The organism is Chryseobacterium sp. 2P, assembly GCF_059579425.1.
Map to the genome: position 1 here is coordinate 3,517,498 of NZ_CM184194.1, position 461,373 is coordinate 3,978,870.

371 protein-coding genes, 36 tRNA genes, 6 rRNA genes and 2 pseudogenes (2 of these 415 cut by a window edge) are annotated in these 461,373 nt (G+C 35.9%); 170 read left to right on the forward strand and 245 right to left on the reverse strand.

Annotated elements, in window-relative coordinates; translation table 11 throughout:
- Positions 1-404: the end of a sulfate/molybdate ABC transporter ATP-binding protein gene (locus tag AC52CF_RS15975; protein WP_375181356.1), read on the forward strand. 532 nt of this gene lie to the left of the window's left edge; 404 of the gene's 936 nt are visible here — the last part of the coding sequence; its start codon lies off the left edge, out of view; its stop codon occupies positions 402-404.
- A gap of 355 nt (positions 405-759) precedes the next feature.
- Here the strand turns inward: AC52CF_RS15975 and AC52CF_RS15980 are convergent, their stop codons facing one another.
- On the reverse strand, positions 760-1,122 hold the full coding sequence (locus AC52CF_RS15980) for a hypothetical protein (RefSeq protein ID WP_375181176.1): 363 nt from the start codon (positions 1,120-1,122) through the stop codon (positions 760-762).
- 33 nt (positions 1,123-1,155) lie between these two features.
- Positions 1,156-1,500: a zinc ribbon domain-containing protein YjdM gene (locus tag AC52CF_RS15985; protein ID WP_076395707.1), complete on the reverse strand. Its 345-nt coding sequence runs from the start codon at positions 1,498-1,500 to the stop codon at positions 1,156-1,158.
- A gap of 56 nt (positions 1,501-1,556) precedes the next feature.
- On the opposite strand from AC52CF_RS15985, the gene AC52CF_RS15990 reads away from it, so the two are divergent.
- The 18 genes from AC52CF_RS15990 (at position 1,557) to AC52CF_RS16075 (ending at position 20,216) form a co-directional block, all read left to right on the forward strand.
- Positions 1,557-1,943, forward strand: a complete 387-nt coding sequence (locus AC52CF_RS15990; protein ID WP_375181177.1) for a hypothetical protein — start codon at positions 1,557-1,559, stop codon at positions 1,941-1,943.
- 14 nt (positions 1,944-1,957) lie between these two features.
- Positions 1,958-3,163, forward strand: a complete 1,206-nt coding sequence (locus AC52CF_RS15995; RefSeq protein ID WP_336691359.1) for an RsmB/NOP family class I SAM-dependent RNA methyltransferase — start codon at positions 1,958-1,960, stop codon at positions 3,161-3,163.
- A 518-nt stretch (positions 3,164-3,681) separates the two neighbouring features.
- On the forward strand, positions 3,682-5,346 hold the full coding sequence (locus tag AC52CF_RS16000) for a GLPGLI family protein (RefSeq protein ID WP_496517379.1): 1,665 nt from the start codon (positions 3,682-3,684) through the stop codon (positions 5,344-5,346).
- A 321-nt stretch (positions 5,347-5,667) separates the two neighbouring features.
- Positions 5,668-7,341 (forward strand): asparagine synthase B, encoded by a 1,674-nt coding sequence (asnB, locus tag AC52CF_RS16005; protein WP_336733557.1) that lies wholly within the window; start codon positions 5,668-5,670, stop codon positions 7,339-7,341.
- 272 nt (positions 7,342-7,613) lie between these two features.
- The gene (locus AC52CF_RS16010; protein ID WP_214588727.1) at positions 7,614-8,426 is read left to right on the forward strand and encodes a hypothetical protein; all 813 of its coding nucleotides are present in this window, start codon (positions 7,614-7,616) and stop codon (positions 8,424-8,426) included.
- Between the two features lie 334 nt (positions 8,427-8,760).
- Positions 8,761-10,167 (forward strand): DHA2 family efflux MFS transporter permease subunit, encoded by a 1,407-nt coding sequence (locus AC52CF_RS16015; protein WP_375181180.1) that lies wholly within the window; start codon positions 8,761-8,763, stop codon positions 10,165-10,167.
- 133 nt (positions 10,168-10,300) lie between these two features.
- Complete coding sequence (locus AC52CF_RS16020) at positions 10,301-11,410, forward strand: DUF4236 domain-containing protein (protein ID WP_214588725.1); 1,110 nt, start codon at positions 10,301-10,303, stop codon at positions 11,408-11,410.
- 243 nt (positions 11,411-11,653) lie between these two features.
- Positions 11,654-12,529 (forward strand): pirin family protein, encoded by an 876-nt coding sequence (locus AC52CF_RS16025; protein WP_496517380.1) that lies wholly within the window; start codon positions 11,654-11,656, stop codon positions 12,527-12,529.
- A gap of 113 nt (positions 12,530-12,642) precedes the next feature.
- Positions 12,643-13,227, forward strand: a complete 585-nt coding sequence (locus tag AC52CF_RS16030) for a hypothetical protein (protein WP_496517381.1) — start codon at positions 12,643-12,645, stop codon at positions 13,225-13,227.
- Between the two features lie 75 nt (positions 13,228-13,302).
- On the forward strand, positions 13,303-14,205 hold the full coding sequence (locus AC52CF_RS16035) for a pirin family protein (protein WP_076395687.1): 903 nt from the start codon (positions 13,303-13,305) through the stop codon (positions 14,203-14,205).
- Positions 14,206-14,224: 19 nt separating this feature from the next.
- Positions 14,225-14,758 carry an NADPH-dependent FMN reductase gene (locus tag AC52CF_RS16040; RefSeq protein WP_496517382.1) on the forward strand — a complete coding sequence of 178 codons (534 nt, stop codon included), beginning with the start codon at positions 14,225-14,227 and terminating at the stop codon, positions 14,756-14,758.
- Positions 14,758-15,336, forward strand: a complete 579-nt coding sequence (locus AC52CF_RS16045; protein WP_336732338.1) for a TMEM175 family protein — start codon at positions 14,758-14,760, stop codon at positions 15,334-15,336. The genes AC52CF_RS16040 and AC52CF_RS16045 overlap by 1 nt, the downstream gene beginning before the upstream one ends.
- Before the next feature lies 1 nt (position 15,337).
- Positions 15,338-15,556: a (4Fe-4S)-binding protein gene (locus AC52CF_RS16050; protein ID WP_375181184.1), complete on the forward strand. Its 219-nt coding sequence runs from the start codon at positions 15,338-15,340 to the stop codon at positions 15,554-15,556.
- Positions 15,556-15,954, forward strand: coding sequence for an OsmC family protein (locus AC52CF_RS16055; RefSeq protein WP_375181185.1), 399 nt, complete (start codon positions 15,556-15,558; stop codon positions 15,952-15,954). The genes AC52CF_RS16050 and AC52CF_RS16055 overlap by 1 nt, the downstream gene beginning before the upstream one ends.
- A 1-nt stretch (position 15,955) precedes the next feature.
- Positions 15,956-16,255, forward strand: a complete 300-nt coding sequence (locus AC52CF_RS16060; protein WP_175608849.1) for a GNAT family N-acetyltransferase — start codon at positions 15,956-15,958, stop codon at positions 16,253-16,255.
- Positions 16,256-16,408: 153 nt separating this feature from the next.
- A complete protein-coding gene (locus tag AC52CF_RS16065; RefSeq protein WP_496517383.1) occupies positions 16,409-17,968 on the forward strand; it encodes a sodium:solute symporter in 1,560 nt (519 codons plus the stop codon).
- 394 nt (positions 17,969-18,362) lie between these two features.
- Positions 18,363-19,214, forward strand: a complete 852-nt coding sequence (locus tag AC52CF_RS16070) for a transketolase (RefSeq protein ID WP_076392612.1) — start codon at positions 18,363-18,365, stop codon at positions 19,212-19,214.
- 54 nt (positions 19,215-19,268) lie between these two features.
- Positions 19,269-20,216 carry a transketolase family protein gene (locus AC52CF_RS16075; RefSeq protein WP_214588718.1) on the forward strand — a complete coding sequence of 316 codons (948 nt, stop codon included), beginning with the start codon at positions 19,269-19,271 and terminating at the stop codon, positions 20,214-20,216.
- A gap of 251 nt (positions 20,217-20,467) precedes the next feature.
- On the opposite strand, the gene AC52CF_RS16080 is transcribed toward AC52CF_RS16075, so the two are convergent.
- From AC52CF_RS16080 to AC52CF_RS16105, 6 genes are all read right to left on the reverse strand, one after another.
- A complete protein-coding gene (locus AC52CF_RS16080; RefSeq protein WP_250902065.1) occupies positions 20,468-21,430 on the reverse strand; it encodes an IS256 family transposase, variant Zn-binding type in 963 nt (320 codons plus the stop codon).
- A 182-nt stretch (positions 21,431-21,612) separates the two neighbouring features.
- Positions 21,613-22,026 (reverse strand): DUF1348 family protein, encoded by a 414-nt coding sequence (locus tag AC52CF_RS16085; RefSeq protein ID WP_496517384.1) that lies wholly within the window; start codon positions 22,024-22,026, stop codon positions 21,613-21,615.
- A gap of 2 nt (positions 22,027-22,028) precedes the next feature.
- Complete coding sequence (locus AC52CF_RS16090) at positions 22,029-22,556, reverse strand: TetR/AcrR family transcriptional regulator (RefSeq protein ID WP_214588716.1); 528 nt, start codon at positions 22,554-22,556, stop codon at positions 22,029-22,031.
- A 160-nt stretch (positions 22,557-22,716) separates the two neighbouring features.
- A complete protein-coding gene (locus tag AC52CF_RS16095) occupies positions 22,717-23,094 on the reverse strand; it encodes a hypothetical protein (RefSeq protein ID WP_496517385.1) in 378 nt (125 codons plus the stop codon).
- A 67-nt stretch (positions 23,095-23,161) separates the two neighbouring features.
- Entirely contained in the window at positions 23,162-23,632 is a 471-nt protein-coding gene (locus AC52CF_RS16100) for an Lrp/AsnC family transcriptional regulator (RefSeq protein ID WP_029298841.1), read from the reverse strand.
- Between the two features lie 134 nt (positions 23,633-23,766).
- Positions 23,767-28,563 carry a translocation/assembly module TamB domain-containing protein gene (locus AC52CF_RS16105; protein ID WP_214588715.1) on the reverse strand — a complete coding sequence of 1,599 codons (4,797 nt, stop codon included), beginning with the start codon at positions 28,561-28,563 and terminating at the stop codon, positions 23,767-23,769.
- Between the two features lie 4 nt (positions 28,564-28,567).
- On the opposite strand from AC52CF_RS16105, the gene tsaD reads away from it, so the two are divergent.
- From tsaD to AC52CF_RS16120, 3 genes are read left to right on the forward strand one after another with little or no spacing between them, the layout of a single operon-like run.
- Entirely contained in the window at positions 28,568-29,584 is a 1,017-nt protein-coding gene (gene tsaD / locus AC52CF_RS16110; RefSeq protein ID WP_336732328.1) for a tRNA (adenosine(37)-N6)-threonylcarbamoyltransferase complex transferase subunit TsaD, read from the forward strand.
- Entirely contained in the window at positions 29,581-29,985 is a 405-nt protein-coding gene (locus AC52CF_RS16115) for a hypothetical protein (protein WP_087707555.1), read from the forward strand. The genes tsaD and AC52CF_RS16115 overlap by 4 nt, the downstream gene beginning before the upstream one ends.
- 42 nt (positions 29,986-30,027) lie before the next feature.
- Positions 30,028-30,723, forward strand: a complete 696-nt coding sequence (locus tag AC52CF_RS16120; protein ID WP_214588713.1) for an RsmE family RNA methyltransferase — start codon at positions 30,028-30,030, stop codon at positions 30,721-30,723.
- Here AC52CF_RS16120 and AC52CF_RS16125 read toward each other — a convergent pair.
- Together AC52CF_RS16125 and AC52CF_RS16130 are read right to left on the reverse strand one after the other, a co-directional pair.
- Positions 30,720-30,878 carry a hypothetical protein gene (locus AC52CF_RS16125; RefSeq protein WP_214588712.1) on the reverse strand — a complete coding sequence of 53 codons (159 nt, stop codon included), beginning with the start codon at positions 30,876-30,878 and terminating at the stop codon, positions 30,720-30,722. The genes AC52CF_RS16120 and AC52CF_RS16125 overlap by 4 nt on opposite strands.
- Before the next feature lie 441 nt (positions 30,879-31,319).
- Positions 31,320-31,991, reverse strand: a complete 672-nt coding sequence (locus AC52CF_RS16130; protein WP_214588711.1) for a TrmH family RNA methyltransferase — start codon at positions 31,989-31,991, stop codon at positions 31,320-31,322.
- Positions 31,992-32,070: 79 nt separating this feature from the next.
- On the opposite strand from AC52CF_RS16130, the gene AC52CF_RS16135 reads away from it, so the two are divergent.
- The 3 genes from AC52CF_RS16135 (at position 32,071) to AC52CF_RS16145 (ending at position 34,512) form a co-directional block, all read left to right on the forward strand.
- Positions 32,071-33,087: an asparaginase gene (locus AC52CF_RS16135; RefSeq protein ID WP_214588710.1), complete on the forward strand. Its 1,017-nt coding sequence runs from the start codon at positions 32,071-32,073 to the stop codon at positions 33,085-33,087.
- 58 nt (positions 33,088-33,145) lie between these two features.
- A tRNA-Ser gene (locus tag AC52CF_RS16140) sits at positions 33,146-33,232 on the forward strand.
- A 245-nt stretch (positions 33,233-33,477) separates the two neighbouring features.
- Complete coding sequence (locus tag AC52CF_RS16145) at positions 33,478-34,512, forward strand: RNA ligase family protein (protein ID WP_214588709.1); 1,035 nt, start codon at positions 33,478-33,480, stop codon at positions 34,510-34,512.
- A 417-nt stretch (positions 34,513-34,929) separates the two neighbouring features.
- Here AC52CF_RS16145 and AC52CF_RS16150 read toward each other — a convergent pair whose 3' ends face one another.
- The 7 genes from AC52CF_RS16150 to AC52CF_RS16180 all read right to left on the reverse strand — a co-directional run bounded on the left by AC52CF_RS16150 (position 34,930) and on the right by AC52CF_RS16180 (position 45,667).
- Positions 34,930-35,475 (reverse strand): hypothetical protein, encoded by a 546-nt coding sequence (locus AC52CF_RS16150; RefSeq protein ID WP_496517386.1) that lies wholly within the window; start codon positions 35,473-35,475, stop codon positions 34,930-34,932.
- Between the two features lie 158 nt (positions 35,476-35,633).
- Positions 35,634-36,860: a hypothetical protein gene (locus AC52CF_RS16155; RefSeq protein ID WP_214588707.1), complete on the reverse strand. Its 1,227-nt coding sequence runs from the start codon at positions 36,858-36,860 to the stop codon at positions 35,634-35,636.
- A gap of 199 nt (positions 36,861-37,059) precedes the next feature.
- Positions 37,060-38,778, reverse strand: a complete 1,719-nt coding sequence (locus AC52CF_RS16160; RefSeq protein ID WP_214588706.1) for a helix-turn-helix domain-containing protein — start codon at positions 38,776-38,778, stop codon at positions 37,060-37,062.
- 612 nt (positions 38,779-39,390) lie between these two features.
- Positions 39,391-40,836 carry a TolC family protein gene (locus tag AC52CF_RS16165; protein ID WP_214588705.1) on the reverse strand — a complete coding sequence of 482 codons (1,446 nt, stop codon included), beginning with the start codon at positions 40,834-40,836 and terminating at the stop codon, positions 39,391-39,393.
- Positions 40,823-44,017 carry an efflux RND transporter permease subunit gene (locus tag AC52CF_RS16170; RefSeq protein WP_214588704.1) on the reverse strand — a complete coding sequence of 1,065 codons (3,195 nt, stop codon included), beginning with the start codon at positions 44,015-44,017 and terminating at the stop codon, positions 40,823-40,825. Before AC52CF_RS16170 ends, AC52CF_RS16165 begins: the two co-directional genes overlap by 14 nt.
- 24 nt (positions 44,018-44,041) lie before the next feature.
- The gene (locus AC52CF_RS16175; RefSeq protein ID WP_214588703.1) at positions 44,042-45,127 is read right to left on the reverse strand and encodes an efflux RND transporter periplasmic adaptor subunit; all 1,086 of its coding nucleotides are present in this window, start codon (positions 45,125-45,127) and stop codon (positions 44,042-44,044) included.
- 147 nt (positions 45,128-45,274) lie between these two features.
- Positions 45,275-45,667 (reverse strand): hypothetical protein, encoded by a 393-nt coding sequence (locus tag AC52CF_RS16180; protein ID WP_214588702.1) that lies wholly within the window; start codon positions 45,665-45,667, stop codon positions 45,275-45,277.
- 800 nt (positions 45,668-46,467) lie between these two features.
- On the opposite strand from AC52CF_RS16180, the gene AC52CF_RS16185 reads away from it, so the two are divergent.
- Positions 46,468-46,875, forward strand: a complete 408-nt coding sequence (locus AC52CF_RS16185) for a hypothetical protein (protein ID WP_214588701.1) — start codon at positions 46,468-46,470, stop codon at positions 46,873-46,875.
- 18 nt (positions 46,876-46,893) lie between these two features.
- A complete protein-coding gene (locus AC52CF_RS16190; protein ID WP_214588700.1) occupies positions 46,894-47,337 on the forward strand; it encodes an META domain-containing protein in 444 nt (147 codons plus the stop codon).
- A 61-nt stretch (positions 47,338-47,398) separates the two neighbouring features.
- Here AC52CF_RS16190 and AC52CF_RS16195 read toward each other — a convergent pair whose 3' ends face one another.
- The 9 genes from AC52CF_RS16195 to AC52CF_RS16235 all read right to left on the reverse strand — a co-directional run bounded on the left by AC52CF_RS16195 (position 47,399) and on the right by AC52CF_RS16235 (position 58,057).
- Entirely contained in the window at positions 47,399-47,656 is a 258-nt protein-coding gene (locus tag AC52CF_RS16195) for a SemiSWEET transporter (RefSeq protein WP_214588699.1), read from the reverse strand.
- A gap of 167 nt (positions 47,657-47,823) precedes the next feature.
- Positions 47,824-48,861 (reverse strand): NAD(P)/FAD-dependent oxidoreductase, encoded by a 1,038-nt coding sequence (locus AC52CF_RS16200; RefSeq protein WP_214588698.1) that lies wholly within the window; start codon positions 48,859-48,861, stop codon positions 47,824-47,826.
- Positions 48,862-48,916: 55 nt separating this feature from the next.
- A complete protein-coding gene (gene porN, locus AC52CF_RS16205) occupies positions 48,917-49,855 on the reverse strand; it encodes a type IX secretion system ring subunit PorN/GldN (RefSeq protein ID WP_214588697.1) in 939 nt (312 codons plus the stop codon).
- Positions 49,856-49,878: 23 nt separating this feature from the next.
- Positions 49,879-51,468, reverse strand: coding sequence for a type IX secretion system motor protein PorM/GldM (porM, locus tag AC52CF_RS16210; RefSeq protein WP_214588696.1), 1,590 nt, complete (start codon positions 51,466-51,468; stop codon positions 49,879-49,881).
- 53 nt (positions 51,469-51,521) lie between these two features.
- Positions 51,522-52,211: a type IX secretion system motor protein PorL/GldL gene (porL, locus tag AC52CF_RS16215; protein WP_214588695.1), complete on the reverse strand. Its 690-nt coding sequence runs from the start codon at positions 52,209-52,211 to the stop codon at positions 51,522-51,524.
- 56 nt (positions 52,212-52,267) lie between these two features.
- Entirely contained in the window at positions 52,268-53,686 is a 1,419-nt protein-coding gene (gene porK / locus AC52CF_RS16220; protein WP_496517387.1) for a T9SS ring complex lipoprotein PorK/GldK, read from the reverse strand.
- 108 nt (positions 53,687-53,794) lie between these two features.
- Positions 53,795-55,648 (reverse strand): glutamine--fructose-6-phosphate transaminase (isomerizing), encoded by a 1,854-nt coding sequence (gene glmS / locus AC52CF_RS16225; RefSeq protein ID WP_214588694.1) that lies wholly within the window; start codon positions 55,646-55,648, stop codon positions 53,795-53,797.
- 22 nt (positions 55,649-55,670) lie between these two features.
- Positions 55,671-57,272, reverse strand: coding sequence for a DUF4270 domain-containing protein (locus tag AC52CF_RS16230; RefSeq protein ID WP_214588693.1), 1,602 nt, complete (start codon positions 57,270-57,272; stop codon positions 55,671-55,673).
- Positions 57,273-57,286: 14 nt separating this feature from the next.
- A complete protein-coding gene (locus tag AC52CF_RS16235; RefSeq protein ID WP_214588692.1) occupies positions 57,287-58,057 on the reverse strand; it encodes a glycogen/starch synthase in 771 nt (256 codons plus the stop codon).
- 180 nt (positions 58,058-58,237) lie between these two features.
- Here AC52CF_RS16235 and panC point away from each other — a divergent pair, with 180 nt between their 5' ends.
- A complete protein-coding gene (gene panC / locus AC52CF_RS16240) occupies positions 58,238-59,086 on the forward strand; it encodes a pantoate--beta-alanine ligase (RefSeq protein WP_214588691.1) in 849 nt (282 codons plus the stop codon).
- Between the two features lie 187 nt (positions 59,087-59,273).
- On the opposite strand, the gene AC52CF_RS16245 is transcribed toward panC, so the two are convergent.
- The 4 genes from AC52CF_RS16245 to AC52CF_RS16260 all read right to left on the reverse strand — a co-directional run bounded on the left by AC52CF_RS16245 (position 59,274) and on the right by AC52CF_RS16260 (position 59,855).
- Positions 59,274-59,346: transfer RNA gene (locus AC52CF_RS16245), tRNA-Lys, on the reverse strand.
- A gap of 177 nt (positions 59,347-59,523) precedes the next feature.
- Positions 59,524-59,596 (reverse strand) — tRNA-Lys (locus AC52CF_RS16250).
- Positions 59,597-59,663: 67 nt separating this feature from the next.
- Positions 59,664-59,746, reverse strand: a tRNA-Leu gene (locus AC52CF_RS16255).
- Positions 59,747-59,782: 36 nt separating this feature from the next.
- A tRNA-Lys gene (locus tag AC52CF_RS16260) sits at positions 59,783-59,855 on the reverse strand.
- Positions 59,856-59,969: 114 nt separating this feature from the next.
- On the opposite strand from AC52CF_RS16260, the gene AC52CF_RS16265 reads away from it, so the two are divergent.
- Positions 59,970-60,485, forward strand: a complete 516-nt coding sequence (locus AC52CF_RS16265; protein WP_214588690.1) for a shikimate kinase — start codon at positions 59,970-59,972, stop codon at positions 60,483-60,485.
- A gap of 9 nt (positions 60,486-60,494) precedes the next feature.
- On the opposite strand, the gene AC52CF_RS16270 is transcribed toward AC52CF_RS16265, so the two are convergent.
- Positions 60,495-60,932, reverse strand: a complete 438-nt coding sequence (locus AC52CF_RS16270; protein ID WP_214588689.1) for an RNA-binding S4 domain-containing protein — start codon at positions 60,930-60,932, stop codon at positions 60,495-60,497.
- Positions 60,933-60,989: 57 nt separating this feature from the next.
- On the opposite strand from AC52CF_RS16270, the gene AC52CF_RS16275 reads away from it, so the two are divergent.
- Positions 60,990-61,748 carry a hypothetical protein gene (locus AC52CF_RS16275; RefSeq protein ID WP_214588688.1) on the forward strand — a complete coding sequence of 253 codons (759 nt, stop codon included), beginning with the start codon at positions 60,990-60,992 and terminating at the stop codon, positions 61,746-61,748.
- A gap of 47 nt (positions 61,749-61,795) precedes the next feature.
- Here the strand turns inward: AC52CF_RS16275 and AC52CF_RS16280 are convergent, their stop codons facing one another.
- From AC52CF_RS16280 to AC52CF_RS16305, 6 genes are all read right to left on the reverse strand, one after another.
- Entirely contained in the window at positions 61,796-63,313 is a 1,518-nt protein-coding gene (locus tag AC52CF_RS16280; protein ID WP_214588687.1) for an FMN-binding glutamate synthase family protein, read from the reverse strand.
- Between the two features lie 194 nt (positions 63,314-63,507).
- Positions 63,508-64,854, reverse strand: coding sequence for a tRNA (N(6)-L-threonylcarbamoyladenosine(37)-C(2))-methylthiotransferase MtaB (gene mtaB / locus AC52CF_RS16285; RefSeq protein WP_214588686.1), 1,347 nt, complete (start codon positions 64,852-64,854; stop codon positions 63,508-63,510).
- Positions 64,855-64,920: 66 nt separating this feature from the next.
- Positions 64,921-65,559, reverse strand: coding sequence for a hypothetical protein (locus tag AC52CF_RS16290; protein WP_290266482.1), 639 nt, complete (start codon positions 65,557-65,559; stop codon positions 64,921-64,923).
- The gene (locus AC52CF_RS16295; protein ID WP_214588684.1) at positions 65,559-66,080 is read right to left on the reverse strand and encodes a DUF1572 family protein; all 522 of its coding nucleotides are present in this window, start codon (positions 66,078-66,080) and stop codon (positions 65,559-65,561) included. The genes AC52CF_RS16290 and AC52CF_RS16295 overlap by 1 nt, the downstream gene beginning before the upstream one ends.
- 84 nt (positions 66,081-66,164) lie before the next feature.
- Positions 66,165-68,261, reverse strand: coding sequence for an FIDD domain-containing protein (locus AC52CF_RS16300; RefSeq protein WP_214588683.1), 2,097 nt, complete (start codon positions 68,259-68,261; stop codon positions 66,165-66,167).
- 131 nt (positions 68,262-68,392) lie between these two features.
- On the reverse strand, positions 68,393-69,190 hold the full coding sequence (locus AC52CF_RS16305; protein ID WP_214588682.1) for a hypothetical protein: 798 nt from the start codon (positions 69,188-69,190) through the stop codon (positions 68,393-68,395).
- Between the two features lie 201 nt (positions 69,191-69,391).
- On the opposite strand from AC52CF_RS16305, the gene glgP reads away from it, so the two are divergent.
- The gene (gene glgP / locus AC52CF_RS16310; RefSeq protein ID WP_214588681.1) at positions 69,392-71,050 is read left to right on the forward strand and encodes an alpha-glucan family phosphorylase; all 1,659 of its coding nucleotides are present in this window, start codon (positions 69,392-69,394) and stop codon (positions 71,048-71,050) included.
- A gap of 191 nt (positions 71,051-71,241) precedes the next feature.
- On the opposite strand, the gene AC52CF_RS16315 is transcribed toward glgP, so the two are convergent.
- Together AC52CF_RS16315 and AC52CF_RS16320 are read right to left on the reverse strand one after the other, a co-directional pair.
- Complete coding sequence (locus AC52CF_RS16315; protein WP_375181321.1) at positions 71,242-71,427, reverse strand: DUF6496 domain-containing protein; 186 nt, start codon at positions 71,425-71,427, stop codon at positions 71,242-71,244.
- 11 nt (positions 71,428-71,438) lie between these two features.
- Positions 71,439-71,912, reverse strand: coding sequence for a hypothetical protein (locus AC52CF_RS16320; protein WP_496517388.1), 474 nt, complete (start codon positions 71,910-71,912; stop codon positions 71,439-71,441).
- A gap of 120 nt (positions 71,913-72,032) precedes the next feature.
- On the opposite strand from AC52CF_RS16320, the gene AC52CF_RS16325 reads away from it, so the two are divergent.
- Complete coding sequence (locus AC52CF_RS16325) at positions 72,033-74,162, forward strand: S9 family peptidase (protein WP_375181323.1); 2,130 nt, start codon at positions 72,033-72,035, stop codon at positions 74,160-74,162.
- Positions 74,163-74,214: 52 nt separating this feature from the next.
- Here AC52CF_RS16325 and AC52CF_RS16330 read toward each other — a convergent pair whose 3' ends face one another.
- Both AC52CF_RS16330 and AC52CF_RS16335 read right to left on the reverse strand, forming a co-directional pair.
- On the reverse strand, positions 74,215-74,517 hold the full coding sequence (locus tag AC52CF_RS16330; protein WP_375181324.1) for a type II toxin-antitoxin system RelE/ParE family toxin: 303 nt from the start codon (positions 74,515-74,517) through the stop codon (positions 74,215-74,217).
- Entirely contained in the window at positions 74,507-74,752 is a 246-nt protein-coding gene (locus AC52CF_RS16335) for a DUF2281 domain-containing protein (protein ID WP_214588676.1), read from the reverse strand. The genes AC52CF_RS16330 and AC52CF_RS16335 overlap by 11 nt, the downstream gene beginning before the upstream one ends.
- Positions 74,753-74,840: 88 nt before the next feature.
- On the opposite strand from AC52CF_RS16335, the gene AC52CF_RS16340 reads away from it, so the two are divergent.
- From AC52CF_RS16340 to recG, 7 genes are all read left to right on the forward strand, one after another.
- The gene (locus AC52CF_RS16340) at positions 74,841-76,496 is read left to right on the forward strand and encodes a peptide MFS transporter (RefSeq protein ID WP_214588675.1); all 1,656 of its coding nucleotides are present in this window, start codon (positions 74,841-74,843) and stop codon (positions 76,494-76,496) included.
- Between the two features lie 133 nt (positions 76,497-76,629).
- On the forward strand, positions 76,630-78,384 hold the full coding sequence (locus AC52CF_RS16345; protein ID WP_214588674.1) for a peptide MFS transporter: 1,755 nt from the start codon (positions 76,630-76,632) through the stop codon (positions 78,382-78,384).
- Between the two features lie 185 nt (positions 78,385-78,569).
- A complete protein-coding gene (locus tag AC52CF_RS16350) occupies positions 78,570-79,151 on the forward strand; it encodes a Crp/Fnr family transcriptional regulator (protein WP_214588673.1) in 582 nt (193 codons plus the stop codon).
- Between the two features lie 137 nt (positions 79,152-79,288).
- A complete protein-coding gene (locus tag AC52CF_RS16355; RefSeq protein WP_214588672.1) occupies positions 79,289-79,789 on the forward strand; it encodes a MoaF-related domain-containing protein in 501 nt (166 codons plus the stop codon).
- Positions 79,790-79,945: 156 nt separating this feature from the next.
- Complete coding sequence (locus AC52CF_RS16360) at positions 79,946-81,457, forward strand: peptide MFS transporter (protein ID WP_214588671.1); 1,512 nt, start codon at positions 79,946-79,948, stop codon at positions 81,455-81,457.
- A gap of 39 nt (positions 81,458-81,496) precedes the next feature.
- Positions 81,497-82,030, forward strand: a complete 534-nt coding sequence (locus tag AC52CF_RS16365; protein ID WP_214588670.1) for a thioredoxin family protein — start codon at positions 81,497-81,499, stop codon at positions 82,028-82,030.
- 69 nt (positions 82,031-82,099) lie between these two features.
- On the forward strand, positions 82,100-84,184 hold the full coding sequence (gene recG / locus AC52CF_RS16370) for an ATP-dependent DNA helicase RecG (RefSeq protein WP_214588669.1): 2,085 nt from the start codon (positions 82,100-82,102) through the stop codon (positions 84,182-84,184).
- Positions 84,185-84,756: 572 nt separating this feature from the next.
- Here the strand turns inward: recG and AC52CF_RS16375 are convergent.
- From AC52CF_RS16375 to dapA, 4 genes are all read right to left on the reverse strand, one after another.
- Positions 84,757-85,203: a response regulator gene (locus AC52CF_RS16375; RefSeq protein ID WP_375181325.1), complete on the reverse strand. Its 447-nt coding sequence runs from the start codon at positions 85,201-85,203 to the stop codon at positions 84,757-84,759.
- The gene (locus AC52CF_RS16380; protein ID WP_214588667.1) at positions 85,200-85,778 is read right to left on the reverse strand and encodes a helix-turn-helix domain-containing protein; all 579 of its coding nucleotides are present in this window, start codon (positions 85,776-85,778) and stop codon (positions 85,200-85,202) included. The genes AC52CF_RS16375 and AC52CF_RS16380 overlap by 4 nt, the downstream gene beginning before the upstream one ends.
- Before the next feature lie 296 nt (positions 85,779-86,074).
- Positions 86,075-86,572, reverse strand: a complete 498-nt coding sequence (locus AC52CF_RS16385; protein ID WP_214588666.1) for a GNAT family N-acetyltransferase — start codon at positions 86,570-86,572, stop codon at positions 86,075-86,077.
- 124 nt (positions 86,573-86,696) lie between these two features.
- Positions 86,697-87,569, reverse strand: a complete 873-nt coding sequence (gene dapA, locus AC52CF_RS16390; protein WP_214588665.1) for a 4-hydroxy-tetrahydrodipicolinate synthase — start codon at positions 87,567-87,569, stop codon at positions 86,697-86,699.
- A 182-nt stretch (positions 87,570-87,751) separates the two neighbouring features.
- Between dapA and AC52CF_RS16395 the strand changes: the two genes are divergently transcribed.
- The 4 genes from AC52CF_RS16395 to recO are packed head-to-tail and all read left to right on the forward strand — an operon-like array spanning position 87,752 to position 92,443.
- Positions 87,752-88,519 (forward strand): 5'-nucleotidase C-terminal domain-containing protein, encoded by a 768-nt coding sequence (locus AC52CF_RS16395; RefSeq protein ID WP_214588664.1) that lies wholly within the window; start codon positions 87,752-87,754, stop codon positions 88,517-88,519.
- A complete protein-coding gene (locus AC52CF_RS16400) occupies positions 88,519-89,469 on the forward strand; it encodes a bifunctional metallophosphatase/5'-nucleotidase (protein WP_496517389.1) in 951 nt (316 codons plus the stop codon). The genes AC52CF_RS16395 and AC52CF_RS16400 overlap by 1 nt, the downstream gene beginning before the upstream one ends.
- Before the next feature lie 2 nt (positions 89,470-89,471).
- Positions 89,472-91,757: a type IX secretion system anionic LPS delivery protein PorZ gene (gene porZ / locus AC52CF_RS16405; protein WP_496517390.1), complete on the forward strand. Its 2,286-nt coding sequence runs from the start codon at positions 89,472-89,474 to the stop codon at positions 91,755-91,757.
- Positions 91,757-92,443 (forward strand): DNA repair protein RecO, encoded by a 687-nt coding sequence (gene recO / locus AC52CF_RS16410; RefSeq protein ID WP_496517391.1) that lies wholly within the window; start codon positions 91,757-91,759, stop codon positions 92,441-92,443. The genes porZ and recO overlap by 1 nt, the downstream gene beginning before the upstream one ends.
- Positions 92,444-92,483: 40 nt before the next feature.
- On the opposite strand, the pseudogene AC52CF_RS16415 reads toward recO, so the two are convergent.
- The 7 genes and pseudogenes from AC52CF_RS16415 to AC52CF_RS16445 all read right to left on the reverse strand — a co-directional run bounded on the left by AC52CF_RS16415 (position 92,484) and on the right by AC52CF_RS16445 (position 100,780).
- Positions 92,484-95,140 (reverse strand): annotated as a pseudogene (locus AC52CF_RS16415) (MGH1-like glycoside hydrolase domain-containing protein).
- A 294-nt stretch (positions 95,141-95,434) separates the two neighbouring features.
- A complete protein-coding gene (locus AC52CF_RS16420; RefSeq protein WP_214588659.1) occupies positions 95,435-96,244 on the reverse strand; it encodes a glucose 1-dehydrogenase in 810 nt (269 codons plus the stop codon).
- A gap of 145 nt (positions 96,245-96,389) precedes the next feature.
- Positions 96,390-96,863 (reverse strand): GNAT family N-acetyltransferase, encoded by a 474-nt coding sequence (locus AC52CF_RS16425; RefSeq protein WP_214588658.1) that lies wholly within the window; start codon positions 96,861-96,863, stop codon positions 96,390-96,392.
- A 3-nt stretch (positions 96,864-96,866) separates the two neighbouring features.
- Positions 96,867-97,481 (reverse strand): DUF1684 domain-containing protein, encoded by a 615-nt coding sequence (locus AC52CF_RS16430; protein ID WP_214588657.1) that lies wholly within the window; start codon positions 97,479-97,481, stop codon positions 96,867-96,869.
- A 65-nt stretch (positions 97,482-97,546) separates the two neighbouring features.
- Complete coding sequence (locus AC52CF_RS16435; protein WP_214588656.1) at positions 97,547-97,948, reverse strand: hypothetical protein; 402 nt, start codon at positions 97,946-97,948, stop codon at positions 97,547-97,549.
- An 80-nt stretch (positions 97,949-98,028) separates the two neighbouring features.
- Positions 98,029-99,534, reverse strand: a complete 1,506-nt coding sequence (gene mqo / locus AC52CF_RS16440) for a malate dehydrogenase (quinone) (RefSeq protein WP_214588655.1) — start codon at positions 99,532-99,534, stop codon at positions 98,029-98,031.
- A gap of 208 nt (positions 99,535-99,742) precedes the next feature.
- Complete coding sequence (locus AC52CF_RS16445) at positions 99,743-100,780, reverse strand: NAD(P)H-dependent glycerol-3-phosphate dehydrogenase (protein WP_214588654.1); 1,038 nt, start codon at positions 100,778-100,780, stop codon at positions 99,743-99,745.
- A 228-nt stretch (positions 100,781-101,008) separates the two neighbouring features.
- Here AC52CF_RS16445 and AC52CF_RS16450 point away from each other — a divergent pair, with 228 nt between their 5' ends.
- Positions 101,009-102,022 (forward strand): M23 family metallopeptidase, encoded by a 1,014-nt coding sequence (locus tag AC52CF_RS16450; protein WP_214588653.1) that lies wholly within the window; start codon positions 101,009-101,011, stop codon positions 102,020-102,022.
- Positions 102,023-102,096: 74 nt separating this feature from the next.
- On the opposite strand, the gene AC52CF_RS16455 is transcribed toward AC52CF_RS16450, so the two are convergent.
- The 4 genes from AC52CF_RS16455 to bamJ form a co-directional block, all read right to left on the reverse strand.
- Positions 102,097-102,747: an NAD(P)-dependent oxidoreductase gene (locus AC52CF_RS16455; RefSeq protein WP_496517392.1), complete on the reverse strand. Its 651-nt coding sequence runs from the start codon at positions 102,745-102,747 to the stop codon at positions 102,097-102,099.
- 60 nt (positions 102,748-102,807) lie between these two features.
- The gene (locus AC52CF_RS16460) at positions 102,808-103,218 is read right to left on the reverse strand and encodes an Rrf2 family transcriptional regulator (RefSeq protein WP_214588651.1); all 411 of its coding nucleotides are present in this window, start codon (positions 103,216-103,218) and stop codon (positions 102,808-102,810) included.
- A 64-nt stretch (positions 103,219-103,282) separates the two neighbouring features.
- Positions 103,283-104,233, reverse strand: coding sequence for a hypothetical protein (locus AC52CF_RS16465; RefSeq protein WP_496517393.1), 951 nt, complete (start codon positions 104,231-104,233; stop codon positions 103,283-103,285).
- Positions 104,234-104,617: 384 nt separating this feature from the next.
- Positions 104,618-105,055: a BamJ family beta-barrel-assembly machinery protein gene (gene bamJ / locus AC52CF_RS16470; RefSeq protein ID WP_496517394.1), complete on the reverse strand. Its 438-nt coding sequence runs from the start codon at positions 105,053-105,055 to the stop codon at positions 104,618-104,620.
- 226 nt (positions 105,056-105,281) lie between these two features.
- On the opposite strand from bamJ, the gene AC52CF_RS16475 reads away from it, so the two are divergent.
- Positions 105,282-106,283 (forward strand): catalase family protein, encoded by a 1,002-nt coding sequence (locus AC52CF_RS16475; protein WP_496517395.1) that lies wholly within the window; start codon positions 105,282-105,284, stop codon positions 106,281-106,283.
- A gap of 232 nt (positions 106,284-106,515) precedes the next feature.
- Here AC52CF_RS16475 and AC52CF_RS16480 read toward each other — a convergent pair whose 3' ends face one another.
- A complete protein-coding gene (locus tag AC52CF_RS16480) occupies positions 106,516-106,890 on the reverse strand; it encodes a helix-turn-helix domain-containing protein (RefSeq protein WP_496517396.1) in 375 nt (124 codons plus the stop codon).
- Positions 106,872-107,285, reverse strand: coding sequence for a transposase (locus tag AC52CF_RS16485; protein ID WP_214588646.1), 414 nt, complete (start codon positions 107,283-107,285; stop codon positions 106,872-106,874). The genes AC52CF_RS16480 and AC52CF_RS16485 overlap by 19 nt, the downstream gene beginning before the upstream one ends.
- Positions 107,286-108,048: 763 nt before the next feature.
- Between AC52CF_RS16485 and AC52CF_RS16490 the strand changes: the two genes are divergently transcribed.
- Positions 108,049-109,587 (forward strand): SulP family inorganic anion transporter, encoded by a 1,539-nt coding sequence (locus AC52CF_RS16490; RefSeq protein ID WP_214588645.1) that lies wholly within the window; start codon positions 108,049-108,051, stop codon positions 109,585-109,587.
- Between the two features lie 290 nt (positions 109,588-109,877).
- Here the strand turns inward: AC52CF_RS16490 and fusA are convergent, their stop codons facing one another.
- Positions 109,878-111,944: an elongation factor G gene (gene fusA, locus AC52CF_RS16495; protein ID WP_290261847.1), complete on the reverse strand. Its 2,067-nt coding sequence runs from the start codon at positions 111,942-111,944 to the stop codon at positions 109,878-109,880.
- An 883-nt stretch (positions 111,945-112,827) separates the two neighbouring features.
- Between fusA and AC52CF_RS16500 the strand changes: the two genes are divergently transcribed.
- The 7 genes from AC52CF_RS16500 to AC52CF_RS16530 all read left to right on the forward strand — a co-directional run bounded on the left by AC52CF_RS16500 (position 112,828) and on the right by AC52CF_RS16530 (position 119,051).
- Positions 112,828-113,502 (forward strand): HAD family hydrolase, encoded by a 675-nt coding sequence (locus AC52CF_RS16500; RefSeq protein ID WP_496517397.1) that lies wholly within the window; start codon positions 112,828-112,830, stop codon positions 113,500-113,502.
- Between the two features lie 3 nt (positions 113,503-113,505).
- Complete coding sequence (locus AC52CF_RS16505; RefSeq protein ID WP_214588643.1) at positions 113,506-114,330, forward strand: phosphoribosyltransferase family protein; 825 nt, start codon at positions 113,506-113,508, stop codon at positions 114,328-114,330.
- Positions 114,320-114,874 (forward strand): TerD family protein, encoded by a 555-nt coding sequence (locus AC52CF_RS16510; protein WP_214588642.1) that lies wholly within the window; start codon positions 114,320-114,322, stop codon positions 114,872-114,874. Before AC52CF_RS16505 ends, AC52CF_RS16510 begins: the two co-directional genes overlap by 11 nt.
- A 6-nt stretch (positions 114,875-114,880) precedes the next feature.
- Entirely contained in the window at positions 114,881-116,053 is a 1,173-nt protein-coding gene (locus AC52CF_RS16515; RefSeq protein WP_214588641.1) for a toxic anion resistance protein, read from the forward strand.
- Positions 116,054-116,069: 16 nt separating this feature from the next.
- Positions 116,070-117,017: a hypothetical protein gene (locus AC52CF_RS16520; RefSeq protein WP_214588640.1), complete on the forward strand. Its 948-nt coding sequence runs from the start codon at positions 116,070-116,072 to the stop codon at positions 117,015-117,017.
- A gap of 187 nt (positions 117,018-117,204) precedes the next feature.
- Positions 117,205-117,816, forward strand: coding sequence for a TerD family protein (locus AC52CF_RS16525; RefSeq protein ID WP_214588639.1), 612 nt, complete (start codon positions 117,205-117,207; stop codon positions 117,814-117,816).
- Positions 117,817-118,004: 188 nt separating this feature from the next.
- The gene (locus AC52CF_RS16530; protein ID WP_214588638.1) at positions 118,005-119,051 is read left to right on the forward strand and encodes a TerC/Alx family metal homeostasis membrane protein; all 1,047 of its coding nucleotides are present in this window, start codon (positions 118,005-118,007) and stop codon (positions 119,049-119,051) included.
- 1,786 nt (positions 119,052-120,837) lie between these two features.
- On the opposite strand, the gene AC52CF_RS16535 is transcribed toward AC52CF_RS16530, so the two are convergent.
- The 4 genes from AC52CF_RS16535 to AC52CF_RS16550 all read right to left on the reverse strand — a co-directional run bounded on the left by AC52CF_RS16535 (position 120,838) and on the right by AC52CF_RS16550 (position 124,139).
- Positions 120,838-121,065: a phosphate ABC transporter substrate-binding protein gene (locus tag AC52CF_RS16535; RefSeq protein WP_290261862.1), complete on the reverse strand. Its 228-nt coding sequence runs from the start codon at positions 121,063-121,065 to the stop codon at positions 120,838-120,840.
- A gap of 126 nt (positions 121,066-121,191) precedes the next feature.
- Positions 121,192-121,719, reverse strand: a complete 528-nt coding sequence (locus AC52CF_RS16540; RefSeq protein ID WP_496517398.1) for a DUF6584 family protein — start codon at positions 121,717-121,719, stop codon at positions 121,192-121,194.
- A 119-nt stretch (positions 121,720-121,838) separates the two neighbouring features.
- Positions 121,839-122,450 (reverse strand): hypothetical protein, encoded by a 612-nt coding sequence (locus AC52CF_RS16545; protein ID WP_496517399.1) that lies wholly within the window; start codon positions 122,448-122,450, stop codon positions 121,839-121,841.
- Between the two features lie 171 nt (positions 122,451-122,621).
- Positions 122,622-124,139, reverse strand: a complete 1,518-nt coding sequence (locus tag AC52CF_RS16550) for a TROVE domain-containing protein (protein WP_496517400.1) — start codon at positions 124,137-124,139, stop codon at positions 122,622-122,624.
- A 304-nt stretch (positions 124,140-124,443) separates the two neighbouring features.
- Here AC52CF_RS16550 and AC52CF_RS16555 point away from each other — a divergent pair, with 304 nt between their 5' ends.
- On the forward strand, positions 124,444-124,890 hold the full coding sequence (locus AC52CF_RS16555; protein WP_496517401.1) for a VOC family protein: 447 nt from the start codon (positions 124,444-124,446) through the stop codon (positions 124,888-124,890).
- A gap of 188 nt (positions 124,891-125,078) precedes the next feature.
- On the opposite strand, the gene AC52CF_RS16560 is transcribed toward AC52CF_RS16555, so the two are convergent.
- The 40 genes from AC52CF_RS16560 to AC52CF_RS16755 form a co-directional block, all read right to left on the reverse strand.
- Positions 125,079-126,590, reverse strand: a complete 1,512-nt coding sequence (locus AC52CF_RS16560; protein ID WP_496517402.1) for a slipin family protein — start codon at positions 126,588-126,590, stop codon at positions 125,079-125,081.
- A 1,016-nt stretch (positions 126,591-127,606) separates the two neighbouring features.
- The gene (locus tag AC52CF_RS16565; protein WP_496517403.1) at positions 127,607-128,155 is read right to left on the reverse strand and encodes a 3'-5' exonuclease; all 549 of its coding nucleotides are present in this window, start codon (positions 128,153-128,155) and stop codon (positions 127,607-127,609) included.
- Positions 128,156-128,263: 108 nt separating this feature from the next.
- On the reverse strand, positions 128,264-128,935 hold the full coding sequence (locus AC52CF_RS16570) for a 3'-5' exonuclease (protein ID WP_496517404.1): 672 nt from the start codon (positions 128,933-128,935) through the stop codon (positions 128,264-128,266).
- Positions 128,905-129,468 (reverse strand): phosphoesterase, encoded by a 564-nt coding sequence (locus AC52CF_RS16575; protein ID WP_336711044.1) that lies wholly within the window; start codon positions 129,466-129,468, stop codon positions 128,905-128,907. Before AC52CF_RS16575 ends, AC52CF_RS16570 begins: the two co-directional genes overlap by 31 nt.
- Positions 129,469-129,661: 193 nt before the next feature.
- A complete protein-coding gene (locus tag AC52CF_RS16580) occupies positions 129,662-130,531 on the reverse strand; it encodes a nucleoside hydrolase (RefSeq protein ID WP_496517405.1) in 870 nt (289 codons plus the stop codon).
- 276 nt (positions 130,532-130,807) lie between these two features.
- The gene (locus AC52CF_RS16585) at positions 130,808-131,752 is read right to left on the reverse strand and encodes an MBL fold metallo-hydrolase (protein WP_496517406.1); all 945 of its coding nucleotides are present in this window, start codon (positions 131,750-131,752) and stop codon (positions 130,808-130,810) included.
- 385 nt (positions 131,753-132,137) lie between these two features.
- Positions 132,138-132,728 (reverse strand): RNA ligase 1 family protein, encoded by a 591-nt coding sequence (locus AC52CF_RS16590; RefSeq protein ID WP_214588626.1) that lies wholly within the window; start codon positions 132,726-132,728, stop codon positions 132,138-132,140.
- A gap of 51 nt (positions 132,729-132,779) precedes the next feature.
- Entirely contained in the window at positions 132,780-133,796 is a 1,017-nt protein-coding gene (locus AC52CF_RS16595; RefSeq protein WP_214588625.1) for an RNA ligase, Rnl2 family, read from the reverse strand.
- Positions 133,797-133,888: 92 nt separating this feature from the next.
- The gene (locus tag AC52CF_RS16600; RefSeq protein WP_214588624.1) at positions 133,889-134,446 is read right to left on the reverse strand and encodes a DinB family protein; all 558 of its coding nucleotides are present in this window, start codon (positions 134,444-134,446) and stop codon (positions 133,889-133,891) included.
- Entirely contained in the window at positions 134,446-134,817 is a 372-nt protein-coding gene (locus AC52CF_RS16605; RefSeq protein ID WP_214588623.1) for a cyclic-phosphate processing receiver domain-containing protein, read from the reverse strand. Before AC52CF_RS16605 ends, AC52CF_RS16600 begins: the two co-directional genes overlap by 1 nt.
- A gap of 10 nt (positions 134,818-134,827) precedes the next feature.
- Positions 134,828-135,604, reverse strand: coding sequence for an ATP-grasp domain-containing protein (locus AC52CF_RS16610; protein WP_214588622.1), 777 nt, complete (start codon positions 135,602-135,604; stop codon positions 134,828-134,830).
- Between the two features lie 24 nt (positions 135,605-135,628).
- Positions 135,629-136,441: an ATP-grasp domain-containing protein gene (locus AC52CF_RS16615; protein WP_214588621.1), complete on the reverse strand. Its 813-nt coding sequence runs from the start codon at positions 136,439-136,441 to the stop codon at positions 135,629-135,631.
- 124 nt (positions 136,442-136,565) lie between these two features.
- Positions 136,566-137,051: a ribonuclease H-like YkuK family protein gene (locus AC52CF_RS16620; protein WP_087708922.1), complete on the reverse strand. Its 486-nt coding sequence runs from the start codon at positions 137,049-137,051 to the stop codon at positions 136,566-136,568.
- Between the two features lie 201 nt (positions 137,052-137,252).
- A tRNA-Trp gene (locus tag AC52CF_RS16625) sits at positions 137,253-137,323 on the reverse strand.
- A gap of 8 nt (positions 137,324-137,331) precedes the next feature.
- Positions 137,332-137,404, reverse strand: a tRNA-Gln gene (locus tag AC52CF_RS16630).
- Positions 137,405-137,492: 88 nt separating this feature from the next.
- Positions 137,493-137,565 (reverse strand) — tRNA-Phe (locus AC52CF_RS16635).
- A gap of 90 nt (positions 137,566-137,655) precedes the next feature.
- Positions 137,656-137,729: transfer RNA gene (locus AC52CF_RS16640), tRNA-Leu, on the reverse strand.
- Positions 137,730-138,018: 289 nt separating this feature from the next.
- A tRNA-Glu gene (locus tag AC52CF_RS16645) sits at positions 138,019-138,091 on the reverse strand.
- A 97-nt stretch (positions 138,092-138,188) separates the two neighbouring features.
- Positions 138,189-138,261: transfer RNA gene (locus AC52CF_RS16650), tRNA-Glu, on the reverse strand.
- A 166-nt stretch (positions 138,262-138,427) separates the two neighbouring features.
- Positions 138,428-138,514: transfer RNA gene (locus tag AC52CF_RS16655), tRNA-Tyr, on the reverse strand.
- Between the two features lie 180 nt (positions 138,515-138,694).
- Positions 138,695-138,776 (reverse strand) — tRNA-Cys (locus AC52CF_RS16660).
- Between the two features lie 388 nt (positions 138,777-139,164).
- A tRNA-Met gene (locus tag AC52CF_RS16665) sits at positions 139,165-139,238 on the reverse strand.
- A 99-nt stretch (positions 139,239-139,337) separates the two neighbouring features.
- Positions 139,338-139,404 (reverse strand) — tRNA-OTHER (locus AC52CF_RS16670).
- Between the two features lie 97 nt (positions 139,405-139,501).
- Positions 139,502-139,573, reverse strand: a tRNA-Glu gene (locus tag AC52CF_RS16675).
- A 6-nt stretch (positions 139,574-139,579) separates the two neighbouring features.
- A tRNA-Pro gene (locus tag AC52CF_RS16680) sits at positions 139,580-139,651 on the reverse strand.
- A gap of 147 nt (positions 139,652-139,798) precedes the next feature.
- Positions 139,799-139,872, reverse strand: a tRNA-Arg gene (locus AC52CF_RS16685).
- 99 nt (positions 139,873-139,971) lie between these two features.
- A tRNA-Ile gene (locus AC52CF_RS16690) sits at positions 139,972-140,045 on the reverse strand.
- 100 nt (positions 140,046-140,145) lie between these two features.
- A tRNA-Lys gene (locus AC52CF_RS16695) sits at positions 140,146-140,219 on the reverse strand.
- A gap of 95 nt (positions 140,220-140,314) precedes the next feature.
- Positions 140,315-140,388, reverse strand: a tRNA-Arg gene (locus AC52CF_RS16700).
- Between the two features lie 98 nt (positions 140,389-140,486).
- Positions 140,487-140,559 (reverse strand) — tRNA-His (locus AC52CF_RS16705).
- A gap of 856 nt (positions 140,560-141,415) precedes the next feature.
- Positions 141,416-142,435: a tetratricopeptide repeat protein gene (locus AC52CF_RS16710; RefSeq protein WP_214588619.1), complete on the reverse strand. Its 1,020-nt coding sequence runs from the start codon at positions 142,433-142,435 to the stop codon at positions 141,416-141,418.
- Complete coding sequence (locus tag AC52CF_RS16715; protein ID WP_496517407.1) at positions 142,428-144,125, reverse strand: APC family permease; 1,698 nt, start codon at positions 144,123-144,125, stop codon at positions 142,428-142,430. The genes AC52CF_RS16710 and AC52CF_RS16715 overlap by 8 nt, the downstream gene beginning before the upstream one ends.
- Complete coding sequence (locus tag AC52CF_RS16720) at positions 144,115-146,511, reverse strand: hypothetical protein (RefSeq protein ID WP_214588617.1); 2,397 nt, start codon at positions 146,509-146,511, stop codon at positions 144,115-144,117. The genes AC52CF_RS16715 and AC52CF_RS16720 overlap by 11 nt, the downstream gene beginning before the upstream one ends.
- On the reverse strand, positions 146,502-147,245 hold the full coding sequence (locus AC52CF_RS16725) for a hypothetical protein (protein ID WP_214588616.1): 744 nt from the start codon (positions 147,243-147,245) through the stop codon (positions 146,502-146,504). The genes AC52CF_RS16720 and AC52CF_RS16725 overlap by 10 nt, the downstream gene beginning before the upstream one ends.
- Positions 147,218-148,351, reverse strand: coding sequence for an AAA family ATPase (locus AC52CF_RS16730; protein ID WP_214588615.1), 1,134 nt, complete (start codon positions 148,349-148,351; stop codon positions 147,218-147,220). The genes AC52CF_RS16725 and AC52CF_RS16730 overlap by 28 nt, the downstream gene beginning before the upstream one ends.
- Positions 148,352-150,409: 2,058 nt before the next feature.
- Positions 150,410-151,108: a hypothetical protein gene (locus AC52CF_RS16735; protein ID WP_214588614.1), complete on the reverse strand. Its 699-nt coding sequence runs from the start codon at positions 151,106-151,108 to the stop codon at positions 150,410-150,412.
- Between the two features lie 2 nt (positions 151,109-151,110).
- Complete coding sequence (locus AC52CF_RS16740) at positions 151,111-151,710, reverse strand: DUF4919 domain-containing protein (protein ID WP_214588613.1); 600 nt, start codon at positions 151,708-151,710, stop codon at positions 151,111-151,113.
- A gap of 415 nt (positions 151,711-152,125) precedes the next feature.
- Positions 152,126-152,839 carry a hypothetical protein gene (locus tag AC52CF_RS16745; RefSeq protein ID WP_214588612.1) on the reverse strand — a complete coding sequence of 238 codons (714 nt, stop codon included), beginning with the start codon at positions 152,837-152,839 and terminating at the stop codon, positions 152,126-152,128.
- Between the two features lie 2 nt (positions 152,840-152,841).
- Positions 152,842-153,426, reverse strand: coding sequence for a DUF4919 domain-containing protein (locus AC52CF_RS16750; RefSeq protein WP_214588611.1), 585 nt, complete (start codon positions 153,424-153,426; stop codon positions 152,842-152,844).
- Positions 153,427-153,507: 81 nt separating this feature from the next.
- Positions 153,508-154,149, reverse strand: a complete 642-nt coding sequence (locus tag AC52CF_RS16755) for a conflict system bpX4 domain-containing protein (protein ID WP_496517408.1) — start codon at positions 154,147-154,149, stop codon at positions 153,508-153,510.
- Positions 154,150-154,285: 136 nt separating this feature from the next.
- Between AC52CF_RS16755 and deoD the strand changes: the two genes are divergently transcribed.
- A complete protein-coding gene (gene deoD, locus AC52CF_RS16760) occupies positions 154,286-154,996 on the forward strand; it encodes a purine-nucleoside phosphorylase (RefSeq protein ID WP_087708910.1) in 711 nt (236 codons plus the stop codon).
- 56 nt (positions 154,997-155,052) lie between these two features.
- On the opposite strand, the gene AC52CF_RS16765 is transcribed toward deoD, so the two are convergent.
- The 14 genes from AC52CF_RS16765 to AC52CF_RS16830 all read right to left on the reverse strand — a co-directional run bounded on the left by AC52CF_RS16765 (position 155,053) and on the right by AC52CF_RS16830 (position 161,409).
- On the reverse strand, positions 155,053-155,838 hold the full coding sequence (locus AC52CF_RS16765) for a TatD family hydrolase (RefSeq protein ID WP_375181571.1): 786 nt from the start codon (positions 155,836-155,838) through the stop codon (positions 155,053-155,055).
- 318 nt (positions 155,839-156,156) lie between these two features.
- Positions 156,157-156,225: transfer RNA gene (locus AC52CF_RS16770), tRNA-Arg, on the reverse strand.
- 11 nt (positions 156,226-156,236) lie between these two features.
- Positions 156,237-157,064, reverse strand: a complete 828-nt coding sequence (locus AC52CF_RS16775) for an SIR2 family NAD-dependent protein deacylase (protein WP_496517409.1) — start codon at positions 157,062-157,064, stop codon at positions 156,237-156,239.
- Between the two features lie 18 nt (positions 157,065-157,082).
- Positions 157,083-157,152: transfer RNA gene (locus AC52CF_RS16780), tRNA-Val, on the reverse strand.
- Positions 157,153-157,237: 85 nt separating this feature from the next.
- Positions 157,238-157,309 (reverse strand) — tRNA-Gly (locus AC52CF_RS16785).
- 8 nt (positions 157,310-157,317) lie between these two features.
- A tRNA-Arg gene (locus AC52CF_RS16790) sits at positions 157,318-157,390 on the reverse strand.
- Between the two features lie 7 nt (positions 157,391-157,397).
- Positions 157,398-157,469 (reverse strand) — tRNA-Asp (locus AC52CF_RS16795).
- A gap of 1 nt (position 157,470) precedes the next feature.
- Positions 157,471-157,544: transfer RNA gene (locus AC52CF_RS16800), tRNA-Gly, on the reverse strand.
- Positions 157,545-157,550: 6 nt separating this feature from the next.
- Positions 157,551-157,619: transfer RNA gene (locus tag AC52CF_RS16805), tRNA-Ser, on the reverse strand.
- Between the two features lie 9 nt (positions 157,620-157,628).
- Positions 157,629-157,699 (reverse strand) — tRNA-Asp (locus AC52CF_RS16810).
- Positions 157,700-157,784: 85 nt separating this feature from the next.
- Positions 157,785-157,856, reverse strand: a tRNA-Val gene (locus AC52CF_RS16815).
- Positions 157,857-157,861: 5 nt separating this feature from the next.
- Positions 157,862-159,226, reverse strand: coding sequence for an SDR family NAD(P)-dependent oxidoreductase (locus AC52CF_RS16820; protein WP_496517410.1), 1,365 nt, complete (start codon positions 159,224-159,226; stop codon positions 157,862-157,864).
- Between the two features lie 443 nt (positions 159,227-159,669).
- Positions 159,670-160,335 (reverse strand): tRNase toxin domain-containing protein, encoded by a 666-nt coding sequence (locus AC52CF_RS16825; RefSeq protein ID WP_496517411.1) that lies wholly within the window; start codon positions 160,333-160,335, stop codon positions 159,670-159,672.
- 360 nt (positions 160,336-160,695) lie between these two features.
- The gene (locus AC52CF_RS16830; protein WP_496517412.1) at positions 160,696-161,409 is read right to left on the reverse strand and encodes a DUF434 domain-containing protein; all 714 of its coding nucleotides are present in this window, start codon (positions 161,407-161,409) and stop codon (positions 160,696-160,698) included.
- Positions 161,410-161,696: 287 nt separating this feature from the next.
- On the opposite strand from AC52CF_RS16830, the gene AC52CF_RS16835 reads away from it, so the two are divergent.
- Positions 161,697-162,725 carry a LacI family DNA-binding transcriptional regulator gene (locus AC52CF_RS16835; RefSeq protein ID WP_496517413.1) on the forward strand — a complete coding sequence of 343 codons (1,029 nt, stop codon included), beginning with the start codon at positions 161,697-161,699 and terminating at the stop codon, positions 162,723-162,725.
- A 51-nt stretch (positions 162,726-162,776) separates the two neighbouring features.
- Here the strand turns inward: AC52CF_RS16835 and AC52CF_RS16840 are convergent, their stop codons facing one another.
- Positions 162,777-163,145: a winged helix-turn-helix transcriptional regulator gene (locus tag AC52CF_RS16840; RefSeq protein ID WP_214588602.1), complete on the reverse strand. Its 369-nt coding sequence runs from the start codon at positions 163,143-163,145 to the stop codon at positions 162,777-162,779.
- Positions 163,146-163,273: 128 nt separating this feature from the next.
- Between AC52CF_RS16840 and AC52CF_RS16845 the strand changes: the two genes are divergently transcribed.
- The 7 genes from AC52CF_RS16845 to AC52CF_RS16875 all read left to right on the forward strand — a co-directional run bounded on the left by AC52CF_RS16845 (position 163,274) and on the right by AC52CF_RS16875 (position 170,981).
- Positions 163,274-164,065, forward strand: a complete 792-nt coding sequence (locus tag AC52CF_RS16845) for an SDR family oxidoreductase (protein ID WP_496517414.1) — start codon at positions 163,274-163,276, stop codon at positions 164,063-164,065.
- Between the two features lie 20 nt (positions 164,066-164,085).
- On the forward strand, positions 164,086-164,403 hold the full coding sequence (locus tag AC52CF_RS16850) for a nuclear transport factor 2 family protein (RefSeq protein WP_496517415.1): 318 nt from the start codon (positions 164,086-164,088) through the stop codon (positions 164,401-164,403).
- 1,053 nt (positions 164,404-165,456) lie between these two features.
- Positions 165,457-167,532 (forward strand): leucine-rich repeat domain-containing protein, encoded by a 2,076-nt coding sequence (locus tag AC52CF_RS16855; RefSeq protein ID WP_290261928.1) that lies wholly within the window; start codon positions 165,457-165,459, stop codon positions 167,530-167,532.
- 63 nt (positions 167,533-167,595) lie between these two features.
- Positions 167,596-168,783, forward strand: coding sequence for a hypothetical protein (locus AC52CF_RS16860; protein WP_496517416.1), 1,188 nt, complete (start codon positions 167,596-167,598; stop codon positions 168,781-168,783).
- A 65-nt stretch (positions 168,784-168,848) separates the two neighbouring features.
- Positions 168,849-169,670 (forward strand): leucine-rich repeat domain-containing protein, encoded by an 822-nt coding sequence (locus AC52CF_RS16865; protein WP_496517417.1) that lies wholly within the window; start codon positions 168,849-168,851, stop codon positions 169,668-169,670.
- 345 nt (positions 169,671-170,015) lie between these two features.
- Positions 170,016-170,417 carry a hypothetical protein gene (locus AC52CF_RS16870; RefSeq protein ID WP_290261936.1) on the forward strand — a complete coding sequence of 134 codons (402 nt, stop codon included), beginning with the start codon at positions 170,016-170,018 and terminating at the stop codon, positions 170,415-170,417.
- 57 nt (positions 170,418-170,474) lie between these two features.
- The gene (locus AC52CF_RS16875; RefSeq protein WP_290261939.1) at positions 170,475-170,981 is read left to right on the forward strand and encodes a hypothetical protein; all 507 of its coding nucleotides are present in this window, start codon (positions 170,475-170,477) and stop codon (positions 170,979-170,981) included.
- 81 nt (positions 170,982-171,062) lie between these two features.
- Here AC52CF_RS16875 and AC52CF_RS16880 read toward each other — a convergent pair whose 3' ends face one another.
- The 10 genes from AC52CF_RS16880 to kduI form a co-directional block, all read right to left on the reverse strand.
- The gene (locus AC52CF_RS16880) at positions 171,063-171,296 is read right to left on the reverse strand and encodes a hypothetical protein (protein ID WP_496517418.1); all 234 of its coding nucleotides are present in this window, start codon (positions 171,294-171,296) and stop codon (positions 171,063-171,065) included.
- Positions 171,297-171,475: 179 nt separating this feature from the next.
- Complete coding sequence (locus AC52CF_RS16885) at positions 171,476-171,949, reverse strand: WapI family immunity protein (protein WP_496517419.1); 474 nt, start codon at positions 171,947-171,949, stop codon at positions 171,476-171,478.
- Positions 171,950-172,067: 118 nt separating this feature from the next.
- Positions 172,068-173,684: a UxaA family hydrolase gene (locus AC52CF_RS16890; RefSeq protein WP_496517420.1), complete on the reverse strand. Its 1,617-nt coding sequence runs from the start codon at positions 173,682-173,684 to the stop codon at positions 172,068-172,070.
- Between the two features lie 6 nt (positions 173,685-173,690).
- Positions 173,691-175,154 carry a tagaturonate reductase gene (locus AC52CF_RS16895; protein ID WP_290261949.1) on the reverse strand — a complete coding sequence of 488 codons (1,464 nt, stop codon included), beginning with the start codon at positions 175,152-175,154 and terminating at the stop codon, positions 173,691-173,693.
- Between the two features lie 662 nt (positions 175,155-175,816).
- On the reverse strand, positions 175,817-177,352 hold the full coding sequence (locus tag AC52CF_RS16900) for an MFS transporter (RefSeq protein WP_290261951.1): 1,536 nt from the start codon (positions 177,350-177,352) through the stop codon (positions 175,817-175,819).
- Between the two features lie 178 nt (positions 177,353-177,530).
- Positions 177,531-178,190: a bifunctional 4-hydroxy-2-oxoglutarate aldolase/2-dehydro-3-deoxy-phosphogluconate aldolase gene (locus AC52CF_RS16905; RefSeq protein WP_290261954.1), complete on the reverse strand. Its 660-nt coding sequence runs from the start codon at positions 178,188-178,190 to the stop codon at positions 177,531-177,533.
- Between the two features lie 220 nt (positions 178,191-178,410).
- Entirely contained in the window at positions 178,411-179,418 is a 1,008-nt protein-coding gene (locus tag AC52CF_RS16910; RefSeq protein ID WP_290261957.1) for a sugar kinase, read from the reverse strand.
- Positions 179,419-180,033: 615 nt separating this feature from the next.
- The gene (uxaC, locus tag AC52CF_RS16915) at positions 180,034-181,431 is read right to left on the reverse strand and encodes a glucuronate isomerase (RefSeq protein WP_375180837.1); all 1,398 of its coding nucleotides are present in this window, start codon (positions 181,429-181,431) and stop codon (positions 180,034-180,036) included.
- Positions 181,432-181,447: 16 nt separating this feature from the next.
- Complete coding sequence (locus AC52CF_RS16920) at positions 181,448-182,230, reverse strand: gluconate 5-dehydrogenase (RefSeq protein ID WP_290261961.1); 783 nt, start codon at positions 182,228-182,230, stop codon at positions 181,448-181,450.
- Between the two features lie 10 nt (positions 182,231-182,240).
- Complete coding sequence (gene kduI / locus AC52CF_RS16925; protein ID WP_290261964.1) at positions 182,241-183,077, reverse strand: 5-dehydro-4-deoxy-D-glucuronate isomerase; 837 nt, start codon at positions 183,075-183,077, stop codon at positions 182,241-182,243.
- A gap of 851 nt (positions 183,078-183,928) precedes the next feature.
- On the opposite strand from kduI, the gene AC52CF_RS16930 reads away from it, so the two are divergent.
- The 14 genes from AC52CF_RS16930 (at position 183,929) to AC52CF_RS16995 (ending at position 203,706) form a co-directional block, all read left to right on the forward strand.
- Positions 183,929-186,943 carry a SusC/RagA family TonB-linked outer membrane protein gene (locus tag AC52CF_RS16930; RefSeq protein ID WP_235132741.1) on the forward strand — a complete coding sequence of 1,005 codons (3,015 nt, stop codon included), beginning with the start codon at positions 183,929-183,931 and terminating at the stop codon, positions 186,941-186,943.
- 10 nt (positions 186,944-186,953) lie between these two features.
- Complete coding sequence (locus AC52CF_RS16935) at positions 186,954-188,786, forward strand: RagB/SusD family nutrient uptake outer membrane protein (protein WP_375181609.1); 1,833 nt, start codon at positions 186,954-186,956, stop codon at positions 188,784-188,786.
- Between the two features lie 79 nt (positions 188,787-188,865).
- On the forward strand, positions 188,866-189,888 hold the full coding sequence (locus AC52CF_RS16940; RefSeq protein ID WP_496517421.1) for a pectinesterase family protein: 1,023 nt from the start codon (positions 188,866-188,868) through the stop codon (positions 189,886-189,888).
- A 28-nt stretch (positions 189,889-189,916) separates the two neighbouring features.
- Complete coding sequence (locus tag AC52CF_RS16945) at positions 189,917-191,326, forward strand: pectate lyase family protein (RefSeq protein WP_496517422.1); 1,410 nt, start codon at positions 189,917-189,919, stop codon at positions 191,324-191,326.
- A 53-nt stretch (positions 191,327-191,379) separates the two neighbouring features.
- Complete coding sequence (locus tag AC52CF_RS16950) at positions 191,380-192,375, forward strand: DUF4861 family protein (protein ID WP_496517423.1); 996 nt, start codon at positions 191,380-191,382, stop codon at positions 192,373-192,375.
- An 11-nt stretch (positions 192,376-192,386) separates the two neighbouring features.
- Positions 192,387-193,646 (forward strand): glycoside hydrolase family 88/105 protein, encoded by a 1,260-nt coding sequence (locus AC52CF_RS16955; RefSeq protein WP_496517424.1) that lies wholly within the window; start codon positions 192,387-192,389, stop codon positions 193,644-193,646.
- Positions 193,647-193,941: 295 nt separating this feature from the next.
- Positions 193,942-195,585: a glycoside hydrolase family 43 protein gene (locus tag AC52CF_RS16960; protein ID WP_496517425.1), complete on the forward strand. Its 1,644-nt coding sequence runs from the start codon at positions 193,942-193,944 to the stop codon at positions 195,583-195,585.
- A gap of 166 nt (positions 195,586-195,751) precedes the next feature.
- Positions 195,752-196,585: a rhamnogalacturonan acetylesterase gene (locus tag AC52CF_RS16965; RefSeq protein WP_336732233.1), complete on the forward strand. Its 834-nt coding sequence runs from the start codon at positions 195,752-195,754 to the stop codon at positions 196,583-196,585.
- Positions 196,586-196,589: 4 nt separating this feature from the next.
- The gene (locus AC52CF_RS16970; protein ID WP_496517426.1) at positions 196,590-198,257 is read left to right on the forward strand and encodes a glycoside hydrolase family 28 protein; all 1,668 of its coding nucleotides are present in this window, start codon (positions 196,590-196,592) and stop codon (positions 198,255-198,257) included.
- Positions 198,258-198,403: 146 nt separating this feature from the next.
- On the forward strand, positions 198,404-199,312 hold the full coding sequence (locus tag AC52CF_RS16975) for an alpha/beta hydrolase (RefSeq protein ID WP_496517427.1): 909 nt from the start codon (positions 198,404-198,406) through the stop codon (positions 199,310-199,312).
- 181 nt (positions 199,313-199,493) lie between these two features.
- Entirely contained in the window at positions 199,494-200,465 is a 972-nt protein-coding gene (locus AC52CF_RS16980) for a pectinesterase family protein (protein ID WP_496517428.1), read from the forward strand.
- 266 nt (positions 200,466-200,731) lie between these two features.
- Positions 200,732-201,469, forward strand: a complete 738-nt coding sequence (locus AC52CF_RS16985) for a rhamnogalacturonan acetylesterase (protein WP_496517429.1) — start codon at positions 200,732-200,734, stop codon at positions 201,467-201,469.
- A 174-nt stretch (positions 201,470-201,643) separates the two neighbouring features.
- The gene (locus AC52CF_RS16990; RefSeq protein WP_496517430.1) at positions 201,644-201,997 is read left to right on the forward strand and encodes a cupin domain-containing protein; all 354 of its coding nucleotides are present in this window, start codon (positions 201,644-201,646) and stop codon (positions 201,995-201,997) included.
- A 590-nt stretch (positions 201,998-202,587) separates the two neighbouring features.
- Positions 202,588-203,706 carry a pectate lyase family protein gene (locus AC52CF_RS16995; RefSeq protein WP_496517431.1) on the forward strand — a complete coding sequence of 373 codons (1,119 nt, stop codon included), beginning with the start codon at positions 202,588-202,590 and terminating at the stop codon, positions 203,704-203,706.
- Positions 203,707-203,831: 125 nt separating this feature from the next.
- Here the strand turns inward: AC52CF_RS16995 and pelA are convergent, their stop codons facing one another.
- From pelA to AC52CF_RS17105, 22 genes are all read right to left on the reverse strand, one after another.
- On the reverse strand, positions 203,832-204,857 hold the full coding sequence (gene pelA, locus AC52CF_RS17000) for a pectate lyase (protein WP_496517432.1): 1,026 nt from the start codon (positions 204,855-204,857) through the stop codon (positions 203,832-203,834).
- An 11-nt stretch (positions 204,858-204,868) separates the two neighbouring features.
- Positions 204,869-206,053 (reverse strand): BT3233 family polysaccharide utilization protein, encoded by a 1,185-nt coding sequence (locus tag AC52CF_RS17005; RefSeq protein WP_496517433.1) that lies wholly within the window; start codon positions 206,051-206,053, stop codon positions 204,869-204,871.
- A 935-nt stretch (positions 206,054-206,988) separates the two neighbouring features.
- On the reverse strand, positions 206,989-209,685 hold the full coding sequence (locus tag AC52CF_RS17010; protein ID WP_496517434.1) for a helix-turn-helix and ligand-binding sensor domain-containing protein: 2,697 nt from the start codon (positions 209,683-209,685) through the stop codon (positions 206,989-206,991).
- A gap of 81 nt (positions 209,686-209,766) precedes the next feature.
- Positions 209,767-211,341 carry a T9SS type A sorting domain-containing protein gene (locus AC52CF_RS17015; protein ID WP_496517435.1) on the reverse strand — a complete coding sequence of 525 codons (1,575 nt, stop codon included), beginning with the start codon at positions 211,339-211,341 and terminating at the stop codon, positions 209,767-209,769.
- 86 nt (positions 211,342-211,427) lie between these two features.
- Positions 211,428-213,128 carry a family 16 glycosylhydrolase gene (locus tag AC52CF_RS17020; protein ID WP_496517436.1) on the reverse strand — a complete coding sequence of 567 codons (1,701 nt, stop codon included), beginning with the start codon at positions 213,126-213,128 and terminating at the stop codon, positions 211,428-211,430.
- A 262-nt stretch (positions 213,129-213,390) separates the two neighbouring features.
- Complete coding sequence (locus AC52CF_RS17025; protein WP_496517437.1) at positions 213,391-214,287, reverse strand: glycoside hydrolase family 17 protein; 897 nt, start codon at positions 214,285-214,287, stop codon at positions 213,391-213,393.
- A 73-nt stretch (positions 214,288-214,360) separates the two neighbouring features.
- Positions 214,361-216,724 (reverse strand): MFS transporter, encoded by a 2,364-nt coding sequence (locus AC52CF_RS17030; RefSeq protein ID WP_496517438.1) that lies wholly within the window; start codon positions 216,722-216,724, stop codon positions 214,361-214,363.
- A gap of 21 nt (positions 216,725-216,745) precedes the next feature.
- Positions 216,746-218,230: a glycoside hydrolase family 30 protein gene (locus AC52CF_RS17035; RefSeq protein ID WP_496517439.1), complete on the reverse strand. Its 1,485-nt coding sequence runs from the start codon at positions 218,228-218,230 to the stop codon at positions 216,746-216,748.
- 136 nt (positions 218,231-218,366) lie between these two features.
- On the reverse strand, positions 218,367-219,578 hold the full coding sequence (locus tag AC52CF_RS17040) for a glycosyl hydrolase family 17 protein (RefSeq protein ID WP_496517440.1): 1,212 nt from the start codon (positions 219,576-219,578) through the stop codon (positions 218,367-218,369).
- 325 nt (positions 219,579-219,903) lie between these two features.
- Positions 219,904-223,326 carry a 1,3-beta-D-glucan phosphorylase, GH149 family gene (locus AC52CF_RS17045; protein ID WP_496517441.1) on the reverse strand — a complete coding sequence of 1,141 codons (3,423 nt, stop codon included), beginning with the start codon at positions 223,324-223,326 and terminating at the stop codon, positions 219,904-219,906.
- 148 nt (positions 223,327-223,474) lie between these two features.
- Entirely contained in the window at positions 223,475-224,302 is an 828-nt protein-coding gene (locus AC52CF_RS17050; RefSeq protein ID WP_496517442.1) for a glycoside hydrolase family 16 protein, read from the reverse strand.
- 18 nt (positions 224,303-224,320) lie between these two features.
- Entirely contained in the window at positions 224,321-226,204 is a 1,884-nt protein-coding gene (locus AC52CF_RS17055) for a glycosyl hydrolase family 16 (protein ID WP_336731851.1), read from the reverse strand.
- 11 nt (positions 226,205-226,215) lie between these two features.
- A complete protein-coding gene (locus tag AC52CF_RS17060) occupies positions 226,216-229,344 on the reverse strand; it encodes a glycoside hydrolase family 2 TIM barrel-domain containing protein (RefSeq protein WP_496517443.1) in 3,129 nt (1,042 codons plus the stop codon).
- Between the two features lie 563 nt (positions 229,345-229,907).
- Positions 229,908-234,530: an FG-GAP-like repeat-containing protein gene (locus tag AC52CF_RS17065; RefSeq protein WP_496517444.1), complete on the reverse strand. Its 4,623-nt coding sequence runs from the start codon at positions 234,528-234,530 to the stop codon at positions 229,908-229,910.
- Positions 234,531-235,520: 990 nt separating this feature from the next.
- The gene (locus AC52CF_RS17070) at positions 235,521-239,066 is read right to left on the reverse strand and encodes a PAS domain S-box protein (RefSeq protein WP_496517445.1); all 3,546 of its coding nucleotides are present in this window, start codon (positions 239,064-239,066) and stop codon (positions 235,521-235,523) included.
- Positions 239,067-239,071: 5 nt separating this feature from the next.
- On the reverse strand, positions 239,072-240,214 hold the full coding sequence (locus AC52CF_RS17075; protein WP_496517446.1) for an FIST signal transduction protein: 1,143 nt from the start codon (positions 240,212-240,214) through the stop codon (positions 239,072-239,074).
- Between the two features lie 595 nt (positions 240,215-240,809).
- A complete protein-coding gene (locus AC52CF_RS17080; protein WP_496517447.1) occupies positions 240,810-241,997 on the reverse strand; it encodes a HupE/UreJ family protein in 1,188 nt (395 codons plus the stop codon).
- Entirely contained in the window at positions 241,957-243,324 is a 1,368-nt protein-coding gene (locus AC52CF_RS17085) for a DUF3500 domain-containing protein (protein ID WP_496517448.1), read from the reverse strand. Before AC52CF_RS17085 ends, AC52CF_RS17080 begins: the two co-directional genes overlap by 41 nt.
- A gap of 26 nt (positions 243,325-243,350) precedes the next feature.
- Positions 243,351-245,552: a TonB-dependent receptor gene (locus AC52CF_RS17090; RefSeq protein WP_496517449.1), complete on the reverse strand. Its 2,202-nt coding sequence runs from the start codon at positions 245,550-245,552 to the stop codon at positions 243,351-243,353.
- A gap of 76 nt (positions 245,553-245,628) precedes the next feature.
- Positions 245,629-246,768, reverse strand: coding sequence for a DUF3500 domain-containing protein (locus AC52CF_RS17095; protein ID WP_496517450.1), 1,140 nt, complete (start codon positions 246,766-246,768; stop codon positions 245,629-245,631).
- Positions 246,769-247,139: 371 nt separating this feature from the next.
- Entirely contained in the window at positions 247,140-247,817 is a 678-nt protein-coding gene (locus AC52CF_RS17100) for a LytR/AlgR family response regulator transcription factor (protein ID WP_496517451.1), read from the reverse strand.
- A complete protein-coding gene (locus AC52CF_RS17105) occupies positions 247,814-248,845 on the reverse strand; it encodes a sensor histidine kinase (RefSeq protein WP_496517452.1) in 1,032 nt (343 codons plus the stop codon). The genes AC52CF_RS17100 and AC52CF_RS17105 overlap by 4 nt, the downstream gene beginning before the upstream one ends.
- Before the next feature lie 74 nt (positions 248,846-248,919).
- Here AC52CF_RS17105 and AC52CF_RS17110 point away from each other — a divergent pair, with 74 nt between their 5' ends.
- Complete coding sequence (locus AC52CF_RS17110) at positions 248,920-249,261, forward strand: hypothetical protein (protein WP_496517453.1); 342 nt, start codon at positions 248,920-248,922, stop codon at positions 249,259-249,261.
- Positions 249,262-249,315: 54 nt separating this feature from the next.
- On the opposite strand, the gene AC52CF_RS17115 is transcribed toward AC52CF_RS17110, so the two are convergent.
- The 7 genes from AC52CF_RS17115 to hsdR all read right to left on the reverse strand — a co-directional run bounded on the left by AC52CF_RS17115 (position 249,316) and on the right by hsdR (position 259,048).
- The gene (locus tag AC52CF_RS17115) at positions 249,316-249,957 is read right to left on the reverse strand and encodes a DUF6266 family protein (RefSeq protein WP_496517454.1); all 642 of its coding nucleotides are present in this window, start codon (positions 249,955-249,957) and stop codon (positions 249,316-249,318) included.
- Between the two features lie 373 nt (positions 249,958-250,330).
- Positions 250,331-251,131 (reverse strand): DUF6011 domain-containing protein, encoded by an 801-nt coding sequence (locus tag AC52CF_RS17120; protein ID WP_496517455.1) that lies wholly within the window; start codon positions 251,129-251,131, stop codon positions 250,331-250,333.
- Between the two features lie 117 nt (positions 251,132-251,248).
- Positions 251,249-252,529, reverse strand: a complete 1,281-nt coding sequence (locus tag AC52CF_RS17125; protein ID WP_496517456.1) for a protein NO VEIN domain-containing protein — start codon at positions 252,527-252,529, stop codon at positions 251,249-251,251.
- Positions 252,530-252,565: 36 nt separating this feature from the next.
- Positions 252,566-253,228 (reverse strand): endonuclease NucS domain-containing protein, encoded by a 663-nt coding sequence (locus AC52CF_RS17130; RefSeq protein WP_496517457.1) that lies wholly within the window; start codon positions 253,226-253,228, stop codon positions 252,566-252,568.
- 7 nt (positions 253,229-253,235) lie between these two features.
- Complete coding sequence (locus AC52CF_RS17135; protein WP_496517458.1) at positions 253,236-255,161, reverse strand: restriction endonuclease subunit S; 1,926 nt, start codon at positions 255,159-255,161, stop codon at positions 253,236-253,238.
- Positions 255,161-256,606, reverse strand: a complete 1,446-nt coding sequence (locus AC52CF_RS17140; protein ID WP_496517459.1) for a class I SAM-dependent DNA methyltransferase — start codon at positions 256,604-256,606, stop codon at positions 255,161-255,163. The genes AC52CF_RS17135 and AC52CF_RS17140 overlap by 1 nt, the downstream gene beginning before the upstream one ends.
- A gap of 66 nt (positions 256,607-256,672) precedes the next feature.
- Complete coding sequence (gene hsdR, locus AC52CF_RS17145; RefSeq protein ID WP_496517460.1) at positions 256,673-259,048, reverse strand: EcoAI/FtnUII family type I restriction enzme subunit R; 2,376 nt, start codon at positions 259,046-259,048, stop codon at positions 256,673-256,675.
- A gap of 598 nt (positions 259,049-259,646) precedes the next feature.
- On the opposite strand from hsdR, the gene AC52CF_RS17150 reads away from it, so the two are divergent.
- The gene (locus tag AC52CF_RS17150) at positions 259,647-260,699 is read left to right on the forward strand and encodes an alpha/beta hydrolase (RefSeq protein ID WP_496517461.1); all 1,053 of its coding nucleotides are present in this window, start codon (positions 259,647-259,649) and stop codon (positions 260,697-260,699) included.
- Between the two features lie 1,009 nt (positions 260,700-261,708).
- Here the strand turns inward: AC52CF_RS17150 and AC52CF_RS17155 are convergent.
- The 5 genes from AC52CF_RS17155 to AC52CF_RS17175 form a co-directional block, all read right to left on the reverse strand.
- The gene (locus AC52CF_RS17155) at positions 261,709-262,992 is read right to left on the reverse strand and encodes a ComEC/Rec2 family competence protein (protein WP_496517462.1); all 1,284 of its coding nucleotides are present in this window, start codon (positions 262,990-262,992) and stop codon (positions 261,709-261,711) included.
- A gap of 8 nt (positions 262,993-263,000) precedes the next feature.
- The gene (locus tag AC52CF_RS17160) at positions 263,001-264,329 is read right to left on the reverse strand and encodes a patatin-like phospholipase family protein (RefSeq protein WP_496517463.1); all 1,329 of its coding nucleotides are present in this window, start codon (positions 264,327-264,329) and stop codon (positions 263,001-263,003) included.
- A gap of 18 nt (positions 264,330-264,347) precedes the next feature.
- Entirely contained in the window at positions 264,348-265,811 is a 1,464-nt protein-coding gene (locus tag AC52CF_RS17165) for an MBL fold metallo-hydrolase (protein ID WP_496517464.1), read from the reverse strand.
- Positions 265,804-267,873, reverse strand: a complete 2,070-nt coding sequence (locus AC52CF_RS17170) for a hypothetical protein (RefSeq protein ID WP_496517465.1) — start codon at positions 267,871-267,873, stop codon at positions 265,804-265,806. The genes AC52CF_RS17165 and AC52CF_RS17170 overlap by 8 nt, the downstream gene beginning before the upstream one ends.
- 854 nt (positions 267,874-268,727) lie before the next feature.
- Complete coding sequence (locus AC52CF_RS17175; RefSeq protein WP_496517466.1) at positions 268,728-269,606, reverse strand: tetratricopeptide repeat protein; 879 nt, start codon at positions 269,604-269,606, stop codon at positions 268,728-268,730.
- A gap of 29 nt (positions 269,607-269,635) precedes the next feature.
- On the opposite strand from AC52CF_RS17175, the gene AC52CF_RS17180 reads away from it, so the two are divergent.
- A complete protein-coding gene (locus AC52CF_RS17180) occupies positions 269,636-269,977 on the forward strand; it encodes a hypothetical protein (protein WP_496517467.1) in 342 nt (113 codons plus the stop codon).
- A gap of 471 nt (positions 269,978-270,448) precedes the next feature.
- Here AC52CF_RS17180 and AC52CF_RS17185 read toward each other — a convergent pair whose 3' ends face one another.
- From AC52CF_RS17185 to AC52CF_RS17220, 8 genes are all read right to left on the reverse strand, one after another.
- Positions 270,449-270,889, reverse strand: a complete 441-nt coding sequence (locus AC52CF_RS17185; RefSeq protein ID WP_496517468.1) for a hypothetical protein — start codon at positions 270,887-270,889, stop codon at positions 270,449-270,451.
- A gap of 428 nt (positions 270,890-271,317) precedes the next feature.
- Entirely contained in the window at positions 271,318-271,629 is a 312-nt protein-coding gene (locus AC52CF_RS17190) for a helix-turn-helix domain-containing protein (RefSeq protein ID WP_496517469.1), read from the reverse strand.
- Between the two features lie 53 nt (positions 271,630-271,682).
- Positions 271,683-272,126, reverse strand: coding sequence for a transposase (locus AC52CF_RS17195; RefSeq protein WP_496517470.1), 444 nt, complete (start codon positions 272,124-272,126; stop codon positions 271,683-271,685).
- Entirely contained in the window at positions 272,110-272,340 is a 231-nt protein-coding gene (locus AC52CF_RS17200) for a hypothetical protein (RefSeq protein WP_496517471.1), read from the reverse strand. Before AC52CF_RS17200 ends, AC52CF_RS17195 begins: the two co-directional genes overlap by 17 nt.
- Positions 272,341-272,463: 123 nt before the next feature.
- Positions 272,464-274,293 (reverse strand): fibrobacter succinogenes major paralogous domain-containing protein, encoded by a 1,830-nt coding sequence (locus tag AC52CF_RS17205; protein WP_496517472.1) that lies wholly within the window; start codon positions 274,291-274,293, stop codon positions 272,464-272,466.
- A 175-nt stretch (positions 274,294-274,468) separates the two neighbouring features.
- Complete coding sequence (locus AC52CF_RS17210) at positions 274,469-281,620, reverse strand: beta strand repeat-containing protein (protein WP_496517473.1); 7,152 nt, start codon at positions 281,618-281,620, stop codon at positions 274,469-274,471.
- 20 nt (positions 281,621-281,640) lie between these two features.
- Positions 281,641-282,360 carry a phage tail-like protein gene (locus AC52CF_RS17215; RefSeq protein ID WP_496517474.1) on the reverse strand — a complete coding sequence of 240 codons (720 nt, stop codon included), beginning with the start codon at positions 282,358-282,360 and terminating at the stop codon, positions 281,641-281,643.
- A gap of 685 nt (positions 282,361-283,045) precedes the next feature.
- On the reverse strand, positions 283,046-284,503 hold the full coding sequence (locus AC52CF_RS17220) for a helix-turn-helix transcriptional regulator (protein ID WP_496517475.1): 1,458 nt from the start codon (positions 284,501-284,503) through the stop codon (positions 283,046-283,048).
- A 685-nt stretch (positions 284,504-285,188) separates the two neighbouring features.
- On the opposite strand from AC52CF_RS17220, the gene AC52CF_RS17225 reads away from it, so the two are divergent.
- The 8 genes from AC52CF_RS17225 to AC52CF_RS17260 all read left to right on the forward strand — a co-directional run bounded on the left by AC52CF_RS17225 (position 285,189) and on the right by AC52CF_RS17260 (position 291,134).
- Positions 285,189-285,668 carry a DUF2231 domain-containing protein gene (locus AC52CF_RS17225; RefSeq protein ID WP_496517476.1) on the forward strand — a complete coding sequence of 160 codons (480 nt, stop codon included), beginning with the start codon at positions 285,189-285,191 and terminating at the stop codon, positions 285,666-285,668.
- A gap of 12 nt (positions 285,669-285,680) precedes the next feature.
- The gene (locus AC52CF_RS17230) at positions 285,681-286,358 is read left to right on the forward strand and encodes a response regulator transcription factor (RefSeq protein ID WP_496517477.1); all 678 of its coding nucleotides are present in this window, start codon (positions 285,681-285,683) and stop codon (positions 286,356-286,358) included.
- Positions 286,355-287,731: a sensor histidine kinase gene (locus AC52CF_RS17235; protein WP_496517478.1), complete on the forward strand. Its 1,377-nt coding sequence runs from the start codon at positions 286,355-286,357 to the stop codon at positions 287,729-287,731. The genes AC52CF_RS17230 and AC52CF_RS17235 overlap by 4 nt, the downstream gene beginning before the upstream one ends.
- 94 nt (positions 287,732-287,825) lie before the next feature.
- Positions 287,826-288,089: a hypothetical protein gene (locus tag AC52CF_RS17240; protein WP_496517479.1), complete on the forward strand. Its 264-nt coding sequence runs from the start codon at positions 287,826-287,828 to the stop codon at positions 288,087-288,089.
- 23 nt (positions 288,090-288,112) lie between these two features.
- Positions 288,113-288,877 carry a rubrerythrin family protein gene (locus AC52CF_RS17245; protein WP_496517480.1) on the forward strand — a complete coding sequence of 255 codons (765 nt, stop codon included), beginning with the start codon at positions 288,113-288,115 and terminating at the stop codon, positions 288,875-288,877.
- Between the two features lie 12 nt (positions 288,878-288,889).
- Complete coding sequence (locus tag AC52CF_RS17250) at positions 288,890-289,402, forward strand: DUF2231 domain-containing protein (RefSeq protein WP_496517481.1); 513 nt, start codon at positions 288,890-288,892, stop codon at positions 289,400-289,402.
- Positions 289,403-289,495: 93 nt separating this feature from the next.
- Entirely contained in the window at positions 289,496-290,197 is a 702-nt protein-coding gene (locus AC52CF_RS17255) for a VIT1/CCC1 transporter family protein (RefSeq protein ID WP_496517482.1), read from the forward strand.
- Positions 290,198-290,234: 37 nt separating this feature from the next.
- Positions 290,235-291,134: a bestrophin family protein gene (locus tag AC52CF_RS17260; RefSeq protein WP_496517483.1), complete on the forward strand. Its 900-nt coding sequence runs from the start codon at positions 290,235-290,237 to the stop codon at positions 291,132-291,134.
- A 660-nt stretch (positions 291,135-291,794) separates the two neighbouring features.
- Here AC52CF_RS17260 and AC52CF_RS17265 read toward each other — a convergent pair.
- The 12 genes and pseudogenes from AC52CF_RS17265 to AC52CF_RS17320 form a co-directional block, all read right to left on the reverse strand.
- Entirely contained in the window at positions 291,795-292,157 is a 363-nt protein-coding gene (locus tag AC52CF_RS17265) for a helix-turn-helix domain-containing protein (protein WP_375181388.1), read from the reverse strand.
- Positions 292,133-292,567 carry a helix-turn-helix domain-containing protein gene (locus AC52CF_RS17270; RefSeq protein WP_235132808.1) on the reverse strand — a complete coding sequence of 145 codons (435 nt, stop codon included), beginning with the start codon at positions 292,565-292,567 and terminating at the stop codon, positions 292,133-292,135. Before AC52CF_RS17270 ends, AC52CF_RS17265 begins: the two co-directional genes overlap by 25 nt.
- Positions 292,568-292,637: 70 nt before the next feature.
- Positions 292,638-296,738: a lectin-like domain-containing protein gene (locus AC52CF_RS17275; RefSeq protein WP_496517484.1), complete on the reverse strand. Its 4,101-nt coding sequence runs from the start codon at positions 296,736-296,738 to the stop codon at positions 292,638-292,640.
- Positions 296,739-297,224: 486 nt separating this feature from the next.
- The gene (locus tag AC52CF_RS17280; RefSeq protein WP_496517485.1) at positions 297,225-297,812 is read right to left on the reverse strand and encodes a Crp/Fnr family transcriptional regulator; all 588 of its coding nucleotides are present in this window, start codon (positions 297,810-297,812) and stop codon (positions 297,225-297,227) included.
- A 252-nt stretch (positions 297,813-298,064) separates the two neighbouring features.
- On the reverse strand, positions 298,065-298,655 hold the full coding sequence (locus AC52CF_RS17285) for a phage tail-like protein (RefSeq protein ID WP_235132811.1): 591 nt from the start codon (positions 298,653-298,655) through the stop codon (positions 298,065-298,067).
- Positions 298,656-298,756: 101 nt separating this feature from the next.
- The gene (locus tag AC52CF_RS17290; protein WP_496517486.1) at positions 298,757-303,781 is read right to left on the reverse strand and encodes a beta strand repeat-containing protein; all 5,025 of its coding nucleotides are present in this window, start codon (positions 303,779-303,781) and stop codon (positions 298,757-298,759) included.
- 136 nt (positions 303,782-303,917) lie between these two features.
- Entirely contained in the window at positions 303,918-304,604 is a 687-nt protein-coding gene (locus AC52CF_RS17295; protein ID WP_496517487.1) for a hypothetical protein, read from the reverse strand.
- 164 nt (positions 304,605-304,768) lie between these two features.
- Positions 304,769-306,238: a helix-turn-helix transcriptional regulator gene (locus tag AC52CF_RS17300; RefSeq protein WP_496517488.1), complete on the reverse strand. Its 1,470-nt coding sequence runs from the start codon at positions 306,236-306,238 to the stop codon at positions 304,769-304,771.
- A gap of 296 nt (positions 306,239-306,534) precedes the next feature.
- Entirely contained in the window at positions 306,535-307,938 is a 1,404-nt protein-coding gene (locus AC52CF_RS17305) for a tetratricopeptide repeat protein (protein ID WP_496517489.1), read from the reverse strand.
- Between the two features lie 217 nt (positions 307,939-308,155).
- Positions 308,156-308,833 (reverse strand): annotated as a pseudogene (locus AC52CF_RS17310) (DUF6266 family protein).
- Between the two features lie 736 nt (positions 308,834-309,569).
- Complete coding sequence (locus AC52CF_RS17315) at positions 309,570-309,863, reverse strand: IS630 transposase-related protein (protein ID WP_496517490.1); 294 nt, start codon at positions 309,861-309,863, stop codon at positions 309,570-309,572.
- Between the two features lie 196 nt (positions 309,864-310,059).
- Complete coding sequence (locus AC52CF_RS17320) at positions 310,060-312,456, reverse strand: phage tail-like protein (protein WP_496517491.1); 2,397 nt, start codon at positions 312,454-312,456, stop codon at positions 310,060-310,062.
- 589 nt (positions 312,457-313,045) lie between these two features.
- On the opposite strand from AC52CF_RS17320, the gene AC52CF_RS17325 reads away from it, so the two are divergent.
- On the forward strand, positions 313,046-313,219 hold the full coding sequence (locus tag AC52CF_RS17325) for a hypothetical protein (RefSeq protein WP_250902097.1): 174 nt from the start codon (positions 313,046-313,048) through the stop codon (positions 313,217-313,219).
- A 399-nt stretch (positions 313,220-313,618) separates the two neighbouring features.
- Here AC52CF_RS17325 and AC52CF_RS17330 read toward each other — a convergent pair whose 3' ends face one another.
- The 8 genes from AC52CF_RS17330 to AC52CF_RS17365 form a co-directional block, all read right to left on the reverse strand.
- Positions 313,619-313,921, reverse strand: coding sequence for a hypothetical protein (locus AC52CF_RS17330; RefSeq protein WP_214588597.1), 303 nt, complete (start codon positions 313,919-313,921; stop codon positions 313,619-313,621).
- Positions 313,922-313,985: 64 nt separating this feature from the next.
- Entirely contained in the window at positions 313,986-314,165 is a 180-nt protein-coding gene (locus tag AC52CF_RS17335; protein ID WP_496517492.1) for a hypothetical protein, read from the reverse strand.
- Positions 314,166-314,372: 207 nt separating this feature from the next.
- On the reverse strand, positions 314,373-314,594 hold the full coding sequence (locus AC52CF_RS17340) for a hypothetical protein (protein ID WP_250902095.1): 222 nt from the start codon (positions 314,592-314,594) through the stop codon (positions 314,373-314,375).
- A gap of 19 nt (positions 314,595-314,613) precedes the next feature.
- Entirely contained in the window at positions 314,614-314,763 is a 150-nt protein-coding gene (locus tag AC52CF_RS17345; RefSeq protein WP_250902094.1) for a hypothetical protein, read from the reverse strand.
- Positions 314,764-314,871: 108 nt separating this feature from the next.
- A complete protein-coding gene (locus AC52CF_RS17350) occupies positions 314,872-315,198 on the reverse strand; it encodes a helix-turn-helix domain-containing protein (protein WP_214588596.1) in 327 nt (108 codons plus the stop codon).
- A complete protein-coding gene (locus AC52CF_RS17355) occupies positions 315,179-315,394 on the reverse strand; it encodes a hypothetical protein (RefSeq protein WP_214588595.1) in 216 nt (71 codons plus the stop codon). Before AC52CF_RS17355 ends, AC52CF_RS17350 begins: the two co-directional genes overlap by 20 nt.
- Before the next feature lie 29 nt (positions 315,395-315,423).
- On the reverse strand, positions 315,424-315,879 hold the full coding sequence (locus AC52CF_RS17360) for a transposase (protein ID WP_250902093.1): 456 nt from the start codon (positions 315,877-315,879) through the stop codon (positions 315,424-315,426).
- 295 nt (positions 315,880-316,174) lie between these two features.
- A complete protein-coding gene (locus tag AC52CF_RS17365; RefSeq protein ID WP_214588594.1) occupies positions 316,175-317,692 on the reverse strand; it encodes a phage tail-like protein in 1,518 nt (505 codons plus the stop codon).
- Positions 317,693-318,170: 478 nt separating this feature from the next.
- Between AC52CF_RS17365 and AC52CF_RS17370 the strand changes: the two genes are divergently transcribed.
- Positions 318,171-319,142, forward strand: coding sequence for a helix-turn-helix domain-containing protein (locus tag AC52CF_RS17370; protein ID WP_214588593.1), 972 nt, complete (start codon positions 318,171-318,173; stop codon positions 319,140-319,142).
- A 3-nt stretch (positions 319,143-319,145) separates the two neighbouring features.
- Complete coding sequence (locus tag AC52CF_RS17375) at positions 319,146-319,277, forward strand: hypothetical protein (protein WP_262899423.1); 132 nt, start codon at positions 319,146-319,148, stop codon at positions 319,275-319,277.
- A 104-nt stretch (positions 319,278-319,381) separates the two neighbouring features.
- Here the strand turns inward: AC52CF_RS17375 and AC52CF_RS17380 are convergent.
- Both AC52CF_RS17380 and mce read right to left on the reverse strand, forming a co-directional pair.
- A tRNA-Ile gene (locus AC52CF_RS17380) sits at positions 319,382-319,455 on the reverse strand.
- 62 nt (positions 319,456-319,517) lie between these two features.
- Entirely contained in the window at positions 319,518-319,916 is a 399-nt protein-coding gene (gene mce / locus AC52CF_RS17385) for a methylmalonyl-CoA epimerase (protein WP_087705849.1), read from the reverse strand.
- Between the two features lie 90 nt (positions 319,917-320,006).
- Between mce and rbfA the strand changes: the two genes are divergently transcribed.
- The 9 genes from rbfA to AC52CF_RS17430 all read left to right on the forward strand — a co-directional run bounded on the left by rbfA (position 320,007) and on the right by AC52CF_RS17430 (position 328,416).
- Positions 320,007-320,366: a 30S ribosome-binding factor RbfA gene (gene rbfA, locus AC52CF_RS17390; RefSeq protein WP_214588576.1), complete on the forward strand. Its 360-nt coding sequence runs from the start codon at positions 320,007-320,009 to the stop codon at positions 320,364-320,366.
- A gap of 3 nt (positions 320,367-320,369) precedes the next feature.
- Complete coding sequence (locus tag AC52CF_RS17395) at positions 320,370-321,575, forward strand: ABC transporter permease (protein ID WP_496517493.1); 1,206 nt, start codon at positions 320,370-320,372, stop codon at positions 321,573-321,575.
- 47 nt (positions 321,576-321,622) lie between these two features.
- On the forward strand, positions 321,623-323,416 hold the full coding sequence (locus AC52CF_RS17400) for an endonuclease (RefSeq protein ID WP_496517494.1): 1,794 nt from the start codon (positions 321,623-321,625) through the stop codon (positions 323,414-323,416).
- 60 nt (positions 323,417-323,476) lie between these two features.
- On the forward strand, positions 323,477-324,214 hold the full coding sequence (locus tag AC52CF_RS17405) for a shikimate dehydrogenase family protein (RefSeq protein WP_235132818.1): 738 nt from the start codon (positions 323,477-323,479) through the stop codon (positions 324,212-324,214).
- Positions 324,215-324,291: 77 nt separating this feature from the next.
- Positions 324,292-326,097, forward strand: a complete 1,806-nt coding sequence (locus AC52CF_RS17410) for a DUF349 domain-containing protein (RefSeq protein ID WP_496517495.1) — start codon at positions 324,292-324,294, stop codon at positions 326,095-326,097.
- Between the two features lie 61 nt (positions 326,098-326,158).
- The gene (ribD, locus tag AC52CF_RS17415) at positions 326,159-327,190 is read left to right on the forward strand and encodes a bifunctional diaminohydroxyphosphoribosylaminopyrimidine deaminase/5-amino-6-(5-phosphoribosylamino)uracil reductase RibD (RefSeq protein WP_496517496.1); all 1,032 of its coding nucleotides are present in this window, start codon (positions 326,159-326,161) and stop codon (positions 327,188-327,190) included.
- A 103-nt stretch (positions 327,191-327,293) separates the two neighbouring features.
- A complete protein-coding gene (locus AC52CF_RS17420; RefSeq protein WP_496517497.1) occupies positions 327,294-327,482 on the forward strand; it encodes a bacteriocin-like protein in 189 nt (62 codons plus the stop codon).
- Positions 327,483-327,526: 44 nt separating this feature from the next.
- Positions 327,527-327,691: a bacteriocin-like protein gene (locus tag AC52CF_RS17425; protein WP_496517498.1), complete on the forward strand. Its 165-nt coding sequence runs from the start codon at positions 327,527-327,529 to the stop codon at positions 327,689-327,691.
- A 122-nt stretch (positions 327,692-327,813) separates the two neighbouring features.
- The gene (locus AC52CF_RS17430; protein WP_336731301.1) at positions 327,814-328,416 is read left to right on the forward strand and encodes an IMPACT family protein; all 603 of its coding nucleotides are present in this window, start codon (positions 327,814-327,816) and stop codon (positions 328,414-328,416) included.
- Here the strand turns inward: AC52CF_RS17430 and AC52CF_RS17435 are convergent.
- Positions 328,413-329,102, reverse strand: coding sequence for a zinc metallopeptidase (locus AC52CF_RS17435; RefSeq protein ID WP_336689952.1), 690 nt, complete (start codon positions 329,100-329,102; stop codon positions 328,413-328,415). The genes AC52CF_RS17430 and AC52CF_RS17435 overlap by 4 nt on opposite strands.
- 106 nt (positions 329,103-329,208) lie before the next feature.
- On the opposite strand from AC52CF_RS17435, the gene AC52CF_RS17440 reads away from it, so the two are divergent.
- The 18 genes from AC52CF_RS17440 to AC52CF_RS17525 all read left to right on the forward strand — a co-directional run bounded on the left by AC52CF_RS17440 (position 329,209) and on the right by AC52CF_RS17525 (position 347,389).
- Positions 329,209-330,336 (forward strand): GNAT family N-acetyltransferase, encoded by a 1,128-nt coding sequence (locus AC52CF_RS17440; RefSeq protein ID WP_496517499.1) that lies wholly within the window; start codon positions 329,209-329,211, stop codon positions 330,334-330,336.
- Positions 330,337-330,378: 42 nt separating this feature from the next.
- On the forward strand, positions 330,379-330,555 hold the full coding sequence (locus AC52CF_RS17445; RefSeq protein ID WP_185206951.1) for a hypothetical protein: 177 nt from the start codon (positions 330,379-330,381) through the stop codon (positions 330,553-330,555).
- 121 nt (positions 330,556-330,676) lie between these two features.
- Positions 330,677-331,048: an NADH-quinone oxidoreductase subunit A gene (locus tag AC52CF_RS17450; RefSeq protein WP_027380112.1), complete on the forward strand. Its 372-nt coding sequence runs from the start codon at positions 330,677-330,679 to the stop codon at positions 331,046-331,048.
- A gap of 104 nt (positions 331,049-331,152) precedes the next feature.
- Positions 331,153-331,713 (forward strand): NADH-quinone oxidoreductase subunit B, encoded by a 561-nt coding sequence (locus tag AC52CF_RS17455; RefSeq protein ID WP_047397471.1) that lies wholly within the window; start codon positions 331,153-331,155, stop codon positions 331,711-331,713.
- Between the two features lie 4 nt (positions 331,714-331,717).
- Positions 331,718-332,212: an NADH-quinone oxidoreductase subunit C gene (locus AC52CF_RS17460; RefSeq protein WP_076393017.1), complete on the forward strand. Its 495-nt coding sequence runs from the start codon at positions 331,718-331,720 to the stop codon at positions 332,210-332,212.
- A 64-nt stretch (positions 332,213-332,276) separates the two neighbouring features.
- Complete coding sequence (gene nuoD / locus AC52CF_RS17465; RefSeq protein WP_076393019.1) at positions 332,277-333,500, forward strand: NADH dehydrogenase (quinone) subunit D; 1,224 nt, start codon at positions 332,277-332,279, stop codon at positions 333,498-333,500.
- 138 nt (positions 333,501-333,638) lie between these two features.
- Positions 333,639-334,148 (forward strand): NADH-quinone oxidoreductase subunit NuoE family protein, encoded by a 510-nt coding sequence (locus AC52CF_RS17470; protein ID WP_496517500.1) that lies wholly within the window; start codon positions 333,639-333,641, stop codon positions 334,146-334,148.
- A 102-nt stretch (positions 334,149-334,250) separates the two neighbouring features.
- A complete protein-coding gene (gene nuoF, locus AC52CF_RS17475; protein WP_076393023.1) occupies positions 334,251-335,609 on the forward strand; it encodes an NADH-quinone oxidoreductase subunit NuoF in 1,359 nt (452 codons plus the stop codon).
- A gap of 1 nt (position 335,610) precedes the next feature.
- A complete protein-coding gene (locus tag AC52CF_RS17480; RefSeq protein ID WP_116098510.1) occupies positions 335,611-336,495 on the forward strand; it encodes a hypothetical protein in 885 nt (294 codons plus the stop codon).
- Between the two features lie 42 nt (positions 336,496-336,537).
- Positions 336,538-337,536, forward strand: a complete 999-nt coding sequence (locus AC52CF_RS17485) for an NADH-quinone oxidoreductase subunit G (protein WP_076393025.1) — start codon at positions 336,538-336,540, stop codon at positions 337,534-337,536.
- A 79-nt stretch (positions 337,537-337,615) separates the two neighbouring features.
- The gene (gene nuoH / locus AC52CF_RS17490) at positions 337,616-338,680 is read left to right on the forward strand and encodes an NADH-quinone oxidoreductase subunit NuoH (protein ID WP_087705823.1); all 1,065 of its coding nucleotides are present in this window, start codon (positions 337,616-337,618) and stop codon (positions 338,678-338,680) included.
- Between the two features lie 128 nt (positions 338,681-338,808).
- Positions 338,809-339,366, forward strand: coding sequence for a NuoI/complex I 23 kDa subunit family protein (locus tag AC52CF_RS17495; RefSeq protein ID WP_116098492.1), 558 nt, complete (start codon positions 338,809-338,811; stop codon positions 339,364-339,366).
- On the forward strand, positions 339,366-339,863 hold the full coding sequence (locus AC52CF_RS17500; RefSeq protein WP_076393029.1) for an NADH-quinone oxidoreductase subunit J family protein: 498 nt from the start codon (positions 339,366-339,368) through the stop codon (positions 339,861-339,863). Before AC52CF_RS17495 ends, AC52CF_RS17500 begins: the two co-directional genes overlap by 1 nt.
- A 4-nt stretch (positions 339,864-339,867) precedes the next feature.
- The gene (nuoK, locus tag AC52CF_RS17505; RefSeq protein ID WP_034703571.1) at positions 339,868-340,197 is read left to right on the forward strand and encodes an NADH-quinone oxidoreductase subunit NuoK; all 330 of its coding nucleotides are present in this window, start codon (positions 339,868-339,870) and stop codon (positions 340,195-340,197) included.
- Between the two features lie 2 nt (positions 340,198-340,199).
- Positions 340,200-342,113 (forward strand): NADH-quinone oxidoreductase subunit L, encoded by a 1,914-nt coding sequence (nuoL, locus tag AC52CF_RS17510; RefSeq protein WP_496517501.1) that lies wholly within the window; start codon positions 340,200-340,202, stop codon positions 342,111-342,113.
- Positions 342,113-343,606 carry a complex I subunit 4 family protein gene (locus AC52CF_RS17515; RefSeq protein ID WP_214588565.1) on the forward strand — a complete coding sequence of 498 codons (1,494 nt, stop codon included), beginning with the start codon at positions 342,113-342,115 and terminating at the stop codon, positions 343,604-343,606. Before nuoL ends, AC52CF_RS17515 begins: the two co-directional genes overlap by 1 nt.
- A 16-nt stretch (positions 343,607-343,622) precedes the next feature.
- Positions 343,623-345,008: an NADH-quinone oxidoreductase subunit N gene (locus AC52CF_RS17520; protein WP_214588564.1), complete on the forward strand. Its 1,386-nt coding sequence runs from the start codon at positions 343,623-343,625 to the stop codon at positions 345,006-345,008.
- 77 nt (positions 345,009-345,085) lie between these two features.
- Positions 345,086-347,389: a GAF domain-containing protein gene (locus tag AC52CF_RS17525; protein WP_214588563.1), complete on the forward strand. Its 2,304-nt coding sequence runs from the start codon at positions 345,086-345,088 to the stop codon at positions 347,387-347,389.
- A 45-nt stretch (positions 347,390-347,434) separates the two neighbouring features.
- On the opposite strand, the gene AC52CF_RS17530 is transcribed toward AC52CF_RS17525, so the two are convergent.
- Positions 347,435-348,607, reverse strand: coding sequence for a Pycsar system effector family protein (locus tag AC52CF_RS17530; protein WP_214591184.1), 1,173 nt, complete (start codon positions 348,605-348,607; stop codon positions 347,435-347,437).
- 26 nt (positions 348,608-348,633) lie between these two features.
- Here AC52CF_RS17530 and AC52CF_RS17535 point away from each other — a divergent pair, with 26 nt between their 5' ends.
- Positions 348,634-352,350: a metallophosphoesterase gene (locus AC52CF_RS17535; RefSeq protein WP_496517502.1), complete on the forward strand. Its 3,717-nt coding sequence runs from the start codon at positions 348,634-348,636 to the stop codon at positions 352,348-352,350.
- A gap of 48 nt (positions 352,351-352,398) precedes the next feature.
- Here AC52CF_RS17535 and AC52CF_RS17540 read toward each other — a convergent pair whose 3' ends face one another.
- From AC52CF_RS17540 to AC52CF_RS17555, 4 genes are all read right to left on the reverse strand, one after another.
- Entirely contained in the window at positions 352,399-353,265 is an 867-nt protein-coding gene (locus AC52CF_RS17540) for an NHL repeat-containing protein (protein WP_214588561.1), read from the reverse strand.
- A gap of 2 nt (positions 353,266-353,267) precedes the next feature.
- On the reverse strand, positions 353,268-354,347 hold the full coding sequence (locus tag AC52CF_RS17545) for an FUSC family protein (protein WP_496517503.1): 1,080 nt from the start codon (positions 354,345-354,347) through the stop codon (positions 353,268-353,270).
- Positions 354,348-355,115, reverse strand: a complete 768-nt coding sequence (gene mazG / locus AC52CF_RS17550) for a nucleoside triphosphate pyrophosphohydrolase (protein WP_214588559.1) — start codon at positions 355,113-355,115, stop codon at positions 354,348-354,350.
- A gap of 480 nt (positions 355,116-355,595) precedes the next feature.
- The gene (locus tag AC52CF_RS17555) at positions 355,596-356,129 is read right to left on the reverse strand and encodes a hypothetical protein (protein WP_496517504.1); all 534 of its coding nucleotides are present in this window, start codon (positions 356,127-356,129) and stop codon (positions 355,596-355,598) included.
- Between the two features lie 936 nt (positions 356,130-357,065).
- Between AC52CF_RS17555 and AC52CF_RS17560 the strand changes: the two genes are divergently transcribed.
- Both AC52CF_RS17560 and AC52CF_RS17565 read left to right on the forward strand, forming a co-directional pair.
- On the forward strand, positions 357,066-357,413 hold the full coding sequence (locus AC52CF_RS17560) for a helix-turn-helix domain-containing protein (RefSeq protein WP_496517505.1): 348 nt from the start codon (positions 357,066-357,068) through the stop codon (positions 357,411-357,413).
- 141 nt (positions 357,414-357,554) lie between these two features.
- Entirely contained in the window at positions 357,555-358,490 is a 936-nt protein-coding gene (locus AC52CF_RS17565) for a hypothetical protein (protein ID WP_496517506.1), read from the forward strand.
- A 287-nt stretch (positions 358,491-358,777) separates the two neighbouring features.
- On the opposite strand, the gene AC52CF_RS17570 is transcribed toward AC52CF_RS17565, so the two are convergent.
- The 4 genes from AC52CF_RS17570 to ruvX form a co-directional block, all read right to left on the reverse strand.
- Complete coding sequence (locus AC52CF_RS17570; protein WP_496517507.1) at positions 358,778-359,362, reverse strand: SHOCT domain-containing protein; 585 nt, start codon at positions 359,360-359,362, stop codon at positions 358,778-358,780.
- 251 nt (positions 359,363-359,613) lie between these two features.
- Positions 359,614-360,174, reverse strand: coding sequence for a DUF5606 family protein (locus AC52CF_RS17575; RefSeq protein ID WP_076393145.1), 561 nt, complete (start codon positions 360,172-360,174; stop codon positions 359,614-359,616).
- Between the two features lie 77 nt (positions 360,175-360,251).
- The gene (def, locus tag AC52CF_RS17580; RefSeq protein WP_271246320.1) at positions 360,252-360,824 is read right to left on the reverse strand and encodes a peptide deformylase; all 573 of its coding nucleotides are present in this window, start codon (positions 360,822-360,824) and stop codon (positions 360,252-360,254) included.
- Positions 360,821-361,237 carry a Holliday junction resolvase RuvX gene (gene ruvX, locus AC52CF_RS17585; protein WP_496517508.1) on the reverse strand — a complete coding sequence of 139 codons (417 nt, stop codon included), beginning with the start codon at positions 361,235-361,237 and terminating at the stop codon, positions 360,821-360,823. Before ruvX ends, def begins: the two co-directional genes overlap by 4 nt.
- A 114-nt stretch (positions 361,238-361,351) precedes the next feature.
- Between ruvX and AC52CF_RS17590 the strand changes: the two genes are divergently transcribed.
- Complete coding sequence (locus AC52CF_RS17590; RefSeq protein ID WP_214588554.1) at positions 361,352-361,828, forward strand: SixA phosphatase family protein; 477 nt, start codon at positions 361,352-361,354, stop codon at positions 361,826-361,828.
- A 391-nt stretch (positions 361,829-362,219) separates the two neighbouring features.
- Here the strand turns inward: AC52CF_RS17590 and AC52CF_RS17595 are convergent, their stop codons facing one another.
- Entirely contained in the window at positions 362,220-363,764 is a 1,545-nt protein-coding gene (locus AC52CF_RS17595; RefSeq protein WP_496517509.1) for a serine hydrolase, read from the reverse strand.
- A gap of 532 nt (positions 363,765-364,296) precedes the next feature.
- Between AC52CF_RS17595 and AC52CF_RS17600 the strand changes: the two genes are divergently transcribed.
- The 4 genes from AC52CF_RS17600 (at position 364,297) to AC52CF_RS17615 (ending at position 366,775) form a co-directional block, all read left to right on the forward strand.
- Entirely contained in the window at positions 364,297-364,794 is a 498-nt protein-coding gene (locus AC52CF_RS17600; RefSeq protein ID WP_496517510.1) for a metallophosphoesterase family protein, read from the forward strand.
- A 93-nt stretch (positions 364,795-364,887) separates the two neighbouring features.
- The gene (locus tag AC52CF_RS17605; protein WP_496517511.1) at positions 364,888-365,382 is read left to right on the forward strand and encodes a Smr/MutS family protein; all 495 of its coding nucleotides are present in this window, start codon (positions 364,888-364,890) and stop codon (positions 365,380-365,382) included.
- Between the two features lie 18 nt (positions 365,383-365,400).
- Positions 365,401-366,117, forward strand: coding sequence for a DUF3822 family protein (locus AC52CF_RS17610; RefSeq protein WP_375182078.1), 717 nt, complete (start codon positions 365,401-365,403; stop codon positions 366,115-366,117).
- 73 nt (positions 366,118-366,190) lie between these two features.
- Positions 366,191-366,775 carry an RsmD family RNA methyltransferase gene (locus AC52CF_RS17615; RefSeq protein WP_496517512.1) on the forward strand — a complete coding sequence of 195 codons (585 nt, stop codon included), beginning with the start codon at positions 366,191-366,193 and terminating at the stop codon, positions 366,773-366,775.
- 18 nt (positions 366,776-366,793) lie between these two features.
- On the opposite strand, the gene AC52CF_RS17620 is transcribed toward AC52CF_RS17615, so the two are convergent.
- Complete coding sequence (locus tag AC52CF_RS17620; protein ID WP_116098508.1) at positions 366,794-367,141, reverse strand: winged helix-turn-helix transcriptional regulator; 348 nt, start codon at positions 367,139-367,141, stop codon at positions 366,794-366,796.
- An 88-nt stretch (positions 367,142-367,229) separates the two neighbouring features.
- Here AC52CF_RS17620 and AC52CF_RS17625 point away from each other — a divergent pair, with 88 nt between their 5' ends.
- Positions 367,230-367,829 (forward strand): nitroreductase family protein, encoded by a 600-nt coding sequence (locus AC52CF_RS17625; RefSeq protein ID WP_496517513.1) that lies wholly within the window; start codon positions 367,230-367,232, stop codon positions 367,827-367,829.
- Positions 367,830-368,038: 209 nt separating this feature from the next.
- Here the strand turns inward: AC52CF_RS17625 and murI are convergent, their stop codons facing one another.
- From murI to AC52CF_RS17650, 5 genes are all read right to left on the reverse strand, one after another.
- Positions 368,039-368,869, reverse strand: a complete 831-nt coding sequence (gene murI, locus AC52CF_RS17630; RefSeq protein WP_214588547.1) for a glutamate racemase — start codon at positions 368,867-368,869, stop codon at positions 368,039-368,041.
- A 109-nt stretch (positions 368,870-368,978) separates the two neighbouring features.
- Positions 368,979-370,103 carry a radical SAM family heme chaperone HemW gene (hemW, locus tag AC52CF_RS17635; RefSeq protein WP_214588546.1) on the reverse strand — a complete coding sequence of 375 codons (1,125 nt, stop codon included), beginning with the start codon at positions 370,101-370,103 and terminating at the stop codon, positions 368,979-368,981.
- A gap of 51 nt (positions 370,104-370,154) precedes the next feature.
- Complete coding sequence (locus AC52CF_RS17640) at positions 370,155-371,105, reverse strand: PorP/SprF family type IX secretion system membrane protein (RefSeq protein WP_214588545.1); 951 nt, start codon at positions 371,103-371,105, stop codon at positions 370,155-370,157.
- Positions 371,106-371,156: 51 nt separating this feature from the next.
- The gene (locus AC52CF_RS17645) at positions 371,157-372,230 is read right to left on the reverse strand and encodes an RluA family pseudouridine synthase (protein ID WP_214588544.1); all 1,074 of its coding nucleotides are present in this window, start codon (positions 372,228-372,230) and stop codon (positions 371,157-371,159) included.
- Between the two features lie 73 nt (positions 372,231-372,303).
- The gene (locus AC52CF_RS17650) at positions 372,304-373,413 is read right to left on the reverse strand and encodes a PASTA domain-containing protein (protein ID WP_214588543.1); all 1,110 of its coding nucleotides are present in this window, start codon (positions 373,411-373,413) and stop codon (positions 372,304-372,306) included.
- A gap of 155 nt (positions 373,414-373,568) precedes the next feature.
- Here AC52CF_RS17650 and AC52CF_RS17655 point away from each other — a divergent pair, with 155 nt between their 5' ends.
- From AC52CF_RS17655 to AC52CF_RS17670, 4 genes are all read left to right on the forward strand, one after another.
- Positions 373,569-374,555, forward strand: coding sequence for a D-alanine--D-alanine ligase (locus AC52CF_RS17655; RefSeq protein WP_375181470.1), 987 nt, complete (start codon positions 373,569-373,571; stop codon positions 374,553-374,555).
- A gap of 91 nt (positions 374,556-374,646) precedes the next feature.
- On the forward strand, positions 374,647-375,111 hold the full coding sequence (gene coaD, locus AC52CF_RS17660) for a pantetheine-phosphate adenylyltransferase (RefSeq protein ID WP_076393087.1): 465 nt from the start codon (positions 374,647-374,649) through the stop codon (positions 375,109-375,111).
- A gap of 43 nt (positions 375,112-375,154) precedes the next feature.
- Positions 375,155-375,517 (forward strand): four helix bundle protein, encoded by a 363-nt coding sequence (locus AC52CF_RS17665; protein ID WP_214588541.1) that lies wholly within the window; start codon positions 375,155-375,157, stop codon positions 375,515-375,517.
- 39 nt (positions 375,518-375,556) lie between these two features.
- Entirely contained in the window at positions 375,557-376,189 is a 633-nt protein-coding gene (locus tag AC52CF_RS17670) for a trimeric intracellular cation channel family protein (protein ID WP_076393091.1), read from the forward strand.
- 125 nt (positions 376,190-376,314) lie between these two features.
- On the opposite strand, the gene AC52CF_RS17675 is transcribed toward AC52CF_RS17670, so the two are convergent.
- Positions 376,315-376,884, reverse strand: coding sequence for a DUF2892 domain-containing protein (locus AC52CF_RS17675; protein WP_235132856.1), 570 nt, complete (start codon positions 376,882-376,884; stop codon positions 376,315-376,317).
- A 101-nt stretch (positions 376,885-376,985) separates the two neighbouring features.
- Entirely contained in the window at positions 376,986-377,471 is a 486-nt protein-coding gene (locus tag AC52CF_RS17680; protein ID WP_235132857.1) for a dihydrofolate reductase, read from the reverse strand.
- A gap of 76 nt (positions 377,472-377,547) precedes the next feature.
- Here AC52CF_RS17680 and AC52CF_RS17685 point away from each other — a divergent pair, with 76 nt between their 5' ends.
- From AC52CF_RS17685 to AC52CF_RS17705, 5 genes are all read left to right on the forward strand, one after another.
- A complete protein-coding gene (locus AC52CF_RS17685) occupies positions 377,548-378,156 on the forward strand; it encodes a LemA family protein (protein ID WP_496517514.1) in 609 nt (202 codons plus the stop codon).
- The gene (locus AC52CF_RS17690) at positions 378,156-378,587 is read left to right on the forward strand and encodes a TPM domain-containing protein (protein ID WP_087705773.1); all 432 of its coding nucleotides are present in this window, start codon (positions 378,156-378,158) and stop codon (positions 378,585-378,587) included. The genes AC52CF_RS17685 and AC52CF_RS17690 overlap by 1 nt, the downstream gene beginning before the upstream one ends.
- Positions 378,568-379,386 carry a TPM domain-containing protein gene (locus AC52CF_RS17695; RefSeq protein WP_496517515.1) on the forward strand — a complete coding sequence of 273 codons (819 nt, stop codon included), beginning with the start codon at positions 378,568-378,570 and terminating at the stop codon, positions 379,384-379,386. The genes AC52CF_RS17690 and AC52CF_RS17695 overlap by 20 nt, the downstream gene beginning before the upstream one ends.
- 249 nt (positions 379,387-379,635) lie before the next feature.
- Positions 379,636-380,157 carry an NAD(P)H-dependent oxidoreductase gene (locus AC52CF_RS17700; protein WP_076393105.1) on the forward strand — a complete coding sequence of 174 codons (522 nt, stop codon included), beginning with the start codon at positions 379,636-379,638 and terminating at the stop codon, positions 380,155-380,157.
- A gap of 6 nt (positions 380,158-380,163) precedes the next feature.
- Complete coding sequence (locus tag AC52CF_RS17705) at positions 380,164-382,041, forward strand: monovalent cation:proton antiporter-2 (CPA2) family protein (RefSeq protein ID WP_496517516.1); 1,878 nt, start codon at positions 380,164-380,166, stop codon at positions 382,039-382,041.
- 122 nt (positions 382,042-382,163) lie between these two features.
- On the opposite strand, the gene AC52CF_RS17710 is transcribed toward AC52CF_RS17705, so the two are convergent.
- Positions 382,164-382,982 (reverse strand): head GIN domain-containing protein, encoded by an 819-nt coding sequence (locus AC52CF_RS17710; protein ID WP_375181466.1) that lies wholly within the window; start codon positions 382,980-382,982, stop codon positions 382,164-382,166.
- Between the two features lie 59 nt (positions 382,983-383,041).
- On the opposite strand from AC52CF_RS17710, the gene AC52CF_RS17715 reads away from it, so the two are divergent.
- Complete coding sequence (locus tag AC52CF_RS17715) at positions 383,042-385,183, forward strand: M3 family metallopeptidase (RefSeq protein ID WP_496517517.1); 2,142 nt, start codon at positions 383,042-383,044, stop codon at positions 385,181-385,183.
- Between the two features lie 188 nt (positions 385,184-385,371).
- Entirely contained in the window at positions 385,372-385,749 is a 378-nt protein-coding gene (locus AC52CF_RS17720) for a YchJ family protein (RefSeq protein WP_375181464.1), read from the forward strand.
- Positions 385,750-386,354: 605 nt separating this feature from the next.
- On the opposite strand, the gene AC52CF_RS17725 is transcribed toward AC52CF_RS17720, so the two are convergent.
- Positions 386,355-386,855, reverse strand: coding sequence for an FKBP-type peptidyl-prolyl cis-trans isomerase (locus AC52CF_RS17725; RefSeq protein ID WP_087711621.1), 501 nt, complete (start codon positions 386,853-386,855; stop codon positions 386,355-386,357).
- Between the two features lie 80 nt (positions 386,856-386,935).
- Positions 386,936-387,187, reverse strand: a complete 252-nt coding sequence (locus AC52CF_RS17730; RefSeq protein ID WP_375181463.1) for a VF530 family protein — start codon at positions 387,185-387,187, stop codon at positions 386,936-386,938.
- Positions 387,188-387,308: 121 nt separating this feature from the next.
- On the opposite strand from AC52CF_RS17730, the gene AC52CF_RS17735 reads away from it, so the two are divergent.
- The 6 genes from AC52CF_RS17735 (at position 387,309) to AC52CF_RS17760 (ending at position 392,490) form a co-directional block, all read left to right on the forward strand.
- The gene (locus tag AC52CF_RS17735) at positions 387,309-388,403 is read left to right on the forward strand and encodes a sensor histidine kinase (RefSeq protein WP_214588529.1); all 1,095 of its coding nucleotides are present in this window, start codon (positions 387,309-387,311) and stop codon (positions 388,401-388,403) included.
- Between the two features lie 8 nt (positions 388,404-388,411).
- Positions 388,412-389,086, forward strand: a complete 675-nt coding sequence (locus tag AC52CF_RS17740) for a LytR/AlgR family response regulator transcription factor (RefSeq protein WP_214588528.1) — start codon at positions 388,412-388,414, stop codon at positions 389,084-389,086.
- A 228-nt stretch (positions 389,087-389,314) separates the two neighbouring features.
- On the forward strand, positions 389,315-390,067 hold the full coding sequence (locus AC52CF_RS17745; protein ID WP_250902092.1) for a dioxygenase family protein: 753 nt from the start codon (positions 389,315-389,317) through the stop codon (positions 390,065-390,067).
- A gap of 131 nt (positions 390,068-390,198) precedes the next feature.
- The gene (locus AC52CF_RS17750; protein WP_214588527.1) at positions 390,199-390,840 is read left to right on the forward strand and encodes a pirin family protein; all 642 of its coding nucleotides are present in this window, start codon (positions 390,199-390,201) and stop codon (positions 390,838-390,840) included.
- A gap of 21 nt (positions 390,841-390,861) precedes the next feature.
- On the forward strand, positions 390,862-391,896 hold the full coding sequence (locus AC52CF_RS17755; RefSeq protein ID WP_214588526.1) for a T9SS type A sorting domain-containing protein: 1,035 nt from the start codon (positions 390,862-390,864) through the stop codon (positions 391,894-391,896).
- A 93-nt stretch (positions 391,897-391,989) separates the two neighbouring features.
- Entirely contained in the window at positions 391,990-392,490 is a 501-nt protein-coding gene (locus tag AC52CF_RS17760) for a hypothetical protein (protein ID WP_214588525.1), read from the forward strand.
- 100 nt (positions 392,491-392,590) lie between these two features.
- Here the strand turns inward: AC52CF_RS17760 and AC52CF_RS17765 are convergent, their stop codons facing one another.
- Together AC52CF_RS17765 and AC52CF_RS17770 are read right to left on the reverse strand one after the other, a co-directional pair.
- On the reverse strand, positions 392,591-393,616 hold the full coding sequence (locus AC52CF_RS17765) for an LLM class flavin-dependent oxidoreductase (RefSeq protein WP_496517518.1): 1,026 nt from the start codon (positions 393,614-393,616) through the stop codon (positions 392,591-392,593).
- A 125-nt stretch (positions 393,617-393,741) separates the two neighbouring features.
- Positions 393,742-395,883, reverse strand: coding sequence for a S9 family peptidase (locus tag AC52CF_RS17770; protein WP_496517519.1), 2,142 nt, complete (start codon positions 395,881-395,883; stop codon positions 393,742-393,744).
- 1,134 nt (positions 395,884-397,017) lie between these two features.
- Here AC52CF_RS17770 and AC52CF_RS17775 point away from each other — a divergent pair.
- Together AC52CF_RS17775 and ygiD are read left to right on the forward strand one after the other, a co-directional pair.
- The gene (locus AC52CF_RS17775; RefSeq protein ID WP_496517520.1) at positions 397,018-397,530 is read left to right on the forward strand and encodes a YceI family protein; all 513 of its coding nucleotides are present in this window, start codon (positions 397,018-397,020) and stop codon (positions 397,528-397,530) included.
- A gap of 77 nt (positions 397,531-397,607) precedes the next feature.
- Complete coding sequence (gene ygiD / locus AC52CF_RS17780; RefSeq protein WP_496517521.1) at positions 397,608-398,435, forward strand: 4,5-DOPA-extradiol-dioxygenase; 828 nt, start codon at positions 397,608-397,610, stop codon at positions 398,433-398,435.
- 57 nt (positions 398,436-398,492) lie between these two features.
- Here ygiD and AC52CF_RS17785 read toward each other — a convergent pair whose 3' ends face one another.
- The 5 genes from AC52CF_RS17785 to hutH form a co-directional block, all read right to left on the reverse strand.
- Positions 398,493-398,759: a hypothetical protein gene (locus tag AC52CF_RS17785; RefSeq protein WP_214588520.1), complete on the reverse strand. Its 267-nt coding sequence runs from the start codon at positions 398,757-398,759 to the stop codon at positions 398,493-398,495.
- 256 nt (positions 398,760-399,015) lie between these two features.
- The gene (locus tag AC52CF_RS17790) at positions 399,016-400,512 is read right to left on the reverse strand and encodes a S8 family peptidase (protein ID WP_214588519.1); all 1,497 of its coding nucleotides are present in this window, start codon (positions 400,510-400,512) and stop codon (positions 399,016-399,018) included.
- 104 nt (positions 400,513-400,616) lie between these two features.
- Positions 400,617-401,063 (reverse strand): GNAT family N-acetyltransferase, encoded by a 447-nt coding sequence (locus tag AC52CF_RS17795; protein ID WP_496517522.1) that lies wholly within the window; start codon positions 401,061-401,063, stop codon positions 400,617-400,619.
- Between the two features lie 171 nt (positions 401,064-401,234).
- Entirely contained in the window at positions 401,235-401,696 is a 462-nt protein-coding gene (locus tag AC52CF_RS17800) for a DUF2059 domain-containing protein (RefSeq protein ID WP_214588517.1), read from the reverse strand.
- A 14-nt stretch (positions 401,697-401,710) separates the two neighbouring features.
- On the reverse strand, positions 401,711-403,198 hold the full coding sequence (gene hutH / locus AC52CF_RS17805; RefSeq protein ID WP_214588516.1) for a histidine ammonia-lyase: 1,488 nt from the start codon (positions 403,196-403,198) through the stop codon (positions 401,711-401,713).
- Positions 403,199-403,331: 133 nt separating this feature from the next.
- Between hutH and AC52CF_RS17810 the strand changes: the two genes are divergently transcribed.
- A complete protein-coding gene (locus tag AC52CF_RS17810; protein ID WP_496517523.1) occupies positions 403,332-404,093 on the forward strand; it encodes a hypothetical protein in 762 nt (253 codons plus the stop codon).
- Between the two features lie 128 nt (positions 404,094-404,221).
- On the forward strand, positions 404,222-406,012 hold the full coding sequence (gene uvrC / locus AC52CF_RS17815) for an excinuclease ABC subunit UvrC (RefSeq protein WP_214588514.1): 1,791 nt from the start codon (positions 404,222-404,224) through the stop codon (positions 406,010-406,012).
- A 189-nt stretch (positions 406,013-406,201) separates the two neighbouring features.
- Here uvrC and AC52CF_RS17820 read toward each other — a convergent pair whose 3' ends face one another.
- The 3 genes from AC52CF_RS17820 to AC52CF_RS17830 are packed head-to-tail and all read right to left on the reverse strand — an operon-like array spanning position 406,202 to position 408,940.
- Positions 406,202-406,954 (reverse strand): hypothetical protein, encoded by a 753-nt coding sequence (locus tag AC52CF_RS17820; RefSeq protein ID WP_214588513.1) that lies wholly within the window; start codon positions 406,952-406,954, stop codon positions 406,202-406,204.
- 12 nt (positions 406,955-406,966) lie between these two features.
- On the reverse strand, positions 406,967-408,049 hold the full coding sequence (locus tag AC52CF_RS17825; RefSeq protein ID WP_076396673.1) for a putative type IX sorting system protein PorV2: 1,083 nt from the start codon (positions 408,047-408,049) through the stop codon (positions 406,967-406,969).
- Positions 408,050-408,061: 12 nt separating this feature from the next.
- Positions 408,062-408,940 carry a DMT family transporter gene (locus tag AC52CF_RS17830; protein ID WP_214588512.1) on the reverse strand — a complete coding sequence of 293 codons (879 nt, stop codon included), beginning with the start codon at positions 408,938-408,940 and terminating at the stop codon, positions 408,062-408,064.
- A gap of 415 nt (positions 408,941-409,355) precedes the next feature.
- Here AC52CF_RS17830 and AC52CF_RS17835 point away from each other — a divergent pair, with 415 nt between their 5' ends.
- From AC52CF_RS17835 to AC52CF_RS17850, 4 genes are all read left to right on the forward strand, one after another.
- Entirely contained in the window at positions 409,356-410,984 is a 1,629-nt protein-coding gene (locus tag AC52CF_RS17835; protein ID WP_214588511.1) for an acyl-CoA carboxylase subunit beta, read from the forward strand.
- Between the two features lie 632 nt (positions 410,985-411,616).
- Positions 411,617-412,168, forward strand: coding sequence for a helix-turn-helix transcriptional regulator (locus tag AC52CF_RS17840; RefSeq protein WP_290262426.1), 552 nt, complete (start codon positions 411,617-411,619; stop codon positions 412,166-412,168).
- Positions 412,169-413,129: 961 nt separating this feature from the next.
- Positions 413,130-415,664: a phage tail-like protein gene (locus AC52CF_RS17845; RefSeq protein WP_496517524.1), complete on the forward strand. Its 2,535-nt coding sequence runs from the start codon at positions 413,130-413,132 to the stop codon at positions 415,662-415,664.
- 112 nt (positions 415,665-415,776) lie between these two features.
- Positions 415,777-416,295 (forward strand): phage tail-like protein, encoded by a 519-nt coding sequence (locus AC52CF_RS17850; RefSeq protein WP_214588508.1) that lies wholly within the window; start codon positions 415,777-415,779, stop codon positions 416,293-416,295.
- Positions 416,296-416,444: 149 nt separating this feature from the next.
- Here AC52CF_RS17850 and AC52CF_RS17855 read toward each other — a convergent pair whose 3' ends face one another.
- Positions 416,445-417,884, reverse strand: a complete 1,440-nt coding sequence (locus AC52CF_RS17855; protein ID WP_214588506.1) for an AAA family ATPase — start codon at positions 417,882-417,884, stop codon at positions 416,445-416,447.
- 43 nt (positions 417,885-417,927) lie between these two features.
- Positions 417,928-419,049 carry a vWA domain-containing protein gene (locus AC52CF_RS17860; RefSeq protein ID WP_214588505.1) on the reverse strand — a complete coding sequence of 374 codons (1,122 nt, stop codon included), beginning with the start codon at positions 419,047-419,049 and terminating at the stop codon, positions 417,928-417,930.
- A 409-nt stretch (positions 419,050-419,458) separates the two neighbouring features.
- Between AC52CF_RS17860 and AC52CF_RS17865 the strand changes: the two genes are divergently transcribed.
- On the forward strand, positions 419,459-420,421 hold the full coding sequence (locus tag AC52CF_RS17865; RefSeq protein ID WP_250902065.1) for an IS256 family transposase, variant Zn-binding type: 963 nt from the start codon (positions 419,459-419,461) through the stop codon (positions 420,419-420,421).
- A gap of 402 nt (positions 420,422-420,823) precedes the next feature.
- Here AC52CF_RS17865 and rrf (AC52CF_RS17870) read toward each other — a convergent pair.
- The 11 genes from rrf (AC52CF_RS17870) to AC52CF_RS17920 all read right to left on the reverse strand — a co-directional run bounded on the left by rrf (AC52CF_RS17870) (position 420,824) and on the right by AC52CF_RS17920 (position 434,313).
- Positions 420,824-420,931: ribosomal RNA gene (rrf, locus tag AC52CF_RS17870) — 5S ribosomal RNA — on the reverse strand.
- Positions 420,932-421,095: 164 nt separating this feature from the next.
- Positions 421,096-423,851 (reverse strand): 23S ribosomal RNA (locus AC52CF_RS17875).
- Between the two features lie 154 nt (positions 423,852-424,005).
- Positions 424,006-424,082, reverse strand: a tRNA-Ala gene (locus tag AC52CF_RS17880).
- An 83-nt stretch (positions 424,083-424,165) separates the two neighbouring features.
- Positions 424,166-424,239 (reverse strand) — tRNA-Ile (locus AC52CF_RS17885).
- Between the two features lie 195 nt (positions 424,240-424,434).
- Positions 424,435-425,951: ribosomal RNA gene (locus tag AC52CF_RS17890) — 16S ribosomal RNA — on the reverse strand.
- The 16S, 23S and 5S rRNA genes sit together here with 2 tRNA genes alongside, the layout of an rRNA operon.
- 1,830 nt (positions 425,952-427,781) lie before the next feature.
- Positions 427,782-429,034, reverse strand: a protein-coding gene (locus tag AC52CF_RS17895) for an IS3 family transposase (RefSeq protein ID WP_214588504.1) whose coding sequence is annotated in 2 segments (ribosomal slippage) — positions 427,782-428,707 and positions 428,707-429,034 — 1,254 coding nt in all. Because the reading frame shifts where the segments join, the coding sequence is not laid out codon by codon here.
- Between the two features lie 151 nt (positions 429,035-429,185).
- A 5S ribosomal RNA gene (gene rrf, locus AC52CF_RS17900) occupies positions 429,186-429,293 on the reverse strand.
- 164 nt (positions 429,294-429,457) lie between these two features.
- A 23S ribosomal RNA gene (locus AC52CF_RS17905) occupies positions 429,458-432,213 on the reverse strand.
- A gap of 154 nt (positions 432,214-432,367) precedes the next feature.
- Positions 432,368-432,444, reverse strand: a tRNA-Ala gene (locus tag AC52CF_RS17910).
- A gap of 83 nt (positions 432,445-432,527) precedes the next feature.
- Positions 432,528-432,601 (reverse strand) — tRNA-Ile (locus AC52CF_RS17915).
- Positions 432,602-432,796: 195 nt separating this feature from the next.
- A 16S ribosomal RNA gene (locus AC52CF_RS17920) occupies positions 432,797-434,313 on the reverse strand.
- Positions 434,314-434,957: 644 nt separating this feature from the next.
- Here AC52CF_RS17920 and AC52CF_RS17925 point away from each other — a divergent pair.
- Positions 434,958-435,113, forward strand: coding sequence for a hypothetical protein (locus AC52CF_RS17925; RefSeq protein WP_214588503.1), 156 nt, complete (start codon positions 434,958-434,960; stop codon positions 435,111-435,113).
- 316 nt (positions 435,114-435,429) lie between these two features.
- On the opposite strand, the gene AC52CF_RS17930 is transcribed toward AC52CF_RS17925, so the two are convergent.
- The 7 genes from AC52CF_RS17930 to AC52CF_RS17960 all read right to left on the reverse strand — a co-directional run bounded on the left by AC52CF_RS17930 (position 435,430) and on the right by AC52CF_RS17960 (position 447,770).
- Positions 435,430-435,789, reverse strand: coding sequence for a VanZ family protein (locus tag AC52CF_RS17930; protein WP_250902091.1), 360 nt, complete (start codon positions 435,787-435,789; stop codon positions 435,430-435,432).
- Positions 435,782-436,159 carry a glycine cleavage system protein GcvH gene (gcvH, locus tag AC52CF_RS17935; RefSeq protein ID WP_214588502.1) on the reverse strand — a complete coding sequence of 126 codons (378 nt, stop codon included), beginning with the start codon at positions 436,157-436,159 and terminating at the stop codon, positions 435,782-435,784. Before gcvH ends, AC52CF_RS17930 begins: the two co-directional genes overlap by 8 nt.
- Before the next feature lie 111 nt (positions 436,160-436,270).
- Positions 436,271-443,362: a T9SS outer membrane translocon Sov/SprA gene (sov, locus tag AC52CF_RS17940; protein ID WP_496517525.1), complete on the reverse strand. Its 7,092-nt coding sequence runs from the start codon at positions 443,360-443,362 to the stop codon at positions 436,271-436,273.
- Between the two features lie 6 nt (positions 443,363-443,368).
- Positions 443,369-443,953: a Holliday junction branch migration protein RuvA gene (gene ruvA / locus AC52CF_RS17945; RefSeq protein ID WP_214588500.1), complete on the reverse strand. Its 585-nt coding sequence runs from the start codon at positions 443,951-443,953 to the stop codon at positions 443,369-443,371.
- 173 nt (positions 443,954-444,126) lie between these two features.
- Positions 444,127-446,421 carry an NADP-dependent malic enzyme gene (locus AC52CF_RS17950; protein ID WP_235132889.1) on the reverse strand — a complete coding sequence of 765 codons (2,295 nt, stop codon included), beginning with the start codon at positions 446,419-446,421 and terminating at the stop codon, positions 444,127-444,129.
- Between the two features lie 23 nt (positions 446,422-446,444).
- On the reverse strand, positions 446,445-447,296 hold the full coding sequence (locus AC52CF_RS17955) for an ATPase (RefSeq protein ID WP_214588498.1): 852 nt from the start codon (positions 447,294-447,296) through the stop codon (positions 446,445-446,447).
- A gap of 207 nt (positions 447,297-447,503) precedes the next feature.
- On the reverse strand, positions 447,504-447,770 hold the full coding sequence (locus tag AC52CF_RS17960; RefSeq protein WP_076395243.1) for a hypothetical protein: 267 nt from the start codon (positions 447,768-447,770) through the stop codon (positions 447,504-447,506).
- Positions 447,771-448,003: 233 nt separating this feature from the next.
- Here AC52CF_RS17960 and AC52CF_RS17965 point away from each other — a divergent pair, with 233 nt between their 5' ends.
- From AC52CF_RS17965 to AC52CF_RS17980, 4 genes are all read left to right on the forward strand, one after another.
- The gene (locus tag AC52CF_RS17965) at positions 448,004-448,462 is read left to right on the forward strand and encodes a GtrA family protein (protein ID WP_087710613.1); all 459 of its coding nucleotides are present in this window, start codon (positions 448,004-448,006) and stop codon (positions 448,460-448,462) included.
- A 3-nt stretch (positions 448,463-448,465) separates the two neighbouring features.
- Positions 448,466-449,194: a lysophospholipid acyltransferase family protein gene (locus tag AC52CF_RS17970; protein ID WP_250902089.1), complete on the forward strand. Its 729-nt coding sequence runs from the start codon at positions 448,466-448,468 to the stop codon at positions 449,192-449,194.
- Between the two features lie 41 nt (positions 449,195-449,235).
- On the forward strand, positions 449,236-450,681 hold the full coding sequence (locus tag AC52CF_RS17975) for a sugar MFS transporter (protein WP_214588497.1): 1,446 nt from the start codon (positions 449,236-449,238) through the stop codon (positions 450,679-450,681).
- A 91-nt stretch (positions 450,682-450,772) separates the two neighbouring features.
- On the forward strand, positions 450,773-451,732 hold the full coding sequence (locus AC52CF_RS17980) for a DUF3810 domain-containing protein (RefSeq protein WP_496517526.1): 960 nt from the start codon (positions 450,773-450,775) through the stop codon (positions 451,730-451,732).
- Positions 451,733-452,171: 439 nt separating this feature from the next.
- Here the strand turns inward: AC52CF_RS17980 and AC52CF_RS17985 are convergent, their stop codons facing one another.
- Entirely contained in the window at positions 452,172-452,540 is a 369-nt protein-coding gene (locus AC52CF_RS17985; protein ID WP_496517527.1) for a helix-turn-helix transcriptional regulator, read from the reverse strand.
- A 255-nt stretch (positions 452,541-452,795) separates the two neighbouring features.
- On the opposite strand from AC52CF_RS17985, the gene AC52CF_RS17990 reads away from it, so the two are divergent.
- From AC52CF_RS17990 to AC52CF_RS18045, 12 genes are all read left to right on the forward strand, one after another.
- Entirely contained in the window at positions 452,796-453,041 is a 246-nt protein-coding gene (locus AC52CF_RS17990) for a hypothetical protein (RefSeq protein WP_214588494.1), read from the forward strand.
- Positions 453,042-453,091: 50 nt separating this feature from the next.
- A complete protein-coding gene (locus AC52CF_RS17995; protein WP_496517528.1) occupies positions 453,092-454,030 on the forward strand; it encodes a hypothetical protein in 939 nt (312 codons plus the stop codon).
- Positions 454,030-454,914, forward strand: coding sequence for an ATP-grasp domain-containing protein (locus AC52CF_RS18000; RefSeq protein WP_496517529.1), 885 nt, complete (start codon positions 454,030-454,032; stop codon positions 454,912-454,914). The genes AC52CF_RS17995 and AC52CF_RS18000 overlap by 1 nt, the downstream gene beginning before the upstream one ends.
- A gap of 2 nt (positions 454,915-454,916) precedes the next feature.
- Positions 454,917-455,120: a hypothetical protein gene (locus tag AC52CF_RS18005; RefSeq protein ID WP_496517530.1), complete on the forward strand. Its 204-nt coding sequence runs from the start codon at positions 454,917-454,919 to the stop codon at positions 455,118-455,120.
- A gap of 1 nt (position 455,121) precedes the next feature.
- Positions 455,122-456,219, forward strand: a complete 1,098-nt coding sequence (gwsS, locus tag AC52CF_RS18010) for a grasp-with-spasm system SPASM domain peptide maturase (protein WP_496517531.1) — start codon at positions 455,122-455,124, stop codon at positions 456,217-456,219.
- A gap of 120 nt (positions 456,220-456,339) precedes the next feature.
- Complete coding sequence (locus tag AC52CF_RS18015; RefSeq protein WP_496517532.1) at positions 456,340-457,377, forward strand: TlpA family protein disulfide reductase; 1,038 nt, start codon at positions 456,340-456,342, stop codon at positions 457,375-457,377.
- 23 nt (positions 457,378-457,400) lie between these two features.
- Positions 457,401-457,766: a TlpA family protein disulfide reductase gene (locus AC52CF_RS18020; protein WP_496517533.1), complete on the forward strand. Its 366-nt coding sequence runs from the start codon at positions 457,401-457,403 to the stop codon at positions 457,764-457,766.
- Positions 457,756-458,850, forward strand: a complete 1,095-nt coding sequence (locus AC52CF_RS18025; RefSeq protein WP_496517534.1) for a thioredoxin-like domain-containing protein — start codon at positions 457,756-457,758, stop codon at positions 458,848-458,850. Before AC52CF_RS18020 ends, AC52CF_RS18025 begins: the two co-directional genes overlap by 11 nt.
- Before the next feature lie 116 nt (positions 458,851-458,966).
- A complete protein-coding gene (locus AC52CF_RS18030; RefSeq protein WP_250902087.1) occupies positions 458,967-460,487 on the forward strand; it encodes a thioredoxin domain-containing protein in 1,521 nt (506 codons plus the stop codon).
- A gap of 104 nt (positions 460,488-460,591) precedes the next feature.
- On the forward strand, positions 460,592-460,753 hold the full coding sequence (locus tag AC52CF_RS18035) for a bacteriocin-like protein (protein WP_214588489.1): 162 nt from the start codon (positions 460,592-460,594) through the stop codon (positions 460,751-460,753).
- 25 nt (positions 460,754-460,778) lie between these two features.
- Complete coding sequence (locus AC52CF_RS18040) at positions 460,779-460,976, forward strand: bacteriocin-like protein (protein WP_214588488.1); 198 nt, start codon at positions 460,779-460,781, stop codon at positions 460,974-460,976.
- Positions 460,977-461,057: 81 nt separating this feature from the next.
- On the forward strand, positions 461,058-461,373 hold the 5' end (the start) of the coding sequence (locus tag AC52CF_RS18045; RefSeq protein WP_214588487.1) for a peptidase domain-containing ABC transporter. It continues 1,877 nt past the right edge of the window; 316 of the gene's 2,193 nt are visible here — the first part of the coding sequence; its start codon is at positions 461,058-461,060; its stop codon lies beyond the right edge, outside the window.

The window sequence follows — 461,373 nt, forward strand, 5'->3', positions numbered from 1 at the left end:
TTTTCCGGTATGTAAAACAGAATGACATTTCTCTGGTGATTTCAACACACGAACTTCAGGATATTATTCCGTGGCTCGATGAAATTATCGTATTGCAAAATGGAAAAATTGTACAGAAAGGAAATCCGGAAGAAGCTTTTAAAAATCCTTATAATTCTTACGTTGCCAAACTTTTCGGGGAAGTGAATATTTTCAGTGAAAGTGAGATGCAGGATTTTCAGATTTCAAAATTCTCCTATTATCCCAGAGAAATAAAAATTTCTGAAAACGGTTTTGAAGCCGAAGTTCTGGAAAGCCGTTTCGCAGGAAATCATTACTGGAATAAAGTAAGGATAAAAAATAAAGAAATTGTTCTTTATTCTGATGAAAAACTTAACGGAACTATCACTGTTTCATTCGGTTAAATTCTGACGAAGCTGAATATCATAGCCCAGATTGAGCGGCGTGTCTGAGCTCTTTTCGTTGGTTTCGGCGGCTGCTCCGCAGCCGCCGAAACCAACGAAAAAGCGAGTAGCGAAAGCTGGAAATAGCTCCTAAAAAAAATGTAACAATCACACTTTACACCACTTACTGTGAACTTGTGGATAAAAAAAATACAAACATAAGAATTGGTTTTAAAACTTTTTCTTACATTTGTATGTCAACAGCATAAGGAAATTTTTGGTTAATTCTCTTTCTGCCTCCTGAGACGAAATCCGTTTATTCTAGGCAAACAATGCAGTCTCTTGAAAGATTACCCTGTCCAATTCTTTCCTTTTTTTATTGCTTTATTTTCCTCTTCTGATAGAAAAATCCTCCAATTTGAAGTATAAAGAATATAGATAACGAAACAGCATTTAATACTTGTTCATAATCTTCTGAGTAGACACAATAAAAAACCGAAAAAATAAAAAGCATAGAAAAAGTAACCCCAAAAGCATTTTCGGAATTACCTTTATATAGAAAAAACAAAACATTTTCTGTAACCAGACTATATATTAGTAAGATAACATACAGTAAAAATATAAAAACCAATGCCAGAACACCACCTTGACCTTCTATTTTAAAAAACATAAGGAAAGCAATGCACGATAAAATAAATCCTATGACACTTGCAGCAATATTCCTTAAAATGTTCTGCATTACAAAAATTTAAATGCTGAAATTTGTTAAAAATTAAGCCTTTTTCACAAATTCAGACTTCAGTGCCATAGAACCGAAACCATCGATTTTACAGTCGATATTATGATCGCTGTCAGGTCTCAGACGGATATTTTTAACTTTTGTTCCTGCTTTTACAGGTTTTGGAGCACCTTTTACGGGAAGATCTTTAATAACCACCACAGAATCTCCATCCTGAAGCTCGTTTCCGTTAGAATCTAAGATTTTCCCTGAATTTGATGCATCTGCGCTTTCTTCTTCGGGATTCCATTCGTAGAAACATTGGGAACAAACCATCATATTGTCGCTCGGATAAGTAAACTCGGAGCTGCATTTTGGACAAAGTACAGTATCACTCATATTTTTAATTTTTTGCAAAGTTAATTTTTTAATATATTCAGTTAAAATTTAATAACATGAGATATATCCGTAGATTTTTGATTTTTATTTCTTTAGTCCTGTTTTTCAGGTTATTTGCTCAGATATTTAATGAGATCGACTTAATTCCTAATTACACAATAACATTCGTTGATGAAGAAATTTCCCAAGTCGACCGTTTTCAGAATCTGAATGAATCTAAAGAATATTCAAAATCCCAGATCTACAAATATCAGAAAATCAACAAAGAAAGATCAGATACAGCCAACTCGCAGCTTATGATGATCGTTGTTTTGGTTATTATTCAGTTGTTTTTCTATTTTCTAACCACAGAGAAAGCCCAAAGCAAAATTTTGAATGCACAGACTAAAATTTTGAAACAGAAATTCTCAGCAGAAATTCGTACTTTTGCAGATTCAAAATAGCAGAACCCAATTTTATGGAATTGATACACAGAAACCTGGCAATCGGAATTCACGATGCTTTGCAGGAAACATTTTTCGAAAAAAATAAATACGCCGATAAAGTAATCGAAAGACTTTTGAAAGCGAATAAAAAATGGGGAAGCCAGGACAGAGCAGTGGTTTCTGAGATTTTCTATAACATCATCCGTTGGAAAAAACGTCTTGAATATTACATGGGTGAAGGCGTAAAACCCAACAATATTTATAAATTAATTATTGCTTATCTTCTTTGGAGCAAAACCAATTATAAGAAATTTGAAGAATTCGACGGTATAAAAATCGCCGACATTCTCACCAAACTGAAAAAAGGAACCGTTCCTACAAAAGCAATCGAGCATTCTATTCCGGAATGGCTTGCCGAAACTTTAGAAAAAGAACTGGGTGAAAAGTGGGAAAAAGAAATGTATGCTTTAAACGAGCAGGCTCCGACGGTTTTAAGAGCAAATTCTCTGAGAACAACAACCAAAGAGCTTATCTCTGATCTTTCCGATGAAAACATCGTTTCTTATCCTATCAAAAATTATCCGGATGCAGTACAATTGGAGGAAAAAAAGAATGTTTTCCTGACGACTGCTTTTAAAGAAGGTCTATTTGAAGTTCAGGATGCTTCTTCCCAAAAAATCGGGTATTTCCTTGATGTAAAGGAAGGGCAGAGAGTTGTTGATGCTTGTGCAGGTGCAGGAGGAAAAACCCTTCACTTAGCCGCTTTAATGCACAATAAAGGACAGATCATCGCATTGGATATTTTCGACTGGAAACTTGCCGAACTGAAAAGACGTGCAAAAAGAGCCGGAGCACACAACATTGAAACCCGCATGATTTCTGATAATAAAGTAATCAAAAGGCTTCATGAAAAAGCAGACCGATTATTGATTGATGCTCCATGTTCTGGTTTGGGCGTTTTAAAAAGAAATCCGGACAGCAAATGGAAAATCGATCAGGCTTTTATCGACCGAATTAAAATTGAACAGCAGCAGATTCTTCAGGATTATTCTAAAATGCTTAAAAAAGGAGGAAAAATGGTTTATGCAACGTGTTCTATTCTACCTTCTGAAAATAATTTACAGGTTGATGAATTCATCAGAAACAATCCTAACTTTAAAATGATTAAAGACGAAAAAGTAATGCCTAGCGAAGGCTATGACGGATTCTATATGGCTTTAATTGAAAGGGTTTCTTAAAAAATATTCTTTATATAATGAACAAAACTACTCTTTTCAGGGTAGTTTTTTGTTATACTCTTTATTACAAAAGACAATTGTAAAGCGATTTTTAAGGTTCTCAAAAGAATAAAAATCAAAAATGTTTAAAAACTTTTGTGGCCTTTTTCATCTCTGTTAAGTAACTTAAACAACTTCAGTTCGGGATAAGAAATGAATTTAAATAATTGGTTTATAGCATCATATTAATTTATCACAGAGAAAAACAAGAGATTTTTTCACTTATTGAAAGTTTGTAAGCTAAACAAAGGCACTTCGTTTATTTAAAAAAGACAAAAGTGGTATTACTTTGATAAGTTTTACGCCTTTGTATATCTTAAAAGCTGAATTTTTGATAATTGAATCTCTTTGTTTAACGTTGCGTTTAAGAAGACTTATCACGAACTAAGGTTAAATAATAATTCTGCTAATTTTTTGTAGCTTTTGTGGTTAAAATATGAATTTTTAAAGAATTATCTTTGCTAAAACCATTTCAAATTATGCATCTAAGAATTTTAGTAAGTTTCTTTACTTTTTTATGCTGTTTATCTTTCGCACAGACGTACGAAGTACAGTACCTCAATTCATCCAACGGAAAAGTTTTAACGGAACAGTCTCCCACTTTAGTTTGGGCAAATGAAAAGGAAAATTTCATCCTGAATAACAAAATCAGAGAACAAAAAGCAGATTTACCTTTCGAAATTACGAAAATTGAAAAACCTTCGAATACAGTAATTTCTTATGCGTTTTTAAAATCTGACGAAATTATTTCAACTTCAGATAAAGAGTCTGTGGCAAAACAGACTTTTGAATTTACCAATGAAACCAAGAAAATTTTAGGCTACACCTGCAAAAAAGCAGTTACCAAAATCAATTCCAATACCATTGAAGTCTGGTATACGAATGATCTGAAAATTCAGGGAGGACCTTCTGTAATCGGGCAAAATCTGGGATTTGTTCTGGAAATTGAAAGAAATAAAAACTCACTGATTACCGCTCAATCTATTAAAAAAGTTAAGAAAACTGACATTGATGCTATTCTGAAAGGATCGATTAATTCAACCGATCCGTTAGGTTACAGAGATCTTTTGTGGAAAAGCAGATTCACTACCCTGAAAGTTTTTGATCATGAAACCATTAATTTTTCAGATGAATCTAAATCTGACGAAAACATAAAAAGATTCGCCAACGGAACCATTATTATGAAAAAAATTAAGTTTCCGAAAATTTCTGATGGCGAAAATATTTTCGTTGAATTAAAACAGCAATCCAACGGCGATGCTTACGATAGAACCGGAACCGTATTTTTTGTACCGCAGGACAAATCTCAGTCGTTTTTCGACGGACTGGAAAAAGGTGTAAAAACACTTCCGGTATATGAGAACGGAAACGGAAAACAGTATTACGGAATTACAGCAACGGAAAATTATAATCCCGCGGTAGAAATGATGAGATTTTTCACGGCTTTCGGAATCAATAAATTCAATCATATTCAGTTAAAAGATAAAAACTGGCAAACCATCAGTCCGTATCGTGAAGATATTACAGATCTAAAACCTTCTCTTTCTGAAAAAGAATTATGGATCGGAACATTCATCGGAAATTACGATAAAGGCGGTCATAAAGTCAGCCTGGAAATCACCATTCACAAAAGCGATCAGACTGTTTATAAAAGCAATACGGTCATTCCTTTATTTAACACCTTAAACATTATGGAAATGGCGGGACAGGATTATTCTACCATGTTTAATAATGATAAAGGACTGTTTCTAGAGTTTACTTTAAAAAAGGATCTGAAAAATGCCCAGTTGAAATATACAACTACCGGTCATGGAGGCTGGGAAAACGGCGATGAATTTGTACCCAAAGCCAACTCGATCTTTTTAGACGGAAAAATGACCTTCTCTTTTACACCTTGGAGAACCGACTGCGGATCTTATCGTCTTTATAATCCGGCTTCAGGAAATTTTCCGGACGGACTTTCTTCATCCGATCTCAGCAGATCTAACTGGTGTCCCGGAACAGTTACTAATCCCAATTTTATACAGCTTGGAGATTTAAAAGCCGGAAAACATACCATTCAGGTGAAAATTCCGCAGGGTGCCACCGAAGGAACAAGCTTCAGTTCATGGAATGTTTCGGGAGTTCTGTTAGGGTCTCAATAAAACAAAACCTTCTCGCAAACTGAATTGCAAGAAGGTAAAAACACAAATGATGAAAAAAAATTATTTCGAGCCACAAAGTAAGGGCTAAAATTTGTAGAATAAATTATCATACATTAAGAAATATCTCATAATAATTTCGTATGTAATGAATAAATCGGGTATGTGAGTTAAAAAAATCAACTAAAATCTTATTTTACATTTAAAATAATTAAATTTTTACTTCATTTTAAACTAATTAATTAAAAATATTAACTTATTTAAAATTTTTGTTGTTATTTTTAAACCACTATTCTACTTTTGTTTCAAATTAAATAACAAAAAATGTGTGGAATTGTATGTTTGTTTGATGCCAAACAAAAAACTGAAATGTTAAGACCTCAGGTTCTTGAAATGTCTAAAAAAATTCGTCACCGTGGTCCGGACTGGAGCGGAGTTTTCCAGAATGATAAAGTGGTTTTCTCTCATGAAAGACTTGCCATCGTGGATCCTACTTCGGGAAAACAGCCTTTATTTACAAAAGACGGAAAAATAGTTCTTGCCGTGAATGGTGAAATCTACAATCACAGAGAACTGAAAGAAGAATTTCCTGATTATGAATTTCAGACACAGTCAGACTGTGAGGTTATTTTAGCCTTATATCAAAAATACGGAAAAGATTTTGTTGAAAAATTAAACGGAATTTTTGCCTTCTCGTTATATGATACAGAAAATGATGTGTATCTGATTGCCCGCGATCACATGGGAATCTGTCCTCTATATCACGGTTGGGATAAAAACGGAAACTATTACGTTGCCTCAGAACTAAAAGCATTGGAAGGAGTTTGCAAAACCATTGAGACTTTTTTACCGGGACATTTGGTGTACAGTAAAGACGGAAGCGAACTTCAGCAGTGGTACAAAAGAGACTGGGAAAGTTTTGACGCTGTAAAAGATAACGAAACGGATATTGAGAAATTAAGAAAAGGACTGGAAGATGCGGTTCACAGACAATTGATGAGCGACGTTCCTTACGGAGTTTTGCTTTCAGGCGGATTAGATTCTTCCGTAATTTCTGCGATTACGGCAAAATTTGCAAGACAGAGAGTGGAAAGCGGAGATACTCAGGAAGCGTGGTATCCGAGATTGCACAGTTTTGCAGTAGGTTTGGTAGGATCGCCGGATCTGGCAGCAGCTCAGAAAGCAGCAGAACACATCGGTTCGGTTCACCATGAAGTTAATTTTACCGTTCAGGAAGGTCTGGATGCGGTTCGTGATGTTATTTATCATCTGGAAACATATGACGTAACAACAGTGAGAGCTTCTACGCCGATGTATCTTTTGGCAAGAGTGATTAAATCGATGGGAATTAAAATGGTGCTTTCCGGAGAAGGTTCTGATGAATTGTTCGGTGGTTATTTATACTTCCATAAAGCTCCGAATGCGAAAGAATTCCATGATGAAACGGTAAGAAAATTAGGAAAACTTCACCTGTACGATTGTTTAAGAGCCAACAAAGCGTTGATGAGTTGGGGAATTGAAGGACGTGTTCCTTTCCTTGATAAAGAATTTATGGATATCGCCATGACTGTGAATCCAAAAGATAAAATGGTAAATGCTGCTGAAGGAAAAATTGAAAAGTGGGTTCTGAGAAAAGCTTTCGAAGATATTCTTCCGGAATCTATTGTATGGAGACAGAAAGAGCAGTTTTCAGATGGAGTCGGTTATTCATGGATCGATACTTTAAAAGCCGTTGCTGAAAAAGAAGTAACAGACGAAATGATGGCAAATGCGAAATTCAGATTCCCTTTGAATACGCCTCAAAACAAAGAAGAATACCGTTACAGAACAATCTTTGAAGAGCATTTCCCAAGTGAAACTGCGGCTGCAACAGTTCCTTCGGTTCCTTCCGTTGCATGTTCTACGCCGATTGCACTGGAATGGGATGAAGCATTCAAAAACATGAACGATCCGAGCGGAAGAGCAGTAAAAGTGCATGAAACTTCTTACGGAGAATAGATTTAGAAGTATGAGAGTATGAGTGTTTTTTGAGTTTGTGAGATGTTTTTTTCATTCTTCATTTTTTGTTTAACAAATAGAAGATGAGCATTCTGAAACGAAATACTAAACTCTAAAAATCTAAACTTTACATAAAAATTTATCAATCCTGTAGCAATACAGGATTTTCTTTTGCATTTACCTTAATAATATTGTCAGAATTTAACCGTTAATCAAATATATTATCTAATAAATAATTATATTTGGAAAACGAAAATATCAATTATAAAAAAATGAGAAGAAACATTACTATCTTATTTGCTTTATTATCCATGACTTTTGCTTTCGGACAGGGAAAATATGGTAAATATCTTAGCTCCAAAAAACTGGCAATGGTGTATAAAAGTGTGAAAGATGGCGATAAAGACGACTTCTACCAACAATATTACTGGCTGGTAAAAGCGGAACAACTGAAAACGTATCCTCACCTTAAAGATATAAAACCAAAAGTTTTATATGAATTTGTAAAAAAAGTAAATCCTCAGAATCCGACTAAAAAACTGGATGCAAGAGGTAAAGAACTGAGACAGACCGCAGAATTATCGTTAAACCAGTATTTCAAAAACAAAAATCTGGATAACAATTCTGTTTTAATGTACAATCTGGAAACGTATGTAGACCCGTCAAAAGGACAGTATTATACAAAAGTTGATGCAGAAAAGATCAAAGAACTGGTTCCTAAAGAGCTTTATGCCTTCAACTCCAACAACAGAAATACAGGAGAAGATAAAACGTATTATCTTTGGATCAATAAAGAAAAAGAAGATTTCAATATTGTAGATATCATTCCTGAAGAGAAAGAAAATAAAGCGTTTTATGCGAGAGTGAAACAGTATCTTCCAAGCTATAAATTCTCAAAATATGTTCCTTCCGTGAAAAAAGGGACAAAAACGGACAGAACAGATGCAGATTTCTACTACATCATGCCGTTTGAGCAAAACACAGATAACATCGAATACAAAACAAAAGATTTCAAAACTTTCGAATTAAGCCAGTACAGAAAAGCCGGCGAAGAATGGAAAGGGGTTGAAAAACCAAGAAAATAAATTAAAAAGTCCTGTGAAATTTCGCAGGACTTTTTTACTGGAATATTTTTTAATACAAATGGCACAAATTTTTGCACGAATATTCACAATTGCTCGGAGGATTGTAAGAAAATAGAATCTTATAAATATCGTTATTGATAACATCAAAAAAATTAAATAGTTCAGGAGTATCAGGAAAATATTGCAGCAAATAGATTTCTCGTTCGTGGAAATGACAGCTTAATCCATCGATTAACATCTTCTCTTTATTAAAAGGAATAAAAATTGCTTTGAAAATTACATTCTCATTTTTTTTTGAACTAAACAAATCTGGAAGCTTTTCCAGTAAAAATGCATGTCAGAAACACTTTCGCCGCCCAAAAATTCAGTTAAAAAAATTCTGCCGCTGATTCTTGCAACGGCAATCTTCATGCAGATGCTGGATTCCACTATTTTGAATACATCTTTGCCTTCCATCGCAAAAGACCTTCAGGAATCTCCGCTGAATATGCAAAACGCCATCATCAGTTATGTACTTACATTAGCTGTTTTTATGCCGGCAAGCGGATTTCTGGCAGACCGTTTCGGAACCAAAAAAGTATTTATATTTTCCCTGATTCTTTTCAGTCTCGGATCTCTGTTCTGTGCCATGTCTCAAAATCTTACACAGCTCGTTATTTCCCGTGTCATTCAGGGTATTGGAGGAAGTTTGATGACGCCTGTCGGAAAATTAGCTTTAATTAAAACTTTCGATAAAAGCGAATTATTAAAAGCCATGAACTTTGCCATTATTCCTGCATTAATTGGTCCCGTTCTCGGTCCTTTGGTGGGAGGTTATATGGTAGATTATCTTTCGTGGCACTGGATTTTTTTAATTAATATCCCGATCGGAATTCTGGGAATTGTTTTAGGCATAAAGTTCATGCCCAACTACACATCCAAAGACGTTGATTTTGATCTGAAAGGATTTTTGATCTTTGCAGCAGCCTCTCTCCTGCTTTCCATTGCTTTGGAACTTTTCGGAGATATGCAGAATACAACACCGGTTTTAGTTATTTTCATTCTAGGATTTCTTTGTCTTTATTACTATTACAGACACGCCAAACGTGATGAAAGCCCTATTTTTCCTTTAAATTTATTTCAGGTAAGAACTTTCAGAGTGGGAATTGTCGGAAATCTTGCCACCAGATTAGGAATCAGCTCTGTTCCGTTGCTTTTACCGTTAATGATTCAGATTGCGTACAAACAATCGGCAGTAACTTCCGGATGGATCATCGCTCCGATGGCTTTAACCGCAATGTTCGGAAAATCGTATGTGATAAAAATTTTAGACCGTTTTGGTTACCGGCAAACTTTAATGACGAATACTTTTATTATCGGAACGCTGATCTGTCTTCTGGCAATTCCCGATATCAACACCTCATTGTATTGGTTTATTCCTATTATTTCCATTTTGGGATTCTTTAATTCCATTCAGTTTACTTCGATGAATACGATTTCTATTGCGGATCTTCGAAATTTTCAGACCAGCAGCGGAAATTCACTTATATCCGTCAATCAGCAGCTTGCCATCGGATTCGGAATTGCTTTCGGATTAATTGTACTTAAAATTTTCGAAAATACAGATCTTATTCACGGAGAAACTCATAATGCTTTCCGCTATACTTTTCTTACTGTGGGAATTTTAACGATTATTTCCGGATTTATTTTCCGCAGGCTTCATATTTCGGATGGGAAGAATATGAAATCGAAGGAGGATTGATCATAATAATTCGCCTTAATTATTTTTCTTAAAAGAATCCAAAAGCTTCAGACTATTACGGTTTTCCGTAAAAAATTAACACGTTGTCTTATTATTTTTGTTACATCAATAACCAGAAACTAAAATAATAAACATGGCTTGGAGCTACAGAAAAAGAGTTAAAATAATACCGGGAGTTCATTTAAATTTTAGCAAAAAAGGAATATCTACTTCCATTGGAACAAAAGGACTGAGCGTTAATTTCAGTAACACTGGTACAACAGTCAATACAACTATACTTGGTATCTCAAACCGCCAAAAATTTAGCAATTCTAATCCAACACCTGAATCTTCTTTAAATTATCCTGATTATTATACTCAAAATAATCTTTATGACAATATTTTCAGTGCAGATATTCATGAAATAACAAGTCAGAATATGCAGGGAATAAAGGAAGCAATCTTATTAGCACATCATCAGAAAAAAGAGCTTGCTGCCGACTTAATAAAAATCAAAAAAGCATTATCTATTACTAAAACTAAAAAAATATTGAGTTATTTATTTTTATATGGATTTATCAATAAAAATATTAAAAAGAATGCAAACCGTGATATAAAAATACAGTTGGACGCAATTAATCAGACAGAAAATATGATTGAAAAATGCTGCGTTAACCTAGATATTAATTTTGATCCTGAAATACAAAGAAAATTTGAAACCGTTTATGAAGCCTTCAAACATCTTATGGCATCTCATAAAATATGGGATATCACCAGTGCTCATTTTCAGGACAGAGTCGTTGCACGTTCTTCAGCTAGCACAGTAGTTAACCGACGTGAAATACGTTTTGCTTTAAAATCTCTTCCCTATATCCAATCCAAATATCAGGCAATGTACTTAAAGAATGCTAATGGTGCAGATATTTATATTTATCCTGCGTTTATTATAATGTATACCAACGAAACTAATTTTGCGATCATCGGAATTGATGAATTAAATTTACATCATACATATACTCACTTCAGAGAAACATCTATAGTTCCTCGAGATTCAAAAATTATAGATCATACTTGGGCAAAAGTTAATAAAAATGGAACAAGAGATAAAAGATTCAGTAATAATTATAAAATCCCAGTTGTAAAATACGGCAATATCAACTTTACTACTAAAACAGGGATGCATGAAGAATATGAATTTAGTAATTATGAATCTGCTGAAGAGTTTAGCCGAGCTTTCAGTAATTTTCAAAGAGAATTTATTTAAATCCTGTCCTACTTTTTTCTAAAGATCTATTTTAAACCAGCCCGTCAAAAATTTCTCCGAAATTTTCGCCACCCCTCCAAAGGAGGGGAATTTTTACATCCCAAATAAAAATCAGAAAACACCCGTTCAGCGCAATCATCAATCATCAATCATCAATCATCAATCATCAATCCCCCTTATTAACACAGATCAATGTACAGGATTTTTGTTTAAAATACCTTTGCTTCATAATACAACCATATTATGGCAACTAAAAAAATAGAAAAAATAGTATCTCCGAAACCTGCGCATTTTGTGGGCGACGGTTTTAGGGTTCATAATTTTATTCCGGGCGTTCAGGGAATGGATATGAAAAGAATGGATCCGTTCATTATGCTCGATTACAATTCAAAATTTCACTTTAACGGAACAGATCAGCCTCGCGGAGTAGGCGTTCATCCGCACCGAGGTTTTGAGACCGTAACCATAGCGTATAAAGGAAAAGTGCAGCATCATGACAGCGCAGGAGGTGGCGGAATTATCGGTGAAGGCGATGTACAGTGGATGACTGCCGCAAAAGGTATTCTTCACAAAGAATATCACGAAAAAGAATGGGCAAAAGAAGGCGGAATTTTTCAGATGGTGCAACTTTGGGTAAACCTTCCGTCGGTTTATAAAATGAGCTGTCCGAAATATCAATCAATTAAAAATTCGGATATGACGAAAGTGGATCTTGGAGAAAACGGACATATTGAAGTGATTGCCGGAGAATTTCAAAATCAGAAAGGTTCCGCTTTTACCTTCAGTCCGGTTCACATGATGAATGCAAAACTGAAAAATGGTGGAAAAGCAACATTCAGCTTTCCCGAAAATTTCAATACTGCTGCATTGGTGATAGAAGGAAGTATTGTCATTAATAATGAAGAAAAAGCACCACTTAATCATCTCGTTCTGTTTCAAAATGAAGGAGAAAATTTTACTATAGAAGCAGCAGAAGACTCAATCGTTTTAATCATCAGCGGAATGCCTTTAAACGAGCCAATCTTTCCTCATGGACCTTTTGTAATGAATTCCAGAGAAGAAATTATGCAGGCTTTTGAAGATTTCAATTTAGGCAGATTCGGTTACCTTGCAGATTAATTTTAATTAAAAATCATCATCAAGCTGTTCTTTTTATTAATTTTATATATTTAGACGATGGTTCGGAAAATACCCGGATAATTTACTAATTATTTCAAGCCATTAAATAAAACATGGAAACTAATACGATTAAAGAACTGAGAAACAGAATAAACATTCCTTTACATTCAGCCCAAAAACTATTGAAAAGAAACAATAATAATGTGGAATTAAGCATACAGGAATTTCATCGCAACAAAATTAATACGATATGCAGATTAACTGAATGTGATGATAAAACTGCAAAAAAATATTACCATATCTGTAAGCATGATGAAGAGAAAGCCATGAAAAAAATTCAGGAAAAAATCTTATATCTTACAGCAACACCAGATCAGCAAATTCATAAAATAGGATTTATATTATGGGCTGAAAACAGCAGTCTGGAAAAATATTACATCCCAACAGACAGGGGAATCTTCATTCAATCTAAAGATTTTGATTATGTAATTGACATTTTTAAAGCTGCCAATTCTGAAACGTTTGACATCACAGGTCATAACCGATATAAAAATGAAACGATGAGAAAAATTGTAAATCAGATCGCAAGATTACCTGTAGAAACAGCGGATGAAGAATTATTTTTACGAAATCTGATTAAATGGTTCAATTCCAAACTGAGATTCGCAGAAGAAATCGTAGTGTATGGGAATCTATAAACATTCAACTTGCAAAATCCTCATTTAAGAATTCAGAATTAAATTAAAAATTAATACAAATAAATCACACACATCATGTCAAACATCGGACTTATTATAGAAGAAAAATCTGCGGATATCGGAAACTTTCTGGTGGGAAGATTATTGCCTTTCCGCGAAAAAAGAGCAGTCGGACCTTTCGTTTTTATCGATCATATGGGACCATCCGACTTAAAAGATTATCAGAATCTTGATGTTCCGCCGCATCCGCACATCGGGCTTTCAACATTAACGTATCTTCTGGAAGGATCTATTTTTCACAGAGACAGCATCGGAAGTGCTCTGGAAATAAAACCGGGAGCTGTAAACTGGATGACTGCCGGAAAAGGTGTAGTACACTCTGAAAGAACTCCGGAATATCTGAGACATTCTGACAAAAGACTTCACGGATTCCAGATCTGGGTGGGACTTCCGAAACATCTGGAACAGTCTGAACCTACATTCCACCACATTGAAGCAGATGAAATTCCGGTTTGGGAGGAAGACGGAATTCAGTATAAATTAATTGCAGGTGAAGCTTTTGGAAAAAAATCGCCGGTTCCGGTTCACAGTAAGCTGTTTTTTATTGAAATTAAAACCAAAGAAGCAAAAAAGATCAGCATTGGGAAAGATCTTTACGGAGAAGCTGCCATGTACGTTCTGGACGGAACTGTTTCTACTGACGGAAATTCTTACGGATCTAAACAACTGATGATAGCCAAAAACACCCAACTCTGCGAATTTGACATGAGCGAAAACGGAACGGTTTATCTTTTCGGCGGCGAACCATTTGAAGAAGAGCGGTTTATATTCTGGAATTTTGTAAATTCCGAAAAAGAACTGATCGATCAGGCAAAAGTAAACTGGCACGATCAAAACCACGATGCTTTTCCTTTGGTTCCGGGAGATGAAAACGAATATGTCCCGCTTCCGAAAGCTATTTTAAACAGAAAACCATAACAATTTAAAATCATACTTGATGAAAATATTAGCATTTGCAGGAAGTACGTCTTCCACTTCCATCAACAGGGAACTTGTAAAATTCGTTCTAAAAGATTTTCAGGATGAAGAAATCAATCTGATTGATCTGAATGATTTTGATATGCCTGTTTTTTCCGTAGACCGCGAAAAGAAAGGTTTTCCGGAAGAAGCACACCATTTTTTGAAAGCGATAGAAGAATGTGATGTGATTATTTGTTCGCTTGCGGAACACAACAGATCGTACAGTGCGGCTTTTAAAAACGTTTTCGACTGGGCTTCAAGAATCAACGTGAAGGTTTTTCAGGACAAGCCGATGTTTCTGATGTCCACTTCTCCGGGAGGTTACGGCGGCGGAAATGTGATGAACACGGCAAAGATATTTTTCCCGAATTTCGGAGCGGATATCAAAGAAACTTTTTCACTTCCTAAATTTTATGAAAATTTTGATCTGGAAAGCGGAGTTATCAATCCTGAAATGCTGAAAGACCTAAACAGTAAAGTGGAGAATTTCAAAAATACAATCCTTAAATAATGACCAAAGGAAGATTAGAGGCTTTCAGTGACGGGGTTCTTGCGATCATCATCACGATTATGGTACTGGAACTGAAAGTTCCGGAAGGAAACGACTGGCATAGCCTGAAACCGCTTATCCCGAAATTTCTGGCATATATTTTCAGCTTTCTGTATGTAGGAATTTACTGGAACAATCATCATCATCTTTTTCAGGCAGTGAAAAAAGTAAACGGAAAAATTCTTTGGGCAAATCTTCATCTGCTGTTCTGGCTTTCTTTAATGCCTTTTGCAACAGAATGGATCGGGGAAACTCATTTTGCCAAAAATCCGGTGGCTACTTACGGATTCGGATTAGTACTCTGTGCGATTGCCTATACGATTCTGGAAAATGCCATTATAAAAGCTGAAGGTGAAAATTCCAGACTGAAACAGGCCATTGCTTCCCGTTTTAAGGAAAATGCATCCATTGTTTTGTATGTCTCAGGGATTATTGTATCATTTATTTACCCTTATATTGCTGTAGGGTTGTATTATACAGTGGCTTTCCTTTGGCTGATTCCGGACAGACGAATAGAAAAAACTTTAAATGAGAACTGATATGGAAACACACGAATATGTAAACGGAGAAATTACCGTCATCTGGCAGCCTAAAAAATGTATCCATGCTGCAGTCTGTGTAAAAACACTTCCAAAAGTGTATAACCCGAAAGAAAGACCGTGGCTGAAACCTGAAAATGCAACCGCTGAAGAACTTAAAAATCAAATCGACCAGTGTCCTTCCGGCGCACTGAGTTATCAATTCAATACAGAAAAATAATGGCAATCACAGTAAAAGCAAGTTTAGGAACAGAAAAATACTACACCGAAGTTGTTGCGGGAGAAAATACTCTTATTACGGATGAACCGGTAGACAAAGGCGGCGGAAATAAAGGGTTCAATCCTTTTGAAATTCTTGCCACTTCCCTTGCAAGCTGCACAGCGGCAACCTTGAGAATGTACATCGACCGAAAAGAATGGAACGTCGAAAAAATAAATGTTGAAGTGGAACTGGAAAATTTTCCTTTAACGAAAAGAGCCGTTTTCAAAAGAGACATCAGCTTTGAAGGCACAAATCTTGATGATGAACAACTGAAAAGACTTCACGCTATTGCAGATGCGTGCCCGATTCATAAAATTCTTACAAACGATATAGAAATATTAACCAAATTTTCATAATATGATTGAAGTAAAACAAACCAACGACCCGAAACACGGAAATTTTGAAGCATTCATAGACGGAAACCATGCAGGTTTGATGACGTACACCTGGGCTGGAGAAGAAAGATTCATCATCGATCACACCGAAGTTGAAGAAGCATATAACGGAAAAGGCGTTGGGAAAGAAATGCTTCTTGCGGCAGTAGATTTTGCAAGAAAGAACGGAAAAACAATTATTCCGCTTTGTCCTTTTGCCAAGGCTACGTTCCAGAAACATGAAGAACTTCAGGATGTTCTGGTAAATAAGACACAGGCTTAGTTTTTAGCTATGGTTGAGATTAAGTTTGAGCTTCTGAATTATCAGCCTGAATCTCAGATTTACATATAAAACCTTCCGGAAATATATCCTGAAGGTTTTTTCTTTTTGGGCAGAACAGAAAAAAACTATATTTGCTAAAATTTAAATTAAAGCATGAATTCCGGAACTGTTCTTTTGCTGTTTGTTTTTGTCTATTTCATCGGACTTTTGGTTATTTCTTATTTTACAAGCCGAAATTCTGATAATCAGTCGTTTTTTATCGGGAATAAAAAAAGTAAATGGTGGCTTGTTGCTTTCGGAATGATCGGAACCAGCTTAAGCGGGGTAACATTTATTTCCGTTCCCGGAACAGTTGGTAAAATGACGGGAACTGAATATATCTACGGTGGATTCGAATATTATATGATGGTGATCGGCTTTTTCATCGGATATTTTATTGTTGCTGCAATTCTTCTTCCGCTGTACTACAAAATGAATCTCACCTCGATTTACACCTATTTAGGCAAAAGATTCAACATTGAAGCGCATAAGATCGGCTCAATCTTTTTCATTATTTCAAGGGCAATTGGTGCAACGGCAAGGTTATATTTAGTGGTCAACGTTCTTCAGATTTTCCTTCTGGAAGGTTTGGGCGTTCCTTTCTGGGTTACGGCTTTGGTTCTGCTGTTAATGGTGCTTTTATATACATTTGAAGGCGGTGTAAAAACAATTGTGATTACCGATACTTTACAGACGTCATTTATGATTATCAGTCTCGTTGCCTGTATTGTTTATATTTTATCGCATTTAAATTTATCATTAGGCGAAGCGTATACGATTTTAGAACAGAAAAATTATACCCACTTCATCAATTTTGATCCGAATTCCAAAACATTTTTCCTGAAAACGATTTTAGGGGGAATTTTCATTACGATTGCAATGACAGGATTAGATCAGGAAATGATGCAGAAAAATATCTCTGTGGATAATCTTAAAAATTCAAAGAAAAATATGCTCACTTTCGCAGGAACGCTGCTTTTTGTGAATCTGGCATTCCTTTTTTTAGGAGGTCTTCTTTATCTTTTTGCTTTGCAGAACGGCGCAGAATATGGAAAAATAGACGGAGAAACGGTAACCAATATTTTCGGTTTCAAAGATTCTGCGGGTAACATTAAAAATATCATGGGAGACGATCTGTTTCCTGCTTTATCGCTTCAGGGGCATTTCCCGATGATTATTTCCGTTATCTTCATTATCGGATTAATTTCGGCATTATTTCCTTCTGCGGATGGCGCTTTAACCGCTGTTACGAGTTCGTATTGCGTAGATCTTTTGAATCTTAATGAAGACAAAAACAAAACGGAAAAAGAGAAAAAACAGCTTCGTATGAAGGTTCATTTAACGTTTACGATCGTTTTCTTTATTTTGATTATGGTTTTTAAAGCGTTGAATGACAAATCGATTGTTTACCTCATCATGGAGATTGCAGGCTATACTTACGGACCGCTTTTAGGACTTTTTGCCTTCGGAATTTTCACGAAATTTCAGATTTCAAGGAAATATTCAATTTTGGCGGTAACAATTTTAGCTCCGGCTGCAACGTACATTATCAATTATCTGGTAACAACGTATACGGATTACAGAATCGGGGTAGAGTTAATTGTTCTGAATGGATTATTAACTTTCATTGGGCTTTGGTTGGTAAAACATAAATCTTATCTGAAGGTTGTTTAAAAAACCAATGTCTTAAACCTGTTGAAACAAATTAAAAAATAATTTTCAGACAAATACAGTTCTTTTTGTGTTAATAAAAAGTACAGTATATATAATTATTAAACGCAAAGAAACCTGTTATTTTTTTGAGAAGTTGAGCAAAGATATTTCCGTCAGAGACGGATGATGAAGCGTTCGCTTAATGACAGATGAAATCTGCTTCACTTTGCTTATCTTAAAATGTTAACTCTGAAAATAAAGACTTTGCGTTTGAAACTTAAATTTAGAAATCTATTAAAAAACTTTAAACAGACTTCCTTTTAAATAATAAAAATCCGCACTTTTCAGCGCGGATTTTTCCATTTCCGTAACCCATCAAAAAATTGTAAATTCGCATACAAATAAATCTTATATAATGAGTAAAAGTATTGAAGAGTTAAAATCTCTTACTACACAAATCAGAAGAGACATTTTAAGAATGGTTCATGCTGTAAATTCCGGTCACCCGGGAGGAAGTTTAGGCTGTACTGAATATTTCACAGCCCTTTACGGAAAGGTAATGAACTATCATCTTCCTTTCACAATGGAAGGTAAAAATGAAGATCATTTCTATCTTTCTAACGGACACATTTCTCCTGTATTCTATTCTACTTTGGCAAGATTCGGATTTTTTCCGGTTCAGGAGCTTAGTACATTCAGAAAATTAGATTCAAGATTACAGGGTCACCCGACGACTCACGAAGGTCTTCCAGGCGTAAGAGTGGCTTCAGGTTCTTTAGGACAGGGGCTTTCTGTAGCTTTGGGCGTAGCTCAGGGTAAAAAACTGGACGGAGACAGCTCTTTGGTTTACTCTCTTCATGGCGATGGTGAATTGCAGGAAGGTCAGGTTTGGGAAGCATTTATGTACGCAGCAGCCAAAAAAGTTGACAATATTATTTCAACCATCGATTATAACGGACAACAGATCGACGGAAGTACAGATAACGTACTTTCTTTAGGAAATCTTCATGCAAAACTGGAAGCCTTCGGATGGACAGTTCTGGAAGAGAAAAACGGTAACGACCTTGAGGCGGTAATTGCCATTCTTGAAAAAGCAAAAACAGAAACCGGAAAAGAAAAACCGGTAGCCATTATTCTTCATACAGAGATGGGTTACGGTGTAGATTATATGATGGGAACTCACGCTTGGCACGGAAAAGCTCCGAATGATGAGCAACTGGAAACAGCTTTCAAACAGTTATATCTTGAAGCTCCGGCTGATTATTAATTATTAGTAATGAGTAATTGGTAATAAGTAATCTTAATTAATAATTAGAAAAAAATGAAATTTACATATACAGAAAAAAAAGATACACGTTCAGGATTCGGAGCCGGATTGGCTGAACTTGCAGATAAAAATCCTAATGTTGTAGCGCTTTGTGCAGACCTTATCGGTTCTTTGAAGATGGAAAAATTCATTGAAAAGGCTCCTGAAAGATTTTTTCAGGTAGGTATTGCGGAAGCGAATATGATGGGTCTTGCAGCCGGTTTGAGCATTACAGGAAAAATTCCTTTTACAGGAACTTTTGCTAACTTTTCCACTTCCAGAGTATACGATCAGATTCGTCAGTCTATTGCGTACTCCAATAAAAATGTAAAAATCTGTGCTTCTCACGCGGGTCTTACTTTGGGTGAAGACGGTGCAACACACCAGGTTTTGGAAGATATCGGAATGATGAAAATGCTTCCGGGAATGACGGTGATTAATCCTTGTGATTACAACCAGACAAAAGCAGCTACTTTAGCGATTGCCGATTTTGAAGGTCCGGTTTATTTAAGATTCGGAAGACCTGTAGTTCCTGTTTTCATTCCTGAAGATATGCCTTTCGAGATCGGAAAAGGAATTATGCTTCAGGAAGGAACAGATGTAACCATTGTTGCAACGGGACATTTGGTTTGGGAATCTTTACTTGCTGCAGATGAGCTTGAAAAAGAAGGTATTTCCTGTGAAGTAATCAATATCCACACGATTAAACCTTTGGACGAAGAAATCATCTTAAAATCTGTTGAAAAGACAGGAAAAATTGTAACGGCTGAAGAACACAACTACATCGGTGGTCTGGGAGAATCTGTTGCGGGAATGTTGGCAAGAAAAAGACCGACAAAACAGGAATTTGTAGCAGTAAACGATACTTTCGGAGAATCTGCAACGCCTGCTGAATTGATGAAGAAATATAAAATTGATTCTACTGCCGTGAAAGAAGCAGTGAAGAGAATTTTAGATAAATAATTCTTTTAAAAATAAATAAAAAAGCATCCTTTTTGGATGCTTTTTCGTTTGTTGAGGTAATGTACTGAAAAATAGTTGGTGAAATTCAGGATATATTTTAATAAATTATGGATGTTAATCCGAAGAGGACAAAAGCACTGGTGGAGATCAACTTTTCAGCAATAGGATTAATGTTCAAAACGATAGTTTTAAGGTGAGGTTTCCCTCACCTTTTCGTTTATTATCGGATGAACCTTATGGCTAAAAAAACTCTATTTTTCGTTAGAAAAATAAATATACCATTTGATGAAATTGATTCGGTTTTTCAATGTGAGACCTCTGTGCAGGTCGAGATGATTTTTTAAATGGCTGAAGTATCCCTCAATACCATTGGTTGTTTTAGGAATATTGGGATTTTCCAGATAATGAAACATATTGGGCAATGCCCGTTTTATAGTAAAATACGATCGTCTGATAAGCTTGTGGGTATACCAGTATCTTTCGGTTTCAAGATTAATTGTTTTTTCATTAATATAATCCTGATGTCTCAAATACCAGTCGTTGAGTTCATTTTTCCACCAGATTTTATCGTTTTGTGTTTTAATTTTCAGTAATAATAAAACGTGTTTTCGAAGTTCCTGACCGGCAATATGTTTAGGAAACTTTGTGAGCCAGATCAGGCACATTCTCTGAATATGAACCAGACATCTCTGAGTAATGATGTCTCCATCAGATTTATTTATGGCTTTCAAAACGCTTTTATGTCCATCTGTAGTAATGCTTTCCAGCTTTACGCCCAGCCGTAAAAGATTGTTTAAATCTTCCCTGATTTCTTCATAATGTTCTCCATCGGTAAAACGGATAAGCTGTGTATATCCATCAAAATCATCCTGATAAGCAATTAAACAGAACTGAGCAAAATAAGTTGCATCCATTCTTAAATTCACCTTTTCCCGTTTGATGATCTTTAAGGTAGGAGACTGCTCTAAAATGGTATAAAATGTTTTCTGCAAAGTATCTTTCGAATAACCGCTGTCTCTGCAAAGCGTTTTGTAGGTCTGCCTTTCCAATACCCATTTTTTGAACCAGATAAAACGATTTTTAATTCTCTGCTCCGTTCTGTTTTGAGTAAATAAAATCCCGCAATTTTTACATTTAAATCTTTGCTTTCCCCCTTGTTTTCCCCAACGAATTACCTCCAGGCTTGAACAAGACCAACAACGTTTTTTTGCCATTTTTCAGACAAAGAAAAAGTTTTATGAAACACGTTTCATAAAACTTCCTCCAAGCAGCCTAACAATGAGGTTTTGATAGGATTCTACCAACTATTTTTCAGTATTATGCCTTTGTTGATATCTTCGCAAAGGAGCAAAGCTTTATCAGAATCTAGACATTTTAAGGCGAAATTCCAAGAAAATTATTTTAGCTTTCTGTCTTCTTTTTTTATCGCTAAATCATTAATGCTTGCAAATCTTTTTCTCATCAAACCATTCTCGTCAAATTCCCAGTTTTCGTTTCCGTAAGCACGGAACCAATTTCCTTCTTTATTCTGATATTCATACTCGAAACGTACAGCAATTCGGTTATCTACATGCGCCCAATATTCTTTTTTCAGTTTATAATTAAATTCTTTCTGCCATTTACTGCTGAGGAATTTTACAATTTCTTCTCTGCCATTTACAAATTGATCTCTGTTTCTCCATTCACTGTCTACAGTGTAGGCTTTGGAAACTCTTTCAGGATCCTGACTGTTCCATGCATCTTCTGCAAGCTGAATTTTTTCAAGGGCTGCCTCTAAAGTGAACGGTGGAAGTGGGTGTTTCTGTTCCATTTTTAATGTATTAGATTGTTAACTATTCTTTTTGATTTTTCTATTAATTCATTTGATCTGAAAACCTGACTTTCGACAATTGAGCTTTCAAAAAGCAAATAGACATGATCAGAAAGATCCGGATCTTCCAGTAATGATGAAAAATGATCTCTCAAATCCTGCTTATGACTTTGTATAACAGACAGTATTTTTAGGTTATCCGTCGGAATCTCAGATAAAATATTAAGAAAACTGCAACCTCTGAAATTTTCTTTCCGATTCATTTCTATTAAAAAGTCAAAAGAAGCGATCAGTTTTGATTTTACATCTTTTTTTCCTGATACAAATTTGTTGAGCTCACCAAACCAATAATCATGTCTTACGTTCAGAAATTCTACACACAAATCTTCTTTCGATTTAAAATACTGATAAAAACTTGCCTTTGCCACTTTTGCTTCGGCAATGATCTGATTTATTCCCGTGGAATTATATCCTTGTTTAGCAAACAGTTCAAACGTGGTTTCTATGATTCTTTCTTTAGGTGATACCATTCTTTTGTTTTTGATAAGTCAAAGGTAATACAAAATTTCAAAAACAGACAGACTAATCTGTCTATAATAATGATAAAGATTTATCTATCACAAAAAAGAAGTCTTTTACATCCATAAAAAAAGCGGACAAAGCCCGCTCTCAATTTATTGTATTATTAAATTACCTAAAAAACTTCCATTTAGGAATTATTGCCAGCATTCCGAAACCTGTAAAAAGAAAAAGATTGGTAACGTCAGTGTAAAGGAAAGTAGACAAGTAATAGTTGTGCATGAAGAAATGCAGAACCAATAACGCAGGAAAAGCAAAGATGCCTATTTTTCTGTAAAAAAACATAAGCACAAGACTTACCACCATTAAAGCATCAATTGCGAAAACAGTGTAGGCGTACCAAGCCGGAATATTCAGGGTTTCGTGCTGCAAATATTCATCAAAATCGATCCCGAATCCCATAACCGTAAACAAGAGCAATGCCGCAAAAGCAAGGATGAAACCCCACCCTTTCTTCGGATCTTCGTCAAAATAGCTGTATTCTTCCATAACTACAAAAATAAAGAACTTATGAGAGATTTCATAAGTTCTTTTATATAATTCGTTTAAAATTTGATTATACAGAGATCGCGTTAATCAGTCTGTTTTTGTCGCTTAAGTATTCTTCCATAGAAATCATACTTTCTGTTCTCATTACATCCTGAATATCATCGATTTGGTAGATGATTCTCTTTGCATCGTCTGTATTCTTAGCTCTTACTTTGCAGAAAATATTATATTTTCCGGAAATTACGCTAGCTTCAATTACGTTTGGAATAGTAGATAATTCTTTCAGAACTTCCTGAGTTCTGTTAGATTTGGTTAATAAGATTCCGATAAAAGCGGTGAAGTGATAGTCTAACTTTCCGTAATCTATATTAAGAGATGATCCCAAAATAATACCTGCATCCTCCATCTTTTTCACTCTTACGTGAATTGTACCCGCAGAAACATCCATCTGCTTAGCAATTTCTGTAAAAGGCATTCTTGTGTTCTCTACTAAGAAATCAAGAATTTTCTTGTCTATTTCGTCCAGTTGATAGTTCATATTAGTTAAATTACAATTTCTTTAAAAAATCTACATATTTTTTGCAAATTTAAAAAAAATAATTTAACAAAAAAAATTATATCAAACATTAACAATAATTAACACATATGACAAAAATCATTAAAATATTCTGATTATTTACTCCCTGATTTTACAGAATCTGTTTTTATTTCAGTTTGCTCAGCCGTTTGTTTTTTATCTTTTTTCTTCTTTTTAAATATAGAATTAAAACTCTTAGACCAGACAATACCCGCTCCGTATGCCTGGTTCGCAGTTCCGTTTGATCCGGCTCCGTTTACCATTCCGATGTTGGAAGGTTTGGAATATCCCCGCAATAGAAGACTTCCGTCATTTTTCTTGGAAATATCATACTCGATCGTCCCTTCTCCGGACAGATAATTAACGTCTGTATTTTCGGTTTTTGTGAGTGGAATTCCCAGTCCTGTTTTTACTTTTACTCTTGGTGAAAGCGCAAAACTAACTCCTGCATTCGCACGGTCTCCTACATTGGAATACTGATCTCCTTTTACATAATTCAGGTCGATCTGGAATTCGTTGCTCATAGTATTTAAAACAGATCCCAATTGTTTTAATAACAAATTGTATCCCTGTGTTTCTGCAAGATCTGCCGCATTGACATTCACTCCGCCGGTGTCGGAAACATTAAAAGTGCTTAAAAGTAAAACAGATCCAAACTGTAAAACTTTTTCACCTTCCTGACTCATTTTTGAAGCCAACGTCTCTTTAATCTGGCTGGAAACATCCAACGCAGTTACGTCAAGATCAATTTTAGGATCAACCAGCGATTGGGTAATATTCGCCTGAAGCAGAATAGTTATTGGCTGAAGGCTTCCCATATTCAGATATTTACCTGCGTTTGAAACCACTTTCGTATAATTTGCAGTAATATCCAAAGCTGGCTTCATCGCATCTCCATCCCAACGGATGCTGCTTCCTTTCTCAATCTGGAACGTTTTGTTAAGAATCGCTTTGGAAACAAAAGTTCCGTTATCTACCTTATATGTTCCGTTCATGGCGATATTTCCCTGTCGGCTCATCTGGAAACGAAGCTTTTCGGCAGCTCCTTTTACCATAATATTTCCGACATCGTCTCCAATAAGAACATTCACGGTTGTCCCTTTATCTACATCCAGAGCAAGATCAATATTCATGTTCGCTCCGGATTTTTTCTTTTCATCCAAAGTAACCAGACCGTCTTTTCCTTCTTTCAGGAATCTCAGCATCTTAAATTCTTCCACATTAGAAGTAGAGCCTGAGTTGAATGTAAATGTACTTCCGCTTAAAGCTTTCATGTTAGGAGTGGAAATACTTAAACCGGAAACAGGTCCGTCTACGTATAAATCTCCCTGCCCGTAAACTCTTCCCCAGAATAAATCCAGATCTTTCTGGGTAGTATTCAGCATTAATAAATTATCGGCTCTCATCACGAGGTTGACTCCCATCGACGAGAGTGTCTCAAACTGAATCGCACCGGAAATATTTCCTTTTGAATTGGTTCTTCCGTCATGAACCTCAACACTGTTAAGAATCGCTAAACCTTTGGTTAAAGGAATTACAGTATCATCAAAAGAATAATCAACACCTGTAAACAAAAGTTTCAGACCGAATCCTTTAAGTGCAATATCTCCACTGTAGTCCAGATTGCTGAATTTTCCTGAAATTTTAAGGTCTCCGGTTGCTTTTCCTCTCAGATTTCCAAAAACCGAAGTCACGAACTGCTGGGCGAAGGCTACATCAAAATCGCGCATTTCAGCGGTAAGATCAATTATTGGCGACTCAGTATTATTATTTACCGTTCCGGTTACATGAAGACTGTTGTTTCCGATAATTCCTGCAGAATTTACTTTTATATCGACATCATAAACATTCAGGGAATAACTGTTGGTTGCAGAAATGGTGATATCTCCCATGTCGTTTCCGTTCATCATGATATCATCGATCGTCATATCTACCAAAGGTTGCAGCGTGTTTTTGTCCATTTTAATTTTCACACTTCCGTTTGCAAGACCTTTAATGTTCATAGAATTTCCTCCTGCCTGCATTTCCAGCAGCTTTTCGATGGCAAAATTATCCACTTCCGCATCTACATAAAAATCCTTGGCAGATTTAAACTGGGCATCTTTAATAAACAATGCACTGTTGTCTGAAAAAACCCGGAGATTCTGAATATCAAAATCGCTTTCTTTTTTACGGTAAGTGATGGAATGATTAAGTTCCGGACTGGTATCAATAGCCCATGTTACATCATTAAACTTAACCTCGGTTGGTTCAAATCTGAAAACAAAATCGCCTCCTGCGTTGGTAGACTGATTGACGTTGATCGCGTATTCTTTCAGATTGTCATCAAGCTCATCTTCAGGACTTCCGTGTTTAAATTTTGTTGCGAGATGAAGAATGGTATTGTTCTCGTTTCTTCCGCTTAAAGTAATGTCTTTAAGAACATTTTTATTGTATAAAACCCTGTTGATTTTAGCATAAATCTGCTCATTAAGATTCGCGGTATTGATTCTTACCATAACGCTGTCTACCATTGCGCTGTCTCTGGTAATTTTATCTCTTTCGTTAATTTTATACTCGGGATTCGCGGCAGCCAAAGCTTTATCCGCTTCTGTAATCTCCTGAGTTTTCGTCATGATATATTTCAGTGAAGCCGCATCAAGATTCAGGATCAGGTTATTGGAATTTCCGTCGTACTGCCCTTCCACTTTTGCGCCCTGCGGAATTTTAAGATCCGGTAAGAAATAGCTTACCAAACCTTGCTGAACATCAAAATTCATGGCAAAGCTCTGTCCTCGATATATTTTTCTTGGTGCAGGTCCCACAAGAATTTTATTGAGTCCGTTTTCTACCATTCCCGCAAGATCGCCCAGATTGTATCGTCCTGAAATTTTTCCGTTCACTGCTCCCGGAGCATCCACAGCAATAACTCTGCCTCCGTTTTCCACAAAGGTTTTCACTTTTGCATTCGGGATGGAGTATTTCTGGGTTGCCGTTGCAAAATTAATTCCTCTGGCTTCTACATCCAGCGCTAAATCGTTAATGGAAGACATTGCCATTTTACCAGTCACCTTTCCGCTTACAATCTGGTTTCCGGGTTTATTGGTAAAATAATTCATGTTTAGGTAATTTACATCAGCATTCACATCCATCGAAATTCTTGGAGTGCTGAAATCAATTAATCCTTTTATGGTTGCTTTTGCCTGTTCATCATTCACGGTGATGAGTCCGTTGTATTTTTTATGATCCAATAATCCGTCAAGATACAGATTATTGATTTCCTTATTCATAATTTCAATGCTCGAAATCTGTGATTTCGTCGTCAGCTTCATGGTGTTTACATCAAAACTCTGCCCGTTGATATTGAACTTCCCAGAAATTAATCCTACGGATTTGTTTTTTGTAATCACGGAAGTATTAAGATCCTTCACTTCCGCTATTCCGGCATATTTCGGCATCGGAGAGCTGTATTCCGTTAAAGAAAAATTCGTGATTTTTGCCTGCCCGATTCCTGTCATCAGATTTCCGTTTGAAACGTAAACGCGGTTCGGATTTACACTTGCGGTTCCGTTGTATTTTAATTTTCCGAAATCATCCGCGAAGTTTTTCATTTTTTTAGCAATAAATGAAGGCATCATTGCTTTTAGATCTTTATAAGTGAAATCAGCAGAAAGATCATTGGTTTCAATTAAAAAGTTTCCTTTCAGCAGCTTATTCACCTTCATTTTTTTGGTGGCAATATTCACATCAGGATTTCGGATGAGAAAATTATCAAGCTTAAAATCATTCAGTGGACCTGTCATTTTCCCTGAAACATTGAAAGGCTTAAAATTATCCCAGTTGGTCACAAAATAACTGATATCATATCCGCTTAACTGGCTTCCCTGTTTTAAGTTCATGTCCCATTTCACTTTATCTGCAAAATCTGCCCACGAACCGTCATTGTGAAGGTTAAATTTAATATCTCCCTGTAAAAGCGAGTGATCTGTATTTAAAGTAAGATCTTTCAGGAAAAGATATTCCGGCGTCATGGAGAGCTCGGTAGAAAAAGTATCCACAAAATGAGATTTCCCCCATCTTGTTGTGGTGAAAGACATATTATTGATTATTCCTGAAATATTTCTTCCGTTTACTTTTACATTCGGTGCAATCAGATTAAAATTGGTTGCGGTTAACCATTTTCCTTTTTCACCCGGAGAATTCAGATTGACGATGGAAACTTTAGAATCCAGAATCTGCAGTCTTGAATCGAGCTGAAACGGAGGTTTATTGGGATTTCTCTTTTTGCCGCTGTCAAACAGTTTGGTAAAACGGATGAAGTTTGAAATACTGTCGCCTTTGTATGTAATCACTTTTACATCCGCGTTTTTTAACGTAAGAGAATTGAAACTCAGAGAATTATTTTTAGTGATATTCGAGGCTAAAGAAAGCCAGTTGGAATTAGCAATAAATTCTTTGGACTGAATAAAATCGTATCCTTTATAATCTTTGATCTTTAATCCTTTGATTTTTACATTTCCGAAAAAATTAACCTCAACGCTTTCTGTTGACATTTGTGCTTTAAAGTCGCGGTTAACAATTTGTAACGCCTGATCTGCTGCCCACTGTTTTGTGGAAGGAAGATTAATAATTATAAAAATAGCGGCAACCAAAGCCAGACCCAGCCAGAAGAGAATCAGTAAAAGTTTTGCCCACCATGAATAACTTGTAACGTCTTTTACCGCCTGTTTTCCAAACTCTTCAGCCGTTTCAATGGGATGATTAATTGCATCTGAAGCAAGTTCGGACGCTTCTTTAACTGTTTCTTTTACAACACCTTCCGCATTTTCAACAGCTTTCTGTACCTGATTACCTAAGTTACCAGCTACTGATTTTTTGTTCTCATTCTCGTTATTATTCTCTAACTTTGCCATTATTATGAGCGACTCTATAATTTTAGGTATTGAATCGTCCTGCGACGATACATCAGCAGCTATCATCAAGGGAAATTCTATTCTTTCGAATATTGCAGCGAATCAGGCGATCCATAAAGAATATGGCGGTGTGGTTCCTGAGCTGGCTTCGCGTGCGCATCAGCAAAATATAATCCCCGTTGTTGAAAAATCCTTAACAAAAGCAAATATACAACAAAATGCAATTTCTGCGATAGGATTTACACGTGGACCGGGACTTTTAGGTTCTCTTCTTGTGGGAACGTCATTTGCTAAGTCTTTGGCAATGAGTTTAGATGTTCCGCTTATTGAGGTAAACCATCTCCAGGCGCACATTTTAGCCCATTTCATCGAGGATGCAAATCCTGTGCCGCCAAAGTTCCCTTTTTTATGTCTTACCGTGAGCGGCGGACATACGATGATCGTTCTGGTGAAAGATTATTTCGACATGGAAATTATCGGGAAAACGACTGATGATGCAGCAGGAGAAGCATTTGATAAAATCGGGAAGATATTCGATCTTGATTATCCGGCAGGTCCTATTATAGACAGACTGGCTAAAGAAGGAAATCCGGATGCTTTTACCTTCAATAAACCTAAATTAGAAAATTACGATTATTCGTTCAGCGGAATTAAGACTTCTGTGCTGTATTTTATTCAGAAAGAGGTAAAAAAAGATCCCGATTTCATTAAAAATAACATGAATGATCTTTGCGCTTCGGTACAGAAAACGATTATTGAAATTCTGATGAACAAACTGGAAAAGGCTGCCAAAGATTTAAATATTAATGAAGTGGCGATTGCAGGAGGAGTTTCGGCAAATTCGGCTTTGAGAACGGCGATGCAGAAAAATCATGAAAAACTGGGCTGGAATATTTACATTCCGAAATTTGAATATACTACGGATAACGCGGCGATGATTGCCATGGTTGCTCAGTTAAAATTTGAGCGGGGAGAATTTACTGATCTGAGAACTTCAGCAACCGCAAAATACGATTTATGAAAATACTGTTAGAGGAAAAAATACTTGGCAAACATTCTAAGAAAAACTCCAAATATTACTGGATCTTAGAAACGGTAACGGGAAAGAATGAAGCATCGGAGGATTTCGCCGATTATTTTCCGGCAAGTTCAGAAACGGGATATGTTCAGAATATTAAGGAAGAAATTATTGAACAGATCAACGCAGAAAATGTTTTCAGTTTTGAATATGAACCGAAAGAAGGAGATTATTTATCCATCAAAAATAATTTAAGAAAAAACGAATATCTGAACTTGATTTTCATCAACAATAAATGGATTGAGGAAATTTATACCTGTTCTTACAGAGATTGTGAAGGCGATATTTATACAACGATAAAAACCGGAGTAGCATTTTTAAGCGAAAATGAAACTTACTTTTAATAATTAGTTAGAAAAATTCAGGCAGATTCTAAATATTTAAATATGAAACTTTTTTACGGAGAAATTGAAGGAAATGTGGTAACGATTAACGATGAAGAACAACAACACATTGTAAAAGTTCTTCGGATGAAAAACGGTGAAGCCATTCATGTAACGGACGGAAAAGGAAATCTTGCCTCCGGAAAACTGACGATTGAAGGTAAAAAAGCCCATATTGAAGTGGATGAGATTAAAAATAATCTTCCTGATTTCAGTCCGAAACTCCATATTGCGATAGCTCCGACTAAAAATATTGACCGCATTGAATTCTTTGTTGAAAAAGCGGTCGAGATGGGAATTTCTGAAATCACTTTTCTACAGACGGAAAAAACTGAGCGTAAAAATATCAATCTGGATAAAATTAAAAAACAGGCAATTGCTGCTTCCAAACAGAGTTTAAGATTTCATTTTCCCATTATTAACGATGTAATGAAGATTCAGGATTTTCTTAAAAATATTGATCCCGAACATACGTTTGTTGCGCACTGCCACGAGAATTTAGAAAGAACGGAACTCAATAAGATTCCCGGATTGCAAAATATCACTTTTCTGATTGGTCCTGAAGGCGATTTTTCGGAAAAAGAGATAGCTTTTTTGGCTGATAATAATATCAAAGCAGTTTCTTTGGGAAATCAGAGGTTGAGAACAGAGACCGCTGGAATTTTTGTTGCCGCGTGGAATTATAATCAAATGATTTAGAAACCATTATCTTCATCTTCCTGATAATGGGTCATGGTTAGCTTTTTATGCTTCCACTCATATACTTTATAGTAATAGTTTACCGGACCGACATGATAAGTTGATGTAATTGCTTTATTTTTTTTATCAACTACAGGATTAATAATCGTATCCATTGGCTTGTAATAATCGTACTTTTTAGTTTATTTATTGTACAGCCAGAAACTTGATGAAGACCAGTAATTTCCCATCTGATTTATTACTTCCAAATCCTTAAATCCGTCAAAATTTACATCCTGACTTACATTAAAATAAGCTTCCAACTCATTTAAAACAGAAACCGTATCAAAAATAATTCTCTGATGAAGTTTCTTCTGATGAAAAATATCAATTGATTTAAAATTGATTCCATCATTAATATTCTGTCTTCCTTTTAATGTATAAGAATATCCGTTTCCGGTTAAGGTTTTTGAAAAGGAAACCGTTGTGGTATCTTCAGGTTCTTCTTCAATGAGATTTTGTGAAAAAGTATCAACAGCAATTTTAGCTTGAGGTATATTTATCAGTCTTTTTATTGCAGCCTATCACCATCAGAACTACGAAAAGCACCGTTAATCTCATAATTCAAGATCATTATCCTTCAAATATTTATCAAAAATCTGCTGTCCGCTTCTTATGGAGTTTACTGCCCAACGGATTTTCATCCTTAAGAGCTTTTCTTCATTCAGTTTATAATCGATATCAGATTTTAGTAATTTCTGCTTCAGTTCATACATACAAATGGAAGCGGCTACGGAAACATTGAAACTTCGGGTAAAACCATACATCGGAATCGCCAGAGTTTCGTCGGCAAAATCCAGAATTTCCTGAGAAACTCCTTCCATTTCCGTCCCGAAAACCAAAGCCATCGGTTCAGTAATTTCGTATTCGGGCAGCATTTTAGCATTATTTTCCAGCGAAACCGCAACAATTTTATAGCCTCTGTCTTTTATGTCTTGGAAAGACTCCATGCTTCTCGGCATTTTTTCCACTTCTACCCACGTATCTGCGCCTTTTGTAACGCGAAGATTGGGTTCAAAACTATATTCTTCCTGCAAAGCCACCACTTTATGAAAACCGCACGCTTCCACAGAACGTACAATTGCGGCTGCGTTCCTGAACTGATAGACATCTTCCACCACCGGAAGAATAAAATCTGAACTTTCCGGCGCAAAATGCTCAATTTTACTTAATCTTTCTTCCGTTAAAAACTGCTTTAAATACTCAAAAGTTTGCTGTAAATCTTTCATTCATTTTCAAATCTTTGCAAATTAACGTAAATTTGAGGAATCCTGCGAATGGAGGATAAAAATCTAAGAAAAGTCTTATATGAAAAGAAAAGTCCTGTTGATATACACTGGTGGAACGATTGGAATGGAGAAAGATTATGAAAGCGGAAGCCTCCGTGCGTTTGATTTCGGAAATATTTTTGAAAAAATGCCAGAAATGAAGCTGATGGAATGTGAAGTTTTTGTACATCCTTTTGAAAAACCGCTGGATTCTTCCGACATGGGACCTGAAGAATGGAAAATTATTGCTCATTATATTCAGAAAAATTATCATCAGTTCGACGGATTTTTAATTCTGCATGGTACAGACACGATGTCTTATACCGCTTCTGCATTAAGTTTTATGCTGAAAGGATTGAAAAAACCGGTTATTTTAACGGGCTCTCAACTTCCGATCGGAGATCTACGAACAGATGCCAAAGAAAATCTTCTCACGAGCCTTTATTATGCAAGTCTGTACGAAAATGAGGAAGCGGTTATTCAGGAAGTGGCGATTTATTTTGAATATAAACTGTTGAGAGGAAACCGCACTTTGAAATATTCTGCGGAGTATTTTGATGCGTATGCAAGTCCAAACTATCCTATTCTTGGGCAATCCGGAGTACATTTAAATATTATCAAAGATAATCTTTACCGCTGTGATCCGGATATTGAATTTCATGTAGACGATCATATTTCGGAAGATGTTATTTTCTGGAGAATTTTTCCGGGAATGAATCTGAATCATTTTAAAGAAATTCCAAAAATGAAGGTTCTTATTCTTCAGGTTTTTGGCTCGGGAACCATTTTCAGCAGTGAAAAAACGGTGGAAACGTTGCAGCAGATCCGAGATAACGGAACTGAAATTGTGGTGGTAAGTCAGTGTATTTCAGGCGGAATCTCATTCGGAAAGTATGAAAACAGCAATATTTTTTCAAGAATCGGAGCCATTAGCGGAACGGATATTACTGCCGAAAGTGCGATTACTAAAGCAATGCATTTGATAGACAACCCAAATTACACAGGAAACTTCGCAGAAAACTTCTCCAAAAGCCTTTGCGGAGAAATTTTCGGATAAATTTGCATTTTGAGTTTGCAGATTCCGGAAAATAGTCTATTTTTGCAGTCTCGAATAAAGAAAGGTGTCCGAGTGGTTGAAGGAGCTACCCTGGAAAGGTAGTATACGGGTAACTGTATCGAGGGTTCGAATCCCTTCCTTTCTGCAAATAAAAGTCTTAGGTTTTACCTGAGACTTTTTTGATTTAACACTCTTCGTATTATCAAAAGTCTGATCGTTTTTTTATTGTATTTACCAAAGATTAACTGTATCACTTTCTTTTATGACTTCCATGGTTACCTTTGAAATTGGCTTAAACATTGAAATAAACTTAATAATATGTATATTGCATTTTACGCAGTGCGTAAATTTGGATATTAAAAGAAATTTAAAACGCAGAATCAGGAAATAATGAGTGAGTTTTCAGGGTATGAAAAAATGCCTAATAGTTTAAAAAAGCTGGGACTGAATGAACATGATTTTTCCCAAATGGAAAAATTAAAATGGGTTGTAACGGAAAAAGTACATGGTGCAAACTTTAGCTTTGTGTATGACAATGGTAGTCTAAAATTTGCGAAAAGAAAAGAATATCTCAATTGGACAGATGATTTTTTCGGCTTCCAGTTGGTTGTAAACAAATTAGAAGATAATATTTTGCGTCTTTTTGAACATTTAAGCCACGAAATAGAGGGAGAGAAATACATTATTTACGGAGAGCTTTTTGGCGGCAAATATCCTCATCCTGAAGTAAGTGCTGTAAATGACTTACAGGCAATTCAGACTGGAGTATACTATACACCGGACATTGAGTTTTGCGCTTTTGATATTGCTATTGAGAACAATGGTTCAGATTCTAAATATTATCTGGATTATGAAAGTTCACTCGCTTATTTTAATCAATTTAAAATATTTCATGCAAGACCCTTATTGATTGGAAAATTCAATGAAGCAATGAATTTCAATATCAGAATCAACTCAACTATTCCAAAAGAATTTAACCTTCCGGATCTGCAAGATAATTTAATCGAAGGGGTAGTTATAAAACCTTATAATCAAACAGATAACACTTTATTATCAAGACCAATCGTTAAATTAAAAAATCCTGAATTTGATGAAGAGGATAAATTTCATGAAGCTCAAAAATGGTCATTCATTCCAGATGTTTCTTCTAAAACAGAAGATTTGTCTTTTATTCTAGAAGAATTGAGAAATTATATTACACAGAACAGGTTAAATAGTGCCATCTCTAAAATAGGAACATTAGATATGAATAATCCACTTCGGGTTTCTGAGATCAAAACGGAATTTCTGGAAGATGTAATAGCAGATTTTAACGAAAATAATAATATCTGGAATGATTTATCTTCTAGCGAACAAGAGTGGATTATAGAAAGAGTCAGCTCTGAAATAAATAAAATAATAGCTTCTACCAACAACAGTTTTTAGAAATTAGAGTTTAACGCTTATTAAAGTTTGCCCGAATTTTTGATTTTCAGTGGTTAAAATTTAAGACCTGAAATTATTAGTTCTGCACTCGAAAAATATAAGAAAATTTTGATAATCGATTGAGGCAATATCATGAATATGAATAAATAACAACCATCAACGATAAAAAAATCCCAGTTTTTCAACCGGGATTTTCTGTTTGAAAAAGTACTAACTAATTTCAAACTACAATTTAGCTATATGAATGTTTTGGTGTTTTGGTTAATTGCACATCGTTAAAAACTGATGGCTCATCTGCACTTTAAATTTCGCTTCTGATTTCAGTTTAGAATAGATCATGCTTTCAAAAGCCTGCACTTCTTTTAATTTCTGATCTATGAATTCTGCGATCTGAACAACGGAAAACAGAAAATCTCTTTATATCGCAATATTTACCGTTTGTCCTTGAACCGGAAGATAAGCTTTCAGAAAAGGAATTGTCGCCTGATGCTGGTTGTAATTCACACAATATCCCGCTCCTTCACGCGAAGTGATGATTTCAAAATCGTTGATAAAATCCAGCACGCTTTTATTTTTATCTTCTTTATTACTATTTTTAGACAAGTATCTGTTGATTTTATCTAAAATATGCTGTGCATATTCCATCATCGTAACGGTTTTCCATTCGAACTGATGATTGATTTTCTTTGAATTTCTGGCAGGTTTTCCGTTTTCACAGGTGGTGCAGAAAGAAATCCCTATTTTGTCGTAATAAGGAAAAAAGCAGTCTTTAATCTGTAGGGAAGCATCCGCCTGAATTCTGTCGTTGACAAAGTTGTAGTACAAAAAAGGACTGTAGAGATCCGAAAGTTTTTTCAGATAGTCGGTTTCACTTGTATTCTGATATTCCTCAAACCATTTTTCAAGGTTGTCGTAATAGGTATTTTCAAATTCGTTAAAACTTAAATATAATGGCAGTTCCATAGCTTCGTAATTTTGATAAGACAAAGCTATTGCAGTAATGCGACAAAACTCGACGTGTTATTTTTTAGTTTTAATTTTTTTGAATTGATGATTTTGGATTGATGTAATAAAGTGGATAGGATCTAAAATACCTCAACTGATTCGCGTTCAGGATAAGACTAATTTTTATTTCTGATTTTATCCCATTTTTTAATGGCAGGATGCAAATATTGTATATCAGGATTATTATAAAGAGAATCTTCCTTATATTTTTGAATAAAGTAATCCCAATCAGGGTTTCCTTTTAATGGCGGAAACATCATGTATCTAATACCTCCTTTATAATATTTTTCTTTTTCAAAATTCTTTCCTAAGGATGTTTTTTGAATTACTTTGTAAGAAGCAAAATAAATTAAAGGTAAAAATAATGGTAAAATTATATAGATCTTAGGAAAATGATCCAATCCTCTTCCAATAATTATCAATAAAAAAATATAAGGAACCAATTGAAAAACATATGAATCGGATACATTGTGTTTTATACAAAAAATTAAAAAGGGAATAATGCCTACAAGTATATAATCACCATAGGTTTTATTTTTTAAGCCCCAGAATAAAAATACAGAAAAAAACAGAAAATTGTATATAAAAAAGACGATATTTCTTATAATACTTTTAAAAATAATTGATGGATCAAAATTAAAAAGAGAACTTTCATAGGAATTATCTGTAAAAATAGCTATAAAAGTCTGATACCCCATAAATACCGGAATTAATAAAACTGAAAATAAAAGAATCGGTATTAACCCTCCATAAATAATATGTTTTTTTAAGATAGAGAAATTTCTAAAAATGAAATAAAAATAAAGAAATAAAAAAAGAATCGTCTGAATATGTATCAAAAAAAGGATACCTAATAAAACAGACAAATAATAAAAATATTTAATTTCTTTTCTCTGATTAAATTTAAATAAATTGATGAGAAATAAAATTACAAACAGTAAATAAAATGTATAAACTTCTGTTATGATTGCCTGCCTCCAAAATGTAAATGAAAGTCCTAAAATCATTATACATATGAAAGAAGATTTGGAAGAAACTTCTAATATTATTAATAATTTTCTCAGATATAATAAAGACAATATTGCTGATAGGATACTTACTGAAACAAACAGAAAATGTATTTTTATAAAAGGAAATATTTTATGAAGCAAGGATAATAGATTGGAAAACAGCAGATGATTAGTTGCATTCGAAGAAAAATCGAACCCCTTATATCCTTGTAATGTAAAAGCCAGACTATCACCAAGTGCAGGATCTTTAGCTATTGAAAATATGTATATAATTCCTATAAATAGTAAGAAAATAATATCGTAAAGATTGTGTTTTATTTTTATTGAGTTCATAATTATTCAAAATTTATTAATACGAGTTTATCTTAATGCATGACAAGATTCTTAGTATTGTTAATTAATAATCAAAAGTACAAAACCTAGTACAGTATTTATAATAGATATATAAGTAAATGAATCCTAAATTATCCTATTTCTAATCTTTACATCCAAACAAATAAATTTTATAATCTATTGTTTATCAATGTTTTTATTATTTTCCTGTTAATTCCTCTCTTCTTTTCTTAATAAAATCCGTCGGACGAATTCCGTTGATTTCGTAGAAAAGATCAGAAAAATTCTGTCTGGAAGCTATTCCGCATTCTTTTGCGAGAGTTTCTATGCTGTACTTCAGATATTTTTTATCTTCAAAAAGCAGATTGGTAATGTAATTGATTCTGAGTTCGCTTAAATATTTATTGAAATTTGCCTTTTTATATTCGTTAATCACCTGTGAGAGGTAGTTTGAATTAGTACCCAGTTGGGCGGCTAATTTGCCAATGGTTAAGCCTTTTTGTGTAAAACCTTTTTTATCTTCAAATGTTTTAAGCTTTTTCAGAAGTTCTTCAACTTTGTTCTCTGTAATCGTCAGCTTTTTTTCTTCAATCTGTGGAACAATTTCTTTTATTTCATCCGCCTCTTCTTTCTTATGGCTTGCCATAAATTTCTTTTCCACCATAATATATTTTTTCTGAATTTCATTAGATTTTTTATGCCTTCTGGTAAGCAGAATAACCAAACCGATTCCCCAGATAATCAAAACGATAATAATAACAGTTCCGAGATAATTTATTTTCTGAAGTTTATTTTTTTCTTCCAGTAAGGTATTGGTGTCATAATCTTTATGAATTTTCGGGGACAGATAAATGAAATCTTTGGACATGATGCTGTCTGCACGAAGTAACTGACTTGTATAATATAACTGAAGTTCCTGATTTTTCTCTTTTTTGGAATAATCGATCAGGAGTTCGTAATTTTCTCTCAGCTCCGGAAGAATAAACTGATGCTTCTGAAAAATAGAATCAATTTTTTTAAAATAAACAATAGATTGTCTGGTCTTTTTAAGCCCTGAAAAACTTTTTCCGATATAGAAATAGCTTACCGAAAGTCTTGCAAAATCGCGGCTTTCTTTAATAACGGGCAGTGATTGATTAAAATCTTTTAATGCTTCCTGAAATTGATTTTTTTTATATTCTGAAATTCCTTTAGCTAAAATAAAATAACCTTTCTCTAAAGCATATTCCGGATTATCCCCTACTTTAGAAAGACCAGTCTGTATTGCTTCATCAGCTTCTCGGTCTTTCCCGAGATTCCGATAACAGATAATAAGCTGATGAAGGCTGTTGAAATATCCCTTATTATTATTATTGTAAATTTCATTGGGATGAAGTTTTGTTATTTCTTTCGCTTTCTCCCTGTAATAAACCAGACATTTTGTAAAAAGCTGTGAAGCATCTTCATAGTAGCCGAGATAACTTTTTACAACCCCGATATGATAAAGATTCTGATACTTCAGATATTCATTTTTAGTACTTTTTGAATATTTGTATGCTTCCAGATATTCGTTTAGAGCGAGTTGAAATTTTTTATAATGATAATAATAAATAACGCCTTTATCAATATGGGAGACAATTTTAAGATCATCATCATTCGTTTTATCGGCGGCCCAGATCATGCTGTCCGCATATTTCAGTTTATTCTCGTTTAAGGAAGAAAAATAAACGGCATCTTTATAGCCCTGAACCAGCTTTTGGTAATTCTTCTCCTTTTTTGCCATATCAATATACGGCTTAATAAACGGAAATGCTTTTGTATCATTTTCGGGAAAGTCTTCATATTTCAGCCTAAGCTTATAATAATCGCTGTAACTTTCCTGAGATAATACTAAACTAAAAAACCCGAAAAAAAGAATAAAAAATAATTTTTTTTTCACCCTGTTAAATAATCCTGTGTGTTAAGTCCTCAAAAGTACACAAAATAGATCATTTTTTATCAAAGATTAATGAATTAAAACAGGGTATAGTATTATTTCTACTTTACAAATTTACAAATTGAAAATCAGACAATTAATAAATAAAAAGACAGCAATGGTATTGTCTTAATTTATGAATAATGACCACATTTGTTTTTTTATTTCACCATAAGGTTATAATTTCGAACCAGGAAATCAAAGAAAAATAAAATTAGTTAAGCCGTTTATAAATTTATTGAATAGAAAGGAAGCACTAAAAAAGCACAAAGATAAATTTTGAAAAGCTAATAAACATGATTCTATTCATAAATCTTACCACCTTCCTTAACAGGAGAAATTACTTTTTTGGAAGGCTGGTTTTTTTAAAATTTAATTTTTTTGAAAACTAATAACCATTTTTTTTTGAAAAGTACAATAACCGTGAAAAAATAAATTAGTCCTGTGTCCTACAGGTAAATTGGGAAGGAGGTTCTGAAATATGAACCTTTTTATTAGAGTTTTCAGTTTTAATCGAAAAGAGACTGTTCCTTACGGGCAGCCTCTTTTCTTTTTAAAACATTAAGGATTTACAAATCACTTCCAGCCTCCGCCTAAGCTCTTGTAAATATCAACAACTGTACTCAGCTGTTTTTGTTTAGCTTCCACCAGTTCCATTTTGGCATCCAGAGCGTCTCTTTGGTTCAGAAGAACTTCCAGATAATCTGCTCTTGAATTTTTAAATAGCTGATTGGCTATATCTATTGATTTTTCCAAAGCCTGTGTTTCTTCAGACTTCAGTTTGTAATACTGATCGATATTTTTTACTTTAGACATTAAATTGGCAACATCCAGATAAGCATTCAGGATGGTTTTATCATACTCATACAAAGCCTGAATCTGTCTTGCATCTGCCGTCTGAAAGTTGGCTTTAATAGCACTTTTATTAATAAGAGGTCCTGCCAGTTCACCCACTAAGCTTGCAGCCATAGATTCCGGCAATTTAACGAGATAAGAAGGTTTAAAAGCTTCCAGTCCTAATGTTGCAGAGATTTCCAGAGACGGATAAAACTCTTTTCTTGCCGCTTCCACATCCAGTTTTGAAGATTTTAATTCCAGTTCAGCCTGTTTGATATCGGGACGATTCGCCAGTAACTGGGACGGAATCCCCGTATAAACCGTCTGAGGAATCATCGCCATGAAGTCTCCTTTTGATCTTACAATTGGCTGCGGAAAACGTCCGCAAAGCGCATTGATTTCGTTTTCTTTCTCCGTGATTTCCTGACGGATGGTGAATTCCGAAGCTTTAGACTTTGCCAGCTCGGCTTCGAATTTTTTTACGGCAAGTTCAGTTGCTGCTGCAGCTTCTTTCTGAATTTTTGATATTTCCAGAGCTCTCTGCTGCAATTTTGTATACTGCTGAATAATATCCAGCTGGTTATCCAGCGCTAATAATTCATAATAATTATTGGCAACTTCCTCTATTAAGTTGGAAAGAACGAAGTTTTTACCTTCTACAGTAGAAAGATAATGGGCAACAGCAGATTCTTTCTCCGTTCTCAGTTTTTTCCAGATATCCACTTCCCAGTTTGCCATCAGTCCGCCCTCAAAATTTCCAAGCGGATCCGGCATTTCTTTTCCGGGTTCTATTTCTGTGGTGGCATCACCTGCTCCTTCGCTGGTGTAGCGTCCTGCTTTTTTCACACCTGCTCCTACTCCTGCAGAAACCGTAGGGGTTAATCGTCCTTTTTTAGCTAAAACACCACTTTTTGCAATCTCAATCTCCTGCAAAGTAATCATGAGCTCCTGATTATTTTTTAAGGCAGTTTCTATTAAAACTACTAAGTTGGGATCTGTAAAAAACTGTCTCCAAGGTGTTGTTCCGCTGTTATTATTGGCATCACCCTGATCCTGCTGATTAAAATTCTGAGGAATATTTTCTTTTACCTCATCTTTTACCACGGTCGCCATTGGCGCCTTACAGCCTGCTAAAACAAGCGATAAGGCGATGGCTGCTATATATCTTTTATTATAAATCTTCATGTTTGTCGTCGTGTTGGTACGGTTCTGTTTGTTCTGTCAAAGGATTTTCCTCTTCATATCTTGCCAGTCTCGATTTATCGGCAATTGTTCCAAAAATGTAGTACAATCCCGGTATAATCATCAATCCGAAAATAGTTCCGATCAGCATTCCACCCGCTGCCGCAGTACCAATGGTTCGGTTACCGATTGCTCCGGGTCCTGTTGCCACCACTAACGGAATCAGACCTGCGATGAATGCAAATGAGGTCATCAAAATCGGACGGAAACGAATTGCAGCTCCTTCAATCGCAGCCTGCGCTACAGGAATTCCTTCTTCTGCTTTTTTCTGAACGGCAAATTCCACAATCAGTACGGCATTTTTACCCAAAAGACCAATCAGCATGACCATGGCAACCTGAGCGTAAATATTGTTTTCCAGTCCTAATAATTTCAGACATAAGAAAGCTCCGAAAATACCCGTCGGTAAAGATAAAATTACCGGTAACGGAAGAATGAAACTTTCATACTGTGCGGAAAGAATAAGATATACGAATCCTAAACACACAAGGAAGATGAAAATTGCTTCGTTTCCACGGCTTACCTCATCTTTAGAGATCCCCGCCCAATCGATTCCAAAACCTCTCGGAAGTGTTTTATCCGCAACTTCCTGAATGGCTGCAATTGCCTGTCCAGAACTGTAACCCGGAGCAGGAGTACCACTCACCTCGGCAGAATTGTACATATTATGTCTGGTAATCTCAGAAAGACCATATACTTTTTCCAGATGCATAAAATCTGAATACGGAACCATCTGATCTTTATCATTCTTTACGTACAATTTCAAAATATCGCTAGGTAAGGCACGATATTGAGGTCCCGCCTGAACAATTACTTTATAAGGTCTGTCGAAACGGATGAAACTGGTTTCATAGTTGGAACCGATTAATGTGGATAAATTATCCATTGCATTTTCAATCGTCACTCCTTTTTGTTCGGCAAGATCATTATCCACTCTCAACATATACTGAGGGAAACTCGCGGAATAGAATGTAAACGCAGAACCCAGTTCAGGACGTTTTTTCAGTTCCCTTACGAAGTCGTTGCTTACCTTCTCCATTTTTTGATAATCTCCGCTTCCTGCTTTATCGAGCAGACGAAGTTCGAAACCACCTGCTGCACCGTATCCCGGAATGGAAGGCGGCTGGAAGAATTCTATATTCGCACCCGGAATATTTTTCGCTTTTTCCTCAAGCTTTTCTATAATTTCCGCCGCAGATTCTTTACGGTCTTCCCAGCTTTTAAGGTTAATAAGACAAGTACCGGAGTTGGAACCTGTACCTTCGGTAAGGATTTCGTAACCTGCCAATGAAGAAACAGACTGTACTCCGTCGATATCTTCAGATTCTTTCAATAATTCTCTGGCAATCTGGTTGGTTCTTTCCAGCGTAGAACCGGGAGGAGTCTGAATAATCGCATAAATCATCCCTTGATCTTCCGCAGGAATAAATCCTGAAGGCAATGAATTGCTTAAAAAGAATGTACATGCACAGAAGGCTAATAGTAAAGGTAAAGTAATTGTTTTTTTCTTCACTGTTTTGTTTAGCATTCCTTCATATTTGTTCGCTCCTTTTGTAAATAATCCGTTGAATTTATCAAGGAAAATAGTAATGGGAGTTCTTCTTTTAGCTTTTCCGTGGTTATTTTTTAAAATTAAAGCACATAAAGCCGGCGTTAATGTTAAAGCTACAACCCCTGAAAGGATGATTGCAGAAGCCATAGTAATGGAAAACTGACGGTAGAAAACCCCAACCGGGCCAGACATGAACGCTATCGGAATAAATACGGATGCCATTACCAGAGTAATTGCGATAATCGCTCCGCTGATCTCATGCATTGCTTCTTCAGTTGCTTTTAGCGGAGATAAATGCTTCTCCTCCATCTTGGCGTGAACCGCTTCAATTACTACAATCGCATCATCCACTACAACCCCGATCGCCATTACAAGCGCAAATAGCGAGATCATGTTTAAGGTAATTCCGAAGGCGGACATTACCGCAAAAGTACCCACCAAAGATACGGGAACCGCCAAAGCAGGAATTAAGGTGGAACGCCAGTCTCCCAGGAATAAGAATACAACGATTGCCACCAAAATAAAGGCTTCAAAAAGCGTATGAACTACTTTTTCAATAGAAGCATCAAGGAATTTTGATACGTCATAACTAATGTCGTAATGCATTCCTTTCGGGAAAGTGGTTTTCTGCAGTTCTTCCATCAAAGATTTTACGTTCTTGATAACGTCACTTGCATTGGAACCATATGATTGTTTTACTGTAATCGCTGCTGAAGGTTTACCATTCAATGTAGAATAAATATCATACATGGAAGAACCGAATTCGATATCTGCAACATCTTTCAGTCTAATAAACTCTCCATCCGGTTTTGCTTTAAGGATGATGTTTCCATAATCCTTTTCATTATTAAAACGTCCGGGATATTTTAAGATATATTCAAAAGACTGGGATCTTTTCCCTGAACTTTCCCCTGTTTTTCCCGGAGAAGCTTCTAAACTCTGCTTATTCAGAGACTCCATCACTTCATCTGCAGAAATACTGTATGCTGTTAATCTGTCGGGTTTCAGCCAGATACGCATTGCATATTCTCTGGTTCCGAGGATATCTGCAAAACCAACTCCGCTTACCCTTTTCAATTCAGACATTACATTGATATCTGCATAGTTGAAAAGGAATTTCTGGTCTGCTTTAGGATCGTCACTGTACAGGTTAATGTACATCAACATGTTCGGTTCTTCACGGGTAATTTTCACCCCTTCACGCACTACCAAAGGCGGAAGTTTATTTACTACCGAAGAAACACGGTTCTGTACGTTTACCGCTGCTACGTTCGGATCGGTTCCCAGATCGAATACCACCTGAATAGAAGCTTCCCCGTCGTTTCCGGCATCGGAAGTCATATATTTCATCCCCGGAACCCCGTTCAGACCTCTTTCCAGAGGAATAACAACAGATTTGATGAGCAATTCGTTGTTCGCTCCCGGATAATCCGCTGTAATATTTACTTTGGGCGGAGAAATGGACGGGAACTGGGTAACCGGTAATTTCAAAAGGGATAAAACTCCCATAAATACGATAATCAAAGAGATTACGATAGACAGAACAGGTCTGCGAATAAATTTCTTAAACATAATTACTTACTTCATTAGAGCGTATTACTCTGCTTTTAATTTTAATGACTGAAGAACTTTTTTCGGATCCTGAACTTTTGTCTGAACTTTTTGATCGTCTTTTACTTTCTGAACACCTTCCAATAAGATTTTATCTCCTGTTGAAAGTCCTGAAGCTACTACATACACATCAGGCAGTTCATAAGCGATTTTAATATTTTTGGACTTTGCCACTCCGTTCTTATCCACTACGAATACATATTTCTGATCCTGAATTTCGTAAGTGGCTTTCTGAGGAATGATCAAAGCATTTTTCAATGGTAAAGTCATTCTTACCTTTCCGGTTTCTCCGTTTCTCAGAAGTTTATCCGGATTCGGGAATTTTGCTCTGAAGGCGATGTTTCCTGTTTCACTGTCAAATTCTCCTTCAATGGTCTGAACCTGTCCTTTCTGTGTAAAAATATCTCCGTTTGCCATTACCAGATCCACCATATTACTTCCTCTTGAAGCTACATTTCTCTGATAGTTAAGATATTCCGGCTCCGAAACGTTGAAATAGGTATAAATATCATTGTTATCGGAAAGAGAGGTTAATAAATCTCCTTCATCTACCAGACTTCCCAGTTTCAAAGGAATTCTGTCGATAATTCCCGAAAAAGGAGCTTTAATGTCTGTAAATGACAAGTGTATCTGTGCCAATTTAGCTTCTGCATTGGCTGCATCCAGCTTTGCTTTAGCCATCGCTCTTTCGTTTTTGGAAACGATATTGTTGCTGGCTAATGTACTTGCATTTTTCAGCTCAATCGTAGCCTGAGCAACTTCTGCCTGAGCTTTCAGTAGTTCTGCCTGATATAATTTCGGCATAATTCTGAATAAGGTCTGTCCCTGATGAACAAACTGTCCTTCATCCACAAAGATTTTCTCAAGGAAACCTTTTTCCTGTGCACGAACTTCAATGTTCTTTACAGATCTGATCTGCGCCACGTATTCTTTGTCGATCACGGTGTCCATCACAATGGGTGAGGTTACCGGATAAACTGCGGCTTCTTCTTTTTCTTCTTTTTTCTTGTTACAACCTGTGAACAATAAAATACTGCTTAGCGCAATGCCTGCGACAACTCTTTTAATCATAATTCTAGAGTTTATGTAAATCGTTAATGTTTTAAATATGAAAATGGCAATTGGAAAAATTAACGGTATAATTTATTGCCGGAAATTATAACGTCGGATTTCCCGACGGATAGCAAACCGACAGGAAATAAGTGGGAAAAGGGGATTTTAAATTCTGATAGAACGAATCAGAATGAATTTTTTAACAGAAGAGTATTCTGATAGACAGCCATGAACAGCTGATTTTAATTTTTTAAAACTTTTTAAACCAAAAATATAGATCAGCGTGAAGATGCTGGCGAAAACAACCATTGTCTGAAAGGTATCGGACAACTGAAAATCATCTTCTGTAAGCTCCAGTGAATATGCATTGCCTATATCATCCGGATTCTGCTGAATAGAAAGCTTTTCGTAGGTCTGATTTAAACGGTTTGCTTTTTTGGGTAAATTCTGAGAGGTATGACTTGTATAATCGTTTCGCAGAGTTTTGACATTGATCTTGCTTTCTACTACAAACAGCAGAAAAAGAGTTGTCAAAAAATAAACGATATAGTTTCTCATAATTTCAAGGCACAAATGTAGACTTTAGTTCTGTTATGTTTCAAGACATTGGAGTGAGAAATTGTTTATATTAACAATATTTAACACTCCTTTAAATTCGCTGAAACAGCTTAAATTAAAAGAAATGAGCCTGTTTTTAGGTTGATAAATTAAATGATTTTCAAATACTTAAAACAGAGAACATATTTATTCCCCGAACATAAAAAGCAAAGAGCAGCCATGTAAAAGCAGTGAAAAGGTAAATACAAAGTTAATTTTTCACAAAACCCCCATTCTTTTAATTAAAAATAAAAATTTTAACAAATTTTATTAAATCATATGCAATAATAAAATATTATTTATTATTTTTACTATAAACAAAACATGAAAACTTTCTACCATTATTATTAACAACTCAGATTAATATAATAAACATGAAAACAAAATTCCCACTATAAATTTCTCTGTTTTATTTTTGATTTTTCCTGACCAAGTTGGAATTGAATCAACAAAGATTTTAATCTGCAAGTGTAGGAAATGTTATAAATCGATTATATAAAAACTCCATAAGATTCTAAAAACACATCATTGAGAAGAGACGTTCCCGGAATGTCTCTTTTTGTTTATGCCACTATTCTGTTTACAGTTTTTCACAGAATTTTACCGTATTTTATTTAACATAAAATATTTTTATAATGATAAAAAGACATATAATTTAAGTGAATTTATACAAAATTAACATATTATTAGCATAAAAAATTGTAATTTTAGACATTACTATCATTCAATTTTTAGTAACTCACTTAAAAATCACTTATATTATGAAAAAATTATTGCGGACTATTACTTTTACAGCCTTACCGCTCTTTCTTGTAACAGCATGTAAAAATCAGATCAAAGAAGAAGTTGCAGAGCAGCCTGAAAATGCTACAGCCACGAAGCAGGAGCCAGACAAAATAACCAAAGAGGTTTATACTGATGAATCCGGAGAACAGCTTGAGGTAACCTTTAATGAAACCCAGCATACTGTAACGGTACATTTAAACGGAAAATCTTATAATCTTAAAAAAAGTGATGAACTGCCAGAGTTTACAGCAGGTGATGCAGATTATCAGTATTCAAACGTTCGTGGTGAAGTAACTTTTCTGAACAAAGATTATAACATGGTACTTTTCCATTGCAAGAAAAATAAATCATCTTCTTCCAATACTAAAATGGCTTCTTACTAATCACAAAATCTTAAAATTATGAAAAAAATAATCGCTTACATTTGTTCGGTAATCATGTTTGCTATTCTTGCTTCCTGTATGAATAAACCATCTTCAGATGTTTCACCCGAAAAAAGCTCAGATATTACCGGAAAGACATGGGAGTTAACAGAGATTTACGGTAAACCTATTCAGCTTAAAAATCCCAAAGCAGTACCTCATTTTATGCTGAATACTTCCAATATGAGGTATGAAGGACATGGAGGATGCAACGGAGTGGGCGGAACTTTTGAAATAAAGCCTGAAATCATGCGTATCAAATTCAATCAGGGAATGTCTACCATGATTGCATGTGATGATCTTGAAACCGAACGTGCTTTTGTACAAGCTCTTCTGGCAGCAGATAATTATTCTGTAAACGGAAATACTTTAACGCTCAACAAAGCCAGAATGGCTCCATTAGCAAAATTTATCTTAAAATAAATTGTAAATAATCCCAATATGAAAACACTTCTGTATAACAGGAGTATTTTTTTCTTTGAGATTACTTTTTTTTATAAATAAGACAGCAGATAAGCAATGTAATATTTACAGCCACAGAAAAGGCATTGGTGAGAATGATGGGAAGTTCATCCTTCAAAACTCCATACCACGTCCAAAGCGAAACTCCTACAATAAGCACTCCAAGCATTCCCCATGAGAGATCATCTGCATTTTTTTCTTTTATTACCTTAATTAACTGAGGAATCATCGAACCTGAAGTAAGAAGACCGGCAATTATTCCTAAAAGATTTTCATTCATAGATGATATTTATTTTGATAAAGCAAAAATTATGGCAATTTTACAGTCTTTTCTATTTTTCCATATATAGAATTCTGCTGAATGAATTTATTAAGAATAATCGTTACTTCTATTGAGTAATAATCAGAGTAACTTGGAAGTTGAATTTGTATGTATTTCTTTTAATATTAGTTTTCAAATCGCTCCAGAGAAATCTCTTTATCCAGAGGAATATCTTTTTCAATAAAATCAAATAGACTTTTGGAAAAGTAACAGCCATTTAAAATACCTCTTGCTCCCAAACCATTGAATACGTATAAATTATGATAATCCGAGTGTCTTCCGATAATTGGTCTTCTGTCCTTTACAGTCGGCCTGAATCCGAAATTTACCTCTCTAATTTCAAAAGGATGAGGATAAAATTCCGTCAGACCTTTTTTAAGCTGCTCAACTGCAGAATCATCAATTTCATGGTGCAACTGTTCTCTGTCGTACGTTCCACCATAAAAATACAACTGCTCATTTAAAGGAAAAAGAAAATGTTTTTTCTTGATAGTAATATTTTCGGGAATTTTTTCTGAAAGCTCTACTTTAATATGGTGGCCTTTATTGGGATTTACAGGAATTTCGGAAAAAAAGGGATTATGCTTTACTCCCATTCCTTCGCAAAATAAAATATTCTTAAAAGTAAAATCATGATAAGTGGATCTTTCTATATCCACATCTGAATAAATAAATTTATCAGCAATTAATTTTTCATTTTTTTCTAAAAACCTAAATAAACCTGTAAAAAAACCGTTAACATTGAGTCTCGCAGACTGATTCACCTTTCCTGAAAGAAAATCGTTTTTTACCACCTTTAAATGATCGAAATTTTTATCTAAAAAATATAAAAGGTCATCATTTCCCGACTTCTTTAGCCAAAGTGACTGTTCATTTTCGTCATGAAAGATCCGATGAATCGGAGCATCGATCAGATAATTTTCTTCGGTATAATTTTCAATTTCTTTTAAAGTACTTTTAAGAAAATCGATTTGTTCCTGTGCTTTCCAAAAAGTCGTAAATTTTTTAAGCACAACAGGATTTATAATTCCTGCAGAAACTTGCGAAGCACTCTTCTGTCCTTCCGAAAACAAGACGAAAGTCTTATTGTTTCTGATTAGCTGATGTGCAAAAAAAAGCCCTGCATATCCGTCTCCCACGATAATATAATCTACATTCTTCATAATAAAAAAACCTGAGTAAAAATACTCAGGTTTTCTATAATTATCAAGTGAAATCTTAGTAATTCCACATATCATTTTCCATTTGAAGGATCTGCGCCTTAATTCTGTCGCTTTCTTCAATCTGATCTTCAGCATCTCTAGGAATATAGTCTTTAATAACTCCATCACCTAATCCCGCTGATGATTTATAAATAACAGAAGAGAATCTTCTTGCGTTGATTAAATCATCAAAAGATAAATCTGCTGATGAATTTTTTCTGTTATAAACATAATTGTTAGCTAAAATATCTCTCGCGCTAGGATAATAAATCCAGAAAAGATCAATAAGCTCATCTGCTCCAGCTAAAGGCTGTCCATCTGGTCCTGTTCTACCTTGTACAGCAGGGTCTGGTCCCATAGCAGCAAGACCAAGTGGTCTATATTTCAACTGCCCATCTCTTTTATCGATAAACCACATACCCATTACTTTTAAAACTTTAACTTTATCAGTTGTCGTTTTAAAAACGTCGGTATATTCTTTTTTCTCTTGCTCTGTTAACTGTCTCCCTGAGTTTAAGATATCAATCGCTGCATCAGCAATTCTTACACTTTCTAATCTTTTTTGGATACCCTCAGGACTCAATTTAGTTACGAAGTTCTCATCATCATAGACTTCAGCAATTTTACCACTTGTAGCAGCATCTAACAATAATTGATATAAAGATCTCGTTTGGCTAGATGTAAGACCATCTGGATTATCATAATAGAATGGCTGATTAATTTTATCATTCATATCAATGATTTCCCAAACAAACATACTTTTAAGAATGTCTTTATCATCAACAAATCCATATTCCAAAGGTTTTACTTTTTTGTCAACAATACTATCACCAATTTTTTGTTTGTTTTCAGCTCTCATTTGTCTAAACTCCTCTGGAGAAGAAGCGTTCAGGATGGTTTGGGAGAATGCAAACCCAGAAACCAATACTAAAAGACTGCTAATATATTTTTTCATAATATTTTTTTATCTTATTAAAATTACTGAACGTTGATTACAACTGGTGAGATATTTTTCAACGTTTGATTTCCTAAACCTGTAGCAGTAGCTTTAATGTCGAAGACATATACTACATCTCCAGCTCTTAGATTCTTAACTAATCCTGCAGCTTCATCAAGACTGCTTCCTTTGATTAATAATGCAGCTCTACCCGGAACTTTTACCATAAATTGATTAACAGTGAATGAAACTGGGAAATCAAAATCAGGAATAGCTGCCTGTACAGTCTGATTTGGTATAGAAGTAGCAGGAACATTCAATACTGTCTGACCTCTCATTTGTCCTTGAGGAGCAGGAACATTCTTAATTCTATATTCAAATACCTGAGAAACAGTTTTACCCGATGGATCTGTACCAGACAAAGTAAGTTTAAGAGTATTTCCAGTAGAAGGAATTACATTCCATTTACCAGGACCTGCACTTTTAACAACTGCACCTGGAGCAGATAGGGACAATTTAGAATTATCAGCTCCCAAAATTGATCCAGAAAGTGGATTCTCTAAACCTCTATACACTACATTCATCTTATCTGGTGATAATAATAAACCTTTTTGAAGCTTAACTTCCTCTGGTCCAGCAATTACATTATAAGTATGAGTGAAAGGGTAGTTTTGAGCTTTTCCTGTCGCATCCGTTAATGTAATATTTCCACTGAACGTTTTCTGTCCGATTCCGCTTGTATTAAGATTTGCATATCCTTTTCCGTTTTCCTGTCTGCTTACTCCGGAAATACTGATCTTATTACTGTTTGAATAGTTTCCTAACATTACAACAGCTTCAGCCGGCTTTCCTGCAACTACATCTACAGGAGCAGAAACAATAGCTTCATAACTTGTAAATTTGATACTTGCATCCACTTTTTCCTGCAGCATTAAAGCCAGCGCATCAGACTGAACGTTTCTTGCATCATTCTGAATAATTTCCAAGTTAGAAATTGCAGCGATTAATGGCTGGTGATAAAACTTGTTTTGGAACCAAGTTTTGTCATTCGGAGATTTTCCTTTTGGATATTCAGCAATTAAAGATTTATTAGCTCTTTCAACTAAGTCTTTCAATTGCGGGTTATTTCCAAAAGTAGCATTAATGTAATTTCTTACATCATCTATTTTCGCTTTTAATTCCAACGCACCTTTTGATGGTGTATTTTCATCTCCTTCCTTAAAGAAATATTCAGTTGTAGCTTCATTATTGTTAAGTGCTGCAAAGTTTTCACTTACGTCAACATCTTTTCCTAATGCATCTTTATCATGAAACTCTGATTTCTTCTTAAGAACATCTTTAATTTCCTGAGCAGATTTTACCAAAACATTGATCTTATCTCTAAGAACCTGATACTGAGCCCATGGTTGCGCATAAGTATCCGGAACCTGCTGAGCTTTCGCCTCAAGAGTTTTTTCAAAAATCTTTTCGTTCTTTCTTTCAGTTAAAGTTCTTGTTTCATTAAGAGCTTTAGTAGAGTCATAATATGACCTGATGATTTCCGCATCAATATTTAGGGCCATCATAGCGATGAACACCAAATACATCAGGTTGATCATCTTCTGACGAGGTGTCTGTTTTCCTGCTGCCATTCTCTTTTCTTTGTTTTTTGATTAAGTAGTTAAATTAAAAATGGTTTGGGAAATTAAGATTTCATAGCAGTTAGCATACCACCATAAACTCTGTTTAAATTGTTTAAGTTTGAAGTTAAACCTTGTAGTTCTTGATTGAATTTTTCTGATTGTTCAGCAGATTTCTGCATATCTGCAACATATTTATTAGCAAATTCAGATTGCTTTTTAGTGCTTTCCATCTGCATTGCATATAAAGCGTTCATGCTTTCCATATGCTGAGCTGCTTTATTTAACTGCTCATTATATTTATGTGTAGAAGCAGAAACATCAACAGTCTGATTGATCTGATCTACTGAGCTTGAGAATTTATCGATTCCTGTTCTCAGTCTTTCAAATAACTGAACATCAAGTTTAGCGTCTTCAAGCATTTTGTCTAATTTGGTTGAAAGAGAATTTTCTAATTCAGCAAATTGAGCAGAATTGCTTTTAGATACATTTGAGTGTAAAGGATTTGGGTTCGCATGCTTATCTAATAATTCAGGATAAACATTTTCCCACGCATAAGACTCCTCAGATTTTGGCGGGTCGAAAGCGAAAATGATGAAGATGATAGCTTCCGTAATAAGTCCCACTGTAAGCGCCATGTTTCCGTTAATTGGTCCCAAAGTAATGTGAGTAATTTTAAGCCAAGCTCCAAGAATTACAATTGCAGCACCGAATGAATAGAAGAAATTCATCCAAGCATCTTTAGTCTTAAACATATAAGTTAGTTTTTTTTAATGTTAAATAAAATTTATTGAAAATAGTGGTAATTGAATTATCTGTTAACTTTTCTTGGTTTAACAGCAGCCTCAGGAATATCCTGTACAGTTCTGAATCCAATATAGCTTCTTGCAGAGTCTTTTCTTTCCCAGTCTCTTGCGCCATTCATAAGCATATATCCTACATCTTTCCAAGATCCTCCTCTGATAGATTTCTTAGTATCTGCCAAATCTTTCGTAGAAGGATTTAAAGTAGATGAGAATCCGTATGAAGAGTTGTTATAATCAGATGATGTCCATTCAGAAACGTTTCCAGCCATATCAAATAACCCAAATCCATTCTTCTTAAATTTCTTAACTGGAGCTGTATATGTATAAGTACCTTTTTTGTCGTCTTCCATATAGTTACCTCTCTTAGGCTTGAAGTTTGCCAGATAGCAACCTCTGTCGTCCATTAAGTAAGGACCTCCCCAAGGATAAGTAGCATTTTGCATTCCCCCTCTTGCAGCATATTCCCACTCGATTTCTGTAGGCAGTCTGAACTGCAATGGTCTTTGTTTTCTTCTTTTTAAGCTTTCGTTGTAATCTGACTTCAATTTAGATCTGAAGTTACAGTATGCTCTTGCCTGATCCCATGTTACTCCAACTACAGGGTAATCTTTGTAAGCTTTGTGCCAGAAATACTGCTCAAATAATGGCTCGTTATATGCAAAGTGGAAATCTTTTACCCAAACTGTAGTATCCGGATAGATTGCAATACTTTCACTTCTAAGGTAGTTTACTCCTCTTTCTTTTTCAGCCATTGCAACATCCATATCTCCCCATCTGTAAGTATATTTCAGTTTACTCACGTCAAGGATTCTTTCATTACCGATTCTTGAAGAAGCTGGTAAATACATCGATTCTAAAACTTCCGCATATTCTACATCCGGATATTTAGATGTACTCCAGTGCAAAGGAACTTTCCAGTCGATTTTTTTCGTTGGATCGTAGTTTCCTTCGTTTCCACCGCCTTGTCCTTCTAAATATTCCTGATATGGTGTTAAATTCTCTTCTTTCTGAGCAAGGTATGCATAATCTCCGATGCTTGTTCCTTTACCTTTACCTTCACCACCTTCTCCGGCAGCTTCAGCAAGTAAAGTTCTTGCGATAGAATCTCTTACATAATTGATAAATACCCTGTATTCCGCATTAGTAGTTTCTGCTTCATCCATGAAGAAAGAAGAAACAGTAACAGTTTTTGCCGGAGCCTTTTCAGGACTGTTTGTGAAATCCTGATCAGTTAATCCTGCAACAAATGATCCTGCAGGAATAGCTACCATTCCGTAAGGTCTTTCTGCAACAAATGATTTTGTTTTTTCTCTAGGTATCAATTCTCCTTTTGTTCCCGGTTTACCCACTGAATAGGCTCCCCCACCTGAACAAGATACCGATGCTACCGACGCAGACAATAATAAAAGAAATATCCTTTTCATGTTAATTTTTATAATTAAGCCGTAAATATATAATTTTTTTAAGAAACTTTTAAGATTTTTTTTGAAATAACGGAAGAAATCTAAATTTATTTTATTTACAAGTAATTTTTATTCTACCGTTACAGATTTCGCAAGGTTTCTAGGCTGGTCTACATTAGCTCCACGATACACTGCAATATAGTACGCCAACATCTGTAAAGGCACTGATGCAACGATTGGAGAGAAACATTCGGAGGTTTCCGGAATCTCTATAACGTAATCTGCCATAGCACTTACCTGCGTATCTCCTTTATTTACAACAGCAATAACTTTTCCTTTTCTTGCTTTAATTTCCTGAACGTTGCTTACAATTTTATCATAATGTCCTTTTTTAGGAGCAATGATAACAATCGGCATATTTTCATCAATTAAAGCGATAGGACCATGCTTCATTTCTGCAGCAGGGTATCCTTCAGCATGAATATAAGAGATTTCTTTTAATTTTAATGCACCTTCGAGTGCAGCAGGATAATTGTATCCTCTTCCTAGATATAAGAAATTGGTTGCACTTACAAAATCCTTAGCGATATTTTGTACCAATTCATGGGTAGTTGCTAAAACATCTTCTATTTTTCTAGGAATTGCATCCAGTTCTGCAATTAAGCTCATAAACTCAGCATTCCCTAAATTACCATTATGCTTTCCTAATTTGAATGCTATTAAGGTAAGAATTGTTAACTGTGCAGTAAACGCTTTTGTGGAAGCCACTCCAATTTCAGGTCCCGCGTGTGTGTAAGAGCCTGCATCTGTGATCCTTGCAATGGATGAATCCACCACATTACAGATTCCATAAATGAAAGCACCTTTTTCTTTAGCTAGTTTTAATGCAGCCATGGTATCTGCAGTTTCTCCGGACTGAGAAATTGCAATGACTACATCTTTATCTGTAATGATAGGATTTCTATATCTGAATTCCGAAGCATATTCTACTTCAACAGGAATTCTTGCATATTCTTCAATTAAATATTCACCGATTAATCCTGCATGCCAAGAAGTTCCGCAAGCAATAATGATGATTCTGTTTGCATTTTTAAACTTTTCGATATAGTCCCAAATCCCCGCCATTTTGATAACACCTTCATCTACCAAAAGTCTTCCTCTCATCGTATCATGAACGGATTTAGGCTGTTCGAAAATTTCTTTTAGCATAAAATGTTCGTACCCTCCTTTTTCGATCTGCTCTAAGCTTAGTTTAAGCTCCTGAATTTCCGGCTCAATTTTAGAATTCTCACTGATGGTTCTGATATCTACTCCATTTTCAAGAGAAATTGTCGCCATATGTCCTTCTTCCAGATAAATTGCCTCTTTTGTAAATTCTACAAACGGAGATGCGTCTGAAGCGATAAAATACTCTTTATCTCCAATTCCTATTGCCAAAGGAGATCCTAATCTTCCTACAACCAATACTCCCGGAAAATCTTCATGCATCACTGTAATAGCGTATGCCCCATAAACTTCATTAAGAGCATATCTTACAGCAGTAGGAAAATCCATTTCAACATTCAGATCCATGAAATACTGAACAAGATTTACTAAAACCTCAGTATCTGTTTCAGATTTGAATGTAAATCCTTTTTCAGTAAGCATTGTTTTAATTGTATCATAATTTTCGATGATACCGTTGTGAACAAGTGCTATTTTTCCACTATTGGATAAATGTGGGTGAGAATTTCTATCACTAGGTACACCGTGGGTAGCCCAACGGGTATGTCCCATACCGATTTTTGCAACTCCTTTTAACTGACTGGAAATATTTACCAAATCATCAACTTTACCTTTAGTTTTTTCAACCTCAAGTTTGTTTTCTGCGTTTTCCAGAACAATTCCGGCACTGTCGTACCCTCTGTATTCTAATCTTCTAAGACCATTAATTACAATATCGTAAGCGTCTTGAAAACCTGTATATCCAACGATTCCGCACATATTTTATCAAATGTATTTTAAATTATTTTGTACCGTAAATTACTTTTAACTGAACCCTGTTCGGATTTCCTGCTTGTGATCCTACGAAAACAGCTCTATTTGTATTATATGGTGTTGTAGTAAATTTATATCCTGCTAAACTTGTTCCAGCAGAGTTAGTCTGGAAAGATCCCATATCAATTCTGAAATATAAAGTAGATGCATCTATTTTAGAATTAGGATCTAATGTGTTTTCAACAAAATCTTTAACAGACTTAGTAACTACAAAATCATAATATGCCTGATTTTTAGTCAAATCATAAGCTTTATAGATGGTATATCCTGCAAGTCCTGATAAACTTAACAGATCACTAGTAAAGTTAGTAACGGTTACTGGATTACCAGTCGTAGAATTAATAACTACAGGATCATTCTTATATTTTTGAAGGAAAGTAAATTCTGTGGGCTTGGCATAATTGTTATTCCAACTCGTATCATCTGTATATATTCTAACTTTAGCACTAATAATTGCCGCCTTATCGTTTTGATATAATTGCTTAAGCTGATTAATAGTTGCATCTGGAATTTTAATACCTATTGATGGACCTCCCATGCCTTGAAGATAAAGTTTTGGAGCTCCGTTGTTTTGATTTCCAATTGTGGCAGTTGACCATGCAGAACCCGTTCTTTTATATTGATATTGTCCAATATGTGTATTAGCAGATCCTAAAGCGAATGAATATGTTGTCTGTGGCCTCGTTGTAGTACCATTTTCAGTTTTATCATACTTATAATACATAACCAGCTCCATATCATTGGGCGAAATCTGGAATAAATATCCATCCTCCTCATCAACAGAAATTCTAAGTCCTTTAAAATATCTGATAAAATTTGAAGCATCCTGAAGTTCAGGCTGATCTTTCTTTGCTATGATTTTACTCTGGAAAAAAGTTTTATCCAAAGGAATTCTGATTCCAGGAGTTGAAGCTGTAAATAAAGCAGCTCCGCCATCGTCTTTGGTGATAGCAACAGAACTTACATACCCTTTAAATTGCTTGGATCCTAGATCTGCACCTAAGTCAAATATCTGGTTTGATTTTGCACTGTCGGAAACTCCTTTTAGAAAAGTGTTTACTTCATGAACTCTTAAGTTGAATGTTCTTTTCGCTTTACCAAATTTTAAAACAGGATATGTATTTACTACTTTTTTAGCATTAACACTTCCGTCAGCAGCTGTTGTATAAGTATAATTATCATCCACTGTATTAGTAGTAACACTATCTGTGGCATATCTGGGTTTCATAACTAAAACTACAGAATCTACAACTGCATTTGTTCCAAAATCCGGATCATAGGTTGATAATCTAAGCTGTGTTAAATAAGAAGCTTTCTGCATACCAAACTGTCCTTCATTGAAAGCACCTAATACACCATAAGTTAATTTTGAAGCATCGCTTCGGATACTATCATTATTATTTATATTAAATGCAGTAACATCAAAAGATTTTTCATTTCCCTGTGCAGCACCATCCAAGAATAGCTGCTCTCCAAGAGTATCTGCATCCGGCTCACAGTTATAGAGTAATGCACTTCCCAAAACCACCAGAGAAAAAACGGTGATTGCTTTTTTAATAGTATGAATCATTAAAAATGTGTTTTTTAATAAAGTTGATTTATAGAATCTACGTCAAGATATTCCGATTTCGGAGTAGAAGTTTCGTTAAAAGCCTTATCTAAGTCTTCATCCAAAAATTCATCTCCTTTTACGACTAAATCAACATAGCTCATGCTTTCGATAACAAAAGATTTTACACCGGGATTATCTAACGCTTTTAATCCTGAAATATTATCAAACTTCAGTTTTTCGTCGATGTTGGAAGCTAAAGCTGCATCTTTTTCATTGTATAATGAAAGAACAATTTTGGCGTCCTTAAAATAAGTATCTGTTTCGTAGTATGTTTTAAGATAAATCGGAACAAAAGAAGCCATCCATCCATTTAAATGAATAATATCCGGAACCCAATTCAGTTTCTTAATGGTTTCAATTACTCCTCTGGCAAAAAATATTGCTCTCTCATCATTATCCTCGAAAGGCTGTCCTTCATCATCAAAATAATATTGTTTTCTTTTGAAATACTCTTCATTGTCGATAAAGTAAACCTGAAGTCTTTCTCCCGGAAGTGACGCTACTTTAATAATAAGAGGCTGATCCAGATCATTAATAATAATATTCATTCCCGAAAGGCGTATCACCTCATGAAGCTGGAATTTTCTTTCACTTATTTGTCCAAATCTTGGCATAAAAACTCTTACATCATTGCCTTCTTGGTGCATCTTAAGTGCCATTTTGTTTACCACTGCAGCCATATTTGTATCTTCCTGATATGGATACATCTCTGTAGTAATGTACAGTATTTTTTGATTCGGCATAAACTTCTATCTAATTTTTGTAAAAATGCTTTAATGTGCAAAATTACGAAAAAACATTCATTATTATTTTAATTAACATTTTTTTACGATAATTCCCTTCTGAAATTATTAAAACCTTGCCTTCATTTATCATAATTATATGATATTTTTAGTATTTTTGAATTACTATTAAAATAAACTATGGAAGTTCTAAAAAGTAAAAAAGTTCTTCAGGATTTCATTGAAAGACAGAAAGAAATGGGCAAAAAGATAGGTTTTGCACCTACCATGGGAGCCCTTCATAACGGACATTTATCACTATATAAAACCGCAAGAGAAGAAAATGATCTTGTGGTATCATCAATTTTTGTTAATCCTACTCAATTTAATAATCCTGAGGATCTTGAAAAGTATCCGAGAGACATCAACAGAGATATTTCCATTCTGGAAAAGTCCGGATTGGTAGATGCTGTTTACATTCCTGAAGTTACAGATATTTATCCTGAAAAAACAGAAAGCAGACATTATGATTTTGACGGGCTGGAAAATGAAATGGAAGGAAAATCGCGACCTGGACATTTTGACGGTGTTGGTACTGTTGTAGAAGAACTTTTCAGACAGGTAAAACCTGATAATGCTTATTTTGGGGAAAAGGACTTCCAACAGCTGGCAATTATCAAAAAAATGGTTGAAAAGAAAAAACTTTTAATCAATATTAAAGGAGTTCCGATTTACCGAGCTGAAAACGGACTTGCCTTAAGTTCCCGAAACCAAAGACTTCACGAAGACCGAAGAGAAGCCTCTGCTGTTATTTACGAGACCCTAAAAAAAGTAAACGACTGGTTCAAAGTAATAACAGTTCCCGAAATTAAAAACAGAGTACAGGATATCTTTGATCAGCAAAGAGGGATGCAGTTAGAATACTTTCTGATTGCTGATGAAAAAACACTTAAAGAAACTGATTTCTTTTACAAAGACAGAAAATTCCGTGCATTTATTGTCGTTGTTGTGGATGGAGTACGATTAATCGACAATATGCACCTGGACTAAATTTGATAAAATTAAATTAAAAATAACAAGCGCTATCCTTTTAATAACGCTTGTTATTTTTTTATCCGCAACATACAAAATCACATAAAGATAAAGTATATAAAAAATCAAAGGCTTCTTACGAAGCCTTTGAAACACCAAATCACAAAATATTAATATGAAAAAAATTTACTTTTCAGTAAACTTGTGACTCGGCTGGGATTCGAACCCAGGACCCATACATTAAAAGTGTATTGCTCTACCAGCTGAGCTACCGAGTCGTCACTTAGTTTGAATTTACTTTAAAAAAGTAACATTCTGTTTAAGAGCTGCAAAGATACAAATTATTTCGTTCCTGCAAAATTTATTTTTCAAAATCAAAGGCTTCTTGAGAAAGCCCTTGAAACACCAAATCACAAAATATTAATATGAAAAAAATTTACTTTTCAGTAAACTTGTGACCTGGCTGGGATTCGAACCCAGGACCCATACATTAAAAGTGTATTGCTCTACCAGCTGAGCTACCAGGTCGGCCACAATCAATAGTATTGTAAAATAAATTAAGCTATACTATTAATTATTCAAATTTTCTGCATTGTGCCTGCGACTGGACTCGAACCAGCACATCCTTAGGAAACCACCCCCTCAAGATGGCGTGTCTACCAATTTCACCACGCAGGCAATAAAAATCACAAAATCCAGTAATTTTTTTGCTTGTGACTCGGCTGGGATTCGAACCCAGGACCCATACATTAAAAGTGTATTGCTCTACCAGCTGAGCTACCGAGTCGGCCACTTTATCAACGATTAACACTGTGATAATGTCCCTCGTTTTTAGTGGTGCAAAGATATGAGTTTTTTCTTTATCTCAAAACTTTTTTGCAAATTTGTTTAAAAAAAATTCATGATAATTTCACTGGTCGGATACATGGGAAGTGGCAAATCTCACGTTTCCAAAATATTAAGCGAAAAACTCAATTTTAAATTAATTGATCTAGATAAAGAAATTTCCAAAAGGAATAAAATGACAATCCCCGAAATCTTCGATAAAAAGGGAGAAATCTATTTTAGAAAGCTGGAAAGAGAAACACTGGAAGAAATTCTTGCCTCTGAAAAAAATGTTATTTTAAGTCTGGGGGGAGGAACTCCTGTCTACTATAACAATATGGAAATCATCAACCATAATTCAAAAAGTGTTTTTTTGAGAGCTTCTGTCGCTACTTTAGCAGAAAGACTTTCTAAACAGAAAGAAAAAAGGCCTTTAATAGCCAATATCGCAGATAAAAATCTTGCTGAATTTATAGCAAAGCATCTGTTTGAAAGAAATGACTTCTACAATAAAGCACAAATTAGTGTAATTACAGACAACAGAACTCCGGAAGATATCGCCAGTGAAATAACAGAAAAGCTCTATCTCTAGAGCTTTTTTTTAATCTTCGTTTTCAGATTCGTCACCATTTTCGCCAAAGAAATCATCCCAGTCTGTAAAATCTGAGGCAATATCGTTTTCCACATAATCATCCATATCTCTGCGGTCTTTCTTTGTAGGTCTTCCCTCTCCTTTATTTCGGTAATAATCCTGAGACATCTTACGCATTTTCAATAATTCATATTGTTCCTTATCGGTTACATCTTTTATGTGAAGAGGAACAAGCTTTGCTCCGATCCTGCTTTTCGGAATCTGGATTACTTTAATCTGATAGTCAATCTGATTTTTACGGATCTTTATTACATCTCCTTCCTTCACCTCTTTAGAAGACTTTACAACCGACGCACCGATAGACACTCTGTTCTTTTTAATCTCCTCAGTAGCAATGGTTCTAGTCTTATAAAAACGAATGCTCCATAAAAATTTATCTATTCTCATAATTTTTTATACTTTTGTCGTTATATTATTTGTAAAGTAATTAAAGTTTTTTGAAAAATGAAAAAAATATTTTTATATATCCTTGCTGGATCTCTGTGTTTCACGGCATGTAAAAAGGATGATGAAGTTGAAACATTTGTAGAGCCGGACGATATTGCGGTAAGAAATTCATACGACGATCAGGCGATCCAAAAGTTCATGAATGACAATTATCTTGATTCACAGGGGAATATAAAAGCATTCAGCTCAACAGATACTTCTGATGATAATGAGAAAAAATTATCAGAACTAAGTCCTCAGAAACTTTCTTCCGGGGTTATATATATTGTAAGAAACGGAGCGCAGCCAACTTCAGGAGTAACTCTTGAAACGAATCCTGAAGCAACAAATGCCACTCAGATCAGAACGATGATGAGAGCAAACTACTATCTTGCAACAAATACAGACGGTAATGTAGCATTTACAACATCAGGAGTTTTAGCCAACACAATCAATGGAAGCGGCTCTCCTTTAACAGACCCGCTGTTTTATTATGTGAAGAAAAAAACAATGACGGATGCAACAACTGATGCTGCCAAACTAAGAAGCTATTACGAAATAGAAGGCCTTCAGGAAGGATTGAAATATTTTAAGGGATACGCAAATTTATCAGACGGAGATGCATACAATTTACAGGGGGTAATTATCGTTCCTTCAAGAGCTGCTTTTGGTAGAGATGCACATTATAATTATACAGGCTATTCTCTTAAAAATAATTGTTTTGTATTCAACTTCCAGATTTACAAAGCCAATCCAAGACCGGTTTCAGAACAATAAAAATTAAAGCGCTTCCCATTGAGAAGCGCTTTAATTTTTATTGGAATCTATGATTTTGCTTTCTGCTTCACATTTCCTAAAATATCCGGAAAATAGAGATCTGCCAGATGATCAAACTCATCGCCTCTCATAAACATTGTGGCATCCACTTCTTCATACGAACTTCTTCCTGCCGCCGCAATCAGCTCATTACATGTGTGAAGCGTATTTTTATGAAAATGGTACACCCTTTCCGCCTTATCCGTAACATCCAGACCTTTAATCAACATTTTATCCTGTGTGGCAACACCTGTCGGACAATTGTTGTTATTGCATCTCAAAGCCTGAATACAGCCTAAAGAGAACATAAATCCTCTCGCATTATTACACATATCTGCACCCATCGCGATGGCTCTTAAAATGTCAAGACTTGTAAGAACTTTTCCACTTGCAATAACCCTTAATTTACTTCTTAAATTATAATTATTCAGCGTTCTGTTAACAAAAATCAAGGCAGGTTCCAGAGGCATCCCTACTCCATCGGAAAACTCCGGTGGTGCGGCTCCTGTTCCTCCTTCCGCTCCGTCAATGGTTATAAAATCAGGATAAATTTTCAGAACATTCATCTGAACACAGATATCTTCAAATTCTTTGGTGTCTCCGATACACAATTTAAAACCAACAGGTTTTCCTCCCGAAAGATCTCTTAACTGCTGTACAAACCTCAACAAGCCTGCCGCATCGGAAAAAGAGGTATGAGAAGGCGGTGAAATAATCGTTAATCCAGGCGTTACGTGACGGATTTTTGCAATTTCCGGGGTATTTTTTACAGCCGGTAAAACTCCGCCATGACCTGGTTTTGCCCCTTGAGACAATTTAATTTCGATCATCTTTACATTGGGTAAAGTGGAATATTTTTTAAACAATTCCGGATTGAATTTACCTTCTTCATCACGACAGCCGAAATATCCGGTTCCGATCTGCCAACAAAGATCGCCGCCTTCCAGATGATGCGGAGAAATCCCTCCTTCTCCCGTATTGTGGTAAAAATTTCCTTTTTTTGCTCCTCTGTTTAAAGAAATCTGAGCGCGGTCGCTTAATGCCCCGAAACTCATTGCCGAAATATTAAATAACGAAGCATGATAAGGCTGAGAACACTGCTCTCCTCCTACCCAGACTCTCGGAAGCTCTTCCATCGGAGATTTTGCATAAATGGAATGCTTAATTCCTTCATATTTTCTGTGGTTAACTTCCAGTTGTGTTCCGAAGGGCACCGTATCACTCAAATTTTTTGCCCTTCTGTACACCGCAGAACGCTGATTTCTCGGAAAAGGTTTTCCATCGGTTTCTCTTTCAATGAAATATTGCTGCATTTCCGGTGAAATACTCTCAAAGAAGTACCTGAAATAGCCCAAAACAGGAAAATTTCTTAGAATAGCATGTTTAGATTGGGTAATGTTATAGATTCCGATTGCATACACAATGGTTAACAAAACAGGAATCCACCAATCTGCCCTTATTAAAAAAGCAACCGACCACGCAACGACGAGAATAATAGCTCCCCAAAGCAAAAATTTGTCTCTCATATCATTTTGAATTTTACCAAAGTTAAAAAATTTAAATTGATATGAACGGCTTGAGAAACATCAAAAACACTAATGAAAGAAGTTATTTTTGGTTTAAATGTGATGATTTCAGGTTTCGATTTCATTAAAACAAAAAAAGACATCACTATGATAGCAATGTCTGAATTATTTTAAATGAATTGTTTAAAAGAATATTAAATTTTCTCGAGAAAACTCTCAAAAGAATTCATCACAGAAACGGTTCCGTCCGCTTCTATTTTTTCAAGCTTTAAGAATTCAATCTGATTGACTGAAGACTGATCGAAATTCTTCTGTACTCTCACATAATTCTCTGTGAAGCCAAACATTTTCCCGTCTTTATTTTCGTGTTCCCAAAGTACAGGAAGTGTTTTTCCAAGCTGGTTCTGGTAAAATGCCATTTTTTTCTTTTCAGATAAAATTCTAAGCATTTTATTGCGTCTTTTTCTTTCGGGAATCGGAACTACGCCTTCCATTTCTGCCGCTTCCGTATTTTCCCTTTCAGAATAGGTAAAAACGTGCAGATAAGTTATCGGAAGCTCGTTCAGGAAGTTATATGTTTCCATGAACAGCTCTTCTGTTTCTCCGGGAAAACCGACAATTACATCCACACCAATCGCTGCGTCCGGCATTACTTCACGGATCTTATTAACTCTGTCGATATATAGTTTCGTTAAATAACGGCGTTTCATTTTTTTCAGCAGTTCATCACTTCCCGATTGTAAAGGAATATGAAAATGCGGAACAAAACTTTTGCTTTTCGAAACCAGTTCTATGCTTTCATCTTTCAACAGATTCGGCTCGATGGAAGAAATACGGATTCTTTCGATGCCTTCAACCTGATCAAGCTCAGAAATTAAATCTAAAAAAGTATGTTCGTGTCTTTTGTTTCCAAATTCACCTTTTCCGTAATCTCCGATGTTTACGCCTGTAAGAACGATTTCCTTGATGTCTCTTTCAGCAATTTCTTTGGCATTTTTCAATACATTTTCGATGGTGTCGGAACGGGAAATCCCTCTTGCCAAAGGAATCGTACAGTAGGTACATTTGTAATCGCAACCGTCCTGAACCTTCAGAAAAGCTCTGGTTCTGTCTCCGATGGAGTAACTTCCAATAAAAAAATCTGTTTCTTCAATTTCGCATGAATGAACGATCCCTTCGTTTTCAGATTTCTCCAGATCATCAAGATAGCTCAGAATATTGAATTTTTCTTTGGCTCCTAAAACCAAATCTACCCCTTCAATCTGTGAAATTTCCTCCGGTTTCAACTGTGCATAACATCCCACGATTACAACCAAACCATCCGGATTGGCTTTCATGGCTCTTTTTACGTGAAGTTTGCATTCGCGGTCGGCATTTTCAGTTACCGAACAGGTATTGATAACATACACATTCGCATTTTCATCAAAACTTACCTTTTCGTAACCTGCTTCTGTTAATTGGCGGGCAATGGTAGATGTTTCCGCAAAATTTAATTTGCAGCCAAGAGTATGAAATGCGGCAGTTCTTTGAAATTGAGACATTTATTGATTCTGAATTTTGTGGGTGCAAAGATAATCATTTTAAGATGAATTCTGAATTGATTCAGTCTATTGATTAAATTCATCCCTTATTTCCGGACTGGTCTGGTAACAAACCGGAGATGAATTTTGAATTTCAGGTTCATCAATTTGCTGCAAATCTCTGATACATTGTTCTCTGATATTCCACAATTCATCTAAACTGTAAGTGATGCGATCTTCGTTCAGCCATTTTCCAAGAAAATCTTTGTGAAATGAAATTTTCTGAGCCCCAATTTCGTTGAATTCTATTTCCTTTTCAATCAGCAGTTTATCTTTAAATTGATGATAATGTGAACTGCGGTTCGTAAAATCGTAATATTCGTCATCAATTTTGAGATAATTATGCGCTTCCGGAATGTATTTCAAATTAAATTTTTGCAAAGTACCGCTAATCTTCGGAGTGTATTCTGCATCCATTTTAAAAATTCCAACAATGAGTTTTACATCGCTGTGATGGTTTTCCAGAGCAAGTTTTCTCAGGGCGGCGTGTTTTGTACTGCAGGTTCCGCCAAAATCATCAAAAATACATTCGGTTCTGCTTTTATCATTATTCCTTTTGTAAGGGAGCATTGAAACATATTGGCAGGCAGAATGAAAATCTGTGATGTTTCTATTTAAAAATTCATCAGAAACAATTCCTTTATTTTGAATGGTAAAGTTCTTCATTACTGCTGTCTGAATTTATTACTCATTTCAGAATTAAATTCCTGCGATTTATTTCGCGGAATAGAAAGACTTTTCCAGTCTTCATTCTTCATCATTTTTGCGATATAAACAATCTGCCCGATATGATAAGGATAATGCGCCAACTGACGGAAAACAGCATCCATAAATGTATGTGCTTCATTTCTTATGTAAATTACAGAATGTATATTTTCATCATTCATCTGGTTCAGAGCGTTAAAAAAGCATTTCCAGCCTTGTTCCCAATATTCCAGAACCTCAGCTTTCGTTTTAAAAGTGTCAACAAATTCTTCATCCCTGTTCCGCCATGATTTTTCGCCGTCTTCGGTTAAAAAATTAGTCCATCTGGATAACATATTTCCGGCGATATGCTTAACAATAATCGCTATAGAATTGCTTTCTTCATTAAACTGCCAGAAAATCTGTTCATCCGAAAGCTGCCCGAAAGATTGGTCACCGAGCATTTTATAGTATTCAAAACGTTTTATCAATAACTCTTTCATGATGTAAATTTGAATATCTAAGATAGGGATTTTATAAAACAAAAACCGTTACACAGGCAACGGTTTTTTATTGAGTTCTGAAAATTATTCTCTGTTTTTCACCATTACCCAACCGGAATACTTGAATAAGGTGTTCTTCTTATCATTTTCGTTCCAAGAAACCGAATACCAGTAAGTTCCTGTTGGGACTTTTTTACCTCCGATGGTTCCGTCCCATGTATAATTTCTTAGTTTATCCGCTTTGAAAACGAGTGTTCCGTATCTGTCGAAAACACTCAGCACTAAATTCTGTTTGTATCCTAAAGCTGAATAATCAATCACATCATTCACTCCGTCTCCGTTCGGTGTAATTACATTCACCAAATTAGGAACAACAACTGTAATATCAATCGGTTCGCAATTGTAGGCATCTTTTACAAAAATTCTGCTGTCTCCTCTCGGAACATTGGTAAATACATTGGAATCCTGCCATTTAATCCCGTCAAGAGAATATTTGTATGGAGCGGTTCCTCCTGAAACATTTACTGTTATGGTATTATTGGTAATATCAACCGTAGAAATCACAGGCTGCTCAGAAGCATAAACTTTTACAATCTGTTTGGTAATACAGTTACCGCTTTTTAATTTCACCCAATACGTTCCCACTCCTACATTACTGATTGTCTGTGTAGTGGCTCCTGTACTCCATTCATAACCTGTAAATCCGGAACCTGCATCTAATGTCGTTTTATCTTCCATACAGATGATTTTGTCTTTCAGAATGGCGGAATATACCGGCTGAATAACCACCAGATTTACTTTTGCAATTGCAAAACAGTTATTGGAGTTGAATACTTTGACGTAAATGACACCGTTGGGAGCAATATAGTTTGAAAATCCTACGATTTCGTTCGTACCGTTTTGTGCATCTGCTAAAGAAGGATAATATTTTTTAGTCGTTCCGCTTTGCGTGGTTACTGCAGCAAGGGAAAGATCAAAGAGTCCCGTAGAAGGATCAGCTTCAATAAAGCAGGTTCTTAAAGTAGCTTCTGTAACGACGACAACCGGATAAAACTTCAGAATAATCTGCGCAATTGCCACACAACCATATTGAGAAGTAATTTTAACGTATACCATTCCTTCTGCCGAAACGAAATTAGTAGTATTTGTAATGGGATTTATTCCCGCATTAAGATCTGAAAGTGAATTATAATAAACCTTTACTGCGGTAGGATCTCCAAAAACAGCAGCGGAAGTTAAATCGTAAGTTCCGGTTCCGGCATTGTTGTTATTACAACTGTAGAGCGTAACATTGGTTCCTGAAATATTTCCGTATTTAAATTTAAAAGCTCCCACCTGTCTGCAGGAATTGATCGGGTTATTAGGGTTTGCAGGATCCTGATAATGAATACTGTAATAATATGTAGTAGTCGTATTAATGGTAATAGGCGACAAAATAGGATTTGCTCCGGAAAGAGCGTCATTTTGTGAAGTGTGATAACTGATCTGGAAATTACTGTTTCCATTTAAAATCCCGGAAGATAAAGTACTAAAATCAAAGACCATAGGATTTTCGCAGACAATAATTTCTCTTGGACTGGCAGGATTGGCAGCGGGAGCTCCCGGCGGAATAAAAGGATGAGTCTGAATGCCCGGATCCGTAAACGGTGAAGCCAATGTTGCGGTTCCTCCCCACGTTAGAGAAAAAGGAGCCATTGTAGGATTAAGAACATCTACCCAATTGTCTATATACAGATAATAGGTCTGTCCCGGTAAAACATCCATGTATTTACAGTACGGCGTTAATGATCCTCCTGCAGCACTTAAAATCGTACTCGTCATATTCATCCCTGTGGAAGCTCCTACTCCGATAACGGTTGCTGCATTACAGCGAATCGGAGAACCAAGACTTGCACAGTTGGCATTCGGTCCGTAGATCGCCCAGTCGTAATCTGCATTAGGATCTGTAGGAATGAGATCGAAAGTAAGCGTTCCGCCTGTTGCAATGGTAAATTTATACCAGATTGAATTATGCTCACCGGAAGATAAACATCCTCCTAAATTTTCGTTAACATTCCCGATTCCCATGGGAGAATACGTAATATTCGAATTTCCGCATACCGCAAGAGCGGATGAACAGTCTGCCTGAGCGAAAAAAATAGATGAAATAAAAAGTAAGAAAAGAAGTAGAATTTTTTTCATATCATGCTGATTTGGTTATTAATTGAAATGCAATTTGTTGTCTATCAAATATAAACAATTCTAATTAAAAACAAAAGCTTCAACGAAAATAATTCAACAAAAACCAAATAACAATAAATATTTTTCAGCAATTACTTGATACTTGTAATATTTCCGCAAAGGTTTTCCAGATGAAAAATCTTATGAAACGGGCTGTTTACTTTTTGCAGATGTTCTTTATCCTGAATAAAAGTATAACGCGAAGCGATGGAATTCATATCCGAAACAATAACGAGCCAACATTCGTCAACCGAAGTATCGTAATAAGGAAATTTTTCGTTCTTTTTTTCAATAAGTTCTACAATTTTCTCGGAACATAATTCATCAAAAAGATTCATATTATACTCATGGGTAATAAAAACATTTCTTCGGTGGAAAGATTTCCGGATGCTTTTTACATTTCCTGCAGGCTTTCCTTTTTTGATGCTTTTATAAATATTTAAAATGATTTCCTGCTGATTTTCCGGAGAATCCAGTCTGATGTTTGAGTGAAATTCTAAAAAATAAACACCACGATATTTCGTAGTGTCTTCCTGTTCCAATAAAATTTCTGCCTGACGGAAAATCTTGTTCAGATTGCTTTCAACCTTCTTCATTTCAAGATGATTGATTACTTCGGTAAGTTCGATTCCGATTTTCTTATCATTAAATTTTGCAATAAAGTCGGGGCTTTCGCAGGTTAAATCTTCAAATTTAACTTCAGGGAAATGGTGCATAAAAGAATTGAGCAGTAAAATTTCCGCTTTCTTTTTATATTTTTCGCGGTCATGCAGCTGAGATTCGTCGATCTTACGATGATACTTCTCTATCGGCTTCTTTTTCAAGTGTCGGTTCAGATAATATAAGCTCAGATTTTTAATTAAATCCTCATCAGAAAATGCCTTTTTCATGTGCTTATTATTTTATTGTTATGGAACACATAAAACTTCCGGTTTCAGATCATGAAGTTTTGATTATCAAAAAATTACATATTAAAGGTAAATAAAAAACAGATTCAAAAAGTATTTTTAATGTTAATTTATAAAATAATTAATGTAGAGTTTATTTTCATAATTAATACCTTTGCCTCCTCACTTAATAAACTGTTACACATGGATTTTAAAAATTTTAAAATACCTTTTAGCGTAAATCCGCAGTACTCCAAGAAAGTTGCTTATTTTTCTATGGAATTTGCGATTGAGCAGGTGCTGAAAATATATTCGGGAGGATTAGGATTTTTGGCGGGTTCTCACATGAGAAGTGCTTACAATCTGAAACAGGATCTTATCGGAATCGGGATTCTCTGGAAGTTCGGGTATTACGATCAGGCAAGAAATCACGATCAGACGTTACAGCCTACATGGACGAAGAAAATGTACAGCTTTCTGGAAGATACCGGCATAAAATTTCAGATAGAAATTCACAGCGCTCCGGTTTGGGTAAAAGTATGGTATCTTGATCCTGAAATTTTCCACACGGCTCCTATGTTTTTCCTTTCAACAGATGTTCCTGAAAATGATCATATTTCTAAAACCATCTGTCATAAATTATATGATGCCAACGAATCTACGAAACTGGCACAATACATTCTTTTAGGAAAAGGAGGAGCAAAATTACTGGATGAAATTAACATTGAAAGAGATGTTTATCATTTAAATGAAGCCCACGGACTTCCTGCAGCTTTCCATCTGCTGAAAAAATACGGCGGAAACCTGAATAAAGTGAAAGAAAAGCTGGTTTTCACCACGCACACTCCTGAAGAAGCTGGAAATGAAAAGCACAATATGAGACTTTGTTATGATATGTCTTATTTTTCAGGCTTCAGCATGGAAGAGGTAAAAAATATCGAAGGTTCTGATGATGACCGTTTCAACCATTCTCTTTGCGCGCTGAAAATGGCAAGAATAGCCAACGGAGTTTCCCAGCTTCATGGGGTAGTTTCCAGAGCAATGTGGAGCAAATATCCGGGAATCTGTGAGATTACTTCGATTACCAATGCACAGGAATTCAAATATTGGGCAGACAAACCGCTTTACAACGCGAAGGATGAAAATGATGAAACGGTTTTCGATTACCGTAAGAAACATCTGAAGAAAAGATTATTTAAAATCGTAGCCGACCAGACCGGAAATTTATTCAATCCAAATGTTTTTACCATTGTCTGGGCGAGAAGATTTGCAGGGTATAAACGTGCCGATCTGCTTTTACATGACAAAGACCGATTCTACAAATTGCTGAATCATCCGAAATATCCGGTTCAGATCATTTGGGCAGGAAAACCTTATCCGATGGATTATTCTGCGATTTCTACCTTCAATTCTCTTGTAGAAGAAAGCAAAAATCATAAAAATATGGCGGTTCTTACAGGCTATGAACTGTCTTTGAGTAAATCTTTAAAGCAGGGTTCTGATCTTTGGCTGAATAACCCCAGAGTTCCGAGAGAAGCTTCAGGAACCTCCGGAATGACGGCTTCCATGAATGGTTCTGTAAATCTTTCCACAGATGACGGATGGATCCCTGAATTTGCAAAACACGGGGAAAATTCTTTTGTGGTTCCGAAAGCAGATTATGAAAACATGAGTATTTATGAACAGGATAATTATGATCTTAACAAATTGTATGAAATTCTGGAAAATGAAATTCTTCCTACGTATTATGACAAGCCGGATCAATGGAGAAAAATCCAGTATAATTCTATGAATGATGTTAAAGATCAGTTTAACAGCGATAGAATGGCGGATGAATATTACAGAATTATGTATAATGATTAAAGTTAATTGTTAATAAGCTTTTAAACCATTAAGGTCGATTTAAGAAGTTAAGCATTACTTAAGTTTTGATGACGCTACATTAAATCAGAAATGATTCATTTTAATCTGGCTTAACTTCTTAATCAATTTTAATGGTTCAAAATATGAAACAAACAGGCTTGGAAAAATTTTCCAAGCCTTGTTTATTTAGGTTAATCTTTTTTCTTTTTAGGGACTTTTAAGCCCTCCTGTTTCGCTTCAGAAATACCAATGGCAACTGCCTGTTTTCTGCTTGTCACTTTTTCTCCGGAAGAAGATTTCAGCTTTCCTTCCTTGAATTCGTGCATTACTTTTCCTACTTTGTCCTGAGCCTTATGTGAATATTTTGTCTTGCTCATATTATTTATTTTTAAGATTTGGATATAGAAACTCCGATTTCATAAACTCGGGCGTGCTTCAGATATTTAGAACGCTCTCTGGAAGTTACCGACTCAAAATGATCATTTTTAATCACTACAATCGGATCTTCTGTATTTTCGATTTCAAAATTGGCGATGTATCTTTCATCGGGTGGAGACTGCAATAGTTTTGTTTTAATTTTCTGCAGTTCATCGGCGTATTTTCTGAATCCGGGATCTGAAGAATGGATAAATTTATATTCATCTCCTGCGTCTACGAAATAGTGTAACTGCTTTTGCAGTAATCCTGCTTCATTACAGATTTCAGGATTATCATTTCCGTCTTTGAAACCCACTTCCACCAGTTCCCCTCCTTTTTTACGGGCACAATCTTCGGCATCTTTGTAACTTGAAAATCCGGTATATACTATTTTATCTTCCAGTTCGTATCGGTTCAGTTTTTGGTTAAAAGCATTCGTTTCCATAATTATATTTTAATTTGATTGTATCTTAATATATCCAATTTTACTGCCAAAATCAGAGATTTAAAAAGCTTTTTTTACCATTTTAAAAATTATTATATTTGAAATCTTTTAATATTAGAAATGAAAAAATTCTTACTAACGCTTACAGTTGCTGTAGCATTTCAAAGTTTATCCGCTCAGGAAATTACTTTAGATAAAATATATTCAGGATATTACCGCGGAAAAGGCATTGCCGGAATTACCTCCATGAAAAACGGTGAAAATTATCTGGTTATCGAACAGGGAGGAATTGCAAAATATTCTTACAAAACTTCCCAAAAAGAAGGAAACCTTGTGGATGGACAGTTCCAGAGCTATGAATTTTCTGATGACGAATCTAAAATCTTGTTACTGAAAGACAGTGAACCGATTTACAGACACTCGTTTTTAGGAAAATATGAAGTAAAAGATCTGAAATCTGGAAAGACAGTAAGTCTTAATGACGGAAAATTTGTTCAGGAGCCAAGATTTTCACCGGATGCTTCAAAAGTGGCTTTTATTGCAGATAATAATCTGTTTTATCAGGATCTGAACTCAGGAAAAATCACACAGATTACGCAGCACGGTGTTAAAAATAAAATTTTAAACGGACTTGCAGACTGGGTTTATGAAGAAGAATTCGGACACGCAAGACTGTACGAATGGACAAAAAACTCGGATGCGATTCTTTTCGTAAAATTAGATGAAACAGAAGTTCCGGAAATCTATATTCCGATTTACGGCAAGACGCTTTATCCAAGCGAAATGCGTTACAAATATCCAAAAGCAGGAGAAAAAAACTCTATTGCTTCAGCGCATATTTATCAGTTGAGTGACGGTAAAAAGACAACCGTTAATTTAGAAAGTTTCAAGCATTATTATATTCCGAATGTAATTCAGACAGCAAAACCGGACGAAATTGTCTTGATTACTTCAGACAGAATTCAGAATGCTTCTGATGTTTTAAAAGTCAATACAAAAACCGGAGCTGTACAGAAATTATTCACCGAAACAGATGAAAAATGGATCGATACAGACAGCCCGATTCTGGAATTTTTAGAGGACAATTCTTTCCTTTGGGGTTCCGAAAGAGACGGGAACCGCCATTTGTACTGGTATGACAAAGATGGTAAACTGAAAAAGCAGGTTACGAAAGGAAACTGGGAAGTAACAGATTATTACGGATTTAATCCTAAATCAAAGGAAATCTACATTCAGACCACAGAAAAAGGAAGCATCAACAAAGTAGTTTCCAAAGTAAATATCGAAAACGGAAAGTCTCAGTTGATTTCCAATGCGGAAGGAAATAATTCTGCCAATTTCAGCAAAAACTATAATTATTTCATCGAAACTTCTTCTACGGCTTCAAAACCTTATACTTATGTTTTAAAGGACGGAAACGGCAAAACGGTAAAAGAACTTCAGAATAATGAAGCTCAGCTACAGAAATTAAAAGCTGATAATTTCGTAGAAAAAGAATTTATTACGATTCCGAATGAAGCGGGAGATCAGATGAATGCGTGGATCATCAAGCCTAAAAACTTTGATAAAAACAAAAAATATCCGCTGTTCATGTTCCAGTATTCAGGTCCGGGTTCTCAGCAGGTTGCCAATTCATGGGATAACGGAAACGGAATATGGTTTGAAATGCTTGCTCAGAAAGGATATATCGTAGCTTGTGTCGACGGACGCGGAACAGGTTATAAAGGCGCTAAATTCAAGAAAGTAACGTACATGAATTTAGGGAAATATGAAATTGAAGATCAGATTGCGGCAGCAAAATGGTTCGGAAATCAATCATACATTGATAAATCCAGAATCGGAATGTTCGGATGGAGCTTCGGAGGGTATATGACGAGTCTGGCAATGACAAAAGGAGCCGATGTTTTCAAAATGGGAATTGCAGTGGCGCCGGTAACGAACTGGAGATATTATGATTCTGTTTACACGGAAAGATTCATGAGAACACCACAGGAAAATCCGGACGGATACGATAAAAACTCCCCGACTGAATATGCGAATTTGTTGAAAGGGAAATTCTTATTAATCCACGGAACTGCCGATGATAACGTACACTTCCAGAATTCCATGGAGTTTTCGGAAGCATTGATCCAAAACAAAAAACAGTTTGATTTTATGGCTTATCCGGATAAAAACCACGGAATTTATGGCGGACAGACAAGACCGCAATTGTATCAGAAAATGACTGATTTTATTTTGGAGAATTTATAATCCAATATTTTAGCATAAAAAAATCCGGATATAAAGTTTAGATCCGGATTTTTTATTTTCTGTATTCCCATTCCTCAGAATTTCTGGAAGTATGAAAGACAGAATATACTTCAATTAGATTTTTCTCTTCGCTGTAAGAATAATGAATTCCAAAAGGAAATTTTTTGAGAAAAACAATTCGGGTGTCACCATATTTAAGTTCAAAGGACAATGGATTTTCCTTTATTAAGTCGATTTTGTTCCGAAAATCAATAAGAAATCTGTTCCATAACTTTTTATTAATTTTCCTGTACCAATCGTTGATTTCTTTTAAATCCTGCTTTACAAAATGTCCGTAAATTAACCTAGTCGCCACTTTCGAGATTATTTAAATAATCATCCATTTCAGACTCAGAAACAAAACTTTGAGGATTTTCACGTAAATATTCTGCCCTTCTTCCTGTTTCTTCTTTTTGCCATTCAGGAATCTGATGAGACTTGCTTTTGAAATGTTTCTGCTTCAAAAAATCAATAAAATCATTCACCTCTTCATAAAAATTTTCAGGAAGTGTTCTGATGTTATCTTCTAAATCTTTTAACGTAATTTCCATTTTCTTCATCTTTATTTCCATCAAAGTTAATAAAATTCTATTATTATTTTTAAAATTCTATATTTGTGAAATTTGAAATTTGTAAACTATGAAGACTAAACATCCTAAAGGATTGCCTTTCCTCTTCTTTACGGAAATGTGGGAGCGTTTCGGGTACTATCTTATCCTCGGAATTTTTGTATTGTATGTTATTGAACCTACCGGAGCAAAAGGCGGTCTCGGACTTCCGGACAAAACTGCGGACGATATTTTCGGGACGTACATTGCTTTAACTTACTTAACTCCTTTTATCGGAGGATTTCTTGCGGACAGAGTGTTAGGATACATCAAATCCATTTATATCGGAGGTGTTTTGATGGCTGCAGGATATATCGGGATGGGTGTTTTTAAAGATCTTACTTTATTTTATTCTTCTTTAGCGTTAATTATCATCGGAAACGGTTTCTTTAAACCTACCATTTCTACTCTGCTTGGCAATTTATACTCCGAAGAACCCTATAAAGCTAATAAAGATTCCGGATACAATATTTTTTACATGGGAATCAATATCGGAGCGTTTATCTGCAACATTATTGCCGCTTTTATGCGAAACAAATTCGGCTGGGGTGAAGCCTTCATCACTGCCGGAGTCGGAATGTTGGTCGGATTAATTATTTTTACCATCGGAAGAAAACATTATATTCATGCCGCTCAGATGAAGCCTGTTCAGGAAGGAGATACCAAACTTTCTGAAATATTAATAAAAGTATTCTTACCGGCAATCATTGCAGGAGCAATCGGCTGGATCATTCCCGGAAATATTTTCGGAAGCGACAATACAGATGCCTTTATTTTTGCCTGTGTTCCTGTTATTTATTTCTATGCTTCCCTATACTTCAAAGCGAAGCCGGACGAAAAATCGTCTATCGGAGCCTTATTATCGGTTTTCCTGATCAGTATGTTCTTCTGGGCAGTTTTCAAACAGAACGGAACCGCTTTAACGAGATGGGCAAATTATTACACCGACAGAAGCGTACCTGCTTCCATGGAAAAACCTTTGGAAAGCATTTACATGGTAGACGGAAAAAGTTATGAAGACAAAGAAGTTCCTGTTTACGACAACCAGTTTCAGTCTCAGAAAGATAAAGACGGAAACACAATAAAAGTTCAGGGAAAAGATGTTTATTTTAAAAATATTTCTCCCGAACAGCGAGCAGAACTGGAGAAAAATCCTCAGGCGAAAACCTATCTTTACAATACAGAATTGTTTCAGTCCATCAATCCGTTTTGGGTAATCGCTTTAACGCCTGTTGTGGTTGGTTTCTGGGCATTATTGAGACGAAAAGGAAAAGAGCCGTTAACGCCAACAAAAATTGTTTTAGGACTTTTCATTTCAGGGTTATCTTGTCTGGTTATGGTTTTGGCAGTCTGGGCAGGAGATAACGGAGCCGTAAAAGTTTCGCCGTGGTGGCTGGTTGCAAGTTACGGAGTTATTACCGTGGGAGAATTATGTCTTTCACCGATGGGATTATCCTTCGTTTCCAAACTTTCTCCTGCAAGAATTACAGCGTTGATGATGGGCGGGTTTTTCCTTGCCAACTCAGTAGGAAACAAGCTTTCCGGAATTTTAGCCAGTACTTGGTACAATTATGACAATAAAATGAATTACTTTTTAGTGAATTTTGCTTTGTTGATATTCGCAACCCTTTTAGGCTTATCTATGCTGAAAAGATTAAACAGAATCATGAAAGAAAAAGGACATTAATCCCTGTTCACAATACAGAAAATCAAGCTGCGGAATTATTCTGCAGCTTTTTTATTTAAATATAAAATTAAAACCTTGCCGAAAACACAAAAAAAACTATATTTGTCAGTCTTAACAAAAATTAACAATAAAAATGGATAATACTGAAGCATTGAGTCCGAAGCCGGATGAATTTGTAGAGAACAAGAATTCCAGACATCCGAAAGGATTGTGGGTTCTTTTCGGAACAGAAATGTGGGAGCGTTTCAACTTTTATGGAATGAGAGCTTTATTAACGCTCTTCATGGTAAATTCCTTATTGATAAAAGAAGCTGATGCAGCAATCATCTACGGTGGATTTTTAGCTTTATGTTATCTTACTCCGCTTTTGGGAGGTTTCATCGCCGATAAATATATCGGTAACAGAAACGCCATCTTAATCGGTGGATCTTTAATGGCAGTTGGTCAGTTTTTGCTTTTCATCAGTGCTTCTACGTTTTCGGGAGGTCTGGATGCAGCAAAAACCATCATGTGGCTTGCTCTATTCATCATCATTTTCGGTAACGGATTCTTCAAACCGAATATTTCTTCGATGGTAGGAAGCCTTTATCCAAAGCGGGAAAAATCAAAACTGGACTCTGCTTTCACAATTTTCTACATGGGAATTAATATTGGAGCATTCTTAGGACAGTTTATCTGTCCGTACGTAGGAGACGTAAAAGATGCGACAACAGGTGTAAGAGATATTTTCGCCTTCAAATGGGGATTCCTTGCTGCTTCCATTGCAATGATAATCGGTACCATTACTTTCTTTATTCTTAAAAATAAATATGTTGTTACACCGGAAGGAAGACCTATCGGTGGATTACCTAAAAACAATACAAGTGCAGATTTTGAAGAAGGAGAAACACAGACTGCTAAATTCTCCGGATCGGCATTAGGAATTACAGGAGGATTATTCGTTATTCTTTTCTTTGCTTTCAGATATCTTTTGGTGGGAGAATTCGGATTTAAAGCCGTAGAAATGGGACAGCTGATTAAAGGAATTATTTATCCCTTCATTTATGCAGCAGGAATTTCTCTGGCATTCTTAATCATGAGTTCTGCTGAAAATAAAGTGGAAAGACAGAGAATTTGGGTAATATATATCGTATCGTTCTTTATTATTTTCTTCTGGGCAGCGTTTGAGCAGGCGGGATCTTCATTAACTTTTATCGCAGATAATCAGACCGACAGAAATATCTTAGGATGGAATATGCCTCCTTCGATGGTACAGATTTTCAACGGTATTTTCGTTGTGGTTTTAGCCGTTCCTTTCAGCTTAATCTGGGACAAATTAAGAGCAAAAGGAAAAGAGCCGGTTTCGCCGATGAAGCAGGCAATGGGACTTGCTCTGATCGCATTAAGTTACTTCATCATCGCACATAACGTAAAAGATTTAGGAAACTCAGGATTATTGGCTATCAAATGGTTAATGTTACTGTATTTTATTCAGACTTGTGGTGAACTTTGTTTATCTCCTATCGGATTATCATTGGTAGGTAAGCTGGCTCCAAAAAGATTTGCATCCTTATTATACGGAGTATTCTTTATTTCCAATGCTGCAGGTTATGCTTTAGCAGGTTCTTTGGGAGCATTGATTCCTGCAACGGGAGATAAATTCTCTAAGGCACAGGAAATGGGAATTAATCTTCAGGATGTTTTAGATAAAAAAGTAACATTAACTGCAGATCAGGCAGCGGCTTTTGAAAAAGCGCAATTGCCTTTAGCTAATCCTACTTTTGCAGGTTTTGAAATCCACAATTTATTTGAATTCTTCATGGTATTCGTTGTTCTTTGTGGTATTGCTGCTGTAATTTTAGCATTAATTTCACCTATTTTAAAGAAAATGATGCACGGTGTAAACTAAATTGCATCAAATAAAATACAAGAACCTCCGCTAAGTCGGAGGTTTTTTTTATTTTAGTAATTATCTGCATGACAGCAAATATAATTACAAATTCATATTAAAGAATTTAAGTGATTGTTCGTCAGCGGACAGAAATATAAACCTCTTCTATTAAAAGGTAAAAAAGCATTAATGATAATTGAAGTATGACAGAAATTTTTAAAAATAATATATCGCAGCACATTACTCTTTCTGAAGATGAATCAGCACAATTTTACAGCTTATTCCAAAAAAAGATCATTAAAAAAAAGCAGTTTTTATTAAGAGAAGGGGAAATATGTAAGTTTGAAGGTTTTGTAATAAAAGGGCTATTCAAGACCTATCATATTGATTCTGACGGAATAGAACAAATCCTGAACTTTGCCACAGAAGACTGGTGGATTACTGATATTGATAGTTTTACAAATGAACTACCGTCTCAACTGAACATAGAAGCACTGGAAGACAGTGAAGTTTTAATCATTTCTAAAAAAGACAAGGAGTTTGCTTACAAAAACCTGCCCAAAATCGAAAAGCTGTTTCGTGTAATGACACAAAAAACACACGTTGCCCTGCAAAGAAGAATGATTGATAACCTCAGCAAAACAGCAGATAAACGATATACTGATTTCATCGAGAAATACCCTCAGCTTTACCAAAGGTTAACCAATGTGCAAATCGCTGCATATTTAGGTATCAGTCATGAATTTGTGAGCAGAATAAGAAAAAAAATAGTTAACAAAAAATAATTCAGACTTCATTTATTGAACTTGTTCAATGTTTTGAAGCAATATGCTTACAGATATTTGTAACAGCCAATATGCTCAATTATAAGATAAAATTTAAACGATATTCATCCTCTTTATTATCCATAATGAAAACACAAATGCAAAATTTAAAAACCATTAAAATCAATACTGTTCAGCCTAAAATGGATAAACTGATCAGAAACAGCTTTGCCGCTACATTGAAAACAACGATATACGGATTTTTAGCGGCAGCCGTTGTATTGTCCTGCAACCGTAAAAACGAAAATCTCCCAGAAAAAAGAACATCAGCCAATTCTGAACTTCTCGGAAAAAAAGCCATTATTACATTTCCGGAAATGAGAGCAGAAGTAACTTACCACAAAGATTCAACGCTGCACTGGAAAACAACCGATAAAAACGGATTGATTAATGAAGGCGATGAAAAAATGGATTATAAGAAGCTGAGTGAAGATCTGCATTTCTTAAACTGGATAGAAAAAGACGGCTGGACAGTAAGTCAGGTAGTCAATACTAAAGATGGAACCGTAAAATCATTCTGGAGTTTTGCTGACGATTCAAGCCCGAGAGGAAAGAGAAAATCTTTATTTGTGGATGGAAAAATTGAGATGGTAAAGTAAGTACAACCTCAAAGCCTGCAACAAGACTGAAAATTTGTATAGATTAATATCCTTCAAATATAAATTCGAAACAATATTTGAATGCAAACTATCTTTGGTAATGACTTTTTCCGTTATTTTACAGAAAATTTAATTAAAACTTAATCATACTGACCTATGAGTTTAACTTTAGACGAAATACAAAATTTTAAAGGCAAATATCCGAAACAGATCTGGAGTCTGTTCTTCTCCGAAATGTGGGAACGTTTCTGCTTTTACGGAATGAGAGGAATGCTTGTTTTCTTTATGATCTCGCAGCTTAATTTTCATGAAAGTGAAGCCAATCTTCAATATGGCGCCACGCAGGCTTTTGTTTATGCGTTTACCTTTATCGGTGGTCTATTTGCAGATAAAATTTTAGGTTTCAGAAAATCTCTGTTTTGGGGCGGACTATTAATGATCGTCGGAAGTTTAATTCTTGCGACAGACCCTCACAAATTTTTCTTTCTGGGAATCGCGTTTACCGTAGTGGGAACAGGTTTCTTTAAACCCAACATCTCATCAATGGTCGGTCAGCTTTATAAACCGAATGATTCAAGAGCTGATGCCGGATTTTCACTTTTCTATGCAGGAATTAACCTTGGAGCATTACTGGGTGGATACTTTTGTATTGCCATCGGAAAAGGAGAGATTTTATCAGATGTAATTCCAGAAATGTTAAGATGGAATATTGCATTCGGATTAGCTGCAGTGGTAATGGTCATCAGTTTAATAAATTTTGTTTTTACCCAAAGAAGTTTAGGAACAATCGGGCTTCAGCCGGGACATCCTGAAAATGAGACAAAATCTGCACCTATCCCGAAATGGCAGGAATACGGAGTGTATGTTTTATCATTAATCTTCGTTCCGATTATCATGGTAATGGTTGCAAAAACAGAATATACAGATTATTTTATGTGGACAATTGGTCCGATTACATTAATCTATTTATTTTATGAAATGACTAAAGTGACTACTGCTGAACGAAACAAACTTTGGGCAGCCTTAGTCTTCATTCTATTCTCAATTTTATTTTGGGGAATTTATGAACAAAGCGGCGGTTCATTAAGTATTTTTGCGGCAAAAAATTTAAATAAAGATCTATTAGGATTAGATCCGAATGGAGTTAATAATTCCGGAGGTGCCTTCTTCATTATCTTTTTAGCTCCTTTAATCGGATTACTTTGGATTTGGTTGGGTAAAAGAAAAATTGAACCGAACACCATCATTAAATTTGGTCTGGGATTCGTCTTTTTAGGTGTGGGATATTATATTTTATTCGCCACCCGTTTTTTTGCAGATCTTCAGGGTATTACTTCTCTTAATTTCTTTACCATTGCTTTACTCGTTATCACTCTGGGAGAATTATGCCTCTCTCCCATCGGTTTATCCATCATGACGAAGCTATCTACAAAAAATCTTCAGGGAATGATGATGGGAATGTGGTTTCTGGCATCTGCTTACGGTCAGTATGTCGCGGGAATCATCGGAGCCGGTCTGGCGACTGCAAAAGAAGGTTCTACGAATTATGATTCTTTGATCACTTACACCGATGGATATAAACAATTAGGATTATATGCCGTAATTGCCGGATTGGTACTAATTTTGATTTCCCCGCTTGTGAAAAAATTAATGCAGGATGTAAAATAAAAATAGTAAATGCTTACATTTACTTCAAAATACCAAATCATGAAGAAAATTATAAGTTTAATAGCACTCTTTCTGGTCACTTTCAGTTTTGCGCAGGTAAAATGGATGACGATTGAAGAAGCACTGAAAGCACAAAAAGAAAATCCTAAAAAAATTCTTATCGATTTTTACGCAGACTGGTGCGGTCCGTGTAAGATCATGGATAAAAAAACATACGGACATCAGGTAATTTCTGATATGCTGAATGAGAGTTACTATCCGGTAAAATTTAATGCGGAAGATAAAAAAGAAATTGAAATTTTCGGCAGAAAGTTTTCTAATCCGAATACAGAACATAAGAAAGGAAGAAATTCCTTACACGAATTCACTCAGTATATGAATGTTGCAGCCGTTCCGAGTACGGTTTTTCTGGATGAAAGCGGTAATCCGATCACCATTTTACAGGGAGAATTATCCGCAAAGGAATTAGAACCTTATCTGGAATTTATTTCTAAAGATCTTTTCAAGAAAATACGTTCGCGGGAGCAGTGGGAAGATTATCAGAAAAAATTTAAATCTAAAATAAAAGAATAAAAATACAGGCTTTCAGTAATGAGAGCCTTTTTTAATTTCTAATTTTTCCCGAAATTCGTGGCTCCTAAAATGACTTTAGAAACCTCCATAGAATACGTAAAAGGAATCGGTCCGGAAAAAGCCAAACTTATCAAAAGTGTATTGGGAATTTCCACCGTGGAAGATCTGCTGAACTTCTACCCGCTCCGTTATCTGGATAAAAGCAAAGTTCACAAGGTTTCGCAGCTCGGAGACCTCTCCACAGACGTACAGCTGAAAGGAAGAATCACAAACATTCAGGAAATACAGACCGGAAAAACTAAAAGACTTTCAGCAAAATTCAATGACGAAACAGGATCAATGGATCTGGTATGGTTCCAATATTCAAAATGGCTGAAAGAACAGCTTCCTGTGAATAAGGAAGTTTTTATTTTCGGGAAAATCAATGTTTTCAATAATCAGTTTTCTATGCCGCATCCGGAAATAGAAATCGAAGAAAAGAAAGATTCCGAAAACAGGCTAAGACCAATTTATCCAAGTTCTGAAAAACTCACCAAAAGAGGGCTGAATCAACGATTTTTTCAGGTTGTGTTAAGAAATATCTGCAAAGAAATCCCTAATCTGATCTACGAAAACTTTCCGGATTATCTTTTAAAGGCATTTAAGTTTTTATCAAGACAGCACACCTATCTCAATATTCATTTTCCGAAGGATATGGAACATTTTGAGAAAGCCAATTACCGCTTAAAATTTGAAGAATCATTTTTCTTTCAGTTAGGATTCGGACTGAAAAAACTTCACCATAAAAGCCATACGGCAGGAAATCCTTTTCCGATCGTCGGAGATTATTTCAATGATTTTTATGAAAATCATCTTCCGTTTGATTTAACGGGAGCTCAGAAAAGAGTACTTAAAGAAATCCGGATGGATATGAAACGTCCCATCCAGATGAACCGTCTTTTGCAGGGTGATGTAGGTTCCGGAAAAACCATGGTTGCTCTTTTAACGATGCTTATAGCAAAAGACAATGGTTTCCAAAGCTGCATCATGGCTCCTACAGAAATTCTTGCTCAGCAGCATTATAACGGAATTAAAGAGCTCTTAGAAAAAACGGAAGTTAAAATCAGGCTTTTAACAGGTTCCACCAAAAAGTCCGAACGGAATAAAATTCATGAAGAACTGGAAAATGGTGAACTTTCTATTCTTGTAGGAACCCATGCCGTTCTGGAGGATAAAGTGAAATTTAAGAATCTCGGTTTGGCAATTATCGACGAACAGCACAGATTTGGGGTGGCACAAAGAGCAAAACTTTGGGCAAAAAATAAAATTCCTCCTCATATTCTGGTCATGACGGCAACTCCGATTCCGAGAACTCTCGCGATGAGCTTTTATTCTGATCTTGATGTCTCGGTTATTGATGAACTTCCTATCGGAAGAAAGCCTATCATTACGGCTCACCGAAGAGAAAAAGACCGAGCTTATGTCTATAACTTCTGCCGTGAGGAAATCCAGAAAGGAAGACAGGTTTATTTTGTGTACCCTTTAATTGAAGAATCGGAGACTTTAGATTACAAAAATCTGATGGAAGGTCTGGAAAATGTGATGGATAATTTCGCACATTACAATGTAACCATGCTTCACGGAAAAATGAAACCTGATGAAAAAGATGCCGCTATGAATTATTTTGCTTCCGGAAAAGCAGAAATTATGGTTGCCACAACAGTAATTGAAGTCGGGGTAAATGTTCCGAATGCTTCTGTAATGGTTATTGAAAGTTCTGAAAGATTCGGGCTTTCGCAGCTCCACCAGCTTCGCGGACGCGTCGGTCGCGGTGCGGAACAGAGTTATTGTATTCTGATGACTTCGGATAAATTATCTAAAGACAGCAGAACCCGCATAAAAACAATGGTAGAAACCAACGATGGCTTCAAAATTTCTGAGGTTGATATGCAGCTTCGGGGTCCAGGAGATATTCTGGGAACCCAGCAAAGCGGTGTTGTAGATTTTAAAAGGCTGGATCTTGTGAATGATTCTGCTATTATTAAGGCAACAAAAAAGACGGTAGAAAGAATTTTAGAAGCCGATCCACTGTTATCAAGACCGGAAAATCAGATCATTAAGAATTACTATCTGAGAAATTATAACGGTAAAAACAAATGGAGTAAAATCTCCTGAAAACAAAAAACCGCGAAAAGATCTTGTCTTCACGCGGCTTCCCCTTATAAAACTGTTATTTGAAGAAAATTTACTTTACTTCTTTAAAAATTCACTTCGCTTTTCGCTTAATATTTTGTGATGTGGTGTGTTGATATGATAATGTTATGATGTTTAAGCTTAAAAATTAAAGTAAAAAAACAAAATGAATTATGTTTCCAATTGCTTATTTATAAAAACTAACTAGGTTTCTGACAAAGGATTTGAAAAATGAAACGATATATTCCTTTGGCAGTACTGAGTTTTCATGATTGTACCGTTTTGTTTAAAGATCTTCTGCGCTTTTAATTGGAAATTATTATAATTCATTTTGTTTAACTAACATTGTGATTTATATAATTTATTTCAAGATTGAAACAATTGTTATTCATTCATTTATCGTTTTTTTGATATAATAAATCTGTGTTTCAATTTCGGTAATGCTTCACAGACAATATAAGTATCTTCTCTACTTAATTATCACCTTTGTGTGAGTATTACTTTACAAATATAAAACTTTAATTTTAATTCCAAAATAATTTAACCATAATTTTTCACAGTTTCATGATAAAATTATTCCTGTTGAATCCTGAAGTATGATACTGCCAGTTTATAGCAATAATTTCGTTCACTATTTTTTTCATATCATTATAATTATCAGGAAGTTCCATTACTATATTCGCTCCTTTAACCAGAAACTCATCTTTGTCTTCATTTTTAAAATTATCTGAATAAATAACAAGAATCGTATTATTAAACTTGATATCTCCTTTAATTTCAGATAAAAATTCAGAAGCATATTTTTCGATCATATCTTTACTGATCCATAATATTTCAGGAACAGGAATATCTTCTTCAGCCAATGATTGTAAAGCAGATTGTATATGATGAAGAACATTTGCTCTTATGGCTATTTTTGAATCCTTGAATATATTCTCAAAAAAAATCCTTTTTCCTTCATCTTCTTCTACAAGAATGATATTCAGATAATCTTTGATCATACAGCCTTCAGATATTGTTCATTTGTATGTGAGAATTTCCTTCTCAGTGCAATAATTTTCTGGAATTGCGAAGGCGTCATGCCGGTAGTATTTTTAAACTGTGTGCTTAGATGTGCCACACTCGAGTAATTCAGACGGTAAGCAATTTCCGTAAAACTAAGCTTTTTACTTATAATGAGCTCTTTTGCAAACTCTATTTTACGGATGATAAGAAAGTTTTCGATAGACGTATGGGTAATTTCAGAGAACAGATTAGAAAGATATCCGTAGCTGTGATTCAGCTTTTCAGAAATATAGATGGAAGCTTTTACAGAAATACCTTCTTCCGAAGAGATCAGCTCCACAATGGCATCTTTAATCTTCTGTACCAATGCAGCTTTCTGATTTTCAATAATTTCTATTCCGTAATCTTCCAGATTTTTTTTGAAAGTTATGTGCTGTTCCTGGGTAAGAGATTCATAGAATTCTACTTCACCAAAGTTCAAAAGCCTGTACTTGAGACCATGCTCCCGAAGCTTTTCGTCAAGTATTTTTTTACAGAGGGTATTAAAGTCAAACTTTACGTACATTTTCATCTTTTATAAATCCTTTTATGTTTATTGTAAATATAAAAATTTTATTTCAATTATATGTGATATAATTGAAATTTGTTATTTCTAGCATAAATAAAAAATTCCTGCATTAATTAATACAGGAATTTAAACACTAAGGATGAAAAAAAATATATACTGATAAAAAGCTAAAAAAGCTTAGCACCAAGCATATGAATGTACTGTTTTAGGTGATTTGGTATTGCAAAGATGGACAAAATAAATAAATCACATTTTATAGAATTATGTTTAAGATTTATAAAATTCCAATCTGCAGCATCTTAAAATACAAATTCCATCAGGAAATCATCCATAACAAAACCGTCTCCAATATTCAGAACCACTTCATCATACACTTTAAAACCCTGAGATTCATAGAACTTTTTAGCGTTATTTTCTTTATTTACATTCAGAATAATTCTTTTATCATTACTCTCAGAAATTTTCTGCTTTAAAAAATTCAGGGCTTCTTTTCCGAAACCTTTTCCCTTACTTTCAGGAACTAGATAAATCCTGTGAAGTTTGGTTGTCTGTTCTTCATATCCGTTTTCATATCCCATAAAGCCTTCAAAAGAATTGTTATTTTCATCAAAAATCAAGAAATAATGATAATCAGGATTCTTCAAATGTGTAGAAATTTCTTCTTTAGAATACATTTTTCCCAACATATAATTAATCTGTTCGGCAGAAATAATTCCTGAATAGGCACTTTCCCAGGATCTTCTTGCCAAATTCTGAATCAGAGGAATATCTTTTTCTGTAGCTTCTATTAATTTCATATAATTAAATTTTAAAAATTGAAAAAGGTGAAAGAACTTATCTTTCACCTGATATTTTTAGTATTGCTTCAAATGTTATTGCAAATTCACAGTTCATTTTAAAGCAGATGACTGCAATTCTCTTTTAAATATTCGCCATTTCAGCTTTAATTTTTACATGAAGACCTTCTGAAGCAGCTACCAAAGGAAGTCTCAGATAATTTTTGATGATTCCCATTTCTGCCAAAATTACCTTAACTCCACAAGGATTTCCTTCTGCAAAAATTAGTCTTGTGATCTCAACCAGCTTGTTATGAATTTCATACGCTTCATCCACTTTTTTATCAAAAGCTAACTGAACCATGGTAGAAAATTCTTTAGGATAAGCCTGTCCGATTACAGAAATTACCCCTGCTCCACCGGCCAAAGTTACAGGAAGTGTATATTCATCATCTCCTGAAACCAGATTGAAGCCTTCCGGTTTTTTTCTTAATATATCAAAATACTGAAGAATATTCGGAGCCGCTTCTTTAATCAGGAACAGGTTCGGAAATTCTTTTGCCAGACGCAGTGTTGTTTCTGCTTCAACATTCTGCCCTGTTCTGGAAGGTACATTATAAATGATAATATTTTTTCCTGTGGAAGCCAACGCTTTGTAATGCTGATATAGCCCTTCCTGATTAGGTTTGTTATAATAAGGAGACACAGAAAGTACTGCTGTAAATTCAGAAAGATCAGCTTCTTCAATCTGTTTTTTTACTTCAAGAGTATTATTTCCGCCAATCCCTAAAACCAAAGGAACGCGTTTATTATTAACCTTAATGATGTGTTCAACCACCTGTTTTTTTTCTTCAGCAGAAAGTGTTGCAGCTTCCGCTGTAGTTCCCAAAACAACTAAATAACTGGTTCCGTTTTCGATATTGTAGTCTACCAATTTTGTTAAACTTTCGAAATCTACGGATAAATCTTCATTAAAGGGCGTTACCAAAGCAACACCTACTCCTTTTAAAATGCTCATCTGTTAGAATTATTTTTGCCAAATTTAATCATTTACGAGAAGAATTTCTAATAATTAATAATGTTTTATTATACATATAATTATATTTGCATATACTAAAAAAAGTATGGCTAAGTTATCTGCTAAAATGTTTATCCAATAGACTGATAAGTACAGATGCTTTAATAAATAATTTACAGCGTATGAAAAATAAATTCTTGTTATTAGGAATTGCTCTGGCTACTCTTTCGGCTTGTAAGACGGCTTCTTCGGCTTCTTCCATGCAGATTGCGAATGTGAGAACGCAGAAAAATATTTCTATTAATAATGAGCTGAAAAATGATGAGGAATTTGTAAAAATTATTGAACCTTACAAACTGAAACTGGACAAAGAAATGAACCAAAAGATCTCTCATACCAATACAGATCTTACAAAACAGGGGGATAACAGTAATTTAGGCAATCTTTTAGCAGATTATACTTTCGACGGAGCTGATGTATGGGCAAAGAAAAATTTACAGAAAAATGTAGACGCAGCCCTCATCAACATCGGAGGAATCCGTACCACGATCGGGAAAGGAGATATTTTACTGAAAAGTGTTTTTGAAGTGATGCCTTTTGAAAATGAAGTAATTATCGTAAAAATGAAAGGCAGCGATCTACATGGACTTTTTGATTATTATGCAGAACATCAGGTAAACAATCCTGTTTCTCATTTATATATAGAAACCAATAATAAACAGCTAACCAAAGCTTTAATCAACGGAAAGGCAGTAAATCCGGATCAGGATTATTATCTTGCAACTTCAGACTATCTTGCATTGGGAGGCGATAATATGAAATTCTTCTCGAAAGGAGAAATGATTCCTACAGGAATGAAATTAAGAGATCTTTTCATTGATTATTTTAAGAAAAATCCTGAAGTAGTTTCTAATACAGATGTTCGTTTAAATTTTATCGGTAAGAAGTAATGGATAGAAAAAGTTTTTTAAAAGCAATAGGAGGCGGAACTTTAGCAATGGCTTTAGCTCCCAATATGATGATGGCGGAAGAATTAAACATTCTTGATTTAAAGTCCGCAACGAAACTTACTATTCTTCACACCAACGATCAGCACAGCAGAATAGAGCCTTTTGACGCAAGCTATACGAAAAATCCTAATCAGGGAGGTTTTGCAAGGAGAGCAAGTTTAATACAGCAGATCAGAAACCAGGAAAGCAATGTTTTACTTCTGGATTCGGGAGATATATTTCAGGGAACACCCTATTTCAATTTTTTCGGAGGGGAACTGGAATTCAAATTAATGTCGATGATGAAGTATGATGCTTCCACGATGGGAAACCATGATTTTGATAATGGACTGAACGGTTTTTTAAAGGTTTTGCCGAATGCAAAATTCCCTTTCATCTGTTCAAATTACGATTTCAAAAATACAGTTCTGGACGGGAAAACTTCTCTTTACAAGATTATCGATAAAAACGGAATCAAAGTGGGAATTTTCGGAGTGGGAATTCAACTCGACGGGCTCGTTGGCAAAAAACAATATGGAGAAACGGTTTACTCCGATCCTGTGGATGTTGCCCAGCAATACTCAAACTTCCTGAAAAACGAACAGAAATGTGATCTTGTCATCTGTCTTTCACACATAGGCTACGATTACAAAGACGAACCCAATAAAATAAGTGATAAAATCTTAGCTGCCAAAACAGAAAATATTGATATTATTCTGGGCGGTCATACCCATACTTTCTTACCGGAACCACAGACTTTTACCAACAGAGCGGGCAAAAATGTTCTGGTAAATCAGGTAGGATGGGCAGGTCTTCTGCTCGGAAGAATAGATTTCTTTTTTGATACTAATAAAAATGTAAAACATATTTCCTGGAATAATCAGGTAATAGACAGCAGCATAAAAGCATAAGCATGAAAAAACTTTCTTTAATCTCTCTTGGTATTTTAGCATCCCTGCAAGTTGCACATGCACAGACTATTTCTTCAAAAAAATGGGCAGATTTATTTTCCTACAATAATATTCTTGCCATGAAAGAAGATAACGGAAAAATAGTTGCAGCGGCAGACAGCGGGATTTTTTATTATACCATTTCTACCGGCGAAATTACCAAACTTTCTAAGGCAAACGGTTTACATGAGGTTAAAGTTTCAGCTTTTGATTATAATCCACAGAATAAAATCGGACTGGTAGGTTATCAAAACGGTTCACTGGATATAATCACTCCGGATGGGATTACTTATGTTGTAGATATTCCTATTGCAACAGGATACAACGGAAGCAAAAAAATCAATCATATATCGATTACCGGCGATCTTGCTGTGATTTCTGTAGGATATGGAGTCTCAATTTTCGATTTAAAGAAGAAAGAATTTAAAGATTCAGCATTCTTTTTATCAGGAGGCGTTTATCAGGCAAGTAATGAAGCTACTATTTTCGGAAATAAAGTTTTTTCTGTTACCAATACCGGTCTTAGAAGCCATGAAATGAATACCACTTTTCCTGTCTTCTCAACATGGACTACGGAATTACCGGGCTCATTCAGCCATATAGATTCTGAAGGAGTATTAAGTTTTTCTTCCGGAAATACAGCCTATCTTTATAATAACGGAACTCCGACTGCTCTATCACAATCCTTCACTAATGTACGTGATGTAGTTGTTACAAATAACAATATTGTCGTTACAGATGCGAGCAGAGTGTATACATTCAGTACCAACGGAACTTTCAACGGAAATGTAACTTTCGGAGAAGAGTGCAATACTGCAACAACGGTTGGAAGCAGTGTTTATGGAGGAACTGCCTTTTCAGGAATTAAAAATGAAGGCGGAAATACTTTCAAGCCGGATGGTCCTTATCTCAATTATGCCTACAAAATCAGCCTCTATGGTGAAAATCAGATTTTGGTTTCAACTGGAGGAAGGGAATCTCGATTTAATACCGCAATTATCAATCCAAAAAATCCGGGATTTTATTATTTTGACGGAATGAGCTGGATATATCCTTCATATTTTAAAGGCAACTCTACAATTTTCAATGTTCTGGACGTAGTAGCAGATCCAGTAAATCCAACGGATGTATTCTTTACAAACTATATGCTCAATGGATCCCGCGGAATTTATAAAATGAAATACAATGCAGGAAGCAAAGATTTTACTCTAGTCAAAAGTTATGATTTAGGAACCACCAATATCTTCACAAGACGACCTGTAGGTTTAATCTTTGATGATTCCAATAATCTGTTTGCTTCTATAGCTTTCTCTGGTGATGGTGCCGCACTTGGGCCTTATACTGCTATCGGAGCCTATGACAGAACAACAGATGATTTCGTCATAAAAAACACAACTTCTCAATTTGGAGCGGCACAAAAAGCTTTATATAGTGAAGGACTTCTTTTTATTCCTACGCCGAGAACTAATAATTTTATAGCGTATGATACAAAGAAAACGCAAAGTACATCGGACGATACTGCCTATATTTTAACCCAGCCCAATGGCTTCCCAACCACAGCAAATGGAACGATTTCTGTAGCTGTCGATAAATCGGGGGACGCATGGATTGGTACAGATGTGGGATTAAGAGTTCTTTCTGATGCTGTTTCAGCAATAAAAACCCCTTCTACAGCAAAGATGGAACCTATCATCATAGAACAGAACGGATTGGGAGAAGAACTCTTCAGAGACGGACAGATTTTACAGATCGAAGTAGATGCCGGAGATCATAAGTGGGTTTCGGTTGACGGCGGCGGAGTGTATTATCTTTCTGCTGATGGACAGCAGACTATTAAACATTTTACCAAAGAAAATTCTCCACTCCCAACAAATACAATTACGGACATTAAGGTTGATAAAAAAACTGGAAAAGTATATTTTGTTTCTTATGACGGAATTGTGACGTATCAGGGAGATGTTGCCGATGTAACATCAAATTTCGGAAACGTTCTGGTATATCCAAACCCTGTAGTTTATTCTAATTTTAAAGGAAAAGTTACTATTAAAGGTTTGGCAGAAGTTACCAACATCCGAATTGCTGATGCTGCCGGAAACGTTGTACATTCCGCAGTGGCAAGAGGTGGATATTATGAGTGGGATCTCAATAACCAGAGAGGAACCAGAGTTGCCTCCGGAGTTTATTTTGTATTAATGACCAATGAGGACGGCTCCGATAAAGCTACGGCAAAGATTGCTGTCGTAAATTAATGAATTCACAAAGCGGATTTTTATTATCTTATATAAAATATGGTGAAAACGATGCGGTCCTGCATTGTTTCACTGAAGAAGACGGGTTTCAGTCTTATTTTTTAAAAGGAATATATGCTAAGAAAAATAAGAAAAAAGCCCTTCTTCTTCCATTAAGCAAGCTTAATTTCTCTGTAAATCCTGTAAAAGGAAACGGAATCCAGACAATTTCTAAATTTGAACTGATTAAAAGCAACGATATTTATACGGATATTCGTTGTAAAACGGTTGTATTTTTTATTTCAGATTTTTTAAACCAAAATCTAAGACATGAAAACAAAAACCATCACATTTTTTTCTGTCTTGAAGAATTTACAGATGAGCTGGAAAACCGGAATTATCAGTCCCATTTAATTTTTTTAATTAAAATTTTAAAAATTCAGGGTGTTGCACCTTTACTGAATTCGGGAAAATATCTGGATCCGGAAACCGGAACTTTCACGCTTGAAATAATGCATCAACTCTTTACAGAAGAAGTTTCAGCCATTTGGAAAACCATTCTGTCGGCCGAAAATCCTTACAGTATTAAAATACATTCCAATTTCAGAAAAGATTTTTTAGACAGCCTACTTGTGTATTATCATTACCATATCACCGATTTTAAGATTCCTGCTTCTCTGGAAGTCATTCAGCAGATATTTGAATGATTAATACAGGAGAATTAGCGTTAAGTAAGATATTATTGATTTAAAATTCCACATTTTTCGGTGTTTCGGTTTCAGATTCTGCGATATTTTTTCTGGAAAATCTTGGCATTAAAATTTTGGCAATAAGTCCTGTCCAGCCTGTCTGATGTGATGCTCCTACACCGCGACCGGTATCTCCATGAAAATATTCATAGAATAAAATATAGTCTTTAAAATCCGGATCGGTCTGAAATCTGGGATACTGACTGTAAAAGGACGGTTTCCATGTTCATCCTTCAAAAATAATGAAGACAGTCTTCTGCTTAAAGCCTCTGCAATTTCGTCAAGGTTGGAATATTTTCCGCTTCCGGTAGGATATTCCACCAAAAAATCGGGACTGTAATAGAAAAAGAAGCGTTGCAGACTTTCAATTATTAAAAAATTAATCGGAAACCAGATCGGACCGCGCCAATTGCTGTTTCCGCCGAATAATCCACTGTCGCTTTCTGCGGGAGTATATTTTACCTTATAATCTGTTCCGTTGAGATTTAGGGTAAAAGGATTTTCCTCATATTCTTTTGAAAGCGCGCGAACACCAAATTCGCTTAAAAACTGCTTCGAATCGAGCATTCTGCTTAATAATCTCTTCAAACGATGTCCTCGTAAAAGAGAAAGTAAGTGTTTGGATTCATCACCTTTTACTTCCCAATGAGAAACCAAAGCAGCCAGTTCAGGTTTATTTTCCAGAACCCAGGTCATTCTTTTCTTAAAATTCGGAAGTTTTTCAATCATTTCGTCATCGATAACCTCAACTGCAAACATGGGAATAAGCCCGACAATAGTTCTTAATTTCAGATACATATGATCTCCATCGCTCGAAGCAATGGCATCATAAAAGAATTCGTCTTCCTCATCCCACAAACTGAAACATTCTTCACCCATATTATCCAGAGAATTGGCAATTGCCAGAAAATGCTCAAAAAACTTCATCGCCATTTCTTCATACACATTGTTATACAAAGCAAGTTCCAGAGCAATTCTCATCATATTTAAAGCAAACATTGCCATCCAGCTTGTTCCGTCGGATTGCTCAAGATGTTCTCCGTTGGGAAGAGGCATATTCCGGTCGAAAACACCGATGTTGTCGAGTCCTAAAAATCCTCCTTCGAAAATATTATTTCCGTTGTTATCTTTTTTATTGACCCACCATGTAAAATTCATCAGGAGTTTCTGAAAAGCACTTTCCAGAAATTGCAGATCAGGATTTCCTTTCAGATATTCATCAATTTTAAAAACCCTGAAAACAGCCCATGCATGAACGGGAGGATTTACATCGCTAAAATCCCATTCATAAGCCGGAAGCTGTCCGTTTGGATGCATATACCACTCAAAAAGAAACAGTTTGAGCTGATGTTTTGCAAAATCGGGATCAATTAATGAAAAACTGATGGTATGAAAAGCCAGATCCCACGTTGCGTACCACGGATATTCCCATTTATCGGGCATTGAAATGATGTGTTCGTTGTTGAGGTGTTTCCACTCAGAATTTCTGATGTGTTCACGGGATTTTGGAGGGGGAGTCTGTGACGGATCTCCTTTCAGCCAACGTTCCACATTATAATGATAGAACATTTTGTTCCAGAGCATTCCTGCAAAAGCCTGTCGCTGAACCAGTTTTTCGTCTTCTGTTTTTATTCCGCACTGAATGTCTTCATAAAATTCGTCTGCTTCTTTTTGTCTTGAAACGAAAATTTCCTCAAAATCCTGAAAAGGCTGTTTTAAATCCTGATCCGAAAGTCTTAATTCAAACGTTTTTGTTTCTTTTGGCTTAAAATTTTCGTCGATGAAAAAGGAAGCCTTTGTTCCAAAATCTTTTGGATTTACAGACTGGGAATTTCCGTTGATGACAAAATCGTTGATTCCGTCTTTTGTATATTTTGACTGGTTTTGAGAATGATACAATCTTTCATTATTCGTTTCATTATCGCAGAATAATACTTTCTGAGCATTTCCTGCGTATACATTTTTGATTTCTAAATCCTGATGATTAATCCTGATGCAATCTGAATTTTCAGCATTCATCTGAGGTTTGTAATTATTATATCCCCAATTCCATGTATTTCTGAACCAGACTGTAGGCAGAATGATTAACGGAGCTTCTTGTTCTGACTTATTGACGACCGTTAGTTTTACCAGAATATCGTTCTGACTTTCTTTGGCGTATTCAATAAAAATATCAAAGTATTCGTTTTGGTCGAAAATTCCGGTATCGATTAATTCATATTCGGGATTTTCTTTTCCTCTTTCCGCATTGGTTTTTATGAGATCTTCGTAGGGAAATGCGTTTTGAGGATATTTATACAGCATTTTCATGTAAGAATGCGTAGGCGTGGAATCAAGATAGTAAAAATATTCTTTTACATCTTCACCATGGTTTCCCTGACCGTTTGATAAGCCAAAGAAGCGTTCTTTCACCATTTTATCTTTTTTGTTCCAGAATCCGACTGAAAAAACAAGCTTCTGAAGGTCATCGCAGATGCCGCAGATTCCTTCTTCTCCCCAACGGTAGGTTTTGGCTTCCGCAATGTCGTGATTGGTGTAGTTCCATGCATCACCATCTGCGCTGTAATCTTCACGTACCAATCCCCATTCACGGTTGCTGACGTAAGGTCCCCATTTTTTCCATGTAACGTCGGACAGTCTTTCTTTTTCTTTCATGTTTTTTTATAAATGATGATTAACCAATAATCTATGAATATTTTATTGTTTTGGGAAACCTCATAGGTTTTAAAAACCTATGAGGTTTTCAGAATGATAATTTAAATGATTATTTTAAAATTGACAGTGAAACGGATTCATCAGTAACAATTGATTTTTGAAAGACTTTCTTCTCTGCTTCGGCTGCAATGCGCTCCGGATTGAACGGTCTGTCTGAGCTCTTTTTGTAAGCTCCGGAAAAAGCAAAGGCACAAAAAAGCGAGTAGTGAAAGCCGGAATTGTGCGCCCAAAGAATTATCCCCCTGTTGAAAAGCTTTCGAAAGTTGTCATTCCGCCATCTACGAAAATACTGGCTCCGGTGATGTAATCTGCAAGATCACTTGCGAGAAACGCCGCCATATTTCCGATATCCTGTGGCTGCCCGATTCTGTTGTAAGGGATTAAGTCTAATAAGGAATTTAAAGCTTCGGGAGTACTCCACGCAGCTTTGTTAATGGGCGTCTGAATTGCTCCGGGACAAATGGAATTGACACGGATTTTGTCTGCACCATATTCCTGCGCCAAAGTCTGCATGAGCATTCTGATGGCTCCTTTGCTTGAAGCATAATTGGCGTGACCTGCCCAAGGAATGATTTCGTGAACAGAACTGATGTGAATAATTTTTCCACAGGCAACGGAACGCGAAAGATCGATACCACGGCGAAGAAATTCTTTAATGGCTTCTCTTGCACACAAAAACTGCCCTGTAAGATTGATGCCAATGACGGTATTCCACTGATCGAGCGTCATTTCGGTGAATTTTGCGTCTTTCTGAACGCCTGCGTTGTTGATGAGAATATCGACTGTGCCGAATTGTGAAACCACATCCTGAAACATTTTAATAACCTGATCTTCTTTGGAAACATCGCACTGATAGGTTATTCCGTTTCCGCCCGCATCGGTAATTTCTTTTAAAACGGCTTTTGCTTCATCTAAAGAGTGTTCTGAAGAGTGATTAACAATTACGGTTGCTCCTGCTGAAGCGAGTGATTTTGCAATTCCAGAACCAATTCCGCTGGAAGCTCCGGTAACGACAGCAACCTGGTTGTGAAGAGATATTTCCATGTTTTATTATTTGATGTTACTCAAATTTAGGTGAAAGTTTCACGCCAAACATGAAAATTCAAATTAAAAATTTCTTAAAGTTTACTTTTTTGCGGATTAAGCTAAACTCGTTTTATGGAATCGATGATCTTTTCAGAAATTATGTTTACAGTTTTTTGTACATCAGATATTGTATTCCGCTTCTGCCCATTCTTGTTTTTCCGTCGAATTTGTAGCCGACTTTAAGGTATAATTCGTAAGCAGAACTATTGTTTTGGTTCACTGCAAGAACAATCTCATTGCAGTCTCTGAAGTTTTCTCTAACAAATTCATCAAGAAGAATCATTGCAGCTTTTCCGATTCCTTTTCCCTGCAGTTGAGGATTTACAGAAAGGGAACGCAGTAACATGGAATTGTGATTGTCTGTGATATCTAATTTATCATTTCCGAAATCCAGCACAAAAAAGCCGACCGGAAGATTATTCTCCAGAATGGTTATGGGAAAAGCAAGGGTATCGCTTCGTTCTTCAATTTTCTGTAATGCCTGTTCTGCGGGAGCGGTGTATTGCAATTGCGTTTCGTCCAAAGTATAGCTTACTCCAGGAAAATCTTTCGGTTCAAAAAATTTTAATTTTACCATAATTTAATGATGATAAATGTTTTCATACATTACTCCTGCCCGAATTTCAACCGGCAGTTTATTTTCTTCGGGAACAACGGGACAATTGTAATCGTAAGCGTTGTAGGCACAGTAAGGATGATACGATTTATTAAAATCCAGAATAATGGTTTTGCCTTTCGGAACCGTTAAATCGAGATATTTTCCACCGCCATAGGTTTCTTTTTCGTTGGTGGCATCACGGAAAGGCAGAAATAAATGGTCTTTGTATTTTTTCTGTCTGATTAAATCCAGACTTTGATACAGCGTTAATGTATATGATTTTCCGTCTAACTGAAATGTCGCTTTTCCAAATTCTCTGTAAGGTTTTGTTTTTCCTGAAGATGTGGGAAGATCAAAGGGTTCTGCGTTTTCCGTTTTCTGGAATTTTGCAGTAATTCTGTATTTTAAATTGATCGGAAAGAAAGGATGCTGCTTAAAATTTTTAAAGTTATCTCCACGCAAAGGCGTTTCTTTCGGGTTTAAATATTCTGCATTGAGTTCTTTCTGAAATTTTTTAATTTCAGTTTCTTCTTTTGAAATCTTTTGAGAGAATATCAAAAGTGGAAAAAGTAAAAATATGAATATGTATTTTTTCATGAACTTAAAACTATGATTTACGATGAAAATTTTACTGTAAATAAGCTATTCAGCGAATTAAATTTTCAGTAAGATTCTGAAATTTTCACACGGTAGATGTCAGATGAATTTCGTTTAATGGATTCCACAAAAAACCCGCCTTCTTCCGGAATAACCTCCTTTAAATCAAAACTTTCACAATCTTTCGGCAATCCTGAAAACACGAGTGTAAACCAGAAATCTCTCATAAACGGAACCGGAGTCCAGTCGGGATAGATGGTAATATTTTCTGCATGAATTAGTTTGCTCTGATGTTCTGACTGATTATCAAAAAGATAGGTAGACTGCCAGATTCTGATGAAGTTCCCAAAGAATGGTGAAGCCGGAAAACAGCAATGTACAATTACCTGCCGTTCCTCTTCCATCTTAATCTGGAGGGATTCTAATAATTCTTTCACGATCACCGGTTTTACAATTGTTTCTGACATAATTTCTTTGTGAAGTAAATAGTCAGTTCCTCTAATTTAGTATTTTAATTTGAAATCTGACTATTCTTTAATCACTTTTTTTAATATTTCAGCTGCAATTTTTCTTTTGAATAGTTTCTTACTTTTTCTGTAAGTTCAGGATTGTCTGCCAGTTTCTGTCCATAAGAAGGCACTATTTCCAGCAGTTTTTCTTTCCACTCGCCATGAAGTTTTTCAGGGAAGCATTTTTCAAGCACGCTCAGCATTGCATAAACTGCTGTAGACGCTCCCGGAGAAGCTCCCAATAGTGAAGCAATGGTTCCTTTTTTATTCACTACTACTTCAGTTCCGAATTCCAGTTTACCGCCGTGTTTTTCATCTTTTTTAATGATCTGAACTCGTTGTCCGGCAACTTTCAGTTCCCAGTCTTCTTCTTTGGCATCTTTAATAAATTCTCTCAAATGCTGAATTCTTTGGGATTTCGTCATTGCCACCTGTTGAACCAGATATTTCGTTAAGGGAATATTATGCCACCAAGCTCCGAAAAGCGATCTCAAATTTTTAGTATTCACACTTTCAGGTAGATCCAGATAGCTTCCTTCTTTTAAAAACTTAGTTGAAAATCCTGCAAAAGGTCCGAAAAGAAGGGCTTTCTCTCCGTCAATAATTCTTAAATCCAAATGAGGAACGGACATTGGAGGTGCGTCCACCGTTGCCTGTGTATATACTTTTGCCTGATGTTTTTCCACCAATTCCTGATTATGACTTACCAGCCATTGTCCGGAAACCGGAAAACCGCCGTAACCTTCGCTTTCTTTGATTTCTGAACTGTCTAACAACGGCAAAGCATATCCTCCTGCTCCTATGAATACAAAATCCGCCTCTACCTCCTGTTTGTGATTATGAATCCTGTCTTTCACTTTCATTTCCCAGGTTCCGTCTTCTTTCGGATCGATGTCTTTAACTTCATGGTACAGGAAAACTTCAACATTGGAATCTTCCAGCAAATGTCTTCCCATTTTTCTGGTTAATGTTCCAAAATTAACATCTGTTCCCATATTCATTTTGGTTGCCGCCATTACTTCAGACTGATTTCTTTTGCTCATTACCAAAGGAATCCATTCTCTCAATTTATCGTGATCGGTTGAAAACTCCATTCCTTTAAACAGAACGGATTCTGACATTTTCTCATGACGTTTTTTAAGATATTCTGCATCTTTTTCTCCAAAAACGAGACTCATGTGCGGACAGGAATTGATGAAATCCTTCGGTTCGCTGATGTAACCTTTGGTAATTAAGTAAGACCAGAACTGTTTTGAAATTTCAAACTGTTCGGCAATACTTTCTGCTTTGGAAATATCAATGGTTCCGTCGGGTTTTTCGGGAGTATAATTAAGCTCACAAAACGCTGAATGACCTGTTCCAGCATTATTCCAGGCTGCTGTACTTTCTTTGGCAAACCTTCCCAGCCTTTCGAAAATAGCTATTTCGAGCTCAGGATCAAATTCGTGTAATAATGTTGCTAAAGTGGCACTCATAATTCCGCCACCTATTAGAACAACGTCGTATTTTGGTTTCGGCGTTCTGCTTGTAAGCGATTGTGACATAATTTAAATTTTATAGGTCAAAGTTCGGGAAAAGTTATTGAAAATCGGCTTTGTTAAACGATTTTAACATGAGTTTTTGGGAAAAAACCGAGTTTTTATTATTGTCTGTATAGTATTTTTTTAAAGGCTTCGGCGGCTTCGCCGCCGAAACCTTTAAAAAAAAGCATCCGCAAAGTTTGCGGATGCCCTGTATGATTTAAAATTCAGATTAATTCAGTTTGGCAGTTAGCTTTTTAAACTGTTTTTCTGCATTTTTCCCTTCGTATAAAATTCCGTAAATCGTATCTACAATCGGAAGTTTCAATCCTTTTTCCTTTGAGGTTTTGTAAATAGAATTGGCTGCATAATAACCTTCTGCAATCATGTTCATTGACTGGATTGCCGATTTTACGGTATATCCTTTTCCTATAAGATTTCCCAAGTTTCTGTTTCTGGAAAATAATGAATACGCGGTAACCAGTAAATCTCCGAGATAAGCACTTTCGTTCACGTCTCTCGGCGCTTCGTAGATGGCTTCAAGAAAAGTCTCCATTTCACGGATCGCATTGGAAACAAAAACAGCGGTAAAGTTATCTCCATATCCCAATCCACTCGCAATTCCGGCTCCGATAGCGAAAATATTTTTAAGAATCGCACTGTATTCGTTGCCTAAGATATCTTTGCTGGAATGCATTTTAATAAAATCTGAATTGAAAATATCCACCAGTTTCTGTGAAGCCTCATCTTCTACCGTTGCAACAGTAAGATAAGACAGCCTTTCCATCGCCACTTCTTCTGCATGACAAGGCCCTGCAATAACTGCCTGATTTCTGAAGCCTATTTTAAATTCATCTCTTAAATAATGAGCGACCACATCATTTACCTTCGGAATAATTCCTTTTATGGCAGAAACAAAAATTTTATTCTGATAATCACAGGTCATTTTCTCCAGCGTATCGGAAAGATAGATCGACGGTGTTGCCAAAACAATAATTTCACAGGCAGAAACCAGCTCGTTGACATCGGTTGTAAGCTTAAGATTTTTAAGATTGAAATTAACTGCTGTAAGATAAGTCGGGTTATGACCTCTCTGCTCAATCGCTCCTTTTACGTACTCATTTCTTACGCACCAGTGTACAACTTTGCAGTTCTCTACAAGCATTTTCACAATAGCAGTCGCAAAACTTCCACTTCCGACTACTCCTACCGCAACGTCATTTTTGCTTTTCTTCGGGTTCGATTCTATATTTGTTTTCTTTTTAGCCATAATAGAAATGTGAACTGCAAATATATTAAAACAAAGACGGAAAGAAGGATTTTCGAGGCATGATAAAACCCAAATTTAGACAAAATTAACACTTGAACACAATTAAATATCTAATTGACCGTTAATTACAGAAAAAACTAAAGTTTTGTTAAAAATAAGCCTGAAAGTTTATTTTTAATTAAATTTGCAGGCTTAAAACCGTTTTGTAATTATACTAAGAGAAGAAAAATGAAGAAATTTCTAAGCAGTAAAAAGAACATAAATGTGCTTTTAGGAGGACTTTTATTAGTAGTTTTTGCGCAAGGTATTTTCATTGCAAAGTTGTATTCGGAAAAGGACAACAAAAATTATGAAGTGAACCTTGTAAAGATAAACACTGAAAAAGACAGTGTAGATTACCTGAAAATGAAAACTGATCTTACACTGGTAGATCAAACCGTAGCGGAGCTGAATTCTTTCCTTAAATCTAAGGATGTTCCCAACGAAAAAGTTACTATTCTGAGCAAAGACAGTATCTCCAACTCTATCTATCTGGCAAAACAGGCAAACCGTTACAGCCAGTATCTGATGAACCTTCAGAAAAAGTTACTGGAAGTTCCTTTGGGAATGCCGACTGAAGGTTATATTTCATCTAATTTCGGAGTGAGAAAGAACCCTATTCCTTTTAAAACCGTTTTAGCTTCGGTAAAAAGCAGTGCTGCCAAACCTGCTGCTGTTGCTGTTGCCGCCGCGGCTCCGGAAGTAAAAGCTGAACCTGTAGAAAAAATCATAGAAGTAACAGACAGCTATGGAAACAAAAGAGAGGTAAAAGTAATGGTAACTCCGAAAGCTCCTTCTGCAGCTCCCGCTCCTGCTTCGTCAGCAAAATCTGTTGCAGCCGGATCTGAAAAACCAGTAGAAAAGAATAATGCTCCTGCAGAAGCAGACCAGATGCAGTTTCATAAAGGACTGGATATTGCCGTGGCTTATGGATCAGATGTCGTGGCAACTGCAGCCGGAACGGTTATTTTTTCCGGACAGAAAGGAGGATACGGAAATTGTGTGATCGTTTCTCACGGAAACGGACTGGCAACTCTTTACGGACATTTGTCGCAGTTGGTCGCTAAAGTGAATGATAAAGTGAAAGTAGGACAGGTTATCGCCAAATCCGGAAATTCGGGTCGTTCTACCGGACCTCATCTTCATTATGAGGTACATAAGAACAATACTCCGGTAAATCCAAAGTTGTTTATGAATCTTTAAATTAAGATCTAAAATATAGAGTTTCGGCGGCACCTTTGGTGCCGCCGAAACTTTAAAAACATATCTTAAAAAAATTAGTAGGCTGCTGTAAAACGCTCTCTGATGTGGTTATTTTGCTCCAGTTCATCTACTAAAACCACCGCCACATCTTCTACGGAAAGAACACTTCTTCCGTTTTCATCAAAAACAGGGCTCTCCAGACCGGTTCTGTATTTTCCGGTTCTTACGCCTGCCGTTCCCTGATGCATTTCAATTGCCGGACTGAAAAATGTCCAGTCTAAGGTTTCATTTTCTTTAATTTTGTTTAAATAATCTCTTGCCGCAGTTGCTCCCGGTTTTATCTCAGCAGGAAAATCTGGTCCGTCTACCAGTTTTTTTCCATCAATATAAAGACTTCCTGCCCCGCCCACAGTAATAAATCTTTTTACACCGGATTGTTCAACTGCTTTTTCGATATTTACAGATCCATTCAGAAAGTCATCATACAAATTAGGATTGGTCCATCCCGCGTTAAAAGCACTGATTACGGCATCATTTCCTTTTAAAGCTTCTGATAATTCGTCTGTTTTGTTTACATCAACGCTTTTAGCTGTTATTTTTTCGTTTTGCTCCACTTTTGAAGCATCTCTTACAATGGCTTCTACATGATATCCTCTGTTGGATAATTCTTTTACAACCTGAGTTCCTACAAAACCTGTCGCTCCTATTACTGCTACTTTTTTCATATTTTTTTATTTTTAATATTTAATTGTAATAATTTTTGTTACATTTTTCGTTAAAAAATTTTATTTGAATTGGTCGCTGAATTCTTTCAAAGATTTATTTCCTAAAAAATTGAGAACCAACTGATCTGTTTCTGAAAACAATATCCTAAGATGATTATTAATGTCTTTCCCTACAGGACAAACCGGATTCGGATTATTATTTTTCTTTCCTAAAACTTCCGTGTTCTTCACAGCCAGATAGATTTCAGAAATTCGTATAGAATCTGCACTCTTTGCCAGCTGACTCCCTCCTTCTTTTCCCTGTCTGCTTATAATTAAACCCGCTTCTCTTAACACACCAAGCTCTTTACGAACAACCACAGGATTGATATTGATACTTCCTGCTATCCATTCTGAAGTAAGCCAATCCTGCGGACTTTCCGCCAATAAGGTCATAATATGTATTGCCGTAGCAAATCTTGTATTGTTCATTGTAATTACTCAGCAAAGATAAATAATTTTTTAATGTAACAAAAATTATTACAATTAAATTTTGTTAAAGTATCAGACGATCAAGATCCAGAAGAAGATAATTGATGTTCTGATTGATGGTTCTGGTTGCGGACTGCATCTGGTTGAGCATTGCGGCACGGTTATGAAGATCATCTGAACGGTAAAATCCTCCGTCACTGAAAATAACAGATTCGTCTGCCTTTTTTCTGTCATCATCAAACTGATAATGAAGCCAGCGTTCTTTCATGCTCGAAATAATGGAATGCTGCTCCCTGTTGGAAAACTTTTTCTCTGTATACATATACCAGATAAACGGCGGGAAATTGGGAGATTGTAATGTACCATTCCATACATCTCTCAACAAATTTCTCTGATGGATAAACTCTACTTTTTTACCTTTCGGATTTAAAGTTGCCAAACCGAAACCTGCTCCCAAAACTCCTCCTCCAATATCAATAGCGTTACTCCATGAATTATCCTTTACAATTCCTCCCGCTACCGAAGCAGCAGCTCCTGTTACAATCGACAGCAGAATGAGTTTATTGTTTCTGGAATCGTTTAAGTTATCCACATAATTTCCGATCTGTGCTACTCTTTCGCCTTCACAGTCGAATTCTGCCGCAACCGCATCTAGTTCAGTTAAAGCAATGGTTATTTTGCTGTTGATTTTAGATTTAAGCTGTAACACTTTAACCTGAGATTCCAGAGAAGTATCTTTTTTAAGCTCCATAATCTCATGAACTTCGTCCAGATTATCCAGGGCATTAAGAATAAGAATACTCTGATCCGAAAATTTATCTCTTAATTCTTTATTGGCATTAATAATGGAATCAGAATTGTACGAAGGAAGTTTATTACCGTAATTATACTTAAAAGGCGCTTTACAGTAGCTGTCTTTGAGTGTAAGAATATTTTGCTTAATAGCCTGATTTTTTCTGGATACGCAGGAAGTAAGCAACATACAGAATGCTGCGAAGTAAATTATCTTCTTCATTAATTGATGTTTTGCGATTCGGGATTCTTATTTTTTATCTGTAAGCTGCAAACTTTCAGAAAACTAATAAGAATTGCTTTATTTAAATTTCAAACCAAAAAGTCTGTTTAAACTTTTATTTAACCGCAAAAGTCACAAAAGATCTACTAAATTTTTTATTTAAAGTTGACCATTATGAATGAAAAAGCTCACAATAGTTTTTAAAAATCTTTGATTTTTATTCTTTTGGGTGCTTTGATTATTCCGGAAATTCGCTTTAACATTATCTTTTGTCCCTTTTGCGGTTAATTCTGAAATTAGTTTAAACAAGTTTAAAGATAAAATTACACAAATAAAAAAATTTACCCGAATAACAGGTAAATTTTTAAGCTATTTTTAATAAAATTATTTCTTGATATCCAGCAATTCCACTTCAAAAATAAGCGTGGAATTCGGACCAATCTCTTTGCTGATCTGCTGATCTCCGTAAGCAAGATGCGGAGGAATAATCAGTCTCCACTTGCTTCCTACAGGCATAAGCTGAAGTGCTTCCGTCCATCCTTTAATTACTTTATTTAATGGAAATGAAGCCGGAGTTCCTCTCTTCACAGAACTGTCGAAAACTTTTCCGGTAATGGTTGTTCCGTGATAATGGCATTTTACCGTAGATCTCGGACCCGGCTTTTCGCCTTCACCTTCCGTAATGATTTCATACTGTAATCCGCTCGGCAATTCTACCACGCTTTCTCTCTTGCCATATTCTGCCATATATTCCTGACCGTCTTTCAGGTTTTTTTCTGCCAATTCTTTTTTACGTTTAAATAACATATCTGCTACTCCCATAATTGATAATTTTTACAAAGATAGTTCTTTGTGCTGGAAGATGACAGCCGGAAGAAGGAAGTTTTTTAATCATAGAAAATTTTCAGAACATATAAATCACTAGTTTTCAATTTATTAAATTTTATTTTTTTTGCATCTTTAACTCAGCTTAAAAAATTCAAGTATCATTAATATTCTGTTAATAGGATTTCGGAAACTTGGCGTTATAATTGGACTTAAAAACTAAATGCCCAATCCATTACCATATAAAAAGGAATATGACAGACTGACTGATGAAGAGCAAGAGCTTCTGGAAATCAATAAAAAAAGTATTACCGATTTTGTTGAACAGTCCCCTTCTGTAAGTGATGTTCACTATGCAACAAGAAACGCCCATGCCAAAACGTATGCTGTTACCAAAGGAACTTTTCTGATCGATAAAAACATTCCCGAAGAACTAAAACCGTATTTTGATAAGGAAAAATACGATCTGGTTATCCGGTTTTCCAATGCGCATTTAAAGGTGGTAAAAGGAAAAAAAGATCTTCCTGCTTATGGTTTTGCAGTAAAAATAAATGATGAAAAAGGGAACGTCATTGCCAATTTCCCTTTAGTGAATTTTCCTTTATTTCCGATTAATTCGGTAAGCACATTTTTAAAATTATTCACTTCCGTTAATCGTTTTTTTGTGAAAAAATGGAGTTCTTTTTCTTTGCTGATGCAGATATTGAAAGTAATTCCCTCTACATTTACCTTATCATTTATAAAAAATATATTTAAGCTCTGGAGCAAAAGAAATGATTTTTTTCTTTCGTTTGATTTTCATTCGGTCGGAGTATACAGATTCGGAGATTATATGATGAAAATTAAATTAAAGCCTCAATCTGTCAACAAACATTTCGGGAAAAAACTGAAGGTTAAAAATGCTCTGGAAAGCTACCTTAAAGAAGAAAATTTCTCGGCAGATGTTCTTATTCAGCTTTGTTATGATCTGAAGAATCAGCCAGTGAATAAACTCAATGTGGAATGGAAAAATTCACCTTACCTTAAAATCGGGGAAGTAAAAATTGAAAAGGATCAGCTTCTGAATTCCGATTCCTGCGACAGTGAACTGCTTTCTTTTAATCCTTTCGAAAGTAAAATATTTTTTCAGCCCGTCGGAAAAATCCAAAAACTCCGTGATGAAGCTTATAAAGTTTCTGTGCAAACGAGACGGAAAATTAATAAACTGCTGAAGTATAATAAGTAGTAAGAAAATTTGAATGGTTAATTTTGCTTTGCAAATAATCTGTTCTTAATGCTGATTTAAGAAGACTTTAAAAATTATTCTGGATATTTTCCTTCGTAAAGGTTTTACGCTGAGCAAAATAACAACATTTCTTTCAAAGGGAAACCTTATTTATTTTTTTATAACATTTGTCATTCCGCCTTACATTGTTTCGGAATGACAAATGTCTGATATTCAATCATTAAAATTGATATTAATTTTTTGAAGTAATTTTCTCGTATTCCTCCTCAAAGGTTTTTTTCCATTTCGCAATGGTCGTTCTGCTAATCTTATACTTCTTAGACATATAGTTCGTAGAAAAATTATGCTTGTTCTGATATTGCAAAAGTTTAAGCATTGTTTTTTTATCGTATGTCTTCAGTTTTTGGTTTTTCTCCAGACTTTCTTTTGATTGTTTAAAAACCAATTCATTAAAATTCAAAACATCTTCAGTTGTTTTCAAATTTTTTATAAGACGCTGAACTTTCGGATCTTTCAGTTTATCGGGATTTTTTTCTTTAAGCATATCCTGATAAATCTTTGTATAATTTGGACGCATAGGATATTTTTTTACGTTTTTTGCAGCCATCGGTGAAGCGTACTTTTAGGAATGGAATATTCCTGAATAATTTCATTATGAGTCATTTCTCCGGATAGTATTTTTCCGATAATAAACTCTTTAATCTCCTGGGTATAAATGTTTTTCCTGAAATAAGGAATTTTGTCCGATTTGGTTTTTGTTTTGTCGACAGCAGAAGGCGGAGCATATAAAATAAGGTGAGAACTATAGATTCTGAAGAAATCATACTCCAGAAGTTTAGAACATCTGAGCAAAAGATCTGTTTCTATTGATGCACTTTCGAAAATTTTATCGACAGCTTTCTCATCTTTTTTTAGAAAACTACACATTCTTTCTTTACTAACTTCCAGTTCGTTAGCTCTCTCTTTAATAAACTGTCCTATATGTATGTCTTTGTATAGCATAGGTTTTTTTAAGCCTTAGTGATTAATAAGCAATTTACAGTCCGAAATCATAAAAATAAAGAAAATAAAAACTTCAGCATAATAATATTATGCATGTTTTAATAATTGGTGGAATATTAAATCATAGTAAAAGTCCTGCCAAGAATTAACTGTAAATAATATATCGAAATTTAGATAAAGAATTCATGCCTTATATTGCATCACCTTCATTTATTTCTGTCCCTCATTATTCAATCAGTAAAACTTCAATATTCCGGACTTTTATAAGCACCAATAATATTTTCCGTTAAAATTTCATCATGTAAACTCTTTTTTTAATAATTTTAAGATCGTTCTTTTCACTTTATTTAATTAATCATCAATAATTGAATTAAATATTTAGAAAAAATACTAACTTCTCTGAAATCAAATATAGAAAAAATTGGATTCAGTCCAAAAGAATGAGGTATAAAATTTTGTAAAAATCTATTTTTAGTTAAAATTTAATTAAATATGTGGTATGTATAGTGAAATATTATATTCCGCTATATTTGAAGAGACAATAATTTAAGGAGAAACATATTGTGAAATATTTAAAGTAGATCCCATAAAAATTGGACGGAAAATTTCAAGTCTATATCTTTGTGGCCAATATAAATATAAAAAGAAAAACTTCATCCGGAGTTACATTGCCTTAAGGATTTTATAAAGCTGTTTTCGGATAAAAGGAAATAGAAAACACTCTTTTTAAAGTTATTATTAAATCCTTAAACTTCATTTTTTAATGAAAAACGCTATTAAACTTTTCGACTTTTCGCAAAAAATCAATTTCAAAAATGAGCTTCTTGCCGGATTTACCGTCGCCATGACCATGATCCCGGAATCTTTGTCTTTTGCAATTCTTGCAGGACTTTCTCCTTTAACGGGTTTATACGCTGCTTTTATGATGGGATTGGTTACTGCAATTTTCGGAGGTCGTCCCGGAATGGTTTCCGGAGGTGCGGGAGCAACCATCGTTGTTTTAATCGCACTGATCAAAACCCACGGAGTAGAATATTTATTTGCAACTGTAGCTTTAGCCGGAGTTTTTCAGATGCTGGTCGGAATTTTCAGACTCGGAAAATTTGTGAGACTGATTCCGCAACCCGTAATGTACGGTTTCCTGAACGGTCTTGCTGTTATCATTTTCATGGCACAGGTAGAACAGTTTAAAATTACCGATGCAAATGGTGTTGTGACTTGGCTGCAGGGTTCTTCCTTATATATAATGTCAGGTTTAACGGCTTTAACGATTGCTATTGTTTACTTTTTCCCGAAAATCACCAAAGTTGTCCCTTCTTCTTTAATTGCTATTTTAATTGTTTTCGGAGTGGTTGTTGGTTTCGGAATTCATACAAAAACGGTTGCTGACATTGCCCACATCAGCGGAAATTTGCCTAGTTTCCATATTCCGAAAATACCTTTTTCATTAGAAACCTTACAGATTATTTTTCCTTATGCTTTAATTATGGCAGGAGTGGGTTTAATTGAATCTTTGCTGACTTTATCTATGGTGGATGAAATTACCAATTCAAAAGGAAACACCAATAAAGAAGCGGTAGCCCAAGGTTTAGCCAACGTTACCAACGGTTTTTTCGGCGGAATGGGAGGCTGTGCAATGGTTGCGCAGACTTTAGTGAATCTGAATGCAGGTTCCAGAGCCAGACTTTCCGGAATTATCGCATCCCTCACCATATTGGTAATCATTTTAGTAGGAGCTCCGTTTATTGAAAAAATTCCGATGGCAGCTTTGGTCGGTGTCATGATGATGGTTGCAATCAGTACCTTTCAGTGGGTTTCGATAAGTATCATTAATAAGATGCCGAAGTCTGATATTTTTGTGGGAATTACCGTGGCTTTAATTACGATTGTTCTACACAATCTGGCTTTGGCGGTTTTGGTGGGAGTCATCATTTCAACTTTGGTCTTTGCTTGGGATAATGCGAAGAGAATTCGCGCCAGAAAATATACGGACGAAAATGGTATTAAACATTATCAGATTTCAGGACCGCTGTTTTTTGGTTCAGTGACCACTTTTATTGATAAGTTTGATCCTGTAAACGATCCGGATCAGGTAGTCATCGATTTTAAAGAAAGCAGGATTGTTGATATGAGTGCAATTGATGCTCTGGATAAACTCTCTAAAAAATATGCACAACTAAATAAAAAACTCCATTTAAGACACTTAAGCGAAGACTGCCGTCAAATGCTTAAAAACGCAGAAGCCGTAATTGAAGTGAATATTCAGGATGATCCGACGTATAAAGTGATGCCGGAGAAGTAAGAGGGTTTTTGAGTTGGAGAGTTTGTGAATATTGGCTGGAAGATGGAAGTTAGAGGATGGAAGTTTAGAAATACTCCGCAAACATTTGACAAAATCCGTTAAATCTGTGGGAAATAAAATTTTGAATAAGCTGGAGCATGATGAGGGAAGTTTAAATTCATGCAAATCTCCGTGTAATCTATAGAAAATAAAAAATCTGCAAAATCAGCGGGAGAAAAAAACAATTCATCATTGATAGTTCATCAATAACCCAAACAAGGACTGCAAAAATAATTTACAGCCCTTGTCTTTTAGGTTACTAATGTATTTGCGATGAAATCAGGCACCAAAGTATAGTGCGACAGCTTCATGCTGATCGAAGCTCTACCGCTCGTTAACGTTCTCAGATCAGAAATATATCCGAAAGTAGAAGCCAGAGGAACTTCTGCCGTGAAAATTTTTCTTCCTGATTTTTCATCAATCGAAGTGATGATTCCTCTTCGTTTGTTGATATCCGCAGTCACCGCTCCGGTATAATCTTCAATCGTCTGAATCTCAACTTTCATGATAGGTTCCATTAATTTAGGTTTACAGGATTTTCCGATTTCCCGGAAACCATCTCTCGCAGCCATTTCAAAATCCTGCGCATGAGAATCATTACTGTGAGTAGATCCGTCCAGAAGCGTAACTTTCATGCTTTCCAGAGGATAACCCTGCAATGCTCCGTTTTCCATTGCCTCACGGAAACCTTTTTCAACAGACGGAATAAATTCATTAGGAATTACTCCTCCTTTGATCTGATTGATGAATTCCAGACCGATGCCATCATCATTTCTCGGTCCTATTTCAAACGTGATATCCGCAAACTGTCCGCTTCCGCCATTCTGTTTCACAAGTTTTTCACGGTGCGTTCTGGTTTCGGTTAAAATTTCCCTGTAAGAAACTTTAGGTTTTCCCTGATTGATTTCAATTCCGTGATTCAACCTGATTTTTTCTAAAGTAACTTCAAGATGCAATTCTCCCAAACCGCTCAGTAAAGTTTCGCCCGTTTGTCGGTCTCTTTCTACGAATAACGATGGATCTTCTTCCTGAATTTTCGCTAAAACCAATACGAAAGATTTTTCATCCGCATTTGTTTTCGGCTCAATGGAAACCCTGATTACCGGAGCCGGAATCGTGATGGTTTCAAGCAAAACAGCCCGTTCAACAGAAGATAAAGAATCTCCGGTTTTCGCATCTTTTATCCCTGTTAAAGCCACAATATCTCCCGCTTTTCCTTCATCAACCGTTATCGTTTTGTCCGACTGCATCTGCAAAATCCTTGAAATTCTGAAACTTTCACCCGTTCTTACATTCTGAACCGTATCGCCGGATTGTATACTTCCCGAATAAATTCTCAACATCGAAAGTTTACCCATATGTTTATCAATCACCACTTTGAAAACCAATCCTGAAAAAATATCCTTTTCATTTCTTTCCAATTCAACCGTTTCTTCTGTTTTTGCATCTTTTCCTATCACAGAAGGCAACTGATCCGGTGAAGGAAGATAACTTACAATTGCATCAAGCAAAGGTTGTACTCCCTTGTTTTTGAATGCAGAACCACATAAAACAGGAACTAAATTTCTCGACTGAGAAGCTCTTTTTATGGCTTCAGTAATCATTTCTTCAGCAATTTCTGTTTCAGAATCCAGAAAATATTCAAAAAACTGTTCGTCAGATTCCGCTAAAGTTTCCATTAATTTCTGCCTCCATTCATGAGCTTCAGTTTTGTAAAGTTCCGGAATTTCTTTTTCCACAATGGTTTCTCCGTTTTCGTCAATCCAATACAATGCTTTTTGCTTAACTAAATCAATAACACCTTCAAAATGATCCTCTGCGCCAATCGGAATTTGCAAAGCCAGAGGAACTGCATTCAGTTTTGTTTTAATTTCATTTAAAACGGCAAAGAAATCAGCTCCGATTCTGTCCATTTTATTGATGAAACAAATCTTTGAAATTCCATGTTTCTCAGCCTGGAACCAGACATTTTCCGTTTGTGGCTGAACTCCCGAAGAAGCACAGAAAACTGCTACAACGCTGTCCAAAACTCGTAAAGAGCGTTCCACTTCCACCGCAAAATCAATGTGTCCCGGAGTATCAATTATGTTGATATCGAAGATATTGTCGTCTTTTTTCCACTGGGTAGAAATTGCCGCCGAAGAAATCGTAATTCCACGGTTTTTCTCCTGAATGTCTTTATCCATCGTGGTATTTCCTTCATCCACGTTCCCTATTTTATGGATCATTCCCGTGTAATAAAGAAGTCTTTCCGTGAGTGTGGTTTTTCCTGCATCGACGTGCGCTATAATCCCTATATTTCGTGTGTTGTATTTCATTTTGTTTAATTTAAATTGTTGATTTTAAGGTTGTAAAATGTCTTAAAACGCAAAGTTCTTTGAAAACTGTTTTTTATTTAAGAAAGCAAAGAGTTGCGACAAAGTCGCTGATGAAGCCAGCTTCTTAAAATCAATTTATTGATTAAAATCTTTGCTCACTTTCTTATTCAGTAAGAAAATTTTTGTTTGCGTTAAAAAATTAGACAACCTTTCCGAATGTAAAAGCTGAAAAGTAGGGTAGCAAAAAAGACCTATCTGAAACAGACAGGCCTTCGTTTTATTTTAGTTTTATAAGGTCGATCGTTATTCAGATAAATATTTAGTGCTACCAAAGTACACAGCTCTGATAGGATTGCTTAAAGTGATTATATTTATCATTTTTGTTGACATTGTTGATTGTTAACCGGTTGCAAAACTAGAAAAAATATTTTAACAGCAAAAACTTTTTTTATTTTTTTTAAACGACTGAAAATTCAAGAAATAAATGCTGAGTGTCAAATTATTTTTAACGCGATGATCGCCAGGTTTTGTTTAATTCTTTGAAAACATTTTCGTTCGCAAGGGCGTTTCACTCAGCCAAGGCGTCATGCTATCATTTGCTGAACGAAGTGCCTCTGCGAACGAAAAACACCCACAATAATTTCAAAAAATCTTTGAGGACTTTGCGTTTAAAAAAGAATTTTTTCGCTATCAGATATTAGATTCAAATTGCGGATAATCATAAAAATTTCTTAAAACACCAAACAACATTTATACATTAATTTAAAAATTCTATCTTTGGGAGGAATTGGCAATTTTTAAACACAAACCATGAAAGAAAATAATAACCATTTAAAACATCTTTTTCAAGAAAAAAGCTAAATAAAATTTTAACTGTACCATTTTGAAAACAGATATAGACATCCACAATCACTCACATTTTTCTTTTGATTTGTGGCTTACTTTAATAAAATCTCATCCTGAATTTAAAGCAAAAAGAGTTGAGCTGTTCTCCTCATTTTTTGACGTAAAAAAACCGATTAACGAAGTTGCGAAAGTCGTAAAATATTACGATGATCTTTGCAATTCTATCAATGAAATAACGGGAGGAAATATAGACACTTTTGAAATTTATTTACTGATCCTGAATGCATTGGAAGTTAATGTAAAACAATTGAGTAAAGACCATATGAACTATTTTTATCAGAAAAGCGAAGACTTATTTTTAGAGTATAAACCTGTTGTTATTTTTGAAAATTTACACCAGTTTTTTGATGAAATTAAAAATCAGGGAAAGACGATTAATATACTGAGCAATACAGGCTTCATCAAAGGAAAAACGATGAGGAAATTTCTGAGGATTGAAAATCTGGATCAGTACATTGATTTTCATGTTTATTCAGATGAAATGAACTGTTCCAAACCCCATCCGAAAATATTTCAGGAAGTTAAAAATTTACTGCCCAATCAGGATTTAGATATAAAACAGGTTTTACATATCGGAGATAATCCTTTCGCGGATTATAAGGGCGCAAAAGATTTTGGTTTCAATGCACACTTACTTACACACAAAATATAATTTATGAACAAAAGATACAGCTTACACCACATTCATTCGGCGGATGAATTTACTTTTTCACCCGAAGAATACAGCTATTTCAAGTATGGCGATAAGTCGTATGCTGAAAAATTTGCAAAAGAACTGTTCGAAGGATTTGTTTTTTCACATGAAGATATTTTAAATACAGATAAAGAGATTGTGGTATTGCCAAGTCCTTATATGGCGATTCCTACCGCTTCTAATTTTTTATGTTTTTACTTTAAGAAGCATCTGGATTTTTATTTGTTTCAGAAAGGAAAAAAATCAAGCATTTTATCGAAAATTAACAGAAATCATACCTATACGACAGATTATGGAAATTTAAGTTTTGAAGACCGTAAAAATCTCATCGCGAATGATACGTATTATCTGGATAAAGATTTTCTTAGAGGAAAACTTTGTATTTTTATAGATGATATTAAAATAACAGGAAGCCATGAATTTACGGTGAATAAAATTCTGAATCAGTACCATGTAGAAGCAGACTTTTTATTCATGTATTATGCTGAACTGATGAATTTTGATCTCGATCCTAAAATTGAAAATTACTTTAATTATTACGCAGTGAAAAATGTAGAAGATATCGCAGAAGTAATGGGAAAGCCTAGTTTTCAGTTTAATACACGAATTGTAAAATATATTTTAGGCTTAGATTCAGGTAATTTTGAGTATCTTTCGTCTAAAGTAAAAAAGGAACTGATGGATAATCTGCTGGAACTGGCAATCAGCAACAATTATCATTTAATAAAAGAATATAAAAACAATATAAACACTTTAACACAAACCGAATTATATTATGGCTATTAACTTACAGAAAGGACAGAGAGAAAATATAAACGCACCGAAATTTACGGTTGGTCTTGGATGGGATATTAACAATACATCTACCGGAACCGCTTTCGATTTGGATGCTTCTTTATTTTTATTAGGTGAAAATAAAAAGTTAATTTCAGATAATCATTTTATTTTTTACAACAATCTGGAGTCTCCGGACAAAGCAGTAATTCACTCTGGTGATAATCTTACGGGAGACGGCGCAGGAGATGACGAGCAGATTAAAATAGACCTTACAAAAATTGATCCTGCTGTGAAAGAAATTACCGTTGTGGTAACGATTCACGAAGCAGATTCCAGAAGACAGAACTTCGGACAGGTAAGAAATTCTTTCATCAGAATTTTCAATACAGATACCAACGAAGAAATTCTGAAATATGAATTAGATGAAGATTTCTCTATCGAAACCGCAGTAGAATTCGGAAGAATCTACAACAGAAACGGAGAGTGGAAATTCGAAGCAGTGGGAGCCGGACAAAGAGAAGGTCTTGAAAAATTTGTATCAATCTATCAATAATTTACCATGGACAATCAGGAAAATCAACCTATAGATCCGCTTGGATCGATCGAATCTTTAAAGACTTTTGAGCCGACTCCGATGGCGCCGCCACCAGGTATGGCTACACCAAGTACACCTCCTGCCCCATTGGTAGACAGAGACGGAAATGTAAATCTGAATCAGCTGAAAACAGATGAACGTCAGAAATATGAAGCCCTTGCAGATTCTATCGACGAAACCAATCCGGGATCTATCGTTAATTTCGGGGCAGACCTTCAGAGAACATTATCCAACCAGAGTGACAGTTTCCTTGGAAATGTAAGGAGATCAAATTCCGGTGAAGTCGGAGAATTGATTAATAATTTATTAGTCGAGCTGAATTATGTAGATGTTGAAGAATTAAATCAAAATAAATTCAAAAGTTTTTTAAGCAAATTGCCTTTCATGAAAAGTGTCATGACGCAGATCGAGAATTTATTTGCCAAATATGATAAAATCATCAACAATATCGATCAGATCGCTTATAAGGTAAATGCAGGAATCATTACTTCCACGAAAGATAATGCTGTTTTGCAGACGATTTTTGAAAGCAATGTGAATGCAATTAAACAGATCGAAGAACTGGTGATTATCGGAAATCTGAGAATTGAAAAAGCGGGAGCAGAATTAGCGCACATGGAAGCCAATACTCAGGAATTTCAGGATTATCAGATTGCAGATAAGAGAGATTTTATTGCAAGATTAGACAGAAGATTAGCGGATCTGAAAGTAGTTCGATTAATCATGATGCAGTCGCTTCCTCAAATCAGGCTGGTTCAGAACAACAACGTTTCTATTGCAGAAAAAGCGCAGACGATTTTAACAACAACCTTGCCGCTTTGGAAAAATCAGCTTTCACTGGCGGTGGCGATGTACAGACAGCAGCAAAGTATTGAAATTCAGCAAAAAGTTTCGGCTACAACAGAAGAAATTTTAAGAAAGAATGCAGAACGTCTTGGGCAGAACTCTATTAATGTGGCCAGAGCGAATGAACAGACGATCGTTTCTGTGGAAACACTGAGAGAAACAACTTCAAAATTAATTAATACATTGAACGAAGTGAAGCAGATCCAAAAGCAGGGTGCAGAAGGAAGAAAAAAGCTGGATCAGGATTTAATGACTTTGGAACACGAGTTAAAAGCAAACGTAAGAGGATAATAACGAGAGATAAAAAGTGAATGATGATGCTGTAAACATATTGTCTCAGAGCAAAAGAAGATTAACCAAACTTAAACTTCTCGCGAATTTTTTTGAAAATGTTGATATAATTTCGATCTACATTAAGACGGATATTATCCATAATCTTTTTCAGGAAAATAAGGGACTCGATTACAGCAAACTGGAACTTTTTCATCTTCAGTACACCGACAGTCTCATTGAACTTTTAACCAAAATTAAACGGCAGAAGGAAAATGATATGCTGGCGGTTCTTAATGAAATTGATGTTAACAGCAAATACATTTCCGGTTTTGAGGAAAAGCGTGTTGACGGCTTCGAAACAGACCGGAAAATGTACAGCGGTATTTTTTCTAATCAGCTGAAAAGCCTGTATAATGATCTTACGGAAGATAAATTTCGATTGAACTGGGATAATGTTCTGTATTTCAACAAAAAATATGCGGCAGAATTCTACCGTTCAAATGTTGATGAAGAATTGCTGAAGTCCGGTTCTTTTCCTGCCTATCAGTATAAAGATTATCAGATTGAAAGAAAATTATTGGGAAGACTTAACATTCAGAATTTTAAAGTCCGCTTTGTGTGTGGATACGCCATCGCGGGAAACGAATATGAATTGTTTAAGATTTTTCAGTCTGAAGATCATTTCATCTTCGATATTGAAGGCAGAAAAATGTATCTGATTGATCCTAAAAAACTGGAAAAACTAGATACAATGCCCAACGAATCAAATCAGGGAACAATTGTTTATCAGTTAAAAAGAAAGAATGAACAATTGGAACAGACGATGAACGAAAGGAAAAAAATATTACCGGAACAGGTCATTGCCGTACTTCAGGATTACATTAAAAATCTAGAAAATACAGACGTGATGAGTAAAATGTTCGACATTAATGAGGAAACCAATATTCTTCGCGCAATGCTGAATTTAAATTTAAATAATTAGTAAAAGTAAAAAGTTTTAAAATTCAATTCTTTACAAACTTTTTCACTTTACTGCCATCATTTGCTGAGTGAAACGCCTTTGCGAACAAAGATATGCAGAACAATTAAAAAAAATCTTTGCGAATCTTTGTGTTTAAACTAAGCACAGTAAAAAAAAATTAAAATTAGAACTAAAACAAAATATAACAATGGCTATTAACTTACAAAAAGGTCAGAGAATAAACCTTACAAAGGAAAACGGAACTACGCTTACACAGGCTTGTGTAGGAATCAACTGGGGGGCAATTGAGAAAAAAGGATTCTTCGGAGGGATTACAAAAGAAGCGGTAGATCTGGACGGAAGCTGTATTTTATACGATTCTAATAAAAATGCAACAGAAGTAATCTATTTTGGAAACTTAAGATCAAAAAACGGTTCTGTAAGACACAGCGGAGACGATTTAACAGGAGATGTGAATGGAGATGACGGTCTTGACAATGAGGTGATTACTGTAGATTTCAGCAATCTGGATTCCAATGTAGAACACGTTGCTTTGGTTCTGAACAGTTATAAAGGTCAGGATTTCGGGACTATTCCTTTCGCATCCATCAGAATTTATGAAGGAACGCCAACCAACGTAAGAGAAGTTTTTGCGAAATATGATATTGCGAACGATGCTTCTTTCAGAGGTCACGTTGCCATGGTGATGGGAGTTTTCTACAAAAGAAACGGAGAATGGAAGTTCAACGCGATCGGAGATCCTACAGCAGACCGAAAACTGCAGGAAACAATAGAAACTGTAAAGCAGAAATATTTGTAAAATATTAGTGTTTAAAATGATTATCAATAGGAACGGGCTTTAGCCCGCTTGCATTAAAAATAGGTTCCAATCCGGCTTTAGCCAAAACTTATTAACTATTGAATAAATTTTTAAAATAAAAAATAAAACTTAGCAATACTTGTACCCGTACAAATATTGCTTTTATCGTATAATAAGCACATTTAAAAGTGGACAAACATCAAGGTATTTTAGATCTTCATCCCGGTCTGGTTTGGGGATTTGCGGTAACGGTAGTTATCATGTTGCTTCTGGATTTAGGAGTTTTCAACAAAAAAAGTCATGAAGTTTCTTCCAAAGAAGCTACAATCTGGTCAATCGTATGGATCTCGCTGTCTATGGTATTCTCCGGCGTGGTTTATTGGGTTTTCAATACAGACGGAAGTCCCGAAAGTCATGCTTTGGCAGTGGAGAAATTCACGCAGTATCAGGCGGCTTACTGGATTGAGAAGGCGCTTTCGGTGGATAACTTATTTGTATTCATCTTGGTTTTCGGGTTCTTTAAAGTTCCGAAATACCTTCACCACAAAGTTCTTTTCTGGGGAATTATCGGAGCATTGATTTTCAGAGCAATTTTCATTTTTGCGGGTGTTGGATTAATTAATCTGACCTATCTGCCTGAAATGAATATTTTCGGACATCCTGTGAAAATCAATATTGTAATGACTTTATTCGGGCTGTTCCTTGTATATGCAGGAATAAAATCCTGGGGCGACGGAGACGATGACGACGAAGAAGATTACAGCAATACAGCAGGAGCAAGACTGATTAAGAGATTCTGGAAAGTTTCAGACAATTACGTGGGCGACAAATTCTTCACGGTACAGAACGGAATGAAAATGGCAACCCCGCTTTTGGTTGTTGTAGCGGTAATTGAATTTACAGACGTTCTTTTTGCAGTAGATTCCATTCCGGCAATCTTTGCGATTTCTAATGACCCGTTTATTCTTTACACCTCAAATATTTTCGCGATTCTGGGATTAAGATCATTGTATTTCCTGTTGGCGAATTTCATTCATATGTTCAGCAAATTGCCTTATGGTTTGGCAGTTATTTTATCGTTCATCGGAGTAAAAATGCTGATCGCACCATGGTATCACATTCCGTCTCCGGTTTCTTTGGGAATCGTTGGAGGAGTTTTGGTAATTTCAGTGATTCTGTCTTTAATCTTCCCTGATAAAAAGGAGGACGAAGACCAAGAAAAAATTGAAGAATAAGATTATTTATATCTAAAGAAAAAAATCCGAAAAGCAATATGCTTTTCGGATTTTTAATATAAAGATTACAAACGGGAAAAGAAAAGCGGGGCATCGTTCTGCCGGAGTCGAACCGGATAATCTTGCCGGATCAGTAGGCTTCATTATTCCTGCCCTTCGATTGGTGACGAAGTATCTTTTCTCTACAACACTTTATATTTTAAAACAAGGCAACAACCAGAAAGTGCAATGTCGTGCTCTAACCAACTGAGCTACTTTTCCTATTTTAATTTTGTGTTTTTTAAACTGTGGAAAAGGCGGGACTCGAACCCGCGACCCCGTCGTAATGAGCGAAGTAACACTATTCTACGGCACTTGTATATTATAAAACAGATAAGGTAAAAGGCGAAAAAGGTATTTTTGCTCTTATGAGCGCCGCTCTTACCCGATTTGGGCAGGGAGCCGGCAATTCTACATCTGCGAGAGACTTACGCTTTCTTTCGAAAACTTTTGCCCAGTTGGTTTTCAACCCAACCTCACCAGTTCGGTCGCCCGAATTACGCTACCTTAGGACCGTTATATTTACGAAGTAACCCTTCTCTACGACACTTATCTGTAAGTTTTTAAAATTAAAAAAAGAGGCAAAAGACGAGAAAACTCTTTATTATAAATCATTTTCAGATTTATTCTGGAGTCGAACCAACATCATTAAGATTAACCGAAGTAAGTTTTCTCTAACGGCACTCTTTATTATATCAAGGTAAAATTTCGTACAGACACTTACTGGCTTACATCTTACCATTAGACTACTGTTTTCACAGGCAGGATTTGAACCTGCATCTTAAGCGGGGAAACGAAGAATTTCTGTACTACGACACCCGATATTTTTAAATTTTCAATAAAAAGAGGCAAAAGGCGAAAAGACAGACATGCACCTGATCCCTACTGTTATTCAGGAAATTGCACTTGTTTTTTAGATTTTTTGATCTAAATAATTGCTGTTCGAAGTAAGCCTTTTCTACGGCACTCTTTTGTTTTTTAAATCAAGGTAATAATGTGAGAATCTTTCAGTGCTTTTGCTCTACCGTCTGAGCTACTCTTCCATTTTGGAACAGGCAGGATTCGAACCTGCGACCCAAAGATTAAATATCGAAGTATGATTCTGAAACGACACTTGATTTTTTATGTTTTTTAAATAGTTTTCTTAAAAATTACAAGGCAAACAGTGATAAAAGCTGTCTTAAAAACCGTCTAGCCACTCGACCACACCTTTCGGCGAAAGGATTCGAACCTCTGTACAAATCGAAGTAACTTTTATCTACGGCACTTGTAAGTAATTTTAAAATCGAGCAAAATTTTGAAAGAGACTTTTTCAGTTTGGATTCGAAGGAACTCTTTCTTACGGCATCGATTATTTTTTAAGTTTTTATGGTTATTGTTTTTTGTTACTGCAAAATTACTCTATTGGTACGCAATCTTTTTACGCAGTTAAAATTATTTTTTAAAAAAACCAAGTAACATGGTATAAGAGTTTTTGATATCAATTCAAATTTTAAGTAAGACGATGGAACTCTTATGATGACGACATTGGTTATTTAAAACCGGGCAATGTAACGAAAAGACTCTTGTTCAAGTCGAAATCAAAGGAATTCTTTTCTTACGGCACCGGTAATTTTTTTAAAGTAAGGTAAAAAATCAAACAGAGACTTACTGACAGAGTGATACCATTACACCATTCCGAATACTTGGAAACAGGATTCGAACCTGTATTGCTGTCCCTAAACGAAGAAATTCTGTTTTACGACACTTACTTTTTGGTTTTCCATTGGGTTTTTCTGTATTTTTTCCAGTTTCTCTGAAACTTAATTTCTTTTGAATTAATGGTTTCGTAGCCATGTGGAAAACACCAAGAACATCCCATTTCATCTCCATATAAAATTCTGGAAATCTGCACATTCGAAATTTTCTTCGGAAAGTCAATTAATCCATATTCATTGCTTCCGAAAGACTTCTTTAATGTTTTAATTTTTTTCATAAGTATTGAGTATTTAACCTCAATACAGTGTTCCTTTAAGCCATTTTTTATAGTAATTCATGGTTATCTGTTTTTGTTGATGCAAAATTATTGCGTTAGTGCGCATTCTTTTTACGCAGTTAAAATTTATTTTGAAAATATTGACCCGATAATCTCTCCCAGCTTAACAAGTCCTAAAAATGGAAGTAAAATAATTCCTCCAATGAGCAAATAAAGCCCTACATTACTAAAAAAGCTATCTTTAGATTCTGTATAATTTCCTTTTTCTCTTTGCTTTCTTTTAAAATCTGGAATTCGTTTTGTTTTCTTAAAGCTATCGGTTTCCAGTTCCTTCAGAATATTTTTTGCGTATTCCGAAAGCTGAGTTTTATCTCCCCGAAAAACGATATCTTTTAAAATAGCATTTCCGGAATTGCTTAATGAATTCCTGTACATCTCAACGGCTTCTTTCATGTCGAAATTCTGAGGTTCAGATAAGATCCAAAACTTTCCGGCTTCATCTTTAAATCCTGAATCATAGTAAATCTTAGCCAGTTTCTCTCTCAAAGAAAGATCGTCGGGAAACTCATTGATCAGATTTCGAAGTCTGTCGCAGGCTTTTTTCTTTCTTCCCGCCTTAAGATCCTGTTCAATTCTGTAAAAAATAGTTCCCATTATTTATAATTATTCATTTGTTCGTTTTGAATTTGTTCCTATTTCAAACAGTAGAATCTTCTTAACGTTCGTACAGCTTATTTTCTTAACGCCTTCATTTCATAGGTCGGTTTTTAAATTTATATTTCTGTCAAAAGCTTAATAACTCTATCATTGAAATGTGTCTGCCGTTCTTTTATTTTATTAATTTCGATTTGCAAATCTAATTCATCGACTTCAAAAACAGATTGTCTATTTTCCCATTCATTTAACAAGTCCTCGGTATAATCGGAAAATTGAATTTTACCATTTTCTTTTTTGTAGAAAATCCATGGATGCCCAATCCATAACTGTGACCAATCTGATGAACTATTTTCGAAAATATATTCCCAATTTTTGATATCCTCAAGATCTGCACAACATTGTGGCTCAAGAAGAAGTTCATTGTCTTTCTTTAAAAGAATTCCTCCATCAAAAAGCATCAAGTAATTTTCTTCTTCAATATCTATATCTCTATCATCGAAAACTATTTTTAAAATAATCTTCAGATTTTCATCATCAATTGTTTCAATATCTACGAAATAAGAATCTTCCTCGATTAATTTTAGATTAAGATCTAAAGTAGATATAGCTTTTTGCCATCTATCATTCCGCTCTTCAGAACTTGAAGAGTATGATAATTCAGGAATCTCATAGTCTTCTTGAGAATATTTAACGGGATTGATTTCAATAACGTTAAAAAGTTTTATCATTTTTTGCATTTTTTTAGCCCCGATCGCAGCATTTGTTTGAGCTCATTTTCTGGATTTCGGCTGTGGCGGCTTTGCCGCCACAGCCGAAATCCAGAAAATAGCGAGTGCGGAGAGCGGGATTAAGCTCCTGAAAACAATAATTATTAGTCTTATTTTTAAAAGCAGTGCCTTTTACAGCACTACTTTTTTAATCATTTCTACGGCAGATTTTTTATCTTCCAAAGCGTTCAGTACATCGAAAATTTTGTCGGACCAACCTGCGATAAGGTATACATCGTTTTGTCTGATATCCAAAGGCTGTCTTCCGTAACCCGCCAAGTCAAAAATATACAATTTTGCATTTGGGTGAAAACTTTTGTATTGATTCCAAGAATCTTCGAAAGAATTTCGGGTTCCGTTGCTGTTCCAAAGCTGAGTATCGGTGAAAATCATTACTTTATCTACTTTTTCGCGTCTGTTCAGCAAATCCTCGATGACCAGATAACCGTTAGTAGAGTAACCTACTTCACCTTCTCTTTTATAGAATGCATCCACGTTTCTCAAAATACCGTTTTTAGGCATCGGAACTCTTTTCCATGTGTCACCGAACATACCTGAAATCACATTTTTGCACTGCGACTGCAACATCATCGACATTAACAGACCAATATCGTACAGCAAAACTTTAGATCTTGGAGAAACCGGCTGTTGCATTGAAGCGGAAACGTCTGCCGCAATTACGACCGAAGTATCGAATCCAAAACCTTTGATATTTTTGGCACTTACCAAAACCGCATCTTCCAATGCTTCGAGAATGGATGATAGATAAGGTGATTTCATACTTTTTAGTTCTCTGTACGCCGACAAGAATCTGAAAGGCAGTTGTTTTGAATTTCTTACGGCTTTTTCATCCGAAAGATAGCTGCAAACTTTCTGCATCGCATCCGGAGAAACGTTGGCTTCCAGAATATTTCTGAGGTTTCGCAAAGTTGCCATATACCCCAGTTTGTTGCTGAAAATCAGTTCTTCCCATTTGTTTTTGAAGGCTGCTTTTCTTTCGGCATCATCGGCAAATTTTGTCTGACCTAATACTGAAAGTTCTACTTCCCAAGTGTAAGGTGTTTCCAACGAATCGTTGACGATTTTGTTGAAAATAGCCTGTTGGTTTTCATCTTTTGCTTTCGGGTGAACCAGAAACAGGGCATCTTTCAGGGTTACCTCAGCTTTTCTGTTGTATTTGGCGAACTGGTATTCATCAAATTTATTGAATGATTTTACCAGACCTTTCTGAATTTGCTTTGACAGTTTGTTCAGTTTTTTAAGATCTGTTCTTTCGTTTGCCAATTGGTAATACGCCAAAAGTTCGGTAATTTCATCCGCTCTCTGAATAACTCCGTCGATGGTTCTGCTTACCAAGTCTGTACCTGAAGTCTGCTTTGCCAATTCGGTTGTCAAAACCAACGGAATGGAACGCAGGTACATATCTTTTCTTGCATAAACTGCCAATTTTGCAACGAATTCCGGATCATTTTTCTGAATCAGGGACTGAATTCTTGTAAGTCTTTCACTTCCTTTTTCATAGGTGGTATTGGATAATCCTGTTGTAACAACAGCACTGTACAATTCTTCTGCAGGTGTCATCGTATAAGCTTTTGCACCTTCGTAGTTCGTTACTACTTTATTCTCTTTTCTTAAAAAATTAAATTTCATGGTTACTGTTTTTTTGTTAAACATTTCAGAGGATTATCACTTTTTCCCTGATTTCTGATGCAAAGTAAGGATGCTTTTGCGCAATGTTTTTGCGTAGTATGTTTTTTTTGAAAAAAATTTTATTTAAACACTAATTGCACGAATTCTTGCAGTAATAACAACAATCTTCCTTGTGAAATTTGTGAAAAAATTTGTGGTATTTGTGTTTAGAAAAAATCTATCATTCATTTTATATAAAGGAATTAATAATGGAGAGTTTTTGGAAATACGTTTTCTAGATTTGTTTCATTAAAATTTTAAACTCATGATTAAAGGACTGTACGAGACTCATATTCAGGTGAGTGATCTGGAAAATGCAATAAAATTCTATACCGAAATTTTGGGACTGGAATTTGCCCATAAAGAAGAAAACCGAAGAATTGCATTTTTGTGGATCGGAAAAAACAAGGAATCCATGTTGGGATTATGGGAGCAGAAGGAAAATCTGCAAACGAGACATTTTGCTTTTACTACTGATAAAGAAGATATTCTGAATTATTCTGTCGAATTTCTGAAAAATAAAAACCTGAAACCTTATAATTTTCTGAAAGACGGCATTGAAAAGCCAATGGTTTTTGCATGGATGCCTGCTTTGACGATTTATTTTAATGATCCGGATGGAAATCAGCTGGAATTTATTTCGATTTTAGAAGGTGACGGAAAACCTGAATTAGGTGTGGTTTCTTATGAGGAGTGGATGAAAAGGAAATAAAACTGTTTCATTTTCCCACAGATTTCTCAGATGTACACAAATCCGATTAAAGAAAATATAGATTAAATTTCATTAAAATCAGCGTTATCTGCAAAATCAGCGAGAGAAAAAAATTATTAATTGTCTATAAAAAACAAGACAGGCTTTGCATTCACAAAACCCGTCTCTATCATAAAAGTTATTAGTTTCTATTTTGTGAAGATTTCTTTCAGTTGAGAAACAATGTTACTGTTTCCGGAAACGGTAATATCTCCAATTTTGTCGGCGATTTTCTCCATATATTCCATTTCTTTAAGCTTCCAAAGGACTTCGTTTTCTTCCATTAATTTCGCGGTATTCAGCAAGCTTCTTGTGGAAGCGGTTTCTTCACGTCTCATGATGCTGTTTGCCTGAGCTTTTTTCTCGGCAATCAAAACCTGATTCATGATTTCCTTCATTTCTCCTGTTAAGATTACATCTCTGATTCCCGCATCGGAAGCTTTTAAACCAAGATCTTCGGCTTTGTTTCCAAGATTTTCAAGGATTTCTTTTCCTACAGAATCTTTTTTCAACAATAATTCATCCAATGTTAAAGCTCCAACGAATTCACGCAAAGCCAACTGCATCAGAATATATAATTGCTTATCATATTCTTTATTTTCCATCAACGCTTTTTCGATGTTTTCCACCTGAAAACGCACATAGAAATTAATACGCAGCATCGCTTTATCTTTGGTCAACAATTCCTGACCTGCAATTTCCATTTGCTGCATCCTCATATCTGCCGATTTTACTTCGATGGAAGTTTCGTTGTTCCAGAAGTAGTACGTTCCGGCTTCAAGAACTTTGGTTAATTTTCCGTCAATTAACAGTAATCCTCTATGCTGATTGGATACAATAAATTTTCTTACATAATTTCTCAATCTTACATTTTCCAAGAGAGTCTTCGAAATATCTTCTGTAATTTCAACTTTCATCAAATTCACTTTTTGAAATTCTCTGTCCACAATATCTTTCCAAAATGCATACAGACCCACGTTTAATACTTCTTTTAAACTTCCGTTTTCATATAGCAAAATGATTTCTCCGTCTTTTACCTCTACAATTTTCAAAAAATCTTTAAGAGGTTCAGATTTTATCAAAACAGCTCCGTTTTCATGGGCTCCGAACTGTGATTTTAATTCATAGTTTGGATCTACAATTTTAACTTCAACAGAAGATTCATTATTCCAGAAAGAGTAAAGACCACTTTCCAAAACCTGACTCAGTTTTCCGTCAATTAATAGCAACCCTTTATAGTGAGAAGGCACAACAAACTTTCTTACGAAGCTTTTTAATTTCATATTTTCCAAAACTGTCTTGGAAATTTCTTGTGAAATCTCAACTTTAGCCAAGTCGATTTTTTGAAACTCTCTGTCCAAGATTCCTTTCCAGAATGCATATTGACCAATATTCAAAACGTCTTTGAAAATTCCGTTTTCGTACATCAGAACAATCTCTCCTTCTTTTACTTCAACAATTTCCAATAACGATTTCAGGTTTTCATTTTTCAACAAAAGATGAAGATCAGTATCAGAATTAAACAAAGATTTCATATCATAAATCTTTACAGACTTATTTCCAAAAATCCAGAAATTACCTTCTTTCAAAATATCGATCAGATGTCCGTTTTTAAAAACCAAACCTGTTTCGTATGCTTTAATTTGTACATTTTTTATCATCGTCTTACTATTTTAATGGTTACTATCAATTAAAAGGAAAATCCGGAATCTCTTCTTCCGAAAACGGCGGAAGGAAAGCAATTCAGAAAAAATCATCGAGTTTGGAATTTTATTTTTCAAACTCATTTTCTAAATATTCAGATTTTGGGCGTGTCCCTCGTCTTGGCTTTACCAAAAGCCCGGGTCGCTACGTCCTCTTCTACTCCTCGTTCGTCGCTTGCGCTCTTCACTGCGGGGTATCCGCTACCATCGCTCACGCGGAAAACCGTCCTTTTTAGAAAATTCATTTCAAAAATTATTCATTCTTCATCTCCATTTCATTCTCAGAAAACATCTTTTCTTGCTGGCTTTTTCAAAATGTTGATTGAACAACTGAAAAAATTCCAGACTTTTCCATGAACATTTTTAATGAGAACGTTCAAACTCGCTAAAAAAAAAATAGATTTTGAGTCTATTTCATCTACATTAAAAGTGTAGTGCTCTAACCGGACTGAGCTACCTCATTTGAAGTGAGGGTGGGAGTCGAACCCACGCATAAATCTACTGTTCTACCATTTGAACTATATCCCTTTTCAAGAGATAGAAGGACTCGAACCTTCAACCTATAGAGTCGTTTGAGATTTTTTGGGAAATCCCGAAACCTTCAGATCAAGCTGAACAGAACGAAATCATGTTTCTCAACAAATTCTTCTGCAATGGTGATATACCGAAACACCCAACAAGACCTGCCTGATATTTTAACTAAAATCTGTTTTTCAAAATTTTAGTGTTGTTTCATTTTGATGATGCAAAGTAAAAAAGGAATTGCGCAATGATTTTGCGCTGTATAAAATTTGTAATATTTTTTGTCATTGCGAACTGAAAGTGAAGCAATCTTTCTGTTTTTTCGAGATTGCTTTACTTCGACAGGCTCAGCACAGGCTTACTTCGCTTCTTGCAATGACAGGTATGGAAATAAAAAACTCCCTTTTTAAAAGGAAGTCGTCGTTACATTTTTAGATTGGTAAACTGTTAAATTATTGTTGCAAACACCAATGCAAAATTTTTGCAATATTTTTGGCATCATCTACTCCTCTATGATGCGTTCCTTCAAGTGTAAGCTTTAATTCGCCTAAAGCTCTTGCCATACCTACACTTTTACGAATCGTGGGATGCAGTTCTCCGAATAATGTTTTCACATTGATGTGGTCATCGCTCAAAGGATAATCTACATTAAATCTTCTTGCCTGATTTTGAAGCATATTAAGATCGTAGTTTCCGTAACTTGCCCAAGTCAGATCTTCAGAATCGTATTCTGCTCTCAGAATATCTAAAGCATCTTCTAACAAAACGCCTTCGTCATCAAGCATCTGCTGTGTAATGGAAGTCAGTTCCGTACAAAACGGACTTACTTTTGAGTATTGAGGTTTTACTAAAATTCCTTCATTTTTAGAAATCTTTCCGGTTTTTGCATCCATGATACACACTCCGATTTCTATGATCTCACTTTCCTGTCCTCTCGGCGGTCGGTCTTCCCAACATGTGGCTTCAAGGTCTATAATTAATATGTTGTCTGTTGTTTTCATTGTTGTAATATTTAATTGTTAAAGTCTGGAAAATGGATGCGGGAAGATGGAAGTTTTTACAGCGTGTAATTTACTTCCAGCCTCCAGCTTCAGACTTTCAGCCCAAATTCACCTCAAAATTTCTCTTAAAATTCTGGCGGCGTTGTAAGCATCGTCTGCTCCGCTGTGATGATTTCCTTCAAAGTCCACGTTCATATAATTGAGGGCTCTTTTCAAACCCATCATTTTATGATGTCCAATGTAATTTTTGAATTGATACATCACATTGATGTAGTTTTCGGAAAAAGGATTTTCGATACCGAGATAATCACACTGTTCCATGATCTGCTCTTTATCAAAGTTTCCGAAACCTGCCCAAGTAAGCTGAGCTGAGTGATATTCATCTTTGATTTTTTCGCAGGCTTCTTCGAAATAGATTCCTTTTTCTTCGATGAGTTGCGGAGTAATTCCTGTAAGTTCTGTACAAAATTTATTGATTTTAGATCTTTCGGGAATTACATAAATGCTTCGTTTTTTGGAAATTTCCTGCGTTGTTCTGTTTAATTCGCAAATTCCTATTTCTATAATATCGGTTTTTTGGCCGGTGGGAATTCTGTCATTTTCCCAACACGTAGCTTCCAAATCGATAATTATGATTTTGTTTGTTGTTTTCATGATTTTGATTTTAGGTTGGAAGATGGGAGCAAGAGGCTGGAAGTAAATTACACGCTGTAAAAACTTCCATCTTCCTGCTTCAGACTCCCAACTTTCTAATTTCTCGGCGCAAACGGCGGTGTCCATTTTTTCCTTTTCATGATTTCCTTTACCTCCTCGTAAGAAACCGGATAAAAATTATGGCAATCTACTCCTACATCGAAGCTCAGAGCCATTTCATCGTCGGGTAATGTTCCGTGCGAATGACCGTAAAGCTGCCAAACGCCACGGTGTGAGCCGTTCCATGTTCTCATGGCGTAATGAAAGAGAATAATTTTCTGTTTGCCGTTGCTGTTTTCAGGCTCATCAATTTTCAGTTCGTGATAATCTCTGATGGAAGCAAATCGTTTTGGATAGGTCAGCGCTGCACCTTCATGGTTGCCTTTTATCAAATGAATGTTTCCATTTAACCGGTCCAGTATTTCTTTCGTGAAATCCGGTTTGCCTAAACTCATATCACCTAAATAATAAACGGTGTCATCTTTACCGATCTTCTCATTCCATCTTTTGATGAGTTCTTCGTTCATGTGTTCTAAAGACTCAAAAGGTCTTTCGGAGAATTTTATAATATTTTCGTGACCAAAATGATGGTCTGCTGTGAAAAATATGTTTGGTTTCATTTTTTAATTGTTTGTTTTTTAACTACAATATTTCACTATTTTCTCTGTCATTCTGAACGGAACAAAGTGGAGTGAAAAATCTCTAAAATCTTTATGTGAGATTCTCTGAACTTCGTTCGTATCCTTTCAGGCTGTGTCAGAATGACAAACTTGCTGATTAAAATTGCAGTTTTAGTTTAATAATATTAATTCGTTAAGGTTTCATCACCATCCACAGATCTTTGAAATCCGGAATATGAGTTGTAATCAATGATGAGTTGTGTCCGGAGCTTTCTTTTACTTCACGAGAGCCCCATTCACCACGCTGTCTGTAAGGAATTACTTCCGCCCAGACTGCTTTTGACGGATCTATCGCCAATAAAGCTGCCACAGTATCATGAAGTGCCTTTTCTTTGAGTTCCACTGCTTTAAGAAATAGCTTCAATCCTTTATTTTCATTTAGAAAAGGGATCAGGATTTCTGCATCTTTCTTTGTAAAAACAGCAGCATGACAAACATTTTTACTGATCATCCGTCTCTCAGTCATTGGTATTGAAAGCAGCTTTTCAGCAGCCAATGGATTTCCGTTCAGATTGAATGTCGCACAGGTAATTTTTCCGTCAAATTTTTCCAGTCGATGTTCTTTTGGGACAATATTGTCGCCTGCAAAACCACCCTGACAAAACCAGCGATCGAAGAAAACTCCGGTTTCCCACAATGAATGCGGATTTGTAAGTGCTGCTCCCGTCAGTAAAGTACAATCGGGAAATTGATGGAGTGTTTCAGCCATAATGTTTGCTGCCGTATCATCCGCTTCTGATTCCTCAAATTTTCCGATCCAGTCTTGGTAAAAACCCGAAACACGGCTCACCAAAGATTTTGGAGTTCCTGCACCGACGCGGACATCTTCCCTATCCAGAATTTGCAGAACACGTTTTACAAATCCTATCTGATCTTTTCCTCCCGGATGTACGGATACGCTTGCGAGATGAACCTTGGGATGCGTCGCCAAAACAGCCAACGTCATCGAATCATCCGGATCAGCCGTTTCCATATCGAAATGAAAAGGTAATTTATTTTGCATGATTATTTTTAGTTTTTTTAATTTTAATTGAATAAATAATTTTAATTAATTGATTTATAAAATCATATTAATTTATCGCAAAGAAAAACAAAAGATTTTTTTACTTATTGAAAGTTGGTAAGCTAAACAAAGGCACTTCGTTTATTTAAAAAAGACAAAAATGGTATTACTTTGATAAGTTTTACGCCTTTGTATATCTTAAAAGCTGAATTCTTAATAATTGAAACTCTTTGTTTTACCTTGCGTTTAAGAAGACTTATCACGAACTCAGGTTAATTAATTTCCGTAAAATGCTTTATAAAAAGCGGTTTCAATTTTCAGTTGATCGCTTTCGACATATCGTCTCGAAAAGTGAATAGGAACTACTTCTTTTACTTCACATTCTTTCATGATTTTTCCGGATGCAGATGCAAAACTGTGATAGTTGATCTTCGCAAATTCCTGATCTTCATCTTTGTAGAATGTTTCGATGTACACCATATCCGCTTCCCTGAAAACCGTTTTTATCTTTTCATAATTATCTTCACAGACCGCGTGATCCATGATTACGCCTAATTTATATCCTTTGTTTCGAGTCAGAAAGTGAAATAAATCGGATGCTTTATAAACCGTTCCTTCAATCTCGATTTCTTGGTCGGAATCGTTGTTTTCAAAGGCTTTCTTCAATTCGCTGATCCATTTTCCTTTTTTGAATTCTAAACCTTTTTCATTAAAAGTCACCGAATCTTTTTCTCTGAATAAATAGGCGATGGAGTCTGTTTTGTGATCCAAAATTGCAAAATCAACATTCACATATTCGTCTTCAAAAAGGAAATGCTGAGTTTCTATCAATTCCAGATTCCAATGTGGAGGACGAATTTTATAGACATTAATTTCTTCTTTAGAAACGATTTCTCTAATCTCATATTCAATCGCATTTTCATCAATTAAATTCCATGTGTAAGATTTTAACCTTGCTTCAATCTGCTGTTGAATATTTTTCGGCCCGCAAATCACGATTTTTTCTCCGCTTCCAATCTGATGTCTGAAAATTCCGTCGAAATTGGAAAAGTGATCAATGTGAGTATGACTGATGAATATCGCTGAAACCGACTGTACTTCTTTTACCGTCAGCAAACTCGCTTCACCGCAATCACACAGATAATGCTTTGCTGAATTCGGGACTTTTATTAATATACTGATGTCTTCTTTTAATAGACTTTTTATTTCTGCCTGTAACATTTTTTCTAATTTTTTTTGATTATCCGTTATCAATCATAATACTTGATTTTAACGCTAAGCACGCAAAGATTTTTTATAAACAAACTGTTTTTAAGGTTCGCAGAGGCGTTAAAACTTAACCAAGATCGCAGAGGTTTTTATTATGACAAATTAAAGACAATCAGATTTTTTTAACAATAATTAATTATTTCTGCTGTCATTCTGAATGGAACAAAGTGGAGTGAAGAATCTCTAAAAAAATATTGTGTAGATTCTCTGAACTTCGTTCGCATCCTTTCAGGCTGTGTCAGAATGACAAACTTTCTGCATATTAGTCAGATCAGTTTATGGTTCAATTTAACACGTAAAAAGTTCCGGTAAATATATTACCGAAACTTCATCTTTATTAAACAATAAGTTCTTTTACTGATATTCTTCGTACACCAAAATCAGATTTTCTGATTTTGCACATACGATTGTCAGCAGTATGATGGAAAACAATACCCTCCATATCATTTTCGGGATTGCTCAAAAAGCTCTTGATAAATTCAAAGTCCAGACTTTCTAAACTAAGAATATTTTTGCCATGTTTTACCAATAAATGACCTTTAATATTCTCAGGATTTCCTTGTATCTTTTCACCAATGAGTTCGTAGGTTCCATCTTCCACCCTGCCCAATTCAGCCAAAGCACTGAAACCTTCCCAGAAGTATTGATCTTCTTTTTTATCAATATCACACGCTACCCAATGCGGATGATGACCTGTAATAAGATCTGCTTCCTGACACGGAATTGCGCCTGCAGGAGCTGTTTTTCCTTTTTTGGCATCGTATCTTTTGTATAATTTACCGTTGATTACTGCACATGCAGAACCATCAAACTTTTGTGTAGCAATAGCTTTCCCATCAAAAACCCAGTTGTTTTCAGGATTAATTTCGTTAATAACTCTTCCTAAATTATGTATATCTTTTTTGAATAATGTACTTATCTTTTTCATTTTTAATAGTTTTAATCACAAAAGTTTTATTCATCAGCATAACTCTCAAAACTATACTTTTGTGGAAATTAATTCTTCTTTTACGATGTCAATCACTAAAGAATTCAGTTTTTTATTGATTCTTTTCTGTTCTTCTTTCTCAATGGTTTCGAAAACTTTCGGAAAATCTTTTTCAAAATCTTCTAAAATATCCTGCGCAAAAAGACCAATGACTTTACCAACCATTTTGGGTTCAAATTCGCCAATTTTGCTGACCACGTTGTTTAACCTGTTTACTGTTGCATATTTTTGAATTTCTTCCCAGATATTATGAGCTTTTTCGCTAAAGCTGATTTGCTTTTGAACGGTTTTTTCCTGTTTTCTTACCACTTTAGATTTCTCGATCCATTTTTCATTTTTATTTTTCAAAATGACTCTTGAGCCGTTTCCAAAATATCTGGTTTTCAAAGTTTTCAAAATGGTTCCCTCACACATATTGTTATCGATTTCAGGAAGCCCAAGCCAGCCCGGAATTTTAGAATCGAAAACATTCGGAAACTTCAAAGCATCTTCCAAAGTTCCCTGAAAAAGAATTTTTGCATAGAAAAATCCGGTTTCTTCGAAAATTTCATTCACCACATCGGTATCCAGATAAGTAGTTCCGTTCAATTTAATGTCGAATGCGTAAAATTCGTTGTGAGGTGCATATTCAACACCTTTCTGCACTTTTACCGCATCTTTTATGGGTTCCACTTGTTTGTGTTTGTAACCTCCACCGAACAATTCACCGTAGATTACGACCGTCTCTACATCCGGATGAATATTTTTCACTTTTTCGAATACTTCGATGACGTTTTTTCTGTAACGTTCTAAAATCTGATGTGCGTTGAAGAATTTTTCATCCTTTTCGATGAAAGCGGTTCTCTTCCCGATTTTAATTTCCTTTCCATCGGTAAAGAAAGAGAAATTAGCACCGTGAACTTTCTCCTGCACGATGAAAACCTCATCCCCAAAACCCTGAATCCTGATCTGATCGATTACCCGGGTCTGGTAAGCGTTTTCTATTGAGTTATATGTTTTGAAAATCATTTTTTTAATTTTTAGTTTGTTTTTACTTAAACCTCACAGGTTTTGAAAACCTGTGAGGTTTCACTACTGTCTGAAAAAGACAATCCAAGCATTCAAATCGCTTCTAATTCATTATTTTTCATCTGAGTAAGGTGTCGCTGAGCATGAAGCGAAAGGAAATAAATGTACTCGTACACATTGATTTTCCCCAGTTCATTTACTGTCATTGTCGTTTTGCAGAGAAGACCTTCCCCGTTTTTCATCAGGTCTAAATAACTTAAGCATTGATGATATTGCTGAGTAATTAAACTTCTTATTTCAGTTAAATTTAATTCTCCTTTCGGCTCCATATGTTCTGGTCTTATCCATTCAAAAGCTCCATATTCACCTACTTTTTCAAACTTTTCCTGATTGAAACGGTAATTTTTTATTTCAAGATTCAAATCAAGATGCAGATAATTCCGCATTGCTTTTTTTGAGCCCTTTTCAATGAGTATCAACAGATAAAAGTTCGTGAGATAAATATGTTCTAAAATCTGCTGAACTGTCCAACCTCCATTTGAAGGTTGAAAATTCAACGTTTTATTGTCTTTATGAAACCATTTATCAACCTCATAAAAACTGAGTTTTAAATGCGTTTTTATGTCCTGAATGAATCTGAAAATATCCATTATAAATTTTTAAAGTTTTTTAAAAGGCTTTCAATATTTTCTTTTCCGACAGGATTCATGGAATGGCAATAGAACTGTGGCAAATCCAAATAATTATCCATGCAATATTCTACCAGCCATTTTGCACAATCGTAGCCTGTTTTTTCAACAAATTCCTGAGAATGGGGCTTCAAATAATGTTCATCGGCAAGATCGTGGTCAAAAGAGATCATTTCCGGAAGTCCTTTTTCCAAAATCCTGTTGACAAACTGTTTGTAATTCCGAACGATATGCCAGTCTTTTCTGAGGAAAATATCCTGCTTGGTATAATGATATGCTTCAATCGGATATCTTATATCATCCAGAAACAGTAATCTTTTTGTTATTTCCATTGCTTATTTTTTAATTCGAAAAGTAAATATTCAAAGCTTTGATAATACTTTTCACGTTTGTATTCGGATAAAATCCGGAACTGTTGATGCAGTTGATTTCAACAATCTTCCATCCTTCATCTGTGAAGCAAATATCCATTACAAAAGCTTCTTCCAGATTGAAAAGCTGAATCATTTCATTGGCGAAATTCAATCCTTCTTCTGAAACTTTTTCCTCAAAAGGAGCATGATCATTTAATTTATAATATCCTGCATCAATAATCTGTCCGCCAACAATCCAAAGTCTTGCTTCTTTTATTGTTCGTTTTGCTTCAGAAATCTGAACCAAAGAATCTTCTGTAATTCTGTTGGTTTGATTTTGCAATGCTTCAAAAGCAAAATCTTTCCATTCCGTTTCGTTGAAGACTTTTCCTGTAAAAATTTTCGCTTCATTGTAAGGTTTGATGAATTTGAGTTCATCTTTTTTCCAAATCAATTCTTCTGAAATTTTATGAACGGAAACTTTGTGATTAAGAAGGTTTTCACCATAATATTTGGAATACACTTCATACAAATGATTACCTCCGTAAAAAGAACCTGGAAACCAATCTGTATTTTGCTTTGCCAATCTTGCAATCGTCACCGAACCGTATACGAAAACATCTTTTCTGTCTGTTTCGAAGTCAATTTTTTGTGCGGTTGGAGGAATATTAATTACGCTGTAATCAATATTTAATTCGTCCAAAGCATCAAAAATTCTGTAATGATCGGGATCTAAATATATATTAGCCTGAACTAAAAAATACATGATTATTAATTTTTTAAGGTTCTTTTATTTGTTTTTTACAATACCCGCCAATTCCAGTTTTGCATCTTCAGGAAATCCTGAAAGTCCGGGAATATCGTTGTATTCTACAATTATTTTTTCTCCGTTTTCTGTTTCCAGAATATCAATGGCAATAATATCTGCATTGATATTTTCCTGTAACAGTTTTATTTTTTCTATCCATTCTTTTTCGGGCTCGATGAGTTGATATTCCTGAGTTAAAGAATTGGCTTTCCAATATTTACCTTTTCTTTTCATTGCCCAGACTTTATCATTGACAGCCAGATAACGGATATCATATTGATAATCAATAAATTTCTCTGTCGTCACATAATCCTGATGAATAAAGAGTAAATCTTTCAGTTCTTCCCATTGTTCTTCGGTTGAAACCAGACTTTTTCCATATCCACCATGATGATTTCCAACTTTAACCACGAAAGGAAACTGCATTTCCAGATTTTTCAATTGAGTTGTATTAGTTGCTACATTAAAATCAATCACAGGTAATCCAAGCTTTTTTAATCTGTTTAACATGGATAATCTGTCGTAACCTATTAATAATGTCGAAGCTGAATTCACGCATGGAATTCCTGAATATTCAATCAATTCCAAAATATTTCTGTGTTTTGCTTCAGGATTGATCGCTCCCAATCTCCAAAAAATAACATCCGGTTTGCAGACTCCATTCTCATCAATAACATACAGTTCAGCATTTTTTACGATAAATTCTGAGGTCTGAACTTTTTTCTGAACCACATCAAATCCTGCAAAATAATCCTGCCAGTATTTTTCTCCGTTGATGATTAAAATTGTTTTCATTTTTTATTTGTTATTACTTTAAACCTCACAGGTTTTGAAAACCTGTGAGGTTTCTGAAAGCTTTAAAATAAATGTAGAAAATTAAAAACTCTAATTTCCATACATCCCGCTTCCAGCTATTTCATCACACCATCATATCAGCACAATTGGAACTTGCGAAGGCGTAAGGTTTTGCTTTAAACACATACCCCATTCCCAGAATATATCCCATTGCGTCTCTTAAGGCAACATTGGATTTGAAATCCGGATCGGTGTTAATGTCTGCGTGTACCTCCATTTCCACTCCATAAGCATCCAGAACAGCGCAAATAGCGTAAGCAATTTCTACGGATTTGTTCACCTCGTTCAGCATACGTTCTTTGATACTGATAGTCTGTATTTCTCTTTCTTTTCTGATAAAGGTAAACGCTCCTTTTCCCTCACGAATAAATACTACTGCCGTAGCATAATTAATGGCTTCCCCATATACATGGGAATCTGAACCTACACAAACCTTCAGTCGGTGTCCATTTGCCTGTTCGCGGATGATGGCTTCTTCTACCAATTGGGTGATAGAGTTTTGGAAAATTTTTCCTGTCATGTTCTGCCATACTTGTTGTTGCGTTTCCATTTTTTCTACATGTTTTTTGTTTTGTCTTTGTTTAAATATTTGTTTTAACGCAAAGTGCGCTAAGTTTTTTTACCTACTATTTGTTTTTAAGTTCGCAAAGGCGTTTGACTACGTCGAATCTTCGATTTCACTCAGCTAAGAACACAAAGCTTTTTTAAATTCACTTGCGAAGCAAATTGACCATTGACCATTACATTCCTGCACTCCGAACCGGATTCGAACCAATACCATCAGTTTTGGAGACTGAGATGCTGCCATTACACTATCGGAGTAGTTTTTGTTGATTCATCAGGACTCGAACCTGAACAACAAGAGTCAAAGTCTTGTGTGCTGACCAATTACACTATGAATCAATTTTATAAGTAATGAGTAATAGGTAATTAGTAATTTTTTTGCGCATAATTCATTACTTATTGCACATTACTTATTACTTATATCTCGTGGAACAGACAGGAATCGAACCTGTACCTTTAGTTTTTCAGACTAACGTGCAGACCTGCTACACCACTCTTCCAATTTTATAGGTAATGAGTAATTGGTAATCAGTAATATTTTTTGCCTGCAATTTATTACCCATTGCTTATTACCGATTACTTATATTCTGTACGGGAAGAGGGATTCGAACCCCCAAAACCTTGAGCCTAAATCAAGTGTGTCTACCATTTCCACCATTCCCGCGGATTTTTTATGAATGATAATTGATTAAGAGATAAATGATTTAATACATAGCCTTTTCATCATTTATAATTTATCGTTCATCATTTATAAAATTAGGTCCGAGAAAAGCCTGTCTATATTTATAAACTATGCCTGTAATGTTTTTTTAAAGATCTTCTGCGCTCGACAGACCTTTCTCTTTCCATTTAACCTATTTCTTTGTGAATTGTCAATCGTCAATTTACTTCGTAGTCAATTCTTAAAATTCACTTGTGGAGCAAAATTCACCATTCACCTTTTCACTTTCCTGTACTCTATAAGGGAATCGAACCCTTGTTTTCTGCTCGAAAGGCAGGCGTCCTGAACCGTTAGACGAATAGAGCGTTTTTGTTGTGAATTGTGAATAGTCAATTTCTTTGCAGTCAATTCTTAAAATTCACTTGCGGAGCAAAATTCACCATTCACCTTTTCACTTTCCTGTACTCTATAAGGGAATCGAACCCTTGTTTTCTGCTCGAAAGGCAGGCGTCCTGAACCGTTAGACGAATAGAGCGTTTTTGTAGTGAATTATTAATCGTCAATTTTACTTTGTAGTCAATTTTTAAGATTCACTTGCAAAGCAAAATTCACCATTCACTTTTTTTGACCATCTGACCAGGAGTCGAACCTGAACAACAAGAGTACATTTCCTGCATGCTGCCATTACATTATCAGCGGTGTGGTGGAAGTAGTAGGATTCGAACCTACTCAGCAATGAAGCAACAGATTTACAGTCTGCCCCGACTCTCCAGCTTCGGCGTACTTCCCTTTTATAGATGATAATTGATAAAAGATGAATGATTTTCATTCTAATTTTTACCTTTTAGCATCTAAATTCTTTCTTGTGAAGAAAAACAAAGCCTGTCTTAATTTTTAGTTTGATGTAAGAACTTCTGCGCTCGACAAACTTTTTCTTTCTTCGGAACTAATCTCATTTTAGTTATTTGAGATGGTTATGGGATTCAAACCCACTCAGCTTACGCAACGGTTTTGCAGACCGCCCCGACTCTTCCACTTCGGCGAACCATCGTTCTTATGAGTAATCAGTAATAGGTAATGAGTAATTTCCCAATATTCTGATTATTCTTTTTTATTTAAATTTTCATTAAAAATAAAGTCTGTCTTAATTTTTGTTTGATGTAAGAACTTCTGCGCTTTGACAAACTTTATCTGATCTAAAATTTATATTATGTTTAAAACTTTCATTGTCCCGCTTCAAAATGAGTTAAGAAAAAGCCTGTCTATATAATATCGTGTTTTTGGCTAAAGATCTTCTGCTCTCGACAAGCCTTTTCTTTTTTCTCTTTGAAACAATTAACTTAGTTTGAATTGTGAATAGTCAGTTATCAATCTGCTTTGTTTGTCAATTTAAAATTCACTTACGAATTAAATTCACCATTGACTATTCATTTTTCTGTAATTTCGGAAGGACTCGAACCTTCAACCTTCGGCTTATGAAACCGATACTCTAACCCATTGAGCTACGAAATCGTTTTTAATTTGGTGAATAGTCAATTATCAATTCGCTTTGCTTGTCAATTTTAAATTCACTTACGAAGTAAAATTCACCATTGACCATTCACTTTTCTGTAATTTCGGAAGGACTCGAACCTTCAACCTATGAAACCGATACTCTAACCTATTGAGCTACGAAATCGTTTTTAATTTGGTGAATAGCCAATTGTCAATTCGCTTTGCTTGTCAATTTTAAATTCACTTACGAAGTAAATTCACCATTGACTATTCACTTTTTGCACTCCATAAGGGAATCGAACCCTTGTCGTTCGGTAGAAAGCCGAATGCACTAACCTCTATGCTAATGGAGCAAACTGTCTGGAAAGCAGGGTTCGAACCTGCGACCTCCCGCGTCCAAGGCGGGTAAACAACCACCGTTATCTTTCCAGTTTTGCAGATTCACTTTCATTTTCTTTTCCGGGAGACAGCCGGAGCCGAAATTTTCCGTGAATCTTTGCGGTCTATGCGAGAATCGAACTCGCAGTGCCCGAGAGACAGTCGGAAAGGTTAACCATTACCTCAATAGACCTTTTTTGTGATTCCGACAGGGTTCGAACCTGTAACCCTGGGTTTAGAAAACCCATGCTCTATCCGGTTGAGCTACGGAACCTTAATAATGTGAATGATCAATGGTCAATTGCCAATTCGCTTTGCTTGTCAATTTTAAATTCACTTGAAACAAAATTTACTATTGACCTTTCATTTTTTGTAATCCCAGAAGGACTCGAACCTTCAACCTTCGACGTATCAGGTCGATGCTCCAACCATTTGAGCTATGAGATTGTTTTTTTTATTTTGAATAGTCAATCGTCAATCTGCTTTGCCTGTCAATTTTTAATTTACTTATGAAATAAAATTCACAATTGACTATTCACTTTTTTTGTAATCCCAGAAAGATTTGAACTTTCAACCCCCGGTTTAAAAGACCGGTGCTCTAACCATTTGAGCTATGAGATTGTTTTTATGTTGTGAATGGTCAATCGTCAATTCGCTTTGCCTGTTAATTTTGAATTCATTTGAAACAAAATTCACTATTGACCATTCATTTTTTGTAATCTCAGAAGGACTCGAACCTTCAACTTTTGGTTTCGTAGACCAACGCTCTATCCAATTGAGCCATGAGATTATTTTTAATTTGTGAATAGTCAATCGTCAATTCGCCTTGCTTGTCAATTTTTAAATTTACTTACGAAGTAAAATTCACTATTGACTATTCACATTTTTGGGTATCTCCGGGGATCGAACCCTGTTCTCCGGTGCCACAAACCGACGCTTTACCAAATAAGCTAGAGAAACCATATACCATAAAAAAAGCGCCTCTTTTCGGGAGGCGCTTTATATTTCTGGGCGTGTCAGTTCATTAGCTGACCCATGTATATAAGCACCTTTTTCCCACAAATTCACTATCAAGAAGAATAACACAAGCATATCTTTGCCCCATCGGTTCTGTACCGCGTTGTCCTGAATATAAATTAGATATGTTATGTAATTGTTTCATTTTATTCTTGTTGTTTTAAAAATGTTTTTTTGAAAGGCTTGAAAACCTGTTGCGTTCAATTTTCGGTTGCAAAGTAAATATGATTTTTTTTAACTCGCAAATTTATTTTTCATTTAAATATTTGGAAATCAATTAATTATGTGCCAATTTTAGAATAGAGAATTTCCGTCCGCAATACTTTGCAGATGTCTCAAATACCTAAATGACTGTCTCTCATCGGGTTACTGATCACGCTTTATTTTCTTATTAATTGTTCATTTGTTATTAAATAATTTTCATTTTTATGGTTATTTTTTTTCATTCTAAATAATTTCTGCTCTAAAAACACAAAAAACGCCTCGGTAATCGAGGCGTTTTTGCAGTATTTTGATAAAATTTTTACGGTTTTACAGTAAATAATTTTCAAAGCAAGCACATTTCGCCTCATAAGATATCATCCATTCATATCCAAACGATCCCTTTAGTACAGGGCGATCGCATAGATTTAAACTGATATGTGCTCTTTGTATTGTCATTATTTTATGGTTGCAAAGATAAATCTTTTTATTAAAAGTTTTTTATTTTGTCATTGCGAACTGAAAGTGAAGCAATCTATATGATATCATTTTTACTTTGAGATTGCTTCGTCGCCTTGCTCCTCGCAATGACAAACAAATCAATTCCTGAATATCCTGTTCCTCCCCGTCTTATATCTGGAAATATCTTTCAAAATCACTTCATCATCCGGATTGAAATGCTTCAGTTCATTGACGATTTCTGAGCGGGTTGCTACTTTTTCGGCGATGATTTCGTAGGCGATATTTCTTGTGGTCGATTGAAGTTTCGGATCTTTTTTAAATTCGTGTTTCATAGCTTCAAGATAAGTAATCTTTTTCTCCGAAGGCGTTTTCTGATAAAGTTCCTGAATCTGCTGATCGAGTTTTTTCACATCAAAAATATTGGCAAAATAATTATTGAGACAGTTAAAAGCATCACGGTCTTCTTCCCAGCCTTTCAGCAGAATTTTCTGGGCTTCTTCGGGCAATTCCATTTTTTTACGGTAAATTAAAGAACCTTTTACCATCTGATTATTGTTTACATAATCGTCCACCACCATCTGATAATAGATATTGGCATTTTTGGCATCATTCATTTTCCTGTACAGATCGCCTACTTTTTCTTTCTGTTCGAGTTCTTTGTATAAATCGATTGCTTTTTTATACTGCTTTGCTTTTTCGTAGCAGTTTGCGGCTTCCGATTTATTCTTCAGTTTTTTAAGATAAATTACTGCGGCTTCATTGTATAAACCTCCATCTTCCAGTGTTTTTGCCCCGCGATAGTAATCTTTCATCAAGTTCATGTATACTTTTGCCGCTCTTTTATAATCTTTTTCGCTGATGTATTTCTGAGCCAGTTCTTCGTATTTATTCCTGATCTTATCGAAAAGGGATGCTTCCAGATAAAAATTTCCCCCTCCGTTCCTGCCTTTTCCCGAAGAGTTGTTTTCTTTTTCCTTTTTTTCCAACTGCATGAGTACCACAAAAATGATGAACGCAACAATGGCAAAAATCACTAGAGTTCCCACCACACTCCAAAAACTCTGATGGAAAAGCTGCGCCAGAATTCCGATTATTTTGATGATGGCGAGAATGAAAAATGCCGCCATAAATTTGTCTGTAAATTTCTGTCTATTCATCCTTATCAGATTTTAAAATGGTTTCATCTTCGCTGAAAAGACGGTAAAGAAGCAATACGATGCCGATAATAAGAATCCATACGAACCAGTTGTACCCGAACATTTCGATCAGCGGATAGAAAATATACGCCAACATGGCAACCAGAATAATCATTAGGAAAATCTTGGTTCCCGCCGGAACATTTTCGCCGCCTATATTCAGTGATTTTCTATTGACGAAAAAAGAATACAGTCCTACCGCACCTGTCATGGCAACAATCAGCCAGAAAATCTCAGCAAAAGAGGTTCTTTTTTCTTCCGGATTACTTTTTTCAGCGTTCAGTGTCGAAATAGCAGGCGGAGTCTGTGGAAGTTCTTTCGTTCCGTACAGCCTTCCCAATGAATCTTCTACCAAAATGGCTTTCTTTTTCATAATGGTTTTTACAACTCCTTCATCGGCAGGTTTCCCTGAACCTGATTTTTGAATGGAATCTTTAATTTTCTCTCTGATTTTTTCTTCATTCTGAGCCAGATATTTTACAATTTTCTTTCGGTACACTCTTTTTAATGAATCGGTTGCCGCATCTGTTTTGTCATTCAGCTTAAAAATATCATTCTGAATTTTATCAAGCGGTCTTCCTCCATTCTTGAGATATTCCTGATAACTTTTTTCACCCGGTTTGCTCATGCTTAAAGAGGCACTCATATGTTCTTTCATCAGTTCTCTCCGCTTTCTTCCGTACATGGAGTCGATTTTCATATCAATATCGGTAACTCCTGATTTGTACGCCACTACGGGAGCCATCATTGTTTTATCCGGAGTCTGAACTTTACCTGAAGAAATGGATTGCGATTCTTTAGCTCCATCTTTATTAAGATTCATAAAAACCCGGGCTAAGCCGATCATTAAAAGGACAACCCAGAATACCCAACGGTAATTTCTACCGGAAGATTTTCCGTTAAAATCGTCTTCATCTTTTTTACCAAAGAGTTTTTCGAGCCATGAATTTTTAAATTTAAAAATTCCGAAACCATCACCTCTCGAAGTTCCCATAATATCCAACGGAACGCCAAGTTCTACTGCTCTGTCAGGATATTTTTCGATATATTTTAGATATTTTTCGATTTCCTTTTTATTTCCCGTCATCACCTTTTTCATGTCAAAGGGAAGGTTTTTCATCCATTCTTCTTCGGTTTGCGGTTTTTCGAGAGATTCCAGAACTTTTTCATCGTCCATTTCAACGGTAAAACTTTCGATTTTCTGAGGAATCTGAACGCCTTTCGATGGCTTTCTTACTTTATCTTCCGAGATTTCCGGATTCTGAATGATGGAGATCCAGTCGATTTCTTCATTCAATTTAACCAAACCAAATTCGGGGTGCATGATGAGATATTCCGCATCGATATTCTGCCACTCTTCAGGATTTACTTTCGGATAAAAGACCGTATTTTCAGGAATGAAAAATCTATTATCGACGCATTGAAAATAAGAATTTCTGCCAATTTCGTTCGGAGCAAGATTTTTAAACACCAAAAAACATCCGTATAAAATATTCGGTTCTGTGGAAGGAATCGGGAACGACTGAACTTCATGTAAGTCTATTCCTAATATTTCCATCTCATAAAGCCATACAAGCGGTGAAGAACCTTTGATTAAAAGTCCTTTTTTGGGGTAGTTATTTTTCGGAAAAGGTTTAATTCTAAGTTCCATATTCCCAAATTTGATCTATAAACCGTTCCATATATTCAACATACATTTCTTTCATCGTTCGCACTTTCAAAAGTGTATTCTGTGGCAGATAGTATTCTGAGCCTCCGAATTCCGTGTTGGTTGCCAACGCCAGATTTCCATATTCTGTGGAAGGAATATAAAATTCGGGGATATTTTTGTTGCTGCTTTTAAAAGTCAATATTCCGCGATTGTCCGTAATAATTTCGCTTCCGTCTGAAAAGGTAAATTTATTTTTATTCTGCTCCGCACAGATTTCCAGCGGATAATTATTTCTGTAAAACGTGATGGAATCTTCGTTATATAATTTGTTTAATTCGTTATTTGAAATGACTAGCTTTTTTTCTGTATTGATTCCGATATTGTGGAAATTATTCAGGATTTTTAATCCACTGTGGATTAATTTGTTAAGTTCAGATCCAACTCTTAAATTATTTTTATAAATTTCTTTCTCATTCACAAATGCCTCTTCAAAACTAACATTTCCATCTATAGCAATTTTATTGCTGTAAGGAATATCATCCAAATGCAGATAAAAACTTTTATTAAAGTATATAAGTTGACTTTTAATAGGTATATTTCTTCCTGTCAAATTCAGCTCAGAATATTCTTTAGTATTTAAATTTAATTTGGAAATCAGCTTTTTATCGGGTTGATACTGGCATAAAATAAAGTCTCCCTGCTTATTTTTCGCCAACGCAAACTGACCTTTTGGCTTTACGGAAATATCATCAATTAAAATTTCGCAGCCATGATGCGTTTTATACGTGTCATAATAATTGCGGTTGTAATAATTGTCTGAAAGATAGGTTCTCAGCAACTGTTTTTTATTGCTTAAAATAAAAAATTCCCCTTCATACAAAAAGGTTGCGATTTTATTGATTGGCGCAGGAAACAAAATCGGATAATTGAAAGGAACATTTGCTTTTTTGCCGTTTCCTGAAAATTTACTTTCCCTTCTCTGTCTTCGTTCCGGCGGGTTTGCCCACAGTTCCTGCAACGGAAGCATAATTTTCTGGATGTGCTTTCTTGTTCCTTTATGATATTTGTAAAAGTTCAGCTCACCGTTTGCAGAAGTCGTCACCAAAAATTTCAGGCGGTCTCTGTTTTCTTGAATGATTTTCTGAAGATTTTGATGGCTTAAGTTTTCCTGATTCGTGATGAAAAAAACTTCCAGATCTTTTTCTTTATGTTCTTTATTAAAAAACTTTTCAAGTGCGCCTGAAACTTCCAGAACCGGACTTACATGATTGAGATTTTCCACTACTTCATCCACATTATCCAGAGATATCGGGATGATATTCTGTCCCAATGCAAAAACTTTGCATTCTGAAAGTGCTTTCGGATGTTTGATGACCGCAATTGCCGATGCAAACGCCAAAACTTTCGGGGTTCCCCAGTTTTTCAGAGAAGTATCAATTAAAATAATTCTTTCAAAAATATTTTCTTCGGGCGGAATTTCTCTTTGGATAAACAACGCTTCATTGTTCGCAACACGGTTCATGAAAATGTCGTCTTCATTGGCAAATTCAGACAAAAGCATTCTGTGAAGTTCACCTTTATTCGTCATATCCGAGATTCCTCCAATCGGCTGTTCTCCGGGCGAAAGATGACGCATAGGGATTTTCAGACCGCTCCAGATCCTTTTAATTAAACTTCCGACCTGAAACGTTTTCGGCTCTTCAATGAGTTCCTGAATAAAATCTTTATCGGTTTCAACGGTGGTTTCTTCTTCCACCACTTCATCTTCCAATTCCGAAATATCTGTGAAACCTTTCATGGCATTGATGATGGATTTTCTAGTCGGAAATTTATTCTGAAGAAGCGCTAAAGTTTTAATATCTCTGTTAACCGCAATGGAAGTCAGAGGCTTTTTAACAGCAGCTTCGCCGATGATGTGAGGCTTAGTTTCAAATATTTTTAAGATTAACCCTGAATTTACCGAGGAAACCCGATTGTGACTGTCTTTAAAAATGGTCTGTAAAAGAATGATTTTATTCTGTCCCCGCTTTAAAGAACTTCCGATACTGCTCAGATTTTCTAAAAATTTAATGGCAAGATCTACATCGGATTCATTTTCAGCAAAACCATCTTTCTGTCTGTTCAGATAATAAAAAACGCCGTCTAAGTTTAAGTAGCCATCATGAAGCGCATACAAAACAAGCAATAAAGAACCGAAAGGCGGAAGACCCTGTTCTTTAAGTTCCTTAAGAATTTCCATTACGTAAGGTCTGTACGCAATTGCGCCTACATTCGGAATCGAAATAAGGTTGTTTTCATTATATCGGGTGTCGTCCGGAACATCTTCATCGGTTGTCCACTCCCAGAAATAATTGATATATGATTGGAAATATGCAATTATATCCATTCCTGTGATTTTTCGGTCAGTCGGAAAGAGCTTACGGATAATTTGCGGAAATCTTCTTTATTTAGGTAAAGAACATTTCCGTTTTCGTTCCATAAAAGCCACTGATCGCGACCTGCGTTATATTTTCTCTGTAATAAAGAGCTCATGTTTTTAAATTCAAAATCGTACCCTGTCGGTAAAAGATGCCCGTCTTTTGACCAAAATGTTTTTCCCGGAAAACTTAATAAAGGTTTTCCGATAAACAAAGCATTGTCATTAATCACCATCCAGTTGATTTTCTCCAGCTTAAATTTCGGCAGTGTGATTAAGGTTTCCCTGATTTCTTTTATTGAGCATAACAACGCTGTTGCGGGATGCTCTTCTTCGCTCGGTTTCAGTTTAATTTCAATTTTTCCATCAATTCCGAAAAAATTATTATTGAATGACGGGAAAGTTAATCGCAAAGCTTTATCAATGGGAGTCCAAAGCAAAGCCGTTCTCATTTTTTTGCTGGGAACCAAAGCGTCTTTCCGGAATAAAAGTCCGTCTCTTAATTCGTACAGCAGGAAATTCGGCAACTGTTGAATTTCAGTGGAAACTGACTGTTCATCGGTGAAACCTTTCAGCCAGATCACATCTTCCTCCAAAGCGATCTGAACATTTTTCCAGTCGCGGATGGAGCCCAGAACATCTTCCTCTGCACGCGGAATTTCTGCCCAGAATTCTTTTAGACCGTTTGAAGAATCTTTTGCCATAGACTTTCAATTTCCTGTTGAATGTACTGTTTCTGCTCCGGATTTCTGATCCACTCGCATCGCGTCTGAAGGTATCTTAGTTTATCTTTAATGACATTCTGCTCTTCAAAACTTAAAGAACCCTGATTCCATTTTTCGACTAAGATTTTTACGTCTTTCATCACTTCTTCCGGATTCGGGGTTTTGTTTTGCAATGCCTGCGGATGAGACTTCGGATGTTCATCTTTTTCAATCGTTCTGTTGATGATTCCTTCGAGAATTTCAATCTGTTCTTCGGTATCCCAAATATGTTTCAGCACCCATAAATCTGATAAAATGGCTTCGTTTCTGCCACAAATTAAAGCACTTGCCGCGATAAGGTTCTGCAATTTTACGGCTCTACGGTCGGAAATAGCAATTCCTGTATTTCGCAGACTGATGATGGTGTTTAAATAGACTTCGTAAATAGGTCTTAAATCAACAGTTTTACACAAATCCTGAAGTTCTTTTATTTCGTGGGAGAGAATTTCGGGAGTTTCTGTTTCCAGATTATTTTCCAGTTTTCTTCCTGCTAAAAGCACCTGATGAAGAAGGTCGGGATGAACATAATCTACATTAATTCTGATAAGAAAACGGTCGAACAACGCATTCAAAGCTTCGTCTTCGGGAAGAACGTTACTCGCTCCCACGAACATGAGTGCAGGAAGGTGTTTGGTTTCTTTTCCTCTTTTAAAAATCTTTTCATTTAAAGCCATCAAAAGGGAATTCAGAATGGCTGAATTGGCATTGAAGATCTCATCCAGAAAAACCATGGATGCTTCGGGCATCATTCCTTCGGTATTGGTTAATAATTCTCCTTCTTTTAATTTTCTGATATCAAAAGGACCGAAAATTTCGTTCGGCTCGGTGAAACGGGTTAATAAATATTCGAAGTTTTTTCCGTCTTTCACGGTTTTTGCCAACGTTCTTACAATGGCAGATTTTGCGGTTCCGGGAGGTCCGTACAAAAAGGCGTTTTCTCTTGCCAGAAGACAGATTCCCAATAAATCGACGACATCGTTTTTTCCGACAAAGGTTTCTTTGACGTGGTTAAGAACGGTGTTTAATTTTTCTATATTCTGAGTCATTTGTTTTTATGTTATAATTTTTGACTTCTTTTTTTAATCGCAATTGTTTTTTAACGCAAAGTCCACAAAGTTTATTTTGAATACTAACTGTTTTTAAGTTCGCAAAGGCGTTCTACTTAGCAAAGGAAACAAAGATCTTTTTAAGTTCGCAAAGGTACTTCGACAAGCTCAGTATAAACTATTCATTTAACAAAGCGAGCAAAGGTCTAAATTTATTGTTATTTTTCTTTCTTGACGAAAATTATTGTTTTTTTGAACTGTTTTTTTAACACAACGTCCACAAAGTTTTTATTTACTTTCTATATATTTTAACCATTAAGATTTATTAAGGGTTTAAGATTAGTTAAGAGAAATAAATTTCTTAAGCTTGACTTTAATTTGCTTGCAAATTCTTAATTCGTCTTAACCTTTTTACCTATTCTTAATTGTTTAATTTTTTGCGGTGATTTTTGGTTTTTAACGCAAAGTCCACAAAGTTTATTTTGAATACTAACTGTTTTTAAGTTCGCAAAGGCGTTCTACTTAGCAAAGGAAACAAAGATCTTTTTAAGTTCGCAAAGGTACTTCGACAAGCTCAGTATAAACTATTCATTTAACAAAGCGAGCAAAGGTCTAAATTTATTGTTATTTTTCTTTCTTGACGAAAATTATTGTTTTTTTGAACTGTTTTTTTTAACACAACGTCCACAAAGTTTTTATTTACTTTCTATATATTTTAACCATTAAGATTTATTAAGGGTTTAAGATTAGTTAAGAGAAATAAATTTCTTAAGCTTGACTTTAATTTGCTTGCAAATTCTTAATTCGTCTTAACCTTTTTACCTATTCTTAATTGTTTAATTTTTTGCGGTGATTTTTGGTTTTTAACGCAAAGTCCGCAAAGTTTTTATTTACTTTCTATATATTTTAACCATTAGGATTTATTAAGGGTTTAAGATTAGTTAAGAGAAATAAATTTCTTAAGCTTGACTTTAATTTGCTTGCAAATTCTTAATTCGTCTTAACTTCTTACCTATTCTTAATGGTTTAATTTTTTGCGTGATTTTAGGTTTTTTAACGCAAAGACCGCAAAGTTTATTTAACTACTAACTGTTTTAAGTTCGCAAAGGTACTTCGACAAGCTCAGTATAAACTATTCATTTAACAAAGCGAGCAAAGGTCTAAATTTATTGTTATTTTTCTTTCTTGACGAAAATTATTGTTTTTTTGAACTGTTTTTTTAACACAACGTCCACAAAGTTTTTATTTACTTTCTATATATTTTAACCATTAAGATTTATTAAGGGTTTAAGATTAGTTAAGAGAAATAAATTTCTTAAGCTTGACTTTAATTTGCTTGCAAATTCTTAATTCGTCTTAACCTTTTTACCTATTCTTAATTGTTTAATTTTTTGCGGTGATTTTTGGTTTTTAACGCAAAGTCCGCAAAGTTTTTATTTACTTTCTATATATTTTAACCATTAAGATTTATTAAGGGTTTAAGATTAGTTAAGAGAAATAAATTTCTTAAGCTTGACTTTAATTTGCTTGCAAATTCTTAATTCGTCTTAACTTCTTACCTATTCTTAATGGTTTAATTTTTTGCGTGATTTTAGGTTTTTTAACGCAAAGACCGCAAAGTTTTTATTTACTTTCTATATATTTTAACCATTAAGATTTATTAAGGGTTTAAGATTAGTTAAGAGAAATAAATTTCTTAAGCTTGACTTTAATTTGCTTGCAAATTCTTAATTCGTCTTAACTTCTTACCTATTCTTAATGGTTTAATTTTTTGCGTGATTTTAGGTTTTTTAACGCAAAGACCGCAAAGTTTATTTAACTACTAACTGTTTTAAGTTCGCAAAGGTACTTTGACAAGCTCAGTATAAACTATTCACTTAACGAAGGAAACAAAGTTTTTATTTACTTTCTATATATTTTAACCGTTAAGATTTATTAAGGGTTTAAGATTAGTTAAGAGAATAAATTTCTTAAGCTTGCCTATAAACTATCCACTTAACAAAGCGAGCAAAGGTTTAAATTTATTGTTATTTTTCTTCAAAGTAAAAGGTTTTAGTTTTATTTAATAAAAAATCTTAGCAGGAAAAAGTAGATAAACTGGCTTATGGTCATTGCAAGTAAAATATCAATATAAAATGATAGCGGAAACATAAAAAAAGTCAGATCATATACAAAATAAAGCACAATCAGAATACCTATACTTATAAATCCCAAATATTTCCAAAGTGATGATATTGAATTTAACAGCAAAGAAATAATCATCAGCAATAAAACAACAAAGCACAGAAAAAATACTCTTCCATACATCTGATAATTTTTTGCAACAACAGGAATCAGTTGATTATAATCTATCTTTTTCGTAATCAGTTCATAAGCAATTACTACAATCTCTCTGCAAATTTTAACAGGATTATATCCCAAAATTAAAGCTACCGAAAAAAGAACAAAAACAAGTAAAGCATGATAGATATAATTAAGTTTATTTGACCTTTTCCGGGCATTTTTTAAGATCTCTTCATCATCCAGATTCTCTTCATCTTTAAATTCTATCGAACTTCCGGGAATATATCCGAAATTGATTTTAATGCCATTCTTTAAGGTGTAACTGTATAAAGGTTTACCAAAATGCATCAACATAGAAATCCCTTTTATGTCTTTCTTCAATAAAAATTTATTGATATAGTACGGAATAACACAGAATAAAAACATATAGGAAGCAATAAGAATTCCTGTTATAAGTGCCGAGTTTATTTCCATATTCAGTTTTTATTAAAAAAATTCCACCAGCTTTTCTTTTTTGGCTTTTCTGTTTTTTCTTCTTCTTTTTCTGCCTCTGCATTTCTTTTGTTGAATGAAAAAGCAATTCTGCGGTAAGGAACAGAAATATCGAAGTAAACATTGGAACCATCATCAAGCGTCAGAACATCCATTATTTTATCTTCTCCTTTAACGAGCCTCTGCATCGTATCTTCTTTATTGAAGTGATACCTTATGAGATCTCTTTCATCAGAAATTCTCGTAACAATGTAAGGTGAATCTTCTGTACCGTCACCGGTTTTTTCGATACATTCAAAAATGATCTTTGCAATGGACATTTCAATGTTCATTGCTTTTTCGTCGCCCAGTTCTTTATAGGCGAAAAATTTAAAGATATGAACACTCGGACTGAGCAAAATATTCACATTTACATATTTTACGACTTCCTGAAATTTTCCTTCATTTAATAATTTCTGAATATTTCCTGTATCTTCGGAATAAGGATCATATTCCGGATCGTTGATTACGAGTTCTCTACATTTCAGAAAAGTTTCACTGGTAGGATCGCTTAAAAATTCAAATACTTTTTCGTAGGTTTCCATTTATTGGTTATTGTTTTTTTGTCTTTTTGAAAAAACATTGTTTTTAACACAAAGTCCACAAAGTTTTTTTATCAACTAACTGTTTTTAAGTTCACAAAGGTACTTCGACAAGCTCAGTATAAACTATTCACTTAGCAAAGTCCACAAAGTTTTTATTTACTTTCTATATATTTTAACCATTAAGATTGATTAAGGGTTTAAGATTAGTTAAGAGAAATAAATTTCTTAAGCTTGCCTTTAATTTGCTTGCAAATTCTTAATTCGTCTTAACTTCTTACCTATTCTTAATTGTTTAATTTTTTGCGGTAATTTTAGGTTTTTAACGCAAAGTCTGCAAAGTTTTTTTTAATTATTTACTGTTTTTAAGTCGCAAAGGCATTTCACTTAACAAAGTAAATAAAGATTTATAATTAATTTATTTAATAAAAAATCTTAATGATAAAAAATATAAAAACCCGCTTACGGTAATTGATATCAGTAAATCTATATAAAAGCTAATCGGCAGTTCAAAATATTTGAGACCCATTACAACATAAGATCCTAAAATCAAAAACATGACCAGTATATTGGTAAAGACCGAAAATGGGGCTAATGCCAAAAGAAATGATACAAAAACAAAATACGTCATTGCCGCAAAAAACAGATAAAAATACTTCCCATACGTTATATATTGGCTGTTTACCATTGCTTTAAATTCTGAGAAACTCTGCTTTCCCGCTATAAGATCATAAAAATTTTCTATCAAATCTGTGAAAATAGTTATCGGGTTATATCCATACATGAGGCTTACAAAGCTTCCGACTACAATAATTAAAACCATTGTGACCACCTGCAACAAAGATATATTTTTAGCAAAATTTCTGAAATATCTTTTTCCTTCAGGAGAATCTAATGAAAAATCTTCAAGATGGAATTTAAGACCATAATTAAAAGGAATATAACCAAAGTTTATTTTTACTCCGTTTTTTAGGCTGTAGGAATAAAGAGGTTTACCGAATGTTGAAAATACGTGCACTTCATCTACTTTCAGCTTTAAAAATCTGCTGCTCAAATAATAAGCAAAAATGCAGAACAGAAAACCGTAAGTCGAAAAAATGATGCCGAGAGTGAAAGCTGTATTTATTTCCATATTTAGTTTTTACTTAAAAAATTCCACCAGCTTTTCTTTTTCGGCTTTTCTGCTTTTTTTCCTTCCGATTTTTCTTTATCCAAGAGAAATTTAGACCTCTTGTAAGCATCAGTAATATCAAAATACAATTCAGAACCGTCTTCAAGAGTTAATACATCTAAATATTTATCTTCATGCTGAATTAATCTTTTCTGAAGATATTTTTTGCTTAAACGAAGCTCCAGAAGGTCATCTTCATCGGAAGCCCTGATAACAATATAAGGATTTTCTATAGTTCCGTCTCCTGTTTTTTCTATACAATTCAGAATATTATGACAGATAAATACTATACTTTCTGCGGCTTTTGTATTTCCTATCTCATTTAAAGAAATAAATTTTAAAAAATGTGCTCTTGGACTTAATAAAACATTAATGGTAACGTAATAATTCAATTTATCATATTCCTTATTTTCATATAGCTTTTTCATGATTTCCAAATCATCAGAATCAGGATCGTAATCTGGATTAGTGATAATCAATTCTCTGTGTTTTAAAAAATTTTCCTTTGTAGGATCTGCTACAAAATCAAATACAGTCTTTTCTCTCATTCTCTTAGGTTATTGTTTTTTAGTTTTTTCTAAAGAGTTTCTGGTTTATCGTTTCTTTTTAAACGCAGAATCCGTAAAATTTTAATGATCCATTGTTTTTAATTCTTTCCAAAATACATCTTTATGTAAGCCAAATTCGGCAATCAGCAGATTATTGATGTAAGGAATTTCTGCAAGCCGATAGGATTTTTTTTCTACAATTCTTTCCAGATAGAGCTTTCGGTAGGTTTTGTCCTTTAATTCTTCTTCCCAGTTGATGTCTTCGAGATCGAGATCAAATCCTACTGCTGAATAATGGAACTGTTTTAAAATATTTTCCAGCATTTTCACCAAAGGATCTTCCGGATCTGAAACCTGTAAAGCAGAAACAATCTGTGGTAAAAACCGGAGTGATAAATCTGCGGACAAGATGCCTGAAACATCTCTTTTCCCTTTGAAAGACGGAATCAGTTTATTTAAATCTTTAGCCGTATTTTCTCTTATTAAATGAAGCTGCGCGCTGTGATAGACTATTTTGGCAGCCCAGACTGCTGTTTCTGTATCGCAGACAAGTGTGTCGGATAAAAATTCAAGCCTTTCTTTCTCAAACTCAGCCTGAAAATAATCTGCGGCATCCTGCTCTTCTTTTTTGGAAATTTCATGAATATCTGAAAAAATGGTGATGCATTCTTCTTTTCGAAGCAGAAATAAAGTGTCTAAAAAAGCTGATTTTTTTTCCATCATTTAACAAAAATAAAAAATATTCTTTTCGAATTGAAAATTTTGAAGGTAAGTTGATTATAAATCTTTAATTAAAAAACCATTGTTCAAGGATTAAGAAATCACAATTTTATATCTTTGCCCTTTCAAATAAAAAATTATGAGTATCCACATCAGTGCAAAAAAAGGAGAAATTGCTAAAGTTGTTTTACAACCCGGAGATCCGCTGCGTGCGAAATACATTGCGGAAAACTTTTTGGAAGATGCTAAACTGGTAAGCCAGACCAGAGGAATTTTATATTACACCGGGTTATACAAAGGGAAAGAAATCTCTGTTGGAGCAAGCGGAATGGGCTTTCCAAGCATCGGAATTTACTCTTTTGAACTTTTTACAGAGTATGATGTAGATACGATCATCAGAATCGGAACCTGCGGTGCGTATACCACAGACCTGAAAGTGTATGACCTCCTGAATGTGGAAAATGCAGCCAGTGAAAGCACCTACGCAAAATTCGCATGGGGAATTGAAGAGGAAAGCATTTCTCATCAGGGAAATATCTTCAATACGATCAACGAAACGGCAAAAGAAATGTCTTTAACGGCAAAAGCGACGAACATCCACAGCAGCGATATTTTTTACAGAAAAGATCCTGCAATTCCAGCAATTGCTACAAAATACAACTGTCCGGCGGTAGAAATGGAAGCTTTCGGATTGTTTGCCAATGCTAAACATTTAGGAAAAAATGCGGCAACGATTCTTACGGTTTCGGATATTATTCCTACCCACGAAAATATTTCGGCAGACCAGAGAGAAAAGGCTTTGAAACCAATGATTGAGCTTGCTTTGGAAGCAGGGATTAAGAGTTTGTAATCATTATCGATCATCCAAAATAAAAAGAGTTTTACATCATCTGTAGAACTCTTTTTTTATATCCTGAAAAAATTACGGACGACTTCCGTGGTTTCATCTGCGACTTCTGCTATGCTGATTTTCTTCAGATGGGCAATCGTCTGTGCTACATACGGTAAAAAGGAAGGTTCATTTCTGCGGTTCTGCATTCTCGGCATATTTTTCGGCAGCATAAAAGGCGCATCGGTTTCAATCATCATCCGGTCGAGAGGAACATATTTTATCACTTCTTCCAAATGTTTAAACCTGTTCTGATCGCTGATGGCTCCCGTAAATCCTAAGTAAAAGCCTTTATCCAGATATATTTTGGCTTCCTGTAAAGTTCCTGTGAAACAATGAACCACGGCTTTTGGAAGTTGAGACAAATATTCATCCGTTATTTCATTAAATCTTTTAAAGGCAGATCTTTCATGAAGAAAAAGCGGTTTATTCATTTCAACCGAAAGTTCAAGCTGGGCACGATAACATTTTTCCTGAACAGGTCTTGGTGAAAAATCCCTGTCGAAATCCAGTCCGCATTCTCCTACGGAAACAACGTGGTCTTGTTTTAATAATGTTTTTAATGCAGGAATGCTTTCGCTGTTGAAAGATTTTGCATCGTGAGGATGAATTCCCGCCGTCGAAAACAGAATTTCGGGATAATCTTCTGCAATTTCCGCAGACTCTTGGCTTCCGCGAACGCTCGTTCCCGTGAGGATCATCTGTTCTACTCCATTGTCAAGTGCGCGGTTGATTATTTCTTCCTGTTCGTCATAAAATTGTTTATTGGTTAAGTTTATACCAATGTCGATTAATGTGTTCATTTTTTTATTAAATTTAGTTTTATTAGACATATTTCTTTTGCCTTGAAGCAAAAGAAACAAAAATTCAAGACCTGGAATCTGAATGCTAAAAATTAATAATGTTCTCTAAAAATTCTAAACTCGCGCGAATTTCACATTTGTCCTTCGGTTCTAAATATCTCCCGCGCTCAAACAGTAGAATTTTTTTGACGTTCACATGATTAATTTTCTTAACGCTTCAGCTTCCTATGTCGGCTTAATGAAATAAAATCTGCGTCATCTGCAAAATCTGCGAGAGAAAAAGATTAATCATAAAATGTTTTTAAAATTAAAAAAAAGGGAAACAGGCAGGAATTGAACCTGCAACTCATCTTAGAATGATGCGCTTTTCCGTTAAACTACTGCTTCCGTATGAAAATTTAAGCGTTTATAATTTCTTCAATCATCATTTTTAATTCAGGAAGTGCTTTTGAACTGCTTTCCTGTACCGAAAATAATGTTTTGCTTCCTTTTAAAATATAATCAAAATACGTATCGCTCTCAGGATTGATCAGGACGATCCATTTTGCACGGATTTTTACTGTTTCCACAATATTTACAGGCAAAGCCGTTGATCCCGAAGTTCCGACTACAAATAAAATATCTGTATGGTCTGCAATGTTGTAAGCCGTATCGAAATGATAGTATTTTTCATTGTAACTTTCATCAAACCATAAAGTGTGAGGACGAAGCCAGTTTCCGCACTTTTTACATTTCAGATCGTCGATATCATCTGCCGTTAAATCTTCGGTATACTCTTTAAATTTAACATTTTCAGGGAAATCGAAAGGTTCGCTGCATTCTTTTGAACAGCGGACTTTCTGTTTGCTTCCATGAATTTCGTATACTTTTTGCGTTCCCGATCTTTGGTGAAGTCCGTCAACATTTTGAGTAATTAGCTTAAATCTTTCACCCAAAAGTTTTTCAATTTCGGTGATCGCCAAATGTCCCAGATTAGGTTTTGCTTCGGCAATCATTTTTTTCCAGAACAGATTGTACTGCCATACTTCTTCCTGATTCTGGCTGAAATATTTGTACGTCCCGAATTCTTCCGGACGATGATATTTTGTTCCTTTAATCCACATTCCGTCGATCGAGCGGTAAGTTGGAAGTCCGCTTTCCGCAGAAATTCCGGCTCCGGTAAGGAAAGTAATGTATCCTTGTTTTTCTTTAAGGATTGTATTTAATGTTTCTTTTAATTCTTTCATGGTTTTCAGTTTAAAAAGGGAAACAGGCAAGATTTGAACTCGCAACTTCTCGAGGTTTGAGACATTTTTCCATTTAAATTACTGTTTCCGTTTTGGGAGTACTGTAGGATTGAACCTGCAAACTTTGATTAGTGAAGTCAATGTTCTTACCAATCAGAACGATGTACTCCTTGTGAAATGGGTAGGATTCGAACCTGCAGCCTCTGACTTGGAAGGTCAGCGCTCTTCCCTTGAGCTACCATTTCCTTTTTTGGGAGACAAGCAGGACTCGAACCCGCAACTCATTTTAGAAGAATGTATTTTTCCATTTTTATTACTATTGTCTCCATTTTGGGAGCGCAGCAGGACTCGAACCTGAATTTCCGGCACGATAAGCCGGTGTCCTTCCATTTAGACGATACGCTCTTAGAAACGGACGGGACTTGAACCCGCAACCCTTAGTGAGGAAGACTAATGCTCTTCCATTGAGCTAACGTTTCTCTTTTGGGAGATAAGCAGGAATCGAACCTGCAACTCATCTTAGCAGGATGTATTTTTCCATTATACTATTATCTCCGTTTTGGAAAGCGTGTGGGACTCGAACCCACGACCTCCGCCGCGACATGGCGGTATTCTTCCTGCTGAACTCACGCTTTCTATTTGGAAACTCAACAGGACTCGAACCTGTAACTTTACATAGTAGATGCAATGTTTTTCCATTTATAACTATGAGTTTCTTTCTAAAAAGTACAGGATTCGAACCCGTGACTTTCCGGGTGTCAACCGGATGCTCTTCCTCTGAGCTAACTTTTTATATTTTACCAGTCATTAATTTTATAATTTTTCAATAAAACTCCGCTGAAATAATTTCCGTTGATTCCTTCCACAATAGGATGCAGAATTCTCGCAGCTCCGTCTACAGAATCTAGCGGCGGAATGTATCCCTGCTCAAACTGTTTCTTTCTTAAACTTTCCTTCGCACCTGTGGAAATCCATCCTACATCCACTGCCGTCATATAAATCTGGTCTTTTTCAAATTCTCTAGCGGAAGTAAGCGTCATCATATTCAAAGCGGCTTTCGTCATATTGGTATGCGGATGAAACATCGTTTTGTTGTTATAGCTGAAAATACCTTCTGAGGATGTTACATTAACGATGAATTTTTCTTTGAAAGAAGAAGCCTTCATTAAAGGTTTTAATTCTTTGATCAGAAAATACGGCGCAATGTGATTGATTAAATTCACCTCAACCAATTCGTACATCGAAATTTCTTCCAGTGTGGAATTCCAGCTTGTTTTATCACGATTATCCACCGGTTGTCCGAAACGCGTTAAAGCGACATTTGTTTCTTCATTTTCCGCATATTCCAGTTTTCCAACCTCTGCGGAAATGGGGGTTGCGTTCGGAATCAATGTATGATTGTTTTTAAACTCAACGAGCATTTCGTTTTCACGTCTGATGATCGGAAGGTAATACTGATCGGGATATTTAATCGTTTGTCCCGCATTATTGATGAGAATATCAAGCGTTTCAAATTTCGACTGATAAAAGTCTATAAATTCCTGAATTGCCTTCAGATTTCTGAGATCGAGACCATACACCCAAAGTCTGTCTTTCCATTCTTCATAATCTGCTTCCTGCTGCAAAGTTTCCAGTGCCAAAGCCGGAAAACGGGTCGTCAAAACCAAATTGACACCATTTCTCAAGAGCTTTAAAGCGGCTGCGAAACCTACCTTTACACGTCCTCCGGTTAAGATGACATTCCGTCCCGTTAAGTCTGCCGAAAGAAAACGTTTTTCGTAATTTTCATCCGCACATTTCGGGCATAATCTGGTGTAAAAGGAATGGGCATACTGATAACTCTGGTTACAGCAGTAGCAGTTTTTGGGAATCTGTAATCTGGTAAGCTGGGTATCATTTTTTTCATCATCATAAAAAGCAGAAACTCCCGCCAAAGCTTTTTTCATCAGTACCGATTCTGAATTAATTTCAAGATCGTGCGTTTTCATCTGAGAATAACTTTCCAGACGGTTTTGCTTTTTGGCGTTCTTATGAATTTTCGTGATCAACCCGGAAAAAGTTTGGTTGTCCGGATTTAGAAATGGTTCATCTTTCAGGGCTTTTAATACCTTGAGACATGATTCCCATTCGTTTTGCGTAAAGTTTTGATTAGAAAAATCCATTGCTTTTTATTTTACGCTTACAAAATTATCTGCGTAATGCGCAATGTTTTTACGTAGAGATAAAAAAATTTTTAAACCATTAAATTTTTTTAACCTGAGTTCGGGATAAGTCTTAAACGCAAGGTTAAACAAAGAGATTCAATTATCAGGAGTTCAGCTTTTAAGATATACAAAGGCGTAAAACTTATCAAAGTAATACCATTTTTGTCTTTTTTAAATAAACGAAGTGCCTTTGTTTAGCTTACAAATTTTCAATAAGTAAAAAAATCTTTTGTTTTTCTTTGCGATAAATTAATATAACACTATAGATAAATTATTTAAACTCATTTCTTATCACGAACTGAGTTTTTTAATTAGTTGAGATTAAATCATTCTGATTTTAAGGTTTATAGTAAGACCTTAATACTCTTAAAGCTTAATGAAATATTAAATGGTTTAAAAACTTATTGTAAAGAATTTTCGTCATTAATAAAAAACTCCAGAAAGCCGATCAAATGTTTTCCGCCGTGGCTCCATCGGATTCCGTGACCTTCTTTTTCCCTGACTTCAAAAACCAGCTCGTGTTTATAATGAAAGAAAACATTCCACCATGTGGTGTGTTCGAGAATGTAATTGATTTTCTCCATCACTTTTTGCTGTTTCTGCTGATTATTTCCTTTTACTTCGCCCCAGAAATCATCATTCAGCCGACCGACATGTTTTTCCCACGCTCGCTGTGCGATGGTAATCTCGCTGTTGAAAGGCTTTTCGCAGGCTTCAATCAGCAAACTTCTTAAAGGCGGAATTGCATTTTCATCACGAAGACTTGCCGAAGTCAACCGTTGACCTAAAATATTCAGCCAATGTTCGAAAGGAATTTCTTGCAATTGTTTTGCTTTGTTTTGATCTGAATTTTCTGATTCAAAAACAGAGATGAATAATTTAAAACTTTCATCACGGTCGATTTTAATTTCTTCATTAAAATAGGGCAAATCCCAATCTAAAACCTGATTTTTAAATTTCTGAATGTTTTTCTGTAAATTTTCAAGATGTTCTTCGGCTAGAATGGCGTGATATTTTTCTTTCCATTCCGCAGAAAATAATGATGTATATTTTTGAAATGATTGCATGGTTTCTAATTTTAAACACTAATAACACGGATGTTTCTCACAAATATCACAAATAATTTATTTATGCAATTTATGTTTACCCAAACACGAATAACACTAATATTTTTCACAAATATCACAATAAATTATTCGTGCTTTGTAGTGTTAATATTTGTGCAATTTGTGTTTACTCAAACACTAATGTTTTCGCAAATAGCACAATAAATTATTTGTGATTTTTAGTGTTTTTATTTGTGCAATTTGTGTTTACTTAAACACGAATAACGCCAATGTTTCCGCAAATAGCACAATAAATTATTTGTGATTTTTAGTGTTGATATTTGTGCCATTTGTGTTTTATATATAGCGTTTGTGTTTAAATCAACACATTTTGATAACATTAGCCGAAAGGTTTGCTTCCTGAATTAAATATCCGATGAGATTGAACCAGCTTTTGCAGTGATCCAGAATCCATGCATCAGAAGTGACGAGAATTTCGGCATTTTCTGCTAAAAATTTATCGGGATTAAATTCCAGTTCAACGTTCCAGTGGAGGTTATTTTCAATGGCAAAATCCATAATCATCTGTTTGATTCTTCCGCTGTTGGAGACTGGTTTGTCGAAAATCCAGATCAGCTTTTCTGCATGAGATTTATGAAAAAATGAAGCAACGAGTTCAATGGCTTCCTGCGTCTGATTTACTCTTTTATAGGTTCCGAAAACACCGGAAAGATCGCGGAAACAGCCATCTGTTCCTTCAAAAATATAAGCTCCGGAAAGAAGACTTTCGAGTAAAATGAGGACATTGAAGCCATCGAGATGTATTGTTTTGGCTTTTAATTCAGAAATTTCGAGCTGTTTACATTTTCTGTTCTGAAGCTGAGTTTCTGAAGCGGAAGCTCCTCGAACCGCCTGAATCTGTCTTGTTTTGAGGCGGTAATGATTTCCCGCCAGTTCCGACGAAGCTTTTTCTGCATAGTTCCGGCTTAATAAATACTGCATATCCTGCACTGCCGATTTCATTTTCTCAAGCTGTTTTGCGGAACCGAATAAGGTATCGTCGCCCGTATTTTTTCCCCGATTTCTGTTGTTCATATTCAAAAATAATACAAAACCGCTGAAGCGGAACTTATTCAATTAAAATTTTAAGTATAAAAAACAAAGTGTGTTTCTTAATATATGCTGCTCACTGCACCACAGAGCATCAATTAATTTAAACAAAATCAATTATTTAAAATCATTTCAGAGAAAATGCCGGTGTAATATTTCCCTGTCTGTTATAAAATCCGCATCAATTGCTTTCTAATCTGCATAATTTGATTAAATTTACCTCAATAAGGTATTTCGTTTTGAAATACACGATTATCCTGAAAAAAGTTTTTATGAATAAAAAAAATGCCACGATATACGATATTTCGAAGAAGCTAAATGTAAGTGTGGCAACGGTTTCCAGAGCATTGAACGATCATCCGAGAATAAGTGAGGCAACGAAGGAACTGGTAAGAAAAACTGCCAAAGAGATGAACTATAAGCAGAACAATCTTGCCAAAGCCTTAAAAAGTGGTGAAACAAAGAATGTAGGAATCATCGTACCTTTCGTAAATACCAATTTTTTCTCTTCCGTGATCCGCGGAATTGAGGAAGAACTTTCTCCTTTCGGATATCATGTCATCATCTGCCAAAGTCATGAGGATGTTAACATCGAGAAAAGACAGCTTAATACGCTGCTGAATGCACAGGTGGACGGAATTTTCATCTCGGTTTCCAAAACCACGGTAAATACAGAACATATCCAAAGTATTCTGGATACTTCAAATACACCGATTATCTTTTTCGACCGTAAAAAAGACATTTCAGGAATCAGCACCGTGACGATTGACGATTATCGCGGCGGGTATCTTGCGACTGAACATCTTATAAAAGAGGGCTATAAAAATATCTGCCATTTCGCCGGTGACCTTAATCTTGAAATTTACCAGAACCGTCTGAACGGCTACAAACAGGCTCTTACGGATCATGATTTTAAGGTGAAGGAAGAAAATATCGTTATAACAGAAAGTTCTGTGGATGCAGGAATCGATGCTATAAAAAAACTATGGGACAGAAAATCTGTTCCCGATGCCATTTTTTCGTCCAGTGATTTTGCTGCGTTGGGTGCCTGTCAGGAACTAAAAAAACGAAACATCAAAATTCCTCAGGAAGTTGCCGTTATTGGTTTTTCGAATGAGCCTTTCACCCAGTTTATGGAGCTTCCGATCAGTTCTGTAGACCAGACTCCGGTCACGATGGGGAAAATGGCAGGACAGGTTTTTATCGAAAGTGTAAAGGAAAACAGCTTTGGTGTTTCCATCGAGAAAAAAGTAGTACTGGCTCCTCAGCTTCATATCAGGAAATCTTCGAAGAGGAAGTAAAAAATGATATGATCTTCCTAAATACCCGTTCTTTCGTAAAAAATAAAGGGACTATTCATCAATCAGTAATTCCGTCTTTTTTATAACGTTTCGCAGGTGTTCTTCGTGTGTATCTGCCCAATTGCCCAAAGCTGCAATTACCGGAATTAAAGTCTTCCCGAACTCTGTAAGTGAATATTCAACCTTCGGGGGAACAACCGGATAGATCATTTTGGAAACCAACTCATGATCTTCCAGCTCTTTCAGCTGAATATTCAGAACTCTTCTGGAAGCATCGGGAATTTTGCGCTGCAGTTCGCTTGGGCGCTTATAACCTTCGTTAATGAACCACAGCAAACGGATTTTCCATTTCCCGTAAAGCACTTCGCCGATCAGATCCAGACCGCAATTAAGATTCAGTGGAATTTTTCTTTCTCTCATATAACAAATTTAGATGAATGTACCAAAACATACAATAGGGGAAAAATTTATCCCTATATGAATCGGTTTTCCGTACTTGTACAAACTGTTTTTATCCCTCAATTTTGTCCTATAAATCATTCTTAAAAATGGAACAATTTAATTTCAACAACGAGTTATCCGGCAGGACTGCATTGGTAACAGGAGGTACAAAAGGAGCCGGAAAAGCTATTGCAGAAAGACTTTTGCAGGCAGGTGCAACGGTTATCATCACCGCAAGAAACGCACCGGAGGAAGAAAACAGCCATCTGCATTTCATTCCTTCAGATTTAAGCAAACCGGAAGGTATACAGAAAGTAATCACGGAAGTGCTTTCAGCTTATGGAAAGCTGGATATTCTTATTAACAACCTTGGCGGTTCATCTACACCGGCAGGCGGTTTTGCCGCATTATCGGATGAAGACTGGGAGTCTACTTTTCAGGCCAATCTCTTTGCTCCTGTACGTCTGGACAGAGGATTTTTACCGCAGATGATCGAGAGAAAAAGCGGTGTTATTATCCACATCGCATCCATTCAGGTTAAACTGCCGCTTTATGATTCCACTCTGCCTTACGCAGCCGCAAAAGCAGGATTGAGAAACTACAGTAAAAGTTTATCAAACGAAGTGACTCCTAAAGGTATTCGTGTAATGACGGTTTCTCCGGGCTGGATCAATACGACAGCATCGGAAGCATGGCTTGGTGAAATTGCCAGAAACTCGAACAGTACTGTAGAGGAAGCACAGCAAAGTGTGATGGATGCGTTGGGCGGAATTCCTTTCGGAAGACCTGCCGAGCCGAAAGAAGTGGCAGAACTGGTGGGGTTTCTGGTATCACCGAGAGCCCATTATTTAACAGGAACCGAATTTGTAATCGATGGCGGTACGATACCTACAGTTTAATCATCTAAAAAAATAATACAATGAATTTACCAAAAGTAATAACAGATCTTGTAGAGGCACAGAATAATTTCGACAGCCTTGCTTATGCCGAGTGTTTCTCTGAAACAGCAGTAGTTTTTGACGAAGGAAAAACACATACGGGAAAAAAAGAAATTCAGGAATGGATAAAAGAAGCCAATGAAAAATATCAGGCTGTCATGGCTCCTGTAGCCTATTCTGAGACCGAAGAAATCCTGAAAGCTGAGGTATCCGGTAATTTTCCGGGCAGCCCGATTGTTTTATCCTATCATTTAAAATTGGAGGACGGACTTATTCAGTCTCTAAACATCACCGGCTGATTATTGACCACTGAAAAAAGTTTCAAAGTTCAGGCTGAAGTGTATGCTTCAGCTTTTGCGGTCTGAAAGATTTTCCAATTAAGTTTGCTTAAACTCATTTTAGATGTAACCGCGAAAAAGACAAAAGACTTTATTGGATTTATTTAAAGTATTTCAAACGTCTTCAAAGATTTTTTCTCTTTGAAGACGTTTGAATTTATATGTTCTTTTTTCAATTTAAGCAGTAAACTTAAACCCCTAAAGTGTTACAATCTTTTGCCTCTTTTTCGGTAAAAAAGTTTAGACAAGTTTACTATTTAAATCAACTGTAGTACACTAAAAATATGTAGCACATGAATAAAAATATAGTGCGCAACAACAAAAATGTAGTGAGCAATGACGAAAATGTAGTGAGCAATGATAAAAATATGCTGTGCTAAAGTAAAAATGCCGAGAACTTGAATAAAAATACAGGGAGTAGTAACAAAAATGTAAGGAGCAATGATAAAAATGTACTGCGCTGAACTAAAAATACGCTGTGCTAAAGTAAAAATACCGAGAGCCAGAATAAAAATTGAAAGAAGTATCATAAAACGGCATTGAGTATTCTAAAAAAACTTCTGTTGTAAGAAAAAAATAAAGAGCCACATCGATTATGCAATGTATTTTAATGAATAGGATGTTTAAAGTAAAAAGAGGTTGCTCCTTTAGGAGCAGAATCTGTGTAGAAATAAGAATAAATTCGTCAATCAATCCATAGGATTGATATCTTAAATACGATAAATTTTCTAAAGATAGCGTTCCTGCGGAACGCAGAATGCCTTGCGAATATGTTTTCTACACAGATAAAACTCTATAGAGTTTTCTAGCATTTTACTTTAAACAACTTTGAAAATAAAAAGATATGCGAAAAACGTTTTTATGGCAAAAATTGTCTGGAAAAAATGCAGAAAAAATTATTACAAAATAATATATTTATCGCCCCGATGTTACTGTATATTTGGTTATTTTTAACGAAATTATTTTTCGGTTTATACATTATATAATACCAGAAATCAGCCTTTAATTAAAACCATGAACGACCTCGAAACTATTATAAGCAAATTAGAGAATACTCTCAACATCAAATTTGATAAAGTAGAGAAAGAAGATGAAAATTCTTGCTATATTTCAAGCAAATTAAATTATTTATCTCTTTCAAACCTGCATTTTGAAGATTTCTCCGCACTCGAACCTGTTTTTGAAACACTTTATACACTGATATTAACAGAATGTTCTATTGCCAATGCCAACGATATGCATCGCATGAAAAAACTGGAAACCCTTGTTCTGAAAAAATGTTCAATTTCAATGGAAGAAACTTTTGATCCGGACGTATCTAAAGCTAATACAACTAAGGGGAATTTTGAAAGTATATATCTGGAAGATATGGATGTTCCGCATCCAGGATTTTTCTTACCTGTTTCCAAATATCTTCATGATATTACATTTACAGAATGTACCGTCAGCAATGTTTACGAATTAAATCTTTTTCCTTCCTTATATTACTTAAATATAAATAATAGTCAGTTTATTACGTCTGAAAACGACATTCAATATAAGCAGGATTCCATAAAAAAACTCAATTGGCTGACATTTGAAAATATGAAATTGAAAAACTTCGATTCGTATCTTCCTGTGTTGAAAGAAATAACTGTTTTAAAATTATACGACTGCGAACTGGACAGCTTAAAAAACATCAGTCAGTTTCCACATCTGAAAAGGCTTCATCTTGATCCTGAATTAAAAATCAATGATCCCAATTCTGAATATGATAATTCAAAACAGTTTAAACTTAAAGAATGCATTATTCAGTCATTTGTATCATTTTATGACTGGACTCCGGATGTGGTACAGCCTGATTTTGATGCAAAACTGCTCCTTTCTGCAGCCCCTTATCTCCGAAATCTGACAGTAGAAGGATACAAACTGATCAATACAGATTATCTGAAACATTTGCCAAAGTTAAATCAACTCAATTTTGAAAAATGCACCGTAGATCTGGAAGATTATTTATCTGTGGCACCACAAATTAAGCGGATTTATTTTAATACTTCCGAAATAAAAAATCAGTACGCTTTCAAATATTTTACAAAACTCGAAAAGATAACAGTTTCAGTAGATCGTCCTGAAGATCGAAATTTAATAGATCTTGAGAAGCTTTTGCCTTTAAAAGAAAGTTTAAAGAAAATTATTCTTTGGAATACTGAGGTCATTCAGAACATTGATCAGATAACAAATTTTACTACATTAGAAGAGCTTGATATCAGCGCTGAATCTGTAGAATTTGCACGGAAAATACTGTCTATGGAATCTCTTAAAAATCTGGACCTGAATATTTATATTAAAGAACAGGAAACTGAAATTACTGAGCCCATTATTCTGGATTTGCACCATCTGAAAAACGTGGAAAAATTACATTTGGGTACCGTTGGAGATTTTTATTTTAAAGGAATCGGGCATTTAAAATCTTTGAAAAAGCTTATTTTAGATGATGATTGCGATCTGGAAAGTTTAGCGCAGTTGCCGTCACTTAAAAAACTATTTATTGAGGTAAATGCGATCGATAAACTCCCTCGTTTAGAGCAGGTAAAAGTACTTAAATTATACAGCAGAGGAGAATATTGTGAGATAAATTTACATGATAAATTTCCCAATCTTAAAAAACTTGATTTAAGGGCATCAGAAGAACAGAAAATAAACATCAGCAATCTGGAAAAATTAAAAATACTTACACTCTTTGGAAGCGATTTTGATGGCATTGTATCTTTAGAAAATCTTCCCAAACTTGAGGAACTGGATCTAGGTTATTGCGGACTTTCCACAGTAACTAAACTGGATAATCTTACCCATTTAAAAACATTAAATCTGGAAGAAAACGAAATTGAAAACATCGATGGTTTAGAAAACTTGAAAAATCTGGAACGCCTGAACCTCTATGATAACAAAATCTACGATATCAGTATATTGAATAAGCTCCCCAAGCTTCGTGAAGCCAATCTGGCAAGGAACAAAATAAAAAAAGTAGATACCGAAAAACAGCTCGACAACCCAGAAGTGGCAATCTGGTACTACAGACCTTCTACTCCTTTCCGAATAGTTATTGACTAAAAACACAACCTAAAAAAAATATAAGTAATAAAAACGAGCTTAATTTTAGCTTAATTTAAAAATATGAGTGATCCTAAAACTATTACCCAAAAACTTGAAGATTCCCTTAATATCAAATTTGAAGAATGGGACAGAAAAATAAAAAAGAGCGGAAAATCTTATTATGATGGCTATAATGATTTATATCTCTCGAACTTACATTTTGAAGATTTCTCTGCACTTGAGCCTGTTTTTGACAAAATTCATTATTTGACATTAACAGAATGTTCCATCGCCAGTCTGGAGGATATTGACAAAATAAACCTGCAATACCTCACGCTTAGAAAATGTTCCATTGAAGCAACTTTCGATCCTGACATATCAAAAGCCAAAACCTCACACGGTCATTTTCAATGTTTAATTCTGGAAGAGATGAATCTTCCACATCCCGGATTTTTCCTGCCTGTTTCCAATCATCTGGAATATGTTACCTTTACTAAAGGTACAGTTAATAATATTCAGGAACTAAATCTTTTTCCTGCTTTATATAGTCTTACAATCAATGACACCAATTTCATTGAGGCAAAAAGCGACATTCAATATCAACGAAATAAAGGAAAATTTACTTTTTTAGATTTTGAGAATATGAAGTTGAAGAACTTTAATCTCTTCATCCCAATTTCAAATGGGGTAAGTAATTTGTCTTTACACAATTGTGAAATAGAGAGCTTAAAAAGTATCTGTCAGTTCCCTGATTTAAAAAAACTAGGTTTACACCCTGATATAAAAATTCATGATCTTATTATTCCTGATCATGATATAAAACCCTTTGAGCTGGAGAGATGTGTGATCTCGAGACAACCACCGAATTTTGGTTGGGATCCGGACTGGACTATCCAAAATTTTGATACAAAACTTCTGGCATCAATAGCCCCTTATATCAAACATTTGATGATAGAAGATTACAACCTCACCAATACAGGTTATTTAGAAAATTTTTCAAAATTAAATGAACTTTATTTTAACAGATGTTCTATTGATCTGAATGATTATTCATTAATAGCACCACAAATTCAAAAGATTAGATTTGAACACACGGAGGTTAAAAATCAGAAAGCTTTCAAATATTTTACAAAGCTGGAAGATATAGAATTCGATGCCCACCATCCTGATAAAAAGAATCATTATATAGACGTCAAAAAATTGTTACCACTGAAAGGATTTTTAAAAGCTTTTAATGCTTTTGATTGGAATAAAATCAGGATGAACTAAAACATTTTACTGCGTTAGAAAAAATTGAAACCTCAACACGCAGTCTCGAACTTGCTCAGGATATTTTGTCGATAAAATCCCTTAAAAAACTTCAACTCACCATTGAAAAACAAAACCGTAAAATTGCAGAGCCTATAACACTGGATTTACAAGAACTGAAAAATATTGAAAATTTATGGTTATCTACATTTAATAATTTTCATTTTGAAGGATTAGGACATCTCAAATCCTTACAGACACTTACTCTAAGTGATGATGGTGATCTGGAAAATCTCGCTCTGTTACCTGCACTTGAAAAACTTATTGTGAAGGGAGAAATCATCAATAAACTACCCAGATTAGAGCAATTAAAAATATTAGACTTAAAAATTGAAAAAGACTGCGAAGTTCCCGTAGCATTGTTAAATAAATTTCCAAATCTTGAGAAACTTAAAGTGAGTATTTATGGTGAACAAAAAATAGATTTTAGTGGATTAGATAAATTAAAAGTTTTGATTTGTGAATGCTACAATTTTGAAAATGTAATCGCTTTTGAGAACCTACCCAACCTTGAAGAACTTGATCTTAGTCGCTGTGAGATTTCCCGTATATCCAAACTGGATCATCTTATCAATTTAAAAACACTTGATCTGGCAGAAAATTACATTGAAAGTCTGGAAGGTCTGGAAAAGCTAAAAAATCTGGAACGCCTGAATCTTTCTAATCATAAAATCTCTGATTTCAGTCTTTTGAATACATTTCCCAAACTTCGTGAAGTAAATGTTCCCTCTTCTAATATAAAAAAAGAAGATATTGAAAAACAACTTGATAAACCGGAGATTTTACTCTGGGTCTATTCTCCTTTTCGCATCGGCCTTGAAAAATCCCTTTATATATCTGGCAATTAATGATAGTTTTAAACATCAATTAAAAATACCTAAAAACAAAAACTATGTCCTGGAGAAGAATGAACCCCGATGAACCTGAAACAATTTACACATCGAATGCCACTGAACCCGTGCAGCTAGCTGCAGATTTAAAAACAGTTGCAGACCGCATTATAGAAAACAGAAAAATTATGATCCCGATGTCGCGAACTAATAATCCGTTACTATATATAGCAAAAAAGATAAATGAAGCACGGATTTGTAATCCGTGCTATTAACTCGAAAGACCGGAAATATTAATTAGACATGATGATACTTTTGTAATAAAAATTGATTAGGAAAATAAATCTGGAAAAATCTTAAATAATGGCAATAAGCAAAAAAAATAAAAATAGAATTTCTGTGGATGGTAAAGAATATCTTTGGTGGATATTTGATGAGTATGATCAGACGGAATTTGACGGAATACAAATTAAAGCCGTATGTGCTGATCAAACTCATTTTATAAAATATGGTTTGCAGCAGAAAGATGAGGATCGCAGATTAGTGATTGCTCTGAAAAATTATGCTAAACTGATTCATCTCTCCTCACCTCCAAAGTTTGAAAATGATCAGGGAATAATTACCAAAAGCGGAATTAACAGAATGATAAAATGGTGTAAGCAGGATGGACATCTGGTTCAATATGCACGTGATGGAAACAACTTTAACCTGAATGACAAAGAAAAGCAAGTTCTAGTTACAGAAATAATAAAAATGATATCTTAAATTTTATAACATTCTAATAAAATATTAAATCATTAGATGATTCAACGAAAATGAAACATGAAACATGAAATACTCAAAATATTAGATAAAAAGCACCTTTTAATTGTAGGAAAATCTGAAACTGAAAGGCAAAATTTCGTCGGTTATATTATTGAAAATACAAATTATGAAACCTTCAGGTTTCCGGCTGGGATGAAACTATTCCATGAATATTCAGACTTTGTAAAAAAGGAACAGCTTTATCAACCGTGGTATGAAGCAAAAAAATATAGCGGAAACCAAATCTTAGATTTTCACCGGGATTGGATTTCAGAAAATAATTCTCTTTTGGTTTTGGAAGAGTTTGATTATATGGAGGAAGCGTGGAAAATGGAATTATTCAGACTTTTTATCCATGAAACTGAAAACCGCAGAAAAGGTGAAGACAAAATTAAAGTCATTTTCTCACAAAATTCTGAAAATGGATTAATCGATAAGCTTTCTCATATTATTACGCTAAAGGAATCCGAAAAAAGGACGAAAAGGCAGATCATTGAACAAAACTTAGAATTGATAAACATCTAAAATGTACACCTCATCTTTTGATTAATATTATAAAACAAAAAAAGCGGTTGAAAAAACCGCTTTACTTTTACCAAAGATTTGCTAGTAAACACATCCGCAACCTGTTTCCCATTCCTGGCAAAGATGAAGTGGCTCATTACACCATCCGCCGCCACCTCCACCGCCGCCGGTTACTCTGTAGCATATACCATCGTTACAGTAATAAGATCCTACAGTGGGTGGACAGTTTCCATCCAGGTCGCAGACTGCATACGCAACGTCGCCGCCGCTGATGAGCACCAGCTGACTTCTTTTTAATTTTTTTAGATTTTTCATAATGAATATTTTTAATTTGCTGATTACTAAGGTATAAAATTTTTAAATCACTTACAAGTGTTTTATATAAAATCGAAATTTTAAAGATTATGAACGAAAAGAAAATTCTCTCCGCGGAAGCAGAAATCATTTCAACGCTAATACTTAAAATAATTGGTCTGTAAAACTTCTGAATTAGTCTAATTCCTATTTAAAGAATGATACAATTCTTTTTTTAAATCCATTATAATTGTTTCCAGTTCTTTTCCATCCATTTCACATTCAACAAAGTATGCTTTTAAAATTTCATTCAAATTCCCTGAATATCCTCCAACACCGGGAATGGGTACTGAACCGTCGTTTGTTATTCTAATAATCTTTTTAGCAAAATCATTTTTTAACAAATCAAAACTTAATTGACCGTGATAAACGGAAAGCTTTAAATCAACATCTTTGTTATTTAAAAGGTCTTCGAACCAGTCAACAATCTTTACAACATCAGAAATAAGTATATTTGCTAGCATATCTCTATTCCCAATTATCAGATTAAAACCTACATCATACGGCTCATAATCGTCCTCAAGTTTAATACCAGTCATAAGTTCAAACTCTTTGGGATCGAACGGAATTAATCGAAATTCCACATTTTGACCGTTTATGCCCTTGAATATCATAAATTTCTAATTAGTAAGAATTTTAAATATACAAAGTTTTCAGCCTGATCAAAAAAGAAAATGCTCCCCACATAAGCAGGAAGCATTTTCAACCCTAATATTTAATATAAGTAAATCATTACAGAGAGACTCCTCGTCTCCATGGAATGAAATCATTCTGATTCAGTAAGTCGGCTTTGGTTTTCACTTCACCGCTTGCCACTTTAATGATGTATTCGAGCAGTTCGTCTGCTGCTTCAGGAATGGTTTTATCTCCGCTGATGACCGTTCCTGCATTGAAATCGATAATATCAGACATTTTTTCAGCTAAAATAGTATTTGAAGAAATTTTAATTACCGGAGCGATCGGATTTCCCATCGGTGTTCCGAGACCTGTGGTGAAAAGGACGACTGTTGCTCCGGAACCGACTAAAGCTGTTGTACATTCGGCGTCATTTCCGGGGGTACAAAGCAAATTCAGTCCCGGTTTTGTCGCGTATTCTGTAAAATCAAGAACCTCAACAATCGGAGCAGAACCACCCTTTTTAGCCGCTCCCGCGGATTTCATGGCATCGGTAATCAAACCGTCTTTGATGTTTCCGGGAGACGGATTCATATCGAAACCTGAACCTGCCGCCACAACAGATTTTTCAAAATCTTTCATCAGCTTAAGGAATTTCACACCGTCTTCATCATTGATACAACGGTTCACCAACTCCTGTTCTACTCCGCACAATTCAGGGAATTCGGCAAGCATCGTTGTTCCGCCAACTGCCGCCATAATATCCGAAACCTCACCCAAAACAGGGTTTGCAGAAATTCCGGAGAAACCGTCGGAACCGCCACATTTCAAACCGATATTCAGCTTTGTGACGGGGGCAGGTTTTCTTTCGATATTATTAGCCTGTTTAATTCCTTCATAAGAATCTTTGATCACGCCAGTCAGCATTTCATCAATCGTTCCCGATTTTTGCTGTTCGTAAACAACAATCGTTTTTTTATTATCGGGCGCCAAAGCGTGAAGCGCATCCATAAAAATCTGCACCTGAAGATTCTGACAGCCTAAGCTGAGAACCGTAGCACCGGCAACATTCGGGTTGTTCACATATCCTGCAAACAGCCTTCCCAATGCTTCCGCGTCCTGACGAATTCCGCCACAACCGCCCTGATGCGTGATGAATCTTACATCGATATTTTTAAATACTCTGGTATCTTCTTCCTCTTCCACTGCAGTATCAGAGGTTTCGCCACCATTTAATAATGATCTTAATAAAAGCTGATGTTTACTCGCTTTTTCGTGTAACAGCTCTTTTTCAAAAATATCTTTCAGCGTTTCGATATTTTTGTTTTCACAGAATACCAAAGGGAAAAACAGCCAGATGTTTTCCGTTCCCACTTGTCCGTCTTCACGGTGGTATCCCATGAAAGTACGGTCTTTCCATCGGTCAACATTTGGGGGAATCCAGCCTAAAGTTTCAGTTTTGCCTTCTACTTTTGCGCTTTGGTGTTTTACATTTTCGGTTGTAATTACCTCACCTTTTCTAATGGATTGATTAGCTTTTCCGACCATGACACCATACATGATGATCTGATCTTCTTCTTGAAAATCTATAGCAGCAAATTTATGTTTAGCCTTAATATCTTTTGTCAACGTGTATTCTGCACCGTCAAGATGTACCGATTCTCCGGCAGATAAATCCAGCAGCGCTACAATAACGTTGTCTTTGGGATTTACTTTCAGGATTTTCTTTTGCATGATTTTTTAAGAATTGAATTCTACAAAATTGTTATACGCAGTTTCCATGTCATTGTGATCGATTTCATGCAATGCCTTTGACACCGCTGTTCTCAGACCTTCAATCTGAGTAAGGTCTCTATCCCAGAAAGATTTTTCAGAAAGTGCCAATTCAGCGACTTTTTCATATTCTTCGTTTGCCCAGATTTCTTTGAATTTAGCAACGATTCCTTCATCATCATTTAAAGGAAGCGCTTTTTCGCCGAAACTTCCCTGATGGAATCTGATGAGACTTGCCAATGAAAAGGTAAGATTTACCGGCAATTTTCCGTTGTTTTCAACATAGGTAAGTAAACTTGGCAATACTCTTACTTTAAATTTAGATACAAAATATAAAGCAATACTTGCCAAATGATGTTTGATGAAAGGATTTCTGAAACGGTCGAAAACTTCTTCCGCGAATTCTTTCAGTTCAGTTTCATCTAAGCCTAAGGTCGGATTCACTTCATTAAAAATGGCATCCTTCAGGAACTTTCCGATAAATTGGTCATCCACAGATTCTTTAACCGTTTCTTTTCCCGATAAAATTGCCGGAGCCAACATTAAAGTATGACCGCCATTCAGAATTCTTACTTTTCTTAAGCGGTATGGCTGAATATCATCCACCACCAAAATCTGCTCGTTGATTTTATTGAAGGGAATTCTGTCATTTAAATTTCCGGCTTCCTGAATGACAAAAAGAAGGAATGTTTCTGAAACCACCATCATCTGATCTTCATAATCCAGCCGATCTTCATAAGATTCTGCATCATCTTTCGGATAACCCGGAACAATTCTATCGACCAAAGTATTATGGAAATAATTGTTTTGATGAATCCACTCCACAAATGCATCTTCTAAATTCCAGAGTTGGGCATATTTGATGATACTATCTCTTAAAACAAATGCATTGTCTTCAATTAATTCGCAAGGAATAATTCTCAGTCCTTTATCAGCCGCTCCATTGAAGTATTTAAATCTTTCGTAAAGTAAAACCGCTACTTTCGCAGGGAAATTCTTGTGCGGACCTTGGTAAGACGTTTCCGTTTCATCAAAAGCAATTCCTGTTTCCGTGGTATTGGAAAAGATAAATTCCAGTTCTTCTTCTTTCGGCAAAGCTAAAAAATCATCGTAATTGGTATAAGGATTAATTGATTTCTGAATGGCAGAAATGATGTGCTTTTCATCAATAATTTTTCCTTTTTTAATTCCTCTCGTGAAAAGGGTGTATAAATTATCCTGCTCTTCCATTTTCTGAATAGAGCCGTTTGGTGTTGCCTGTAAGTTGACAATCCCCCCTTTCCAGTCGGTTTCTTTATTTAATTTATCAATTACATAATCTGTGAATCCTCTCATGAAATTTCCGCCACCAAACTGAACGATTTTAATGGGAAGTTTTTCCTGAGTATTATTTAATTCACGATTTAATTTTTGTTTTGTCTGATTTTCCATTTTTCTAATTTGAATTAAATTGCGTTTTTAATTCTGCTAAATCTCAATAATTTTTTTTTTAACGCAAAGTCCGCAAAGATTTTTTGACTAATGACTGTTTTTAAGCTCGCAAAGGCGTTTCACTCGGCAAAGGCGATCTTAGTAAGACTTTCTAAACTGTTTTGACCTTTTAAATCTCTACTATTTTTGTTTAAATTCTTAATTTTCTTAATTACTTAAATGTTCTTAATGGTTTAATTATTTGCAGTGATTTTTGATTTTGAACGCAAAGACCGCAAAGTTTTTTTGACTACTAACTGTTTTTAAGTTCACAAAGGCGTTTCACTTAAATAAGATCACTAAGAGTTTATTTACTTTCTATATATTTTAACCATTAAGATTGATTAAGGGGTTAAGATTAGTTAAGAGAAATAAATTTCTTAAGCTTGCCTTTAATTTGCTGGCAAATTCTTAATTCTACTTAACTTCTTATCTATTCTTAATGGTTTAATTTTTTGCGGTGATTTTTGGTTTTGAACGCAAAGTCCGCAAAGTTTTTTTGACTACTGACTGTTTTTAAGTTCACAAAGGCGTTTCACTTCAATAAGATTACTAAGAGTTTTTATTTGGATAAGGGTACTTTGCCAAACCTATAAGGTTTTTGAAACCTTATAGGTTTAGTTTTATTTGCTAATGACTTTATATTTCGGAACCAGTATTTTCATTACTGTCCATGCAATAAGGTACGCTACGGCACAGATTGAGAAAATAATCATGTAGCCTTTATCAATTCCGTCCTTAACGATTGCGCCGGATTTTTCCAATTGTTCAAAAAAACCATCCGGTAATCTTTCGTTGATGTATTGAGGATATTTTTCCAGCAAAGGAACTCCGTCTACGGTTGTCCAAGCTTTGTGAGCGTGATCGAATAAAACTCCTGAAGATTTATTAATTAAAAAAGAACCGATTCCGCCTGCCATTCCGCCAATTCCGGTAATGGTAGCAATGGCTTTTTTAGGGAACATATCGCCGACCGTCGAGAAAATATTTGCCGACCAAGCCTGATGTGCAGCTCCGGCAACTCCGATAATCAAAACAGGAATCCAGTATGTTACTGAACCTAAAGGCTGTGCCAAAAGTGCCAAAAGCGGAAAAAATGCGAAGATCAACATGGCTTTCATTCTTCCTGAATAGGCGTTCATTCCTTTCTTTTCAACAAAATATTTTGGAAGCCATCCTCCGATAATGGAGAATAAAGTGATCATATACAATACAAATAAAGGAAAGGCACTTTGTGTAGAATCCATTTTGTAAACGGAACTTAAATACGCCGGAGTCCAGAATAAAAAGAACCACCAAACACCATCCGTCATGAATTTTCCAAAAGCAAATGCCCAAGTCTGTCTATAACTGAAACATTCTTTGAATGTGAATTTTCGTTCTTCTCTTGTTACCGTATTTTCTTCAACAGCAGCATCTTCCTGATCCTGATTAATATAGGTAAGCTCATGTTCATTCACTTTATGATGCTGATGCGGTTTTTTGTAGTAAAATACCCAAAGTCCCATCCATACAAATCCTAAAGCTCCAATGATGATGAACGCCCATTCCCAACCCATCGATTTGGCAATAAAAGGAATTGTAACGGGTGCAGCCAAAGCTCCCACCGTTGCTCCCGCATTCCAGATACTTGTAGAAAAAGCTCTGTCTTTTTTAGGAAAATATTCTGCGGTTGTTTTAATAGCTGCCGGAAAATTTCCCGCTTCACCAATCGCCAAAACAAAACGAGCGAAAATGAACAAAGTTACACTCGTACTGATGATCGCAGAAGTATTGGAAACTGTAGAAATCAATTCTTTAGATCCCTGAAAACCTGCAAACCAATTTCCGGTAAGAATTCCTGAGGTAGCGATTCCGCAAAAAGCGTGTAGAACTGCACCGACTGACCAAACTCCGATTGCCCAAAGGAAACCTTTTTTGGTGTCCATCCAGTCGACAAATTTCCCTGCGAAAAGCATTCCTACGGCATAGAAAATGGAAAACAGCGCAGTGATATTTCCGTAATCGTTATTGTTCCAGTGAAATTCCGGAGCAATGAAATCTTTCCATGTTAATGATAAAACCTGCCGATCCAGATAATTAATGGTCGTCGCAATAAACAGCAGCGAGCATATCGTCCATCTGAATGCACTTGGTTTAATAGATTTAACTGAACTCATACTTGTTTAGAATTTAGTTATTTTTTGTTTTAATTTTTAATGATGCGTTTTTTTAACGCAGAGAGCGCAAAGATTTTCTTTTTAAACTTCATGTATATTTAAGTTCGTAAAGGTACTTCGACAAGCTCAGCATAAACTATTCACTCAGCGAAGCTATGTATTGCGTTATTTTTCATTATTACTTTAAAGTCTGGATGATTTCCAAAACTTTCTTCGTTTCATGTTCAATGGTTACGTAATCTTTAGCAGCCATCAAATCTTTGCTGATGAGTTTACTTCCCATTCCTACAGCAGAAACTCCGGCTTTGAACCAGCTTTCAATGCTTTCTTTCGTGATATCTACTCCACCAGTCGGCATGAATTTCAGGTTGGGAAATACATCTTTAATGGCACTCATGAACCCTGCTCCTAAAGCATTTCCGGGAAATAATTTAATAAATGTTACTCCTGCGGCTTCTGCGGCGATAATTTCAGTCGGCGTCATGCAACCCGGACTGTACAATACGTCTTTCGGAATTAAAAATGCAGCAACTTCAGCTACAAAACCCGGACTGATAAAGAAATCTGCTCCCACTTTGTAATATTCTTCCGCTTGTTGTACATTTTTAATGGTTCCGATTCCCAGAAGCATTTCCGGTATTTCTAAATCTCGGACTTCTATCATTTTTTTAAAATTGCTTAATGCAGATTCTCCGCGGCTGGTATATTCTACTGCCCGAATTCCTGCTTTGTAAAGCGATTTCAGTATATCTAAAGTTACCGTTTCATCATCATTATAATACAGCGGTAAAATCCCCTGATTAACGATGGCGTTGGTAACGGTTTGAATTTTTGTCATTTTGTTGAATTATCTTGTTTAAAAATAATTTTTGATAGCGTAAAATCTATCCTTTGGTGTGCTGTATATTTTTAACGCAAAGTCCGCAAAGATTTTCTTTTTAAAACTTGATGTATATTTTTAAGTTCGCAAAGGCGTTTCACTTAAATAAGATCACAAAGTTTTTTGATTTAATTCTAAAAAGAATCGCTATAAACTATAAACCAGCAACTAAAAACTATTATCTCTTAATTCTTCCTCCGGAATTTCCTGCCATTACTTCAAGAATGTCTTCTGCGCTGCAATAGTTGATATCTCCTAAAATCGTGTGTTTGATCGCACAAGCTGCATTCGCAAAATTCAAAGCCTTTTCATCGTCGAAATTTTTTAAGCCATAAATTAAACCTGCCGCGAAAGCATCTCCTGTTCCGATTCTGTCGACTACATTGTCTATTTCTAAGAACTTGGTTTCAAAATAATTTCCATTGACTAAAGCTCTTCCCTGCGTTTGCTGAGAACTCGCCGTAACCCCGATTCTTATTTTGTCGAAAACTTTATGAATGGACGGACATTGTCTTTTTAATTCTTCACAGGCTTGTAAAAAACCTTCTTTATCGGATGAAAACTGAGCTTCTAAGATTTCGTTGATTTCGTTCACGCCACCAATAAAGATGGTTGATAGAGAAACCAGTTCTTTCAACACTTCGTTTCCGTTTTTTCCGTATTTCCAAAGGTTGGAACGGTAAGCCGGATCGGTCGTAATCTCGATTCCTAATTCAAGAGCGGTATGTAAACCTTCTTTGAGACTTTCATAAGCCGATTTTGAAATTCCGGGACTGATTCCTGTCCAGTGAAAATAATCGCAGTCTTCCAAAGCTTTTTTCCAGTCGATTTTCTCTGCTTCTATGTTGGCAAATGAACCATTTAAACGGTTATACGCAATTCTGCTTGCCCGAACCGATGATCCTACTTCTAAGAAATACAAACCTAAAGGATGTTCATTTTTAGAAATAAAATTGGTATCAATTCCGAAACTTTTGACAAAAGATAAAGCTGATTCTCCCACGAAATCATCCGAAACTGCACTTACATGTTTTACTTCGCATCCCATCGTTGCCAATGAAGAAGCGACATTAAGTTCTGTTCCGCCGAAGAAAAATTCCATTTCATGGCTCTGCTTCATGGTTCTGTTTCCGGGAGGGGAAAGCCGCATGATGATTTCACCGAAAGTAAGTATTTTGCTAGCCATATTTTAATAAATACTCTGTTTAATATCTGCTGTTATTTTAACGCAAAGTGCGCTAAGATTTTCTTTTTAAAACTCGATGTATATTTTTAAGTTCGCAAAGGCGTTCTACTCAGCCAAGCTCACAAAGATTTTTCAAGTTTAGAAAAAATGCGGATATGTAATTATTGTTTATTTAAACCCTTAAAATTTATTAAGGAGTTGAGAAAAAATTAAGTTAAGCTTCGCTTTAAAAGCTTTTGCTGAATTAAAATCTTTGATTTTATCTTAATCAAACTTAACTTCTTAATTCTCCTTAATGGTTTAAAATATTTTTTATTTCTCGCCGATTTTACAAATCTGGCAGATAATTATGTTATAAAGATCCGCGTAATATGCAAGATTTTTAATTTTAACCATTAAGATTTATTTAAGGAGTTTAGAAAAATTAAGCTGAGCTTCGCTTTAAGCATTATTGCTGAATTAAAATTTTTAATTTTATCTTAATCAAACTTAACTTCTTAATTGTCCTTAATGGTTTAAATATTTTTGAATTTCCCGCAGATTTAGCTGATAACGCAGATCATTTTAAATCTGCAAAATTTGCTCAATCTGCGAGAAATTTACTCTTATTTAAATTTAAAAATCAAAATAATTTTTAGCATTATGATAACAGATATCGGAAATAATTTTCCCAACGTGTTCCATATCCTGTGGCAGTTCGCCGTTTTTCATTTCTTCCCCGAAAAGATTACAAAGCACTCTTCTGAAATATTCGTGTCTCGGGAAAGAAAGGAAACTTCTTGAATCGGTTAACATCCCTACGAAACAGCTTATTAGTCCCATGTTTGAAAGGGCATTCATCTGTTTAATCATTCCGTCTTTCTGGTCTAAAAACCACCATCCTGAGCCGAACTGTACTTTTCCTTTAATGCTTCCGTCGTTGAAATTCCCGATCATCGTTGCGAAAATTTCGTTGTCGGCAGGATTTAAATTGTATAAAATAGTCTTCGTTAATTTATCTTTTCCGTCTAAAGCGTTTAATAATTTAGACAAAGTTTCAGCCTGCACGAAGTCACCGATAGAATCCCATCCTGTATCGGGACCGAGAATTCTGTGCATTCTTTCGTTATTGTTTCTTAAGGCTCCTAAATGGAACTGCTGAACCCAGCCGAATTTGTGATACGCTTCTCCTAAGAACAGTAAAATAGCTGTTTTAAACTGATTTACCTGCTTTTCGGCAATTACTTTTCCTGAAAGTTTATCATTAAAAATGGCACTTACTTCAGCTTCTGTAGCTTCTTCAAAAGAAATATTGTTCAGTCCGTGGTCGCATAATCTGCATCCGTTTTCGTGGAAATATTCAATTCTTTTTAATAATGCATCGCACAAAGTCTGGTAAGAATTGATTTCAATTCCTGCCGATTCGCCTAATTTGGCAATATAATCTGGAAAGTTGTGGTTTTCAATTAAAATTGCTTTATCAGGACGGAATGCGGTACTTACTTTTATTTTCCAGTTACTTTTTGCCAAATCCTGATGATAATTTAAAATATCGGTTGGATCTTCTGTAGTACAAAGAGATTCTACATTCATCATTTCCAGCAAACCTCTTGTGGATTTTTCAGGAGTCTGCAACTGAGCGTTAATGTTATCGTAAATTTCTGAAGCGTTGTTTTCATTCAGCAATTCATCAATTCCGAAATATCTTTTCAGTTCTAAATGCGTCCAGTGATACAGAGGATTTCTCAAAGTATACGGAACGGTTTTAGCCCACGCTTCAAATTTTTCTTTATCTGAAGAATCTCCGGTAATGAATTTTTCGTTCACTCCTAATGTTCGCATCGCTCTCCACTTGTAATGATCGCCGGCAATCCAGACTTTAGAAATATTGTCAAAAACCGTGTTTTCTGCAATATCTTTAGGAGTCAAATGATTATGATAATCTATGATCGGCTGCTTTTCTGCGTAGTTGAAGTATAATTCTTCAGCGTATTTATTTTGTAATAAAAAGGTATCTGTAATAAAAGATTTCATTCTTAAAGTTCTAGTGTTATTCATTAGCAGGCTTTCCGATGGTTGCTAAAATTCCGCCATCAACGTAAATAATCTGTCCGTTGATGAATTTACTTGCATCCGAGGATAAAAATATAGCCGTTCCTGCAAGATCTTCAGGATTTCCCCATCTTCCTTCCGGAGTTCTGCTGATGATAAATTCGTTGAACGGATTTCCGTCCACCCTTATGGGTTCTGTCTGCGACGTTGCAAAATATCCGGGACCGATTCCGTTTACCTGAATATTATGTTTCGCCCATTCTGTTGCTAAATTTTTGGTGAGCATTTTAAGTCCGCCTTTTGCAGAAGCGTACGCAACAACGTTATCGCGTCCCAGCTCACTCATCATAGAGCAGATGTTGATGATTTTTCCGGATTTTCTTTTAATCATGTATTTTCCCACTAATTTGGACATGATGAAAGGTCCCGTAAGGTCTACATCGATTACTTTTCTAAAGTCTTCCACATCCATATCAATTGCCGGAATGCGTTTGATGATTCCTGCATTGTTGACAAGGATGTCTATTTTTCCATGAGCAGCTTCCATTAAGGCTACTTTCTGGGCGGCTTCCCGTTCGTCGGTTACATCGAAAATATATCCGGTTGCTTTGTATCCTCTGGAATGATAATATTCCAGCGCTTCGTCTAATTTTTTCGGTGTTGTACTTGTGATTGCCAGTTCGGCACCTGCTTCTGCAAGACCTTCTGCCATTGCCATTCCCAATCCATGAGTTCCGCCTGTAACAACGGCAACTTTACCGGATAAATCGAATAATTTCATGTGGAAAATATTACTTTAGTTCGTTAGTTTTTACAGCATCCATATCGCCATAATCCATATTTTCTCCCGCCATCCCCCAAATAAAGGTGTAATTGGAAGTTCCGACTCCTGAGTGGATAGACCATTCTGGAGACAGAACAGCTTCGTTGTTTTTCATAAAGATATGACGCGTTTCATGAGGCTGCCCCAGAAAATGACTTACCGCCTGACCTTCTTCCAGATCGAAATAGAAATAAGCTTCCATTCTGCGGGTATGCGTATGAGAAGGCATCGTGTTCCAGACACTTCCTTCGTGCAGTTCCGTCATTCCCATCTGTAATTGGCAGGTTTCCAATACGCTGTTCACAATCAGTTTATTGATTGTTCTTTTGTTTGCGTATTTTGCTTCGCCCAATTCTACAATTTCTGCTTCGTTCTTTGTAATTTTCTTTGTAGGATAAGAATAATGAGCGGGTGCAGAATTGAAGTAGAACAAGGTCTGTCCTTTGTTTCCGTTTTCAAAAACTACATCTTTTGCTCCTTTTCCGATGTATAAAGCTTCTTTGTTTGCCAGTTCGAAAACTTCACCATCAACAGTTACTTTTCCGGCTGCTCCTACATTAATGATTCCCAACTCTCTTCTGTCTAAGAAATGTTCGGCTTTCAAATCGTCTGTCGGTTCCAGCGTCAATGGGCTTTTTACAGGCATTGCACCTCCGACAATCATTCTGTCGTACATAGAATACACTACATTGATCTGATCTTCATTGAATAAGTTATTCATCAGAAATTCCCTTCTTAAATCCTCGGTTGTATATTTTTTTACATCTTCGGGATGATGGGCGTAACGAAACTCAGATTTTGTCATCTTCTTTTAAATTCATTTTGCGGTTTCAACAAAACCGGTTAAACATCATGTAATCGATTGCATAAATTACACTGAAAACTTGTAGAAATACTTTCGGGATAAATATATAATTATTATTTATATGGTTAACAAAAATTTAATAAAAATTTATAACTAAATAATAATCAATTAATTAAAAATTAAATTCTGTAATTTAATTATAAAAAAACAATGAAAAATTCATGTTCTATTTAACCAAAATAATGCATTGATATTTGGAAAAAAGATAATGCTGTGTAAAAAATCGTTTAACTAAGAAGAATATCAATTTAATAAAAATAATCAAAAAACAACATTATTCTATACATATAATAAGGTTAAAAATTATCACTTGAAAAATGCATGATGAGACTCCGGTGAAAAAGATGATAAAAATCAGGAAAGTATGTTAAATTTTCGTTCTTGCTGTTAAATTTGGGGAAGTTGCAGGCCATAAAAACCTATAAATTTTAAGCTTTTTTTAATTTATTTTATGATCCTCACTGAAAAAAGAGAAGAAAAAAACAGTTGAATATTTAAAATTCAAAATATTGATTTACAATTAATTAATCATTTAAAATTAATTAATAATTATGTAATTAAAATTCAAATTAATGAAAAAATAATATTTTTTTCTTTGCATATTCAAAAATAATATTAGTTTAGAAGCGAGAATATTTTAATTGAAAAATTACGCAATCGATTGCACAAAGGAAAGTGTAAGATTTCTAAAATATTTACCACTAAAAACAGTAGAATACTTCCAAATCCACCAATGAAAACAAAGATTGAAAAAAAACTTTCAACCAAAATTAAAACTATAAGGATACAAAATGGATAAAAAAGTACAATCAGTAAAGTGGTTATATTTAACTGTCTTTCTACTTCCTGTCCTTGCAATGGCTCAAGAAAAAGAAACAAAGAAGGAAAAAGAAACCAAGATCGACGAAGTGGTTTTGGTAGGATATACCAAAGTTTCTAAAAAAGACGTTACCAATGCTGTTTCTTCTGTAAAAGCAGAAGCGATAAAAGATATGCCTTCTACCAATGCTGCAGAAGCAATACAGGGAAGAATGGCTGGAGTACAGGTTTCCCTGAGTGAAGGTTCGCCGGGAGCCGATGTAGATATTGTAGTAAGAGGAGGAAACTCCATTACAGGGAGCAATGCTCCTTTATATATTGTGGATGGTGTACAGATGGATAATGCACTCTCTATTCTTTCGCCTAAAGAAATTCAATCGATTGAAGTGTTAAAAGATGCATCTTCTACGAGTATTTACGGAGCAAGAGGAGCCAATGGTGTTGTCCTTATTACCACAAAAGGAGGTCGTAAGAGAGCAAAAACTTCAATTAATTACAACGGATTTTTAGGGGTTAGAAAAATTCAGAATACAATTGATGTTCTGGATCCTTACCAATACGTCCTGTATCAGTATGAAGTATACAATAAGGGCGGTGTACAGACCGATATTGATGCTTTTAAAACAAGATACGGAACTTTTGCCGATCTTGAAAAATACAAATCTGTAAAAAAGAGAGACTGGCAGGATGAAGTTTTCGGAAGAGAAGCATTCAATTTTACGCATAACCTTTCTGTAACGGGAGGCTCAGACAATTCTTCTTTCTCATTATCCTTAAATAATGTACAGGAAGACGGAATTATGATCGGTTCCGGATTTAAAAGGAATATGGCAAACTTCAAGTATGATTATGATGTTTCCAAAGCAATCAGCATCACATTAAATGCCAGATACAGCCGACAGATGATCTACGGAGCGGGAACTTCTTCCACCGGTTCGCAAAGTACCAACAGATTGAGAAATGCCGTAAGATATCAGCCGTTTGAAGGTGGTTCCAATGTAAATGTAGATGAATTCGATCCTTTATTTGCCAACGAAACCAATCTTGTGAATCCTATTCTTTTAGCCAATAATGAAGTAAAGGACAACGGAAGAAACGACCTTCTTTTAAACGGGATTATCGAATACAGAATCAATAAAGATTTCACTTTCAGAAGTGTAATCGGATATGTACAGAGAGACGAAATGGTGAATCAGTTTTCCGGACCAGTTACAACGCTGGCAAGGCAAAACAACGATCAGCCTGTTGTTTTCATGAGCAAGGCGCAATCCAGAAGAATCACGAATACCAATACATTAAATTTCAGAAAAACGTTCGGAAATCATAAACTGGATTTACTGGCAGGACAGGAAACTGTGAAAACAGATGCAGAATCTTTAACGATGAACATCAAATGGTTCCCGAAATCCATCAGTGCACAAGAGGCATTTGCCAATATTCAGGCAGCTTCTCCTCCATCGGGACAGGTTCAGGACATTCCGAAAACAAATGTTCTTCCGGATCGTCTGGTTTCATTTTTTGCAAGAGCCAACTATATTTTTAACAACAAATACATTTTTACCGCTTCCATGAGAGCAGATGGTTCCAGTGTATTCGGACCGGGAAACCGATGGGGCTATTTTCCGGCTGCTTCGGTTGCATGGAAAGTAAGTGAAGAAAATTTCCTGAAAGACAGTAAAGTTGTGAGCGAATTAAAACTTCGTGCAGGATACGGTTTATCCGGAAACAACAGAATACCTGCATTTTTATACAGTACGTTTTTCACCACATCATCAGATTACGGATATGCATTCGGAAACAATGTAACACCGGGGGCTACAACAGGAGCGATTATGTCTAACCTTAATGTAAAATGGGAATCGGCGGCTTCAAAAAATATCGGGGTAGATTTTGGATTATTCAACAGCAGAGTTTACGGAACGGTAGATGTTTACCAGACCGATACAAAAAATCTTTTATTGCTTGCCAAAATTCCTCAGACTTCAGGGTATGAATATCAGTATCAAAACTCGGGAAGCACATCCAATAAAGGAATTGAATTTTCTGTAGGAGCTTCGATCATCAACAAAGAAAATTTTAACTGGAAAATAGACGCGAATATCTCTGCCAACAAAAATGTGATTAAAAGTTTAGGAAACAGTGCTTCTGCAAGTGCGAATTCTTACTTATATCCTTCAGGATGGCAAAATAACCTGAATGATTTCCTTGTACAGGTGGGAAAACCGGTAGGAACATATTGGGGCTATATTACCGCAGGAAGATATGAAATAAGCGATTTCGATTATAATCCTACCACTCAGGTTTATACTTTAAAAGCCGGAATTCCAAGTTCTGCAGCAGCAGCAAACGGAGCGAAAGCTGTACAGCCCGGAGATCTTAAACTTCAGGATCTGAATGGTGACGGAATTATCGATAATAAGGATATGACGGATCTTGGAAATGCACAGCCTAAATTTTACGGAGGTTTCAACCAGACCTTCCGATACAAAAACTGGGACATGAGTTTAATGTTCAATTTCTCTGTAGGAAATAAAGTATATAACGCGAACAAAATAGAATATTCTACACAGTATCTTTACCGGGACAACAATATGCTGGCTGAAGTTGCCAACCGATGGAGATGGTTTGATGATGCCGGAAATAAAGTAAATGATCCAACCGCTCTTGCTGCTTTAAATGCCAATACAACAGGATTTACACCGCCTGCCGGAGCTTACTTCCTTCATTCTTACGCCATTGAAGACGGTTCTTTCCTGAGACTGAACAACGTTACAATAGGATATTCTTTAGGAAAAGATTTCACCAAACAGTTGGGATTATCCAATTTCAGATTGTATTTTACGATGAACAACCTGTTCACGATTACAGGGTATTCCGGATATGATCCTGAAGCCAACACGAGAAGAAATCCTTTAACACCGGGGGTAGATTATGCAGCGTATCCGCGAAGCAGATTTATTTTATCAGGAGTTGATATCACTTTTTAAACCTAATATTATGAAGAAAAATAAATTTTTAGCCATTCTTTTTTCTGTCATCGGAATATTTTCTCTGAATTCTCTTAATTCCTGCGAAGAATATTTAGATGTAGAAAGCTTATCCAATACTTCAGAAAAACAGCAGTTTGATTCCGCAGCAGATACATTTTCCGCTTTAGTCGGAGTCTACAACGCAACCATGGGAGACAATACCTACGGACAGAGAATGAACCTGATTCTTTCGCAATCCGGAGACGACATGAGAACTTCGGGAGATTATAACGCAAATGACCGAAGAGGGGTAAGCTGTTTCGGAGCCATTCCAACAAATACAGAACTTTTAAGACCGTTTTTAGATACGTACGCAGGAATTGAAAGAGCCAATCTGGTGATTAAAAACATTCCGCTTTCTCCTGTTTATCAGACGGGTTCAGCAGCAGATAAAAAATTAATGGACAGATATTTGGGAGAAGCTTTAACTTTAAGAGCACACTTCTATCATGATCTGATCAAAAACTGGGGCGATGTTCCTTTTCAGGATGTTCCTTCTGCTGATCTTCCGAGCGTGTATCTGCCAAAAACAGACAGAGATTTTATTTATGATAAAATTCTGGACGATCTTTTAAAAGCGGAAAGTTTAGTTCCGTGGAGATCCGAAGGCGGAACTACCGCTCAGAGAATTTCGAAAGCAGCCGTAAAAGGATTAAGAGCACGAATCGCACTGGCGAGAGCAGGATATTCATTAAGAAGAAGCCCGCAACAGATGATGCAGGGTTCCAATCCTCAGAAATATTATCAGATTGCTTATGACGAATGTAAAGACATCATCAATTCCGGGCAGCATCAGTTGAACCCGAGTTATGAAGGATTATTCAGATCACTGCATACCAACAGCGCAGATACATCCAACGAAGTAATTTATGCTATCGGAGCTTTCGGGGGAAATTCCAGAACAGACAGTAAAATCGGATATTACAACGGTTTAAGACATGATGATACCGACTGGAAATCTTCCGGAGGAATCAGCGCAATTCCTGTTTATTTCTATGAATTTACAAAGTATGACCTGAGAAGGGATGTAAATATTGCCATCTTCAGGGTAAATACTTCAAAGCAGGAAGAACTTCAGACTTCCATCAACTGGAACGACGGAAAATTCAGAAAATCGTGGACTTCCATCACCGGAACTTCACAAAACCTTGGAATCGACTGGCCTTTGCTGAGATATGCAGATATTCTGTTAATGTTTGCCGAAGCCGATAATGAGCTTAATAACGGTCCATCTGCACAGGCAATCAATGCAGTTCTTTCGGTAAGACAGAGAGCCTATGCAGGAAATTTAAGTCAGGTGGGAACCATTCCGACCGACAAAACAGGATTCTTTAATTATATCGTTAAAGAAAGACAACTGGAATTCGGAGGTGAAGGTCTCAGAAAATACGATCTGATCCGTTGGAATCTTTTAGAAACGAAAATCAACGAAACAAGAGCTAAGCTTACTCAGTTTATGAACGGTACAGGAGCTTATGCCAACGTTCCTGAGTATATCTTCTACAAAAAAGTAGCCTATACTCCTACAAAAACAGCACAGCAAAACGTAACTGACATCGATTTCTACACTGCAGCCGGAGTTGCCAAAGCAGACATTTTCTACAGCCCGAACCAAAGTGTTGCAACGCCTTCCGGATACACAAAAGTAAACTGGAGACTGGCGATGACGCAGCCTTACATCAGTGGAGATCCTGTGAAAAGTTATGCCTATTATTTCCAGGCCAACAGAAAGGAATTACTGCCGATTGCTTTAGACGTAATCAACTCCAATTATAATCTTACGCAGGATTATGGATATTAGAAAATAGTTCACATTCATATCAGAAAAATACAGGCTTCATCTCCAAAGTGGAGTCTGTATTTTAATCAAAAAAATTTCAATGAAAACTTCCTTTTTTCTTAAAAATTTAAATTCTTTTTTTGCTTTTCTGATCGTATTGCTCAGTTTTCTTTCTTTTAAAGCCAATGATAAAACCATCGTGGTTTCAAAAGACGGAAAAGGAGATTTCTCCACCATTCAGCAAGCCATCAATGCAGCAGAAAACGGATCTTCCGTAAGAACGAGAATTGTAGTAAAAGAAGGAATTTACAAAGAAAAAATTACCATCCCGGAAACAAAAGGCGCTATTTTGCTCGAAGGTGAAAATCCTGAAAAAACCATCATCACCTACGACGATTTTGCATCAAAAAAGAATCCGGAAGGAAAAGAATTCGGAACTACAGGTTCTTCAACGGTTTTTATTTATTCTAATGATTTTACGGCAAAAAATATTTCATTCGAAAACAGTTCAGGAAAAGTAGGACAGGCAGTTGCTGTTTTAACGACGGGCGACCGAATAGCTTTTGAAAACTGCAGATTCTTAGGAAATCAGGACACCTTGTATTTAAAAGGCGTTCAGGATTCATCAGACAAAACAAAGCCTTCCAGAAATTATTTTAAAAACTGCTACATCGAAGGAACAACAGACTATATTTTCGGAGCCGGAACCGCTGTTTTTGAGGAGTGCATCATATATTCCAAAGAATCGGCAAGCTACGTTACCGCAGCTTCTACTCCACAGGAAAACGAATTCGGCTTTGTTTTTATCAATGCGAAAATAACAGGAAACGCAAAAGAAAATTCAGTCTATTTAGGAAGACCGTGGAGACCATTTGCCAAGACCGTTTACCTTAATTGTGAAATGAATTCCACCATCCAACCGGAAGGATGGCACAACTGGAACAAGCCCGATGCAGAAAAGACCACGTTTTATGCAGAATTTAACTCCAAAGGAAGCGGTTCAGATCGCTCCAAAAGAGTATCATGGTCGCATCAGCTAGCCAAAACCGAGGCAAAAAAATATACAAGAGAAAAGGTTTTAAAAGGAAAAGACAACTGGAATCCGCTTATAAATCTTAAATAAATATCGTAACCGCCACAATTTTTCAGCAATGAAAAAATACATCACAAAACTTTTTATCGCAGGAATTTTCAGCATTGCAACCAGTGCCGAAGCGCAGAATATTCTCAGCTTTCCCGGCGCAGAAGGTTTTGGAAGATACACAACAGGCGGTCGCGGCGGAAAAGTCTACTTCGTCACCAAACTTACAGATGACGGTTCAGAAGGTACGTTAAGATATGCTTTAAACCAGAAAGAAGCAAGATACATTGTCTTTAAAACAGGCGGAACCATTTATCTGGATTCTCCGTTAAAAATAAAAGAAGGTAACGTTACGATTGCCGGACAAACTGCTCCCGGAGACGGAATTACGGTTGCCAATTATGAAACCTTTGTTGCGGCAGATAACGTGGTGATCCGTTACATCCGTTTCAGAATGGGCGATCAGAAAAAGTTTGAAGGCGATGCTTTCGGAGCGAGATTTATTAAAAATCTTATCGTCGATCACTGTTCAATGAGCTGGTCTACAGATGAAACCGTTTCTGTATATGCCAATGAAAATACAACCGTACAGTGGTGCATCATTGCGGAAAGTTTAAGAAATTCCGTTCATCAGAAAGGCGCTCACGGATATGGCGGAATTGCGGGCGGAAAATACGCAAGTTTTCATCATAATCTGTACGCACATCACGACAGCAGAAATCCCAGACTGGGAGAATATGCGGGAAGTAAATTTGCATTGACGGATCTTACCGATTTCAGGAATAATGTGATCTACAACTGGGGACACAACAGCATTTATGGCGGTGAAGGTATGAATGTTAACATCATCAATAATTACTATAAACCCGGACCTGCAACCATCAGCAGACAACGGATTGTTGCTATTGATAAAAATGAAAAACCGGAAACCGAAGTGTATAACATATGGGGAAAATACTACATCAACGGAAATGTAATTGAAGGAAATCCTGAAGTTTCAAAAGACAACTGGACTCAAGGAGTTTTTGCACAGATAAAGCCGTCTTACCACCTTACGGATCAGGATAAAAACGAAATAAAAATCAATCAGTCTCACGACATTCAGAATAACATAAAAACACATTCTGCAAAAGAAGCTTACGAAAAAATAGTACAGATCGCAGGAGCTGCTTTAATAAGAGACGCTGTCGATTTACACATTCTAAAAGACGTAAAAAACGGAAGTTTTACCTACGAAGGTTCAAAAGGAAGCACAAACGGAATTATAGATTCTCAGGAAGATGTCGGCGGATTTCCTGATTTGAAACCGGGAACTTCGCTACCCGATTCTGACCATGACGGAATGCCTGACGAATGGGAAATTAAAAACAAACTGAATCCTGAAGCTGCTAATGCCAACGGAAAAGATCTGGATAAAAACTATGACAATATTGAAGTTTACTTTAATGATCTCGTGAAAAACATAACCGGACAACAATAAAAGCAAATAACCATGATAACTTTTATTGAAAACAGTGATCTAATAAAATGTATATGAAATTGAATGTATTTAAAATAATAGCTGCAGCAGTATTGGTGTCCTCAAATTTTCAGGCTCAGACTTCTGTTATTCAAAAGATCAGAAGCAATCCTAAAGTTCCGTTCTCTTATGCAGAACTTGCAGTAAAAGAAGGCGGAAAATGGGAAGGCAATCAATACATCGGCGGAATTTTCAAAAACGTTCAGGAACTCACCATTCCGGAATCGCATACCGATCATTCTACCTACATCAGATACGAAGGCATCGGTCTGGAAAACAACCAGATCGGATACCGTTTATATCTCGACTGGAGAAATGCAACAGATATTTTTGGTAAAAAAGTAAACACCTTGGTTTTACCGGAAGTCGGACAGGACGGTTTTGAATCGTATCATCACGATGCAGCTTGGGGACAGGATATTCTGAAATCCGGACGTACCATCGGAATTGGCTCCTACGGAAGATACGATGAGCAGAATGATTTTGTTGAAACATTTAAAATCGTAAAAAGTACCGCCGCGAAAGTGGTGAATGAAAAAGAACAGTCTTATGCAGCCATCGAATATAAAGGCTGGAAAACATGGGGCGATGCCATCGATTTAACTTCAAAACTTACCATTTTCAATAAAGACCGTTTTGTAAAAGTAGATTTAAATCTCAGCAACTCTATTTCAGGGTTATGCACCGGAATTGTTGCTATGAAAAATATTCCGCTAAAACAGGGAATCAGCAAAAATAAAAAATGGGCTTACATCGCAACTTACGGTAACCAGACCGAAACCAAAAAAGACGACAATCTCGGAATGGCAGTCTTCTACTCTCTTGAAAGTTTTGATAAATATATAAAGACAAAATCTACGCATACTGTAGTTTTCAGGAAAACAAAGAACGTTTCCTATTACTTTTTAGGAGCATGGTCTCTGGAACCGAACGGCTTAACGACAGAAGAAGCTTTTTATCAGGATTTAGATCAAAAACTGGAAATTTTAGATAAAAATAATCAACTTTAACGTTTACAATCATGAATTTCATTAATCAGCATATCAAACTATTCACACTTGTCGCTTTAAGTTCGGGAGTTTTTTCTACCTGTGCGCAGACAAAAGCTCCGGTTAACGCTTCAATTCAGAAAGAATCTTCAAATTCCGGAAAAATAGTTCCCCTCAATCTGAAATGGTCTGAAAGAATGCTGCTTTCCGAAATGCAACGTTTTCCTGAAGCATGGATGCTGGATTTCAGCAAAACCCCGAAATGGACATATCCTACTGCCATTGTTCTGGATGGTGCAGAAAAACTATATGCCAAAACTGGCAAAAAAGAATACTACAACTACATCAGCGAATTTGGCGAAAAGCTCATTCAGGAAGACGGAACCATCATTACCTATGAGCTTGATAAGTATAATATCGATATGCTGAACAGCGGAAACGTTCTCCTCTATCTTTACGAAAAAGAAAAAAAAGAAAAATACCTGAAAGCACTTCAAACCCTTCGTCTTCAGATAGACGGACAGCCAAGAACGAAAGAAGGTTCTTTCTGGCACAAAAAGATTTATCCTTATCAGGTATGGCTGGATGGTTTATATATGGCAATGCCTTTCTACACGCATTATACACACGACTTCGCGAAAGGAGCCGACGCTTCAAAAGCATATGATGACATCCTTTTACAGTTCGATTCTGTTCAGGAGCATCTTCTCGATAAAAAAACAGGTCTTCTCTATCACGCATGGGACGAAAGCAAAAAAGAAGCTTGGGCAGATAAAGAAACCGGACTGTCGCAGAATTTCTGGGGAAGAGCAATGGGATGGTACGGAATGGCAATGGTAGACGTTCTGGATTATCTGCCAAAAGATCATCCCGGAAGACCCAAATTAATTTCTTACATTAAATCTTATACCGATGCCATCATTAAAGTTCAGGATAAAAACAGCGGACTGTGGTATCAGGTTTTGAATAAAGCAGGAGAAAAAGGAAATTACACCGAAGCAACTGCCTCATCCATGTTTGTTTACACCATCATCAAATCTGTGAACAACGGTTATTTGCCGAAATCCTATAAAACGTATGCTAAAAAAGGCTACGACGGAATCATTAAAAATTTAATCACTGTTGATGAAAACGGAGTGGTGAATTTAAATAAATGCTGTGCAGTTGCGGGTTTGGGCGGAAAACCTTATCGCGACGGTTCTTACGAATATTACATTAATGAAGAGATTCGTTCCAATGATGCCAAAGGAACAGGGCCTTTCATTTTGGCAAGTCTGGAGTTTGAAAAATAATACTTAAAAACCTTTAAGATAAGAGTTAAGAATTTAGAATTCATTAAGTTAAACCTATCATTTTACAAAGCAGGAAACTTAAACTATAGCTAATTTTAACTACACTAAACTCCTCAATAAATCTTAATGGTTAAAAAATGTTCTTATATAATTTCAACAACTATCATTTGCTGAGTGAATAGTTTATGCTGAGCTTGTCGAAGAACCTTTGCGACTGGAGAATATACAGTAAGCCATTAAAAAAAATCTTTCCGCTCATGGCGTTAAAATTTAAACCAGATTAAAAATCTGATTTATGAAAACAAAAAACATTTTAAATATACTTTCAATAGCCATTTTTTCCCTTGCATCAAATTATTTGAGCGCACAGGAAAAAAATTACGTTTCCGAAGTATGGACTGCCGATCAGGGAAAAAACTATAGAAATCCCGTTCTGTATGCAGACTATTCTGATCCGGATGTGATTCGTGTGGGAGATGATTATTATATGACGGCTTCAAGCTTCAATGAAACTCCCGGTTTGCCGATTCTTCATTCAAAAGATATGGTGAACTGGAAACTGGTGAATTATGCCATTCAGGATATTCTGCCGAAAGAATATTTTTCAACACCGAAAAGAGGCGACGGAGTCTGGGCTCCGAGTATGAGATTCCACAACGGCGAATTTTATATTTACTGGGGCGATCCCGATTTCGGAATATATATGGTAAAAACCAAAGACCCGCTGGGAAAATGGGACGAACCCGTTTTAGTAATGGAAGGAAAAGGACTGATAGATTCCTGTCCGTTCTGGGATGAAGACGGAAATGCCTATCTTGTTCATGGCTGGGCGGGAAGCCGTGCCGGAGTAAAAAGCATTTTAACATTAAATAAAATGAATCCGGAAGGAACAAAAGTGCTGGATAAAGGTGTTCACGTTTTCGATGGTCACGATGCTCATCCCACCGTTGAAGGTCCCAAAATGTATAAAAGAAACGGATATTACTATATTTTTGCTCCGGCGGGCGGCGTTGCCACAGGGTGGCAATTGGTTCTGAGATCAAAAAATATATACGGACCTTACGAAGAAAAAATTGTGCTGGAACAGGGCTCCACAAAAATAAACGGACCGCATCAGGGAGCGTGGGTAGATACACCTTCCGGAGAAGACTGGTTTTATCACTTTCAGGATGTGGATGCGGGAGGAAGAATTATCCATCTGCAACCTGTGAAGTGGGAAAAAGACTGGCCTTTTATCGGAATTGACCATAACAAAAACGAAATCGGCGAACCTGTTTTAACGTATAAAAAACCAAACGTAGGACAATTCTATCCTATCGTTACTCCGCCCGAAACCGATGAATTTGATGGTGAAAAATTAGGATTACAATGGCAGTGGAGTGCAAATGAAAATATCGTATGGTCTTCCAAGCTTCCCGGACAGAAGTTTTTAAGATTATTCTCTATAAAAGTTCCCGAAAGCGAAAACAATCTCTGGAATGTCCCGAATCTGTTAACTCAGAAATTTCCGGCTCCCAATTTCGCAGCTTCCACAAAAGTTAAATTAACGCCCGAAGATGCCAAAGAAGGGAAAACCGCAGGACTTCTGGTGATGGGACTGGATCATCAGTCCATCGTGATTACCAATAAACCGGATGGGTTTTACTTACAGTTAAGAAGAGCCGAAAAAGCAGATAAAGGCGGCGAGGAAAAGATTTTATTTGAAACAAAATTAAAAAGCAACGAAGTCTATCTGAAAGTAACTGTAAACGAACCGAATGGTTTATGTCAGTTCAGCTACAGCGAAAACGGAAAAAATTTCATCAAAGCAGGCGATATTTTTCAGGCAAAACCCGGAAAATGGATCGGAGCCAAAGTTGGGCTGTACAGCATCAGTACATCAAAGGCACCTCGAGGCGGATATGCCGATTTTGACTGGTTCAGAATCACCAAGAATTAATAATATTCCTCAGATTTTCAGGAGAATTAATGTGAATAAATTTTCATTTGATTTAAAAAATCTGCACCATCTGCAAGATCTGCGAGTGATAAAATAATAATCAGATTCTTCAATACATTTCATTTCGTTCAGAATGACAGTGTATATAAAAATTTAGTTAGAATCAATGAATAGGAAAATTTACAATATAGTTTCATTTTTAATCGTCGTTTTGCTGTTGTCGGGATGCAAATCTCAGAACACTACAGCAGCAAAACACGTTAAAAAGATTACCCATATTTATCTCATCGGAGATTCCACCATGGCAGATTACACCGGAAACTACGAACCCGGAAAAGATTATATGAAAGTAAGATATCCCATTACAGGATGGGGACAGGTTTTTCAGCCATTTTTTGCGAAAGACAGTTTGGCTTCTTTAAAACCTGCCATTTCAACGGACTCTGTGGAGATTATTGACAAAGCGCATGGTGGAAGAAGTACACGAACGTTTTTTCAGGAAGGAAGATGGAGAGAGGTGTACGAACATTTGCAGCCGGGTGATTATGTCATCATGCAGTTTGGACATAACGACAGTTCTGAAAAACATCCGGAACGGTACGTAAACATTCAGGGATACAAAGAATTTTTAAGACTATTTGTAACGCAGACGAAGCAGAAAGGAGCAAATCCTGTTATTTTAACTCCTGTTGCCAGAAATTACCCATGGAAAGACGGAAAACTGGAAAATGTACACGGCGAATACGGCAAAGCTCCCATTGAAATTGCTAAAGAAATGAACGTTCCGTATATTGATCTGAATACATTATCTATGGAATATTTTACAGGAAAAGGACAGGATTTTACCACAACTCATTACTTTATGAATCTTCCGGAAAATGTATACGAAGCCTATCCCAAAGGTCAGAAAGACAACACACATTTTCAGCCCGAAGGAGCAAAAGTAGTAGCATCCATTGTTTATCAGGAATTTAAAAAAATAATTAAAACTCAAAAATAATAAAATGAAGAAGACTTGTAAAGTGATCGGTTTAGCAGCAGCAATGCTATTTTCAGGGCAAATCTATGCTCAGAATTCTGATATTTATAAAAATATTGAGTTTAAAATGCCGCAGGTTGCAGAAACTTCTTTTGCAGCCAACACCGTTTCCATTACACAATACGGCGGAATTGCGGGCGGAAATGTAAAAAATACAGAAGCTTTTAAAAAAGCAATCGAAGATCTGAGCAAAAAAGGAGGCGGAAAATTAGTCGTTCCCCGCGGAATGTGGCTTACAGGTCCTATCGTCTTGAAAAGCAATATCAATCTTCACGTAGAGGAAGGTGCGATGATTATCTTCAGTAAAGATAAAAATGATTATCCGTTGGTAGATGTAAGTTTCGAAGGATTGAATACAACGCGTTGCCAGTCTCCGATTTCGGCAAAAAATGCAACAAATATTGCCATCACAGGAAAAGGAGTGATTGACGGAAGCGGTGATGCGTGGAGAGCCATCAAAAAAAGCAAAGTGTCTGAATCTGAATGGAAAGAAATTGTAAAATCTGGCGGAATTGTATCTTCGGACGGAAAAAACTGGTATCCTTCCGAAAGCTATAAAAAAGGACTGGAAAGCAGTTCAAACTTCAATGTTCCGGATAAGATTTCCAAAGAAGAACTGATTACGGTGAAAGATTTTCTCCGTCCGGTAATGGTAAGTCTGGTGGAATGCGACAAAGTTTTGCTGGACGGACCTACATTCCAGAATTCTCCGGCATGGAATCTTCATCCTTTGATGTGTTCCAATGTCATTTTAAGGAATCTTACCATCCGAAACCCATGGTTTTCTCAAAATGGAGACGGTCTGGATCTCGAATCCTGCAAAAATGTTCTGATCTACGACAATACGTTTGATGTGGGAGATGATGCCATCTGTATAAAATCCGGAAAAGACAAAGACGGAAGAAAAAGAGGAATGCCGACTGAAAATGTTATCATTAAAAACAATATTGTGTACCACGGTCACGGAGGCTTCGTCATCGGCAGTGAAATGTCGGGCGGAGCAAGAAATATCCACGTTTCAGACTGTACTTTCATCGGAACAGATATCGGGCTTCGTTTCAAAACCACACGCGGAAGAGGAGGAATTGTAGAAAATATTTATATGAAAAATATTGATATGATTAATATTCCGACTCAGGTTATAGGCTTCAATATGTTCTACGAAGGCGCATCTCCGGTTCTGGAAGACGGGCAGAAGCAGGAAGGCAACAAAGCTCCGGAAAAAGTATATCCCGTAACGGAAGAAACGCCGGTTTTCAGAAATATTTTCTTTAAAAACATTACAGCAGCCAATTCCGATGAAGCGATTACTTTATTCGGTTTAGCTGAAATGAATCTTAAAAATATTGTGATTGAAGATTCTCAGTTTGATACCCGAAAAGCTTTAACCATAGTAGATGCAGACGGAATTCAGTTAAAAAATGTAAAGCTGAAATATTCCGAAGGAACGGGAGCAACGATCTACAACAGCAAAAACATCAATCTTTCAACCGTGAAGTTTGATTCGGCAAATAAACCTGTTGTAAAAGTGTTAGGAAATAAAACAGGGGCTGTCTTATTACCGAAAGAAATTATATCTGATAAAAACTCGCTTTCTATCGGAACGGATGTATCGAAAAATGCAGTTAAATAGTGTATCAATAATTTTAACCATTAAGATCAATTAAGCTGTTAAGACAGGTAAGATCGCTTTATTTTAAAATAAAATCATAATGATTTTCTTAATAAAACTTAACCTCTTCAATCTCCTTAATGGTTTAAAATTTAAAATTTGACAACATGATTTTTAACCGAAAACATACTTATATTTCTATTTTTTTTATGGGGACAATGGCATTCGGACAGGTAAATCGACCGAATGCTACTCCCTATACCAACGAAGGAACATTCGAAAAATTGAAAAAAAAATATCCGTTCGTAACTCCGATTGACCGTCCGGTTCCTCAAAATATCAGAATTGATAAAGACGCAGAATATAAAGACATCAACGGAATTTCTCTGAAAGCAGATGTGTATTATCCTTTAGATCAGAATAAAAAATATCCCGGAATTGCAATGGTTCATGGTGGCGGATGGATTTCAGGCAGTAAGGAAAACGAAAAATTCATGGCGATGGAACTGGCTTCAAAAGGTTATGTGGTGATTGCCATCGGTTATCGTCTGGCTGATGTTGCGAAATTTCCTGCCGGAGTGGAAGACATCGAAACCGGAATTGAATGGCTGAAGAAAAACAGTAAAAAATATTCTTTAGACCGAAAAAAAATAGCGGTTCTGGGAGAATCTGCCGGAGCGCAGATCGCCACTTTGGTGGGTGTAAAATCAAAAAATAAAATTCAGGCAATTGTAAATGTAGACGGCATTGTTTCTTTTATTCATCCCGAAGCGGAAGAAAGCACTTACGCCTCATATTGGCTGAACGGAGACAGGGAAAGCAATTTAAAAAACTGGACAGCCGCTTCTCCCTTAGAATTTGTGGATAAAAATACCTCTCCTACTCTTTTCATCAACAGTTCGCAGCCAAGATTTCATGCCGGAAGAGATGATATGATGAAAAAACTGAAGAGTTATAAAATTCCGACCGAGTTTCATGAGATTAAAGACACACCGCATTCCTTTTGGTCAGCAGAACCATGGTTTACGGAAACACTGAATTTGACATTGGATTTTTTAGATAAAGTTTTGAAATAGTGATCTTAAACGCAAAGTTCTTATTAATAGATATGTTAAATTTTAAGGAGCAAAGATGAATCAACAAGTTGATTTGATGAAGTTATCGTCATAGCTTGGCGAAGCTAATTTTATTTGCCTTTGCTCCCTAAAAATTATGAGGCTTTATAAAAATCTTTGCGTCAAAAAAATAATTCAAACTATGAAAAAATTATTTTTAATCCTTCTCATTTCGATGGCAAATTTTCTGTTTGCAGGAAATGATCCGTACATCAAAATTACCGTTGCAAAAGACGGAAGCGGAGATTTCACCTCGATTCAGAAAGCTATTAATTCCATCAGAGATTTAGGACCAGAAGAAGCTTTGATTTTGATAAAATCCGGAACGTATCATGAAAAAGTGGTGATTCCTTCTTCAAAACATAAAATTACGCTGGAAGGCGAAAATAAAGACAATACGATAATCACCAACGATGATTTTTCAGGAAAACCCGATTCTTTCAATGAAAAGATGACCACGTTTAATTCTTATACGTTATTGGTGATGGGAGATGATATAAAAATCAGCAATATAACGATTCAGAATACTTCCTGCAATGAAGGACAGGCGGTTTCCCTTCATGTGGAAGGTGACCGTTTTATCATTAAAAATTCAATTATTTCAGGTTGTCAGGACACCGTTTATTCTGCAACCAATCACAGCAGACAATATTTTGAAAACTGCCTGATCGAAGGAACGACTGATTTTATTTTCGGGCAGGCAACCGTTGTTTTTAAGAACTGTACGATTAAAAGTTTAGCAGATTCGTTCATCACAGCCGCCGCAACGGAAGCAGACAGAAAGTATGGTTTTGTATTCTTCGACTGTACTTTAACTGCGAAAGAAGGCATTACCAAAGTGTATTTAGGCAGACCTTGGAGACCTTACGCGAAAACAGTTTTCATCAATACAGAAATGGGAAAACATATCCTTCCAGAAGGTTGGAATCCGTGGAAAGGCGACAAAATGTTTCCTGATAAAGAAAAAACAGCCTATTACGCGGAATTCAGAAGCAAAGGAGAAGGCGGAAATACTTCAAAACGCGTAAACTGGTCGCATCAGCTCACAAAAAAAGATCTGAAAAACTATACCATAGAAAAAATTCTTGATGGCTGGAATCCTGAACATAAGTAATGAGTAATTAATAATGAGTAATGATTACCATTCGCTAAATCGACATAGGAAAATGGAGCGTTTAGAAAATTAATTCTGTGAACGTTAAGAAAATTCTATTGTTTGAGCGCGACCAAAATACTGAATAAAAAGACAAACATCAAATTCGCGCGAGTTTTAGGATTTTTAGTGAACAGAAATAATTTTTAGCGGAAGTTTCCAAGTCTTGAACTTTTGATTCTTTTGTTTCCAAGACAAAAGAATATAAATTAAAAAATTTATTTAAAATGAAGAAAATACTTTTAATCTTTAGCATAGTAGCTTCAACTTTAATTATGGCTCAGCAAAAACCCACTCTTTTCTTAATTGGAGATTCTACCATGGCAAATAAAGAAAATCCGGACAAAAATCCGGAACATGGATGGGGACAGGTCTTGCCTCAGTTTTTAATTAGCGGAATTGAAATTCAGAATCATGCGGTGAATGGGAGAAGTTCCAAAAGTTTCAGAACAGAAGGACGATGGGATAAGGTGGAAAAACAACTCAAAAAAGGAGATTTTGTCATTATACAGTTTGGTCATAACGATCAGAAAATTAAAGATTCTACGAAGTTTACCAATCCTTACACACAATACAGAGCGAATCTTGAACGATATGTGAATGAAGCCAGAGCAAAAGGGGCGACTCCTGTTCTGATGACTTCTATTGTAAGGAGAAATTTTAACGAAAACGGAGTTCTGATCGATACGCATAAGGAATATCCTCTGGTTGTGAGAATGATCGCCAATGATCTGAAAGTTCCTTTTGTGGATATGCAGTTGTTAACTGAACAGATGGAAATTTCTTACGGCCCCGAAAATTCAAAAAAACTTCATCTGTATTACAAAGAAGGCGAAGATCCGTATTATCCCAAAGGAAAAGAAGACGACACACATTTGTCCAGATTGGGAGCGGAAACGGTTGCAAAATTAGCCGCGAAAAGTTTAAAAGCTTTGAAAATTGGCTTGGAAAAGTATATTAAATAATAGAAATCCCGCTGATTATGCGGATTATGCATATTAAAATTATTTTAAAGATCTGCTCAATCAGTAAAACCTGCGCGAAAACAATATAAAATCAATCAATACATTAGATTTCTCCATCTTCGAAATGACAGGTTTGATGTAATAATAGTTTAATAAAAATTGAAAAGTAATAAGATGAAATTCAAAAAAGAACCTTTCTTCGATGGAAATTCTGAATGGGAAGATTTGGGAGGCGGCATTTCCAGACAGCTTGTAGGATATAATTCTCAAGTCATGATGGTGATTGTACAATTTGAAAAGGATGCTGTTGGTGCTTTGCATCAGCATTTTCACTCTCAGATCACATATATTGCGGAAGGAAAATTTGAAGTTACGGTTGATGGTGAAATGAAAATTTTACAGAAAGGCGACGGATTTTTTGCGCAACCCAATATTTTTCATGGGGTGAAATGTCTCGAAGCAGGAAAACTGATTGATGCGTTTGCTCCTTTCAGAGAAGATTTTATTAAAGATGAGTTTTCTGACTAAATTCAAGTTCGGGATTTAATTTTCACCTCAAATACAACAATCTGTTTTTCAGATAAATAAAACATTTACCAAACAGCTAATATTTTTTTCCTGAAGATATTCCGGTTCATCAGATTTGATCTGTAATACCGAATCGTCTTTGGGATTTTTATTTATCATTTAACTTCAGTTCGGGATAAGAAATAAATTTAAATAATTGATTTATAGAATTATATTAATTTATCGCAAAGAAAAACAAAAGATTTTTTTTACTTATTAAAAAGTTGGTAAGCTAAACAAAGGCACTTCGTTTATTTAAAAAAGACAAAAATGGTATTACTTTCATAAGTTTTACGCCTTTGTATATCTTAAAAGCGGAATTCTTGATAATTGAATCTCTTTGTTTAACCTTGCGTTTAAGAAGACTTATCCCAAACTCAGGTTATTTAAAAAGTAAATAAATTTTACTTATTAAATAAAATGCAACCGATTAACCAAATTAAATAATCAGTATTATAATTATATAAATATAGATATGTTAAAATATAAATTATTTAATTGAAGGATTTGTAATTTTGAATCCTAATCATAATTAAAAACAATTACTTACTATGAAACAAACATTTAAAGCTGCTTTTGCTACGGCAGCTCTCTGTTCGGTTTTTGCCTTAACCGGATGCGGACAGGAAGAAATTAAATCCGATTTGTCCGAAAACAACAGTGACCGGAACATGAGAAGTGAACTGGTTGCGAGTGCGGTAATTCCGTTAGCCGATTGTGTTGCACCGGGATGGGCTTCACAAAACGGCGGAACTACAGGAGGCGGAACTGCCGCTGAAACTACCGTTACCAACTACGCCCAGTTAAAAGCTGCTATCGAAAATTCAGCCGTAAAAGTGATTAAAGTAACCGGAACGATTACTGTTTCAGCACGTCTTTCATTTCAGGATCAGACAGGAAAAACCATCTACGGAACAAGCGGTGCGAAACTGGTTTCTACGGATCAGACCAAAGACGGTTCAGGAATCATCAACATCAAAAGATGCAATAATATCATTATCAGAAACCTAATCTTTGAAGGTCCCGGAGCTTATGATACAGACGGCTGGGACAATGCTATTCTGGACGACTGCCGAAATGTATGGATCGATCACTGTGAATTCAGAGACGGAGTAGACGGAAATTTTGATATTAAAAATAAATCTGACTTTGTTACGGTCTCTTACACCAAATTTAATTATCTGAAAGCGCCAAAACCGGGAGGACCCGGCGGAACAGATGACCACAGATTTTCTAATCTCATCGGATCAAGCGATGGTGCTACTACGGATGCCGGAAAACTGAATGTAACTTTTGTTCGTTGCTGGTGGGCTCCGGGATGCAGAGAGCGTATGCCAAGAGTGCGTTACGGTAAAATCCACATCCTGAACAGCTATTTCAACAGTGCTGTAAGCAACAAATGTATCGCAGCAGGAGTTCAGGCAAATATCCGCGTTGACGGAAATGTATTTGAAAATGTAAATGAGCCTATTAGCCTGATGAGCGGATTGACTGCAGTAACAGTTACTTCCAATAATACTTTTACCAACGTTACGGGTAATACATCAGGAAGCGGAACTGCTTTCACGCCTCCATATACCATTAATACACTTTCTCTTTCTTCAGTAAAATCTAATGTTACGACGAATGCGGGAGCAACATTATCAGGGAATATCTGTAATTCTTTCTAAAGCAATTTTTTAATACTATTCATACTTTAAGCGGCTGTCCCGATCGGGACAGCCGCTTTTTTCTGCAGAACTTGGATTCTGATCTTTTTTACTAAACTTATCTAACTTCCATGATCCGCAATTAACTATAAATCAGAAATATTATTTTTTTCCAGCCATTTCGGATATTCTCTGGCAAGGAGTTTTTCGGCATAATCTCCGTACCAGCTGTAGCCGTTTCTCCGTTCTTCGGAAACTTCGTTATAATTATATTTTATGCTTCCGTCGCGGTCTCCAAAAAGAGGTTTATTGTTATTAACATCATAAAATCTTGCCCAGATCACAGAATTTTTATCTTCTGTTAAAGTACGTACTGTTTTTCCGTTTACTTTGGCAACGTTGTAGCTATAGCCTTCAATTTTATTTTGTCTGAACCATTTTATGGCAGATTTTACAGATTTTTCGATTTCCGGAGTTACTGGCTGCATCATTAAAAACCTTACAATTCCCACAGATTCTGCGGTAGCTAAAGAAACAGGTTCAAAAGCCCGGGCTTTATCCGGCTGTAAGGTTTCTTCGTTGTACTGGTCTCCCCAGATTGCCGGAATATTTTTTTGCAGAACCTGCGTTTTTAAAATACACTCTATTCCTTTCTGAACGGCGTTTTTTGATTTTTCTTTCAGTTTTGGATCCACTACATCAAATCCGTTTTTTCCTTCGGCAACATTATACAGAACGGTTAAAGCATTAATCATGGCGTTGTCATTATACGTAATCTGCTTTCTGTACAATCCTTTATTGGGATAATACTGCGGAAAACCTCCGTTGTTTTTATACTGCATCAGCAAAAGATAGCTGACACCTTTTTCTGCTGATTTTAAATATTCCGGATTTTTGGTGACAGAATATGCTTTGATGAGTGCATTAATCTCCCTTGAGGTCGCATTGTTGTCAATGGTTGCATGATCGTCTCCTGTTGCTTTTATTTTTCTTAAAAGTTCCTTGCTGAGAGGCAGATTGTAATTGACGACAGATTTATCTTCGAGCTGTTTTCCCCAGCCTCCGATTGGAAGCTGATAGATAAGCATTTTTTCAGCTAAAGTATCTTTTGTCTGAGCAGAAAGATTTACCGCAACCCAGCTTAAAGCAAGTATGTACAGTTTTGTTTTCATCCTTAATAATGTTATTTAATAGTTATCTGCAAAGGACTTGCAATGATCTGCGTCTGCTTTTTCAACAGATTCTCCCAGTCTTTTTGAGTCTGAATTTCTCCGCTTTTCTGCCATGCGAATCCTGCATAATAGGTAAGTTTATTCTGAGGTTTTGTGATGACCAGTAAATTGCTCTGATCCGGAGTTTCAGATTTAAAAGCCAGCGATTTTTCAATTATTTCGGGGGTTACCACAATTCCCTCTCCTACAAAGGCATCATCAATTTTTTCCCAATGAAGATAATAGCCTTCTTTGTCGTTAAGTTTTGTTTCTCCTTCGTTTTTATGGAGGGTAATTCCGATGGTGTAATTCGGAACCTTTTTTTCAGCTTCAAAAGTAGATTCGAATTTTGAAAAGTTTGAACCTAAATCTAAAGAAATTCTTTTGGTTTCTTTTACTCCAAAATCACTCCATGAATTATAGGTAAGCTCAAAAACCGTTCTTAAAGGTCCTTCCGCAATGGTTTTAGAGGTAACAAAATTCTGTGAGACCTGTAGTTTTCCGTCTTTCCAGATTCCGATTCCTCCGGTTCCGCGGCTGTCTCCTACGTGATAGGGATCGTAACCTTCTCCTCTGGAATCTCTGTGGTAATACATAGGATCGGTTAAATAGCCTTTGTACCATTTATTGATAACCGGCTGCTCTGTTCTTTTCAGCCAGATATCGACTCCGCTGGAAAGGGTACTTCCTTTTACTCCTGCCAAAGCTTCTTTCTGTCCTTTCGGACCGTACATTCTGAAAGCAATTTTTTCATTTTCCCAGGCATAATCGTCTACTCTTTCCGGAACCAGTCTGGAATAAGTGGTTACTTTACTTTCGGGAACCGGAGATTTTCCATCGGCTATCATAGTATAATTCTCAGAAGACTTTCCCTGAATGTGCGCCATGAAAAGCAACTCATCATTGTTGCCGTCTCCATCGTTATCGATCCATTGAATGGTTACTAATTGTCCTTTGCTGTTTTTTATCCTTACATCTGCTTCTTTATTTTTATCCAAAAATGATTTTAGTCTGGAAACAGGAACTGAAACCACCTCATTTCGTTCAAAACTGAGATTATTTTTTACAAGAACGGAAGTCTGAGCCTTTATTAAAGGTGAACTAATGCAACCGATTGCACAAATAAAGCCAAAAACAGATTTTATAACTGTAACCATATTTTGTATTGCTGAGTTAATCTTTCAAAAGTAAAAATAATTTTTGTTCACCGAGAGAAAATTCTAATGATTTAACAAAAAATTGTGACATTTAATCCGATATTCTTTTTTAAAATAAAAATAAGTTTCTGTATGGTTTCATCAATGAAAGCTTATTAACAAGTCATAAAGTTGTTTAAAGGAAAATGCCAAAAACTCTATGGAGTTTTATCTGTGCAGAATCATATTAGGCTTACGTTCGGTGTTACGTAGGAACGCTATCTTTAGAAAAATTAATTAAGAATTATAAGATATCAATCCTACGGATTGATTGATAGACTTATTCTTATTTCTACACAGACTCTGCTCTTAAAGGAGCAGAGATCTTTACTCTAAACAACTTACATAATTAATTCAACAAAATTAAAAATAAAAAAGCGTCCACATTTCTGCAGACGCTCCAAACTCAATCTTCTTCATAATACATCGATCACTACTTTAACTCCTCCACATACATTTTTATTGTGTTTTAACCCTCTTTTTTTCTAAAAAATCCGCAGACTGACAATCTATTTTTTATCTAATTAAATTGATTAAAATCTCAGATCATTGTTTTATAAGCCTTAATTAAATACTGATCTGCTTCATCTGCGGGAAAAAACCTGAACAAATTCTTAAAAAACCACAATCACATGAACTTGTTGGTTACCTCATTTACTTTTACAGTATATCCGAAGTACTTTCTAATCATCTCTATTTATATAGATGCAGAAAAATGGAAAAGCGTTGGAAAAATTTTTAAAAAAAGTATTAATTTTTACAAAAAAGACCATAAACCACTGATTATAAACCTAATAAAATTTCAAGAATTATTACACGAAAAAAGCTTCTGAATGATATTCAGAAGAAAAATTTAATCATGGGCAGAATGTTGGTCAGCAGATTTCTTAGAAAAGCTATTCGAAATTATTAAGAAAATCGAACAGATCATCTTCCGGTTTCAGTCCGAGTTTTTTTCTCAGTCTGGATCGGCTTACATTGATACTGGAAGGCAAAACCTGAAAAATATCTGCCATTTCTTTAGAATTCAGACCAATTTTAAGGTATGCGCATAAACGCAGGTCGTAGATGGAAAGATTCGGGAATTTCTTCCTCATTGCCTTAAAAAATTCCTGATGCAGCTCATCCATCTGGATTTCGAAAGTGTGATCGTCTGTTTCCAGATAGGTTTTCAGGGTTCTGCGGATTTCTCCGAGTCTTATTTTAGAAATATTAGGGTTATTCTCTATTTCAAGTATTTTCTCGTTGATGGTGGAAAGAAGACGGTTTTTATCTTCATCCTCTTTGGCTTTGGTGGCAAGTTCTATGGTCTTGCTTTTAATTTCTTCTTTGAGGTTATTTTTCTCGTTTTCAAGCTGCTTTTGCTTTTCAAGAATCATTTCCTGCCTGTGCTTTTCTGCCTGCTCGCGGAGTGCATTCTGCTCTTTTTTCAGGAGTTCCAGTTTTTGTTTTTTGAGTTTATTTTCCTGATATTTTTTGAGGAAATAAAACAATCCCACTATCATAAGAAGATAAGCAACATAACTATACAGGCTTCTGTACCAAGGCGGATTGATTCTAAAGGTAAATGTTTTTACTTCAGATATCTGTTTTCCGATTTTAGCTTTTACCAAAAGACTGTATGTTCCTTCTTTAAGACCAAGAAACTCTATTTTATTTTCAGAATTCCAAACAGACCAATCTTTAGAAAATCCATCTAAAAAATATGAATATTCTACCGCATCTTCATTAGGAAGTGAAAATACAAAGCGAAGATTATTAAAGCGATAAGGAAGCTGCTGCCGGTTTTCCAGATCAAAATTTCCGGTGTTGTTAAACATTTCCGCTTTTCTGAAAATAAGTCCGGAACTGAATCTTTCTTTATTCTGAAGATTCAGTTTTTCTAAAGCAAAGCCATTGTATACAGGAAAAAAATTGTAGTCTGTGGATATTTTCTGCGGAATGTAAAAGCCGGGAAGTTTCCCGCTGATTACCGGAAGCTGTATTTTGTCTGAAGCAGGAAAAAATTTATTGTTCCGGTTATTAAAATCATACTGTTCTGCAGTTGTGAATATTTTGATCTTCTGATGGATTCTGTAAATATTAGGAAGATTTCCTTTAAAATTATTGTCCGGAAAAATCTGACGGTTAACCGGATTAAAATTATCATCTACAGTCGTCCTCAGAATACCGTAATTAGGAATGTTGATCCAGATTGTATGGTCGTTTTCCACTTCGATCTGGCTTACCGCTCCTACGATTAAATGCATCTTTTTAATGAATTTCAGCGTATTATTTTCTTTTTTATAAACAAAAACTCCGGAATAATTCCCCGTTAAAACATAGTCTTTCCTGAAAGGGGTAATTGCAGAAACGCCATATTCGTTATTGATCTTTTTTAGACTATTTTTCTCCAGTACGAAAAGGCCTTTGTCGTGACCGCAGTATAGATTTCCGTCAATATTTTTAAGCATCCAAACCTGTCCTTCCGATCCTTCAATCATCTGTAAAAAAGTACCGGAACGCGGATTTCCCATTTCATTCCAATCTGTAAAATACAATCCCTGATTAGAACCTAAAAAGAAAGTATCGTCTTTAAAAGCTGCTGTGTAACCCGTTCCGAAATCATCATCCTGACTGTAGAAATAAGAAATATCATTTTTAATATCTACCGAAGAAATTCCATAATCCAGACCTAACCAAAGTTTTCCGTTTTTCTGGTAATGCATACACAAAACCGTATTATTCGGCAGCCCTTTGCTTTTATTGATGTGCTGAATGATTTTACCATTCAGATCCGTGATGTAAATTCCGTCGAGTATGGTTCCGAAAGCATAATACTGAGTTCCCAGATTGATAAAACTGAAAACTTTACCTTTGATCAGAGAAGGAGAAACTTCAAATGACAGCGGGGTAAGTCTGCCATTATTCCATTCGAAAATCCCTTTGTTTTTAGTTACGATCCGTAAAGCATTGCCGTTGATAAATACACCGCTGATGTCTAACGAATTATTATCTGTAAAAGGAAAAATAAGCTTTAACTGTGAGCTGTCATATTCAAACAGTCCTTTCTTTTCATCGGCAAGAAATAATCTTCCGTTCACAAAAAAACTGTTGGAAAATCTTGACTTCGCTGAAAGTTTGGTGAGCTTTTTATTTAAGACAACATAAATATTCTGATGAGAGACAAAAACAATCTGATTTTTAATCTGATACGTTCCCCAAAACTCCTCATTCACCCCACCTATTTTCTTTCTGAAAGGATACAGCGAAGTAAAAGTGAATTTTCTGAATTTATTTCTTTTCCAGATCCCAAAATCCATATCCGCACCGGCGTAAATGGTAGAATCATTGGCAATATACAATGATCTTGTATATCCTCGGTAACTCTTGAAATGGCTCCATATTTTACCGTCAAACTCCAAAAGCCCGTCTTCGGAAGCCATATAGATCATGCCGTTTTTTGCCGACTTAACATCCCATATTTTACCGTGATTCCCATAATTTTCGGGCAGATAATTCTGAACAAAAGGCATCCCTTTTTCCAAAATGCTCTGCGCATCTGAAAAAAGACTCAGGAACAATAAAATGTAAGCGAAAAAATATTTTAGCATCCTTCCAAATATAGATAAAATTTAAGAAAAAAAACGCCCGTTTGTGCTAACGGACGTCTAATTATTTAATTATGGTTTTAATTATTTCACAATAACTTTAGAAGACTGAACTTCCCCTTTATCTGTCGTGGTTTTCAAAATATACATTCCTTTAGCAAATCCTTGTGTGGATATTGTGTTTGAGTTCTCACTCTTTACTTTTTGTCCCGATAAAGTATACACTTCGACGGTTTTCACTTTACTTTCTGCCGTAATTGTTTCACCGACATTCGCAGGATTAGGATAAACTCTCAAGCTTTTGGAAATGGCAACTTCATTGGTTCCCAAAACTGTAGCTTTATGAAAATAGAGATTATCAAAATAAACCGTTCCGATATTGGAAGTAATCACAAACTGGGCGATATCATTTCTTGCAGCATTATTCGTCCAGCTGCTTAACGGCACATCTATGGAAAGCCATTGTCCTTTTACCAAAGCAGGTGTACTTCCTGCATTCAACGGAAGTTCCAGAGCAGAAACCTCACCGGAAGTTCCTCCCCATTGTGAAAGTTTGAGATTGAATACTTTTCCTACAAGATCCACACTGTTATCGATCCAGATATCCATATGGAAATGGGTGAAATTAGTTGCATTGATATGATGTCCGGCTCCGCTGAAATCCACTCCTAAGAAATTGGTAAAAATAATTTTTTTAGTATCGTTTCCTGCTACCTGAATATCTGAAATACTGGAATCATCCCAAACCGCAGACCACGCATCAATCGGAATATTCGTGTACGCATTGCTGAACATGGAAATTACGTCTGTCGCTGCCCGCGCAGGAGGAGTCGGAGCCGCTACATTAGGTCCTGAAACCACATAATTTACCGTGTATGTTTTGGTTACCAATCCGTTTTGTGAAGTTACCAGAACGGTCGCCGTACCCGGAATTGCCGATGCCTGAGTAATGACTTTTGTTGCACTTGCATTGGTGGTTGTAGCTGCCGTGATCTGCGGAACTGCAGTTGTTCCCTGCGGATATTCCAAAGTGTAAGAAACAATGGCAGAGCTGAAGCCTGTAACAGTGGTTCCGTTTACTTTCAGATCGCTTAATGTGGCATCTGCCGCCGGATTTACCGGATTTTTCCAGAAATAGATATTGTCCAGATAAATGGTTGAAGGATTTGCTCCGGACTGCCCGTCAAATTTCAGCTGAAAAACGGAATTCCACGTCATTCCCGTGAATGCAGATTTTGGAAGATCCACGCTGCTCCATCCTGCATTGGTAAGAGGAACATTAACTAAAAATTCACTGGCTCCAGTTCCGTTGTTAATAGGTGAAACTTTAAGCACGGCTCCTGCGGTATTTGTCCATACATCAATGTGAAGATATTCCATCGCCGCAGCATTCTGCGTGGTAAGATCTGTTCCCTGATAATTAAAATTAGAATACACCAGAATATTGTTTCCGGAGCCAGAAACCGCTTGAAAAGAAGTGTTCACACTTCCGGACTGTCCCCAGTTCGGATTATAGTTCGTAGCAACATTCGTATAGGCATCACTGAATATGGAAATCACATCCGCTGCGGCTTTTGTAGGTGTAGGTGCATTAGTTGTTGGCTGAGAAAAGCCAAAACTAAATGCCAAAAGCATTAGAAAAAGAGATAAATTTTTCATCTTTATAAAGTTTTAAAAATTAGTATTATTGTTGATCTTTAATTTTCAGAAATGATGTTCTTAAAAATCGCGAATCATTTTTTGTCTTATTTTTTTACGATTTTATATGTATTGGCTCCTTTGGAATTTTCAATTCTGATTAAATAAGTACCTGCTGTAAAGGAACTAAAATCTAAATCCAAAGTCGTCCCCACATTTTTTTCAAAAAGTTTCTTCCCTGAAAAATCATAAAGTGTAACCGTATTTTTGTTTTCAGGTAATTTCAGATTCAGGCTATTTTCAACCGGATTGGGATAAAGCAGTTCTTTGGCTTTAAAAAAATCTGTAACACCCAGAGAAATGCATGTATCACCAACTACGTAAGAATAATATTTGGTCACCGACATTCCTCCTGCGTAGGCAAACTTCACCGCATAATTAATTGTAGAACCCGCGGTTTGTCCTGTAATGGTACCCGAAAATTTCTTTCCGGAAACATTGGTCATCGGGGTTTCTGTAAAAGGGGTTTGTTTCCATAAATAAGCTACAACACCTGTTTTATCAGTATCTAAAAGTTCAAACGTAATTTTCACATCGGTTCCAATGGTTTGGAAGTCGTATTTGTATCCGGTAGAAAATGCTCCCTGCGAAGCTAAAGTAGAGGTTCCGCTGCAAGCGGTATTGATATTGGAAAGAGTGGTTGCATTTACCGTGATGGGATTATTGACCGCAGTATTTCCTGCTGCATCGCTCGCTGAAACCATAAATGTATAGCTGGTTGTTGGACTCAAACCTGAAATTATCACAGATTTCGGTATTCCTGATGTACCGTAAACCGTTTGTGCCGTACCACCCGAAATCTGATAGGTAATTGCTCCAAAATTATCGGTTGCATTCAGTAATAATTCTACAGAATCGCTGGTTACCGCTCCAACATTTGCCGTAAATTGAGTGGGCGCAACAGTATCCGGAGTGGTATTCTGATATACTCTTACATAATCAATAATCATCGAGGCATTGGTAAATGTGGAAGGAATAGTTCCTGCAACTCCGCCCATTGCAATATTAAGCAGCAGATACTGCTCTTTATCAAAAGGCCAGGTCGATGCATTTTTTACGGAAGGATTATAGGTATAATAAGCTACTCCATCCAACAAAAATGTTATTTGATTGGGCGACCAGTTCATCGAATAAATATGATAATTGGCGGTAATATCCGATGAAGCCAACATTCCGCCATGGTTGACAGAATTTCCTGACGAAGACGGAGTATGCAAAGTACTTTGAATAAAGTTATCAGGAGCAGAAGGGAAAATTCCGTATTCCATCATATCGATTTCTCCGCAAGCCGGCCAATTGGCATTTCCAAAAGTAGAAGCGAAATAACCACCCGGTTCATTCACATTTTTTCCTAAAAGCCAGATTGCAGGCCATGTTCCCTGATTTTTCGGAACTTTTGCCCGAACGTCTATTCTGCCGTATTTAAAGGCGAATTTTGAATTTAATCTTGCCGAAGTGTAATTTTTGGTATACCCCTGATCTGTAAAGGTTTCTTTTTTAGCAACAATATTCAGTTCGCCGTTGCTGGCGAAAGAATTGGTGATGAGATTGGTGTAATGTTGCTGCTCATTATTATACCAACCTCCTGCCACTGGTAATTGGGTCTGATGAAACCATTTGGTATTGTCAACCGCTCCGTTGGTGGAAAATTCGTCGGACCAGACCAGATCATTGTACACCACATCGACCTGCGCCAAATAGAGTGTGCTGAAAAGGAATAAAACGATATGGTGTAATTTTTTGATCATAATATTTTTTTAAATTTTAGATTATAGATTTTAAATTATAGATGAAACAAGTCTATATTTTTAAAGTTCGAATTTTTCGCAACCCGACTTGAATGGAGCTCTTTTTCTTTTTCTTTTTCGTTGCCTTCGACTTCGCTCAGGCAACGGAAAAGAAAAAAACGGTAATCCTTCGAAAGGCTCAGGATAAACTTCTGACAGATGAAACAGCACAAAAAACTTCAATCTTCCAACTTCCAGCATCCATCTTCCTTCTTCCTTCTCCTCAATACTTCAACTTTTCGTGTTTGTCCCAAATTCCCCAATGTGCGCCGACTTCGCCTTCGGGACCTATTTTCCAGGATTCATCGAAAGAAGAAAAATAGAAACAGTCGATTTCCTCATCCATACACCACAATTGGGTACTGATGAAATAATCCAGTGCATTTTTTTCTGATGGAAAAGCACCTTTTAGTTCTTCTCCTTTGCTTGGCCAACCTGTTTCGGAGATGATGACTGGTTTTCCATTGGCTGCCTGTTTTGCCTGCTCATACATCTGCTTCATATAATTGAGCGAGTTTTCGGCGGGACAACTTTCCCAAAATGGATAACAGTTTGCCAAAATAACATCGCAAGCTTCGGTAATTCTTGGTTTTATCGTGAATTCATAATAAGCATCTACGTAACCTACCGGAATTTCGGGGATTTCTTTTTTTACACGATTAATAAAATCCAGCAACTCGTCTTCGGACAAATCTTTGCGGTACATTACCTCATTTCCGACTGCTGCAATATCTACAAAACCTTCTTTGGCAAGTTTTATCAATCCTTCCACTTCTCTTTCGTTAATTTCGGGATCGTCGCCCAACCACGCTCCGACCAAGGTTTTCATTCCAAATTCTTTGGCGATTTTCGGGATGTGTTCGTTGCCTTCGGTGCAGGAAAACGAGCGAACCCACGAAGTGTGTGGTTTCAGGATTTCCATTCTTCGGCGAACCTGTTCTTCGGAAATGATGTCACCGGGTTTTTGTCCGTCTTCGTATAAACTGAAACAAAAGCCGTGAACGCCGTTGTACAGAATTTCTCTGAACAAATCTTTTTTTTCGGTTTCGGTTTTTCCTTGAATGTAATTATCCTGATTTTGCTTGGGTAAGGATAAATACTGCTCTGCTCTGTATGACATGTTCTAAAGATTATTGTGATGATGAATGATAAATGATGATTGATGATTTAGTCTGATATTTCTTCTCTGTTTTTTAAAATTTGAAATTTTCATTGGCATCCCACAATCCCCACGAAGTTCCTGCCCAACCTTCGTAATGGATTTTCCAAGATTCATCGAAAGAAGAGAAATAAAATAGGTTAATTTGTTCTTTTGATGCCCATTTCTGGGCTTCGATGTAGTATCTCATCAGATTTTCGGGAGATGGTTCTGCATGTTGTACGGCTTCACCTTTACTTGGCCAACCGGTTTCTGCGATGATGATTTCTTTTCCGCCTGCAATTTTTTGGGTTTGATGATACATTTCCTGCAAGTACATTCCTGCATTTTCTATGGATGCGCCTTCCCAGAAAGGATAACAATTGATTAAAATTTTATCACTTGCCGCTACCAATTTCGGGTGGTTAATGATTTCATAATATACATCGATATACGTTACAGGAACATTCAGTGTTTGATTTTTAACTTGTTGAATGTAACCCAATAAAGTTTCTTCGTTTTGGTCGCCACGGAAAAGCACTTCATTTCCAACGGCGGCGATATCTACATTTCCTTCTTTGATCAATTGAATTAAAGACTGAATTTCCTGCTGATTTTCGGTTTCATCTTTGCCAATCCAAGCTCCCATTAATATTTTGAAGCCCATTTCTTTGGCGATTTTCGGGATATTTTCGTGTCCGTGGGTGGAAGAAAATACCCTGATCCATTGCGTATGAGGTTTTAATACTTCGAGGCGTTTTCTGATTTGCTCTTCGGTAATGAAGTCTCCCGGAAATTGTTTTTCGGTAAAAATGCTGAAACAAATTCCGCTCATTCCTGCTTTGAAAACCGTTGAAAATTCGGTTTTTATACTTTCAATATGGGTGTAATCGACCGTCGGGAAATAATATTGTGAGAATTTCTGTTGCAATTGCGCTCTGGAAAGTCCGGTAAGTTTCATTCCTTCCAAAACATTGTTGGCACCGTATCCTGAAGGTTTTGGGGCTTTTCTTTTTTCTAACAAATCTCTTACTTCTCTGGCTTTGGCTTCATCTACATCATAATTTTTCATGGTCCAAATGGCAGTCAAAGTTCCAAGAATAGGAATTCCAACAAAGAAAATTCTTAACCAAAACATCGTTTCATCGGTTTGTGTAGCGGCATTGGATTGAAAAGCGACCAGAGAAAGAATCATCCCACTTAATAAGCCCGCAACAGCGGTTCCGAATTTTACCATCCACCAATAAATGGCGCCTAAACTTCCTTCTCTTCTTTTTCCTGTGTTGAGTTCATCAATATCGATTACATCCGAAGTCATCGACATCATTAAGGTAAACAAACTCCCGATTCCGAACGAGAAAAACGGCAACGCAAACAGAAACAGATACGGTTTGCCCGGAACGAAAAGTAAATACAGTAAAATGTAACCAACGATTGAAATGCCCTGAGAAACCAAAAATGCTTTCTTCTTCCCCATTACTTTCGACATTCTTGCCACGATAGGAATGACTGCAACGGTTGTAATAATTGCGCCTACACTTCCGAATAAAGTGGGCCATAATCCAAATCCCTCTTCATTTCCTTTGAACAAATAATATTTGATGATGAAGTAGGAAAATCCTGCTGTAGTCTGAAATGCATTAAATATTAAAAAAGTAGCAATACATATTTTTCTGAACGGTTTAATTTCTACCGAAGCTTTCAATCCTTCTTTTATTTCGCCGAAACTTCCTAAAATTCCTTTCAAATCAATCGGGCTGTAGTTTTCGTGGAGTGTCGATTTGCTCGGAATAAAAAATGCCGGAATTGCCGCTAAAATGGCACAACCAATAGCAACATAAACCGCCAATGTTCTTACCGCCACATCACTGGATGGAAATAAGGACTGATCTGCCATGATTACCCAAAACCAAGGTGCAACCACCCAAGCTAACTGACCAATCAACTGAGAAGTCGCCATAATATTGGTGCGCTCATGGAAATCATCGCTCATTTCGTAACCCATTGCTACATAAGGAATACTGAAGATAGTGAGTCCTGAATAAAAAATAAGTGAAACCACCAAAAAGTACCAAAAATTGTACGTAACGCCATTTTCAGCATACAACTGCCACATCAAAGCAAACGAAATCCCTAAAATAATAGCTCCAGCCAAAACATACTGTCTTCTTCTTCCCCATTTCGATTTGGTATTATCGCTTACATATCCCATAATCAAATCAAACAAAGCGTCATAAAACTTAGGAATAAAGTAGGTTAAGCCCAACAAAAATCCGCTAAAGCCGAGTTTCTCTACCAATACAACGGTGAAAATCCCGATCATTGCAGGAAACATTTGGTTCGCCAACATTCCCAACCCAAAAGCGACCTTCTGACCGATTGGAACTTTATTCGCTGATTTTTTGATTTGATCTGCCATTTTTCTTATGTGTTTTTTTAATTAAAAAGTTAAATGAACCGTTTGCAATGCTTTTGCACTGATGCGAACCGGAATCTTTTGATTTTCTAAGGAAATTTCGATATTTTTTGCCTGTTCCGATGGGTTGAAAACCACCACCGCAAACGAACCGTCGGGATTTTTAGCAGCTGTAATTTTTAAATCAGAATCAGGATTTTCAAAACCAATTATTACGGCTTCGGGACGAATAAATTTGCTGAAATGCGCCATCGTGTAGTATAAAGGCGTTACATACACTTCGTCTTTTTCGGGATCTACCAAAATCGGAGCGCCACACCAGTTTTTAAACCAATTCGGACCGCCGTTTTTATCCAAAACCATATTCCAATCGATCCAGCCATCAACATGATTGTTCAAGCAACCGATGATGTCTCCTGCGTAACGGAAAACCGGAACGTATTTCGGATGCAGATATTTTTCTTCTTCTTTCGCCCAGTCAAATCCCCAATCTGTCGCTTCTGCGCTCCAATACCACGAATCATTTTTCCATTTCGGAATATCGCCGTCTATGCAGGCTTCAGTTTGAATTAAGTGTTTTGACGGATTTTTCTGATGCGCATATTGCAGCTCGTCTTCAAAAATTTTATAGGTGCTGTCGTACCAATGAATGGCTGTTCCTGCAAAATATTTGGAAGATTTTTCGGAGCGGTACATTTCGTCTACCCAGTTTTTAAGTTCAGAACGGTTTTGGTCGTAGCCGAAAATTTTCACGTTTCCGTAGCCGTCTTTTTCTAATTTCGGACCTAAGAAATTTTCCACGAAATCGGTCATTTCTTTTGGGGTAAACAACATACTTTCCCAGTTTCCGCCGTTTCCGTGGGGTTCGTTGATTACAGTAATTCCCCAAATCGGAATGCCCAATTTTTTATATTCAGTTAAATATTTTGAAAAATAGAGTGCAAAGGTTTCGTTGTATTGCGGCAATAATTTACCGTTGATCCACGCATTGTTATCTTTCATCCAAGGCGGTGAAGTCCACGGTGAAGCCAGTATTTTAAACCCATTTTTTGAAATTTTCTGCGCGTCTTTAATCATCGGAACCAAATCGTTCATATCTTCCTGTACCGAAAAATGTTTCAGTTCTTTATCGTCTGCAACCGGAGCGTAGGTGTAATGTTTCAGAGAAAAATCGCAGGAAGCGATTGTGGTTCTGGTTAAAGAATAATTGGCTCCATCTTCCCCAAAATACAATTGCAACACTTTTTCCCGGTTTGCCTTGCTTAATTGGTTGAGCAAATACGCAGAACTTTCGGTAAAAGCACCACCAAATCCCGTAATTTTTTGGAATTTCTGTTCGGGATTGAGCTTAATTTTAACTGAATTTTCAACAGGCTTTACCGCATCAATTTTGGTTAATTGATTTCCGCTTGCAGAGGTTTCGTAGATGACTGTTTTCCACGATTTTTGAGATTGACAACTCATCATCAAACTGGTTATTAAGGCGATATGTAAGATTTTTGTTTTCATATTTTTGGATTTGTTTTCCAAATGTTTTTTTTATCTCGCTGATTGTACAGATTTCACAGATTAAAAAAGTTTAAATAAATCTGCCCAATTAGCTAAATCTGCGAGAGCATTACCTTTTTGAATCATCTGAAAATCATCATTTCGTTTCCAACAATTGTTTTTCAAATTCGCGGTGTGGAGGCATTTCCACAGAATCTAACAATCGTTCCAGATTTCCGTTAAAGGTTTTCTGAATGGTGTTTCCGTCCCGTTTTAGTTTTTTAAACGCACCTTCATCCACCAGATTCCAAACTGCATATTTTGCATTTCCGTCAACGGTAAACAATCCGAAATGATTTTCCGAACCACCTGAATTTCCGGCATCTTTCCAAGGTTCGTCGAAGGCTTCAAAATAAAAACAGGAAATTCCCGCTTCATTTGTCCAATCGCGCATTTTGTGGTAAAAAATTCCGGCTTTGTATTCGTCTACTGCTTTAGAATCGTTGCTTCCGTACAGCTCATTGGAGAATGTTGCCCAACCGGTTTCGCCAATGTGAATCGGTCTTTCTACGCCCAAACTTTGCATATATTTTTTTACCGAATTATACTGCGATTTTGCATAATTCACAGAGCGATTCATCGCCAAATCCAGTTGTTTTTCTTTGGAAAATTGAAATTCATCTTCCGAAATTCCCCAAAAAATCGGGTTGTAATGCGTGTCGTGCATCGGATAGGTGTGCATCGAAATATAATCCACCGCTTTGATCAACTCATTGAGTTCTTTGGTGTGATATTCTTTGTCGCCACCGCCCCAACTTGCAAAATTGTCGGAACTGGTAATCCATAAATCTTTCGGCAATTCTCCTTTTTTCTTTAAATCCTGCAAATGATTCACCCATTTCAAAATCACGGAAGGCTGCACGTAGTAGGCGGTTGCCCATTTTACCATCGCTTCGTTTCCTACGGCAATCACTTTGATGATTTCCGGATATTCGTTTGCCAATTCTACCGCGTGTGCAATTTCAGAGGCGTTTCTTTCGCTTTCTTCGTTGTGATTGGGTTCAAAACCTGTCCACGCATTTTTACAGTCGATCCACGCGCCGAGCATTACATACATTTCAAATTCAGGATTTTCCTGACGCAATTCTTTAATCGCTTTCAGCACATTTACGGCTTCCGGAAGATGCACATTGTACGTTCTGATGATTTTCACACCCATCGCCGAAAGGATTTTCATATCTTCTTTCAACTGCGAAACGGTAGGCTGCACTCTTCTGGAATTGGTTCGGTAACCACCGTACGACATCGCTAAATAATCGGGATTTCCCAAAATTTCGGATGCACTTTTATTTTTGATTGTGTTTTGCATACTGTTACACGACATTAAATAGGTCAAAAAAAAGATTGGTATTACACGGAATAATTTCATTAATCATTGAAATTTTTTCATTGTTGCCCGATAAAAAGAATTTTCACCTCAACCATTTAAATGTTTATGAGATAGATTAACAGGTCGCTCCTACGGAGCTTTGCATTCACGCTTCCATTTTCTATTGACAGTACGATCCTAAAGGAGCTGTATTAAGTCCCATCGGGACTTACTGTTAATAGGAAATTTGTATTCTTCGGTAAAAAGCTCCGTAGGAGCGACCTGTTAATTACATTTTTTTATCAGACAACAATTATTTTTTTCGTTATTTCAACTGTTCTTTTCTAATTTTCACTTTAATCAAAGAGATTTTTCCGTTTCTTTTAAAGATGTTTTCGGAGTCTTCTTGATTGATGGTTAAACTGTTCTCTATTTTTGCTTCGCACTGTTCATTAAAAATTTCTACGCTTTCGTTTTCCGAAATTTCATAAATAACCGGAACTTCGCATTTGGTAAAAAACAAGGAATTTTCGGGTAATTTCAACGATGAAGCATTGGATTGTACATCAAAATATTCGATGGTTTTTTCTTCGGTTATGAACTCTTCTTTTCTTAATAAATCGGGTTTAAACTGCAATTGTCCGTCTTTTACTACGATTCCCAATTCTCCGAAACGGCTTACTAAATCTTCTTTTACCTGTCCCGTCATTCCCGGTTGCTGTGCGCCTTTTCCAAATGGCGTGTGCGAATAGGCATCGGTTGGAAATGCGCCGTACAATTCTGGAGATTTGTGAACGCCGATTCCTTCGTTGATTTCGTAGAAATGTTCCAGTAATCTTCCCACGGTTTCGGGCGAAGCATTTTCGTTGATGGCTTTTTGGCAAACTTCCATTACCGCTAACAATAATTTTGAAACCATATGCCAATAAATGGAGCCTAAACCTTCGTAACCGTAGAACGTTCCGCTTCTTCCTGTAAATTCTTTATGATTAAAAACTTCTTCAAAGATTTCTAAAATCAAGGCTTTTTCCTGATTTTCAACCTTTAAATCATCTAAAGCTGATTCTAAATCTCCTGCATTTTTGAAATTTCCATTGAAATGATAATTTCCTATCACATCTTTTTCGATGATTTGGGTATTTTTTTCGGAAACCAATTGTTGAAGCAATGCTGATTGCTGGACCAAATTTTCCGGAATGCGGTTTCTTTCTAAAAATCCTTTCAATTGCTTGTTAGGATACAACAAATAGCTGTATTGATCTGGGCGGAACAAAGCCGAATTTTTCAATGCGTCCAAAACTTTTAAGCCTTCTTTGGAAGTCAGAAATTGGGAACTCAATACCGCAACCTGTCCTTCCAACATTTCGCTGAGATACGAAACCGCCACCGATTTTTCGTTAGAAGTCATCAAATTATACGCGTGATACAAACCGTCTTTTCTTTCGTTGGCTTTGATGGAATGTTCCAAAAACTGTAACGAAAGGTTGGTAAATCTTCTTAACCCTTCCAAAGAAACGGTTCGTTTTTTACCCCAAAATCCTTTCTGATACACGTGATTTCGATATTCCGAAGCGGCTTCGCCAAATAGATCGAGGATTTTTTTGCGGTCTTCGTTGCTGATCGTTCCTTCCAGTAAATGAAGATTTTCCTGAAAACCTTCTCGTATTTTTTTGTAAAAATCGACCAGTTCGCTGGAGATTTGTACGTGTTCCAAAGCCGAATTTTCAAAAACAGCCTGGAAGAATTTCATCATTCTTCTTAAGTAATACAGCGTCACCATCGAAACTCCGTTTCCAACCAAAGCGTTATTGGCATCGTTCCATTCCGGACGTTGCGTGTTCATCCAGATGCCGCCTTCCAAAATGAAATTGGATAGTTTGGCGAGAACGGTTGCCAATATTTTTTCGGTGAAATTCACTTTCAAAACGTCTCCGTTTTCGTCACAAAGCAAAGCACCGTCTGCGCCGATTTCTTTTCTTCTTTCGTGAATTGTTGAATCCAAATCGAAATCAAAATCAATGGTATCTTTCGGATTTTTCAGAATTTCGGCGTAGGATTTTATTTTATACGGAACATTGGCGTACACGAAATATTCTTTGTCTAAAAGTGTTTCCAAAGAATTAGGGAAATAATTTTCGGCAAATTCTAAAAACTTCAACAGATAAATAATCTGATGATCACCCCAGTAACCAATGTAACTCCACGGATCGTCTGCTTCAATCGTTTCCCAATCGAAACCGTCTTTGGTTACCCGATACGGATTGTACCCATCAAAAGTTGTGGCATTGAGGAATTTAAAAATCATTCCTTCGATAAAATACGGATAGGAATGCGCCAAAGCTTCCCAATTCTGGAAAATATCTCTCCAATTTCCTTCATAATCGAGGATTTTAGAACCGTCGATTTCACTTCTGGTATTGATGGAAAATTTGTTCCAGGGACGGGAAGGATCGCCGTGACGGCGGGAAAATTTGAGCGGCAAATATTCTTTAGCCAATCTTATGAAATCAGCATCTTCTGTATTTTTTAACGATTCATTTAATTCAAAAAGATTAAATTTTTCTGGAAGATTATTTAAAATTCCTTTTGAATGATTGAATATATTTTGATTCGCTTTTTCTAAATATTTGGAAAAATCCCACTTTTCGATGGTGTAATTGTCATCAAAAATTCCACCACGCATAATGTTGAACAACGTGTTGGAAAAATGACGACTGTCTCGCAGATCGTCTTTGGTAAACTGCAATCCATCGGCAGAAGCGACTAATTTTTTGAGATTTTCGGTGCCTAAATCAATATCTTTTTGGATAGTTGAAGCAAGATTTTTTTCGTTTTTAATGCGTTCAATCCAACCGATTACATTGGATTGCGACTGATTCACATTGGCGATAAACCACCATTCTTTCTCATCATTTGTGTTTAATTCTAATTCCTGCTGAATAAAATAGGCTCCTTTTTCGCCTTTAATATCGTTTTCCTGTGTAATTTTTTCGCCTTTTCTGAAATTTTTCAACTGAAGTGAAGACAGCAAATATGTTGGATTTTCTGTCCCGATGGAAAAAACGGTGTTTGCTTTCAAGGCTTCACTTGGTTCGGCTTTATCCACAATAATGGCACTCAATGCGAAAATTCCGAGTCCGGATGTTGCGTCGAGTTCGGTACGTTTGTAGGCATCGCCCAAATTGCTGACACGGTTTTGCAAATTGCTTCCGATTCCGTACGGTAAAATATTTTGCAGTCCGTCTAAAACGGTTATATATTGATTTACAGCCGCTAAATTTTTAATTTTAGATTTTTTGACGAACCCAAATTCGCTGCTGTTGTTCCACTCGTAGGAAAAAGCGAGTGCTAAATCGTGGTTGATTTCTTCAAAAATAATCTTGTTTCCGAATTCGTTTTTATAGACATTTCTCGAAGTGTGAAATTGCGCTTCATTGCGAACGGAAAAAGGTTCCCAAACGATAATTTCCTCTTTTTTATGAATCTGAACCATCGTTTTGCTTCCGGTAATTTCTGCCGATTCGGTGATTTTATCATCGGTATAATACGGAAAAAGGGCAAATTCTGAGTTTTTTCTCCCTGCGGAAAGTCCGCCATTGCTGGAAACGAACATCCAATGATTGGAATCGCTGACGATGGTCATAAAAAACGGACGCAACGATTCTGCATCGGAGATTTTAAAAAAAACTTCGTGGTTAATTTTTACAGTTTCTAAAGAGGATTCGATATGGGAAATCGTGGATTGCATTAATGAAATTTTGATGAATTATTTTTGAATTTGGTTTGTAAAGCCCTTCCGAAGGAAAAATTTCCTTCGTTAAAATGGTATAAAAATGTTGTTTTATGGGGAAACCTCACAGGTTTTAAAAACCTGTGAGGTTTTCTTGTTTGAAAAATTATTTTGCTTTGTAAACTCTTACATAATCGATGTACATACTTTGCGGAAAAGAGGTGCTGTCCGTTGGAAATCCTACGAAGTTCCCTCCCACTGCGACATTAAGGATCAGGAAAAAAGGATGATTGTACACCCATTCTCCTGAAACATCCGAAGATTTTACGCGATGATAAAGATATCCGTCTACAAAAAAGTCTATCTGGTTTTCCTGCCATTCTACCCCAAAGACATGAAAATCCTGATCGAATCTGGCATTCTGCAATCCATACGCTTTTGTTTTTGCATTTCCGCCGGAATATCCGGGACCGTGAAGCGTTCCGTAGACTACATTCGGGATATGCCCTTTCAGTTCCATGATGTCTATTTCTCCGCATTGCGGCCATGTTACAGTATTTACATTATCGCCCAACATCCAGAAAGCAGGCCAGATTCCGGGACCGTAAGGTGTTTTGATTCTGGCTTCAATTTTTCCGTAAGCATGGGAGAAAAGTCCCTGCGTTTTTACCCTTGCAGAGCTGAAAGCATTACCGTTTTTTCTTGCGGTAATTACTAAATTTCCATTTCCGTCTAAAGAAACATTACTGGTGGAGTTGGTATACGACTGCAATTCCTGATTTCCCCATCCGTTGTCTCCGTTTCCTAAATCGAATGTCCATTTTTTATTATCCGGAAGACTTCCCGCAGTACCGTTAAATTCATCACTCCAGACCATTTCAAAGTTTCTTTCGGGCAATGTCTGTACAGATTCCCGATCGCATGCACTCATCGAAAACAGAAATGCAGGAACAGCCAGAAGTTGTACAATTTTATTTTTAGATAAATATTTCATAATTGTTCTTTTAAAATTTTAGTTGTGGAAATAAATATTATCAAAGAAAATATCTCCGTTTCCATCTACTTTGAATTGAATGATGTTGCTGAGTACAACCGGAGAGAAGGAAGAAAGCGGGATGTCCACACTTTTCCAGCCATTGGTATTGGCACCAATTCCGGAAGGAACGGAAAGCGCGTACGCTTTTTCTACAGGTCCAGGACTGATGAGATAGAAATTAAGATTAGTAGAATTGGCAGTATAGTAGTCTATATGAACATATCCGTAAGAAGAAACGTTGAGCGGGCTTGCAAACTGGGTTCCCTGATAGTTTAAACCTGCATATTTCAACGTATTATTTCCGGCAATCGCTGTTTGGGAAACGGCGGTACTTTGTCCCCAGTTCGGATTAAAATCTGTTCCCGAAACGTTGGTATACGAGTCACTGAAAACAGACAATACACCGGCCGCAGGAAGAGTTGGCACAGGTGCAGCCGCAGTTGGCGTTGCAGGAATAATGCTTCCATCATTATAATAATAGATGTTATCTGCATAAAAACCGGAAATATTGGTTCCCACAAAAACAATTTGCCCGATATGAGCTTTTGTGCTAAGCCCTGTAAACTGAGTAAGTTTAATATCAAAACTTTTCCAGACCTGAGAAGCTAGAGAAGTTCCGGCAATGGTATATTCACCCGTTTTATCATCACTTCCTCCATACACTCCGTCTGCTCCGAAATCTACCACCTGAATTTTTAAATTAGCTCCGGAAGCAATAGCATTGGGAAAATAGAAATCGAAATGTAAAGTAGACATCAAACTGGCATTTACTGTCGGGTTGCTGGACTGTATTCCCACAAAATTAAAATTGGTATAATTAAGGACGTGGTCATTATTCACTGTAAAATCAGCCGATTGTGTGGTCTGATATGGAGCCCAGTATCCGTTGTAGTAATCTACAGGAACATTGGTATAGGCATCACTAAAAATAGAAATGACTTTATTGGAAGGCTGTGTCGGTACAGGTGCATGAACAAAACTTCCTGAAGAATTAATGGTAAGGCTTCCATTTGCTGTATTACCGCCTAAAGTAGCCGTAATAACGGAAGAACCGGATCCTATTGTATTTACATTTCCAAGCTGATCTACCGAGGCTACTGCTGTATTGGAAGATTTAAAATTGAAATAATACGGAGTAAGATTCACCGCCTGTGTTGCTCCGTTGGGCATACTGTAAGCGGCGGTAAGTCCGTCGATTTTATTATTTACACCTACAAATGAAGTGATCGTTTTGTTGTTTCCGTTCAGAATGGAAGCTGACTGATAGGAAATGGTTCCGAGCTTTTCGAATTTCACCTCATCTACCCAAAAGGTATATCCTTTGTTGTTTTCGGGACCTTCGGAATAGAAAAACATTCCTTTTTCCATTTTTAGTTTTGAAGGATCAGGAATCGGGATGATTACTTTTTTCCAGTTGGTATTCACCGGAAGTGCGGAAAGGGATACCTGATATTTGTTTTCGCCGAGATCATTACCAAAACCAATCACGTCTATATTGGCAGCCTGAGTTGCTTTGATCCAGAATGTTAATGCATTGTAATCTGAAAGATCTCTTCCTACAGAGGTGTAAAATGATCCTCCTGCGTAAGCTCCTTCGGGACTTCCATAATCCGGAACGGCAAATTTCATGGAAGTGGTTCCTGAATATTTTACCTGGGTGTCTACATCAAATGCTTTTACATCCGATCCTCCGAATGCCGAATAATTAAGTCCTGAACTGAAGGCATCTATAAAAACTTCCGGATTTTTGGAATATTCTGCCGGTTCAAGTTCGCTGATGTCTCTCTGACAGCCAAAAGCAACTAAAAGTGAAGCACTTAATATTACTCTTGTAAATGTATGTTTAAATATATTTTTCATTTTTGTACAAGTTATTTACCGATGTTGATTTGAATATACGTTCTTATCTCCCATTCGTTTCCGTTCGGGAACCCGATTGCAGTAGGATCAGGAACCCAGTTTCCCGCTCCGTTAATGGTATATGTAGGGGCGTATCTCGGAGAATACTGATCTAAAGTTCTGTACGTCCCGCGAACTCCGATTCTTGTTCCCGGAAGAATCCACCATTCCGGTTTTCCTATTTCAAGGGAGAGATCTCCCATCAGCTGCATCGGGAAAGTAAGGTTATAATCTCTGTGGTAATCATAAGGTCCCCAATCGTTCAGCTTGAATGCGGTAACAAATTTTAATTTTTTGTAAATGGTTCTCAACTCCAGTCCGAATCTTTCGATTTTTCTGGTATCGCTTCCATTTGCCTGTGCCGTTCCGCCGTAAATATTAGCTATCACTCCGAAGTCTGAGCTTACTTTAGAAACAATTCTTGCATTGGCTTCCCAAAGATTGGCTGCCGGTGCAGCTCCCGGAAATGCGAAAGTGGTTCTTCCGTCCGGTAAAATTCCTATTGCAGCATCCTGTGTTGTCGGCAAATGTCTGTATACAAATCCTGTACTGAATGCAAATGGTGCATCTTCTGTTTTATCACTGTCCCAAGCATACATCCATGTAGCCGGAGTAGGATCATACGTGAAAAGGATTTCTCCTGCGGTCTGCTCGCGGTTTGCTCTTACCACAAAAGGATCTTCCAGTATGTTTCTTGGTCTTCCCGGTGCAGGTGCATTCGCCGGAACCGGACCTTCGATCGGTTTCTGCCAAAGGAAATTAGGCGCAATCTGGAAATTCCCGATGTTGTAGGTAAATCCTGAAAGGACGTTATACTGGTTTCCGCTTCCGCTGTCTTTTAGTCTCCATCCGGTAAAGGTTTGCGTGTAATCTGCTCCTCCATTGGCAACCAACCCCATCATCGCTCCCTGGGCGTACCAGTTGAATTTTCCGCCGGTGTAGGTAAATTTGGCTTTTCCACCCCAATTGTCTTTGCCGCTGATCTGATCCTGATAAATATTTCCGTCTCTGTATAACTGGAATGTTCTTCCGTTAAGCGGCTGTCCGCCCCAGATTCCTCCCAGATCAACTCCGAAGTTTCCGAATTTTCTCTGAACTGCTAATGTTACTCTTCTTGTTTTAGGCTGAGGAATGGCAAATGAACTCTGTGTATCTCCTCTTTGATCAAGATCTTCATGATAGATTCCTGTAAGATCGAATTTTCCTGCTTTTCTTGAATATTTCACCAATAATGCAGGATTCGCTCCCCACCAGAGTTCAGGTCCGAAAGCTACTTTCAGCCCGTTGATTTCTTTTTTTCCGGTGAATTCAAAACCGAATGGTGCCTGTCCATTGTAGATGTCCATATTAGGACCATAATTGGCTTCAGGATACAAACCGAAAATATCGCCTTCATATCCCCAATGGTAATGCCCTGTTCTGTAAAATCCGTGGAGATCAAAATATTTCTGATTCCAGGTATAACTTGCGTTGTAGACCTGAATTCTGTTGAGATCTCTCATTGTGGTTGTGGTTCCGTCTGCATTCATTACCTGAATGGCTCTTCCCCTGTTTTCATAAAATATCTGGTCGATAGGATTTTCTGCCACATTTCCCAGAATATTAAAATTCACATTGGCTCTCATATTGGCAGTCGGATTTCCTTCTACTCCCACGTAATAGGATTCCATATGATCAAAACCCTGTCTGTTCGGATAGGATGTATAGGCATCTGTTTTCTCTTTCGGTGTGGTGATGAGACTTCCTCCTGTACTGAAGGTTGAAAAATCTGCTCTCAGATTGCTGATTCTGATAAGATCATTGCTTTCTCCTTTCAGAGCAGCTTTATCTCCTCTTGCTCTAAGACTTGCATCGGTAATGTTGATGTCATTAAAATAGTTTTTAACGGCACCGGAAGATTTCATCTGGGTACTTTCGTAAGGATTGTACTGATGAACCTGTTTTAAAGTATAATATGCACTTCTGGGATACAACTGGTAATGTCCTGTAGCATCTGTTTTTCCTTTGGCGCAGATCCCGAACCATTCTTCGTTCATGTTGTTTTCACCTTTCCGGTAATCTCTGATGTATCCTCCGTTACTCCATGAAGCATTGGTATTGTGTACATCCAGATCTTCGGTCTGTTTGTATTTCCACCAGCCGTCGCTAAACTGGAACGTAAATCCTCCCAGAGCATTTCCTGCTTTTCCCATACCGGCTGCATTTTCATAAATTTCCTGCCAGTTTCCGAGCAGGTAATACGACTGTGCATCCTGATCTTCTTTTTGAGAAAGCTCGTTAAAAGAGTCTGCCCCAAATTCTGTGAAAAGTACCGGTTTTCCGTATTCTGTTTTTACTTTCAGGAAAAGATCGCCAAAAGAAGCACCGCGATAGACATTGGTTCCGAAAATATCTACATCTTTACATTCTTTGGCAATGATATCTAAGAACAGGGTATCTCCGTTACACAGCGCAATTGGATGACCGGAATCTACGGATTTCATTTCCAGAGCCGCCTGATTAAACAGCTTATACATGGCAACTGCTTTCTGGGTAGATTTTCTGTCTTTCACCGGAATGTCTTCTGTCTCTGCTCCTTCCCAGAATAAACCGTAATTGTTTTCGTTTCCTAAAAGGTAAAGCAAAAGTCCCGGTGTATTTTTATACTGCTCTGCAAGTTCTTTTGCTTCTTTCAGTAAGAGCTCCTGTGTTGCAGGATTTGCATAATCTGTATTTACTACCCAAGATCCGTTCACGGTAAGACCATATCTTCCGAAGGAGTGATTGAGCATAGTGTAAATTCCGTAATTTTCGTAGATGTAGGTAATCCATTTTGCAGGAATTCCGGTGTAGATTCTTACGGTATTTACGCCCATATTTTTCAGAAGTCCCATTTCATCATCCAGAGCTTTTTTGATGAAATCATCAGACTGCTTCCAAAGGGAATAGTTGTAATTGGTTCCGACAGGATAGTAATCCCAGTTCATTCCGTTTACAATGAAAGGCTTCCCGTTTACTTCTAATTTTTGTCCGTCGGCATTATTCGCCACCTCAACTTTTTGTGCCTGAGCGTGGGAAAGATGAGCGCCGATACAGGCCAAAAAAAATAATATTCTTTTCATTATATATATAATTTTCTATTCATGTTTATTATTCATAGAGATATAAAATCTGCTCATGAATCATTTCTGCCTAAATTAAAAATGTTAACAATTAGTTCATAAATAATATGTATATACATTTGATATACATATTTAAATTATTAATTACCAATTATTTAACCAACAAAACACAATACATGAAATCATTTTTATGCAGAAAGATGAGCTTATTTTTAAGCAATTGAATTATGAATTATTTAACATTTTATATCAGTTAATCCTAAAATTTTTAACCTTAAATAAATATTCAACTGTAAAATATGCTCTGAAAATTTTCACACTTTTAAGAATTTTGAGCCGCAAACCGACAAAGTATTTTTATGATATTTCATTTTCTGAAATAAAATTCTTTAAGAAATTATTGAAACTGATGTTATAATTCCTAAGCATTATCAGATTTAAATACACTGCCATTTTTTAATGCAAAAAAACCATTCGATCTCTCGAATGGTTTAACATGAAAACATTGTACTCTGCCATTTTAAAACTGACTTGGGATGCAGAGTTGGGAAAACTAATTATTATTATTCTCTATATTTAACCACCATTTTCTTTGTATATGATTTATTTTCAGAATCTGTAACTTTCAGTAAATAGTATCCTTTGATTTGTAATGGAAGATCGATTCTTACTTCTTCTGAAGGACTGAAATTCTTTTCCAGAATAAGCACTCCGTTAACATCAATAACTTCAGCTCTTATTATTTTTTTTCTTGTATATTCCGCACCTTTTCTGTGTTCCAGTCTTATAAATGCTACATCGTTTACAGGATTCGGATACAGATGAACTACTGTCATTTCCTGTTCCTGTGCTTTAGACTGGATGGTATTGGTTACCGTATTGGTTTTCAGAAGATTTTCATCATCAAATGCAATAGATGCACTGTTTTTAATTTTCGTATCTTCTTTTAATCCTTTTTTAGGCAGGATTGAGAAGGTAACATAGCCCTGAGATCTGTCTGAGTCTACAGAAGTAGACGGTAAAAATATATTTTCCAGTTTAAAGGTAATCTTGTTATCTATAATTTCCGCAGATACGTTATCATGACTTGCCGATACCAGTTTAAAGGTATTGATGTCTAATTCCTGCGGAATTGCATCTATAATCGATACATTCTGAGTAGCAAAGTTTCCTACGTTCTCAAATCTGATGGTATAAGTAAGCATCTGATCCGGCAGTATATATCCTTCTTCTCCATACCCCTTCGGATAAACCAGAATATCATTAGGATCTATGGCTCCGTATACGTTGTAATTTTGCATCAGTAGGTTATCGTCTAAATTACAGTCTGCAGATGGATTTACAATTTCTCCTTTAAAATCTAATTCATCTCCAACTAAAACAGATGCATCTGTACCGGTCATAAAACTGATTATTTTATTGCCAAAAGGATTCAGAGATCCCACGCTCCAGGAATATCGCGTATAGTTTTTTGAGTTTGCCACAAAACTTTCCTGCTGCGCAATTGGTGAAGACGGACTGATAATATTTACAGATGAAGGTATGGTAAAGTTTATAACGCTTGAATTGGATGTATTTCTGGACTGATTGCTCACCACAATTTTGAACTGATTATTGGTATATCCTTTACGGATAGCAGTTCCTCCCATATTTATTTTTAAATCTGTATCGTTACAGGTTGAATTTGCAGCGATAAATATTTTTTGGGAAGGCTGATAATTGGTCAGATCAAAAACTTTAGACCCTGCACTTAATCCGTTTTCTTCTAAAATTTTCAGCTCCACATCATTCTGTGTCGTATAGAAACTGAAGGTTCCGTTATCACTGGAGTATACTTTGGCATTCGTAGGCACCACTTTAATAGCCGCTCTTGAAACGGTAGGTTCGCTATCCTGCTTCACGCCATCATTATTGCTGTCGAAATAAACGATACCGGAAACTTTTGTCTGCTGAGGTTCTACGATTTCGAGTATTTGGTTGGCAGAAACATTCGTCAGCTTCTGAATGATTCCGCTTGCCCATTTAACGGTGATCGTATTGATGGTTGCTGCGTTTCCTAGTCCAAAATGCTGTGTATAGCTGCTTTGTCCTCCAAATCCGCTCTGGCTGTTTACTTCTCTCATCTGTGTTTTACTGCCTGTTTCTACAAATATTTTTGTACCGATGGCAGAACCATTGCTTTCAGTGGCTTTCAGGTTAATTTCTAACCATTTGTTCGTATTTCCGTTATTGACGAAAATATGGTTTTTCTGATTAGAATGGGTTGCCACGGCAAGATCCAGATCGCCGTCATGATCGTAATCGCTCCATGCGTGTCCGAAAGAAAGTCCGAAATTATAGGTAATCGCTTCGTCTCTGTTTTCAGTAAAATTCCCGTTTCCGTCGTTAAAATAAAGGAATTTTCTGATTCGGTCATTGGTAACAAATAAATCTAAATCTCCGTCATTATCTATATCTGCAAAGCTGCATCCGTGAGAACTTCCTCCCTGATTAACAATAGAATTGGTAATTTTCTGGAAATTGCCGTTTCCTAAATTTTTATACAGGAAATTGGTTGTGCTGTTGGAATTGGTAACAAAAAGATCCAAATCGCCATCATTATCAATATCTCCCCAGCAGCTTCCTACAGATTTTCCGCCTTCCTGATTGATGATATTATTTTTCTTGGAGAAGGTTCCGTTTCCGTCGTTATGGAATAGTGAATTTTTATTTCCGCTGCCATTAGGAACGAATAAATCCATCAGTCCGTCCTGGTCATAATCTGCCCATGTTGGTCCAAGAGAAGAATTGGCTTCCAGCGGAATGGCATCTGCCTGCTCTTTTACAAAGCCTCCGCTACCTGTATTTCTGTGCAGCTCATTGTATTTTGTAGGGAAATAATTACACATAAATACATCTACTTTGTTATCATTATCATAGTCTGCAAATGCTCCTCCATGATAATAAGAAACATCCTGAGTAAAAGATTTGGTATTGTCTGCGACTAATGTACCGTTATCATTTCTGTAAAAACGGTTGGGATTTCTTGTATTATTAAGAACCAATAAGTCTTCATCTCCGTCATTATCCACATCTGCCCATGTATTACTCATAGAAATACCGTCTTCAGGCAAAACCTGCCCTGCTGTAAAGCCTCCGGTCTTATTATTCATAAAGATTCGGTTAGGCGCTGTAAGTCCCATATCTGTAATATAGATATCATCATATCCGTCATTATTGATGTCTACCCAACTGATGGTCCATGAGTTGGAGGTGTAAGAATCAAATACAGGATCTTCCAGACGGGAAAATATAAGTTTGGACGTATTGGTTGTCTGTACAGATACAGAATTAGCGATGGTAGACTGCTGCGTTTCTCCGTTCACTTTTCCTGTTACCACGGTTTCAACGGTAGAATTAAGGGTAGTTCCTACCAATTCTCCGTTATTGGCACCTACAGTTGCCACAACTTTAGTTTCAATCTGATACGTAGAGTTAGGCTGTAAAGTAGGCAGGTTATTGTATTCTACTTTTGTTTTATCATTAAGCTCTGTAATAACCCCCTGTGTCTGAGACTGATTGGGATTAATGATTTTGGATTCTACCACTTTAAGACCTTCCTGTACGATAACTTCTACCGAAGGATTGGTTACTTCCCCGCCCGTTTTAACCTGAGAAACTACAGTTGCCTGTTCGGTCGGGATAAGTGCATCATCACTTACATTGCTTGTCTGGGTAAAAGAATGTTCCAGCGAGCTTCCGGTATAACACATCCAGTTATCGTTGAAATTACTGTTCATCACTGCAATGTCATTATTACTTTCCACGATCAGATAAGGTCTTTCCGGTCCTGACGCTGTACCTGTTCCGTTATAAAATGCCTTCCATTCATTTAGACTTATGGAGCAGTCTGCATATTTCTCGGGGGTTATGGTAAATGTTTTACTAAACTTTGTTCCGTTGGTTAAAGCATCTTTTACAGTAACGGTAGCTCCTGTTTTTGAAAATAAATACAGATGAGAAAAAGAACCGTTATACTTGGATCCTGTTAAAGGATTGGTTACATTGGTTTCATTTCCGGGAGGAGCAATATATGTAAGGAATTTCTTGCCTGCTGTGGTTCCGCTTTCAGAAGAAACCATTGTCGCCATGTCGGAGGTTCCCGGAGAGCCGGTTTCAAACCAGTTTCCTTCAAAAACAGAAACTTTTTTTCCTGCGGTGCAGGTAACTCTGAACACGGTAGGATAAGAAACATTTCCACTGGTTTTTCCTACCCAGTCTCCCGCCGCTAAGCGATTGAGAGAGAAGGTTTGTACAGGTACCCAGTTTCCGTTTACAAAACGATCCAGTTTCACGGTATTGGTATTGTCCCAGCTTACGATCCTGATCTCCTGTTCGCCTCCCGCCTGATAAGGAACCGCGAAATACATCAGTTCTCCGGAAGAACTTCCATTGGATGTGGGAACATATCCTCCTCCGTCCCGCTCATTCCCGAATAAGGCTCCGTACTGCATGGTTACGGGCTTATTGGCGACAAGCATATAGGTTTCTCCCGAAATCATCACATCCCTTCCTTCCGGAAAGCTGTAAATTAAATCCTGACCGACGTTCAGTGTTTTGGAAAAAACTTTAACGGGATTTTCAGCATCAACATCGGTAAAGCCTGTATTTGTTTTTGCTTGAGTAGAGATTTTGTAAAAGTCTACTACCGTATTGTTCTGGTAAGCAAATACATTAATATCTCTGTTAGAAGAGGTAATCATGGGAGCATAAACAATAAATTTTTGTCCGATAGAACTTTTATCCACACTCGGAACCCAGTCATGCTGCCAGTCGCTGTTTGTACTTTGGGAGGCATATACCAGTTTATTGGACTTTACAATAAAATAGTCTCCGTCCCATTTTAAAACGCCGCCGGAGGCGTATCGGGCATCATCGTTAATCCCATTGTCTTTAATATAGAGGACGTAACTCTGTCCGGCTTTCAGTACTCCGGTTTTAGAATCGTCTGTGTCTCCGTCTGCGCCATCATCAATAATATTAAATTCTGTATCGTCGTATATGGCAGTTACGACCAGACATACATTTCTTTGTACAGCATCATTATTCGGAGGAACATAAATTTGAAAGTAAGTTGAGGGCTCCCCTGTTGCATAGAGATTATTTACCCCTAGAAAAAGAATAAATAAAAAGAATAAATTTTTCATACTTGCTGTTATTTTAGGTTAACATACCATAATCAACAAATATGCTTTTTCTAAAAACCAACTGATTTTCAATTACTTAAACCTCATGCCAAATAAAAAAAATTCCAAAATAAAGAATTTTTTTCATTTTTTGGAATTTTAAACACCCTATTGCCGGAACAGAACTTTTTACTGCGATAAGAGTCAGAAAATCAGGATAAGGAATTAAAATATTATTCGATTAAAATCTTAGCATTATCAGAACTTTTTGTGTAAAAAGTTCTTTATTAACACCTCATCTTGGAGTAGTAGTTTATATTAAATGAAACGAAAAGTCTGAGAAAACACAGGTTAAATTCCCTTATTAACATTTCAAAATCAAGTACTTAAACATATATCCATTTCCAAATAATGGAAACATGAATTGAGAAGTCATTAGAAACAGATTTGCTTCAATCTACAATTTATTTTTACCATTAAGGAGTTAAGTCCTCTTTAGCTTAAAAAACTTAATAAAAATCAATGTATTGATTTCTTAATTAGAATCAGTTTCACTAGCTTAAATTGACTTCGCCGAATCTAAAGATTTCTTAATGTTAAATTTAAGAATAAACAAAGTTTATTTTAATTGAGAAAGTTAAGAAAAGTTGTGAAATTTTTATTTAGCAATATTTAACAGGCTCTTAAACTTGTCTAAACTTTTTTACCGCAAAAGATGCAAAAGATTGTAACACTTTAGTAGTTTAAGTTTAATACTTAAATGGAAAAAGAGCACATAAGTTTAAAAAAATCAAAGATTTTTTCTCTTTGCATACTTTTGAAATACTTTAAATAAATTCAATAAAGTCTTTGTCTCTTTTGCAGTTAAATTTAAAATGAGTTTAACAAACGAGACTAAATCTTAATGGTAAAAATAAATTATAAATTTAGACACGCTCTAAAAATAAAACCCTGCGTATTCCAAAAAGAATATTTTAAAAAGTTTAAACCAACTCAATATGTAAACAGGCTCTAAAGTTCTTTCTCCTTAAGCAAACGTATAGCCGAAGTTAATATGTCTTCTATGTAACAGAACATTTCATAAAGTTCCTGATGGTCTATTGATATATCTTTCGATTTTGCTTCGAGTGTTTTTACATGTTCTGTAATGGAGATTATTCCTATCTGTTCTATGCTTGGTTTTATTTTATGAGTCAGTCTGGAGATCTCCGCGTAGTTCTTTTCCACAAAAGAGGTGTGGATTTGCGGAAGCACATTTTCAATCTGGCTGATGAATATGGTGATCATCTTTTTTACAAAACTCTCATCTCCTCTGCTTAACAATCTTAAATTCTGCAGATTATAAATTCCCGCTTCTTCATTTGTATCTTGCTGTTCTGTTTTTCCTTTTGTGTAATGATATATGGTTTCAAGCAGTTCATTTTCAGAATAGGGTTTTGTAATGTAACTGTCCATTCCCGCCTTTCTGCACTTTTCTACTTCTGTTTTAAATGCATTAGCCGTCAATGCAATAATTGGGGTAGAAACATGGTATTGCTTTCTCAGAATTTTCGTGGTTTCTATTCCGTCCAATTCCGGCATCTGTATATCCATGAGAATGATATCAAAGCTTTTCTCTTTTAATATTTCTAATGCTCTGGCTCCGTTTTCCGCTTCAGTAACGATACATTTAAAGTTTTGAAGGGTGTTCTGTGCAACCAGTCTGTTTAGCTCACTGTCTTCCACCAGAAGAACCTGAGTTCCTTCCACGGAGATCTCCTGACTGAAGTCTGACCGGTTTTCTAATTTTTCCGGTATTCCTTTAGGAAGAACCAGTGTAACATCTATTTTTGTTCCTTTTTCTTTTTCGCTTTCTATCGCAATGTTTCCCTGCATCAGCTTTACCAGCTCTTTGGTGATCGCCATGCCTAAACCGGTTCCGCCTACTTTTCTGGCAATGGATGCATCTTCCTGATAGAATTTTTTAAAGATCTTTTCGATGAATTCTTTGCTCATTCCTATTCCGGAATCCACAACACTTATTTTTATCTTCTGCTTATCCGGATTATCCTCCAGAAATGTGCATTCTACCCTGATCTCTCCTTTGTTGGTAAATTTCAGAGAATTACCGATGAGGTTGTATAGTATTTGTTCGATCTTCGAAGCATCCCCTCTGAAAACGGGAGCAATATCCTTAGGAAAAACAGAGATTAATTTTATATTTTTCTGCACCGCTTTCGGCTGAAGAATATTCACTACGTTGTTCACTGTCTGCTGTAAAGAGAAGTCTTTAATATCAAGAGACATTTCACCGGCTTCTATTTTAGAAATATCCAAAATATTATTAATGATGGAAAGCAGATGCTGAGATGCACTGTTGCTGTTGTCTACAAACTGTTTTTGTCCGGAGGTAAGATCCTGTTTTGCCAATTCCCTTAAAAATCCGATGATTGCGTTAAGCGGTGTTCTTATTTCGTGGCTCATGTTTGCCAGAAATGCTTCTTTAGCTTTGGAAGCTTCCTGCGCATTTTCTTTTTCTTTCTTCAGCGCTTCTTCCATGTGTTTTTGGTCGGTTATATCCAGATGGATTCCTACAGATCCGATAAGATTTCCCTTATCGTCATAATTGGGAGCTGCACTTATTGCCCACCATCTCAGCTCCCCGCGTTTGTTTTTTACAGGAACCTGATAAACGCTGGAAAGTCCCTTTTTCCTGAGTGAAACATGATGTTCCACCAAAGGAATGCTGTTTTCTTTGTATAAAAACAATTTTGAAGGTTCTTTGCCAATAAGCTCATCAATTTCATAGCCGGAAACATCACAAAAACTTTGGTTGGCATACTGTATTACTTCGTTGTTATCCACTTCCAGAAGTCCAAGATTCATGTTGGCGATAATATTGCGGTATTTTTGCTCCTGAACTTTTAAATTTTCTTCGGCTCTTTTTCTTTTTGAGATATCCTGAATAAAAGAACAGAAAAACTTTTTGCCATCCTGTTCTATGGGAATTATAGAAATTTCTATGGGAAATTCTTCTCCTGATTTTCTTATCGCAGAAAGTTCCAGCTGTTCATTAAGAACCGGGCCGTATCCTGTCTCCATATAATTTTTCATTCCTTCTTCATGGGCTTTTTTATGGATTTCAGGGATAATGGTTTCTGCCAGAGTCTTCCCGGTGATCTCCTCAGATCTCCATCCGAAAATCTGTTCGGCTCTCTTATTCCAGAAGGTTATTTTCCCTTCAGAATCTGCATTGATAATGGCATTGATGGCGGAATTCATAATCAGCCGGTTTCTTTCTTCACTCTGTCTAAGGAGCTCTTTAGCCAAAACACTTTCCGTAATGTCATTATATTTCCAGAGATGTCCCCTGTATTTGCCGTTGATATAAATCGGAATGTAGTCTCTTTCCAGAAATCTTCCTGCTTTGGTTTCTAAAAGCTCATCCGTAACAATTTTTCTCTCCTCCAGAATTTCATTGATTCTTTCGGGAAACCTTTCCTCATTAGCAAAAAGATGTTTGGAATCTTCCGCAGAATTACTGCAGTCGATTCCCTGCATGGTTTCAGGCGAAAGAGGGATACTAAACATATCGCAGAACAAGCTGTTGGTAAAAAGAATTCTCCTGTTTTCATCTTCCACCAGAATTCCGTACTGCAGGTTGGCGAGTAATGTTTTAAGCAGTTCGAGCGTTCTGTTAAGCTTACTTTCCATAAAGAATCTTACCCGGATATTTGCCAGAATCTGTGCAAACAGTTTCAGCAGATCATTTTCCTCGTTCCCGAAATTACGGTATTGATGCACTGCATCAAACCCCACAAATCCTTCACACTTCCCGTCGATCATCAAAGGAATGGCGAGAACACTTTTTACATTGTTTAAGAGCAGAAGATCTCTTAAATCTTTATCCGGAAAATCATCTGCATTATTAATGGTAATAGATTTTCCCTGTTTATGAAGTTCCACAAATTTTTCGAAAGGCTCCAGAGGAAAGTCCTGATAAAAACTGATATTGGAAAATATTCCTTCTGAGCAGTACTCATACAAATTGGAGCAGGTATTTTCCTGAAAGTCATATTTAAAAACATAAATTCTGTCCGCTTTTACAAACTTGGCGATGGCTTCAAGAGAACTGTTAATGTTATCATTAATCTCCTCTACAGGAATATTAATAAATTCTGAAGAAATATTCATTAAAAGCTGCTGAAACTCCAGCTGTCTGCTGAGCTGGTCTTCCACAGATTTTCTTTTCCTGATCTGCTCGGAAAGATATTCTGAAAGCTCTCCAAAATCTTCGGACTGCCGGATTTCCATATTCTCATCAAGCATTTTCAGTGACTGGTAGAGCTTACTGATAGAATCCTGCTTCAGAATATACTCTTTGTTAAGATCCTGATATACTTCCTGATATTCTTCTTCGCTTTTAGAGAAAGCATGGTTCATAAGTTCTTTATCTCTCTCGTAAGATGCATAAGATTCATTAATAGCAGATAAAAAATTACTGAATTCCGAATCTGAGTGAAAACTTTCCGGAAGATACTTTTTAATCTGTTTTTCCAGTAACTTATGATATTTCATTTTCTTTAAAGTATTTCATTAATACCGGTGATGGTGATGGTCTGGTTGTGCAGCTCGCAATTCTGGAAAGGTTTCAGAGGAGAAAACTCTCCGTAAGAATAAAAGCCCATTACGGCGGTTTCGTTTCCCAGTACATCTACAACCGCATCTACTTCTTCTGAAATTCTGTTTCCCAAGACCAGCTTTCTTCCCACACAACTGATAAGGATTGCCAGTTTAGGATTTGCAGAGTGAAAATCCTGGCATTGCTGTGCCGCATCCGTGGCTGCATCTATCAGTCTGTCGAAATTTGCCTTCATGAATCTTACCTTGCTGCCTTCCGGAATATCTCCTGCAAAAACCATATAATTTTCTCTGTCATTTACAGATAAAATCGTTCTCACTACGGTTTCTTCATTATCTTTCAGCTTTAGGGAAAGCGGAAAAAGCAGTGCGGAACTCGGGAGTTCTTCAGCATATTTTCCTAAATATTTTTTATAAAGATCGAGAGCATTTTTACCGTCTATTTCGTAGAGCTTATTTCCGGAAGATTTTGTTACCGTTTTCTCGATGCCGAAAGTTTCCCAGCCACCAAAAGAAGCGTGAGAAAGCATAAGAGAACTGCCATAGAAACCAATGGCTGCAATATTATCGGGAGCAGGAACTTTGTTCAGTCCCACAAGAGTTTTTTCAAAACGATCGCCATCGCCTGCAAGACCTCCCGAGATTAAAACTTCTTTCCGTTTTTCAGAATTAATTCCTTTTATCAGCTCACTTCCGTTTACGTTGCTTCCGTCCGACAGAACAAAAACCCATTTCAGGTCTTCCCGATATAAATTTTTCATCAGAGCAACTCCTGCTTCGTGGCTGTCTTTATAATCATTTATACAGATTTCTGTGGTTTTAATTTCAGAATTATCAAATCTGAGGGCGGTAACGGAGACCGTATCATCGTATACATCTTTACAAAATATTTCTCCTGCTGAAGAGCACAGAGCGATTTCAGCATTCGGGAATTTCTGTTGAATACTTTCAAAAACTTCGTTTTCGGACAGGAGCTTTCTTTCACCAAAACCAAGAACCAATTGCACTTCATTATAGTCTAACTGTTCATGATTAAGTTCTCTCGTCCATTTTCCTTCTGAGAAAAGTAATTTGGCTACCTTCATTTCTGCTTTTTTTGTCTGGTTTGAAATAAACTGTAACAGGAGATCTGCCTGCTGCTCTGCTTTTCTAAGAGTACGAAAGAATTCTCACATGTTCCGTTTTAATGCCTTTTATGAAGAAAAAAGATCATCAGCTAAAATTAATATCTTCTGATAAAATGTCGTTTTCTGCTGTTATCAACGTCTTTCTTCCGGCATTCCCTTGCATTTCTGAAGAGAAAAACTTCATAATCCTGATTTAGATTCCACGCCTCACTTTAAAATAAATAATCTGTATACTGAGGATTTCATTGTTCATGATTAGTTTTATATTCAAATATAAAAAATATTAGGATGTCTTCAATGTTTTTTCTTACAGATTATCAGTACAATGAGAAACTGCAAGTTTAGGATATGCCGGAGAAAATGTATGGCTCCGAAGAAAAAGAAGATGAGCGCTGCCTGCGAATATAAAGACACAATGAACCGTTGAGAAATCCGGAAGACGGCTCAGACAGGAAATTCTGAAAGTAAACTTAATGCAATTACAGATACTGCAATGCATTAAGATTTAAATTATTCTGAAAAAAATGAAGGGTATTTTACATGATCAATTCTGTTATCCCATAACGAAAGGCAGGCTTACAACTCTTTCATAGATCCAGTAACAAGCCATTACAATCACAAAAACAGAAACTGCCGCTCTGTAAAAATCGATATTCTTAAACCTGTTGGAAACGTAAAGAATAACAGGAAAACTTATCAGTACAATCAGGATCTGCACCAGCTCTATTCCCAGATTGAAGCCTAAAACACTCCAGATAAACTGACTGATATCCAGATTAAAAAACGTAATGGTATTGGCAAAAGCAAGTCCATGCACAAAGCCGAAAAGCAGGGCAATAAGAACTTCTTTCCCCAAAAAGATGGGTTTGGAGATGTTGATTCCGGACAGTAAGATGGTCATTGCAATCCCGATCTCTATATAATTCGGGTTGATGTTTATTAAATGGATGGCTCCCAGAATCAGCATCAGCGAATGCCCTATCGTAAAAGCAGTTACAATTTTTACCACTCTTTTTACCGCAGATTTTTTATTGTCGAGAAGTTTCCATTTTCTGTCCTCTACAAAAAACGGGGCAACCAGAAGCAGGGAAATTAAGAACAGAATATGGTCTTTCCCTTCTAAAATATGCTTGAAACCCATTTCAACCATACTTCTGAACCCTGTAAAAAAGCTTCCTTCCTCTAATGATATATTTAAAGGCTGAATATTCCCGTCCAGATCGCGTGCTGCAACTCCCAGAATCTGATTAGAATTCTGTACTCCTTTTTCCCAGTCGGAAGCCAATCCTATAATCGATTTGTGATTATAGATCTGGTGTACAAAGGCATCGTAATGAAGGGTAAAATTACGGGTATCTTCTTTTCTCTGCGGTTTTGCCGTAATCCTGAAATCTATTTTATCATAAAGCCCTACCACAGAATCCTGCGTTCTGGAGATTTTATAATCAGCAAGTTCTATATTCCAGAATCTGTTCTCTGAGGAAATTTTAATATGATTTTTAAAATACTCCTGAATCTTTTTTCTCTGATCCGGTGTTATTTTACCATTATAAACAATTTCAAAATCACGAAGCGGCGCAGTAATATCTATCGCCGCACCGCCCGGATACATATGAAACATAACCTTTGTATCCGGCAGCGGATGCGCCGATGCAAAGACTGAAAAAAAGATAAAGAACAGAAACAGTTTCTTCAGCCCTTTATTTTTTGATGAGCTTTTGCCCATTTGTTTTTGTACCATTGTGTTGTATATTGAAGGTATAAACTCCTTTTTCAAGACTGCTTAAGTCGGCAGAGACCGAATTTTGTCCTTTCGGCAGATTGCTCTTTTCTATGCTTTTTGCCAATCTTCCGCTCTGGTCATAGATGTTGATTTTTGTATTTCCCTTTTCAGAAGCTGTAAAGTTAAAGGTTGCAAAATCTTTCACCGGATTAGGGTAAATCATAGGTTTAGATACCGAAGCAGCTGTTTCATTAGTGGATAATGTACTGCCCGTTCCTCCGTAATCTGTTGTATGATCTCTCCAAATGCTGTGAGGATGTTTCGGCGTGAGGATGATTCCGTTCTGTACAGAATATTCTATCCAGACCGATGGTCCGTCTATTCTTACATAACCGTTCTGGTTGGTCAATGTGGCATCGGTAGACCATGCAATGTAAGTATTATCCAGTTCATTATTATATTTTGTCATAATCGTTGCAGCGTTCGTATCGTCCACATCATTTACGTAGGTTGCAATTGCATTATAAACGAGCTGTTTCTGAGCGGTCGTTAAATTGCTTACTTTCAGTCCGGATTTGGTAGTCGGGAACAGCCAGTCTTTTCCGGGACCGCAGACCAGATCAGTATACGTTGTGGAAAGCTGTGCCGTAGTAAGCTGTGCAGAAGATAATCCGGACAGCATATTCACAAGAGCCGTTTTTTCTTCAATCATTGGCTGATAGGTTACCGAATTATAGGTAAAAGAGGCAAAAGGCTCCGCAGCGACAAAAGAAGGAGTTGCGCCCACAAGAACTCCGTTGATATAGGTGTTGGAAACCGTTCTGTGATGTCCTGTCATCTGGATTTCAAAAGTTCCCGTAAGAGAAGGTGTTCCGAAAAACCCAATATAAAAATTACCTTCTCCGTAAGTGGTTCCGCCTCCGTTGTTTGAAAGATAATTGTCTGCCATCCAAAGTCCGTAGATCTCGTTATAGCCTTCGTTTCCTGTTCCGGATAAAGCCTGAATGAGATTTCTGGCAGCGGTTAACTGAGCCGTTGTAAGAGTTCCCATTTTCAGTCCGATTCTCGGAGACATGGCAGCAGGAAGATTAGACCATGTTTTTGCATTGGCATACGTATAAGCCAGCTCGAGCGTTGAAATCTGTGAACTGGAAAGAGTGGCTTTGAAGGCATTGGCAAGATCAATAATCTGTTGTGTGGTTACCACTGTTTTCGCAGCCTTATTTTTCTTCGCAATATTCGTCATAAACGCTGCTTTTGGGGTTTCTGTATTCTTTTTAAAAAAGCTGAAAAATGAAATCGCCGCAACAGAAGTGGCTACAGTGATGCTGAATAGTGTTTTCATTGTATAAGTGTTTAAATTATAGGTCTCTAAAAGTTGTATTTTAAAATTAATCGTGCATTAAAGGGCGTTCCTGCGGTATAATGGATCTCTTCCACGCTTTCGGTTTCGTTTTGAAGACGGCTTTCGGTGAGGAACTGGGTTTCTTTCCATTTGGTGTTGAAAATATTATCGATATTAATTCCCACAGAAACTTTTCTGAACTGATAATTCACAGAAAGATCGGTGATAAAATATCCTTTCGCTGTTACAGAATTATCCTCATTCGCTGGTCGGTCTCCTAAATATCTTGCATTGATGCTTCCTGAAAAACGGTTAAGATTTTTCACGGATAATCCGCTGACAAAGGTAGTTTTGGGAGCAAGAGGAATGTAATCGTTCCCTTTGGCTTCTTCTATAGCTCTTGCGTGGGTGTAGGTAAAATCGGTATTCCAGAAAAGCCAGTTGTTCAGCTGATAACGCAATCCGACATCAACACCTTTTCTTGCTGTTTTTCCTGAAGGTTCCACCACCGCTTCATCACCCACATAAACAAATTCCTGTTCGAGAAAAAGATACCATAATGAAGCGTTTATTAGCAAGTTGGGAAGAGGTTTCCATGAAAATCCCAAATCGGCATTGTAAGAAGCCGGCAGAATGTTTTTCCCTTTTTCGGCAATTACCACTCTTGCATCATTGCTGTGAAAGCCTTTTCCTAACTTCAGAAAAGCATTAAAACCTGTATTAAAAGAGTATAAAAAATTAAGTTTCGGACTAAGAACAGCTTTTGCTTCAGACTGATTCTGGTATTTTTCTGCCAATTGATCCACCACATTAAATTTGAAATAATCTACCCTCAATCCTGCATTAATCAGCCACTTTCCGAAAGAGAAATCCCAACTGCCGTACCCGAATACATTAGTCTGATTAATATCTCCCAGACTGAGGTATTGCAAAACGGTTTGTCTGTTCTTGGTATGAGAAAGTTCTATATCCTTATTGTTATCATTTCGTAAACCACCTCCCGTTTTAAAACTGATATTGTCATTTATTTTCCCGTTGTATTCCGATTGAAATCCTACAATCATCCTGTTTTCTTTCTGCCTGATCTGGTCTCCGTTGATGGGATCATTCAGGAAAAAGGTAAAATTAGAATACAGTTCAAAATCATATTTGCTGAAATACACCTGATTTCTGATAAAAGCATCATCATTGATTTTTCTTTCATAATGAAGATTGAAATTGCTTCGGCTTGTTGTACCTCCTTCCATGCTGTCTATTGCTCCAAAATGCGAAATGAGTCCGCTGTTTACAGCTCTTTCCGGTATCTGTCCGCTTGCATCCCATCTGCTGTTAAAGTGCGAAACTGAAACAGACAGTCTGTCTTTATCGCTCAGTCTTGAGGTATATTTTCCAAAAAGGTTGATGCGGTTGAAGTTTTGAGGAGCATCAAAATAATTATCCGTCATTAAAAACTCTCCCGCAAAATAGGCAGACTGGTTGTTTTTGCTCAGTAAATTAAAAATCCCGTTGGTTCTGAAGGTATTAAACTGCCCGATTTCCAATCCTAAACTGCTTTTGTCGACGAAATCTCTGGTTTTAAAAGCTACAAATCCCGCAGTGGCAAAATCTCCTTTATCCGCAAAATAAGATCCTTTATCAAAATCAATACTTTCTACCGTTTCCGGAATCACGAAATGCAGATCGGCATATCCCTGTCCGTGAGCGTGAGACACCATGTTTACAGGCATTCCGTCTACAGAAATGGCAACATCGGTTCCGTGATCTGCATCAAAACCACGCAGAAAAATCTGCTCTGCCTTTCCTCCTCCTGCGTGCTGCCCGATAAATAAGCCCGGAACTTTTCTCAGCAGATCCTGAGATGAAGCAACAGGCTGCACCTGCAAATCGATTTTCGAAATGGTATTTAAATTTTTTAAATTTTTCGTAATGGTGATTTCTTTGATCTGAAATGATTTCTTTTCTAAAATAATATTCAGGTTTTCCGGATTTTCCAGAACGATCTTTTGGGTCTCAAAATCCTGATGAACAAATTCCAGACTATCTTCCGGGCTTACATTTTCCAACAAAAAATTCCCTGAAATATCGGTATGGGTATGATACAAAGGTTTAGAAATATTCTTTACTAAAACATTTTCTACCGGATGACCGTTTTCATCAGAGATAATCCCCCTGATCGTACTCTGGGAAAAGATTAAAACCGGAAAAAGAAAGAAAAAAAGCAATCTCATTTCATTTCTGATTTTGTTGTGGATTTCTAAACCTCACAGGTTTTAAAAACCTGTGAGGTTTGGGTTAAGAATCTTTTTACGAATTAGTCGTTGCATAATCGTTCACTCTGTCTCTCCAGATGGAGTGATAGTGCACTCCGCTGAGAACAATCCCGCCCTGTACGGAAAATTCGATCCACACTTTTGGACCTGCAATTCTGAAGTAATCATTTTTTACCGTCATTGAAGTATTTCCGCTGTAATAAATGTAGGTATTGTCTAATTCTGATGTGTAAGTTGCCAGAATAGAAGCTGCACTGGTATCGGAAACATCATTTACATAGGTCTTAATTACATTCAGCACCAGTGCTTTTTGAGTCGCATCCAAAGCAGAACACTGCAATCCCGAAAAAGCAGTCGGGAAACTCCAGTTAGCGGTAGGTCCGCAAACCAGATCCGTAAAGGTTGTACTGGCTTTTGCAGTGGTAAGCTGTGTGGAAGAAAGCGCGCCAAGTAAAGCAACAATAGCATTTTTCTCCTGATCTACCGGCGCATACGTTGTAGAATTAACCGCAAAAGACAATGGTTCTGTAGCCGTAAACAAAGGGGTTGCAGCTACTAAAGCTCCATTATTATAGGTATTGGCAATGGTTTTATGATGCCCCGTAAACATAATTTCAAACTTCCCTGTGGCAGAAGGAGTTCCGAAGAAAGCCAGATAAAAATTTCCTGAACCATAAGTACTTCCGCCTCCATTGGCATTGAGATAATTATCGGCATACAGCAATTGCTGAATTTCATCATAGCCTTCATTAGCGGTGGTTCCGCTCATTTCTTTGATGATGGCCTTGGCAATACCTACCTGTGTTGCATTAAGATTCCCTAAAGGAATTCCTTTTCTTGCAGACATCGCCGCAGGAAGATTAGACCAGGTTTTAATGTTGGCATAGGTATAATCCAGCTGAACGGCGGCAAGCTGTGAGGAAGTAAGCGTAGATTTTAACTGTTCGGTAAGACAGACGATTTTGGAAACCCCCGTTACGGAACCGCAGGCTGTTACATCTGTAGCGGCTATGGATGCTGCTCCGGTTGTTCCCACAGCATTATCAGATGCTCCTCCGCCTGTGCTGCTGGTAGAATTACCAGAATCTGCAGAATCATTATCATCAGAACATGAAACGATAAAAGTGCTGAGCGTAATGCCGAGAACACTTATCATCAAAAAGATTTTTTTCATAATATGTTATTTTAAAATTCATTACAAAAAAAATCAATAATCCCATGGGTTTCAGGAAAGTGTGGTCAATGATAAAATAGTTGTGGTGAAAATATATATTTTTAATTTTAACCCCAGTTCGGGATAAGAAATAAATTTAAATAATTGATTTATAGCATTATATTAATTTATCGCAAAGAAAAACAAAAGATTTTTTTACTTATAGAAAGTTGGTAAGCTAAACAAAGGCACTTCGTTTATTTAAAAAAGACAAAATGGTATTACTTTGATCAATTTTACGCCTTTGTATATCTTAAAAGCGGAATTCCTGATAATTGAATCTCTTTGTTTAACCTTGCGTTTAAGAAGACTTATCCCGAACTCAGGTTAAATTATATCTTTTTAAGAAAGTCTTCTTCATAGGTATTGCCTACAGGAAGCACAATATCTTTTATATAAACTGTCTTGTGCCTGAAAGAAGTTATTTTTGCTAAAGAAACAATACTGGAACGGTGGATTCTGCAGAAATGCTGCTCAGGAAGTTTTTCCAAAAGTTCTTTTATGGTAATTCTTACTAAAAGTGATTTTTGGTTTTCAAAGTAAAATTTCACATAGTTATCCTGTCCCTCGATGTACAGAATCTCACTGAAAACAACTTTCACCAATCCGTAATCTACCCGAAAGTAGATAAAACCTTCATCGTGGGCAGAGAGTAATTTTTTTTGCTCCGCCGCTCTGTCGACTGCCATTTTAAAACGCTGAAAGCTAAATGGTTTCAGCAGATAATCAAAAGCTCCGATCTCGTAGCTCTCTACAGCATATTCCTTATACGCTGTTGTAAAAATCACCAGGGTTTCCTGTGGAAGTGTTTTATAAAAATCGATCCCTGAAGTAGCGGGCATATTAATATCCAGAAAAAGCAGATCCACAGGATTTTTTTCCAGAAAATATCTTGCTTCGCTGGTCTTGAGGAAAGTTTTCTTTAAGTCTATCTCCTCAATATTCGCACAAAATGCTTCTATGATCTCTAAAGATGGTAGTTCATCGTCCAGTGCTATAGCGGTAATCATAACAAATTAATTTTGAGATTGACGATAAATGCCTTTTGGTCTTCTTTAATCTCCAGAGTATGTTTTTGAGGATAATAAAGCATGAGCCTTTCTTTGGTATTTTTAATCCCGATGTTACTGGATTCTATATTTTTGGCAGATACAATTCTATTGAAAACCATAAAATTCAATTCATTTTCCTGTATGGATATTTCTATTTTTATTTCAGAATTTTCATCCGGATTTACACCATATTTAAAAGCATTTTCCACAAAAGTGAATAGGATAAGAGGAGCAATTTTTTTATTATCAAAATCGCCTGTTTTTTCAAATTCAACGGCTACAGAATTTCTCAGTCTGGATTTCTGTAACTCGATATAATTGCTGATATACTGAACTTCTTTTTCCAGCAGAACTTCATTCTGATAGGAATCCTGTAAAAGATACCGCATAAAATCTGAAAAAACCAATACCGTATCTGCTGTTTTATCGTCTTTTTTTATCGCAAATGCATAAATACTGTTCAGGGTATTGAATAAAAAATGAGGATGAATCTGCAGTTTGAGGTGAGAAAGTTCTGCCTGTAATTTTTCGTTTTTAATTTTCTGGTTCTGCATTCTTTCAAACCAGAAGGTGGAAAAAAATATCGTCCCCACGAAAAGGAATACCAGATGATCTACCTCCGAGAAGAACAGCTGAATCCTGTGAAACATTGTTTTTTCATGGGTTCTCGGATGAAAGGGCAGCTGTGCAAAGTCTGGCGGAGCATGAGATCCGAAAAGCGCCCATGGCAGAAGTAAAACGACCATGAGTCCCAAGAAAACCAGAAACCCGTACTGCAGATATTTTTTCTGAAATAAAAGTCCCGGGATCAGGTAAGTATAATTGATATAAAAAAAGACGAGGATCAGCAAATTACCCAGTATATTTTCTGATAAATCTTTAAAATAATGAGGCTCTGAGCTATCCATAGGAAACGCAGGAAGAAGAACCGGCTGGAGTAAAAACAGAACTACCCCCGTAAAGATCAATAATTTTCTCTTACTCATAGTTATTATACAAAATTATTGTTTTTATGATTGCAAAGAGAAAAATGTTGTGAAGTGGTTTATTTTTGGGGTGAATGTTTAACAACAGGTGGCTTCGGCTTCGCTCAGCCACCACTACAGAAAAAAAAACCAAAGTCCAACAATACCAGAAAATCAAATCAAAAAAAGTGGCTTCGGCTCCGCTCAGCCACCACTACAGAAAAATAAACTACATCCAACAATACCCGAAAATCACATCGAAAAAAAGTGGTTTCGGCTTCGCTCAGCCACCACTACAGAAAAACAACACACAGCCCAACAATACCCAAAAAGCAAATCAAAAAAAGTGGCTGAGCGGAGCCGAAGCCACCACTACAGAAAAACAACACATCGCCCAACAATACCCGAAAATCACATCAAAAAAACACGGTGGCTGAGCGGAGCCGAAGCCACCATAAAAAATCCCCACCCTTCCGGATGGAGATTCAAAATTAAATTAAAGTATAAGCCCCAAGATACGCGCTGTTACACGCAAGCGTTTCTTTCACATTCCTGAAAAACACCCAGACCTGAATTTCCTTTCCTGTGTAAGAAGCAGGCATCGTGACATCGGCAGTCAATGATCCCCTTTCGGCAACAGATTCGAAAATTTCAAACGTTCCCAGTTCTTCGCTATAACACACCGCATTGGCTCTGTCGGCGGTATCTGCGTTTCCCTGTGCGGAATTGTCTTCCCAGCTCAGCGCAATGATATTTCCGGTTTGCGGAGCAGCAGTAATGTTCTGGAAACCTGCCAGATCACCTTTCGTGATCAGAACCTTGTTGTATACCAGTTCGGGAACATCGCCATTCATCTGTAATGCTTCGCTGATGGTATAGGAAACCGCCATATTCACCCTCGATTTTGAGCCGCTCCCCGATCCGAAATACTTCGTCTGAATATTTTTAAGCGGCTGCAGAAAACTGATCACCATGCTGAATCTGGTCTGCTGCAGCAGCTGTTTATCGGTGGGCTGTTTCGAGCTTGGTTTGGGAATACTTCTGATAATGTCCTGTCCGCGCCAGTTTGCGCCTACAATCGTTCCTACTTTTCCTGAAAATCCTCCAAGGATTCCTTTTGTTATTCGTGCCATTTTGTGCATTTTTATTGGTTAACAGAACGAAGGTATTACAGAATTTTCCAATTTCAGGCACCTGTGAAAAAGATGACCGGTTTTGACTGCTTTTGACCGGTTTTGACCGGTTTGAAAACCCATTTCTTCGGATCATGTTCGGGTCTTCTTCGGATCGGCTTCGGAAAAATGGGATTTTTTCCGAAGAAACACCGAACAACACCCGAAGGATTCCGGGAGAATTTTGAGTAGTTTTTGATTGGGGAAATGATAATTTAGGTTAAAAAACTAATTGTTTTTCTCATCACAAGAGTAAATCCTGAAACAAAAAATCCTTACTTTTGGATGTAAGGATAATATGAGATAAATGATAAATATTTTTAATGTCTAACTATCAGATGAATTTGGAGTTATAAGAGTTAATCATTTTTTTAGTTTGCCGAAAATAATAATCTCCACGACATACAGGACCAATTCCATAATATATTGATTCCGGAACAGTTAATTCTCTGTTACAAATAGAACAATAGCAGTTTAGTATAGCACCTACATATGAAAATTCACCATCCTTTATCATGTCAAATAAATTGAACTTTAATCTGTTAATAAAATCCTCTTCAAGAAATCCTAAATCATTTATTCTTGCCTGCAAGTATCCATTTCTATCGCAAACGATCATATATGGTTGGTCATTATATTCGAGTCTTTCAAATCCGATAAAAATTTTCCTATACTCTTTTTCAATAGAATAACTTTCAATATCATAATCTTCATATAAATCAACATCTTGTAAATTATTGTGTATTTCGAAATTTTCATTTGGTCTTGTTACAATTGGAAGATCATGAATAAAGGACAACATATTTGCACCAAATTTTAATCTTAATTTATTACAAATAGAATGGAGAATAAATCTTAATTGTACAGTTCTGGAAGTATCCGCACTTCTTATATTTCTAAATTCATTTACTAGATTTCTAATCTTTCTATGAGAAACTTTTTGTAAAATATTTATTACGTGACTATCTAAAAAGTGGGACTTAAATTTTAAGTCAGCATCTTCTAATTTTACTTTCTTAAAATAATTATTTGCGAAATAGCTTTTACTCTTTTCTATGGATGGATTTAGTTTAAGTTGATTTTTTATTTTCTTTAAATCATTAAATGAATTTAATTTTTTCGAACTCTGTTTCATGATATTACTTGATTTTTAATTATCATTAATAGTTTACAAACTATAAAAATAGATTTGCTAATCAATAAGTTCTACTACTCGAGTTATCACTATTTTCTAATTATGGTGTAATAATAACTAAACAATTCGAAAATAAACTAAGTCAGATTTAATCTTTCTATTTTTAATCGAATACGGTACTATTTTTTTATCAATGATTGCTTGAAATAAGTTCCCAACATTAATTATATGATTTTCTTTGAAAACTTCTGAAACAAAAATCAATTCATAGTTTTCTTTATGATCTAGAAAAAAGTCCCATTCAGTTTTACTTAGATAAAAACTTTTATCGTTTCCGATCGAACCCTTGCATTCTAAATATTTTAATGATGAACCAGTACCAATTTCAAAGTCAAAAGGCTGATAGCTTTCCGTCACTTCGTTATTCCATTTAAAGTATTGTAAGTCTAAAATTTTCTTCAAATAATCATTTACATAGGATTCTGATTGACGACCAATTTTTAGATTCAGTTCGTAATTTTCTAAAATCTCAACTTCATCATTTTGGTCAATTCTTTTTAAATTTGATATCTGGTTAACAACCAATTCGAGTTGTTTTCCAATCAAAGAAATTGCATTAGTATTATCCTCGATTGTTTTTTCAAGTTTTTTAATATAATCATCTGTTGATGGTAAAGAAATGTCCGGATTTCTTTCTTGAAATGAATTTTGATCTTCGCTACTCGAGTCTGTATCATTTTCAATTTTGGGTTCTGAAATTACGCTCAATGACGAACTTATAATATTAGATTTGAGTTCAAATAGCATTGATTCGATATACCTCTTATCATAATCGATTGCCCTCAAATTAACATATTTGCCACCACTCTTATTACAAAGATTTTTACTTTTTTGTTCGGCACTTGCGTCTTGGTCTATTCCGATAATATAAATTGGACATTCTACATTTGAAGATTTCATGAAATCTAAAATTTTGTCGTCAAAATCTTCGACATCATTACTATCACCATCAGTAATAATAAACATTATTTTCTTTGATGAAACACCGTTTTGTAAGAAATTAGAAAATCGTTTAAATGCTGTGTAAATGGGTGTCCCTCCAATTGGGGGAACTTTAATCTCTTTAATTTTTTCAATTGCCTCAATAGTGGATGACCCCGAGTATAGATATCGTGAAACGAATTCATTAGATCTATACGTAGAACTTGAGAATCTTATAATGTTAATGAAACTAAAATGTTGAATGGCTGGGAGAATATCTTCAATAAGTATTTTTTTCACCAATTCTATCCTTGGAGAACCGTTGGGAAGCAAATACTTATTCTCGTACTCTAAACTTCCCTTCATGTAACCCATACTCCCTGAATAATCTATTAAAATTCTCGCATGAATATCCATATTATTTATTTTTATAAGAAAACAGAAGAACCCTTTTTAATCTTTAAGTGAAATTTGTTTTAAGACCAATTGCTTACCTTCTTCCAAAGATTTGTCATAGTCGTAAACAAACCATTTAAAATGGTCCGTTTGAGAAGGAAACATCCCTTTAAAGGTATACTTGATCCGAGGATTTTCTTTTCCGGTAATTAGGTACATTTTGATTTTTGATGCATTCCTAAGAATCTTCTTTTCCAATAAAATCCCTTTGTATCTAAAAAGCTGTTCTATGGCAGATTTCCCACCGTCCCCTATTTTTATTTCCACGATTACATCATTACCTTCTTTGTCTTTACCCATGTAATCGACTCTATCTTTTGTACCTCTTAAAATTTCTTGATTATTGGTATTTGTAACTCCGATTTTTTTCAGAATCTTATTTCTGATAAGATATGCTTCCAGTTCAGCTTCTGAATCAAATTCGTCAGTTGAAGAAAAAATTTGTGTCTTTGTAATCAAAATGTTTGAAGACACTTTTAAATCTTTCGTGAGTTTCGGTGAAGTATAATAACCATTATCTTCAAAGAACTTTTCCAACACTTTAATAGCACCGTCAACCCTTTTTTCATAACCAAACTTTTTCAAAAGGGTTTTAAAAACTATACTTTTACTACCACTTTTGTCAATCATTTCGTCAAAATTCTTGATGAGATCTTCCATAGCTTAGTTATTTCTTGTCAATATAATCCCCAAATCCCAACGGTTCAATTTTCTCTTTTCTAATCCATTCAAGGGTGTGGTCTAGCACATCTATAAATCTTTTCTTTTTATCATCCCAAGCGAGAAAGTCCTGTTTTAAAATATCATCGGTGAAAAGTTCTTTTCTAATCAATCTGTTATTCCATACGGCATACATGGTGGAAATTCTTTCGCAAAACTCCCAATTCTTATCTTGGAATTTATCTAAAAGATTGTTGATTCTTTCATCCTGATCTTTAAACTCCCGTTTAAATAAAGATGGCAATTCCTTTGATGCTGATAAAGGGGTGTAAGTTACTTTTGAAGTTGCACCAAAGTTCTCTTTTTTAATATTGAAAAATCTTAGAGATTCTAATTTTGGTTCTATGACATGCTCCAATTCCCAAGCATACGGTCCGGCTACATTTTTCTGATATTTTAATTCTGAAGACAATTGACAATGATACTCTACCAGATGAAGCATCTTCTGTAATTTTACCCGACCAAAATCTTTTGAATTCTGGGTACTTAATTTCTTAATGATGTAACCTGCAAGAATTGCCATATCTCCGGTATCACAATTTTTCTGAATATCTTTCGAAATAGAATATATTGGAGATTCTTCTGCAACTAATTTTAGATCTTCATTTTTTATTTCATTCTTTCCTTCGAGGGCTTCTCTTAAAACTTGTTGAAGAAGTTGTTCATTATAACTTTGACTTATTTTAATTGAATTTTCTAAATCGTCACAATAGTTCATTAATTCATTTAGCTTTGCACTAATTCTTTCTTGAATTTCCAAAGGTGGTAATGGTGTATAAACATTTAATACTGTATCTCTATCAATTCCAGGTATTAAGCTTTTTGACTTTATTCTAAAATCTTCTACACTATTCTTGATAATTATGTACACATATCCCAAAGGTGAGGAAATTGTACTGAGTGCCATTATTTGTCTTGCGATATGAGCTTTTTCAATTTCCAACATTGCCGTTTTACCTACACCAGATCCCTTACAAGTTAATAACAAATCGCCATTATATGCAATTGATCTGGCATGTTCAGTCCAACGATTAATTATTACTTTTTCATTTTGTAAGTTACTAGCTCCTGTTATATATGGAATTCCCTTTTCTTTATCATTATATTCTGACGGAATTAAATCTTGTCCTGAATTTAAGTTTATAATTTGTCCTAATCTACACCAAGTCCAATTTTCAGGAATTTCAAATGGGATTTCTTCTTCAGAAATTGGAGGTAAAGGTTTAGATTTTTTAATCTTTTTTTCTTTGATTAATTTCTCCTTTTCAGTTTGAATTTCTTGTAAAAGATCAGCACCGGTTTTCCCATCAGAAGTTTCATTGCTAACTAATTTACCTTGCATTGCTTCTCGGAGAAACGCTTGACGTAATTCATTTATTAAATCAATCTGATGATTTAGTTCAGTTGTAATGTAGTTAGAATCTTTTTTTAAGTTTGTGTAAAAATCAACAAATTTTAATTGTTCTTCTATCGTTAATAGTGGAATCGGAATTTTCTCAATCTCTTTGATAGGCAAAGTTACATTTGCCATTCCTTTCATCCTTCCAACTAACTCTTTTTCTTTTACAAGATTCAGATAATAATATAAAAATAGAGAATTTATCTCATCTTCATCTTTAGGAATTATTGCACAAAGAATTGATCCTAGTGCAAATTTCCCTTCTTGATAATGTATCCTTTTTATACTTGCATGTCCGTGTCCCGTTCCGGAGACCAAAGGAACAATTACAGCATTTGCATCAAATTGAAACTCATTATGAGATTTTCTCTCTTCACTGGTTACTACTAATGGATACTCGCCTGGAACAGCCTTTTGAATTCCGGTCTGTCCTTTTGTAACGGTACATAATTGTTTTAATATTTTGTATTCCATCACTTGACCGCTTTTTTCATCTTTAATAACAGTCCTTCTGCTTTATGAAATGACTTTGATAGTTTATCTATTAATTCAGTAGACGAAAATTCAATCAGTTCTTCTTGCTTATTGGGATTTTTAATATCAAGGTCAAAATTACGATCCTTTAAAGTGTCAATTGACACTTTCCAAGATATCTCGGATTCCTTACGATCATTCCACCATTCTTTAATCGGATCAAACTCAGATTCTCTAATGGGTTTTGTTTTGCTGTAAGACTTTTGCCCTTCCGGTAATCGGTGTTCATAATACCAAACTTCTCTTGTTGCAAAACTTGACGTATCGTTATTATGATGAACTTTATCAAAAAATAAAAGATTGGTTGCAACTGTTGCGTAAGGTTGAAAAACAGAATTTGGTAAGCGGATAATAGTATGTAATCTACAATCCTTTAAAAGTTTTTCTCTTACCCTTTGTTTTACACCATCCCCTGTTAAAGATCCGTCAGGCAAAACAATTCCTGCACGTCCACCTACTTTTAATAAGTGGATCATTAATATTAGGAACAGATCCGCAGATTCTTTAGTACGATAGTTCTGAGGGAAATTATTTTCATTGTTATTCGCTACAACTCCCCCAAAAGGTGGATTTGCTTCGATAACATCCACACGATCCTTTTCACGATATTCTGACAAAGGTTTATCTAAGGAGTCACGGTAAGTAATATTAGGAATTTCTACATCGTGTAAAATTAAATTGGTGGTTGCAAGCAGATACGGTAATGGTTTATACTCCCACCCGATAATATTATCCTGTAAAGATTTCAAATCATCTAAAGAAGAAACTTTTTTGGAGATATTTTCGATAACCGCAGTTAAATATCCACCCGTTCCGCATGCCGGATCCAAAACCTTTTCTCCTAATTTGGGATCAAGAATATGAGTGATAAATTGTGTAATAGCTCTGGGTGTGTAAAACTCTCCGGATTTTCCGGCAGATTGTAAATCTTTTAAAAGACCTTCATAAACATCTCCAAAGGCATGTTTATCTTTTGTATTGTTAAAATCAATTTCATTAAGTTTATTCAAAACCTTACGAATATTGATTCCACTTTTCATGTAATTGTTGTTACCGTCAAATACTTCGTGAACGATAACAGCACGTTGATTCCCGGTACTTAAATCTAAATTTCGAAGTGCAGGAAAAAGTTCCCGGTCTATAAAGTAAAGCAATTCATCACCGGTCATTCCTTCATCATCGGACGCCCAATTTTCCCAGCGGTATTTTTCAGGAATTGGGGAAACATAACTCTCATCCATCAATTCCATTTCCTGATCTTTATCACAGAAAACCTTGAAAAACAACATCCACCCCAATTGTTCTAAACGTTGAGCATCACCGTTCAGCCCGGAATCCTGCCACATTATCTTTCTTATACTTTCTATTACTCCTGTAATACTCATTTTCTTGTTTCTAGTTTGCAAAAGTACGTTCCTAAAAAATCTACACCAAGTTTATAACAATATAATTTAGGCTATTGAGTAGATTTCATTTTCAAGTTCCTTTATAGCATTAAGATACATTTCTCTTCCCCCAAATGTTTTTACAATTTCCATAGGTGAACCAAATTCAGAAATCGGATTTAGTTTCAAAACTTCCATTGATTCGATTGTTTCAACGCCTTCATCTGCATATTTATCTACGAGCGCAGTAAGAACATTTCTTGCCTGTTCACCATATTTTGCAAAATAATTTCTTTTTTTAACCTCATTTGCTCGTTCCTTTCGAGTTAGAGGTTTTTGATCAAATGCAACGTGACAAATAATATCAAAGAGATCACATTCTTTGTTTACTGCCTGCAAAAGTTCTTCAACCATAACGCCCTGTTCTGCTAATTCCTGAATAATGGCATCTTTCCTATCGGAATTTTTCCAAAGATTTAAAAACTGATCTAACGAGGTATATTTTTCACTTAAAATATCTTTAGTATAGTCTTTTAAGCTTACAGTAATCGGTTTACCGTCTTTATCAAAATATAATTCTCTTGAATTTAAAACAGTAACATCCACACCATTTACGTAGACTTTTGTAGGTTTTGTTTTCTTATCTGTAAATGGATCTGAATAGTCTGGTTGTTCTCCATTCACTTGATCTATATTTCCATTTTCATCGGTTTGTATTTCCTCCGGAATATCATTATCAAAATCGTCGTTTGCAGGAGTATCTTCATCTATAACTTTTATTCTTACCGGATCACCATCAAAATTAGGATCAGCAAACAAGTCTGTCACGTTTCTAAAATCCATAATGGTAAAATACAACTTCCCAAATTCTTCGTTAACTCTCGTCCCTCGTCCGACAATTTGTTTAAATTTTGTCATTGATCCTATTTCAGTATCTAATGCGATCAATTTACAAGTTTGAGCATCTACACCTGTGGTCATTAATTCAGATGTTGTTGCAATAACAGGATAAGTTTGTTCCGGATCAATAAAATTATCCAATTCTCTTTTTCCTTCATCATTATCTCCGGTAATTCTCATAACATACTTGTAATTTCTCAATACGAGATCAGAGTTTAGATTAGCAATGGCAGACCTCATTCTTTCCGCGTGATCTACATCTCTGCAAAAAACAATTGTTTTATTAAATCTGCTCGTATTATGGAGAAACTCAGTCACTTTTTTAGCAACGGCCCAGGTTCTGTTATCAATAACTAAATTTCGGTCAAAATCCTTTCTATTATAAATTCTATCTTCAACAACATTACCATCTTTATCTCTCTTATCCTTTTCGGGTCTCCAACCTTCAACGTCAACGTCTAAAGTGACTCTAACAACTTGGTAAGGTGCTAGAAATCCATCTTCAATACCTTGCTTTAAACTATATGTATAAATTGGATCACCAAAATATTCTGAATTACTAACGGTTTCTGTTTCTTTTGGTGTTGCTGTCAGACCTATCTGAGTAGCAGATTTAAAATATTTTAAAACCTCTCTCCAAGCGGAATCTTCTTTAGCACTTCCTCTATGGCACTCATCAATTACAATTAAATCAAAAAAATCTTCACTGAACTGTTTGAAAATATTTTTCTCTTCTTCATTTCCAGTTAAACCTTGGTAAATGGCTAAATAGATTTCATAAGATTTGTCCACTTGCCGCTTTTGAACGATAGTCATCTTATCACGGAAATGTTTAAAATCTCCTCTTTTGGTCTGGTCAATTAAAGAATTACGATCCGCAAGAAATAAAATTCTCTTTTTGGTTCTTGACTTCCATAGTCTATGAACGATTTGAAAAGCGGTATAAGTTTTACCGGTTCCTGTTGCCATTACCAACAATATTCTATTTTGACCTTTAGCAATAGCTTCAAGTGTCAGATTTACTGCATTCTGTTGATAGTACCTAGGGGATCTTCCGGAACCATCGAAGAAGTAATCTTGTTCAACAATAGATTTTGAATCGCCTTCATTAAGACCTTTAAATTTTAAGTATTTATTCCATAATTGTTCTGGTGAAGGGAAATCATCTAATTCAATTTCGGTTTCAATATTTGTAGAATTAGTTTTATCGTGGAATAAAAAACGATCTCCATTGGTTGAAAATACAAACGGCAGGTGGAGAATATCAGAATATTCCAATCCTTGCTGCATTCCAGCGCCAACTTCATGATTATTTTCTTTAACCTCTATAATCCCGATTGGTATATTAGGTTTGTAATATAAAACATAATCAGCCCTCTTTTTTTTTCCACGAGTTGTTAGTTTACCGCGAACAATAATTCTGCCATCAGTAAAATTTACTTCCTCCCGAAACTGTTTCATTTTATCCCAACCTGCATTTTCTAACGCCGGAGTTATAAATTTTGTACAAATATCTCTTTCCGAAAATAATTTTTTACTCATTTTAGCTAATTAAGTTGATTTGGATCATGATTATTATTGCAATATAGTATATATTTTATAATGAATAAAATATATACTATTATCTTTCTTTATTGAGTAATTAATAGATGATGTTTAAACTGGATTAAAAGTTTTGAAACAAACGTATTTTAAAGAGCAAAAAAAGATATTTATGAAGTTGTAACTCTCTGATTTTTATCGTGATTCCCACTTAGCTCGAACCAGAGACAACCTGATTATAAGTCATTGCAGTATTTCCGTAACCAACTGTATATCAAGGGGACATGTTATTTTATCTGATGATTTATGATGTGCAATAACCATCGACTATAAAAGTCCTGCAACAAATTGTGGAGCTGCAAAAGATAAAATTATCTCAGACAATCGATTATTGATGTTTAACCATAGCCATTAACGCTGCGGCGATTATAAACACAGAAAACTGGAATTACACCAAGAGGTTTCAAAAAAGAATGAAAAACCGAATAAATAACATTGAGGGAAAAAAGTACAATCAATAGCGACTTTTGTGACTTTTCAAAAGCGCTGCGCCGCCATAACTTTGCTCTATCAAAATACAACAAATAAAATCATAGTTATGAAACGTACGTTTTTAAAAGGCATCGCCTTATCAGCAATTACTTTATTCACATTCAATTCAAACATTATGGCACAGCAAACGGTGCATGCAGCTCAGGATCCCAATATTATTAAAGATATCAGAGAATTTTTAAAAGTACTGAACAGTGGCGATGGAAAACCTTTGGAGCAAATGTCTCCTGAGGATGCGAGATTAGTTTTGGTGGGCGCACAAAAATCTATAACCTACGATTATTCTGATATTGAAGAAACAGAAAAAACCATTACACAAGACGGTTTAAATATAAAAATTCATGTTGTAAAACCTAAAGGAGTAAAGGCCGGTTTACCGGTATTTATGTTTTTCCACGGGGGCGGCTGGGTTTTAGGCGATTATCCTACGCACAAAAGATTGGTGAGAGATCTTGTGGTAAACAGTGGTGCCGTAGCAGTTTTCCCAGATTATACACCTGCTCCTGATGCTCATTTTCCGGTACAGATAAACCAAGCCTATGCAGCAACAAAATGGGTGGCCGAACACGGAAAAGAACTTGGTGTAGATGCTGCAAGATTAGCGGTTGTAGGTAATAGTGTAGGAGGTAATATGGCAGCGGTTGTGGCATTGATGGCTAAAGATAAAAAAGGTCCAGAACTGGCACAGCAAATTTTATTATGGCCGGTTACAGATGCTGATTTTAGCAGACCCTCTTATACTTCATTCGCTCAGGAAAGGTTTTTAACAACGCCTTTGATGAAATGGATGTGGGATAATTATTTACCCAATGCCGATGACCGAAAAAATAAATATGCTTCTCCAGCACAAGCCTCTTTAAAAGAATTACAGGGTTTACCGCCAGTATTAGTTCAGGTTGCAGAAAATGATATTTTGCACGATGAAGGAGTGGCTTACGCAAGAAAATTAGACGAAGCGGGTGTACCTACAACTATTACAGAATACAAAGGATTTATTCACGATTACGGAATGCTCAATCCTCTAGGGCAAATACCGGCAGTACAAAATTCTATTAAAGAAGCTGCTGCAGTTTTACATAATGCCCTATTTATAAAATAATTGATTTAAACCTATACAATAAACCTCCGGCTGTACTATAGCTGGAGGTTTTTGTTTTAAGAATTTTACCGGAATAAGAAGCATGCCCACAGTCTAATTCGAGTGTAATCTCAATGATGGATTTCTGAAGTTTCCAATTACATTTTTTTGTTTCCTATATAGTGACTGAAATGCAAAAAGCACGATATACATTGTCTCTTACATTAACTGAATTGAATATAAATCACTGAATAACATTATAAAATTTCAGTAATGGGAGGTACCGGAAATCCAAGTTCCACAGTTGTAAAACGATTGCCTGCCCTTAACTACAATGTGATTGCAGGAAGAGCATCAAACGGTATAAACTGATGACGAATCATCGAAAAATTTCTTTCTTCATCATATTGATGTTCCCAACAATACTGTTACACCAATAAATTTGAATATTAATCCGGCTCATATAAACAGTTATATCGGAGAATTATTAAATGAAATACTTCAGTCATCTAATAGAAGAACATATCAATTCAAAGATGGTAACACAGAAATCAAATCATCTTTACAAATAAATTTTAGACAAGGTGGATGATGTAACAGACATTGTTCAACTAAACTCACAGCGGTTATTGGAGAAGAAATTAAATATTCAGGAATTATGCAGAGAAGAAATATGGAAATAGAAATTCAAAAAGGCAGTATCATGCAATTATATTTTGACAAGCACAACAGTAAATATTGATGGGGTGACTTTTTATGACTAAAACAACTTTATAATGACGATGACAATACAATGAAATTGATAAATAAACGACGCATTTCAAATATAATATCAGTATTTCGAAAAGAACCTTTTAGAAAATAATAAAAATTAATAAACGCCCTTACAACCACCATCTGCAATTAGGCAATTTGTTCATTGGTACACTGAAGATAAAAACAATTTGGCTGAAGAAAATAATAATTAATCTGAATTCGAATTAAGTTGTAAAATGCCAATTAAGGGTTGTATTCTAAACAATTTCATTTTTTAAAAATATTGATCCGCAAATAAATTGCATTGACCGTTTCCGCATGGTGAAGTATAATTCTTTTTGTCAAATACAATACTCCCATTAATAGTTTCTCTTACAATACTCCACTGTTGATGTTGATGAGCATTACGTGTATTAGTAGTCGGATGCCCCCAATTATTACTTCCAAAGGAATACGCAATCCATTTATTACCATTAGCCATCGGAACATTGGATTGGGCAGAGTTTGAGCCATGATGTGAAACTACTAAACAAGATAAAACATATTTTGTAAGTCCCGGTATGCAGCCATACTGTGCATCACCCGGAAGTAGAGACTGACCTACATTGTTGGATTTTATAACCAAAGCTAACCCAGAATCATTTTTTGACGTTCCATTACATTTAATAATATCTCCTCCAGCGAAACTAAGTAAAGATAAATTATTAGGCCATATTAAAAGCTTACCATTACTGTTGATTCTTAGCGCCAATGTATAATGGGTTTTTCCAACTTTTTGGAGTGGAACAACCCAATCTAAACTGCAATTAGATGTATCACGAATTGCTGTCTCAATATGATCCATATCCCAATGTGATAAAATAACCGTCGGATTTTGGGTTTTACAGGTTACAATAGTTTCTATTTGAGGGTAAGTAAAACTATGTTTGCCTGTTCCACCACCTAAATCAAAATAAATGACCGGAAAATCGTTAAAAGTGAGAAAATTCAAATTACCCTGCCCTACGTTAGAGATTATTATAGAATCAAAATTTAAGAATCTGCCTGATAGTCTATTTTCAATATCCTGTTTTGAACTTTGGGGAAGATTTATAAGATCAAATTTTCTGGCAAGCCCATTAAGAATATTTTCTTCTTCAGGTGTGGGTTTAAGCCTAACAATCTTCATTTGATACGGCTCTCCTCCGTTGTAAAACTCTTCGACAACTACTCCTTCCCCATCAAGATTATGAGTTTCAACTAACAGCCATTGATTTTCTAACTCTAAAAAACTATATTCTTTAAAGTGTTTTTCCCATTCAAAAGGAAGAAATATACATTCTATGTGAATGAATGGAATTTCTGATAATTGTTCCAAGTTAAGAGATTCGCTTTGAGAAAGGTATTGCCCGTCATCTATTCTCAAACAATCAAATCTTACAAATATTTTTCCTTCGGCTGAATCCTTCTCAAAGTAATTCTCGACAGATTCAACAAACGCGAAATATTTTCTTGGTGAATGCAGCGGTGTATAAGCTATTGAATATAATGATTCTATTGGTTTATAATTTGGCACCATTCTTATATTTATTTCAAAATTGTTGGACAATATAACTTCACCTGCAACCCTGTCATTGTTTCAGCATGTTTTATCAAAGCATTAATTTGCTTATCAGACAATGCTGTAAGGTTTGTACCTATACTACAGGCTATTCTTTTTTCATCATCTGTCATTTGGAGAATAGTATTATATTCTGTTACTTCTTCCATATATTTTTTTATTTTTTCACCATCAAATGGCTCAAGATATTCTTTGGGAATATTGTGTGCATCGATGACTTCCTGAAGTACTAATCCTTTACGCAGATTATTTACAAATCCTGGTATACATGCATCTAAATCCCAACCAAGAGAAACATAAGCAAGTTCTTTTTTGTATAGAATAACATTATAGTAAATATTATTTGTCATTTCAAATTTTTTGATGCGATTCATAAATAAATCACATACTCGCCAAAGAAGTGTAATTAAGTTTCCATGAGAATTTTCAAATGGCATTTTATTTCCTGCATCACTTACTATTACAGTGCTACATTCATACCTTCCTGTATGTGTAAGTTTATGCACTCCCTGATTATCAAAAACACCACCGTCTACCAATGCAGGATTTACCTTATCTGCATCGGCAGAATTTTCAAGAAATTCTGATGCAACTTTTACAGGAGTAAAGGCAAATGGAACACAACTGGAAGCCATCACACTTCGAGCTACAGAAAAGTTCTCGGATTTATATCTTACAGGTTTAAAGTTTAGAGAATTGATTGTATTTTCAGGATATTCATAAGTAGTATCACCCATCCAGCCTTTCGAAAACGTAAATTGTCTGCCTGTTTCGAGATTTGTACTATTTATGGCAATAAGTGGCTTTTCAGGCAACTGATTTAGTTTTTTTCCTTTAAAAAAGATAGAGTCATAAATTGTTTCAATAATATTGCTTACAGGGAAAATGAGAAATTGCTTTAACACAATGAACATTACTCCAACAATTAAAACCGGTATGCCCAGCCAATACACACGTGTAAATTGTAAATATACTATTAACCCAATCCAACAAAACAGACCAAAAAGAATTGATAAAAAAGTAGCAGATCGTAATATGGATCCAATAACACTTTGTTTTAGCTTTTTTATATGGTTGGTTTCAAAAGTCTTATAATCCTTGTTTTCATTTAACTGTAATAAATAATCTGCTCCAATGATCGAACCACCAGACACTGTAGAATAGACATCAATCTTATCCAGCACACCTAATTGATTCAATTTTCGCATAGTGCCTAAATGAAATGCTGCAGCTCTATAACCACCTCCTGACAGAGCCAATCCAATTTTTCTTTTTTTATTTTCTCCTGAATCCATAACAAATATTTTACGAGATTAAATATTAATAGTCCATTCCTGATAAAGTCCTTTGCTAACTTTTTTAAGTTTTTCCAACATTTCGACAGATAGGTTTTTTTCTCTTAATTCATTGGCGTGAATATCTTTAATAACGCCTTCATCTGTTCGTATTACAGCCCCGTTCGTTCTTTTGATAAGTTCATTATAAAGCATTTTTGCAGGAAAGTTTTTGCTTCCACCCCATTGTAAAGGAACTTTATCTTGCACTAAAGGCATCATAGCAACCAAATTATGATTGGTCATTTTATCAAGTCCACTCTTGGATGCTGTTCCGTTATGGCTTCCATGATGCCCCACTTTATAAAACACTGTATTTGCTAACAATTCATCTGCAGTCTTACCACCATTTTTCTTAAGGCTGGAAGTAACCTTTTCATTATGCCAAGAAATCCAATTACCAGATTGCGCATCAGCTGGGAATAAAAGGACTTTACCTGTATCTTCAAATTCAATCGCCATAGCAAGGCTGGTATTATTGGTATATGTGTTTACTGCAATAGCGAGTTCTTCAGAAACTCCAAGCCAATCTTCTTCGATCTGTCTCCACGACATTTCATCTGCATTATACATTTCTGAAAATTTTCGCTTATCCGAAATATCCATATAATATTTACGATGAAAAGGAGATTTTGAAAAATGGGCATCAGTTTCTGAAGCCGTTACTGCATTCAGAAAAGCTTGTTTACCATTAAATGCCAGGTGCCTATTAAGTGAATACAATTCATCTTTCTGCATTTTATTTTTTATACCACTCAGATCATCATCATAAGGAGGTCCTAGTATATGAAATTTTATTCCTTCCGCACCTTTCAAATCACGTATCACATCTCCCGGTTTTTTATACATTTTTTCTTTTACCTTATCTTTTGATTTATTCTTTACAAAAGTCATGGCACTTGAAACTGTAAGAGAAGATTTTAAAGATTTGTCATTCCCGGCTTCAAAATGTAAAGCGTCTAAAATATTACCAAAACTTTTGGAATAGTAATTAAATCTTTCGTTTAAAGATTTTTGATAATTCGTTTTTTTGACTTTTGAATCTACATTCGTATGTTCTTTGGTGAGTGTTGAAATAAGAGCTTTCAGCTTTTTACCTAAATCTTTTTTTAATTTTCTTGCTAAAGGATCTGTATCATCTTCTGTCCATGCCATCCAAACCTGGCTAAACTCTATATGATTAAACTCATTTAAAGCTTGATTAAAGCCGGAAACATGATCAAGATGTTCATGGGTTACAACAACAAGATCAATTTTGTTTTTAACAGTTTCTTTAATATTGGCTACACACGATGTAATTATTTGATTATCTGTCATAAAGCCTCCACAATCAATCAGCATGGTAAATGTTATTTTTCCCTTCTTTTGAAACAGTAAAAGAAGGCAGTCTCCTACTGAGCCCGTATTATACATACGGACGGTAATAGCATCAATCTTATCCATAGATATCAGTTTTTGATTTGTGAATATGAGCAAAAGGTTCAAGGCTGTTTTTTACTGCAGCAAAACCAGTAAGTTCTGCATAATCTCCCCAGCTACAGCGATACTGCATTTTTGCCCGATTAATATTTGGAGTATAAACTCTTTTTTTATTATTGAATTTTCCGACATCAAAAATGGGTTTTGATATGACATTCGTTAGTTGAAGGGTATTCAAATCAAAAATTAGTGTACACCCACCTCTGAAAATAAAGCAGCCTTCTTCTTTGACTTTTTCCTTATTAAAGGGAAAAGTAGTTATAGAATAATTATCATTCATTTCATCATATACTACCTGCAGGCAACACCGCTGAGCAAGTGTTATTATAATCTGATTAAGCAAACTGCCATCTGGACTGACCCTATTGTTTAATCTGATGGAATGAATTTCGATCGAAGGACCAGTTCTATATTTTCCTGATGTCTTAATGTTTAATTTTTTGTAATTGTCAGAAAAAATTAATCCTGTGAGTTTTTCAAAAAGAATGCTGTTGTTCTTTGTTTGACTAAAAAAATATTCATGAAGCCCTTTCGCTGGTGGAGCTTCAGGATCTGATCTTTCGGATTTACTTCCCGTGATAAATTCCAGAGTTGCTTCAAATTTTTCTTCCCTATTAGTTACATAGTTAATCCTGTTTTTAAAATCTCTGAGAAAATCTTTCAGCGTTAAAGAAAACTCTTTAAATTCCTCTGGTTGTTCCTCGGCAGAATAAGTCAAAGTCTCTACTGAAAGATTTGATATTTCTTCAGGATATATCCCCCATTTTTTAAAGGCATTGATGAATGCAATTCTGTAATTTTTATCATCATCGGCAACTAACTCAACATCAGCAGTAATCAAAGCTCTTAAATAATCCCCATAATTAATATCAATGGGCGGACAGTAATCTAATGCCCGAATACACATATTTAAAACATGAAAAGCAGTTTTAGAGGCTTCATCAGCAAGGCGATTTACGAGATCTGGGTTCAGGCTTCCCAGCGGAAGAATTCCTGTTCCATTTGTTCCAATACGGATCAAATCTTCTGTTCGATGATTATAAATATTTATATATGCATCAAATACTGCAGCAACAAGAATCGAGCCTCTATCATGAGGTTCAAAAACACTGCTATAAGCATTTACATCAGGCTTTGTTAAACTCCAAATTCCATTTTTTTCTCCTATGGTTCCAATTGCATCACGTAAAGCTCCATAGCCACCTGATGCAATCCCGAATTCTACTGCCAATTGACCAAGTAAATTTTCTGCATCAAATTTCCCTCTTGATTTTGCAATTTGATTTTTTAAAACTTCAGGAAAAGTAAAATGCTGAAACAAAGCAACAATATCAGAAAACCCTTCATGAAAAGCCCCCACATCCGGATTCGTTTGATCCATATAATGCCGGAAAATGCCATCAAGAATAGCATGTGTAACTTCATGTGCTATGATATCATGTGAAAGACATGAGTAAACTAAACTACCTGGCATAAATAAATCTACATTTGCAGGAGCTGCATTAAAATACCCAAACAATAATGCTTTTCGTTCGGGGGAATAATAAGCATTGGCCTCACGTAAGGCATGAGGATATATGATCAGCTGTTTAACAAATACTGATTCTGATTTTTCATTTTCATCATTTTTTTTTATTATCTGGTCTTTATTTTTAGGACTCCACATTACTTTTCTACCAATTGCCTTTTCAAAATTGGTAATAGTGTTCATTGCAACTGCATATACCATTTGCTGATGAAATTGCGGATTACTCACATTTGGGGTAATACCATTATCTGCAAGAATTTCCATTTGGTTTAAATCAACAGGAGTATACGTTTCATTGCTTGATGGATCACGGTCAATCACTTTTATGTATTCTCCCTCTGGTCCAGGTTTTAAATCATTTTCCCAAGGAATATAATAAGTTATTTCATTTATATCTATAGTATCTAATTTTAAGGATAGAGAAGGATCAAAAGCATAACCTCTAAGTTTTCTGTAAAGAGGTTGTTTAATAAGATTCATTTTTTTCATTGCTGTCATTTGAAAGCTGATTTTAATGATTTATAATGATGTAGTGGGTGTAAAATATGTTATCTCAATGTTCTCTTTAGTACGTCAGTTATAATAAGAACTATTTATAGACTTGCAAACAACATATTGCCTTGGCAAATTTCCTTTAAGCAATTGATTTCAGTAAAGAATTTTGTGAAATTGACTTTTCTGCCTTTATAACAACAATCAGGGAAAACGGCTGCAAGAATGATCTAATTTACGCATTGTATAAATATTATATTTACCTGGTGCGTTAATTATTTTTATAAGCTAGATATATTAATGGATCAGTCTATTTATCAAAGTTGATTTTATATAAGACTTTTTAAAATATATTTTTTGTTAATGAATTTCTCAATTTTTTCATAGTAATAGTTTTTAGTTTCTATAAAATTACAAAATTTCTTTTATCAAAATTAATATGTAAATAGTTATTTATGAACTACCCTTTCGGGTAATTTTTAGGAGAATGAAAACAGAGTACATTAAACTCTATAAAGACATTATAAAAAGTGGAAATATGCAAAACCAACAAACACAATTAATTATTTGATTATCAGTTATTTAATATAAATACTCGAGAATTACCTCAAAAATCCCATAATTTTATTTTGGACTTCTCGAAACCGTTTTCAAACAAATAAATAATTGTTTATCAAACAACTGCAAATAAAAAAAGCCCCATAAACAAGGGCTTTCGAGTTTTTATAGTGGTCCCTCTCGTCACCATCTCGAACCGCTTAGCTATATAAATCAACACATTACGTTAATTTACAGATCCTTACTGGGCTCGAATCATTTTGATTCTCATATCGAAAGTTCGAAGTAATACCGAAATTTTTTTACATTCTTGATTCTACAAAATCTAAAGCTCCTTCTGTTGCTTCCCATAGATGAAGGTTTTCTGCAACGTAACATTGGGCCTCATCCGCATAACCGATACTGATATAATCCGGTAGCTTTTTTGGTAATTTTGTTTTCCCCAATAAATATCTTGGAACATGCCTGTTGGTATTAATTGCCATGAACCATTCTTCATCGGCTTTTTTGATTTCATTTTTCTTGATATGATACAATACTTTGTTGTAAGTCCAATTTGCACCATATTCTTCGGGATATTCTTTAAGAAGAGCATCTATCATTTTGAAAGCATTGATTTCTAATGATACAGAGAACAGCTCATATCTTGCTCCCATATTATCATCCTGATTAAGCTCCAAAATTCTGAAATATCTTTTCACCGCTTCTTCATTTTGGTTTAACAACGCTAAACATCTTGCAGAGTTAAAGAGTGAACGCATATAAGGACGCGTTTCAATCATTAACCAAAAATGACCTTCATTTTCTTTGAAAAATTTATTCCCTAATTTCTTCTCTCCTGCCTTTATTCCCTGCTCGTAATATACCAATGCTTGCTCGGGAGTAGTTTCTATATCTCCAAGATAATTATAAACATCTGCATTTTCTGGATCTAGTTCTTTGGCTTGTAAAATAAGTTGTTTTGCTTTTTTAGAATCACTTTCCCATGCTTCATAAATCAGATCTTGCGCTTGGTCTTCTTTGCTTTCATTTAATCCGAAATTAAAGTCATTCATATTTTTCCCTACCATTCCGTTTAGAAAACTTCTAATGTCTTCTTCCGAGCGAAGACCCTGCTTTTCCATTTCCTGAACTAATTTTGCCATCATTTGTTCTGAAGAATTATTTTTTTTATTTGCCATATCTTTACAATTGATTTGAAAACACACCGATGCTAAAATACAAAAAGTATCACACCAATATTAAAACCTGCTATGCACTGGGAATCTACAATGAAATTCTGCCTGAAAAGTTCATTAAAGAAATCCCCGCCTCTACTTCTCATTACTGGAAGTATGAAGATCCCAAAAAATATATTGGAACTGAACTCGCAAAAGGCATTCAGGATAATCTTGAAGATACAAAAGTGTTTCTTGATTCACGACTGTACTTCAGCCGAAAGACTTTTATTCAATTGGGAAGACTATATATCAATCTTGTCACACTTCTTGGTAAAGATAATATTCGAAAAATTATCAAAGCCAACTGGAAATTTTGTTGTAAAAGCATATAATTGAAAGTTATTTACCGTTGGTAGAGGTCGCGCTATTAAATCTTATTTCTTCTTTTTTTACAAAATTTCAATGATCTTTTGTCCGAAATAATATTCAAAAAAAGGCATTTCAAAATTTGACTTTTCAGTTTACTGAAATTGAAAATCCAATATATATATTTTTCATACTCTTGGAAAATTATATGTATCCAAAAGGGTTATCCGAAATTTCGGATAACCCTTTCTTGTTTTTTAAAAGTTTCTAAAACCCTTTATAGATAAATGGTTTACAACAACAAATTGATTATTATTGCATAATTGATTACATTGGTCTTTGCATTGAGCCTATCATTTTCTTTTAAAGGCTTTTCTAAAGAATAAGAAGCTTACATGCTCTATCTTGCTCCAAACCATTTCTAAAAAAATCACTAAATTCTTCAATATTGTAGAATCTATTAGATTACTTAAACTTTTAATTTTCCTTTCAAAGTTTTAATTAGACTCTATATCATTCTGTTTGGTTACTTGGCTAATAAAGGGAGCCGCACCTAGCACTGGTACAAAGCACCAACAGCACATCTGAAATTCATCTTTTTCAAAATTTAAAAGAGTCCATTTCTTAAATTCAAAATCATAATAACCTAAGGAATAACTCATACTTTCTGAGCAATCATAAATAAGTACCCAAATAGAAAAATCTTCATTATCACAAGGAGGATAAATATTCATCGGATAGAAAATATGTGGTGTATTTTTATATAAATATCCTTTTCCAGAAAGGCAATCATAATAATAGCGTCCTTCTAAAATAGCTATATCTAATTCTCTTTTATTTAGAGAGTTCGAAAATGAAAGAATTCCCCCATTGGATTGGCGTAATAAAAAATCTTCAATCGTGATAGAAGACTTTAGATTTTTTTCTTCTTTTTTCATAATTTTTAATGGATTAAATGGTATTATTCCTAGCTCGGTAATTGTTTACTGCTTCATAGACAATATATCGTTTCTTAATTATGACAAAATGTGAAGAACGATCTATTTTTAGTAAGAAATCTTCATTTGCCAAATTTCGGGTTGCCGATATAAATATCAAAACATAAGATTCCAATCTGTTACATTTATTATTTTATGGTTAATTTAATCTCAATTACCAAAGCTTCATAATCTATCATACATAAAAGTTTCTTAGTAGTAATTATTGGCCCTTATATAGATCATATTGTTTGTCTGATTGTATATAACGATAGTTTTCTCATTATGGATAACTGGCAAATAATCTGTAAAAAGCAATCCATCAAATAAGTACTTCTCTTCTAACTAATAGTGCATGATCAACAAACAAAACTTATTCATTTTTGTCATTAAATAAATATTTTCTTCCACTTAGTTACAGTATTTCTACTCAATTGAAAATGCTTGGCTAACTGAGAGTTATTCAGTTTATTTTTTTTCTGGTAATCCAATATTTTTAAAATTGTTTTTTTATTATATGAACGATGTTTATTGTTCTCGGTATTTTCTCCGAATAAGATTTTATCAATCGTAATAACATCAAGCGCCGTAAGCCGCTCTTTTGACAAGAGTCTTTTGCAGTCTTCCATTCTAGAGGGGAATTTTATCATTATAATATCATAATAGATTTTATTATAATCTGGCTGCTCATTTTGTTTCATAATAGAAATTCACATTTTTCTGTTTATTCTAATCAATAAATCTTTGTTAAGTATCAATTCTCTGACCTATATTTGCCAATCCACTTATAAAGTGTGGTCTTGGGAATTTTATATTCATCTATAATCTCTTGTTTCGTTTTAGTTCCTGATTTAACGAGGTCCAAAATAAAGTTGATGACATTTTTGGTATAGAGGTTTTTCCGAAATTGTGGCAATTTTGTTTTACTTGTAACAACAGAGTTATATTGGATGCTTTTTTGTGGAGAATATAGTATCAGATGTTGTGAGTAAAGCCGAAAAAAATCATACTCCAATAACTTACTCCACTTCAAAAGATATTCAGAACTTATATCTTCCTGCTCAAACATTTCCAATATTTCCTGCTTTTTAAGCTTAAAAAAATTACATGTCCTTTCCATAGGAATTTCCATTTCTTTCCATCGCATTTCAATTAGCTTTCCTATTTGTATTTCTTTTAAATCAATCGTATCTTTCATTCTTTTCCCAAAAATTTTTAATAATAATACTGGACCGCACAACTTTATCGTTTTCAAAAAAAAGATATAAGTATCTTTTTCTCCAGAAAAAATCCTTATCCATATAAAAAATCCATTGATCGGAATGTGGATCATTAAATTGGTCTTCTTTCATTATTTCTAAAATTAGTTTTCTGGTTTTGCCAATATATTTGTCATATTTTTTTTCTATCATATTTTTATCTTCAAAAGAAAGTTTAGTTAAAAAATACGGGAACAGATGAAATTAAATTGTAGAAAAATTTCATCAAAAATACCTGTAGAATTTATTTTTCTACTTTGAATCAATGTTTTCTTTTTAATTTTTAATGCATCTAACTGAAAGCCCTCCTGCTCTGTAAGTATTGCTTCCTAAAGAAGATACCGTTCCAGAAGAAAAAGAAAACTCCTGAGAATTATTTCCATTAGGCGTATTACTCCAATAACGGCCATCACTTCCTAAAGTATAAAAAAGACCGTTATCATATCCTCTAACACCAGCAGCAGGTAATTTTAAAACTGAAGCAGCTGCTGTAATGCGGTTAGTAATACTGGCTTTTATTCTTAATGTATCCCATTCTGTCATTGTAGGTATTCTAAAACCTGCAGGACATACATTGTTGGGACTAATTTCCAAAGCCCATAAATTAGAATCCTGATTAACACGCCAGTCATAAGGTAAGTTTGGATCCATAATAAAATAAGGATAAGTAGGAGAATTACTGTTTGTAATACTTGTAGTATAAACAGAACTGCCTGCAGCATTTCCAGTCCAGTTCATCAATTCATGACCGTCTCCTTTTCTCCCCCACTGGAAGAAGCTTCCATATGCCAAATAGTCATTATAAACAATTGCCTGTTTGGCTGGGTTAAAATTAGCCCCGTTAATCTTATTATAATCTGCTCCTAAATTGTTATTGAGCCAAACATTACCATCTTCTCCCTGAACGGGCATATACAGTAAATTATGGGTGATTGAGCCATTATTATCCGTTTTTCCGAACATTCGGTCTGGAATTCCAGGGATAATACGGACCTGATAGGAAGTCTGGCTTCCGCTGTTATTATATGGATATAAAAACTCCCCTAAAAGAACACCTAAATAATCATTTCCTAATCCTGCGTTAAGATCCAGCTTCTTTACATTCAGAATTCCGCCCAACGCCTTTATCGTTGCAGATACTGTGGTGGTGGTACCTGTATAAGCCTGAGAACCCCAAGATAAATTAAGGCTTCTGGCAATCCCGTCCTCAGTAAGAAATGCAGGAATGGTAATGGTTTGGCTATATGCTGGTAAAGTACCGCTTCCGGTTGCCGTTACCGGTATTAATACATTTACTCCCGCCGGAGTAATGGTTCCCTGAATATTTACAGGAGTTGCCTCATTCACACCATCAGCATTCACAACAGATATATTTGCTGGTCCTGTTGGGTCAGTATATGGTAAATAATCCTGATCATAAATAGACGGCACAAAATATTTCTGATTGGATGCCAGCGTAATACTTGCAGGAATGGAAACATTAGAACTTACCATTCTCATCAATGTACAGCTTTGTCCTCCCAATGTTATCGAAAAAGAAGCTGTCCCAGATCCTGAAGGGGTTCCTGTAATGCTATAGGTAACGGTACCTGGTCCATTGGCAAAACTTCCTGCTGAAAGATTAGCCGTAAGCCCTGTAACTCCTGTAGATGTAACACTTTGTGCCATATACGCACCTCCATTTCCTCCCGTGTAGGAGATCTGAGAAGATACCCCTGAAGCAACCGTTCCATCTGTAAGAGTTCCGCTGTTTATTGCATTTGCACAGTCCAATGATGTTATGCTGCCATTTTGTAAAGAACCCGAATCACTGATACATCCGCTCCAAGTATTAGTTGATTTAAATACTCTTACGCAATCTAAGCTGCTGTCATAAATTATTGTTCCAGGGGCAAGGGTTCCTCCCTGAGGATTAATAATATTATTAACGTTAGCATTGGTTGGCAAAACTAACCCCATAGTATTTGTAGTAGGTTTATTAATATCCATTGCGCCTCTGGGAGTTGGAGTTCCCACTCCCACCTGGCAAAGCACCAACGAACTGAATAATATCGAATTAATCATTAATAATTTCTTTCCGCCTATATTATTGTATTTTTTTTTCATTAGTATAATTATTGTATACTAAAGCAGCTTTTTACAGGATTTAAAACCCTGTAAAATATATTTAGCTGCTCATCATTTGTTAGTAATTAGAATCTCTGTGTTAAATTAAAGACGGGGATTATTGATATTAAAAACTATGGGATTTGTTGATCAAAGTCCCCGTCATCATATACTTTTATTTTAAAATATTTCTGCTGGTCGCTGGATTCACGGGTACACACGGCAATCCACATACTAATGGTCTGTAAATAAAGGTAAAGTACTTCACCGTATTTGGATCAAACGTTACACCGTTTAGCTCCCAGTTTCCATTCGTTGTATTGAGAGTCATCTGATACTCCTGTTGGTTAGCATTCACTGTAAAATCAGGATTATCATTAACAATCATGTACACAGAAGTATTTGCTGGTACAGCATCTAATTTTGTTGACGCAGAACTAGAACTTCCAGGCACAGACATAAATAAAGCAGGAGCAGTATTAGTGGTCTGTACTTTCCATTGTCTTAAAATTCTTCCTGCACAAGTATTATTCGCTAGTTTTGCCGGAAGACTACTTGTTCCCCACGTCAGACTTCCATTATTATCTCCCATTATTACATATACCTTATCCTGATTATTCCAAGGCGTTGAATCTTGACTGTTTTCAGGTAGAATACTTCCATCTACACTTATCGTGATTAATGAACCTGGCAAGACTGAATTAGATTGATTTTGTGTAAAGCATCCTGCTATATGTCTTGCAACACCAAAAATTCTACTTTTATAAATTTCAGTTGGTTTATTAAGATATACAGTACTATTATCTGCTCCGATATAATCTTCTATTAGAGTTTGTCCGTATTTTATTGCAAGATAAGTTCTTACTTTTGTACGCTCAAAAGAAGTTAACTGCCTGTTAAAGCTTAATGCTTCCAGAAAGTCATTATTTCCATAGGTTAGCGTTGAGCCAGAAAAACTGGCACCTATACGTAGTCCTAAAGTTGTACTTGAAACTAAATTCCCAGCATTATTAGGAAGACTGACATTATCCCAACCGTCTCTTCCTGCTACAAACTCTGCAGTACTAAAATGCATATTCATAATGTTTGCTACATTAGCAAATGGACCGATAGTTGCATTTGAAGGATAATTCACTAAAGTTCCACTATTTAGTTCAGCGGCCGGAGTTCCAGCAGTTGACAACTGTAAAGTATTATGACTAGCTCTGGTAAGACCAAACAGACGAGCTGAGTTTGTTCCAAGCATAGCCCCATACAGCGTTCCTTGATCTGCGGCAGTAATAGCTGTTTCGCTTAATCCTGCTTTTTCAAAAGCTGCGTTACCTCTAAGTTCCAAATAACGATTAAAATTGGTAGCACTACTTGCCGCAATAATATTTCTTGTTCCGGTTCCTATAGGAGAAAGATCATAATTAGAAGTTTGATCATTCATCAATGCTAATGCTCCTACTGGCTTATCATTGGTTTTATACCAAGAAGTTAAACCATTGGTAATACCAGCTGGCGCTAAACAAGTTGTATTCGTTGCAAAAGTATAGTACTGACCATCTGTAAAGTTATAATTTGCAGACCAGTTGGTACCATTAAGCGTCATTTCTACTGCTGCAACCGGCGTAGTAAAGCTACTGGTATTTGATACTAATAAATAAACTGTTTGTTGTTCTGTAGGAAGTTTTGCAGATAAACTGCTGCTGTTATCTGGCACTTCCAGATAAACCGTTTCTACTGTACCAACTTCTTTAACTCTCCACTTACGCCCTAACCTTACCATATTTGTTGTGTTATAAACAATAGCATCATCATCCGTCCAAGCTAAAGTTCCATTATCATCTCCGAATACAAGGAACGATTTGTCTGTTTTAAAATCAACAGGATTTTCTCTGTTTGAAGATGCAAGCCCAGTTGGATCATTGGAAATTTTCACCAATCCTCCTGTAGTCTGCTGGGTAAAGGATTGTTTCTGATCAAGACCTGAACAGTCATCCATTCCAATTCCTGTAATTCTGTTCCAAAAACCAGTATGATCGTAAATAACAGTACCATTTGAGGCAATATAACTTCCTCCAATAGAAGCATTATCTAGTGTAAATCCATATTTTATTGCCATATAGCTATGGATTCTCTTAATATCATAGTTGTTGCTACTCTTATCATCACTATAAACAACAAACTCTCCGAGATAAAATTTCGCTCCCGCAGTATAAGCAGGAACAGGACCATTATTACCGATGTAAAATGATGCAGAAATATTACTTGTAGCTGTAGCAGAACTAGTTCCACTAATAACATTCTTCATATTACTCAGTAATTTAACTCCTCCAGAAGCCCCATTTGCTGTTACCGTATAAGTGTATATTTCTGGATTCGTTAAAGTTGGGATCCTCTGATATCCAGTCATCTCACTTGGCTGGCTCTCCCAAAAAGCTTGAGGCCTTTCCATTGCTGTTTTTTTAGAAACTCCTGGAATACCTGTCCACCAAAAAACATTCGCAGGACCAAAATCAGCATCTGTTCCCAGATTTAACCCTGCAAAAACACTGGTCATTGAGCTAAGTGCTCTATAATCAGTAGTATTAACTAATGATGACGAAACTAATGCTGATTGCCCACTACCTGGGAAATAAATACCCGAGTTATAATTAAAAGATGATTTATAATATGTTGGCTGGTAAGCAGCATTACTTTGCTCTACTTTAGTAAAAGTAGCTCCAAACTTGATATTATTCATACTTGCTACTTTATCTCCATCATTTGTGGCATAAGTAGTTTGAGCAATATCAGAAAATGAATCATAATCTGAATTAAACCATACCGTCATATTGGTATTTACTCCCCCTGGAGCTGCTTCTATATAAGCCAAGGTAAAATATTGTCCACTAGATAGCGTAACATTATCAAAATAAGCTTTGCCATTTAATACTTTGGAATATTTTATTACAGTTGCACTTGTGTAATCTCCCGGAGTATTGCTAATAAGTAGAATAGGCTTGTATGTGGTAGCATTGATAGAGAAAAACCCTTTCTTTCCAATTTCCATACTTACCGCTCCTATTGTACCTGTAGATTGTACTTGCCATTCTCTGGTAAGTCTGTTATAGCAAGAACTTAGTCCTGAAGGTAAGTTAGTATTAGTTTTACCGCTTATGGCATTACCATTATGAGCAAACGTCATAAAAGTCCTATCAGCAGAGATAGAATTGGTATTTTCATTATTACTGATAGCTAAACCGCCAGAACCTATTCCCATTGCAACAATATCTGCACCATCTGTACTTGTACTTTGTTTCTGATATAAAGCACTACAATCATCTCTACCAATGCCTGTAATATCATTTTTATAAATTCCTCCGGTAGCGGCATTCCATACGATACTGCCATCACTGGCTATATAATTGGTTGCTACAGCCTGATCTAATGTAACCCCGTCTTTTATTGCCATATAACTCTCTACTTTCTGACGTTCCAGAGTAGTTAGTGCTCTATTATATACAATGATATTTGTATAATTTTCTGCTAAAGATGCTGAAAAATTCCCCCAAACACCACCTGATGAAGCACTGGTATGGCGTGACCCCCCGATGTTAATCTCGTTAATATTAAATGTCTGACCTGTATAAGAGCCTGAACGCGTAATTCCTGAAGCATTACTACCGTTAGCCCACTCATTATTTAAATTACTATTAGCTCCATACACCATAGAAGTAAGCACTGCCTGCCCCTGATAAGTAGTACCAGGCATAGTTAAGCTTGTTTGCGTATTATATCTGTTTATTGTAAAAGATCCTGTTGTTGAAGCATTCTTAACAAATAATGGTGCTGATCCAGGATCTTGCCAGTCTGCCCAAACGATTGGACGAGTTAATACCAATCTTCTATGCCAATCATCCGCAGAATTATCCATATTTACTCCCATAAAGGCAGTCATATCAGTGGAGCTATAAGCGGTTTGTGCACTAAAATCCTGCCATATTGCAGCATTACTGATAACCCACGCAGGATTATAGTTTACTTTATTGTCTGAATATTTTACTGTTCCTCCATTACTGTAAGATGTCTTGATATCTGCATATCCTGGGTTTGCAACATTTCTCCAGGCACCAAAACCACTGCCATTGGTTGCCAATGTTGTCATCGCTGCATCGCTATATGCCCCGTTCGATGGATCATACCAAAAACTTAATCCATTAGATACACCTCCCGGATATCCAGCCGTAAATACCAAAGTAAATGTAGCTCCGTCCGGAATGGTAACATTGTTAAAGGTTACCTTCCCACTATTTACCGTTGTCGGGGTAATCAGTGTAACAATACCTGTACTGAAGTTCCCGTCACCATCTGCATCAATAGCCAATTGTATATTCCCCCAATTGCCCTGAATAGGGAAAGAAGAATTTCCAAAAACAAGCTGAACACCTGTTACATTCCCAGTATTGGCAGCTTTCCAAGTTCGTGTATATCTGGATGGATTACAAGATATTGCAGTATAAGCTGATGGTATATTAGTGTTTGACGCAGCAAGAGTTCCTCCGTCATTTGCCACCATAAAAAACTGATTATTTACTGAAAAGCTAGAACTATTAGCCTGATTAGTAGATGCCAAAGTACCTAATGCAATGGTAAGATTATTGGTAGAGGACTCTACCCAAGCAGTGGATTGCTTTTGTATTAAACCACTACAGTCATCTCTTCCTATACCGAAAATATCGTTCTTATAAGTAGTATTGGTTGGCCAAATTATAGTTCCGTTAGAAGATAAATAGTTAGAGCTTCCATTATCCAGAGGAATACTATACTTTACTGATAAGTAGGTATTAATTTTTTGGATATCTATTGCCGAAAGAGCTGTATTATAAACAATAAGTTCCGGAGACTGAAAAGTGTTCCAGTTACCATTGCCATCTGTTGACATTACATCTGTACCAATCCTAAACTTACTGCCGTCTAATGTAAGCCCAGCGGAGGTTGGTGTCGTTAAGCTAATTGTTCCGTTGGTTCTTAAAAGTGCCTGAGTACCATTAGCGGAATTACTGTAAAAGGCTAATTTTCCAAGGTTTATAGTGCTTGATCCAGCAGGAGTTCCTGTTCCGAAAACAGCATAATTTGCCGAGCCTAAAGTCGTAGAATTATTTTCCCAACGATGCCCGGCAGCTATATCTGCTGCTCCGAGCGTAATAATCTCATCCCACTGTAATCCTGAAACTCCTAGTGCTTTTAATACATAGAATTCAGCATAAGTATTAGATCCATTCATTCCTAACGCATTTGTACTGGATAAAAACTGGTTATCTGCTCCCGTAAACAAAATTGCAGGATTATAGTTGAAAATATTATTTTGTTTTATAACATTTGAACTAGCTGTTCTTGTCAGGTGGTTCAGGTTAGAACTATAGTCATTCCATTGAGCCACGTTTCCTGCTGCCAGGCTAGGGTCATCAGCTTTAGACCAAAGTTTTAGACCATTAGAAACTCCACCAGGCGCAATAGTCGTCCAGGCAAAAGTAATAACATTTCCTGTTGCTAAAGAGATATTATCAAAAGTAGCAATCCCATTAGAATAAGAAGAAGCAGGATAAGAAGCGGGCGTTCCCGTTGTAAAATCCCCATCTCCATCAGTATCTACCAATAAAGTTATTCCAGAAGCACTTGCCGGAAAGTTAAATATTGAATTGCCAGCCTGTAATGTAACGGCTCCCGGAGTACCTGTTATCTGTACCTTCCATTCTCTTCCGTATCTATTCACACTACATCCTGCACCTGAAGAAAAAGCTGTGGGAATTTCTGTTGTCTGAGAAGAGAGAGCACCATTATTATCTCCTAATAAAAGATAGGATCCCTCCGTAAGAACACCTGTATTAGCAGAGTTAGATACAGCAATACTTCCTTTAGATACCGTTAAAAAATTATATCCAACTCCTGTTGATGCCATCTGGCTCTGACTCTGTCTTTGATTTAAGCCTTCTGCCAACAGCTCTCTTCCTATACCAAAGATACGATTTATGTATCCTGTATTGGTCGTCAGACCAAATACCGTATTACCTGATGTATCAATATAATCATGCCCTAAAGTTATACCATACTTAACAGCTAAATATGTATTAACTTTTCTTTCTTGGAGCTGGCTCAATGCAAAAGGGTAATAAATTGCCTCTGGCATCAGAGCATTATTCATTTCTGAAATGTACAGCCCTCCCGCCTCATAATCCACCGCAGAATACAAAGAAGATGTATTTCCTGTATTTCCATTAGACCGCAAAGAAAGAGGATTAGTATTACTTGGTGCAACTGCACCTATTACCTGATCTAAAAAACCACCTAATAATTTAGGCTCATTAGCTGTATAAGCAGAAGCATTATAGACTCCACTGCCACTTACCGCAAACTGGTTACCAGTACCATCACTCTTCCAAAAGCCTATTCTTTGACTACTTGAATTATCTCCATGAAAAAACATCCAGGCAGAAGCTTGACCAACATTGGAAAGATAATTATTCACCATAAACATGGTTTTGGTAGCCCCTCGTAAACTTAGTCCCTTTATTGTTGCTCCAGAATTAAAACCATCATCTCCATCAAACTGAACCCCTGAATTAAAATTTACAAGATTTGAATTATTGTTTCTGGCTGCACCACCAGTTCCTGAATAATTTAAGTTTCCATTCCCTGAGTAATCTGGAGCCTTATTGATAAATGAGTTTACTTTATCAGAACCCGCGCTATAATAGTTTGTGGTAACACTAAGGTCTGAAGCTTTATACCATGCCGTTAGCTTGGCATTATCATATCTCACAAATCTTCCGTCTACATCCGTAGCCGTAGTAATTCCACTTCCTGAAGGACCATTGGAGATTTGTAAAGAAGTACTTGCAGCACCTCCCCCATTATAACTTTTTACTTTTATCATGTGATCTCCTACAGTTAGATTAACAGCTACCGTCTGAGAACCAACAATACTACCGAACGTAGCCTGAGCCAGCATTATTCCATCTATAAACAACCAAGCCCGGTCATCTACATTCCCTAAAGTAAAGGTATAGGTACCGGCTGTACTGATCTCCAATACTCCGGAATATTCTAAGCCATAATATGTATTGTCTATAGGATAAAACTCGGTATTGGTTATTTTATTGGTATATCCCGTATTAACAGGATTAGCATTGGTTGTTCCTGCTCCAAACTGTGATTCTGCTGTAAAGGTTCCATTATAATAATCTACTTTATATCCTCTTGCTGTTCCCGAAGAAACCCCTCCCGGATACTGTGCCTGAATATTGACCACCGCAAAAAGCAGCAGCAAAGGCAACAGTATAAATTTAAATTTATATCGCATAGTTGGTATTTAAAAGGTTATTATTTAAGTACAAACACTACGTTGATAAAGGAGCAAGCAGAAGCGAAACCTATAATATCATACGTCAGAGTACCTGCGTCATTAATACTCACATTGGCAAAAACCGCAGGATCAAAATAAGTGATATAATAATTCAGCTGATTGGCAGCAAAAACAGGGATTGGTACTCCTGCAGATCCCGGATTTTGTGCTGAAGGAGTAGTGAACTGTGCGGTATATTCACCATACAGGTTTCTGGTAAATGCCGTTCCCAATACAGAAGTATTAATAGAAATACTTGGCATATACATAAACTTGATGGCTGGTTTCATATCCACATTGTAAGGGGTAGATGAAGCTCCTGTTCCCGAGACTGTAAGTCCGGTACCTGTCTGCAAGGAAGTAGACCCTCCTGAACCACTTCCGATTGCTTTCCATACTGTACCATCAAAATAATAATAACCTGTAGAAGATACATTCACCACTTGACCGGAAAGAGTACTGGCAGCAAGAGTTACATATACAATAGCTCCCGTTTGTGCTGTTGTATACGTTTTTGCGGCAAGTTGATCCCCTCTTAGTCTTGGTGCTATCACACCATCAAATTTTGAGGTGTTGCTGGGATCTCCGACAACATCCAATGTGGCCTGAGGGGAACTTGTATTAACCCCTACCTGACTGTAATACAATGCACTAAAAGTAAGTGCAAAGATCATAGAAAGTAATTTTCTTGTAATCATTTTCGTTAAATTTATATGGTTTATATTTGTGTTTATATTTAAAATATTCGTCTGAGTATTGATAAATATATTTCTGATCTTTATCAAAATCCAGGTGAGAGTTTTATACGGCAAGTATAAATAGATCTTAATCGATAGGATTATCTTTTCATTTTTATAGTAAATGAAGGGTACCTGTCTGTCTGTTTTAATAGTTCTTATACTAAATCTTGCTTACCTTTATCATTAATAATTAGAAATCATTTAGTATAATAACGGGAGTAAATTAGGGGTTTATTTAAGGATGAAATGTAAAACATAATTATACTCCCATTTGGAATCAAATTGTTTAAATCTTGATTATATATTTAGCTGTATTAAATTCCTACTTGTGCCGACAGAAAAAACTTTATTCATTTTAGCTAATTGAGAAAGGGAACATGTTTTCATTTTGTAGTAATTTTTAAATTTTTTAGACATATTGAATCCTTCACGATCTTAAAATTTTTTACGCTCAAAATTCATTGCCAAAGAAATCGAAATATGCATATAAAGTACAAAATTCATGAATCTACATGAAACCTACAAAAACATAACAATCTGATAATCAATACAAATATTTTCGTATTTTTGTTCAAGCAATAAGGCCATATTGAGAGTATCAATATGGCTTTTACATAAATTTCAGTGAGGTTTAAATAGAAAATTATTTCATTTCATCTAGGTTCTTCATCCATAGGTATATATCCTGCTCTGGCGGGATATTAAATTTTTTTCTTAATCTGTATCTTCTCATATGAACAGTTTTAAGAGCAACAAAAGTAAAATCAGCAATATCTTTATTTGAAAAATTCAATCTCAGATAACCACAAAACTCCAATTCTGAGTTTTGAATATTGGGATCCAGCTTGATAATTTCTTTACAAAATTTAGGATATACTTCCTGAAAGCGTACCAGAAAATTCGGAGAGTTTTCTTTTGCCAGCGAAACGAGCTCTTCAAATGAGTCATTTACTTTAGACTCTAATTCTGAAATTTCTACCTGTTTTTCAGATAAAAGCCTTTTCTTTTCAAGATTTTTCTTTCTGATGTACTGCCTGATATAATAACCGATAATTGTCGAAATTAAAAGAATCAGAATAATAATCGCCTGTAAATATGTTGAAAAAGTCTTTTTTTTCTTGATCTCAGTATTTTTATTATCTATAATATTTTTTATAAGTCTTGCATTGTTGTTTTTCTTAATGACTGATATTTTGTCTTGAAGATTAGCATATTCTATCAGATTAATATAGTTATCTTTAGTTTTAAGCGTATCTGATATAGCAAGTCTTTGAGTATACGCTTTTTCCATTTCATCAAGACTTTTTACATTTTCAGCATATTGCGTATACATATCATTGTATTCCTTTGATTTTTCAAATAGTCCATTCAGATAGTAAACATTAGCTATTTGCTTGTAAAACCACTTATTGCCATTGACTACCTTTACACCTACAGGCAGATATTCTAATGACTTACTAAAATAATAATCCGAAGAATCTTTTTTTAATTTGAACTTATATAATAGTCCGAGGTTTGCAGCGGATCTTGACAAAAGAATATTGAGACTGTCACTTCTATCGGGAGTTGATATTAACAGTTTATAACTTTTAGAAGTATAATAATTCATGGAATCTGTCCCTGTCGGAGCATGTAATGATGCCAGATTATTATAAGCCACACCTTCCATGTAAATACCTCTATTTTTCGAAATGATCTCGTGAGAACTTGAAATTACATTTTTAAAAGCTCTATTTGCCTCATCACGAAAATTTGACTTAGCACATAACTGCCCAAGAAAATCATAAACCCTGCACCGAAAAATAGGATTGCTTTTTGTATAATTTTCCTGCTCTGCCGATTTTATATATTGAAGACTCTTGTCTGTGTTCAAACTCAGATAATAATAATATGCCTTGTTAAAATAGCCATAAGCCCTCCCTTTAGAATAGTCAACTTCTTCTGAAGCACTTATGATATAATTTAGTTTTTTTAAAGCTTCTTCATTTTTTCCATTCTCAAAAAGAGCAGTAACATCGGTTATCTCTTTATCAATACTTTTTGTAGTCTGTGAAAATAGTAAGCTACTAAAAAAAATAAAAACTAAGTATATTTTTTTCATAGGGACAAGAGAAATCTTAATGAACATCACAAAGTAAAGTTTCACAAAATAATTAATTATAAATAACTCTGACAAATAAATTGTTTTAAATCCATATTTTATTTAAAAAAAATAATAAAATCCAGCAGTTTATTTGATAATTAACATTATCATAATAATGAAATTAAATTTACAGAACCTGATGGGTATCTTATATAAAACGAATAGCAAAGAAAACATAATACAAATATTGAGACATTTTATTAAAGAAAAATATTAGATGGTTTTTATAACAGTCAATTGTATACAGATCCCTTTGGGTATTAATAGAAAGAGATGCTGAAATTGCAAAACTACTAGTTAAAGGTTACGAAAATTCAAGAATTTAATCGCTTATAAATATTCAGAAATCGAAAATCACTACATGCAAAAACGAATGTTTGAAAAACTTTCAGATAGATAATGTTATTTCTTGGGTTGAATTGTATAAAATATATCATTAAGGTAGTGAATCCAATTTGAAAGAGTCATAATATAAGATCTACCCCTATTCCAATCTTCCGATTCATTCCAAAATTAAAATCTCAATAATTACATAAAACATCTCACTGCTATTTTATCGGTATTAAAATATCTTTAGAAAAGCTTAAGAATACATTAAGAAAATTCAAATATTACTTTTATAATCTTTGTGCAAAAATATATTATGATTAGTTCAACACATTTACATGCTATGGTCATCCATTTTCCCATTGCATTACTTTTTATTGGCTTTTTCAGTGATTTAATAGGTATTATCTTTAAGAAAATATTTTTTAGCCATACTGCGTTTTACTTATTAATTTTGGCTACATTTGGTACAATAATTTCTTATTTTTCGGGCGATTCTGCAGGTGAAGGTATGGAAAGCGGAACATTAGGCAAAGCCATTGAAATGCATGCAGATGCAGCACTTTTAACAGTATGGCTTACTATTACTACAGCTATTTTGTATATTCTTGCTGATGTGTTCAGATTTACGAACAAATGGTTGAAAATTATCCGTTTTCTGGTATTTGCCATTTTAATTGGATCTGTTTCTCGTACCGCTTATTTAGGAGGCCAGCTTGTTTATAATCACGGGGCAGGGGTAGAATTGTCATTACCCAATTTTAACGAAAATGAAAGTAATACTAATCCAAAATAATTATTAAAAATTATGAGAATTTTACTAGTGGAAGATGAACCTTCAATTTCTGGTTTTCTAAAAGAGGGATTAGAAGAAGAAGGTTTTGCAGTAGATGTTGCCGATAACGGAAGAACAGGTTTAGAATTAGCCCTAGATTTGGTTAATGAATATGATATTCTGTTGCTGGATTGGATGCTTCCCGGTGTAAGTGGAATAGAAATTTGCAGAAATGTTAGAAAAGTGAATAAGCGGCTACCCATTATTTTTTTAACTGCCAAAGATACTGTAGATGATACCGTTTTTGCTTTAGAGACAGGTGCCAATGATTATTTAAAAAAACCTTTTGCTTTTGAAGAGTTACTTGCAAGAATAAGGGTATTGATGCGAAATAATACAGGTGAACAATCCCAATTTATATTTCAAGACATTGTAATGGATATTGACGCACATCAAGTAACTAAAGATGGAAAACAAGTTTTTCTTACTCAAAAAGAATTCGGATTATTAGAATTATTACTTCGTAGTAAAGGAAAAGTTTGTCGCCGTACTAGAATTATGGAAAAAATATGGGACATTCATTTTGATAAAGATACTGCAGTTATCGACGTTTTCATCAATGGATTACGAAAAAAATTAGATACAGAAGGTAACGCATCTATTATTCAAACCATTAGAGGGGTTGGATATAGAATTAATGACAAAGAATGAGGTTAAGTTTCAAAAAAAGAATAGCGACTTATAATCTGATCGCAATTGCTGTTTTAACCGCGATTGCTTTTATCGTTATTTATGGCGTAGTTTATTATACCTCTTATAAACATTTGGATGAGGACATTATTACAGAAAAAAAAGAAGTTTTTGCTAATTTAGATGAGCATGATGACCAAATCATCATAAATAAAATGCCAGAATGGGAAGAAGCAGAGCATAGTCAAATAGAAGTAAACCCTACATTTATACAAATCGTGGATTTTAATGGGAACACTATTTTTAAATCTGTCAATTTACAAGGCAGTCACTTTCTTTTTAATCCCAAAAATAAATCAACGGTTTTTTATAATGCAACGATTAATAATCAAAAAATAAGGCAAGGTCAATTTCCTGTATTTAATAATAATCATAAAATAATAGGACAATTAACAATTGGCGTTTCGCAGCAAGAATCTTACAATGTTTTACATAACTTGTTGATTGTTTTGATTTTTACGTATTGTGCTGTTCTATTCATTTTATATTTTATTATGTCTTTTGTGGTTTCTAAAGCGATTGCACCCATTCATCAGTTAATTCATTCAGCATCACAAATCAATTATGCTAACATCAATTCACGATTGCCATTACCTGAAAATCAAGATGAAATACACCAGTTGGCAACCACGATAAATCAACTTTTGAACAGGTTAGAAAATAGTTTTTACCAGCAAAAACAATTTACATCAGATGCTTCTCACGAGATGCAAACACCTTTGGCCGCCATAAAAGGAATTATAGAAGTACTTCTAAGAAAACCCCGAACTGCCGAACAATATGAAGTAAAAATGCAAGAAGTACTGCATCAAACCAATAGGTTATCACAATTACACAATCAATTGTTGCAACTTGCTCGTTTAGAATCCAGCGTTCTTATTGCGAATAAAGAACCAGTAATTCTCTATACAGCCATTGGAAAAAGCATCAAAAATAACGAATCACTCCTCACAAAAAATACCATACATATCCATAATAATATTCCGCAAGAAGCTATCGTTTCTGCAGACATTCTTTTATTAGAAATGATTCTTGATAACCTTATTTCTAATGCCATAAAATATAACAAAACACATGGGAATATTTACATTTCCTGGAATTCTTCTGATCAAATTTTGTGCGTAGAAGATGATGGTATTGGAATAGAAGCGGATAAACTACCCTTACTATTCAATAGATTTTATAGAGTTGATGACTCCAGAAATTCTCAAATATCTGGAAACGGAATAGGTCTTTCCATTGTAAAAAGATTGTGTGAAGTACAAAACATCATACTTACCGTAAACAGCGTCAAAGATCAGGGCACCTCATTCTGTTTACAATTTATTTCCTAAAAAACTTTAGTTGATTTTAAGAATTCACTTAGAAAAGTAAAAGATAGCCAGTGTTACCTTTGCTTTATAAATAATCTTAAAAATCAATTAAATTATGAAAACGCAAACAATCACCCTTTCATTACTTCTTGTAATATTAAGTTTTACTTCTTGTAAAAAAAATGAAAAATCAATGTCAGAAGCATCTATTAAAAAAGTAGATACAACTAAGCAGTACCAAAATACAAAAACTACAACTTCTGAGAATGAAGGGAACGAAACTTATGAAAAAAAAGAAACTGGTGAAGCCAACGAAAGAAAAGAAAATAGTGAAGCAGGTGAAAAAAATGAAGCTAATGAAAGAAATGAGAACAAGTAACTTATCAATAAAATAAAAAGAATATGAAACCTATTATTTTCAAAACTCAAAAAGGCAGATCTATTATTATAAATAATAAATTTGCTATCCTAGCAAGTCTTGTTCTAGTTGCATCTCTTTTTTTGAATTCTTGTAAAAAATTAAATGAGAATAGCAACGAAATGAAACCTCCAACTGAAGCAGGTATCACAAATAAAGAATCTTCAGAGCAAAAAGCAATTTCTGTAGAACAAGCAAAGGTAAAAACAGTCGCCAATATGCAAGACGCATTTAATGGTGAATCAAATGCAACCGCTCGATATGCTGTTTTTTCTAAAAAAGCGGAAGAAGAAGGTTTTAAAGAAATTGCATTACTATTTAAAGCAGCATCTTTGGCTGAAAAAATACACGCTAACAATCACAAAGCGGTATTAGAAGAAATGGGAGTTGTTGTAAAACCGGCAATTATTGATGTAAAGGTACAGTCAACCAAAGAAAACTTAGAATTTGCTATAAAAGGAGAAGCCTATGAAGCAGCGACGATGTACCCCACATTTCTTAAAGAAGCAAATGCCGCAGGAAATCAATTGGCTTTAATTAGCTTGAATTATGCTTATAAAACCGAGAAAAAACATAAAGAACTTTATGTACTTGCATTGGCAGCATTAAACAGCAATAAAGTAAACACTTTGGCTTCTACTTATTTTGTTTGCCCTACTTGTGGCAATACCTATGAAACAACAGCACCAAAACGTTGTGGGATTTCTATGACAAGTGGTGAAAAATTTATTAGAATCAATTCACTTTAAAATGTAGAAATAATGGATCAAGCGCACATACATTTGCTCATTACTCATCTGCCTATATTTGGTTCGCTTTTGGGAACTTTAGTTTTAGGATACGGTATTGGAAAAAAAAGCAATACAACGAAAACGGCAGCACATTACATCTTTATCATTTCCGCTTTAGGTGCTTCCATTGCCTATACAACAGGAGAAGGTGCCGAAGAAACGGTAGAAAATATTCAAGGTGTTTCAGAAAATATAATAGAACAGCACGCAGATTTTGCAGCGTATGCACTTGTTGCATTAATCGCTGTAGGAATTGTATCGCTACTTACCATTTATCTGGAATTCATTAAAAATAAATTAGCAAAATCATTAACATTGGCTACGCTTTTTTTAGCAGTAATCAGTTCTGCTTTAGTGGCTAAAACTGGTTATCTAGGAGGTCAAATAAGACATACTGAAATTTCATCAAGTACTACTATCCAAAATGAGAATGAAAAAAACAATGAGCAGGGCGAAAAGCAAGATGATGACGATGATGATTAAATTTTTTCTTTTTATTAAATTTATCAATATTATCCTACGTCTTCATTATTGTAGCTATATTTACCACTACGATAATCTTAAAAATCATAAACCATGGTAACAATCGAGAATTATTTAGATAATCATTACATCCACCGAAGCAATTGGCTGCGAGCAGCAGTTTTGGGAGCAAATGACGGAATTATTTCTATTTCCAGCCTTGCAATAGGAGTTGCAGCAGCAAGTTCTACAAGAGAGCCAATAATTTTAGCTACCGTTGCTGGTTTGGTTGCAGGAGCTTTGTCTATGGCAGCAGGAGAATACGTTTCGGTAAGTTCACAAACCGACACCGAAAAAGCCGATATTGAAAGAGAAATTATAGAGCTAAAAGAAATGCCTGAAGATGAATTGCAAATATTAGCTCAAATTTATGAAAAACGAGGTCTTAAAAAAGAAACCGCATTGCAAGTGGCAATAGAACTTACAGAAAAAGATGCATTAGCAGCACATATTAGAGATGAATTGGGAATTAATGAAATCAGCCAAGCAAACCCTATTCAAGCAGCATTAGCATCGGGAGCTGCCTTTACAGTAGGAGGTATTTTGCCTCTTCTGACCATACTTTTAGCTCCTGTAAAAGGAATGGAATATTGGCTGTATGGCTCTACCATAATTTTCCTTATTATTTTAGGCACAATGGCCGCAAAAACAGGTGGTTCCAACATTCCAAAAGCTATTTTAAGAATTACCATTTGGGGAACTATTGCAATGGTTTTATCAGCTTTAGTGGGTTATATTTTTGGTGTTAAAGTATAAAAAATTAATATTCAAGTTTAATTAACAAGATTAAAGAATGATAAAAACTGAAAAGCAAGGTTTATTGCAATTACTGAAAATTTCATCTCCGTTTATTGTAATCACTACAATTTATACAATATTGGTACTTGGACTTGAAGAATATTTTGGTGATCATATTTATAAAATATCAGGACAAATCGGTTCTGTATTTGGGCTTGCAGTTGCTTTTTTCTTGGGTTTTAGAATGAACTCTGCATATGACAGATGGTGGGAAGCAAGAAAAATATTTGGTGAACTTACAAACAATACAAGAAGTTTTGTAACAAAAATATATGCTTACTATGGAAATAAAGAGAATTTCAAGGAATGTAGGGAATCAGATGTAAAAATAGAAGCTCAAAAATTAATAGAGGTGAGTATTTTATACATTCGCCAACTAAAAAATGAAATGCATAACAACTTTAAGCCAAAATTTAATGAAGAAGAAATACAACTATTAAAACGTTTTAAAGTAAATAACAGCAATAAAATTTCAAATGAGATTTTATTAGCACTTACAGTAAGCATTGAAACAGATTTTGCATCAAAAGCTAATTTTGAAAAAAGTGATTTAATGCAGCATATTAATCGTTTCTACGATATTCAAGGTAAAGCAGAAAGAATAAAGAATACTCCTTTTTTAATGATTTACAGTGCTTTTACAAAAATTATTGTGAGTTTCTACGTCATTCTTATTCCATTATTTATTGGCGATATCGATTTGGGTGGAGAAGAAAGCCGTTTTGAGTTATTAGCAATTCCAATTATGGTAATCATTAGTTCTTCTTTTTTAACCATCAATAAATTGGCAAATTTATTCGGAGAGCCATTTTCTGAAAATAAAACATCTGTAACAATTAATGAAATCTGTAAAACTATTGAACAAAATTGTATCGAAGTGAAAAATAAACTATAAATTTGTTTAAGTAAAGTGCTAGAAATCTCTATGGAGTTTTATCTGTGTAGAATCATATTAGGGAAGTTCGGCGTTCCGTAGAAATGCTACCTTTAGAACATTTATCGTATTATAGATATCAATCCTACAGATTGATTGATTAATAGGCTTATTCTTATTTCTACAGAGATTCTGCTCCTAAAGAAGCAAAGCTCTCCTACTTTAAACTACTTCAATTAAATTTATTTCAGATTAAAAAAGGATGGCTATATTAAAAGTTATTCGACAAAAAATAAAATTTTGTGTGTTAAGGACATAAAGATTTCAAACTGAACTTTCAAAAAGCATTCATTAAGTTTGCTCGCCTATATCTCACTTTAGCTAATTTGGCGGATAAAGATCATATTCGAAAAATTATTAAATCCACCCGGAATATTGATTATTTTACATAAATATCAAATTTTCAGGCTTTTACCTATTCTCTATTACTACTCTATTTTTTTACGGAGTAAAGAGAGTGAGCTCCGCATTGAGCCTTACTATAAAAAAGCCATTCCAGGTTGGAATGGCTTAAGGTTTTTATTGCATCAAAATATATATAATTAATTGTTTTTTAAATAATTATTTTTTTTTCAGCCCTTAATAAAAGAGCAAACACTTATCATAAAAATTTAATGACCTTTACTTTTCTGTAAATTTAACATTATCAATAAATCCTAATTTTTTCCATTTTGCAACAGTATTTCTGCTTAGTTTAAAGTGTCTGGCTAATTGTGTATTATTTAGTTCATTTTCTTTCTGATACTTTAGAATGTCTAAAACATCCATCTTTGTATAGGAACGGAATTTCTGATTAAACTTTTCTGAAAATTCGTTCTCGCTTTTAAAGATTATCTTATTCAGTGTCAATATATTTAAAACTGATAATTCCTCCCGATCCAGTAACTTTCTACAGTCTTCCATTTTATGTGGATATTTTGTGTTTATAAGATCTTCGTAAATTTTTTTGTAATCCGGTCTTACTTGCAATATTTGCTTATCCATTTGTACAATGTTGTTTTTGGTATTTTGTATTCCTCTACGATCTGGCTTTTAGTTTTTGTTCCATTCGATATCTGCTCCAAAATAAAGTCTATTATTTCCTTTGTATAAATATTCTTTCTAAACTGAAGAGATTTTGAATTTCTGCTTTTCACCGCACAGTTAAGGCTTTTGAGAGGGGGTGAAAATAATATTAAATGTTGGGTATAAATCCTAAAAAAATCATGCTTCAATAATTTACTCCATCTTAACAATATTTTAGTATCAAGGCTTTCAGAATTATACATTGTAAGTATCTCTTCATAACTGCAACCCAGAAAATTGCAAATACGTAATACTTCAATATCACACTCTTTTACCTTCTCACTAATCAGCCTCCCGATATGAATCTCTTTAAAATTTTCTTTTTCCATACATGCATATATTTATATAAACTCAATGAATTTTATTTCGGAAATTCTGAAATAAAGTTGTGATAAAAGATTATTGCGGACATGTTTGAGTAGTTATGCAGTGCCAAGAGAAAGTGATACCTCCATCGTTTGATGTATACATCTTTAAACAATTATTTGTAGTATCGTAAACCAACATACCTTCAACCGGATTGGTAATCACCAATGTTGTCCCATTATCTGCCACAGGCTGATTACCTGCATTGAATTTCACTCTGTTGATTACAAAACCTTTTGTTTTTGACTCCAAAACAGTCCACGCACTCTGTCTTACCATTGGCCAGTTATCATTATTTCCCGTACCTGCTCTTCCCAAAGATGTGATCCCGTGTTTTGCAGGATAAGTATTGCCTGAATTTATAATTCCCGGTTTGTAACAGAAATTATTACATTGAGAATTTACAGCAGCGTTCTGGGAATCTCCAACAGTCTGACCACTTGCACTTACGATAGTAGGTATCCCATTAGCATCTACACAAGAACTACCCGCGCAAAGATTTTGATTAGCTGCAGCCGAACCAGTGCCCACGCTTAAAACGCCTCCTGCGTTTACCAGTTGAGATGTTGTAATATTAGCTCCTCCTTCTATCGCATCAAGGCAACCATCATTATCACTGTCTAAATCTAACTGATTAGGAATTCCGTCGCCATCTATATCACAATCTATCTGTATTCTTGGTCTTATGGTTTCACTTAAAGCTCCACCATTAAGAGCCAATACAGTATAACCCATTTTCACAATACGTTTTGTTCTATCTACGCCTAACAAAGTTAGATCCGCTGAAGCCTGAACTCCTATTGTCTCAATAGAAGTTGCTCCATTTGTGGAGGAAAGAAAAATTCCATTCGCTGGTGAAATATTAGCTAAACTTAGATTTAAATTACTTAATCTGGTACCATCTTCATAAACAATAAAGAAGTGCCCGAATTTAGACGATGCATCCATACCATTTAAAATAAAATCTACTCCGTCTGTCGCTAAATATACAGGATTGCTAAAATTAATAGACATTTCTTTACCTATAGCTGCAGCCGCATTGCCCATATGCCAACCTATAAAATAATCTGTAACAGCAGGTGTTATTGTTGCCGTTGTAGGAACCACATTAGCACTATTTACAGTAGTAACTGTAGATGCTTGACCACCAAAAAAATCTGTTGAGATAGCTGATTTACAAATTTCTGCGGTATCCAAAATCCCGTCATTATCATCATCCAGATCCTGCCAATCCGGAATACCATCACCATCAGAATCTAAACACTGACTATAGTTGGTTGCAATTTTTGAACCTCCCACACCTTGTCCAGTTCCTGCAATAGTTGGAACTCCCATTGTAGTTGGCGTATTTCCAACAGTATTTCCTAAGTTATTTGTTATGGATCCAGCAGTACCATTATAATTAGTTCCCGTGTTTCCTCCAGGCATTGATGAATTTACGAGATTGGATGTTGTAAATGCAGCATCGCCTTCTATGGCATCCGGACAACCGTCTCCGTCTGAATCTAAATCTAAATCATTTGAAATTCCATCTTGATCTGTATCGCAGGTTTTTAATGCAAACAAAGAAAACGCTACAGAATCTCCTGAGCCTATGTTTGTACTATTTATGGTTATACTACTTACCAAAGAGTCACCTTGCCCTTTGAGTAAAATTCTTTGATTATCAGTTCCATCGTGAGTCATCACTCCAGTAACAGGATTAAAATTTAGATAAGGATCAGCTGCTGGTGGACCATAAATAACTTGTGAGGTAAATTTCCCATTAGGATTCGCACCATTTACCTTAAAGCTAATAGAAGAACTTACACTGCCTGCAGGATCTAAATCATTTAAATAGAAAGCTATTTCTTTGGCTTTAACAGGTGTACTAAAGGTATAGGTAAAGTTATTAAAATTGCCAGTCACCACATATCTATTTTCTGCACCACTATTATTTACGTAATAATAATGTTTGCCATCATTAAAAGAATTACTATTGGTTTGAGAAGTAGATGTACCTAAACTTACGGTAAGATTAGAGTTTGTATCTCCTTTCCAAGTGCCATTAGTATTTTGGGCTAAAAATCCTGTACAATTTTCATCAATATCAAGAATTCCATCATTATCAGAATCAAGATCTAACCAATTTGGAACGCCATCATTATCACTATCTAAACAGTTATTTTTACTAATATCCTGTGATTCTCCTATTCCTTGTCCAGCAGTTCCAACTGTTGTCGGAATACCGTTTCCATCAACTGCAATTCCAAAGTTTTGATTAGGACTTTGAGATGAAATATTTCCTGATGCCGTAGTTAATTGGGAATTTGTAAAATTTCCTGCGCCTTCTATAGCATCTGTACAGCCATCTCCGTCACTGTCTAAATCTAAATGATTAGAAATTCCGTCTTGATCAGTATCCAGATATATTGGTAGTGTACATAAACTGTCAAAGCCTACAGAATTATTACTTCCTGCTCCTCCTGTAGAAGCCGTAAAGCCAAAATACGCTGAATTTCCTGCTAAAATAGTTTCAATAGCATTGGCTCCTGTTGCAGGGAAAGTATAATTGGTAACCGCAACTCCATCAAATGTATAAGAAAGATTTCTGGTTACAGAATTCCAATTAATTACCACATCATGCCACAAACCATCATCCACCGTTCCGTCTCCTAACTGTCCATCACCTGCCAATTTTCCTGCATTGATCCAACCAGCAGTAGTTCTGATGCTTCCGTGGTCATAATTTGGATCACAGTTTTCACCATTGTTAGCATCATTTGCACAACTATTTACAAAGGTATCCAATTCTAAAGCAATTCCATTGGCAATTCCTCTTGCGCCAAGACCTTGTCCGTTAGTTCCTGAAGCTAACTGTCCAGCCGGACTATTGTGAAAAACAATAGCAATACCGTCTGCATTTGATAAGAAAGCTTTTGTAGATAGGGTGAAACTTTTGGTAAAATCTACCTTACCATAAGACCAAACCTGTCCATTTTGAGAGCCTCCATTCGTTAATCTATATTGATGTACAGGTCCTGTAGAAGGGCTTGCAATTAAGGTCGCATTATTATTGGCTTTAAAAATTTTATCAACCGTAGTGTTGAGAGCATTTTCTACACAATCCAGAATGCCATCATTATCATCATCAAGGTCTTGCCAGTCCGGAATACCATCTCCATCAGAGTCTTTGCAGTCCTTAATCACATCTAAAGAATCTCCAATACCTTGTCCTCCTGCTCCAACAATTACAGGAATACCATTAGCATCTACCACTGTTCCAAAATTGATATTTGGAGTCTGAGTAGTAAGCGTACCTGATGCAGTGGTTAACTGTGAAGTAGTAAAATTACCTGCTCCTTCTACCGCATCTGAACATCCATCACCATCGCTGTCTAAATCCTGGAAGTTTGGAATTCCGTCACCATCAAAATCCGAACAGGAAATAAGCTGTACAGATTCAATCGATAGATCATCCGCATTGGTAGAGCCTGAAGTAAACCTTATCTGAAACTCTCCACCGGATGGTAAAGATGAAGGTAATGAAATAATTATATTGGCAGGGGTAGAATAAACCCCGGTTGAAGCTATTGACGGCAAAGTACTAATATTGGTAACCGCACCATTATTTCCGGTTACAGTGGGTATGCTTCCTGCGACACCAATTCCCGTATCAATCGTTGCATACACGGTTCCGTTATATAAAATTTCTGTAATTAGTCTTCCTGAAGCAGCTGCATTATTGGTTGTCAGCCATCTAAGGTTATTCAAATTAATGGTGCTCCCGAAAAATACACCTGAAACGGTTTGCCTCACGGTAGTTACTGCATTATCCGCATCAAACTGCAATCCTCTTGCATTTAAAACAAAAGAACCTGTTGTAGTCCAATTTGGAATAGTAGTTCCGGAAGTAGGAAATATTCCGGCTGATATTTTATTTGACGCCTGACACTCATCAGCGTCTAAAATTCCATCGTTATCATCATCTAAATCTAACGAGTTAGTGATTCCGTCTCCATCAATATCAGAACTTTGTGCTGATAATTGCTGAAGGCTAGTGAAAATCATTATCAATACAAATGCTGCTTTTACAAAGTATTGTTGGGCAGAAGATGCATTTTTCATCACAAATTTAATTCTTAATAGTTTCATTTAGTTTATTTTAGATTTTTTAGTTGTGTAAAGTCATTCTGATTTTTAAAAATATCTTTTATAGACTTTCCTGAATTTTCATCTTCTTAATCATTTGCATGTAAGGCATTCCCTGAAAACCGATTATTTATACTAATCATGTTTGAGAAAACTCGCCCAAGCAGGAAGCTTTTGGGAGGGGAATATTCCCCTAATATCTGTTCATTGCGTTTTTATATTTTATTTGTTAGTTTCATTAAGAAACTCATGAAAAAGTATTCTATTAAATATTTTTTAGTCTTGCTTATAACCCTTGTAAGAATAAATTAGAAATATTAAATCAATCCAAAATCATCACATTTATTCAAAATACAATAGTAAAAATATAACAATATCATATTATTCATAATTTAAAACCTTAATTAATATCAATTATATACTTTAATCATTTCCTTTATTAGCAATTGTTAATAAAGCAATAAGCATGAGTTGATAATTATGGTTAAATCACATTTTATTTTCCTTCGAAACAAAGTATCTTTTCTTAAGTCTACTTAATGAGGTGGGATGAATTCCTAAATAAGAAGCAAGATCTTTAGATTTTACACTTAAAATTAACTGAGGATTTTTCTGCAAAATTTCCAAATATTTTTCTTCGGGAGACAGGCTTAAAGATGTGTAAAAATTGCGGTAAATTTCTACTGCTGTTCTTTTCCAGTACATAAGAAGGAGGCTGGCAATATTTGGATATGATATAATTGTTTCTTCTAAATCATCATAATTAAGCAAAAACATATTTGTTTCTTCCAATGTTTCAAAAGTGAGGCTGGAAGTACGGTTAAGCGCTAAAGTATCGATTGATCCATAAATTCCATTGTTCTGAACGAACCAAACTGTTCTGTTATTTTTATTATAAACTCTTATCAATCCTTTTAGGACTATCCCCACCTGTTTTATTTGTTCTCCCCTATGAAGCAAGATTTTATCCTTTGGAATAGTAACAAATTGAACTAACTCCAGAAGTTTATCCCTGTCTCTTGAATCTAAAAAAGAGTTTTGATCGAAATATTTATCTGAAAAATCATTTAATGTCATAGTAATTCTGATATCCGATTCCGGATTAATAATGTATAATTGATGACGATGTTGTTTCGCGGCTGGTATTTATAAATTGTATTTTATTGTAAGTTATCATCTTGTATGCCTTAGCTTTACTTAAAAATAATTGACATCTTATTTGAAATGTTATTATTTCTTAAAAAGCCTTCAGCCAAAAAAAAGAAACCGGAAAGATCTCTAAAAAACACACTTAGCTTTTTTAGACTGAAGGCATATGTTAACTCAATTTTAAGGTTTCCAAAATGACCAGTTTGTACCATTAAAAACCGCTAATTGTCTGTTGGTGGTATCATATACCATCATACCGGCAGCAGGATTTTTTATGTTAAGATGTGGTAAAGCTACTTTTGGTAATATCATCGCCTTATCTGTATCTGTAAGAACCAAAATTCCCGGAGTTGTATCTGCCTGTACAATTCCGTTTGTACCAATTGCCACTTTTGCAGTCAAAAGTTCAACTTTAGAATCTTGCAAAGCTGTATCTGCCATTCCATTAGTATCCACAGACAGATCAAACCATGTTCCTGCTTTTTTGTACTTTACTTTATGATCGGAAATATCATAAACAATGGTTCCGTCTACTACCGGATAAGATCCTGTATATCCTGTAATAAATGGTAAAGAATTGCTCGTTCCTGTAACCCAAGGAAGTACAATACCTTTTTTTTCGGTTGTATCAGGTCCAAATTCTAAAGAGATTCCGGGATTAGAGGTTACGTTATCTGAAAGTTTTGTTATTGCTGATTTCCCAATTGCTACCTGCGAAAATGTAGAAATAGACAGTGTAACCAATAATAAAATAAATACTTTTTTTTTCATAACTGTAATTTTAATTTGTTTGATATTTGATTTATTCTTTTAAGAGTTTATAAAGCAGCAAAAAATTCTGCTGCTTTTTAAATACTTTCTTACTTAACTTTTTACTGTGGACAAGCCTGCGTACTCATACAATGCCAAGCGAACGAGAAACCACCATCATTAGAAGTATAGACTTTCAGACAATTGCTAGTGGTATCATAAACCATCATTCCTTCGACAGGAGAAGTGATCACAAGAGTAATTCCATCATCTGCTACAGGCTGGTTGCTGGCATTGAAACGTACTCTGTTTACTACAAATCCTTTTGTTTTCGATTCAAGTGCTGTCCAAGCACTTTGTCTTACCATAGGCCAATTATCGCTATCTGTTCCCGCTCTTCCTAAAGAAGTAATGCCGTGTTTTGTAGGATAGGCGTTACTATCTGTTACTGCTGGTTTGTAGCAGGAAGTTGGTCCCAGACCACAATCATAAGTATAGGTAACCTTATAGAAGTAAGACCTAGCTAATCTTTGAGTGAAAGACAAATTTGAAGAACCAGCAAGTGAAGTTGATATGATGTTACTAAATGAACTTGACAAGTTACCTGTCCCTATAAAATTATTCAGGTCTGCCTGAGCACTATAATTAACGGTATTGGTACTCGGAATAAAGCTATTATTCAAAATAATCATATCATCATCATGTGTTGGATTTCCAGTAATATTGGTAACCCAATTGGTACTCGTAGTAGGATTTTGCCCCGCTGATAATAGGTTGCCTAACCAATTAGCGTCTGGTGATATCAGCATCCTGTCCACTGTACGACCACTTATATCTCCTAGCCAAGAGCCTTGTGCAGGCACAGATATTCCCGCAGGAACAGTAACTAATCCCGTATTAAATAAGCTCACTGTTCTATTAAGTGTATATCCTGAAATGCTAAATGTATTGATGGATGACTCCTGATAATTAGTTAGCTGACTAGTCGTTGCAGTACTCTCTATGATGGCTCCGCCCATATAATTTGCTCCATATTCTATGCTAACATTCGTGAGCAATCTGCCATTGCTTTGATCAAACTTTGGCAGTAAAGCTGGTTCAATAACAGAATCCTGCTGACCTATTACAGGTGAGTAATAATAATAAGTTACTGTGTTTCCTGACGATGCAGATGTACAAGCGGTAGAACACGTTCCTGTATTGGTAAATATAAGTGTCTCTGGTGTACCAGTAGTAGGTGTAATTGTAATTACAAAATTATTACCAACAGGTAATGTTCCGTTAGCAACTTTAAAATATGATGGTAAACCTCCCATTATATTGGTTGCAGCTGAATTATTCAATTGTTTAACTGAAACCGGACTGCCATTATAAGTCGCCGTAACACTATAATTGGCGGTGGTAGCTGGTGTTATTTTGAACTGTAAAAAGTCATCAGTAGAGTTTTCAAATGTTCCGTTGTTTGAACAAGTAATATCTGTGATGGTAGATGATTTTACATTAACCACAGTTGTAGGGCTATAGCATATTGCTAAACCGTCATAAAAAGCAGCATAATAAGTTGTGCCAGCAACTATTGCTGTAGAATTTACCAGTTTATTAGCATCTGTAGGAACAGCCGAAGAATGAATTGTAATTACAGTACCTGCTGGTTTATTGCTTGCTGATAATAGAGTGATTAAATCTCCTACAGTTGCTGGGTTTGATGTAATATTTGTATTTGCTAAGGCAGGAGCTGCTGTGCCTGATTGGCAGGTAATACAAGCCCAATAGGTATTATTAGGAAGCTGCAGCCCAACAGACATTCCTCCTGTGGGAAACTGTAACTGAGAGCCTGGCCCAACCGGGGGAGTATTAGCATCTGCATTGATATAAAATAATTGCCTTAACAAACCAACATAGCCAATTCTATAAACTTTTCCATCCGGTGCTATTTTGACAGCTGAAGTTGATGCAGGAATTGGATCTAATATCGTTGTTGTATTATTAACTAAATCGTAATATTTTAGAAAAGAATTACCACCAGCACCATATTCAGTGTAATAAATATATCTTCCATTTGGAGATAAAGCCCCACTATATCCTGTGAAAGTTTTTTGAGTGCCTGTACTTGTAATATATACTTGCCAAGTGCCCAAAGTTCCCGTAGACGCATTAAAATTAGCCAAGCCTATTTTGTTCATTCTTGCAATAAGAACTTTACCTGGTGTTCTAGGATCCCAAGAAATAAATGAGCTACTCGTTGTATTGCTAACAGAATTATCATTAGGTACATCAATAGAAGAAACCGGAGAAGCATTGAATCCTGAAGCTTTTGAATACAAAAATGATTTTACTTTTTCATCAGAAGTATTTACCAGAATCCAATAATCTGTACCATTGGTATGAGGTATTACTTCAAGAGCTTCATAAACCGAAGATACAAGCATCGTTTTATTAGAAATAACATTGGCCTCAAGATTATATTTAGAAGCATATAATCCGCCATATGTGTTATTTGTAGCATTTCCAAAAATGATAAAATCTCTACCAAGCACTCCTTGTGGGTCTGGAATTGCTGAGGCGGCTTCTTCAGAACCGTTATTACCACCGGCATAACCCATAGCTTCTGCGCCGTCTGACCCTCTAAAAAGCTTATTACCATCTGTTACAAACAATAATTTTCCTGTAATAGGATTAGTAACGGATGTACTTGCTTCAGAACCAGTATTACTATCACCCTGTCCATAAGTTCCATTTGCTGGATTATTAAGTACAGGTAATCCCGTTTGAAAATCGATTCTTACTTTGTTTTGAGCATCAGTTAACCACCAGGTTTGCATTGCCGAATAAGGATCTGGCGAACAAGTGATTGTAATACAATCATTTACAAAAGAATTGGTTGCATTATTTACCGTTTGTCCTGTTCCAGCGATTGTAGGCACTCCCATTGTAGTCGCGGTATTTCCTACAGTATTTCCTAGATTTTGGGTTACAGAAACAGGAGTACCGATGTAACCTGTACCAGAATTACCTCCTGCCATAGATGAATTTTGCAAATCAGCTGATGTAAAGGCTGCACCACCTTCTAATGCATCAGGGCAACCATCGCCATCACTATCTAAATCTAATTGATTAGGAATACCATCACCGTCTAGATCACAAGCACTTGTATCAATAATCACATTGTCTATACTCCAATCATCATAGCCCGCACTATGATTAAATGTTAATATAGCTGAATTCGGTCCTGTGTAAGGAATGTTAATCGTTATATTTTGTGTAGTATAACCCGAATTTGATGCTGTTGAAAAAGGCAAGAAAGTAGATGTAACACCAGACGTTAGAGTCTGGGTAACATTATTTATTCCTGTAGCTCTTACCGTACCATTGGTAAATGTAGCATAAGTGGTACCATTTAAAATTATATTTAATGAAGCAGAATAACCTGCACTGTTAAAACCATCTTGTGCACCTAAAGTGAAAGATAGTTTTACCATACCGTTAGCAGCATTAAGATTATTAAGTGTCTGTGAAAGGCTAGAATTTATATTATCATTTTCATTTCTGGCAATCCCTGTTGATACGTCCCATCCTGTTCCTATTGTCCATTCTGTGACTGGTGCATTAAATGTCCCGTTATTAATGATGGTAAAAGCAGGGCATTCATCTGTATCAAGAATTCCGTCATTGTCATCATCTAAATCTATCCAATTGGGATAACCATCATTATCAGAATCTAAACAGTCATTTTTAGAAGCATCCTGAGACTGACCAACCGATTGTCCGGCAGCACCAACTGTTATCGGAATACCATTTGCATCTACTGAAGTTCCGAAATTTTGATTAGGAGTTTGTGATAATATTGTACCTGATGCAGCAGTTAACTGGGAAGAAGTAAAGTTTTCCGCTCCTTCTATTGCATCTGCACATCCGTCATTATCAGAATCTAAATCCAGACTATTAGGAATACCGTCTGCATCTGTATCACAGGTATTAATACTTACATTATCAATAGACCAGTCATCTATTTGATTTGCTCCCATTTTAAAGGTAAGTGATCCCGAAGATGGTCCTGAATAAGGAATATTGATTGTAAATGTTTGTGATGCATAAGTTGTGGTACTTATTGCTGTAAATGGTATAAAATTAGAAGTTGCACCATTATTTAATGTTAAAGTAATATTATTATTCGTCCCCGTAGAATTATTTGCTGTCGCAAATAATGTTCCTCCGAGATATACCTCAAGAGATCCTGTGGAATTTGTACTCCCGTCTTTTGCTCCTAATGTAAATGTTAAAGGCACCATTGCAGGAGGTATATTACTTAGTAACTGTGTTAAATTGCCAAAACCAGTTCCTATAAAGGAAGTATTTTCCACATATTTTCCCGAAGCATTATAAGTCCAGCCCCCATCATTTGTCCATGCGGGAGAAAAATTAGAATCAAAATTACCGTTGGTTACTAAATTAGTAAGTATACACTCATTGGCATCTAAAATACCATCATTATCATCATCCAAGTCGCATTCATCAGGAATACTATCTCCATCAGAATCAATAATACCATTACAAGCGGCAACTATTGAAGTTTCACAAATTGCGAGCAAAGCACCATTATCACCTCCATCTCCCCGCATAATAAACTGAGTGAAAGGAGCAGGAGCTGATACAGTAAAAATACCTCCACCACCTGTTCCTGTAGAGCTGGCTCCTTGACCGGAAAGCAAAGTATTTCCAGAAATAGTGCTGAAACAACTCCCATTATCTGTAATTGTAACAGCTCCATTATTTGAGAAAAACTGAAATTTCTCGTTGTAAACACTTCCGGTAGCAGATAACAATATTACAATGTTGTTAACTGGTTTTGAAAACGTAAGAGTAGTTTGCCAAGGAGCACTATTTTGACCTGTACTATTGCCAACATATAAAGATTCTTCATTTAGAGTTAATGATGAAGATGTACCACAAACCTGATAAGGCATACTATATGACGATACATATCCTGTTGAAGAAGAATTCACAGTTATCCCGTTTACGGTTAAACTACCATTGGGTGGTATATTTGAAGTTTTAATACAAAGCTGCCCAAAAGATCGTGTTGTGGAAACCGCAAGAAAAAAGCAGGTGAGAATTAAAACTATTAAAATTTGTTTCAGTTTTATCATTTGTTTGTTTTATAAGTGTATTCACGGCATAACGGATTACTTGGCTATACTGCCAATAATCTCATTATGCACCTATAATTAAATTGTGTTTGAAAAAATATCAGAACTTAAGTTGCATGTGTTTTTGCAACAATATTTAAATACTTTTATGAAATGTAGGAGGTCTTACAGAATACTTCCCGGAAAAGTAGTGAACCTTAATATTGGGATTATTATATATAAAGACTTGTTTTTCTGCGAATAAAAATAAATTATGTAATAGTTTTACAGAGTAATTTATTGTTTTTGAAACAGACAGAACCCTACAAGGCGAGAGAACAACCTTTTCCTTTTCACTCTGAGAAATCCTTTCAGAATTTTGTTTGGAACTGTAATAACTTGCAGATAATGATTGCCTGAAAGATTTTACCGTAGATTTATTGTCTTCCGGCTCTTTAAATATTTTTTTATATTCCGAAAATGTTACTCTCGTTTCTGCTTTTTTTATTTTAAAGTTTCCTGAAGCTCGATTGTTATAAAGTTCAATACTATCTGCTGTAAAAATTTCAGTATCCCGATTCCTTACAATTAATTTTTCGAGATTAAATTTTCTATTGGCAGATGAATCCTCAGCATTAAAAATAATGACATTACCGGTTGCTGATAGATATAATGAATCTTTCTTTTCACCTTCAATTACTTTTGCAGGAAGAAAATTATAAAATACTATTGCCAAAAATACAGCTAAAGACTTTACCTTATTGGAGGTAAAATCTAAAGTGAGTAATTGTTTGGTACATCCGGATATCATCAAAGTATTTTGCTTTACTGAATTGATAAACATTAATGGATTATCAACACTGCAAAATTACTTTTTCAATACTTTCTTACATATTACATGAAGTCACAACTCTACACAAAATATAAAATTAAATACTCAAACGCTACACAAAATTAAAATACGGTAAAAAAAAGATGATTTTTTTTACATTTTGATAATTATTAAGATTATTTGTCTGCCATCCAATGATAAAGATTTTCACTGGATAATATATTTAATTTTTTTCTTATTCTGTACTTTTTGGAGTCTACTGCCCTTACAGAAATTTTTTTTGAGGCAGCAATTTGCTGGCTATTAAGTTTAAGTTTTAATAAGGCGCAAAACTCAATATCAGAATTAATCAATGCAGGATTAATTCGTAATAAGCTTTCTTTAAATTCGGGATACAATTCTAAAAAACTTGGCAAAAAAGCAATATTATTTTCTAAAGCCAATTTGCGGAGTTCCTGGTTTTTCTCATTCAAAGAAGCATCGCCAGTATTATTATCCTCAGAAAAGTGATCATTATTTTTATTTTTTCTTCTAAAAAATATAAACAATAAAAACAGAACGAGAAGAGCAGCGAGGATTAAATATATAAACATAAATCTCGTTTCTCCAGATTTCACTAAACCTTCCGATAGTAAAATAGGTTTTACCTCATCTTCTTTTCTAGGCTGAAAAACAAGCTTTTCTATCGTTTTATTTTCTTTTTTAACTACAGAATCCTTTAGAGTGGTATATTTATTAAGATATTGAACTTGTTTCTCTTCATTCTTCTTATCTTCATAAATTTTAGCAATGTTTGGATAGATAGCTTCCTTAAGCAACAAATTATTAGATTGATCTGCATATTTTTCTGCCAGTTTGTAATGCTCTAATGCTGTATTCAGGTAATTTTTTGTATTTTTCTGATAATTGTATATGAAATCGGCTTTTGTTTTATGGTAAAATGAAAGATCAAATAAGTTATCTGTCTGGTTTATATATTTCTCCTGAATATTTATGTAATGTTCTAACTTTTTAAAATCTTTAGCGGTTTTGTAATAAACACAGAATAATCTTGCTGTTGACAAGATAATTATAGGCTTTTCTTTTTCAGAATTCGGAAGCAATAAAGCCGCTTTCATTCTTTTCCCAGCATAATGATGGACAGAGTCTTCCATATTCTGGTTTCCGTATAAATTAATGTATCTGCCATAAAAGAGAGTCTCCATCAATCTTCTTTTATTAATATCCTTAATTTTAGGAATCAGCTTTAAATTCTGATCTAATACCTTTTGAGTTTCCGAATATAATTTTAATGCATTCAGCATTGCTGCCTCTATGGTCTTGGCTCTTGCCATAGAGTAATAATCTTCTATGTCATTAGATAAAGTTATAGCTTCATTAAGGTCTGGCTGTACTTTATCAAAGTCTTTAATATTTACTCTATGAGCTGCTCTGCGCAAAAGCGCATTAATTTGCCCTTTTTTATAATCTATTTCTTTTGATTGATAATAGAGTTCCGTGGTAATGGCTTCAATTTTGTCTGCATTCCCGGAATTGGTTGTAAAAATCGTATTCTGAAGGCTATCAATCTGTTTTTCGGTTAACTTTCTCTGAGAAAATCCTTCAATGCATATTAAGATAAAAAAAAGAAGATATTTTTTTGTCATTTACTTAGTTTTCAAATTATTACTCATATATTTAAAATTTTCAACTCTAATATTTATAATAAATAAGAGCTTAATTGATTGTAAATTTAGATTTTACGGCAATCTTTTAAGTGCTTTACTAATTGTGCTAAAGATATGAAAATAGTTCCTATACCTACTTGTATATTTGTGGTATCATTCAAAATTGTAGTTGAATTTACTTATTAGTTACTTTTTAGCTATGATTTTTCAGCTATTACAAAAAAGGGGTAAAAAATTATTACTATAGAAAGATCGATTTATTCCCTATTTAAGAATTAAATGTTAGAAAACCATACATACATATTTTCATCCTGTGTTATATGGAGAGCTTTTCTTATTCTGTATTTTCTTCCTTCAATAGCTCTTACAGAAGTGCTTTTAATACTGGCGATTTGTTTGGTAGAAAAGTGAAGCTTAATATAGGCACAAATTTCCAAATCCAAAGACTTTAAAGTCGGATTTATTCTCAAAATATTATCTTCAAAATCAGGAAAAGCTTCTTTAAACTTACTATAGAAGGCTGGATTTTTTTCGTTGGCAAGTAAAGTAAGTTCAGAAATAGAAATCTTCTCAATAAGATCTGGACCATGATCTCCTGTATTTTGTATTGAAGACTTCCTCAAAAAAATATTTTTTTTGTAAAATACAAAAGTAATAAGACAAAAAACAATAACAAAAAAAACAATGTATGTCTTATTTTCTTTAGAAAGAGAACTCTGATTGTAATCATTTAAATCTATTCTATCAATCTGAGACTTCTTTATTTCATCTAAACTATTTTTTATTTTTCTACTTTCTTTCAAGTACTTTATATATTGTTTTAAATCTTTTTTACGATTATAATAATTGGCAATATCGTCATAAATTCTGGCTTTTAGCTGTGCAAAACCTATTTTTGAAGCTGCTGAATCGGCTCTAACATAATAGTCTAGAACTTTTTCATCATCTTTCTTTAAGCTGAGTGCTTTTCCCATCAAAAATAAAAATTCTGCCTCAAGAAAATGATTTTTATGTATCCTCTCAACTGCATTTAAATGACTAATTGCTTTATCCGAAATATTCTCTGTGATATAAAACTCTGCCAATTTTAAATGACTTTGTGTGGTAAAATCATTTTTGTAAATGGAAGATGCAGAAATCTCTTTAGAAATCTGGAAAAGGTTTGTAAGATGGTAAAAGACCGAATCTTTCTTATTCTGAAACTGATAATACTCTGCTAAATATTTATGGTTATTATAATTTATTATATTTTTTTCTTCTTTGTCTGATATATTATGGCTGTACTTTATACTTTCGACAAGTTTTTTTCTGCTTTCTTCTAAAAGACCTAATTCTGCAAAAGCAGTTCCTATATAACTTTTAACAACCGATAAAGAGACATAATCGTCTGTATAGTCCGCAATCTTTTCTGCTTTTCGTCCTTTTTCTATAATTTCGTCATAACTTTCTTTTTTGGTAATATAATAATTACAAAGCAGCAACAATGCGTTAATTTGTCCTTTTTTATAGTCAATATCTTTCGCTTGATAATATACTTCTGTTAATTCTTTCTCTTTATTTTCAAATTTTGCTTTACTATAAACTGCTATTTTATCATCAATTTGTTTAATAGCATCTTTGCTCTGACCAAATAGTAAAATTGAAACCAAAAGATAAAAAAAGGATATAAATTTCTTCATTTAATTATATATCTTTAATCGACAAAAATACTTTTTTATCTAAACTTGTTTATTTTTTTCCGAATAAATTAATTGCTCTAAAAATAATAATACTTATTTTATTATTTGTTAAGTCTGGGCAAATCATTGAGAAATGTCAATAATTTCGTTAGCATCATACTTTTGAATTAGTATACATATCACAAAAAAGCACCTACTTTTCTGTAAGTGCTTGATTTTAAAAGTGGTATCTGGATATGCAAATAGAAATTCCAGTATAAGCCCCGAGATACGCGCTGTTACACGCAAGCGTTTCTTTCGCATTCCTGAAAAACACCCAGACCTGAATTTCCTTTCCTGTGTAGGAAACAGGCATCGTGACATCGGCAATCAATGCTCTCCTTTCGGCAACAGATTCGAAAATTTCAAACGTTCCCAGTTCTTTGCTATAACACACCACATTGGCTTTGTCGGCGGTATCTGCGTTTCCCTGTGCGGAATTGTCTTCCCAGCTCAGTGTAATAATATTTCCGGTCTACGGAGAAGCAGCGACGTTCTGGAAACCTGCCAGATCACCTTTCGTGATCAGAACCTTGTTGTATACCAGTTCGGGAACATTGCCATTCATCTGTAATGCTTCGCTGATGGTATAGGAAACCGCCATATTCACTCTTGATTTTGAACCGCTCCCCGATCCGAAATACTTCGTCTGGATGTTTTTGAGCGGCTGCAGAAAGCTGATCACCATGCTAAACCTGGTCTGCTGCAGAAGCTGTTTTTCGGTGGGCTGTTTCGAGCTTGGTTTGGGAATGCTTCTGATAATGTCCTGTCCGCGCCAGTTTGCGCCAACAATCGTTCCTACTTTTCCTGAAAATCCTCCAAGGATTCCTTTTGTTATTCGTGCCATTTTGTGCATTTTTATTGGTTAACACAACGAAGGTATTACAGAATTTTCCAATTTCAGGCACCTGTGAAAAAGATGACCGGTTTTGACTGCTTTTGACCGGTTTTGACCGGTTTGAAAACCCATTTCTTCGGATCATGTTCGGGTCTTCTTCGGATCGGCTTCGGAAAAATGGGATTTTTTCCGAAGAAACACCGAACAACAGCCGAAGGATTTTGGGAGAATTTGAGTAGTTTTTGATTGGGAGATGATAATTTAGGTGAAAAAAACGGACTGTTTTTCTCATCACAAGAGTAAATGCTAAAATAAAAAATCCTTACTTTTGAATGTAAGGATAATATGAGATAACTGATAAATATTTAACTATCAAATGATTTCAGTTACCACAGATAATTATATCTTTTTAAGTTTGTCGAAAATAATAATATATAATATATAGCATCGATTGAATTCCAAAATCAGCTAAGATTTTCAAAATCTAAAACTGAAAGACCACGCTGATTTTAAGCAAGTTAACAAAAACTGATTAATATCGATAAAGTATTCTGTTATAAAATATATAGTTGACAATTATTTGTTGTTGATTATAAGTTAGATTCATGATTCTATCAAATATTATTTTCTTATCATTTTACAAAAATTTTAAGGATATTATTGTCTGAAACGATATAAAAAACAGGCATTTTCAAATTTGACATTTCAGTTTCCTGAAATTGAAAATAAAATATAGCTAACTCAATATATTTCGTCAAGTGATCAATTTTTGAAAAAGTTCATAGAGAATACAGTTGGGACTGACTCCAAAGAAAGCAGCTCTTTCATACTGGTAGGCATCAGGAAAATCTTCTACATATTTCTTTAAAGCTTCCATATCAATCTTTGCAGCGGGTTTATTTCTTTTCCCAACAGGAATAAGGTTTTGTTTCCAGCGGAAAAAGGTTAGGGTACTTATTCCAAAACGTTTACAAACAGCCTGATCAGCAAGCTTTGCCTGTTCTTTTATTTTAATTACTTGTTTACGAAAATCTAAACTATAACTCATATAGCTAAAATAAGACTTCTTCTTCTAGTGAGTTTGCTACATATTCATTTTCCAAAACTCTCTATACATAAATGGCTCCCAACAACTAATTTGTTATTATTGCATAATTAGTTTAGATTGGTTATTGGATAGAGCCTCTTTCTCATACTTACTCAAAAGAGAGAGCAGCTTCTACATCAACCAATTATACGATAAATTATTTATTCAATTTAGATTTAATCAATTCTATTTCTTTCTTAAGACTGGAAATTTCTGAATTTTGATTTTCAATTACTTTCTGCTGATCCTGAACTGCCTTTACCAATAAAGGAGTAAGTTTTCCATAATCTACCTGCCAAGGATTTGCCTGGGCGTCTTCTCCTCCTACAGTTACTGCATTAGGAAATACTTTATATAAATCCTGAGCAATAAATCCTGTTACTTTGGTCTTAGTGTTGTCTGCTTTATAGTTGTAATCTTTTACCGAAATTTTCATCAGATCAGTTATACCTACGTCTGTGTTTTTAATATTTTCTTTGAGTCTCAAATCGGAAGTTGTATTGAAAGCAACAGCTGTTGTTGATGTAGGAGTTATACTTCCCTGAACGGTTGTTCCGTTTTTCATTGCTATAAAGGCGTTGTTAATCCCCGTAGAACCGTTGGTTTTAACCAATAAGATATTGGCATTGTCATTTCTCTGGCTGTTTATCCATCCGTTTCCAATTTCAGTAACATCTTCACTACAATTTCCATCCCATGTATGCCCCGTGTAATTTCCACTGGAACTAATACCAAATGCTCCTTTTACGTTTATATCTAATGAATTTGTAGTTGTAACCGTTCTTAATCCTATAGGTCCTGATCCTACAGCAGCATTAACAAGAAATGGTTCTGCAGTTGTGTTTCCTATTTCAAATCTTGCACTACCTTGATTGTACCACAGGTAGGTTTTTTTTGCACCAGCAGCATTTAAGAAATTAACATAAGAACCTCCGCTATCTGCACCTAATTGTACTCGTTGATCTAATGAACCAGACGCATTTTCTAATCCGATTTGAGCCATTGTAGAGACATCCAGCTGTGATTGCGGATTAACCAAACCTACCCCTACATTTGCAGTAGTACCTGCATTAATTACAGTCTTGGTTCCCATTCCATTGATGTTAAATCTACTGTTGGTATTATCCCAAGAAAGATTTGATTTTACAGTGGATTCATCAGTATAAAAATCAAACCATGCTCCTCCGGAAGAATCGGCATTTGTATAAGTGTGCGCTCCCGAACCTAATCCAAAACGTGCATCTCCGCCTACATGCAACTGTGTCTGTGGTGTAGCGTAACCAACTCCTACATTTGCTTTTGTATTTCCTGCATTAATTGTGGTTACAGTTCCCATACCATTGATATTAAATCTACTATTCGTATTATCCCATGCAAGATTTGATTTTACAGTAGATTCATTCGCATAAAAATCAAACCATGCTCCTCCGGAAGAGTCAGCATTTGTATAAGTGTGCGCTCCCGAACCTAATCCAAAACGTGCATCTCCGCCTACATGCAACTGTGTCTGTGGTGTAGCGTAACCAACTCCTACATTTGCTTTTGTATTTCCTGCATTAATTGTGGTTACAGTTCCCATACCATTGATATTAAATCTACTATTCGTATTATCCCATGCAAGATTTGATTTTACAGTAGATTCATTCGCATAAAAATCAAACCATGCTCCTCCGGAAGAGTCAGCATTTGTATAAGTATGAGCTCCCGATTCTATTCCAAAACGAGCATCTCCTACTACATGCATTTGAGCTGTCGGCAGTATAGTTCCCACCCCCACTTTACCTTTAGTGGTACCTGCATTAATTGCAGTAACTGTTCCCATACCATTTACGGTAAATACATTTTGAGTAGGATTCCAGTTTAAGTTAGCTTTTGGAGTTGTAGTGCTTGTTCCATCGAAAAAGTCCATCCAAGTCCATCCTGTCGCGCCGGTTCCTGAAGCTCCCAAGTCGATATGTGCAGCCGAAGGTGATCCTTCTGTAATTTTTCCTGTTCTGTAAATAGCGGTTGTTTTATTACTTCCTGCGTCTGTATTTGTTCCGGAAAGATTCCATTCTGTTGATGTAGGAGCTATATAACTTACATAATTATTTTGTGCAGCATTATAGGTCCATGTTGTGCCATCTGTATTATTTATATAAATGTTGGTAGGGTCTAGAGGCACGTTGGGATTGTAAGTTGCTCCAGAAAACGCATTCGGACTGCTAAGTCCTGATCCCAATCCTGCAACATTAATAACGTCCCCCGTTAAAGAACTGCTACTGTTGTTGGATAAAACTACCCATTTTGTTCCATCCCAGTAATAAAATCCTTTACTATAGGCGGGAGTAGTAGTTGTCTGTGTTAAATACACCAACTGACCGTTGACAGATCCAGAAGTAGCCAGTGAATTTACGCGGGGTACCAATATACCATCTGTAGCCGTAACCGAACCATTATGATTTTTAGCTCTCACATCTAATGTTGCTTCAGGAGTCGGGGTGTTAATTCCTACCTGACTAAAACTCATGGTATAAAAAAATACACCAGATAAAACAAGTAATCTATTTTTCATAGCAAGTTCTTTTAATTTGTTAGTTTGATTATACTGTAAAATCTGTTACTATTTTCAGCATATAATCTTAAATATCGTTTCTTTTTCAAGAACAAAGTTATCGTGATTTATAAATCAATATCCATGATAAATAATCAAATTCCGAAAAACAATAAAAAAAAATAAAAGAATGAAAATCATATATATACAGCAATCATTTTCGGAAATTAACAAATGAGAATGATAATCCAATTTTTATAATTTATTTGAAGTTGTTTAAACTTATTTAGAGAAAAAAAAGTTCCGAGAAAATTAGTAATTTTGGATTGCAATTAAAGAGACCTAATAATCTGGAACATTAGCAGAGATAAAATAGAGAAGTGGATTTTACCCCATTTAAGCAAAGGAAAAAGAGGGCTTTCACGAAGTTTGATCAGTGAAAATAATTCAAACCATTATAAAAACGGCTGAAAACCGGCTGTCAGTGGAGAGAAATTAGACTATTTTCGGGGAAGAAAAAATAAGCTGACAAAATTAATAAATAGAGCAAGGACGACAGTTTCAGGAATATTTGGGCTCAGCTTTTGAGTCGCAATAAAAGGTTGTTGATATGTCGTGCGTTCAACCCGACGGAGACCAAACCCATTGCAGAATGGGCGGAGAATCAACAGGGTATCAAAGCAGGAAGTCTGCGAAAACCTGCGATATGATTTTTCTTTGCGACAATCATGGTCAAATGCTTTCGGTGGGAGATCTCCTAGAAATGGCAATCATCACGATATGAAATAGAAAACATTATGGGCGAGATCATTGAAATTTTTTCCTAAGCGGAAATCTCTCATAAAGGTCTTTTTTTGAATGCAGATTTGGGATTTGACTGTGAAAATTTAAGTCAAAAATTAAAAGTGGAGGAAATAATTGGTAATATCAAAACCAATCCCCGCAACGGAAAAACAGTAGATAATAATCATTATTTTGATGAAAAATTGTACGAAAGCAGATCTAAGCAAATGCTTGGCTAGACGGCTTCAAGACTTTGCTGATAAGATTTGAAACACTAGATATTATCTAGAAGAATCTGTACTTTTTGGCATTTTCCTTAAGACTAATCAAAAAGTTAAAAGCTTAAACAACTTCCTTGCATATTCTGAAATTTATCTTCTTTTTTCAGTCCTCACTGATTTTAATATTCAAAATATGAATAGCTAACTTTTATCAATTCATCTTGATAAAAACGAAGTATAATTATAAAAAGTCCCTTTTGATTATTTTGTACTTCATAAATCCATTCATTAGTATGTTTTTTTAATAAGTTATAATCCCTGAAGAACTTCACTGCTTCTGACTTAGTTTTACCAATTAGATCTTCATAATTATTAAGAACATCTTGAACAAGATATTTTTTCTCACCTATATGAACATTCAATATGTGTTCGTCATTCTGGAATAACATGATAATATTTAAAATTTTATCAAAAAAACTCATCAATTTATATTATTTTTTTTTTACAGAAACAATATATTTTTTCTTTGCTTTCTTTAGAGCCTGTTTAATTTTTTTTCAATAAAAGTTTTATAGCCGATAATTTGACCATGTCTTCTAATGTTTCCATTAAGAACTCATAATTTCTAGACAATCTTCTGTTATTATCAAACCATGCAAATGTGCGCTCTACAATATATCTTTTATGAACAGGCTTAAAGCCTGGCTTTCTCTCGTCTGAACGCATGATAACCTTATAAGATACCCAAATTTTTCTTTACAGCCTCTATAAACTCTCCTCTGTAACCGTCATCAGCGAGAATAACTTTTACAGGACTTAAAAAAGTAAGACAGGCTTCTCATTAATAATTCCACCGTTTTACCGTCATAAACATTGGCTACATTTACCATTATTGCTAATAGAAATCCGTTTCTGTCTACCACTATATACCGTTTAATTGACTTCGTCGAATCTTCGATTTCCTTTTACTATTTTGTTCCCGTCAAATCCGTTTAATGAACGGTTATTTCCCCATTTTGCACTTTGGCTGTCCATGATCCCTAAGCTTGGGGCTCTGTTTTGACCTTTGTTTAAACGTATTTTTCCTCGTATTTGAGCTAGCAATAAATCAAAATCTTCAGCATCAGACCATTTATTGTAATAGTAGTAAACCAACTACCATTTGAGAAAATCATTAGGCATCATACGCCATTGGCAAACTGTTTTTATGACATATAATAACGCATTCCAAATCACCATAAGAGAATATTTTCTTTTTCACTCTTTCAGATTCGTCGTTTTCTTTATATTGCCATTGGCTTTCTGTTAAATCGGTTGGGTACATTTTATTTTTTTCAAATATCCAACCTCGGAAAGCCTTTTAAAAAAATTTTTCATTAAAATTTAAACATGCTCTTAGTTTTACGTTAAAAAACTTCAAGGAGTTAATATTTTACATAAGAAAAATTTTTTTCCATTTGGTAATCGTATTTCTGCTTAGGTTGAAATGATTTGCAAGCTGAGAATTATTCAGTTTATTTTTTTTCTGATAACTTAGAATTTGAAAAATTGTTTCTTCATCATATGACTTGTGAAGTTGATTTCCGTTCTCATCAAGTGAGTTGCTAGATTTAAAGATTTTTTGATTGAGATGAATAATATCTAAGGCAGATACGAATTCTTTTTTAAAGAAATAATCGTAATCCTTTTTCTTTTCGGGAAATTTTTTTTCTATCAGATCCAGATAGATTTTCTTGTAATCAGGTTTTAATTTTTCCATAAAATGTTTTTAACTTAATTTTAGAAACTATATTGTCCTTAAAAAATATAATCAGTACGTATTTTGATCCCAACCATCCGGTTTTAATAATATAGGTCCAGACATTGGCGGGATAATAGTTAAATTCCTGTCCGAAATCCTTGATCAGCTGTATTTTGTCCTTCCCTAAAAGATGTTTGTAATCATTATTTTTCATGACCTTAACTGTTTGTTGCAAAGGAAAGATTAATTTCTTTCTTCTATTTTACCGGCAATATTGTACTTACTGATCCATTTATGCAGGGTAGTCTTAGGAATTCTGTAGTCTTCAATTATCTGCTTTTGGGTTTTCTCATTATTTTCCAACAGCTCCAATATAAAACCTATTAGTTCTTTGGTGTAAATATTTTTTCTAAATTGGGGAACAAGACTTTCCTTTTTTCTGTTTTTATTTTTGTTAAGTCTTTCCTGTGGTGAAAATAATATGAGGTGCTGCGTATATACACGAAAGAAATCATAATCTAAAATTTTACACCATTTGAGTAAAATTTCACAATCAATACTTTTCGCTTTGTACATTTCATTCACTTCCTTTTCTGTGCATTGGAAGAATTTGCAGATACGCATTATTTCGATATTTTTTTCATCAACCCTTATCTTAACTAAAGAGCCGATATGTATATCTTTAAAATCAATATTCATTTATAAAACATTTAAATCTCATTCTTATAAAACAACTTATTATTCTGAATTTTAACCACTCACTAGCTTTTTGTTCTAAAGCAAATATATAAGCAATGACCAATCAAAACAGACCTTTCTGTAGTTACAATCTGATAATAAAACATAATTTTTAACAACCTGTTTTCCAATTATTTATTACTCTCAAATTCAGAAAACGATTAGAATACTGTCATTTTAAAATAAAATTAGCGGGTTGAATTCAACCCGCTAAAATAAATTTAATCATTTGCGAAATTAGAATCTATTGGAATTTTTAGTTACCAGAAGTCTGTGTAATTTTTATATATGCTTTTGTAAAACCACAAACACCATTAGTACACGTAGTTGTATTCATGTTAGATGTATTGTTGAACAAACCTAACATAATTTCAGCCTGATACATAGTTCTATCATTTGGATCTGTGTTGGTCCACGTATATCTTCTGTGTTCTATATTGGAGCCATCCGCAATACCAAAATCTCCCCAAGGATTAACAAAATCTGTTACAAGACTACCCTGTAGTGTAAAATCATTCATTCCTGAATTAGTGGTACCACACCATTTTCCTAATGCATCTGTTGGAAATGTGGCAACATTTTTAGCATAAACTAATATAGCTCCCGACCCACTATTGTTATAATATTTTGCATCATGATTCCATGTTAAGCTAGATAATGCTGTATTGGGTCTTATTTGTACACTTACATTCCCCGGGATACCATTATAGATATCCCAGACTCTTATGGAATATTTACCATCCGGTGTAGTCGCCATAATGCCATAACCTGTTCTAGGGTCATCCATTTTAACCAATGGTCCCATTACGGCAGATTCTGTAATGGTTGCCTGAGAGCTGTTTCCTACTGTTATTGTACAGCTTTGTGATGCTGTTAAAAAAGGTACGGAAGAACTATTGATAGAAATTGAAGTTTCTGTAGGAGATGAAACGGTAGGTGTTCCGCTTACATTGAAGACTAAATTTCCTGTTCCTGCCTGTAACTGACCTCCCTGCAAAGTAAATGTTAGTCCGTTCACAGTCTGTGGAGTTCCGTTAGAATAAGATCCTCCGTTTCCTCCTGCGTATGGAATTGTAAGCAATCCATTAAATGGTGTCCCTGCTGTATATGCTTTTGGGGTTAATATAGCACCTAAGCAATTTACGCTAGCGACAGATGGTGAAATCAATGTTGAGTTATCTATACTTCTCCACTCTGTACCATTCCAGTACAAATATCCTTTAGTAGAGAGTCCTGCATTAGTTCCGGTATTGTAAACTAAAAGACCTGTTTTCGGCGAAGGTATAGTAACCACATCTGTATTAGAAGTTAATGCAACTTGAGGTGTAAGCATTCCTTTATTGGCAACTGAAGACATATCCAAAATTGAAGAAGCATTTGCAGAGGTAGCTGTGCCAATAACTACAGGTTTTGTAGATAAAACGGCTGTTCCACCGGAATTGTCTACCCAAACATCAGGAGTTGTATCGCTTAGAAAAACTCCTGTGCCAGAGGAAAGGTTTACCCATGAGGAACCATCCCAATAATAAAATCCTTGTGCATAAGTAGGAGATGAAGTATCTGCTATAAGATAGACTAATTGTCCATTTACTGTTCCATTAGCAACCAGTGAATTTACTCTGGGAACAAGTAAACCGTCTTTGGCGGTTACCGCTCCTAAATGATTTTTGCCTCTTAAATCCAATGTGGCTTCTGGATTATTTGTGTTAATTCCTACCTGCGAAAACATTACGGAACTAGCAATTAGAGAGCAGTAAATAAGTATTTTTTTCATAACTCGTTTGTTTAAAGATTTTTTTATTAAAGAATTTCTAAATTGTATTTTAATGGGTTAAGTATTTGTTAACTGTGCAAAGGTATTGGAATGAACAAATCAAAATACAAAATATGCAATCATAATACGATATTAGCTAATACACTCCAATCTACTGTAAGCCAATTCTTTAAAATACTTAAATTCGGATATTGGCTACCATAACAATGAAAAAAACATTATTAAATATAAGAAACTGACAAGTAGATTATTTAAGGAACAGTAATTATTTATTTATAATTTACAGTCTTTAGAAATTATCTTCATTAATTTCTGAAAATTCTATGTGATATTTGATATATATTTCAATTTTTTAGTTAAAATAATTGAAATTGTATAAATTAAATTATTAATTGTATTTTTATTTATTAATTTAGCTACGTTTTAATTTATTTTTTAAAAAAATAACAAATCAATAAATTGTACCAATCCTGTTCTAATGAAAGAGAGAGAAATTAATGCGAAAATAAATCAGATAAAGAAAGAACTTATTTCAAAATATATTCTTTTTTTATCATTTATCTTTTTAATATTTTCTTTAATATATACATTTTTTATAAAAGACAAATTCTTAGCATATTATATCTCTATAGGATTTCTTTTTTTAATCTATACTTGGAATATCATTAGAACAAGGTTTTCCATTGAAAAAACTGTCCATAACTTTTTTATACTTTATCCTTTATATGTTTCTTATCTTATTTTAAGATACTGGGAAGTAACTATGGTAAATTTTCTATATATTATTATTATTCCTTTAGGAGCATTTGTATTTTTTGGACGTAGAGAAATAATAGCATATACTATTTATGCATTTTCTATTATTGTAATACTTTTTGTTATTGTGCATGCTTCCCTTATAGAGATAGTACATTATAAAAGACAATCATTTACAGATATTACGGATCTTATTGTTATTGTATTTAATATGCTCACCATTACATTGGCACTGTATTACAAAGATAAAATCAGAACGTTGCGTTCTATGGCAGAGATTGCTAAAGTTAAAGAAGCTATTATCGTTTCTGACATATTCGATCAAAAATCAATTGAACGTTATGAAGAGTTGTTTGCAAAAATTGAGCAGACTATAAATTTAAATGGTCATTTTAAAGATCCTGATTTCAATCTTACCGACTTGTCTTCTAAAATGAAGATTAATAACGGATATCTCTCCAAGGCTATTAGGCATAAAGGTTTTACCAATTTTAACCATTATCTGAATTACCATAGGATTGACTTTGCAAAAAAACTTATTGCAGAAGCGGATTTAAAAAAGATTACAATTATGTATATCTATTCAGAAGCAGGATTTGGCAGCCAGTCTACGTTTAACCGTGTATTTAAAAATATTGAAGGAATTACACCTTCGCAGTATATCGATAAGATTGTTAAAGAGAGCGAAAACTAAAATTTGACTATCTTTCTGAACCTCTCTATCATCTTATTAGTGGTGGCAATAGCTCAGACTTTTCTGCATTTAGGAAGCCAGAATACAGCTCCGGGGAGTAAAAGACAGAACTGTCTTTCTATTCAGGTTGACTAAACTTTTTGCATAGCCCCCAACTTTTGAGCTTGATCCGATATATTTTTGTTTATCAAACAGTTACGAACAAAAAAAGTCGCCAATTTGGCGACTTGTCAGTTGGGTGGTCCCACCTGGGCTCGAACCAGGGACCACCTGATTATGAGTCAGGTGCTCTAACCAACTGAGCTATAGGACCTCAAAACTTGGTTAAATTTTGTGTTTGCAAAAATAGTAAAATTTCTTTCACTACAAAATTTTTTATTGCTTTTCTTGGCAAAGTTCTACCAGCACGCCGTTTGTGGATTTAGGATGAAGGAAGACAACTAATTTATTATCAGCACCTTCTTTCGGCTCTTCGGAAATAAATTCAAAACCTTCTTTTTTCAGTCTTTGCACTTCCTCCAGAATATTTTCCACACCAAAAGCCAGATGATGGATGCCCTCTCCCTTTTTTTCAATAAACTTTGAGATCGGGCTATCCTCTTTACTCGCCTCCAAAAGTTCAATTTTGCTTTCTCCGGCAGCATAAAAAGAAGTAACCACCCCTTCTCTTTCCACAGATTCCTGTTTATAAGATTCCTTCCCTAAGAGCTTTGCAAAAAGTTCATCAGAAACGCCTAAAGATTTTACGGCAATGCCAATATGTTCTAATTTCATAAATATTTAAATAAATTAAGTCGTAAATTTGATACAGCGACCAGATTTCAAAGTATCAATTCAAACAAAAGTACTAAATTTGCAGAAATTATGGAAAGTAACAGACAAAGAAAAGTAGCACAGATTATACAGGAAGATTTCGCAGAACTTTTCCGCAAACAGGCTTCAGAAAGCAGACAAAGCATTCTGGTAACGGTTTCGGATGTAAAAGTAACGGCGGATCTGGGTATTGCCAAAATTTATTTAAGCATATTTCCGCAGGAACACCGCAAAGCTGTGATGAAGGAAATTGAGGAGAACAAGGCACAATACAGAAACTTCATCGGTCAGAAAATGGCGAAGCAGGTTCGTGTAATCCCTAATCTTAATTTCTACTTAGACACTTCTCTTGATGACGTTGAAAAACTGGAACAAGAATTGAGAGGTGAAGGTGACAACCCTATTCTGTAGCCCTTGAAAAACATCGCATTTTATATCGCTTCCCGATACCTTTTGTCTAAAAAAGGCAGTACTGCCGTTACGTTTATTACGTGGCTGGCGGTTAGTGCGATGACGGTTGCCGTTACTGCAATGTTTGTTATTATCTCGGTTTTTTCGGGGCTTGAAGATCTCAATAAAGAATTGATTTCAAATCTCCATGCCGATCTTACCCTTAAAAGTGCTTCCGGAAAAACGCTGAAAGATTTTGATAAAATAAATTCCGTTCTCAAAAACAATAAAGAGATCAGCAATTTTTCGAGAGTTATTGAAGAAAAAGTCTACATCAGCTATAACGGAAAAGGCGATATTGCTTATCTGAGAGGGGTAGATTCTGCTTATACGAAAGTAAATCCCATCAACAAAGATGTTTTTTACGGCGCTTATCCGAGTTTCAAATATTCCAATGAAGTTTTAATGGAAAACTCTCTGGATAACAGACTTTCGATTCCTGTACCCTCAACTTCGGATTATGCAACGATTTTTATGCCGAAACCGGGAACCGGAATCATCAATAAAGAAGAAGATATTTATAACAAAAAAGACATTCTCGTCTCCGGAGTTTTTGCAGGAAAAGATCAGCTGGACAATTATATTATTGCTCCTGTTGAATTAACTGAAGAACTGTTAAACCTCCCAAAACACTCTGCCTATCAAATTGTTATTAAATTAAAAAATCCGGAAAATGCAGATTCTGTAAAACAAAAGCTGATTTCCTCTCTTGGAAAAGGTATTGAAATAAAAACCAAAGAAGAAGAAAATGCAGCATTCTGGAAGATGATTAATACAGAAAAGCTGTTTATTTATTTAATTTTTGCACTGGTTATATTCATTACCACCTTCAATTTAGCAGGTGCCATTATTATTCTTCAGCTTGATAAAAAAGAACAGGCAAAATCCCTTATTTCCTTAGGCTTTCCGTTAAGTCATTTAAGACAGGTCTATTTCTATACCGGAGTTTTAATTGTTATTTTAGGAATTATTTCGGGTTTAATTTTAGGAACGGGGCTCTGCTATTTCCAGCAGTTCACAGAATTTTTTAAAGCCAACGAAACCTTACCTTTTCCGGTGAAAATAGTGGGTAAAAATTATCTTATTGTTGCCGTTACCGCATCGTTATTCGGTTTTGGAATTTCATGGGCATTTTCTAAGATCAGCAAAGATTATATTACTAAAAATTAATACATAAGCTTTCATTTTTTCGTATCTTTGCGTCCCAATTTTTAAAAATGAAACGTAAATTATTCTCTTTTTTATTGAGCTTTGTCTTGATAAGTACATTCGCTCAGATTCCTACGGGATATTACGACGGAACTGCAGGTCTTACCGGAGCTGCTTTAAAAACCAAACTGAAACAGATTATCACAAACGGTCACATCGACAACGGTTATAATGGTTTATGGACTGGTTACGCAACGACGGACCGTGATAACATCGCCATGGCAGGCTATGAAAACGACAATACCATTTTAGATATATACTCTGAAAATCCAAACGGCACAGATCCTTACTCTTATAATTACCCTTCAGGACAGTGCGGATCTTACAGCGGAGAAGGAGGCTGCTATAACAGGGAGCACGTTGTTCCTCAAAGTTTATTCAGCAGCAATGCTCCGATGGTTTCAGACATTAATTTCATCAGACCAACAGACGGGAAAGTAAACGGGATGAGATCTAACTTTCCATACGGAAAAGTGGGAACTGCATCTTTCACTTCTTTAAACGGATCAAAACTGGGAACTTCTGTTTCTCCGGGATATTCGGGAACGGTTTTTGAGCCAATTGATGCTTTTAAAGGTGATATTGCCAGAATGATCCTGTATTTCGTAACAAGATATGAATCTCAGCTTTCCGGTTTCGGAACAGGAAATATGTTGGGAGGTTCTGCATTTCCGGGATTACAAACATGGGAACTGAACCAGCTATTGGCGTGGCATAATGCAGATCCAGTTTCTGCTACTGAAATTGCAAGAAACAACGCTTCTTACAATTATCAGGGAAACAGAAATCCATACATCGACCATCCTGAATACGTTGCTCAGATCTGGGGAACTCCGGTTGTTGATACACAGGCTCCTACTGCTCCTACCAATTTGGCGACCAGCAATCCTACATCCAATACCATTTCTTTAAGCTGGACGGCTTCTACAGATAATGTTGGCGTTACAGGATATGACATTTATAAAGATGGCGTTTTATATTCTACCGTTACCGGAACAAGTGCTACGGTTTCAGGATTGAACCCTTCTACAACCTATAATTTTTATGTAATTGCAAAAGACGCCGCAGGAAATGCTTCTCCGGCAAGTAATACCGCTTCGGGAACCACTCTTGCAGGTGGACAGCCGGGCGGAAGCTGCGGAACAGAAGATTTCTCAAATATTCCTGCAGCCTCTTCAACCTACGCCACCCAAACCTGGACTAACAGTAATATTACATGGACTGCAACAGATGCAAGAACAGACCAGACTATTAACGGTAAGGCTATTACTGTGAGAAACGGAAATTTACTAAGCTCTGCAGTTTCAGGAGGAATCCAGAGTTTAACGGTAACTGCACAGTTAAAATTCGGAGGAACCGACAGCTCATTAAATGTTGAAGTAAACGGAGTTCAGGTAGGAACCATTCCTTATAATGCCGCAACTCCTACAACTACTACGATTAATAACATCAATGTGAGCGGAAATATTACGATTAAACTGATTAATCCTGTTTCCGGAAACAGAGTGGCAATTGATGATCTAAGCTGGACCTGCTTCACTTCATTAGGAACTGCAGAAACATCCAAAGATAAATCTCAGTTTACGATCTATCCTAATCCTGTAAAAAACAATGAATTATTTGTAAAAGGAGAAAATCTGAACAGAATATCAAAAGCTCAGATCTATGATCTTTCAGGAAAACTGATCGAAACGATTGAAAATCCTTTCAAAACTTCTAACAGAATTAACCTGAAAGGATTGTCCAAAGGAAACTACATCCTGAAAACGGATTCTTATTCTGCGAAATTTATAGTGAACTAAGACAAAAAAATATTTATATGAAAGACCGGTTTTTCCGGTCTTTTTTTATAATTTTATCCTATGGATTCCAATAAAAAATTAGGCTTGATCGGGAAAAACATTTCCTACTCTTTCTCAAAAAAATACTTTGAAGACAAATTTCAGAAACTGATGCTGAAAGGCTATTCTTACAGTATTTTCGATTTAAATGAGATCGATGAAGTAAAAAATCTGTTCTCTGCTCCGGATTTAGCAGGATTTAACGTAACAATTCCCTACAAAGAAAAAATTATTGATTATCTGGATGAACTGAGCGATGAAGCGAAGAACATCGGAGCCGTAAACTGTGTATTGATTGAAAACGGAAAGAAAACAGGTTATAATACCGATGCCTTCGGATTTGAAAAGACCTTGCTGCTTCATAAAAAACCACATCATGATTCAGCCATCATTTTAGGAAACGGAGGCGCTGCAAAAGCCGTAAAATATGTTTTGGATAAACACGGAATTCCATCGGTTACGGTTTCCCGAAGCACCGAAATTAATTATGACAATTTAGATGCTGCTACCGTTGAGAATCATAAGCTGATTATCCAGTGTACTCCGGTAGGAACTTTCCCGAATGTGGAAGACTGCCTGAATTTTCCTTTTGAAGGTCTTTCAAAAGATCATCTGATTATTGATTTAATTTACAACCCAAACTATACCAGATTCATCATCAATGCCGCTGAAAAGGGAGCTAAAACAGTGAACGGTTATTATATGCTGGAACAGCAGGCAGAAAAAGCCTGGGAAATTTGGAACTTTCAAAAAAAATAACATAAATTAGTACTATATTAGCTTTTTAGCATTATATTTAGAGGATATTTTAATGCCACTCACATAAACGATTTGCTATGACTACAGAAAACAACCTTTCTGAAAACGAGGAAAACAAGAACTCTAACGAAGTCCTTCAGGAAAAGCCATTGGAAAACACGGAAGTTCAGGATGAAAATGTTCATCATGAAGAGACAGAACATGAAGAAGAACACGAGGATGTAGACATTTCTCTTGCCGATGCCTTAAAGGAAATGGAAAGAATCATCAATGCGCCCAACGCAGGTGAGGATTTCAAAAAATTCAATCAGCTGAAAGAAAAAGCAAGTCATTACATCCATGATGAAGTGGAAGATAAAAAGCATGAATATACAGAAGCCGGAAATGCTCCTGAAAATTTCAGCTATGAGCATCCTTCTCAGGCAAAATTCTCTGCTTTGGTGAATATTTTCAGAGAAAAGCATGATGCCTACCAGAAAGGTCAGGAAGAAGAGCAGAAAAAAAATCTGGAACACCGCCAGAATATTATCGAAAGACTTAAAAACCTTTATACCAACTCCGAACCGGGAACCAATCTTTTCAAATCGATTAGAGAAATTAAAGAAGAATGGTCTAAAGCGGGACAGGTTGCAAAATCTGAATTCAGGATTCTCAACAACAACTATTTCCACCATCTGAACCAGTTTTATCAGATGCTTGATCTGAATAAAGAATTTCTGGAGCAGGAATACAGCCACAATCTTGAAAAAAGACAACACATCATTGAACGTGCAAAACAGCTTGAACATGAGCCTGTAATTCAGAAAGCGCTGAATGAACTTCAGTATCTTCATAAACTCTGGAAAGAAGAGGCAGAACCGGTTGCCGAAGAATTCCGTGAGAAAACGTGGGAAGAATTCAAAGAAATCTCAAACAAGATTCACGAGAGAAAATCTGAACTTTCCGCAGCCATTGAAACGGAGCAGAACGAAAATCTGGAAAAGAAAAATCAGATCATTGCTGAAATTAAGAAACTTTCTGAGCCCGGAGAAAATCCCAACCATAATTACTGGCAGAATGCGATCCGCAGAGTGGAAGAACTTCGTTCGGAATTTCTGAAAACTGGAAGTGTTCCTAGAAAGCTTTCCAACCAGAACTGGAATGAATTTAAAACAATTCTTAGAGGATTCAACACAACAAAAAACACCTATTATAAATCGTTAAAAGGTTCTCAGCAGGCAAACCTGGAAGAAAAATTAAAACTGATCCAGACTGCGAAAGACAACCAGAATAACGAAGAATGGGACATCGCCGTTCCTTTATTCAAAAAACTTCAGGAAGACTGGAAAAAAATCGGTCACGTTCCGAAAAGCATGACGAATAAAATCTGGGACGAATTCCGTGATGCCTGTAATGCATTCTTCAACAATTACCGTGAAAAGAGCAATGCTTCTACGGATAACTGGAAGGAAAATTACAAGCAGAAAAAAGCAATTCTTGATGAACTGAAAACAATCGGGAACGAAGAAGGCAGCATCGAAAGAATTGAAGCCATCAAAACCGCATGGAACAACATCGGAAAAGTACCGAGAGATAAAATCTCCATCAACACAGAATTCAACAAAACGTTGAGAGAAAAACTGAAATTAAATAAAATCAACGAGCTTGAACTTAAAGAAGAAGGATTATCTGAAAACCAGCTTACAGACAAAGCAAGAAAAATCAAGAGCCAGATCTCTGATCTTGAAGCTGAAATCGTAAAACTGGAAAACAATCTGGCGTTCTTCAAAAACCCATCAAGAGAAAATCCTATGTTGAGAGATACTTATGATTCTATCGACGAGAAAAAAGCTCATCTGGAAACTTTAAAACAAAATCTTCACAGCATTATTGCCGGAGAATAACAATATTTAAAAAACAAAAAGAGCGGAGCAAAGCAATTTGACTTCGCTTTTTTCATTCAGTATGCAGGACGAATTTTATATTAAAAGAGCCATCGAACTCGCTGAAAAAGCGACTGGAAAAACCTATCCGAATCCTTTGGTGGGAAGTGTAATTGTGCATAACGGTAAAATTATCGGTGAAGGCTATCATCAGAAAGCGGGAGAACCTCATGCGGAAATTAATGCCATTAACTCCGTTGAAGATCCATCTTTGATTCCCGAATCCACTATTTACGTTACATTAGAACCTTGCGCGCATTACGGAAAAACTCCGCCCTGTGCTTTAAAAATCAAAGAATTAGGCTTTAAAAAAGTGGTTGTCGGAGCGATGGATTCTCATGACAAAGTGAACGGAAAAGGGAAAAAAATCATTCAGGATGCAGGAATTGAAGTGGTTTCAGGCGTTCTGGAGAAAGAATGTATTGATCTCAACAAAAGATTTTTCACTTACCATGAAAAGAAAAGACCTTACATTATTCTGAAATGGGCGCAATCGGGAGACGGATTTCTGGATAAGGATTTTAAACCAACCGCAGTTTCAAATTCTCTTGTAAATCAGCTGGTGCATCAGTTGAGAGCCGATGAACACGCCATTTTGGTCGGAACACAGACTGCTTTAAATGACAATCCCAGCTTAACGGTAAGAAATGTTGAAGGCGTTAATCCTGTAAGAATCTTAATTGATTTTGATCTTAAAGTTCCTCAGAATTTTAAAATTTACAACGAAGAAGCGAAAACCATCGTGATTAATTCTGTAAAAGAAGAAATTGTAGATCATGTTCATTTTATTAAAACCGAAAAAGACAACTTCCTTCAGAATCTTATGGAAGCTTTGTATAAAGAGCAGATTCAGTCTGTAATTATCGAGGGTGGAAAATTCACATTACAGCAGTTTATAGATGCTAATCTTTGGGATGAAGCCATTATTATTAAAAATGAAACTCTTCTTCTTGAGAACGGAACCAAAGCTCCTGTTTTTGACCAGTCAAATCCTTTCAAAACTGAAATTATCAGAGATAACCGCATTGATTTTTTTCTTTCAGAAAACATTTAAATATTTAATAATCAAAAATTTAACATAATAAATATTTTGCAATTTTTCACCATAGTTTGAAATTAATTATGTAGCTTTATGATGAACTAAAAAAATCATCATCATGAAAAATCTGAGAAAATTATCCAAGCACGAGCTCAAAAGCGTTCTGGGAGGAATCGAAACCTGTGATCAAAACTGCATAACAGGATATTACAAATGCTGTATCCCGCGCCAGAAATATTATTGTCTTCCGCTTGGTACAAAGTGTACAAGTCAGGGCGGTCCTTTAGATCCGTCACAAGCTAATTAATTAATTAAAATTTTTAATACTCCAATCAAGTTAATACAAACTATATGAAAAATCTGAAAAAACTTCAAAGAAAAGAGCTTAAAAAGCTTGTCGGAGGAATGGCACCGGTTTGTTGTTCTTATTATCCGCCAAATTTACAAAGATGCTGTAAAACACCTTCAAGTATGAGTTGTCCTCCGCCTTGGCTGGAAGGAAGCTTTCCTTGTTAATCGAATAAAGAGAACTGTAACGGTTCTCTTTTTTATTGCCCATTTCCGGGACTTTTTCTTAAAAATATTTTACCTTTGAACAATTATTCTAACATTCGAAAAAATATTTTTCCTCTTTATATATGTTCAATTTTAAGACGATAGAATCTGCGGTAGAAAATACTTTGTTAAAAGAAAAGGGAAGTAAATTTCTGGGTTTTGCATTCCCTGTGAACAACGAGGAAGAACTGAAACACGCTTTGGAAAAAATCCGTGCAGAACATCCGAAGGCAACGCATCATTGTTATGCTTTCAGAATGGGACTTAACGGAGAAAATTATCGCGCAAATGACGACGGAGAACCTTCGGGAAGTGCCGGACTTCCGATTTACAACCAGTTATTGGCGAATGAAATTACCAATGTTCTGGTTATTTCCGTCCGTTACTACGGAGGAACAAAACTGGGGGTTTCCGGTTTGGTAAAAGCCTATAAAGAATCGGCAAAAATTACACTGGAAGAAGCAAATATCATTACAAAAGAACTTGAAACGACTGTTGAGATTCAGTTTAATTTTAATCAGCAGAATATCATTTTCACTTTACTGTCGAAGTATGATGCCAAAGTCCTGCAATTTGATGCGAATGAAAACTGTATAGTAACCGCTTCCCTGAAACTTTCGCAAAAAGAAAACATCTCGGAAAAGCTATCCGAGATGCAATATGTTTCATTCACATTTAAAGATTAATCTCTTCTTCCTCCCATTAATAAGGAAGCAAAATAAAGAAGCTGTACCAGAGAGCCGATCGCAGCAACAACGTAGGTTCTCGCTGCCCATTTCAAGCTGTCTTTTACGCCTACATATTCTTCGGTAGTTACCGTTCCCGTATCGCGAAGCCATTTCATTGCCCTGTTGCTTGCATCATATTCTACAGGAAGTGTTACAAATGCGAAAAGCGTTGTTAAGGCAAACATAATCACTCCGATGGTAAGAATCAGTTTATTTCCGCTTAATGCCATGATGACAAGTCCTCCCATAATTACAAACTGCATCAGATTGGAGCTTATATTTACTACCGGAACCAATTTAGAACGAAGCTGTAACATAGAATATCCTACTTTATGCTGAACGGCATGACCGCATTCATGGGCTGCAACTGCCGCTGCCGCTGCATTCCTCTGCATGTAAACCGCTTCGGAAAGATTAACTGTTTTATTTTCGGGGTTGTAATGATCTGTTAACTGCCCCGGAACCGACATTACCTGAACATCATTAATTCCGTTGTCTCTCAGCATTTTTTCCGCCACTTCCTTTCCGGAAAGCCCGTTTCTGAGGTAGATTTTAGAATACTGTTCAAACTTCGATTTCAGCCTCCAGGAGACAAACCAACTCACCGCCATCGAAACAATAATAATCAAATAATAACCATTCATCTCTGTAATCTTTAATACTATACTTTTCATCCCATATGATGTAAAAACTGTGCCAAAGTATTGTATTAATTTAGCTATATTTGTTCCATAATTTCACGAAAGAATCATGTCAGAAATTTCAGTTATTGAGGTAAAAAACAGCGATCAGCTAAAGCAATTCGTAAGGTTTCCCATGGATCTGTACAAAAACAATCCGTATTACGTTCCGGCTCTTATTAATGATGAGATTAAAATATGGAACCCGAAGGAAAATCCGGCACTGCAATACTCTGAAGCCAAACAGTTTCTTGCCTATCAGAATAATAAAATCGTCGGAAGAATTGCCTTAATGATCAATCATAAGGAAGAACGCGAACTAGGGATAAAGAAAGTGCGCTTCGGCTGGATTGATTTTATTGATGATGAAAATGTCTCTCAGGCACTCATCGGAAAAGCAATTGAGTACGCTAAAGAAAAAAATATCGGAAAAATTGAAGGACCAATGGGTTTCACGAATCTTGATAAAGCCGGAATGCTGACTTTAGGCTTCGATAAACTGGCAACGATGATCGGAATTTACAATCATGATTATTATCCGAAACATCTTGAAAAGTTAGGTTTAACCAAAGAAAAGGAATGGGTGGAATTTGAAATTATGTTCCCGGATTCTCTGCCGGAGAAAATTTACAAATTCAATGAATTAATTTCCCAGAAATACCATCTGAAAGTTTTAAGATTTAAATCTAAAGAAGAAATCCTACAGTATGTGGATGCGATGTTTGATCTGCTGGATGAAACGTACAAGCACCTTTCTACCTACACTCCTATTTCGGACGAACAAAGGAAAACCTATAAAGAAAAATATTTCCCTTTAATCGATAAAGATTTCATCGTGTGTATCGCAGATGAAAATAACAATCTGATTTCTTTTGCTATTACAATGCCCTCCTATTCAAAAGCTTTGCAAAAATCTAAAGGCAAACTGCTCCCTTTCGGATGGTGGCATTTTTTACAGGCAGGAAAGAAAAACGACAGAGCTAATTTTTACCTGATCGGAATTCACCCCGATTATCAGAGACGCGGTGTAACGTCCATTATTTTTAAGGAAATCTGGGATATTTTCAATAAAAAAGGAGTGAAATATCTGGAAACGAATCCTGAACTGGAAGAAAATAAAAGCATTCAGCTTCTTTGGCAGGATTACAATCCCGTAAACCATAAAAGAAGGAGAACCTACGCTCTGGAAATCAAATAATTTTTCATCATCAAAAAGTAGACTTATTATAAGTTTTAAAATATGAAACCACAACTCATCATTTTCGGAATTTTAATTGCCGGATTCATTGTTTTCAATTTATTTTTCCAGTTACCGGACGACAGAACCAATACAGCAGTGAATATTATCTATGCAAGTCTCCTTTTTGCCTATATTTCCTTTATGGCGTATTCTCTCATCAGAAAAATGAAAAAATAATCGTTATTTTTAATGATTCTAAATTATCCGTTTTATCCATTTTCTAGCTACTTTTAACCTCATAAATTTCATGCTTTCTTGTTTATTCGCTAAATTTGCAAATTGAGATAATAATGCAAAAATGAATTTACCTGAAAGTTATATTCCAATCCTTATACAAGCAGGTGTTGCGATCGGTTTCGTAGCCATTTCTTTGCTTGGAGCGCATTTTTTAGGTCCGAAACAGAAAAAAGGAAATTCTGTGAAAAACCAGAGCTGGGAATGTGGAGTCCCGGTAGAAGGAAATGCAAGAACACCGTTTTCCATTAAATACTTTTTGACGGCGGTATTATTCGTATTATTCGATATTGAAATCGTATTTTTTTATCCGTACGCAGTAAACTTCAGAGAATTCGGAATGGAAGGATTCCTTGCCGTTCTTACATTCGTGGCAATCTTTTTCATGGCATTTTTCTATGTGTGGAAAAGAGGCGCTTTAGATTGGGATAAATAAGAAATTATAAATTTTAAATTACAAATTTTAGATGGCGATTTTCGATTAAAGTTTACATTAACAATAATTTAGAATCTAAAATTTAAAATCTAAAATCTACTAAAATGTCAGATAACAAACCAGTAATAAGAACAGATGCACCTGCTCCGGAAGGATTTGAAGGAGAAGGGTTTTTCGCAACGAAACTGAGCAGTGTAATCGGGATGGCAAGAAAATTTTCTCTTTGGCCGTTACCATTTGCAACCTCTTGTTGCGGTATTGAGTTTATGGCTACGCTGAATCCAACATACGATGCTTCCAGATTTGGTATGGAAAGAAACTCTTTCTCTCCAAGACAGGCAGATATGTTGATGGTTTGCGGAACAATATCCAAAAAATTAGGACCTGTCCTGAAAGAAGTATACACTCAGATGGCAGAACCGAAATGGGTAGTTGCAGTTGGAGCCTGCGCTTCCAGCGGTGGTATTTTTGATACGTATTCTGTTTTACAGGGTATTGATAAAATTATTCCGGTAGACGTTTACGTTCCGGGATGTCCTCCGAGACCTGAACAGATTATTGAGGGCGTAATGCAGGTTCAGGCTTTGGCAGAAAGCGAAAGCATCAGAAGAAGAGATATGCCTGAATATCAGAAATTACTAGATTCTTACAATATTAGCAACTAACGGAATGACAAACGAATTTGTATTAGAAGCAATTACAAGAGAATTTCCGGAGTCTGTTATTGCAAGTTCAGAGCCATATGGAATGCTGACGATTGAGGTAAAAAAGGAAGACCTGAAGAAAATCGTTCACTATCTGAAAGATTCATCACTGGAAATCAATTTCCTTACCGATGTATGCGGAATCCATTACCCTGAGTTTCCGGAAAAGGAAATCGGAGTGGTTTATCACCTGCACAACATGATGACGAACTTCAGATTACGTCTTAAAATATTCATGTCCAGAGAAAACATCGAGGTAGATTCTTTAGTGGAACTGTATGCAGGAGCCAACTGGATGGAAAGAGAAACGTATGACTTCTACGGAATCAAATTTAAAGGACATCCGGATCTGAGACCTATTTTAAATATGGAAGATCTTGGTTACCACCCGATGCTGAAAGAATATCGTTTGGAAGACGGAACAAGAACGGATAAGAACGACAGCATGTTCGGAAGATAAAAAAGCGAATGGCGCCAATGGCAGCGAGCCAATAGCCAGAAGCAAATAGCTAAAAGCAATCATTATGAAAGATAACTCATTATCTAATATACTCAACCAATACGAAAGTAAGGAACAGATTGACGGACAGTTATACACCCTCAATTTAGGACCTACCCACCCTGCAACGCACGGTATTTTCCAGAATATCTTAACGATGGACGGAGAAAGAATCCTTCATGCAGAGCAGACTGTGGGATATATCCACAGAGCATTTGAGAAAATTTCTGAAAGAAGAAACTACTCTCAGATCACTACCCTTACCGACCGTATGAATTACTGTTCTGCGCCGATTAACAATTTAGGTTGGCACATGACGGTTGAAAAACTAATCGGCGTTGAAGTTCCTAAACGTGTAGACTATATGCGTGTTATTTTAATGGAGCTTGCAAGGATCGGAGATCACCTGATCTGTAACGGTGTAACGGGAATGGACTCCGGAGCAATCACCGGTCTTACTTATATGTTCATCGAAAGAGAACGTATCTACGATATGTATGAGCAGATCTGCGGCGCGAGAATGACGACCAATATGGGAAGAATCGGAGGTTTTGAAAGAGATTTCACTCCAAAATTCCATGAGTTATTAAAGGATTTCCTTAAAACGTTCCCGCCAAGATTCAAAGAATTCTGTACATTATTAGAAAGAAACAGAATCTTTATGGACAGAACCATCGGAGCAGGATCTATTTCTGCAGAAAGAGCATTAAGCTATGGTTTCACAGGTCCTAATTTACGTGCAACAGGTGTGGATTATGACGTGAGAGTTGCGCAGCCTTATTCTTCTTACCAGGATTTCGACTTTATCATTCCGGTGGGAACTTCCGGAGATACCTACGACCGTTTCATGGTTCGTCAGCAGGAAATCTGGGAATCTATCAAAATCATCAAACAAGCATACGAAAACCTTCCTGAAGGACCATTCCACGCGGATGTTCCGGATTTCTATCTTCCTGAAAAGGCAGATGTTTACAAGAAAATGGAAGCACTCATTTACCATTTCAAAATTGTAATGGGAGAAACAGATGTACCTAAAGGTGAAGTTTACCATGCTGTAGAAGGCGGAAACGGAGAATTAGGTTTCTATCTGGTGAGTGATGGCGGAAGAAGCCCTTACCGACTGCATTTCAGAAGACCTTGTTTCATCTACTATCAGGCGTATCCTGAAATGATTACAGGTTCTGTAATTTCAGATGCGATCGTTACGATGTGTAGTATGAATATTATTGCGGGAGAATTAGACGCATAAAAGAAATTATAGATTTTGGGTTATAAATTTTAAATTAATCTAAACTCTTTAAATATAAATTAATATCAAAATTGATAAGATTTTTAGAACTAAGATTTTCATCTAAAATCTAAAATCTAAAATCTAAAATCTTTAAATATGAGCGAAACAATAGCTTTTAAACCGGAAAGTTTAACACAGGTACATAAAATCATCGCAAGATATCCTGAAGGAAGACAAAAATCTGCCCTTATTCCTGTACTTCATTTGGCACAGAAAGAATTCGGAGGCTGGTTAGACGTTCCGGTAATGGATTATGTTGCAGAATTATTGAGTATCAAACCTATCGAAGTTTATGAAGTAGCTACTTTCTATACCATGTTCAACATGAAGCCGGTAGGTAAATATGTTCTGGAAGTTTGCAGAACCGGACCTTGTATGGTTTCGGGAAGTGAAAAAATCCTAGACCATATCCGTACAAAACTGAACATTAAAGACGGACAGACCACGGAAGACGGAATGTTTACTTTAAAACCTGCTGAATGTCTGGGAGCTTGTGGATATGCTCCGATGATGCAGCTTGGAAAATTTTTCCATGAAAATTTAACGATAGAAAAAGTAGACGAGATCCTTGATCTTTGCAGAGAAGGACAGATCGCTTTAGACTAACAGAAATTTTAAATTCTACATTTTAGATTTTAAATTATTCACTTAACGTTTAATCATAATTAATGCAAGAAGCCAAAAGCCTATTGCAAGAAGCAAATAACAATGAGTAAAAAACTTTTACTTAAAAACGCACATATTGAAGGCATCCGCTACTTTGAAACCTACCGTAAAAACGGCGGTTACGAAGCTGCTGAAAAGGCTTTAAAAATGACTCCTGACGAAATTCTTGAAGAAGTAAAAGCTTCAGGACTTCGTGGACGTGGTGGAGCAGGATTCCCAACAGGAATGAAATGGAGTTTCCTTGCAAAGCCGGAAGGCGTTCCGAGACACCTTGTTGTAAATGCCGATGAATCTGAACCGGGAACATTCAAAGACAGATATCTGATGGAGTTTCTTCCTCACTTACTGATCGAAGGAATGCTGATCTCATCATACTGTTTAGGTTCCAATGTTTCTTATATCTACATCCGTGGAGAATATTCATGGATTCCGGATATTCTTGAAGAAGCAATTGAAGAAGCTAAGGCAGCAGGATTTTTAGGTAAAAATATTTTAGGAACCGGTTTCGATTGCGAAATTTACGTTCAAAGAGGTGGTGGAGCATACATCTGTGGTGAAGAAACTGCATTGCTTGAATCTCTTGAAGGTAAAAGAGGAAATCCGAGACTGAAACCGCCATTCCCTGCTGTAAAAGGACTTTGGGAAAGACCAACGGTAGTAAACAACGTTGAATCTATTGCGGCCGTTGTTCCAATCATTGAAATTACAGGAGCTGAATACGCTAAAATAGGAGTGGGAAGATCTACAGGTACGAAATTAATTTCAGCTTGTGGAAACATCAACAAACCTGGAGTTTATGAAATCGACATGACTATTACGGTTGAAGAATTCATTTACTCTGAAGAATATTGCGGCGGTATTAAGGACGGAAAAAGATTAAAAGCCTGTATTCCGGGAGGAAGCTCAGTTCCGATTGTTCCTGCCAATTTATTATTAAAAACCGTAAACGGAGAACCAAGATACATGAACTATGAATCTTTGGCTGACGGTGGATTTGCTACCGGAACCATGATGGGTTCAGGAGGGTTCATCGTTTTGGATGAAGATCAGTGTATCGTAGAACATACCATGACTTTAGCGAGATTTTACAATCACGAAAGTTGCGGACAATGTACACCTTGCCGTGAAGGAACGGGATGGATGTACAAGATTTTAAAGAAAATCGAGAAAGGAGAAGGAAAAATGGAAGACATCGATCTACTTTGGGATATCCAAAGAAAAATCGAAGGAAACACAATTTGTCCGTTAGGTGATGCAGCAGCATGGCCTGTTGCAGCGGCTATTCGTCACTTCAGAGATGAATTCGAATGGCACATCAAAAACCCAGAATTGTCTCAGACACAAAATTACGGTTTAGCACATTATGCAGATCCAATTCCTGCTGTAGAGAAGAACGCTTAAGATGAAAAAGATATTGGCATTAGGTCTAATGATGTCGGGTTTTGTTTTCGGACAGGTAAAAAAAGATACATTAGAAGAAAAAGAATATAAACTGGAGGCTACTCCATACAAAGCTGAAAAGAAAGAAAAACCTTTACCCTTAAGCAAAAAAGGTCAGGTTTTCGTTTTCTACGGATGGAACAGAGCGGCTTACAGCAATTCTGACATTCATTTCTCAGGAAACGGTTATGATTTTCAGTTAAACAATGTCTCTGCGAAAGACAGACCAACAAAATTCGGAATTGTTTATTTCGATCCAAGTTGGTTTACAGTGACACAATATAATTTCAGACTTGGTTATTTTATTAAAGATAATTTAGCTTTGGTTTTAGGAATTGATCATATGAAATATGTAATGAACCAGGATCAGACGGTTGGGTTCTCAGGAAATATTTCAGATCCGAAATATGCAGCCATGGTACAGAACGGGCAGGTAAATCTTGCTGATGAAAAGTTCCTTACTTTTGAGCATACAGACGGATTAAATTATGAAAACGTAGGGCTTGAAAAATACAAAAATCTAGTTCATAAAAAGAACATTGATCTGGTATGGTCTTATGGAGCCGGAATTGGGTTTATGTTTCCGAAAAGTAATGTAAAGCTTTTTGGTAACGAGAGAAGCGACCGTTTTCACGTTGCCGGAATGGGAACCGATTTAAGATCCAGTCTTAACCTTGTATTCTGGAAAAACTGGATGCTAAGAGCAGAAGTAAAAGCCGGATACATCAATATGTGGGACATTAAAACGACATTAAATAATAAACCGGATAAAGCCAGACAGGATTTTGTTTTCGGACAGGTTCTTGCCGGAATAGGATATACATTTAATACAAAAAAGTATAATTAAAACAGAGCTTAATTGCTAAGGCAAAAGCGAAAAGCATAGAATATGAGCGAAGAGGTTAAAAAATTCAAAATAACGATAGACGGACAGACTACTGAAGTTTTGCCGGGTACTTCTATTCTGGAAGCTGCAAGACAAATCGGCGGAAAATCTGTACCTCCTGCAATGTGCTACTACAGCAAACTGGAAACCAGTGGCGGAAGATGCAGAACCTGCCTTGTGGAAGTTTCCAAAGGATCTGAAGCAGATCCGCGTCCTATGCCGAAATTGGTGGCAAGCTGCAGAACCAACGTTATGGATGGGATGGAAGTAAAAAATCTTACTTCTGAAAAAGCTCAGGAAGGAAGAAAAGCAGTTACCGAATTCCTTTTGGTAAACCACCCTTTAGACTGCCCTATCTGCGATCAGGCGGGAGAATGTCACCTTCAGGATTTAGGGTATGAACATGGAAATCTTGAAACCAGAACGGAGTTCGAAAGAAATACGTACGATGCCGATGATTTGGGTCCGCACATCAAACTGAATATGAACCGTTGTATTCTTTGTGCAAGATGTGTACTCGCTGCAAACCAGCTTACCGGAGAAAGAGAACACGGAATTTTGTTCAGAGGAGATCACGCTGAAATTTCAACCTACTTAAATAAAGCTTTGGATAATGATTTCATCGGAAACGTAATCGACGTTTGTCCTGTAGGAGCATTAACCGACAGAACAGCACGTTTTTCAAGCAGAGTATGGTTTACAAAACCGATGAACGCTACCTGCAAATGTGATAAATGTTCCGGAAAAGCTGTAGTCTGGATGAAGGGCGATGAAATCGTGAGAGTTACCGCAAGAAAAGATCAGTGGGGAGAAGTTGAAGAATTTATCTGCGACACCTGCCGTTTCGACAGAAAAGAACTTTCTGACTGGAACATTGAAGGTCCGAGACATATCGACAGACACTCAGTAATTTCATTGAACCACTACGAAAAGCCTAAAGATGAACTGAGAGTTTTAGACAATCCGATGGCAAAGGAAATCAGTGAAAAAGACGAAAAATAATACTAAATTATAAATTTTAAATTATAGATTTTAAATGAATTACAATCTATAATCTAGAATCTAAAATCTAAAATTCAGAATGGATTTACTTACATTTAAACTTATACTTGTATTTGCGCTTTTCCTGCTTTCGTTAACGATTGCAGCCTACTCTACCTGGGCAGAAAGAAAAGTAGCTTCTATCATGCAGGACAGAATTGGTCCCAACAGATCAGGACCTTTCGGATTGCTTCAGCCTTTAGCCGACGGTGGAAAGTTTTTCTTTAAAGAAGATTTTACCCCTGCCAATGCAGAAAAATTCCTTTTCGTACTGGGACCGGCTTTGGTGATGTTTATTTCATTAATCACAGGAGCAGTTATTCCCTGGGGTAAAAGTTTAAATATTGCAGGTACTTCTTATGATCTTCAGGTGGCAAACATCGATGTCGGAGTATTATTCATCATCGGAATGGCTTCCATCGGGGTTTACGGAATTATGATCGGAGGTTGGGCTTCCAACAACAAATATTCATTATTAGGAGCGATCCGTGCTTCTTCTCAGATGATTTCTTATGAATTGGCAATGGGATTGGCTTTGCTTTCCATCATTATGATGACGGGAAGTTTAGATTTAAAAGAAATTACGGAAAGCCAGACAAACGGAAAACTATGGGGATTCATTCCTTGGGTTTCGGGGCTTAACTGGAATATTTTCTACCAACCAATTGCTTTCTTAGTATTTATTGTAGCGGCTTTGGCAGAAACCAACAGACACCCTTTCGATTTACCTGAGTGTGAATCTGAATTGGTAACAGGATATTCTACAGAGTATTCTTCCATGAAATTAGGATTGTATATGTTCGGTGAATACGTGAATATGTTTATTTCCAATGCTTTCATGGTTGTTCTGTTCTTCGGAGGTTACAATTATCCCGGAATTGAATGGGTTACTCAGAACTGGGGAGAAAATACGGCCGGAATTTTAAGTATTGTGGCGTTTTTAATTAAAACCATCATCGGAATTCTGATCTTTATGTGGATCAGATGGACACTTCCGAGATTCAGATATGATCAATTAATGCACTTAGGATGGAAAACTCTGATTCCGATGGCATTGGTCAACTTATTAATTACAGGTGCTGTAATTTTAGCATTTGGAAATTAATTAATGTATCTAAACCTTATAGGTTTTAAAAACCTATAAGGTTTGTGTATGAATAGAATATTAAAAATTAAGATAACAGGCAAGATTCGTCTAAAATCTAATGTCTAACATCTAACATCTATAATTAAATGAAACTTACGAACAGATCAAAAGTTGTTTCTAATAAAGAAATGACCCTTGCTGAAAAAATCTACTTACCTGCGATTTTTACAGGAATGGGGATTACATTTAAGCATGCTGTAAGAACCGTATTGAAAGGTGCTCCCGCAGTATATGCGTATCCGGAAGTACAGAAACCGAGAGCAGATATCTGGAGAGGTCAGCACGTTTTGAAAAGAGACGAGGAAGGCAGAGAAAGATGTACGGCTTGCGGACTTTGTGCGGTGGCATGTCCTGCAGAAGCAATTACCATGACTGCTGCAGAGAGAACCAAGGAAGAAAAGCATCTTTACAGAGAAGAAAAATATGCATCGGTATATGAAATTAATATGCTGAGATGTATTTTCTGTGGTATGTGTGAAGAAGCCTGTCCGAAATCTGCGATCTATCTTACCGACAGATTGGTGGATGTAGAAACCAACAGAGGTTCTTTCATTTACGGAAAAGATAAATTGGTAGAAAAAATAAATGAAAGGATTGACATCACAGAAAGACAATCCGAGAAACAAAAAAATGCGGTAAAATAATGGATCAGTTTTTATTTTTCTTGGTGGCGTTTTTAGCAGTGGCAAGTGCGGTTTACTTCGTTTTTGCAAGAAATCCTCTGTACGCTGTTTTGTCATTAATTGTTACAATGTTTTCTATTGCGGGCATGTACATCCTTCTGAATGCACAGTTCCTTGCGATTATCCAGATTATTGTGTACGCCGGAGCAATCATGGTATTGTTCCTTTACATTCTGATGATGCTTAATCTTAATAAACAAGACGAAAGTAAGAAGGGCAATACTTTAAAATTTGCCGGAGTTTTTACAGCAGGACTTTTGTTAATTGGAGTTTTAGGCGTTTTCAGAGGTGTTCAGCAGAACCAGATCGTTGTTGAAAATGTAGACAACGGAGTTGGTTTGACGAAAAATCTGGGAAGACTTTTGTTTAATGAATATGTTTTGCCGTTTGAGCTTGCATCCATCCTTATTCTGGCAGGTATTGTAGGTGCGGTATTAATCGGTAAAAAAGATCTATAAAATTATGGGAGAAGTAAATACATTTATACAAAGCGTCCCTCTGAATTATTTCATCATACTTTCATCAGTACTGTTCTGTTTGGGAGTTTTAGGAGTATTGCTGAGAAAAAACGCGATTGTTATTTTGGGTTGTGTAGAGCTTATGCTGAATTCTGTAAACCTTTTACTGGCTGCGTTTTCTGCATATAAAGGTAATGGCGACGGACAACTTTTAGTTTTCTTCATTATGGTGGTTGCTGCTGCGGAAGTAGCGGTAGGTCTGGCAATTATTGCTATGCTGTATAGAAATACCCGTTCTGTTGATGTAAGTATATTTAATAAATTAAGAGGATAAGAATGGAAAATTTAGTGTATGCAATAATACTTTTACCACTTTTAGGTTTTCTTATAAACGGACTTTTCGGAAAAAATCTTCCAAAAATTGTTGTTGGTAGTTTAGCTACAATAATGGTTTTTGCATCTTTCTGCATCGCAGTAAGTATTTTCATGAATTTTGATTCTGAAAGCCAGCCTGTTATTGTAAAAGCTTTTGAATGGTTCAGAATAAACGGAGTTCAGATTAATTTCGGATTCCAGATCGATCAGTTATCATTAATGATGGTAATGATCATCACAGGAATCGGATCTTTAATTCACCTCTACTCTATCGGATATATGAGCCACGATAAAGGTTTCTATAAGTTTTTCACTTATCTGAATCTGTTTATCTTCTCTATGTTGTTATTGGTAATGGGAAGCAACTACTTAATCCTGTTCATCGGATGGGAAGGTGTAGGATTGTGTTCTTATCTACTGATCGGATTCTGGTACACCAACGAAGAGTATGGTAAAGCGGCAAGAAAAGCGTTCATCATGAACAGAATTGGTGACCTTGCTTTATTAATAGGTATTTTCATGTTAGCTTCACAGACAAATGCTGTGGATTATTTAACAATCAAAGAAAATGCAGGAAAATTTGAATTGGACGGAACGGTAATCATTTTCATTACAACGAGTTTATTTATTGGTGCTACCGGTAAATCTGCTCAGGTTCCATTATATACATGGTTGCCGGATGCGATGGCGGGACCTACTCCGGTTTCAGCGTTAATTCACGCAGCTACCATGGTAACGGCAGGTATTTATTTAGTGGTAAGATCCAACTTCTTATTCACTTTGGCACCTACCGTTCAGGGAGTAATTTTATTCATCGGATTCTTAACGGCTGCTTTAGCTGGATTCTACGCGCTTCGTCAGAATGACATCAAAAAAGTATTGGCATATTCTACCGTTTCTCAGCTTGGATTTATGTTCATCGCATTAGGTCTTGGAGCTTATACAACTGCGATGTTCCACGTAATGACACACGCTTTCTTCAAGGCATTATTGTTCTTGGGAGCAGGTTCTGTAATCCACGCGATGAGCAACGAACAGGATATGCGTTTTATGGGAGGTCTGAAAAAATACATCCCGATCACACACGCTACATTCCTTATCGGAACATTGGCAATCTCAGGATTCCCTTTGCTTTCAGGGATGATTTCCAAAGACGAAATTTTAGTGGCGGCTTTCGCTAAAAATCCGGTATACTGGGTAATTTTATTTGTTTTAGCGGCTGTTACGGCTACTTATATGTTCAGATTATATTATCTTACTTTCCACGGAGAGTTCAGAGGTACTGAAGAACAAAAACACCACTTACACGAAAGCCCTTCGAATATGACATTACCATTGATCGTATTGGCTGTTCTTTCCGTTTTGGGTGGATTAATTAACCTTCCTCACTTCATCGGTCACGGTCATTATGCCAAATTAATGGAATGGCTGAAGCCTGTTCTTACCGAGGAAAGCTTTAAACAAATGGAAGCAACTCTTTCGGGAGTTCCGTTTGGGACTGAAATGATACTTTTAGGAGCAACAGTTGTAATGTTCTTCTGCGTTTGGTTCCTTGTTAAAAACACTTATGTGAATAAGAAAAAACAAGCATTACCTGAACAGCAGTACACAGGATGGGAAAAACTATCTGCTAAAAAATTATACATTGACGAAATTTACAATGCATTAATTGTAAAAACTGTTGAAGGATTAGGACGCGGAGGAAAGATGTTTGATAAAGGTATTCTTGATCGTTTTGTAGACTTCGTAGGTGAAGGTGCTGAAGACAGCGGAAAAGCTATGAAGCGTATCCAGAACGGAAATGTTGAGAATTACATCTTAATCATGTCTTTGGCTGTGGGAATTATACTGATTGTTAACTTTATATTACAATAATGTCTGGTTTATTATTAACACTATTACTATTACCTCTGGTAGGTTCGGGATTAGTTTTTGCATGGAAAGATAAATCCAGCAAATATTTGGCACTGGGAATTGCGTTGGTACAAATGCTGATTACCTTCTACATCACTGCGGATTTTGATTTTAATCCTACAGTAGACAGCGTATTGCAGCACGAGATCAACTATCCCTGGTCACAATTCATGAAGAGCTCTCTTCATTTCGGAATCGATGGGATGAGTTTACTTCTTTTATTGCTGACTAATATTTTAGCGCCCATCATTATTTTATCTTCATTTAATGAAAATGTAAGCTACAGAAATACATTCTATGGTTTAATTCTGCTAATGCAGTTTGGTCTTGTAGGAGTTTTCACTTCGCTGGACGGTTTGCTGTTCTACATTTTCTGGGAAGTTACTTTGATTCCGATCTGGTTTATTGCCGGAATCTGGGGTCAGGAAAATAAAAGATTTGAATTCACTACGAAATTCTTCGTTTATACCTTCGTTGGATCATTATTCATGTTAGCAGGATTGATTTATGTATACAATCACTCTGCATCTTTTGCGCTGACAGATCTTTATAATGCACAGTTAAACGAAACACAACAAACCGTTGTATTCTGGTTCATTTTCTTTGCTTTTGCAGTGAAATTGCCGGTTTTCCCTTTCCACACATGGCAGCCGGATACGTATACCTATTCGCCAACACAAGGTTCGATGCTTTTATCAGGGATCATGCTGAAAATGGCGATCTACGGAGTTATGCGTTATCTTTTACCGATCACTCCCCTTCCGATTGCAGGAATTTCAGGACAGATTGTGATTATCTTAGCTATTGTGGGAATTGTTCACGGGGCTTTAATCGCGATTATCCAGACTGATATGAAGAGAATTATTGCATATTCTTCTTTCTCTCACGTTGGATTAATGGTGGCAGGTATTTTTGCTTCAGCCGTAATAACCTTAAGAGGAAACTTCAATATCGAAGGTGCTGAAGGAGCTTTGGTACAGACTTTTGCTCACGGTATTAACGTTGTAGGTTTGTTCTACTGCTGCGATATTTTATACAAAAGATTTAAATCAAGAGACATCAGACAGATGGGAGGTTTGGCGAAAGTTGCTCCTAAGTTTGCCGTATTGTTCCTGATCATTATATTAGGTTCAATGGGAGTTCCATTGACCAATGGATTCATCGGGGAATTTATTCTGCTGAAATCGGTGTACGATTTTAACGGATTGGCAGCAGTAATTGCAGGTCTTACCGTAATTCTTTGTGCGGTATATCTATTGAGATTCTACGGAAAAGCAATGTTCGGACAGGGTGATGAAGCTGTTTTAAGCACAGTAAAAGATCTTTCCGCAACAGAATTCTCTGTATTGGCAAGTTTAGCGGTTTTTGTGATTGTATTTGGTATTTTCCCACAACCGATAATCGAAATGGTGAATAGTTCGTTGAAGTTTATCTACCAATCAATGGTAAGCTAATTTGATATTTTAAGAAATGAGTGTTTTAATTATTGTTTTCCTAACGGCAGTTGTTGCGTTATTTTCAGGAGTTTTTGAACAAGGGAAATTCGCAAGGTACATTGGGATTTTGGGATTAATCATCGCATTATGGGTAAGTTTCATGCCGGAATGTGCTTTCTTCGGACAGTACAAACATATGTATGACTACACCGCCAATACTGCGCTATTCACAAAAATATCAATCGTAACGACATTATTGTTATTCTTTCTGGGCGGTTTTGCATTCAGCAACCACAGAAGCCACCAGTCTGAACTGTATGCTTTAATGCTTTTCGCTCTTTGTGGCGGGATTATCCTTTTCGGATATCAGAATATGGTAACGCTGTTCTTAGGAGTTGAAATCCTTTCTATTCCTTTGTATGTAATGGCGGGAGCTAACAAAACAGATTTGAGATCCAACGAAGCTTCCATCAAGTATTTCCTTATGGGCGCATTTGCAACAGGTTTCCTATTATTCGGGATTGCATTCATCTACGGAAGTGTAGGAAGTTTCGATTTATATAAAATTCAGGATTTCGGAGTTTCAAACCCTAAAGATGTGATGTTCATCTTAGGCGTTCTTTTGATTCTTTGCGCATTGGCATTCAAGGTTGCATTAGCGCCTTTCCATATGTGGAGTCCGGATGTTTATTACGGAGCGCCTTCATTAATCACCGCTTTCATGGCGAGTGTGGTAAAAATCTCAGGATTTTTCGCATTGTTCAGATTAATGACAATAGGATTTGGCGGAGTTACCGAAAACTGGATCAATGTATTCGGAGTATTCTTAATCATTACATTGCTTTTGGCAAACGTTATGGGACTGGCTCAGACAAATGCGAAAAGAATGTTGGCATACTCTTCAGTTTCTCACGCAGGATACATCGGTTTGGTATTCTTCGGAATGACAAGTCTTTCTACTTATAATCTAGCGTTCTATTTATTTGCATACGCTTTGGCTACAGTAGGAGTTTTCATGTGTCTGATTTATGTTGAAAAACTGAAAAGAGAAACCTCTTTCGGAGCGTTCAAAGGATTGGCAAAAACAGAACCTTTATTGGCAGCTACGGCAGCGATTTCCATGCTTTCAATGGCAGGAATTCCTTTAACCGCAGGTTTCATGGGGAAATTCTCTTTATTTTCTCAGGCAATGAATTCTCAACACGGAGTTTTCCTTGTTTTGATCGCTGTTTTAGGTTCAGCCGTTTCTATTGCTTATTATTTGAGACTGATTATTTCCATGTTCTTCTTCAAAGAAAGTACATTTAAATCTTCAGAAAAAGTAACGATCACGTACAATATCGTAGGAGTATTTGTTATTGTATCCATTGTTGTTCTTGGAGTTTTCCCGGATCTGTTTGCAAGACTTTTCGGATTATAAAAAATCATATTAAAATAGAGAACCACAACCTTTAAGTTGTGGTTTTTTTTTTACCTTTACTCTAAATTTCAGTTTTTGTGTCACAGCTATATAAAAAAGACACTCCATTTCAGGTTTTTATTTCGTTCAAAAAATATTTGGATGTGTTGGAACACATTCGATACAATGACCGTTTGGAATACCGTGCCAATTATGCTGAATCTTTAATTGAGAAAACCAAAAACTTCAATGAATTCCGCAACGGATTTCAGGATGTATCTCTATTGGAAAAAAATGAAGACCTCATCAAACTTCTTCTTGCAGACCTATTCCCTACCGGACTCACCAATAACGAAATAAAAGCGGCAAGCGTTCCGATTTCCAATGTCACCTTTAATTACACGGATCGTTTTAAAGCGATTTTGAAAGATGCCGGAAAAGATTTCGAAATCGGACTGCGTGATATTGATGATGATGAATTCTATGTTTTCTGCTGCTGTCTCATTTTACAGAGTTACTTCAAAAAAGATATAAAAAGTACCATTCCTTTTTATTATGATATTCCCAATGCGCAGGGAATCATGAAGCATTATAAAATAACGGTGAACGCCGATTTTACGGAAATATTTCCCGCAGAAGGCACAAAAATTCCTTCCGATGAAATTCTGGATATTCTGCTGGAAAATTTAGACGACTTTAAACTGTGGAAGAAACATTTTCCGCCGGAATCCTGGATTTTAAAAGGATTTACCATCATTTCTCTCGTTGACTGCACCAGTGAAATTGCACTCTCTGATCTGAAATCTACTATGATTGAAGTAGATACTGAAAATTTCTCGCAGGACGAAAATCTTATTGAAATATTTAAGTCATATTTTGATATTCCGGAGCTGAATTTTGGTTTGATGCTTTACAACAAGAAAGAACAGAAACTGGAAAAAATGCCGGTCTATGAAAATATTTTTACCAATCATGTGCTGAATTTCTGGATTAATTCTATTGACGAAGACACTAGAAAAAACACCATCATCAATCTGCACTATAATCCAAAGCCCATTGTAGTTTCTAACCTCAACTATCTTGAGGAAGAGGCAAAAGCGAAACCTTCTTTCAGTATTTTGAAGGAAAATAAGATCAATAGCTTTATGGTCATTCCGATTGTGAAAGACAATGAGCTTCTGGCTATTATGGAATTCACCTCGCCGATTCCCAACAGTTTCAACGGTCTGAAATTAAAAAAAATGGAATCATTCAGCAACATGATTATCTTCTCGCTGAGCCGGTTCAGTTTTGAAAAAAATTATCAGATTGAAGCAATCATACAGCGTGAATATACAACGATTCACGACAGTGTGGTATGGAAATTCAGAAACGAGGCTGAAAAGTATTTTAACGCCTCTCTTGGTAAAAAAATGTATTCCTTAAAGGAGATTTCTTTTAAAAATCTGACACCGCTTTTCGGATTTTCAGACATCCGTTCTTCTTCGGAAAAAAGATATAATCTCATGCTCGAAGATCTCAACCAGCAGATTGAATCCCTTCATGCGATTTTTAATTTAACCAAATCGGACTCGGAAAAATTTTTACCGGATTTAGATATTTTCGAAAATGAGCTCAATAATGAAATAAAAGCTGATACCGAACAGAGATTCCAGCGATTATTAAGGGAAGAAATTCATCCTTATCTTCAGGCAAAACTGGAAATAAAGTCTTCCAGTGAAGTAAAAGCTAAGATTAAAGATTATTTTGCACAGGTTTTCCATCAGACCGATCTGTTTTACGCCAACAGAAAAAGTCTGGATGATTCTATAACACTGGTTAACCGAAAACTTGCGGATGTTCTGGATGAAGCCCAAATACAGGCACAGCAGATTTTTCCGCACTATTATGAAAGGTTTAAATCTGATGGGGTGGAGCATAATTTGTATACCGGGCAGAATATTGCTCCCGAACTGCATTACCATTCTAAAATTGTACATAAACTTCGTTACTGGCAGCTAAAGACCATCTGCAATATGGAAATTGAATTCCATAATTTTAAGAAAGATCTTCCAGTTTGTCTTGATATTGCTTCGCTGATTTTTGTGTATAACGAAAAAATAGATATCCGCTTCAGAATGGACGAAAAACGTTTTGATGTAGACGGAGCTTACAATTCTTATTACGAAATCATCAAAAAACGCCTTGATAAAGCGCACGTAAAAGATTCCACCGACAGAATTACCTGCCCCGGAAAAATAACCATCGTTTATTTTGGTATGGAAAACCAGAGAGAATATCTCGATTACATCAATAAATTACAAAAGAAAGAAGTTCTCCGGAATGATATTGAATTCTTAAAAGTAGAAGATTTGCAGGGAATTACAGGACTTTTAGCATTAAGAGTTTCATTAGCACAATAAAAAACTCATCCGATCCGGATGAGCTTTAATCTTTTTACATTCTATTTAGAGGCTTAAAAAAGCATATCCGAAAGAGAGAACAGAAATTACGATTCCTGCCATAAAAATCTTATAGGTAATGGATAAAAGCCTGTATTTTCTGTCTAAAACCTTTCCTAAAAAATACAAATCTTTCACCATAGAATCATAGATATAATCGCGGTCTTTGATGAGAACATTCATTGCATTCTGATAATCATCAAAAATCATCCTGTTGAAATTTCCGAAGAATAAAAGATTCACCTTTCTGTCGGCAACATCCTGTAAGCTGAATTTTGCTTTAGTTACATTCGGTTTTGTGGATAATATGGCAAAAATGATGGTAAGAACCGCAGATAAAAGCAGGATAAAACTCGGAATAATAAGATGTGAATTCTTAGGCGTATCCAGCTTCGGAACCAAAACAGAAAGACAAACCGAAATGATGATGGCATTTACAGAAAGAAGGATATTCGCTTTGCTGTCGGCAATATCACTCAGTCTTGTATGGTTGCTTAAAGTGACTCTGAATAAAGTATCTACACTTCTGTCGGATTTCGGTTCTTTTTCCTTTGACTTTTTGTTTTCAGAACTCTCTTCTTTATCCTCATCTTTTTCCAATTTCTTTTTAATTTTTTTGATGTTCTTCTCCTTCAAAGGCTGCCATTCTTTTTTTGCATACTCTGTATAGAACTGATGTTTATTTTTCAGCATATCCAGATTTCCGGCATTCCATTCGTCGTTAGAATAGCATCGTACATTGGTTAGCTCCCACTCTTTTCTCAATGCATCGGAAATATCGTTATAATCGTGGCTTGCAAAATGGCTGCAGTCTGCGTCTTTCACTATTTTTTCCAGAAGATTTTGCGGAACGTACGTTATTTTAGTTGCTAAAATAAGCTTGGAAACATCTTCGATATAGTTTTCGGGATAGTTTTCCTGCTGCAGAAAATCTTTCATAATCTTTACTCCTGCTTCTTCATGATTTTTGGCACACTCTATGTAACCTGTATCATGAAACCAGAGAGCCAGAATCACTTTTTCCTGATCTTCATCAGAAACCGGAGTGTTTTTGAGAATTTCTTCGGCCTTATTTACTGTAAAGGTAGTATGTATAAAATTATGATAAGAATATACTGAAGATAGTTTATCTTTGAATAAGGTTTCGACATAGTCTTTGGCTTTTTTTAAAATATTCATCATCGAAATTTTATTAATGTAAATTTATGAATTTATCCTTTAAAACTCATCTAAAAAATACTTCTGTTATTATCAGAGTAGCATTGTCTGCCGGAGTTCTCTATTCCTGCGCAACATATAACGTAAAAAAGGGTAAAAACTTATCTGAAATTAAAAATTCTGATATAAAATCTGACAGCGATTTTAAAATATTCCTCATCGGAGATGCCGGAAATGCAGATGAAGCACAGGCACAGAATACTCTGAATCTGCTGAAAAGCCAGCTGGAAAAAGCTGACAGCAATTCAATGCTGATCTTTTTGGGCGATAATATCTATCCGTCGGGAATGCCGAAAAAATCTGATAAGGATTATGCTCTGGCAAAACAAAAACTGGAAGATCAGTTATCCATTGCCAAAAACTTTAAAGGAAAAACTCTGGTGATTCCGGGCAATCATGACTGGTATAACGGACTGGATGGTCTAAAAGCACAGGAAGAACTGGTAAAAGATTATTTAAACGATAAAAAAGGATTTTTACCAAAAAATGCGTGTCCCATTGATGACATCAGCCTGACAAAAGACATCAAACTGATTGTTATAGACACAGAATGGGCTTTGGTAAACTGGGACAAATATCCGGGAATCAATAAAAACTGTGATGTTAAAACGCGGGAAGACCTTTTCACGGAGTTTAAAGATTTAATTAATAAAAATCAGGACAAAAGAATTATCGTTGCGCTTCACCACCCGATTATCAGCACCGGAACTCATGCAGGATACACTTCTGTGAAATCCAATCTTTTCCCTCTGAATAGTAAAATCCCGTTACCCGGACTTGCAAGTGTTATTAATATCGTAAGAAGTTCATCGGGTGCAAATCCGGAAGATATCAACAACCAGCATTACGCAGATTTAGCCGACAGATTAAAAAGTATTGTTCAGGAAAAGGAAAATATTATTTTTGTTTCCGGACACGATCATAATCTTCAGTACCACGAATTCAGAAACATAAGACAGATTATAAGCGGTGCCGGTTCTAAGGTAGATCCTGCAACCATTGGCGAAAAAACAGATTTTTCTTACGGAGGAAGCGGTTTTGCTGTTTTAAATATCAGAAAAGATAAAAGCTCGGATGTAGAATATTTTTCAACAAAAAATAATTCGCCGGAACTGCTTTCCCATATTAAGGTGATCGATAAGCCGAAAGAATTCGTTAACAGTTATCCGGATTCTTTCCCTCCGACAGTTATTTCTACCATTTATCCTGAAAAGTTAACGCAAAAAGGAAAGTTTTATACATGGCTTTGGGGAGAACATTACCGAAAATATTACGGAATGCTTATTGAAGCTCCAACCGCCAATCTTTCTACGCTGGACGGAGGTTATATTCCTTTCAGAGAAGGCGGCGGAAACCAGTCTAACAGTTTAAGGCTGAAAACGCAGGACGGACAGGAATTTGTGATGAGAGGTGTTAAAAAAAGTGCAATCCGTTTTCTGAATAATATGGCTTTCAAGAAAAGCACCTTCGGAAACGAGCTGGATAATACATTTCCTGAAAAGTTCCTTTTGGATTTCTATACCGCCAATCATCCGTTTACTCCATTTGCTGTCGGAAATCTGGCAGATAAAATTCATCTTTACCACAGCAATCCGAGATTGTTATATATTCCCAGACAAAAAGCTCTGGGACATTACAATCTGAATTATGGTAATGAATTGTACATGATCGAAGAGCGTTTTTCATCTGATCCGAAAACTCTGGCATCGCTTGATGATGCAAAAGATATTCTTTCTACAGATGATGTACTGAAAAATTTAAACAAAAATTACAAATATTCTGTAGATAAAGAAACGTATATCAGGGCAAGAATTTTTGATATGCTGATCGGAGACTGGGACAGACACTCCGACCAATGGAAATGGGCAGAATATAAAGATGGAGATAAGGTAATCTACAAACCGATTGCAAGAGACAGAGATCAGGCTTTCAGTAAATATGACGGGGCTGCTTTTAAGATCATCATGAATATTCCGGCAATACGCCATATGAAAACATTTAAAGATGATATTAAAAATGTAAAATGGCTTGCTATGGAACCCTATCCTCTGGATCTGATTTTCTTAAAAAGCTCTACTAACGAAGACTGGATTGCTCAGGCAAAATACATTCAGGAACATTTATCGGATAAAGATATTGATGAAGCCTTCACCAATCTCCCGAAAGAAGTTCAGGATGAAACCATTGCAGACATTCAAAGAAAGTTAAAATCAAGAAAAACAAAACTTGAAACTTATGCTTCACAATATTACGATGTGCTGCAGGAGAAAGTTCCTTTAACGGGAACGGTAAACCCGGACAAATTTGTGATTACAAAAACGGCAAATACCGTTAATGTAAAACAATATAAACTTGATAAAAACCAAGAAAATCCGGAACTGGTTTTCGAAAAAACATATGATGATTCCAAAACAAAGGAACTCTGGATCTACGGACTTGAAGATGACGACATATACGAAGTTTCCGGAGACGGAAAACCCAAAATGAACATCCGGCTGATAGGAGGCTACAATCATGATACGTACAATGTTGCCAATGGAAGCAAAGTAAAGATTTACGATTTTAAATCGCAGAAAAACACCTACAATACAAAAGGAGCAACAAAAAATATTTCCGACGATTACGATATTAATACCTATAACTACAAACATCCGAAATATAATTTTTTTGCGGGATATCCAAATGCAGATTACACTCCGGATGACGGAGCAATTCTCGGTGTATTACTGAATTATACCGTAAATAATTTTATCCGTTCTCCGTTTACCCAAACGCACAGCCTGAAAATTAATTATTACACAGCTACAGGCGGCTTTAATGCATATTATAAAGGGATTTTCAAAAAAGCAATCGGAAGCTGGGATTTTAATCTTGATGCAGGATTTACAACACCGCGCTTCGCAGAAAATTTCTTCGGATTGTCTAATGAAAGTATTTATGATAAAAAAGAAGATGACAGAAGATTCAACAGGGCAAAGATCTCTAAAATAAATTTTGCTCCTTCTGTTTCCCAAAAAAGCTGGAATAATATTTTCAACCAGTTTCAGCTGACTTTTGAAAATAATAAAGTACAGCGGAACGGAGACCGTTTTGTAGATCTTTCGCCGGATGTAAGACCCGAAGTTTTCGATAATCAGCAGTTTGCGGGAGGAAATTATACATTTAGTTATAAAAATCAGGATAACAACGCGTTTCCTACTTTGGGAATGGAATTTAAAGTAAATGCCGACTGGAAAGCAGACCTTGCCGATACGAAGCGGAACTTTTTAATCTTAAAAGGTACCCTCTCCATCAATCACAGGTTAGACAACCGCGGCAATTTCGTACTTGCCAATTCCAGCAACGGAATGTGGATTAACAATAATAATTTTGATTTTTATCAGGCTGCAGCAATCGGTGGAAACAACGGAATGAGAGCTTTCCGAAACGACCGATTTTCAGGAAAATCCTATTTCACCAATAATTCGGAGATCCGATGGGATTTTGGCAGGGTAAGAAACAATATTGTTCCTGCCAATATGGGGCTTTTACTGGGCTATGATGTCGGAAGAGTATGGAACGATCATGAAGATTCAAAAAAATGGCATCAGTCTGTAGGAGGAGGACTATGGCTGAGCATTGTAGAAATGTTCTCCGCGAGACTGAATTATTTCTACGGAAGCGACGGAGGAAGAGTTTCAGGAGGCGTGGGAATGACTTTTTAAAATTATAAAATAAAAATCCGCAGAAAGTTTCTGCGGATTTTGTTTTATTTAAAGAGGAAATTTATAAATGTTCCCTCCTTCTTTTCCATCCTTTTCATCGGCAATTAAAACTGTTCTATCGTCAAGATATAGAATAGCTTCTTTTTGAGAATTGTGGTTCAAGGGATGTTTCTGCAATATATAGGTTTCAAAATTTTTATCAAAAAAGGAGGAAAGTACATAAACATTTTTATGAGTGAGCAATGCTACTTGATTTTTGCTGTTGATAGCAGCAGAAGTAATTGCCGCATCGCTGTATCCTCCGGAAAGTTTCAGTTTTCCGATCAGTTTTGCTTCAAAATCTCCTGCTTTGTTAGGAACCTGAAAAACTAAAAAAGTACCATCGAAACCTTTGCTTCTGTTCTTGGTGAAAAGGTAAAAATTTCCATTCATCTCTACAAAAGCCTCACAATCATACAGCCAGTTGGATTTTTTTGGCGGAAATTCCGTCTGTCCTTCGTAATGAAATGTTGTGGTCTGGATTACTTTTGTGGATTTTTGTGAGGCATCTTTTAAATCAACTTTTAAAATGGATAAATTCTGCCTGTCGTTATCATTATTACCAAAATCGCCAATGTAGATATTTCCGGCGGCATCCTTCGTAATATCTTCCCAGTCGTGGTTTTCTGCGTTTTCTACCAAAACGTCACTCGTGAAATTTCCTTTTCTGTCCAGTCCGTAAATGACGTTTTTATTTCCTTGATCTTCAATTGCCCAGATGGTATTGTTATCCTGAGACAAAGTAATACCGGAAACTTCCTTTAGTTTTTTAGGCAAAGGAAATTCCACTTTCAGATCATCGGTTTTGGGAGCTTCCTGAGCTTTGGGATTACAGCTCAGCAATAAAAATGACGATAAAACGACGATGCGCAACATATTTATTTTTTTAATTTTTTAAACTGAAAATAAGAGAACCTTATATTTTTCTCTAATTTATTAATAATCTGCTGATGATGGAGGAAAAATCCTGCCGCCAAACCAATAAGACTTCCGATAATGGTATCCAATAATCTTGCCTTCATTAAAATTTCCACATCATGATGAATTTCACTTGCTGTTTCCGCCAGAAGAATCGTTAAAGGCGTGATGAAAACCACTGCAAAACCGTAGTTTCTTACAATTAACAATTCAATAATAAACTGTAAAACGGTGATGATAACAATCATGACGATCTTTTCGGGATTAAAAAGCAGAATCACCCATGCCAAGCCAATTCCGATGAAAGTTCCCAGAATTCTGTGCATATTTCTCTGTCGCACGTGCTCAAAATTCCTTCCCTGCATAATGGCGACTGCCGCAATGGAAATCCAGTAAGTATTTTTAAATTCAAGCAAATAACCAATGATTAAAGTAAGCGCCATAAAAAACCCGATGATGGTGCTTTCCACAAATTTTGTATATCTTCTTTTGTTGAAACTTCTTCTCGGTACGGTTACCACTTCGCTTTTTTCAATAAAAACGGAGTACAGAAAAGCGAAGGAACAGGAAAGGATTGCTCCCATTGCAACCAGTCCTACTCTTGTGGGGATCATTTCCAGATCAAACTTATAGGTACTCGCCATTGCTGCGACCATGATAAAGAAAAAATTTCCCGGCGGCGGAATTTTAAAATACGAAGAAATAAAATGCGCCAGAAAAGAAATAACGGCAACCGACAGCGCGGCAAAATAAATATTAAACCCGAAAAAAGAACTTACCGTAAAAGAGAAAACAATTCCGAAAGCACAGATCGCGAGATGAATCATTCTCTGTGTAATCGGCGCCGAAGTAAAATATAAAATCGTTAAAGCACCTAAACTCGAAAGCGCGCCGTAATTCGGTTTTCCTAAAAAATATCCGATGAAAAGACAGCTTCCGATGCACAGCGCGGCAAGAAAAGGAAAATGCCATTTCCTTTCCGTCTGCTTAAACTCCAGGAGATACTGAAATCTGTTCTGCGTCGGGTTCTGTACCTTCATTTACTGTAAACGTTTAGCTTTTTCCCACAAAACATCCATTTCTTCCAGAGACAGATCGGCAAGATTCAGCTCCTGTTCCACAGCTAAAGCTTCCATTTTCTGAAACCTTGAAATGAATTTAAGATTAGTTCTTTCAAGCGCAGAATCGGGATTGATTCCTGAAATTCTGGCATAATTGATTAATGAGAAAAATACATCGCCCAATTCCTGCTCTTTTTTATCCAGATCTGTTTCCGCATGAAACTCCTGAATTTCTTCATCCACTTTTTTCCACGCATCTTCCGCATCATGAAATTCGAAACCGATTCCTTTTACCTTATCCTGAATTCTGTAGGCTTTTACCAGACTCGGCAGACTTTTCGGAACACCGCCCAGAATAGATTTGTTGCCTTCTTTCAGTTTCAGTTTTTCCCAGTTCTGTTTTACTTCCTCTTCATCTTTCACTTCCGTGTCTCCGTAAATATGAGGATGGCGGAAAATTAATTTTTCGTTCAAAGAATTAATGACATCTGCAATATCGAAACTTCCTTTCTCAGAGCCTATTTTGGCGTAAAAAACCAGATGAAGCAGCACATCTCCCAACTCTTTTTTTATTTCCTGCAGATCATTCTGCAAAATGGCATCCGAAAGTTCGTAGGTTTCTTCCAGCGTTAAATGGCGGAGCGATTCCAACGTCTGTTTCTGATCCCACGGACATTTTTCGCGCAGATCGTCCATAATGTCTAATAATCTTCCGAAAGCTTCCAGTTTTTCCTGTTTGGTATTCATAATCGAGAATTCAAGTCTTACAAATTTACGGGAAATCTTTGTGAAAGTTCTTCTGTCCTGGAATAAATGAGGATTGTCGTTGGCTTCGGCTCCGCTCAGCCAAGGCTATTGCTCGTTCCTTTGTGATTCTTGGTTTTATTCTACAGACCATTGCAGTTGGCTGAGCGGAGTCGAAGCCAACTGTTTTGCTCATCCCATTTTAATTTTCGGTTTTATTCTACTGACCACCATAGTTGGCTGAGCGGAGCCGAAGCCAACGGTTTTGCTCATCCCATTATGATTCTTCGTTTTATTTTACAGACCATTGCAGTTGGCTGAGCGGAGCCGAAGCCAACGGTTTTACTCGTTCCATTTTGATTCTTCGTTTTATTCTACAGACCATCATAGTTGGCTGAGCGGAGCCGAAGCCAACATTACAATTCATTACATTTTGCGGTTGGCTTCGGCTCCGCTCAGCCAACCGATTACGCTTAGCCAACCTTATCCCTTCATCTTTTTTTGGCAATTTTCCACAATCAGCGGGGCGGCTTCCAGTAATTTTATGAGCTGGAAGTAGGGAATAATGATCTTCTTTTCCGTGTCACAACTGAAATTTCCCAACGAGAAATAAGCTGTTGCCGACAGAAAATCATCAAAATCCTGCAAAGTGCAGACTTTAAAAGCGTTCTGAAATACGCGCAGCGGATTCCGTTGTTCTTTCTCTGAAAGGCTTATTGGTGTTTTGGGAAAACTGACTTCCGTTGAGTTTTTAAACTTCCCTTTTCTAGCTTTTCTCGCGATGTGATGAGAGACGAGAGTGAATGACCGTAACGATTGATACAAATAAAAAATTTCGGCGGGTTCTTTTGTGATTCGGGTGTTTTTCTGTACTGAAGATTGTACCATTTCATTGAGGGTTTCTTTCGTTGCAGCAAGATCATTGAACTGGAAAAAGGTTTCCAGTAAATTTATGGCGGTATGTTTTCTCGTTCCGGACCAAAATTTGGCTTCGAAATCTGTTTTTTTCTTTTTCATGAGTCTGTTTTTGGGTTATCGTTTTTTATGAATTTCAACAGATTGGTTTTTAATAGGTTGGATTTTCTCAAAGGCGCGAAGTTGTTTTAAAATAGTATGCTTTAAGGCGCAAGGATTTTATCTGCGATAAAATTTATCATCAACATTATAAAAGAAAATCTTTGATTTTCTCCTTGCGTCTTGAAAGAATAGGACTTTTATCAAACCTTGCGCCTTAGCGTTTTTCCAATATTTATATAGATTCTTATTCTTAAATTTAAACATCATCCTTTATTGAAAATCTTTGATTTTCTTGCGCCTTAAAAGATTTGATATGAATAAAAAAACTTTGCGCCTTAGCGTTTTTCAACAAGAATATTCTTATTTATAAAAAGCTTAAACAAGCTCTTTAAAAATTTCTGAAATCCGTTTGTTTTGATGGCAAAACTTTGCCGAATGGAACAACAGCGCTTCCCGATCTGTGGCAGAGAAACCTTTTGCATTTTTTAAATTCCTTTCGGGATGAAAATAATTTGGAAAATTAAAAGAAAGCCAGTACTTTTAAGGGTGATTTTTAACGTACTTCGGCTTTCCTTTAGGCGTAAAGGAATTTCGAAGGGTAAAGGTTTTTGGGTAAAACTGTACTCCGGCTTCCTGCGTTTGCGGGCAGTCTCGGTGTAGCGCTGTTGTTGGTTTTGCAGCAGAACTCCGTTTATTCGGGAGGTGCTGAAAACAGCAGGGTTGAGATTTTCTTTTTCATCATCTGTGTATTTTGAAAATTTGTACCTGAAACCTATCCAAAGACCGCATTTTTACCGACGAAAAAGTGCTGTACTTTTTGTTGTCGGCTCGGAATGCGTCTTTTCAATAGGTCTTTCGAGGCTTTTGCTAATTCGCTGATACAAATATAGTAATAAATTTTTAATACACCAATATATAGGTGTAATATTTTTTAATATGGACAAAACTTTCGTGTTTGAAACAACTCAATTTGACTATGATCTTATCAATCACATTAAAAAGCTGAGAATTGAAAAAGGATTATCTCAAGAGAAATTAAGCCTAAAAATGGGCTTAGCGAGAAGTTTTGTTGGTAATGTTGAAAATATAAAAGAAAATCATAAATATTCCACTCGCCATATTGCATTACTGGCAAAAGCATTCGGCTACAAAAATATTTCTGAACTCATGGACTTCCCCACTCCACAACACGACCGAATTAAAGTAACCGTGAAGCAGGTTTACAACGAAAGCGGAACAAAGGTGATGGAAAGTGAAGTGGTGGGAATTGAGGGGATTGAATAGAAAAACTCCTGAAAGTTGTTAATAGTAAATTTAGTAAACATTATAACTTATTATTTAAATTCTTAAAGTCTATTGCTTTATATGGTTAACTGAAAACAAATTCTAGTGTAGAAATAATTTTTTATATTAGTAGAAAAACTAATGACTTTACTATTATTCACAATTACTTTAGCTATCGTAGCAGCATTATCATCGTTTTTAGATATTGAAAAGAAATCTAAAAACTATAAAATTAAAAATATTTTGATAGGAATATTTCTAATTGGAACAATAATATCATCTATTTTTCAATTTAAAGCTTCAGAGGATGACAAAATAGAATCAAAGAAAAAAGATAGTGCATTTGTAAAATCCCAAAAAGATTTAATTAATTTACAAATTAAAAATAAAAAGGAGTCTGATTCTCTTGACAATATTATTATTTCCTTAAATAATAAACTTGATAGCAAAACAGAAGATTTGTTAAATTATAGTAATAAAACTTTAAAATCTCAAAGCGAATACATTAAATATTCAAATGGATCTGATCTTCCAGAGCTTGGTTTTGTTTTTCGTAGCAATAATCAATTCTCTATATTTTTCAAAAATCCTTCAAATTACCCAATTTACAACGGAAAAGCAATAATAAAAGATTTTGATTTGATTTTAGAAAGATGTCCATTTCAAATAAAAGAAAACAAAATTATCTTTTTTAAAAATTGCTATGATCCATATATTTCCGAATATAATATTGGTACTATATCTCCTAATAAAGAAAATTTTATTGATCAAAAATATTTTTTTAGAGATACACATCACTATATCGTAGAGTTTAAAACAATCCAAAAGACTTATTTATTTTATTTTATAGTAAATTATCGTGCAAATTATTTCAATACTGTTTATCGAGTTTATGAATTAAAAAATAATGGCAGAAAGGATTTCATTAAGGAATATTACGCGACTACGACGCTTGATAATTATTTAATTAATAAGCCATATTCTACAAAAGAATTTAAGTTTGGTCCTAAATTTAGCGACAAATATTGGGAAGATAAATTCCACATTAGCTTAATTCAAGAAACTACTAATTGGTAATATCAGCAAACCAACAAAAAAGCCTCATCATTTCTGACGAGGTTTTTATATTTCGAATTCAACTGAGTGAATTATTCTTCTTTTGAGCAATAAGACATAGAAATGAAGAAAAAAAATCAATAATATTAACTTTTCCATTATTAAAAGATTAATCTTTTTTGAGACTTAATTATATTTTAAAATGTTTAGAGATTGTAAGTCAAAATTTAAAATTAATAGAATTGAAAAGTGAGTTCATTTTAATCAGTTGTGTACGATAAATTTTATCTTTCATAAAAATTCAAAACTTAATTACCCTCTAGCAATTTTTTCTTTTGAATATCATACTCCTCTTTTGTAAGAATACCATCATCAAGAAGTTTCTTTAATTTGATAATTTCATCAGCAATACTAATATTTTGCTTAAGTTCAATAACTGCTGCCTTTGGTTTTGGTCTAAATTCTTCCGGGACAATAATTTCACCAGAAATAATTGCATTATCTACATCTATTTCGTATCGACCTGAACCAAATGTTATTAAGGGTTCAAAAGTTTGTCCGATTTTTTCATTTCCGCGAACAACAATTTTAACAACTTTACCTTTATGACCTGCCATATTTCTAGGCAAGGAAAACTGAGATTTATTATAACTATTACTGTTAGTCATCGTCATTATTGTTCCAAAGCCAGTTGAATTTCTGCGAATAAATTTGAAATCACCATCTGGAGTTGATCCTGTTCCTAAATTTATATCCTGTCCAACTGTAATTTTAAAACCACTCCTTGTAATTAAAGTATCTCCTACCAATCTAGTTTGCGTAGCCTCTTTTTCCTGCGAAAATGCATTCGAAAAAATTAATATAATCGATAATGTGCTTAAAAATTTTTTCATTTTGATTAACTTAATTAAAATATATTTGCTTTAAATTGTTATAAAAATTTAATAATTTCCAAATATAATAAACCATAAAGTAGTTTCCATCCGGATTTCCGTAAAGACAAATGTAATTATGCAGAATATTATTTTCATCAGTATTTTCCCTGAATTTTAACATTCATAAACTTCGCATTTAAAAATTTAGACAACAAAAAAACCTCATCATTTCTGACGAGGTTTTTATATTTTAAATTCAACTCAATGAATTATCCTTGTTTTCTGTGGGTGCTTTTAGGAGCAGATTTTGCGGCAGAAGTTGCTTTCACTTTTGGAGCGGCTGGTTTTTCTGCTTTTGGCGCTTTTTTAGGCGCTTCTTTTTCTACGTTTACTTCTTCCGTTGCAGCTTCACCTTCCAATGTTTCAGGCTCTGCTTTTACGAAGCTTTCCGGCGTAATGTATCCTGCTTTCTGAAGGATGTTGTACCACTGCGCTAGTTTTTTGATGTCTGAAGCGTAAACTCTTTCGGTATCGTAGTTCGGAAGAGAAGCCGTCATGAATTCTTTCAGTTCAGCATCTGTTGCTTTATGGTGGATCGCTTCTTTGTAATCGTAGTTTTTAGCAATATTTTCAAAAACTTCGAACAACGGAACTTCTTTATCAAAGGTAAACATCGCGATGTTATCCAACAAACTTACCTGACTGGAGTTTCCAATGCTTACTTTTTTCTTCGTGGTAACGTCTTCAATAATAAATCCGTTTCTTAATTGTGAAACTAATTTGAAAAGTCCTGGTTTTCCTGAAATTGAAATTATTTTTTCTAACAGCATAATTTTATTTTTTGTAAATTCTGCAATCGGCATTCCGCCTTTTGCTATTTAATATTTTTTTTATTTTAATTCAAACTTTATTTTGGAAATCTCATCTTGTAACTGATGCTTACATCACCCTGAGTAATTTTAGACAGTTTCCCTTTTACAAGCTTCTTCTTCAAGGCGCTTAAATGGTCTGTAAACAAAATTCCTTCTATGTGATCGTACTCATGCTGAATTACGCGGGCTCTAATATCGGAAAAAGTTTCTGTATGTTTTACAAAATTTTCGTCATAATATTCGATCACGATGGTTCCTTTTCTTTTTACATCTTCTCTTACATCCGGAATAGAAAGACATCCCTCGTTGAATTTCCACTCTTCTCCGGATTCTTCAAGAATTCTGGCATTAATGAATACTTTCTTGAATTCTGCCAGTTCATCCTTAATATCTTCATAATCTTCATCTTCTGCCAAAGGACTTACGTCGATCACAAAAAGACGGATATCCAGTCCGATCTGTGGAGCAGCCAAACCAATTCCGTTGGCGCTGTACATGGTTTCGAACATGTTGCCTATCAATTCCTGTAGCTCGGGATAATCTTTATCTATATCCTTCCCTACTTTTCTTAAAACTGGGTCACCAAAGGCTCTTATCGGTAAAATCATCTTGTTCTTTGTTCTAAAAAATTCTGCAATATGATGGTTGCGCTTACTTTATCTATTAATCCTTTTTCCTGTCTTTTCTTTTTATTCTTTCCGCTTTGGGAGATAAAAAACGAAGCCATTTTGGAGGTAAATCTCTCGTCGAAGCGGTGTACTTTTATCATCGGAAATTCTTTCTGAAAAACTTCGATGAATTTTAAAATATCTGTTTCCACTTCGGATACATTCCCTTTTAAATCTGTCGGAAGACCGATAACCACTTCATCCACCCGATTTTCATCGAAATATTTCGTCAGAAAATCAATAATTAATGAAGTCTGCACCGTCTCCAGACCGCTCGCAATAATCTGCATATCATCCGTTGCAGCGATGCCGCAACGAGCTTTTCCGTAGTCTATTGCAAGGATTTGTCCCATAGGTTTGCAAATTTAGTAAATTTTAATGATTTTATTCCAAACACAGTTTTTTTTATAAATCAATGTTTTAATCCGCTAATTTTTTTATAATTTTAGTTATTCAAAAACAAAATTATGAAGAAACTCATCCTCGTAAGACATGCGAAAAGCGACTGGCCGGAAGAAACGGAAGACTTTGACAGACCATTGGCAGACAAGGGTTTAGAAGAAGCAATGCATATGTCCCGATTCATGAAAAACAATAACGTAGCGATCGATTACTTTGTATCGAGTCCCGCAGTACGCGCACTGAATACGTGCAAAATTTTCAATCAGGCTTACCAGATCAGCATTAATACGAATGAGAAACTTTATAATCCTTCCGAAAGCAATTTCGAATCCGTAATCTACGATCTGGACGACAGCCACGAATCGGTTGCCTTTTTCTCTCACAACAACGGAATTTCCAATTTTGCGAATTCCATTTCCGAAGATATTTTCCATTTTCCAACCTGCGGCGTTGCCGGTTTCGAGATCGACTGTAATTCATGGTCGGAATTCGACGGAGCCAAAAAGAAACTGCTGTTTTTCTATTCTCCCGGAAAAATTTAATTAATAGTCTGTAAAAATTCCCTCCTTTGGAGGGGTGGCGAAAATTCGAAAGAATTTTTGACGGGGTGGTTTTAGAATGTAGATAAGTGAATTTGTGAATGGCGAATTTAACCACAAAAGTCGCAAAAGATTTTAACGCATCTATAGAATATGTAAAGTTCTCAAAAGAATAAAAATCAAAGATTTTTAAAAACTAATGTGTTCTAAAATATTCGCAAAGCTTGATTAATCTAATGTGACTTATGTGTTAAAAACTTTTTGAACCTTTATAAAAAAGCCTAAATAAACTTAATCAATAATTTTGGCTAAAGCCTTTTTGCTATCCTCCGAAACAAAAAGACGGGCTAAAGCCCGTCCCTATTCATAATCATATTGAATAATTTTTCCTGAATTATTTTCTTCTCAGATCCAGATCATCAAAATCAAAACTGAAATCTGTAATGTCTGAAATGGGTTTTAATCTTGCGGATTGAGCTTTTCCGGTTTCATCATAATCAAAAATGATATACGCATCGGCATCGTAGCTTCTGTCGTCCCATTTGATGATGAAAGAATTATTGGAATACGGAAGAAGTTCACCTTTTAAACGTGGAGAACTTTTGCAGGAAATCCTGTAGGTACTTCCCTGCTGTGCAACTTCCACATCACCAAACCATTGATCGTTGTACATTCCTACAAACTGCTCCGGTTTTGGCTGTAAATTTTTATCTTTTTTAAATGTTTCAGATTTTGCAAAAGCCTCTTTTTTCTGCTTATCAAAACTTTCCTCCATTTTTTTCATCCGGTCGCCGTAGGTTTTCAGCCAGTTGCGGTCTGCAATTCCCAGATAAGAATCTTTCACGGTATTGGTAATCGTGTTGAAAGCCGCCCCCGATTGCTGATTCGTTAAAACAACAATTCCCAGCTTCATATCCGGAATCAGCGTAAACTGAGTTACCGTTCCGATCAGTCCTCCTGTATGCTGAACCTGTTTATGACCTTTCACATCGCTTAAAAACCAACCCATTCCGTATCCGTAGAAACTGGTATCATAAGGATTTTTCGCCGCCACACCACTAGGAATCTGCAAACTCCACAACTGCTGAACATTTTTATCTGAAACCAATTTTTTACCGTCTTTCGTTGTGAAATTATTCAGCAGGAATTCTGCCCAGGTGGTCATGTCCTTAATATTACTCATAATTCCTCCGGCTGCGTTGGCTGTTTCGTTCCAGTCGTGAGGAACCGCGATAGCTTTTCCATCTACCGGTGCATGAGCATCAATTTTGTTGGCAATAGCTTTGGCTCTGTTATAGCTTCCGAAACTGGATGTCATTCCTACAGGTTTCATAATGCGCTGTTCGATAAATTCTGCCCAGCTTAATCCCGAAACTCTGTGGATTACTTCTCCGGCTACGATAAACATGATGTTATTGTAGTCTAAAGTTGTTCTGAAAGGATTTTCAGGCTTTAAATATCTTACGTTATGAACGATGTCGTTTACCGTTAAATTTCCGCCTTCCGGAAAGAACATCAAATCTCCCTGTCCCAAACCTAATCCGGCTCTGTGTGTTACCAGATCTTTAATGGTAACATTCTGCGAAACATACGGATCGTACATCTGAAATTCCGGAATGTATTTTGAAACTCTATCGTCCCAGTTCAGTTTTCCTTCGTCTGCTAAAATGGCAAGTGCTGTACAGGTAAAACCTTTGGAGTTAGAGGCGATTCCAACCAATGTATTGTCGTCCATCGGTTGTTTGGAAGTTAAGGAACGTACCCCAAAACCTTTGGAATAAATTACTTTTCCGTCTTTGATCACACCAACCGACATTCCCGGAACGTCGAAAGTTTTTAACGTATTCTGGACTAATTCATCCAGTTTTTTCTCTTCAAACTGCGCATTCGCAATCCCAACCGATAAAAGAAGAAGGAAAAAAGAAAGTTTCTGCTTCATTTTTAATTTTTTTCAAATGTAGTAAATAAAGCGGTTTAAACTTTTCATATTTTATCCGATAACAAAAAGTCTGTTTAAACTTTTATTTAACCGCAAAAACCACAAAAGATCAACTAAACTTTTATTTAAAGCTTTAATTATTACTTTGTATTGATTCTTCGAAACAAAATCCCGAAATTCAAAAACAGCTTATCTAAAAAGATTCTTCATTTCATAATGCTTCGCAAAATTTCATTCTGAATGACAGTTTTGAAACTAAAATTATAAGTTGGTTTAAACTAATTTTAAAATCCTGCAAAGAGAAAAAATCTTTGATTTTTTAAACTTATGTGCTGCTTTTTCCATTTAAGTAGTAAACTTAAACAACTAAAGTGTTAAATCTTTTGCATCTTTTGTGGTAAAAAAAGCTTAAACAAGTTTATATTAATGAATGTCATTACAAGCCTCAAGGAATAACAATTATCATTAAAGATGTTTATAAATCCTAAGAAAAAATAATTTCAAATCTTATCTTTGCAGAGAATTTTAAATAATGACGAAAATCCTACTCCTTTCCGACTCTCATTCATATATCGACGACCGTATTTTAGAATATGCAGGTCAGGCGGATGAAATCTGGCATGGCGGAGATTTCGGAAGTATGGATGTCATCGAGCAGCTTGAAAAGATAAAACCGCTGAAAGGAGTTTACGGAAATATCGACAATGCGAAAATCCGTTCCGAGTTTCCGGAAGTGAGTCGTTTTATGTGCGAAAATGTAGAAGTTCTGATGATTCACATCGGTGGTTATCCCGGAAAATATACGTCTTTGGCAAAGCAGGAGATTGCTGAAAAAGCTCCGAAGCTGTTTATTTCAGGACATTCGCATATTTTGAAGGCAATGTTTGATGAGAAAAACAATCTTCTCCACCTGAATCCCGGAGCGTGCGGAAAACAGGGATGGCATAAAATGCGAACGATGATGCGTTTTGTAATCGATGATACGGAAATAAAGGATTTGGAGGTTATTGAATTGGGACCTAAATTTTAAACACAAGTTTCACAAATTTCATCACCAATATCACGATCTAAAAATGTAGAAATTTGTGAAATTATTTGTGTCTGTTGTGTTTTATAAAAAATTATGAAAATAGGTGATAAAGTTTCTGTGGTAGATGAAGATTTAAACGGGGTGGTTACTTCCGTGAAAGGAAATATCGTGGTTTTTAAAGATGAGTACGGTTTTACGCATCAATATCCGAAAGAGAAACTGGTTCCGAAAATTTCGGATTTTTATGAAAATACTCCCATTGTAAAAAAAGCGGAGCCAAAAAAGGTAATTTCCAAAGCACATCAGAAAAATCATTTGGTTCTTGATCTTCATTTTCATAATTTAGTTAAAAATCCAAATGATTATACCAGTTTTGAAAGACTTTTCATCCAAAAGGAAAGACTGGTGGAAACCATCAACTTTTGCAGAAAACATAATCTGAAAAGACTGGAAATCGTACACGGAATCGGAGACGGAGTTTTGCAGAAAATGGTATTCGATACGTTGGAAAGCCAGACGAATGTGGATTTTTATAATAAGGAAATACTTCATCATCAATCGGGTGCGGTAATGGTAGAATTTCACTAAATTTGCAGGAATCAAATTATGAATATACTTAATTTACTTTTTACCAAAGACGGATTAATCTACCAGATTGCTAAAAATAAGAGCATTGTGGAAGAGAAATCGTATTTCGTGGATGAAGAATCTCCGGAACACTTTATTTCGGATATGCTGGATAAAGTTCTTCTTCTGCAGAGATTTGATGAGATCCATGTGATTTCCGCGCTCAATCATTTCACGCTGATGCCGGAAGGTTTTTCGGAGCATGAAGCAGGATTCGATCTTATCGCTTTCAACGCTCCTGTGGATAAAGAGAAAGAAGAACTGATGCTTTCGATTAACGAAAAGTTTAAAATTCAGTTTTATTATACATTCCCGAAGCATTTTTACAAAAAGATTAAAGAACTCGCGCTGCCTGTTCAGTTTAATTTTTCCGGTGAAAAGTTTTTAAATTCCATTAATAACAAAAACAGCAAAGAAATTCACATCAACCTGTATCATAACCAATGTGAGTTTTTCGCGATAGACAACAAAAAAGTTATCTTATACAACAATCTGGATGTTAATTCTGAGGTAGATTTCCTTTATTTCGTGATGTTTACGTTAAGCAAAATCGGTTTCGGAATCAATGAAACCAATTTCTACGCGTACGGAGAAACTACTGAAAATGAAACGTTTATTTCAGAGCTTCAGAAATTCGTAAAGAATCTGAAAATTGTATTTGATAATATTCCTTCTAAAAATTTTATATTAAATTAGGTCTCAGGAAACAGACGACAGCTATTAGTTCCTAAACCTGCAACCTCTTACCTACAATCCAACAACTAAAAAAATGTACAGAATCATATCCGGCAAATGGAAAGCCAAAAAAATCGCCGCTCCGAAGAATTTTGATGTAAGACCGACTACGGATTTTGCCAAAGAAGCACTTTTCAGTATTCTGGAAAACACCTACGATATGCAGTCGGTTTCCGTGCTGGATCTTTTTGCGGGAATCGGTTCTATTTCGTTTGAATTTGCATCAAGAGGATGTCAGGATATTACGTCTGTAGAAATGAATCCGAAACATACCGCTTTTCTTAATTCTACCGCTTCTGAACTTGGATTCAGTCTGCAGGTGAATGTTCAGCGGGGCGATGTTTTCGACTGGCTGAAGAAATTCAGAAATAAAAAATCTTTTGAAATTGTTTTTTCCGATGCTCCCTTCGAAATGGAAGAAAAAAAGTATCAGGAAATTATTTCTCAGGTTTTAAACAATAAATACCTGAAGGAAAACGGAATTCTAGTGATAGAACACCAAAGCCGAATGAAATTTGATCATCCGAATTTAATCGATACCCGAAAATACGGCAATGTAAGTTTCAGTTTTTTTGAACCGAATAAGGAAGAAACTACAGAAATACAGAATCAGGAATAATTTTCCTGATTTTTTGTTTTAAATAATTTTTACTTTTTCAGAAGAAACAACCGCACTTTCACCCCATTTTGCAATTTCTTTTAAAAGAGGAAGCAATGTTTTTCCGAAATCCGTTAAGGTGTATTCTACCATTAAAGGCGGCTTTTCTGTGTACACCTTTCTGTCGATAATATGATCTTCTTCAAGCTGTTTCAACTGTAAACTTAACGTTCTTTCTGTAATTGTGGGAATTAATTTTCTTAGTTCGTTGTATCTTTTTGCTCCATCAATCAGATAAAACAAAATCACGGCTTTCCATTTTCCGCCGATAAATCTCATGGTAACCGTTGTACAGCACGGATATTCTTTATTATCTATGGAATACATTTTTTTCATACTATCATTTTAGACCGTTATTGCAAATATATCAAACATACATTAATTTTGCAACTATAAAAAATATAGTATAAAAATTATGAACTTTTTAGAAAAAATGAAATCGAGATATACCGTAAAAAAGTATAATCCTCAAGGTACAATAAGTGAAGAGCAGATTCAGCAGCTTAAAGAAATTCTGCATTTAAGTCCATCTTCCATTAACAGTCAGCCATGGAATTTTGTGTTTGTATCGGATCCTAAAACAAAAATACAGCTTGCCGAAGCTTCTTATTTTAACAAAGAAAAAGTATTGGACGGAAGTCACCTTATCGTTTTTCAGGCACTTAAAAATCCTGAAGATTTTGAAAAGCAGATTGAAGAAAATCTTCCGGAAGGTTCGGTAACTTATTATAAAACTTTTGTAAAACCGAAAGGAGAAGCGGAGATCAGATCGTGGCTGAAACATCAGGTTTATCTTTCATTGGGCGTTTTGCTTTCTGCGTGTGCAGATATGGGAATAGATTCTACTCCGATGGAAGGAATTGAAACTGAAAAGTATGATGCTATTTTAAAGAACGAAAAGTACGAAAGTGTTTTTGCGGTAGTGATTGGCGTAAAGTCTGAAGAAGACAAAAACCAGCCGGTTCATACCCCGAAAAGAAGACTGGAAAGACAGCACGTAATTTTGGAAATTTAATTTATTTAAATGCAAAGATTAATATAATCCCCGAAATTATTTAAGAGAGCAAAGAGTGGCGACAAAGTCACTTATGAAGTATGCTTTATAAAATCAATTTTCAATTGATTAATTCTTAGCTCACTAAAAATAAACTTTGAAAAATAAATCTTTACGTTAAAGAATCTTATATAGAAAAAGCTGTTTCAAATTGAGACAGCTTTTGTTTTTTATAATACTTTTAATTCTAAATCGATGGTTTTTCCGAAGAATTTCTTCGAGATTTTTTCGAAGTTTTTCGTTAAATCCGAAAGATAGAAATGGTAATTCGGTTTCAGATTCTGCTCATTCAGCAGATGATATTTATCGAGGATAATCTTCAGGTGGTTCGCCACAATATTCGGAGAATCAATTACTCGGACACGATTTCCGTAATATTGCTTGATTTCATCAATCAGCAACGGATAATGCGTACAACCCAAAATTAAGGTCTCAATATTCTTTAATTTACTGTTGCTTAAGTAATTGTAGATAATCGCATGCGTAATCGGGTGATTTTTAAAACCTTCCTCAATAGCAGGAACCAATAAAGGTGTTGCCAGTTCATCCACCTTGATCCATTTATTGTGCTTTCTGATGCTTTTTTTATACAACCCTGAATTCACAGTAGCTTTCGTTGCAATGACACCCACATTATTATGGATTTCATAGGAAACTTTTTCTGCAACCGGATTAATTACGTCAATCACAGGAACTTTTCCTGCAACAGACTGCATCACTTCATTCAGCGCATTTGCCGTTGCCGTATTGCAGGCAATAACAATCGCTTTACAGTTTTGCTCCAACAGAAAATTGGTGATCTTTGTAGAATATTCGATAATCGCTTCCTTCGATTTTTCACCATACGGAAGATGTTTGGTGTCACCAAAATAGATCAGATCTTCATTCGGAAGAAGTCTTTTTATCTCTTTGGCAACTGTAAGTCCGCCCACTCCGCTATCGAAAATTCCGATAGGCTGCTTCGGGGAAAGATGCGAATAATCCTGCTTTTTAGTTTTCAAAATTGAGCTGAAATTTTATACAAAAATAGTGAAATTGTTGGATGCAGAAGATGGATGTTACAAGTTTTTCACAAACCGTTCTTCCGACTCCCGACTTTAGATTTCCATCTTAGACGATGAACAGATCCGAAGCAATTCCGTCTGCCATAAACCAGTGTTTTTCCGGAATTTTAAGGTGGTTATTTTCTGTTACCAGAATTCCTTCTTCCAGCTTTGATTTGATTTCATTCTGAAAATGTTCTAAAATGCTATCATTAAATTTCTCCTTTAAGCTTCCCAGATCAACGCCCCACATTGTTCGTAAGCCAATCATAATCATTTCATTAAACTGATCGTTTTGCGAGAGAAATTCTTCTTCTTTAGCCAGAAGATTTGAGTTTAATTTTTTGATATACTGCTGATTGTTCGCGACATTCCAGCCTCTGACATCAAAACCGTTATAAGAATGTGCAGAAGGACCAATTCCCAGATATTCTTTATATTTCCAGTAGGAAGAATTGTGTCTTGAGTAAAATCTGGGTTTGGCAAAATTCGAAACTTCATAATGCTCAAAACCATTATCTTTCAGAAAATCCGATAAGTAGTAAAATTCTCTGTTTTGTTCTTCTTCCTTCGGGCTTTTTACTTTCCCTTTTGAGATCCAGTTTTCTAAAGCCGTTTTCGGCTCAACCGTTAAAGCATAAGAAGAAATGTGCGGAACTTCAAGTGCAATGGTTTTATTTAAATTCTCTTTCCAGATTTCCAGATTGGAAGTTGGCGAACCGTAAATTAAATCAATGCTTAAATTTTCAAAACCAAAATCCTGCGCTCTTTTGATGGAATCTTCGGCTTCGTTTGCAGTGTGTGTCCGATTCATTAATTTCAGATCTTCTTCAAAAAAACTTTGGGTTCCGACTGATAATCTGTTTATCGGAGATTCCGACAGTCCTTTCAGAAAGTTCTTATCCAGATCATCGGGATTCGCTTCTAGAGTGATTTCAATATCCTTTTCAAAAGTAAAATGTTTTAATACCTCATCAATTAAAGATTTAATTTCATCCGGCGAAAGAATGGAAGGCGTTCCGCCTCCAAAATACAGTGACTGTAAGTTTTTGTTTTGCAACTCATCTTTGCGGAGAAAGATTTCTTTCTTCATCGCAGCCAGCATTTCATCCTTAAAATTTAAAGATGTTGAAAAGTGGAAATTGCAATAGCAGCACTTTTGCTTGCAAAACGGAATGTGAATGTAAATCATAAAAAAAGCCCTGAAAAAATTCAGAGCTCAAATTTATTTAAATTAAATCAATTAATATCTATAACCTCTGTGGTTAATGAAGTTATCAAAGTTATATCCTAACCCGATCATGAAGCTGTTTCCTCCATATTCCTGAATATCAGACAAACCTAAGTTGTAAGTAGCTCCAATCATGAATTTGTTGAATCTTACTTTTACAACCGGAGCGATTTGTAATTGCTGGCTGTCGAATCTGTTTTGAACAGATCTGTAGCTTACCCCGAAAGAGAATGCATTGATGTCGTTAAAGAACGTTGCCATTAAGTTATAATCAATCGTTCTTGTAGAGTTTGTGTTCAGGTTAATTAAAGCTGAAGGTGTGAAATAGATGTTATCACCTACATGCCAGTCATATCCTAAGTTTAAGAAAAACTTGATTGGAGAAGGCTCACGTCCGTTTACGATCGCTTCATCGTTGGTAAGTGCGATATCGTTAACTGAAACTCCTGCGAAAATATTTCTGTAGGTAGCCTGTGCTCCGAAGTTTGCATATGCCATGAAAATATTACTTTCACTTCCCTGCAATAATGGATCTGAAGCATCCTGTGTGTTAATTTTTGAATAATCAAAATTCATGTTGTAGAAGCTAACGCTTGTACCGAAAGAGAACTGATCTTTTCTGTCTCCGTCGCTGCTAAGAGGAATAAAATATGAAGCACCCGCTGTAATACCACCTGCAGAAATAGGGCCGTTGCTGTCTCTGAATACAGATAAACCTGCTCCTACTCTATCAAAAATGTTCGCGTTAATCCCTACCGACTGAACGTTTGGAGACTCACTGAACTTCGAAAATTGCTGCTGATAGTTAAGATTAAGCTGCACATAGTCGGTCTTTCCGTATTGTGCCGGGTTGAACAAAAACTCACCGTCTAAAAGATACTGTTGATAGTACGGTAAAGTTTCTTGTGCTTTGTATGCATTTGACAAAAGAGCTAAACATACGATAGCATATAGTTTTCTCATAACAAATCTTGATTTCAATTCAACAAATATAAAAAAATTCTCAATATATTTTTAGTTTTCTAAATAATTTCTCCATTTTTTTACAGCATCCGCCATATCTTTCGGCATTGGGCTTTCAAAATATAATTCCTTCTTGGTAGTGGGATGTATAAATCCTAAAGTATGGGCATGAAGCGCATGTCTGGGTAAAATCTCAAAGACATTTTTTATAAACTGCTTATACTTAGGAAGATTCACTCCACGGAGAGGGGTATGCCCTTCATATCTTTCATCATTGAATAAAGTATGACCAATATGTTTGAAATGCGCTCTGATCTGGTGGGTTCTTCCGGTTTCAAGCTTACATTCTACCCAGGTCATGTATTTAAATCTTTCTAAAACCTTGTAATGCGTTACCGCATGCTTTCCCTGGCTTCCGTCTTCATACGTATGCATCTGCATCCTGTTTTTCGGGTGACGACCGATATGACCTCTTATTGTGCCTTCATCATCCTGTACATTTCCCCAAACGAATGCCCAATACAATCTTTTGGTTTTTCTGTCGAAAAATTGTTTTGCCAGAAAGCTCAGTGCATATTCATTTTTTGCAATCACCAATAATCCGGAAGTGTCTTTATCAATTCTGTGCACCAGTCCAACCCTGTCAAGATCGGATTTTTCGCCATTCTGTTCAAAATGATACGCCAAAGCATTCACCAAAGTGCCGTCCCAGTTTCCGAATCCCGGGTGTACTACCATTCCCGGATCTTTATCTACAACGATAAGATCGTCATCTTCGTATACAATATTGATGGGAATATTTTGCGGAATGATAACATTTTCCCGTGGAGGGTGCGCCAGAAGCACCGAAACCTGATCTCCCGGTTTTACGCGATAATTCTGTTTTACCGCAACACCGTTCACAATAACATTTCCCGCTCTGCAGGTCTGTGAAATTTTATTTCTGGAAGAATTCTGACGGAAAATCAATAAAAACTTGTCGATCCTCAACGGTTCCTGACTTTTGTCTACCGTGATGTTAAGGTGTTCATACAGTCCTTTATTTTCTTCATCAATATCAAGATTATCGATACTGTTCTGATCTAATAATTCTTCGTCCAAAAAATCTTCGTTATCTTCTGCCATTGTTTTATCTTTTATACAAAAGGCTTCAACATAATGAAAGTTGAAGCCTGTATTTTTTATAATATTTATCGTTTTATTCTATAACCATCTTTTTAGCTTTAGGCTTTTCTGCAGGTTTTGCAGGAGTTGCTGCAGATTTATTGCTGCTCGCTGGCTGGTTATTACCAGAACTACTACCTGTATTAGAAGTAGTAGTCTTTGGTTTATTTTCAGTTACCGGTTTCGTTGATTTTACCGTGGTTTTAGAAGCATCTGTTTTTGCTGCATCTGTAGACGGTTTAGGGGTTTCCCTTTTCGGAGTTACAGGCGGCGGAGGAATATCCTGTGACGGTTCCTGACGAACTGGCATTTCCTGATACTGGATTGGAGGCAGAGCAGTGTCTACTTTCATTCTGTAGGTAGAATTCAGCTGTTCTATTTTTGCACTCAATTCAGCCAGTGTTTTCTTACTTGCCCAAAGATCAATCTGCATTCCCTGATCCCGGACATCTCCGGCTGCAGGATCCTGATAATAGATAACATCAGATTCATCTTTGCTTCCGTCTTCGTGGTCCACAAGCCCCACTTCAAACATACTTCTCGCAATAACCTGTCTCGCTTCCTTCACTGTTAATCCCACTACATTAGGAATCGCTATATTTCGTAATGGTCCTGAACCAATAACTACATCCACCACAGAGAATCTCGCCAGTTTAGTTTTTGGTTTTACTTCATTTCCGTTATATAAAATTCGGATAACCGCATCTTTCTGAATGCTTGGCTCGAAGATGGTGTCTCCAACTTTCAGACCTACCTGTTCCAAACGCTGGAAAGCAAGACCTGAATATTTATTGATTACATCCGGAACTTCAACTTTAGCCCAGGTTCTTGGATTTACTCTTAACTGGATCGCTCTTCCGTCTTTTACACGGGAACCCGGAACCGGATACACCTGTAACACCTGAAAAGGTCTGTATTTGGGATCATAGTTAAAACTGTCCACTTCATATTCCAATCCCGAATCATCCAATATTTTGATGGCTTCCTGTACAGATTTATTAACGATATTTGGAACGGGAATTTCCTGACCATGATTGGTATGATATTCTAACCAACGAAACGTAAGCCAAACCAACCCCACAAAAACACCGATGGCTACGACTAAGTTTAGTAAAACTTTCCAATTGAAAAGTGATTTAAGCATACTTAAAATGACTATAATTAGACAGCAAATATAATTAATAATTTTAGAATGTGCTTTTAATTTAACACATTTCACTTTTGATTTTAAAATTTCAGGATTTACGTTTACGCGTTGTATAAAATCATTAAATTTGCCTTAACTGATACTAAACAAAAATGAGCAAAAAACAAGTTGCCGTAGTGATGGGAGGCTATTCAGACGAATATGTTGTATCATTGAAAAGCGGACAATTAATCTATGATTCCTTAGACAGAAATCTTTACGATGTATATAAAGTAGTTATCCTGAAAGATGAATGGTTTTTTTTAGGTGAAAATGAGCAGAAATCCCCCATTAACAGAGGAGATTTTTCTGTGACTTTACATGAAAATGAAACATTGAAATTTGATGTCTGCTTCAATATCATCCACGGAACACCGGGCGAAAACGGAATTCTTCAGGCGTATTGGGACGCGATCGGACAGAAATATACGGGATGCGATTTTTATCAGAGTGCTTTAACATTCAATAAAAAAGATACTTTAGCGGTACTTTCAAAATACGGAATTCCTTCTGCGAAAAGTGTTTATTTAAGAAAAGGAGAAGAAATTAAGGTTGATGAAATTATAGAAACTCTTGGCTTGCCTGTTTTCGTGAAACCCAATCAGTCAGGATCCTCTTTGGGGATTTCTAAAGTAAAAGAAAAGGCTGAATTCCTTGCTGCCACCGAAATTGCTTTCAAAGAAGATGACGAAATATTAATTGAAAGTTTTCTTGACGGAATGGAAGTTTCTGTGGGTGTGATCGATTATAAAGGAGAAACAATTGTTCTGGGAATTACAGAAATTGTTCCTACCAACGAATTTTTCGATTATGAAGCCAAATACGAAGGTGCTTCTGAGGAAATTACGCCTGCAAGAATCGACGATGAAACAAGAATCCGCGTAGAAGAAATTGCAAAAAGAGCATATAATTCTCTTGGGATGAGTGGTTTCTCAAGAAGTGAGTATATTCTGATGGACGGAATTCCTTATATGCTGGAAATGAATACCAATCCGGGATTTTCTCCTGCAAGTATTCTTCCGCAGCAGGCAAAAATCTACGGCATTTCCATTACAGATCTTTGCGGAAACGAGGTTGAAAAAGCTTTACAAAAAAATTAAAAGGCTGAAAGATGAAGGATAGAAGCCGGCAGTTTATCTCTCTATATTTCTCACCTCATCATTCATAATTTATAACTATAATTTATCACGCATGAAAATTGCTGTTTTTCCGGGGTCATTCGATCCGATTACTTTAGGACATTACGATATCATTGAGAGAGCGGCGCCGCTTTTTGATAAACTGATTATTGCTATCGGGCAGAATTCTCAGAAAAAATATATGTTTCCGCTGGAGAAAAGAATGGAATTCATCCAAAACTCAGTCGCGGAATTCCCAAACGTGGAAGTAGATTATTTTGAAGGTTTAACCGTTGATTACTGCTTTGAAAAAAACGCACAGTACATCATCAGAGGTTTAAGAAATCCTGCCGATTTTGAGTTTGAAAAAGCGATTGCCCACACCAACAGAACTTTAGCACACAAAAAACTGGAAACGGTATTTTTGTTAACGTCTTCAGGAAAGTCTTTTATCAGCAGCAGCATTGTAAGAGAAATCATCAATCACGGCGGAGAATATGAGCTGTTGGTTCCGGATTCGGTGAGAGTGCAATTATAAGTAATGAGTAATGGGTAATTAGTAATGAGTAATTTTTACAACTATGGATTTTAATCAGTTATTTAGAGATCGAACTAAAGATTTTTCGATTTCCATTATTAAATCGTTATCACCATTACCATATTCTGATGATCTTTCAGTAATCAGAAAACAAATTATAAGATCAGCAACTTCTGTAGCTGCTAATTACAGAGCAGTTGCGAGAGCAAGATCCGAAAAGGAAAGATTTGCTAAAATCTGCATTGTTGTAGAAGAAATTGATGAAACTCAATTCTGGTTAGAAATAATTGATGAGCTGGAATATTTAGATTCCGGAAAAATCTCACATTTAAGATCAGAATGTGATGAATTAGTAAAAGTAATGACTGCTTATAAATTTAAATTATCTCAAAATACAACACTGTAATCATATTACTTATTACCGATTACTCATTACCTATAACACATGCACGAACAGTTTAATTTTGCCATAGAAGTTTTGGGAACGATATCATTTTCGATGTCGGGAAGTTTTGCGGCAATGCAGAAACGGCTCGATCCTTTCGGTGTTCTGATTATTGCTTTTGTAACTTCTGTCGGCGGTGGAACCGTGAGAGATCTTCTGCTTGATATTCCGGTTTTCTGGATGCATGATTTACTTACGTGCGCATTGATTATTCTGACCAGTATTTTCACCATGATTTTTAAATCTTTTGAAAAAAACTTTCGGGTTACTTTATTTATTTTTGACAGTTTCGGGCTGGGATTGTTTACGATTATTGGCGTTCAGAAGGGTTTAAATGCAGATATTCATCCATTAATCTGTATCGGATTGGGAACAATTACAGGTTGTTTCGGTGGAATTATCAGGGATATATTGCTCAACAGAATTCCTTTAATTTTCAGGAAAGAAATTTATGCAACCGCCTGTATTGTGGGAGGTTCAGCATTCTTACTGCTGACAAAATTTACGACTTTAACGTATACTATCGTTCAGATTTTTACGATTCTTTTAATTGTTTCCATAAGAACTTTAGCCGTGAAATATCATTGGCAGATCCCGAAATTTTACGGGTATGAAAATAACTCTGAGATGTAACTGGCGATTTATTTGGCTGAAGCCGTCAACTTTGCACCCAAAAGCCGGGCTAAAGCCCGTCCCTATTGATAACAAAAAAGCACCTAAAAATTAGATGCTTTTGTTATTTTTACTGGAGTTATTCATTAAAAGAATTTACCTCTGTTTCTCATATTCGGGTTATGCATATGTTTCTGCATCGTTGGCATTTTCAACTGCTCCTTCATCATTTTAATCTGGTCGGTCATCATTCCTGCGCTGTCTAATCGTTTTGCTTCGTCCAGAAGTTTTTGTCCTTCCTGTTTTCTCCCTTTAGAAATTGCTGCTGCTGCAAGATTTAAAGTTGCCATAGCTCTGTCATGCTTCATGTTAAGACCATATTCCAAAGCTTTCTTCATGAAAGGTTCAACTTTTGTCGGATGATCCTGAGCTTGAGTTAATCCCATTAAATAGTGAAAATATCCATACTGCGTTTTATGAAGCTGGTTTTTGTAATCTGTGATATTTTTAAGCCACTCTCCTGCTTTTTCCATATTCTGCTTTCTTAATTGCCAGAAAGCCAAAAGAATATATTCATTTTTAAAGAAAAGCAGAATAGGTGCTGCAGCCAAAAGGAAAACTACAATTCCCCAACCTTTCTCCCTTGTGAAAATAATCATCCATAGTCCTAAAAGAATAAGAACTGCTGCAACTGCAATTTTTATATATTTATTCATTATTAAATTTTAGAAGTGCAAAGATAAGAAATTTAAGATTCAAAGTTTAAGGTTCAGAGTCTAAAGTTTTGTATTAAATCCTGAACTGAGAACTTTAAACATTAAATTCTTTCAAACGTTTGAAAACAGAAATCATGCTGATTTTTTTCGTCTTTCTCATGGCAGATTTCGTCTGTTTTTTTCCAGATCTTTGGATCGATCTTTGGAAAGAAAGTATCTGCTTGAAGATCTGCTTTTACTAAAGTTACTTCCAGTTTATCAACAATATCCATCGTCTGTTCATAAATTTTCCCGCCTCCGATGATGAAAACTTCTTCATCTATTTTTTTAGCGAATTTTACGGCTTCTTTAATGCTACCGACGATTAAAATTCCTTCTTCGAACCAGTCGGTTTTTCTGGACACAACAATATTGGTACGGTTGGGAAGCGGTTTCCCGATACTTTCATATGTCTTTCTTCCCATGATTACCGGATGCCCCGAAGTGATTTCTTTAAAATGTTTCAGATCTTTAGGAAGATGCCAAAGCAACTGATTTTCAAAACCAATTTCGTTCTTCTCTCCCATTGCCACCACAATTGTTGTCATTCAAATAAATTTTTACAAAATTAGCACATAATTTGTATATTTGGTTAGCACAAAACATATTAAAAAAAATCAAACTATGAAAAATAAAGGTTGTCTGAGCGCAGGAACTATTGGTATCGCTCTCCTTATTATTGTTGCAGTCCTATTCTTCTGGGGCAAAAACGGCTACAATAATTTTGTGGAAAAAGAACAGACCGTTAATGCAAAATGGTCTAACGTACAAACTGTTTATCAGAAAAGAGCAAATCTTATCCCGAATCTTGAAAGAACGGTAAAATCTTATTCCAAATTCGAGCAGGAAACCTTAACGAAAGTTGTTGAGGCACGTTCTAAAGCAACTTCCATTAACATTGATCCTACCAATATGACCGAGCAGGATGTTGCCAGATTTCAGGCTGCACAGGGAGAATTATCCGGAGCTTTAAGCAGATTGATGGCTGTAGTAGAATCTTATCCTAATTTAAAAGCAGATCAGCAATACATTAATTTCCAGAGAGAATATATCGCGATAGAAAACAGCATCAGAACAGAAACTGTTTATTACAATGATGCCGCGAAAGATTACAATGTATCCATAAAGCAATTCCCGAATAATATTCTGGCGAATTTCACCAACTTTAAAGAAAAACCTTTGTTCAAAGCGGAAGCAGGAGCAGAAAAAGCACCTGAAGTATTCTCAGAATAATGGCAACAAGTTTCTTAACAAATCAGCAGATAGCTTCCCTCGTGGAAGCTATTCAGTCAGCAGAAGAGCATTCTACCGGCGAGATCAGAGTGCATATCGATTCCAATACGGATGAAGACAATGCAAAAATTGCTTTCAAAGTTTTTGAAGAATTGTGCCTGAACAAAACCAAAGAAAGAAATGCGGTGCTTTTTCATGTAAATTTTGAACAAAAATATCTTACGATCATCGGAGATACCGGAATTCATGCAAAAGTAAGCCAGTCTTACTGGGATCATCTGCACGACTATATTACGTCTGAATTTGCCAAAGGAAATTATTATCAGGCTTTAAAAAGCGGAATTCTTGAAACCGGACTGGAACTAAAAAAATATTTTCCTGTAACGGGAGAAAACCACAACGAACTTCCTAATGAAATTACGTTCTCTTAAAATAGTTTTTTCATTTTTGCTGGTATGCTTTTACACTTTTGTATCGGCACAATATACCATTCCTCCAAAACCAGACGTTCTGTATCCTGTTTATGACGATGCCAATCTTCTGAAGAAGGAGGAAAAAGATGCGCTTAATAAAAAACTGATCGCATTTGCAGATTCTACCTCAACAGAGATTGAAGTGGTTATTATTCCTTCCACAAAAGGAGAAGACATCAATTTTCTGGCAACGATGTTTGGCGAGAAATGGGGAATCGGAAAAAAAGATGTCGACAACGGAATTGTTTTCCTTATTGCAACCGAAGACCATACCATGTCTATCCAGCAGGGAAGAGCGGTGGAACAATATCTTACCGCATCTGTTGCAGGACAGATATTGGACTACATTGTTACCCCTCACTTTAAACAGGGAGAATGGTACGAAGGTATCAACGGCGGGACATCGGCAATTATGGAAGCGGTTCAGGGGAAATTTAAACCTTTGAGCAACCGTGAAAGCGGAGATGGAGACGGAAGTATTTTTAAAATTATCATCATTGCATTTGTAATCTTCATCATTATTGCCATCCTTTTCGGAAACAAAGGAGGAGGAAAAGGCGGCGGAAATTATGACGACGATGATGTAATCCTTTCCAGAAGAGGCCGCAGAAATTATCCGGGTGGATTTTTCCCTTTTCCGGGTAGCTTTGGCGGCGGTGGATTTGGCGGTGGAAGTTCCGGCGGCGGAGGTGGCGGTTTTGGTGGCTTCGGCGGAGGCGGAAGTTTCGGAGGCGGTGGTGCTTCCGGAGGTTGGTAGAATTTTTATTACTGCTTTAAATCCACTCAGTTTTTAAAATGAAATAAACACATACAATAAATAATCGGTCATTTTGATCGATTTTTTTATTTATCAGCTTTTTAAAAATTTTAATACGCTAAAAATCAAACTCATTTATTTCATTTATATTATCAAAAACATCCTTTTTACTATTAAAAAATTATTAAACTGCTACAAAACCCTACTTTACTTCAAAAAAAATTCATTATATTTACGTAAAACAGGTTTATGAAGAAGACGTTGGTAGTTTTTGCGCATCCTTATTTAGAGCATTCCAACTCGAATGCAGAGCTCATTAATTTCTATGTCCGTCATCAGCATTTTACGCTTCGGGATATTTACGAAGAGTATCCGAATTTTCATATTGCCGCTTTCAGGGAAAGAAAAAGAATAAAAAACTATGATCGTTTTATTTTCCAGTTTCCGCTCATCTGGTTCGGAATGCCGCCTTTGTTAAAACTCTGGATTGATGAGGTTTTCGATCGCGACTGGCTTAAAGAAGATCATCACAATCCTTTGGAGGGAAAAGAAGTTTATATTCTGGTAACCACCGGCGGAAAAGAAAGATCATTCAGCAAGGAAGGAACCTATCAGTTTACGGTGGAGGAACTTATCAGCGGACTTATCGTCTCTCTGAATGTTTTTAAAGCGAACATTAAGAATATCAAAATCGTTTACGAAGCCAACAAGCTTTCAAAAAAAGAAATTATCGTACACAAACAGCAGTTTGTAGAACTTCTCAACCAATAAAAATTTATGGAAACAAGCTTAGCAATGAACACCCTTATTTTCTTAGGCGTAGCCATCATTATGGTTCCGCTGGCGAGAAAATTCGGGCTGAGTTCTGTCATCGGATATATTGCAGGCGGAATTATTATTGGTCCTTATGTTTTAAAATTAACCGGAAAAGATGTCAACGACATTATGCACGCCAGTGAATTTGGAGTTATCATGCTTTTGTTTTTAGTCGGTCTGGAGCTTGAACCCCGAAAATTCTGGGATATGCGGAAGAAGATTGTCGGACTCGGCTTAACGCAGATGCTTTTAACGATTTCCCTGCTATTTCTCGTATTTATCTGGGCAGGCTGGAAGATTGATAAAGCCATTGCTATCGCCATGTGTTTCGCATTATCTTCTACAGCAATTGTGCTGCAGACTTTACAGGAAAAAAACAACTTAAAAACATTAGCCGGAGAAGCTTCTTTTTCCACTTTGCTGTTTCAGGATATTGCGGTGATTCCAATTTTAGCAATCCTTCCGCTAATTGCCAATTACAAATCCAGACATCACGATAACGAAATTCAGGTGCTCATACAGACTCTTCCGGAATGGATGCAGTTTGCGACCGTTATTTTGGGAGTGGTTATTTTGATTTTACTGGGACGGTATGTTTTTGTTCCTTTTTTAAGATATGTCTCGAAATCCGGAATGTCGGAGCTTTTAACGGCCTCTTCCCTATTTTTGGTCATCGGAGTTTCAGAACTCATGGTAGCTATTGGTTTATCTCCCGCTTTAGGAGCTTTCCTTGCAGGAGTGATGTTAGCCAACAGCGAATTCCGCCACGAACTGGAAGCACAGATTGATCCATTCAAAGGATTATTGCTTGCCGTATTTTTTGTAAGTGTAGGTTCCACAATGAATTTTAACGTCATTCAGAAAGATCCTACTTTTATTTTCACCACCGTTTTTGCAGTTTTAGCCATAAAATTCCTTGTTTTATTTCTTATCGGAAAGTTTTTCAAAATAGATACCCCACAAAGCCTGTTTTATGCTTTTGCGCTTTCGCAGGTGGGAGAATTTGCTTTTGTTCTCATCAATTATGCTTCAAGTCTTTATCTTCTGCCTTCGGAACTGAGCGCTCAGATGATGGCGGTAACGGCAATTACCATGTGCATCACGCCTTTTTTATTGATTATCAATGATAAACTTATTACTCCAAGATTCATAAAAGAAGTTCCTGATCCCGATAATGATTTTAATATTCTGGACGGTAATATTCAGCAAAAGAAAATCATCATCGTAGGATTCGGACATTTTGGAAGTACAGTCGGAAGACTTTTAAAAGCGAATAAAATTCCGGCAACGGTTTTAGACCGGGATTCTGACCGTGTAAAATTATTGAGAAGTTACGGTTTTAAGGTGTATTATGGCGATGCTACCAAAATTCCCACATTACGGGCAGCAGGAATTGAGGATGCCGAAATTCTGGTGCTGTGTCTTGATGATCCCGAAGACAATAAATTTGTTGCCGATATCGTAAGGGAAAATTATCCTCAGGTAAAAATCTTTGTGCGTGCCAAAAACAGAATAGATTCTTATGAATATTTAAACAGCGGAATTAATAATATCTACCGCGAAACTCTGGGAACCGCCGTAGATATGGCAGTTGATGTTCTTCATGCAACCGGAATGCGGAAATACGCAGCAAGACGTCTCGGACAGAGATTCATGACCATCGATAAAGCTTCGATCCGAAAATTAGCCAAATCGGATCATGATGATGAAATTCATCTTTTTACCACAAAAGAAATCCTCCTGCGAGAGGAGGAATTACTGGCGTATGATAATCTCAATTTTGATAATCAGCAATGGGAAGATTCTTCTAATGATGAAGAGGATGAAGATGAAAATTAATAGCTTGCATTTGGTTTAAATAAACTAATCAGTTATCATTTTAACGCTACCTCCACAAAGATTTTTATCTCAAACGTTTAATTTTCCGTTCGCAATGGCATTTCACTCAGCAAAGCATTACATTACTGAATCGATACGCTTCCGCCACTGCTTTCGTTTTTGGTAATATTGGTAACGTTTCCTTTTTTATACACATTCACGCTTCCGCCGGAAGATGCTTCTGCATTAATGGAAGAAGAGGCACTGATGTCTACACTTGCACCACTGGATGAATCTGTTTTCAGATTCTGAACTATAACATCTTTGGCAGAAACACTGCTTCCTGATGAAGCACTGATCTCCGCATTTTTAGCTTTACCGGAAAGATCAAGACTTGCAGCGGATGAAGCATCTACATCAAGATCTACCGCCCAGATTTTTCCGTCGAAATTTCCGCTGCTGTCTATGGAAATAGTAAATTTATTCGCTTCAAGATCTCCGGAAACAGCTCCTGAACTGGAAACCTCAATCTCCATTTTATCCTGCACAAATTTATCCTTCACCTTTATGCTTGCCGCAGAATTGGCATTTAATTTTGAAAAATCTTTTGTGTAAATTCTTGCAGAAACATTATGGGAATCCATCACACGGATTCCTGATTTATAATGAATATGAAGCTCTCCTCCACTGTTGTCTACGAGAACCTCATCAATAATATTTTTCGGAGCAGAAATGACGACCTTTTCAAAATCAGCTTTTATCACTTCAGCTTCGATCGCCTGTGAAACTTCGATTTCATCAAAATCACCCGTCACTTCTTTATGGCTCATTGGTCCGTTGTCTTTCGTTACTACTTTTTCCACCCAGCTTTTCTGTTCGTTGCCGTTATGATGTCGGTCATTTTTATCGCAAGAAGCCAGAAGTGCTATCGCTGAAAAAAGAAAAATAGTCTGTGATTTCATGTTTATTATTTTATGAATTAAGTTTTAAGTATCTTTATACCTTTATTAACAACTAATTTATGAAAAATATTACATCGGTATTATTAATTTCTGCATTAGCATTCAATCAATCATGTACTACAATGAAAAACACCGATAGCCAACAGGAAGTTCCAGCTCCGGACGCATCGCTTTCATCGAATCCTTTCATGAAAAAAAGCAAACTTCAGTATGAAGCTCCTGAATTTGACAAAATTAAAAATGAACATTTTAAACCCGCTTTTGATTTCGGTCTGAAACAGCACGACGCTGAAATTTTAAAAATTGCCAACAATTCTGAAGCACCCACTTTTGAAAACACCATCGTAGCTCTGGAAAAAAGCGGTGAAGTTCTGAAAAGAGCTCAAATCATATTTTCAAATCTTACCAGCGCCAATACAAATCCTACGTTACAGGCTCTTGATGAAGAATATGCTCCGATCTTTGCAGCCCATTCTGATAAAATGTATCTGAATGAAAATCTTTATAAAAGAATAAAAGCGATCTCTGAAAACGGTTTAGACGCTGAAAGCAAAAGATTACTACAATATTACAAACAGAATTTCGAAATTGCAGGAGCCAATCTTTCTTCTGCGGATAAAGAAAAACTAAAGCAGATCAATCAGGAACTGGCTTCATTGTCTACGCAATATTCCAACAAATTGCTTGAAGCAAGAAAGCAGGGAGGCGTTTTCTTTACAGATGTGAAGGAACTGGACGGACTTTCCGCCGATGAAATTGCTGCGGCAGCTTCTGATGCCAAAAATGCAGGAAAACCGGGACAGTATCTTTTAGCATTACAAAACACTACACAACAACCTCTTTTACAGAATCTTAAAAACAGAGCAACGAGAGAAAAACTCTTCAAAGCATCATGGACAAGAGCTGAAAAAGGTGATGGAAATGATACAAGGGAAACCATTGAAAAATTAGCGAAATTAAGACTGAAAAAAGCTCAGGTTTTAGGTAAAAAAAGCTTCGCAGAATGGAAATTGCAGGATCAGATGGCAAAAACGCCGGAAGTTGCAACAAAATTAATGAACCAGATTGCGACTCCTGCGGTAGAAACAGCAAGACGTGAGGCAAAAGATATTCAGGATCTGATCGATCAGCAGAAAGGAGGCTTCAAAGTTGAACCATGGGACTGGAATTTTTATGCTGAACAGGTAAGAAAGGCAAAATTTGATCTTGATGAAAGTGAAATTAAGCCTTATTTTGAAATTACAACCGTTTTGGAAAAGGGAGTATTCTTCGCTGCGGAAAAATTCTACGGATTAACTTTCAAAAAGAGAACGGATCTTCCGGTTTATCATCCTGATGTCGTAACGTATGAAGTTTTCGATCATGACGGAAAATCCATTGCCATTTATTATCTGGATTTCTACACGAGGGATTCTAAAAACGGAGGAGCTTGGATGAGCAATTTCGTAGAACAGTCTTATTTATTGGGAACAAAACCTGTGATTGTAAACTGCTACAATTATCAGAAACCGGCTCCGGGAAAACCTTCTTTAATCAGTTATGATGATGTTTCCACTATTTTCCATGAATTCGGACATTCTATTCACGGGATGTTTGCCAGCCAGAAATATCCTTCGCTTTCCGGAACCAATGTACCAAGAGATTTCGTGGAATTCCCTTCACAGATCAACGAACACTGGGCTTTAGATCCTGTTGTTTTAAAGAACTACGCTTTACATTACGAAACAAAACAGCCCATTCCACAAACTTTGGTTGATAAAATTAAAAAAGCAGCAACTTTCAATCAGGGATATATGACCACGGAACTGGTTTCTGCGGCTGAATTAGATATGGATTGGCATACAGTAACCAATGAAAGCCAGTTAATTCCTGTTTTAGATTTTGAAAAAGAATCTTTAGCAAAACACGGATTTACTTTGGCAACGGTTCCTCCAAGATATCATACGCCTTATTTTGCACACATTTGGGGTGGTGGTTATTCTGCAGGATATTATGCTTATTTATGGTCTGAAACTCTGGATAACGACGCTTGGGAATGGATTTCTAAAAATGGAGGATTGACAAGAGAAAACGGAGATCGTTTCAGAAAATATATTCTGTCTGTAGGAAATTCTGTTGATCTGAATCAGGCATTCAGAGATTTTACAGGACACGATCCGGATATTAAGCCTTTATTGAGAAACAGAGGATTTATTAAATAAATTTTTAAAAGCATTCAATTTTTGGATGCTTTTTTTCTTTTTATTTAAACACAAATGACACAAATATTTTTCACTAATGACACAGTAAAACATTTCGCAGATAACACAGATTTAAAATTACAAAAGATAAAAATTCTTGAATTCGTGGTTAGCAAAAAGTGTAAATTTGTTTCTTAAAATTTAAAACAATGAACTGTCCCTGCTGTTCCGGAAAGACCTACGAAGAATGCTGTAAACCTTATCATACAAAAGAAAAATTTGCTCCGACCTCAGAAGCATTGATGCGCTCAAGATTTTCCGCGTTTGCGATTCCGAACGGAAAATATTTAATGGAAACCACTTCGCCGAGTAAAAGGCAGTTTCACAATACGAAAGATTTACAGGAATGGGGAGAAATTAATGAGTGGACAAAACTGGAAATTGTAAATAAGCCTTCTATGAATAAAGTGGAATTCAAAGCTTTTTACACCGATGAAAGCGGAGGAAACCATGTTCATCACGAATTATCTACCTTTAAAATGATCCAGAACCGCTGGTTTTATGTGAGCGGTGAATTTCTTGATTAGATTGACCTCAGTTCGGGATAAGAAATAAATTTAAACAATTGATTTATTGCATTATATTAATTTATCGCAAAGAAAAACAAAAGATTTTTTTTTACTTATTGAAAGTTGGTAAGCTAAACAAAGGCACTTCGTTTATTTAAAAAATACAAAATGGTATTACTTTGATAAGTTTTACGCCTTTGTATATCTTAAAAGCTAAATTCCTGATAATTGAATCGCTTTGTTTAACCTTGCGTTTAAGAAGACTTATCATGAACTCAGGTTAGATTAAAAAATTTCCCACTAATTTCACAGATTATTGATTCTCAAAATGAAAAATTTTTATGATTACCCGCTATTAAACATACTGTTTTTTTTAACGCAAAGAACTCGCAAAGATTCTTTATATAATAACTGTTTTTAAGTTCGCAAGGGCGTTTCACTCAGCAAAGAACTCAAAGATTTTTCCAATTATGACAAATTACGGACAATCATAAAAATATTTGATTTTCGGCTTATATGTTCTAAAATATTTCCAAAGATTTGAACTGAAAACTATGTGAATTATGTGTCAAAAAAAATGTCCGGCATTTCTGCCAGACATTCATATTTTATTGAGAAAACTCTTAGTGAGCTTCGTTTCCGTCTACTCCATGAGCGTGACCGTGAGACAACTCTTCTTCCGTTGCAGGACGTGTGTTTAAGATTTCAACCTGGAAATCTAACGTTTTCCCAGCCATCGGGTGATTAAGATCTGCCACTACAGCTTCCGGAGTTACCTCAACCACAATTGCCTGAAAGTTATTCCCCTGATTGTCGGATAAAGGTAAAATGGCTCCTACAGGCGGAATTCCTGCTTCCTGGAACATATCGATCGGCAACTGAGCAATTGCATCAGGCTGTCTTTCACCATAAGCTTCTTCAGGCTTAATCGTAAAATCAGCTTTATCTCCAGCTTGTAAGCCGTGGATATTCTGTTCAAATTTTGGAATCATCATTCCTACTCCATACAAAAATGTAAGTGGATTTTCTGCTGTTGTTTCTTCTACAAGAATTTTACTTCCATCCGGCTCAATAGTATGTAGGATATACTTTACAGCTACAACGTGATTGTTTTCGATTGTCATATTTTATTCTTTTTTCGTGATTGTTTTCACGATTAACGGCACAAAGATACTGTTTTTGAAATCATTGACCGAAGAAATATCTATCTGTCTTTTTTTCTTTCGCTGCGTTTTTTCTCTCGCTGCACAAAAAGGTATAAACTTTCCACTTTGGCTCTTGCCCAGTCGGTTTTTCTTAAAAATTTCAGAGAAGAATTAATACTGGGATTGTCTGTAAAACATCGGATGTTGATCTGTTCGCAAAGTTTTTCAAAACCGTTATAATATTCCACCAATTCTTCAAGAATAGCATCTAGTCTTTTTCCGTGAAGGGGATCTTTAGATTGTTGTTCCATGCTGTAAAAGTAGAGAATTTGTATCGGATGACAAACAGATGACTTTTAGACAAAATAAAAAAACGCCCACTGTTTTAATAATTTTCGACAAATTCTAAATCGAATTTAATAATTTAGTTCAATGAAAAAGCTTTTACCACACATTATCCTCATTCCTCTACTTCTCACGATCCCGATTGTTTCTTCTCCGGATTTTGACGGGACACTGTCTGTCTTCAGGGTTCCTCCTTTTCAAAGGGAGTTTATTCGTTTTGTGCTGGTGATTATCTTTTTTTATGTAAATCTTAACATTTTTCTTCCGAAATTTTACCGGCAGAAAAAACATATCGCTTTTCTACTCTCTAGTTCGATATCTTTCGGTGTAATGGTGTTTTTACCTTATTATATATCATCAGGAAATAATTTTACGAGTGTTCCCTCTCAAATGCATAAGGAACCACAAGAAATGCCACCTAAAAATAATTTATTTCCGCAGCCACCAATGGATGGAAGACCTCCTTTTGATAATTCCGGTCCCAAACGAAATGACAGTTCTTACCTTCAGATAATTTTTGCTTCACTGCTGCCATTTCTTTTTTCGTTCTTATCCTCATTCTTTATTTATAGAAGTAATGAGAAAGAGGAACTGGAAAAATTAAAGGCAAAAGCTGAACTGTTGAATTTAAAATATCAGCTGCAGCCTCATTTTCTGTTCAATATTTTGAATTCTATCTATTCTCTGGCTTTGTTAAAATCTGACGATACGCCTGAAGGAGTTTTAAAACTTTCTAATGTAATGCGTTATGTGGTGCAGGAAAGCAGTAAAGATTTTGTTGAATTAAGTCAGGAAATCGAATACATAAAAGATTATATTTCGCTTCAGCTGATAAGAACAGACAGCAGTTTAGATTTTTCCTATACGGAGATTGGAGAAACGCAGGGATTGAAAATTGCGCCTTTTATTTTGGTTAATTTTATCGAAAATGCATTTAAATACGGTTTTAATGCGGAAAAAAATTCTAAAATTTATGTAAAAGCTGTAGTTCAGGAAGGTACTTTAAATTTTAATGTATTCAATAATATTGTGAACGAAAACATAACGGATGAAAACAGCCTGAAAGTGGGACTGAAAAATACGATTGAACATCTGCAGCAGATTTATGGAGAAAAACAGACTCTCATAATAAATAATGACAGAAAAACGTACGAAGTGGATTTAAAAATAAATTTAGTCTGAAAAGTATTATGATAAAAGCAATTGCACTGGATGATGAGATTCTCGCGCTTAAAATTATTGAGAATTATGCCGGAAAAATTGAAAATCTTTCTCTGGAAAAAACTTTCAATATACAAAGCGAAGCACAGAAGCACCTCAACAAATATCCTGTTGATCTGATTTTTCTGGATATCGAAATGCCTTCCAGAAACGGAATGGATTTTTATAAAAGTATTTCTCAAAATATAAAGGTTATTTTCACCACTGCTTATTCTGAATATGCAGTGGATGCTTTCAGTATCAATGCGATAGATTATTTATTAAAACCTTTTTCTTTTGATCGATTTAAAGCGGCTGTGGATAAAGTAAAAGTGAATAATGAATCTGCTGATGTAAAATATCTTTCCATCCGTGCAGATTATAAACTTCATAAAATTAATTTTGATGATATTATTTTGATCGAAGGTTTAGACGATTACATTCAGATTCATCTTGCAGATCATTCCAAGATTACCGCACGTTCTTCTATGAAAAATATTCTGGAAAAACTTTCAGAAAAAGACTTTATACGAGTTCACCGCTCTTATATTGTTCCCATAAACCTGATTAAAACAATTGTAAACCGGAATATCCACATTGGGGAATTTATCATTCCGATTGGGGAAACATATAAAGATACAGTGATGAAACTGGTAAATAAATGATTTTATTCATCTTAAACTACCCCTCCAAAGGAGGTAATTTCTATTCGGCAAATTTTTGCTATTCCTTTCATATTATTCTTAATATTTCTTAAAAAAAATTCATTTACCGACACATTTTTACTGTTTACCTCATAAATTTCATAAGCTTTTTTTTTCAAAATATATTTGATACAGAAATTGATAATTGAATCAATACCATTCAAATAGTAACCTTTAAAAAAACATATTATGAAAACAATAGACAGAAAAGGGTTTTTAAAAACTCTTGGTTTGGCAGGTGTTACTGCGGTAGCAGCTCCTATTTTGATACATTGCGGAAGTGATGACGATATCGCGGATACCACAACGAGCTCATCTTCAGGTTCAGGTTCTTCTTCCGGATCATCTTCAACAGGATGTTCTGTTACCAATTCCGAGACTGAAGGTCCTTTTCCTACCAAATCACCTTCTACACTTGTACAGACTAATATTGTAGGAGACAGAACTGGTGTTCCGTTCACGATTACAATTACCGTTCAGAATACCAATGCAAGCTGTGCCAATCTTCAGGGAGCTATTGTTGATATCTGGCATTGTGATAAAGAAGGAAATTATTCTGAATATGGAGGAACAGCGATGCAGTCTGCCAATTATACGTCATACCATTTCCTTAGAGGAAGGCAGACAACCGATGCCAACGGAAAAGTTTCTTTCACAAGTATATTTCCGGGATGGTACAGCGGAAGAGCCACTCACATTCATGTTCATATTTATAATTCTGCAGGGCAATCTCTTCTGGTAACGCAGATTGCATTTCCGGAAGGAAATGACAGCGCAGTGGTTCAGGTAGCTTCAAGTACAGGATATAAAGGAATGAACGGATATACTTATAATGCAAGTGATAATGTATTCAGCGACGGAACATCTAATGAAATGTCTACGATTACAGGAAGTGTAAGCGCGGGATATGCTCTTACCCATACGATAAAAGTTTCGGCTTAGTAAAAATAAAACAGAGGTTGTTTACTATTAGTTTATTAGTTTTCCACAAAAAGCACAGATTTACGCGGGTGTGAAGTGATTAGATGTGTTTATCTGTGCAGTGTGGAATTCCTCAAAAAAATTCAATCAAAATGTTAGTTCAAAGTCCATCCAGAATTTTTAAATCTGATCTTTCCGTCTGGAGGAAAGAAAACTCATATGTTCTGAACGAGATGACTCCCGATGAACAGTCAGGATTGCACAAAATAACAGAAGTTGTTTTCGAGGAAAACGGAACATTTGATTTTAAATATCAAAAAAGTTCTACTGTTCTCATCATTGTGCTCTTCGGCGAAATTTACATTAACGATTTTGAGAAACCTCTTTCTCCAGAAAATATTTTTACTTTAAAGTCTGAAGAAGGTAATATGCTGAACATTAGAAATAACAAATCGGATGAGAAAGCCGACATTCTGATTTTTGAACTAAAAAGTATTAAAAAAGATAATTTCTTCAGCATTGAAAATCTGAATATAGACCGTAGAAATCATTTGATACAGATTTCTGAAAAACTGGAATATCCCAATTTCATAGGATTGTATGAAGGAAGAAAAGAAGAGGAATATGCTCTTCATCACAAGGGAAAATCAATTTTCGGAATGGTGATTAACGGTGCTTTTGAATTTCAGAACAGACTTTTAGAAACCAGAGACGCGATCATCATTTCTGAAATCGAAACTCTGGAATTTGAAGCATTAAGTGAAAATGCCCTTTTACTTTTCCTTGAAGTTTAATTTAAAATAAAAACTAAATACATGGACAGAAAAAATTTTTTAAAAAACTCATTCGGACTGGCAGGAATAGCTGTTGCTGCGCCTGTTCTTCTCCGATCGGAAATTTTTCATGAGGAAATGCTGCCCGAAAAATCTTCTCAAAATGTTTTAACCTGCAGTGTAACCAATTCAGAAACAGAGGGTCCTTTTCCTACACATACTCCGTCGAGTCTGGTACAAACCAATATTGTGGGAGACAGAACCGGAGTTGCCTTTACGATGAATATTTATATAAAAAATACCAACGGAAACTGCGCTGCCTATCAAGGAGTTCTGGTAGACGTTTGGCATTGTGATAAAGACGGAAACTATTCCGAATACGGAGGTACAGCAATGCAGGCTGCAAATTACACCAACAATCATTTTCTTCGCGGAAGACAGACCACGGATGCAAACGGACTTGTAAGTTTCACGAGCATATTTCCGGGATGGTATCAGAGCAGAGCCACCCACATTCATGTTCATATTTACAAAGCAGACGGAACTTCTCTTCTGGTTACTCAGATTGCTTTTCCGGAAGGAACAAGCAGTGCTGTTTATAATGTGAATGTCAACGGAACTTCATACGGCTATACAAAAGGAATGACAGGATATACTTATAATGCCAGTGACAATGTATTTTCAGACGGAACCAGCAATGAGATGAGTACGATAACAGGCTCTTTATCAGCAGGATATATTTTAACTCATACCATTTATGTAGCAGGAGCCGTTTTAGGAACTCAGGAAGCAACAAACACCAAAAATTTTAATGTGGGACAGAATTATCCAAATCCTTTCAGAGAAGAGACTATTTTCCCGATTACTCTTAACGAAAGATCAACAGTAAGTATTGAACTGTTTGATGTAAGCGGAAAAAAACTTTTCAGTGTCATCGACAAGCAAAAACTTGCATCCGGAAGTCAGCAGATCAAAATGACCAAAAACCAATTAAAATCCGGAATGTATATCGCAAAAATTACGATTGATAATACGAAAGGAACGTTTACAGAGAATCTTAAAGTTCTTGTAAACTGATCCACTTATTGAGTATTAGATATTTTTCATATCAATTTTGTTTAGGATCAGGGCAGAATTATTAAAAGCTGCCCTGTTTTATTAAAATTTAAAATGATGAAGGCTAAAATAAAACTTGCATTCAGGATTGTAATTGATCAGAATTCTGAAATTGTCTGGGATAGATACATCTTTGAAGACACGTATTTTGAATATAAAATTCAACATCAGGTTTTCGATGATAAAGAAAACCCGGTAAAGAATTACTGGGAATTGCTGAGAAAAAATCCTCATGCAGAAAGAATTCCATTTTTACTGAGTTCAGCAGTGGTGAACTATGTTGCCCAGCTTAACGGTGAGATCAGAAGTCTTCCGGATGTTTTGGGAAATACTTTTTTCCCGATTGAAAATTTCAAACTGGATCTCATCAGTTCCAATGTGGAAGATCCTTCAAAGCATAAAATAGGTTTGACTTTTTACACCCCTGAATTATTGCTGATTGATATTATCGACAATAAGTATCTTTTAAGCAAAAACACTTCAGGAGACTCTTTTGAAACGTTTATGTTTGCTTTTCATCCACAGGTTGCAATAGCTTCTTATACAGCTTTATAATTTATATTGATTAATTTCTAAACAACAGGACGTTGTTTCATTTTTACAGATGATTTTTATTAAAGAGAAACCTCCGCTGAAATTCAGCGAAGGTTTTGTTTTAAAGATCTTTGACAAGTGGTTTTACTTCTTTGCCAAACAGTTCGATAGATTTCATCATAAGATCATGCTCCGGAGCTCCCACATCCATGTGTCCGATAAATCTTGTAATGCCGAAAATTTCTTTCAGGTAAGCAATTTTATCTGCCACTTCTTTAGGATTACCGATGAACAACGCTCCTTCTTTGCTTCTTCCGCCGTCATACTGCATTTTGGTGTAAGGAGCCCAACCTCTGGAAGAACCGATTCTGTCCATCTGCGATTTATAATTGTGGAAATACCCTTCAATCACTTCAGGATCATCACTTACAAAAGTATGCGAATGAACGGCGATCTGCATTTTGGAAACATCATGACCTTCTTTTTTATATTCCTGTTTGTAGAATTCAATTAAATTTCTGAATTGTACCGGCATTCCTCCAATAATTGCCACCACTAAAGGCATTCCCAATTCCGCGGCACTTAAAACCGACTGCGGAGTTCCGCCGACTGCTCTCCAGATGGGCAGTTTTCCGTCATTTTTTGCTCTCGGATAAACGGTTTGATTCTGCATAGGTGCACGAAGTTTTCCTTTCCAGGTTACATTTTCCTGAGAATTGATTTTGAGCAGTAAGTCTAATTTTTCATCAAAAAGTTCCTCATAATCGTTTAAAGAATATCCATATAAGGGAAATGATTCAATGAAACTTCCTCTTCCAACGAAAATTTCAGCACGACCGTCTGAAATTAAATCCAGAGTCGAGAAATCTTCATATACTTTTACAGGTTCTGATGAACTTAAAACCGTAACACCACTCGCTAATTTTATATTTTTTGTAATACCTGCCGCTGCAGCCAGAACGATTTCCGGAGAAGAAACCGCATAATCGGGACGGTGATGTTCTCCCATGGCAAAAACATCAATTCCCACCTCATCCATGAATTTTATCTGCTCCAGAATTTCACGAATCTTTACACCTGCATCTTTATATTTTCCTGTTGTCTGGTCGAAAGCAAGATCGCCAAACATTCCTATTCCTAATTCCATATTGTTGATTTTATAGTACAAATTTACGGCAACCGAAAATCAGATGCATTGATGTTTGATAAGAATAGATTCTAAATAATTCTAAACAAAAAAATCCAGTCTATATTTACACTGGATTTTACTATTTACTTTTTCAGATTTTGGTCAAAATAATCCGTTACTTTCTGCATAAGATGTACTCTGTCTTTGCCGATCACGTTGTGCGGATGTCCCGGATATACAAAATAATCTAACTGAACACCATTATCAACCGCAGATTTAATAAATTTAACCGAATGCTGCCAAACCACAACATCATCCTGCGCTCCGTGAATCATTAATAATTTTCCTTTCAGATTCTGAACTTTATCCAGAAGATTGGCTGTTGCATAACCTTGTGGATTTTCCTGCGGAGTATCCATGTATCTTTCGCCATACATAATTTCGTACATACTCCAGTCGATTACGGGTCCTCCTGCAACGCCCACTTTGAAAACATCCGGCTTACGAAGCATGAAACTTGTTGTCATAAATCCTCCGAAGCTCCATCCATGAATTCCCATTCTTTCGGAATCTACGTAAGGAAGAGATTTTAAATACTCTACTCCTTTCATCTGGTCGTTCATTTCTGTGGTTCCCAGATTTCTGAAAACTGCCTGCTCGAATTTCAACCCACGGTTAGAAGAACCTCTTCCGTCCATCGTGAATATGATGTATCCGTTTTGAGCCATGTATTCGTACCAAAGATTTCCGGATGCCGGGAAAGAATTGGTTACTAATTGTAAATGCGGACCGTTGTATAAATAAACGATCACCGGATATTTTTTATTTTGATCAAAATTGGTCGGAAGAATCATTTTGCCATACAAAATTGTTCCGTCGTCGGCTTTTAAATTGATATTTTTAATTTCCGGACGCTGATAATTTTTCAGGGTATTTTCAGCGGTCAGAAGATTGTTTGTTTTTAAAGTATTCGTATTAATGATGTTGGCAACTCTTGGTGTATCGGCGTTGCTGTAGACATCATACAGGAAATTTCCGTCACTGCTTAACACTCCGGAATGAACTCCTTCTGCGTTATCCATTCTCTGCATTTTGAAATTTGTCCAGTTGATTCTGTACAAATGCTTTTCCAACGGAGTTTCTTTGGTGGATGTAAAATAGATTTCATTTTTCTTTTCATTGAAACCTAAAATATCCGTTACCAGCCAATCTCCTTTTGTAATCTGTGCAACAAGTCCTTTTTCCAGACTGTAATGGAATAAATGGTTGTATCCTGTTCTCTGGCTCTGCCAGATGAAATCTGTAGTGGAATTCGGGAAGAACGTTAAAGGATGTTGAGGTTCCACATATTTATCGCTGCTTTCTTCGAATAGAGTTTTCACTAAATTTCCTGTCGAAGCATCATATTGATTCATTTTCAGGTAATTCTGTCCTCTGTTCAGAACGCCTACAAAAATATATTTTGAATCCGGACTCCAGGTAACAGCCGTTAAGTACTGATCTTTTTCGCCTGCAATATTTAAGAAGGTTGTGTTCTGAGTTTTAATGTTGAAAACTCCCAGCGTTACCTGATGAGACGTTTTCCCCGCCATCGGATATTTAATGTTATGATTTACAGCAGGTGTTACAGACCAGTCGATAATCGGATAATCTGCAACCATCTTCTGATCCATTCTGTAGAATGCCACGCTCTCTGAATTTGGAGCCGGGAAAATTCCGGTATCAATTCCGAATTCGTTTCGGTGAACATTGGAAGCTCCATTCAGAATATTTTCATCGGTATCATTGGTTACTGCAATGGTTTTTCCGTTTTTATTAACAAATAAATTATTCTTTACGGTAAATGCAAAAGTCTGGTTATCCCCAAAAATCTTCATATTGGCAGCATTTTCGTCCAAAGCAACAGAATTTTTTGTTTTCCAGTCGCTGCCGGATTTTTCTACCCATACCATTTTTCCGCCGGAATTGAAATATCCCTGAGAATTGCTGATGAATTTAATCTGTGGAACTGCTTTGAATTTATTGTCTGTTAAATTCTTATTCAGTTGAGATAAAGAAACCAGCGTATCCTGTTTGTTAGTTTTCAGATCGGTGATTAAATATCCGCCTTTTACCGCCTGAATATAAGATTTCCCATCTGCAGACCATGAAAACTGCGAGATGTTTTTAACGGCTAAGTTGGTTCTCATCCCATTAACTGCCTCCGCCATTGTGTATTTTTGGGTCTGCGCAAATGTACTACCTCCAAAAACCAGCATCCATAAAGATAATTTATATAATTTCATTGTATAAAATTGAATCCTTCAAAAATAAGAAATAAATATCAATGGTTAAGAAGTGTTAAAGCAAAATGGGAGTTTGGTTTTTTGTTGGTTGTTGATGGCTGTTTTCGGTTGTTTATTTTGAATTTATTTGAAGTAATTTCAAATCTTATTAAATGACAAAGTGAGACTTTTGCTTTATTGAGATTTCTCCGTCACAATGACTGGGTTAGAATTTTAACGCAAAATACGCAAAGGGATTATTTTAAATAATTAGGCGGATTTTCGTTCGCAACGACACAAGCTCAGCATAAACTATTCACTTAGCAAATGAACTGTATGTTTTTCGTTTTGTAAGAATATTTAAAATAATTTTAAATCATCCTAAATGATAACAGAAGCTCCTGTTTTATTGGGATTGCTTCGTTATAAGCATTGGTTGGAATTTTAACGCAAAATACGCAAAGGGATTTTATTTTAAGGATTTTGCGGATTTTCGGGCGCAACGGCACTTCGACAAGCTCAGCATAAACTAAACTTGTCTAAACTTTTTTACCGCAAAAGATGCAAAAGATTGTAACACTTTAGTTGTTTAAATTTAATACTTAAATGGAAAAAAGAGCACATAAGTTTTAAAAAAAATCAAAGATTTTTTCTCTTTGCAGACTTTTGAAATACTTTGAATAAATCCAATAAAGACTTTTGTGTACGATTTTTTGAGACTGCTTCGTCGCTTCAGAACTACGTTCGCAGACCTTCAGTTTGTCCGTAGTGACGGGTAATGAATAACCGGTTTCAATCCTAGCCGTGATTGCAGCATTTGTCTGAGCTCATTTCTTTAGTTTCGGCGCGGCTCCGCCGCGCCGAAACTAAAGAAATAGCGAGTGCGGAAAGCGCGATAAAGCTCCTTGATTGAGTTGGAGAGTTTTTAAGTTGGGGAGTTGGAGGGTTTGAGCGTGTGAGTGTTTAAGAGTGTGAGTGTATGAGAATTTAAAGTTGTTTTGCTTTTTCCTTAAAAATATCTTTAAGATTTTGTTTCGTTGAAACAACAGGATTATGAAAAATACAAAGAACATCATTTCTTATCCTACGTCAATGATTTGTACCTCTTCTCTGATCTAAATTTGCAGTATAATTAACAACAAAAATATTAATACAATGGCAACAAAATGGAACCTAGATCCTGCTCACAGTGAAATTACTTTTAAAGTAAAACACATGATGATCTCTAATATCAAAGGAAACTTTACAGATTTTACGGCTGAAATTGATGCGGAAGACGATACTTTTGCGAATGCTAAAACAACAGCAACTATTCAGACAGCTTCTATCTCTACGCACAATACAGACAGAGATAACCATTTAAGATCTGCTGAATTCTTTAACGCTGAAGCCAATCCAACCATTACTTTCGAATCTTCTGCTGTAAACAATGAAGTAACAGGAAATTTAACGATTAACGGAATTACGAAGCCTGTAACGCTTGATGTGGATTTCAACGGAATTAATGTTGATCCGTGGGGAAATACAAAGGCAGGTTTCTCTTTCGAAGGGAAAATCAACAGAAAAGATTTCGGACTGAACTGGAATGCTGCTCTTGAAGCGGGAGGTGTAATGGTAAGCGAAGAAGTAAAAATCGCCGGAGAATTACAGTTTGTAAAACAAGCATAAAACATAAAAAAATCAAGGTAAAAGAGCAAAGGAAAGTTATATTACCTTTGCTCTTTTCTGTTTTCGAGAATAAAAAAATGAACCTCAACGATTTACAAAACATCAGCGAAAATTTTAATAATACCGAGAAAATGCCTGTTCTTTTTCTGGGACACGGTTCGCCGATGAATGCTATTGAAGAAAACCAGTTTGTACAGGGTTTCCGAAAAGCTGCGGCTGAAATTCCGAAACCGAACGCTATTCTCTGTATTTCGGCTCACTGGTTTACACAGGGAACGAAAGTAACGGCAATGGAAATGCCGAGAACGATTCATGATTTTGGAGGTTTTCCGCAGGCTTTGTTTGATGTACAGTATCCGGCTCCGGGAAATCCTGAACTGGCAAAAGAAACTGTAGAATTACTGGCTCCGGTTGTGGTGGAAGAAGATCATAATTGGGGACTGGATCATGGAGCATGGTCGGTGATTAAACATATGTATCCGAATGCAGATATTCCTGTTATTCAGATGAGTATTGATTATACAAAATCTCCGCAATATCATTTTGATTTAGCTAAGAGACTCAATAAGCTCCGCGAAAAAGGAATTTTAATTATCGGAAGCGGAAACATAGTTCATAATTTGAGACTGATCGACTGGAGAAACATCAATACCGTCGGCGCCGGCTGGGACTGGGCGATTGAAGCCAGAGAGAAAACCAACAACTGGCTTTTGGACGGAAATTTCCGGAACATCATCGATTACCAGAAACAGGGAACTTCGCTTCTATATGCAGTTCCTTCTCCGGATCATTATCTTCCTCTGATCTATACTTTAGGACTGAAGGAGAAATCTGAAAGCCTCAGTTTATTTAATGATGAATTAATTGGAGGATCTCTGAGTATGACGAGCGTGAGAATAGGATAAAAAAAACGGAAGATAATTTTTCTTCCGCTTTCTTTTTTATTAAGGGTAATGCTGTTATTACAATCTTTGGATACCAACAACATGAGGTTGTCCGTTAATCGGAGCATAAATTTCTACAATAGCTTCCCAAACTACCTCAGAAGGCGGCATTGAAGCAAGACATTTGTAACGGTAGTTTGTTCCGTTTACCAATTGTGTAGATACCGATTGAGGATTATAGTGTACGCCTACAAATCCTTGCATTGCTTCATTAAATACTTTTTTATCTTCCGGTGTTAAAGGATGATAAGCTGTCCAGCCTCCTACTAATTCTTTTGTTTCCATGATTAATTATATTTTGTGTTCCTACTCTTTTGGCTTTTCGGATTTCGCCCCGTTTGAATGGTTTCTGGTCTCCAGGATTATTAAGTTTTGTTTGTGATCACACTTCAAAGTTACCACGTTTAAAATAAATATGTTAGCGTAGATTTACTCATTTTTTTAACTAAGTAGAAATACTTAATAGAATGATTCAGGAGAAATAAAAAAAGGAATATTGTTAATTAACAATACTCCCTTTTCTCTATTTTTGTTTGAATTTTTACTGAACTGCCTGTAACACATTGATATTTCCGTATCCGTAATCTGAGTTCGGAGTCGGATAATAGGTTGCAGACTGTCTCATTTTATTAATGACCTGATCTCTCGTCCATGAAGGATTTTTAGCCCAGACCAACGCCGCAATTCCTGCGGTGGAAGCCGTTGCTACGGAAGATCCTCCCACATAATCTGTTTGTCCGTTATAGTAACTCAGTACCGGAATATTGCTTCCCGAAGTTCTTTCCATCTGATAAGTAAAATCAATTTCGTTTCCTGAGTGGCAGACATCGCATTTCTGATTTGAAGTATTTTCTTTCACTCCTGTTATCGCTTGTGTTTCAGGCATCCATGCAGGAAAAATTACACCTACAAAATTGGTAAAACTGGTAGAAGTTCCACCTGCGCAGAAAATTAATTTTCCTTTTGAATACGCGTATTTTACCCCATCTTCAATTTTTCCGACAGAAAAGATATGTCCCATCGACATTGAAATAATTTTTACACTGTTATTATTTCCCAGTTCTGTAAAGGCAATTTTCACTCCGTTTTGCTCATGATATCCGTCCAGAACTACATTGGAAGCTGCTCTGTACGTTACCAGATTGGCATTGTAAGCCACACCAACCGGCTGTCCCTGATTATTTCTCGGAGCGGCGGCGGCAGAAGCCATGCTTGTTCCGTGTCCGCATTTGTCGGCAGAACCGTCGTATCCTGTACTCCACGGCCAGACTGAATCTACATACACTCCATTTTTGCTGATGGTTCTTCCTGTAGAAAGTCCGTTATTAAAGCTGCTTCCTAACAAAGACTGCTCCGGAGAAACACCGCTATCTATCACTCCTATCGTTACTCCAGCTCCTGTACTGTAACTCCATGCATTAATGATATTGTGTTTCGTGAATGACCATGGTGCTTTTGCATTAGGAGAAACGGTAGTATAATCTACGGCATTCAAAGCGGTAGATTCAAATCCGCATCCTGAAGAGCTGCTGCTGGATTTTGCAGTTGCCCCGAATTGTTTTTCGTTTTCAAAATAACGGTAATCTGCAGGTTCCAGATAACGGATGTTTTTCATTTTTCTGAGTGCAATCACCGTCTCCTGCTTCTCGATGGCAACATCAATCTGATTTAAATATTGATCCGAAGACAGTAAAATTCTGTCGGTCTTTCCTTCATATTTTTTAATCAGGTCTAAAATTTCGTTTTCAATGGCTTTGTTGTCTGCATCCAGACTTCTGTCGAAAGAAGAGCCAAATCCGATGGAAGCAATTTTATTTCCCTGAAAAATCCCGCTCCACAGAAAATGATCGGAAGATTCATTCCATGAAAATCTACCTTTTGTTTTGATGGTTTCGTTGATTTTTTCGTTGATCTGCTTTGCCGTTAAAGGATCTTTCTGAGTGATTTCTGTACTGGCAACATTGTTTTGAAGGTCGTCTCTGTTACATGAAGTAAAAACAAAGAACAACAATAAAAGGTAAAAAACATTTTTTCTCATATAAATACTATTTGATTGGTAAAACCAAGATATTAATTTACAATGAATTACCGAGCAACAGAATTTAAAAATTTATTATGCTTGAAATAATATTTCAAATTAAGTTACAAAACTTTTTCATAACAGACACTTTTATCAATTCCGATGTACTGTCCATAATTTGGAATTCTGGTGTAACCGCTCTTTTCATAAACGAACAATGCCTCATTCTGCTCGCGTGAGCTTTCCAGCACTGCTTTTGTATAATTAAATTCTTTTGCCCAGATTTCCAGTTCTTTAACGATGGCTGTTGCTAAACCTCTCTTTCTGAAATCAGGATTGGTGTACATTCTTTTAATTTCAACTGTTTCTTCGTTAAATTTTTTGAATGCTCCACAAGCTGCAGGAATTTCATCTATATAAATGACAATACAGTTTTTGATCATATCAATCTTGTTAAACTGATCGTAAAAACCATGATGTTCCCCATTACGAATGGCAAAATCCGCATCCAAAAGCTTTACTAAATTTTGAAAATCTTTATTGGAAGAATCTGTTCTTTTAATTGTCATGGCAATGGTTTTAGGCTAAATTAAAGATTTTGTTTTTAATTTTTAATACTTTTACAGTGGTGATGTTTTTTTTGAACACAAATGACATTAATATTTCACAATTCAACACAAATATTTTTTTTAAATCTTAAAAATAAAAAAGACTTCCATTTCCGGAAGTCTTTGTGTTATTTACTTATCTGATGAAGGCATTGGCGGTGGTGGAGATTGTAAATATCCTGAACTTTCTAAGTCAGCATTAACCGTTTGCATTACGCTCATCCCCCAATTTTTACTTTCATTTTGAATTTCAGTTATCATATCAAATGAATTTTGAATGAGTTTTTTACCTACTTCTGTTTTATAAAAAGCTAGTAATTCTTCAATTTCCTTTTCACTAAATCGACTGTCATATATGTTAATCACTTTATTCAAAAGATCATCAATATTAACTTTTCTTTCAATACTTTTCCAAGCGCTTTCAGGAACATGATTATATTTTTTCTTATAATCAGCAATAATATTTTTCTCGACTTCTTTATAAATAGGAAAAGTTCCATTTAAAGAAATAAGTTCTTTAATCTTATCTTGCTTTGTTTGTGAATAAGAATTTATACAAAACAAAATCATTGGTAATAAAATAATTTTTCTCATTTGTTTTTTTAAAATTAATTAACTATAAATTTTCTTTCATTTATCAATTCTGCGATTGCAAGCATGTCTTGTCCAATCAATCTGTCATCTTCAAGCTTAGCTACTTTTGAACGGAGAATTGCGAAGTTTTCTTCAATAATTTTTGAACATTTTGCTGGTCTTCGGAATTCTAAACCTTGTGCCGCAAACATAAGTTCAACCGCTAAAATATTGACCAAATTTCCAAGAACCTGATTGAATTTCCTTCCGGAAATACTTCCCATCGAAACATGATCTTCCTGTCCTAAACTCGTCGGAATAGAATCCGCAGAAGCCGGAAAACATAATGTTTTATTTTCCGTAACCAACGCAGCAGAAGTATACTGAGGAATCATAAATCCTGAATTTAAACCTGAACTTTCCGTTAGCAATCTTGGTAAGCCGTATTTTCCTTCCAGCAACAAGTAACTTCTTCTATCTGAAATATTTCCCAGTTCAGCAGCAGCTAAAGTTGCATAATCCAAAGGTAAAGCCATTAATTGTCCGTGGAAATTTCCTCCGGAAATAGATTCGTCCGCGCTTAAAACGATTGGATTATCCGTTACCGAATTCAGTTCTGTTTCTGCCATCATTTTCAGATGTTCGAATGCATTTCTGCTTGCTCCGTGAACCTGCGGAACACATCTCATAGAATACGGATCCTGAACACGGTCGCAGTATTCGTGTGCTTTAAGATTTTCAGAACTTTTTAAAAATTTAAGCATTCTTGCCGCTACTTTTTTACTTCCTTCAAACGGACGGATCTCATGCAGTTCTTTTTTAAACGGACTGGCTGAACCTCTGTATGCTTCAATACTCATTGCCGCCGTCATATCCGCAAGATCAAGCAAATATTCAAATTTTTCTAATCCTTTAATCGCATGAGCAAGAATAAACTGCGTTCCGTTGATTAATCCCAATCCTTCTTTCGGTCCTAAAACCAAAGGTTCGAGATTATTTTTTTCTAAAATTTCGGCTGTTTCAAAAATTTCATTTCCAACCCAAACTTTTCCCAGCCCTAAAAGCGGTAAAACAAGATGCGCCAAAGGAGCCAAGTCTCCCGAAGCTCCTACAGAACCCTGCTCCGGAACTACCGGAATAATATCTTTTTCCAGCATCAGGATCAATCTTTCGATCACTTCCAGAGAAACTCCGGAAAAACCTTTTGACAATGCATGAACTTTCGCTATCATCATAATTTTAGAAAGTTCTTTATCAATTGGTTTTCCTACACCTACCGCATGGGAAATAATTAAATTATATTGCAACTGCGCAGTTTCATCCGCCGATATTTTTGTATCGCAAAGAGGTCCGAAACCAGTATTGATTCCATAAACGCATCGGTCTGATTCTACAATCTGCTGTACATTTTTCTGGGATTTTAAAATCTGTTCTTTAGCGGTTTTGTTTAATTTAGCTTTATTTGGAGTTTTGCAGATCTCCAAAACATCATGGAAACTGAAAACATCTACACCGTATATCATTCTCAAAATTTTGTCTTAAAATTACGCATTTGGCAACGATTGGAAAAACTAAATTTCAACAGCATATATTTTTCTGAAAATAAGTGAATTAATTTGCTATTTTTACCGCAGAAATATAAAAATTAACATCCCCATGAAACTTAAAACTTTAGTGTTTACGCTGTTTTTGGTAAGCACAGCATCTTTCGCACAGAAAGTAAAATACTCCAAAGAAGAAATTAAAAAAATGAAACAGTACCTTTTTAACGAAGGTTTTAACGCTCCCTCTGTAAAAAAAACTTCTACCGTAATATTAAAGGACGGAACAACACACAAAGGTTTCTGCAGCAAAACAGATACGAAAAAAGGTCAGATTTTCGAGGTTACCCTGAAAGACAGCATTTCTAAAAAGCCATCGGTATTTGTTGCCGATAACATCAGCGAAATGTATCTGTATCCGAATGAGGCGGAAAAAGTCGGGAAAGTTTTTAAATACATGGGAAACATCAGAAATTATCAGACCAAGAAATTAAAAAACTCAACCACAAAAGACCGCATTCATTTTGTAAATCAGAATGTTTCCCTTAAAAATAAGAAGGAAGACAAAGAATTCTTAATGCAGGTCATCAATCCGGATTTTGATGATATTATTTCCGTATATCATGATCCGAGAGCAAAAGAAACCGGCGGATTTTCGGTGATGGGTTCTCCGCAGTTGGGAGGCGGCGTTACAAAATCCTACTACGTAAAAAAAGGAGACAAAGTGATGTGGCTTCATAAAGATGATTTCGAAGACAATTATGATTTTCTTTTTGGCGACAATCCTGAGTTTATGAAAAAATATCCTAAGAATTCTGTGGAATGGGATTATTTCAGCTTTTTAGTGTATCAGTATACAGAAATGACCCAAAGCTAAATTTTTAAGTACAAAAGAATAAATCGTTATAAAGAAACTGTTTAATTACAATCAATTTTAACAAACATTATAAAGCTGCAGTATTTCTGCGGCTTTTTTTATGCTTCTAAATTCCGTAGTTTTGTTATATGAATCCTTCTTTAGAATTACAACTCAAAACTTTACCTTCCGAGCCCGGTGTTTATCGTTATTATGACAAAAATGATCAGCTTTTGTATGTAGGAAAGGCTAAAAATCTGAAAAAAAGGGTTCTCTCGTATTTCAACAAAAATCTTTCAGGGTACCGCATCAAAATCATGGTGGGAAAAATCCAGCGGCTGGAAACAACGATCGTTAACAGCGAATATGATGCACTTTTACTGGAAAATAATTTAATTAAGGAACATCAGCCGTTTTATAATGTCATGCTGAAGGATGACAAGACGTATCCGTGGATCTGTATTAAAAATGAAGATTTTCCGAGAATTTTTCTTACCCGTTCCAAAATTAAAGACGGTTCCGAATATTACGGACCTTACGCAAAAGTGCGTCCTGCAAAGATTCTTCTTGATACAATAAAGCATATTTACAAATTAAGAACCTGCAATCTCAATTTAGCTCCGAGTAAAATTGATGAAGGAAAATACAAGGTCTGTCTGGAATATCACATCAAAAACTGTGAAGGCCCCTGCGAAGGGCTGGAAAGCAAAGAAGATTATGATGAAAAAATAGATGCCATCCGCGGAATTATTAAAGGAGATTTCCGTAAAGCGAAAGAATATCTGGTGAACCAGATGATGAAATATGCAACAAATCTTCAGTTTGAAAATGCACAGATCATCAAGGAAAGAATTGATGCGCTTGAAGATTATCAGACTAAAAACACGGTGGTGAATCCGAGTATTGATGATGTGGATGTTTTTGGAATGACAAGTGACGAAACGGCTGCTTACGTTAATTTCTTTAAAATAAGGAACGGAAATATTATCCAGAGTTACACTACTGAGATCAAAAAAATCCTTGAGGAAAGCGACGAAGACATTATGGAGCAGGCTTTGGTGGAAATCCGTCAGAAATTCGATTCCCATTCAAAGGAAGTGCTTCTGCCTTTTCATCTGTCTATTGAAATTCCGAATGTAAAACTGATCGTTCCGAAAGTGGGCGATAAAAAACGAATCGTTGAGCTTTCCGAAAAGAATGCGAAAGAATACCGTTTAGAAAAATTAAAACAGGTTCAGATCGTTGATCCGGAAAGGCATACGAACCGAATTATGTCTGAAATGCAGAAATTGCTGAGAATGCCTGTTGAACCACGACACATCGAAGGTTTTGATAACTCAAATATTCAGGGGACAAATCCTGTTTCTGCGTGTGTTGTTTTTAAAGACGGAAAACCAAGCAAAGCCGATTACAGAATTTTTCATCCGAAAACGGTGGAAGGTCCCAACGATTTTGCTACAATGGAGGAAGTGATCTACCGCCGCTACAAAAGAATGCTGGATGAAGGGGAAGATCTGCCTCAATTGATTTTAATTGACGGTGGAAAAGGTCAGTTATCTTCTGCGGTAAAAAGTCTGAGACTTTTGGGATTATACGGAAAAATTACCATTGTAGGCATTGCAAAACGTCTGGAAGAGATTTTCTTTCCGGAAGATCCTATTCCTTTATATTTGGATAAAAAGTCTGAAACGCTGAAGATTTTGCAGCGTGTGAGAGACGAAGCACACCGATTTGGGGTGAAACATCACAGAACCAGAAGAAAAAATTCTACGATAAAATCTGAACTGGAAGAAATTCCGGGAGTTGGGGAAAAAACAATTGAATTATTGCTTTCAAAATTAAAATCAGTCAAGAGAATTAAGGAATCTAATCTTGAGACATTGGAGGAGATTTTAGGGAAAAGCAAAGCTAAAATAATTTATGATTTTTTCAACGAATAGAGATAAACATAAAATAAATTATAATTAATAAATAATTTTATGAAAATAATTTTTATAATATTTGTTAATTTAAATATTTTTTATAAATTAGATCAGGTTAACAATCACTTAACTCAAAAACTTCTTCATATTTAAATTTACAAAAAAAGTCCTCGTTATGAGGACTTTTGATTTTATGTATTATTGCTGTTACTTCTTATAAAATATTTCTTTGCTATAATCTCCGCCGGAAACAGGCATTTCAATCACGATATTTCCATTTTCGTAATAACCTAAAGTGGATTCTCCGTTTTGAAGTTTTACTCTGAAAACATCGCTTTTCGTTGTAGCCTTGAAAGTCGCAAACGGCGAAGAGCTGTTAGAATTCACCAGAATAAACTGAGAATTATCGATCTGGATCTTCTGAAGGTCTGTTTTTCCATTGCTGAATTTCAACGCCGTATTGTCTACAAATGAAGATGAGTTATTGGCAACAGTCTGTGCAGAAGTTGTGGTTACGGCTTCCTGAACTTTTGCCGGAGAAGTTTGCGCTACAGGATTAGCAGGAGAAATAGACACAAAAGTCTGTTTCAGTGCATCCTGATAACCTTCTTTGTATTCCTTAATGTTGGAAGCTCCTTTTGCAGATGAAACCACCTTATCGTTACAGTCTTTAAACTGAACCAAAACTTTGTTTCGTAAAAAACCACTGTCGTTGATGATATCTGCCATCAGAACATTGCACGGATTACTTTGCGCTTCAGCTGGCCATTGTAACTTATCCGAAGGAATTACTGTATAATTTTTACTTCTTAAAGTTTTTGTAAGCATTTCTCCCAAACCAAAATCTTCTTTAAATGTTGTAAATTTTGAAGGAAGAGAGATATATTTATAATCCGAAACCTTTTGTCCGAAAGCAAACATCGAACTGGCTGTTAATATGATAAGCGATATTTTTTTCATTTAATTTTAAATTTAATCGTTTCTGAACTGCCCGATATCCAGTTTCAGGGAAAAGAAATTGGAATAGAAATTAGATCCTCCGATTCCGGAATTGGTAATTGCATAATCCAGCGTAAGACCTCGGTATCTGATCCCGATTCCTGCACTTGGCTGGAAAGAAACTTTTCTTCTGAGATCCTCAATATCTGTAATCGACTGGAATCTGTTAACTCCCAATCTCACGAAAATCATTTTTTGGTAACCTAATTCTGCTCCTGCATATGGCGTTAAACTGGCAAAATCGGTAGAAACCAATGCGGCAGTTTTTGCGAAGTCTACGTTAATTCCCGCTTCTGGCAAAACGTAAACACTGCTGTTGATTTCAAACATTTTGCTTACGCCTGCATTTAATTTAGGCATCGTAAGTTCCATTTTATCTTTTGGCGCAGGGTTGAATTCTTCTCCGTTAACCACTGTGGAAAGTTCTTTCTGGTTGACGCTCCAGAAGTTCACGGTAGTGGTTGCATCTCTCAGCATCCCTCCCAGTTTCCAGCCGTTGTCCATTTTATAAATAGCTCCCACATCGAAACCGAAACCATATCCGTTGGCGAATTTCCCTACATTTCTGTAAACGATTTTAGCGTTAATCCCCACATCAAGCTTCTGATTTCCTCCCGGGTTGAATGCATAAGAAAGAATTGCGGCGTAATCGGACTGAGAGAATTTAGTGATTTTATCATAATCAATATTTCCTTCGGTGTCGATTAACTGTGTGGTATTTAATATATTATCTACTCCTAATCTTACAACAGAAACTCCGAAAACTCCCGTTTCCAGAACTTTGGCGTAAGCAAGGTAATCGTATTTTGCGATAGATTCGAAATATTCGGCGTGCATTGCTGCGCCCTGCCAGTCTTTTTCCACGCCCATTAATCCTGCGGGATTCCACATCGGAGAATAGACATCATCCTGATTGGAGATTACTGCGCCTCCCATCGCAAGACCTCTTGCTCCGGCTCCGATGTTCAGAAATTCGTTGGAATATTTTCTGATGATCTGGGATTGCGATATCCCGAAAACCAGAGAGAATGCAAGTAAAAAATATTTTTTCATCATATCAATTGATGCTTAATTTAAAGTTTTTTGTTTTTTAGCTTTTATCAATCCGTTAGCAATGATTGCCAGTATCATAACTCCTGAAGCGATGTAAAAAATCGGGCTCATGTGTTCTGATTCCCCAAAGATAAAAAAAGCTAGTATAATTCCGTAAACCGGTTCTAAATTAACTGTTAAAATTAATGTAAAAGGCGAAATATATTTCATGAGATTCACCGATTCCAACATCGGAAAAGCTGTGAAAACACTTGCCAGTACACCTATTAACGCAATATCGCGGTAACTTATTTCATTTATCGAAAAAAATTGTCCTGAGAAGAGATAGAATATTAATAAAATAAACCATCCTGAGAATATTTCATAAAAAATAATGTTTCCTGAGCTTGTTTTTCCAAACATCTTTCCGTTGAAAACCGAAAAAACGGTTCCGAAAATGGCACACAACACTCCGTAAAATATTCCTTCTTTGTACTGAAATTCTGTTTTAAATATTAATAAAATACAGGCGACAATTACCACTCCCATCACGACTTCCGAAATATCAATCTTTCTTTTGAAAATCAAAGGTTCCAGAATGGATGCAAATAAGGTGGATAAAGACAGACAGCTTAATGCAATGGAAACATTGGAAATTTTAATGGAGTAAAAAAAGCAGTACCAGTGAAGTGCCATCGAAAAGCCGATTGCAGCCAGCTGGAAAAATACTTTCTTCGAAACTTTAATGCTGTCTTTTTTAAAAACACGGATGTACACAAAAAGACAGATCGCCGCAAACAGCATTCTGTAAAAAACCAGAATGTCTGCATTTGCATGAATCAGCTTTCCCAAGATTGCCGTAAATCCCCACAAAAACACTATCAAATGCAATCTGAAAAGAGCCAATTTATGCATACCCTACCTTCTTATACTATTTTTGCAAAAATACAAATAGGTTTTACATTTCGTGTAATAATTTTCCAGTAAAACATTTTGATTTTGTAATAAAATTTAAACCATAAATCATTGTAAGAGAAAAAGGTTTGCGGTTCCTATTTAACATAAAATAAAAAAAACCCTGAAAATTTATTCAACTTTCAGGGCCTTCAAATAATAAACTATTAAAAAAATAAACTAGGAACTTAGAGGAAGTAAAGATTTCACTCTCACTTTCTCTATTGTAAAGTTAGCAAATTACGAACCATAAAAAATATATTTTTTGTTAAATATTTCATAAAATTCTGAAAACCAATTTATTAAACATTTGTTTACATCCATTTTCATTCCATGTAAAAAATAGTATCTTTAAACGGAAAAAATTGAAATTTTTATGGACATTGAATTCAACAAAAGAGAAGATCAGAACAGATTAAAATTATCCGAAATCAATCGCTTATTGACAGAAATTAAAAAGGGAGGTGGTGAAAAGAGGCTGCAGAAGCTTCGTGAAGAGGGAAAAATGACGGCAAGAGAAAGAATTGACTATCTTCTTGATAAGGATTCTGATTCCATAGAAATTGGTGCTTTTGCCGGATATGAAATGTACGAGGAGCACGGAGGCTGCCCAAGCGGGGGTGTTGTTGTGGTGATTGGGTATGTTTCTAAAAGACAATGCATCATTGTGGCAAATGATGCTTCTGTAAAAGCGGGAGCGTGGTTTCCGATCACGGGTAAGAAAAACCTGAGAGCTCAGGAAATTGCCATGGAAAACAGACTTCCGATTATTTATCTGGTGGATTCTGCGGGAGTTTATTTACCGATGCAGGATGAGATTTTCCCTGATAAGGAGATGTTTGGTAGAATTTTCAGAAATAATGCTAAAATGAGTGCTGCAGGAATTATTCAGATTTCTGCTGTGATGGGAAGCTGTGTTGCAGGTGGCGCTTATCTTCCGATTATGAGTGATGAAGCGATGATTGTTGAGGGAACGGGTTCTATTTTCCTTGCAGGAAGTTATCTGGTAAAAGCAGCAATCGGGGAAAGTATTGATAATGAAACTCTGGGAGGGGCCACTACACATTGTTCGATTTCGGGAGTTACAGATTACAAGGCTAAAGATGATAAGGATGCGCTGAACAGAATTAAGAATATCATGAAGTCTTTAGGAAGTACTGAAAAGGCAGGTTTTGACAGAATTGAAAGTGCTCAGCCGAAAGAAAAGACTGAAAATATTTTTGGGATCATGCCTGTTTCAAGAGCGGATCAGTATGATACCTACGATATTATAAAATGTCTTGTAGACAATTCTGAGTACGAAGAATATAAGCCTGATTACGGGAAAAGTATTATCTGTGCGACTGCCAGAATCGACGGCTGGTCTGTAGGAATTGTAGCGAACCAGAGAAAGCTTGTAAAAAGCGGAAAAGGGGAAATGCAGTTCGGAGGGGTAATTTATTCTGATTCTGCGGATAAGGCTACCCGATTTATTGCGAACTGTAACCAGAGAAAAATTCCTTTGGTGTTTTTACAGGATGTCACCGGTTTTATGGTGGGTTCTAAATCTGAACACGGAGGAATTATTAAGGATGGCGCAAAAATGGTAAATGCTGTTTCTAATTCTGTAGTTCCTAAGTTCACGATTATTACCGGAAATTCTTACGGAGCCGGAAATTATGCGATGTGCGGAAAGGCTTATGATCCAAGGTTAATTGTTGCGTGGCCATGGGCAGATCTTGCGGTAATGGGCGGTGCACAGGCGGCAAAAGTTTTGGCACAGATTCAGGAATCAACATTGAAAAAACAAGGAAAAGAAATTTCTGAGGAAGAACATAAAGAAATTCTGGATTCTATTTCAGCAAAATATAAGAAACAGACGGAAGCAACATATGCAGCAGCAAGGCTGTGGACGGATGCAATTATTAATCCTGTAGATACCAGAAAATGGATTTCTATGGGAATTGAAGCGGCGAACCATTCTCCGATTACTGAGAAGTTTAATCTGGGAGTTATACAGGTTTGATGATTAATTAATTACAATTGTAATTTGTATGCATGAATAGATTAATCTGCCAGAATTCTTTTTAACAGAAAAATGTTAAACAGCTTTCAACAAGATTAATTAGCCTGTCCGTTTAATAGAAATCAACTTATAATTTTTAGCTTTTTATTAATAGAATATCGATTCATTTAGCGATTTATCTATTTTGAAGGAAAGTGAGTTACGACATTTATTAAACGGGCATTCAAAATAATTTTATTATAAAAACACAAATAGTTATTATGCATTACAGAAGTCCACATTTTTCTTATCATGAAGCGAAAGGAATTTTAATAAGATTAAAAAGGCTTTTCAATATATATGCTCTCAGCCTTTGTATTGTGTTTATTTTTAACACTATACTTGTTTATACTTATGGTTTATACTTTTTAACCTCCATTCTGCTTACTTGTACAGCATTCATTTTATATTTAGTTCTTTCGAAAGCTATTTATTATTCACTCACATTCATGTATATTGCTTATGCTCTGTTTTCAGTGATCATATTTTATGTAAGCTCTTATGTGGGAATTAAATCCGGTATAGATCTGTACTATGTGAGCTTAATACTCTGTATTCCATATTCTGTTAATCTCAAGCTGCAATCCAGAAAAATGATGCCTATTTTCATTTTCATCTGCATTGAACTTTTAATTAATTTTTGTACAGACCATCGTCTTTTTTACAATCGTTCTTTGCCACAGGGACTGCAATCTAAAATATTTAAAATAAGTATTCTATTCAATATTTTAAACACGATTATCAGTACTATATTAATGCTTAATATTAAAAATTTTGTTCTCAAATTATATAAAACGAAAATAAAAACTGAGTCGAAATTACAGGAATTTGTAAATAAAAATAATGTTTCTCCTGATGATCTGTACGATTTAAATAATCTTGCCAAAGAAAACAGTTCTTTGTTTTTTCTGAAATTTTCTCAAACTTTTCCTTTTTTTATTCAAAAAATTAAGAAAAACTATCCTTCGCTAACTCACAATGAAATCATGGTATGTGCTTATCTGAAGCTTAATTATTCAACAAAAGAGATTGCTATCTATTCAAACTCGAGCTTAAGATCTATTGAGAATAAGAAGTACAGAATCAGAAAAAAAATAGAATTAGAATCTAAGGAGGATCTTGCTCTTTTTATTTCGAATTTCTAATTATAACTGTCCATAACTCTTTGGTATTTTTTGCAATATCAGGATTTAATGATTTTTATCCATCTAAAGCTATCATTTAAAGAATTGCTCTAAAACAAGCTGATTATACGAAGGATAAAGATAACCGAAGTCTTCAATGTTATCTTTTTTGATTGAATATCAGCGGTTGTATCTGTGTCTAATCTCAAAATTATTATTCGACAATTTCTACACACTTAGTTGTCTTCTTCAGGGTAATCTGTGAGTTATTTAAAGTCCGTGAAATATTTAAATCTTGATGTATTTTGAGATGGTTACCCAATCTTTTCCGTATTTGAATAAGTTTTGGCTAAAGCCCATTGTTTCTTAATTACTAAAATGAACTAAAGCCCAATCCTATTGATATTTTGTATTGTTTTTTCATCGAACTCATGTTCATTAAAATTCAGCTTTAAAAATTCAAATACTTCATAATACTGTCTCTTCTTTTTTATTGAAGAAACAGATAAAAATTGGGTCATCTATTTAAAAATGATTTTCGAATCATATTACTTCGTTTTCGTGTCGCTTTTCAATATACTTCATTGTACTTATTTAACATTTTGCCTACTCAAAAATAAATATAATTTACTCAAAAAATAAGTAAACCTATATTACATAAAAACATAATACACTGTAATTCAAAAATTTAAAATTCAAAAAAAATCACAAAGTAGATGTAAGTATATGGAATTTTCTCATCACAGGTTCATCTCTTTTATCTTTGAAACAGATGTTTAAAAAAACGCAGCCATACATTTTTCTTTATATTATGAATACAGAAAACAGCATATTATCAATTACAAAATAAAAGTAAAAGAGGTATAAAAACATCTATTATCATAGTATTAATTATAAAAGTATAAACCATTTATATTCTTTATTAAGTCAACACAGGCATCATTAAACACTAATTATTTTAATAAAATTTATAAACGCAGGCATGAAAAAAATGATATTTAAAAATGATATAAAGTATTTGTATACATTTATATTGTTAGCATTATTTATTCCGGGCAATATATTTGCTCAGGCGACATTAGAGTTTACTTCCGGAGCGGGGAACCCTACAGGTAGTGGTCCAACAGTTACTAATCAGGTTATTACCCTTCAAAAAAATACCGATAATCCTACAGGTAATACTTTTACAACATTTACGCCTACTACAACTGCTACATTTTCTTTAACAAATCAGGTACAAACAATGACTCCATCGCCGAATGTTGGAGTTGTGTTTGGCGGAACTAGCAATACAGCAGGATCATCTTTAGGCTCTTTTTCTCTATTTCCACTTATTAATTCCGTAGGATCTACAGGCAATACTAATTTCACTTCTGCAAATTCTAGCGCAGGTAGCGGGATAGAGGTTTCCGCAAATAGAAATATCACTGTTTATGTTTCAACATATCCCCTGCTTCAGGCTAATGCCCCACTTCCCTCAACTACATCTGTTAAATACAGATATGCAGATTTAGTAATTAATTTTAATAATCCCGTTAATAATCCAATAATCCATTTTGGAGGTTGTGGAGGAGGAACAGCAGGCGCTAGCGGAAGTTATTTATTACTTTCAGCAGAATTTGAACTTATGGATGCCGGCTTAACTTTAACAAGATTATCCGGATCTACAGAATTTACAGTTCCTACTCCATCCACCATTATAAATGGATCCAGTCAGTATAGTTCCGTTACGGGTTCTGGAGGTATGAGCGGATCAGTAAAAGTAAATGGGGAAAACATATCTTCTGTAACTTTTAGAATTTATTTAAGTGCTCAAGATAATTTATCTACAGCCGGATTACCTGCTGATTGGAATGCGGGTAATGGTTCTAATTTTCATACCGGAGATTTATTCACTATTGGTGTATCTGTGGGTGCTTGTAATGCAGGATTTACTGCTCCGGTATTAAGTGCAACCTCTATATCCAATACCTGCCCTGCGACAACAGTAGATCTTAATTCTATACATACAGGCACAGTACCTAGTGGATCCAGTTTAGTTTGGTTTACCGATAATGCCCATACTGGGACAGCCTATGCTACACCTGCTGCTGCTGCTGCTGCTGGTACCTATTACGCTTTCTATTACGATGCAGCCAATAATTGCTATAGCCCCGTATCTACACCTGTTATAGTAACCATTTCTACTTGCTCCGCAGCTTGTTATAAGCCAGCTGTTACATCAGGGACTGTACTTGATACTAAATTTGGTATTACGGCACTTGGCAGAGCGGGAGCAAATAATAGCAACTGGCCAATGGTAAGAAAAGGTGCATGGATTGCTCTGGAAGCCAAAACTAAAGGATTCGTTGTAAACAGATTGACAGCAGCACAAATAGCGGCAATACCTACTGCAAACTGCGTAGAGGGAATGATGGTATATGACACAACTAACAGCTGCCTGAAAATATATACCACTACTGATAATGGTGGTACATATAGCTGGCAATGTTTTAACACACAGACTTGTCCTGATGCAATTCCTATCGGAGCAGTTACAGGTATTAATTGTAATGGTGCTACGAATAATGGTATTCTTGTTTCCGGAACTACTGCTTCTGGCGTGAACTCTGTAATATCTTATACAGGAGGCAATGGTGCCGCTTATAGCGGACAGGTATTGGCTTCCACCGGTGTGACCGGACTTACTGCCACTTTAGCTGCAGGAAACTTTGCTTCAGGATCTGGAACGTTAACTTACGTTATTACAGGTACACCAAATAGTTCAGGCACTGCAAGTTTTACCATTAATATTGGTGGGCAGTCCTGTGTTTTAACAAGAACTGTTGCTGCCTCTGCAATAAACGTAAGAATAGCTCAATACGGACCATTTACCATCGGAAGTGCGGATCATCCTAATTTTAAACTTCAGCTTCTTAATACATCTAATTATGGACCTTCGGGAACATACACAGGAGCTTCAGGCTTTACCTTTACAGATATAACATCTACTCTTGGTACTCAAACGGCAGCACAGCTTAAAAGTAATTATGATATTATCAATACCGGATATCTTGCAATGACAGTTGCTCAGGCTCAAACTATTAAAGATTTTGTAAATCTCGGAGGTGTAGCAATTGTATTTTTAGACTCAACATCAAAAGACTTTTCATCCATATTCAATATTTTTGGACATACAGGAACTTCAGGAGATGGACAACAGCTAGCCACAGCTTCTTCTACAGAAAGTCTTAGCAGCTACTTTGGCAATACTTTAGGCGTGGCACTTTCAGGTTCAGATACTATGGGTAGAGTAATTTCATCACAGCTTCCTGCCGGCAGCAGAATTATAGCTACAGAAAATACAGGTGGGGGAATAGCAGTCTGGACAGTAGGAGGATATAACGGGAAAGTGATTTTTGTATGGGATGAAGGACTTTTCCGAAATCCTATCTCAGGAGCAAATATTGATACTGATCAGGAAAAATTTGTACATAATCTTATGGCTTACGCTATTGACAAAGCCAGAGGACTTTAAATGCAATTAATAAAAAAGATACATCTGTTAAACACAAGTGAGGAAGAGATCCTATTGCGGTAGAAATATCCTGCCGCAAAGGGTCTCAATAAAAACAATAATTTTTATACAAATGAAAAAGACCATATTATTCACATCATTATTTACCTCTTTACTTTCTTTTTCACAGGTAGCAATAGGTAAATCTAATATCACAAACCTATCTGTTTCTTTAGAATTTGGTAACGGAAACAGGGGCATATTACTCCCTTGGGTAACATCTGTCTCTAGTGTTACCGGTGCTGTAGATGGCACTATCATTTATGACATTACAGATAAAAAAATAAAATATTTAAAAGCTGGATCCTGGTTTGATCTTACGATAGATAATACAGGTATTGTTGACACTTCTCTGCAAAACACACTTACCGATGTATCTTCTGCCAAAACCTCGATAGGTACAAATGCAGCAACAGATTCTACACCTGGTATCCTGGTTCTTACCGACACAAATAAAGCAATGGTTTTACCAAAAGTTTCCAGTCCTCATCTTAATATCATTAGCCCATCTTCAGGAATGATGGTATATGATACAACAGCCCATCAGCTTGCCGTATTTAACGGTACGGTATGGAGCTTTTGGAAACCATAATCTTTCAATATTATATTATCAGTAGCCTTCAGCATAATCAATTGTTGTTATCTGTAAAGATTTTCTGCACTGCAATTTGGCTGGAGGCTTATTAAAAAATCCCCATAATAGATTGGCTCTTAATCATGGGGATTTTTTAATACATATTATTATGAAAAGAACACGCCCGTTCTGAATCTTTCCTTATTCAGTTTTTTATTCACAGCCAATCCCCAAAGAATAAATTCTTTTAAAAATAAAAGATCTTCAGGCTGTGTATTAGGTTGATATTTCTCAATGATATCGTCCAGCGGAGTGATTCGATTTAGATTTTTCGCGTAGACTTCGTCCGGAGATTCGTCGGTAATTTCTAAAAATCCGTCATCCTGTAAAAACCAATCGGTGATCTGGCTGAATGGTCCGTCTACATTCTTTTTCTCCAGTTTTTCTATTTTGGGGAAATACGTGGTAAACAAAGTTTTTACCGCATTATCTATTAAAAGTTGCGCCACAGATTCTGCTCCCTCCTGCTCTCCTTCATACACCAATTCTACCTTTCCTGTAATTGCTGGAATGACGCCAACAAAATCGCTCAGCCTTACTGAAGTCTTTTCTTCTCCGGTCAACAAGGCTCTGCGTTCTGCGGTACTTAACAAATTCTCGAATGCCGTGATGCTCATACGCGCACTTACACCACTTTTTGCATCTACATATTCACTTTCACGGGCTTCAAAACCAATTTGTTCCAGAAGATCTTTAGCCAAAGCCGGGACATACACTCCTTCTTTCTGTCGGCTGTCCAGACTGGATTCATATTTTGTAATTTCTTTCGCAATATTGATATTTTCAGGATAATGTGTTAAAATCTGCGATCCGATACGGTCTTTCAGAGGAGTAACAATACTTCCTCTGTTGGTATAGTCTTCAGGATTTGCCGTAAAAACAAACTGAATATCCAAAGGCATTCTCACTTTAAATCCACGAATCTGAACATCGCCTTCCTGTAAAATATTAAACAGGGAAACCTGAATTCTCGCCTGTAGATCCGGCAACTCGTTAATTACAAAAATACAGCGGTTCGCTCTCGGAATCATTCCAAAATGGATCACGCGGTCGTCTGCGTAAGAAAGTTTAAGATTAGCGGCTTTGATAGGATCTACATCACCAATAAGATCGGCAACGGTAACATCCGGAGTAGCCAGTTTTTCGAAAAATCTTTCATCGCGGTGAAGCCATTCAATGGGTGTATTATCGCCTTCTTTTTCAATTAATTCTTTTGCAAACCGTGAAATCGGGCTAAAAGGATCATCATTAATCTCGCTTCCGTCCACATAAGGAATCCATTCATCCAACAAGCTTGTCATCATTCTTGCCAGTCTTGTTTTGGCCTGACCTCGCAATCCTAATAAATTGATGTTATGCTTACTTAGAATGGCATGCTCCAATTGAGGAATTACCGTGTTTTCGTATCCGAAGATTCCCTCAAATACAGATTCTTTATTTCTAATTTTAGTTTTTAAGTTATCCCGTAATTCGTCTTTAATATGTTTTGATGTATAACCTGATGCTTTCAATGCACCAAGCGTTTTTATTTCTGGCTTTGCAGTCATTGTATTTAAATCTAATTGATAATTTTTATTGAGTTATAAATTTCTAACGGATTCTCTTTTTGCGGTTGGTTTCATAATCTTCAAAAATCATGTTCCCCAAACCATTCAGACCGGTGTAAAAAGCTTTTCCATGATTGGCTTCTGTAAATTCGCGTACAAAATGCTGTAAATAAGAATCCTGAGCAATCATGAAAGTAGTAATCGGGATATGGAGTCTTCTTGCCTGAGCTGCCATATTATAACACTTCTGAACAACATAATCATCCAGTCCGTAAGAATTCATATAATAAGTACCATCCGGTTCGCGCACACAGCTTGGCTTTCCGTCGGTAATCATAAAAATCTGTTTGTTGGTATTTCTTTTTCTCCGAAGAATATCCATTGCTAGCTGAAGCCCCGCAACGGTATTGGTATGATAAGGCCCCACCTGCAGATAAGGAAGTTCCTGAATTTTTACAGACCATGCATCATCCCCGAAAACAATAATATCTAAAATATCTTTCGGATAACGTGTTGTGATTAATTCAGCGAGTGCCATCGCCACTTTTTTAGCCGGCGTAATACGGTCTTCACCATACAGAATCATACTGTGGCTGATGTCTATCATTAAAACAGTGCTCATTTGTGACTGATGTATGCTGTCTTCAACAATCAGATCATTTTCCGTAAGATGAAAATCTCCGATACCATTATTGATTTGTGCATTCTTTAAACTCTCCGTAATAGAAATTTTTTCTACAGCATCTCCGAAATTATAATTTCTGAATTCTCCGGTTGAGTCTTCACCTGCTCCGCTTTTATTCGTTTTATGATTTCCGTTTCCGCTCTTTTCAAGATTTCCGAATATTTGTTTAAGTGCCTGTTTACGAATATTCTGTTCCATTTTTGCACTTAAGGTAACTCCATTACCACTACCATCAGGATTAATTTCTTCCCTAATATATCCTTTCTTCTTAAGATCTTCAATAAAATCTTCTATTATGTATTCAGGAGTGGTTAATTGGTATTCTTCATCAAGCATTCGAAGCCAGTCAATTGCTTCATCAAAATCACCTGAAGTATGCGTCAGTAAATCCGTAAAAATTTCCAGCAATCGTTCAAATACAGATCGTTCCGGTTCCTGATAAGTATTAAACCTAAAACCTCTTACAATATGCTCTTTCATATTATAAATTTACGATATAAATCAAAAAGCCTTAAGAGATTTAGTCTATTTTACTTTTTAAGAATAAAAATAATTGAATTAAAGAAAAGTTATCCACCACTTTAAGTAAAACGTTTTTGGTATGCGAAATATTTATTCATGAGCTTATTCCCGCTATCCACTTTATCTTTTTGGTTTCTATTGGAGCTAAGTAATGAGCAATGAGCAATGAGCAATGAGCAATGAGCAATGAGCAATGAGCAATGAGTAATGAATAATGAATAATGAATAATGAATAATGAAAGATAATTGATGAATGAGGCATAATACTGAAAAATAGTTGGTAGAATCCTATCAAAACCTCATTGTTAGGCTGCTTGGAGGAAGTTTTATGAAACGTGTTTCATAAAACTTTTTCTTTGTCTGAAAAATGGCAAAAAAACGTTGTTGGTCTTGTTCAAGCCTGGAGGTAATTCGTTGGGGAAAACAAGGGGGAAAGCAAAGATTTAAATGTAAAAATTGCGGGATTTTATTTACTCAAAACAGAACGGAGCAGAGAATTAAAAATCGTTTTATCTGGTTCAAAAAATGGGTATTGGAAAGGCAGACCTACAAAACGCTTTGCAGAGACAGCGGTTATTCGAAAGATACTTTGCAGAAAACATTTTATACCATTTTAGAGCAGTCTCCTACCTTAAAGATCATCAAACGGGAAAAGGTGAATTTAAGAATGGATGCAACTTATTTTGCTCAGTTCTGTTTAATTGCTTATCAGGATGATTTTGATGGATATACACAGCTTATCCGTTTTACCGATGGAGAACATTATGAAGAAATCAGGGAAGATTTAAACAATCTTTTACGGCTGGGCGTAAAGCTGGAAAGCATTACTACAGATGGACATAAAAGCGTTTTGAAAGCCATAAATAAATCTGATGGAGACATCATTACTCAGAGATGTCTGGTTCATATTCAGAGAATGTGCCTGATCTGGCTCACAAAGTTTCCTAAACACATTGCCGGTCAGGAACTTCGAAAACACGTTTTATTATTACTGAAAATTAAAACACAAAACGATAAAATCTGGTGGAAAAATGAACTCAACGACTGGTATTTGAGACATCAGGATTATATTAATGAAAAAACAATTAATCTTGAAACCGAAAGATACTGGTATACCCACAAGCTTATCAGACGATCGTATTTTACTATAAAACGGGCATTGCCCAATATGTTTCATTATCTGGAAAATCCCAATATTCCTAAAACAACCAATGGTATTGAGGGATATTTCAGCCATTTAAAAAATCATCTCGACCTGCACAGAGGTCTCACATTGAAAAACCGAATCAATTTCATCAAATGGTATATTTATTTTTCTAACGAAAAATAGAGTTTTTTTAGCCATAAGGTTCATCCGATAATAAACGAAAAGGTGAGGGAAACCTCACCTTAAAACTATCGTTTTGAACATTAATCCTATTGCTGAAAAGTTGATCTCCACCAGTGCTTTTGTCCTCTTCGGATTAACATCCATAATTTATTAAAATATATCCTGAATTTCACCAACTATTTTTCAGTACATTACCTGAATGATGATTGATTATATCCTGGGGTTTCTTTACTTTTTACTTTTACTTTTTACTTTCACTTGTTCTTGTTTTTTTACTTGGCTCTTTTCCCTTTTTACTTTTTCCTTTTCACTTGGCTCTTTGGTTCTTCCCTGAAGTTATTCTTTGAGTTATGGGCATAAAAAAAGTCTCATAGAATTTAATCTATGAGACTTTTAAATAAAAACTGGCGGCGACCTACTCTCCCGCTTTCGCAGTACCATCGGCGCTGGTGGGCTTAACTTCTGTGTTCGGAATGGGAACAGGTGAGCCCCACCGCTAAAACCACCCTAAAGGTTGTATATAGCTGTTGGCTATTGGCTTATTGCCATTGGCCATTCGCTTTTTATCGGTAAATTTCATCACAAAGGCAAAACCAGTGTTGCACTTATAAATACTTAAGCTAAGTTATGATAAGCATGATTGCTCATTACCTATTACTCATTACTTATGAATAGGCTATAAATCTACGGGTAATTAGTACTACTCGGCTATGCTGTTACCAACTTTACACCTGTAGCCTATCAACGTGGTCATCTCCCACGACCCTTAAAAGATGTCTCATCTTGAGGCGAGTTTCGCACTTATATGCTTTCAGTGCTTATCTCTTCCAAACATAGCTACTCAGCGGTGCACCTGGCGGTACAACTGATACACCAGAGGTTTGTTCAATTCGGTCCTCTCGTACTAGAATCAAGCCCTCTCAAACATCTAACGCCCGCAATAGATAGAGACCGAACTGTCTCACGACGTTCTGAACCCAGCTCGCGTGCCACTTTAATGGGCGAACAGCCCAACCCTTGGGACCTTCTCCAGCCCCAGGATGTGACGAGCCGACATCGAGGTGCCGAACCTCCCCGTCGATGTGAGCTCTTGGGGGAGACTAGCCTGTTATCCCCGGAGTACCTTTTATCCTATGAGCGATGGCCCTTCCATACGGAACCACCGGATCACTATGTCCTGCTTTCGCACCTGATCGACTTGTTGGTCTCACAGTCAAGCACCCTTATGCCATTACACTCTACGCACGGTTACCAAGCGTGCTGAGGGTACCTTTGAAAGCCTCCGTTACTCTTTTGGAGGCGACCACCCCAGTCAAACTACCCACCACGCAATGTCCTTCCCTAAAGAAGTTAGGCTCCAAGTAAGTAAAGGGTGGTATTTCAACGTCGGCTCCACAAACACTAGCGTGCCTGCTTCAAAGCCTCCCACCTATCCTACACATTACTTACTCAAAGTCAATACGAAGTTATAGTAAAGGTTCACAGGGTCTTTTCGTCCCATTGCGGGTAATCGGCATCTTCACCGATACTACAATTTCACCGAGCTCGTGGCTGAGACAGTGCCCAGATCGTTACACCATTCGTGCAGGTCGGAACTTACCCGACAAGGAATTTCGCTACCTTAGGACCGTTATAGTTACGGCCGCCGTTTACTGGGGCTTCAGTCAAACGCTTCGCTTACGCTAACGCCCTTCCTTAACCTTCCAGCACCGGGCAGGTGTCAGACCCTATACAGCATCTTTCGATTTAGCAGAGTCCTGTGTTTTTGATAAACAGTCGCCTGGGCCTCTTCACTGCGGCCAGCATTGCTGCTGGCGTCTCTTCTTCCGAAGTTACGAGACTATTTTGCCTAGTTCCTTAGCCACGACTCACTCGAGCACCTTAGGATTCTCTCCTCGACTACCTGTGTCGGTTTTGGTACGGGTTGCTTCACTTCGGCTTTTCTTGGATCCGATTACACTATAACAGCTTCGCCCGAAGGCTAGGCCTTGACACTTCCGTCCGTCTTCTATAGCTACATCGAACCGTCCCCTTTTTAGTGTGAGCAAGTATGGGAATATTAACCCATTGTCCATCCACTACCCCTTTCGGGTTCGCGTTAGGTCCCGACTAACCCTCAGCTGATTAGCATGGCTGAGGAAACCTTAGTCTTTCGGTGAGGGGGTTTCTCGCCCCCTTTATCGTTACTTATGCCTACATTTTCTTTTCTATAAGCTCCACAATACCTCACGATACTGCTTCGGCGCCGATAGAATGCTCTCCTACCAGATATAATTAATTATAAATCCATAGCTTCGGTATTCTGTTTATGCCCGATTATTATCCATGCCGGACCGCTCGACTAGTGAGCTGTTACGCACTCTTTAAATGAATGGCTGCTTCCAAGCCAACATCCTAGCTGTCAATGCAGTCCAACCGCGTTGCTTCAACTTAACAGAAATTTGGGGACCTTAGCTGTTGGTCTGGGTTCTTTCCCTCTCGGACATGGACCTTAGCACCCATGCCCTCACTGCCGTAGAACATTTATTAGCATTCGGAGTTTGTCAGGAATTGGTAGGCGGTGAAACCCCCGCATCCAATCAGTAGCTCTACCTCTAATAAACTTATATACGACGCTGCACCTAAATGCATTTCGGAGAGTACGAGCTATCTCCCAGTTTGATTGGCCTTTCACCCCTACCCACAGGTCATCCGAAGACTTTTCAACGTCAACCGGTTCGGTCCTCCACTTTGTGTTACCAAAGCTTCAACCTGCCCATGGGTAGATCACAAGGTTTCGCGTCTAATCCTACTAACTATGCGCCCTATTCAGACTCGCTTTCGCTCCGGCTCCGTAACTTAATTACTTAACCTCGCTAGTAAAATTAACTCGTAGGCTCATTATGCAAAAGGCACGCCGTCACAGAATTAATCTGCTCCGACCGCTTGTAGGCGTACGGTTTCAGGTTCTATTTCACCCTTCTATTCGAAGTGCTTTTCACCTTTCCTTCACAGTACTTGTTCACTATCGGTCTTTCAGGAGTATTTAGCCTTGGAGGATGGTCCCCCCATATTCAGACAGGATTTCACGTGTCCCGCCCTACTCATTTATCATCTATGTATGCCTTTCATATACGGGGCTATCACCCTCTATGGCTGTTCTTTCCAGAACATTCTATTAAACATATAAAGACTTTTGGGCTAATCCGCTTTCGCTCGCCACTACTTACGGAATCTCTTCGATTTCTTTTCCTCCGGGTACTTAGATGTTTCAGTTCTCCGGGTTTGCTCCTCTTACGAGGTAATACATCTTCAATGTATTGGGTTGCCCCATTCGGACATCTGCGGATCAATTCGTGTGTGCCAATCCCCGCAGCTTTTCGCAGCTTACCACGTCCTTCGTCGCCTCTGAAAGCCTAGGCATCCGCCATACGCCCTTAACGATTTCTTTCCTATTTTTAGGTTACTCAAGCACTTATAAGTGCTCGGTTTTCTCTTTGTGATGTCTTTACCGTTAATGTCAATGATCTTAATTCTACTTCTGATCTAATTCGCAAATATTGTTTTTGGCTCTATCTGCTTTTTTAAAATTAAACCATCTATGATGGTGGAGAATAAGGGAGTCGAACCCTTGACCTCCTGCGTGCAAGGCAGGCGCTCTAGCCAGCTGAGCTAATTCCCCCTCTAGGTGCTGTTGGCTTCTTGCTAATTGCTGTTGACTTTTTTGCCATCAGCCATAAGCGATTTGCCAGCCGCCTTAATTAGTAGTCTCGGGCAGGCTCGAACTGCCGACCTCTACATTATCAGTGTAGCGCTCTAACCAGCTGAGCTACGAGACTTTGTATGAGTAATGGGTGATGAGTTATAAGTAATATACTTTTTCCCATTCTTCATTTCTCAATCTCTTTCCCTTTTACTAATTTCTAGTGGGTGTGTATTATGATATATCAACCAAATAAAAAACTAAAGCTTTACTTTAAGTAAGTACTTTGTACTTGCGTACTAATTTTGTTTTTCGTCTTTAAGACGCTCTAAAATGAGATGTTCCAGCCGCACCTTCCGGTACGGCTACCTTGTTACGACTTAGCCCTAGTTACCTGTTTTACCCTAGGCAGCTCCTGTTACGGTCACCGACTTCAGGTACCCCAGACTTCCATGGCTTGACGGGCGGTGTGTACAAGGCCCGGGAACGTATTCACCGCGCCATGGCTGATGCGCGATTACTAGCGATTCCAGCTTCATAGAGTCGAGTTGCAGACTCCAATCCGAACTGAGACCGGCTTTCGAGATTTGCATCACATCGCTGTGTAGCTGCCCTCTGTACCGGCCATTGTATTACGTGTGTGGCCCAAGACGTAAGGGCCGTGATGATTTGACGTCATCCCCACCTTCCTCTCTACTTGCGTAGGCAGTCTCACTAGAGTCCCCAACTGAATGATGGCAACTAGTGACAGGGGTTGCGCTCGTTGCAGGACTTAACCTAACACCTCACGGCACGAGCTGACGACAACCATGCAGCACCTTGAAAATTGCCCGAAGGAGGATCTATTTCTAAATCTGTCAATTCCCATTTAAGTCTTGGTAAGGTTCCTCGCGTATCATCGAATTAAACCACATAATCCACCGCTTGTGCGGGCCCCCGTCAATTCCTTTGAGTTTCAAACTTGCGTTCGTACTCCCCAGGTGGCTAACTTATCACTTTCGCTTAGTCTCTGAATCCGAAAACCCAAAAACGAGTTAGCATCGTTTACAGCGTGGACTACCAGGGTATCTAATCCTGTTCGCTCCCCACGCTTTCGTCCATCAGCGTCAGTTAAGACATAGTAACCTGCCTTCGCAATTGGTGTTCTAAGTAATATCTATGCATTTCACCGCTACACTACTTATTCCAGCTACTTCTACCTTACTCAAGACCTGCAGTATCAATGGCAGTTTCATAGTTAAGCTATGAGATTTCACCACTGACTTACAGATCCGCCTACGGACCCTTTAAACCCAATAAATCCGGATAACGCTTGCACCCTCCGTATTACCGCGGCTGCTGGCACGGAGTTAGCCGGTGCTTATTCGTACAGTACCTTCAGCTTTCCACACGTGGAAAGGTTTATCCCTGTACAAAAGAAGTTTACAACCCATAGGGCCGTCGTCCTTCACGCGGGATGGCTGGATCAGGCTCTCACCCATTGTCCAATATTCCTCACTGCTGCCTCCCGTAGGAGTCTGGTCCGTGTCTCAGTACCAGTGTGGGGGATCACCCTCTCAGGCCCCCTAAAGATCATTGACTTGGTGAGCCGTTACCTCACCAACTATCTAATCTTGCGCGTGCCCATCTCTATCCACCGGAGTTTTCAATAACAAGTGATGCCACTCATTATATTATGGGGTATTAATCTCCCTTTCGAAAGGCTATCCCCCAGATAAAGGCAGGTTGCACACGTGTTCCGCACCCGTGCGCCGCTCTCAAGATTCCGAAGAATCTCTACCGCTCGGCTTGCATGTGTTAGGCCTCCCGCTAGCGTTCATCCTGAGCCAGGATCAAACTCTCCATTGTATGTTTGTCTGACTCACTCAAAGTTTTGACGCTTTAGTTTTTCCTTACTTGGTTGTTATATTGTATGTCAATGATCTTCATTTCTTCCGCTTCCTACAAAACTTAGTATCTGTCGTTTTCGTTTCGTATTTGCGAGTGCAAAAGTAATAACTTATTTTGATTTGACCAAATGTTTTTCAAGAAAATTTTAAAGTTTTTTCTGTAACCTTAACCCCTCTCTAAACACTCAATCTATACTCTCCTGCGCTCCCCCGTTTAGGGACTGCAAAGATACAAATCTTTTTTATTCCCGCAAATCTTATTTTATATTTTTTAAAAAAAGTTTAAAATAAAACCCGCTTTAATCTGTAGCTTTAAAAAGACTTTTACCGTCTTCCCTCAGGATTCATTAAGTAATATTGCTTAGCTAAAAGCTCTTCTGCGCTTACTGATTCTCTATCGTTTTTCAGTGGGGCAAAGATAGGGGCTTTATTCCTTACAATCCAACTTTTGTTAACATAAATTTCATCTTTAATTCATATTTAATCCTAAAGCACTGAGTGACTGGGAGAATAATTTCTGTAATTTTAAACCATTGTTTGGTTTGCCGATGGAAAAAGCGGAAGAAGAGAAGTAAAAAAAGTCTTTTTCAACAAAGCAATTGGATTATTGAAGAGGAAAAATTCAATTCCTGAAAAGATCATGTCGTTCTGCTCAGCAACAACAGCGTCTTTTTTATTTAAAAAAAGTTTATTAAATAAAGAATAATTGAGCTAATTCAGTTTTTAAAGTTATGTATGTAGTTTTATTTTAAGAAGCATTCCTATATAAAATCATTCATATCATCATTTTACATAGTATCAAACAGATATAAGAAACGCAGTTACATAAACTTTTTAAGTAACTCATTTGATAAGAAGAAGAATTTTAATAAGGAAACATAGGAATATTGGGAAAAAGGAAGGTTTAGCGTATTTCTTATTGAAACCGGATACAGCAACTTGCTCCGTCTTGCCGTAGAATAAAATTTTTGAGTTATTATGAAGTTAAGAATAATAATGTCATTTATTTTTGAAGTTTTTCTTAACAAAATAATTCCGAATGGTACAAAATACAATGTCTAAGTTCAGACCATCATATTGATTAGTTCGATAATATTATTATCCGGCAAAATCATACTTAAAAGAAAAATGTAAATCCAAAAAATTGGCAGTCTAAAATTATTAAAGAGTTATACAAATTGCTTTAAATAATGTTACCTGATCCAGAATATTTTTAAATAAATACTTTTATTCAAATTTTAGAATATATGTCTGTCTGTACTTTTATTGAAAGTTGGTACTATGAATGAAAAGATCACAATAGTTTTAAAATCTTTGATTTTTATTCTTTGGACGGCTAAGATCATTCTGGAAATTTGCTGTATTATTATCTTTTATATCTTTTGTGTTAATTCTGAATTAGTTTAAACATTATAACAAATATGGTAAAACGTATAAATGTTAAGAATAAAAATAATTAATCAAAAACTGAAAATATAAAAAAGCCATGATGAATACCTATAGGTGAAGTTCTTTCTATTCATGAACTTTTCCCGCTATCCACTGTATCTTTTGGGTTGCGGACTCCGCTTAGCTCCGCCCGCAACCCAAAAGGATTGTGTTTCTATCGTGGCTGAGTAATGAGTAATGAGTAATGAGTAATGAGTAATGAAAGATAATTGATAATTGATGAATGATGATTGACTATATCCTGGGGTTTCTTTCCTTATTACTTTTTACTTCTTCCTTTTTCCTTTTAACTTTTGACTAGTCCTGAAAAAGGTTAACTAGTTTTATATCACAAATATACTTAAATCAGAGTAGGAATTTTCCTATTCTGATTTTGTTTTTTATAGGTTTTTAATTTCACATTATTTTTCATGTGTACTTGGTTTGGAATATTATAATGTAAAGAAAAATGCGGTCTTAAATTGTTATAGCAATAAATTGCTTGTTCAAGCTGTTGGGAAAGATTTTTAAAATTTTCAAAAGTATCAATCAATCCAAATTCATGTTTCAGAATACCATTCACTCTCTCTGCTATAGCATTTTCATAAGGATCCGAATTTTCGGTCATACTGATAAGCATATCACTTTTCTTGAGTGTTTCAGTATATTCTTTACTGCAATACTGCAACCCTCTGTCTGAATGATGAATGAGTGAATGCTTGTACAGTCGATTCTGTATGGCTTGCTTTAATGCTTTCAACGTAGAGTTGGTCTGTAAATTATCACTCAATTCGTATCCTACAATTTTCTTAGAATAGGCATCGGTAATCAGATGAAGATAATAATTCTTCTCTTTGGTCTTGAGATAAGTAATATCTGCAACCCAAACTTTCTCCGAACATTTCAATTCTTTTCCTTTGATAATATTGGGATATTTTTTCATCCAATGTCTGGAATTGGTTGTTTTAAAATAGCTGTGCCTTCTGGGAATTAAAAGATAATTTGATCTCAAAATGCTAAACAACTGATCCCTTCCTACATGAATTTCTTCCTTTTCAAAATCATTCTTAAGTAAAACATAAAGTTTTCTAGTACCTATTTTAGGCATCTTTTTACGAATTGATACAACAAATTCTATAACTCTTGTTTCATGATCTGTAGAAACAGGCTGTTTTTGTCTCTTGTAATAAGCTTGCTTACTGTAGCCAAACAATCGGCAGATATTCTCTGTTGAAAGAGTCGTATTTACCTTTATTTCCTGGATTGATTGGAACCAGACTTTTTTACAATCTCAACCTTAAGCTCACGCTCTGCAATTTCTATAAATTTCCTGAACACTTTGAGTTCTTCTTCCTTTTTGGCCAATGCTGCTTCAAGCTCTTTAATCTTCTGTTTCTGTGGATCTTTCATGGGTCTGCCTTTACTTAATTGTTTTTCATAAGTAAAGTTACCATATTTCATTAACCATCTGGGAATGCAGGAATTACCCCTGATATTATAGCGGGTTTGTAATTGTGATTTTGTATATAATCCCCGCTCATATTCGGAGACAACTTGTCTTTTAAATGCTTCACTGTATTCTTGAACAGGGGCGGATACTTTTTTTAATCTCATTAGGATGACTGGTTTTTTGGTATTTAGTAGTCAACCTTTTTCAGGACAAGACATTTATTCTTTTTTCCCTGACTCTTACTTAGGGGTATTATCTGGGGTATGGGCATAAAAAAAGTCTCATAGAATTTAATCTATGAGACTTTTAAATAAAAACTGGCGGCGACCTACTCTCCCGCTTTCGCAGTACCATCGGCGCTGGTGGGCTTAACTTCTGTGTTCGGAATGGGAACAGGTGAGCCCCACCGCTAAAACCACCCTAAAGGTTGTATATAGCTGTTGGCTATTGGCTTATTGCCATTGGCCATTCGCTTTTTATCGGTAAATTTCATCACAAAGGCAAAACCAGTGTTGCACTTATAAATACTTAAGCTAAGTTATGATAAGCATGATTGCTCATTACCTATTACTCATTACTTATGAATAGGCTATAAATCTACGGGTAATTAGTACTACTCGGCTATGCTGTTACCAACTTTACACCTGTAGCCTATCAACGTGGTCATCTCCCACGACCCTTAAAAGATGTCTCATCTTGAGGCGAGTTTCGCACTTATATGCTTTCAGTGCTTATCTCTTCCAAACATAGCTACTCAGCGGTGCACCTGGCGGTACAACTGATACACCAGAGGTTTGTTCAATTCGGTCCTCTCGTACTAGAATCAAGCCCTCTCAAACATCTAACGCCCGCAATAGATAGAGACCGAACTGTCTCACGACGTTCTGAACCCAGCTCGCGTGCCACTTTAATGGGCGAACAGCCCAACCCTTGGGACCTTCTCCAGCCCCAGGATGTGACGAGCCGACATCGAGGTGCCGAACCTCCCCGTCGATGTGAGCTCTTGGGGGAGACTAGCCTGTTATCCCCGGAGTACCTTTTATCCTATGAGCGATGGCCCTTCCATACGGAACCACCGGATCACTATGTCCTGCTTTCGCACCTGATCGACTTGTTGGTCTCACAGTCAAGCACCCTTATGCCATTACACTCTACGCACGGTTACCAAGCGTGCTGAGGGTACCTTTGAAAGCCTCCGTTACTCTTTTGGAGGCGACCACCCCAGTCAAACTACCCACCACGCAATGTCCTTCCCTAAAGAAGTTAGGCTCCAAGTAAGTAAAGGGTGGTATTTCAACGTCGGCTCCACAAACACTAGCGTGCCTGCTTCAAAGCCTCCCACCTATCCTACACATTACTTACTCAAAGTCAATACGAAGTTATAGTAAAGGTTCACAGGGTCTTTTCGTCCCATTGCGGGTAATCGGCATCTTCACCGATACTACAATTTCACCGAGCTCGTGGCTGAGACAGTGCCCAGATCGTTACACCATTCGTGCAGGTCGGAACTTACCCGACAAGGAATTTCGCTACCTTAGGACCGTTATAGTTACGGCCGCCGTTTACTGGGGCTTCAGTCAAACGCTTCGCTTACGCTAACGCCCTTCCTTAACCTTCCAGCACCGGGCAGGTGTCAGACCCTATACAGCATCTTTCGATTTAGCAGAGTCCTGTGTTTTTGATAAACAGTCGCCTGGGCCTCTTCACTGCGGCCAGCATTGCTGCTGGCGTCTCTTCTTCCGAAGTTACGAGACTATTTTGCCTAGTTCCTTAGCCACGACTCACTCGAGCACCTTAGGATTCTCTCCTCGACTACCTGTGTCGGTTTTGGTACGGGTTGCTTCACTTCGGCTTTTCTTGGATCCGATTACACTATAACAGCTTCGCCCGAAGGCTAGGCCTTGACACTTCCGTCCGTCTTCTATAGCTACATCGAACCGTCCCCTTTTTAGTGTGAGCAAGTATGGGAATATTAACCCATTGTCCATCCACTACCCCTTTCGGGTTCGCGTTAGGTCCCGACTAACCCTCAGCTGATTAGCATGGCTGAGGAAACCTTAGTCTTTCGGTGAGGGGGTTTCTCGCCCCCTTTATCGTTACTTATGCCTACATTTTCTTTTCTATAAGCTCCACAATACCTCACGATACTGCTTCGGCGCCGATAGAATGCTCTCCTACCAGATATAATTAATTATAAATCCATAGCTTCGGTATTCTGTTTATGCCCGATTATTATCCATGCCGGACCGCTCGACTAGTGAGCTGTTACGCACTCTTTAAATGAATGGCTGCTTCCAAGCCAACATCCTAGCTGTCAATGCAGTCCAACCGCGTTGCTTCAACTTAACAGAAATTTGGGGACCTTAGCTGTTGGTCTGGGTTCTTTCCCTCTCGGACATGGACCTTAGCACCCATGCCCTCACTGCCGTAGAACATTTATTAGCATTCGGAGTTTGTCAGGAATTGGTAGGCGGTGAAACCCCCGCATCCAATCAGTAGCTCTACCTCTAATAAACTTATATACGACGCTGCACCTAAATGCATTTCGGAGAGTACGAGCTATCTCCCAGTTTGATTGGCCTTTCACCCCTACCCACAGGTCATCCGAAGACTTTTCAACGTCAACCGGTTCGGTCCTCCACTTTGTGTTACCAAAGCTTCAACCTGCCCATGGGTAGATCACAAGGTTTCGCGTCTAATCCTACTAACTATGCGCCCTATTCAGACTCGCTTTCGCTCCGGCTCCGTAACTTAATTACTTAACCTCGCTAGTAAAATTAACTCGTAGGCTCATTATGCAAAAGGCACGCCGTCACAGAATTAATCTGCTCCGACCGCTTGTAGGCGTACGGTTTCAGGTTCTATTTCACCCTTCTATTCGAAGTGCTTTTCACCTTTCCTTCACAGTACTTGTTCACTATCGGTCTTTCAGGAGTATTTAGCCTTGGAGGATGGTCCCCCCATATTCAGACAGGATTTCACGTGTCCCGCCCTACTCATTTATCATCTATGTATGCCTTTCATATACGGGGCTATCACCCTCTATGGCTGTTCTTTCCAGAACATTCTATTAAACATATAAAGACTTTTGGGCTAATCCGCTTTCGCTCGCCACTACTTACGGAATCTCTTCGATTTCTTTTCCTCCGGGTACTTAGATGTTTCAGTTCTCCGGGTTTGCTCCTCTTACGAGGTAATACATCTTCAATGTATTGGGTTGCCCCATTCGGACATCTGCGGATCAATTCGTGTGTGCCAATCCCCGCAGCTTTTCGCAGCTTACCACGTCCTTCGTCGCCTCTGAAAGCCTAGGCATCCGCCATACGCCCTTAACGATTTCTTTCCTATTTTTAGGTTACTCAAGCACTTATAAGTGCTCGGTTTTCTCTTTGTGATGTCTTTACCGTTAATGTCAATGATCTTAATTCTACTTCTGATCTAATTCGCAAATATTGTTTTTGGCTCTATCTGCTTTTTTAAAATTAAACCATCTATGATGGTGGAGAATAAGGGAGTCGAACCCTTGACCTCCTGCGTGCAAGGCAGGCGCTCTAGCCAGCTGAGCTAATTCCCCCTCTAGGTGCTGTTGGCTTCTTGCTAATTGCTGTTGACTTTTTTGCCATCAGCCATAAGCGATTTGCCAGCCGCCTTAATTAGTAGTCTCGGGCAGGCTCGAACTGCCGACCTCTACATTATCAGTGTAGCGCTCTAACCAGCTGAGCTACGAGACTTTGTATGAGTAATGGGTGATGAGTTATAAGTAATATACTTTTTCCCATTCTTCATTTCTCAATCTCTTTCCCTTTTACTAATTTCTAGTGGGTGTGTATTATGATATATCAACCAAATAAAAAACTAAAGCTTTACTTTAAGTAAGTACTTTGTACTTGCGTACTAATTTTGTTTTTCGTCTTTAAGACGCTCTAAAATGAGATGTTCCAGCCGCACCTTCCGGTACGGCTACCTTGTTACGACTTAGCCCTAGTTACCTGTTTTACCCTAGGCAGCTCCTGTTACGGTCACCGACTTCAGGTACCCCAGACTTCCATGGCTTGACGGGCGGTGTGTACAAGGCCCGGGAACGTATTCACCGCGCCATGGCTGATGCGCGATTACTAGCGATTCCAGCTTCATAGAGTCGAGTTGCAGACTCCAATCCGAACTGAGACCGGCTTTCGAGATTTGCATCACATCGCTGTGTAGCTGCCCTCTGTACCGGCCATTGTATTACGTGTGTGGCCCAAGACGTAAGGGCCGTGATGATTTGACGTCATCCCCACCTTCCTCTCTACTTGCGTAGGCAGTCTCACTAGAGTCCCCAACTGAATGATGGCAACTAGTGACAGGGGTTGCGCTCGTTGCAGGACTTAACCTAACACCTCACGGCACGAGCTGACGACAACCATGCAGCACCTTGAAAATTGCCCGAAGGAGGATCTATTTCTAAATCTGTCAATTCCCATTTAAGTCTTGGTAAGGTTCCTCGCGTATCATCGAATTAAACCACATAATCCACCGCTTGTGCGGGCCCCCGTCAATTCCTTTGAGTTTCAAACTTGCGTTCGTACTCCCCAGGTGGCTAACTTATCACTTTCGCTTAGTCTCTGAATCCGAAAACCCAAAAACGAGTTAGCATCGTTTACAGCGTGGACTACCAGGGTATCTAATCCTGTTCGCTCCCCACGCTTTCGTCCATCAGCGTCAGTTAAGACATAGTAACCTGCCTTCGCAATTGGTGTTCTAAGTAATATCTATGCATTTCACCGCTACACTACTTATTCCAGCTACTTCTACCTTACTCAAGACCTGCAGTATCAATGGCAGTTTCATAGTTAAGCTATGAGATTTCACCACTGACTTACAGATCCGCCTACGGACCCTTTAAACCCAATAAATCCGGATAACGCTTGCACCCTCCGTATTACCGCGGCTGCTGGCACGGAGTTAGCCGGTGCTTATTCGTACAGTACCTTCAGCTTTCCACACGTGGAAAGGTTTATCCCTGTACAAAAGAAGTTTACAACCCATAGGGCCGTCGTCCTTCACGCGGGATGGCTGGATCAGGCTCTCACCCATTGTCCAATATTCCTCACTGCTGCCTCCCGTAGGAGTCTGGTCCGTGTCTCAGTACCAGTGTGGGGGATCACCCTCTCAGGCCCCCTAAAGATCATTGACTTGGTGAGCCGTTACCTCACCAACTATCTAATCTTGCGCGTGCCCATCTCTATCCACCGGAGTTTTCAATAACAAGTGATGCCACTCATTATATTATGGGGTATTAATCTCCCTTTCGAAAGGCTATCCCCCAGATAAAGGCAGGTTGCACACGTGTTCCGCACCCGTGCGCCGCTCTCAAGATTCCGAAGAATCTCTACCGCTCGGCTTGCATGTGTTAGGCCTCCCGCTAGCGTTCATCCTGAGCCAGGATCAAACTCTCCATTGTATGTTTGTCTGACTCACTCAAAGTTTTGACGCTTTAGTTTTTCCTTACTTGGTTGTTATATTGTATGTCAATGATCTTCATTTCTTCCGCTTCCTACAAAACTTAGTATCTGTCGTTTTCGTTTCGTATTTGCGAGTGCAAAAGTAATAACTTATTTTGATTTGACCAAATGTTTTTCAAGAAAATTTTAAAGTTTTTTCTGTAACCTTAACCCCTCTCTAAACACTCAATCTATACTCTCCTGCGCTCCCCCGTTTAGGGACTGCAAAGATACAAATCTTTTTTATTCCCGCAAATCTTATTTTATATTTTTTAAAAAAAGTTTAAAATAAAACCCGCTTTAATCTGTAGCTTTAAAAAGACTTTTACCGTCCTCTCTCAGGATTAATTAAGTAATATTGCTTAGCTAAAAGCTCTTCTGCGCTTACTGATCTTCTATCGTTTTTCAGTGGGGCAAAGATAGAGACTTTAACCCTCCGCTTCCAAATATATTTAACATAATATTTAAGCCATACACACGATTGTGGGTAACTTCAGGCGATAAAACACTGGTTTATTTATCTTTATAAGGATATCCATAGTTTTCCACATTAAACGATTTGATATTTTTGATTTTGAAAAACCGTTGGACGAATAATGAAATCATGGAAAAAAGAAGGAAATATTGCGTTCTGCGGGAAGATTTTGTTGGATTGAGGGGAAAATGGATGGATTTGAGGATGCAAGTATGGAAAGGAGGAAATTTGCGGGTGAAAAAAGGAGTTAAAGAGGAAAGGTTCATTGAAAAAGTTAAGTATTGACTTTTGAGATCATCTCTTTTCTTTATTATATATGTATTTAAAATCCAGTATAAGTTCAGCACCTCTTGAGGCACCTACAAACGAAAGGTTTGTCGGCATTTCAATAAGGTTTCCGAAATTCTTAGCCTCGATAGGAACGGCATCCTTTTGGGTTGCGGGCGGAGCGAAGCGGAGCCCGTAACCCAAAAGATAAAGTGGATAGCGGGAAATAGCTTCTTATAAAGAAAGGAGTTTTTGAAGGGGAGAAAGTTCTAAAACTAAGGTGATATTTTTTAAGATCGACTTGTTACTTTAAACAACCTTTTTTTAGGGGCAATTAAAGAAATCGCTTAGCTAAAATTTTATAAAAATAGTATCCTATTAAGCAGCCCAACGTGTCGGCAACAATATCTAAAGTTTCCATTGACCTTCCCAATCCCATTTCTTCCTGAAGTATCTCGGTAAGAAATGCATAAAGCAAAATGATCTGAATGAAGTAGTAAAAACGGATTTTTGGAAAAGCAGCAATAAAAAGGAAACCTAATGCTGCAAAGATGCTTAGATGCAAAATCTTGTCTATACCGCTGAACATAAACCAATATTCGTGGTTTTCTTCACCGGGCTTGAGGAGCATATAAGTAAGAAATGCCCAATAAATGGGCAATATCTTACTGAATATTTTTGAAATCTTATCCAATGATTGACTGGTATTCTTCCGCAGAAAGTAATTCTGAATGATCTGCACCTTCAGCAACTTCTAATTTGATGATCCATCCGTTCCCATAAGGATCTGAATTTAATAATTCCGGCTGATCCTCCAATTCTGAGTTGAATTCGATCACTTTTCCTGAGATTGGCAAGAATAAATCTGAAACTGTTTTTACAGCTTCTACACTTCCGAAAACCGCACCTCCTTCAAGATCATCATCTACAGTGTCTACATCTACGTAAACGATATCTCCCAATTCTCCCTGTGCGAAGTCTGTAATACCGATTGTAGCAACGTTTCCTTCAATCTTGATCCATTCGTGATCTTTCGTGTACTTTAATTCTGATGGTGTGTTCATTTTTAATTTTTTATTTGTACAAATGTATTCAAAATTCCAGAAGGTTCAAATATCGGATATAAAAAATGTCCCTCAAAAACTGAGAGACATTTAAATTTATTTTCGTTCTAATTAGAAACCTCCTGAGTTTCCGAATGTAAACGTTGCAGAAATACCTGCTCTGATCGTTGACAACGGGAACGCGGTAGAGATTTTGTATTTAGAAGTCATCTGCTCATAGAATACTCTAAGGTTAAGGTTTTCAGAGACATTATAATCTGCTGATACTTTAATATTCATCAGTCTCTGTCCTCCGGTAATCTGAGAATCATCAAGCAGAATATTCGTAATACTGGTTTTACTGTCTCTCAGTGAAAAATCTCCTCTGATATTAAGGTCGCTTCCCTTTGCTTTTCCTCTTCCTCTCACGTTCGTCATTCCCAGTCTGAAGTTTCTGATGATATATCCTACTCTTACAACATATTCGCTGTTTGAATCCTCTGTTAAAGTATGGTTGACCAATCCCAGTAACAATGTTCTTAATCTGTTATACTGAATACCCAACTGGATATTGTTTCTCATCGTCATATCTACTCCAATCAGCGGCGAGAAGTTTTCTACGTAACCTACCTGAGCAAAAGTGAACGGATTGATATAATCATCATTAATATCTCTCTGCGTTGCATTGTAAGAATTAAGACTGTTGAAGTAATCTATACTCGACTGAATTCCTGTTGCTGTATAAGTTGCCTGATAAGAATGCAAAAGATCAAACTTGGAGAACTGTCCGTTAATGATCGGGATATTTCTCAATCCTGAGTAAGTGATCTTCCAGTTTGGAATCGGAAGCCCTGCCTTTTTAGGGTTTTTCATTTCTTTTACCGTTTTACCTTCAACTGCAGCCCGGAACGCAGGAATTAAAATGTATGCGTTTGAAATTCCGTATCCGTCTTTAAATCCGTTCGGTTCTAAAGCTCCCTGCATTTGCTGAGATAAAGCCTGTGCATTCTGTCTGATTGCCTGATAAATTGCCGCTCCGTCTTTGAATGCCGTTTTCAGTAAAACAACCGAATTGGAGTATGTTACCAAATCATTCGCAAATGTATAATTCGGATTGGCAACTCCTGTGTTCGGATCTCTGTAATTGAATCCTGTATGGGTAAAGTTGCGGTTGTAATTATGCAATGCGTTAATATCAATCCGAAGATCATTCATTGGTATTATCTGCAAATTGGCTCTTAACTCGCGCGTTGACATCCTCACATAAGGATCTGTCATAAATTGAGAATCACTCACCCATCCGTTTTCCATTACCGTTCTTCTGATATCCGCCTGCGAACCAAAAAGGAATCCGATGGTAGGACCTCCCAAAGTCTGTCCGTAACCATACCAGTTCGGAGCAGAAAGCAGCCCCGGAAGAACGGTTCCGTTATTTTCAGAGTAATTGATATCCAACTGCTTCATAGATGTTAATAAATAAGCCATGCTCTGAAGCGGCGTAAGTCTGGATTTAAACTTATATTTTTTATAAGCATATCTTTTCTTCTCCCACTGTTGGGTGTAGGCATTATTTAAAGAATCTATTTCCTGTTTACGCTTCTGAAGTTTCGTTGAAATATTTTTGAAATATTTAAACTGTCCAAAGAACTTCGTAAAATCTGCCGTCCCAGTTGCCTGAATAACATTGGTATTCTGCCCTACCGAACCTAAACTTCCATCCGGACTCGACAGCAATACGGTAGATCTTGCATTCCAGTTGTAGGTAAATCCGTATCCTAATTCTGCATCGATGAAATCCAGATAAGGAAGATACTGGAATGGTAATTTATAATTCAGCTGAACTCTGTGATTGTACAGTACCGGTCTTCCTGCTCTGAAAACATTTCCAAAGATAGAACTGTTGTCCATTGAGTTTACATCTACATTATCATTCAATGTTCTGGTAGCCGAGTTGATTTCCAGTTTTAAAGATTTAGTAAAATTAAATCCTAAACCATACTGCCATCCGAAATAGAAGTTTCTGTTTTTAATAGCAGCAAAGTCATCACCATAATTCCCTGTAAGAATCGCATCAATATTTCTGAACTGCAATTCGTTGTAATTTCTGTCGATTTCAGTTCTGAAAGAGAATCTTGTAGGAATAGGATTAAAGTTAAATTCTTTTACCCATCTTAAATATTTCGTAGACTTCGCGGTATCGCTTATCATTTTATTGAACGGACGGATTACCCAAGGTTTGAATGTGTAGTTGTAATCCACATACCCTCTGAGATATTGTCTGTAATTTTTCTTGGTATAAATATCTCTATAATAATCGTCGTTGTAAACCGCCGTTACCGATACGTTTTCGATATCGTAGAACTTAGGTTTCCTGTTCGGATTCATTCTTTCTTTATGCATATTCACAACACCTATGCTTCTTTGCTGCGTAAAGGTTCTTGCTACTTTTTTAAGCTGTTCCTTGTTAGCTGCTTTCTTAAACTCAACATCCGTATCCAGAGGATTGTACTTCGGATCTTCAATAGTCTGCGAGTAAGAATAATTCACAGGAATTTTAACTCCGCTTTTTTCAGGCAAAAACTTATCTACATTTACGGCTGTATTGATGCTGAATGCAGACTGAGTAGACTGATGTCTTTCTGCAGGTTTAGAATCGATGTTTCCAAATCCTACTGAAGTATAAGAAGCACTTGTATTCACGGTTGCAAAGTCTCCAAGGTTGAAGTTTAAGCTGGCGTTTCCTGCATATCCTCCGTCGTTTTCTATTTCGGAAAGACGGATTTCGTTTACCCAAAGAATCCTGTCGATTGAGACAGCTGTGGAAGTTCCTCTTTCAAAACCATTTCTGATACCTATCATAATGGTCGTGATGTTTCCTAAACTTGGTCGACCTTTAATGTAAAGACTTTTAAAAGTATTCCCCGGATCAAAAACCTCATCTTTTAATCTTTGTACAATTTGTGTCGGATGATTTTTATCTCTTCTTATTTTAGCATCAACAAAATCCTGAATATTTAAATCCACATCATTTTCCATTGGCCAGATTTCCATAGGTGTTGTAGCGGTAGATGGTGTAACGAAGAGTGAAGATTCATATTCATAATAGTTATCTGTGGCATCACTACCTAAACGGATGAAGAATTTGGTTTCTTTATTAAAACCGAATACTCTTTTACCAGGATCCTGAGCGTGTACAAAAAGTTTCAGCTTCTTGTATCTTCTCATATCCAGAGAAGTATTTTTAAATACCCCTCTCGCTTCAGACGGAGCAAGGGATGTCGCTTTTAAATATAAAGAAGCTTCATTCTGTCTTTGTGCCCCTGCATTACCACTTAAAATCTGTCTGTCGATTCCCGGAGGCAGAACGTAAGGCGGCTGATTCAGTGCATTTTCTTCAATATTTACACTTCCCACCTCAAAGTTATCGTTATTTGTAGTGAGTGTCCCTTCATCCGTAGCTCCTGAATTTCCCGTATTGGCAATATTTTTAGGATATTTTCTCCAGTCTGATCTCACCAGATCCATCGTTCCGAATCTTAACGTTGAAGTCTGATCGAAACCTGTTAATAATAATCTTGCAAATCTTACATTATTCAAAATAGAAGGGTCTGCATTACCGGCAGTTGTAACATATTTTGATACTGGAATTCTGAATAAATACCATTTTACCTGAGAAGTCTGCCCGTTCTGGAATGATGCCTGAACTGTTTTAACATCTACTATATTATTCTGTCCTAAAGTTAAGCTTCCAGGAGTTAAGCTTACCTCATACTGGTTATAGCTTTCCGTCTGATCCAAGTTGTAATCTTTATTAATATCTTCCGCATCCGGAGTCTGTGAAGAAACTTCCAAAGAGTTGCTTTGAGAGTTTCCTTCCGGACCTCTGAAATATTTGTATCGCTGAACCAGAGATGACGCCTGAGTTCCTGTGAACTTGTCTGACATATAAAACACAAAATCATCTACTGCAGGGTCGGAAACATTGGTAACCGGATTGATAAATGTATTTCCAAACAATGCTGCTTCCTGATCCGAACTTAAACCGTCATATCCCAAATCCTGAGCCTTTCTGTCTGCTCCTTCACTTGAGAAAGCGTAAAGAATCGGTGGCTGCTTCGGTTGGGTTCCCCAGTTTGATGCCGTAGTTGTAGACGGAGCCGAAGGAGTTGGCAATCCATTTTCGTACTGCATCTGTCCGTCTTTAAGTATATCTTCAGAAACATTTCCTAAATGCAGTAAAAGTTTTGGATTGGTACCCAAAGTATTTCCGTCTGCATAAGGATCCATCATCCAGAATTCAACATATTCGATGTTTGAATTTACGAAATTGGAAACGCTGATCGGTCTCATGATTCCCGCCCATCTCTGTGCTGTTGTTTCCGTATTAGGGTTCGAGTTGTAAGGACCTTTTTCTGCAGGATAATACGAAATATCAAAAGTATTGGTATACGTCTGTTCTCCTGCCACAAAATCTCTGTTGTTGAAAATTTCCGAGAACTGTACCCTTCTTGAAGCATGATTGGAAACCGACTGCGGAGTGATTCCTGCGGGAGCTTTTCCTCCTACTCCATAAAATCTAGGATCAATGTTATACCATGATAACAACCCTCTACCGTAACCTTCTGTTCTGTCATTATTTTTTCCGGCTCCTGTAAATAACGGATCAGACTGGTTCTTTTCAGGCTTTGAAGCCAAGCTCCATGCTGTAGGTTCTTTTAATGTAATTTTCGATGTGGTCTGTTCAAAATCATCAATATAAGACTGGTCGTTAATTCCTTTATTTAAACCGGGAAGTAAATAGGCTGCCTCCATTTTGAAATTCAAATTGGATGGTGCTTCAGTGTTTACAAGAGGGATCTTGTCTGTTAGTCTTGTAAGGAACGGAAGTTTATTGTTGTACATCAAGTTGATCCCTGCCATAGTATTGTTCACGGCTTCCTGACCATAATTTACCTTTTGGGTAAGTGGCGATTCGGAGTAATTTACAACGGTTCCTCCCAAGATAAAGTTTTCATTAAATCTTCTTTCCAGATTCAATCCCATAAATCTTTTTCTCTGGGTATTGAATGTTAACTGGTTCTCCAGTGAAATATTAATTGCCTGTCCGGATTGTTTTACCTGCTCATTGATGATGGTAACTGTTCCCAACATATAATCTACGGTGTAGTCTATCCCTTCGGTAAGCTGAACTCCGTTTGCGGAAACTTTTACCGAACCTTGAGGAACATTAACTGCTCCCAGAGAAATTCCCTGTCCCTGAACACCTTTGTAACGACCTTCAATGGTGTAACGCTGCGCCAGATTGCTTGATGTAGCCACTTGCTTTTGCTGGCTGTAAAGATCCGAGAACACATACTGAGGATCGTTAGTTCCTATTACATTCTGAATATAACTACCAAAAGGCTGAACTTTGGTGAAGATTACTCTTCCGGTTTCCGGTCTTATGGTAATTCCGTTAACAAAGTCAAAAACACCGTCTCCTGTTGAACTTCCGTTGTTCTGTAAATCTCCGTTGGCGTTTAGTCTGTCCCAGTTTAATAATTTGATTAAAGGAACACTGCTCACCTGTGGATTATTGGCAACCGGAAGATAATTAACCTTACCTCCGGATTGTGGATCTCTGTATAAAACATTCAGGATAAATCCATCCTTATTCACCTGTCCCGCATCTAAAGAATAGATGTTCTTCATCATCAGATTCCACATCGGAGAAGTGGTTTTTACCGTTGTATTCGGCTTCAGAAGTTTTGCCATTAAAACCGTACTTTCTTCAGAGAATTCCCCGACTTTATATACCTGATTGCTTCCATTCACCGTATAGGAGAAGGAAACTGCCAAAAGCTGATTATCATTAAGTTTCTGGTTTAATGAAATGTATCCTAACTGTGGCTGTAAGGTATATTCATTGGTATTTAATCTTCTTGCTTTTTTATTAAAGATAAAGTGTTCACCATCCTGATAAACTTCTGTTGTTCCTGTCGCAACCGGAAGATTCTGTCCATTGATTGCATTATATGTTGTACTTGCATCTCTTAAACCCGGTAATCCGTTGATTGTGGAATACAGGTTGAAACCCGGCTGGTTATTATCCGGAAGAATTCCCGGAGCATCTCCTAAATCTCTGATTCCGACAATACTTTTCTGGTACTGTAAATTGCTGTTTCCCTGATCCAAAACCCACACTTCCAGTCTTGTAATGCTGATCTTGGAATTGATCTGAGGATAGTTTAATAAAGCTCCGTCATATTTATCCAGGAAATAATGTCCCAAGAAATAGTGCTGGTTGTCTTCATAATCAATTGCATTTAATTTAAATGTATTCATTACGCCACCGCCTTGTACCGTAATATTTCTGGCTTCACCCTGCTGTTGGGAAAGTACCACTGTCCCGAAGGTTTTACCCAGCTGAAACTCTGTTTTAACCCCGAATAAAGATTGAGAACCACGGATCAGACTGGTTGAAAGCGGCATATTAACGTTACCGAATTCTACTCTTTTAATGATTTTATCTTCTCCCCCTGCACTTGGTTTATCTACATCCTGCAGACCTTTCTGCTGAAGATCTTTCCAGCTTCCTTTAGCCTGCCAGACAAGATTCATTCTGTTTTCAAAAGCAAAACCACTCTGGGTATCGTAATTGGCTTTTAGCTGAAGGTTCTCCCCGACTTTCCCCAATAATCCGAGCTGAATTCTCTGGTCGATATCAAATGTAAAACTCTTTCTGTTCTGTGGTAAGATTAATGGATTATCAATCTTCTGATAGAGTCCGGCAAAATCGAAAGAAGCATATCCGGTAGGAATGATTTCAATTTTATTACTTCCGAAAATGGTTTCGAAAAGCCTGTTATTAATTTGCAATGAAGGAATTAAACCTTTTCTAGCTGCATCACTTTTATCTTTCCGGAACATCAGACTATAGCGGTCTGACTTCTCTTTATAGTAAGCTTTCGTCTGAGCCTCCATCATAAACTCCTTGTAATCTTCAGGAGACATCGCACTCGGTTGTCCGGTTATCGTATTTCCTACCTTTGGATATACGAAATACATTCCTGTTTTTATATCATAGTAGGCTTCATACTGTGTAGGATCTGCCAACTGATAATCTTTTTTGATAATTGCGGTATCGCTTACTTTTGCTGTAGCCCGCCTCTGTGCAAACGTAAATGTTGACACAAGTAAAAACGACAGGAACAGAATTATATTGAAATATTTATTATTCGCCACCAAATGTTAAATGTTTTTTAAAATTTGTTTTACCAACTCTTCTACTGAAATATCAGAATCCTGCTTCATGATTTTATCTGCAAGCTTCTCACTCATTCGCTTCGGAATGCCCAAAACTTCTAATGCAGATAACGATTCTTCCTTGATTTTATTATTTGCAAACGTGGAAATATTTTCTTCCGGATTGCTGTATTTCTGCACTTTATCCTTAAGATCTACAATAATTCTTTCAGCTGTTTTTGCACCGATTCCTTTCGCTTTCTGAATGAGTGCGCTGTTTTTTGATAATATTGCCGAAGCAATCTCATCAAGACTTAAAGTGGATAGTAAAATAAGTGCTGAAACCGCTCCTACTCCATTAACGCTTATTAACAGATTGAACATTTCTTTTTCTGAACGAGTGTTAAATCCAAATAATAAATGGGCGTCTTCCCGAATAATCTGCTGAATAAAAAGAAAGGTTTCTTTATTAGTTGTGAGGGTCTGTGAAGTCATTAAACTGATACCTACATAGTAACCAACTCCTTGTACGTTGATTACTGCGTAGGTAGGCGTAAGTTCCTGAACAATGCCTTGAAGTGAAAATATCATTATTAATTTTTATAACTCCCAAATATAGTAATTTAAACTAAGTTATGTTTTCATTTCACGCGCGAATGATTTTTAACTTAATTTTTAACTATAATTTTAACAATTGCTTCCAAAAACAAAAGACTCCGAAATCCGGAGTCTTTTAATTATTTCAAATATTGTTAACTTTCTGTTTACTTTTTATCTTTTTTCTCTCTTCTCTGGGCATCCAGAACTGCAATGGTGGCAAGGTTTACAATCTCATCTACGCTGGAACGCATCTGTAGAACGTGAACCGGCTGTTTCAGCCCCATCAGAATTGGTCCGATTACCTGTGCTACCTTCATTCCTCTGATGATCTTGTAGGATAAGTTGGCACTTTCAAGATTCGGGAAAATGAATGTATTGGCAGGCGTTGTTCCTAATTTTGAGAACGGATAATCACTTAAATGATCTGAATTCATCGCAAAATCCGGCTGAATTTCTCCGTCCACGACCATTTTCGGATATTTTTCGTGAAGGATGCTTACTGCTTTAGCTACTTTTTTTGAAGTTTCGGAGATGGCTGCAAAGTTTTCAAATCCAAGCATGGCGATTCTCGGTTCGATGGCAAAAGATTTTACGGTGAATTCTGCCATTTTAGCAATATTTACCAGATCTTCTGCTGTAGGATTCTGATTGATGGATGTATCTGCGAAGAAAATAGGTTTCTTTTCAGACAGGATCATCATCATTGCTGCTACTTTATCAACCCCTTTATCTTTTTCAATTACTTCTAAAACAGGTCTTAAAACAGAAGTATAGTTTTTAGAGAAACCAACGATTAATCCATCAGTATCGCCATGTTTCAGCATCAAAGGACCGAAATAATCTCTCTGGCGAACGAATCTTTTTGCTTTGTATTCGTTCATTCCTTTTCTCTGGCGAAGCTTCCAAAGTGTTTCTCTGTATTTTTTTCTGTTTTCTTTCTGGTCGTCGTCGCTCGGATCAATAATCGGAATATCAAGATTGATCCCGAAATGTTCCATCTGCTCTTTGATGTATTTTTTATTTCCTAACAGACTCGGATACGCAATTCCCTCTTCATATAAGATCTGTGCAGCTTTCAGAACATTGTATTCTTCTGCGTTTCCTAAAGTAATTCTCTTCGGATTGGCTTTTGCACGGTTCTGCATCATTCTTACCAGCTTCTCGTCTCTTCCCATTCTGTCGAGAAGGCTGTTTTCGTATTCTTCGAAGTTTGTAATTGTTTTTCTGGCAATACCGCTTTCTACGGCAGCTTTCGCTACAGCACTTGAAACTTTCGTAATTAAACGGTTATCAAACGGTTTCGGAATAAAATATTCTCTTCCGAACTGCAGATTCTGAATATTATACGCTAAAATTACTGCTTCCGGAACAGGCTCTTTCGCTAAATCTGCAATGGCATGAACAGCCGCCAGTTTCATTGCTTCATTAATTCCTTTTGCCTGAACATCCAATGCTCCACGGAAAATGTAAGGGAAACCGAGAACGTTATTAACCTGATTAGGATAATCGCTTCTTCCTGTTGCCATAATGACATCTTTACGGGTTTCAATTGCTACATTATAGGCAATTTCCGGATCCGGATTTGCCAATGCGAAAACGATAGGATTTTCGTTCATGCTAAGCAACATTTCCGGTGTCATTACATTTCCTTTTGATAATCCCACGAAAACATCTGAACCTTTTACGGCATCTTCCAATGTTTCGATGTCTGTATGAGCAACAAAATCGATTTTTTCGGGAGTAAGGTTTTCTCTTTTATGGTTGATTACTCCTTTGCTGTCGCACATTAAGACATTTTCTCTTTTCAAACCAAGAGAAATATAAAGATTGGTACATGCAATAGCTGCTGCTCCTGCTCCGTTCACCACCATTTTTACTTCTTCAATCTTTTTATTGGCAATCTGAAGCGAGTTGATTAATGCTGCTGCGGAAATAATTGCCGTTCCGTGCTGATCGTCGTGCATCAAAGGAATATCCAGCTCTTCTTTCAGTCTCTGTTCGATATAAAACGCTTCCGGAGCTTTAATATCTTCAAGGTTGATTCCTCCAAATGTAGGAGCAATCCCTTTTACAATTTCTATGAATTTATCAGGATCTTTTTCGTTGATTTCAATATCGAAAACGTTAATGTCCGCAAAAATTTTGAACAAAAGACCTTTCCCTTCCATTACCGGCTTCGAAGCTTCTGCACCGATATCTCCCAAACCAAGAACTGCGGTACCGTTTGAAATAACAGCTACCAGATTTCCTTTTCCGGTGTAGTCGTACACCGTTTCCGGCTTATCATGGATTTCCATACAAGGAACTGCAACCCCCGGAGAATACGCCAATGACAAATCTCTCTGAGATGAGTGTGGTTTTGAAGGGATCACTTCGATCTTACCTTTAGGTTCGGCTTTATGATAATCTAAAGCCGCCTGATTAAAGTTCTTTTCGTCGCGGTGGGTTTTACTTGACATATAATGAATTTTGTTGTTTTTAATTATAATATATATTGTATGTGGTAGCTTACCAGACTTTCGATAGGCTTCTGAACAATCTGTCCCACAGTAAGATTAAGCTCTGCCGCTGCAGAACGTAAAATATCTTCGTAATAATAGGCTATTGACCCGATGAAATTGATCTCAGCATCCCTGGATTCCATATAAGGCAGAACCTGATAATCAAAAAAGCTAAGCATTTCATCATGAACCATTTTCTTTAAATACGGATGATCTTTTCTTTCTACCACAAATTTGTTGAAATCTGCCAAATACGCATTCGGTCTTGAAGTGTGATACATATTTTTCAGGGCTTCTTCTACGGTCAGCTTATACGTTTCTTCAAACTCCGATGACAGATCTGCGGGAAGTTTCTGCATAAAGAATCTTCTTACCAGTTGTTTTCCGATTGCGCTTCCGCTCCCTTCGTCTCCTACAAGAAATCCGAGAGAAGGCAACTGAATCTTAATGGTTTCTCCGTTAAAATAGCAAGAATTGGAACCCGTTCCCAAAATACAGACAATTGCGGGTTTTCCTCTGTAAGCCGCATAAGCTGCTGCTGTAAGATCTTCCTTAACAATAATTTCTGCACCGATAAATACTTTACCCAGTTCTTCTATAATGATATCACAATTTTGCTGAACACCACATCCGGAACCATAAAAATAAATTTTCGTGACCGAATTTTTAACGGTGCTAAGACTTGTATTTTTTTCAATTTCTGGAACAATAAGTTCTTTGTTGATGAAGTTTGGGTTGAAGCCAATGGTTTCTGTTTTCAGAAAGACCTTTTTAAAATCGTCCAAAATTACCCAGTCGGATTTTGTAGAACCACTATCAACAATAGCAATCATATTTTACATTTTAGTTTAAGGATGCTAAATTATGAATTTATCTTGTAAGATGACGGATTCTGAACATGACATATGTGTTATTTATAGTATAGCAAATCTGTACTCTTTTTTGTACAAACTAAAATGAACATAGAACCCAGAACAAACAAAAAGAGAGCCCACTAATTGGTAAAGCTCTCTTTCAGTAATTTTTTTCCAGATGCATTGTTATTGTTTTATGTCTGTTGTCTTTTTATCGTTAAACCGGATCAGCCAATCCTCAATTTCATCTTCCAGATAAGAGGTCTGAAGAATCATGGCATTGATGAAGTCATCGGGTACAGGTTCGTCTGTTGCATTTTCAAGATTCCATAGTTCATTAGACATATTTTCATACTCGGAATAGACACGTTTGAAGCGTGAATTTTCTCTTTCAAGAGCTTCAATATTTTGCTGCTGAAGCTGGAATTTTCTGTATTTGTTTTGACGTTTCATACAAATATTATTAAAATGTGATCGTAAAATTTTTTGATCGTATGCTTCTAATCGCGCATTACAAGATAGAAAAAACCATCAACACAAATAGTTGAAAATGAATTTATTATCAGGTCAGGTTTACATTATTCTGAAAATTAAATTTAGAAATAATTTTGAATCTAAAAAAATATTTAACATCTTTTTTTATCGGTTTAACATATAATTATAAATTTGCATATCATAAAAATCGGATGAGAGATTTAATACTACGTCAGAAACAGGTTTTGTTCTTCATCATTGCAGGAGGACTCAGTGCGGTTGTGGAAATCGGGAGTTTTAAACTCTTCAGCACTTCCCTTCCTCAGTTTTTTCCTCGCGAAACCAATTTCCACGGGATACATTATCCGCTAAGTAATATTTTTTCCACAAGCTGCGGAATCATCAGCAATTATTTCCTGAGTATCTGGTTTGTTTTTGAAAGAGGAAAGCACTCGAAAAGAAAAGAATTCGCTTACTTTATGATGGTTTCTTTTATTTCGACTTTACTAAGTCTCGGTTTTTTCCAGATTTTCTACAGTTATATATTTAAGGATAATATAGATTTGATTATTTATACGCTAAGTCCGGAAATGATCAGTAAAATTGCGGCTATTCTTCTGGTTTCGGTTTTAAATTATTCCATCAAGAAAAAAGTAATCTTTAACGGATAGGCTGTGACGAAAGTTTTAAATTACCTCTGGAGATTCTGGATGCTGATTTTAGCATTTGTCTTCACCATCCTTTTCGGAATTCCTGTTTATATTTTATCATTTAATAAAAAGCATTATAAATATGCTTACCGGTTTGTACGGTGGTGGAGTTACTGTATTTTTTTCGGGATGGGGCTTCGATATGATCTGACAAGACTTTCTGATCAGAAACTGGACAAAAATCAACAGTACGTTTTCATATCCAATCACACTTCAATTATGGATATTATGCTCATGTGCATTTTATGTGCAGATCACCCTATTTGTTTTGTAGGAAAAAAAGAACTGGTAAAAATTCCGATTTTCGGTACTATATATAAAAGAATCTGTGTAATGGTAGACCGTAAAAGTGCAAGAAGCCGAGCCGATGTCTACCGTAGATGTGCCGAAAAAATGGAAGAAGGAAACAGCATTGTTATTTTTCCTGAAGGCGGCGTTCCGGATGATACTTCTATTATTCTGGATGAATTCAAGGATGGTGCATTTACACTTTCTTCAAAACACAACTCTCCTATCGTCGTTTTTACTTTCATCGGATTAAAGGAAATTTTCCCATTTGACAATTCAAAAGGTTATCCCGGAAAAGCAAAAGTATATTATAACGGTGTCTTAGATCCGTCAGATTCACCAAGAGATCTTAAATTATCTTCTTTTGAGACAATAAAAAAAACACTCTTACAACACTATAATTAATAGAAATAATATATATTTGTTTTCAGAAATTTTCAACAAATATGTCAAATTATTCTAAACAAACTAATTGGGGACAATTTATCCCATTGGTTACTGTATTTTTTTTCTGGGGATTTGTGGCGGCAAGTAATGACATTTTGATCCCGGTTTTTCAAAAAGCCTTTAATTTATCTCAAACCGAAAGTATGCTTGTACAGATATGCTTCTATGTGGCATATACAGTCGGCTCTTTAATTTATATGCTGATCTCTGCGGGATTAAAGCAGGATTTGGTAAATAAAATTGGTTATAAAAATGGTCTTATCGTAGGACTGCTTATTTCCGCCGCGGGAACTTTACTGTTCTATCCGGCTGCTAATACGCATTCTTTTCCTTTAATGATCTCCGGATTATTTATTGTGGGATTAGGCTTTTCCCTACAGCAGATTGTAGCCAATCCTTTAGCGATTGAAGTCGGACCTTCTGAAACAGGTTCTCAAAGATTAACAATGGCAGGAGGAATCAATAATCTCGGGACAACGATCGGTCCACTGATTGTATCTTTTGCTATTTTCGGATCTGCAGCAGCAGCGAATAATGATGTAAGTGTTGAAAGTGTAAAAGTTCCTTATCTTATTCTGGGGGTAGCTTTTGTTTTGGTTGCGATCATGCTTAAATTTTCTTCGCTTCCGGCTATAACACCTACGAATACAGAAACTAAAGATGATATGGTAAAAGGAGACCACAGAAAATCTGCTTTTCAATATCCTCAGTTAATTTTAGGAATGATTGCTATTTTCGTTTATGTAGGTGTAGAAGTTTCTACCGCTTCTAACCTTCCTGCCTACATGGAAAAAAGTTTAAATTTTGAAACGAAAGATGTGGCACCTTATATTTCTTTATATTGGGCTTCTTTGATGATTGGTCGTTGGACAGGTGCGGTTGAAGCTTTTGATGTAAGTGCAGGTTTCAAAAAAATCTTACGATTTTTAGCTCCTTATCTTGCATTTGGTGTATTCTTATTGGTAAATGCCATTGCAAAGCACGATCTGTCTCATTTCTATGTTTATGGATTGATTATTATTGCAATGATTATCTGCGATATTATGAGTAAAGGAAATCCGGCAAGAATGCTTTTGATCTTCTCGGTTGCAGGAATCACTGCACTGCTTATAGGAATGTTTACTTCCGGAATGGTTTCCGTGTACGCTTTTACAAGTGTAGGTTTATTCTGCTCTACGCTTTGGCCGTGTATTTTTGCTCTTGCAATCAATGGTCTTGGAAAACACACCAACCAAGGTTCAGGCTTCCTGATCATGATGATTATGGGAGGAGGAATTGTAAGTTTCATTCAGGGATATGTTGCCGATATGACGAATATTCACTTCAGCTATATTGTAGGTGTAATCTGTTTTGCTTATCTTGCTTTCTACGCAGTAAGAGTAAGCGGAATATTGAAATCTCAGGGAATTGATCTTGACAAAATCACGAAAGGAAGTGGTCACTAAGAAAACAGAAATACGATATAAAAAAAGGTTTTGGGCAGGTTTATTACTTGCCCAATTTCTTTTGTTTTATGCCTTCTCGAAATCTGCAATCATGATTTCTTTTTTTGAAAATTTATTTGAAATCCAGAAAGCAATTCATCAGATTATCTTTTCGTGGATACCTTTTTCCTTTGGAGATGTGCTTTATATTTTGCTGGGAATTTTTCTTTTGTATTGTATTATTACATCATTTAAAAAGAAACGCAGAAATTCTTCTTTATTAAAAATGTTAGTGAGCATAAACATCTTCTATTTTTGTTACCAGATATTTTGGGGGATGCTGTACTTTCAGACTCCCGTTATTGAAAAGCTTTCCAGCAAGAAAGAACCAACTGTTGAAAAAGCCAAATTACTTTCGTTAAAATATCTTGCGCTATGTAAGGAAACCCGAGAGCTCACTTCCCAAGACAAAAACGGAATATTTATCATAAAAGATTTAAAAGCGGTTCAGGAAGAAATTCTTTATCAGCAGACAAAGCTTCCGAAAAACATTTCAGATAAAAGAGCTTGTGAAATTAATTTATTTAAGCCGAGCTTATTTAAAAACATCATGAATTTCACCGGAATTCTGGGATATTACAATCCGTTCACTGCGGAAGCACAATATAACTCACAATTACCTCCCAGTTTAATTCCTTTTACTTCTGCTCATGAAAGTTCTCATCAGCTTGGTTTCGCAAGAGAGCAGGAAGCTAATTTTGTGGGATATATTATCGGAATCCATTCGGAAAATACAGATCTTCGGTACAGCACAGAATATTTCACTTTAAAAAGCCTGCTGAATTTTATAGCAGATAAAGATCCTGAATTTGTAAAATCTGTTCTGAAAAATTATTCTCTTTCCATGAAAAAAGACAGAGCTTATGAAAAGGCTTTTGTCTTAAAACATCAGGGATTGCTGGACGACTTTTTCGGCTTTACAAATAATCTTTTCCTTAAAAGTAATCAACAGGAAGGATCAGTTACCTACTCCTATTTTATTGATCTTCTGCTGAATTATGAAGAGATCTGAAAAATAAAAGAATCGTATCAGGCGATACGATTCTAAAAACACAAATGATGAAAAAAAATTTATTACCTTGACTTGTTCCCTCATTCAAGGCGATGTAAAAGTACGATATTTTTCAGAAATACAAAAGTAATTTTACTTTTTTTAAAAACTTTATGAAAACTTTATGAATTTTTAAGTTTTTATGAGTTTATATAAAATTGTTTGGATTCAGAATAAATTTCTACAGAACACACAAAATTATAATTTAATATTCTTTAAATTTTCCTTTATTAATCAAGATTTAAACTTTTTGATCTTAAAAATAGATGGTGTCCGATGTTATTTTACTAACAACACTTTCTTTTATCACTTTAAAAAGCAATTCAAAAAATAAAAAAAATTGAGAAGTATCTTTTGCTTCTCAACTTTTAACTAAATACAATCAGAAAATATCTTTGAATTATTTCTGAGATTTTAAAATCTCATTTTCTTTTTTAAGCAATTCTATATCTCTTTTAAGCAGAGAAATATAATCCTCTAAGTTTTCTAGAACAGAATTCAGTATATTATAGTTTGACTTATGATTTCCAAAATTATCGTTAAAGCTTGAATTATCATTAAAAACAATTTCTGAAAACTCAGATTCTTTAATATCATCAACAGAAACATCCAGAGCTTTTGCCAGTTTCTCCCATTCGTCATCATAAATTTTCGATTTCCCATTTTCTTTACGCGAATAGCTGGAAGGATCTGTAGATAATATTTTTGCTATGGTTTGTTGAGATAGTTTTCTTTGTTTTCTAAGGTCTTTTAGTTTTTGTTGTATCATCCCTCTGTGTTTATTTTGCAAATTTATAAAAAATCAAACGCAAAATCTGCAAAAAAAATTGCATGAAAATTGCAATTTTTATCCATTAATCGTGAGATACTTTTTCATAGCTTTGAAAAATCAATATTGATAAAGCGCTTAAAAAAAACTCATTTATATATGTACAGATATAGATGAAAACTGATCAGTAAAACCCTATGTCAGGGATTGTATGGCAAAAAATAAGTATTCAATTAAAAGTAAAACACTCTTATTATGAAAAAATTAGAAAAATTAGTTGAAAAAAGTCTTTCAACTTCGAAAATGGCTTTTGTAAAAGCAGGTGATCAATGTACAGGTGGAGGTGCAACGAATTTTGCTCAACCACACTTATGTAGATCAATTAATACTTCATGGTCATCAGATTCTATAGATGGAAACGGAATGACAACATATACAGGATTTAAAGTAACCATGACTGAATGGGAAGAAAGCTGTCCGCCCTCATCAGACTTTAATTAATTTTGAAATCTAATAACGACCGCCTCTATCAGGCGGTCACTTTTAAAATCATGAAAAATATTATATTTAAAAAAATCTTTTTAGTAATTGCCCTACTATTATTAATTCCCAAATTAATTGCACAAGGAAATTTAAAATATAACACACATGTAAACCGAGCAGAAAATTCTATATTAGAAAAAGACTATGTTTTAGCTTTAATAGAATATAATAACCTAAGTTCTGAATTTAACAATCTTTATGGAAAAGATATATATAACGCATTGATTTGTGCAAATAAAGAAAAAAATTGGGAACAAGTTTTTTTATGGGCCAAATTATTTCTGTCTAAGGGAGCTGAAATAAATTTTTTTAATCAAAAAAAATTTGAAGAACTAAAGAAAACAAATCATTGGAAAAAAATTTTAAAATTAAATATTAAAAACAATATCAATGTTAAATTAAAAAAGAAAATTGATTCGTTAGTAAATATTGATCAAGGAGAATTTGTTCAATTAAAAGAAAAAAATATACCTGACATATATGATTTTACTGCTAATATTGATAAAGTTCTATTCAAATTAGACAAAGAATATAAAGGTATAACAGAAGATAATGTAGGTCTTAATATTACTAATGATACAATTTTTTCATTTTTGCCTACTTATAGTGTGTTACTGAGACACAGTTATCAATCAAAGAGAGAAAACAGTTATTTTAATTATCAGAAGCAAAATTTTAATCTTGAAAAAGATTTATTCTTCACAATTAACAGTTTTGATTTAATGCCAATAATATTGTATAAAAAAGAAACTTACTTTCTAAAAGAAGAATTTTTATCAACTGAAAAAGTTGAGCTATTAAACTATATACAAAAGGCGAAAAAAATATTAAATAAACCAAACTCTGATTTTATATTATATTATCCATGTTCAGAGATTGCTTCTTTTGCAAATAAAGAAAGTGAATTACAATTTAAAACAATTCTTGATAATTTTTATTATAAATAATGAGTATACTTATTGTTTCTGTACAAAATGATTATACAACCAATAAAGTACTGCATTGGTTTCAGTATTATAATATCCCTTTCAAAAGAATAAATATTGATGACACTATTGATATTATAGAAGAATTTGCAAAACTAAATTTTCAAGAATTTACAGGATACTGGTATAGAAGAGGAAATTTAATAAATTTTAATAATCATGATAATATAGATATAGAGATAAAAAAATATTTAAAAGAAAATAATAGAAAGATTATTGAATATTTTGAATATAAAATGATGAAGAAAAAGAATTTAAATTCTTTTTTTAATAGTGATCTAAACAAGTTAATAGTTTTAAAAATAGCAGAAGAATTACAGTTATCAATACCAAAATTTCAGTTATTAAAAAACACTAAATCCATTGATAAGTTTAAGAAAATTTATAAAACAATTAATAAAGATGGAAATATATTTGATTATAAAAATCAATGCGTATTTAATGTTTTAACACAAGAACATAGAGAAAATATAGATTATGATTTTTCTCCTACTCTTTTCCAAGATAAAATAGAAAAAAAACATGAAATAAGAATTTTTTTTATTGATGACAGCTTCTATTGTGCAGCAATATTATCTCAAAGAAACTCAGAAACAAGTATTGATTTCAGAACTATTGGAGAGCAAGAAAGAAATAGAATAATACCTTACTCACTACCTTCAACTATTCAAATAAAATTAAGGCAATTAATGGCAAAATTAAAAATGAACTCAGGAGTAATTGATATGATTGTCACATCTTTAAATGAATATATTTTTTTGGAAGTGAATCCTGTAGGTCATTTTGGTCTAATATCTTATCATTGCAATTATGGAATTGAAAAAAAAAATCGCAAAATTTTATAAAAATGAAAAAAAATAATGAATTTGAAATTTTTGTTACTTTAAATAAAAATAAATTACCATTATATTTTAAAGATTTTCAAAAGTATGATCTGAGAAAAAATATTAAAAATAATTTCATAATAGAAAAAGTTTTTACTAACGATCAATTGCAAACAAAAACATATAAATTAGAAAAATTCTATAAACCCATATGCAGATTTTATTGAAATGACGTATTTTAAGACTTATGAAAATTGTATAATAACATTCGGAATTACAAAATCATTAATTTCAGATCTTCAATTTGGAAACTCAGAATTCATTCCAAACTCAATGGCAGAAATTATTCAAAAGCTGAACAATAACTTATCAATTGAATCACTATTGAAGGAATATGATAAAGATGATATGGATACAATAAAGGAATATCTTCAGTTTTTAGAAAAAAAAAATTTTGGACAATATTGTGATTCTCATGATATATTGTGCTTCTCACCTTTAGAAAAAAAGTTTTACTTTCCTGAAGAAATTTCGAATGTGATAATTGAATGTGGTCAAAATCTGACATTATTATATGATTTTTTATCACAAAATAGTTCTTTTTATTGTAAAAATCTATGCTTAGTTTTTTATGAATGTTTAGAAGAGAAAGATTTTTTGCAACTAAAAGAGATAATAACTGATTCAAACTTTCTTAATCTAGAAATTTTTGTAAAATACAATTCTCATTTAAATGAAGAATTTATTCGTATACTAGGTTTTGAATTTGCTAAACTAAGTAAATTACATATCCATAGTGCACCTTTTAACAAAGAAGTTTTATGGGAAGGTACAAATTTGATTGATATTATTTTCTCCATGCAAATTATTAATACTTTTAAAGCATGTGGTATTGTTAAAATGGAACATTTTGGAGCAAATATTCAAAAATATACAGAATCTTTCAATCACAACTCCTGCCTTCACAAAAAAATCTCCATAGATTCGGAAGGTAACATTAGGAATTGCCCTTCCATGCCACAAAGTTTTGGTAACATTAAAGATACGACTTTAGAAAAAGCATTAGCGCATCCTGATTTCAAAAAATATTGGAATCTCACCAAAGACAAAATAGAAGTCTGCAAAGATTGTGAATTTAGATATATCTGTACAGATTGCAGAGCTTATACAGAAAGAACGCATACAGATGCAGAAGGATTATACATATCAAAACCATTAAAATGTGGTTATAATCCTCATACGGGAGAATGGCAAGAATGGAGTACAAATCCATTAAAAGAAAAAGCAATAAATTATTATAAAATGGAAGAGCTAATTAAGAAATGAGAAATTTAATTATGAAAATTTATAGAACAATTTTCCTTGTGATTATATCAACTATTTTTCGTTCTAACCAGCAGACACAGGCAAATAACCAGTGTCTTAATTTAATTGGAAATCCTAACAGTGGAACTAGATGTTCTTATGATTGTGGTTGCGATGGATATGGACATTAAAAAATATAGGAAGAGTTTATTACTCTTCCTTTTACTTCTATTAGTATTTGTAAATTGTCAAAAAAAGGACACTAAAAATATTAATAAGGTTGAAAATGCATTACGAATAGATACACTGAATTTAATTACAAATGTTTCATTTTATGATACAGGAACATTTGCTCTAAATACTCTTGTAAATCATAGAAATTTCAATTTTTCAATTTCTGGAACTAAAAAAAATGTAAAAGAAAGTAAAGAAATAACACTAACAAAACCAACAGTGTTTGAATCCTATGCTCTGGTTAACGGAAAAACAAGAGTTCAAAGATATTTGGTTTTTAGTAAAAATGATACTTTAACATTTGAATTTCGTAAAAATGGATCCGTTTATACAGGAAATAAGAAAAATGCTATTCTGAATACCTTAATATCGGATAATACTATTTATTCTATTGAAGAACCGGATAATTCTGTTAATTACATACAGTCGCTTAAAAAAAAATATGACAATAATTTAGCTATAATTAAGCAAGATTCTATTAATTATACTGATTTTCAATACAAGGCGATAAATGATTATTTAGAAATATATTTCTACAATAAACTTTTTAATGTAGATTTTTCAAAAATTACAAATCAGAAAGTAATCGAAGAACTAGACAAATACTTTGATATAGTTAATAACAATATTTTAATATTAAACAGACTTAATGCCGTACAAAATAAAAGTTTAATAATAAATTTATTACGGTATATATCATTTAAAAATAAAAATCATCATTTGATTGATAACTTACAATTTCTTGATAAAAAATTATTTAAAACAGAGGCTTTAGATGGTTTTCTTTTGGATTACATGGAAAATGATAATACTTTAAGTAAGAATGATATTGATATTATGAAAAAGTATATCCGAGAAAGCAGCCTCAAAAAAGCCACTGAGAAAAGCAAAGGGAAAGTTCTGTCTAAAAATATACTAACTCCACTATTAAAGATGCAAAACTAAACGAAGTTGCCATTAAAAATATATTGTCAGTAAAAAATGAAAAATTAATTTTAGTGGACTTATGGGCTACATGGTGTGTGCCATGTCTTAAAGAAATACCTAATTGGAAAATAGCACAAAAAAAATATAGTGATAAAATAAAATTTATCCGTATTAGTATAGATAACGATCAAAAAAAATGGAGCGTGTTCCTAAAAAAGGATATAAATGATGAGTCCAATTATATTATCAGCAACTCTAGTCATCCTTTTATAAAATACTTTGAAATCAGCTCAATTCCAAGGTTTCTTTTATTCAATAATAAGTTTGAGGTAATTTCAGATGACTTTGACAGACCAAGTGACAATAATTTTGACATTAAGCTTAAAGCAATTTTAGATGAAAATTAATTCTATAATAACGTTTATTTTCTTTCTATCGTTACTATCATGTGAAAAACATGCAAAAACAACCATAATCAAAGGTAATATTCCTAATTTACCAGATGGAACATTATATATATTCAAAGAATCCATGCTAAATAAATTAGATAGCATACCTACATCTAATGGGAAATTTGAGTTAAAATATAAGAACCAATCAAATATTCCAGAATATATTGGAATATTTCACATTGATAAAAAAAACGTGAAACGAGTTTTCGGGTTTCCAACTAATGTTCCTAAATGGGGATCTTCTGTTTTTATGACTGATCCTTTAATTGAAGTTTACGGAAGTATTGTAGAATATAAGCCTACCAATATAATGCCTCCTAAAGATGTCATATTTGTTTACAGCCCAAAATTAAAAATAGGAGAACAAACAACTGCTTTTTTTAATTCGGGTGATCCCATATTTAATTTTGATGATGCAACCCCACCAATCATTAATATTATAGAAAATAAAGTAAAACAATACCCATTTTCATATTATTTATTAGATAAAATTAATGAGAATAAAAATAGTTTTGCTCCAGAACAGGTTGACAAATTTTTAAAACTCTTCAAAGGAGAAATTACTCAAAGTACAACTTTTAAAAATTTATCCGCCTACAACAAAAAAAGATACACCGAGAAAAATACATCGCTTCCATCATTGGAAAATATCAGCGGTGAGAAATCTGCTATTTTGGATTCAAAATATAAAAAGCATCTGGTTGTTTTCTGGGCAAGTTGGTGCGGACCTTGCAGAGAGGAAATCCCTCTTTTGAAAAAAATGTACAGTAAAAAAGATGAATCATTAGAATTTATTTCCATCTCAATTGATGAAGATAAAAATGCTTGGAAAAAAGCGCTCAATGAAGAAAAAATGGATTGGAAGCAATTCATCATCAATGGAAAAGATCCAAACTACGAAAAAATTCAGATGCATTTCAGATTAAATGGTGCGATTCCATATACTGTTCTTCTTGATAACAATTCTAAGATTTTAAAATCTACTGTCGGTCTATCCTCAGAGAAAGATTTGCTGGATTTTATCAATGATAAGAAGTAAAAAGATTCAAATTCATTATAAAATCGAATATAATATACTCACAAGCAATAAAATAAACATAAATCACGTTAAAATGAAAAAAGTATTTGTTTTTTTCAAACATCTGCTTATTTTTAATGAAAAATATTAATATGCTATTGGACAAACTCATTAACTATCTAAAACTCGACAAACAGGAGTTCCTTTTTCAGTTCAACTCACACCCAAATTATCCTTCTGCTCTGGCTTTCAGCGACACGTTAAATTTCATGGGCGTACGTAATGATGCTTACGAATTAGATAAAGAATATTGGGATGAACTTCCTGAAGAGTTTATTACGATAGTAGATAATTCGTTTTCGCTTGTTAAAAAAAACGGCACACAATATTCTATTTACTCAGATAAAGCAAAGACGTTAAATAAAGAAGAACTGCATAAAAAATCGACAGACTTTGTTTTACTTTTTGAAAAAGATAAAGTGGAGCAAAAAACCGTGACGAGCTATAAACCTTTTATTTATGCTATTTTTGCGGTCGTTCTAATTTATTCCGCAATTAATTTAGCATGGTATGAAGCAGTGTTCAACGTTTTATCGCTGGTTGGAGTTTATATTTCTTTAGAACTTTTTAACCAGAAATTTGGAAATACTTCTACCGTTATCGGAAGTATTTGTGGCGATACCGCAGGAAATCAGGCTGTAAATTCATGCAACAAAATCATTACTCAGGATAAAACAAGTATTTTAGGGCTTAAGTTTTCAGATTTTTCTCTGATCTATTTTGTCGGTCTTACTATTTTAGGATTATTTCTTCCTGTAACTTCACTTCTTATTAAAGGTTTTACATTTGCTTCTGTTATTGCAATCGGCTATTCATTGTATGTTCAGGGCTTTGTTGAAAAAACTTTCTGCCGTGTATGTCTTTTAATTATTTCTGTTTTAACAGCTCAGATCTTAATCAGTGTTTTACTTTTTCCGCTTATATCATTTGATCTGAAAACAGCTTTGCTTGGTATTATTTTGTGGATTGCTTTGTTTTCAATGGTGTTATACCTGAACAACACGCTTGAAGAAAAAGAAACACTACAAAAATCAAACGCAAAAAATTTAAGATTCAAAAGAAATTATGAACTTTTCAAAAGAGAACTTTTAGAAAACGAAAAAGTAACATTTTCTGATAATGAGACATTTTTTGTAGGAAGTAAAGATGCCAAACTGCACTTATCGATTGTTTCAAATCCATACTGTGGATTTTGTAAAGATGCTCACAAAATTGTAGAGAATTTACTTACAAAATATCCAAATGATATTTCTGTACAAATGAGATTTAATTATTCTCCGGATAAACAGAATGAGAAATTCACCAATCTGATTTCAGATTTCATGTATACCTACAGAAACAAATCATCGCATGAGTTTCTGCATCTTATAGAATATTGGTTTGAAAATAAAGATGAAAACAAAGTAAGACAAAAAGCAGGAATTACTTCCACTCAGGAAGACCTGGCTCCGCTTGTAGAAATGTCTGAAGAAAACAGAAATGCAGGATTAAATTTTACACCAATCATTTTGATCAACGGCTATCAGTTTCCGGATAAATATGATCGTGAAGATATTTACTATTTTATTGATGAATTATCTGAAGACGAAGAAATATAATTAATAATTAATTTTCGTAATACAAAATTCACTAATTTAGGAAAAATTTAAAGCGGAATCCGAAAAGCTTAAAAAGAGTAGGAAATCTACAAATTATTAATACTATGAAAAATCTAAAGAAACTTTCAAGAGAAAATCTTAAATCTGTAAAAGGAGGATATACACAAGAACATACAAAGTTTTGTAACTCCAGAGGGCTTACTCCATGTTTAAGCGGAACTGATGACTTTGGATGTCGTGTTGACGGGCAATGCGTCACTTTTTAAAAAATCAATTAAAATATAAAATATTATGAAAAATCTAAAAAAACTTTCAAGAGAAAATTTAAAATCCGTAAAAGGAGGTGTAAAAGAAGGGTGTCCTGGACCAAAATCACCATATTATCGTCCATATGCTACACAAGCAGAGTGTGAAGCAGCCACAGGAAAAACCTGCTCATATTCAGAAGATAGTTATTGCTTTCCTGCCGGATGGAATGCTGATCTTTAAAAATTAAAAATTTAATTTTTTGAAAGAAAATAGTTGTCGTCTTACCGGCGGCAACTTATTTATAAATAAAAACGTCAATCATTGAAATCTTTTCCTTTCTATCGCCAACCAGATTCTAAAGACTGCGGTCCTACCTGCCTTCGTATTGTAAGCAAACATTATGGCAAAAGTATATCTTTACAACAAATCCGTAACCTCTCTGAAACAACAAGGGAAGGAAGCAGTTTACTTGGATTGAGTGATGCGGCGGAAGACCTTGGTTTCCGCTCTTTGGGAGTTCAGATTAATTTCGAATCTTTAGCGGAGGAAGTTCCTCTTCCGTGTATTGTCCACTGGAATAAAAATCACTTCGTGGTTGTTTATAAAATAGACAAAAACAACAAAGTTTATGTTTCCG

Excerpts from the sequence above, each read along its gene's own strand:
- AC52CF_RS15980 (WP_375181176.1), bottom strand. The coding sequence starts at position 1,122 with ATGCAGAACATTTTAAGGAATATTGCTGCAAGTGTCATAGGATTTATT.
- AC52CF_RS15985 (WP_076395707.1), bottom strand. The coding sequence starts at position 1,500 with ATGAGTGATACTGTACTTTGTCCAAAATGCAGCTCCGAGTTTACTTAT.
- AC52CF_RS15990 (WP_375181177.1), top strand. The coding sequence starts at position 1,557 with ATGAGATATATCCGTAGATTTTTGATTTTTATTTCTTTAGTCCTGTTT.
- AC52CF_RS15995 (WP_336691359.1), top strand. The coding sequence starts at position 1,958 with ATGGAATTGATACACAGAAACCTGGCAATCGGAATTCACGATGCTTTG.
- AC52CF_RS16000 (WP_496517379.1), top strand. The coding sequence starts at position 3,682 with ATGCATCTAAGAATTTTAGTAAGTTTCTTTACTTTTTTATGCTGTTTA.
- asnB (WP_336733557.1), top strand. The coding sequence starts at position 5,668 with ATGTGTGGAATTGTATGTTTGTTTGATGCCAAACAAAAAACTGAAATG.
- AC52CF_RS16010 (WP_214588727.1), top strand. The coding sequence starts at position 7,614 with ATGAGAAGAAACATTACTATCTTATTTGCTTTATTATCCATGACTTTT.
- AC52CF_RS16015 (WP_375181180.1), top strand. The coding sequence starts at position 8,761 with ATGTCAGAAACACTTTCGCCGCCCAAAAATTCAGTTAAAAAAATTCTG.
- AC52CF_RS16020 (WP_214588725.1), top strand. The coding sequence starts at position 10,301 with ATGGCTTGGAGCTACAGAAAAAGAGTTAAAATAATACCGGGAGTTCAT.
- AC52CF_RS16025 (WP_496517380.1), top strand. The coding sequence starts at position 11,654 with ATGGCAACTAAAAAAATAGAAAAAATAGTATCTCCGAAACCTGCGCAT.
- AC52CF_RS16030 (WP_496517381.1), top strand. The coding sequence starts at position 12,643 with ATGGAAACTAATACGATTAAAGAACTGAGAAACAGAATAAACATTCCT.
- AC52CF_RS16035 (WP_076395687.1), top strand. The coding sequence starts at position 13,303 with ATGTCAAACATCGGACTTATTATAGAAGAAAAATCTGCGGATATCGGA.
- AC52CF_RS16040 (WP_496517382.1), top strand. The coding sequence starts at position 14,225 with ATGAAAATATTAGCATTTGCAGGAAGTACGTCTTCCACTTCCATCAAC.
- AC52CF_RS16045 (WP_336732338.1), top strand. The coding sequence starts at position 14,758 with ATGACCAAAGGAAGATTAGAGGCTTTCAGTGACGGGGTTCTTGCGATC.
- AC52CF_RS16050 (WP_375181184.1), top strand. The coding sequence starts at position 15,338 with ATGGAAACACACGAATATGTAAACGGAGAAATTACCGTCATCTGGCAG.
- AC52CF_RS16055 (WP_375181185.1), top strand. The coding sequence starts at position 15,556 with ATGGCAATCACAGTAAAAGCAAGTTTAGGAACAGAAAAATACTACACC.
- AC52CF_RS16060 (WP_175608849.1), top strand. The coding sequence starts at position 15,956 with ATGATTGAAGTAAAACAAACCAACGACCCGAAACACGGAAATTTTGAA.
- AC52CF_RS16065 (WP_496517383.1), top strand. The coding sequence starts at position 16,409 with ATGAATTCCGGAACTGTTCTTTTGCTGTTTGTTTTTGTCTATTTCATC.
- AC52CF_RS16070 (WP_076392612.1), top strand. The coding sequence starts at position 18,363 with ATGAGTAAAAGTATTGAAGAGTTAAAATCTCTTACTACACAAATCAGA.
- AC52CF_RS16075 (WP_214588718.1), top strand. The coding sequence starts at position 19,269 with ATGAAATTTACATATACAGAAAAAAAAGATACACGTTCAGGATTCGGA.
- AC52CF_RS16080 (WP_250902065.1), bottom strand. The coding sequence starts at position 21,430 with ATGGCAAAAAAACGTTGTTGGTCTTGTTCAAGCCTGGAGGTAATTCGT.
- AC52CF_RS16085 (WP_496517384.1), bottom strand. The coding sequence starts at position 22,026 with ATGGAACAGAAACACCCACTTCCACCGTTCACTTTAGAGGCAGCCCTT.
- AC52CF_RS16090 (WP_214588716.1), bottom strand. The coding sequence starts at position 22,556 with ATGGTATCACCTAAAGAAAGAATCATAGAAACCACGTTTGAACTGTTT.
- AC52CF_RS16095 (WP_496517385.1), bottom strand. The coding sequence starts at position 23,094 with ATGGAAGAATACAGCTATTTTGACGAAGATCCGAAGAAAGGGTGGGGT.
- AC52CF_RS16100 (WP_029298841.1), bottom strand. The coding sequence starts at position 23,632 with ATGAACTATCAACTGGACGAAATAGACAAGAAAATTCTTGATTTCTTA.
- AC52CF_RS16105 (WP_214588715.1), bottom strand. The coding sequence starts at position 28,563 with ATGGCAAAGTTAGAGAATAATAACGAGAATGAGAACAAAAAATCAGTA.
- tsaD (WP_336732328.1), top strand. The coding sequence starts at position 28,568 with ATGAGCGACTCTATAATTTTAGGTATTGAATCGTCCTGCGACGATACA.
- AC52CF_RS16115 (WP_087707555.1), top strand. The coding sequence starts at position 29,581 with ATGAAAATACTGTTAGAGGAAAAAATACTTGGCAAACATTCTAAGAAA.
- AC52CF_RS16120 (WP_214588713.1), top strand. The coding sequence starts at position 30,028 with ATGAAACTTTTTTACGGAGAAATTGAAGGAAATGTGGTAACGATTAAC.
- AC52CF_RS16125 (WP_214588712.1), bottom strand. The coding sequence starts at position 30,878 with ATGGATACGATTATTAATCCTGTAGTTGATAAAAAAAATAAAGCAATT.
- AC52CF_RS16130 (WP_214588711.1), bottom strand. The coding sequence starts at position 31,991 with ATGAAAGATTTACAGCAAACTTTTGAGTATTTAAAGCAGTTTTTAACG.
- AC52CF_RS16135 (WP_214588710.1), top strand. The coding sequence starts at position 32,071 with ATGAAAAGAAAAGTCCTGTTGATATACACTGGTGGAACGATTGGAATG.
- AC52CF_RS16145 (WP_214588709.1), top strand. The coding sequence starts at position 33,478 with ATGAGTGAGTTTTCAGGGTATGAAAAAATGCCTAATAGTTTAAAAAAG.
- AC52CF_RS16150 (WP_496517386.1), bottom strand. The coding sequence starts at position 35,475 with ATGGAACTGCCATTATATTTAAGTTTTAACGAATTTGAAAATACCTAT.
- AC52CF_RS16155 (WP_214588707.1), bottom strand. The coding sequence starts at position 36,860 with ATGAACTCAATAAAAATAAAACACAATCTTTACGATATTATTTTCTTA.
- AC52CF_RS16165 (WP_214588705.1), bottom strand. The coding sequence starts at position 40,836 with ATGAAGATTTATAATAAAAGATATATAGCAGCCATCGCCTTATCGCTT.
- AC52CF_RS16170 (WP_214588704.1), bottom strand. The coding sequence starts at position 44,017 with ATGTTTAAGAAATTTATTCGCAGACCTGTTCTGTCTATCGTAATCTCT.
- AC52CF_RS16175 (WP_214588703.1), bottom strand. The coding sequence starts at position 45,127 with ATGATTAAAAGAGTTGTCGCAGGCATTGCGCTAAGCAGTATTTTATTG.
- AC52CF_RS16180 (WP_214588702.1), bottom strand. The coding sequence starts at position 45,667 with ATGAGAAACTATATCGTTTATTTTTTGACAACTCTTTTTCTGCTGTTT.
- AC52CF_RS16185 (WP_214588701.1), top strand. The coding sequence starts at position 46,468 with ATGAAAAAATTATTGCGGACTATTACTTTTACAGCCTTACCGCTCTTT.
- AC52CF_RS16190 (WP_214588700.1), top strand. The coding sequence starts at position 46,894 with ATGAAAAAAATAATCGCTTACATTTGTTCGGTAATCATGTTTGCTATT.
- AC52CF_RS16195 (WP_214588699.1), bottom strand. The coding sequence starts at position 47,656 with ATGAATGAAAATCTTTTAGGAATAATTGCCGGTCTTCTTACTTCAGGT.
- AC52CF_RS16200 (WP_214588698.1), bottom strand. The coding sequence starts at position 48,861 with ATGAAGAATGTAGATTATATTATCGTGGGAGACGGATATGCAGGGCTT.
- porN (WP_214588697.1), bottom strand. The coding sequence starts at position 49,855 with ATGAAAAAATATATTAGCAGTCTTTTAGTATTGGTTTCTGGGTTTGCA.
- porM (WP_214588696.1), bottom strand. The coding sequence starts at position 51,468 with ATGGCAGCAGGAAAACAGACACCTCGTCAGAAGATGATCAACCTGATG.
- porL (WP_214588695.1), bottom strand. The coding sequence starts at position 52,211 with ATGTTTAAGACTAAAGATGCTTGGATGAATTTCTTCTATTCATTCGGT.
- porK (WP_496517387.1), bottom strand. The coding sequence starts at position 53,686 with ATGAAAAGGATATTTCTTTTATTATTGTCTGCGTCGGTAGCATCGGTA.
- glmS (WP_214588694.1), bottom strand. The coding sequence starts at position 55,648 with ATGTGCGGAATCGTTGGATATACAGGTTTTCAAGACGCTTACGATATT.
- AC52CF_RS16230 (WP_214588693.1), bottom strand. The coding sequence starts at position 57,272 with ATGATTCATACTATTAAAAAAGCAATCACCGTTTTTTCTCTGGTGGTT.
- AC52CF_RS16235 (WP_214588692.1), bottom strand. The coding sequence starts at position 58,057 with ATGCCGAATCAAAAAATACTGTACATTACTACAGAGATGTATCCATAT.
- panC (WP_214588691.1), top strand. The coding sequence starts at position 58,238 with ATGGAAGTTCTAAAAAGTAAAAAAGTTCTTCAGGATTTCATTGAAAGA.
- AC52CF_RS16265 (WP_214588690.1), top strand. The coding sequence starts at position 59,970 with ATGATAATTTCACTGGTCGGATACATGGGAAGTGGCAAATCTCACGTT.
- AC52CF_RS16270 (WP_214588689.1), bottom strand. The coding sequence starts at position 60,932 with ATGAGAATAGATAAATTTTTATGGAGCATTCGTTTTTATAAGACTAGA.
- AC52CF_RS16275 (WP_214588688.1), top strand. The coding sequence starts at position 60,990 with ATGAAAAAAATATTTTTATATATCCTTGCTGGATCTCTGTGTTTCACG.
- AC52CF_RS16280 (WP_214588687.1), bottom strand. The coding sequence starts at position 63,313 with ATGAGAGACAAATTTTTGCTTTGGGGAGCTATTATTCTCGTCGTTGCG.
- mtaB (WP_214588686.1), bottom strand. The coding sequence starts at position 64,854 with ATGTCTCAATTTCAAAGAACTGCCGCATTTCATACTCTTGGCTGCAAA.
- AC52CF_RS16290 (WP_290266482.1), bottom strand. The coding sequence starts at position 65,559 with ATGAAGAACTTTACCATTCAAAATAAAGGAATTGTTTCTGATGAATTT.
- AC52CF_RS16295 (WP_214588684.1), bottom strand. The coding sequence starts at position 66,080 with ATGAAAGAGTTATTGATAAAACGTTTTGAATACTATAAAATGCTCGGT.
- AC52CF_RS16300 (WP_214588683.1), bottom strand. The coding sequence starts at position 68,261 with ATGAAAAAAATTCTACTTCTTTTCTTACTTTTTATTTCATCTATTTTT.
- AC52CF_RS16305 (WP_214588682.1), bottom strand. The coding sequence starts at position 69,190 with ATGAAAAAGGCATTTTCTGATGAGGATTTAATTAAAAATCTGAGCTTA.
- glgP (WP_214588681.1), top strand. The coding sequence starts at position 69,392 with ATGGATTTTAAAAATTTTAAAATACCTTTTAGCGTAAATCCGCAGTAC.
- AC52CF_RS16315 (WP_375181321.1), bottom strand. The coding sequence starts at position 71,427 with ATGAGCAAGACAAAATATTCACATAAGGCTCAGGACAAAGTAGGAAAA.
- AC52CF_RS16320 (WP_496517388.1), bottom strand. The coding sequence starts at position 71,912 with ATGGAAACGAATGCTTTTAACCAAAAACTGAACCGATACGAACTGGAA.
- AC52CF_RS16325 (WP_375181323.1), top strand. The coding sequence starts at position 72,033 with ATGAAAAAATTCTTACTAACGCTTACAGTTGCTGTAGCATTTCAAAGT.
- AC52CF_RS16335 (WP_214588676.1), bottom strand. The coding sequence starts at position 74,752 with ATGGAAATTACGTTAAAAGATTTAGAAGATAACATCAGAACACTTCCT.
- AC52CF_RS16340 (WP_214588675.1), top strand. The coding sequence starts at position 74,841 with ATGAAGACTAAACATCCTAAAGGATTGCCTTTCCTCTTCTTTACGGAA.
- AC52CF_RS16345 (WP_214588674.1), top strand. The coding sequence starts at position 76,630 with ATGGATAATACTGAAGCATTGAGTCCGAAGCCGGATGAATTTGTAGAG.
- AC52CF_RS16350 (WP_214588673.1), top strand. The coding sequence starts at position 78,570 with ATGACAGAAATTTTTAAAAATAATATATCGCAGCACATTACTCTTTCT.
- AC52CF_RS16355 (WP_214588672.1), top strand. The coding sequence starts at position 79,289 with ATGCAAAATTTAAAAACCATTAAAATCAATACTGTTCAGCCTAAAATG.
- AC52CF_RS16360 (WP_214588671.1), top strand. The coding sequence starts at position 79,946 with ATGAGTTTAACTTTAGACGAAATACAAAATTTTAAAGGCAAATATCCG.
- AC52CF_RS16365 (WP_214588670.1), top strand. The coding sequence starts at position 81,497 with ATGAAGAAAATTATAAGTTTAATAGCACTCTTTCTGGTCACTTTCAGT.
- recG (WP_214588669.1), top strand. The coding sequence starts at position 82,100 with ATGACTTTAGAAACCTCCATAGAATACGTAAAAGGAATCGGTCCGGAA.
- AC52CF_RS16375 (WP_375181325.1), bottom strand. The coding sequence starts at position 85,203 with ATGATCAAAGATTATCTGAATATCATTCTTGTAGAAGAAGATGAAGGA.
- AC52CF_RS16380 (WP_214588667.1), bottom strand. The coding sequence starts at position 85,778 with ATGAAAATGTACGTAAAGTTTGACTTTAATACCCTCTGTAAAAAAATA.
- AC52CF_RS16385 (WP_214588666.1), bottom strand. The coding sequence starts at position 86,572 with ATGAAATTAATAGAAGCTACAGAAAAAGATATTCCTCTGATTCAGAAT.
- dapA (WP_214588665.1), bottom strand. The coding sequence starts at position 87,569 with ATGAGCATTTTAAAAGGAGTAGGTGTTGCTTTGGTAACGCCCTTTAAT.
- AC52CF_RS16395 (WP_214588664.1), top strand. The coding sequence starts at position 87,752 with ATGAAAAATAAATTCTTGTTATTAGGAATTGCTCTGGCTACTCTTTCG.
- AC52CF_RS16400 (WP_496517389.1), top strand. The coding sequence starts at position 88,519 with ATGGATAGAAAAAGTTTTTTAAAAGCAATAGGAGGCGGAACTTTAGCA.
- porZ (WP_496517390.1), top strand. The coding sequence starts at position 89,472 with ATGAAAAAACTTTCTTTAATCTCTCTTGGTATTTTAGCATCCCTGCAA.
- recO (WP_496517391.1), top strand. The coding sequence starts at position 91,757 with ATGAATTCACAAAGCGGATTTTTATTATCTTATATAAAATATGGTGAA.
- AC52CF_RS16420 (WP_214588659.1), bottom strand. The coding sequence starts at position 96,244 with ATGGAAATATCTCTTCACAACCAGGTTGCTGTCGTTACCGGAGCTTCC.
- AC52CF_RS16425 (WP_214588658.1), bottom strand. The coding sequence starts at position 96,863 with ATGGTAAAATTAAAATTTTTTGAACCGAAAGATTTTCCTGGAGTAAGC.
- AC52CF_RS16430 (WP_214588657.1), bottom strand. The coding sequence starts at position 97,481 with ATGAAAAAATACATATTCATATTTTTACTTTTTCCACTTTTGATATTC.
- AC52CF_RS16435 (WP_214588656.1), bottom strand. The coding sequence starts at position 97,948 with ATGTCAGAAACAATTGTAAAACCGGTGATCGTGAAAGAATTATTAGAA.
- mqo (WP_214588655.1), bottom strand. The coding sequence starts at position 99,534 with ATGTCACAATCGCTTACAAGCAGAACGCCGAAACCAAAATACGACGTT.
- AC52CF_RS16445 (WP_214588654.1), bottom strand. The coding sequence starts at position 100,780 with ATGGCTAAAAAGAAAACAAATATAGAATCGAACCCGAAGAAAAGCAAA.
- AC52CF_RS16450 (WP_214588653.1), top strand. The coding sequence starts at position 101,009 with ATGAAGAAATTTCTAAGCAGTAAAAAGAACATAAATGTGCTTTTAGGA.
- AC52CF_RS16455 (WP_496517392.1), bottom strand. The coding sequence starts at position 102,747 with ATGAAAAAAGTAGCAGTAATAGGAGCGACAGGTTTTGTAGGAACTCAG.
- AC52CF_RS16460 (WP_214588651.1), bottom strand. The coding sequence starts at position 103,218 with ATGAACAATACAAGATTTGCTACGGCAATACATATTATGACCTTATTG.
- AC52CF_RS16465 (WP_496517393.1), bottom strand. The coding sequence starts at position 104,233 with ATGAAGAAGATAATTTACTTCGCAGCATTCTGTATGTTGCTTACTTCC.
- bamJ (WP_496517394.1), bottom strand. The coding sequence starts at position 105,055 with ATGGGAGTAGCAGATATGTTATTTAAACGTAAAAAAGAATTGGCAGAA.
- AC52CF_RS16475 (WP_496517395.1), top strand. The coding sequence starts at position 105,282 with ATGCCCAATCCATTACCATATAAAAAGGAATATGACAGACTGACTGAT.
- AC52CF_RS16480 (WP_496517396.1), bottom strand. The coding sequence starts at position 106,890 with ATGGCTGCAAAAAACGTAAAAAAATATCCTATGCGTCCAAATTATACA.
- AC52CF_RS16485 (WP_214588646.1), bottom strand. The coding sequence starts at position 107,285 with ATGCTATACAAAGACATACATATAGGACAGTTTATTAAAGAGAGAGCT.
- AC52CF_RS16490 (WP_214588645.1), top strand. The coding sequence starts at position 108,049 with ATGAAAAACGCTATTAAACTTTTCGACTTTTCGCAAAAAATCAATTTC.
- fusA (WP_290261847.1), bottom strand. The coding sequence starts at position 111,944 with ATGAAATACAACACACGAAATATAGGGATTATAGCGCACGTCGATGCA.
- AC52CF_RS16505 (WP_214588643.1), top strand. The coding sequence starts at position 113,506 with ATGAACAAAAGATACAGCTTACACCACATTCATTCGGCGGATGAATTT.
- AC52CF_RS16510 (WP_214588642.1), top strand. The coding sequence starts at position 114,320 with ATGGCTATTAACTTACAGAAAGGACAGAGAGAAAATATAAACGCACCG.
- AC52CF_RS16515 (WP_214588641.1), top strand. The coding sequence starts at position 114,881 with ATGGACAATCAGGAAAATCAACCTATAGATCCGCTTGGATCGATCGAA.
- AC52CF_RS16525 (WP_214588639.1), top strand. The coding sequence starts at position 117,205 with ATGGCTATTAACTTACAAAAAGGTCAGAGAATAAACCTTACAAAGGAA.
- AC52CF_RS16535 (WP_290261862.1), bottom strand. The coding sequence starts at position 121,065 with ATGAAAAAAATTAAAACATTAAAGAAGTCTTTCGGAAGCAATGAATAT.
- AC52CF_RS16540 (WP_496517398.1), bottom strand. The coding sequence starts at position 121,719 with ATGGGAACTATTTTTTACAGAATTGAACAGGATCTTAAGGCGGGAAGA.
- AC52CF_RS16545 (WP_496517399.1), bottom strand. The coding sequence starts at position 122,450 with ATGATAAAACTTTTTAACGTTATTGAAATCAATCCCGTTAAATATTCT.
- AC52CF_RS16550 (WP_496517400.1), bottom strand. The coding sequence starts at position 124,139 with ATGAAATTTAATTTTTTAAGAAAAGAGAATAAAGTAGTAACGAACTAC.
- AC52CF_RS16555 (WP_496517401.1), top strand. The coding sequence starts at position 124,444 with ATGATTAAAGGACTGTACGAGACTCATATTCAGGTGAGTGATCTGGAA.
- AC52CF_RS16560 (WP_496517402.1), bottom strand. The coding sequence starts at position 126,590 with ATGATAAAAAATGTACAAATTAAAGCATACGAAACAGGTTTGGTTTTT.
- AC52CF_RS16565 (WP_496517403.1), bottom strand. The coding sequence starts at position 128,155 with ATGAAAACAACAGACAACATATTAATTATAGACCTTGAAGCCACATGT.
- AC52CF_RS16570 (WP_496517404.1), bottom strand. The coding sequence starts at position 128,935 with ATGGACACCGCCGTTTGCGCCGAGAAATTAGAAAGTTGGGAGTCTGAA.
- AC52CF_RS16575 (WP_336711044.1), bottom strand. The coding sequence starts at position 129,468 with ATGAAACCAAACATATTTTTCACAGCAGACCATCATTTTGGTCACGAA.
- AC52CF_RS16580 (WP_496517405.1), bottom strand. The coding sequence starts at position 130,531 with ATGCAAAATAAATTACCTTTTCATTTCGATATGGAAACGGCTGATCCG.
- AC52CF_RS16585 (WP_496517406.1), bottom strand. The coding sequence starts at position 131,752 with ATGTTACAGGCAGAAATAAAAAGTCTATTAAAAGAAGACATCAGTATA.
- AC52CF_RS16590 (WP_214588626.1), bottom strand. The coding sequence starts at position 132,728 with ATGAAAAAGATAAGTACATTATTCAAAAAAGATATACATAATTTAGGA.
- AC52CF_RS16595 (WP_214588625.1), bottom strand. The coding sequence starts at position 133,796 with ATGATTTTCAAAACATATAACTCAATAGAAAACGCTTACCAGACCCGG.
- AC52CF_RS16600 (WP_214588624.1), bottom strand. The coding sequence starts at position 134,446 with ATGGATATTTTCAGATTCATTCAGGACATAAAAACGCATTTAAAACTC.
- AC52CF_RS16605 (WP_214588623.1), bottom strand. The coding sequence starts at position 134,817 with ATGGAAATAACAAAAAGATTACTGTTTCTGGATGATATAAGATATCCG.
- AC52CF_RS16610 (WP_214588622.1), bottom strand. The coding sequence starts at position 135,604 with ATGTATTTTTTAGTTCAGGCTAATATATATTTAGATCCCGATCATTAC.
- AC52CF_RS16615 (WP_214588621.1), bottom strand. The coding sequence starts at position 136,441 with ATGAAAACAATTTTAATCATCAACGGAGAAAAATACTGGCAGGATTAT.
- AC52CF_RS16620 (WP_087708922.1), bottom strand. The coding sequence starts at position 137,051 with ATGGAAACGCAACAACAAGTATGGCAGAACATGACAGGAAAAATTTTC.
- AC52CF_RS16710 (WP_214588619.1), bottom strand. The coding sequence starts at position 142,435 with ATGAATAGACAGAAATTTACAGACAAATTTATGGCGGCATTTTTCATT.
- AC52CF_RS16715 (WP_496517407.1), bottom strand. The coding sequence starts at position 144,125 with ATGGAACTTAGAATTAAACCTTTTCCGAAAAATAACTACCCCAAAAAA.
- AC52CF_RS16720 (WP_214588617.1), bottom strand. The coding sequence starts at position 146,511 with ATGGATATAATTGCATATTTCCAATCATATATCAATTATTTCTGGGAG.
- AC52CF_RS16725 (WP_214588616.1), bottom strand. The coding sequence starts at position 147,245 with ATGGCAAAAGATTCTTCAAACGGTCTAAAAGAATTCTGGGCAGAAATT.
- AC52CF_RS16730 (WP_214588615.1), bottom strand. The coding sequence starts at position 148,351 with ATGACTCAGAATATAGAAAAATTAAACACCGTTCTTAACCACGTCAAA.
- AC52CF_RS16735 (WP_214588614.1), bottom strand. The coding sequence starts at position 151,108 with ATGGAAATAAACTCGGCACTTATAACAGGAATTCTTATTGCTTCCTAT.
- AC52CF_RS16740 (WP_214588613.1), bottom strand. The coding sequence starts at position 151,710 with ATGGAAACCTACGAAAAAGTATTTGAATTTTTAAGCGATCCTACCAGT.
- AC52CF_RS16745 (WP_214588612.1), bottom strand. The coding sequence starts at position 152,839 with ATGGAAATAAATACAGCTTTCACTCTCGGCATCATTTTTTCGACTTAC.
- AC52CF_RS16750 (WP_214588611.1), bottom strand. The coding sequence starts at position 153,426 with ATGAGAGAAAAGACTGTATTTGATTTTGTAGCAGATCCTACAAAGGAA.
- AC52CF_RS16755 (WP_496517408.1), bottom strand. The coding sequence starts at position 154,149 with ATGATGGAAAAAAAATCAGCTTTTTTAGACACTTTATTTCTGCTTCGA.
- deoD (WP_087708910.1), top strand. The coding sequence starts at position 154,286 with ATGAGTATCCACATCAGTGCAAAAAAAGGAGAAATTGCTAAAGTTGTT.
- AC52CF_RS16765 (WP_375181571.1), bottom strand. The coding sequence starts at position 155,838 with ATGAACACATTAATCGACATTGGTATAAACTTAACCAATAAACAATTT.
- AC52CF_RS16775 (WP_496517409.1), bottom strand. The coding sequence starts at position 157,064 with ATGAAAGAATTAAAAGAAACATTAAATACAATCCTTAAAGAAAAACAA.
- AC52CF_RS16820 (WP_496517410.1), bottom strand. The coding sequence starts at position 159,226 with ATGGATTTTTCTAATCAAAACTTTACGCAAAACGAATGGGAATCATGT.
- AC52CF_RS16825 (WP_496517411.1), bottom strand. The coding sequence starts at position 160,335 with ATGCAATCATTTCAAAAATATACATCATTATTTTCTGCGGAATGGAAA.
- AC52CF_RS16830 (WP_496517412.1), bottom strand. The coding sequence starts at position 161,409 with ATGAACAACAGAAATCGGGGAAAAAATACGGGCGACGATACCTTATTC.
- AC52CF_RS16835 (WP_496517413.1), top strand. The coding sequence starts at position 161,697 with ATGAATAAAAAAAATGCCACGATATACGATATTTCGAAGAAGCTAAAT.
- AC52CF_RS16840 (WP_214588602.1), bottom strand. The coding sequence starts at position 163,145 with ATGAGAGAAAGAAAAATTCCACTGAATCTTAATTGCGGTCTGGATCTG.
- AC52CF_RS16845 (WP_496517414.1), top strand. The coding sequence starts at position 163,274 with ATGGAACAATTTAATTTCAACAACGAGTTATCCGGCAGGACTGCATTG.
- AC52CF_RS16850 (WP_496517415.1), top strand. The coding sequence starts at position 164,086 with ATGAATTTACCAAAAGTAATAACAGATCTTGTAGAGGCACAGAATAAT.
- AC52CF_RS16855 (WP_290261928.1), top strand. The coding sequence starts at position 165,457 with ATGAACGACCTCGAAACTATTATAAGCAAATTAGAGAATACTCTCAAC.
- AC52CF_RS16860 (WP_496517416.1), top strand. The coding sequence starts at position 167,596 with ATGAGTGATCCTAAAACTATTACCCAAAAACTTGAAGATTCCCTTAAT.
- AC52CF_RS16870 (WP_290261936.1), top strand. The coding sequence starts at position 170,016 with ATGGCAATAAGCAAAAAAAATAAAAATAGAATTTCTGTGGATGGTAAA.
- AC52CF_RS16875 (WP_290261939.1), top strand. The coding sequence starts at position 170,475 with ATGAAACATGAAATACTCAAAATATTAGATAAAAAGCACCTTTTAATT.
- AC52CF_RS16880 (WP_496517418.1), bottom strand. The coding sequence starts at position 171,296 with ATGAAAAATCTAAAAAAATTAAAAAGAAGTCAGCTGGTGCTCATCAGC.
- AC52CF_RS16885 (WP_496517419.1), bottom strand. The coding sequence starts at position 171,949 with ATGATATTCAAGGGCATAAACGGTCAAAATGTGGAATTTCGATTAATT.
- AC52CF_RS16890 (WP_496517420.1), bottom strand. The coding sequence starts at position 173,684 with ATGCAAAAGAAAATCCTGAAAGTAAATCCCAAAGACAACGTTATTGTA.
- AC52CF_RS16895 (WP_290261949.1), bottom strand. The coding sequence starts at position 175,154 with ATGGAAAATCAGACAAAACAAAAATTAAATCGTGAATTAAATAATACT.
- AC52CF_RS16900 (WP_290261951.1), bottom strand. The coding sequence starts at position 177,352 with ATGAGTTCAGTTAAATCTATTAAACCAAGTGCATTCAGATGGACGATA.
- AC52CF_RS16905 (WP_290261954.1), bottom strand. The coding sequence starts at position 178,190 with ATGACAAAAATTCAAACCGTTACCAACGCCATCGTTAATCAGGGGATT.
- AC52CF_RS16910 (WP_290261957.1), bottom strand. The coding sequence starts at position 179,418 with ATGGCTAGCAAAATACTTACTTTCGGTGAAATCATCATGCGGCTTTCC.
- uxaC (WP_375180837.1), bottom strand. The coding sequence starts at position 181,431 with ATGAAATCTTTTATTACAGATACCTTTTTATTACAAAATAAATACGCT.
- AC52CF_RS16920 (WP_290261961.1), bottom strand. The coding sequence starts at position 182,230 with ATGAAATTATTCGATTTATCCGGTAAAGTTGCCGTTGTTACAGGCGGA.
- kduI (WP_290261964.1), bottom strand. The coding sequence starts at position 183,077 with ATGACAAAATCTGAGTTTCGTTACGCCCATCATCCCGAAGATGTAAAA.
- AC52CF_RS16930 (WP_235132741.1), top strand. The coding sequence starts at position 183,929 with ATGGATAAAAAAGTACAATCAGTAAAGTGGTTATATTTAACTGTCTTT.
- AC52CF_RS16935 (WP_375181609.1), top strand. The coding sequence starts at position 186,954 with ATGAAGAAAAATAAATTTTTAGCCATTCTTTTTTCTGTCATCGGAATA.
- AC52CF_RS16940 (WP_496517421.1), top strand. The coding sequence starts at position 188,866 with ATGAAAACTTCCTTTTTTCTTAAAAATTTAAATTCTTTTTTTGCTTTT.
- AC52CF_RS16945 (WP_496517422.1), top strand. The coding sequence starts at position 189,917 with ATGAAAAAATACATCACAAAACTTTTTATCGCAGGAATTTTCAGCATT.
- AC52CF_RS16950 (WP_496517423.1), top strand. The coding sequence starts at position 191,380 with ATGAAATTGAATGTATTTAAAATAATAGCTGCAGCAGTATTGGTGTCC.
- AC52CF_RS16955 (WP_496517424.1), top strand. The coding sequence starts at position 192,387 with ATGAATTTCATTAATCAGCATATCAAACTATTCACACTTGTCGCTTTA.
- AC52CF_RS16960 (WP_496517425.1), top strand. The coding sequence starts at position 193,942 with ATGAAAACAAAAAACATTTTAAATATACTTTCAATAGCCATTTTTTCC.
- AC52CF_RS16965 (WP_336732233.1), top strand. The coding sequence starts at position 195,752 with ATGAATAGGAAAATTTACAATATAGTTTCATTTTTAATCGTCGTTTTG.
- AC52CF_RS16970 (WP_496517426.1), top strand. The coding sequence starts at position 196,590 with ATGAAGAAGACTTGTAAAGTGATCGGTTTAGCAGCAGCAATGCTATTT.
- AC52CF_RS16975 (WP_496517427.1), top strand. The coding sequence starts at position 198,404 with ATGATTTTTAACCGAAAACATACTTATATTTCTATTTTTTTTATGGGG.
- AC52CF_RS16980 (WP_496517428.1), top strand. The coding sequence starts at position 199,494 with ATGAAAAAATTATTTTTAATCCTTCTCATTTCGATGGCAAATTTTCTG.
- AC52CF_RS16985 (WP_496517429.1), top strand. The coding sequence starts at position 200,732 with ATGAAGAAAATACTTTTAATCTTTAGCATAGTAGCTTCAACTTTAATT.
- AC52CF_RS16990 (WP_496517430.1), top strand. The coding sequence starts at position 201,644 with ATGAAATTCAAAAAAGAACCTTTCTTCGATGGAAATTCTGAATGGGAA.
- AC52CF_RS16995 (WP_496517431.1), top strand. The coding sequence starts at position 202,588 with ATGAAACAAACATTTAAAGCTGCTTTTGCTACGGCAGCTCTCTGTTCG.
- pelA (WP_496517432.1), bottom strand. The coding sequence starts at position 204,857 with ATGAAAACAAAACTGTACATACTTGCTTTAAGCTGGGTTGCGGTAAAT.
- AC52CF_RS17005 (WP_496517433.1), bottom strand. The coding sequence starts at position 206,053 with ATGGTTACAGTTATAAAATCTGTTTTTGGCTTTATTTGTGCAATCGGT.
- AC52CF_RS17010 (WP_496517434.1), bottom strand. The coding sequence starts at position 209,685 with ATGCTAAAATATTTTTTCGCTTACATTTTATTGTTCCTGAGTCTTTTT.
- AC52CF_RS17015 (WP_496517435.1), bottom strand. The coding sequence starts at position 211,341 with ATGAAAAATTTATCTCTTTTTCTAATGCTTTTGGCATTTAGTTTTGGC.
- AC52CF_RS17020 (WP_496517436.1), bottom strand. The coding sequence starts at position 213,128 with ATGATCAAAAAATTACACCATATCGTTTTATTCCTTTTCAGCACACTC.
- AC52CF_RS17025 (WP_496517437.1), bottom strand. The coding sequence starts at position 214,287 with ATGTCATACAGAGCAGAGCAGTATTTATCCTTACCCAAGCAAAATCAG.
- AC52CF_RS17030 (WP_496517438.1), bottom strand. The coding sequence starts at position 216,724 with ATGGCAGATCAAATCAAAAAATCAGCGAATAAAGTTCCAATCGGTCAG.
- AC52CF_RS17035 (WP_496517439.1), bottom strand. The coding sequence starts at position 218,230 with ATGAAAACAAAAATCTTACATATCGCCTTAATAACCAGTTTGATGATG.
- AC52CF_RS17040 (WP_496517440.1), bottom strand. The coding sequence starts at position 219,578 with ATGCAAAACACAATCAAAAATAAAAGTGCATCCGAAATTTTGGGAAAT.
- AC52CF_RS17045 (WP_496517441.1), bottom strand. The coding sequence starts at position 223,326 with ATGCAATCCACGATTTCCCATATCGAATCCTCTTTAGAAACTGTAAAA.
- AC52CF_RS17050 (WP_496517442.1), bottom strand. The coding sequence starts at position 224,302 with ATGAAATATTTATCTAAAAATAAAATTGTACAACTTCTGGCTGTTCCT.
- AC52CF_RS17055 (WP_336731851.1), bottom strand. The coding sequence starts at position 226,204 with ATGAAAAATATATTTAAACATACATTTACAAGAGTAATATTAAGTGCT.
- AC52CF_RS17060 (WP_496517443.1), bottom strand. The coding sequence starts at position 229,344 with ATGAAAAGAATATTATTTTTTTTGGCCTGTATCGGCGCTCATCTTTCC.
- AC52CF_RS17065 (WP_496517444.1), bottom strand. The coding sequence starts at position 234,530 with ATGAAAAATTTATTCTTTTTATTTATTCTTTTTCTAGGGGTAAATAAT.
- AC52CF_RS17070 (WP_496517445.1), bottom strand. The coding sequence starts at position 239,066 with ATGAAATATCATAAGTTACTGGAAAAACAGATTAAAAAGTATCTTCCG.
- AC52CF_RS17075 (WP_496517446.1), bottom strand. The coding sequence starts at position 240,214 with ATGAAGGTAGCCAAATTACTTTTCTCAGAAGGAAAATGGACGAGAGAA.
- AC52CF_RS17080 (WP_496517447.1), bottom strand. The coding sequence starts at position 241,997 with ATGGTACAAAAACAAATGGGCAAAAGCTCATCAAAAAATAAAGGGCTG.
- AC52CF_RS17085 (WP_496517448.1), bottom strand. The coding sequence starts at position 243,324 with ATGAAAACACTATTCAGCATCACTGTAGCCACTTCTGTTGCGGCGATT.
- AC52CF_RS17090 (WP_496517449.1), bottom strand. The coding sequence starts at position 245,552 with ATGAGATTGCTTTTTTTCTTTCTTTTTCCGGTTTTAATCTTTTCCCAG.
- AC52CF_RS17095 (WP_496517450.1), bottom strand. The coding sequence starts at position 246,768 with ATGAAAAAAATCTTTTTGATGATAAGTGTTCTCGGCATTACGCTCAGC.
- AC52CF_RS17100 (WP_496517451.1), bottom strand. The coding sequence starts at position 247,817 with ATGATTACCGCTATAGCACTGGACGATGAACTACCATCTTTAGAGATC.
- AC52CF_RS17105 (WP_496517452.1), bottom strand. The coding sequence starts at position 248,845 with ATGAGTAAGAGAAAATTATTGATCTTTACGGGGGTAGTTCTGTTTTTA.
- AC52CF_RS17110 (WP_496517453.1), top strand. The coding sequence starts at position 248,920 with ATGTTTAACAACAGGTGGCTTCGGCTTCGCTCAGCCACCACTACAGAA.
- AC52CF_RS17115 (WP_496517454.1), bottom strand. The coding sequence starts at position 249,957 with ATGGCACGAATAACAAAAGGAATCCTTGGAGGATTTTCAGGAAAAGTA.
- AC52CF_RS17120 (WP_496517455.1), bottom strand. The coding sequence starts at position 251,131 with ATGAAACAGAGTTCGAAAAAATTAAATTCATTTAATGATTTAAAGAAA.
- AC52CF_RS17125 (WP_496517456.1), bottom strand. The coding sequence starts at position 252,529 with ATGGATATTCATGCGAGAATTTTAATAGATTATTCAGGGAGTATGGGT.
- AC52CF_RS17130 (WP_496517457.1), bottom strand. The coding sequence starts at position 253,228 with ATGGAAGATCTCATCAAGAATTTTGACGAAATGATTGACAAAAGTGGT.
- AC52CF_RS17135 (WP_496517458.1), bottom strand. The coding sequence starts at position 255,161 with ATGGAATACAAAATATTAAAACAATTATGTACCGTTACAAAAGGACAG.
- AC52CF_RS17140 (WP_496517459.1), bottom strand. The coding sequence starts at position 256,606 with ATGAGTATTACAGGAGTAATAGAAAGTATAAGAAAGATAATGTGGCAG.
- hsdR (WP_496517460.1), bottom strand. The coding sequence starts at position 259,048 with ATGAGTAAAAAATTATTTTCGGAAAGAGATATTTGTACAAAATTTATA.
- AC52CF_RS17150 (WP_496517461.1), top strand. The coding sequence starts at position 259,647 with ATGAAACGTACGTTTTTAAAAGGCATCGCCTTATCAGCAATTACTTTA.
- AC52CF_RS17155 (WP_496517462.1), bottom strand. The coding sequence starts at position 262,992 with ATGGTGCCAAATTATAAACCAATAGAATCATTATATTCAATAGCTTAT.
- AC52CF_RS17160 (WP_496517463.1), bottom strand. The coding sequence starts at position 264,329 with ATGGATTCAGGAGAAAATAAAAAAAGAAAAATTGGATTGGCTCTGTCA.
- AC52CF_RS17165 (WP_496517464.1), bottom strand. The coding sequence starts at position 265,811 with ATGGATAAGATTGATGCTATTACCGTCCGTATGTATAATACGGGCTCA.
- AC52CF_RS17170 (WP_496517465.1), bottom strand. The coding sequence starts at position 267,873 with ATGACAGCAATGAAAAAAATGAATCTTATTAAACAACCTCTTTACAGA.
- AC52CF_RS17175 (WP_496517466.1), bottom strand. The coding sequence starts at position 269,606 with ATGGCAAATAAAAAAAATAATTCTTCAGAACAAATGATGGCAAAATTA.
- AC52CF_RS17180 (WP_496517467.1), top strand. The coding sequence starts at position 269,636 with ATGCTAAAATACAAAAAGTATCACACCAATATTAAAACCTGCTATGCA.
- AC52CF_RS17185 (WP_496517468.1), bottom strand. The coding sequence starts at position 270,889 with ATGAAAAAAGAAGAAAAAAATCTAAAGTCTTCTATCACGATTGAAGAT.
- AC52CF_RS17190 (WP_496517469.1), bottom strand. The coding sequence starts at position 271,629 with ATGAAACAAAATGAGCAGCCAGATTATAATAAAATCTATTATGATATT.
- AC52CF_RS17195 (WP_496517470.1), bottom strand. The coding sequence starts at position 272,126 with ATGAAAGATACGATTGATTTAAAAGAAATACAAATAGGAAAGCTAATT.
- AC52CF_RS17200 (WP_496517471.1), bottom strand. The coding sequence starts at position 272,340 with ATGATAGAAAAAAAATATGACAAATATATTGGCAAAACCAGAAAACTA.
- AC52CF_RS17205 (WP_496517472.1), bottom strand. The coding sequence starts at position 274,293 with ATGAAAAAAAAATACAATAATATAGGCGGAAAGAAATTATTAATGATT.
- AC52CF_RS17210 (WP_496517473.1), bottom strand. The coding sequence starts at position 281,620 with ATGCGATATAAATTTAAATTTATACTGTTGCCTTTGCTGCTGCTTTTT.
- AC52CF_RS17215 (WP_496517474.1), bottom strand. The coding sequence starts at position 282,360 with ATGATTACAAGAAAATTACTTTCTATGATCTTTGCACTTACTTTTAGT.
- AC52CF_RS17220 (WP_496517475.1), bottom strand. The coding sequence starts at position 284,503 with ATGAAAAAAATATACTTAGTTTTTATTTTTTTTAGTAGCTTACTATTT.
- AC52CF_RS17225 (WP_496517476.1), top strand. The coding sequence starts at position 285,189 with ATGATTAGTTCAACACATTTACATGCTATGGTCATCCATTTTCCCATT.
- AC52CF_RS17230 (WP_496517477.1), top strand. The coding sequence starts at position 285,681 with ATGAGAATTTTACTAGTGGAAGATGAACCTTCAATTTCTGGTTTTCTA.
- AC52CF_RS17235 (WP_496517478.1), top strand. The coding sequence starts at position 286,355 with ATGAGGTTAAGTTTCAAAAAAAGAATAGCGACTTATAATCTGATCGCA.
- AC52CF_RS17240 (WP_496517479.1), top strand. The coding sequence starts at position 287,826 with ATGAAAACGCAAACAATCACCCTTTCATTACTTCTTGTAATATTAAGT.
- AC52CF_RS17245 (WP_496517480.1), top strand. The coding sequence starts at position 288,113 with ATGAAACCTATTATTTTCAAAACTCAAAAAGGCAGATCTATTATTATA.
- AC52CF_RS17250 (WP_496517481.1), top strand. The coding sequence starts at position 288,890 with ATGGATCAAGCGCACATACATTTGCTCATTACTCATCTGCCTATATTT.
- AC52CF_RS17255 (WP_496517482.1), top strand. The coding sequence starts at position 289,496 with ATGGTAACAATCGAGAATTATTTAGATAATCATTACATCCACCGAAGC.
- AC52CF_RS17260 (WP_496517483.1), top strand. The coding sequence starts at position 290,235 with ATGATAAAAACTGAAAAGCAAGGTTTATTGCAATTACTGAAAATTTCA.
- AC52CF_RS17265 (WP_375181388.1), bottom strand. The coding sequence starts at position 292,157 with ATGGATAAGCAAATATTGCAAGTAAGACCGGATTACAAAAAAATTTAC.
- AC52CF_RS17270 (WP_235132808.1), bottom strand. The coding sequence starts at position 292,567 with ATGGAAAAAGAAAATTTTAAAGAGATTCATATCGGGAGGCTGATTAGT.
- AC52CF_RS17275 (WP_496517484.1), bottom strand. The coding sequence starts at position 296,738 with ATGAAACTATTAAGAATTAAATTTGTGATGAAAAATGCATCTTCTGCC.
- AC52CF_RS17280 (WP_496517485.1), bottom strand. The coding sequence starts at position 297,812 with ATGACATTAAATGATTTTTCAGATAAATATTTCGATCAAAACTCTTTT.
- AC52CF_RS17285 (WP_235132811.1), bottom strand. The coding sequence starts at position 298,655 with ATGAAAAAAAAAGTATTTATTTTATTATTGGTTACACTGTCTATTTCT.
- AC52CF_RS17290 (WP_496517486.1), bottom strand. The coding sequence starts at position 303,781 with ATGATAAAACTGAAACAAATTTTAATAGTTTTAATTCTCACCTGCTTT.
- AC52CF_RS17295 (WP_496517487.1), bottom strand. The coding sequence starts at position 304,604 with ATGTTTATCAATTCAGTAAAGCAAAATACTTTGATGATATCCGGATGT.
- AC52CF_RS17300 (WP_496517488.1), bottom strand. The coding sequence starts at position 306,238 with ATGACAAAAAAATATCTTCTTTTTTTTATCTTAATATGCATTGAAGGA.
- AC52CF_RS17305 (WP_496517489.1), bottom strand. The coding sequence starts at position 307,938 with ATGAAGAAATTTATATCCTTTTTTTATCTTTTGGTTTCAATTTTACTA.
- AC52CF_RS17315 (WP_496517490.1), bottom strand. The coding sequence starts at position 309,863 with ATGAGTTATAGTTTAGATTTTCGTAAACAAGTAATTAAAATAAAAGAA.
- AC52CF_RS17320 (WP_496517491.1), bottom strand. The coding sequence starts at position 312,456 with ATGAAAAATAGATTACTTGTTTTATCTGGTGTATTTTTTTATACCATG.
- AC52CF_RS17325 (WP_250902097.1), top strand. The coding sequence starts at position 313,046 with ATGTCGTGCGTTCAACCCGACGGAGACCAAACCCATTGCAGAATGGGC.
- AC52CF_RS17330 (WP_214588597.1), bottom strand. The coding sequence starts at position 313,921 with ATGAGTTTTTTTGATAAAATTTTAAATATTATCATGTTATTCCAGAAT.
- AC52CF_RS17335 (WP_496517492.1), bottom strand. The coding sequence starts at position 314,165 with ATGCGTTCAGACGAGAGAAAGCCAGGCTTTAAGCCTGTTCATAAAAGA.
- AC52CF_RS17345 (WP_250902094.1), bottom strand. The coding sequence starts at position 314,763 with ATGTACCCAACCGATTTAACAGAAAGCCAATGGCAATATAAAGAAAAC.
- AC52CF_RS17350 (WP_214588596.1), bottom strand. The coding sequence starts at position 315,198 with ATGGAAAAATTAAAACCTGATTACAAGAAAATCTATCTGGATCTGATA.
- AC52CF_RS17355 (WP_214588595.1), bottom strand. The coding sequence starts at position 315,394 with ATGAAAAATAATGATTACAAACATCTTTTAGGGAAGGACAAAATACAG.
- AC52CF_RS17360 (WP_250902093.1), bottom strand. The coding sequence starts at position 315,879 with ATGAATATTGATTTTAAAGATATACATATCGGCTCTTTAGTTAAGATA.
- AC52CF_RS17365 (WP_214588594.1), bottom strand. The coding sequence starts at position 317,692 with ATGAAAAAAATACTTATTTACTGCTCTCTAATTGCTAGTTCCGTAATG.
- AC52CF_RS17370 (WP_214588593.1), top strand. The coding sequence starts at position 318,171 with ATGAAAGAGAGAGAAATTAATGCGAAAATAAATCAGATAAAGAAAGAA.
- mce (WP_087705849.1), bottom strand. The coding sequence starts at position 319,916 with ATGAAATTAGAACATATTGGCATTGCCGTAAAATCTTTAGGCGTTTCT.
- rbfA (WP_214588576.1), top strand. The coding sequence starts at position 320,007 with ATGGAAAGTAACAGACAAAGAAAAGTAGCACAGATTATACAGGAAGAT.
- AC52CF_RS17400 (WP_496517494.1), top strand. The coding sequence starts at position 321,623 with ATGAAACGTAAATTATTCTCTTTTTTATTGAGCTTTGTCTTGATAAGT.
- AC52CF_RS17405 (WP_235132818.1), top strand. The coding sequence starts at position 323,477 with ATGGATTCCAATAAAAAATTAGGCTTGATCGGGAAAAACATTTCCTAC.
- AC52CF_RS17410 (WP_496517495.1), top strand. The coding sequence starts at position 324,292 with ATGACTACAGAAAACAACCTTTCTGAAAACGAGGAAAACAAGAACTCT.
- ribD (WP_496517496.1), top strand. The coding sequence starts at position 326,159 with ATGCAGGACGAATTTTATATTAAAAGAGCCATCGAACTCGCTGAAAAA.
- AC52CF_RS17420 (WP_496517497.1), top strand. The coding sequence starts at position 327,294 with ATGAAAAATCTGAGAAAATTATCCAAGCACGAGCTCAAAAGCGTTCTG.
- AC52CF_RS17425 (WP_496517498.1), top strand. The coding sequence starts at position 327,527 with ATGAAAAATCTGAAAAAACTTCAAAGAAAAGAGCTTAAAAAGCTTGTC.
- AC52CF_RS17430 (WP_336731301.1), top strand. The coding sequence starts at position 327,814 with ATGTTCAATTTTAAGACGATAGAATCTGCGGTAGAAAATACTTTGTTA.
- AC52CF_RS17435 (WP_336689952.1), bottom strand. The coding sequence starts at position 329,102 with ATGAATGGTTATTATTTGATTATTATTGTTTCGATGGCGGTGAGTTGG.
- AC52CF_RS17440 (WP_496517499.1), top strand. The coding sequence starts at position 329,209 with ATGTCAGAAATTTCAGTTATTGAGGTAAAAAACAGCGATCAGCTAAAG.
- AC52CF_RS17445 (WP_185206951.1), top strand. The coding sequence starts at position 330,379 with ATGAAACCACAACTCATCATTTTCGGAATTTTAATTGCCGGATTCATT.
- AC52CF_RS17450 (WP_027380112.1), top strand. The coding sequence starts at position 330,677 with ATGAATTTACCTGAAAGTTATATTCCAATCCTTATACAAGCAGGTGTT.
- AC52CF_RS17455 (WP_047397471.1), top strand. The coding sequence starts at position 331,153 with ATGTCAGATAACAAACCAGTAATAAGAACAGATGCACCTGCTCCGGAA.
- AC52CF_RS17460 (WP_076393017.1), top strand. The coding sequence starts at position 331,718 with ATGACAAACGAATTTGTATTAGAAGCAATTACAAGAGAATTTCCGGAG.
- nuoD (WP_076393019.1), top strand. The coding sequence starts at position 332,277 with ATGAAAGATAACTCATTATCTAATATACTCAACCAATACGAAAGTAAG.
- AC52CF_RS17470 (WP_496517500.1), top strand. The coding sequence starts at position 333,639 with ATGAGCGAAACAATAGCTTTTAAACCGGAAAGTTTAACACAGGTACAT.
- nuoF (WP_076393023.1), top strand. The coding sequence starts at position 334,251 with ATGAGTAAAAAACTTTTACTTAAAAACGCACATATTGAAGGCATCCGC.
- AC52CF_RS17480 (WP_116098510.1), top strand. The coding sequence starts at position 335,611 with ATGAAAAAGATATTGGCATTAGGTCTAATGATGTCGGGTTTTGTTTTC.
- AC52CF_RS17485 (WP_076393025.1), top strand. The coding sequence starts at position 336,538 with ATGAGCGAAGAGGTTAAAAAATTCAAAATAACGATAGACGGACAGACT.
- nuoH (WP_087705823.1), top strand. The coding sequence starts at position 337,616 with ATGGATTTACTTACATTTAAACTTATACTTGTATTTGCGCTTTTCCTG.
- AC52CF_RS17495 (WP_116098492.1), top strand. The coding sequence starts at position 338,809 with ATGAAACTTACGAACAGATCAAAAGTTGTTTCTAATAAAGAAATGACC.
- AC52CF_RS17500 (WP_076393029.1), top strand. The coding sequence starts at position 339,366 with ATGGATCAGTTTTTATTTTTCTTGGTGGCGTTTTTAGCAGTGGCAAGT.
- nuoK (WP_034703571.1), top strand. The coding sequence starts at position 339,868 with ATGGGAGAAGTAAATACATTTATACAAAGCGTCCCTCTGAATTATTTC.
- nuoL (WP_496517501.1), top strand. The coding sequence starts at position 340,200 with ATGGAAAATTTAGTGTATGCAATAATACTTTTACCACTTTTAGGTTTT.
- AC52CF_RS17515 (WP_214588565.1), top strand. The coding sequence starts at position 342,113 with ATGTCTGGTTTATTATTAACACTATTACTATTACCTCTGGTAGGTTCG.
- AC52CF_RS17520 (WP_214588564.1), top strand. The coding sequence starts at position 343,623 with ATGAGTGTTTTAATTATTGTTTTCCTAACGGCAGTTGTTGCGTTATTT.
- AC52CF_RS17530 (WP_214591184.1), bottom strand. The coding sequence starts at position 348,607 with ATGAATATTTTAAAAAAAGCCAAAGACTATGTCGAAACCTTATTCAAA.
- AC52CF_RS17535 (WP_496517502.1), top strand. The coding sequence starts at position 348,634 with ATGAATTTATCCTTTAAAACTCATCTAAAAAATACTTCTGTTATTATC.
- AC52CF_RS17540 (WP_214588561.1), bottom strand. The coding sequence starts at position 353,265 with ATGTTGCGCATCGTCGTTTTATCGTCATTTTTATTGCTGAGCTGTAAT.
- AC52CF_RS17545 (WP_496517503.1), bottom strand. The coding sequence starts at position 354,347 with ATGAAGGTACAGAACCCGACGCAGAACAGATTTCAGTATCTCCTGGAG.
- mazG (WP_214588559.1), bottom strand. The coding sequence starts at position 355,115 with ATGAATACCAAACAGGAAAAACTGGAAGCTTTCGGAAGATTATTAGAC.
- AC52CF_RS17555 (WP_496517504.1), bottom strand. The coding sequence starts at position 356,129 with ATGAAAAAGAAAAAAACAGATTTCGAAGCCAAATTTTGGTCCGGAACG.
- AC52CF_RS17560 (WP_496517505.1), top strand. The coding sequence starts at position 357,066 with ATGGACAAAACTTTCGTGTTTGAAACAACTCAATTTGACTATGATCTT.
- AC52CF_RS17565 (WP_496517506.1), top strand. The coding sequence starts at position 357,555 with ATGACTTTACTATTATTCACAATTACTTTAGCTATCGTAGCAGCATTA.
- AC52CF_RS17570 (WP_496517507.1), bottom strand. The coding sequence starts at position 359,362 with ATGAAAAAATTTTTAAGCACATTATCGATTATATTAATTTTTTCGAAT.
- AC52CF_RS17575 (WP_076393145.1), bottom strand. The coding sequence starts at position 360,174 with ATGCTGTTAGAAAAAATAATTTCAATTTCAGGAAAACCAGGACTTTTC.
- def (WP_271246320.1), bottom strand. The coding sequence starts at position 360,824 with ATGATTTTACCGATAAGAGCCTTTGGTGACCCAGTTTTAAGAAAAGTA.
- ruvX (WP_496517508.1), bottom strand. The coding sequence starts at position 361,237 with ATGGGACAAATCCTTGCAATAGACTACGGAAAAGCTCGTTGCGGCATC.
- AC52CF_RS17590 (WP_214588554.1), top strand. The coding sequence starts at position 361,352 with ATGAAGAAACTCATCCTCGTAAGACATGCGAAAAGCGACTGGCCGGAA.
- AC52CF_RS17595 (WP_496517509.1), bottom strand. The coding sequence starts at position 363,764 with ATGAAGCAGAAACTTTCTTTTTTCCTTCTTCTTTTATCGGTTGGGATT.
- AC52CF_RS17600 (WP_496517510.1), top strand. The coding sequence starts at position 364,297 with ATGACGAAAATCCTACTCCTTTCCGACTCTCATTCATATATCGACGAC.
- AC52CF_RS17605 (WP_496517511.1), top strand. The coding sequence starts at position 364,888 with ATGAAAATAGGTGATAAAGTTTCTGTGGTAGATGAAGATTTAAACGGG.
- AC52CF_RS17610 (WP_375182078.1), top strand. The coding sequence starts at position 365,401 with ATGAATATACTTAATTTACTTTTTACCAAAGACGGATTAATCTACCAG.
- AC52CF_RS17615 (WP_496517512.1), top strand. The coding sequence starts at position 366,191 with ATGTACAGAATCATATCCGGCAAATGGAAAGCCAAAAAAATCGCCGCT.
- AC52CF_RS17620 (WP_116098508.1), bottom strand. The coding sequence starts at position 367,141 with ATGTATTCCATAGATAATAAAGAATATCCGTGCTGTACAACGGTTACC.
- AC52CF_RS17625 (WP_496517513.1), top strand. The coding sequence starts at position 367,230 with ATGAACTTTTTAGAAAAAATGAAATCGAGATATACCGTAAAAAAGTAT.
- hemW (WP_214588546.1), bottom strand. The coding sequence starts at position 370,103 with ATGATTTACATTCACATTCCGTTTTGCAAGCAAAAGTGCTGCTATTGC.
- AC52CF_RS17640 (WP_214588545.1), bottom strand. The coding sequence starts at position 371,105 with ATGAGAAAACTATATGCTATCGTATGTTTAGCTCTTTTGTCAAATGCA.
- AC52CF_RS17645 (WP_214588544.1), bottom strand. The coding sequence starts at position 372,230 with ATGGCAGAAGATAACGAAGATTTTTTGGACGAAGAATTATTAGATCAG.
- AC52CF_RS17650 (WP_214588543.1), bottom strand. The coding sequence starts at position 373,413 with ATGCTTAAATCACTTTTCAATTGGAAAGTTTTACTAAACTTAGTCGTA.
- AC52CF_RS17655 (WP_375181470.1), top strand. The coding sequence starts at position 373,569 with ATGAGCAAAAAACAAGTTGCCGTAGTGATGGGAGGCTATTCAGACGAA.
- coaD (WP_076393087.1), top strand. The coding sequence starts at position 374,647 with ATGAAAATTGCTGTTTTTCCGGGGTCATTCGATCCGATTACTTTAGGA.
- AC52CF_RS17665 (WP_214588541.1), top strand. The coding sequence starts at position 375,155 with ATGGATTTTAATCAGTTATTTAGAGATCGAACTAAAGATTTTTCGATT.
- AC52CF_RS17670 (WP_076393091.1), top strand. The coding sequence starts at position 375,557 with ATGCACGAACAGTTTAATTTTGCCATAGAAGTTTTGGGAACGATATCA.
- AC52CF_RS17675 (WP_235132856.1), bottom strand. The coding sequence starts at position 376,884 with ATGAATAAATATATAAAAATTGCAGTTGCAGCAGTTCTTATTCTTTTA.
- AC52CF_RS17680 (WP_235132857.1), bottom strand. The coding sequence starts at position 377,471 with ATGACAACAATTGTGGTGGCAATGGGAGAGAAGAACGAAATTGGTTTT.
- AC52CF_RS17685 (WP_496517514.1), top strand. The coding sequence starts at position 377,548 with ATGAAAAATAAAGGTTGTCTGAGCGCAGGAACTATTGGTATCGCTCTC.
- AC52CF_RS17690 (WP_087705773.1), top strand. The coding sequence starts at position 378,156 with ATGGCAACAAGTTTCTTAACAAATCAGCAGATAGCTTCCCTCGTGGAA.
- AC52CF_RS17695 (WP_496517515.1), top strand. The coding sequence starts at position 378,568 with ATGAAATTACGTTCTCTTAAAATAGTTTTTTCATTTTTGCTGGTATGC.
- AC52CF_RS17700 (WP_076393105.1), top strand. The coding sequence starts at position 379,636 with ATGAAGAAGACGTTGGTAGTTTTTGCGCATCCTTATTTAGAGCATTCC.
- AC52CF_RS17705 (WP_496517516.1), top strand. The coding sequence starts at position 380,164 with ATGGAAACAAGCTTAGCAATGAACACCCTTATTTTCTTAGGCGTAGCC.
- AC52CF_RS17710 (WP_375181466.1), bottom strand. The coding sequence starts at position 382,982 with ATGAAATCACAGACTATTTTTCTTTTTTCAGCGATAGCACTTCTGGCT.
- AC52CF_RS17715 (WP_496517517.1), top strand. The coding sequence starts at position 383,042 with ATGAAAAATATTACATCGGTATTATTAATTTCTGCATTAGCATTCAAT.
- AC52CF_RS17720 (WP_375181464.1), top strand. The coding sequence starts at position 385,372 with ATGAACTGTCCCTGCTGTTCCGGAAAGACCTACGAAGAATGCTGTAAA.
- AC52CF_RS17725 (WP_087711621.1), bottom strand. The coding sequence starts at position 386,855 with ATGACAATCGAAAACAATCACGTTGTAGCTGTAAAGTATATCCTACAT.
- AC52CF_RS17730 (WP_375181463.1), bottom strand. The coding sequence starts at position 387,187 with ATGGAACAACAATCTAAAGATCCCCTTCACGGAAAAAGACTAGATGCT.
- AC52CF_RS17735 (WP_214588529.1), top strand. The coding sequence starts at position 387,309 with ATGAAAAAGCTTTTACCACACATTATCCTCATTCCTCTACTTCTCACG.
- AC52CF_RS17740 (WP_214588528.1), top strand. The coding sequence starts at position 388,412 with ATGATAAAAGCAATTGCACTGGATGATGAGATTCTCGCGCTTAAAATT.
- AC52CF_RS17745 (WP_250902092.1), top strand. The coding sequence starts at position 389,315 with ATGAAAACAATAGACAGAAAAGGGTTTTTAAAAACTCTTGGTTTGGCA.
- AC52CF_RS17750 (WP_214588527.1), top strand. The coding sequence starts at position 390,199 with ATGTTAGTTCAAAGTCCATCCAGAATTTTTAAATCTGATCTTTCCGTC.
- AC52CF_RS17755 (WP_214588526.1), top strand. The coding sequence starts at position 390,862 with ATGGACAGAAAAAATTTTTTAAAAAACTCATTCGGACTGGCAGGAATA.
- AC52CF_RS17760 (WP_214588525.1), top strand. The coding sequence starts at position 391,990 with ATGATGAAGGCTAAAATAAAACTTGCATTCAGGATTGTAATTGATCAG.
- AC52CF_RS17765 (WP_496517518.1), bottom strand. The coding sequence starts at position 393,616 with ATGGAATTAGGAATAGGAATGTTTGGCGATCTTGCTTTCGACCAGACA.
- AC52CF_RS17770 (WP_496517519.1), bottom strand. The coding sequence starts at position 395,883 with ATGAAATTATATAAATTATCTTTATGGATGCTGGTTTTTGGAGGTAGT.
- AC52CF_RS17775 (WP_496517520.1), top strand. The coding sequence starts at position 397,018 with ATGGCAACAAAATGGAACCTAGATCCTGCTCACAGTGAAATTACTTTT.
- ygiD (WP_496517521.1), top strand. The coding sequence starts at position 397,608 with ATGAACCTCAACGATTTACAAAACATCAGCGAAAATTTTAATAATACC.
- AC52CF_RS17785 (WP_214588520.1), bottom strand. The coding sequence starts at position 398,759 with ATGGAAACAAAAGAATTAGTAGGAGGCTGGACAGCTTATCATCCTTTA.
- AC52CF_RS17790 (WP_214588519.1), bottom strand. The coding sequence starts at position 400,512 with ATGAGAAAAAATGTTTTTTACCTTTTATTGTTGTTCTTTGTTTTTACT.
- AC52CF_RS17795 (WP_496517522.1), bottom strand. The coding sequence starts at position 401,063 with ATGACAATTAAAAGAACAGATTCTTCCAATAAAGATTTTCAAAATTTA.
- AC52CF_RS17800 (WP_214588517.1), bottom strand. The coding sequence starts at position 401,696 with ATGAGAAAAATTATTTTATTACCAATGATTTTGTTTTGTATAAATTCT.
- hutH (WP_214588516.1), bottom strand. The coding sequence starts at position 403,198 with ATGATATACGGTGTAGATGTTTTCAGTTTCCATGATGTTTTGGAGATC.
- AC52CF_RS17810 (WP_496517523.1), top strand. The coding sequence starts at position 403,332 with ATGAAACTTAAAACTTTAGTGTTTACGCTGTTTTTGGTAAGCACAGCA.
- uvrC (WP_214588514.1), top strand. The coding sequence starts at position 404,222 with ATGAATCCTTCTTTAGAATTACAACTCAAAACTTTACCTTCCGAGCCC.
- AC52CF_RS17820 (WP_214588513.1), bottom strand. The coding sequence starts at position 406,954 with ATGAAAAAAATATCGCTTATCATATTAACAGCCAGTTCGATGTTTGCT.
- AC52CF_RS17825 (WP_076396673.1), bottom strand. The coding sequence starts at position 408,049 with ATGATGAAAAAATATTTTTTACTTGCATTCTCTCTGGTTTTCGGGATA.
- AC52CF_RS17830 (WP_214588512.1), bottom strand. The coding sequence starts at position 408,940 with ATGCATAAATTGGCTCTTTTCAGATTGCATTTGATAGTGTTTTTGTGG.
- AC52CF_RS17835 (WP_214588511.1), top strand. The coding sequence starts at position 409,356 with ATGGACATTGAATTCAACAAAAGAGAAGATCAGAACAGATTAAAATTA.
- AC52CF_RS17840 (WP_290262426.1), top strand. The coding sequence starts at position 411,617 with ATGATGCCTATTTTCATTTTCATCTGCATTGAACTTTTAATTAATTTT.
- AC52CF_RS17845 (WP_496517524.1), top strand. The coding sequence starts at position 413,130 with ATGAAAAAAATGATATTTAAAAATGATATAAAGTATTTGTATACATTT.
- AC52CF_RS17850 (WP_214588508.1), top strand. The coding sequence starts at position 415,777 with ATGAAAAAGACCATATTATTCACATCATTATTTACCTCTTTACTTTCT.
- AC52CF_RS17855 (WP_214588506.1), bottom strand. The coding sequence starts at position 417,884 with ATGACTGCAAAGCCAGAAATAAAAACGCTTGGTGCATTGAAAGCATCA.
- AC52CF_RS17860 (WP_214588505.1), bottom strand. The coding sequence starts at position 419,049 with ATGAAAGAGCATATTGTAAGAGGTTTTAGGTTTAATACTTATCAGGAA.
- AC52CF_RS17865 (WP_250902065.1), top strand. The coding sequence starts at position 419,459 with ATGGCAAAAAAACGTTGTTGGTCTTGTTCAAGCCTGGAGGTAATTCGT.
- AC52CF_RS17925 (WP_214588503.1), top strand. The coding sequence starts at position 434,958 with ATGGAAAAAAGAAGGAAATATTGCGTTCTGCGGGAAGATTTTGTTGGA.
- gcvH (WP_214588502.1), bottom strand. The coding sequence starts at position 436,159 with ATGAACACACCATCAGAATTAAAGTACACGAAAGATCACGAATGGATC.
- ruvA (WP_214588500.1), bottom strand. The coding sequence starts at position 443,953 with ATGATATTTTCACTTCAAGGCATTGTTCAGGAACTTACGCCTACCTAC.
- AC52CF_RS17950 (WP_235132889.1), bottom strand. The coding sequence starts at position 446,421 with ATGTCAAGTAAAACCCACCGCGACGAAAAGAACTTTAATCAGGCGGCT.
- AC52CF_RS17955 (WP_214588498.1), bottom strand. The coding sequence starts at position 447,296 with ATGATTGCTATTGTTGATAGTGGTTCTACAAAATCCGACTGGGTAATT.
- AC52CF_RS17960 (WP_076395243.1), bottom strand. The coding sequence starts at position 447,770 with ATGAAACGTCAAAACAAATACAGAAAATTCCAGCTTCAGCAGCAAAAT.
- AC52CF_RS17965 (WP_087710613.1), top strand. The coding sequence starts at position 448,004 with ATGAGAGATTTAATACTACGTCAGAAACAGGTTTTGTTCTTCATCATT.
- AC52CF_RS17975 (WP_214588497.1), top strand. The coding sequence starts at position 449,236 with ATGTCAAATTATTCTAAACAAACTAATTGGGGACAATTTATCCCATTG.
- AC52CF_RS17980 (WP_496517526.1), top strand. The coding sequence starts at position 450,773 with ATGATTTCTTTTTTTGAAAATTTATTTGAAATCCAGAAAGCAATTCAT.
- AC52CF_RS17985 (WP_496517527.1), bottom strand. The coding sequence starts at position 452,540 with ATGATACAACAAAAACTAAAAGACCTTAGAAAACAAAGAAAACTATCT.
- AC52CF_RS17990 (WP_214588494.1), top strand. The coding sequence starts at position 452,796 with ATGAAAAAATTAGAAAAATTAGTTGAAAAAAGTCTTTCAACTTCGAAA.
- AC52CF_RS17995 (WP_496517528.1), top strand. The coding sequence starts at position 453,092 with ATGAAAAATATTATATTTAAAAAAATCTTTTTAGTAATTGCCCTACTA.
- AC52CF_RS18000 (WP_496517529.1), top strand. The coding sequence starts at position 454,030 with ATGAGTATACTTATTGTTTCTGTACAAAATGATTATACAACCAATAAA.
- AC52CF_RS18005 (WP_496517530.1), top strand. The coding sequence starts at position 454,917 with ATGAAAAAAAATAATGAATTTGAAATTTTTGTTACTTTAAATAAAAAT.
- gwsS (WP_496517531.1), top strand. The coding sequence starts at position 455,122 with ATGACGTATTTTAAGACTTATGAAAATTGTATAATAACATTCGGAATT.
- AC52CF_RS18025 (WP_496517534.1), top strand. The coding sequence starts at position 457,756 with ATGAAAATTAATTCTATAATAACGTTTATTTTCTTTCTATCGTTACTA.
- AC52CF_RS18030 (WP_250902087.1), top strand. The coding sequence starts at position 458,967 with ATGAAAAATATTAATATGCTATTGGACAAACTCATTAACTATCTAAAA.
- AC52CF_RS18035 (WP_214588489.1), top strand. The coding sequence starts at position 460,592 with ATGAAAAATCTAAAGAAACTTTCAAGAGAAAATCTTAAATCTGTAAAA.
- AC52CF_RS18040 (WP_214588488.1), top strand. The coding sequence starts at position 460,779 with ATGAAAAATCTAAAAAAACTTTCAAGAGAAAATTTAAAATCCGTAAAA.